Source organism: Kribbella monticola (assembly GCF_003261635.1).
In the GTDB taxonomy this organism is placed as follows: domain Bacteria; phylum Actinomycetota; class Actinomycetes; order Propionibacteriales; family Kribbellaceae; genus Kribbella; species Kribbella monticola.
Genome location: NZ_QFXK01000039.1, coordinates 57,672 through 509,632, shown reverse-complemented (window position 1 = coordinate 509,632; position 451,961 = coordinate 57,672). Strand labels below are relative to the sequence as shown.

436 protein-coding genes, 8 tRNA genes, 2 pseudogenes and 1 riboswitch (2 of these 447 cut by a window edge) are annotated in these 451,961 nt (G+C 68.2%); of the genes and pseudogenes, 247 read left to right on the top strand and 199 right to left on the bottom strand.

Translation table 11 applies throughout. The features are described 5' to 3' along the window. The 6 genes in view from DIZ26_RS33850 to hutI are tightly spaced (at most 21 nt apart) and all read left to right on the top strand, a layout consistent with a single transcriptional unit that may run on beyond the window. A protein-coding gene (locus DIZ26_RS33850) for an ABC transporter permease (protein ID WP_112248613.1) crosses the window boundary here: on the top strand, window positions 1-131 show its end. 529 nt of this gene lie to the left of the window's left edge; the window shows 131 of its 660 coding nt (coding positions 530-660); its start codon lies off the left edge, out of view; it ends in the stop codon at window positions 129-131. After that, entirely contained in the window at window positions 128-841 is a 714-nt protein-coding gene (locus tag DIZ26_RS33845) for an ABC transporter permease (protein ID WP_112248612.1), read from the top strand. The genes DIZ26_RS33850 and DIZ26_RS33845 overlap by 4 nt, the downstream gene beginning before the upstream one ends. Window positions 842-862: 21 nt before the next feature. Beyond that, a complete protein-coding gene (locus tag DIZ26_RS33840) occupies window positions 863-1,798 on the top strand; it encodes an ABC transporter substrate-binding protein (protein ID WP_112248611.1) in 936 nt (311 codons plus the stop codon). A gap of 17 nt (window positions 1,799-1,815) precedes the next feature. After that, window positions 1,816-3,144, top strand: coding sequence for an allantoate amidohydrolase (locus DIZ26_RS33835; protein WP_232828817.1), 1,329 nt, complete (start codon window positions 1,816-1,818; stop codon window positions 3,142-3,144). Further along, window positions 3,141-4,457, top strand: coding sequence for a formimidoylglutamate deiminase (locus tag DIZ26_RS33830; protein WP_112248609.1), 1,317 nt, complete (start codon window positions 3,141-3,143; stop codon window positions 4,455-4,457). The genes DIZ26_RS33835 and DIZ26_RS33830 overlap by 4 nt, the downstream gene beginning before the upstream one ends. Then, complete coding sequence (hutI, locus tag DIZ26_RS33825) at window positions 4,454-5,650, top strand: imidazolonepropionase (RefSeq protein ID WP_112248608.1); 1,197 nt, start codon at window positions 4,454-4,456, stop codon at window positions 5,648-5,650. The genes DIZ26_RS33830 and hutI overlap by 4 nt, the downstream gene beginning before the upstream one ends. Before the next feature lie 56 nt (window positions 5,651-5,706). Here hutI and DIZ26_RS33820 read toward each other — a convergent pair whose 3' ends face one another. Next, window positions 5,707-6,582: a DUF559 domain-containing protein gene (locus tag DIZ26_RS33820; protein WP_112248607.1), complete on the bottom strand. Its 876-nt coding sequence runs from the start codon at window positions 6,580-6,582 to the stop codon at window positions 5,707-5,709. 167 nt (window positions 6,583-6,749) lie between these two features. Here DIZ26_RS33820 and DIZ26_RS33815 point away from each other — a divergent pair, with 167 nt between their 5' ends. Continuing rightward, window positions 6,750-7,766 (top strand): exo-alpha-sialidase, encoded by a 1,017-nt coding sequence (locus tag DIZ26_RS33815; protein WP_112248606.1) that lies wholly within the window; start codon window positions 6,750-6,752, stop codon window positions 7,764-7,766. Between the two features lie 44 nt (window positions 7,767-7,810). Then, window positions 7,811-8,377, top strand: coding sequence for a phosphoribosyltransferase family protein (locus DIZ26_RS33810; protein WP_112248605.1), 567 nt, complete (start codon window positions 7,811-7,813; stop codon window positions 8,375-8,377). A gap of 22 nt (window positions 8,378-8,399) precedes the next feature. On the opposite strand, the gene DIZ26_RS33805 is transcribed toward DIZ26_RS33810, so the two are convergent. Next, window positions 8,400-8,870 (bottom strand): GNAT family N-acetyltransferase, encoded by a 471-nt coding sequence (locus DIZ26_RS33805; protein WP_112248604.1) that lies wholly within the window; start codon window positions 8,868-8,870, stop codon window positions 8,400-8,402. Between the two features lie 254 nt (window positions 8,871-9,124). Between DIZ26_RS33805 and dnaK the strand changes: the two genes are divergently transcribed. From dnaK to DIZ26_RS33780, 5 genes are all read left to right on the top strand, one after another. Further along, entirely contained in the window at window positions 9,125-10,993 is a 1,869-nt protein-coding gene (gene dnaK / locus DIZ26_RS33800) for a molecular chaperone DnaK (RefSeq protein ID WP_112248603.1), read from the top strand. After that, a complete protein-coding gene (gene grpE / locus DIZ26_RS33795) occupies window positions 10,990-11,673 on the top strand; it encodes a nucleotide exchange factor GrpE (protein ID WP_112248602.1) in 684 nt (227 codons plus the stop codon). Before dnaK ends, grpE begins: the two co-directional genes overlap by 4 nt. Window positions 11,674-11,700: 27 nt before the next feature. Next, window positions 11,701-12,879 (top strand): molecular chaperone DnaJ, encoded by a 1,179-nt coding sequence (gene dnaJ, locus DIZ26_RS33790; RefSeq protein WP_112248601.1) that lies wholly within the window; start codon window positions 11,701-11,703, stop codon window positions 12,877-12,879. After that, window positions 12,879-13,334, top strand: coding sequence for a heat shock protein transcriptional repressor HspR (locus tag DIZ26_RS33785; protein WP_112248600.1), 456 nt, complete (start codon window positions 12,879-12,881; stop codon window positions 13,332-13,334). The genes dnaJ and DIZ26_RS33785 overlap by 1 nt, the downstream gene beginning before the upstream one ends. A 343-nt stretch (window positions 13,335-13,677) precedes the next feature. After that, window positions 13,678-14,214 (top strand): GNAT family N-acetyltransferase, encoded by a 537-nt coding sequence (locus DIZ26_RS33780; protein WP_112248756.1) that lies wholly within the window; start codon window positions 13,678-13,680, stop codon window positions 14,212-14,214. On the opposite strand, the gene DIZ26_RS33775 is transcribed toward DIZ26_RS33780, so the two are convergent. Next, on the bottom strand, window positions 14,160-15,338 hold the full coding sequence (locus DIZ26_RS33775; RefSeq protein WP_157979892.1) for a glycosyltransferase 87 family protein: 1,179 nt from the start codon (window positions 15,336-15,338) through the stop codon (window positions 14,160-14,162). The genes DIZ26_RS33780 and DIZ26_RS33775 overlap by 55 nt on opposite strands. After that, window positions 15,335-16,552: a glycosyltransferase 87 family protein gene (locus DIZ26_RS33770; protein WP_112248755.1), complete on the bottom strand. Its 1,218-nt coding sequence runs from the start codon at window positions 16,550-16,552 to the stop codon at window positions 15,335-15,337. The genes DIZ26_RS33775 and DIZ26_RS33770 overlap by 4 nt, the downstream gene beginning before the upstream one ends. 142 nt (window positions 16,553-16,694) lie before the next feature. Between DIZ26_RS33770 and DIZ26_RS33765 the strand changes: the two genes are divergently transcribed. Genes DIZ26_RS33765 through DIZ26_RS33755 form a run of 3 tightly spaced genes read left to right on the top strand, consistent with a single transcriptional unit; the run spans window position 16,695 to window position 21,228 of the window. Further along, window positions 16,695-18,611: a sensor histidine kinase gene (locus DIZ26_RS33765; RefSeq protein ID WP_198676406.1), complete on the top strand. Its 1,917-nt coding sequence runs from the start codon at window positions 16,695-16,697 to the stop codon at window positions 18,609-18,611. Then, window positions 18,608-20,533: a sensor histidine kinase gene (locus DIZ26_RS33760; RefSeq protein WP_112248597.1), complete on the top strand. Its 1,926-nt coding sequence runs from the start codon at window positions 18,608-18,610 to the stop codon at window positions 20,531-20,533. The genes DIZ26_RS33765 and DIZ26_RS33760 overlap by 4 nt, the downstream gene beginning before the upstream one ends. Next, a complete protein-coding gene (locus tag DIZ26_RS33755) occupies window positions 20,509-21,228 on the top strand; it encodes a response regulator transcription factor (RefSeq protein ID WP_332872751.1) in 720 nt (239 codons plus the stop codon). The genes DIZ26_RS33760 and DIZ26_RS33755 overlap by 25 nt, the downstream gene beginning before the upstream one ends. On the opposite strand, the gene DIZ26_RS33750 is transcribed toward DIZ26_RS33755, so the two are convergent. From DIZ26_RS33750 to DIZ26_RS33730, 5 genes are all read right to left on the bottom strand, one after another. Then, entirely contained in the window at window positions 21,208-22,401 is a 1,194-nt protein-coding gene (locus tag DIZ26_RS33750; RefSeq protein WP_112248596.1) for an amidase, read from the bottom strand. The two genes, DIZ26_RS33755 and DIZ26_RS33750, sit on opposite strands and share 21 nt — an antisense overlap. Beyond that, window positions 22,346-23,371: a tetrahydrofolate dehydrogenase/cyclohydrolase catalytic domain-containing protein gene (locus DIZ26_RS33745; RefSeq protein WP_112248595.1), complete on the bottom strand. Its 1,026-nt coding sequence runs from the start codon at window positions 23,369-23,371 to the stop codon at window positions 22,346-22,348. The genes DIZ26_RS33750 and DIZ26_RS33745 overlap by 56 nt, the downstream gene beginning before the upstream one ends. Continuing rightward, a complete protein-coding gene (locus DIZ26_RS33740) occupies window positions 23,371-23,817 on the bottom strand; it encodes a hypothetical protein (protein ID WP_157979890.1) in 447 nt (148 codons plus the stop codon). The genes DIZ26_RS33745 and DIZ26_RS33740 overlap by 1 nt, the downstream gene beginning before the upstream one ends. Window positions 23,818-23,888: 71 nt before the next feature. Continuing rightward, window positions 23,889-27,617, bottom strand: a complete 3,729-nt coding sequence (locus DIZ26_RS33735; RefSeq protein WP_232828784.1) for a S8 family peptidase — start codon at window positions 27,615-27,617, stop codon at window positions 23,889-23,891. A 118-nt stretch (window positions 27,618-27,735) separates the two neighbouring features. After that, a complete protein-coding gene (locus DIZ26_RS33730) occupies window positions 27,736-31,491 on the bottom strand; it encodes a S8 family peptidase (protein ID WP_232828783.1) in 3,756 nt (1,251 codons plus the stop codon). 193 nt (window positions 31,492-31,684) lie between these two features. Here DIZ26_RS33730 and clpB point away from each other — a divergent pair, with 193 nt between their 5' ends. From clpB to DIZ26_RS33710, 4 genes are all read left to right on the top strand, one after another. Further along, the gene (clpB, locus tag DIZ26_RS33725) at window positions 31,685-34,267 is read left to right on the top strand and encodes an ATP-dependent chaperone ClpB (RefSeq protein WP_112248592.1); all 2,583 of its coding nucleotides are present in this window, start codon (window positions 31,685-31,687) and stop codon (window positions 34,265-34,267) included. A gap of 124 nt (window positions 34,268-34,391) precedes the next feature. Beyond that, entirely contained in the window at window positions 34,392-34,916 is a 525-nt protein-coding gene (locus DIZ26_RS33720) for a hypothetical protein (protein ID WP_112248591.1), read from the top strand. Beyond that, a complete protein-coding gene (locus tag DIZ26_RS33715) occupies window positions 34,916-35,272 on the top strand; it encodes an ArsC/Spx/MgsR family protein (protein ID WP_112248590.1) in 357 nt (118 codons plus the stop codon). The genes DIZ26_RS33720 and DIZ26_RS33715 overlap by 1 nt, the downstream gene beginning before the upstream one ends. Before the next feature lie 90 nt (window positions 35,273-35,362). Next, a complete protein-coding gene (locus tag DIZ26_RS33710; RefSeq protein ID WP_112248589.1) occupies window positions 35,363-35,962 on the top strand; it encodes a hypothetical protein in 600 nt (199 codons plus the stop codon). A gap of 150 nt (window positions 35,963-36,112) precedes the next feature. Here the strand turns inward: DIZ26_RS33710 and DIZ26_RS33705 are convergent, their stop codons facing one another. Beyond that, entirely contained in the window at window positions 36,113-37,264 is a 1,152-nt protein-coding gene (locus tag DIZ26_RS33705) for a pyridoxal phosphate-dependent aminotransferase (protein ID WP_112248588.1), read from the bottom strand. A 21-nt stretch (window positions 37,265-37,285) separates the two neighbouring features. Then, the gene (locus DIZ26_RS33700; RefSeq protein ID WP_112248587.1) at window positions 37,286-37,729 is read right to left on the bottom strand and encodes a MarR family winged helix-turn-helix transcriptional regulator; all 444 of its coding nucleotides are present in this window, start codon (window positions 37,727-37,729) and stop codon (window positions 37,286-37,288) included. Window positions 37,730-38,037: 308 nt separating this feature from the next. Between DIZ26_RS33700 and DIZ26_RS33695 the strand changes: the two genes are divergently transcribed. Further along, complete coding sequence (locus DIZ26_RS33695) at window positions 38,038-39,588, top strand: MFS transporter (RefSeq protein ID WP_198676405.1); 1,551 nt, start codon at window positions 38,038-38,040, stop codon at window positions 39,586-39,588. A gap of 47 nt (window positions 39,589-39,635) precedes the next feature. Here DIZ26_RS33695 and DIZ26_RS33690 read toward each other — a convergent pair whose 3' ends face one another. Next, the gene (locus DIZ26_RS33690; protein ID WP_112248586.1) at window positions 39,636-41,651 is read right to left on the bottom strand and encodes a glycosyl hydrolase family 28-related protein; all 2,016 of its coding nucleotides are present in this window, start codon (window positions 41,649-41,651) and stop codon (window positions 39,636-39,638) included. Between the two features lie 127 nt (window positions 41,652-41,778). Then, on the bottom strand, window positions 41,779-42,468 hold the full coding sequence (locus DIZ26_RS33685; protein WP_112248585.1) for a FadR/GntR family transcriptional regulator: 690 nt from the start codon (window positions 42,466-42,468) through the stop codon (window positions 41,779-41,781). Between the two features lie 202 nt (window positions 42,469-42,670). Here DIZ26_RS33685 and DIZ26_RS33680 point away from each other — a divergent pair, with 202 nt between their 5' ends. From DIZ26_RS33680 to DIZ26_RS33665, 4 genes are read left to right on the top strand one after another with little or no spacing between them, the layout of a single operon-like run. Then, window positions 42,671-43,972 carry an ABC transporter substrate-binding protein gene (locus tag DIZ26_RS33680; protein WP_198676404.1) on the top strand — a complete coding sequence of 434 codons (1,302 nt, stop codon included), beginning with the start codon at window positions 42,671-42,673 and terminating at the stop codon, window positions 43,970-43,972. A 4-nt stretch (window positions 43,973-43,976) separates the two neighbouring features. Next, window positions 43,977-44,942: a carbohydrate ABC transporter permease gene (locus DIZ26_RS33675; RefSeq protein ID WP_112248584.1), complete on the top strand. Its 966-nt coding sequence runs from the start codon at window positions 43,977-43,979 to the stop codon at window positions 44,940-44,942. Further along, window positions 44,939-45,775: a carbohydrate ABC transporter permease gene (locus DIZ26_RS33670; protein ID WP_112248583.1), complete on the top strand. Its 837-nt coding sequence runs from the start codon at window positions 44,939-44,941 to the stop codon at window positions 45,773-45,775. The genes DIZ26_RS33675 and DIZ26_RS33670 overlap by 4 nt, the downstream gene beginning before the upstream one ends. A 36-nt stretch (window positions 45,776-45,811) precedes the next feature. Further along, window positions 45,812-46,564, top strand: a complete 753-nt coding sequence (locus tag DIZ26_RS33665; RefSeq protein WP_232828782.1) for a lipoate--protein ligase family protein — start codon at window positions 45,812-45,814, stop codon at window positions 46,562-46,564. Window positions 46,565-46,567: 3 nt separating this feature from the next. On the opposite strand, the gene DIZ26_RS33660 is transcribed toward DIZ26_RS33665, so the two are convergent. Then, window positions 46,568-46,720, bottom strand: a complete 153-nt coding sequence (locus DIZ26_RS33660) for a hypothetical protein (protein ID WP_198676403.1) — start codon at window positions 46,718-46,720, stop codon at window positions 46,568-46,570. 146 nt (window positions 46,721-46,866) lie between these two features. Between DIZ26_RS33660 and DIZ26_RS33655 the strand changes: the two genes are divergently transcribed. After that, the gene (locus tag DIZ26_RS33655) at window positions 46,867-47,634 is read left to right on the top strand and encodes an SDR family NAD(P)-dependent oxidoreductase (protein ID WP_112248582.1); all 768 of its coding nucleotides are present in this window, start codon (window positions 46,867-46,869) and stop codon (window positions 47,632-47,634) included. Between the two features lie 552 nt (window positions 47,635-48,186). After that, complete coding sequence (locus DIZ26_RS33650; protein WP_157979889.1) at window positions 48,187-48,519, top strand: hypothetical protein; 333 nt, start codon at window positions 48,187-48,189, stop codon at window positions 48,517-48,519. A 16-nt stretch (window positions 48,520-48,535) separates the two neighbouring features. On the opposite strand, the gene DIZ26_RS33645 is transcribed toward DIZ26_RS33650, so the two are convergent. Then, complete coding sequence (locus tag DIZ26_RS33645; protein WP_112248580.1) at window positions 48,536-49,402, bottom strand: SDR family oxidoreductase; 867 nt, start codon at window positions 49,400-49,402, stop codon at window positions 48,536-48,538. 116 nt (window positions 49,403-49,518) lie between these two features. Between DIZ26_RS33645 and DIZ26_RS33640 the strand changes: the two genes are divergently transcribed. Further along, complete coding sequence (locus DIZ26_RS33640) at window positions 49,519-49,890, top strand: winged helix-turn-helix transcriptional regulator (RefSeq protein WP_112248579.1); 372 nt, start codon at window positions 49,519-49,521, stop codon at window positions 49,888-49,890. A 1-nt stretch (window position 49,891) separates the two neighbouring features. Here the strand turns inward: DIZ26_RS33640 and DIZ26_RS33635 are convergent, their stop codons facing one another. Genes DIZ26_RS33635 through DIZ26_RS33620 form a run of 4 tightly spaced genes read right to left on the bottom strand, consistent with a single transcriptional unit; the run spans window position 49,892 to window position 53,091 of the window. Then, entirely contained in the window at window positions 49,892-50,965 is a 1,074-nt protein-coding gene (locus DIZ26_RS33635; protein WP_112248578.1) for a hypothetical protein, read from the bottom strand. Further along, entirely contained in the window at window positions 50,962-51,486 is a 525-nt protein-coding gene (locus tag DIZ26_RS33630; RefSeq protein WP_112248577.1) for a SigE family RNA polymerase sigma factor, read from the bottom strand. The genes DIZ26_RS33635 and DIZ26_RS33630 overlap by 4 nt, the downstream gene beginning before the upstream one ends. 12 nt (window positions 51,487-51,498) lie before the next feature. Beyond that, the gene (locus tag DIZ26_RS33625) at window positions 51,499-52,128 is read right to left on the bottom strand and encodes a glycosyltransferase (protein WP_112248576.1); all 630 of its coding nucleotides are present in this window, start codon (window positions 52,126-52,128) and stop codon (window positions 51,499-51,501) included. Between the two features lie 45 nt (window positions 52,129-52,173). Continuing rightward, window positions 52,174-53,091 (bottom strand): LysR family transcriptional regulator, encoded by a 918-nt coding sequence (locus DIZ26_RS33620; RefSeq protein ID WP_112248575.1) that lies wholly within the window; start codon window positions 53,089-53,091, stop codon window positions 52,174-52,176. A 259-nt stretch (window positions 53,092-53,350) separates the two neighbouring features. On the opposite strand from DIZ26_RS33620, the gene DIZ26_RS33615 reads away from it, so the two are divergent. Beyond that, a complete protein-coding gene (locus DIZ26_RS33615) occupies window positions 53,351-54,217 on the top strand; it encodes a LysR family transcriptional regulator (protein WP_198676402.1) in 867 nt (288 codons plus the stop codon). Window positions 54,218-54,225: 8 nt separating this feature from the next. Here DIZ26_RS33615 and DIZ26_RS33610 read toward each other — a convergent pair whose 3' ends face one another. The 4 genes from DIZ26_RS33610 to tdh form a co-directional block, all read right to left on the bottom strand. Continuing rightward, window positions 54,226-55,050: an aldo/keto reductase gene (locus DIZ26_RS33610; protein WP_112248573.1), complete on the bottom strand. Its 825-nt coding sequence runs from the start codon at window positions 55,048-55,050 to the stop codon at window positions 54,226-54,228. 62 nt (window positions 55,051-55,112) lie between these two features. Continuing rightward, window positions 55,113-56,198 carry a winged helix DNA-binding domain-containing protein gene (locus tag DIZ26_RS33605; protein ID WP_112248572.1) on the bottom strand — a complete coding sequence of 362 codons (1,086 nt, stop codon included), beginning with the start codon at window positions 56,196-56,198 and terminating at the stop codon, window positions 55,113-55,115. Window positions 56,199-56,229: 31 nt separating this feature from the next. After that, entirely contained in the window at window positions 56,230-57,408 is a 1,179-nt protein-coding gene (locus DIZ26_RS33600; RefSeq protein WP_112248571.1) for a glycine C-acetyltransferase, read from the bottom strand. Further along, window positions 57,408-58,457: an L-threonine 3-dehydrogenase gene (gene tdh, locus DIZ26_RS33595; protein WP_112248570.1), complete on the bottom strand. Its 1,050-nt coding sequence runs from the start codon at window positions 58,455-58,457 to the stop codon at window positions 57,408-57,410. The genes DIZ26_RS33600 and tdh overlap by 1 nt, the downstream gene beginning before the upstream one ends. A 134-nt stretch (window positions 58,458-58,591) precedes the next feature. Between tdh and DIZ26_RS33590 the strand changes: the two genes are divergently transcribed. The 8 genes from DIZ26_RS33590 to DIZ26_RS33555 all read left to right on the top strand — a co-directional run bounded on the left by DIZ26_RS33590 (window position 58,592) and on the right by DIZ26_RS33555 (window position 66,565). Beyond that, on the top strand, window positions 58,592-59,221 hold the full coding sequence (locus DIZ26_RS33590) for a class E sortase (protein WP_112248569.1): 630 nt from the start codon (window positions 58,592-58,594) through the stop codon (window positions 59,219-59,221). 18 nt (window positions 59,222-59,239) lie between these two features. Beyond that, window positions 59,240-59,785 carry an orotate phosphoribosyltransferase gene (gene pyrE, locus DIZ26_RS33585; protein ID WP_112248568.1) on the top strand — a complete coding sequence of 182 codons (546 nt, stop codon included), beginning with the start codon at window positions 59,240-59,242 and terminating at the stop codon, window positions 59,783-59,785. After that, a complete protein-coding gene (locus DIZ26_RS33580) occupies window positions 59,785-60,480 on the top strand; it encodes a hypothetical protein (RefSeq protein WP_112248567.1) in 696 nt (231 codons plus the stop codon). Before pyrE ends, DIZ26_RS33580 begins: the two co-directional genes overlap by 1 nt. Window positions 60,481-60,489: 9 nt before the next feature. Further along, window positions 60,490-61,164, top strand: coding sequence for a hypothetical protein (locus DIZ26_RS33575; protein WP_112248566.1), 675 nt, complete (start codon window positions 60,490-60,492; stop codon window positions 61,162-61,164). Next, window positions 61,164-61,832, top strand: coding sequence for a type III secretion system chaperone family protein (locus DIZ26_RS33570; protein WP_112248565.1), 669 nt, complete (start codon window positions 61,164-61,166; stop codon window positions 61,830-61,832). Before DIZ26_RS33575 ends, DIZ26_RS33570 begins: the two co-directional genes overlap by 1 nt. Window positions 61,833-61,890: 58 nt before the next feature. Beyond that, window positions 61,891-62,694 (top strand): LemA family protein, encoded by an 804-nt coding sequence (locus DIZ26_RS33565; protein ID WP_112248564.1) that lies wholly within the window; start codon window positions 61,891-61,893, stop codon window positions 62,692-62,694. 312 nt (window positions 62,695-63,006) lie between these two features. Beyond that, entirely contained in the window at window positions 63,007-66,030 is a 3,024-nt protein-coding gene (locus tag DIZ26_RS33560) for an AfsR/SARP family transcriptional regulator (RefSeq protein WP_232828781.1), read from the top strand. 130 nt (window positions 66,031-66,160) lie between these two features. Continuing rightward, window positions 66,161-66,565, top strand: coding sequence for a hypothetical protein (locus DIZ26_RS33555; RefSeq protein WP_112248563.1), 405 nt, complete (start codon window positions 66,161-66,163; stop codon window positions 66,563-66,565). Here the strand turns inward: DIZ26_RS33555 and DIZ26_RS33550 are convergent. After that, on the bottom strand, window positions 66,536-67,201 hold the full coding sequence (locus DIZ26_RS33550) for a DedA family protein (protein WP_232828780.1): 666 nt from the start codon (window positions 67,199-67,201) through the stop codon (window positions 66,536-66,538). The genes DIZ26_RS33555 and DIZ26_RS33550 overlap by 30 nt on opposite strands. Window positions 67,202-67,225: 24 nt before the next feature. Between DIZ26_RS33550 and DIZ26_RS33545 the strand changes: the two genes are divergently transcribed. Then, entirely contained in the window at window positions 67,226-67,894 is a 669-nt protein-coding gene (locus tag DIZ26_RS33545; RefSeq protein WP_112248562.1) for a TrmH family RNA methyltransferase, read from the top strand. Window positions 67,895-67,927: 33 nt separating this feature from the next. Here the strand turns inward: DIZ26_RS33545 and DIZ26_RS33540 are convergent, their stop codons facing one another. The 3 genes from DIZ26_RS33540 to DIZ26_RS33530 are packed head-to-tail and all read right to left on the bottom strand — an operon-like array spanning window position 67,928 to window position 70,298. Further along, complete coding sequence (locus DIZ26_RS33540; RefSeq protein WP_112248561.1) at window positions 67,928-68,989, bottom strand: beta propeller repeat protein; 1,062 nt, start codon at window positions 68,987-68,989, stop codon at window positions 67,928-67,930. Beyond that, window positions 68,989-69,777 carry a hypothetical protein gene (locus tag DIZ26_RS33535; protein WP_112248560.1) on the bottom strand — a complete coding sequence of 263 codons (789 nt, stop codon included), beginning with the start codon at window positions 69,775-69,777 and terminating at the stop codon, window positions 68,989-68,991. The genes DIZ26_RS33540 and DIZ26_RS33535 overlap by 1 nt, the downstream gene beginning before the upstream one ends. A 23-nt stretch (window positions 69,778-69,800) precedes the next feature. Next, complete coding sequence (locus DIZ26_RS33530; RefSeq protein ID WP_112248747.1) at window positions 69,801-70,298, bottom strand: SigE family RNA polymerase sigma factor; 498 nt, start codon at window positions 70,296-70,298, stop codon at window positions 69,801-69,803. 206 nt (window positions 70,299-70,504) lie between these two features. Between DIZ26_RS33530 and DIZ26_RS33525 the strand changes: the two genes are divergently transcribed. Then, window positions 70,505-70,777 (top strand): hypothetical protein, encoded by a 273-nt coding sequence (locus DIZ26_RS33525; protein WP_112248559.1) that lies wholly within the window; start codon window positions 70,505-70,507, stop codon window positions 70,775-70,777. Between the two features lie 116 nt (window positions 70,778-70,893). Then, window positions 70,894-72,159, top strand: a complete 1,266-nt coding sequence (locus DIZ26_RS33520; protein ID WP_112248558.1) for an alpha-amylase family glycosyl hydrolase — start codon at window positions 70,894-70,896, stop codon at window positions 72,157-72,159. On the opposite strand, the gene DIZ26_RS33515 is transcribed toward DIZ26_RS33520, so the two are convergent. From DIZ26_RS33515 to DIZ26_RS33490, 6 genes are read right to left on the bottom strand one after another with little or no spacing between them, the layout of a single operon-like run. After that, complete coding sequence (locus DIZ26_RS33515; protein WP_112248557.1) at window positions 72,115-73,887, bottom strand: FAD-dependent oxidoreductase; 1,773 nt, start codon at window positions 73,885-73,887, stop codon at window positions 72,115-72,117. The genes DIZ26_RS33520 and DIZ26_RS33515 overlap by 45 nt on opposite strands. Next, the gene (locus DIZ26_RS33510) at window positions 73,884-74,756 is read right to left on the bottom strand and encodes an intradiol ring-cleavage dioxygenase (protein ID WP_112248556.1); all 873 of its coding nucleotides are present in this window, start codon (window positions 74,754-74,756) and stop codon (window positions 73,884-73,886) included. Before DIZ26_RS33510 ends, DIZ26_RS33515 begins: the two co-directional genes overlap by 4 nt. 10 nt (window positions 74,757-74,766) lie before the next feature. Then, window positions 74,767-75,972, bottom strand: coding sequence for a thiolase family protein (locus DIZ26_RS33505; RefSeq protein ID WP_112248555.1), 1,206 nt, complete (start codon window positions 75,970-75,972; stop codon window positions 74,767-74,769). Beyond that, window positions 75,969-77,024: a maleylacetate reductase gene (locus tag DIZ26_RS33500; protein WP_112248554.1), complete on the bottom strand. Its 1,056-nt coding sequence runs from the start codon at window positions 77,022-77,024 to the stop codon at window positions 75,969-75,971. Before DIZ26_RS33500 ends, DIZ26_RS33505 begins: the two co-directional genes overlap by 4 nt. Next, window positions 77,017-78,024 (bottom strand): CoA-transferase subunit beta, encoded by a 1,008-nt coding sequence (locus DIZ26_RS39250; RefSeq protein WP_112248553.1) that lies wholly within the window; start codon window positions 78,022-78,024, stop codon window positions 77,017-77,019. Before DIZ26_RS39250 ends, DIZ26_RS33500 begins: the two co-directional genes overlap by 8 nt. Continuing rightward, on the bottom strand, window positions 78,017-78,838 hold the full coding sequence (locus tag DIZ26_RS33490; RefSeq protein WP_112248552.1) for a CoA transferase subunit A: 822 nt from the start codon (window positions 78,836-78,838) through the stop codon (window positions 78,017-78,019). The genes DIZ26_RS39250 and DIZ26_RS33490 overlap by 8 nt, the downstream gene beginning before the upstream one ends. 88 nt (window positions 78,839-78,926) lie before the next feature. On the opposite strand from DIZ26_RS33490, the gene DIZ26_RS33485 reads away from it, so the two are divergent. Further along, a complete protein-coding gene (locus DIZ26_RS33485) occupies window positions 78,927-79,709 on the top strand; it encodes an IclR family transcriptional regulator domain-containing protein (RefSeq protein ID WP_112248551.1) in 783 nt (260 codons plus the stop codon). A gap of 161 nt (window positions 79,710-79,870) precedes the next feature. Further along, complete coding sequence (locus DIZ26_RS33480; protein ID WP_112248550.1) at window positions 79,871-80,296, top strand: peptidase inhibitor family I36 protein; 426 nt, start codon at window positions 79,871-79,873, stop codon at window positions 80,294-80,296. A gap of 221 nt (window positions 80,297-80,517) precedes the next feature. Here DIZ26_RS33480 and DIZ26_RS33475 read toward each other — a convergent pair whose 3' ends face one another. Then, window positions 80,518-81,570: an SIS domain-containing protein gene (locus DIZ26_RS33475; protein ID WP_232828779.1), complete on the bottom strand. Its 1,053-nt coding sequence runs from the start codon at window positions 81,568-81,570 to the stop codon at window positions 80,518-80,520. A gap of 114 nt (window positions 81,571-81,684) precedes the next feature. Here DIZ26_RS33475 and DIZ26_RS33470 point away from each other — a divergent pair, with 114 nt between their 5' ends. The 5 genes from DIZ26_RS33470 to DIZ26_RS33450 all read left to right on the top strand — a co-directional run bounded on the left by DIZ26_RS33470 (window position 81,685) and on the right by DIZ26_RS33450 (window position 85,998). Then, window positions 81,685-82,404, top strand: a complete 720-nt coding sequence (locus tag DIZ26_RS33470; protein ID WP_112248548.1) for a GntR family transcriptional regulator — start codon at window positions 81,685-81,687, stop codon at window positions 82,402-82,404. A gap of 206 nt (window positions 82,405-82,610) precedes the next feature. Then, window positions 82,611-83,636 carry a class II fructose-bisphosphate aldolase gene (gene fbaA, locus DIZ26_RS33465; protein WP_112248547.1) on the top strand — a complete coding sequence of 342 codons (1,026 nt, stop codon included), beginning with the start codon at window positions 82,611-82,613 and terminating at the stop codon, window positions 83,634-83,636. 397 nt (window positions 83,637-84,033) lie between these two features. After that, a complete protein-coding gene (locus DIZ26_RS33460) occupies window positions 84,034-84,849 on the top strand; it encodes an LLM class flavin-dependent oxidoreductase (RefSeq protein ID WP_112248546.1) in 816 nt (271 codons plus the stop codon). A 10-nt stretch (window positions 84,850-84,859) separates the two neighbouring features. Continuing rightward, entirely contained in the window at window positions 84,860-85,054 is a 195-nt protein-coding gene (locus tag DIZ26_RS33455; RefSeq protein ID WP_112248545.1) for a hypothetical protein, read from the top strand. 314 nt (window positions 85,055-85,368) lie between these two features. After that, window positions 85,369-85,998: a YdcF family protein gene (locus DIZ26_RS33450; RefSeq protein ID WP_112248544.1), complete on the top strand. Its 630-nt coding sequence runs from the start codon at window positions 85,369-85,371 to the stop codon at window positions 85,996-85,998. Here the strand turns inward: DIZ26_RS33450 and DIZ26_RS38465 are convergent. After that, on the bottom strand, window positions 85,967-87,172 hold the full coding sequence (locus DIZ26_RS38465; protein ID WP_232828778.1) for a type IV toxin-antitoxin system AbiEi family antitoxin domain-containing protein: 1,206 nt from the start codon (window positions 87,170-87,172) through the stop codon (window positions 85,967-85,969). The genes DIZ26_RS33450 and DIZ26_RS38465 overlap by 32 nt on opposite strands. Before the next feature lie 101 nt (window positions 87,173-87,273). Next, window positions 87,274-87,723, bottom strand: coding sequence for an HNH endonuclease (locus tag DIZ26_RS33435; RefSeq protein ID WP_112248543.1), 450 nt, complete (start codon window positions 87,721-87,723; stop codon window positions 87,274-87,276). A 146-nt stretch (window positions 87,724-87,869) separates the two neighbouring features. On the opposite strand from DIZ26_RS33435, the gene DIZ26_RS33430 reads away from it, so the two are divergent. From DIZ26_RS33430 to DIZ26_RS33420, 3 genes are all read left to right on the top strand, one after another. Further along, entirely contained in the window at window positions 87,870-88,277 is a 408-nt protein-coding gene (locus tag DIZ26_RS33430; protein ID WP_112248542.1) for a DUF3151 domain-containing protein, read from the top strand. A 164-nt stretch (window positions 88,278-88,441) separates the two neighbouring features. Then, window positions 88,442-89,194: a 2-phosphosulfolactate phosphatase gene (locus tag DIZ26_RS33425; protein ID WP_112248541.1), complete on the top strand. Its 753-nt coding sequence runs from the start codon at window positions 88,442-88,444 to the stop codon at window positions 89,192-89,194. 166 nt (window positions 89,195-89,360) lie between these two features. Further along, window positions 89,361-90,578 (top strand): MFS transporter, encoded by a 1,218-nt coding sequence (locus DIZ26_RS33420; RefSeq protein ID WP_112248540.1) that lies wholly within the window; start codon window positions 89,361-89,363, stop codon window positions 90,576-90,578. On the opposite strand, the gene DIZ26_RS33415 is transcribed toward DIZ26_RS33420, so the two are convergent. Next, entirely contained in the window at window positions 90,565-91,386 is an 822-nt protein-coding gene (locus DIZ26_RS33415) for an AraC family transcriptional regulator (protein ID WP_112248539.1), read from the bottom strand. The two genes, DIZ26_RS33420 and DIZ26_RS33415, sit on opposite strands and share 14 nt — an antisense overlap. A gap of 71 nt (window positions 91,387-91,457) precedes the next feature. Here DIZ26_RS33415 and pdxY point away from each other — a divergent pair, with 71 nt between their 5' ends. The 3 genes from pdxY to DIZ26_RS33400 all read left to right on the top strand — a co-directional run bounded on the left by pdxY (window position 91,458) and on the right by DIZ26_RS33400 (window position 94,500). Further along, a complete protein-coding gene (pdxY, locus tag DIZ26_RS33410; protein ID WP_112248538.1) occupies window positions 91,458-92,309 on the top strand; it encodes a pyridoxal kinase PdxY in 852 nt (283 codons plus the stop codon). 70 nt (window positions 92,310-92,379) lie between these two features. Next, window positions 92,380-92,865, top strand: coding sequence for a VOC family protein (locus tag DIZ26_RS33405; protein WP_112248537.1), 486 nt, complete (start codon window positions 92,380-92,382; stop codon window positions 92,863-92,865). Window positions 92,866-93,207: 342 nt separating this feature from the next. Next, the gene (locus DIZ26_RS33400) at window positions 93,208-94,500 is read left to right on the top strand and encodes an adenylosuccinate synthase (protein ID WP_112248536.1); all 1,293 of its coding nucleotides are present in this window, start codon (window positions 93,208-93,210) and stop codon (window positions 94,498-94,500) included. Window positions 94,501-94,534: 34 nt separating this feature from the next. Here DIZ26_RS33400 and DIZ26_RS33395 read toward each other — a convergent pair whose 3' ends face one another. Then, entirely contained in the window at window positions 94,535-96,589 is a 2,055-nt protein-coding gene (locus tag DIZ26_RS33395; protein ID WP_112248535.1) for a serine/threonine-protein kinase, read from the bottom strand. A 130-nt stretch (window positions 96,590-96,719) separates the two neighbouring features. Between DIZ26_RS33395 and DIZ26_RS33390 the strand changes: the two genes are divergently transcribed. Further along, window positions 96,720-97,052 carry a DJ-1/PfpI family protein gene (locus DIZ26_RS33390; protein WP_332872754.1) on the top strand — a complete coding sequence of 111 codons (333 nt, stop codon included), beginning with the start codon at window positions 96,720-96,722 and terminating at the stop codon, window positions 97,050-97,052. Between the two features lie 151 nt (window positions 97,053-97,203). Next, on the top strand, window positions 97,204-97,776 hold the full coding sequence (locus DIZ26_RS33385) for a DUF4232 domain-containing protein (RefSeq protein ID WP_112248533.1): 573 nt from the start codon (window positions 97,204-97,206) through the stop codon (window positions 97,774-97,776). Here DIZ26_RS33385 and DIZ26_RS33380 read toward each other — a convergent pair. Next, window positions 97,773-98,474, bottom strand: a complete 702-nt coding sequence (locus tag DIZ26_RS33380; RefSeq protein WP_112248532.1) for an SDR family oxidoreductase — start codon at window positions 98,472-98,474, stop codon at window positions 97,773-97,775. The genes DIZ26_RS33385 and DIZ26_RS33380 overlap by 4 nt on opposite strands. 93 nt (window positions 98,475-98,567) lie before the next feature. Between DIZ26_RS33380 and DIZ26_RS33375 the strand changes: the two genes are divergently transcribed. Together DIZ26_RS33375 and DIZ26_RS33370 are read left to right on the top strand one after the other, a co-directional pair. Continuing rightward, window positions 98,568-99,164 (top strand): TetR/AcrR family transcriptional regulator, encoded by a 597-nt coding sequence (locus tag DIZ26_RS33375; protein ID WP_112248531.1) that lies wholly within the window; start codon window positions 98,568-98,570, stop codon window positions 99,162-99,164. Window positions 99,165-99,385: 221 nt separating this feature from the next. Continuing rightward, window positions 99,386-100,627 carry an alginate lyase family protein gene (locus DIZ26_RS33370; protein ID WP_112248530.1) on the top strand — a complete coding sequence of 414 codons (1,242 nt, stop codon included), beginning with the start codon at window positions 99,386-99,388 and terminating at the stop codon, window positions 100,625-100,627. A 54-nt stretch (window positions 100,628-100,681) separates the two neighbouring features. Here the strand turns inward: DIZ26_RS33370 and DIZ26_RS33365 are convergent, their stop codons facing one another. Beyond that, the gene (locus DIZ26_RS33365; RefSeq protein ID WP_112248529.1) at window positions 100,682-101,500 is read right to left on the bottom strand and encodes a siderophore-interacting protein; all 819 of its coding nucleotides are present in this window, start codon (window positions 101,498-101,500) and stop codon (window positions 100,682-100,684) included. Between the two features lie 115 nt (window positions 101,501-101,615). Between DIZ26_RS33365 and DIZ26_RS33360 the strand changes: the two genes are divergently transcribed. From DIZ26_RS33360 to DIZ26_RS33330, 7 genes are all read left to right on the top strand, one after another. Continuing rightward, the gene (locus DIZ26_RS33360; RefSeq protein ID WP_112248528.1) at window positions 101,616-102,686 is read left to right on the top strand and encodes a FecCD family ABC transporter permease; all 1,071 of its coding nucleotides are present in this window, start codon (window positions 101,616-101,618) and stop codon (window positions 102,684-102,686) included. Then, complete coding sequence (locus tag DIZ26_RS33355) at window positions 102,683-103,732, top strand: FecCD family ABC transporter permease (RefSeq protein WP_198676401.1); 1,050 nt, start codon at window positions 102,683-102,685, stop codon at window positions 103,730-103,732. Before DIZ26_RS33360 ends, DIZ26_RS33355 begins: the two co-directional genes overlap by 4 nt. 1 nt (window position 103,733) lies before the next feature. Further along, entirely contained in the window at window positions 103,734-104,630 is an 897-nt protein-coding gene (locus DIZ26_RS33350; RefSeq protein ID WP_112248527.1) for an ABC transporter ATP-binding protein, read from the top strand. A 112-nt stretch (window positions 104,631-104,742) separates the two neighbouring features. Next, a complete protein-coding gene (locus DIZ26_RS33345; RefSeq protein WP_232828777.1) occupies window positions 104,743-106,344 on the top strand; it encodes a discoidin domain-containing protein in 1,602 nt (533 codons plus the stop codon). A 1-nt stretch (window position 106,345) separates the two neighbouring features. Further along, window positions 106,346-107,590 (top strand): MFS transporter, encoded by a 1,245-nt coding sequence (locus tag DIZ26_RS33340; protein WP_112248525.1) that lies wholly within the window; start codon window positions 106,346-106,348, stop codon window positions 107,588-107,590. Next, window positions 107,587-108,570, top strand: a complete 984-nt coding sequence (locus tag DIZ26_RS33335; protein WP_112248524.1) for a TolB family protein — start codon at window positions 107,587-107,589, stop codon at window positions 108,568-108,570. Before DIZ26_RS33340 ends, DIZ26_RS33335 begins: the two co-directional genes overlap by 4 nt. Window positions 108,571-108,685: 115 nt before the next feature. After that, complete coding sequence (locus DIZ26_RS33330) at window positions 108,686-109,504, top strand: NAD(P)H-binding protein (protein ID WP_157979888.1); 819 nt, start codon at window positions 108,686-108,688, stop codon at window positions 109,502-109,504. A gap of 7 nt (window positions 109,505-109,511) precedes the next feature. Here the strand turns inward: DIZ26_RS33330 and DIZ26_RS33325 are convergent, their stop codons facing one another. The 3 genes from DIZ26_RS33325 to DIZ26_RS33315 all read right to left on the bottom strand — a co-directional run bounded on the left by DIZ26_RS33325 (window position 109,512) and on the right by DIZ26_RS33315 (window position 111,556). Further along, on the bottom strand, window positions 109,512-110,114 hold the full coding sequence (locus DIZ26_RS33325; RefSeq protein WP_112248522.1) for a hypothetical protein: 603 nt from the start codon (window positions 110,112-110,114) through the stop codon (window positions 109,512-109,514). Window positions 110,115-110,219: 105 nt separating this feature from the next. Then, window positions 110,220-110,591: an FKBP-type peptidyl-prolyl cis-trans isomerase gene (locus DIZ26_RS33320; protein WP_112248521.1), complete on the bottom strand. Its 372-nt coding sequence runs from the start codon at window positions 110,589-110,591 to the stop codon at window positions 110,220-110,222. Between the two features lie 101 nt (window positions 110,592-110,692). Beyond that, entirely contained in the window at window positions 110,693-111,556 is an 864-nt protein-coding gene (locus tag DIZ26_RS33315) for an alpha/beta fold hydrolase (protein ID WP_112248520.1), read from the bottom strand. 68 nt (window positions 111,557-111,624) lie between these two features. Here DIZ26_RS33315 and DIZ26_RS33310 point away from each other — a divergent pair, with 68 nt between their 5' ends. Further along, window positions 111,625-112,365, top strand: a complete 741-nt coding sequence (locus DIZ26_RS33310; protein ID WP_112248519.1) for a hypothetical protein — start codon at window positions 111,625-111,627, stop codon at window positions 112,363-112,365. A gap of 109 nt (window positions 112,366-112,474) precedes the next feature. Here DIZ26_RS33310 and DIZ26_RS33305 read toward each other — a convergent pair whose 3' ends face one another. From DIZ26_RS33305 to DIZ26_RS33295, 3 genes are read right to left on the bottom strand one after another with little or no spacing between them, the layout of a single operon-like run. After that, a complete protein-coding gene (locus DIZ26_RS33305; protein ID WP_112248745.1) occupies window positions 112,475-113,884 on the bottom strand; it encodes an ABC transporter substrate-binding protein in 1,410 nt (469 codons plus the stop codon). 20 nt (window positions 113,885-113,904) lie between these two features. Further along, the gene (locus DIZ26_RS33300) at window positions 113,905-114,753 is read right to left on the bottom strand and encodes a carbohydrate ABC transporter permease (RefSeq protein ID WP_112248518.1); all 849 of its coding nucleotides are present in this window, start codon (window positions 114,751-114,753) and stop codon (window positions 113,905-113,907) included. Further along, window positions 114,750-115,667: a carbohydrate ABC transporter permease gene (locus DIZ26_RS33295; RefSeq protein ID WP_232828776.1), complete on the bottom strand. Its 918-nt coding sequence runs from the start codon at window positions 115,665-115,667 to the stop codon at window positions 114,750-114,752. The genes DIZ26_RS33300 and DIZ26_RS33295 overlap by 4 nt, the downstream gene beginning before the upstream one ends. Before the next feature lie 109 nt (window positions 115,668-115,776). On the opposite strand from DIZ26_RS33295, the gene purD reads away from it, so the two are divergent. Next, window positions 115,777-117,060 (top strand): phosphoribosylamine--glycine ligase, encoded by a 1,284-nt coding sequence (gene purD / locus DIZ26_RS33290; protein WP_112248517.1) that lies wholly within the window; start codon window positions 115,777-115,779, stop codon window positions 117,058-117,060. Here purD and DIZ26_RS33285 read toward each other — a convergent pair. Continuing rightward, complete coding sequence (locus DIZ26_RS33285; RefSeq protein WP_112248516.1) at window positions 117,053-117,718, bottom strand: TetR/AcrR family transcriptional regulator; 666 nt, start codon at window positions 117,716-117,718, stop codon at window positions 117,053-117,055. The two genes, purD and DIZ26_RS33285, sit on opposite strands and share 8 nt — an antisense overlap. Window positions 117,719-117,797: 79 nt before the next feature. On the opposite strand from DIZ26_RS33285, the gene DIZ26_RS33280 reads away from it, so the two are divergent. The 11 genes from DIZ26_RS33280 to DIZ26_RS33230 all read left to right on the top strand — a co-directional run bounded on the left by DIZ26_RS33280 (window position 117,798) and on the right by DIZ26_RS33230 (window position 127,309). Continuing rightward, window positions 117,798-118,775 (top strand): NAD(P)-dependent alcohol dehydrogenase, encoded by a 978-nt coding sequence (locus DIZ26_RS33280; RefSeq protein WP_112248515.1) that lies wholly within the window; start codon window positions 117,798-117,800, stop codon window positions 118,773-118,775. After that, the gene (locus DIZ26_RS33275) at window positions 118,772-119,245 is read left to right on the top strand and encodes a DUF4386 domain-containing protein (RefSeq protein ID WP_198676400.1); all 474 of its coding nucleotides are present in this window, start codon (window positions 118,772-118,774) and stop codon (window positions 119,243-119,245) included. Before DIZ26_RS33280 ends, DIZ26_RS33275 begins: the two co-directional genes overlap by 4 nt. 72 nt (window positions 119,246-119,317) lie before the next feature. Beyond that, a complete protein-coding gene (locus DIZ26_RS33270) occupies window positions 119,318-119,830 on the top strand; it encodes a SigE family RNA polymerase sigma factor (RefSeq protein ID WP_112248514.1) in 513 nt (170 codons plus the stop codon). 11 nt (window positions 119,831-119,841) lie between these two features. Further along, window positions 119,842-120,729, top strand: a complete 888-nt coding sequence (locus tag DIZ26_RS33265) for a hypothetical protein (protein WP_157979887.1) — start codon at window positions 119,842-119,844, stop codon at window positions 120,727-120,729. A gap of 50 nt (window positions 120,730-120,779) precedes the next feature. Continuing rightward, window positions 120,780-122,216: an adenylosuccinate lyase gene (gene purB, locus DIZ26_RS33260; protein WP_112248512.1), complete on the top strand. Its 1,437-nt coding sequence runs from the start codon at window positions 120,780-120,782 to the stop codon at window positions 122,214-122,216. A 6-nt stretch (window positions 122,217-122,222) separates the two neighbouring features. Further along, entirely contained in the window at window positions 122,223-122,579 is a 357-nt protein-coding gene (locus tag DIZ26_RS33255) for a hypothetical protein (RefSeq protein WP_112248511.1), read from the top strand. Between the two features lies 1 nt (window position 122,580). Then, window positions 122,581-122,976 (top strand): hypothetical protein, encoded by a 396-nt coding sequence (locus DIZ26_RS33250; RefSeq protein ID WP_112248510.1) that lies wholly within the window; start codon window positions 122,581-122,583, stop codon window positions 122,974-122,976. Between the two features lie 63 nt (window positions 122,977-123,039). Next, window positions 123,040-124,260 carry a glycosyltransferase gene (locus DIZ26_RS33245; RefSeq protein ID WP_112248509.1) on the top strand — a complete coding sequence of 407 codons (1,221 nt, stop codon included), beginning with the start codon at window positions 123,040-123,042 and terminating at the stop codon, window positions 124,258-124,260. Then, window positions 124,260-126,278, top strand: coding sequence for a glycosyltransferase family 39 protein (locus DIZ26_RS33240; RefSeq protein WP_112248508.1), 2,019 nt, complete (start codon window positions 124,260-124,262; stop codon window positions 126,276-126,278). The genes DIZ26_RS33245 and DIZ26_RS33240 overlap by 1 nt, the downstream gene beginning before the upstream one ends. A 179-nt stretch (window positions 126,279-126,457) precedes the next feature. Continuing rightward, entirely contained in the window at window positions 126,458-126,817 is a 360-nt protein-coding gene (locus DIZ26_RS33235) for a hypothetical protein (protein WP_112248507.1), read from the top strand. 72 nt (window positions 126,818-126,889) lie between these two features. Further along, complete coding sequence (locus DIZ26_RS33230; protein ID WP_112248506.1) at window positions 126,890-127,309, top strand: hypothetical protein; 420 nt, start codon at window positions 126,890-126,892, stop codon at window positions 127,307-127,309. Here DIZ26_RS33230 and DIZ26_RS33225 read toward each other — a convergent pair. Next, window positions 127,293-127,877 (bottom strand): TetR/AcrR family transcriptional regulator, encoded by a 585-nt coding sequence (locus DIZ26_RS33225; RefSeq protein WP_112248505.1) that lies wholly within the window; start codon window positions 127,875-127,877, stop codon window positions 127,293-127,295. The two genes, DIZ26_RS33230 and DIZ26_RS33225, sit on opposite strands and share 17 nt — an antisense overlap. 46 nt (window positions 127,878-127,923) lie before the next feature. Here DIZ26_RS33225 and DIZ26_RS33220 point away from each other — a divergent pair, with 46 nt between their 5' ends. Both DIZ26_RS33220 and DIZ26_RS33215 read left to right on the top strand, forming a co-directional pair. Beyond that, a complete protein-coding gene (locus DIZ26_RS33220; protein WP_112248504.1) occupies window positions 127,924-129,024 on the top strand; it encodes an FAD-dependent monooxygenase in 1,101 nt (366 codons plus the stop codon). Further along, on the top strand, window positions 129,021-129,896 hold the full coding sequence (locus tag DIZ26_RS33215; protein WP_112248503.1) for a phosphoribosylaminoimidazolesuccinocarboxamide synthase: 876 nt from the start codon (window positions 129,021-129,023) through the stop codon (window positions 129,894-129,896). Before DIZ26_RS33220 ends, DIZ26_RS33215 begins: the two co-directional genes overlap by 4 nt. On the opposite strand, the gene DIZ26_RS33210 is transcribed toward DIZ26_RS33215, so the two are convergent. From DIZ26_RS33210 to DIZ26_RS33195, 4 genes are all read right to left on the bottom strand, one after another. Continuing rightward, entirely contained in the window at window positions 129,893-130,381 is a 489-nt protein-coding gene (locus DIZ26_RS33210; RefSeq protein ID WP_112248502.1) for a hypothetical protein, read from the bottom strand. The genes DIZ26_RS33215 and DIZ26_RS33210 overlap by 4 nt on opposite strands. 75 nt (window positions 130,382-130,456) lie before the next feature. Continuing rightward, the gene (locus DIZ26_RS33205; RefSeq protein ID WP_112248501.1) at window positions 130,457-131,794 is read right to left on the bottom strand and encodes an FtsX-like permease family protein; all 1,338 of its coding nucleotides are present in this window, start codon (window positions 131,792-131,794) and stop codon (window positions 130,457-130,459) included. Further along, window positions 131,791-132,471: an ABC transporter ATP-binding protein gene (locus DIZ26_RS33200; RefSeq protein WP_112248500.1), complete on the bottom strand. Its 681-nt coding sequence runs from the start codon at window positions 132,469-132,471 to the stop codon at window positions 131,791-131,793. The genes DIZ26_RS33205 and DIZ26_RS33200 overlap by 4 nt, the downstream gene beginning before the upstream one ends. Then, complete coding sequence (locus DIZ26_RS33195) at window positions 132,468-132,995, bottom strand: PadR family transcriptional regulator (RefSeq protein WP_112248499.1); 528 nt, start codon at window positions 132,993-132,995, stop codon at window positions 132,468-132,470. The genes DIZ26_RS33200 and DIZ26_RS33195 overlap by 4 nt, the downstream gene beginning before the upstream one ends. Before the next feature lie 115 nt (window positions 132,996-133,110). On the opposite strand from DIZ26_RS33195, the gene purS reads away from it, so the two are divergent. Genes purS through DIZ26_RS33165 form a run of 6 tightly spaced genes read left to right on the top strand, consistent with a single transcriptional unit; the run spans window position 133,111 to window position 139,422 of the window. Continuing rightward, on the top strand, window positions 133,111-133,362 hold the full coding sequence (gene purS / locus DIZ26_RS33190; RefSeq protein WP_112248498.1) for a phosphoribosylformylglycinamidine synthase subunit PurS: 252 nt from the start codon (window positions 133,111-133,113) through the stop codon (window positions 133,360-133,362). Then, window positions 133,359-134,030, top strand: a complete 672-nt coding sequence (gene purQ / locus DIZ26_RS33185; RefSeq protein WP_112248497.1) for a phosphoribosylformylglycinamidine synthase subunit PurQ — start codon at window positions 133,359-133,361, stop codon at window positions 134,028-134,030. Before purS ends, purQ begins: the two co-directional genes overlap by 4 nt. Then, window positions 134,030-136,129: a hypothetical protein gene (locus tag DIZ26_RS33180; RefSeq protein ID WP_232828774.1), complete on the top strand. Its 2,100-nt coding sequence runs from the start codon at window positions 134,030-134,032 to the stop codon at window positions 136,127-136,129. Before purQ ends, DIZ26_RS33180 begins: the two co-directional genes overlap by 1 nt. Then, the gene (gene purL / locus DIZ26_RS33175; RefSeq protein WP_112248496.1) at window positions 136,107-138,368 is read left to right on the top strand and encodes a phosphoribosylformylglycinamidine synthase subunit PurL; all 2,262 of its coding nucleotides are present in this window, start codon (window positions 136,107-136,109) and stop codon (window positions 138,366-138,368) included. Before DIZ26_RS33180 ends, purL begins: the two co-directional genes overlap by 23 nt. Window positions 138,369-138,372: 4 nt before the next feature. Next, entirely contained in the window at window positions 138,373-138,873 is a 501-nt protein-coding gene (locus DIZ26_RS33170) for a tyrosine-protein phosphatase (protein WP_157979886.1), read from the top strand. A gap of 51 nt (window positions 138,874-138,924) precedes the next feature. Next, entirely contained in the window at window positions 138,925-139,422 is a 498-nt protein-coding gene (locus DIZ26_RS33165; RefSeq protein WP_112248494.1) for a DUF1707 SHOCT-like domain-containing protein, read from the top strand. Between the two features lie 4 nt (window positions 139,423-139,426). Here DIZ26_RS33165 and DIZ26_RS33160 read toward each other — a convergent pair whose 3' ends face one another. Continuing rightward, window positions 139,427-140,275 carry a hypothetical protein gene (locus DIZ26_RS33160; RefSeq protein ID WP_112248493.1) on the bottom strand — a complete coding sequence of 283 codons (849 nt, stop codon included), beginning with the start codon at window positions 140,273-140,275 and terminating at the stop codon, window positions 139,427-139,429. Next, window positions 140,262-140,849: an RNA polymerase sigma factor gene (locus DIZ26_RS33155; RefSeq protein WP_112248492.1), complete on the bottom strand. Its 588-nt coding sequence runs from the start codon at window positions 140,847-140,849 to the stop codon at window positions 140,262-140,264. The genes DIZ26_RS33160 and DIZ26_RS33155 overlap by 14 nt, the downstream gene beginning before the upstream one ends. A gap of 107 nt (window positions 140,850-140,956) precedes the next feature. On the opposite strand from DIZ26_RS33155, the gene DIZ26_RS33150 reads away from it, so the two are divergent. Then, window positions 140,957-141,508, top strand: coding sequence for a GNAT family N-acetyltransferase (locus tag DIZ26_RS33150; RefSeq protein WP_232828773.1), 552 nt, complete (start codon window positions 140,957-140,959; stop codon window positions 141,506-141,508). Next, window positions 141,505-142,152 (top strand): cupin domain-containing protein, encoded by a 648-nt coding sequence (locus DIZ26_RS33145; protein WP_112248491.1) that lies wholly within the window; start codon window positions 141,505-141,507, stop codon window positions 142,150-142,152. Before DIZ26_RS33150 ends, DIZ26_RS33145 begins: the two co-directional genes overlap by 4 nt. A 93-nt stretch (window positions 142,153-142,245) precedes the next feature. Here the strand turns inward: DIZ26_RS33145 and ptsP are convergent, their stop codons facing one another. The 6 genes and pseudogenes from ptsP to DIZ26_RS33120 all read right to left on the bottom strand — a co-directional run bounded on the left by ptsP (window position 142,246) and on the right by DIZ26_RS33120 (window position 148,279). Further along, window positions 142,246-144,186: a phosphoenolpyruvate--protein phosphotransferase gene (ptsP, locus tag DIZ26_RS33140; protein ID WP_332872753.1), complete on the bottom strand. Its 1,941-nt coding sequence runs from the start codon at window positions 144,184-144,186 to the stop codon at window positions 142,246-142,248. Between the two features lie 18 nt (window positions 144,187-144,204). Continuing rightward, window positions 144,205-144,618, bottom strand: a pseudogene (dhaM, locus tag DIZ26_RS38720) (dihydroxyacetone kinase phosphoryl donor subunit DhaM); the annotation flags it as partial. A 103-nt stretch (window positions 144,619-144,721) separates the two neighbouring features. After that, complete coding sequence (gene dhaL / locus DIZ26_RS33135; RefSeq protein ID WP_112248489.1) at window positions 144,722-145,342, bottom strand: dihydroxyacetone kinase subunit DhaL; 621 nt, start codon at window positions 145,340-145,342, stop codon at window positions 144,722-144,724. A 2-nt stretch (window positions 145,343-145,344) separates the two neighbouring features. Then, on the bottom strand, window positions 145,345-146,349 hold the full coding sequence (dhaK, locus tag DIZ26_RS33130; protein ID WP_112248488.1) for a dihydroxyacetone kinase subunit DhaK: 1,005 nt from the start codon (window positions 146,347-146,349) through the stop codon (window positions 145,345-145,347). A gap of 88 nt (window positions 146,350-146,437) precedes the next feature. Next, window positions 146,438-147,679, bottom strand: a complete 1,242-nt coding sequence (locus DIZ26_RS33125; protein ID WP_112248487.1) for an MFS transporter — start codon at window positions 147,677-147,679, stop codon at window positions 146,438-146,440. 39 nt (window positions 147,680-147,718) lie between these two features. Further along, window positions 147,719-148,279, bottom strand: coding sequence for an RNA polymerase sigma factor (locus DIZ26_RS33120; RefSeq protein WP_112248486.1), 561 nt, complete (start codon window positions 148,277-148,279; stop codon window positions 147,719-147,721). A 62-nt stretch (window positions 148,280-148,341) separates the two neighbouring features. Between DIZ26_RS33120 and DIZ26_RS33115 the strand changes: the two genes are divergently transcribed. Beyond that, window positions 148,342-150,048, top strand: coding sequence for a protein kinase domain-containing protein (locus DIZ26_RS33115; RefSeq protein WP_112248485.1), 1,707 nt, complete (start codon window positions 148,342-148,344; stop codon window positions 150,046-150,048). Window positions 150,049-150,074: 26 nt separating this feature from the next. On the opposite strand, the gene DIZ26_RS33110 is transcribed toward DIZ26_RS33115, so the two are convergent. Continuing rightward, window positions 150,075-151,304 (bottom strand): MFS transporter, encoded by a 1,230-nt coding sequence (locus DIZ26_RS33110; protein WP_198676399.1) that lies wholly within the window; start codon window positions 151,302-151,304, stop codon window positions 150,075-150,077. A gap of 64 nt (window positions 151,305-151,368) precedes the next feature. Between DIZ26_RS33110 and DIZ26_RS33105 the strand changes: the two genes are divergently transcribed. Next, window positions 151,369-152,121, top strand: a complete 753-nt coding sequence (locus tag DIZ26_RS33105; RefSeq protein WP_112248483.1) for an ArsR/SmtB family transcription factor — start codon at window positions 151,369-151,371, stop codon at window positions 152,119-152,121. Here DIZ26_RS33105 and DIZ26_RS33100 read toward each other — a convergent pair. The 3 genes from DIZ26_RS33100 to DIZ26_RS33090 all read right to left on the bottom strand — a co-directional run bounded on the left by DIZ26_RS33100 (window position 152,118) and on the right by DIZ26_RS33090 (window position 154,261). Beyond that, window positions 152,118-152,855 (bottom strand): hypothetical protein, encoded by a 738-nt coding sequence (locus tag DIZ26_RS33100; RefSeq protein WP_157979885.1) that lies wholly within the window; start codon window positions 152,853-152,855, stop codon window positions 152,118-152,120. The two genes, DIZ26_RS33105 and DIZ26_RS33100, sit on opposite strands and share 4 nt — an antisense overlap. A gap of 99 nt (window positions 152,856-152,954) precedes the next feature. Beyond that, entirely contained in the window at window positions 152,955-153,653 is a 699-nt protein-coding gene (locus DIZ26_RS33095; RefSeq protein ID WP_112248481.1) for a hypothetical protein, read from the bottom strand. Then, window positions 153,650-154,261 carry a thiaminase II/PqqC family protein gene (locus DIZ26_RS33090; RefSeq protein WP_232828772.1) on the bottom strand — a complete coding sequence of 204 codons (612 nt, stop codon included), beginning with the start codon at window positions 154,259-154,261 and terminating at the stop codon, window positions 153,650-153,652. Before DIZ26_RS33090 ends, DIZ26_RS33095 begins: the two co-directional genes overlap by 4 nt. Before the next feature lie 214 nt (window positions 154,262-154,475). Here DIZ26_RS33090 and DIZ26_RS33085 point away from each other — a divergent pair, with 214 nt between their 5' ends. From DIZ26_RS33085 to DIZ26_RS33060, 6 genes are read left to right on the top strand one after another with little or no spacing between them, the layout of a single operon-like run. Beyond that, window positions 154,476-155,762 carry an ABC transporter substrate-binding protein gene (locus DIZ26_RS33085; RefSeq protein ID WP_232828771.1) on the top strand — a complete coding sequence of 429 codons (1,287 nt, stop codon included), beginning with the start codon at window positions 154,476-154,478 and terminating at the stop codon, window positions 155,760-155,762. Next, window positions 155,759-156,697, top strand: coding sequence for a carbohydrate ABC transporter permease (locus DIZ26_RS33080; protein ID WP_112248478.1), 939 nt, complete (start codon window positions 155,759-155,761; stop codon window positions 156,695-156,697). The genes DIZ26_RS33085 and DIZ26_RS33080 overlap by 4 nt, the downstream gene beginning before the upstream one ends. Beyond that, the gene (locus tag DIZ26_RS33075; protein WP_112248477.1) at window positions 156,694-157,521 is read left to right on the top strand and encodes a carbohydrate ABC transporter permease; all 828 of its coding nucleotides are present in this window, start codon (window positions 156,694-156,696) and stop codon (window positions 157,519-157,521) included. Before DIZ26_RS33080 ends, DIZ26_RS33075 begins: the two co-directional genes overlap by 4 nt. 3 nt (window positions 157,522-157,524) lie before the next feature. Then, window positions 157,525-161,346: a hypothetical protein gene (locus DIZ26_RS33070; RefSeq protein WP_112248476.1), complete on the top strand. Its 3,822-nt coding sequence runs from the start codon at window positions 157,525-157,527 to the stop codon at window positions 161,344-161,346. Between the two features lie 4 nt (window positions 161,347-161,350). Further along, window positions 161,351-162,964 carry an alkaline phosphatase D family protein gene (locus tag DIZ26_RS33065; protein WP_112248475.1) on the top strand — a complete coding sequence of 538 codons (1,614 nt, stop codon included), beginning with the start codon at window positions 161,351-161,353 and terminating at the stop codon, window positions 162,962-162,964. After that, window positions 162,964-163,830, top strand: coding sequence for a discoidin domain-containing protein (locus tag DIZ26_RS33060; protein WP_157979884.1), 867 nt, complete (start codon window positions 162,964-162,966; stop codon window positions 163,828-163,830). Before DIZ26_RS33065 ends, DIZ26_RS33060 begins: the two co-directional genes overlap by 1 nt. Here the strand turns inward: DIZ26_RS33060 and DIZ26_RS33055 are convergent. From DIZ26_RS33055 to DIZ26_RS33040, 4 genes are all read right to left on the bottom strand, one after another. Continuing rightward, a complete protein-coding gene (locus DIZ26_RS33055; RefSeq protein WP_112248473.1) occupies window positions 163,827-165,266 on the bottom strand; it encodes a glycoside hydrolase family 43 protein in 1,440 nt (479 codons plus the stop codon). The genes DIZ26_RS33060 and DIZ26_RS33055 overlap by 4 nt on opposite strands. A 68-nt stretch (window positions 165,267-165,334) precedes the next feature. Then, window positions 165,335-165,865, bottom strand: a complete 531-nt coding sequence (locus tag DIZ26_RS33050) for a hypothetical protein (RefSeq protein ID WP_157979883.1) — start codon at window positions 165,863-165,865, stop codon at window positions 165,335-165,337. 64 nt (window positions 165,866-165,929) lie between these two features. Next, window positions 165,930-166,634 (bottom strand): phosphatase PAP2 family protein, encoded by a 705-nt coding sequence (locus tag DIZ26_RS33045; RefSeq protein ID WP_112248471.1) that lies wholly within the window; start codon window positions 166,632-166,634, stop codon window positions 165,930-165,932. After that, on the bottom strand, window positions 166,571-167,281 hold the full coding sequence (locus DIZ26_RS33040; protein ID WP_112248470.1) for a phosphatase PAP2 family protein: 711 nt from the start codon (window positions 167,279-167,281) through the stop codon (window positions 166,571-166,573). Before DIZ26_RS33040 ends, DIZ26_RS33045 begins: the two co-directional genes overlap by 64 nt. Before the next feature lie 203 nt (window positions 167,282-167,484). Here DIZ26_RS33040 and DIZ26_RS33035 point away from each other — a divergent pair, with 203 nt between their 5' ends. The 15 genes from DIZ26_RS33035 (at window position 167,485) to DIZ26_RS32965 (ending at window position 182,292) form a co-directional block, all read left to right on the top strand. Then, window positions 167,485-167,718, top strand: coding sequence for a hypothetical protein (locus DIZ26_RS33035; protein ID WP_112248469.1), 234 nt, complete (start codon window positions 167,485-167,487; stop codon window positions 167,716-167,718). 86 nt (window positions 167,719-167,804) lie between these two features. Next, window positions 167,805-169,202 (top strand): FGGY-family carbohydrate kinase, encoded by a 1,398-nt coding sequence (locus DIZ26_RS33030; RefSeq protein ID WP_112248468.1) that lies wholly within the window; start codon window positions 167,805-167,807, stop codon window positions 169,200-169,202. Continuing rightward, the gene (locus tag DIZ26_RS33025; protein WP_112248467.1) at window positions 169,199-169,819 is read left to right on the top strand and encodes a histidine phosphatase family protein; all 621 of its coding nucleotides are present in this window, start codon (window positions 169,199-169,201) and stop codon (window positions 169,817-169,819) included. Before DIZ26_RS33030 ends, DIZ26_RS33025 begins: the two co-directional genes overlap by 4 nt. Further along, the gene (locus DIZ26_RS33020) at window positions 169,816-170,616 is read left to right on the top strand and encodes a DeoR/GlpR family DNA-binding transcription regulator (RefSeq protein WP_112248466.1); all 801 of its coding nucleotides are present in this window, start codon (window positions 169,816-169,818) and stop codon (window positions 170,614-170,616) included. The genes DIZ26_RS33025 and DIZ26_RS33020 overlap by 4 nt, the downstream gene beginning before the upstream one ends. A 9-nt stretch (window positions 170,617-170,625) precedes the next feature. Continuing rightward, window positions 170,626-172,068: an FGGY-family carbohydrate kinase gene (locus tag DIZ26_RS33015; RefSeq protein ID WP_112248465.1), complete on the top strand. Its 1,443-nt coding sequence runs from the start codon at window positions 170,626-170,628 to the stop codon at window positions 172,066-172,068. A 36-nt stretch (window positions 172,069-172,104) separates the two neighbouring features. Next, window positions 172,105-173,121: a 2-hydroxyacid dehydrogenase gene (locus DIZ26_RS33010; RefSeq protein ID WP_112248464.1), complete on the top strand. Its 1,017-nt coding sequence runs from the start codon at window positions 172,105-172,107 to the stop codon at window positions 173,119-173,121. A gap of 28 nt (window positions 173,122-173,149) precedes the next feature. Continuing rightward, entirely contained in the window at window positions 173,150-173,845 is a 696-nt protein-coding gene (locus DIZ26_RS33005) for an MgtC/SapB family protein (RefSeq protein ID WP_112248463.1), read from the top strand. A gap of 68 nt (window positions 173,846-173,913) precedes the next feature. Further along, a complete protein-coding gene (locus tag DIZ26_RS33000) occupies window positions 173,914-174,714 on the top strand; it encodes an inositol monophosphatase family protein (RefSeq protein ID WP_112248462.1) in 801 nt (266 codons plus the stop codon). Between the two features lie 10 nt (window positions 174,715-174,724). Next, complete coding sequence (locus DIZ26_RS32995) at window positions 174,725-175,678, top strand: carbohydrate ABC transporter permease (RefSeq protein WP_232828770.1); 954 nt, start codon at window positions 174,725-174,727, stop codon at window positions 175,676-175,678. Then, entirely contained in the window at window positions 175,675-176,499 is an 825-nt protein-coding gene (locus tag DIZ26_RS32990; protein WP_232828769.1) for a carbohydrate ABC transporter permease, read from the top strand. The genes DIZ26_RS32995 and DIZ26_RS32990 overlap by 4 nt, the downstream gene beginning before the upstream one ends. Next, window positions 176,496-177,812, top strand: coding sequence for an ABC transporter substrate-binding protein (locus tag DIZ26_RS32985; RefSeq protein ID WP_112248461.1), 1,317 nt, complete (start codon window positions 176,496-176,498; stop codon window positions 177,810-177,812). Before DIZ26_RS32990 ends, DIZ26_RS32985 begins: the two co-directional genes overlap by 4 nt. After that, window positions 177,809-178,492, top strand: a complete 684-nt coding sequence (locus tag DIZ26_RS32980; protein ID WP_112248460.1) for a glycerophosphodiester phosphodiesterase — start codon at window positions 177,809-177,811, stop codon at window positions 178,490-178,492. The genes DIZ26_RS32985 and DIZ26_RS32980 overlap by 4 nt, the downstream gene beginning before the upstream one ends. A 63-nt stretch (window positions 178,493-178,555) precedes the next feature. Continuing rightward, window positions 178,556-179,752 (top strand): Gfo/Idh/MocA family protein, encoded by a 1,197-nt coding sequence (locus DIZ26_RS32975; RefSeq protein ID WP_112248459.1) that lies wholly within the window; start codon window positions 178,556-178,558, stop codon window positions 179,750-179,752. 9 nt (window positions 179,753-179,761) lie between these two features. Next, window positions 179,762-180,553, top strand: coding sequence for an arginase family protein (locus DIZ26_RS32970; RefSeq protein ID WP_112248739.1), 792 nt, complete (start codon window positions 179,762-179,764; stop codon window positions 180,551-180,553). Between the two features lie 65 nt (window positions 180,554-180,618). Next, the gene (locus DIZ26_RS32965; RefSeq protein WP_112248458.1) at window positions 180,619-182,292 is read left to right on the top strand and encodes a phosphodiester glycosidase family protein; all 1,674 of its coding nucleotides are present in this window, start codon (window positions 180,619-180,621) and stop codon (window positions 182,290-182,292) included. Window positions 182,293-182,494: 202 nt separating this feature from the next. Here the strand turns inward: DIZ26_RS32965 and DIZ26_RS32960 are convergent, their stop codons facing one another. Further along, a complete protein-coding gene (locus DIZ26_RS32960; protein WP_112248457.1) occupies window positions 182,495-183,223 on the bottom strand; it encodes a GntR family transcriptional regulator in 729 nt (242 codons plus the stop codon). 86 nt (window positions 183,224-183,309) lie between these two features. Here DIZ26_RS32960 and DIZ26_RS32955 point away from each other — a divergent pair, with 86 nt between their 5' ends. Genes DIZ26_RS32955 through DIZ26_RS32925 form a run of 7 tightly spaced genes read left to right on the top strand, consistent with a single transcriptional unit; the run spans window position 183,310 to window position 194,006 of the window. Continuing rightward, window positions 183,310-186,126: a UxaA family hydrolase gene (locus DIZ26_RS32955; RefSeq protein ID WP_112248456.1), complete on the top strand. Its 2,817-nt coding sequence runs from the start codon at window positions 183,310-183,312 to the stop codon at window positions 186,124-186,126. A 31-nt stretch (window positions 186,127-186,157) separates the two neighbouring features. Then, window positions 186,158-187,048 carry a fumarylacetoacetate hydrolase family protein gene (locus tag DIZ26_RS32950; protein ID WP_112248455.1) on the top strand — a complete coding sequence of 297 codons (891 nt, stop codon included), beginning with the start codon at window positions 186,158-186,160 and terminating at the stop codon, window positions 187,046-187,048. Continuing rightward, window positions 187,045-188,499: an aldehyde dehydrogenase (NADP(+)) gene (locus tag DIZ26_RS32945; protein WP_112248454.1), complete on the top strand. Its 1,455-nt coding sequence runs from the start codon at window positions 187,045-187,047 to the stop codon at window positions 188,497-188,499. Before DIZ26_RS32950 ends, DIZ26_RS32945 begins: the two co-directional genes overlap by 4 nt. Beyond that, window positions 188,496-190,454, top strand: coding sequence for an IlvD/Edd family dehydratase (locus DIZ26_RS32940; RefSeq protein WP_232828768.1), 1,959 nt, complete (start codon window positions 188,496-188,498; stop codon window positions 190,452-190,454). The genes DIZ26_RS32945 and DIZ26_RS32940 overlap by 4 nt, the downstream gene beginning before the upstream one ends. Beyond that, window positions 190,454-191,770 carry a nickel pincer cofactor-dependent isomerase, group 22 gene (locus DIZ26_RS32935; protein ID WP_112248453.1) on the top strand — a complete coding sequence of 439 codons (1,317 nt, stop codon included), beginning with the start codon at window positions 190,454-190,456 and terminating at the stop codon, window positions 191,768-191,770. The genes DIZ26_RS32940 and DIZ26_RS32935 overlap by 1 nt, the downstream gene beginning before the upstream one ends. After that, a complete protein-coding gene (locus tag DIZ26_RS32930) occupies window positions 191,767-192,642 on the top strand; it encodes a U32 family peptidase (RefSeq protein ID WP_112248452.1) in 876 nt (291 codons plus the stop codon). The genes DIZ26_RS32935 and DIZ26_RS32930 overlap by 4 nt, the downstream gene beginning before the upstream one ends. Continuing rightward, entirely contained in the window at window positions 192,639-194,006 is a 1,368-nt protein-coding gene (locus DIZ26_RS32925) for an FAD-binding oxidoreductase (RefSeq protein WP_112248451.1), read from the top strand. Before DIZ26_RS32930 ends, DIZ26_RS32925 begins: the two co-directional genes overlap by 4 nt. A gap of 107 nt (window positions 194,007-194,113) precedes the next feature. Here DIZ26_RS32925 and DIZ26_RS32920 read toward each other — a convergent pair whose 3' ends face one another. The 5 genes from DIZ26_RS32920 to DIZ26_RS32905 form a co-directional block, all read right to left on the bottom strand. Beyond that, on the bottom strand, window positions 194,114-194,311 hold the full coding sequence (locus DIZ26_RS32920; RefSeq protein ID WP_112248450.1) for a hypothetical protein: 198 nt from the start codon (window positions 194,309-194,311) through the stop codon (window positions 194,114-194,116). Window positions 194,312-194,347: 36 nt separating this feature from the next. Continuing rightward, window positions 194,348-194,429 (bottom strand) — tRNA-Tyr (locus DIZ26_RS37640). A 16-nt stretch (window positions 194,430-194,445) separates the two neighbouring features. Beyond that, window positions 194,446-194,519, bottom strand: a tRNA-Glu gene (locus tag DIZ26_RS32915). Between the two features lie 5 nt (window positions 194,520-194,524). Further along, window positions 194,525-194,597 (bottom strand) — tRNA-Glu (locus tag DIZ26_RS32910). A gap of 12 nt (window positions 194,598-194,609) precedes the next feature. Further along, window positions 194,610-194,683, bottom strand: a tRNA-Asp gene (locus DIZ26_RS32905). A gap of 659 nt (window positions 194,684-195,342) precedes the next feature. On the opposite strand from DIZ26_RS32905, the gene DIZ26_RS32900 reads away from it, so the two are divergent. Continuing rightward, window positions 195,343-195,891, top strand: a complete 549-nt coding sequence (locus tag DIZ26_RS32900) for a PH domain-containing protein (protein WP_198676398.1) — start codon at window positions 195,343-195,345, stop codon at window positions 195,889-195,891. Between the two features lie 90 nt (window positions 195,892-195,981). On the opposite strand, the gene DIZ26_RS32895 is transcribed toward DIZ26_RS32900, so the two are convergent. From DIZ26_RS32895 to DIZ26_RS32870, 7 genes are all read right to left on the bottom strand, one after another. Continuing rightward, a tRNA-Ser gene (locus tag DIZ26_RS32895) sits at window positions 195,982-196,071 on the bottom strand. A gap of 116 nt (window positions 196,072-196,187) precedes the next feature. Next, window positions 196,188-197,381, bottom strand: a complete 1,194-nt coding sequence (locus tag DIZ26_RS32890; RefSeq protein ID WP_112248449.1) for an RtcB family protein — start codon at window positions 197,379-197,381, stop codon at window positions 196,188-196,190. Between the two features lie 153 nt (window positions 197,382-197,534). Then, window positions 197,535-197,981 carry an HNH endonuclease gene (locus tag DIZ26_RS32885; RefSeq protein ID WP_112248448.1) on the bottom strand — a complete coding sequence of 149 codons (447 nt, stop codon included), beginning with the start codon at window positions 197,979-197,981 and terminating at the stop codon, window positions 197,535-197,537. 103 nt (window positions 197,982-198,084) lie between these two features. Continuing rightward, window positions 198,085-198,158, bottom strand: a tRNA-Arg gene (locus DIZ26_RS32880). Between the two features lie 99 nt (window positions 198,159-198,257). Then, a tRNA-Pro gene (locus tag DIZ26_RS32875) sits at window positions 198,258-198,333 on the bottom strand. A 249-nt stretch (window positions 198,334-198,582) separates the two neighbouring features. Next, on the bottom strand, window positions 198,583-198,726 hold the full coding sequence (locus tag DIZ26_RS37635; protein WP_157979882.1) for a hypothetical protein: 144 nt from the start codon (window positions 198,724-198,726) through the stop codon (window positions 198,583-198,585). A 120-nt stretch (window positions 198,727-198,846) separates the two neighbouring features. Further along, complete coding sequence (locus DIZ26_RS32870) at window positions 198,847-200,100, bottom strand: NHL repeat-containing protein (protein WP_112248447.1); 1,254 nt, start codon at window positions 200,098-200,100, stop codon at window positions 198,847-198,849. Window positions 200,101-200,324: 224 nt separating this feature from the next. On the opposite strand from DIZ26_RS32870, the gene DIZ26_RS32865 reads away from it, so the two are divergent. Continuing rightward, a tRNA-Thr gene (locus DIZ26_RS32865) sits at window positions 200,325-200,400 on the top strand. Window positions 200,401-200,535: 135 nt separating this feature from the next. Then, window positions 200,536-201,519 carry a helix-turn-helix transcriptional regulator gene (locus tag DIZ26_RS32860; RefSeq protein WP_112248446.1) on the top strand — a complete coding sequence of 328 codons (984 nt, stop codon included), beginning with the start codon at window positions 200,536-200,538 and terminating at the stop codon, window positions 201,517-201,519. Window positions 201,520-201,614: 95 nt separating this feature from the next. On the opposite strand, the gene DIZ26_RS32855 is transcribed toward DIZ26_RS32860, so the two are convergent. Beyond that, on the bottom strand, window positions 201,615-203,822 hold the full coding sequence (locus DIZ26_RS32855; RefSeq protein WP_112248445.1) for a M4 family metallopeptidase: 2,208 nt from the start codon (window positions 203,820-203,822) through the stop codon (window positions 201,615-201,617). A 426-nt stretch (window positions 203,823-204,248) separates the two neighbouring features. On the opposite strand from DIZ26_RS32855, the gene DIZ26_RS32850 reads away from it, so the two are divergent. Continuing rightward, on the top strand, window positions 204,249-206,063 hold the full coding sequence (locus tag DIZ26_RS32850; protein ID WP_112248444.1) for a M4 family metallopeptidase: 1,815 nt from the start codon (window positions 204,249-204,251) through the stop codon (window positions 206,061-206,063). Between the two features lie 208 nt (window positions 206,064-206,271). Here DIZ26_RS32850 and DIZ26_RS32845 read toward each other — a convergent pair whose 3' ends face one another. Then, a complete protein-coding gene (locus DIZ26_RS32845) occupies window positions 206,272-207,711 on the bottom strand; it encodes an MFS transporter (protein WP_112248443.1) in 1,440 nt (479 codons plus the stop codon). 133 nt (window positions 207,712-207,844) lie between these two features. Here DIZ26_RS32845 and DIZ26_RS32840 point away from each other — a divergent pair, with 133 nt between their 5' ends. Beyond that, window positions 207,845-208,411 (top strand): TetR/AcrR family transcriptional regulator, encoded by a 567-nt coding sequence (locus tag DIZ26_RS32840; protein ID WP_112248442.1) that lies wholly within the window; start codon window positions 207,845-207,847, stop codon window positions 208,409-208,411. A gap of 2 nt (window positions 208,412-208,413) precedes the next feature. On the opposite strand, the gene DIZ26_RS32835 is transcribed toward DIZ26_RS32840, so the two are convergent. After that, complete coding sequence (locus DIZ26_RS32835; RefSeq protein ID WP_112248441.1) at window positions 208,414-209,181, bottom strand: MBL fold metallo-hydrolase; 768 nt, start codon at window positions 209,179-209,181, stop codon at window positions 208,414-208,416. Window positions 209,182-209,252: 71 nt separating this feature from the next. Here DIZ26_RS32835 and DIZ26_RS32830 point away from each other — a divergent pair, with 71 nt between their 5' ends. The 3 genes from DIZ26_RS32830 (at window position 209,253) to DIZ26_RS32820 (ending at window position 210,642) form a co-directional block, all read left to right on the top strand. Then, entirely contained in the window at window positions 209,253-209,816 is a 564-nt protein-coding gene (locus DIZ26_RS32830; RefSeq protein ID WP_112248440.1) for a GNAT family N-acetyltransferase, read from the top strand. Window positions 209,817-209,892: 76 nt separating this feature from the next. Next, the gene (locus DIZ26_RS32825; protein WP_112248439.1) at window positions 209,893-210,270 is read left to right on the top strand and encodes a RidA family protein; all 378 of its coding nucleotides are present in this window, start codon (window positions 209,893-209,895) and stop codon (window positions 210,268-210,270) included. A 96-nt stretch (window positions 210,271-210,366) separates the two neighbouring features. Then, window positions 210,367-210,642, top strand: coding sequence for a YggT family protein (locus DIZ26_RS32820; RefSeq protein ID WP_112248438.1), 276 nt, complete (start codon window positions 210,367-210,369; stop codon window positions 210,640-210,642). Here DIZ26_RS32820 and DIZ26_RS32815 read toward each other — a convergent pair. Then, the gene (locus DIZ26_RS32815) at window positions 210,632-211,084 is read right to left on the bottom strand and encodes a group II truncated hemoglobin (RefSeq protein WP_112248437.1); all 453 of its coding nucleotides are present in this window, start codon (window positions 211,082-211,084) and stop codon (window positions 210,632-210,634) included. The genes DIZ26_RS32820 and DIZ26_RS32815 overlap by 11 nt on opposite strands. A gap of 413 nt (window positions 211,085-211,497) precedes the next feature. Here DIZ26_RS32815 and DIZ26_RS32810 point away from each other — a divergent pair, with 413 nt between their 5' ends. The 3 genes from DIZ26_RS32810 to DIZ26_RS32800 all read left to right on the top strand — a co-directional run bounded on the left by DIZ26_RS32810 (window position 211,498) and on the right by DIZ26_RS32800 (window position 213,623). Next, window positions 211,498-211,911, top strand: a complete 414-nt coding sequence (locus DIZ26_RS32810; protein WP_112248436.1) for a VOC family protein — start codon at window positions 211,498-211,500, stop codon at window positions 211,909-211,911. Beyond that, complete coding sequence (locus DIZ26_RS32805; protein WP_112248435.1) at window positions 211,912-212,799, top strand: alpha/beta fold hydrolase; 888 nt, start codon at window positions 211,912-211,914, stop codon at window positions 212,797-212,799. It abuts the gene before it with no gap. Between the two features lie 221 nt (window positions 212,800-213,020). Then, window positions 213,021-213,623 (top strand): DUF402 domain-containing protein, encoded by a 603-nt coding sequence (locus tag DIZ26_RS32800; protein WP_198676397.1) that lies wholly within the window; start codon window positions 213,021-213,023, stop codon window positions 213,621-213,623. Here the strand turns inward: DIZ26_RS32800 and DIZ26_RS32795 are convergent. Both DIZ26_RS32795 and DIZ26_RS32790 read right to left on the bottom strand, forming a co-directional pair. Next, entirely contained in the window at window positions 213,549-213,929 is a 381-nt protein-coding gene (locus DIZ26_RS32795; RefSeq protein ID WP_112248736.1) for an MmcQ/YjbR family DNA-binding protein, read from the bottom strand. The genes DIZ26_RS32800 and DIZ26_RS32795 overlap by 75 nt on opposite strands. Then, window positions 213,922-214,893, bottom strand: coding sequence for a 2-hydroxyacid dehydrogenase (locus DIZ26_RS32790; RefSeq protein WP_112248433.1), 972 nt, complete (start codon window positions 214,891-214,893; stop codon window positions 213,922-213,924). The genes DIZ26_RS32795 and DIZ26_RS32790 overlap by 8 nt, the downstream gene beginning before the upstream one ends. Before the next feature lie 117 nt (window positions 214,894-215,010). On the opposite strand from DIZ26_RS32790, the gene DIZ26_RS32785 reads away from it, so the two are divergent. Continuing rightward, on the top strand, window positions 215,011-216,006 hold the full coding sequence (locus DIZ26_RS32785) for a magnesium and cobalt transport protein CorA (protein ID WP_112248432.1): 996 nt from the start codon (window positions 215,011-215,013) through the stop codon (window positions 216,004-216,006). 25 nt (window positions 216,007-216,031) lie between these two features. Here DIZ26_RS32785 and DIZ26_RS32780 read toward each other — a convergent pair whose 3' ends face one another. Next, window positions 216,032-216,526 (bottom strand): hypothetical protein, encoded by a 495-nt coding sequence (locus DIZ26_RS32780; RefSeq protein ID WP_112248431.1) that lies wholly within the window; start codon window positions 216,524-216,526, stop codon window positions 216,032-216,034. 86 nt (window positions 216,527-216,612) lie between these two features. Here DIZ26_RS32780 and uppS point away from each other — a divergent pair, with 86 nt between their 5' ends. Continuing rightward, window positions 216,613-217,389: a polyprenyl diphosphate synthase gene (gene uppS / locus DIZ26_RS32775; protein WP_112248430.1), complete on the top strand. Its 777-nt coding sequence runs from the start codon at window positions 216,613-216,615 to the stop codon at window positions 217,387-217,389. 9 nt (window positions 217,390-217,398) lie between these two features. Here the strand turns inward: uppS and DIZ26_RS32770 are convergent, their stop codons facing one another. Both DIZ26_RS32770 and DIZ26_RS32765 read right to left on the bottom strand, forming a co-directional pair. Continuing rightward, a complete protein-coding gene (locus DIZ26_RS32770) occupies window positions 217,399-217,890 on the bottom strand; it encodes a lipoprotein (protein ID WP_157979881.1) in 492 nt (163 codons plus the stop codon). Between the two features lie 9 nt (window positions 217,891-217,899). Continuing rightward, window positions 217,900-218,409 (bottom strand): Lrp/AsnC family transcriptional regulator, encoded by a 510-nt coding sequence (locus DIZ26_RS32765; RefSeq protein ID WP_198676396.1) that lies wholly within the window; start codon window positions 218,407-218,409, stop codon window positions 217,900-217,902. Window positions 218,410-218,526: 117 nt separating this feature from the next. On the opposite strand from DIZ26_RS32765, the gene pdhA reads away from it, so the two are divergent. From pdhA to DIZ26_RS32750, 3 genes are read left to right on the top strand one after another with little or no spacing between them, the layout of a single operon-like run. Further along, the gene (gene pdhA / locus DIZ26_RS32760; RefSeq protein WP_112248428.1) at window positions 218,527-219,615 is read left to right on the top strand and encodes a pyruvate dehydrogenase (acetyl-transferring) E1 component subunit alpha; all 1,089 of its coding nucleotides are present in this window, start codon (window positions 218,527-218,529) and stop codon (window positions 219,613-219,615) included. 2 nt (window positions 219,616-219,617) lie between these two features. Beyond that, window positions 219,618-220,613, top strand: a complete 996-nt coding sequence (locus DIZ26_RS32755) for an alpha-ketoacid dehydrogenase subunit beta (RefSeq protein ID WP_112248427.1) — start codon at window positions 219,618-219,620, stop codon at window positions 220,611-220,613. Continuing rightward, complete coding sequence (locus DIZ26_RS32750; protein WP_232828767.1) at window positions 220,610-222,160, top strand: dihydrolipoamide acetyltransferase family protein; 1,551 nt, start codon at window positions 220,610-220,612, stop codon at window positions 222,158-222,160. The genes DIZ26_RS32755 and DIZ26_RS32750 overlap by 4 nt, the downstream gene beginning before the upstream one ends. Window positions 222,161-222,169: 9 nt before the next feature. Here the strand turns inward: DIZ26_RS32750 and DIZ26_RS32745 are convergent, their stop codons facing one another. The 3 genes from DIZ26_RS32745 to DIZ26_RS32735 form a co-directional block, all read right to left on the bottom strand. Beyond that, window positions 222,170-222,877, bottom strand: a complete 708-nt coding sequence (locus tag DIZ26_RS32745) for a TetR/AcrR family transcriptional regulator (protein WP_112248425.1) — start codon at window positions 222,875-222,877, stop codon at window positions 222,170-222,172. Between the two features lie 92 nt (window positions 222,878-222,969). Then, entirely contained in the window at window positions 222,970-223,767 is a 798-nt protein-coding gene (locus DIZ26_RS32740) for a S1 family peptidase (RefSeq protein WP_112248424.1), read from the bottom strand. 157 nt (window positions 223,768-223,924) lie between these two features. Beyond that, window positions 223,925-225,106, bottom strand: coding sequence for an MFS transporter (locus tag DIZ26_RS32735; protein ID WP_112248423.1), 1,182 nt, complete (start codon window positions 225,104-225,106; stop codon window positions 223,925-223,927). Window positions 225,107-225,238: 132 nt separating this feature from the next. Here DIZ26_RS32735 and DIZ26_RS32730 point away from each other — a divergent pair, with 132 nt between their 5' ends. From DIZ26_RS32730 to DIZ26_RS32720, 3 genes are all read left to right on the top strand, one after another. Next, window positions 225,239-225,697 (top strand): MarR family winged helix-turn-helix transcriptional regulator, encoded by a 459-nt coding sequence (locus tag DIZ26_RS32730; protein ID WP_112248422.1) that lies wholly within the window; start codon window positions 225,239-225,241, stop codon window positions 225,695-225,697. An 87-nt stretch (window positions 225,698-225,784) separates the two neighbouring features. After that, entirely contained in the window at window positions 225,785-227,104 is a 1,320-nt protein-coding gene (locus DIZ26_RS32725; protein ID WP_112248421.1) for a DUF1800 domain-containing protein, read from the top strand. Between the two features lie 8 nt (window positions 227,105-227,112). Further along, window positions 227,113-228,363: a DUF1501 domain-containing protein gene (locus DIZ26_RS32720; protein WP_112248420.1), complete on the top strand. Its 1,251-nt coding sequence runs from the start codon at window positions 227,113-227,115 to the stop codon at window positions 228,361-228,363. Here the strand turns inward: DIZ26_RS32720 and DIZ26_RS32715 are convergent. Together DIZ26_RS32715 and DIZ26_RS32710 are read right to left on the bottom strand one after the other, a co-directional pair. Further along, window positions 228,353-229,651, bottom strand: coding sequence for a HAMP domain-containing sensor histidine kinase (locus DIZ26_RS32715; RefSeq protein ID WP_232828766.1), 1,299 nt, complete (start codon window positions 229,649-229,651; stop codon window positions 228,353-228,355). The two genes, DIZ26_RS32720 and DIZ26_RS32715, sit on opposite strands and share 11 nt — an antisense overlap. Before the next feature lie 152 nt (window positions 229,652-229,803). Continuing rightward, entirely contained in the window at window positions 229,804-230,487 is a 684-nt protein-coding gene (locus DIZ26_RS32710) for a response regulator transcription factor (protein WP_112248418.1), read from the bottom strand. A gap of 105 nt (window positions 230,488-230,592) precedes the next feature. Between DIZ26_RS32710 and DIZ26_RS32705 the strand changes: the two genes are divergently transcribed. After that, complete coding sequence (locus DIZ26_RS32705; protein WP_112248417.1) at window positions 230,593-230,772, top strand: DUF3099 domain-containing protein; 180 nt, start codon at window positions 230,593-230,595, stop codon at window positions 230,770-230,772. Between the two features lie 89 nt (window positions 230,773-230,861). On the opposite strand, the gene DIZ26_RS32700 is transcribed toward DIZ26_RS32705, so the two are convergent. Further along, window positions 230,862-231,779: a cation diffusion facilitator family transporter gene (locus tag DIZ26_RS32700; protein WP_112248416.1), complete on the bottom strand. Its 918-nt coding sequence runs from the start codon at window positions 231,777-231,779 to the stop codon at window positions 230,862-230,864. Window positions 231,780-231,849: 70 nt separating this feature from the next. Here DIZ26_RS32700 and DIZ26_RS32695 point away from each other — a divergent pair, with 70 nt between their 5' ends. The 5 genes from DIZ26_RS32695 (at window position 231,850) to DIZ26_RS32675 (ending at window position 237,428) form a co-directional block, all read left to right on the top strand. After that, complete coding sequence (locus DIZ26_RS32695) at window positions 231,850-232,443, top strand: helix-turn-helix domain-containing protein (RefSeq protein WP_112248415.1); 594 nt, start codon at window positions 231,850-231,852, stop codon at window positions 232,441-232,443. 83 nt (window positions 232,444-232,526) lie between these two features. Then, complete coding sequence (locus DIZ26_RS32690) at window positions 232,527-233,708, top strand: NAD(P)/FAD-dependent oxidoreductase (RefSeq protein WP_232828765.1); 1,182 nt, start codon at window positions 232,527-232,529, stop codon at window positions 233,706-233,708. Beyond that, a complete protein-coding gene (locus DIZ26_RS32685; RefSeq protein ID WP_112248414.1) occupies window positions 233,705-235,531 on the top strand; it encodes an FAD-dependent oxidoreductase in 1,827 nt (608 codons plus the stop codon). The genes DIZ26_RS32690 and DIZ26_RS32685 overlap by 4 nt, the downstream gene beginning before the upstream one ends. Continuing rightward, window positions 235,528-236,430: a dihydrodipicolinate synthase family protein gene (locus DIZ26_RS32680; RefSeq protein WP_112248413.1), complete on the top strand. Its 903-nt coding sequence runs from the start codon at window positions 235,528-235,530 to the stop codon at window positions 236,428-236,430. Before DIZ26_RS32685 ends, DIZ26_RS32680 begins: the two co-directional genes overlap by 4 nt. Then, window positions 236,427-237,428: a proline racemase family protein gene (locus DIZ26_RS32675; protein ID WP_112248412.1), complete on the top strand. Its 1,002-nt coding sequence runs from the start codon at window positions 236,427-236,429 to the stop codon at window positions 237,426-237,428. The genes DIZ26_RS32680 and DIZ26_RS32675 overlap by 4 nt, the downstream gene beginning before the upstream one ends. Here DIZ26_RS32675 and DIZ26_RS32670 read toward each other — a convergent pair. From DIZ26_RS32670 to DIZ26_RS32655, 4 genes are read right to left on the bottom strand one after another with little or no spacing between them, the layout of a single operon-like run. Beyond that, window positions 237,425-238,258 (bottom strand): 5-oxoprolinase subunit C family protein, encoded by an 834-nt coding sequence (locus DIZ26_RS32670; protein WP_112248411.1) that lies wholly within the window; start codon window positions 238,256-238,258, stop codon window positions 237,425-237,427. The genes DIZ26_RS32675 and DIZ26_RS32670 overlap by 4 nt on opposite strands. Then, a complete protein-coding gene (locus DIZ26_RS32665) occupies window positions 238,255-238,860 on the bottom strand; it encodes a 5-oxoprolinase subunit B family protein (protein WP_112248410.1) in 606 nt (201 codons plus the stop codon). Before DIZ26_RS32665 ends, DIZ26_RS32670 begins: the two co-directional genes overlap by 4 nt. Continuing rightward, window positions 238,860-239,612 (bottom strand): LamB/YcsF family protein, encoded by a 753-nt coding sequence (locus tag DIZ26_RS32660; protein WP_112248409.1) that lies wholly within the window; start codon window positions 239,610-239,612, stop codon window positions 238,860-238,862. Before DIZ26_RS32660 ends, DIZ26_RS32665 begins: the two co-directional genes overlap by 1 nt. A 10-nt stretch (window positions 239,613-239,622) precedes the next feature. Beyond that, window positions 239,623-240,867: an NRAMP family divalent metal transporter gene (locus DIZ26_RS32655; RefSeq protein ID WP_232828764.1), complete on the bottom strand. Its 1,245-nt coding sequence runs from the start codon at window positions 240,865-240,867 to the stop codon at window positions 239,623-239,625. A 169-nt stretch (window positions 240,868-241,036) separates the two neighbouring features. Between DIZ26_RS32655 and DIZ26_RS32650 the strand changes: the two genes are divergently transcribed. From DIZ26_RS32650 to DIZ26_RS32635, 4 genes are all read left to right on the top strand, one after another. Beyond that, window positions 241,037-241,765 (top strand): GntR family transcriptional regulator, encoded by a 729-nt coding sequence (locus tag DIZ26_RS32650; protein WP_198676395.1) that lies wholly within the window; start codon window positions 241,037-241,039, stop codon window positions 241,763-241,765. Between the two features lie 21 nt (window positions 241,766-241,786). After that, window positions 241,787-242,557: a putative hydro-lyase gene (locus tag DIZ26_RS32645; protein ID WP_198676394.1), complete on the top strand. Its 771-nt coding sequence runs from the start codon at window positions 241,787-241,789 to the stop codon at window positions 242,555-242,557. Window positions 242,558-242,576: 19 nt separating this feature from the next. After that, window positions 242,577-244,001: an aminopeptidase P family protein gene (locus DIZ26_RS32640; protein ID WP_112248408.1), complete on the top strand. Its 1,425-nt coding sequence runs from the start codon at window positions 242,577-242,579 to the stop codon at window positions 243,999-244,001. Window positions 244,002-244,211: 210 nt separating this feature from the next. Then, complete coding sequence (locus DIZ26_RS32635; RefSeq protein WP_112248407.1) at window positions 244,212-244,448, top strand: hypothetical protein; 237 nt, start codon at window positions 244,212-244,214, stop codon at window positions 244,446-244,448. A gap of 1 nt (window position 244,449) precedes the next feature. Here the strand turns inward: DIZ26_RS32635 and DIZ26_RS32630 are convergent, their stop codons facing one another. Then, a complete protein-coding gene (locus DIZ26_RS32630) occupies window positions 244,450-245,943 on the bottom strand; it encodes an alpha/beta hydrolase (RefSeq protein WP_232828763.1) in 1,494 nt (497 codons plus the stop codon). 118 nt (window positions 245,944-246,061) lie between these two features. Between DIZ26_RS32630 and DIZ26_RS32625 the strand changes: the two genes are divergently transcribed. Then, entirely contained in the window at window positions 246,062-246,391 is a 330-nt protein-coding gene (locus DIZ26_RS32625) for a DUF3817 domain-containing protein (RefSeq protein WP_112248405.1), read from the top strand. Window positions 246,392-246,469: 78 nt separating this feature from the next. Then, window positions 246,470-246,562: riboswitch (glycine riboswitch) on the top strand. Between the two features lie 79 nt (window positions 246,563-246,641). Next, window positions 246,642-248,015: an L-serine ammonia-lyase gene (locus DIZ26_RS32620; protein WP_112248404.1), complete on the top strand. Its 1,374-nt coding sequence runs from the start codon at window positions 246,642-246,644 to the stop codon at window positions 248,013-248,015. Here DIZ26_RS32620 and DIZ26_RS32615 read toward each other — a convergent pair. Both DIZ26_RS32615 and DIZ26_RS32610 read right to left on the bottom strand, forming a co-directional pair. Further along, window positions 248,002-248,676, bottom strand: a complete 675-nt coding sequence (locus tag DIZ26_RS32615) for an alpha/beta fold hydrolase (RefSeq protein ID WP_112248403.1) — start codon at window positions 248,674-248,676, stop codon at window positions 248,002-248,004. The two genes, DIZ26_RS32620 and DIZ26_RS32615, sit on opposite strands and share 14 nt — an antisense overlap. A gap of 137 nt (window positions 248,677-248,813) precedes the next feature. Then, complete coding sequence (locus DIZ26_RS32610) at window positions 248,814-249,509, bottom strand: SDR family oxidoreductase (RefSeq protein WP_112248402.1); 696 nt, start codon at window positions 249,507-249,509, stop codon at window positions 248,814-248,816. Between the two features lie 102 nt (window positions 249,510-249,611). Here DIZ26_RS32610 and DIZ26_RS32605 point away from each other — a divergent pair, with 102 nt between their 5' ends. Beyond that, a complete protein-coding gene (locus DIZ26_RS32605; protein ID WP_112248401.1) occupies window positions 249,612-250,463 on the top strand; it encodes a helix-turn-helix transcriptional regulator in 852 nt (283 codons plus the stop codon). Window positions 250,464-250,661: 198 nt separating this feature from the next. On the opposite strand, the gene DIZ26_RS32600 is transcribed toward DIZ26_RS32605, so the two are convergent. Then, on the bottom strand, window positions 250,662-251,618 hold the full coding sequence (locus tag DIZ26_RS32600) for a RodZ family helix-turn-helix domain-containing protein (RefSeq protein WP_112248400.1): 957 nt from the start codon (window positions 251,616-251,618) through the stop codon (window positions 250,662-250,664). Between the two features lie 137 nt (window positions 251,619-251,755). Beyond that, on the bottom strand, window positions 251,756-255,112 hold the full coding sequence (gene lysX / locus DIZ26_RS32595; RefSeq protein ID WP_112248730.1) for a bifunctional lysylphosphatidylglycerol synthetase/lysine--tRNA ligase LysX: 3,357 nt from the start codon (window positions 255,110-255,112) through the stop codon (window positions 251,756-251,758). A 59-nt stretch (window positions 255,113-255,171) separates the two neighbouring features. On the opposite strand from lysX, the gene DIZ26_RS32590 reads away from it, so the two are divergent. Both DIZ26_RS32590 and DIZ26_RS32585 read left to right on the top strand, forming a co-directional pair. Next, complete coding sequence (locus tag DIZ26_RS32590) at window positions 255,172-255,858, top strand: DUF998 domain-containing protein (protein ID WP_112248399.1); 687 nt, start codon at window positions 255,172-255,174, stop codon at window positions 255,856-255,858. Continuing rightward, window positions 255,855-256,601, top strand: coding sequence for an alpha/beta fold hydrolase (locus DIZ26_RS32585; RefSeq protein WP_112248398.1), 747 nt, complete (start codon window positions 255,855-255,857; stop codon window positions 256,599-256,601). Before DIZ26_RS32590 ends, DIZ26_RS32585 begins: the two co-directional genes overlap by 4 nt. 29 nt (window positions 256,602-256,630) lie before the next feature. Here DIZ26_RS32585 and DIZ26_RS32580 read toward each other — a convergent pair whose 3' ends face one another. The 4 genes from DIZ26_RS32580 to DIZ26_RS32565 form a co-directional block, all read right to left on the bottom strand. Next, on the bottom strand, window positions 256,631-257,881 hold the full coding sequence (locus DIZ26_RS32580; protein WP_112248397.1) for an ROK family transcriptional regulator: 1,251 nt from the start codon (window positions 257,879-257,881) through the stop codon (window positions 256,631-256,633). Between the two features lie 75 nt (window positions 257,882-257,956). Continuing rightward, the gene (locus DIZ26_RS32575; protein WP_112248396.1) at window positions 257,957-260,878 is read right to left on the bottom strand and encodes a helix-turn-helix transcriptional regulator; all 2,922 of its coding nucleotides are present in this window, start codon (window positions 260,876-260,878) and stop codon (window positions 257,957-257,959) included. 137 nt (window positions 260,879-261,015) lie between these two features. Next, window positions 261,016-261,228: a hypothetical protein gene (locus tag DIZ26_RS32570; RefSeq protein ID WP_112248395.1), complete on the bottom strand. Its 213-nt coding sequence runs from the start codon at window positions 261,226-261,228 to the stop codon at window positions 261,016-261,018. Then, window positions 261,225-264,158, bottom strand: coding sequence for a type 2 lanthipeptide synthetase LanM family protein (locus DIZ26_RS32565; RefSeq protein ID WP_112248394.1), 2,934 nt, complete (start codon window positions 264,156-264,158; stop codon window positions 261,225-261,227). The genes DIZ26_RS32570 and DIZ26_RS32565 overlap by 4 nt, the downstream gene beginning before the upstream one ends. Window positions 264,159-264,597: 439 nt before the next feature. Between DIZ26_RS32565 and DIZ26_RS32560 the strand changes: the two genes are divergently transcribed. Beyond that, window positions 264,598-265,680 (top strand): MsnO8 family LLM class oxidoreductase, encoded by a 1,083-nt coding sequence (locus DIZ26_RS32560; RefSeq protein WP_112248393.1) that lies wholly within the window; start codon window positions 264,598-264,600, stop codon window positions 265,678-265,680. Between the two features lie 67 nt (window positions 265,681-265,747). Beyond that, window positions 265,748-267,208 carry an NAD-dependent succinate-semialdehyde dehydrogenase gene (locus tag DIZ26_RS32555; protein ID WP_112248392.1) on the top strand — a complete coding sequence of 487 codons (1,461 nt, stop codon included), beginning with the start codon at window positions 265,748-265,750 and terminating at the stop codon, window positions 267,206-267,208. Between the two features lie 3 nt (window positions 267,209-267,211). Here DIZ26_RS32555 and DIZ26_RS32550 read toward each other — a convergent pair whose 3' ends face one another. After that, window positions 267,212-267,799 (bottom strand): TetR/AcrR family transcriptional regulator, encoded by a 588-nt coding sequence (locus tag DIZ26_RS32550; protein WP_112248391.1) that lies wholly within the window; start codon window positions 267,797-267,799, stop codon window positions 267,212-267,214. 66 nt (window positions 267,800-267,865) lie between these two features. On the opposite strand from DIZ26_RS32550, the gene DIZ26_RS32545 reads away from it, so the two are divergent. From DIZ26_RS32545 to DIZ26_RS32520, 6 genes are all read left to right on the top strand, one after another. Further along, window positions 267,866-268,420 (top strand): GNAT family N-acetyltransferase, encoded by a 555-nt coding sequence (locus tag DIZ26_RS32545; protein ID WP_112248390.1) that lies wholly within the window; start codon window positions 267,866-267,868, stop codon window positions 268,418-268,420. A gap of 267 nt (window positions 268,421-268,687) precedes the next feature. Beyond that, window positions 268,688-269,344, top strand: a complete 657-nt coding sequence (locus DIZ26_RS32540; protein ID WP_232828762.1) for a polysaccharide deacetylase family protein — start codon at window positions 268,688-268,690, stop codon at window positions 269,342-269,344. Window positions 269,345-269,393: 49 nt separating this feature from the next. Beyond that, window positions 269,394-270,755, top strand: coding sequence for an APC family permease (locus DIZ26_RS32535; protein ID WP_112248728.1), 1,362 nt, complete (start codon window positions 269,394-269,396; stop codon window positions 270,753-270,755). Then, window positions 270,752-271,171: a hypothetical protein gene (locus DIZ26_RS32530; protein WP_232828761.1), complete on the top strand. Its 420-nt coding sequence runs from the start codon at window positions 270,752-270,754 to the stop codon at window positions 271,169-271,171. Before DIZ26_RS32535 ends, DIZ26_RS32530 begins: the two co-directional genes overlap by 4 nt. Beyond that, a complete protein-coding gene (locus DIZ26_RS32525; protein ID WP_112248388.1) occupies window positions 271,171-272,391 on the top strand; it encodes a glutathionylspermidine synthase family protein in 1,221 nt (406 codons plus the stop codon). The genes DIZ26_RS32530 and DIZ26_RS32525 overlap by 1 nt, the downstream gene beginning before the upstream one ends. A gap of 38 nt (window positions 272,392-272,429) precedes the next feature. Further along, the gene (locus tag DIZ26_RS32520) at window positions 272,430-273,956 is read left to right on the top strand and encodes a GntT/GntP/DsdX family permease (protein WP_112248387.1); all 1,527 of its coding nucleotides are present in this window, start codon (window positions 272,430-272,432) and stop codon (window positions 273,954-273,956) included. Here DIZ26_RS32520 and DIZ26_RS32515 read toward each other — a convergent pair. From DIZ26_RS32515 to DIZ26_RS32490, 5 genes are all read right to left on the bottom strand, one after another. Continuing rightward, the gene (locus DIZ26_RS32515; protein ID WP_112248386.1) at window positions 273,953-274,378 is read right to left on the bottom strand and encodes a sigma-70 family RNA polymerase sigma factor; all 426 of its coding nucleotides are present in this window, start codon (window positions 274,376-274,378) and stop codon (window positions 273,953-273,955) included. The two genes, DIZ26_RS32520 and DIZ26_RS32515, sit on opposite strands and share 4 nt — an antisense overlap. A 268-nt stretch (window positions 274,379-274,646) precedes the next feature. Continuing rightward, window positions 274,647-277,121, bottom strand: coding sequence for a glycoside hydrolase family 2 protein (locus DIZ26_RS32505; RefSeq protein ID WP_232828760.1), 2,475 nt, complete (start codon window positions 277,119-277,121; stop codon window positions 274,647-274,649). Window positions 277,122-277,169: 48 nt separating this feature from the next. Next, window positions 277,170-277,772, bottom strand: coding sequence for an SGNH/GDSL hydrolase family protein (locus DIZ26_RS32500; RefSeq protein ID WP_112248384.1), 603 nt, complete (start codon window positions 277,770-277,772; stop codon window positions 277,170-277,172). Then, on the bottom strand, window positions 277,769-278,866 hold the full coding sequence (locus DIZ26_RS32495) for a Gfo/Idh/MocA family protein (RefSeq protein WP_112248383.1): 1,098 nt from the start codon (window positions 278,864-278,866) through the stop codon (window positions 277,769-277,771). Before DIZ26_RS32495 ends, DIZ26_RS32500 begins: the two co-directional genes overlap by 4 nt. Continuing rightward, window positions 278,863-279,609, bottom strand: a complete 747-nt coding sequence (locus tag DIZ26_RS32490; RefSeq protein WP_112248382.1) for a sugar phosphate isomerase/epimerase family protein — start codon at window positions 279,607-279,609, stop codon at window positions 278,863-278,865. The genes DIZ26_RS32495 and DIZ26_RS32490 overlap by 4 nt, the downstream gene beginning before the upstream one ends. A 330-nt stretch (window positions 279,610-279,939) precedes the next feature. On the opposite strand from DIZ26_RS32490, the gene DIZ26_RS32485 reads away from it, so the two are divergent. Further along, window positions 279,940-280,959 (top strand): LacI family DNA-binding transcriptional regulator, encoded by a 1,020-nt coding sequence (locus DIZ26_RS32485; protein WP_112248726.1) that lies wholly within the window; start codon window positions 279,940-279,942, stop codon window positions 280,957-280,959. A gap of 44 nt (window positions 280,960-281,003) precedes the next feature. Here the strand turns inward: DIZ26_RS32485 and DIZ26_RS32480 are convergent, their stop codons facing one another. From DIZ26_RS32480 to DIZ26_RS32470, 3 genes are all read right to left on the bottom strand, one after another. Then, window positions 281,004-283,106: a molybdopterin-dependent oxidoreductase gene (locus tag DIZ26_RS32480; protein WP_112248381.1), complete on the bottom strand. Its 2,103-nt coding sequence runs from the start codon at window positions 283,104-283,106 to the stop codon at window positions 281,004-281,006. Between the two features lie 50 nt (window positions 283,107-283,156). Then, window positions 283,157-283,675 carry an AAA family ATPase gene (locus DIZ26_RS32475; RefSeq protein WP_112248380.1) on the bottom strand — a complete coding sequence of 173 codons (519 nt, stop codon included), beginning with the start codon at window positions 283,673-283,675 and terminating at the stop codon, window positions 283,157-283,159. 99 nt (window positions 283,676-283,774) lie between these two features. Continuing rightward, on the bottom strand, window positions 283,775-284,374 hold the full coding sequence (locus DIZ26_RS32470; protein ID WP_112248379.1) for a TetR/AcrR family transcriptional regulator: 600 nt from the start codon (window positions 284,372-284,374) through the stop codon (window positions 283,775-283,777). Window positions 284,375-284,450: 76 nt separating this feature from the next. On the opposite strand from DIZ26_RS32470, the gene DIZ26_RS32465 reads away from it, so the two are divergent. The 3 genes from DIZ26_RS32465 to DIZ26_RS32455 all read left to right on the top strand — a co-directional run bounded on the left by DIZ26_RS32465 (window position 284,451) and on the right by DIZ26_RS32455 (window position 286,364). Then, window positions 284,451-284,975, top strand: a complete 525-nt coding sequence (locus DIZ26_RS32465) for a 2TM domain-containing protein (protein WP_112248378.1) — start codon at window positions 284,451-284,453, stop codon at window positions 284,973-284,975. A gap of 84 nt (window positions 284,976-285,059) precedes the next feature. Next, complete coding sequence (locus DIZ26_RS32460; RefSeq protein WP_112248725.1) at window positions 285,060-285,707, top strand: Pr6Pr family membrane protein; 648 nt, start codon at window positions 285,060-285,062, stop codon at window positions 285,705-285,707. A gap of 9 nt (window positions 285,708-285,716) precedes the next feature. After that, a complete protein-coding gene (locus DIZ26_RS32455; protein WP_112248377.1) occupies window positions 285,717-286,364 on the top strand; it encodes a class I SAM-dependent methyltransferase in 648 nt (215 codons plus the stop codon). Between the two features lie 58 nt (window positions 286,365-286,422). Here DIZ26_RS32455 and DIZ26_RS32450 read toward each other — a convergent pair whose 3' ends face one another. Together DIZ26_RS32450 and DIZ26_RS32445 are read right to left on the bottom strand one after the other, a co-directional pair. Further along, entirely contained in the window at window positions 286,423-287,001 is a 579-nt protein-coding gene (locus DIZ26_RS32450; RefSeq protein ID WP_232828759.1) for a transglycosylase family protein, read from the bottom strand. 494 nt (window positions 287,002-287,495) lie between these two features. After that, window positions 287,496-288,041: a DUF5946 family protein gene (locus tag DIZ26_RS32445; protein ID WP_112248375.1), complete on the bottom strand. Its 546-nt coding sequence runs from the start codon at window positions 288,039-288,041 to the stop codon at window positions 287,496-287,498. A gap of 61 nt (window positions 288,042-288,102) precedes the next feature. On the opposite strand from DIZ26_RS32445, the gene DIZ26_RS32440 reads away from it, so the two are divergent. Continuing rightward, entirely contained in the window at window positions 288,103-288,717 is a 615-nt protein-coding gene (locus DIZ26_RS32440; protein WP_232828758.1) for a response regulator transcription factor, read from the top strand. On the opposite strand, the gene DIZ26_RS32435 is transcribed toward DIZ26_RS32440, so the two are convergent. The 10 genes from DIZ26_RS32435 to DIZ26_RS32390 all read right to left on the bottom strand — a co-directional run bounded on the left by DIZ26_RS32435 (window position 288,696) and on the right by DIZ26_RS32390 (window position 301,414). Then, complete coding sequence (locus DIZ26_RS32435; protein ID WP_112248373.1) at window positions 288,696-290,396, bottom strand: ABC transporter ATP-binding protein; 1,701 nt, start codon at window positions 290,394-290,396, stop codon at window positions 288,696-288,698. The genes DIZ26_RS32440 and DIZ26_RS32435 overlap by 22 nt on opposite strands. Beyond that, window positions 290,393-292,048 (bottom strand): ABC transporter ATP-binding protein, encoded by a 1,656-nt coding sequence (locus DIZ26_RS32430; RefSeq protein WP_112248372.1) that lies wholly within the window; start codon window positions 292,046-292,048, stop codon window positions 290,393-290,395. Before DIZ26_RS32430 ends, DIZ26_RS32435 begins: the two co-directional genes overlap by 4 nt. Further along, window positions 292,045-294,243, bottom strand: a complete 2,199-nt coding sequence (locus DIZ26_RS32425; protein ID WP_112248371.1) for a prolyl oligopeptidase family serine peptidase — start codon at window positions 294,241-294,243, stop codon at window positions 292,045-292,047. The genes DIZ26_RS32430 and DIZ26_RS32425 overlap by 4 nt, the downstream gene beginning before the upstream one ends. 108 nt (window positions 294,244-294,351) lie before the next feature. Beyond that, the gene (locus tag DIZ26_RS32420) at window positions 294,352-294,492 is read right to left on the bottom strand and encodes a SapB/AmfS family lanthipeptide (RefSeq protein WP_112248370.1); all 141 of its coding nucleotides are present in this window, start codon (window positions 294,490-294,492) and stop codon (window positions 294,352-294,354) included. 4 nt (window positions 294,493-294,496) lie between these two features. After that, window positions 294,497-297,070, bottom strand: coding sequence for a class III lanthionine synthetase LanKC (gene lanKC, locus DIZ26_RS32415; RefSeq protein WP_112248369.1), 2,574 nt, complete (start codon window positions 297,068-297,070; stop codon window positions 294,497-294,499). A gap of 263 nt (window positions 297,071-297,333) precedes the next feature. Continuing rightward, window positions 297,334-298,293, bottom strand: a complete 960-nt coding sequence (locus tag DIZ26_RS32410) for a catalase family protein (protein ID WP_232828757.1) — start codon at window positions 298,291-298,293, stop codon at window positions 297,334-297,336. Between the two features lie 85 nt (window positions 298,294-298,378). Continuing rightward, complete coding sequence (locus DIZ26_RS32405) at window positions 298,379-299,440, bottom strand: ABC transporter ATP-binding protein (protein WP_112248368.1); 1,062 nt, start codon at window positions 299,438-299,440, stop codon at window positions 298,379-298,381. Next, window positions 299,437-300,246 (bottom strand): molybdate ABC transporter permease subunit, encoded by an 810-nt coding sequence (gene modB / locus DIZ26_RS32400; protein WP_112248367.1) that lies wholly within the window; start codon window positions 300,244-300,246, stop codon window positions 299,437-299,439. The genes DIZ26_RS32405 and modB overlap by 4 nt, the downstream gene beginning before the upstream one ends. Next, complete coding sequence (modA, locus tag DIZ26_RS32395) at window positions 300,243-301,007, bottom strand: molybdate ABC transporter substrate-binding protein (protein WP_112248366.1); 765 nt, start codon at window positions 301,005-301,007, stop codon at window positions 300,243-300,245. The genes modB and modA overlap by 4 nt, the downstream gene beginning before the upstream one ends. Continuing rightward, on the bottom strand, window positions 301,007-301,414 hold the full coding sequence (locus tag DIZ26_RS32390) for a helix-turn-helix transcriptional regulator (protein WP_232828756.1): 408 nt from the start codon (window positions 301,412-301,414) through the stop codon (window positions 301,007-301,009). The genes modA and DIZ26_RS32390 overlap by 1 nt, the downstream gene beginning before the upstream one ends. A gap of 53 nt (window positions 301,415-301,467) precedes the next feature. Between DIZ26_RS32390 and DIZ26_RS32385 the strand changes: the two genes are divergently transcribed. Then, entirely contained in the window at window positions 301,468-303,411 is a 1,944-nt protein-coding gene (locus DIZ26_RS32385; protein ID WP_112248364.1) for an acyl-CoA dehydrogenase family protein, read from the top strand. After that, window positions 303,404-304,021: a hypothetical protein gene (locus DIZ26_RS32380; protein ID WP_112248363.1), complete on the top strand. Its 618-nt coding sequence runs from the start codon at window positions 303,404-303,406 to the stop codon at window positions 304,019-304,021. Before DIZ26_RS32385 ends, DIZ26_RS32380 begins: the two co-directional genes overlap by 8 nt. Window positions 304,022-304,453: 432 nt before the next feature. Here the strand turns inward: DIZ26_RS32380 and DIZ26_RS32375 are convergent, their stop codons facing one another. Together DIZ26_RS32375 and DIZ26_RS32370 are read right to left on the bottom strand one after the other, a co-directional pair. Then, complete coding sequence (locus DIZ26_RS32375; protein ID WP_112248362.1) at window positions 304,454-305,092, bottom strand: response regulator; 639 nt, start codon at window positions 305,090-305,092, stop codon at window positions 304,454-304,456. Then, complete coding sequence (locus DIZ26_RS32370; RefSeq protein ID WP_198676393.1) at window positions 305,080-307,026, bottom strand: sensor histidine kinase; 1,947 nt, start codon at window positions 307,024-307,026, stop codon at window positions 305,080-305,082. The genes DIZ26_RS32375 and DIZ26_RS32370 overlap by 13 nt, the downstream gene beginning before the upstream one ends. A 137-nt stretch (window positions 307,027-307,163) precedes the next feature. Between DIZ26_RS32370 and DIZ26_RS32365 the strand changes: the two genes are divergently transcribed. Continuing rightward, window positions 307,164-307,478: a hypothetical protein gene (locus DIZ26_RS32365; protein WP_112248360.1), complete on the top strand. Its 315-nt coding sequence runs from the start codon at window positions 307,164-307,166 to the stop codon at window positions 307,476-307,478. 50 nt (window positions 307,479-307,528) lie between these two features. Here the strand turns inward: DIZ26_RS32365 and DIZ26_RS32360 are convergent, their stop codons facing one another. Then, a complete protein-coding gene (locus DIZ26_RS32360) occupies window positions 307,529-310,045 on the bottom strand; it encodes a bifunctional FO biosynthesis protein CofGH (protein ID WP_198676392.1) in 2,517 nt (838 codons plus the stop codon). A gap of 90 nt (window positions 310,046-310,135) precedes the next feature. Between DIZ26_RS32360 and DIZ26_RS32355 the strand changes: the two genes are divergently transcribed. From DIZ26_RS32355 to DIZ26_RS32340, 4 genes are all read left to right on the top strand, one after another. Beyond that, complete coding sequence (locus tag DIZ26_RS32355; protein ID WP_112248358.1) at window positions 310,136-310,699, top strand: TetR/AcrR family transcriptional regulator; 564 nt, start codon at window positions 310,136-310,138, stop codon at window positions 310,697-310,699. 70 nt (window positions 310,700-310,769) lie between these two features. Then, a complete protein-coding gene (locus DIZ26_RS32350; protein ID WP_232828755.1) occupies window positions 310,770-312,662 on the top strand; it encodes an FtsX-like permease family protein in 1,893 nt (630 codons plus the stop codon). A 148-nt stretch (window positions 312,663-312,810) separates the two neighbouring features. After that, window positions 312,811-313,143, top strand: a complete 333-nt coding sequence (locus DIZ26_RS32345) for an SH3 domain-containing protein (RefSeq protein ID WP_157979878.1) — start codon at window positions 312,811-312,813, stop codon at window positions 313,141-313,143. 22 nt (window positions 313,144-313,165) lie between these two features. Continuing rightward, a complete protein-coding gene (locus DIZ26_RS32340; RefSeq protein WP_112248356.1) occupies window positions 313,166-313,486 on the top strand; it encodes an SH3 domain-containing protein in 321 nt (106 codons plus the stop codon). Between the two features lie 54 nt (window positions 313,487-313,540). Here the strand turns inward: DIZ26_RS32340 and DIZ26_RS32335 are convergent, their stop codons facing one another. The 5 genes from DIZ26_RS32335 to DIZ26_RS32315 all read right to left on the bottom strand — a co-directional run bounded on the left by DIZ26_RS32335 (window position 313,541) and on the right by DIZ26_RS32315 (window position 318,889). Beyond that, entirely contained in the window at window positions 313,541-314,041 is a 501-nt protein-coding gene (locus DIZ26_RS32335; RefSeq protein WP_112248355.1) for a DUF2867 domain-containing protein, read from the bottom strand. Window positions 314,042-314,050: 9 nt separating this feature from the next. Further along, window positions 314,051-314,602, bottom strand: coding sequence for a TetR/AcrR family transcriptional regulator (locus DIZ26_RS32330; protein WP_112248354.1), 552 nt, complete (start codon window positions 314,600-314,602; stop codon window positions 314,051-314,053). Between the two features lie 71 nt (window positions 314,603-314,673). After that, a complete protein-coding gene (locus tag DIZ26_RS32325) occupies window positions 314,674-317,118 on the bottom strand; it encodes a GH116 family glycosyl-hydrolase (protein WP_112248353.1) in 2,445 nt (814 codons plus the stop codon). A 69-nt stretch (window positions 317,119-317,187) separates the two neighbouring features. Continuing rightward, window positions 317,188-318,399: an MFS transporter gene (locus DIZ26_RS32320; protein ID WP_232828754.1), complete on the bottom strand. Its 1,212-nt coding sequence runs from the start codon at window positions 318,397-318,399 to the stop codon at window positions 317,188-317,190. 46 nt (window positions 318,400-318,445) lie between these two features. Next, entirely contained in the window at window positions 318,446-318,889 is a 444-nt protein-coding gene (locus DIZ26_RS32315) for a MarR family winged helix-turn-helix transcriptional regulator (protein ID WP_198676391.1), read from the bottom strand. A gap of 112 nt (window positions 318,890-319,001) precedes the next feature. On the opposite strand from DIZ26_RS32315, the gene DIZ26_RS32310 reads away from it, so the two are divergent. Beyond that, entirely contained in the window at window positions 319,002-319,367 is a 366-nt protein-coding gene (locus DIZ26_RS32310; protein WP_157979877.1) for a hypothetical protein, read from the top strand. Here DIZ26_RS32310 and DIZ26_RS32305 read toward each other — a convergent pair. Beyond that, entirely contained in the window at window positions 319,348-320,613 is a 1,266-nt protein-coding gene (locus DIZ26_RS32305; protein ID WP_112248351.1) for a glycosyltransferase, read from the bottom strand. The two genes, DIZ26_RS32310 and DIZ26_RS32305, sit on opposite strands and share 20 nt — an antisense overlap. A gap of 43 nt (window positions 320,614-320,656) precedes the next feature. On the opposite strand from DIZ26_RS32305, the gene DIZ26_RS32300 reads away from it, so the two are divergent. Next, on the top strand, window positions 320,657-321,151 hold the full coding sequence (locus DIZ26_RS32300; RefSeq protein WP_112248350.1) for a MarR family winged helix-turn-helix transcriptional regulator: 495 nt from the start codon (window positions 320,657-320,659) through the stop codon (window positions 321,149-321,151). Further along, window positions 321,129-321,590 (top strand): methyltransferase family protein, encoded by a 462-nt coding sequence (locus DIZ26_RS32295; RefSeq protein ID WP_112248349.1) that lies wholly within the window; start codon window positions 321,129-321,131, stop codon window positions 321,588-321,590. Before DIZ26_RS32300 ends, DIZ26_RS32295 begins: the two co-directional genes overlap by 23 nt. On the opposite strand, the gene DIZ26_RS32290 is transcribed toward DIZ26_RS32295, so the two are convergent. Then, a complete protein-coding gene (locus DIZ26_RS32290; protein WP_408610289.1) occupies window positions 321,580-322,128 on the bottom strand; it encodes a GMC oxidoreductase in 549 nt (182 codons plus the stop codon). The genes DIZ26_RS32295 and DIZ26_RS32290 overlap by 11 nt on opposite strands. Before the next feature lie 101 nt (window positions 322,129-322,229). Here DIZ26_RS32290 and DIZ26_RS32285 point away from each other — a divergent pair, with 101 nt between their 5' ends. Beyond that, window positions 322,230-322,529 (top strand): thiamine-binding protein, encoded by a 300-nt coding sequence (locus tag DIZ26_RS32285; RefSeq protein WP_112248348.1) that lies wholly within the window; start codon window positions 322,230-322,232, stop codon window positions 322,527-322,529. Between the two features lie 24 nt (window positions 322,530-322,553). On the opposite strand, the gene DIZ26_RS32280 is transcribed toward DIZ26_RS32285, so the two are convergent. Continuing rightward, window positions 322,554-323,297 carry an SDR family oxidoreductase gene (locus tag DIZ26_RS32280; protein ID WP_112248347.1) on the bottom strand — a complete coding sequence of 248 codons (744 nt, stop codon included), beginning with the start codon at window positions 323,295-323,297 and terminating at the stop codon, window positions 322,554-322,556. A gap of 99 nt (window positions 323,298-323,396) precedes the next feature. On the opposite strand from DIZ26_RS32280, the gene DIZ26_RS32275 reads away from it, so the two are divergent. The 5 genes from DIZ26_RS32275 to DIZ26_RS32255 all read left to right on the top strand — a co-directional run bounded on the left by DIZ26_RS32275 (window position 323,397) and on the right by DIZ26_RS32255 (window position 329,523). Further along, the gene (locus DIZ26_RS32275) at window positions 323,397-324,248 is read left to right on the top strand and encodes a helix-turn-helix transcriptional regulator (protein WP_112248346.1); all 852 of its coding nucleotides are present in this window, start codon (window positions 323,397-323,399) and stop codon (window positions 324,246-324,248) included. Window positions 324,249-324,407: 159 nt separating this feature from the next. Further along, window positions 324,408-325,703, top strand: a complete 1,296-nt coding sequence (locus DIZ26_RS32270; protein ID WP_112248345.1) for an RICIN domain-containing protein — start codon at window positions 324,408-324,410, stop codon at window positions 325,701-325,703. Window positions 325,704-325,805: 102 nt separating this feature from the next. Then, complete coding sequence (locus DIZ26_RS32265; RefSeq protein WP_198676390.1) at window positions 325,806-326,900, top strand: WD40/YVTN/BNR-like repeat-containing protein; 1,095 nt, start codon at window positions 325,806-325,808, stop codon at window positions 326,898-326,900. A 132-nt stretch (window positions 326,901-327,032) separates the two neighbouring features. Next, window positions 327,033-327,830 (top strand): endonuclease/exonuclease/phosphatase family protein, encoded by a 798-nt coding sequence (locus DIZ26_RS32260; protein WP_112248343.1) that lies wholly within the window; start codon window positions 327,033-327,035, stop codon window positions 327,828-327,830. 349 nt (window positions 327,831-328,179) lie between these two features. Further along, a complete protein-coding gene (locus DIZ26_RS32255) occupies window positions 328,180-329,523 on the top strand; it encodes a C40 family peptidase (RefSeq protein ID WP_232828752.1) in 1,344 nt (447 codons plus the stop codon). A gap of 55 nt (window positions 329,524-329,578) precedes the next feature. On the opposite strand, the gene DIZ26_RS32250 is transcribed toward DIZ26_RS32255, so the two are convergent. The 3 genes from DIZ26_RS32250 to DIZ26_RS32240 all read right to left on the bottom strand — a co-directional run bounded on the left by DIZ26_RS32250 (window position 329,579) and on the right by DIZ26_RS32240 (window position 331,813). Further along, window positions 329,579-330,283 carry an SDR family oxidoreductase gene (locus DIZ26_RS32250; protein WP_112248341.1) on the bottom strand — a complete coding sequence of 235 codons (705 nt, stop codon included), beginning with the start codon at window positions 330,281-330,283 and terminating at the stop codon, window positions 329,579-329,581. A gap of 25 nt (window positions 330,284-330,308) precedes the next feature. After that, a complete protein-coding gene (locus tag DIZ26_RS32245) occupies window positions 330,309-331,205 on the bottom strand; it encodes a LysR family transcriptional regulator (protein WP_112248340.1) in 897 nt (298 codons plus the stop codon). A 119-nt stretch (window positions 331,206-331,324) separates the two neighbouring features. Beyond that, on the bottom strand, window positions 331,325-331,813 hold the full coding sequence (locus tag DIZ26_RS32240; RefSeq protein ID WP_112248339.1) for an inorganic diphosphatase: 489 nt from the start codon (window positions 331,811-331,813) through the stop codon (window positions 331,325-331,327). A gap of 50 nt (window positions 331,814-331,863) precedes the next feature. On the opposite strand from DIZ26_RS32240, the gene dacB reads away from it, so the two are divergent. The 15 genes from dacB (at window position 331,864) to DIZ26_RS32165 (ending at window position 344,304) form a co-directional block, all read left to right on the top strand. Beyond that, window positions 331,864-333,231: a D-alanyl-D-alanine carboxypeptidase/D-alanyl-D-alanine endopeptidase gene (gene dacB / locus DIZ26_RS32235; RefSeq protein ID WP_112248338.1), complete on the top strand. Its 1,368-nt coding sequence runs from the start codon at window positions 331,864-331,866 to the stop codon at window positions 333,229-333,231. Between the two features lie 73 nt (window positions 333,232-333,304). Further along, window positions 333,305-334,399 (top strand): zinc-dependent metalloprotease, encoded by a 1,095-nt coding sequence (locus DIZ26_RS32230; RefSeq protein WP_112248337.1) that lies wholly within the window; start codon window positions 333,305-333,307, stop codon window positions 334,397-334,399. Continuing rightward, window positions 334,371-335,396 carry a tRNA lysidine(34) synthetase TilS gene (tilS, locus tag DIZ26_RS32225; RefSeq protein ID WP_112248336.1) on the top strand — a complete coding sequence of 342 codons (1,026 nt, stop codon included), beginning with the start codon at window positions 334,371-334,373 and terminating at the stop codon, window positions 335,394-335,396. Before DIZ26_RS32230 ends, tilS begins: the two co-directional genes overlap by 29 nt. A gap of 4 nt (window positions 335,397-335,400) precedes the next feature. Continuing rightward, complete coding sequence (gene hpt, locus DIZ26_RS32220; protein ID WP_112248335.1) at window positions 335,401-335,952, top strand: hypoxanthine phosphoribosyltransferase; 552 nt, start codon at window positions 335,401-335,403, stop codon at window positions 335,950-335,952. 192 nt (window positions 335,953-336,144) lie between these two features. Next, a complete protein-coding gene (gene ftsH, locus DIZ26_RS32215; RefSeq protein WP_112248334.1) occupies window positions 336,145-338,181 on the top strand; it encodes an ATP-dependent zinc metalloprotease FtsH in 2,037 nt (678 codons plus the stop codon). Between the two features lie 70 nt (window positions 338,182-338,251). Beyond that, complete coding sequence (gene folE, locus DIZ26_RS32210; RefSeq protein WP_232828751.1) at window positions 338,252-338,824, top strand: GTP cyclohydrolase I FolE; 573 nt, start codon at window positions 338,252-338,254, stop codon at window positions 338,822-338,824. 128 nt (window positions 338,825-338,952) lie between these two features. Further along, window positions 338,953-340,107, top strand: a complete 1,155-nt coding sequence (locus tag DIZ26_RS32205; protein WP_112248332.1) for a S1 family peptidase — start codon at window positions 338,953-338,955, stop codon at window positions 340,105-340,107. Between the two features lie 153 nt (window positions 340,108-340,260). Next, complete coding sequence (folP, locus tag DIZ26_RS32200; RefSeq protein ID WP_112248331.1) at window positions 340,261-341,058, top strand: dihydropteroate synthase; 798 nt, start codon at window positions 340,261-340,263, stop codon at window positions 341,056-341,058. Next, the gene (locus tag DIZ26_RS32195) at window positions 341,055-341,513 is read left to right on the top strand and encodes a nuclear transport factor 2 family protein (RefSeq protein WP_112248330.1); all 459 of its coding nucleotides are present in this window, start codon (window positions 341,055-341,057) and stop codon (window positions 341,511-341,513) included. Before folP ends, DIZ26_RS32195 begins: the two co-directional genes overlap by 4 nt. Then, window positions 341,510-341,899, top strand: coding sequence for a dihydroneopterin aldolase (gene folB / locus DIZ26_RS32190; RefSeq protein WP_112248329.1), 390 nt, complete (start codon window positions 341,510-341,512; stop codon window positions 341,897-341,899). Before DIZ26_RS32195 ends, folB begins: the two co-directional genes overlap by 4 nt. Then, window positions 341,896-342,462: a 2-amino-4-hydroxy-6-hydroxymethyldihydropteridine diphosphokinase gene (folK, locus tag DIZ26_RS32185; protein ID WP_112248328.1), complete on the top strand. Its 567-nt coding sequence runs from the start codon at window positions 341,896-341,898 to the stop codon at window positions 342,460-342,462. Before folB ends, folK begins: the two co-directional genes overlap by 4 nt. Window positions 342,463-342,464: 2 nt before the next feature. Beyond that, window positions 342,465-342,983, top strand: coding sequence for a DUF3180 domain-containing protein (locus tag DIZ26_RS32180; RefSeq protein WP_232828750.1), 519 nt, complete (start codon window positions 342,465-342,467; stop codon window positions 342,981-342,983). 11 nt (window positions 342,984-342,994) lie between these two features. After that, window positions 342,995-343,435, top strand: a complete 441-nt coding sequence (locus tag DIZ26_RS32175; RefSeq protein WP_112248326.1) for a hypothetical protein — start codon at window positions 342,995-342,997, stop codon at window positions 343,433-343,435. 153 nt (window positions 343,436-343,588) lie between these two features. Further along, complete coding sequence (locus DIZ26_RS32170) at window positions 343,589-343,945, top strand: type II toxin-antitoxin system RelE/ParE family toxin (protein WP_112248325.1); 357 nt, start codon at window positions 343,589-343,591, stop codon at window positions 343,943-343,945. Window positions 343,946-343,986: 41 nt separating this feature from the next. Beyond that, window positions 343,987-344,304 (top strand): helix-turn-helix domain-containing protein, encoded by a 318-nt coding sequence (locus DIZ26_RS32165; RefSeq protein ID WP_112248324.1) that lies wholly within the window; start codon window positions 343,987-343,989, stop codon window positions 344,302-344,304. A 126-nt stretch (window positions 344,305-344,430) separates the two neighbouring features. On the opposite strand, the gene DIZ26_RS32160 is transcribed toward DIZ26_RS32165, so the two are convergent. Next, window positions 344,431-345,636: an NADH-quinone oxidoreductase subunit D gene (locus DIZ26_RS32160; protein ID WP_112248323.1), complete on the bottom strand. Its 1,206-nt coding sequence runs from the start codon at window positions 345,634-345,636 to the stop codon at window positions 344,431-344,433. A gap of 26 nt (window positions 345,637-345,662) precedes the next feature. Between DIZ26_RS32160 and DIZ26_RS32155 the strand changes: the two genes are divergently transcribed. Both DIZ26_RS32155 and DIZ26_RS32150 read left to right on the top strand, forming a co-directional pair. Next, complete coding sequence (locus tag DIZ26_RS32155) at window positions 345,663-346,151, top strand: PH domain-containing protein (protein WP_112248322.1); 489 nt, start codon at window positions 345,663-345,665, stop codon at window positions 346,149-346,151. Then, window positions 346,148-347,638, top strand: a complete 1,491-nt coding sequence (locus DIZ26_RS32150; protein WP_232828749.1) for a PH domain-containing protein — start codon at window positions 346,148-346,150, stop codon at window positions 347,636-347,638. Before DIZ26_RS32155 ends, DIZ26_RS32150 begins: the two co-directional genes overlap by 4 nt. A gap of 104 nt (window positions 347,639-347,742) precedes the next feature. On the opposite strand, the pseudogene DIZ26_RS38460 reads toward DIZ26_RS32150, so the two are convergent. Together DIZ26_RS38460 and DIZ26_RS32140 are read right to left on the bottom strand one after the other, a co-directional pair. Then, window positions 347,743-348,162: pseudogene (locus DIZ26_RS38460) on the bottom strand (SAM-dependent methyltransferase); the annotation flags it as partial. A gap of 224 nt (window positions 348,163-348,386) precedes the next feature. Then, complete coding sequence (locus DIZ26_RS32140; protein ID WP_232828748.1) at window positions 348,387-348,962, bottom strand: 2'-5' RNA ligase family protein; 576 nt, start codon at window positions 348,960-348,962, stop codon at window positions 348,387-348,389. Window positions 348,963-349,086: 124 nt separating this feature from the next. On the opposite strand from DIZ26_RS32140, the gene DIZ26_RS32135 reads away from it, so the two are divergent. From DIZ26_RS32135 to DIZ26_RS32105, 7 genes are all read left to right on the top strand, one after another. Further along, entirely contained in the window at window positions 349,087-349,923 is an 837-nt protein-coding gene (locus DIZ26_RS32135; protein ID WP_112248320.1) for a Rossmann-like and DUF2520 domain-containing protein, read from the top strand. After that, complete coding sequence (gene panC, locus DIZ26_RS32130) at window positions 349,920-350,747, top strand: pantoate--beta-alanine ligase (RefSeq protein WP_112248319.1); 828 nt, start codon at window positions 349,920-349,922, stop codon at window positions 350,745-350,747. The genes DIZ26_RS32135 and panC overlap by 4 nt, the downstream gene beginning before the upstream one ends. A 37-nt stretch (window positions 350,748-350,784) precedes the next feature. Then, complete coding sequence (locus DIZ26_RS32125) at window positions 350,785-352,440, top strand: L-aspartate oxidase (protein WP_112248318.1); 1,656 nt, start codon at window positions 350,785-350,787, stop codon at window positions 352,438-352,440. 4 nt (window positions 352,441-352,444) lie between these two features. Next, window positions 352,445-353,299, top strand: coding sequence for a carboxylating nicotinate-nucleotide diphosphorylase (gene nadC, locus DIZ26_RS32120; protein WP_112248317.1), 855 nt, complete (start codon window positions 352,445-352,447; stop codon window positions 353,297-353,299). Further along, entirely contained in the window at window positions 353,299-354,057 is a 759-nt protein-coding gene (locus tag DIZ26_RS32115; protein WP_112248316.1) for a type III pantothenate kinase, read from the top strand. Before nadC ends, DIZ26_RS32115 begins: the two co-directional genes overlap by 1 nt. Window positions 354,058-354,217: 160 nt before the next feature. Then, a complete protein-coding gene (locus tag DIZ26_RS32110; RefSeq protein ID WP_112248315.1) occupies window positions 354,218-354,664 on the top strand; it encodes a hypothetical protein in 447 nt (148 codons plus the stop codon). Next, the gene (locus DIZ26_RS32105; protein ID WP_112248314.1) at window positions 354,664-356,118 is read left to right on the top strand and encodes a multicopper oxidase family protein; all 1,455 of its coding nucleotides are present in this window, start codon (window positions 354,664-354,666) and stop codon (window positions 356,116-356,118) included. Before DIZ26_RS32110 ends, DIZ26_RS32105 begins: the two co-directional genes overlap by 1 nt. Before the next feature lies 1 nt (window position 356,119). On the opposite strand, the gene DIZ26_RS32100 is transcribed toward DIZ26_RS32105, so the two are convergent. Continuing rightward, the gene (locus tag DIZ26_RS32100) at window positions 356,120-356,677 is read right to left on the bottom strand and encodes a carboxymuconolactone decarboxylase family protein (RefSeq protein WP_112248313.1); all 558 of its coding nucleotides are present in this window, start codon (window positions 356,675-356,677) and stop codon (window positions 356,120-356,122) included. A gap of 145 nt (window positions 356,678-356,822) precedes the next feature. On the opposite strand from DIZ26_RS32100, the gene DIZ26_RS32095 reads away from it, so the two are divergent. Both DIZ26_RS32095 and DIZ26_RS32090 read left to right on the top strand, forming a co-directional pair. Then, complete coding sequence (locus DIZ26_RS32095; protein WP_112248312.1) at window positions 356,823-358,109, top strand: hypothetical protein; 1,287 nt, start codon at window positions 356,823-356,825, stop codon at window positions 358,107-358,109. A gap of 27 nt (window positions 358,110-358,136) precedes the next feature. Then, complete coding sequence (locus tag DIZ26_RS32090) at window positions 358,137-359,390, top strand: hypothetical protein (protein ID WP_157979876.1); 1,254 nt, start codon at window positions 358,137-358,139, stop codon at window positions 359,388-359,390. On the opposite strand, the gene DIZ26_RS32085 is transcribed toward DIZ26_RS32090, so the two are convergent. Continuing rightward, on the bottom strand, window positions 359,387-359,788 hold the full coding sequence (locus DIZ26_RS32085) for a TIGR03668 family PPOX class F420-dependent oxidoreductase (RefSeq protein WP_112248310.1): 402 nt from the start codon (window positions 359,786-359,788) through the stop codon (window positions 359,387-359,389). The genes DIZ26_RS32090 and DIZ26_RS32085 overlap by 4 nt on opposite strands. 83 nt (window positions 359,789-359,871) lie before the next feature. Here DIZ26_RS32085 and DIZ26_RS32080 point away from each other — a divergent pair, with 83 nt between their 5' ends. Then, complete coding sequence (locus DIZ26_RS32080) at window positions 359,872-361,155, top strand: fibronectin type III domain-containing protein (protein WP_112248309.1); 1,284 nt, start codon at window positions 359,872-359,874, stop codon at window positions 361,153-361,155. Here the strand turns inward: DIZ26_RS32080 and DIZ26_RS32075 are convergent. The 4 genes from DIZ26_RS32075 to DIZ26_RS32060 form a co-directional block, all read right to left on the bottom strand. Further along, on the bottom strand, window positions 361,141-361,845 hold the full coding sequence (locus DIZ26_RS32075) for a DedA family protein (protein ID WP_112248308.1): 705 nt from the start codon (window positions 361,843-361,845) through the stop codon (window positions 361,141-361,143). The genes DIZ26_RS32080 and DIZ26_RS32075 overlap by 15 nt on opposite strands. A gap of 46 nt (window positions 361,846-361,891) precedes the next feature. Further along, window positions 361,892-362,746 carry an SPFH domain-containing protein gene (locus DIZ26_RS32070; RefSeq protein WP_112248307.1) on the bottom strand — a complete coding sequence of 285 codons (855 nt, stop codon included), beginning with the start codon at window positions 362,744-362,746 and terminating at the stop codon, window positions 361,892-361,894. After that, a complete protein-coding gene (locus DIZ26_RS32065; RefSeq protein ID WP_112248306.1) occupies window positions 362,734-363,180 on the bottom strand; it encodes an NfeD family protein in 447 nt (148 codons plus the stop codon). The genes DIZ26_RS32070 and DIZ26_RS32065 overlap by 13 nt, the downstream gene beginning before the upstream one ends. Window positions 363,181-363,250: 70 nt before the next feature. Continuing rightward, window positions 363,251-363,835, bottom strand: coding sequence for an ArsR/SmtB family transcription factor (locus tag DIZ26_RS32060; RefSeq protein ID WP_157979875.1), 585 nt, complete (start codon window positions 363,833-363,835; stop codon window positions 363,251-363,253). A 58-nt stretch (window positions 363,836-363,893) separates the two neighbouring features. On the opposite strand from DIZ26_RS32060, the gene DIZ26_RS32055 reads away from it, so the two are divergent. The 4 genes from DIZ26_RS32055 to DIZ26_RS32040 all read left to right on the top strand — a co-directional run bounded on the left by DIZ26_RS32055 (window position 363,894) and on the right by DIZ26_RS32040 (window position 370,141). Then, entirely contained in the window at window positions 363,894-365,114 is a 1,221-nt protein-coding gene (locus DIZ26_RS32055; protein WP_112248304.1) for an MFS transporter, read from the top strand. A 9-nt stretch (window positions 365,115-365,123) separates the two neighbouring features. Further along, window positions 365,124-366,644: a lysine--tRNA ligase gene (gene lysS, locus DIZ26_RS32050; RefSeq protein ID WP_112248303.1), complete on the top strand. Its 1,521-nt coding sequence runs from the start codon at window positions 365,124-365,126 to the stop codon at window positions 366,642-366,644. A gap of 274 nt (window positions 366,645-366,918) precedes the next feature. Next, window positions 366,919-367,248, top strand: coding sequence for a histone-like nucleoid-structuring protein Lsr2 (locus DIZ26_RS32045; protein WP_112248302.1), 330 nt, complete (start codon window positions 366,919-366,921; stop codon window positions 367,246-367,248). A 358-nt stretch (window positions 367,249-367,606) separates the two neighbouring features. Beyond that, window positions 367,607-370,141, top strand: a complete 2,535-nt coding sequence (locus DIZ26_RS32040; protein ID WP_112248301.1) for an ATP-dependent Clp protease ATP-binding subunit — start codon at window positions 367,607-367,609, stop codon at window positions 370,139-370,141. A 145-nt stretch (window positions 370,142-370,286) separates the two neighbouring features. Here the strand turns inward: DIZ26_RS32040 and DIZ26_RS32035 are convergent, their stop codons facing one another. Further along, window positions 370,287-370,682, bottom strand: a complete 396-nt coding sequence (locus tag DIZ26_RS32035; RefSeq protein WP_157979874.1) for a hypothetical protein — start codon at window positions 370,680-370,682, stop codon at window positions 370,287-370,289. A gap of 70 nt (window positions 370,683-370,752) precedes the next feature. After that, on the bottom strand, window positions 370,753-373,590 hold the full coding sequence (locus DIZ26_RS32030; protein ID WP_112248299.1) for a hypothetical protein: 2,838 nt from the start codon (window positions 373,588-373,590) through the stop codon (window positions 370,753-370,755). A 241-nt stretch (window positions 373,591-373,831) separates the two neighbouring features. On the opposite strand from DIZ26_RS32030, the gene DIZ26_RS32025 reads away from it, so the two are divergent. After that, complete coding sequence (locus tag DIZ26_RS32025) at window positions 373,832-375,946, top strand: kinetoplast-associated-like protein (RefSeq protein WP_232828747.1); 2,115 nt, start codon at window positions 373,832-373,834, stop codon at window positions 375,944-375,946. 72 nt (window positions 375,947-376,018) lie between these two features. After that, window positions 376,019-376,972, top strand: coding sequence for a coiled-coil domain-containing protein (locus DIZ26_RS32020; protein WP_112248297.1), 954 nt, complete (start codon window positions 376,019-376,021; stop codon window positions 376,970-376,972). A 156-nt stretch (window positions 376,973-377,128) separates the two neighbouring features. On the opposite strand, the gene DIZ26_RS32015 is transcribed toward DIZ26_RS32020, so the two are convergent. Continuing rightward, window positions 377,129-378,022 carry an HhH-GPD family protein gene (locus DIZ26_RS32015; protein ID WP_112248719.1) on the bottom strand — a complete coding sequence of 298 codons (894 nt, stop codon included), beginning with the start codon at window positions 378,020-378,022 and terminating at the stop codon, window positions 377,129-377,131. A 32-nt stretch (window positions 378,023-378,054) separates the two neighbouring features. Between DIZ26_RS32015 and DIZ26_RS32010 the strand changes: the two genes are divergently transcribed. Continuing rightward, window positions 378,055-378,729, top strand: coding sequence for a hypothetical protein (locus tag DIZ26_RS32010; RefSeq protein WP_112248296.1), 675 nt, complete (start codon window positions 378,055-378,057; stop codon window positions 378,727-378,729). On the opposite strand, the gene DIZ26_RS32005 is transcribed toward DIZ26_RS32010, so the two are convergent. From DIZ26_RS32005 to DIZ26_RS31945, 13 genes are all read right to left on the bottom strand, one after another. Beyond that, the gene (locus DIZ26_RS32005) at window positions 378,726-380,237 is read right to left on the bottom strand and encodes a DHA2 family efflux MFS transporter permease subunit (protein WP_198676389.1); all 1,512 of its coding nucleotides are present in this window, start codon (window positions 380,235-380,237) and stop codon (window positions 378,726-378,728) included. The genes DIZ26_RS32010 and DIZ26_RS32005 overlap by 4 nt on opposite strands. After that, window positions 380,213-380,785, bottom strand: a complete 573-nt coding sequence (locus DIZ26_RS32000) for a PadR family transcriptional regulator (RefSeq protein ID WP_112248294.1) — start codon at window positions 380,783-380,785, stop codon at window positions 380,213-380,215. The genes DIZ26_RS32005 and DIZ26_RS32000 overlap by 25 nt, the downstream gene beginning before the upstream one ends. A gap of 149 nt (window positions 380,786-380,934) precedes the next feature. Next, a complete protein-coding gene (gene disA / locus DIZ26_RS31995; protein ID WP_232828746.1) occupies window positions 380,935-382,029 on the bottom strand; it encodes a DNA integrity scanning diadenylate cyclase DisA in 1,095 nt (364 codons plus the stop codon). Between the two features lie 246 nt (window positions 382,030-382,275). Then, the gene (locus DIZ26_RS31990) at window positions 382,276-382,764 is read right to left on the bottom strand and encodes a hypothetical protein (protein ID WP_112248293.1); all 489 of its coding nucleotides are present in this window, start codon (window positions 382,762-382,764) and stop codon (window positions 382,276-382,278) included. Between the two features lie 27 nt (window positions 382,765-382,791). After that, window positions 382,792-383,730: a beta-ketoacyl-ACP synthase III gene (locus DIZ26_RS31985; RefSeq protein WP_112248292.1), complete on the bottom strand. Its 939-nt coding sequence runs from the start codon at window positions 383,728-383,730 to the stop codon at window positions 382,792-382,794. Between the two features lie 291 nt (window positions 383,731-384,021). Next, window positions 384,022-385,434: a DNA repair protein RadA gene (gene radA, locus DIZ26_RS31980; protein WP_112248291.1), complete on the bottom strand. Its 1,413-nt coding sequence runs from the start codon at window positions 385,432-385,434 to the stop codon at window positions 384,022-384,024. A gap of 158 nt (window positions 385,435-385,592) precedes the next feature. After that, the gene (locus DIZ26_RS31975) at window positions 385,593-386,939 is read right to left on the bottom strand and encodes a hypothetical protein (protein WP_232828745.1); all 1,347 of its coding nucleotides are present in this window, start codon (window positions 386,937-386,939) and stop codon (window positions 385,593-385,595) included. Next, a complete protein-coding gene (locus tag DIZ26_RS31970) occupies window positions 386,936-388,711 on the bottom strand; it encodes an ABC transporter permease subunit (protein ID WP_112248290.1) in 1,776 nt (591 codons plus the stop codon). Before DIZ26_RS31970 ends, DIZ26_RS31975 begins: the two co-directional genes overlap by 4 nt. Beyond that, window positions 388,711-389,979 carry an ABC transporter substrate-binding protein gene (locus tag DIZ26_RS31965; protein ID WP_112248289.1) on the bottom strand — a complete coding sequence of 423 codons (1,269 nt, stop codon included), beginning with the start codon at window positions 389,977-389,979 and terminating at the stop codon, window positions 388,711-388,713. Before DIZ26_RS31965 ends, DIZ26_RS31970 begins: the two co-directional genes overlap by 1 nt. After that, window positions 389,966-390,520 carry a P-loop NTPase family protein gene (locus tag DIZ26_RS31960; protein ID WP_112248288.1) on the bottom strand — a complete coding sequence of 185 codons (555 nt, stop codon included), beginning with the start codon at window positions 390,518-390,520 and terminating at the stop codon, window positions 389,966-389,968. The genes DIZ26_RS31965 and DIZ26_RS31960 overlap by 14 nt, the downstream gene beginning before the upstream one ends. A gap of 107 nt (window positions 390,521-390,627) precedes the next feature. After that, window positions 390,628-391,323, bottom strand: a complete 696-nt coding sequence (locus DIZ26_RS31955; RefSeq protein WP_112248287.1) for a class I SAM-dependent methyltransferase — start codon at window positions 391,321-391,323, stop codon at window positions 390,628-390,630. Between the two features lie 11 nt (window positions 391,324-391,334). Further along, window positions 391,335-391,790, bottom strand: a complete 456-nt coding sequence (locus DIZ26_RS31950) for a GNAT family N-acetyltransferase (protein WP_112248286.1) — start codon at window positions 391,788-391,790, stop codon at window positions 391,335-391,337. A 38-nt stretch (window positions 391,791-391,828) separates the two neighbouring features. Continuing rightward, on the bottom strand, window positions 391,829-393,073 hold the full coding sequence (locus DIZ26_RS31945; protein WP_112248285.1) for an MFS transporter: 1,245 nt from the start codon (window positions 393,071-393,073) through the stop codon (window positions 391,829-391,831). Between the two features lie 172 nt (window positions 393,074-393,245). On the opposite strand from DIZ26_RS31945, the gene DIZ26_RS31940 reads away from it, so the two are divergent. Together DIZ26_RS31940 and DIZ26_RS31935 are read left to right on the top strand one after the other, a co-directional pair. Next, on the top strand, window positions 393,246-394,670 hold the full coding sequence (locus DIZ26_RS31940) for a beta-N-acetylhexosaminidase (protein ID WP_112248284.1): 1,425 nt from the start codon (window positions 393,246-393,248) through the stop codon (window positions 394,668-394,670). A gap of 244 nt (window positions 394,671-394,914) precedes the next feature. Continuing rightward, window positions 394,915-396,387, top strand: a complete 1,473-nt coding sequence (locus DIZ26_RS31935) for a WS/DGAT/MGAT family O-acyltransferase (protein WP_112248283.1) — start codon at window positions 394,915-394,917, stop codon at window positions 396,385-396,387. Here DIZ26_RS31935 and DIZ26_RS31930 read toward each other — a convergent pair. Further along, window positions 396,384-397,100: a Type 1 glutamine amidotransferase-like domain-containing protein gene (locus tag DIZ26_RS31930; protein WP_112248282.1), complete on the bottom strand. Its 717-nt coding sequence runs from the start codon at window positions 397,098-397,100 to the stop codon at window positions 396,384-396,386. The genes DIZ26_RS31935 and DIZ26_RS31930 overlap by 4 nt on opposite strands. Further along, window positions 397,097-397,729, bottom strand: coding sequence for a VOC family protein (locus DIZ26_RS31925; RefSeq protein WP_112248281.1), 633 nt, complete (start codon window positions 397,727-397,729; stop codon window positions 397,097-397,099). Before DIZ26_RS31925 ends, DIZ26_RS31930 begins: the two co-directional genes overlap by 4 nt. Window positions 397,730-397,826: 97 nt before the next feature. Here DIZ26_RS31925 and DIZ26_RS31920 point away from each other — a divergent pair, with 97 nt between their 5' ends. After that, the gene (locus tag DIZ26_RS31920) at window positions 397,827-398,774 is read left to right on the top strand and encodes an NAD-dependent epimerase/dehydratase family protein (RefSeq protein WP_112248280.1); all 948 of its coding nucleotides are present in this window, start codon (window positions 397,827-397,829) and stop codon (window positions 398,772-398,774) included. A 13-nt stretch (window positions 398,775-398,787) separates the two neighbouring features. On the opposite strand, the gene DIZ26_RS31915 is transcribed toward DIZ26_RS31920, so the two are convergent. After that, window positions 398,788-399,534 (bottom strand): hypothetical protein, encoded by a 747-nt coding sequence (locus DIZ26_RS31915; RefSeq protein ID WP_112248279.1) that lies wholly within the window; start codon window positions 399,532-399,534, stop codon window positions 398,788-398,790. Window positions 399,535-399,670: 136 nt separating this feature from the next. On the opposite strand from DIZ26_RS31915, the gene DIZ26_RS31910 reads away from it, so the two are divergent. From DIZ26_RS31910 to DIZ26_RS31890, 5 genes are read left to right on the top strand one after another with little or no spacing between them, the layout of a single operon-like run. Next, window positions 399,671-400,603, top strand: a complete 933-nt coding sequence (locus DIZ26_RS31910; RefSeq protein WP_112248278.1) for a Ppx/GppA phosphatase family protein — start codon at window positions 399,671-399,673, stop codon at window positions 400,601-400,603. 22 nt (window positions 400,604-400,625) lie between these two features. Beyond that, window positions 400,626-401,492 carry a sugar phosphate isomerase/epimerase family protein gene (locus DIZ26_RS31905; RefSeq protein ID WP_112248277.1) on the top strand — a complete coding sequence of 289 codons (867 nt, stop codon included), beginning with the start codon at window positions 400,626-400,628 and terminating at the stop codon, window positions 401,490-401,492. Continuing rightward, window positions 401,489-402,082: a TetR/AcrR family transcriptional regulator gene (locus DIZ26_RS31900; RefSeq protein ID WP_112248276.1), complete on the top strand. Its 594-nt coding sequence runs from the start codon at window positions 401,489-401,491 to the stop codon at window positions 402,080-402,082. Before DIZ26_RS31905 ends, DIZ26_RS31900 begins: the two co-directional genes overlap by 4 nt. A 49-nt stretch (window positions 402,083-402,131) precedes the next feature. Then, a complete protein-coding gene (locus DIZ26_RS31895) occupies window positions 402,132-402,854 on the top strand; it encodes an ABC transporter ATP-binding protein (RefSeq protein WP_112248275.1) in 723 nt (240 codons plus the stop codon). Beyond that, the gene (locus tag DIZ26_RS31890; RefSeq protein ID WP_112248274.1) at window positions 402,851-403,588 is read left to right on the top strand and encodes an ABC transporter permease; all 738 of its coding nucleotides are present in this window, start codon (window positions 402,851-402,853) and stop codon (window positions 403,586-403,588) included. The genes DIZ26_RS31895 and DIZ26_RS31890 overlap by 4 nt, the downstream gene beginning before the upstream one ends. Here DIZ26_RS31890 and DIZ26_RS31885 read toward each other — a convergent pair. After that, the gene (locus DIZ26_RS31885) at window positions 403,585-404,625 is read right to left on the bottom strand and encodes a DUF695 domain-containing protein (protein WP_112248273.1); all 1,041 of its coding nucleotides are present in this window, start codon (window positions 404,623-404,625) and stop codon (window positions 403,585-403,587) included. The genes DIZ26_RS31890 and DIZ26_RS31885 overlap by 4 nt on opposite strands. A 282-nt stretch (window positions 404,626-404,907) precedes the next feature. Between DIZ26_RS31885 and DIZ26_RS31880 the strand changes: the two genes are divergently transcribed. Both DIZ26_RS31880 and DIZ26_RS31875 read left to right on the top strand, forming a co-directional pair. Then, window positions 404,908-405,837, top strand: coding sequence for a proline dehydrogenase family protein (locus DIZ26_RS31880; protein ID WP_112248272.1), 930 nt, complete (start codon window positions 404,908-404,910; stop codon window positions 405,835-405,837). A gap of 220 nt (window positions 405,838-406,057) precedes the next feature. Further along, entirely contained in the window at window positions 406,058-406,696 is a 639-nt protein-coding gene (locus tag DIZ26_RS31875) for an excalibur calcium-binding domain-containing protein (RefSeq protein WP_232828744.1), read from the top strand. A 5-nt stretch (window positions 406,697-406,701) separates the two neighbouring features. On the opposite strand, the gene DIZ26_RS31870 is transcribed toward DIZ26_RS31875, so the two are convergent. From DIZ26_RS31870 to DIZ26_RS31845, 6 genes are all read right to left on the bottom strand, one after another. Further along, window positions 406,702-407,904 carry an RNA polymerase sigma factor gene (locus DIZ26_RS31870; RefSeq protein ID WP_112248270.1) on the bottom strand — a complete coding sequence of 401 codons (1,203 nt, stop codon included), beginning with the start codon at window positions 407,902-407,904 and terminating at the stop codon, window positions 406,702-406,704. Next, a complete protein-coding gene (locus DIZ26_RS31865) occupies window positions 407,901-408,245 on the bottom strand; it encodes a YciI family protein (RefSeq protein ID WP_112248717.1) in 345 nt (114 codons plus the stop codon). Before DIZ26_RS31865 ends, DIZ26_RS31870 begins: the two co-directional genes overlap by 4 nt. 157 nt (window positions 408,246-408,402) lie before the next feature. Then, the gene (locus DIZ26_RS31860) at window positions 408,403-409,395 is read right to left on the bottom strand and encodes an arsenic resistance protein (RefSeq protein ID WP_232828743.1); all 993 of its coding nucleotides are present in this window, start codon (window positions 409,393-409,395) and stop codon (window positions 408,403-408,405) included. Between the two features lie 2 nt (window positions 409,396-409,397). Then, on the bottom strand, window positions 409,398-409,757 hold the full coding sequence (locus DIZ26_RS31855; RefSeq protein ID WP_112248269.1) for a hypothetical protein: 360 nt from the start codon (window positions 409,755-409,757) through the stop codon (window positions 409,398-409,400). A 55-nt stretch (window positions 409,758-409,812) separates the two neighbouring features. Next, window positions 409,813-411,060 (bottom strand): MFS transporter, encoded by a 1,248-nt coding sequence (locus DIZ26_RS31850; protein ID WP_112248268.1) that lies wholly within the window; start codon window positions 411,058-411,060, stop codon window positions 409,813-409,815. Then, window positions 411,060-412,484 carry an FAD-dependent oxidoreductase gene (locus DIZ26_RS31845; protein WP_112248267.1) on the bottom strand — a complete coding sequence of 475 codons (1,425 nt, stop codon included), beginning with the start codon at window positions 412,482-412,484 and terminating at the stop codon, window positions 411,060-411,062. The genes DIZ26_RS31850 and DIZ26_RS31845 overlap by 1 nt, the downstream gene beginning before the upstream one ends. An 82-nt stretch (window positions 412,485-412,566) precedes the next feature. Here DIZ26_RS31845 and DIZ26_RS31840 point away from each other — a divergent pair, with 82 nt between their 5' ends. Both DIZ26_RS31840 and DIZ26_RS31835 read left to right on the top strand, forming a co-directional pair. Further along, complete coding sequence (locus tag DIZ26_RS31840) at window positions 412,567-412,929, top strand: ArsR/SmtB family transcription factor (protein ID WP_112248266.1); 363 nt, start codon at window positions 412,567-412,569, stop codon at window positions 412,927-412,929. Window positions 412,930-412,946: 17 nt separating this feature from the next. Continuing rightward, window positions 412,947-413,357, top strand: a complete 411-nt coding sequence (locus tag DIZ26_RS31835) for an arsenate reductase ArsC (protein WP_112248265.1) — start codon at window positions 412,947-412,949, stop codon at window positions 413,355-413,357. A gap of 67 nt (window positions 413,358-413,424) precedes the next feature. Here DIZ26_RS31835 and DIZ26_RS31830 read toward each other — a convergent pair whose 3' ends face one another. Next, a complete protein-coding gene (locus DIZ26_RS31830) occupies window positions 413,425-413,931 on the bottom strand; it encodes an AAA family ATPase (RefSeq protein ID WP_112248264.1) in 507 nt (168 codons plus the stop codon). 90 nt (window positions 413,932-414,021) lie between these two features. Here DIZ26_RS31830 and DIZ26_RS38660 point away from each other — a divergent pair, with 90 nt between their 5' ends. Further along, the gene (locus DIZ26_RS38660) at window positions 414,022-414,156 is read left to right on the top strand and encodes a hypothetical protein (RefSeq protein WP_269815413.1); all 135 of its coding nucleotides are present in this window, start codon (window positions 414,022-414,024) and stop codon (window positions 414,154-414,156) included. 135 nt (window positions 414,157-414,291) lie between these two features. Here the strand turns inward: DIZ26_RS38660 and DIZ26_RS31825 are convergent, their stop codons facing one another. After that, entirely contained in the window at window positions 414,292-415,029 is a 738-nt protein-coding gene (locus DIZ26_RS31825) for an IclR family transcriptional regulator (protein ID WP_112248263.1), read from the bottom strand. A 158-nt stretch (window positions 415,030-415,187) separates the two neighbouring features. On the opposite strand from DIZ26_RS31825, the gene DIZ26_RS31820 reads away from it, so the two are divergent. Then, a complete protein-coding gene (locus DIZ26_RS31820) occupies window positions 415,188-415,874 on the top strand; it encodes an SDR family NAD(P)-dependent oxidoreductase (protein WP_112248262.1) in 687 nt (228 codons plus the stop codon). A gap of 462 nt (window positions 415,875-416,336) precedes the next feature. Here the strand turns inward: DIZ26_RS31820 and DIZ26_RS31810 are convergent, their stop codons facing one another. The 4 genes from DIZ26_RS31810 to DIZ26_RS31795 all read right to left on the bottom strand — a co-directional run bounded on the left by DIZ26_RS31810 (window position 416,337) and on the right by DIZ26_RS31795 (window position 420,698). Further along, window positions 416,337-417,491, bottom strand: coding sequence for an alpha/beta hydrolase (locus tag DIZ26_RS31810; RefSeq protein ID WP_112248261.1), 1,155 nt, complete (start codon window positions 417,489-417,491; stop codon window positions 416,337-416,339). Between the two features lie 141 nt (window positions 417,492-417,632). Further along, on the bottom strand, window positions 417,633-418,490 hold the full coding sequence (locus tag DIZ26_RS31805; protein WP_112248715.1) for a helix-turn-helix transcriptional regulator: 858 nt from the start codon (window positions 418,488-418,490) through the stop codon (window positions 417,633-417,635). 91 nt (window positions 418,491-418,581) lie between these two features. Continuing rightward, entirely contained in the window at window positions 418,582-419,604 is a 1,023-nt protein-coding gene (locus tag DIZ26_RS31800; RefSeq protein ID WP_198676388.1) for a zinc-dependent alcohol dehydrogenase family protein, read from the bottom strand. Window positions 419,605-419,783: 179 nt separating this feature from the next. Continuing rightward, window positions 419,784-420,698, bottom strand: coding sequence for an SDR family NAD(P)-dependent oxidoreductase (locus DIZ26_RS31795; RefSeq protein ID WP_112248260.1), 915 nt, complete (start codon window positions 420,696-420,698; stop codon window positions 419,784-419,786). Between the two features lie 100 nt (window positions 420,699-420,798). On the opposite strand from DIZ26_RS31795, the gene DIZ26_RS31790 reads away from it, so the two are divergent. The 3 genes from DIZ26_RS31790 (at window position 420,799) to DIZ26_RS31775 (ending at window position 425,407) form a co-directional block, all read left to right on the top strand. Next, window positions 420,799-421,398, top strand: coding sequence for an acyl-CoA-like ligand-binding transcription factor (locus tag DIZ26_RS31790; RefSeq protein ID WP_198676387.1), 600 nt, complete (start codon window positions 420,799-420,801; stop codon window positions 421,396-421,398). A gap of 319 nt (window positions 421,399-421,717) precedes the next feature. Continuing rightward, complete coding sequence (locus DIZ26_RS31780; protein WP_332872750.1) at window positions 421,718-422,779, top strand: ATP-dependent DNA ligase; 1,062 nt, start codon at window positions 421,718-421,720, stop codon at window positions 422,777-422,779. A gap of 99 nt (window positions 422,780-422,878) precedes the next feature. Next, window positions 422,879-425,407 (top strand): tetratricopeptide repeat protein, encoded by a 2,529-nt coding sequence (locus DIZ26_RS31775; protein WP_157979873.1) that lies wholly within the window; start codon window positions 422,879-422,881, stop codon window positions 425,405-425,407. Here the strand turns inward: DIZ26_RS31775 and DIZ26_RS31770 are convergent. Together DIZ26_RS31770 and DIZ26_RS37630 are read right to left on the bottom strand one after the other, a co-directional pair. After that, a complete protein-coding gene (locus DIZ26_RS31770; protein WP_112248257.1) occupies window positions 425,392-425,832 on the bottom strand; it encodes a hypothetical protein in 441 nt (146 codons plus the stop codon). The two genes, DIZ26_RS31775 and DIZ26_RS31770, sit on opposite strands and share 16 nt — an antisense overlap. A gap of 94 nt (window positions 425,833-425,926) precedes the next feature. Next, window positions 425,927-426,088 (bottom strand): hypothetical protein, encoded by a 162-nt coding sequence (locus DIZ26_RS37630; RefSeq protein ID WP_157979872.1) that lies wholly within the window; start codon window positions 426,086-426,088, stop codon window positions 425,927-425,929. Between DIZ26_RS37630 and DIZ26_RS31765 the strand changes: the two genes are divergently transcribed. Then, window positions 426,078-428,606, top strand: coding sequence for a tetratricopeptide repeat protein (locus DIZ26_RS31765; RefSeq protein ID WP_157979871.1), 2,529 nt, complete (start codon window positions 426,078-426,080; stop codon window positions 428,604-428,606). The two genes, DIZ26_RS37630 and DIZ26_RS31765, sit on opposite strands and share 11 nt — an antisense overlap. 6 nt (window positions 428,607-428,612) lie before the next feature. On the opposite strand, the gene DIZ26_RS31760 is transcribed toward DIZ26_RS31765, so the two are convergent. After that, window positions 428,613-429,137, bottom strand: coding sequence for a hypothetical protein (locus tag DIZ26_RS31760; RefSeq protein WP_112248255.1), 525 nt, complete (start codon window positions 429,135-429,137; stop codon window positions 428,613-428,615). Between the two features lie 123 nt (window positions 429,138-429,260). Between DIZ26_RS31760 and proC the strand changes: the two genes are divergently transcribed. After that, the gene (gene proC / locus DIZ26_RS31755) at window positions 429,261-430,064 is read left to right on the top strand and encodes a pyrroline-5-carboxylate reductase (RefSeq protein WP_112248254.1); all 804 of its coding nucleotides are present in this window, start codon (window positions 429,261-429,263) and stop codon (window positions 430,062-430,064) included. A 61-nt stretch (window positions 430,065-430,125) separates the two neighbouring features. After that, a complete protein-coding gene (locus DIZ26_RS31750; protein ID WP_232828741.1) occupies window positions 430,126-430,689 on the top strand; it encodes a hypothetical protein in 564 nt (187 codons plus the stop codon). A 4-nt stretch (window positions 430,690-430,693) separates the two neighbouring features. Here the strand turns inward: DIZ26_RS31750 and infA are convergent, their stop codons facing one another. After that, window positions 430,694-430,918, bottom strand: a complete 225-nt coding sequence (gene infA / locus DIZ26_RS31745) for a translation initiation factor IF-1 (RefSeq protein ID WP_112248253.1) — start codon at window positions 430,916-430,918, stop codon at window positions 430,694-430,696. A 170-nt stretch (window positions 430,919-431,088) separates the two neighbouring features. Between infA and DIZ26_RS31740 the strand changes: the two genes are divergently transcribed. Further along, on the top strand, window positions 431,089-431,991 hold the full coding sequence (locus tag DIZ26_RS31740) for a TIGR03560 family F420-dependent LLM class oxidoreductase (protein WP_112248252.1): 903 nt from the start codon (window positions 431,089-431,091) through the stop codon (window positions 431,989-431,991). Here DIZ26_RS31740 and DIZ26_RS31735 read toward each other — a convergent pair. The 3 genes from DIZ26_RS31735 to DIZ26_RS31725 all read right to left on the bottom strand — a co-directional run bounded on the left by DIZ26_RS31735 (window position 431,962) and on the right by DIZ26_RS31725 (window position 435,027). Further along, a complete protein-coding gene (locus DIZ26_RS31735) occupies window positions 431,962-432,735 on the bottom strand; it encodes an endonuclease/exonuclease/phosphatase family protein (protein WP_112248251.1) in 774 nt (257 codons plus the stop codon). The two genes, DIZ26_RS31740 and DIZ26_RS31735, sit on opposite strands and share 30 nt — an antisense overlap. Further along, window positions 432,732-433,700 (bottom strand): tryptophan--tRNA ligase, encoded by a 969-nt coding sequence (trpS, locus tag DIZ26_RS31730; protein WP_112248250.1) that lies wholly within the window; start codon window positions 433,698-433,700, stop codon window positions 432,732-432,734. The genes DIZ26_RS31735 and trpS overlap by 4 nt, the downstream gene beginning before the upstream one ends. A gap of 190 nt (window positions 433,701-433,890) precedes the next feature. Then, complete coding sequence (locus DIZ26_RS31725) at window positions 433,891-435,027, bottom strand: GDSL-type esterase/lipase family protein (RefSeq protein ID WP_112248249.1); 1,137 nt, start codon at window positions 435,025-435,027, stop codon at window positions 433,891-433,893. Between the two features lie 188 nt (window positions 435,028-435,215). Here DIZ26_RS31725 and DIZ26_RS31720 point away from each other — a divergent pair, with 188 nt between their 5' ends. Together DIZ26_RS31720 and DIZ26_RS31715 are read left to right on the top strand one after the other, a co-directional pair. Then, window positions 435,216-436,391 (top strand): acetoin utilization protein AcuC, encoded by a 1,176-nt coding sequence (locus DIZ26_RS31720; protein WP_112248248.1) that lies wholly within the window; start codon window positions 435,216-435,218, stop codon window positions 436,389-436,391. Window positions 436,392-436,535: 144 nt separating this feature from the next. Continuing rightward, window positions 436,536-436,751: a helix-turn-helix domain-containing protein gene (locus DIZ26_RS31715; protein ID WP_112248247.1), complete on the top strand. Its 216-nt coding sequence runs from the start codon at window positions 436,536-436,538 to the stop codon at window positions 436,749-436,751. A gap of 63 nt (window positions 436,752-436,814) precedes the next feature. Here DIZ26_RS31715 and DIZ26_RS31710 read toward each other — a convergent pair whose 3' ends face one another. Further along, the gene (locus tag DIZ26_RS31710) at window positions 436,815-437,330 is read right to left on the bottom strand and encodes a MarR family winged helix-turn-helix transcriptional regulator (RefSeq protein ID WP_112248246.1); all 516 of its coding nucleotides are present in this window, start codon (window positions 437,328-437,330) and stop codon (window positions 436,815-436,817) included. 65 nt (window positions 437,331-437,395) lie between these two features. Between DIZ26_RS31710 and DIZ26_RS31705 the strand changes: the two genes are divergently transcribed. Next, window positions 437,396-438,643, top strand: coding sequence for an amidohydrolase family protein (locus tag DIZ26_RS31705; RefSeq protein WP_232828740.1), 1,248 nt, complete (start codon window positions 437,396-437,398; stop codon window positions 438,641-438,643). Window position 438,644: 1 nt separating this feature from the next. On the opposite strand, the gene DIZ26_RS31700 is transcribed toward DIZ26_RS31705, so the two are convergent. Both DIZ26_RS31700 and DIZ26_RS31695 read right to left on the bottom strand, forming a co-directional pair. Beyond that, window positions 438,645-439,121: an NUDIX domain-containing protein gene (locus tag DIZ26_RS31700; protein ID WP_198676386.1), complete on the bottom strand. Its 477-nt coding sequence runs from the start codon at window positions 439,119-439,121 to the stop codon at window positions 438,645-438,647. Window positions 439,122-439,179: 58 nt separating this feature from the next. Beyond that, window positions 439,180-439,821, bottom strand: a complete 642-nt coding sequence (locus DIZ26_RS31695; RefSeq protein WP_112248245.1) for an NADPH-dependent F420 reductase — start codon at window positions 439,819-439,821, stop codon at window positions 439,180-439,182. A gap of 64 nt (window positions 439,822-439,885) precedes the next feature. Here DIZ26_RS31695 and DIZ26_RS31690 point away from each other — a divergent pair, with 64 nt between their 5' ends. From DIZ26_RS31690 to DIZ26_RS31680, 3 genes are all read left to right on the top strand, one after another. After that, window positions 439,886-440,236 carry a winged helix-turn-helix transcriptional regulator gene (locus DIZ26_RS31690; protein ID WP_232828739.1) on the top strand — a complete coding sequence of 117 codons (351 nt, stop codon included), beginning with the start codon at window positions 439,886-439,888 and terminating at the stop codon, window positions 440,234-440,236. 171 nt (window positions 440,237-440,407) lie between these two features. Further along, complete coding sequence (locus DIZ26_RS31685) at window positions 440,408-441,163, top strand: AIM24 family protein (RefSeq protein ID WP_112248244.1); 756 nt, start codon at window positions 440,408-440,410, stop codon at window positions 441,161-441,163. Between the two features lie 108 nt (window positions 441,164-441,271). After that, window positions 441,272-442,261, top strand: a complete 990-nt coding sequence (locus DIZ26_RS31680) for a helix-turn-helix transcriptional regulator (RefSeq protein WP_112248243.1) — start codon at window positions 441,272-441,274, stop codon at window positions 442,259-442,261. On the opposite strand, the gene DIZ26_RS31675 is transcribed toward DIZ26_RS31680, so the two are convergent. Further along, entirely contained in the window at window positions 442,233-443,090 is an 858-nt protein-coding gene (locus tag DIZ26_RS31675) for an alpha/beta hydrolase (protein WP_112248242.1), read from the bottom strand. The genes DIZ26_RS31680 and DIZ26_RS31675 overlap by 29 nt on opposite strands. A gap of 62 nt (window positions 443,091-443,152) precedes the next feature. On the opposite strand from DIZ26_RS31675, the gene DIZ26_RS31670 reads away from it, so the two are divergent. Next, entirely contained in the window at window positions 443,153-445,120 is a 1,968-nt protein-coding gene (locus DIZ26_RS31670) for a BTAD domain-containing putative transcriptional regulator (protein ID WP_112248709.1), read from the top strand. A gap of 14 nt (window positions 445,121-445,134) precedes the next feature. Further along, window positions 445,135-445,644, top strand: coding sequence for a GNAT family N-acetyltransferase (locus tag DIZ26_RS31665; protein WP_112248708.1), 510 nt, complete (start codon window positions 445,135-445,137; stop codon window positions 445,642-445,644). A 47-nt stretch (window positions 445,645-445,691) separates the two neighbouring features. Here the strand turns inward: DIZ26_RS31665 and DIZ26_RS31660 are convergent, their stop codons facing one another. Then, window positions 445,692-446,171, bottom strand: coding sequence for a GNAT family N-acetyltransferase (locus tag DIZ26_RS31660; protein WP_269815414.1), 480 nt, complete (start codon window positions 446,169-446,171; stop codon window positions 445,692-445,694). Window positions 446,172-446,349: 178 nt separating this feature from the next. Here DIZ26_RS31660 and DIZ26_RS31655 point away from each other — a divergent pair, with 178 nt between their 5' ends. From DIZ26_RS31655 to DIZ26_RS31645, 3 genes are all read left to right on the top strand, one after another. Further along, window positions 446,350-446,451, top strand: coding sequence for a 30S ribosomal protein bS22 (locus DIZ26_RS31655; RefSeq protein ID WP_008356322.1), 102 nt, complete (start codon window positions 446,350-446,352; stop codon window positions 446,449-446,451). A gap of 65 nt (window positions 446,452-446,516) precedes the next feature. After that, window positions 446,517-447,524, top strand: coding sequence for an NAD-dependent epimerase/dehydratase family protein (locus DIZ26_RS31650; RefSeq protein WP_232828738.1), 1,008 nt, complete (start codon window positions 446,517-446,519; stop codon window positions 447,522-447,524). Continuing rightward, on the top strand, window positions 447,517-448,914 hold the full coding sequence (locus DIZ26_RS31645) for a lysophospholipid acyltransferase family protein (RefSeq protein ID WP_232828737.1): 1,398 nt from the start codon (window positions 447,517-447,519) through the stop codon (window positions 448,912-448,914). Before DIZ26_RS31650 ends, DIZ26_RS31645 begins: the two co-directional genes overlap by 8 nt. 308 nt (window positions 448,915-449,222) lie before the next feature. Here DIZ26_RS31645 and DIZ26_RS31640 read toward each other — a convergent pair whose 3' ends face one another. Continuing rightward, complete coding sequence (locus tag DIZ26_RS31640) at window positions 449,223-450,284, bottom strand: DUF5667 domain-containing protein (RefSeq protein ID WP_232828736.1); 1,062 nt, start codon at window positions 450,282-450,284, stop codon at window positions 449,223-449,225. Between the two features lie 208 nt (window positions 450,285-450,492). Next, window positions 450,493-451,035 (bottom strand): sigma-70 family RNA polymerase sigma factor, encoded by a 543-nt coding sequence (locus DIZ26_RS31635; protein ID WP_041289570.1) that lies wholly within the window; start codon window positions 451,033-451,035, stop codon window positions 450,493-450,495. A gap of 335 nt (window positions 451,036-451,370) precedes the next feature. Here DIZ26_RS31635 and DIZ26_RS31630 point away from each other — a divergent pair, with 335 nt between their 5' ends. After that, window positions 451,371-451,961, top strand: partial view of a class I adenylate-forming enzyme family protein gene (locus DIZ26_RS31630; protein ID WP_112248705.1) — the 5' end (the start) only. Its footprint extends 855 nt past the window's final position; the window shows 591 of its 1,446 coding nt (coding positions 1-591); its start codon is at window positions 451,371-451,373; its stop codon lies beyond the right edge, outside the window.

Here is a 451,961-nt window from a genome sequence, read left to right as displayed (position 1 = left end):
CCCCGATCGTGGTCGGCGTGGTGCTGTCGCTCGCGCTGGCCCTGATCGCCGACATCCTGCTGGTCGGCCTGCAACGGCTGCTGACGCCGTGGGCCCGCGCGGTCGCCCCGGTCAAGGAGGTGCTCCGATGATCCAGGGATTCCTCGACTACATCACCGACCCGGCGAACTGGTCCGGTGCCGAAGGCATCGCCAACCGGATCGTGCAGCACCTCGGGTACACGTTCCTCTCGCTGCTGATCGCCGCGGTGATCGCGTTCCCGATCGGCCTGCTGATCGGTCACACCCGGCGCGGCGCGTTCCTGGCCATCAACACGGTGAACGCGTGGCGGGCGCTGCCGACGCTGGGCCTGCTGACGCTGATCGTGCTGCTGATCGGGATCGGCAAGGTGCCGGTGATCATCGCGCTGGTGGTGCTCGGCATCCCGCCGATCCTGGCCTCGACGTACGCCGGGGTGTCCGGCGTGGACCCGGCCACCATCGACGCGGCCCGCGGGATGGGGATGACCGGGCGCGAGATCCTCACCAAGGTGGAGATCCCGATCGCGTTGCCGCTGATCATCTCCGGACTGCGCAGCGCCACCCTGCAGATCGTCTCCACCGCCACCGTCGCGGCGTACGTCGCGCTCGGCGGCCTCGGGCGGTATGTGATCGACGGGCTCAGCCTGCGGGACTTCCCGCAGATGCTGACCGGCGCCGTGCTGGTCGCCGTACTGGCCATCGTGCTCGATCTCATCTTCGCCGCGATCGGCCGGTACGCCGTGTCCGCCGGCCTCACCGGCCGACGCCGGCGAAACACTGACACCAAGACTTCAACTGCTCCGGCACCGGCCGGGGTGTAGTAACGGACCCTGGAGGATCCCGTGTTCAGAAGAACCTTCATCGGCGCCATCGCCGCGACCGCCGCGCTCGCCCTGGCGGCCTGCGGCGGCGGCAACGACGATCCGCTCGGCAGTGGCAGCAAGGACGCCGGCGGTGGCTCGGCACCCGACAAGGTCGACTCGCTGACGGTCGGCTCGGCGAACTTCGCCGAGAGCCAGCTGCTCGCGGAGATCTACGCCCAGGCACTCGAGGCCAAGGGCATCAAGGTGAACCGCAAGCTCAACATCGGCGCCCGCGAGCTCTACATGGCGGCGATCCAGGACAAGTCGGTCGACCTGCTCCCGGAGTACACCGGCGCCACCTTGGTCTACTTCAAGAAGGACGCCCCGGAGAACGAGGCCGAGGCCGTGTACAAGGCGCTCCCGGGCGTGCTGCCGAAGGGCCTGGAGGTGCTGGACAAGTCGCCGGCCGCCGACGAGGACGCGATCGTCGTCACCCCGGAGACCGCGGCGAAGTACTCGCTGAAGTCGATCGGTGACCTGAAGGCGGTCAGCAAGAACATGGTCGCCGGGGGTGGTCCCGAGTTCAAGACGCGGACCGCGGGCCTGGCCGGGATGAAGGACAAGTACGGCGTCGAGTTCAAGGAGTTCAAGACGCTGGACGCCGGTGGGCCGCTGAGCCTGAAGGCGCTGAAGGACAACACCATCCAGGTGACCCAGTTCTTCACCACCCAGTCGGCGATCCTGGACAACAAGCTGGTCGTGCTGGAGGACCCCGAGCACATCCACCTGCCGAACAACGTCGTACCGCTGATCCGTACCGACCACAAGAGCCCTGATGTGGCGTCCACGCTGAATGCGGTGCAGGCGAAGCTGACGACGGACGGACTGACCGCGCTGGTCAAGCGGATCGAGGTCGGCAAGGAAAGCGCCGACGTGGTGGCCAAGGACTGGCTGTCGAAGAACCCGCTGTCTTGACCGACTCCTTCGAGGCGATGTGGGCGGAGCTGGCCGCCATCGGCAAGGACCCCTCCACCGGGGGGTACCACCGAGGCGGCTGGACCCCCACCGAGCGAGCGTGCACCGAGTGGTTCACCACCCAGTGCACCGCCCGCGACCTCACCCTGGAATCCGACGGCCTAGGCAACCTCGTCGCCTGGTGGGAGCCGTCCGCCGACCTCGGTCGGAGCCCTGAGTCCGGCTCTCATTCCGCCGACCTTGGTCGGAGCCCTGAGTCCGGCTCGCCTTCCGCCGATCTCGGTGGAGGAGCTGGGCTGCACTCGCCTTCCGCCTTCCCTTCCTCTGACCGAGGCGCGCGCGAAGCGCGTGCGAGGTCAGGTGTTGTGACTGGAAGTCACTTGGATTCGGTGATTGACGGCGGCGCATTTGATGGGCCGTTGGGTGTGGTGTCGGCGCTGGCGGCGGTGGATCGGTTGCGGGCGGAGGGGTTTGTGCCTTCGGTGCCGATCGGGGTGGGTGCGTTCGTGGAGGAGGAGGGGTCGCGATTCGGGATGCCTTGTCTGGGATCTCGGGTCGCAACGGGAGTGCTGCCGGCCTCGAAAGCGCTTGGTTTCAAGGACAGAAGCGGTGTGCCGTTGGCGGAGGCGCTGTCCGAGCTGGGGATCGACCCGGCTGGAGTTGGTCCGTCGCCGTTGCTGGAGCGGATGGGAACGTTCGTCGAGTTGCACGTGGAACAAGGGCGAGCGCTGACCGCGCCCGTGGGAGTGGCGAGCTCCATCTGGCCGCACGGACGGTTCCGGTTCACCTTCACCGGCGAGGCGAACCACGCCGGTACGACGTTGATGGAAGACCGGCACGACCCGATGCTCACCTATGCGATGACCGCCCTGGCGGCCAACAAGCAGGCCCGCCTCGCCGGCGCGCGAGCAACCTTCGGCCGCCTCTCGGTCGAGCCGAACGGCACGAACGCCGTACCGTCGCAGGTGACCGCCTGGCTTGATGCGCGGGCGGCGACCGACGAGGTGCTCCAATCGTTGCTGTCGGCAATTACCAGGCAAGCGGTGGAACGCGCCGAGCGGGACGGTACCAGCGTCGAGGTGACGCCTGAGTCGGTCTCGCCGATCGTGGAGTTCCCGTCCGGTCTGCGTGACCGGCTGGCCGCAGTACTGGATGATGCGCCGGTGTTGCCGACCGGGGCCGGTCACGACGCGGGGGTGTTCTCGGACGCGGGGATCCCGACCGCGATGCTGTTCGTACGGAATCCCACCGGTGTCTCGCATTCGCCGGCCGAGCACGCGGAGATGGACGATTGCCTGGCCGGGGTGGACGCGCTGGCCGCAGTACTGAAGGATCTCGCAAAGTGACGGCGTATTGGTGTGAGCAAGCGCTGTTGCCGACCGGGCTGGCCTCTGGTGTGCTGGTGACGGTGGTGGACGGACGCTTCGCCTCTGTCGAGGCAGACGCGTTGCCCGGTGACGCGGCGCGGTTGAGCGGGATCGTCCTGCCTGGCTTGGCGAACTGCCACAGCCACGCGTTCCACCGCGCGCTGCGTGGTCGCACGCAGACCGAGCGCGGGACGTTCTGGACGTGGCGCGATCAGATGTACGGCGTGGCGTCGTTGCTCACCCCGGACAGCTACTACCAGCTAGCACGGGCCGTGTACGGCGAGATGGTGCTCAGCGGGATTACCGCGGTGGGGGAGTTCCACTACCTTCACCACGCGCCTGGCGGCAAGCGGTACGACGATCCGAACGCGATGGGGCAGGCGCTGATCGCGGCCGCGCGGGATGCCGGGCTGCGGATCACCTTGCTCGATACCTGTTATGTAGCAGGCGGAATCGACCAGCCGCTGAGCGACGCTCAGGTGCGGTTCAGTGACGGCGATGCGTCGGCCTGGGCTTCCCGGGTGCTGTCGCTGAGCTCGGACTTCGGAGACGACGTGGTGATCGGCGCGGCCGCGCATTCGGTCCGCGGGGTGCCGGTCGACCAGCTCGGCGCGGTGGCCTCGGCGCTGCCGGCTGCGCCGCTGCACATCCACTTGTCGGAGCAGGTCGCGGAGAACGCGGCCTGCCTGGCGGCGTACGGGCGTACTCCGGCGCAGGTGCTCGACGAGACCGGGTTCCTCGATGCGCGGACGAGCGCGGTGCACGCGACGCATCTGACGCCGGTCGACGTCGGGTTGCTCGGCAGTTCCGCGACGTACTCGTGTTTCTGCCCAACGACCGAACGCGATCTGGCCGACGGGATCGGGCCCTCGGTCGCGCTGCGCGACGCGGGATCGCGGCTGACATTGGGCTCGGACAGTCATGCGGTGATCGACTTGTTCGAGGAGATGCGCGCGGTGGAGCTGGACGAACGGCTCGCCTCGCAAGAGCGCGGGCACTGGTCGGCTGCCGAGTTGCTGGCCGCTGCGACCGTGGACGGGCATCGGTCGCTCGGGTTCGACGACGCGGGGGCGATCGAGGTCGGCGCGCGGGCGGATCTGGTCGCCGTACGGACCTCGACTGTGCGGACGGCCGGGACCGGATCGTCCTTGGAGACCTTGGTGTTCGCCGCTTCGGCGCTCGATGTCTCCGAGGTGGTCGTCTCGGGGAGACAGGTTGTTGCTGATGGCAATCATGTGAAGCTGGACGTGGCGGCCGAGCTGGCCGCGTCGATCTCGGCGGTGACTTCGTGACGTCGGTGTTGCTGACCGGGATCGGGTCGCTGGTCACCAACGACCCCTCGCGCGGCGCGGTCTCCGGCGGCGCGCGCCCGGACGGAGTCGCCGCGCTCGGTGAGGTGACGGACGCGGCGATCGTGATCGAAGGCGGCAAGTTCGCCTGGGTCGGGCGGCGAGTGGATGCCCCGGCGGCGGACAGTTCGTTGGATCTGGGTGGGCGCGCGGTGATCCCGGGCTTCGTGGATTCCCATTCGCACTTGGTCTTCGCGGGCGACCGGGCGGAGGAGTTCGCCGCCCGGATGACCGGTACGCCGTACAGCGCAGGCGGCATCCGTACGACGGTGGCCGCGACACGAGCCGCGACTGACGAGCAGCTCACCGCGAACGTCGCCCGGCTGGTGACCGAGATGCGCCGGCAGGGTACGACGACGGTGGAGATCAAGTCGGGATACGGGCTGACGGTCGCGGACGAGGCGCGTGGCCTGGCGATCGCGGCGGAGTTCACCGACGAGACGACCTACCTCGGGGCGCATGTGGTGCCGCCGGAGTACGCGGACGACCCGGCGGGCTACGTGTCGCTGGTGACCGGGCCGATGCTCGAGTCGGCGGCTGCTCATGCGAAGTGGGTGGACGTCTTCGTCGAGAAGGGTGCGTTCGACGCGGATCAGGCCCGGGCGATCCTGACCGCCGGTGCGAAGAAGGGGCTCGGGCTGCGGGTCCACGCGAACCAGCTCGGCCTCGGCCCCGGCGTACAGCTTGCCTGTGAGCTCGGCGCGGCCGCAGCCGACCATTGCACGCACCTGTCCGACGCCGACGTGGACGCGCTCGCTTCGACCGGGGTGGTCGCAGGATTGCTGCCGGCTGTCGAGTTCTCCACGCGTTCGCCGTACCCGGACGCCCGGCGCCTTCTCGCTGCCGGCGTCACCATCGCCCTCGCGAGCGACTGCAACCCCGGCTCCTGCTACTCGTCGTCGATACCGCTCTGCATCGCCCTCGCCGTCCGCGAGATGCACATGACCCCCGCCGAAGCCCTCTGGTCCGCCACCGCCGGCGGCGCCGCCTCCCTCCAACGCCCCGACCTCGGCCAGATCACCGCCGGCACCCCCGCCAACCTTGCAGTCCTCGACGCCCCTACCTACCTCCACCTCGCCTACCGCCCCGGCGTCCCCCTGATAGCCCAAACCTTCCTCAACGGCCGGCCGGTCTGAACCGCCAACACTGATCAACCCGCAGACCGGAGCAGTCGCCACGCTCACTGACATGGTCAGGCGACTTGGAGGAACTGGTTGGTCAGTGTTGGCAGTCCCATCGCCTTGGTCACCGCCTCCACCACCCACTCTGGGTCGTACATGATGTCCTCCCAGCTGAACCGCAACAGCCTCCAGCCACGAACGCTCAGGGCGACGTGTCGGCGGCAGTCTTTGACCAGCGCCTGTCGAGTGCCATGGTGTTCGAATCCGTCTGCCTCCAGCGCGATACGCAGACCTGGATGGCCGAGATCGAGGCGACCGGAAAAGCTCGCATCCCGAACCACCCACTGAGGGACGAATCCGTCGATACCAGCTTCGATCAGAATGGCTCGCAGCGCCGACTCCAGCACCGATTCGGATCGTCCGTCCGCCAGCAACACCAACTCCTTCAGGCGGCGTCGGTGAGGCCCGCGACGCTTGCCGGCCGCTGCCAGCAGATCGTCGTGGTCCACCAGCCGCTGGTGCAGAGCCGAATCCGCGACAGCGAGTCCCTCCGCGAGTGGCAGGCTCCGCAGGCAGTCGAGGACGGTCTGGATCGGCGTCGTCACCTCACCGTCGACGGCCACCTCGGCCCAATGCATTACACAGGGCCGGCCTGTTCGCCGGCGCACCTTCTTCGGTGCCAAAGTGACGTGCGGCAAACTCGGTCGGGTGACTACATCCATCCCCCAGTACTCCGCGGCGCTGAGATAGGACACGACCCCGCCGTGGCTGCGAGCGGCGGTCAGCGCAGAGGGCGCCTTCGGGAGTGCGTAAACCCCCTTCGCTACTCGCTGGATCGAGCCTTCTGCCAGGGCCTTCCTGATCTCGTGGGCAGAGACGAGGGCGCGAAGGTCGCCGAAGGTTGCACTTCCGCCACGTCGGCCGAGCACATCGACAACGTCTCCCATCCTCACATCGTGGCCCAATCACAGCCGGTCCGACCGGGGTTGTCCACAGGTGCGGACCGCCAACACTGACCAACTCTCCTCGAGCCGCCCGCAGCGGCCAGCCTGAGCGTGCAGTCAGGAGCGCGGAAGACGTTGATCAGTGTTGGCAGTCCGGTTAACTGGGCGGCATGTCGCGTATCACCGTCGCTCGGAGCATTCAGGGGCAGTTGCCGTACTTTCCGTCTGCGGTGCGGACGGGGGACGGGCGCGTGGTGGTGGTGTGGCGGGAAGGGCGTGGGCATGTGCGGAGTGTGGGGCGGATCGTGCTTGCCGAGAGTGTGGACGGGGTGGAGTGGTCGGAGCCGCGGGTGGTGGTGGACGGGGTGTACGACGACCGGGATCCGATGCTCGTGGAGCTTGCGGGCGGGGATTTGTTGCTGAGCTGGTTCCAGATCGACTGGTCGGTGCCGCCGTACGTGTGCCCGGGGGTGCTGGTCGCGCGGTCGACGGATGGCGGGGCGACCTGGGGAGAACCGGTGGCCGTCGGGTCGCGGATGGTGCAGGAGACCGAGGAGGTCTGGCACGGGTTCCGGGCGGGGCACATCGTGGCGCACGGGCAGCTTCTCGAGTTGCCGGGCGGGGACCTGCTCGCACCTGTGTACGGGGTGTTCCCGGGCGACGCGCGCCACTCGGCGAGCGTGGTGCGGTCGACGGATGGCGGGCGCACCTGGCCGGCGGCGAGTGAGGTGGTGCTGGGGCGGCGCCCGGATCGCGAGTACCTCGAACCCGTGCTGACCCTCCTGCCCGGCGGCCAGGTGGTGGCTCTGCTCCGGACCGACGAGGAGGCCGAGCTGACCAGATCGGACGACAACGGGCTGACCTGGTCCGAGCCCGAGCCGTGCGGGTTGCACGCGTCCTCAGCAGACACGCTGACCCTGTCCGACGGCGCCGTACTGGTTGCGTACGGCGATGTCTCCAAGCGCTTCAACCCCGGCCGGCCGACGGTCGCGACGATCGTCAAGGACCCGCTCGGCCGGTGGGACCAGGACCCGGTGCACCTGGTGATCGACGCCGGCCGGGACACCCAGGACCAGTCGAACCCGGCCGTCGTCGAACTCCCCGGCGATCGCCTGCTGATCATCAGCTACGACATCTTCACCCGCGAGATCGTCGGCGAACTCCTGCCGCGCGCCGCTCTCGACTGAGAAAACCTGATGCGCCACGGGTACGTGCTCGGCACCCTTGAAGCATGTCCAGGACCGCGGTCGCGAGAGTCGACGGAGATTTCCGCCGGCGGCTGGTGGCTGCCTTCAACTGGACCTGGGACCGCGGCGCGTACTCCGGCTACGCCAACCTCACCGGCTGGTGGCGCGACGCCGACCTGATCCGCGAACTCGGCCCCGCCCTCGGCGGCCTGTACGACGTACGTCCCACCGTCGTCGTCGGGCCGGTCTCTCGCGGCGCGCTGGTCGGGGCCTTGACCGCGGCCGCGCTGGGAGTCGGGTTCGTGGAGGTCCGCAAGAACGCGGGACAGTCGACCGACAGCGATCGCTGGGTACTGCGAACGACCGGGCCGGATTACCAGGACCGGCATGTGGTGTTCGGATTCCGCCGCAACCTGATCAAGGCCGGCGACCGGGTGCTGATGGTCGACGACTGGGCCGCCACCGGCGAGACGGCTCGCGTGGTTCGAGCGTTGATCGAGGACTGCGGCGCTCAGTGGATCGGTGCCGCTTGCATCGTCGACGCGCTCGACAACGCCCGCTTCCGGCACGAACTACCGCTACGCGCCCTGCTCGACGTACGGAATCTCTAGGCGGTCAACTGCCGCAAGAGCGCTAGTCGGTGAGTTCCTTGGAGAGCATGGCGCTGGTGGTGTGGTTGGGGCGGCGGAGTTTGCCGACCTCGACGAAGCCGCGGGCCGCGTGGAAGGCGAGTGAGGCCTCGTCGGGTGGGTCGGACTGGACCCGGGCGACCAGCCGGTCGAAGGGCTTGGCCGCGCGTTCGACGGCCCGGTAGACGCTGGTGGCGATGCCCTGGCGGCGATGCTTCTCGGCGACCACGATCCGGTCCAGGTGCAGAAAGCGGTCGGCGTACGTCGCGTTGAACCACTGGAAGTCGAGGCTGTCGTGGGCGGAGCCGGGGGCGAAGGTGAGCACGAAGGCGGCGACCTCGTCCTCGATCTCCACCACGGCGGCATGGGCGGCGATCAGCCGGAGCCAGTCCAGCCGGTCGGGGCCTAGCGGGTCCGTCTGCTCGACCGCGGCTGCGTTCAGCGCGAGCACGGCCGGCTCGTCGGCAGAGGTCATGGGGCGGAGTTTCACCCTCACACCCTCCCACGCGGGGTGCCTTCCGCGGCAGGGGTGTGGTGAGGGCTTGACCAGGCTCTTCCCCGATCCGGCCCCGAAAATCCGGTCCCGGGGTTGGGAATGACCCCGGGGTGCGGCAATGTTGAGCCAGGTGAACTCAAGTCTGCTGATCCGGCCGCCGGTCCGATTTGAATCCGGACCCCCGGCGAGGCAACATTGAGTCTGCATCACTCAACTTCGTGGAGGTAACGCACATGGCCCGCGCGGTCGGTATCGATCTCGGTACGACGAACTCTGTCATCGCCGTACTGGAAGGTGGCGAGCCCACCGTCATCCCCAACGCCGAGGGAGCCCGTACGACGCCCTCGGTCGTGGCCTTCGCCAAGAACGGCGAGGTCCTGGTCGGCGAGGTGGCCAAGCGCCAGGCCACCACGAACGTCGACCGCACGATCCGTTCCGTCAAGCGCCACATGGGCGAGGACTGGAACGTCAGCATCGACGGCAAGAAGTTCACCCCGCAGCAGATCAGCGCGTTCGTGCTGCAGAAGCTGAAGCGGGACGCCGAGGCGTACCTCGGGGAGCAGGTCACCGACGCGGTCATCACCGTGCCGGCCTACTTCTCCGACGCGCAGCGCCAGGCGACCAAGGAAGCCGGCGAGATCGCCGGTCTGAACGTGCACCGGATCGTCAACGAGCCGACCGCGGCCGCGCTGGCCTACGGCCTGGACAAGGGCACCGAGCAGACCATCCTGGTCTTCGACCTCGGTGGCGGCACCTTCGACGTGTCGCTGCTGGAGATCGGTGACGGCGTCTTCGAGGTGAAGGCCACCAGCGGTGACAACCACCTCGGTGGCGACGACTGGGACCAGCGGATCGTGCAGTGGCTGGTGACCCAGTTCAAGAACAAGAACGGCACCGACCTGTCCGGCGACAAGATGGCCATGCAGCGTCTGCAGGAGGCCGCCGAGAAGGCCAAGATCGAGCTGTCCAGCGCCGCTGAGACCTCGATCCACCTGCCGTACCTGAGCCTGACCGACTCCGGTCCGCTGCACCTGGAGGAGAAGCTCTCCCGGGCCGAGTTCCAGAAGCTCACCAACGACCTGCTCGAGCGCGCCCGCGCCCCGTTCAAGGCCGTCATCAAGGACGCCGGTATCGACGTGAGCAAGATCGACCACGTCATCCTCGTCGGTGGCTCCACCCGGATGCCAGCGGTCGCCGAGCTCGTCAAGGAGCTGACCGGCGGCAAGGACCCGAACAAGGGTGTGAACCCGGACGAGGTCGTCGCGGTCGGCGCCTCCCTGCAGGCCGGTGTGCTGAAGGGTGAGGTCAAGGACGTCCTGCTGCTCGACGTGACCCCGCTGAGCCTGGGCATCGAGACCAAGGGCGGTGTGTTCACCAAGATCATCGAGCGCAACACCACGATCCCGACCAAGGGTTCGGAGATCTTCACCACGGCCGAGGACAACCAGCCGTCGGTGATGATCCAGGTCTACCAGGGCGAGCGCGAGATGGCCCGCGACAACAAGTCGCTCGGCAACTTCGAGCTGACCGGCCTGCCGCCGGCGCCGCGGAACGTGCCACAGATCGAGGTCACCTTCGACATCGACGCGAACGGCATCGTGCACGTGAACGCCAAGGACCTGGCCACCGGCAAGGAGCAGCGGATGACCGTCACCGGTGGCTCCGCGCTGCCGAAGGACGACATCGACAAGATGGTCCGCGACGCCGAGCAGTACGCCGAGGAGGACCGCAAGCGCCGCGAGGCCGTCGAGTCCCGCAACCAGGCCGAGGGCCTGGTCTACCAGACCGAGAAGTTCCTGACCGAGAACGAGGACAAGATCCCCGACGACGTCAAGACCGAGGTCAAGGACGGCGTCAGCGAGCTCAAGAAGGCGCTCGAGGGTGACGACGCCGACGCGATCAAGGCCGCGTCGGAGAAGCTCGCCCAGTCCAGCCAGAAGATGGGTGCCGCGATGTACGCGAACGCCCAGGCCGCCGGCACCTCCGACGAGAGCGCCTCGGCCGACGGTGAGAGCACCGGCAACGCCGACGACGACGTGGTCGACGCGGAGATCGTGGACGAGGACCGCCCGCAGGACTCCAAGCCTGAGGACACCAAGTGACCGATCGCCCCACTTCTGGCAGCGAGTTCGGTGACGGCGAGCCCGTCGTCCGCGACAAGCGCCGGATCGACCCCGACACCGGGAACCTGCGAGAGCCTGCCGAGGCTCCCGCGGGTGCCCCGCCGGCCGCACCCGGTACGCCGGGCGCGCAGCCGCCGCGGGATCCCTCGGACCTGATCGGGCCGTCGGCGCAGGAAGCTCTGCTGACCGAGGCCCTGGCGGAACGGACCGCCGACCTGCAGCGGTTGCAGGCGGAGTACGTGAACTACAAGCGCCGGGTGGACCGCGACCGGGAGGCGAACCGCGAGGTCGTCATCGGTTCGGTGCTGACCGAGTTGCTGCAGACCCTGGACGACATCGGGCGGGCCCGCGAGGCGGGTGAGCTCGAGGGTGCGTTCAAGGCGGTGGCCGAATCGGTCGAGCGGGTCACCGAGAAGCTCGGCCTGGTGAAGTTCGGCGAGGTGGGCGACCGCTTCGACCCGCGGATCCACGAGGCGCTGCTGCACAACTACTCCGACGAGGTGGACGGCCCGACCGCGACGCTGGTGATGCAGCCGGGGTACCGCCTCGGCGACCGGATCCTGCGGGCGGCCCGGGTGGCCGTCTCGGAGCCGACCGAGCAACTGCCGGAGACCAAGCCCGACGACGAGTCCGGCGACAGTGAAAAGCCCGCTGAGTAAGCCGATCGGTGAGGAGGTGAGGCGTCGATGAGTACGAAAGACTGGTTGGAGAAGGACTTCTACAAGGTTCTCGGCGTCTCCAAGACCGCGGAGCCGGACGAGATCAAGAAGGCCTATCGCAAGCTGGCGCGCAAGTACCACCCGGACTCCAACGCCGGGGACGCGTCGGCGGAGGCCAAGTTCAAGGAGGTCTCGGAGGCGTACGACGTCGTCGGGGACGCCAAGAAGCGCAAGGAGTACGACGAGGCGCGCCGGCTGTTCGGGAGCGGCGGCTTCCGGATGCCGGGCAGCGGCGGCACGGCCGGCGGGCAGGGTGGTTTCGGCTTCGATGTCGGCGACCTGTTCAACCGGTCGGGCTCGACCGGTGGCGGCGGCCTCGGCGACATCCTGGGCGGCATGTTCGGCGGCGGGGCCGGCCGGACCACGACCACCACGTCGACGGCCCGGCCGCGGCGCGGCGCCGACATCGAGACCGAGGCGACGATCGAGTTCGCCGAGGCCGTCAACGGTGTCACCGTCGCGCTCCGGATGACCAGCGACGAACCCTGCAAGACGTGCCGCGGCACCGGCGCGAAGTACGGGACTGTGCCGAAGGTCTGCCTGAAGTGCGAAGGCACGGGAATGCAGACCTCGGTCCAGGGCGGTGTCTTCGCGATGACCGAGCCGTGCACCGAGTGCAAGGGGCGCGGCCTGGTCGTGGACCAGCCTTGTGAGACCTGCCACGGTTCCGGCCGCGGCCAGTCGAGCAAGACCATGCAGGTCCGGATTCCCGCGGGTGTGCAGGACAACCAGCGGATCCGGCTGAAGGGCAAGGGCGCGGCCGGCGAGCGGGGTGGCCCCGCGGGCGACCTCTACGTCAGCGTGCACGTGAAGCCGCACCGGATCTTCGGCCGGCAGGGCGAGCACCTGACGCTGACCGTGCCGGTGAGCTTCACCGAGGCCGCGCTGGGTGCCGAGATCAAGGTGCCGACCCTGGACGGGCTTCCCGTCACCGTGCGGATCCCCGCCGGTACTGCGAACGGCAGCAAGCTGCGCGTTCGGGGCAAGGGATCGGTGCGGCGGGACGGCACCAAGGGCGACCTGCTGCTCACCATCGAGGTGCAGGTCCCGCACGAGTTGACCGACGAGCAGCGGACCAAGCTGCAGGAGTTCAACACGGCCTCGGCCCAGCCCGACCTGCGCGCCGGGTTGTTCGGGAGTTCCTGATGGGCATCCCGTTCAACCAGGTGCCGACCTGGGACGACCGCACCCCGATCTACGTGATCTCGGTGGCGGCCCAGCTGGCCGGTATGCACCCGCAGACGTTGCGCCAGTACGACCGGCTGGGGCTTGTCACGCCCAGCCGGGCGTCCGGCCGCGGCCGGCGCTACTCGGCGTACGACGTGGCGAAGCTGCGTTACGTCCAGCACCTGTCCCAGGAGGAGGGTGTCAACCTCGCGGGAATCCGGCACATCCTCGAGCTACAGTCGGAGGTGGAGGGCCTGCGCAGGCGGGTCAACCAGCTGCTGGCCGAAGTTCAGCGCGGTGTCGGGGCGTCGCGCCAGCACACCAACAGCAGGGTCTTCTCGGCCGGTCCCGCCGGTGACGTGATCGCGATGGGCCGCCAGCAGACCAGCACCCGATGGATCCGTACCCAGCCGCTCGAACTAGGGCGGCCCTGACTGCCGGAAACTCCTTCTTCTGAAGGGGTCTCCGATTCCCCGGACGCGCCACATCCCCCCAGGTGCGTCCGGGCCGGGGCGCCCTCCCCAAGGCGCCGCCGAAAGACCGGAGCGAGTCCACCCCCCCAGGACGACCTCCGGCAGACCGGAGGTCGTCGCCCCCCGCGACACCTCCGGAGGACCGAAGGCGGTCCACCCCCCCAGGATGCCTTCGGTTGAGCCCTCGGACCCCACCCCCGGGTCCGAGGGCTTCCTCATGTCCGTGCGTGGAGTTCACCTGCTGATCACTCGGTGGTATGCGACGAACCTGTCGTTCCGTCGACCGGCGGCCTACGCTGGCGAGGTGACGCTCACCTTGCAGACGGACCGGTTGCTGATCCGGGAGTGGGAAGAAGGCGACGCCGAGGCCGCGCTGGAGATCTACGGCTCGGCCGATGTGGCGCAGTGGTTGTCGCCGGCGATCGACCAGGTCACCGACGCGGCCACGATGCGCGCCATCCTGCAGGCCTGGATCGAGGCCCAGCCGAACTTCGTCGTACCGGCCGGGCGCTGGGCCGTGGTCCGCAAGGAGGACGGCGAGGTGATCGGCGGCCTGCTGATCCGCCTGCTGCCGCCGTACGAGGAGGACCTGGAGATCGGCTGGCAGTTCCGGCCGTCGGTGTGGGGCAACGGCTACGCCAGCGAGGCGAGCAAGGCGCTGATGGGCTGGGCGTTCTCCAGCGGCGACGTCGACGAGTTGTTCGCCGTCGCCCGGCCGAACAACAAGCGGGCGATCGGCACCGCAGGCCGCCTCGGGATGGAGTGGGTCGGCGAGACCGACAAGTACTACGACCTCAACCTGCAGGTGTACCGGATGCGCGCAGCCGACTTCAAACCCTGAACCACCAAGAAGGCGGCCCCGAGTAGGACGTAGCCCGAGCCCACGAGGTGCTCGGGCAGAGACCACTTGCGCCCTTCCGGATTCAGGTACTGGTGCGGCCCGATGACGAAGTCGGCGAGGATCACAATCGTTGCCGCGAGCATCCACTTGCTCTGCCGCGCGTACTTGATCAGCAGCAGCGAGGCCGGCGCGATCCACACCCAGTGGTGCGACCAACTGACCGGCGAGGCGAGCAGTCCCCACACAGCGATCACCAGCAGCGCCCGCACGTCGTCGCCGACGGCCCGTGCTCGATAGGCAGCAAGACCGGCCAGTACGCCGCTCGCGAGCACCAACCCCAGCCACACAAGGGTTCTGGGTGTCCCGTCGCCCATCACCCGATGCAGCACGGCCTGGAAGCACTGGTTGTACGCGTACGTCGCGCCGCCGATGCGATCCGGGTCGAACAACACACCGAACCAGTACTTCGTGGAGTCGGCCGGCGCGAGCGCGAACCCGACCAGGGCCAACCCGACGAAGGTCATGCCTGCGACGGCTGCCTCGCGGTACTGCCGGCGTACGAGGAAGTAGACGATGAACACGGCAGGGGTCAGCTTGATCGCGGCGGCCAGGCCGACCAGGACGCCCCGGGGCCAGCGGGTGCGGGGGAGCAGACAGTCGAGCGCGACCAGGCCCATCAGGATGAGATTGATCTGACCGAAGCCGATCGTCGACCGGACCGGTTCGAACGCGAACGCAAAGACCGCACCGAGCAGACCGATCGCGAGGGCCCGCCGGTTCCAGCCGAGCAGGCGGTGGAGCACGGCGAGCATGGTTGCGGTCAACGCCGCCGTACTCGCAACACACATCGCGAGATCAGCCAGTGGCATGGGCAGCAGGTGCAGGGGGACGAACAGCACCGCCGCGAGCGGTGGGTAGGTGAAGGGAAGCGCGATCCAGGGGACGAGCTGCCCGAAGCCTTCGGAGTACAGGCTGACGTGGTGCAGTACGGCGAATCCACCGGTCCGGTAGACGTTCAGGTCGACGTTGCCCGACCACCAGAAGTAGAGCAACGGCGTGAGGCCCACCGCCAGCAGGAGGAGCTGGAGATGTCTGCGCTCCAGCCAGTCGACGACCGCGCTCACCGGACGGCCTCGACCGGATCGGACTGAACGACCGGCGGCCTCGTGACTACCGCGCGCAGACTCGTGACTAGCAAGGCGATCCCGGCGATCAGGTACGAGTTGCCCATCAAAGCCTGCGGAAAGTTGTGATGGAACTCCTTGTCGTCCGCCCAGGGAGCCCACCAGGGCAGGCCGAGGGCGAACACGAGTGTCCAGGCCGCTGCAAAGATCTTCATCGCGGTGCCGCGGGCGACCCAGGACCACACGACGGCGGTGGCGGGCAACGCCCAGACCCAGTGATTGGACCAGGAGATCGGCGAGACGAGCAGTCCGGTGAAGCCGGTCACCACGAGCGCGTCGAGCGAGCGTCCGGCGGAGTACAGGCGGCGGGCGATGGCGAGGCCCGCGGCGCCGACGATAGTGGCCGAGAGCAACCAAAGCGGACCGGTGGCTGCCGAGTTCTCAGTGAGCCGGGCGATCGTGCCCCGCAATGACTGGTTGCTGATGTAGTGGGCCGGGCCCGGACGGCTGGGGTCGAAGATGTAACGGGTCCAGAAGTCCACTGTCGGACCGGGCATGACGAGCCAGCCCAGCACCAGGGTGCCCGCGGTCGCCGCCGTGGCGACGGCCGCCTCGCGGAAGCGCCGGGTCACCAGCAGGAAGACGATGAAGATCCCCGGAGTCAGTTTGATGCCGGTGGCAACACCGACCAGGAGGCCGCGGAACCGGCGTGGGGTGTGACCGAGCAGGTCGACCATCAACAGAGCCAGCAGAACAAGGTTGATCTGCCCCATCCCGAACGTGGACGACACGGGCTCGAGGAGCAGTCCGGCCGCGGAGCAGAACAGCCCGGCTCCGATCAGCCGGTCCCGGGACCACCGCGGCCGTAGCGCACGGGCCGTGACCGCGCCGACGGCAAGCAGCGACAGGCCCGACAGCAACGTCATCAGCAACCTGGCGAAGTGCTCGCCGATCGCCAGCGGCGCCATGATCACGGCCGCGAACGGCGGATAGGTGAAGCCCAGTCCCATGCCGGGGTACTTCTGGTTCACGGTGTAGATGTCGTCACCGTCGACGAAACCTCTGGCGCCGGCGAAGTACACGCGCAGGTCGGACATCGAGGACGACGGCGGCCAGAGCGCCACGCAGGTAACGATGACGTCCGCTCCGGCGAGGGCGAACCAGGGCAGCAGGTTCCGGCTCTTCACCGGTGGGAGAACTGGACTTGTGGTCATGTTTCCGACCCTCGCCGCCGGACCCCGGTCACCACATCGCCGTCAGGTGCCCACTGTGGTCACTGGATCGGATGACGCGCCACGAACGGCTGTCACTCCAAAGAGTGACGGCCTGAGCCGCACTGGGCCGCAGAATGAAGGGGTGAGCGGAGAGATCGCGCCGTACGGCGGAGCAGGCGAGCGCATGATCCGCGTCCGCGCCCTCGTTGCGGGCGGCAACTTCGACATCGTGCTCGCGGTGATCGGATTGGCGATCACCCAGGCGCAGTTGGTCAGGCAGCCCGGCGGCTGGCTGGACGCCGCACTGCCTGTCCAGGTGTTCCTTGCCACCGCCCCAGCACTCCTCGCGATCCGGCGAGTGGATCCGGTGCTCGCATCGGCGGGGCTGGTCACCGGCGCTTACCTCTCGGTTCTGGTGAACAGAGGGGACTTCGACTACGTCCTGCTGATCGGCGGAGCGCTCGCCCTGTGGTCGCTGGCCTCGCGTTGCCGTGTGCGCACGGCCCTGCTGGCCGGGGCGGTGATCACGGCTGTCCCTGTGGTCGCCAGAGTCCGCTGGGGAGTGTTCGAGTCCGCGCTCTTTCCCTCGATCTACCGCCAGGTGGGAAACGACCCGCTGTGGGACGCGGCCGCGAGTGGGGGACCCTCCCTCGAGGACTACAACCGCGCGATGGCGTCGAGATGGCCGTGGTGGCTGTCAGTCGCGCTCTTCACGGTCTGTCTGCTCGCCCTGCTCTACCGACGCCTGCGCCGGACCGAGGTCGTCGAGCGCACCGTTTGGGAACGCATCGAGGACCTCCGTACCTTTCTGCTGACCACGGCCGCGCTCGATGCGGTGCTGGCGATGGTGACCACCTCGCTGATCCTGGCGGACCTGGGCCGGGACGTTGCCAGGGGCAACTGGTGGAGTGCGCCTGGCTGGATGCCGTACGCCATCGCCTTTTCCGCGCTCACGCTGGTCCAACGGCGCAAGTGGCCGGCCGTTCCGGTCGTGGTGCTCGCCATCGGCGCCTTGCTGTCCTACTGGCAGACCAGCACGAGCTGGAGCGTCCTCGTCGCGCTGTCGATCGCGCTCTTCACGATGGCGTCCGTGCGGCGAGTGAGGTACTCGATGCCGGTGGCCGCCGTCGTGCTGACTGCGCTGCCGGTGATCGCGGCGTTCGTTCGCTACCCGCAGATGGTGCTGATCTTTCCCGCGCTGAAGCATCAGCCGCAGACGTTCGGTGACCTGCACGATCCACCGGACAACAGGATCCACAACCTCGTCTACGAAGGGATTGTGGACCGGCAGTGGCCGATCACGTTGTCGCTGATCCTCGTTCTGCCGCTCTGTGCCGGTGTTCTGGCGCGGCTCTACCGGCGGAACCGGTCTGCCGCGGCGCGGGAAGCCGAGCTGGAGCAGCGGGCGGTGGAGCAGGACGCGGCCCAGGTGGTGCTGACCGAGCGGTCACACATCGCCCGGGATCTGCACGACGTCGTGGCGCACGCGGTGAATCTGATGGTCATCCAGGCGGAGACCGGACCTGATCTGCTGAAGCGAGGAGACGACGACGCGCTGGCGGGCTTCCAGCGGATCGGGGACGCCGGGCGCCGCGCGCTGGGCGAACTGGACCGGATGCTGTCGGCGCTGCGCGATGCCGAGGGTCTGCCCGACCCGGCGTTGACCCCTCAGCCCGGTCTCTCTGACCTCGGTCAGCTCGCGAAGGATCTGTCGGACCAGGGGCTGCCCGTCGAGTTGGAGCTGCGGGGTGGGACCGAAGGCGTTCCGGCGGGGATCCAGCTCACGGCGTACCGGCTGGTTCAGGAGGCGCTCACCAATGTCGCGAAGCACGCGAAGGCGGACGGTGCGAGGATCCTGGTCGAGCCCAGCGAGAGCGGTGTCGCGCTCAGGGTGGTCGACGACGGTCAGGGGTTCGATCCGGACAGCCGCCCGGAGGGCAGGCACGGCCTGACCGGTATGCAGGAGCGGGTCCGCATCCATGGCGGCACCTTGACCATCACCTCCAGCCCTGGCGCCGGTACGACGATCAGCGCCTGGCTGCCGGCCGGTGAGCGATGACCGCCGCCGAACAGACCACGACGACCAGCAGTACGCCGTCGACCGCGGGCCGCCGGGCGGTCGTCGTGGACCTTGCCCTGGCTGCCACCGGACTGGTGATCTCATTGGCCCGCGCCTGGCATCCAGCCCCCGGCTGGTCGTACGGCGATCTGCCGCTGGTGATCATGGTCGCGCTGGCGCCGGCACTGATCGCGCTGCGCCGGCTAGCCCCGATTCCGGTGGCTGTCGCCCTGATGGGCGCGGCTTTGGGCGCGTTGGTCCTGGGTACCTTCGACCCGGTTCTGATCGCCGGTTGCGCACTGGCCCTGTGGTCTGTCGCGGCACTGCGTCTGTGGCTGTCGGCGGCAGCTGCCGCCGCAGTGGTTGGCGTCCTCCCACTCCTCACGACTCGGGTCTGGGACAGGCTCGTACGGGATTCGTTCAGCCGTGTTTCGCAGCCGGGTCTGGTGCAGTACCAGGGCCAGGATCTGCCGGGCGTAAGCCACGGGATCGTTCCGGACGACTTCGAACGATTCCGCTCCCAGCACTGGCCTTGGTGGCTGTCAGCGGCTCTTGCCGCAGTCTGGCTGACAGCGGTCCTCGTACGCCGGAATCGGGGCGAGGCGCCGGCGATCGGAAGGCACGGGGCGCCAGGAGGCCGGCTGGAGAGCCTGCGACAGTTCGCAGCCCGGCGGGAGAACGTGCTGTGGCTCGACGCACTGCTGGCCGTCGTCATGACCGTCCTGCAATTGCTGGACATCCGCCGTGGTCAGGCGATGGGCAATTGGTGGGTGGCACCGGACTGGCTCATCTACACGATCGCGGCGATGCCGCTGAGCCTGGTGTTGCGGCGATATCTGCCGATGATCCCGTGCGTGGTGCTGGCGGCGGCCTGCATTCCGGCGTACTGGGCGAACGACGGCATCCCCTTCTTGCTGCTCGCGCTGGCTGTTGCGCTCTTCTCGTTGGCCTCGTACCGCAGGCCGCTGCTGGCGGTGCCGGTATCCGTCGTACTGCTTGCTGCCATGCCGGTGCTGAGTCGGCAGGCGATCGAGCACTACAAGATCCAGCTGTGGTTCTTGCCCGTCCTGACCCAGAACGTCGATCTCGACATCAGCTACGGGCACCCGTTGGACTACGGCTACGAATACCTCCGGGTGAGCCAGCGGGTCTGGCCGGTCTCGCTTTCCCTGGTGCTGGCGCTGGCGACCGTGCTCGGCCTGCTGGCGAGGGTCAATCGGCGTACGCGGGAGGGCGCGGCTCGCGAAGCCGAGCTGGAGCGGCGCGCGCTGGAGCAGGACGCGGCGCAGGTGGTGCTGACCGAGCGGTCGCACATCGCACGGGACCTGCACGACGTCGTGGCGCATGCGGTGAACCTCATGGTGATCCAGGCCGAGACCGGGCCCGATCTGCTGGGGCGGGGCGATGAGGAGGTGCTCGCCGGGTTCCAGCGGATCGGTGATGCCGGGAGGCGTGCTCTGGGGGAGTTGGACCGCATGCTCTCGGCCCTGCGGGACGCGGAGGGTTTGCCGGATCCAGCGCTCACCCCACAGCCAGGTCTGGCCGAGCTGCCGCAGTTAGTGAAGGACGTCTCGCATGAGCTCACGGTCGACCTCTCTCTGCACGGGGACACGGACAGCCTGCCTGCGGGGCACCAGCTCACGGCGTACCGGCTGGTGCAGGAGGCGCTGACCAATGTGGTGCGGCACGCCGGGGCCGAGCCGGTCACGGTGACCCTGGAGGTGCGGGGCGACGAGGCGGGCGTCGCGGTGCGGGTGGTCGATGACGGGCAAGGGTTCGATCCGGAGCGTCGCCCGGACGGCCGGCACGGACTGACCGGTATGCAGGAGCGGGTCCGTATCCACGACGGCACGTTGAGCATCAGCTCCAGCCCGGGATCCGGTACTACGGTCAGCGCGTGGCTGCCGGTGGGTGCGCGATGACCGTGGATGGCGGTGACGGTGAAGGAGACCGAGTGATCAAGGTGATGGTGGTCGACGACCAGGATCTGGTCCGGGACGGGATCTCGATGATCCTGGACGGGCAGCCGGACATCGAGGTGGTCGCACAGGCCGTCGACGGCGCCGACGCGCTGCACCAGGCGTCCGCCGTCCTGGATCTCGGCGTGGTCCTGATGGACGTCAGGATGCCGGTGATGGACGGTATCGAGGCCACCCGGCGGCTGGTCGGCCGGCCGAACGCGCCGCGGGTGCTGATCCTGACCACCTTCGACCTGGACGAGTACGTGTACGACGCGCTGCGGGCCGGGGCGAGCGGCTTCCTGCTGAAACGGTCCTCGCGGGACGAACTGATCAACGCGGTCCGGGTGATCGCCGACGGCGACGCCTTGCTGGCGCCACCGGTGACCCGGCGGCTGATCGACCGCTTCGCCGACAACCAGCTCGATCCCGCGATGGTGGCCCGCCTCGACGTCCTCACCGCCCGCGAACGCGAGGTCCTCGTACTGGTTGCCAAAGGCAACTCCAATGCCGAGATCGCCGCGGCCCTGCATCTCACCGAGCACACCGTCAAGACCCACGTCAGCCGCATGCTCACCAAAACCGGTCTCCGCGACCGGGTTCAGGCGGTCATCCTCGCCTACAACACCGGCCTCGTCTCAGCCGGCCAACCCAGCTAACAGGTCAAGATCGTGGCGGTGCCGTGCGATCAGCTGAAGGCCAACGGGGAGGCCGTCGGCGGTGAATCCGGCGGGCAGGCTGACGGCCGGGTGACCGCTGAGATTGAAGGCCCAGGTCAGGGCGACGCTGATCAGCTCGCCGGGTCCGTCGTGGCCATGCGGCGGGTTCGGGGTGGTCGGAGTCGCGATCAGGTCGGTCGTCCGGAAGATCGCTCGCAGCCGCCGGTCGTTGTCGGCGCGGATACCGGTCGGGTCCTCGCCGGTTCGGCCGAGACGCTGCCCGTTGTCCTCGCCGCCGCGGGCTCGTAACGACGTCCAGGCCGGTTCGGGATCGCGAAGCCGAACCACTGTCTCGACCTCATCGAGCCGGCCGTCCGCCACCAGCCGGTCCAGCGCCGCCCGGGCAACCGCCGCGATCCCAGGCACGGTTTGTGCGAACCCGAGGTCCGCCGACCACGTCACCCGCAGCGGCCCCGTCGGACCGCTCAGCGCCCCGGCTACGACCTGGAGATAGGTCAGCAGGTCGAGGGAAGTCCTCGCCAACGCACCGCCGACGGCCAGTCCGGTGCCGTCGCCGGTCGGGACCAGGCCGTTCGTCGGCTTCAACCCGATGACGGCGCACCATGCCGCCGGGATCCGGATCGAACCGGCTCCGTCGCTTCCGGTCGCCAGCGGCACCATCGACGTCGCCACTGCAACGGCCGACCCGGCTGACGATCCGCCTGGAACCAGCTCTGGATCGAACGGGTTCAGCGTCGGCCCGCGATCGGTCAGTCCCCACGTCTGCCACGGCGTACCAGGACCAGGCGTCGACGTCAGCCCGATCGGAACAGCACCGGCGGCCGCCAACTGCGCGACCTGCCTGGAGCCGGCGTTCTTCACCGCAATCGGTACGCCGAGAAGCGGGCGTCCGTCGGCATCAGCGGCGTCGATCGCCCGCGCCGTGGTCCGCGCTCGATCGGCCCACACCTCACGGAACGCACGAACCTCTCGATCGACCTGAGCTATCCGCCGCAGAGCCGCCTCGACGACCTCGAGCGCGGACAGCTCACCCGCGGCCACCGCAGTACCGATGGCAACCGCCGACAGCCGCTCGTACTCCTCGTCGGTCACCGCCTCACCGCGACTGCTCACCACCGTTGCGAGAGATGCCCGGCTCTTGCCTGCCGGCATTCGAGCGACCGTCGGCGGGCTGGTTGACCTGTTGGGCAACAGCACCGGCAGCCGGCGCCAGATTGCTGCGCGCTGCCATCTCACCGCGGGACAGATAGGCGACCTGGGGGACGGACCACGGATCGCGGCCGGGATCGACCTCCTGCCGCACGATCCGGTCCATCAGCACGGCCATCTCCACCGGACCGATGCCCCCGGGGACAGGGGTGATGTACTGCGGGATCTGCTGCGCGGAGGGAGCGATGTCGCCGGCGATCGAGCCGTCCGGCTGCGGCATGAACCCGGAGTCGACCACCAACCGGTGATGCGGCCGGATGTGCTCGTCGGTGAGCACGTGCGGGTTGCCGGTGGCTGAGACCACGATGTCGGCATTCCGGGTCCGGCGCAGGTCGTCGCCCGCGTCGAGGCTCTCCACTCGCAGACCGTCCTGCTGCAGCAACCGGACCACTCCACTGCCGACGAACCCCTGGCCGCCGACCACTGCGATCTTCGGATCGTCCTGCGCGAACGGCCGGACCACGCGGGTGATGCCGTCCGCCGTCGCGCAGGCCTGCTGCAGCGATCGATCACCGAGCAGACCGTCGATGTCCTTCTCGGGCGCGAGCCGCTGCACCAGCGGAGCCAGATGTGGGGGCGGTGGGTACTGCACGATGACGGCCGACGTCCGCGGGTCCGCGCTGTGCCGGTCGATCAGGGCCGCGAAGTCGGCCGCGCTGGTCCTTCCGGACAGCACCTGATGGTCGACCTGGTAACCCAGCTGCGAGAACGCCTTCTCCTTCTGTACCGCCGAGACCCGGGACGCCTCCATCCGGCGCTGCCACAGCCCCGGGTCGGTCTGTTCCGCGGCGAACCTGATCACTGCGACCTGCTTGTTCAGTGGCGCGATCTGGTCCCGGTACGGCGCGAGCTCGGCGCGGATCGAGCTCAGCAGCTTCCCTCCTGAGAGCTGCTGGGTGGGGCGGACGCTCATCAGGACGGAAGGTCCAGCGTCGCGAGCACCGCCCGTACGGGTTCGAGGCCCAATGAGCGGCTCAGGGTTTCCGTTTCGGTGGCGGACAGGAGGTGTTGGTCGGTCAGGTCGCTGTGCAGGCGGCTGCCGTCGGACCGGAGCTGTACCTCGGTGAGGGTCTCGGGTGCGCCGGCTGCGTCGTACGACGAGAAGTCGCCGTGGTGGGCGAGCCAGCGGACCGACGTCGGGTCCACCCCGAAGAGTGCGGCAGCCACCGTAGCGGCACCGGCGAAGTCGCTGACCAGACCGACGGCGTCCGGGTTCCCGGCCACCTCCGAAAGCACGATCACCGGTTGCTCGGATCCCGGCGGAACCACGAGGCGGCCGAGACAGTACGCCAACCCACCCGAACTGTGCTGCCAACGAACTACCGCCGGCTCTGCTGGTCGTCCATTCTCGCTGCTCACCCGGGAATCCTATTCGACGCCGGGGGCTCTCAGAGGTGGAGCCGCGACTGGCGGCTCCACCTCCGAGCGGGCTATTTCAGGCCGTAGGCCTTTGTTATCTGCTGGTCCAACTTGTTGCCGTCGGCATCGGCTGCGGTCAGCCGCAGCGACGGTGCGTGGCCGGACTGGGTGGCCGGATGCGTCACCGTGGTGGTGTAGTGGCCGTCGGCTGTTTTGGTCAGTGCGAGCTTGGTCCAGTGGGTGTTGTCGTAGGACAGCTCCAAGGCGGCCGTGGTGAACCTCGCGGTTGAGGTCGATCCTGCCTGGTGCCGTAGACCCAGTGTGAGCGTGATCGGCCGGCCGGTCGGCACCCGGTTGAGGTCATCGGTCTGCGGTACGTCGAGATCGGCGACCACCAACGGCATCACCTCGTCCTCGCCGCCGCGCGCCTTGAACGTCCAGCTGGAGTGGATCTGCGTGGAGTATTGCCAGAAGTCGGCTTCCCGCTGAGCATCCAGCGTGAACTTGTACTCCGCCGCGTCGGCCGGTACGTCGGCCCACAGCCCGGCCTCCTCGGACGTCGCCACCTCCACGCCGTTGCGCTCGAGCGAGGAGCTGTACTCCCCGTTGATGCCGAACACGTCGCTGAACTCGTCGGGTCCGTGCCGGAACGGGCTGATCGAGATACTCAGGCCCTCGTAGGCGCGGCCGACCCCGGCCGCCTCGGTCCGCTTCGCCGGCAGACCGCTGTTCTCGACCGGTGCGACCCACCGCATGCTGGTCCGCTCCCCGGCACGATAGGTGTGCGGCGGTGCGTTGACGGCCGCGCTCTCACCGCCGTTGTCGAGGATGACCAGACTCGACCACGGGAGCCGGTTCCCCAGTACGTACGACGTGCGGTGGAACGGAGCGCCGATGACCGGCACCAGCCAACCGCTGAAGTCGGTGCCGCCCGGCGTCCGGGCCGTCCGGGCTTCCGAGGTAGGCGTTCCGGCGGTGTGTGCGCCGAAGACCTCGTCCACCCGCGCGAACTGGTCCTGCCTGGCGTTGACACCGACCGTGGCCGGGATCTGGTTCGGCCACGCCTTGGCCAGGTCGTAGACCACCGGCGTCGAGGCGACTCCGGTGAGCCGCACGGTGACCGGCCCGGTCTTCAGTTGGTCGAGCAGTTTCTGCGCGGCGACCCGAGTCGTCCGCGCGGCCGGGATGGTCGCATCCGGTGCGTCGCCGTACACCCAGTACGGCCCGACGCCACCTTGACCGGCACGGTCGGGGTTGTAGATCAGGGCCGCGGCGGCGCCGGCGCGCTCCGCCGCCTTGACCAGTTCGCCGACGGGGCGAGGATCGCTGTCGACGTAGCGAATCAGTGCCAACTTGCCTCGGGCACCATCCAGTTCGCCCGGGTTCGCAGCGCCCGCATCGGCCAGGCCGAGGGTCTTCGTTCCCGTGAGCCGCGGTCCGAAATAGAAGTCGAGCACGGTGAACGCGTCGCCGCCGATCACCTTCGCCCGGAACGGCGGGATCTCCAGCCGGGCCGAGGCCGCGAACTCGCTGGTCCCGGTGACCGGCTTCGCGGTCGGCGTGGCGCCGAGGATCCGGGCCGCGCCGGTCACCTCGACTCCGGTCGCGCCGGTGATCATCCCGTCGGTGTTCTTCCGGGAGTAGACGATGGCGCGCTGGCGTGCGGTCAGCTCGGGGTGGCCCTGCACGCTGGTCGGCACAGGATTGGCCCGCCGGGCGTCGAGCGTCACCGTGGTGTCCTTGGTGAGCGTCGTCTCCGGACCGGTGACGACATCGATCTTCTCCAGCTCCGCGTCGGTCGCGGCCGTGAAGAAGGTGGACATCGCCTGGTACTTGCCGGGTGGGATCCGGAGCGTCGCCGTACCGTTCACCATCCGTACGCCGAACGGACCCAGGTCGAGCGGCGGTCCGTCCAGACGGCTGACCGCCAGGCTCGCGGTGGCCGGGCTGCCGTCGCGGTTGATGCCCTTGACCGTCAGGTTGTACAGCTCCGGTTCGGCGTACCAGCCGAAGGTCGTCACGATGGGGTCCGCTCCGGCCGCGGTGGCGGTGACGCGTCCCGAGAAGAATCCGGTTCCGCCGGCAGCACGGTCGGCAGTCACGGTCACCTTGGCCTCCCCACCAGCCGGTACTACGAGTTGGCTGCTGCTGAGCTCGGGAGTCGCAGCGACCGGATCCACGGAAGCTGCGAGGTCCAACGTCACCGCAGTACTGCCTGGGTTGCGGTAGGTGAGTTCGCGGCTGACCTTGTCCGAGGCGGGGTAGGGCCAGCGCAGTACGCCGAGCTCGAGCTCGCCGGTGTCGACGGTGACGCTGTCGTCGGTGGCCTGGTCGGCGTCGACGCGGCCGGCGCCTTGCTCGTCGACCTTGCTGCCGGGCTGCGGGTCGGCCGTCGAGATCAGGCGCGCCTTGAGCTGGGCGGCCTTCCAGTCCGGGTGGGCCTGCGCGACCAGTGCGGCCGTTCCGGCGACGTGCGGTGTTGCCATCGACGTACCGGACAGGGTGGTGTAGTTGTCGTCGACCGGGTCGCCGAGGCTGGTGCCGGCGGCGCGGGCGGCGACGATGCCGGTACCGGGAGCAGAGATCTCCGGTTTCAGCGCACCGTCGCCCTTACGCGGACCACGGCAGGACGTGTCGTTCAGCGATCCGTCGCGCTGAAGGTTGCCCACGGCAAGGGCATCGTCGGCCGCGGCGGGACTGGAGACGGTCTGCGGTTCCGGGAAGAAACAGTTGCCTGCGGCAATGACAAAGAGAGCGCCGCTCTGCCGGCTGATCCGGTTGACGGCCTGCGAGAGATCGTCGGTGCCGTCGCTCGGGTCGCCGCCGAGGCTCATGTTGATCACGGAGGCACCCTGGGCGGCGGCCCATTCCATCCCGGCGATGATGCCCGAGAAGTCACCCAGGCCGTAGTCGTCGAGAACCTTGCCGTTCAGCAGGGTCGCGTCGGGGGCGACACCCTTGTACTTGCCACCCGAGGCCGCGCCGTTGCCGGCGGTGATGCTGGCGACATGTGTGCCGTGACCGTAGTGGTCGACGGTGTCCGGCGCATCGGAGAAGTTCTCCGTCGCGCCGATCCGGCCGGCCAGGTCCGGGTGGGTGGGGTCGATGCCGGTGTCGAGGATGGCGACCTTGACGCCCTTGCCGGTCAGGCCGCGCTGCCAGGCGGCCGGCGCGCCGATCTGGGGGACCGACTGGTCGAGACTGGCCTTGACCTGCCGATCGAGCGAGACACGCTGGACGGTCCCGGCGACCCGGCTGGTCGCGCCCGGCGTGAGCGAGCGCCAGAAGTCGGTCGCGGCGGTCTTGGTGACCTTGGCGGCCTTGGCACCGATGCTGGACAGCAATCGGGTCGACGCCGCGCCGGGGATCGCGGTCTGCTTGGCTCGTACGCCGGCCGCGTCACCGGCGTACCGGATGATCACCGGCATGGTCTTGGAGTGCTCGTCGTCGCGGTGCTCGGCGATCAGCATTGTCACGTCGAACAGCGTGCGGTCGAGCCGGCCGGAGGCGACGTCGGCGACCGCTGCCGACGGTACGACGTACGTGTGGCCGCTCTGGTAGGTGATGGTCGCCGCGTCCGATCGGCTGCCCTTGGCCGGCTCGAAGACGACCTGTGCGGGCTGACCGGGCCGGGGCGTGACCCGGACCCGGTCGCCGGTGATCAGCGTGACGCGGGTTCCGCCGGGAGTCGGGTCGGCGGGAGACGGTGGCCGGGGCGGCGCCCCGAGGGCGGGGATGGTGACAGCGCTCAGCACCAGGCCGAGACTCACCACCGGTGGGATCCAGCGTTTGGACGGCAAGAGGTCCTCCAGGCAGGCGGAAACAGCACTTGCCCTGAAGGACGGTGGGATCACCTCGGAAGGTTCGCTTTTCGAATCCCTTCGAAATGGTTGCCGGCGAACCGGCAACCATCCGACGTCACTTCAGTCCGTACGCCTTGGTCACCTCCTGCTGCAGCTTGCCGCCGGAGGAGTCCGTGGCGGTGAGCCGGAGCGAGGGCGAGGTGCCTGCCTTCGCCGCCGGGTGGTTCACCGTTGCGCGGTACCGGCCGGGCGCTGTCTTTTCGAGCGGTACCGGGGTCCAGGTCGTCCCGTCGTAGGAGATCTCGAGGCTCGCGCTGGTGAACGCCGACCCCTTCGGCCCCGTCTGGTGCCGGAGGCCGAGGGTGACGGAGACCGGTACGCCGGTCTGGACCCGGTTGAGGTCGTCGGCCTTCGGTACGTCGAGGTCGGCCAGGACGAGCGGCATCACCTCGGTCGCCGAACCGCTCGACCTGAACGACCACACCGACTGCACCCGGGTCGAGTACTTCCAGTCCTCGAACTCGCGCCGCGTGTCCAGGCTGACCTTGTAGTCGGCGGCCTCGGCCGGGGCGTCGATCGCGGTGGCCGCGCCTTCTCGAGTATCGGCGACCTGAACGCCGTTCCGGTCCACGGTCAGCCGGCTCTGGTCGAACTGGGCGAACGAGCCGCCCGAGACCTCAGGCCCGTGACCGAAGGGACTGAGAGCGACCTGCAGTTCTCCCTCCTCCTGGTGGACTCCCAGCCAGTCGTGCGGCGTCGCAGGCAGTCCGCTGTTCGCGACCGGCATCGTCCAGCCGACCGACGACCTGGCGCCCGGCTGGTACCTGCGCGGGCTCGTCATCGCCTCGAAATAGGCGGACCCGTCGCCATGCCCCTGAATGATGTGTCCTGACCACCGAACCTCGTTCGCCAGCAGGTACGACGTCCGCCGGGCAGGCGCCTTGAACAGGGGCAGCGCGGAGCCCACGCTGGTGATCCCCGCAGGGGAGTAACCCCACCGGTACTCCTGGATGTTGTTGTCCGGGACATGGGAACCGAACGTCTCGTCCACCCGGGCCAGCCGGCTCGGATCGACCGCGACCCGGAGATCGGCGGGGATCCGGTTCTTCCACGGGACCATCAGGTCGTAGACGACCGGCGAGGCCGCCACACCGGTCAGCCGCACCTGCACCGGGCCGGTCTTCAACCGGGCGAGCAAATCCTGCGCGGCAACTCTCGTCGTCCGCAGCACGGGAATCCTGGTGTCGTCCTGCCAGCCGCTGATCCGGTAGTCGTCCGGCGCCACCCCGGCGAGATCCTGGTCGTAGAACAGCACCGCCGCGGCGCCGGCCTGCTGGGCCGCGAGCACCAGATCACCGCTGAGCGGCGTACCGGTCCACGCGATCATCGCGAGCTTGCCGGCCGCCCCGGCGAGCTCGTCCGGAGTACCCGTGCCCGCGTCGTACAGGGGCAAGGTCTTCGTCCCGGTCAGCCGCGGAGCGAACGACATCTGGTACGCCGGGAAGCCGGTGCCGTCGACCCGTGCCTGGTACGGCGGAACCTCCAGCCTGGCGACCGAGCTGAACTCGGAGCTGCCGCTGGTGGTCGCCGGTGTCGGCGTGGCGAACATGTCGTTGGTCTCCGACGCGTACACCGACAGGGACTCGATCACCTCGCCGGCCGCGTTCTTGCGGAGGTTGATCAGCTCGTGGCTCCTGGGCGACAGCCCGGCGCGTCCGCGGACACTGAAGGAGACCGGCTTGGCGAGCCGGGCGTCGAGCGTGACGGTGGTGTCAGTGGTGACGCTGGTCTCGGGACTGACCAGCAGGATCACCTGCCGCTGCCGCGCATCGGTGGCAGGGTCGACGTAGGCGCCGCTGACCGCGTACTTCCCCGGTGGTACCCGGACCGTGACGGTTCCGTTCCTCAGCCGCGGGCTGCTCTCCGATCCCAGCGGCGGACCGTCGAGTCGGGTCAGGATCAGATCGGCGTCGGCGGGCCCACCACTGCGCAGCACGCCCTTGATGGTGAGGTTGTGCAGTTCCGGCTCGGCGACCCAGCCGATGAGCGTGACGAGCGGATCGGCACCCGCCGCGGTCGCGGTGATCCGGCCGGAGAACGCGCCGGTACCGCCTCCGGCTCGGTCAGCGGTGACGGTGACCTTCGCGCTGCCATGCGCCGGTACGACGAGTTGCGAGGTACTCAGCTTCGGTGTCGCCTTCGCCGGCTCCAGCGATGCGGCGAGTTGCAGCGTCACCGGCGTACCAGTCGGGTTGCTGTAGCTGAGTTCGCGGCTGACCGGATCGGTGGCCGGGTACGGCCAGGCGAGTCTGCCGAGGTCGAGTTTGGCGGTGTCGACCGTGACGCTGTCGTCGGTCGACTGGTCGGCGTCGACGCGGCCTGCGCCCTGTTCGAACACGCCGCTACCGTCCTGCGGGTCGGCGGTGGAGATCAGCCTGTTCTTGAGCTGGTCCGCCTTCCAGTCGGGGTGGGCCTGGGCGATCAGGGCCGCCGTACCGGCGACGTGCGGGCTCGCCATCGACGTACCGGACAGCGTTGTGTAGAAGTCGCCGACCGGGGTGCCGATGGTGGTGCCCTCCGAGCGCGCGGCGACGATGTCGGTGCCGGGGGCGGAGATCTCCGGTTTGAGCGCACCGTCGCCTGCGCGCGGGCCACGGCAGGAGGTGTCGTTGACCGACCCGTCGCGCTGCAGGTTGGCGACCGCGAGCGCGGCATCGGCCGAAGCCGGCGCCGACACCTGGCCGGGGCCGGAGTCCCAACAGTTGCCGGCGGCAATGACCATCAGCATGCCGGTGTCGTGGCTGATCCGGTTGACCGCCAGCGAGAGTTCGTCGGTCCCGTCGCTCGGGTCGCCGCCGAGGCTGAGGTTGGCGATCGTCGCACCTTGGGCCGCGGCCCACTCCATCCCGGCGATGATGCCCGAGGTACTGCCGTTGCCGTAGTCGTCGAGTACCTTGCCGATCAGCAACGTGGCGTCAGGTGCGACGCCTTTGTACTTGCCGCCGGAGGCCGCGCCGGTACCGGCTGCGATGCTGGCGACGTGGGTGCCGTGCCCGTAGCGGTCAGCGGTGTCGGTGGAGTCGGAGAAGTTCGCCGTCGCCGCGATCCGGCCGGCGAAGTCGGCATGCGTCTGGGCCTCGCCGGGCGCTTTGCCGGTGTCCAGGCCGGTGTCGAGAACTGCGATCTTGACGCCCTTGCCGGTCAGGCCGCGCTGCCACGCCGCCGGGCCGCCGATCTGCGGCACGCTCTGGTCCAGGGACGCCTTGTACTGCCGGTCGAGGGTGACGCGCTGGATCGTGGCTGCCACCCGGTCGGAGGGGCCGGGCGTGAGCGATGCCCAGAAGTCCGCGATGGCGTTCTTCGGTACCGAGGTGGCCCGGGCGCCGATGCTGGTCAGTACGCGCGCCTTCGCGCCTCCTGGTACGACGCCCTGCCGGGCCCGGCCGAGGGCGGTCGCCGGGCTCCCGGCGTACCGGATGATGACCGGGACGGTTGCGCTGCCGGCGTCGTCGCGATGCTCCGCGATCAAGGTGGTGACGTCGAACAGGGTGCGATCGAGGCGGCCGGAGAGCACATCCGCCTCGGCCGCTGACGGAACCACCACTGTGTGGCCGGCGACGAACGAAGTGACCGCGGCGGTCGATCCGCTGCCACGGCCCGGCTCGAAGACGATCTGGTCGGGCCGGCCCGGCACCGAGGTGACGCTGACATGGTCACCGGTGATCAGGGTGAGCCGGACCAGCTTCGAGGCGGCGCCGGCTTGGGCAGCTGGGGTCGGTCGGGACGGAGGGCTGGCGCCGGCCGGGACGGCGGCGAGGTTCAGGACCACGGCCAGCCCAACGGCGGCGGCGGTCCAGCGGATGGGTCGCAAAGCAGTCTCCTGAGGACGGAAATGGGTTCACAGCGGAGACGGAAGGAGCGGGCCGATTCGTTCGCATCGGGCGGAAATCGCTCGCTGACCCTGAGATCTCCCCCAGGTTCGGCAAAGTTGAGTGGAATGGACTCAACCTTGGATACGTTGTATCTGGTGATCGCTGTTTTTTGAGTGGAAAGGCTGGAACCAGATGGACGTTCAGCGGTTGACGACGCTGGCCCGGGAAACCCTGTCGGTCGCGATCCGTCAGACCTCCGCGGCGGGCAATCCGACCGTGGAACCGATTCACCTGCTGTCGGCGTTGCTCGCGCAGCCCGAGGGGACCACGATCGGTCTGCTCGAGGCCGCCGGAGCCGACCTCGACGCGGTACGCCGCCGTACGGCGGAGCAGCTGACCCGGCTGCCCAAGGCCAGCGGTGGCAGTGTGCAGGCGCCCAGCCTGTCCCAGAAGACGAGCGACGTGCTGAACCAGGCGGAGCAGCGGGCGCTGGGGCTCGGGGACGAGTTCGTCTCCACCGAGCACCTGCTGATCTCGCTGGCGACCGTCGAGGGTGTCGCGAAGAGTGTTTTGGATGTAACTCCGGATGCATTGCTGCAGGCGTTCGACGCCGCGCGCGGGAACCGGCGGATCACTTCGCCCGAGGCGGAGGGGACGACCAAGACGCTGGAGAAGTACGGCGTCGACCTGACCGAGCGCGCTCGCGAGGGCAAGCTCGACCCGGTGATCGGCCGTGATTCCGAGATCCGGCGCGTGGTGCAGGTGCTGTCCCGGCGTACGAAGAACAACCCCGTGCTGATCGGTGAGCCCGGCGTCGGTAAGACCGCCGTCGTCGAGGGCCTCGCGCAGCGGATCGTGGCCGGTGACGTGCCGGAGTCCCTGCGCGGGCGCCGGCTGATCAGCCTCGACCTCGGCGCGATGGTCGCGGGCGCGAAGTACCGGGGTGAGTTCGAGGAGCGGCTGAAGGCCGTGCTGACCGAGATCAAGGAGTCCGGCGGCCAGGTCATCACCTTCATCGACGAGCTGCACACCGTCGTGGGCGCCGGCGCGTCCGGCGAGGGCGCGATGGACGCGGGCAACATGCTGAAGCCGATGCTGGCCCGCGGCGAGCTCCGGATGATCGGTGCCACCACGCTCGACGAGTACCGGACCCGCATCGAGAAGGACCCGGCGCTGGAGCGACGCTTCCAGCAGGTGTTCGTCGGCGAGCCGTCGGTCGAGGACTCGATCGCGATCCTGCGCGGTCTCAAGGAGCGCTACGAGGCGCACCACAAGGTCGCCATCTCCGACTCCGCGCTGGTCGCCGCGGCCACGCTGTCCAACCGGTACATCTCCGGCCGGCAGCTGCCCGACAAGGCGATCGACCTGGTCGACGAGGCGGCCTCACGGCTGCGGATGGAGATCGACTCGTCTCCGGTCGAGATCGACTCGCTTCGCCGTACGGTCGACCGGCTGAAGATGGAGGAGCTCGCGCTGTCCCGCGAGGAGGACGCCTCGTCGCAGGAGCGGCTGGCCCGGCTGCGGGCCGACCTCGCCGACCGCGAGGAGGAGCTGCGCGCGCTCGAAGCCCGCTGGGAGAAGGAGAAGTCCGGCCTGAACCGGATCGGTGAGATCAAGGAGCGGATCGACGAGCTCCGCGGCCAGGCCGAGCGGGCCCAGCGCGAGGGCGACTTCGAGACCGCGTCGAGGATTCTGTACGGCGACATCCCCGAGCTGACCAAGGAACTCGAGGAGGCCTCGGAGGAGCCGGCGGCGGCCGAGACGGCCGACGCGATGGTGAACGAGGAGGTCGGGCCCACCGAGATCGCCGAGGTGATCGCGATGTGGACCGGGATCCCGACCGGCCGGCTGCTCGAGGGCGAGACCGGCAAGCTGCTCCGGATGGAGGACGAGCTCGGTCGCCGGCTGATCGGCCAGCGCGAAGCGGTGAAGGCCGTCAGCGACGCCGTACGCCGGGCGCGCGCGGGCATCTCGGATCCGGACCGGCCGACCGGGTCGTTCCTGTTCCTCGGCCCGACCGGTGTCGGCAAGACCGAACTGGCGAAGGCGCTGGCCGACTTCCTGTTCGACGACGAGCGGGCGATGGTCCGGATCGACATGTCGGAGTACGGCGAGAAGCACAGCGTCTCGCGGCTCGTCGGTGCTCCTCCGGGGTACGTCGGCTACGAGGAAGGCGGTCAGCTGACCGAAGCCGTCCGGCGCCGCCCGTACTCCGTGATCCTGCTGGACGAGGTGGAGAAGGCGCATCCCGAGGTCTTCGACATCCTGCTGCAGGTGCTCGACGACGGCCGGCTGACCGACGGCCAGGGGCGTACGGTCGACTTCCGCAACGTCATCCTGGTGCTCACCAGCAACCTCGGTTCGGCGTACCTGGCGGACATGTCGATCGACGACACGCTCAAGCGCGACCAGGTGATGAACGTGGTCCGGCAGTCGTTCAAGCCGGAGTTCATCAACCGGCTGGACGAGATCGTGCTGTTCGACGCGCTCGGCAGCGAGGAGCTGACCAAGATCGTCGGGCTGCAGATCGTCGGCCTGCAGAAGCGCTTGACCGACCGGCGGATCACGCTCGACGTCGGTGACGACGCGATGGAGTGGCTGGCGCTGACGGGGTACGACCCGGTCTACGGCGCTCGTCCGCTGCGCCGGCTGGTGCAGTCCGCGATCGGCGACGAACTCGCCCGCGGCCTGCTCTCCGGAGCCATCCGCGACGGCGATACCGTGCACGTCCGGCTGAACGAGGCCAAGGACGCGCTCGAGGTCACCTCGGCCTGACGCATCGACGGCCGGGATCCTGCTTGCCGGGGTCCCGGCCGTTCTGCGCGGCTGTGGTTGGGGCGATCTGGGAGGATCGGGGCAAGCGGCGCGGCCGGCGCGCCGGCGGAAGGATCTCCAGGCAATGAGCGACCAGTACGGCGAGCAGCAGCCGCCGCGCGACCCGGATCGACCCGGCCCGTACCAGGGGGTCTTCGGTGGTCAGTCGCCGTTGCCGGGATCGCCGGCGCAGCCCGGCTTGCAGCGGCCCAATCCGTACTCGCAGGTGCACGCGGGGCCGCCGAAGCAGGTGATCATCGCGTCGGTGATCTCACTCGCGCTAGGGGTGCTCACGATCCTGCTCGGCCTGTTCGCGTTGACCTCGGCCGGGCGGCCGATCACGCAGACGCTGACCGGCGACGAAAACGCGCAGAACGTGGTGCTGGTCGCGGCCGTGATCTGCAGCGCCGCTTACATCCTGCCGGCGATCTTCATCCGCAAACAGCGCCCGTGGGCCCGGACGATGCTGATCGTCGTCGCCGTCTTCGGCATCGCCGGCAGCATCACCGCACTCCCCGGCGGCCTGCTCGGCCTCGGACTCCACCTCGCCCTGCTCGTCCTGATGCTGCAGACCCCCACCAAACTCTGGTTCCTGGAGGCACGACGCTGATGGAGATCTGGATCAACCCCGCCTGCTCGAAATGCCGAACCGCCACCGCGGCCCTCGACGAAGCAGGCATCTCCTACACCGTCCGCCGCTACCTGGACGACCCTCCCACCCCCGAGGAACTGTCGGACGTCATCACCCGCCTCAACCTCGACCCCTGGCACCTAGCCCGCCTGAACGAACCAGCCGCCGCCCTGGTAGCCGACCTCCCCCGCGACGAGGCCCACCGCGCCGACTGGATCAGGCTGATGTCCGCCAACCCCACCCTCATCCAACGCCCCATCATCACCACCGACGACAACACCACCGTAGTAGCCCGAGACCCCGAAACCCTGGCCACGGTTCTCAAGACCCCTTGAAAACAAGGCCTCTTAATCTGCCCCAACCTGCCCCGGAAAGCCCTGGGAATGTCGCCCGCCAGACGGTGAGTCCTGCTGCATCATCCCTTGATGCCCAGCACGCCCCCACCTCTTTTCACCCTCTCCGCCTGGATCGACGAGTCGCTCATCATCGACAGTCGCGATGTCCCGGACACGTACATGATGGCGGCGGTGGTCGCCGATCAAGACGACTGCGAAGACTTGCGAGCCACCATGCTCGACCTCGTCGTACGTCCAGGAGTGCGACTTCACTGGGTCGCCGAATCAGCCAAGCGCCGTGATCTGATCGCCCACCAGATCAGCACGCTGGACATCGCTGCCATCGTGGCAATCGGTGCTCCGATGGACAGATCTAGGCAAGAGCGGGCGCGACGGTGCTGTCTGGAGTGTCTCCTGTATGAGCTCGACAAATTCGGGGTATCCCGGGTCTGGTTGGAGTCGCGGGCGGCAGCGCAGGACCGGCGCGACCTGAGGCTGGTCGACAGCGCGCGGTACAAGGGCCTGATCTCGCGAGAGCTGTCGGTCGACTTCGCTCAGCCAGTCCAGGAGCCGATGGTCTGGTTGCCGGATGCGGTGGCCGGTGCCGTGGCGGCGGCACGGCGGGGAGAGCCGAGATGGCTGCTGATGCTGTCCGAGTCGGTCGACGTCCGCGAGGTGAGAGTGCGCTAGGAAGCGCGAAAGCTGGGCCCCTTCATTCCGGAGGGAATCCCAGCTTCACTTCTCCACAAGGTGCCCTAGGGAGCTGATGTAAGTCTTGCACAGGGGCGGAGGGTGTGTCATGCCGTTCGGGAATCTGCCCCGGGATGCCCGTGGATGCCCTCAGAGTTTGGTGAGGCGGGACAGGGCTTCTTCTAGTACGTGGGTTTGTTTGCAGAAGGCCCAGCGGACCAAGGGGCGGCCGGCGTCCACGTTGTCGTAGAAGACCTGGTGGGGGATGGCTACTACGCCGGTTTTCTCGGGGAGCATGCGGCAGAAGTCGACGCCGTCGGTATAGCCGAGGGGGCGGACGTCGGTGGTGACGAAGTAGGTGCCCTGCGGGCGGTGGACGCCGAAGCCGAGGGATGCCAGGCCGTCGCAGAGCAGGTCGCGTTTGGCTTGCATGGTGGACCGCAACACATCGAAGTACTCGTTGCCCAAGGCAAGCGCTCCGGCGACGGCGGGCTGGAACGGGGCGCCCGAGACGTAGGTGAGGAACTGTTTGGCCGTGTTCACCGCGGTGACGACGGCCGGGCTGCCGGTGACCCAGCCGATCTTCCAGCCGGTGACCGAGAACGTCTTGCCCGCGCTGCCGATCGAGACGGTGCGCTCGGCCATTCCGTCGTACGCCGTGAGCGGGTGGTGCTGGAGTCCGTCGAAGATGAGGTGTTCGTAGACCTCGTCGGTGATGACGACCAGGTCGTGTTCGACTGCCAGAGCGGCGATCCCGCGGAGTTCGGTGTCGTTGAGGACGGTACCGGTGGGGTTGTGCGGCGAATTGATCAGCAGCACCTTCGTCTTCGGCGACACGGCGGCGCGCAGCTCGTCGAGGTCGAGCCGGAAGTCAGGAGCCCGCAAGGTGACCGGCACCCGATGACCGCCGGCCATGGCGATGCAGGCGGCGTACGAGTCGTAGTACGGCTCAAGAGCGATCACCTCGTCGCCCGGCTCGACGTACGCGAGCAGTGAGGCGGCGATCGCCTCGGTGGCGCCGGTGGTGACGAGCACCTCGGTGTCGGGGTCGTACGTCAGCCCGTAGAAGCGCTGCTGGTGGTCGACGATCGCCTGGCGCAAGGCAGGAATCCCGCGGCCGGGCGGATACTGGTTCGCGCCGGCCCGGATCGCGGCGATCGCGGCCTCCAGCAGTGAGTCGGGTCCGTCGGTATCGGGGAACCCCTGACCGAGGTTCACCGAGTTCGTCCGGACCGCGAGCGCCGACATCTCGGCGAAGATCGTCGTCCCGAGTCCCTGCAACCGCTGAGCGTGATCGCGCATACCTGCGACCCTAACTGCTTCTCACGGTTCGTCGATGGGAACTTCGGTGTTGACCATGCGGTGGAGCCAGGCGCGGGCCGCTTCGCGGTCGGCGGGGCTGAAGTCTGCTTCGAGTTCCTCTTCGACGGCCCGTACGGCGGGGGTCGCGGCCGCGAGCCGGGTCTTGCCAGCGGCGGTGAGGTGGACGAGCTGGGAGCGGCGGTCGTTCGGGTTGGCCTGGCGTTCGATCAGGCCGGCACGTTCCATCCCGGTGATCAGCTCGTTGGCGGACTGCCGGGCGGTGCCGACCTTGCGGCCGATCTCGGCGATGGTGCAGCCCGGCTGGTGGCTCAGGATCAGCAGCGTTCCGTACTGCGGGACGGACAGCTCGTGCTCCGCGAGCGCGGCCGCGACGGCCGACCGCATGCTCAGCCAGGCGTGCCGCACCAAGAAGGTGACGCAACTGTCTTCGTCGACGTAGCTCATGCCGCCATTCTGCCCGGGATCCGGAACGACCAGAAAAGACCAGGAACACCCTCGCTTCGCTCGGGGTGGTGTGAGTGAAACACCCTCGCTTCGCTCGGGGTGGTGGGAGGAACACCCGCGCTTCGCTCGGGGTGGTGGGAGGAACACCCGCGCTTCGCTCGGGGTGGTGGGAGGAACACCTTCGCTTCGCTCGGGGTGGTGGGAGGAGCACCTTCGCTTTGCTCGGGGTGGTGAGGGATGATTGACAGGTTCCTGACGATCGTGGCACGCTCGTCGCGTCAGGAACCTGTCAATCATAGGGAGTCGACGTGGACCTTGTCGATCACCGGCGGCAGCGCCGGATCCTTTCCATCCTCGTCGTGTCGGCGATCCTGATCTGGATCGACTCGACCGTGCTCGGCATCGCGCTGGAACGCCTGGCCGACCCGGTGCACGGACTCGGCGCCACCCCGAACCAGCTGCAATGGGCGCTCGGGATCTACTCGCTCTTCTTCGCCACCGCCCTGTTCGCCGCCGGCGCGCTCGGCGATCGCTACGGCCATCGGACCGTGCTGATGATCGGTATGGCGGTCTTCGGCGCCTCCTCGGCCTGGGCCGCCTGGTCGACCGGGCCGGTCTCGCTGATCCTCGCCCGCGCACTGATGGGGATCGGCGGCGCGATGATCATGCCGACGTCGATGGCGATCATCGGCGCCACCTTCCCGCCCGAGCGCCGCGCCGGTGCGATCGCGGCCTGGTCGTCCTCGGCCGGCGTCGGGGTCGCAACGGGTCCGGTACTCGGCGGCCTGCTGATCGACCATTTCTGGTGGGGTTCGGTCTTCCTCATCAACCTGCCGCTGGTCGCCGCCGGCCTGGTCGGCGCCGCGCTCGTCGTACCCAACCCGCGTAGCCCACAGCGGCGGCGGCTGGATCCGCTCGGCCTCGGCCTGTCCACCCTCGGCTTGCTCGGGGTCGCGTACGGCCTGATCGAAGGCGGTCAACGCGGCGGCTGGAGTCGCTGGCAGGTCTGGGGCAGCATCGCGGCCGGCGTCGTACTGATCTCCGCGTTCCTCTTCTCGGAGTGGAAGGAGAAGCAGCCGAGCTTCGATCCGCGGCTGTTCCGCAACCGGCGGTTCGCGGCCGGCAACTTCGCGCTCGCGGCCTTGTTCCTCACGATCACCGGGCAGAGTCTCTATGTCACTTTCTATTTGCAAGGCGCCCGCGGCATGACCGCACTGCATGCCGGTCTGCTTTCGTTGCCCGGGGCACTCGGTGTCGTCATCGGCGCCCCGCTCGGAGCCCGGTTGGCCCGCCGCTTCAGTATCGCGGCGGTCTCCGGTACTGCGCTGGCCGTGTTCGCGTTCTGCCACGCGATGAACCTGACCTACGTGATCGACACCCCGCTGATCTGGTTCTGCCTGGTCGGATTCGTCGCCGGTACTGCGATCGGCGCCGCCGTCGCGCCGACCTCAGCGGCGATCATCGCGGCCCTTCCGGTCGACCGGATCGGCGCCGGATCGGCCGTGAACAACGCGATCCGCCAGGTCGCGAGCGTTCTCGGCGTCGCCGTACTCGGCACGATCCTCTCGAACGTCTACCAGCATTCGATCGCGCCATCGCTGGCCGATCTTCCTGCCGGAGTACGTGAAAACGCCGCAGGCTCGGCCGAAGCGACCCGGCGTACGGCGGTTGCGCTCGGCCGGCCCGAGTTGGTCCACGCGGCCAACGACGCCTTCATCCACTCGATGCACGTCGCCGCCGCGACAGCCGCCATCTGTGCGTTCGTCGGCGCGATCGTGATCATCGTCGCCTTCCGAGCGCGACGCAGTACGGCGGTCGGCGAGCCCACCACGCTGGAGCCTGCCGCTGTCGAAGGCTGATCAAGCAGTGCGGTGGATGGGGGGCGAATCCACCGCACTGCAAGGGGTTACGGCCAAGGGCTGGGCGCTGGCGGCGGCACCACCGGCGGCCGGTCCTCACAGTGGCCGGGTGCACCGGCATCGGCCGTCCAACCCCCGTCGTTGCTGTCCCCGATCAGCCGTACGTCGAACTCCGGCGTACCCGTGAAGTGGAAAGTGCCGCAGTTGTTGACGAACGGCGCACCCACGTTGCGTGCGTCCACGTTCTCGAAGCTGGCGAAGCCGCCGACCCGGGCGTTGACCACGTTGGTCCCGGTGCCGTCCACCTTGATGTTGCGAAAGGCAACGTTCGTCAGCGAATAGGTGTCCTTGACCGGCCAGTCGACCACGAACATGATCGCGTTGTACGTCGAGTCGAGGAACGAACTGTCGGTGACCTCGATCTTGCCGGACATGTCCGACTGCAAGGCGTACAGCCAGATCGAGCCGAGGCCGAGGTCCCAGTTGAGATCGCGTGGGCCGCCGCGGACGGTGGTGTTCCGGGCGAACGACAACGTTCCTTCGAACGGTGTCGCGTTGAACCGCGAGCCCGCGTGCAGGGTGCTGCCCTCGCGGATCGGGTCGGCGACCAGGTTGTCGGTGACCGCGTTGTCCTTGCCGCCGTAGATCGCGATGTCGTTCGCCAGGACGGGCGTCTGCACGGTGTTGTGGTCGTAGACGTTGTCGTGGTTGGCCAGTCCGTCGGGGTTGGCCTCGGACCACATCGCGAGCCCGTCGTCGCCGCTGTTGCGGACGAAGTTGTTGGTCGCCCGGACGTGCGAGACACCCAGGTGGAGATTCATCCCGTCGGCGACCGCGTCGGTGATGATGTTGTTGCGGATCAGCAGCCCGTCCATCGGGCCGTCCAGCCAGATGCCGACCTTGGTGTGGTGCAGATAGAGGTTCTCGATCGTCGAACCGCCGCCGATCGAACCGCCGATCCCGTTCACCTGGTCGGTGTCGATCCGCTCGCGGACGTCGCTTTCGATCGCGAAGTCCTTGAGGTGCACGTTGGTGCTGCCGCCATCAGTTGCGTACTTGCCGTAGAAGCCGGGTGCGCTGTGCACCGACTTGTCCGGCGCGGGCTCGGCGAGTGGAAGCACCTTGCCCTTGATGATCGTCCACCAGTTCCCGGCGCCTTGCACGGTGACCTTGTCGACCACGATGTGTCGGTTCACCTGGTACGTACCGGGAGGGATGTAGACGGTCCAGCCGAGCTTCTTCGCGAGCGCGATGGTGCGGTCGATCGCCGGCGCCGCGTCGTACCGGCCGGTCGGGTCGGCGCCGAAAAGCCTTACGGACAAGGACTTCCGGGGCTGCTTGATCGGTGCCGCGACCTGCTCGAAGTCGGCGACGTCGAGCACGGTCCAGGCGGCGGGGGAGTTGGCGGGGAGTTGGAAGCGGACCTTGTCACCGGCCTGGTACGTCTTGCCGAGGAGCAGGCGCTGCTCGTCGTAGAAGTGGTTCGGCCGGAAGGGCTTCGCGACCGGGTCCGGTTCAGGCTTCCACCAGCCGGGGATCGGGTCGACATTCGGGTCGTTGGAGAACGGATACATGCCGTAGAGCCACGCGTACTCGGACGTCAGCGTCATCGTCTGCTTGTGCTTGCCGTTGACGGTCACGTCCAAGGGCGCGCGCAGACCACCACCGGACGCTGTGTCGGGAATGCTGTAGCGCAGGGTCAACGCGTTGGCAGCTTGCGACAAGGTGAACTCGACGTACTGTCCGGGCGTGGTCAGCCGTACTGCGGTACGCCCGGAAGCCTCGGCCGGCAAGGTGTAGGCCTCACGGCCGGGACCGAGTTTCTCGCCGGTGGTGGCAGCGTTCTCCGCCTCTTGCTCGACGAACGGGACAGTTGCCCCGCGGCCTTTCACCAGGACGGGATCGAGCCCCGCTCTGGTGATCTTCGGGGGTGTGGTCGCGACGGGTGCGGCGGTCGGGTAAGCCGCGGCCGTCAAGGCGGCGGTGGAGAGTAGGGCGCCGACTGCCAGGCTGCTCACTGCGAGCCGGCGTCGGGACAAGGGCTGGTGGGACACGGGCGACATCCCCCTCAACTGAACGGCCGTACCTGCTCATCGAGGTACGGCAGGCGTCACCGCTTGGGCCCGGACGATACGCATCCGGATGATTCCCTGCAAGATCTCGACAATCGGAAGTAATTTCCCGCGTCTGTCAGATCTGCGGTACTGGCCGGAGGGCTCGGAGCCAGAGTTCCGTCTGGGCGATGTGGGCGGAGGCGGCGGTGGCCGCGGCGGCGGGATCGCGGCCGGCGATGGCGGCGAGGATGGCGCGATGGCCGCGGTCGCTGGTCTGCTTGATCGCGTCGAAATCGGCGCCCGGTTCGAAGATCCGGTAGTGCCCGCCGCGGCCGCGGATCACTCCGGTCAGCGCGGTCACGGTCGGGTTGCCGCCCGCAGTACAGATTGCGCCGTGGAACTCTGCGTCGAGAGTCTGGATCTCCGCGGCGTCCGTGGTGGCCTCGAGGCGGTCGAGGATGTCGCCGAGGTGTTTCTCGAGGTCGGCGTCCTGCCGGGCTGCGGCCGCGGCGGTCGCGTGCGCTTCGAGGACCCGGCGTACTTCGAGGAGTTCGAGCACTCCTTCGAGTGGGATCAGCTCGACCGACAAGGAGAAGCGGCTGATGATCTCGGCCGGGTCGAGGGCGGAGACGTAGGTGCCCGAACCGTGCCGCGACTCGATCACGCCGAGCGCGGCCAGTGAGCGGGCCGCTTCCCGGAGCGAACTGCGGGATACGCCGAGGCGGTCGCACAGTTCCGGCTCCGGCGGGAACTTCTGGCCCGGACCGAGGGTCCCGGAAGCGATCATCTGCCGCAGTCCGGCCAGCGCCTTGTCCGTGGCTGCCATCGGCACCTCCCCTTCGGTCGCCCAGAGTATGCCCCGAGGATAAGTCCTCAGAGTACTTACGGCCAGGGTGTCTGTAAGTGCTTGTCGAGCAAGCGTAATTCTGGCAAGGTTCAAGGATCGGTTGACCAAGTCATCAGATGTCAGAGCAAAGTTTGGGCAGAACTCTGGCACACCTGGCCCACATCCCCTGAGGAGAAGCGCCATGCGCTACCGACAGATGTTCGCATCGATCGCCGCGGCCGCCGTGGTCGCGGCCGTGGCGGCCTGCGGCCCCGGCCCGGCCGAGAAGGCGAACGGTGAGGTCAAGCTGCAGATGGTCGAGAGCCTGACCAACCCGACCAGGACCGCGCTGTTGAAGAAGCTGATCGGCGACTTCGAGGCGAAGAACAGCGGCATCAAGGTGCAGCTCATCTCCCCGCCGACCAACCAGGCGGACCAGAAGATCCAGCAGATGCTCCAGTCCGGCAAGGGCGTCGACGTCCTGGAGGTCCGCGACACCACCGTCGGCCCGTTCTCCACCAACAAGTGGATCTACGACATGGCCCCCGAACTGAAGGGCTGGGACGGGCTGAGCGCGCTGACCGAGAACGCGCTCAAGGTGACCCAGCAAGGCGGCAAGTCCTACATGGTGCCGTACGGCTTCTACGGACTGTCGCTGTTCTACCGCAAGGACCTCGTCCAGCAGGCCGGATTCAGCGGCCCGCCGAAGAGCTGGTCCGAGCTGGTCGAGCAGGCGAAGAAGATCAACGACCCGGCGAAGAACCGGTACGGGTACTCGTTCCGTGGTGGACTCGGCGCGGGCGGCAACGCGGTCGCGATCATCTCGGGGTACGTGATCGACGAGCTCAACCACGACAACGCGTTCAAGCTGACCAACGGCAAGACCATCTTCTCCTCGCCGAAGGCCGTCGACGCGCTCAACCTGTACCTCGATCTGTTCAAGAACGCCTCGCCGAAGTCCTCGGTCAGCTGGGGCTATCCGGAAATGGTGCAGGGCTTCACCTCCGGCACCACCGGCTTCCTGCTCCAGGACCCCGAGGTGATCGCGACGGTCAAGGAATCCAAGACGATCAAGGAAGACCAGTGGGGTACCGCGCCGCTTCCGGTCGGTCCCACCGGCAAGGCCGCGCAGCCGCTGGCCAACGCGGGTTGGGGGGTTGCCCAGGGCAGCGAGCACAAGGCGGAGGCGGTGAAGCTGGTCAAGTTCCTCACCTCCGGCGACGCGGCGATGACGTTCTCGAAGGAGAACAGCCTGGTCCCGATCCTGAAGAGCGCCGCGGACGACCCGTACTTCAAGGACGGCCCCTGGGCGTCGTACGTCGCGATGAACTCGTCCCCGGACACCTACATCGTGGTGACACAGCCGCGCGGGGTGCCGTGGTCGACCGAATGGGGCAACAAGTCCGACGCCGACGTACAGAAGCTGATCACCGGCAAGGCGCAGCCGGCCGACATCCTGAAGGGCTGGGACGACTACTGGACCCAGAAGTGGGCCGGGAAGTGAGCTGATGGCCGTCCTCCAAACAGAGCGGCCGGTACGCCGGCCGCCCGCAAGGACAAGTCACCGACGTCAGTTCACCGGCCGTACTGCGCTGGTCCTGCTCGCCTTCATGCTGCCCGCGATCGTGTTCGTGGCGTTGTTCACCTACTACCCGTTGCTGAACGGCATCCAGATGGCGTTCCGGAACTACAACCTGAACGACCTGTCGGACACCTCCTGGGTCGGGCTGAAGAACTTCCGCACCCTGCTGCACGACGACATGTTCCGCGGCACGGTGAAGAACTCGGTCGTCTGGGTGGTCGGTTCGCTGGTGCCGCAGTTCCTGATCGGCTTCACGATGGCGCTCTGGTTGCGGCGCAAGTTCAGGTTCCGCGGCACCTACCAGGCACTGGTGTTCTTTCCCTGGGCGGTCTCCGGCTTCCTGATCGGCATCCTGTTCCGCTGGATGTTCAACGGTGAATTCGGCGTGGTCAACGACCTGCTGATGAAGGCGCACCTGATCGACACCCCGGTGCCGTGGCTGGCCGACGCGAAGTACGCGATGGTCGCCGTGATCGTCGCGAACGTCTGGTACGGCGTGACGTTCTTCGCGATCATGATCCTCGCCGCGCTCCAATCGGTGCCGGACGAGCTGTACGAGGCGGCCGCGATCGACGGCGCGGGCAAGGTGCGCACCCTGTTCGGCATCACCATCCCGTCGATCCGGACCACGCTCGCCCTGACCGTGCTGCTCCGGGTGATCTGGATCTTCAACTCGCCCGAGCTGATCTTCGGGATGACCGGTGGTGGCCCGGCGAACGCGACCCACACGGTCACGTCGTACATGATCCAGGTCACCCAGGAGGGCGACTACGGCCGCGCCTCGGCGATGGGCGTGATGGTGGTGTTCGTGCTGATCCTGTTCGCGATCTTCTACCTGCTCGCGATCCGGCCGAGAACACCCCGTACTACGGCACGAAAGGTGGCCGGATGATCCGCTCCGAAACCCTGGCCGGCCGGATCGCGAGGTTCGGCGGCCTCGGGATCTGCCTGCTGTTCACCGTGTTCCCGCTCTACTGGATCCTGGTCACGTCGTTCAAGGCGCCGGGCACGATCTTCGCCTACCCGCTGAAGTACTGGCCGGGTGACTTCTCGCTGGAGAACTACCGCGGGCTCTTCAGCCAGTCGAACTTCGCGGTGTTCCTGGTCAACAGCCTGATCGTCTCGACGGTGGCGGCGGCGTTGTCGACGGTGATCTCGTTGCTCTCTGCGTACGTGCTGGCCCGGTTCGAGTTCGTCTCCAAGGGCGCGGTGATGGGCGCGTTCCTGGTCACCCAGATGATCCCTGGTTTCATCGCCCTGGGATCGCTCTACATCCTGATGACGAAGCTGTACCTGGTCGACAGCAGATGGGGTCTGGTGCTCGTCTACGTCGCGGTCTCGATCCCGCTCTGCACGGTGATGTTGCGCGGGTTCTTCGAGAACGTCCCGGCCTCGCTGGAGGAGGCCGCGATGGTGGACGGCTGCTCGCGGCTGTCGGCGTTGTTCCGGGTGCTCGTCCCGGTGATGACGCCGGGCCTGGCCGCGTCGTACATCTTCAACTTCGTGAACTGCTGGAACGAACTGTTCCTGTCGGTCACCTTGCTGAACAGCGACAACAACAAGACGATCCCAGCCGCCCTGAACGGCTTCATCAGCAGCTACAACATCGACTGGGGCTCGATGTCGGCGGCCGCCGTCCTGTCCATCGTCCCCACCATGGTCCTGTTCGCCTTCGCCAGCCGCTACATCGTCGAAGGCCTCACCGCCGGCGCCGTCAAGGAGTGACAGACTGAGGCGGGCGTCGACGGGAGGACCACAGCTGTGACCGGGGTACGGCTCTACGCGGGCGGGTCGGTCGGTGGTGACGAGGCGATGGAGCTGGCCGTCGCGCATGCGCTGGTCCGGCGGGCCTCGAGCGGTGAAGTGACCGAGGCGTTGCGCATCTATCGGCCGGCCTCGCCCGTGGTCGTCTTCGGTCGACGGGACACGCGGCTCCCCGGGTTCCAAGCCGCGGTACAGGCTGCTCGCTCAGCAGGCTTCGAGCCGCTGGTGCGAGCGGTCGGTGGGAGGCCGGTCGCCTATACGACCGAGGCGTTGGTGGTCGACCACGTCAAGCACGAGTCGCTGGCGCCGGAGGGGATGGAGACCCGGTTCAGGGAGTACGGCTCGCTGTACGCCGAGGTGCTGCGCGAGCTGGGCATCGACGCACGAGTCGGCGCAGTACCGGGGGAATACTGCCCTGGCGCCCACAGCGTCAACGCTCGCGGCGTTGTGAAGCTCGTCGGCACAGGCCAACGAGTCGTCAGCCACGGCTGGCTCTTCAGCGCCCTGCTCGTCGTAGGGGACGACGAACTCCTTCGACCACTGCTGACCGACATCTACCGCCACCTCGACCTCCCCTTCGACGCAGCCTCGGTCGGCTCCTTGTCATCAGAACTCCCCGGCCTCGACGTCTCCACCGTCGAGCACCGCATCCTCACCGCCTACAACGCAGGCGCCCCCACACCTCTCGACGCCGCGACTCTCCAGTTGGCTACAGATTTGGCCGCCGACCACAGACCACCCGCCGTTTAAGCCTCACGCCGAGGGCAGCGAACGCAGATAGGCAGCGAGATCCCAGACCCGTCGCCGCCGTGGACCGACGGCCTCGTACTGCGCCGGGCCGGGCCCGGGCTCTCCGCCGACCCAGACCGTCGCCATCCCCAGCTGCTCCGGCACGTCGAGGTTCACCGCGAGATCGTCGAAGAACGCAGAAGCCTCCGCGCCACTGGAGGGACGCAACCCTTCAACTGGCCGCCACCCTCACCCCCGACCACGCAGCTGAGAGCGCCAAGTAGTGACAGACTGGCTGGGTCATCGACGGGAGGAATGGAGCTGTGGCGACAGCGCTCATCACTGGGCCTACTGCGGGGATCGGGCGGGCCTTTGCGGACAAGTTGGCGAGCGAAGGGTATGACCTGGTGCTGGTCGCGCGGGACGAGGCGCGGCTGAAGGAGGTCGCCACGGAGCTCACCCAGTTGCACGGTGTGGCCTGTGAGGTGCTGGCGGCGGATCTGACTGAGCCCGATCAACTCGCCCGCGTCGAGCAGCGATTCGGCACCGGGCCGATCGAAGTACTGGTGAACAACGCCGGCTTCGGGCAGAAGAAACCGTTCTGGGCGAACCCGATCGAGGTCGAGGAGAAACAGCTCGATCTCCTGGTCCGCGTGGTCATGCGGCTCACCCATGCCGCCGTACTGCCGATGATCGAACGCGGCTCGGGTGCCGTGATCAACGTGTCGTCCGTCGCGGGCTTCCTGCAGCGCGGCAGCTACAGCGCCCACAAGTCGTGGGTCACCAACTTCACCGCAGGCTTGGCGATCGAGCTGCACTCCAAGGGCGTCGCCGTGATGGCTCTCTGCCCCGGCTTCGTCCACACCGAGTTCCACGAACGAATGGGAATGGACAAAACCATCATCCCGTCCTTCATGTGGCTGGACGCAACCGACCTCGTCGACGAAGCCTGGTCCGACCTGATGCGCGGCAAGGCCATCTCCATCCCCAGCCGCCGCTACAAACTCATCACCACCGCCGCCCGCTACACCCCCCGAACCCTCATAGCCCGCCTCTCCACCGTAGGCCTCGACGGCCGCCGCCGAGCCTGATCCGGCCGGTCGCGGCCGAAATCCCAACTCAACTTCGTCCTTCTCGCTAGCGTCCCAGGGGCAAGGGAAGCTTCGCGGGAAGGTTGGTCGGGGATGGGCGTACGGGGATCGAAGCGGGTCGCGGTGGTTGCCGCTGTGGTAGTGGTGGGGTTGTCGGTGGGGGCTTGTGGCAACGATCAGAAGCCGGCAGCGGGGGGTGGTACGCCTAGTGAGACTCCTAGTGCGCCAATGACTTCGGTGCCTAGCGGGACTGTTGGTACGCCGAGTGGGACGCCATCGACGCCTGGTACTGCGACGCCGAGTGATGGGCCGAGTCAGACTCCTGGTGGGCCTACTCCTAGTTCCTCGCCGGGCAAGCAGGTGAGGTTGGTGGCCTCGATGCTGCTGACGGGCGTGGAGGTGGCCAAGGCGGATCCGGGGCGGCGGTGGGCGGAGACTGTGGGGAGTGCCAGTACGCCGGTTTGTGGGCGGGGGTCCACTCGGGGGGATGGGGTTGCAGGGAGTTTGGATCGCAACTATGCCAATGGGTTGGATGCGTCGGGTGGGCAGTGGTTGAGTCGTTACAAGACGCCGGGCGCGGCGAAGGCGGCGTACGGGTCGATTGTGAAGACGATCAAGTCGTGCAAGGCGGCGCGGCCGGCGCCGACGCATGCGCGGAAGCTGACCGAGAACCGGACGCTGGCGGTGGGGGACGCGACGTCGATCCTGCGCTGGTACGACTATCCGCTGCCGTCCGATCCGGGGAGCGAGGACGGTGGTTTTCCGTACGCCGTGACGCTCAAGGGCAGCGTCGTGAGCGTGATCGCCTTCCGCGAGATGGGCAAGGGCGTCAAGCCGGCCAACTTCGAGAAGTTCGCCCGCCTCGCCGCTGCCCATCTCCCATAACCGTCGGTACGCCGGGTCAGCTGGCCGCGAGTTCGGCGGCGATTGTGTCGGCCAGGGGGGTGGTCGGGCGGCCGATCAGGCGGGAGAGGTCGCCTGGGGTGGCGGACAGGGCGCCGCGACTGATGGCGTCGTCCACGTCGGCGAGGATCTCGGCGAAGGCTTCGGGGATGCCGTAGCCGATCAGGCGGGCGAGGTTCTCGTCGTGGCTGATCGTCTGGTGCACGACCGGCTTGCCGGTCTGCCGGGTGACCTCGGCCGCGAAGTCGCCGAAGGTCCAGGCCGTGTCGCCGCCGAGCTCGTAGGCCTTGTTCAGATGACCATCGGTGCTCACGGCAACGGCCGCCGCGGCCGCGTAGTCGGCCCGCGTCGCCGTCGCGAGCGTGCTCTCCGTCGCGACGCCGTTGACGACCGCGCCGTGCTCGACGACACCGGCGAGGCCGCCGGTCAGCATCTCGGTGTACCAGTTGTTGCGCAGGAAGGTGTAGGGCAGACCGGAGTCGAGGATCAGCTGCTCGGTCGCGCGGTGGTCCGCCGCCAGCAGGAAGTCGGCCTTGGGCCCGCCGAAGATGCCCGTGTACGCGAGTTGCGCGACCCCCGCCGCCTTGGCCGCGTCGATCACGGCCTGGTGCTGCGGGATCCGCCGGCCGGCCTCGCTCGCCGAGATCAGCAGCACCCGGTCCGCGGCGTCGAACGCACCCGCGAACGTCTCCGGCCGGTCGTAGTCGGCCTCGAGCACCTGAATGCCCTGCTCGGCCAGGTCCGCTGCCTTTTCCTTGCTCCGGGCAACGGCCGTGATTCCGTCGGCGGGCACACCGGCGGCCAGCAGGTCGGCGATGACGAGGCGGCCGAGATGTCCGGTCGCGCCGGTGATGACGATGCTCATCAAAAAACTCCTGAGAGATAGGTTGTGGCACTAACTCTAGGGTGGGTACTAACTTCACATAAGTACCCACTTTGAAGTAAGGTACTAGTCCTCAGGTGAGCTAGAGGAGACCGACGATGACCGAGCTGCTGATCCCCGACGTGAATCGCGTCAATTGCCCGTCGCGCGTGATCCTCGAGCACGTCACCAGCCGCTGGGGTGTCCTGGTCCTCGCGGCCCTGGGCGAGCGCTCGTACCGGTTCAGCGAGCTCCGCCGGCACGTCGGTGGCGTGAGCGAGAAGATGCTCGCTCAGACCCTCCAGGCGCTGGAGCGGGACGGCTTCGTACTCCGCGACGCCAAGCCGGTCATCCCGCCTCGCGTCGACTACTCTCTGACGCCGCTGGGCCAGGAAGCCGCCGAGCAGGTCTCCAGCCTCGCCCGCTGGGTCGAGCACAGGGTCCCCGAGGTACAAGCCGCCCGCGCCGCGTACGACGAGGCCAAGGTCTGACTCATCGCACCGGGTCGCCGTTCGGGCCGGCCAGCTTGATCGAGGCCGCGATGGCGGTGAAGTTCGTCAGGTACGACGAGAGCGGCGACTGCTCGGCGATGGCGAGGTACCCCTTCGTCAGGCTGAACCGGGTATAATTGTCGTCGGGATGGACCTCGGCCGGCCGCCCGTTCACGGTCGTCGTCGGTGCGAAGGCCGGTGGCGGCGTGGTGATGCCGACGGTGAGCTGTGGCTGTCGTTCGGCCGGCGGCAGCGGCCCAGAGCCCACCGATTCGATGACGGACCCACTCTCGGTCCCGGCCCCGACGTCGAGGCCGAGCAGGTACTCCGTCGGCGTCGTCGGATCGGGCGTACCGCTCCCGATGGGGGTCGAGACGCTGGTCACCTCCAGTTCGGAGCCGATCGCCGCGCGACTGACGGTGAACGGAACCGTCACCGGCCGCCCGGCGCCGCGGTGCACGCTCTCGGCGATCTGCCGCGCCCGATCCACCTGAGCGGCCGAGTAGCCGGTCACCGTGACAATTCCCCAACTGTTCTCGGCGTACTGCCAGGCGATCCTGACGCTGGCCTTGGCCTGATCGAGAAGGTAGGCCGGCCGATCCTCGATGTTCGCGATCGGGCTCTTCTCGGCCCAGCTTTTGTCGCTCGTCTCGGGTTCGATCCCTTGCGCCAGCATGGTCACACCGGCCCACGCCTCTTTGCCCAGTCCGGTCGTCGCGGGCCGCAGGGCGATCTCCTGCCAGTACCTACCAGTCTTGTAGCGGTACGGCGTGAAGCCTCCCGCCGACCCGGCCTCGAAGACCTGGGACCAGACACCGAAGAACTGCACGGATCCGGGCGACGGCGCGACGGCGACTCCGTCGTCCGAGTTGCCGATGCCGTTCAGGAGCAGGGGAGCAGTGGACACGGCGGCGATCAGCGCGATGACTGCTGCACCGCCCGCGATGCGGTGCCGGCGTACGGTCCGGCGGCCGTCCTGGATCGCGCGGTCGACGCTGATGCCGCCGGTGTCCGGAGTCGTGTCTTCACGGAGTGCCTGCAGCAGGCCGGTGTAGTCCTCGTCCTCGGTCTTCATTGTGCTACTCCCTTCCCTGCTTGAGGTCTGAGGTCCACGCGGTCGCCGAGCGACTGCCGCAGTACGGCGAGGCCGCGGGCGGTCTGGCTCTTCACGGTGTTCTCCGAACACCCGAGGGTGGCGGCGGCTTCGCGCACGGAGAGGTCGTAGAGAAAGCGCAGTACCAGTACTGCGCGCAGCTTCGGGGGCAGCCGCTGAAGGGCATCCGCGATCACCAGACGCGTCTCGACCTCGCGTGGCTGATCCGCGGGCAACTCGGTGAGCTCGTCGGTGAGGCGCACCCGCGACCAGCGCAGCCGCTGGTCGTTGAGGAACGTGCGGACGACGATGGTCCGTACGTAGGCGTCGAGGTTGTCGGCCCCCCGGGCGCGACGCCAGTGCACGTAGAGCTTGGTGATCGCGTTCTGTACGACGTCGTCGGCCCGGTGCGCGTCCTTGCAGAGCGACCCGGCGAGGCGGCGCAGGTCAGGCAGTCGCGCGGTCACGTACTCGACGTACTGCCGCTCGTCCTGCGCCCGCACGACCCGCCCCTCTCAGTTCGAGCCGAGAGGATCGGACCAGCGCACCGGGACCTCGACGACCTGCAGCCCGAGCCGGCGAAACAGGTGGAGTACTTCGGCGTCCGAACCGCTGTCCAGTCTGGCGCGCTGGAAGACCACCCGGGCCCGCGGACCGTCGTACAGGTTGAACCCGGTGGTGGCGTCCTGCATGCCGGGTGCGGCGACAAGCTGGATCAGGCCGGTGCCGATCCAGCCGCAGAACTGGCGCAGTGGATGCTTCCGCACCGGTGAAGGCGGCCGACGCGACCCGATCGCCACACTCGCGCCCTCTTCGAGCGCGTCGTGCAACCTGGGCAACTCCTCGATCGGCGTCGCGTTCCCCGGGTCGCACATCAACACGCGCGCGCCTCGAGAAGCCAGTACGCCGATCCGCGCCGCGTGCCCCTTGCCGCGCCTGCCCGGCCGCCGGATCAGCCGCACCCGGTCGTCCCCGAGTACCGCCACCGCGCGGGCGACCTGATCCGACGAGCCTTCGTCGACGACGAGGACCTCCCAGCCCTTCTCCTGCTGCTGCAGGTGCGCCACCAGGCAGCGCAATGTCGCCGGCAACCGCGCGTCGTCCCCGTCACGCGCGGGGATGACGACGCTCAACTGAACGCTCACAACCCACTGACCACCACACCCGGCAGATGCGTTGTGTGACGTGGGTCACCTAGTCGTGGTCAGCGGGAGTGCGGCGGCCGTCTCGGACAGCGCGCTGATCGTTGCCTTGATCAACGGATGGGCGGCCCGGCCCGTGCGGGTGGCGGCGTAGACGCGGCGAGTAGGCGTGGGCGGCGCGAGCGGACGTAGTACGGCAGTGCCGGGGTGAGGGAGCGCCAGCTGGGGGACCAGTGAGACGCCCGCGCCCGCGGCTGCCAGGGCGGCCACGGCACTGAAGTCGTCGGAGTGGTGGGCGATGCGGGGAGCGAAACCCGCTTGTTCGCAGGCGAGCAGGACGACGTCGCGGATCGGATTGCCGATCGAGGTCATGACCCAGTCGTCGTCGGCCAGCTTCGCGAGATCGACCGCGGCGTCGGCGGCGGCGGGGTGGCCGGCCGGAAGCAGGGCCACGAAAGGCTCGGCGTACAAGGGGATCCGGGTCAGCCGGTGGTCGTCGGAGCGGAGCGATCCCCGGTGCTCGACGGCGACGGCCAACTCCACCTCGCCGTCGAGCAACTGGGTGATGCCCTGATGGCCTTCGGCATCGCGTACTACGAGGCGCAGGCCGGGCGTGGTCGTCCGGAGGCGGGCCAGCGACGGGGCGACCAGGAGGTTGATCGCGGTCGCGAAGGCGGCGATCCGGAGCTCGCCGGTGGCGCCTTCGGCGTACAGGCGCATCGCGTCCTCGGCACGTTCGACGTCGGTGAGGATGGTGTCGGCGTGACTGAGCAGCAGGCGGCCGGCCGAGGTGATCGCGACCCGGCGGCCGCGGCGTTCGAGCAGCTCCTGGCCGACCTCGGATTCCAGGGCGGCGAGTTGCTGGGAGACGGCCGACGGGGTCAGGTGCAGCACCTCGGCGGCCGCCGTCACGGTGCCGTGATCAGCAAGTGCGCGGAGCACCCGCAGCCTTCGGACTTCGATCACGATGCTCAGCTTGGCATACGGCCGCCGTCGACCGGCGGTGCAGCCGGCGGCTGAACCAGTGCGGGCGGGGCGGGTCGTAGGGGACGACCGGGGCGTCGGCGAAGCCCGACCTGGACTCCTTGGCGACCTTGGCGATAACGGTGATCGGGAAGACGTACATCTGCGGTTCCTTTCGTCGGTTTCGACGCTACGGAGCCGCTGTTGATACGTCCAATGAGAGTTTTCCGCAGAGTTGATGCGTGTGGTGCATGATGTGGCGATGGAGCTTCGCCAGCTGAACTCGTTCGTGGTGGTCGCCGAGGAACTGAACGTGGGGCGTGCCGCGGTCCGGCTGCATCTCACCCAGCCGTCGCTGAGCCGGCAGATCGCGGCACTCGAACACGACCTCGGGGTCGAGTTGTTCGCCCGGGTGAAGCGACGGTTCGTACTGACAGCCGCCGGGGAGGCCTTTCTCGTCGACGCGAAGGAGTTGCTGCGGCGGGCGGACGAAGCGGTTCGTACCGCGCAGCGGACCCACCGCGGGGAGTTGGGGACGCTCCGGTTGCGATTCGTTCAGTCCGCGACCTTCGAGGCGTTGCCGCGGTTGCTCGGGACGTTCCGCGCGGCGTATCCCGAGGTCGTGCTCGACCTGGAGACGATGACGACGCTGCGTCAGACGGACGCCTTGCGCGACGGGCGGATCGATGTCGGTCTGCTCCGGTTGCCGGCGGCCGAGCCGGGGCTTTCGTCGCGGGTGGTCTCGCACGATCCGTTGGTGGTGGCGTTGCCCGCGGGACATCGGCTCGCGAAGCGCAAGCGGATCGGCCTGGCCGAGTTGGCCGAGGAGACCTTCGTGCTCTACACCCGGGCGACCGGGCCGTCGGTCCACGACGCGATCGTCGGCTACTGCCGGGCAGCCGGTTTCGTACCGCGGATCGTGCAGGAGGGCGCTGACGTACAGACGATCGTGGCGCTTGTCGCCGCCGGGCTCGGGGTGTCGCTGCTGATCGCCCCGACCCCGCCGATCGACCCGGAAGCCGTCGTCTACCGCAAGTTGTCCGACAACCTCCCGCCCTGGCAACTCTCCGTAGCCTGGTCGCCGGACAACTCCTCACCCGTCCTGGAGCGATTCCTCCAACTGGTCTGAAGCGCTGATCAGCCGAAGGTGTCGGGGTCGCCGCCGGTGCGGTGGCCGGTTTCGAGGTCGGCGATGGCGGCCATGTCCTCGTTGTCCAGCGTGAAGTCGAAGACGTCGATGTTCTCGGCGACCCGGCTCGGAGTCTTCGACTTCGGGATCACCACGTTGCCGAGCTGCAGGTGCCAGCGGATGACCACTTGCGCCGGCGTCTTGCCGTGCTTCTCGCCGAGCTTCGCCAGCGTCGCGTCGCCGAGCAGCTCACCGGACGCCAGCGGGCTCCACGCCTGGGTGACGATGTCGTTCTCCGCGTTGAACGCCCGCAGTTCGTCCTGCGGCAGGGCCGGGTGCAGCTCGATCTGGTTCACCATCGGGCGTACGTCGGTCTCGTCGAAGAGCCGTTGCAGGGCAGGGATGTGGAAGTTGGAGACGCCGATCGAGCGCACCCGCTTGTCGGCGTACAGCTGCTCGAACGCTTTCCAGGTCTCGACGTACTTGTCCTTCTTCAACGCCTGCCAGTGGATCAGGTACAGGTCGACGTGGTCGAGGCCGAGCCGCGCGAGGCTCTCGTCGAACGCCTTGAGGGTGGAGTCGAACCCCTGCTCGCTGTTCCACACCTTGGTGGTGATGAACAGCTCCTCGCGGGGCAGGCCGGCGGCGGCGATCGCGCGGCCGACCCCCTTCTCGTTGCCGTAGATCGCGGCGGTGTCGACATGCCGGTAGCCGGCCTCGAAGGCCGACTCGACGACACCGGTGACGACGTCGTCCTCGATCTGCCAGACCCCCAGGCCCAGCTGCGGGATCTCGACGCCGTTGTCCAGAGTGATGGTGGGGACTGTGCTCATCCGTCTATTCCACTGGTAGCAACGGTCGTAGCCCAGTCATCCGACGTGTGACAACAACCTCATCAACTGCCCGTAACCAACTCGTAGGTCTTCGCATCCGGCTCCAGGAACCGCAGCAACGCGCTCCCTTCCCGCTCCAGCTCGCTCGCTGCCTTCTTCGTCGTCCGGCCGAACGGGGTGAGCGTGAGAGTGGCCACACCGCGCTTCCTCTCGGTCGTCCACAGGCCGGCGACGTGGCCGTCGACCGTGTACGTCGACTTGATCCGTAGGTTCTTGGTGAAGACAGCCGGGCGGTGCTCGTCGGCGATGATCCGCTCGCGCTTCGCATGGGCGAGCAGAAGATTGTCGAACTCCGGCAGGAACCGGACGGGCGCCGGCGTGTCCGGATCGGGGCGCGGCGCATCCGGTACGTCGTACAGGGTCTTGCCGTTGTCGTCCTTGAACTGCTCGAGCTCCAGCCCGTCGAACACCGGCTTCGCCTTCGGCAGGCCGGACCAGGTCTGGAAGTCGGCTGGAGTCGCGGGGCCGAACGCGGCGAGGTACCGCAGTACGAGCTCGTCCGGTACTGCGGTGGGGTGGAGCTTGTGCTTCAGCCACTCCTCGGCGGGGGTGAACCGGGCGTTCGCCGGCCAGCCCCAGCGGGTGTCGGTCGGGTACATCACCAGCGGCACCATCATCCGCGTGCAGAACCCGAGCGCGCGGTCATTGACCTCGGGGAACTGCTTCTGGAGCGCGTCGCGCACCTCGGTGAACGTCAACGGCTCCTTCGCCAGCAGCTTCTTCGCCGCCGCTACCACCTTGCCGACATCCAGCCCTTCGGCCCGCTCCCCGAGCATCTTCAACCCACCCTCGAGAATCGGCCCCATCGTGCTCCGGAACCGCAGGTAGTCCGCCGCGGCCACCAGATGCAACGTCCCCCGAAACAAGGTGGCCCGCACCACCTCCCGCTTCTCCACCGCCGCGGTCAGCTGCTCGTCGGTGAACCCCTCCACCCGCCCCCACAACCCCACAAACGGATGCTTGGCCTCCTGCCCCTGCATTCCCACCAACCGCTCAACCGCCCCCACAACCCCAACGTCGGCCCGCTCCAGCAACAGTTGCCGAGCGAGAGTCGCACGATTGACGGCACGAGCCGAGAGGGTCGTCATACGGACATCATGACGACCCAGGCCGACAGTTTCAGCTGAGGGCGGCGCGGGCTTGGATGAAGGCTGTTATGGCCTGTTCTACGTCTTCGGTGGAGTGGGCGGCGGAGAGTTGGGTTCGGATTCGGGCCTTGCCGTGCGGGACCACCGGGTAGGAGAAGCCGATGACGTAGACGCCGAGGTCGAGGAGTTTGTCGGCTAGGCGGGCGGCTTGGGCGGCGTCGCCGATCATCACCGGGGAGATGGGGTGGTCGCCGGGGAGGATGTCGAAGCCGGCTTCGGTCATCTTCGTGCGGAAGAGTTTGGTGTTGGCGGCGAGTTTGTCGCGTAGGTCGCTGGTGGAGCCGATCAGTTCGAGCGCCTTCAGCGAAGCTGCCGTGACCGAGGGCGCCAGCGAGTTGGAGAACAGGTACGGCCGGGACCGCTGGCGGAGGAGCTCGACGATCTCGCGGCGGGCGGCGACGTATCCACCCGATGCGCCGCCGAGCGCTTTGCCGAGGGTGCCGGTGAGGATGTCCACCCGGTCCTTCACGCCGAACAGCGACGGCGTACCGGCTCCGTCCGGGCCGACGAAGCCGACCGCGTGCGAGTCGTCCACCATCACCAGCGCGTCGTACCGGTCGGCCAGGTCGCAGATCTCGTCCAGCGGCGCAACGTAGCCGTCCATCGAGAACACGCCGTCGGTGGCGATCAGCCGGTACCGCGCGTCCGCGGCGTCCTTCAACTGTGCTTCCAGGTCGGCCATGTCGCGGTTCTTGTACCGGTAGCGGCGAGCCTTCGACAACCGGATGCCGTCGATGATGCTGGCGTGGTTCAGCTCGTCGGAGATCACCGCGTCCTCAGCGCCGAGCAGCGTCTCGAAGAGACCGCCGTTCGCGTCGAAGCAGGAGCTGTAAAGGATGGTGTCCTCGGCGCCGAGGAAGTTGCTCAAGGCATCTTCCAGGTCTTTGTGGATCTGCTGGGTGCCGCAGATGAAACGCACCGAAGCCATCCCGAAACCCCAACGATCCAAGGCTTCCCGGGCCGCCGCGATGACGTCGGGGTGATCCGCCAGGCCGAGGTAGTTGTTGGCGCAGAAGTTCAGCACGTTGCCCGAGGCAACAGAGATGCCGGCGTTCTGCGGTGACGTGATCACCCGCTCGGACTTGTACAGCCCCGCGTCGCGGATCTCGCCGATGGTGCCTGCCAGGTCTTCCCGCATCTTGCCGAACATCAGACATTCCCCTCGAAGCTAGCCTTGGTCCAGTCCAGGATCACCTTGCCGCACTGCCCTTGTCGCGCCACGTCGAAGGCTGCCTCGAAGTCGGCGTACCCGAACCGGTGCGTGATCACCGGGGCGAGATCCAGCCCGCGCTCCAGCATCACCGACATCGAGTACCACGTCTCGAACATCTCGCGACCGTAGATGCCCTTGATCGTCAGCATGTTCAGTACGACGGTGCTCCAGTCGATCGCGATCTCGTCGGCCGGCAGCCCGAGCATCGCGATCTTGCCGCCGTGGTTCATGTTCGCGAGCATGTCGCGCAGCGCGGCCGGCTGCCCCGACATCTCCATCCCGACGTCGAAGCCCTCGCGCATACCCAGCGAGCGCTGCGCGTCGGCGATGCTCTGCTCGCCGACGTTGACCGCGTGCGTGACGCCGATCTTGCGGGCCAGCTCCAGCCGGTAGTCGGAAAGGTCCGTGATCACCACGTTTCGCGCCCCTGCGTGCAGAGCGACCGCGGCGGCCATGATCCCGATCGGCCCCGCACCGGTGATCAGCACGTCCTCCCCAACGACGGGGAACGACAGCGCGGTGTGCACCGCGTTGCCAAAAGGATCGAAGATCGCGGCGACATCCAGGTCGAGTGGGTCCCGGTGCACCCAGACGTTGAGAGCCGGCAGGCTCACGTACTCCGCGAACGCGCCCGGCACGTGGACGCCGAGCCCGCGCGTCTTGATGCACAGGTGCCGGCGGCCGGCGCGGCAGTTGCGGCACCGCCCGCAGATCAGGTGCCCCTCGCCGCTGACGATGTCACCGACGGCGACATCCCGTACGCCGGCGCCGATCTCCACCACCTCGCCGCAGAACTCGTGCCCGGTCACCATCGGCACCGGCACGTTCTTCTGCGCCCACGGGTCCCAGCTCTGGATGTGCAGATCGGTCCCGCACAGCCCTGTCCGGAGGACCTTGATCAGCACCTCGTCCGCCTCGATCTTCGGCTCGGGGACGTCCTGCAACCACAGTCCCGGCCTGCTCTCGGCCTTGACCAGCGCTTTCACCGCGTACCTCCTCAGGAGATTGCCTTCCACATCGTTATCCCGGGCAACCACCGGCGTCCATCGACACGTCGTACACAGGCTTTGCAGTTCCCCTGCACGAAAGGACGCAGGGGGTCGCAGGGATACTGGGCGCCATGGCACGGGGCGTAGTACGAGGGCTGGGCACGGCTCTGCTCGTCACCGGGGTCGGGCTGCTCGGTTGGGCCGGCTGGCAGTACTTCGGAACGGCCGTCACCTCGAACCACACGATGGACCAGGGCAAGCGGGACCTGCGCGACCGCTGGGCGGCCGAAGTCCCTGACAAGGCACCGAGACCAGCCGGTACGGCGGAAGTGCTGCTCCGGATCCCCAAGTTCGGCGCGGACTGGGAGAAGCCGGTCGTCGAAGGCGTCGGCAAGGACGACCTGGCGAAGGGAATCGGCCACTACCCGGACACCCAACTGCCGGGGGAGCCGGGCAACTTCGCGGTCGCGGGGCACCGGGTCACCCACGGGTCGCCGTTCGGGAAGCTGCTCGACCTGGTCAAGGGGGACGAGGTGATCGTCGAGACGGCCGACGCCGTCTACACCTACGAGCTGGACGCCTCGCCGCGCGACCTGACCGTCAAGCCGGCCGACACCTGGGTCCTCGACCCGGTGCCCGGCGAGCCCACCGAAGTACCGACCGCCTCGATCCTCACCCTCACCACCTGCCAGGACCTCTTCCACTCCCCGGACCGATCGGTCGCTTTCGCCCACCTCACCAAGGTGACTCCGAAGAGCTGACCCGTATGCTCGACGCTCATGAGCGTTGATCGGGATGGGTTGCTGGAGCAGGTCAAGTCCAAGGCGATCGTGCACGGGCGGGTGACGCTGGCCTCGGGCAAGGAAGCGGATTACTACGTCGATCTGCGCAGGATCACGCTGGATGCCGAGGCGGCTCCGCTGATCGGGCCGGCGATGCTGGAGCTCACCGCGGATCTGGAGTACGACGCGGTCGGCGGGCTCACCCTGGGTGCCGACCCGGTGGCGATGTCGATGCTGCACGCGGCGGCTCAGCAGGGACGCAAGCTCGACGCGTTCGTCGTACGGAAGGCCGAGAAGACGCACGGGTTGCAGCGGCGGATCGAGGGACCGGACGTCAAGGGGCGCCGGGTGCTCGCTGTCGAGGACACTTCGACCACCGGCGGGTCGGTGCTGACCGCGGTCGAGGCGTTGCGCGAGGCGGGTGCCGAGGTGGTCGCTGTCGCCGTGATCGTCGACCGGTCGACCGGGGCGCGGGAGAAGGTCGAATCGGAGGGCCTGGAGTACCGCACGGTGTTCGGGCTCGAGGAGCTGGGCCTCGACTGATGGAGCTCGCCCTCGTCGTCGTCGCCGGCCTGGCGATCGGCGGGCTGGTCGCGTACGTCAATTACGTGAACGCGAAGAAGCGCCGCGAGGCCTTCGCCGCTTTCGCCGCGCAGCAAGGCTTCTCGTACCTGCCGGAGAACAATGCACTGGCGAGCCGATGGGGCGGCACGCCGTTCCAGACCGGTGATCACTGGCGCGTGCGGAATGTGCTGAGCGGGCAGTTCCAGGGTCACCAGATGGTTGCCTTCGACTACAGCTACCAGACCCACACGACGAACGGGAAAGGCCAGCGCCGCACCACGACGCACAAGTTCGGCGTCGTGGTGATGCAGTTGCCGGCGCCGCTGCCGAACCTCGAGGTCGGGCACGAAGGCATCTTCGGCGGCGCGGTCGCGAAGGCGCTCGGCTTCGGCGACATCCGGTTCGAGAGCGAGCAGTTCAACCGGACCTTCCGGGTGACCGCGGCCGACCAGCGCTTCGGGCACGCGGTGATCCACCCGCAGATGATGGAACTCCTGCTGGCCCGCGGCGAGATCGCCTGGCGGATCGAGGGCAACTCGCTGGTCGGCTGGGACGCCGGCCCACACACTCCCACCGAGGTGATGAACCGCCTCCAGCTCCTCCAATCGGTGCTCGCCAACATTCCGCCGTACGTCTGGCGCGACTACGCAGGAGTCGACCCGAGCAGGCAATAGCCTTCAGCGATGGAAGGTACGACGCTTGTATCGCTGCTGCTGATCGCCGTCGCGGTCGCATTTCTCGTACGGCGCTGGCTGTCGACCCAGGCACGCATGAGTCTGGTCAGCGAGCTTGCGGCGGCCCGCGGATGGTCGTTCAACCCCGACGAGCCGGGCTTGGTCGGCAAATGGCCGGGGGAGCCGTTCGGGCGCGGCGACGAGCGGTCGGCGACGAACGTACTGCGTGGATCGTGGGACGGGCGCAAGTTCATCGCCTTCGACTACAGCTATCAGCCGTTCCGGGTGCGATCGGACAAACCGCCGCGCCGGTTCGGGGTCATCGCGATGCAACTCCCGGCGGCGTTGCCGTGGCTGGAGGTCGAGCACGAGAAGCTGCTCGTCAACCCGGTCGAGGCACGCCAGGACATCCGGTTCGAGAGCGAGATCTTCAACCGGACGTTCCGGATCACCTCGCCGGACGAGAAGTACGCCCGCGCGGTCATCCACCCCCGCCTGATGGAGCTCCTCCTCGACCGCGGCGAGTTCGGCTGGCGAATCATGGACGAACACCTCCTCGGCTGGTACGCCGGCACCCACACCCCCACCGAACTGGAACGCCGCCTCACCCTCCTCACCCAGATCGCCAACCACATCCCACCCTTCATCTGGCGCGACTACACCAACACCGACCCCCGCACGTGATGCTCGCCTTCTCCGGAGTTCTCGCAGTGCTGGCGGGGCTGGGGATCGTGGTGGTCCGCGCGTTCCGCTCACGCGATTCCGTGGACCGGGCGCTGGCCGAGTACGCGCTCGAGATCGGCTTCTTCTACGCGGCTTCCAACAGGGAATTGGTACGCCGTTGGCGCGGCTCGCCTTTCGGGCGAGGCGATATCCGGGTCGCGCGCAACGTCCTCACCGGCTACCGGCACGGCCGCCGCGTAATTGCTTTCGACTACATGTACATCGACATCGGTAGACCCGCACAGCAGTTCGTCGTGCTGGTCATCCGGCTGCAGGCCGAGTTGCCCCAAATCGAGATGACCTACCGCTGGCCGGGTTCCGGCGTGCTGGACTCGTTCCGGTCGCACCGGATCGAGCCGGAGAGCGAGGAGTTCAACCGCGAGTTCGCCGTTGCCGCGGCAGACCGGCGCTACGGGCACGCGATGATGCATCCGCGGATGATGGCCTTCCTCCTCTCCGGTGAGGGCTTGCCGTGGCGGATCGAAGGCGCTGATCTGGTGTGCTGGACCGAGGGGCGGCTGCTGCCGGCGATGGTTCTTGAGCGGGCGGAGTACCTGGCTGGGATTGCCGAGCTGATTCCGTCGTTCGTGTGGGCGGACTACGGGCGTGCTGCGCGTCGCGCTGACTGATGCGGACCCGGGGCGGGGTTAGAGTCGCGGGAGGATCTTCGAGACTCGGGAGCAGGGAATGACGCTTGTCATCGTGGTGGTTGTCGCGATCGTTGTGATCGTGGCGATCGCGCTGATCGTTTCGTACAACCGGTTCGTCAAGCAGCGGAACCTGATCCAGGAGTCCTGGCGGCAGATCGACGTCGAACTGCACCGCCGCTACGACCTGATCCCGAACCTGGTCGAGACCGTCCGGGCGTTCGCCGCGCACGAGCGGCACGTGTTCGAGGAGGTCGCCCGGCTGCGGACGCAGGCGGTCAGCGCGGAAGGCGCGTCGCCGGAGCAGCGGGCCGCCGCCGAGGGGCAGCTGTCGGGCGCGCTGCGGCAGATGATGATCTCGGTCGAGGCCTACCCGCAGATCCAGTCGAACCAGAACTTCCTCAACCTGCAGCGCGAGCTGACCGACACCGAGGACCGGATCGCGGCCGGCCGCCGGTTCTACAACGCGAACGTGGGCGACTACAACACCCGGGTCGAGTCGTTCCCGTCGAACCTGATCGCGGGCGGGTTCAAGTTCGAGAAGGCCGGCTACTTCGAGGTCAAGGACGAGTCGGTCCGCTCGGTCCCGCAGGTCTCGTTCGGCACCATCGGCTCGGTCGCCGGTGAGCAGGCGCCGCCGCAGATGCAGCAGGGCAGTCAGTCGTCGGGCCAGATCCAGCCGCAGATGCCCGGTAACGAGCAGGGCGGATATCCCCAACAGGGTCAGCCCCAGTTCCCGCCGCAGGGCCAGTCGCCGTACGCCGGTCAGCCGCCGGTGGGTGGGCCGCCCGCGGGTGCCCCCGGACCGCAGGACGGCCAACCGCCGTTCACCGGTGGGCAGTAACACCCCCGCACTGCCACCGGTGTTCCGGATTCCCTGAGCTTCGGCCGGGACCGTGTCGCAAGGCGCGGTTCCGGCCGTTTCGCCGTCCCCCGAACCGCTCTCGCGAACTCCCCCCGGCCCCGCCCCGCGGCCGAAGCTCAGTGAACCCAGGTCAATTCCAGGCCCGGGTGCGACGATGGTCACTCGCCACTCCCGGGCCTGCCCTCCCCCCGGTACCGAGGACAACAGTGCCGGGCCCGGATACATCCGCCGTACATCGCGACGTACATCGCAGCGCCGGGCGCTTCCCGGCAGGTGGGCCGGGATGTGACGATGGGGCCGTTCACCGTCGGAGAGGGCAGCCAAGTGGAGAATCTGAAGTACCAGATTCTCGGCCCGTTGCGCCTCAGCAAGGTCAAAGGCGAACCGCTCAAGGCCAGCAAACCACGCCAGTTGCTCGCCACCTTGCTGCTGCACCCGAACCGGTTCGTCTCCACCGACCTGATCGCCGACGCCCTCTGGGAGGGCAGTCCGCCCCGCTCGGCGACGGCGAACATCCGCACCTACGTCCGTGCGCTGCGCGGTGTCCTGCAGGATGCCGGGTTGCCGGCGCCGATCGACACGTCCGCCGCCGGGTACAGCATCGAGGTCGGTGTCGACGAGCTGGACTCCAGCCGGTTCGAGTCCCTGCTGGCTGAAGGCGGTCACCTGCGCGACGTCGGTGAGAGCCGCCAGGCCATGGAGGTGCTGTCGCACGCCTACACGCTGTGGCGAGGACATCCGCTGGAGGACCTGACGATGTCGGCGGCCTGGGAAGGCTCCATCTCCCGGCTGGAAGCGCAGTACCGGGGGCTCGTCGACGGACTACTCGACCTGCGGCTCGAGTACGGCGACGCGACCGGCGCGGCTGTGCTGCTCAGCGGGCGTCTCACCGAGGACCCGTACGACGAACAGCTCTGGCGGCGGCTCGTCGACGCGCTGGTGGCAGCCGGCCGAACCGGTGAAGCGCGGGCGGCGTACCGCAAAGCCGTCCAGACCCTCGCGGATGAGCTGAACATCGAACCGGGCCCCGAACTCCTGGCCGCCGGCGCCCGCGCCGAGAACGGCCGGTCGGCGAACTGGCCCGACCCAGGCATCCCAGCAGCCCGTACGACGAATCGCCGGCCGCCGGGCGAGGACGTAGTACCGGGTCCGATGGCAGCGCCGGTGCTCTCGGATCCGCAGCGGCCGCCGAGTCAGTTGCCGCTCGACCTGCCCGACTTCAGCGGCCGGAAGCAGAAGCTCGAGCAGTTGCGGGATCTGGTCTGTGGACGCGATCCGGTGCGTCCGCCGGTCGCGGTGATCTCGGGAGCGCCCGGGACAGGCAAGACCTCGCTGGCCGTCCGGCTCGGGCACCTGGTCCGGGACAGCTTCCCGGACGGTCAGATCTACCTGGACATGCGCGGCGCCACCCAGCCGCGCGACGCCGGTGGTGCGCTGACGGACCTGCTGCTCAGCCTGAACATGCCGGACTACGCCGTACCTACGGACCCGGATCGCAGGTCGGCGATGCTGCGGTCCGAGCTGGCCAGCCGCCGGGTGCTGATCATCCTCGACGACGTGGCTTCGGCCGGCCAGGTCGCGCCGTTGATGCCTGGAACCGGTGCCTCGGCGGTGGTCGTCACCAGCCGTAACCGCTTGATCGACCTCGCCGGTGCGGACAGCATGCCGTTGGACACCTTCAACGACAGCGAGGCGTCCGAGTTGCTGGAGCGCGTCGCCGGCAGCGGTCGTGTCGATACCAAGTCGCCCGCGGCCGAAGAGATCCTGTCGGCCTGCGGCAACCTGCCGCTGGCGATCCGGATCGTCGCCTCACGCTTGGCGCAGCGGCCCGACCTGAGCCCGACCGAGCTGGCCCGGCGATTGCGGGACGAGACCCAGCGGCTGGACGAGCTGAGCATCGGGGAGCTCGCCGTACGGACCAGTGCGGATCTGAGCTACGGCTCGCTCAGCGCCGAGGAGGCTCGGCTCTACCGGCTGATCGGACGGTTCGCGGTCGGCGTCTTCTCCGCTCGCGTACTCGAACCGGTCGCTTCACCTGCCTCGGTACGCCGAAGCCTGGATCGCCTGATCGAGGTGAACCTGGTCCAGATCAGCTCGGTCGACGACAGCGGCAAAGCGCGGTACAGGGTGCACGATCTGCTCCGGCTGCATGCGATCGGCGTCGGCGACGAGGAGCAGAAGGCGCAGGCGGTCAAGGACCTCACGACGGTCCTGGATGCCCTGCTGCACAAGGTCCGCCGGGCCGGCGCCGCGTTACCGGTCGTGTACTTCGGAGTGCTCGACCAGCCCGGTCCCGCGCCGTCACCAGGGCCTGCGCCGTTCACGGACGCGGACGCGATCGCCTGGTTCGACAGCGATCGGAGCACGTTCGTCCCGGCGATCAGGGCCGCGGCGCAGAACGGGCTGCACGAGTACGCCTGGCGGATCGCGGCCGGCTGGGGGCCGTACCTCGACATGCGGGCCGGCTTCGACGACTGGAACGAGTCGCACCAGGCCGGCCTGGCCAGCGCGATCGCGTGCGGGAACCGGCACGGTGAGGCGATCATGCACCGCAACCTCGGCCAGCTCGCGCTCTACCGCGACGACTGGGAGCCCGCCTGGTACCACCTGAACGAGGCGGCGACGATCTTCGCCGAGGTCGGCGACCGGCTCGGGACGGGCGTCAGCGCGGTCGGGCTGGGGACGTGGCTGCGGGAACGCGGCCGGCCGGACGAAGCGCTCGCGCAGTACGAGCGGGCCTTCGATGCCTTTGTCGAGGTGCAGAACGCCAACGGCGAGGCGGTCGCCCGGACGGCGGCCGCGTCGATCTGGCGGGCGCGCGGCGATCTGGTGATGGCCGGGCGGTACCTGGCCGAGGCCTACCTGACCGGCGTACGCCGAGGCGACGTGCACCGGGTCGCCAAGGTACGCCGAGGGATCGCGGGACTCCGGGTACAGCAGGGCAACCCGGCGCAGGCGGTCCGCCAGTTGCAGGCGTCGCTGGCGATCTTCAACGGACTCGGTGACGACCACTGCGCGGCGTACACACGGGCCGAACTGGGGCACGCGCTCATCCTGGTCGGCGAAGGTGCAGCAGCGCGGCGAATGCTGCTGGACGCGATCGAGATCGGTACCAGGCTCGGCGATCGCAGTGTCGAGGGCGCCGCGGCGCTGCACCTCGGCCGGCTGCACGCGAGCACCGGCAACGAAGACTTCGCCCGCCGCTACCTCAGCCGCGCGGTCCGTGCCTGGCAACAGGTCGGCAACGACACCAAACTCACCGAATCCCGCCAGGCCCTCGCCGCCCTGGCACCCACCACCCAGGCCACCGGCTGACGTCACCGCATCTCTTCACGAGATACCGCATCTCTTCACGAGGTGATGGTTGGAATGTATCGGCGGTGTATGTGGGCGGGTGAGAATTCTGCATGCCTCGGCAACGGCCGGCGGATGGGGGAGCACGGCCATGGGGGAGATCGCGGTGGAGCGCCGGACTGTCGAGTGGGTCTCGAACCCGCGGGACACGGAGTCCGCGCTGAGTTGGCAGCTGGAGCGGGTGGGGTCCGCGGCCTGGCAGGACTGGTCGCTGAAGTTCCAGCGCATGGCGTTCGGATACGCGCAGGACAGCGGCTGGCACGATCCGGCCGACGCCCTGCGCTGGCTCGACCATCACGCCCTGTTGCACGAAGGGGCGGTGCCACGGGGGGCACTGGTCTGGTACCAGGCGGCGGACCGGATCCGGGTGGCGTGTTCACTCGGGTCCGGCCAGGTGGTCGGCCCGCTACCGGGCGGTCAGGTCGGCGTAGCGGAGCTGAGCGAGCTCAGCACCGACTACGTCTGGTCAGACGCCCACTTCCCGTTCGCCCACTGAGTTCCGCCCGCGGCGCCTGGCCAGCAGGTACTCGATCAGCATCGGCACCAGCGAGATCAGCACCAGCAGGACCAGGGCCGGCTCGAGGTGGTCGTGGATGAACTTCACCTTGCCCAGGGCGTGCCCGAGCAACGTGATGCCGGTGGCCCACAGGACCGCGCCGATGCCGGTCCAGAGGAAGAACTTGCGCGGGTCCATCCGGCCGGCACCGGCCACGATCGTGATGAACGTGCGCACGATCGGCACGAACCGGGCCAGCACCAGCGCCCGCGGACCGTACCGCTCGAAGAAGTCGTGCGTCTGCTCGATGTACTTCGGTTTCAGGAACTTCGCGTCCGGGTTCCGGAACAACGACGTCCCGAGCGCCCGGCCGATGTAGTAGCCGGACACGTTGCCGAGGAACGCGGAGACGGTCAGGATCACGCAGGCCAGCCACAGCGGCACGTCGATGGCGCCCCGGGCGATGAACAGCCCGACCGCGAACAGCAGCGAGTCACCGGGCAGGATCGGGAACAGCAACCCGCATTCGATGAAGACGACCGCGGCCGTGCCCCAGAGTGACCAGTCACCCAGCCAGTTCAGCAGGTATTCCGGGTCCATCCAGTTCGGCATCAGCATCGCGATCTGTAAGAGCACGGCCACAGGGTAGCGTCCCGACCCATGCAGGAAGCCAATCGCGAGAACGCAACCGACCTGATCGGAACCGATCTGGTCGCCGCGCCGGAGGTCGGAGTGGGCCCTTGGCAGGGCGACCTGCCGGACGACCCGCGGCTCGATCCCGAACTGCTCGCGACGGGCGATCGGCGCAACGTGGTGGACAAATACCGCTACTGGCGGCTGGAGGCGATCGTCGAGGATCTCGACGCGCATCGGCACCCGTTCCACGTCGCGATCGAGAACTGGCAGCACGATCTGAACATCGGCTCGGTTGTCCGTACTGCGAACGCCTTCCTCGCCGAGGAGGTGCATATCGTCGGGAACCGGAAGTGGAACCGCCGCGGCGCGATGGTGACGGACCGCTATCAACATGTCCGGCACCATCCCGAACTGGCCGGCCTCGCGGCGTACGCCGAAGAGCGCAAGCTGCCGGTGATCGGGATCGACAACCTGCCCGGCTCGGTCCCGCTGGAGACGTACGACCTGCCGCCGTCGTGCGTCCTGCTGTTCGGCCAGGAAGGCCCCGGGCTGACCGAGGCGGCGCACGCGATCTGCACCGATGTGCTGTCGATCGCCCAGTTCGGTTCCACCCGCTCGATCAACGCCAGCGCGGCGGCGGCCATCGCGATGCACGCCTGGATCCGCCGCCACACCTTCGGTCAAAAGCCCTAGCCCGGGTCCCTAGAGCCGCAGGCACATCCAACGTCATCCACTACCCAACCTGCTGAAGCCGACGTAGGCGGCAGTGTTGTCGGCTGCCTTGCCGGCAATCCAGAGCCGCCCGCCGGTGACGGTCGAGCTGAAGAGGAGGCCTGCTCCGGCTGGGTCTGGCTGCCGGACGAATCCCGTCCCGGTCATCCGCAACAAGTACGGTCCGCGCGGGCTCTCACCGACAGCCACTGGTTGGCCCTTCACCAGGTTGACCGACCAGAGCTCGCCCGAATCAGCAGGTGTCGACACCTCGGACCACACTTTGCCGTTGAAGTGGTAGACGAGCGGACGCCTCCGTAGTACGGGATCTTCTCGATGGCCGACGGCCCAGATGTCGGACGGGCTGACCGCTGCGAGACCGCGCAGATGTACCGCGGGGGACGGACCACCGGGCAGCGCGGCGTCCTTCCAGTGTTGCCCGTCGTAGTGCTTGATCCCGTTCTCGGCAGCGATCCAGACGTTGGTGCGGCTGAGCGGGGCGATGTCGTAGATGAACAGCGATGCGGCGCTGATCGCGTCGTTGACGCCGATCCACCGTTTCCCGTCGTACCGGTAGACGATGCCTTCGCTGGAGCCCTCTGTCGGCCCTGGCCCGCTTCCGGCCGCCCACACCTGACCACCCTGGATGGCGACGGTGTAAAACTCGCTGCCGTCTTCCCTGGCGGGGGTGGGGCCGGCGACCTGCTTCCACGCCTTCCCGTTCCAGTGCTGGACGAGTAGATCTGACCACAGCGCTCCTGGGGCCCACTGGGCGCCAACCGCCCAGGCATCGTCGGCTGTCCTGACGGCGACATCGCCCAGTCGACCGTGGCCGGCCGGCTGAGGCGTTGTCTGCCATTTCCCGTTCACCCAGCGCGCTGCGACTGGCTGGAAGTCGTCCCTGGTGTCGATCGCGCCCACGGTCCAGAGGGCTCCGCCGCCGGTCGAGATGCTGTAGGGAAGTAGCGCGTCCACTCCGGTCGGTGTTTCGTGCCAGTCGTCAGCTGCCGCGAGCGCAGGGCCGGTGGTGAGGATCAACGCGGTGGCGGACAGGCCTGCGGTCAGGGCGAGCTTCATCAGTTGGCTCCAGGGGAGTTGATGGACTGCGGTACGGACGGTTCGGTGACCAGGCGTGGCCGGAACAGGTGTTCGCTCTTGGCAACGAAGGACTGGTCCAGGCGCGGGTGCCAGCGCGTGCTGGTCGCGATCGCCTGCAACTGAGCAAGCGTGATGGCCGGTTGGGCCGGAGCGTTGTTGTAGGCGATCAGGTCGAGGCTGAACCCGTCCTCGCGGCTCAGATTGGCCTGCAGTTGCTGGATGTCCTTCTTGCCTTGACCACCGCCCACGCTCGCGGTGAGCAGACGAAGCTTCGATCCGTCCGGAAGGCGAACCACCTTGCAGCCGGCTTCGTACGCGGCACACGAGTAGGGGACCGGGTTCTTGACGATCTCAAGCCGCAGTACGGCGGTGCCGTAGTCGGCCGTCGCGTAGATCCCTCGGACCTTGTTCATGCCGTCGAAGCCCCCGCGCCGGTTGATGGCGAGGTCGGAGTTGGGCAACAACTCGAGCAGTACGGCGAGCGCCGCCTGCGGGGTGATCGGCACCTGCTTCTCGGGGCGGGTCGCGGTGACCGTTGCGGCCGGCGGGATCTTGCCGCCGGCGGGATTGTTCAGCGTCCCGGCGTAGGCGAAGGCTCCGCCCAGCGCGGCGACACAGGCCGCACCCGCGACGATCCGGGTCACCCGCCGCCGGCGTACGAGCTTGGTGCCGTAGGCAACGCTTCCGGTGAGAAGTTGATCGAGATCGACAACGGCGTCATCGGTCTCGGCGTGCAGCCGCTCGCTGAGTTCGGTCTCGAAACCCATCAGGGGTCCTTCCGGTTCCGGGCTCATCGCCCACTCAATTCGCTGATTTCGGTACCGAGCCGCTGCCGCAACTTGCCGAGGGCTCGCTGACTCCTGGTTCGGACCGTGCCGGAGCTGACGCCGAGGATCGTGGCGGTGTCCTCGACGCTGTGGTCCTCCCAGTACCGCAGTACGACGATCGCCCGGTCGCGGCCCGGCAGCTCGGCCAGCGCGCTGAACAGGGTCAGTCGCAAGGCGGTGTCCTCGCCGTGCCGGCCGCTGTCCGGTACTTCGGCGGTCGGTCGCTCCAGCCTCGTCCTGCGCTGGGAAGCGACGTAGGTGCGAACCATCACCGTGCGGCTGTAGGCGACCGGGTTGTCGGCCCGGCTGACCTTGGACCAGGAGGCGTAGAGCTTGCCGAGCGTGGTCTGGGTCAGGTCCTCGGCCGCATGGCGGTCACCGGCCAGCAGGTACGCCATCCGGAACAGCTGAGTACCGCGCGCGGCGGCGAATTCGCTGAACTCCTCGAGATCGGCACTCACGATCACCCTTCCGTCGCCGAACTGCTGTCGAAGGGGTAAGAGTCCGCGGTGCGCGGTCTTGTTGCAGCCGGTGCCGGAAAAGTTGCCGGCTCAGGGGCCGTAACCCCGAGGGGTTGAGCTCCGTTGGAGCAGCTAGGTACGAAGGATTGGGGAGTTCTTCGAGCTGTGAGGCAGTTGAGGCAACTTTTCCCAAATGGGGGCAATCCATGAGTTCGAATCTGCATGTCCGCCGTGCGTCGGAATTCGACGAGATCCCGCAGGTCGCCTACGCGCGCCCAGCATCCATCGAGCAGCTCCAGGAGATCTGGGGCGCACTCGTCCACGAGGTCGCCACCGTCCAGGCCATCTCCACCGCCGCCGCCACGGCCCGCACCGACGAGTCCCGCCTCGCCTACCTGAAACTCCTGGAAGCCGAAACCGCCGAAATGGTGGCCCTGGTAGAAGAGGCCCACCCCGCCTTCCTCAACGCCGCTAGCTGACACACACCTGCGCGCGCCCCGTGGTTCAGGGGTCCTCCGCGGGGGCGGGGGAGCAGCGACGCAGGGGCGGCGTGGGCGGATGACTACTGTGGTGTTCTCGTTCGGGAGGAGCTGGGATGCCGCTGTGGGCTGATCATGCGATCTGGTGGCAGGTGTATCCGTTGGGGTTCGTAGGGGCGGAGAAGACTGCGCCTCCCGGCCGGCGGATCGTGCATCGCCTGCCGCGTGTGGAGAACTGGCTCGACTACGCGATCGAGCTCGGTTGCTCCGGCCTGCTGCTCGGTCCGATCTTCGAGTCGGAGACGCACGGGTACGACACGGTCGACCACTTCCAGATCGATCCCCGGCTGGGTGATTACGCCGACTTCGACCGGCTCGTCGCGGCGGCCAAGGCGCGAGGCCTCCGGGTCGTTCTGGACGGCGTGTTCAACCACGTCGCGAGATCGTTCGCGGCGAAGCCGGAGTGGTTCCGCCGCCACCCCGATGGCGCACAGGTCTACTTCGAGGGCCATGAGCACCTGCTGGTCCTCAACCACGACCTGCCTGAGGTCCGCGAGTACGTCGCCGACGTGATGTGCCACTGGCTCGAGCGCGGTATCGACGGCTGGCGTCTCGACGCGGCGTACGCCGTAGCGCCGGAGTTCTGGGCGGGCGTGCTGGCGCAGGTGCGTGAGCGCTACCCCGAGGCTTGGTTCGTCGGTGAGCTGATCCACGGCGACTACGCAGGCTATGCCGCGACGAGCACGCTCGACTCGGTTACGCAGTACGAGCTGTGGAAGGCGATCTGGAGTTCGCTGAACGACGGCAACTTCTTCGAGCTCGCCTACGCGCTGGAGCGGCACCAGGCGGTGGTCGACCCGATGGTGCCGCAGACGTTCGTCGGCAACCACGACGTCACCCGGATCGCCACGAAACTCGACGACGAGCGGCATCTCGGGCACGCGCTCGCGATCCTGTTCGGTGTCGCCGGCATCCCGAGCATCTACTACGGCGACGAGCAGGCGATGACCGGACTCAAGGAGGACCGGGTCGGTGGCGACGACGCCATCCGGCCGGAGTTCCCGGAGAAGCCGGATCAGCTCGCCGACGCCGACTGGACGACGTACCGGCTGCACCAGCGACTGATCGGCGTACGGCGTCGCAACGCGTGGCTGACACGGTCGCGGACGAAGGTGGTTCACCTGACGAACAAGGCGCTCGCGCTGCGATCTGGTGACGCACGCGGCCAGCTACTGCTCCTCCTGAACGTCGGCGACGAGGCCTACCACTTCCCGGTCGAAGTGGCAGGCCTCGTGATCGCTGCCCAACCAGATCATTCGCCGCTACCGGAGGAGCCGTTACTGGTCGCTCCGCACAGCTGGCGCATCCTGACGTCGCCCTAGCAGTCGTTCGAAGGCCTCTGTCAGGGCAGTGGTCGGATCCGCGTCGACAGCGCTTGCCCGGTAGGCGATATGAGCATCAGGCCGTACTACGAGGCACCCGGTGTCCGTGATCTCGCGAAGCCGGGCCCAGTCGCCGTACAGGTCCTCCAGGTCGCGGCCGGGACCGATCACGAAGGGCTCGATCCCCACGCCCAGCCGTTCGGAGACGAGTTCCGCGGCTTTGACCCAGGCGTCACCGCCGATCCCGCTGAGCAAGGTGAAACGGCCCTTGCCGACGACGTCGAGCGTGCTCACGGTCTCGGTCCCGCGGGTCAGCCAGCAGTGCGGGATGCGTGCGCCGGGCCAGGTCGTCGGGTGGTAATAGAGCTCGGGATCCCTGTCGTACAAGGGTTCCGGCGTACCGTCCGGAACCACTGCCGCCGATCGATAGCGCTGCCCGAGCTCGACGCCGTGCGCGTTGAACTCGTAGTCCTTGAGCTTGATCGCCTCCCGGAGTTCCTCGCGCTGGGCGGCACCCTCGGCCGTGTCGTCCTTGCGCGAATCGATCGTCCGCCCGGCCGGCGCGTCGGGCGTCATCCCGAGCGCCCGGAAGATCTGACCGAATTGGGTGCGGCTCTTGTTCGCCCGATCGACGATCTGCTTGGCGATCGGCGCCCGCTCTGCGTCGTACGTGTCGAGCAGTTGAGGCGCGGCCTGACCTTTGAGGACCAGCGCCAGCTTCCAGGCGAGGTTGTAGGCGTCCTGGATCGAGGTGTTCGAGCCGAGCCCGTTGCTCGGTGGGTGCCGGTGGATCGCGTCGCCCATGCAGAACACGCGGCCGGCCGACGTCTGCTCGGCGTACATGTGGTTGACGCTCCAGACCGACGTGCCCTTGAGCTTGACGTCGATGCTGTCGTCGCCGACCAGGTTGTGCACGATCTCCGTCGCCATCGCCTCATCGACCACAGGCGCGGGCTGGTTGATGTCGTAGCCCCAGACGACCAGCCACTCGTTCCACGGCCGGACCATCCGGACCAGGCCGGCGCCGATCCCGCCGATCTGGGCGCCCGGCTGGAGCACCCAGTAGAGCACGCTCGGCCGATGCGCGACGTACTTCGACAGGTCCGCCTCGAAGACGATGTTCACCGACCCTTCGAGGTCCATCGCGCCCGCCATCGGCAATCCGATGTCTTGGGCAACTTTGCTCCGCCCGCCGTCAGCGCCGATCAGGTACTTCGCCCGGATCTCGTACTCCGAACCGCTCAGCCGGTCCCGGACTCTCGCGGTGACGCCGTCCGCGTCCTGCGTCAGCGACAAGTACTCCGTGTCGAAGCGGATCCGGGCGCCGCGAGCCGCCGCCGTACTGACCAGGATCGGCTCGAAAAGCGTCTGCGGGAGATCGCACGGCAACGTCGGCGACGCCTCGGTGTAGTCGGCGAGGCGTTGCGGATGCGTTCCCCAGGTACGGATCCGGCCGATCTCCTCACCGGCGAGGCTGGTGCAGAAGGCGGTCTGGCCCATCAGTTCGTGCGAGGTCCCCTTGCCGGTGATCTCGTCCTCGATGCCCATGTCGCGCATCAGTTCGACCGTGCGCTGGTTGGTGATGTGGGCGCGCGGGGTGTTCGCCGTCCAGCGGTAGCGAGTCAGTACGACGTTGTCGACGCCGTAGCTGGACAGGAAGAGCGAGGCGGCCCCACCCGCCGGGCCACTGCCGATGATCAGGACATCGGTCTCGAATCCCTCGGTCATAGCGCGTGCGTCTCCTCGGTGGTCGCGAGCACCAGGTCGTACTGGACTGTGCTGTAAGGCTGCTGGAGCTCGCGGCCGTCCGGAGCGGTCCCGGCCGGATGCTCGGTGAACTCGGCGATCAGCGAGTCCTTCACGCCGAACACGGCGTCGTCGTGTAGATGCTCGTCTCCGGCCGCGAAGACATGCGTGATCAGCCGGGAGAAGCCGGGCGCGGTGACCATGAAGTGGATGTGCGCCGGCCGCATCGGCCCACGGCCACCGGCCCGGAGCAACTCGCCGACCGGCCCGTCGTCGGGAATCGGATAGGCCACCGGGCGGACGGCCCAGAACGAGTAGTTGCCGTCGGCATCCGTTGTCAGGTGACCACGGTTCTGCGGCCCGTCGGTGTCCTTCTGTACGTCGTAGAAGCCGTCTTCGTCGGCCTGCCAGGTCTCCACCAGCGCACCCGCGATCGGCTGCCCCTTGGTGTCCAGGACTCGCCCGCTCACCAGACACGGTTGTCCGGGAGCCCCGTTGGACAAGTCGCCGCCGAGCTCGATCTCCGGCGAACCTTCGACGAAGAACGGCCCGAAGACGGTCGACTCGGTGACGCCCGGAGGAGTGCGGTTGGCGAGTCCGACGGTCAGCATCGACAGGCCCAGCACATCGGACAACAGGACGAACTCCTGCCGGGTGCCGGTCGACTTGTGTCCGGTTCGGGTGAGAAAGTCGATGCCCTTGAACCATTCCTCCTCGGTCAGGTCGACTTCCCGGGCGAACGCGTGCAGGTGCCGGACCAGCGCGCCCATCACGGCCTTCGTGCGGTCGTCAGGGCTGCCCTCGAAGCTCGCCACCACCGTGTCGGTCAGGTCTTTGCCTTCCAGGTCCATCCGGTTGCTCCTATGCCTCGATGACCATCGCGAGGCCTTGGCCGACACCGATGCACAGCGTCGCCAGGCCGTAGCCGCCACCACGCCGGCGCAACTCGTGCGCGAGCGTGGTCAGAATCCTGGTACCGGAGCTGCCGAGGGGATGCCCCAGCGCGATTGCTCCGCCGTTCACGTTCACCTTGCCGCGGTCCAGCTCGGGCCATTCCCCCAAGCAGGCAAGGCTTTGCGCCGCGTACGCCTCGTTCAGCTCGACGAGCGTCAGGTCGTTCCAGCCGATCCCGGCCTTCGCCAGTGCCTTGCGCGACGCCTCGACCGGACCGATCCCGAAGTACTGCGGTTCGACCGCGTGCACCGCCCGGCTGACGATGCGCGCCAGCGGTGCGATTCCGAGCCCTTGTGCGGTTGTCTCATCGGCAATCAGTACTGCGGAAGCGCCGTCGTTCAGTGTCGACGAGTTTCCGGCCGTCACCGTGCCGCCCTCTTTGAACGCCGGCCGGAGCTTCGCCATCACCTCAGGGGTGCCGCCGTCGCGGATGGATTCGTCTCGCTGCAACGGGGCACTCTTGGGAGGAAGGATGGGTGCCAGGTGCTCCCACGGAACGACCTCGTCGTCGAATCGGCCTGCTGCCCACGCCTTTCCAGCCTTCTCATGACTCTCCAGTGCGAAGAGATCCTGCGCTTCGCGTTCGACGTGGTAGCGCTCAGCCAGGAGTTCCGTCGCCTCGCCGAGGGAGATCGTCCACTCCCTCGGCATCCGCGGGTTGACCAGCCGCCAGCCGAGCGAGGTCGACTCCGCGGTCATGCTGCCGTGGGGGAAGGCTTTGTCAGGCTTGGGAAGGACCCAGGGTGCGCGGCTCATCGACTCCACGCCGCCGGCGATCACCAGGTTCGCGTCGCCGGTCTCGATCGCGCGGGCCGCCTGGATCGCGGCTTCGAGACCGGATCCGCAGAGCCGGTTGACCGTCGTACCGGGAGTGCTCGTCGGGAAGCCGGCCAGCAGGGCTGCCATCCGAGCGACATCGCGATTCTCTTCACCGGCGCCGTTCGCGTTGCCGAGGAAGATGTCCTCGACCATCTCTGGATCGAGCCCGGGGTTGCGGCGAAGGAGCTCCTGCAGCGTCACGGCCGCCAGATCGTCCGGCCGCCCACCGGACAACGCGCCGCCGAGCTTGCCGACGGGTGTCCGTACCGCGTCCAGCAAGTAAGCGGATCTCATCGGGAGACTCCTTCAGGTTTGCTGCCGTTCCAAGCGCGGAGGAGTATGTCGGCGACAACTTTCTTCTCCTCCTCGGGATGGGCCGCTGCAAACTTGTCAGCTGCCTCGCTGGCCTGGGCTTCGGTCAATCCAAGCTCTTTCAGGCTGATCGGCACGTGCGCCTCGGTGAACAGGTCGAAGAGTCCGGTTGCCAGGTCGTCGGTCTGCAGAGCTGCTTCGAGTCTTTGCTTTGCCCGTCCGGTCGCCTTGTATCGCGAGACCTGCGGAAGGACAGCGGCATGCGTCTCCGCATGCGGCAGGTTGTAGGCGCCGCCGAGCAAGTGGCAGAGCTTGTGGTGGATCCCGGTGCCCGCACTCGCCAACGCCGAGCCGGCCAGCGAAGCGCCGTACAGAAGGTTGCTGCGGGCATCTAAGTCGGTGGGGTTGGTGAGGACGGTTTGCAGACCGTCGCGTAGTGCCCGGACTCCTTCTACTGCGATGACTTCGGTGATCGGGTCGGCCTTGGCAGTCCAGGTCGCTTCGACGCAGTGGGCCAACGCGTTGGCAACGCTGGCGGCGGTGATGTCCAGGGGGAGTTGCCTGCTCAGCAACGGATCGTAGACAACAGTCTTCGGCAGTACTGCGAGGTCGGTGCCCGTCGTCTTGTCGCCGTCGGCCGTCTGGCCCCAGACCGGTGTCATTTCGGAACCCGCGTACGTGGTCGGGATCGCGATGATCGGGAGGTGTGAGGTGAGCGCGATCGCCTTCGCCAGGCCGATCGCCGAACCACCGCCGATCGCGACGATACCGGTTGCATCGACCTCTCTGGCCTTGGCGCGAGCCGCCTCGGCTCGTTCCATCGGGACGTGCTGCTTCACTCCGTCGATGCGGCCGGCGAACCGGTCCTGCAAGGCGAGCTCGAGCAAATCCGCCTCGTTGCGCACCGAGTTGGTGGCGATCAGCAGCACTTTGGTGATCTCGAGCAGGTCCACTTCGTTCGGGACGCTGTCCAACGTGCCGGGGCCGAGCACGATCCGGCTCGGCAGTCCGACGTGTACGAAAGGCTCAGGCATCAGCGGTCTCCCGGTTACGGAGGCTGCGCAAAGCGGCCAACTCGGTCGCGGTCGGTGGCGGGACTTCTTCGATGCTCTCGGCAACCTTCAGGTCCCAGCCGGTCGCCTTGCGAGCATCCTCGACAGTGACACCTTGATGCAGCCGCGTCATCGTCAACTCATTGGTCCCGGGATCCGGCTCCAGTACGCCGAAGTCGGTGATCACCAACGTCGGCCCAGCACCCATCGCCCCAGCACCGGTCGGCCCAGCACCCATCGACCCGGCGCCGGTCCGGCCAGCGCCCATCGCCCCAGCGGCGGTCGGGCCAGCGCCCATCGGCCCAGCACCGGTCGACCCGACGGCGGTCCGGCCAGCGCTCATCGGCCCAGCACCGGTCGGCCCAGCGCCCGTCGCCCCAACACCGGTCGGCCCAGCACCCATCGGCCCAGCACCGGTCGGCTCGGCGTCGGTTGGCTCGGTGGTTCGGTCGGGGGCGCTGCGGGTGCGGCGCTCGCGGCCGGTGGGGCCGTAGCCGACGGACGTGATGAAGTCGAGCTGCTCGACGAACGTGCGGGGCGACTGCTTCACGATCACGATCACCCGGCCGGCCGCGGCCGCGATCTCCGGCGCGCCACCCGCACCGGGCAGCCTCGTCGTCGGATCGGCATGGCTGCCGATGACCGTGGTGTTGATGTTGCCGAACCGGTCGATCTGCGCGGCCCCGAGGAACCCGACGTCGATCCGCCCGGCACCGACCCAGAAGTTGAACATCTCCGGTACCGACACCACCGCGATCGCCGTCGCCGCCAGATCGTCGTCCCCGATCGACAACGGCAACCGCCTCGGCTTCGCGTCGATCGCGCCGGACTCGTACACCAGCCGGCAGTTCGGCGCGTGCGTCCGCCGAGCGAGATTCGCCGCCAGGTTGGGCGGCCCGACCCCGACCAAACAGACGTCGCCGTTCTTGAGCTCACGTGCCGCGGCGACATTCATCATGTCGGCGCTGTCCCAGTCAGACATGCGAGTTCTCCTTCTGCGGTGGAAGCCCGTTGGCGGCAGCCCATTCCAGAAAGGCTTCGCGATCGCGGGAGATCTTGTCCCACTCCAGATAGAAATCGTTGTCGCGAACCGAGTAACCGGCCGCATACGAAGGCCAAGCGCCATTCGATACCACGCAAACAGCAGCCAGCACCCAGTTCGGCAGAATCACCGCGCCCGTGTGCTCCGGGAACTCGTCGACCACTTCTTCGACCGTGACGATCGCCCGCTTGGCCGCCAACACGGCTTCTCGCTGCACCCCGGTGATTCCCCACAGCATCACGTTGCCGTCGCGGTCCGCGAGCTGCGCGTGGATCACCGTGACGTCCGGGTTCACAGCCCGTACGGCGGCCAGCTCCTCTCCGGTGAACGGACAGGTGACCCGCGAGATGATGTCGCGCTGCTCCTCGAGATCCGTGCCGCGGTAGCCACGCAGTACGGCGAACGGTAGGCGGGCGGCTCCGGCGGAGTACGCGTTGGCGAGCCCGGCATGGCTGTGCTCGTGTATTGCGAGTCGGTGCGGCCAGTGGTTCTCCACTGCGTCGCGAAGCCGGTGTAGCGAGCCGACGCCCGGGTTGCCGCCGTACGAGAACACCAGCTGGTCAGCGACGCCCAGGCCGATCAGCTGGTCATACACGAGGTCCGGCGTCATCCGCACGAGCGTCAGCTGCCTGCGCCCCTGCCGCGCGATCTCGTGGGCAGCAGCGAAGGGGATCAGATGCGTGAAGCCCTCGAGCGCGACGGTGTCGCCGTCGTGCACATGCTCGGCAATGGCATCAGCCAGCGGAACTGTCATAGCTGGACGCGGCTCCCTGTTCTCGGTTACCGTCTGAGTAGATTTCGCTCAGCGAAAAGTTTTTCTTTCAACGAAAAGAGCGTAGCTGATGGCCGGTGAGGCGTCTACGGGGACTTTTCTGCAGGGGCTGGAGCGCGGGCTGGCGGTGATCCGGGCGTTCTCCGCGGATGCGCCGTCGCTGACGCTGAGCGAGGTGGCCCGCGATGTGGGCATCACCCCGGCCACAGCCCGACGGATCTTGCTGACTCTTGAGGAGCTCGGCTATGTGCGCAGTGACGGGCGGCGGTTCTCGCTGACGCCGCGAGTGCTGGCGCTGGGCTGGGCGTACCTGTCCTCGCTGGACCTCGGCGACATCGCCGGCCCGTTCATGGAGGAGCTGAGCGCCAAGACGCGGGAGTCGTGCTCGATAGCGACGCTGGACCTGCCCGACATCGTCTACGTCGCCCGGGTGCCCACCAGCCGGATCATGACGGTCGCGCTCGGCGTGGGGGCGCGCCTCCCGGCGTACGCGACTTCGATGGGGCGCGTGCTGCTCGCGGGACTGCCGGAGGAGGAACTGTCGGCATACCTGGAGTCACTGGACGCCGAGGCACATACAGAGCACACGGTGACGTCGACAGACGCGCTACGTGAAGTGGTGACTCGCGCTGGTGCGGACGGGTACGCGCTGGTCGATCAGGAGCTGGAGCTAGGGCTGCGGTCGATCGCAGTACCGATCAAGGACTCCCGCGGCCGACCGGTGGCTGCCCTGAACGTCTCGGCCCACGCGTCCCGAACATCAAAGGCAGCCCTGCGCTCCGACGTACTGGAGCCTCTACGAGACTGCGCGGAAAGCATCAGTACTGCGTTGCGCCGCCGCGGCCGAATCTGACCGCGGCGACGCGCTGCTGGTCGCCAGCGGTCAGCCGAGGCCGGTCGACGTGATCCAGCCGTCACGGCACGGCGGCGGGACATACCTGCGACTGAATGGCAAAAGCTGCAAGTATCCCTGTATCCATCGACTCTCGGTAATCGACTGCCTACGTTGCCTGCATGGCGAGCAAACGATTGTTCACCACGATGACCCTGTCCGCCCTCGTGATCGCCGGCCTCGCCTCGACCACCGCCAGCGCCGCCGAAGCACCCGACTCGGGCGCGCCGCGCAGCGTCGCGCCCTCGGCACCTCCAGTCGTCGGACTGCGGACGACCGGTCCGTCGGCCTCACCAGCAGCAGCTGAGGACTGCCCGGCAGGCTGGTTCTGCGCTTTCGCCGAGATCAACTACCGCAAGGGCTGGCTCGGAGGCACTACCCGCGGTGTCTGCTACACGCCCTTCAACCCGGGCCGCAAATCGATCGTCAACCACACGAACTTCTACGTCACGGTCTACAACGGCGAAGGATGCACAGGTGGCTGGCGGCAGTTTGCGCCGGGCGAACGCTCCCCGGGGGAAAGCATCCGCAGCGTGCGTACCGTCTGACTTTCCTGGGGTGACGGAGGTCCCGGGGGTCTTCTGCGATCATCTTTCGCCCTGATCAGCTACCTGACTGCCAGCCTGTCCGGCATCCTCGATGCCCAGCAGGCCTAGGACACCCAGAAAGCAAAGCGCCCGCCACCTCGAACTTCAGGTGGCGGGCGCCTGTACTGCGGGCGCCGCTCGCGTCTGGTGAGCGCGGGCTTTGCGGCGTTGCCGACGAGGGGTCAGTCGGTTTGGGTGACCTTGCGGAGGCCTCGGGGGGCGTCGGGGTCGAGGCCGAGTTTGCGGGCCAGGGCCTCGATCGCGCGCTGGGCCGGGATGACGAGGGCGAGGGGGGACAGGGTCTCCGGGAGGTCCGGGCCGGCCAGGTTGACGTCGCAGCGGGAGGCGAAGGTCGCGTCGCCGCCGATGCCGAGGATCTTGCTGCCCTTCTCTCGCACGATCGCGGCCAGCTCGGTCATCCCCGGCAGGGCGGGGCCGTCGGCGGCCGCGACGAGGATGGTGACCAGGTCCGCGTCGACGACGGCGATCGGGCCGTGCTTGAGGTCCGCGTACGAGAGTCCGCGGACCGGCTGCAGGCAGGTCTCCTCGAGCTTGAGGGCCACCTCGAGCGTCGTACCGAAGGTGAGGCCGCGTCCGCTGGACAGTACGTCGTGCGCACCGGCGAGCAGGTCGGCGGCGGCTTCGACGGAGCCCTCGAGCATCTTCGCGGCCGCGTCGGGGACCCGGGCGATGTCCGCGTCGAGCGTGCCGGGCTTCTGCGCCAGCGCGTCGACCGCGACGGTGATCGCGGCCAGTTGCGTGGTGTAGGTCTTGGTCGCCGGGACCGCGAGTTCCTTGCCGGCCTGGGTGATGAGCGCGACATCGGCGGTCGAAGCCAGCGGGCTGTCGCCGTCGTTGGTGATGCCGACGATCGCGGCGCCGTTGCGCTTGGCCCACTCGGCGGTGTCGACGATCTCCTGAGTGGCGCCGGACTGGCTGACCGCTACGACCAAGGAGTTCGACAGGTCGAGGTTGGCGCCGTACAGGGTGGCGACCGACGGCGCGGCCAGCGACGCTTGCCGGCCGGCGTGGATCTCGGTCAGGTACCGCCCGTAGACGCCCGCGTTGTCGGACGACCCGCGGGCCACGAAGATCACGTGCCGACGCCCCGCGGCCAGCCGCGTGACGTCGTGCCGCAACGGCAGCAGGGCCTCGAAGGTCGCGGCCAGCGCGGCGGGCTGTTCGGCGATCTCGCGGGCCATCTGGGTTGCCGGGGCGGGGACGGGCGTTGACACCACAACGATCACTGGTCCTATCTGGTCTTAACAGGTATGATGCGCACGATAGCAGTGAGCGGCGTACCGGGGCACCCCCTGCGTGGCCGCCCAGGTCTGGAGGATCGAGATTCGATGGTGGCTACCAAGCGGGCCCAGGTCCGATCGGTGCTCGAGCGGCTGATCGACGTCGAGCTGCACCCGGGTGACCCGATCCCTTCCGAGCGTGCCCTGGTGGACAAACTGAACGTCTCCCGGGTCACCGTCCGGCAGGCGATCAGCGACCTGGTCGAGTCCGGCGCGCTGGAGCGGGTGCACGGCAAGGGCACCTTCGTCACCGGTCCTCAGGTCGACTCGCAGCTGCACCTCACCTCGTTCTCCCGGGAGATGCGGGCCCGCGGGCTCGAGCCGGGCACCGTGGTGCTGTCGGCCACCGAGATCGAGGCCTCCGACGAGACGGCCAAGGGGCTGCGCGTCCCGAAGGGCACCAAGGTGATCCGGGTCGAGCGGCTGCGCACCGCGGACGCCTCGCCGATGGCCTACGAGATCGGCTACTACCCGTCCGCGCTCTTCCCCGGCCTGCTCGGCCGAGAGCTCGGCACCCTGTACGACGTCTTCGCCAGCGAGTACGACGTCGTCGTCACGTCGGGTGAGCAGACCGTCCGGGCGGACAACGCCGACGGTCATGTCGCCCGGGTCCTCGGCGTGGCCAGGCGGGCACCCCTGCTGGTCCTCGAGCGCACCACCTTCGCCGGCCGCAAGGTCGTCGAACTGTCCTGGTCGGCCTACCGGGCCGACCGTTATCGGCTGCACATGGCCCTGACGCCGCGTGGCCCGCGGACCGGATCGGCCTGAGTCCCGGTGCCGGTGACGCAACACGGCCGACCCGGCGCCGCAACGAACTGGATCAGTCCTCTTCATGAACTGGTCTCTTAGCCTGCTGTTCGCTCCCCGGCTACCTGGCCGGCCCGGCAAGGAGGCCGCCGCGTACGACGACGTGCGCGACGGTGATACTGGAGCTCGACCCACACGTTCTTTTGCTGTGAGGAGTACCGCGAGACATGCCTATTGCCACCCCTGAGGTCTACGCCGAGATGCTGGACAAGGCCAAGCAGAACAGCTTCGCCTACCCGGCCATCAACGTCAGCTCGTCGCAGACGCTGACCGCCGCGATCCGCGGTTTCGCCGAGGCGGGCTCGGACGGCATCGTCCAGGTCTCCACCGGCGGCGCGGAGTACCTGTCCGGCTCGACCGTGAAGAACATGGTCACCGGTTCGGTCGCGCTGGCGGCGTACGCGCACGAGGTCGCGAAGAACTACAACGTGAACATCGCGCTGCACACCGACCACTGTCCCAAGGACAAGCTGGACGGCTTCGTCCGGCCGCTGCTGGAGATCTCCGCCGAGCGGGTCGCCCGCGGCGAGAACCCGCTGTTCCAGTCGCACATGTGGGACGGTTCCGCGGTGCCGCTGGCCGAGAACCTCGAGATCGCCAAGGAGCTGCTGGCCAAGGCCGCGGCGGCCAAGATCGTGCTCGAGATCGAGGTGGGCGTCGTCGGTGGTGAGGAGGACGGCGTCGCGAACGAGATCAACGAGAAGCTGTACACCACCGTCGAGGACGGCCTGGCCACGGTCGAGGCGCTCGGCACCGGTGAGCACGGTCGCTACCTGACCGCGCTGACCTTCGGCAACGTGCACGGCGTCTACAAGCCGGGCTCGGTCAAGCTGCGGCCGGAGATCCTCAAGGAGATCCAGGACCAGGTCGGCGCCAAGGTCGGCAAGGAGCGTCCGTTCGACCTCGTCTTCCACGGCGGCTCCGGCTCGACCCTGGAAGAGATCCGGGCCGCGGTCGATCACGGCGTGATCAAGATGAACGTCGACACCGACACGCAGTACGCGTTCTCGCGTCCGGTCGCCGGGCACATGTTCACCAACTACGACGGCGTGCTGAAGATCGACGGCGAGGTCGGCAACAAGAAGGCGTACGACCCGCGTGCCTGGGGCAAGGCCGCCGAGGAGGGCATGGCCAAGCGCGTCGCCGAAGCCTGCGAGAACCTCCGCTCCACCGGCACCTCCCTGCTCGCCTGACCCACGCCGCAACTCCGGAAGCCGCCGAACACTTGGCTCTTCCATCAGAACCTCCGTCGTCACATCGATGGTGATGATCCCGCCGCTGTAGGTGGGAGACACCGCCGGCTCAGATGACCCGCTTGACCGAAGAGCCCGTCACCCCAGGTGGCGGGCTCTTTCCGTGCAACTGCCCGCCAGGGTGCGTCCGGAGGTTGAGGGTGTCTGCGAGGGGCGTGGTGGGTCTGTTGAGTGGCTATGAGCCGAGTGAGGGCTGGCTGTGGGCCGAGTGAGGGCTAGGTGTGGGCTGAGTGTGGGCTCGGTGTGGGCGGTGTGGGCGGTGTGGGCGGGGTGTGGGCTCGGTGTGGGCCGGGTGGGAGCGGCTGCGGACAAGGGGCTGCTCTCCTATCGTCGGGGGATGGCGCCTTTGAAGTCTGCTGTCTGGATTCCGTTGTTCGACGAATTGGCTGATGCGCGCGTGGTCGCCGAGTTGGCGGCGAGTGCTGAAGAAGCGGGCTGGGACGGACTGTTCGTGTGGGATCACGTGCGCTGGGAACGGCCGGTCCGTGCGCTCGCCGATCCGTGGATCGCGCTCACCGCCGCCGCGATGAGGACCGAGACGTTGCGGATTGGGCCGATGGTGACGCCACTGGCCCGGCGGCGACCGGCGATCGTCGCTCGGCAGACGGCGACTCTCGACGTACTGAGTGGAGGGCGGTTGACGCTCGGCGTCGGCATCGGCAGCGATCGGTTCGGTGCGGAGTTCAGCCGTTTCGGCGACGAGGTCGACGATCGCAAACGCGCCGAACTGACCGACGAGTCTCTCACCATCCTGCAAGCGGCGTGGTCGGGAGAGCCTGTCCGTCATCGCACCGACAACTACGTCGTCGACGACGTCGAGTTCCTGCCCAAGCCGGCGCAGGACGCCGGGGTGCCGATCTGGATCGCCGGCTTCCCCGGGAAAGTTCGGCCCCGACGCCGGGCGGCGCGGTACGACGGGTTCTTCCCGGTCAACCTCGTGCATCCGGATCAACTCGCAGAAGCGGTGGAAGGCGTCCAAGAGTTTCGTGCCGACCGCACCGCGCCGTACGACGTGGTGGTCGCGCTGCCGCCGGGGTCGGATCCTCGGCCCTTCGCTGCCGAGGGCGCGACCTGGTGTCTGACCGAGTTCGACCAGAACAACCTCCGGCGCGCGGAGGTCGCCGCAGTAGTTGCCGACGGCCCCTTCTCATGAGTTCGTCCCGGTGCGTCGTCGACCGCAACCCGCCGGCATCGTCGATCCGCGAACCGTCGGCGTCGCCGATCCGCGACCCGTCGGCATTGGCGATCCGCGACCCGTCGGCGTCGTCGATCCGCGATCCGCCGGCGTCGTCGATCCGCGACTCGTCGGCATCGTCGATCCGCGACCTGTCGAACGGTTCGGCGAGCCCGCTGGTTGAGTTCGGCCGGCGTTGGCGGTCAGCCGTGGCTCGCGCAGAGGTGACACCTGCGGGTGTTGAGGTGGCACCTGCGGATGAGGTGGCACCTGCGGGTGTTGAGTTGGCTCCTGCGGGTGTTGAGGTGGCACCTGCGGATGAGGTGGCACTTGCGGGTGTTGAGGTGGCACCTGCGGGTGTTGAGGTGGCACCTGCGGATGAGGTGACATCTGCGGGTGTTGAGGTGGCACCTGCGGGGGCTGAGGTGGCACCTGCGGGGGTGCTGGGGTGGCACCTGCGGGGCTGAGGTGGCACCTGCGGGTGTCTAGGGTTGCCGGATGGGTCTTCGGCGAGTGGCCTCCTGGGGTGTGGGTGGGGCGATCGTGCTCTTGTTGTGGGGCGAGTACGAGCATTGGCGCGCCTCTCGTCGCCGGTTGGCTCCTGCTGCAGTCGGTGGCCAGGGCACTGAAGCTGTTGTGGTGTTGGGGTTTCGGAATCCCGGGGCGCGGATCAACGCGGTGAATCGGTGGCGGGTGCGGGTCGGCCTTCGATCCCGGCGGGCCGAGGGAGCGAGTCGGCTGGTGTTGTGCGGAGGGCCGATCGGCGGCGCCGTTTCCGAGGCTGAGCTGATGGCTCGCTATGCAAGGGAAATTCGCGGCTACCAGGGCGAACTGGCTTTGGACACGACCAGCCGGAGCACCTGGGAGAACATTCAGAACGCCGTCCCGTTGATCGAGGACGCGGCCCGGATCAAGATCGTCTCCCACTCCCTCCATGCCGAGAAGGCGCGCGCCTACCTGCACCGGTTGCGTCCCGACCTCGGAGCCCGGCTGGTCCGCGGCGACGACTATCGCTTCGGCGAATGGATGCTCGCCAAACCGTTCCTCGCCGCCCTCGGCAAACGCAACCTCCGCCGCATCCGGTCGCAAAGCGGGCTCAGCTGGGGAGATCCTCCTGCGTCGGAGTGATGAGTCGGCCGGGCCAGTGTCGGTGGACGCCCGACTTCCGGCGGCGGGTGGGGTCGAAGAGACGGATGCCGGTACGGCGGGTGGCTCGGGTGAAGCTGCTGTGGATGCGGTCCACCACCTCGGTGGGGTTGTCGAGGTCGGCCCAGGAGATCCAGCAGTACTCGAGTGGCTCGGGGTAGGACTCGTAGTCGCTCGGGTCGTGGGCTGAGATCGCATGGTCGGGCAGCTCCTCGGTGTCGTCGTCGGAAACGTAACTGGGAAAGGGAAAGCGGGCCTCGAACTCGATCACCGTCCGCTCGTCGGGAAACCAGAGAGCAGAGGTCTCCCAACCGCCCCCGACCTGTAGGCCGCCGACATCCGAGCCGCCCACCTCCGAGCCGCCGTAGTGCGGTCCGTCGTAGTGCGAGCCGCCGTAGTGCGAGCCGCCGTGGTGGGAGCCGCCGTGGTGCGGGCCGCCGTAGTGCGAGCCGTCGGTGAGTGAGGCATCGGGAACCGAGCCGTCGGCAGGTGGGAAATCGACCGGTGGTGGGCAGGACAGCGGCGTCGGCAGTCCCGCTTCGGACAGGATGAGGCGCAGCCGGGACTCGGCCACCGAAGCAGACCCCATGCCGGCGAGCTCGATCACGCGATGGGCTCGGTGAAAGCCCCGCACCAGTTGGCTTGTCGCGCGCCGCAGACCGGCCGGCGTCACCAACCCGGCGTACAGGGCGGCTTCGGCCAAGGCGACGGCAGGTGCGCGGTCGGCGGCGGCGGCGACCTCGGCGACGGCTCGGGCGGGTGATGCCATCCGCAACTTGTTCCAGGTCAGCACCTGTGGGCCGACCGGGTCGCGGACGTGCCGGTGCACGCCGCCCGCATGACGGCCGGGCCGGCCGTCGCGCGCGGTCACGTGCACCTGGCCGAGGTCGAGCCCCCAGGTCGGAAGGCCGTGCAGGGCTGCGGCCGACTGGTGGCTCGCGGTCAGCCCGGCCTCGCCGTACCGGAGGAGGCGGTAGATCCGCCGGAGGTGGACCATTCGCTCGTCCACCACAGTGAGCACCTGGTGCGGCGCGTAGGTGCCCGGCCGGATCCGGCGCCAGCTACCGGTCTCCAGCAGGGAGTCGATGTCCGGGTCGGGGTAGCCACACGCGCGCGCATCGGCACGGGTGAACACCCCGCCGCGGATGAGAGTCATCACGCTGAGTTGTGGGTTCACACTGGAGAAGATGCAGCGATCGGCCCCGGATCCTGGCCGCTACTTCAAAGCTGTGGACAAGAGGGCATGAAAAAAGCCCGTCATGTCTGTATGACGAGCTCGGCGCGGGTCGGTACCCAAGGTTGCCAGAGGAGCGGCATGTTGGCCTCGGACGGGGTCCGGTTGCCTTTGCGCTCGTTGCACGACGCATGGGCGGCCACCGCATTCAGCCATTCCGTCCGGCCGCCCCTGGATCTGGGTTGGACATGATCCATGGTGTCGGCGTTGTCCAGGCCGCAATAGGCACAGCGGAACCTGTCCCGCCGCAGTACGCCGTGCTTGCTGTACTTCATCCGGCCGGCCGCATAGCGCCAGTGGGTGACCACGTACCGGACGAGGCGGAGTACGCGAGGCACTGGAAAGGGGCCGATGGTCCGTTCGCCGTGCGCCTCTTCGACCACCGCGACCTCGCGGACCAGCATCCGGATGGCGTGCTGGATCGACACGGTGTGCAGCGGCTCGTAAGACGCGTTCAGGACGATGACACTCATCCGATGCCTCCTCTCCGGCCGTAGCTGGGAACCACGGCGGTCTCGACGCAGGGTCTCAAGCATCCGTGGCCGTCCGGTGAACGGTCAACGGATTTCGCCAGACGGTCACATGCCGCAACGGCTGCGTGATCGGCGAAGATGTGCCTATGGAATTGAACAATCTGCTGTCAGGTCCACCCGAGACACTACTCCCCGTAGACCCGGCCGCGGCGGAACTCGCCGCCGGGGCCGCTGCGGTGGACATCGCCGCCAAGTTCCCGACCTCTTCGCTGGCCTGGTCGGTGCTGGCCGAGGCGGCGTTCGAGGACGGCCGCACCATCGAGGCGTATGCCTATGCACGCACCGGCTACCACCGTGGCCTCGACCTGCTCCGGCGCAACGGCTGGAAGGGTCACGGGCCGGTTCCGTGGGAGCACGAGCCGAACCGCGGCTTCCTGCGCTGCCTCGCCGTTCTGGGCAAGGCGGCCGCCGTCATCGACGAGAAGGACGAGGCCGAGCGCTGCGCCACCTTCCTGCGCGACTCGTCCCCGACCGCCGCGGACGTCCTCAGCTGAAGCGCCGGCCGAAGCCGGCAAGCTGATCTGCCCGGCCGGAGCCGGCAAGCTGAAGCGCCGGCCGAAGCCGGCAAGCTGATCTGCCCGGCCGGAGCCGGCAAAGCCGCGACCGGCCGACCTGAAAGAAGTTGTCGGAGCCGGCGCCGGCGGACGATGATCCGTCGGTGACCAGCCCGTACTCGCAACACGGATATCGCGTCGGCTTCGACTGGGGTCCGGTCGGCGCGGCCGCGGTCAGTGGTGACCTGGTCGCCGTGGTGGACGTTCTGTCGTTCACCACGGCGGTGACGGTGGCCGTGGACAACGGCATCGAAGTCCTGCCCTATCGCTGGCGGGACGAGACGGCCGTGGCCTTCGCGGAGCAGCACAACGCAGCGCTGGCCGTCGGTAGAGGAGAAGCTGGTGCCGACGGCATCAGCCTCTCGCCGGTCACGATCCGGCGAGCGCAGAACATCAAGCGTCTCGTACTGCCGTCGCCCAACGGCTCGACGATCTCGCAGCAGCTCCTCGACTGCGGCTCCACTGTCCTGGCCGTTTCACTGCGCAACGCGGCTGCGGCTGCGACCTATGTGGCTACCCAGCTGGCGGCGGAGCCTTCCCAGACCGCAGTAGCCATCGCTGCCGGCGAGAGGTGGCAAGACGGTTCACTGCGGCCAGCTGTGGAAGACCTGTGGGGTGCGGGCGCATTCCTGGCCTCATTGGCCGACAGCGGCATCGGTCCGTTGTCACCAGAAGCGCGAGCTGCCGCGGCGGCGTACAGAGATGCTGCCGACGAGCTGCCTGAGCTACTCCGAAACAGTGCCGGTGGACGTGAGCTCACGGCGTACGGATTCGCGGAGGATGTCGAGATCGCGGGTGAGCTCGGCGCCAGTCTGTCCGTGCCGGTACTGCGCGATGGCGTGTTCCGAGTAGACTGAGCTCGTCACCAGAACCCTAGAGGTACTGCCCGGTGATAGAGCCGGTAGGCGGCGTGCGTCCCCGCTTCCTACCGAAAATGGACGGTTGTAGGCGGCATCGACGGACCGGCAGAGCAGGACGCCCACGGTCAGATCACCGCCCCGCCGGGCAGCGGAAGGTCCTACCGTGCCGGTTGTCTCCGGACGGATCCGCACGCCCGAAAGGCAGCAGAGCGGCTACGGCGCAGCCCTGCAGACGCCCGGAGCGTGGAAGTTCTATCTAGCCGCTGCGCCTGCGCGCATCGGCATCGCCATGACCGGCCTCGGCATCGTCTGGCTCGTCCACGGTTCGACCGGCTCGTACGCCGTCGCCGGTGCCGTGACGGGCGGCTTTGCCGTGGCCGAAGCACTCGGTGGGCCGCAGGTGGCCCGCTTGATCGACCGGTACGGCCAGAGCCGGATGCTGCCGGTCACCTTGTTGCTGCACGCTTCTGCGATCGCGCTGTTGATCGCCCTGACACTGTCTGCTGCACCGCTGTGGATGCTGGTGCTGGCCGGAGTACTGGCAGGCGGGTCGTTGCCGCAGATCGGTGCGCAGACTGCAGCCCGGTGGTCGCATGCGCTCCGAGGTGATCCCGTCATCTCATCGGCGTTCGCTCTGGAGTCACTGGGCACCGGTATGGCCTTCCTGGTCGGGCCGGCTCTGATCGGAACCGTCAGCGCCCTGGTATCGCCAGTGGCCGGCTCGGTGCTGGCGACAAGCTTGGTGCTGGCCGGTGGCTTCGCGCTCGCCGCACAACGCAGTACTGCCCCGCCCTTGGCTGCAGCAAGTTCCCAAGCAAGCTCAGAACGCCTGCTACGCAAGGGTTTTCTCGCGATGGTCGGTACGAACGTCGGCGTCGGTCTGTTCTTCGGCAGCATGCAAGTCTCCGTCACGGCCTTCGCTGTCGACAGAGGGGCCGCATCCCTGGCGGGGCCGCTCTACAGCATCACCAGTCTGATCAGCCTGATCGCCGGTATCGCCTACGGTGCAAGGCGATGGCGACTCGCGGCTCCGACCCAGCTGGTCCTCGCCATGACTGTCCTGGCCGTCACGTGCGTGCCTTTGCTTGCTGTGAACAGTCCACTCGCTCTCGCCTTGGCGCTGGCTCTTCCCGGGCTCGCACTCGCTCCTATCCAGGTGCTCTCCGCAGTGCTGACGGAAGCAGAGGTAGAGCCCGCAGTACTCACGCAGGCTTTCACGTGGCTCAACTCCGGTAGCGCTGCAGGCATCGCTCTCGGCGCGGCCATCGCCGGCCGAGCCGTAGATACCCACGGCCCGCACCTTGGCTTCACCCAAGCCCTGGCAGCAACCCTCTTCGCAACTGCGATGGCCGCGGTGGTCCGGAGAACTACCGGTAGGTGATCTGGCGTTCGGCCTGGGCTCGGGCGGCGTAGTCCGCGGGGGTCAGGCCGATCTGCTCCTTGAACTCGTGCGAGAAGTGGGCCTGGTCGAAGTAGCCGAGTGCGACGGCGAGGTCGGCCAGTTCCGCGGACTCACCGCGGGCGAGGAGGTCGGCGCCGTCGTGCAGGCGGTAGCGGCGGAGCACCCACTTCGGGCCGACGCCGACGTAGCGGCGGAAGAGGCGCTGGAGCTTGCGAATCGGCAGGTCGAACCGCTCGGTCACCTGGTCGACCCGGGTCAGCGTACGGTCCTCACTCATCGCCGCGATGACGGCCCGGACCAACTCGTACTGCGGGTCTTCCACCACCAGGTGATCGGACAGGAACGCCTCGACCACCGCACGCCGGCGTACGTCGGAATCCTCGGCGAAGACCAGGTCGGCCAGCCGGTCGGCGTCGTCGAAGACCTCGCGCAGCGGCAACACCTGGTCGCGGAACGAGCCGACGTCGAGACCGGTCACCGCGCCGAACCCACCGGCCCAGAACTTCACCCCGAAGCACCGGCCGCGGCCGACCAGTTCACGCTCGAACTTGGTGGTACAGACACCGTTCACGAACGCGCCACCGGGCTCCTCGAAGGTGACGTTCACGCTCGGGAACGGCAGCACCTCCGCGACGTACGGCTCGGCCAGGTCCCACTCGACGATCCAGTACCACTCGACGAACCGGTCGATCCCCGGCCCGGCGGCGAGCCTGGACAGGTTTCGGTGCCGGGCCTGCTCCCGTGGGTGCAGGATGCCCTTCTCGCTGTACGTCGGCTCACTCGGCACAGGCCAAACCTACGACAGCGCACCGACAACCTCCGGCCTGTCGGTGGAACGCGCAGTGCGATGATCGGGCGGTGAAGATTCTCTCGATCCAGTCCGCGGTGGCCTTCGGGCACGTGGGCAATTCGGCGGCCGTCTTTCCGCTCCAGCGCATCGGTGTCGAGGTGCTGCCCGTCTACACGGTGAACTTCTCCAACCACACCGGCTACGGAGCGTGGCGTGGACCGATGATCAGCCCGGACGACGTACGCGAGGTGCTGCTGGGCATCGAGGAGCGCGGAGTCCTTCCGCAGATCGACGTGATTCTCTCCGGTTACCAAGGTGGCGAGGGGATCGCCGACGTCATCCTCGAGGCGGTCAAGCGGGTGAAGGCCGCGAATCCTGCGGCGGTGTACTCCTGCGATCCGGTGATGGGCAACGCGAAGTCCGGGTGTTTCGTCGCTCCGGCCATCCCGGTGCTGCTGCGCGACCGGGTCGTGCCGGCGGCCGACATCATCACGCCCAACCAGTTCGAGCTGGGTTTTCTGACCGGGACCGAGCCGGACACCCTCGAGTCCACGCTGGCCTCGGTGGAACTCGTGCGCGCGACCGGGCCGCGTACGGTGCTCGTCACGAGCGTCGAGCGCCCTGACCGCGAGGACGGCACGATCGAGATGCTCGCCGTCGACGACAGCGGCGCATGGCTCGTGCAGACGCCGTACATCCCGATGAAGGCGAACGGCTCGGGCGACGTGACGGCCGCGCTCTTCACGGCGCACTACCGGCGTACGGGCGATCTCGCGGACGCCCTCGCCCGGACGACTTCGAGCGTGTTCGACCTGCTCACGCGTACGCACGAGTCCGGTGAGCGCGAGTTGCAGCTGGTCGAGTCTCAGGACGCGTACGCCGAACCGCGGATGCAGTTCAGCCCGCAGCGCGTCGCCTGACCAGCCCAGGTCCTCGCGGCTGTCGCGTTCTTACAAGACCCACCGGGCGCTCGTCGCGAAGACTGAGGGCATGACGACGAACAAGGTGAACCCCATCCCGGCCGGCTACCACTCGCTCACCCCGTACCTCGCGGTCGACGACGGCCCGAAGGCGATCGAGTTCTACCAGCAGGTGTTCGGAGCCGAGGTGATCAGCCGGCAGGACATGCCCGACGGCCGGGTCGGCCAGGCCGAACTGAAGATCGGCAACTCGATGCTGCAGCTGAGTGACCAGATGCCGCAGATCGGGCTGCGGGCGCCGAACGGCGAGTGGGTGCACTCGTCGCTGGTGCACTACACCGAGGACGTGGACGCCACCTTCGCCCGGGCGATCGAGGCCGGGGCGCGGCAGGTGGAGGCGGTCCAGACGTTCATGACCGGCGACCGGTACGGCACGGTGATCGACCCGTTCGGGCACCGCTGGGCGATCCTGACGAAGGTCGAGGACGTCTCACCGGAAGAAGCCGACCGCCGGGTGAAGGAGTGGCTGGCGTCGAACCCGGAAGGCCTCGACTGAGCAGGCCCAGCCAGCGGACCCGAAGTCTGTGACGTAGGCACGAAGATTGTCGCGTAGACACGAGAAAGCGGCCCGCCGGAACCGTCCCCTGCGGCAGTTTCGGCGGGCCGCTGACTAAGAGTGTGCACGTGATCACGGAAAACCGCAACCCGTCGTAGTGAATTAAACGCACGATGTCACGTGTTGCCCGTCACGCACGGCCACAGCGTGGTAATGCGCAGGTCCGGTAGACTCCTGTCGCAAGAGCCTGGAAGCCTCACCGAGTGAACTCTCGGTGAACGCGTCCGGGCTTCACCGTTTTCTTATGCGGCCAAGACTGACACGGCCAAGAGGAGGGCTGAGATGCCCGCAATCGTGCTCGTCGGCGCCCAGTGGGGCGATGAGGGCAAAGGCAAGGCGACCGACCTGCTCGGCAACACCGGGGCCGAGATCGACTACGTGGTGAAGTTCAACGGCGGTAACAACGCCGGCCACACGGTGGTGATCGGCACCGAGAAGTACGCGCTGCATCTGCTGCCGAGCGGGATCCTGACCCCCGGGGTGACCCCGGTGATCGGCAACGGGGTGGTGGTCGATCTCAGCGTGCTGTTCGAGGAGCTGGACGCGCTGAACGCCCGTGGGGTCGACACGAGCCGGCTGGTGGTCAGTGCGAACGCGCACCTGATCCCGCCGTACAACCGGACACTGGACAAGGTGGCCGAGCGGTTCCTGGGGAGCCGCAAGATCGGCACCACCGGGCGCGGCATCGGCCCGACGTACGCGGACAAGATGAACCGGATCGGCATCCGCGTCCAGGACCTGTACGACGAGAAGATCCTGGAGCAGAAGGTCACCGGCGCGCTGGAGCAGAAGAACCAGCTGCTGGTGAAGGTCTACAACCGGCGCGCGGTCGAGATCGCCGAGGTGATGGACGAACTGCTCGGGTACGCCGAGCGCCTGCGTCCGATGGTCGCCGACACCAGCCTGCTGCTCGGCAAGGCGCTGGACGCGGGCAAGACGGTGTTGATGGAGGCCGGTCAGGCGACCCTGCTGGACGTCGATCACGGCACCTACCCGTTCGTCACCTCGTCGAACGCGATCTCGGCGGGCGCCTGCACCGGATCGGGCATCCCGCCGACCCGGATCGACCGTGTGATGGCGGTCGTCAAGGCGTACACCACCCGCGTCGGCGAAGGTCCGTTCCCGACCGAGTTGCTCGACGAGGACGGTGAGTGGCTGCGCCAGCAGGGCTTCGAATTCGGTACGACGACCGGCCGGCCGCGTCGCTGCGGTTGGTACGACGCGGTGATCGCCCGGTACGCCGCCCGCGTCAACGGGGTCACCGACTTCGTGCTCACCAAGCTGGACACGTTGACCGGACGGGAGAAGATCCCGGTCTGCGTTGCGTACGACGTCAACGGCGTCCGGCACGACGAGATGCCGATGACGCAGACCGACTTCCACCACGCGACGCCGGTCTACGAGGAGTTCGACGGCTGGTCGGAGGACATCACCGGCTGCCGGACGTTCGAGGATCTGCCGAAGAACGCGCAGACCTACGTCAAGGCGGTCGAGGCGATCAGTGGCGCCCCGATCTCCGCGGTCGGTGTCGGCCCCGAGCGCTCCCAGATCGTCATCCTCGACAACCGGATCTGAACCCTGAGCCCACCCCCGGAGATAGGGGGTGGGTTCAGCGGTTGTTGCCGATGATGGGGAGATCGCGGATCAGGGGATAGCCGCGCACGTCGGTGAGCTCGGATGCCGAGGGCACGTGGATCGCAGTACGGGCCCAGCGGGAGCCGGAGCCGTTGGATGCGCCCGTGAATGCCGCGACGGCAGCGACGAGCAGCAGTACTGCGACCAGCAGGCTCAGCCAGGCTGGGCGAACGGCCGAGCGCAAGGTGATCTTGGCGCCTCGGCGTAGCGAACTACCGCCAGGACCCCACCAGGCAGCGAGAAGTCCCGCCACGCCACCAGTGCCGAAGCCGACTGCGGACAGCGGCTCCCACCCGGTGCCGTGCGAGTTGGCGGCACCGGCGGTCACGATGCCGCCGACCATGAAGCCGACGATGACCGGCAGGATCAAGCAGAACAGCGTGATCAGTGAGGCTGCCATCAGGTGTACCGGGCTGGCTGCGATCGCGATGACGCCGTCCGACTTGCCACGTCCGCCACGAACCTGGCGGCGGCGCATAAGCGCAGTACTTCCGCGGTCGACCGTCCTGGCGAACACCAGCAGCAGCGTCGTGACCAGGAGCCCCAAGCCGGGGTAGAGAGCCATCAGACCGGACAGCGCGAGCAGTAGAGCCACTAGCAGCACAGTCCGCGCCAGCTGCTGGTTGGCAGGTGCCGCGACGTCCCCGGCAGGCTGTTTCGGCACCACGCTCTGACCCGGCGGCTGGCGCCCGCGGTAGGGCTCCGGCTGGTACTGCGGCTCTGGCTGAGGTTGGTAGAACTGCGGCTGCGGCTGCGGCTGCGGCTGCGGCTGGTACGACTGCTGTGCGTACGACGGTTGCTGGTACGTCGGCTGGTACGGCGCAACCCCCTGCCCCGGATAGCCGCCGTAGGCCGGCCCCTGAGCGCCCAGCGGTAGCGCGGGTGGAGCCGCTGCGACCGGCGCCGGACTGTAGGTCGCAGGGTGGATCGGCGCCGGACTAGCCGCCTTCGCCTTCTGCTGAGCAGCCACATCCCGCAGCTTGTCCCGCAGTGGCGTGAAGGCGGAGAGCGGTGGAATGACCGAAGGCACCAGGCTCGCGACCTCGGCCGGATCGTGACCGGCAACCGCGGTCGCCGCGACGGCGTCCTCCGGCATCACGCGGGTCATCACCGCAGTCGGCGGATTGACCTCGGCCGTCTCCTTCGCGGCCGACTCGACCGTCGGGTCGGGGATGAGAGCGTCCCTGCCCTCGGCGTACCGGTTGAGGCCGGTCATGATCTCGAGCTGGGTCGGGCGGTCCCGGCGATCAGGTGATAAGGCCGCAGCCAGCAGAGGCTTCAGGCGCGGGTCCAGGCCCTCCAGGTCGGCCTTGCCGGTGTGGACGCGGTGCAGCACGACCTCGAAAGGTCCCTTACCGAACGGACGTCGTCCGGTGGCCGCGTAGGCGACAGTGGCGGCCCAGCCCCACCAGTCGGCGGACTCCGAGACCATCTCGCCTTCGATGAGCTCCGGCGCGAGGTAGCCCGGCGTACCGATCACGAGCCCGGTCTGCGTGAGGCGGAGGTCGTCGGCGGCCTGGGCGATGCCGAAGTCGATCATCACCGGCTTGCCGTTGAACATCATCACGTTGCCGGGCTTGAGGTCCCGGTGGATCACACCAGCCTGGTGGATCGCCTGCAGCGACTCGGCGAGGCAGCCGGCCAGCGGAAGCCAGCGCTGTGGCGTCAGTGGGCCGCGCTCGTCCACTTGCTCGTCGAGTGGCCGGCCGGGGATGAAGCGGGTGACGAGGTACGGGCGGTCGCCGCGTAGGTCGTGGTCGAGGATGCCTGCGACACCAGGGTGGTTGACCTTCTGCAGTGTGGTGGCCTCGCGCTCCAGCCGGGCGCGCGCGGTCGGATCGTGGGCCACGTGCGGCCGCAGTACCTTCAGCGCCACCTCTTTGTGCACAGGCCCTTCGGCGAGGTACACGACCCCCATGCCGCCCTGGCCGAGTCGGCGCAGCAGCTTGTACGGCCCGATCTGCTCGTCCATCACGGTGGCAGCATCCACGTCTACCGGCGCGGTAGGACGTCCCCCTGTCACTGACATGGAATCTACGGTACGTCGACGTAAGCCCACCAAGACCTTTCGTCACCGAGAGCATTCGGCCGATCTCGAAGCAGGCTGGCCGGAATCTGACGATCGGCGTCTCGCGAACTGCTGGTGAGCGCCTCAGCGGATCGCGGAACTGGTACCGCGGCTGTCCTGGATCGCCTCGGTCTGCACCGGAGCGATGCTGCTGGCGGAAGCCGGGCTGGTGAAAGGTCGCCCGGCGACCACGAACCGGAACGCCTGGGCCGAGCTGGAGACGTTCGGCGCCGAGCTGAAGAAGAACCGGGTCGTCGACGACGGCACGCTGGTGACCGCCGGCGGGATCACGGCCGGGATCGACCTGGCGCTGCATCTCGTCGAGCGGGAAATCTCCGGCGAGGTGGCGGACAGCATCGCGGCGTCGATGGAGTACGCGCGGGACCGGGATCTGTACTCGTCGGCAGGGGAGCGGGGTCGGTAGAGGTCGGGAGTGCCGCCGGCCGCCCCGCCAACGGCACTCCCTGGGAGGAGTTTATGCAAAGTCCCTACGGAAAGTCGATCACGGGGTGTCGCCGAAACAACCCTGTGTAGGCGACCGGGGCGGTCGACCTCTGGCCGCATAGGTTCAACGGGTGATCAGGCTGGGGTGGCTCGTGGCTGTGCTGTTGCTCGTGGGCGGATGTGGAACCGAGGTGGCGACCGACGCGGCACCACGCCGTACGCCGGACGGTGACGCCGCCGTCGCCACGCCGACCCCTGGGCCGACCCCCAAGCCGACGCTCCCGCCGACGAAGTGCCCGCCTTCGGGTGGGGCGATCACGGTCGGGCCGGTGGATCCCGCGCTCGGCCACCGGGCCGTGACCGTGAAGCTGACCAACTGCGGCTCGAAGACGCTCGTCGTCGACGGCTATCCCGAGGTCGCCGTCCTCAACGCCCGCCGGGGCAAGTTCGAGCTCATCGTCGCGCGCGGATCGTCTTATATGGCGACGGATCCTGGGCCGACCACGATCCGGCTGGCGCGCGGCAAGTCGGTCCTGGCGTCAGTTGCCTGGAGCAACACCGTGACCTACGGCGACAACCAGAGCGGCGCGTACTTCGCGATCTCCTGGCGCAAGGGGGTGTCGCCGGTGATCTGGCCGGAGTACGTCGACATCGGTACCACCGGAAAGATCACGCTGACCGCCTGGAATCCCAAGCCTGCTTAGTTCTTCAGCTGGGGATAGAGGGTGGTGAGATCGGCGGAGAGGCCGGCCTTGACGTTACGGCTGAGCTCGTCGGCCACGACCTCGTGGGTGCCGGTCTCGATCGCATCCAGGGCCTGCTTGGCGATGTCCTCCGGCCGGGACTTCGGGTCGGAGATGTGCGCGGCCATGTCGGTGTCCACGTAACCGACGTGCAGGCCGGTGACGCCGATGCCGCGGTCGAGCAGTTCGAGGCGCAGGGCGTTGGTCTGGGACCAGAGGGCGGCCTTGCTGGCCGGGTAGGCGCCGCCGATGCTGATCCAGGACAGCACGGAGTGCATGTTCAGGATGTGGCCGCCGCCGTTGCGTTCGATCACGGGGACGAAGGCCCGGGTCACGTTCAGCGGCCCGAAGAAGTTGGCCTCGAACACCTCCCGGATCTCTTCGACCGGTGCGTCGAGCAGGCTGCGGCCGCCGGTGATCCCGGCATTGTTGATCAGCACGGTGACGTCGGGTGCCGCCGCCGCGAGGGCTTCGATGGAGGCGGGATCGGTCACCTCCAATGGCACGTTCACGAGCCGGTCATCGGTGCTCGGCTGGGGGTTGCGGGCGGTGGCGTAGACCTTCTTGACGCCGCGGGTGAGCAGGTCGTCGACGATCGCCTTGCCGATACCGCGGCTGCCGCCGGTGACGAGGACGACGGCGCCTTCGAGGGTGGTCATTGCTAGCTCCTGATGAGAGGTGGGAAACCGTTCTGTTTCCAGAGCGTAAACCGATCGGTTTCCAAACGCAAGCCGACCCGGTACGCTCGATTCATGACCACCCAGGCGACACCCCGCGAGCGACTGCTGGACGCGGCGGGCGAACTCTTCTACCGCGACGGCGTGAACATCGGCGTCGATGCGCTCTGCAAGGCGGCCGGGGTCTCGAAGAAGTCGATGTACCAGTTGTTCCGGTCCAAGGACGAGCTGATCGCGGAGAGCCTCGCCAGCGTCGGGCCGTCGCACCAGCAGGCGCTGGAGCCGGGGGTCGAGGACGGGGCGACGCCGCGGGAGCGGATCCTGGTCGTGTTCGAGAAGCAGGATCGGCTTGCGGCCGGCCGCGAGTTCTTCGGTTGCCCGTTCGTGAGTACGGCGGTCGAGCTGAAGAACCCGGAGCACCCGGGCAGCGTGGTGGCGCGGCACTTCAAGCAGCGGCTGACCGACTTCTTCCGGTCCGAGTTGATCGCGGCCGGCGTCGAGAACCCGGACCTGCTGGCTGTCCAGCTGACGATGGTCTTCGACGGCGCGAGCGCGCGGGCCGTAGTACGGGCGCAGCCGCTCGGTGGGATCGGAGTTGCTACCGCGTCGGCCCTGCTCGACGCCGCGGGTGTGAAGGAAGAGGCGCTGGCCGGCGAGGCTCACCGGCGCTGATCCGGTAATGCGGTAGCCGGCGGAAAATGCACGAGCATTCGGTGGGACAAAGATGCGTTTTGTTCCATTTTCGGTGGGACGAAGTATGACTTTGTTCCAGAGGAATTCTGGGTCGCTGGGATATTGACGGCTCGGGGTTGCATCGGCACACTTCCGAAAAGACTCTGCGGTATGCGGGGGGAATCGCGGAGTCCACCGCCCCGAGAACAGGACATCCGCCCATGCGAAAGAAAGCATTGATTCCCCTGGTGGCCGCTGCCTGCGCAGCCGTCATCGCCGGCGCTCTCAGCAATCCGGCGATCGCCGCCGAGCAACCCGCTGCCGCGGCTCAGCGACCCGCTGCCGCGGCTCAGCGGCCTGCTGCCGTGAATGCGCCGGCCGCGTTCGCCCATCCCGGCGTCGGCGTCAGCCGCGCGCAACTGGACTTCGTCCGCACCAAGGTGCAGGCCGGCGCCCAACCGTGGACGAACGCCTACAACCAGGCCAAGAGCAGCAACTACGCGTCCCTGAGCCGTACGCCGACCCCACGCGCGGTGGTCGAATGCGGTCCGTACTCGAACCCGAACTACGGCTGCACCAACGAACGCGAGGACGCGATCGCGGCGTACACCGATGCGCTCATCTGGTACTACACCCGCGACGATCGCTATGCACAGAAGGCGATCCAGCTGATGGACGCCTGGTCGAACACGATCACCGACCACACCAACAGCAACGCGCCGCTGCAGACGGCCTGGACCGGGTCGTCGTGGCCGAAGGCGGCCGAGATCATCAAACACATCTACGGCAACTGGCCGAACGCGGGACGCTTCGCGACCATGCTGCGCAACGTCTACCTGCCCGAGATCATCAACGGCTCGAACTCCAACGGCAACTGGGAGTTGAGCATGATCGAGGCGATCCAGGGCATCGGTGTCTTCCTCGACGACCCGACCGTGTACGACAAGGCGATCTCGCTCTTCCGGGTCCGCGTGCCCGCCTACGTCTACCTGTCTTCGGACGGCGCGCTGCCGAAGACCAAGCCGAGCCAGAACCTCGACACCCGCGACAAGATCATCGCGTACTGGCAGGGCCAGAGCACCTTCGTCGACGGCCTGACCCAGGAGACCTGCCGCGACTTCACCCACACCGGTTACGGGATCTCCTCGATCTCCCACGTCCTGGAGACCTCCCGGATCCAGGGCATCGACCTGTACCCCGAGTTCGGTGAACGCCTTCGTCAGGCACTCGGCTTCCAGTCCCGCTGGGAGCGCAACCTCGAGCCGGTGCCGTCCTGGCTGTGCGGCGGCAGCGTCAACCGCGGGCTCGGCCCGATCACCGAGGTCGGCTTCAACGCCCTGCACACCCGACTTGGTATCGCGATGACCAACACCCAGGCTCTGACCGAGTCCAAGCGCCCGGCGGGTTCGAACAACCTGTTCGTGGCTTGGGAAACCCTCACCCACGCGGAGAACCCGAGCTGATCGATCCGCATCCGGAGAGCCCTGCCCGGCTCTCCGGATGCGGCTGTCTGCGGTTCAGATCTGCGGTTCGCCACGCTTCCAGTAGCCCTGGAAGGAGACCGCCGGCTTGGGCAGGCCGACGGTGTTGACGAGATGGCGGCGGACCTGCTTGATCATCCCGGACTCTCCGGCGACCCAGGCGTAGTCGGCGTCGTACGGGAGGTCTGCGGCTTTGAGGGCCTCAGGCAACGATCCGGTACCGCGCGTGATCCAGGCGACGTCCACCTCGCCCGGACTCGGCAGCGGGCGGATGTCGCGGGCATCGGGAACCTCGATGAAGACGGTCGCGCGTACGCCGGCCGGCAGGTTCTCGAGGATTGCCGCCACCGCCGGCAATGCGGTTTCGTCGGCCACCAGGATACGGCTGGTACTGGTCGCGGGCGGAACATAGTCGACGCCCGAGTTCAGCAATCCTTTGATGCTGGTGGTGTCGACCGAGAACGGCACGATCAGCCCGACCTGATCGCCCGGCCGGGTTTCACTCACCCAGGCCGAAGCCGGGCCGTTCACGCCGTGCAAAACGAATTCGATATCCAATTCGGCCAGCTCGGGACGCATTGCGCGAACGGTGTAGGTGCGCATGACGAAACGTTCCTCGGCCGGCATCGAGCACCAGTCGGCGTACCACTCGGGGCCGGTCGGCAGGCGGAGTACGCCGCCGTCGGGTGGGGAGAGCAGGACTTTGATCCGCTGATCGGGACCGGCGGTCACCACGTCGGCGAGCCTGGGTGCCACGAACGTGACCCGGCGCAGGTGCGGGCTGAGGTCCTCGATCGACGCCACCGTGGCGAGGACCGAGTCGAACGCGATCGGGCGCTCGAGCAACGTCGTCATACCGGTTCTCCGATGTAAGTACTGACAAAGCAGGGGTGCTCGGATGCGACCCGATGGCGTGCGGGCTATCCTGAGGCAACAAGGTTAGCCTTACCTAAGAGGATATCTAAATCCAATGCCCTCGCCGTCCACTGCCGCCGCCACCCGGCCGGAGACAGCCGCCGTGCCTCGGCGTCGCTCGCGGACCCGTCGCGGCACCTTGATCCTCGGGTTGGCCGGCTGCGTGGCGTTGCTGCTGGTCGTGGCGTGGCTCAGCGTTGCCGTGGGCTCGAAACAGATCGCGGTGTCGACCGTGTTCGATGCCTTGCGCCACTACGACGCCGGCAATACCGATCAGGTGATCGTTCACTCGCTGCGGGTGCCACGGACTCTGGTCGGCCTGCTCGTTGGTGCGGCGCTCGGCCTGTCGGGAGTCCTGATGCAAGGGGTGACGCGGAATCCACTGGCCGATCCGGGCATTCTCGGGGTCAACGGCGGGGCTGCACTTTTCGTTGTCGCGGGCATCTATTGGTTCGGGCTGACGAGCCTGACGGCGTACGTGTGGCTGGCCTTCGCGGGAGCGGCGGCCGCGTCGGTTGCGGTGTACGCGCTCGGCTCACTCGGCCGTGAAGGTGCGACGCCGGTGAAACTCGCCCTGGCCGGAGCTGCGTTGACGGCCATGCTCGGCTCGCTCACCACCGCGCTGCTGATCGGTGACGTCAACACGTTCGACCAGTTCCGGTTCTGGGCGGTCGGATCGCTGGCGGGCCGTGGCTCGGACATCGTCGGTCAGGTGGCGCCCTTCATTCTGGTCGGCATCGTGCTCGCGCTGTTCTCGGGCCGGGTGCTCAACGCACTGTCGCTTGGTGACGACGTCGCGCGATCGCTGGGCCAGCGGGTCGGACTGGCGCGGATCTTCACGGCGCTCGTCGTCGTGCTGCTCTGCGGAGCAGCCACCGCCGCCGCGGGACCGATCGGTTTTGTCGGACTCACCATCCCGCACGTCGCGCGCCTGGTGACTGGTCCCGATTACCGCTGGATCCTGCCGTATTCGATGCTGTTGGCACCGATCCTGCTCCTCGGATCCGACATCATCGGCCGGCTCGTCGCCCAGCCCGGCGAACTCCAGGTCGGCATTGTCACCGCCGTAGTCGGCGCTCCCTTCTTCATCGCGCTTGTACGCCGACGCAAGCTGGCGGCCCTGTGACGGCCGGCGTGGAGCTGTCGCCCGCCCAGGTGATCTCGCGGGCGAGGTCGGCCCGGCGGGCGCGGTCGGTGGTCGTGATCGCCGTCCTGGCCGCCGTGGTGTTCGTGATCTTCTGCGTGTCGCTCTCCCTCGGCGATTTCAAGATCCCGGTCGTCGACGTGGTGAAGACGCTGTTCGGCGGCGGTGACCGGGCCACCGAGTTCATCGTCAACAAACTGCGGTTGCCGCGCGCGCTGACCGGCGTACTGGTCGGCCTTGCGCTCGGAATGTCCGGTGCGATCTTCCAGAGCATCGCGCGCAATCCGCTGGCCAGCCCGGACATCATCGGTGTCACGTACGGCGCCAGTGCGTTCGCGGTGCTCGCCATCGTCACGCTCGGCCTGACCGGCGCGGCAGTGGCCGCCCTCGCGATCGCGGGGGCCTTGCTGACCGCGATCATCATGTACCTGCTGGCCTGGCGGCGTGGTGTTTCCAGCTACCGCTTGATCCTGGTCGGGATCGGGATCGGTGCGATGGCGACCAGCTTCACGTCGTACCTGCTGACCAAGGCGCGCGTCGAGATCGCCCAGCAGGCGCTGATCTGGTTGACCGGGAGCCTGAACGGCCGGGACTGGTCGCAGGTCCGTTCGATGGCGATCACCCTGGCGGTGCTTTCGCCGGTGCTGGTGTTGCTCGTACGCCGGCTGCGCATCCTGCAGCTCGGCGACGAAACGGCGTACGGGCTGGGGTTGCAGGTTGAGCTGTCGCGGCTCGGGCTGATCGTGGTGGGTGTGCTGCTGGCCGCGATGGCGACGGCTGCGGCGGGGCCGATCGGGTTCGTCGCGTTCGTCGCGCCGCCGATCGCGCGCTGGCTGACGCGTTCGCCCGGGCCGGCTCTGGTCGCATCGGCGCTGATCGGCGCGTTCGTGGTGTCGCTGTCCGACCTGATCGCGCAGCACGGGCTGGGCCACACGCAGTTGCCGGTCGGTGTGGTCACCGGTGTCGTCGGCGCGCCGTACCTGATGTTCCTGCTCGCCCGGACCAACCGGGTAGGCAGTGGTGGCTGAGATGGAGACCCTGATGGACCACAGCCTGTCCGCCGAGAACCTTGCCGTCGGCTACGACCAGCGCGAGATCATCCACGACCTGTCGGTGCGCATTCCGGCGGGCAAGATCAGTGTGATCGTCGGCGCCAACGCGTGTGGCAAGTCCACGTTGCTGAAGACGCTGGCCCGATTGCTCAAGCCCAGCAGGGGATCCGTGCTGCTCGACGGCAAGAGCATCCAGCAGATCCCGACCCGTGAGGTCGCCATGAGGCTCGGCTTGTTGCCGCAGGCGCCGACCGCACCCGAAGGCATCACGGTGGCCGATCTGGTCGGCCGGGGACGCTATCCGAGGCAGGGCTGGATCCGGCAGTGGACGCCGGCCGACGACGAGGCGATCGCCGACGCGATGATGTCGACCGACGTGCTGGAGATCGCCGACCGTCCGATCGACGAGCTCTCCGGCGGTCAGCGGCAGCGGGTCTGGATCGCGATGGCGCTCGCGCAGGAGACCGGCATCCTGCTCCTCGACGAACCGACCACCTTCCTCGACCTGACCCACCAGATCGACGTCCTGGAACTGCTGGTCGATCTGAACAAACGCGACCAGCGAACCATCGTCCTGGTCCTGCACGACCTGAACCAGGCCTGCCGCTTCGGCGACCACCTGATCGCGATGAAGAACGGCACCATCGTCGCCGAGGGCAACCCCGCCGACGTCATCACCGAACCCCTCGTCCAAGACGTCTTCGGCCTCGCGGTCAAGGTCATCCCCGACCCAGTCGCCGGCGCCCCCATGGTCGTCCCCCTCGGCCGCCACACCAACCGCGCCGACGCACGTCCGCACCCCAGTACTCCGGCCGCCAAGGCCCTCGCAGCCTCCGCAGCAGCCACCGGAATCTGCACCCCCACCCAGCACTAGCCTCCGCTTCGTGCCTCTCCTACTACCCGGTGAGGCATTGACGGGTGGATAATTGTTAGTTAACTTTCCTGACAGTTAGAGAAACACTCCCGATCGCCCCGCTGGAGTTCTCATGTCGCGAAGTCGTGTGATGGTCAAAGTGTTGCCCCCGTTCCTGATTGCCGCGCTGGTGGCTGGGGTCGGGTTGAGTGCGAGTGCCCAGACAGCCGCCGATTCGCTGCTGTCCCAGCGTAAACCGGTGCTGACGTCGAGTGTGGAGACCAGCTCGTACGGCGGAAGTCTCGCCGTCGACGGGAGTCTCACCACCCGGTGGGCAAGCACGGAAGGCGTGGATCCGCAGTGGATCCGGGTCGATCTCGGCCAGGCTGCCACGGTTCACCGGGTCAAGCTGACCTGGGAAGTGGCGTACGGCAAGGACTACCGAGTAGAGGTGTCCGACGACGGAACCACCTTCACCACCATCAAGGATGTTGTCGGCGGCAACGGTGCTACCGACGACCTGACCGGGCTGACTGGTCACGGGCGCTACGTCCGCGTGGTCGGCACCAAGCGCGGTACCAGCTACGGCTACTCCCTGTGGGAAATGGAGGTCTACGGCAGCACAGACTCCACCGGCGACACCCAAGCGCCCACCGTCCCGACCGGACTGGCCGCCACTGGCGTCACGGCAACCACCGCAACGCTGAACTGGACCGCCTCGACAGACAACGTCGGCGTGAGCTCGTACGACGTACTGCGCAACGGTGCGGTGATCGCCAACGTGGCCCAGCCGCCGTACAACGACACCGGCTTGAGCGCGAGTACGGCGTACAGCTACACCGTGCGGGCTCGTGACCTGGCCGGCAACGTCTCGGCGGACAGCGCCGCCCTCAGCGTGCAGACACCGGCAGGTGGCGGCGGCCAGTTCGTCATCGCGGCGGCGGGCGACATCGCCGAGCAGTGCACCGCTTCGAGCTCGAGTTGCGCGCACCCCAAGACCGCGGCTCTGGTCCAGGCGATGAACCCGGCCAACGTCATCACGATGGGCGACAACCAGTACGACGACGCGCATCTGTCGGACTTCCAGAACTACTACGACAAGACCTGGGGCAAGTTCAAGGCGATCACCAAGCCGATCCCGGGGAACCACGAGACGTACGACGACACGCCGTACGACGGCTACCACAAGTACTTCGGGTCGATCGCGACGCCGCAGGGCAAGAACTACTACAGCTGGGATCGCGGCAACTGGCACTTCATCGCGCTCGACTCGAACGACTTCGTCACCCACGACAACCTGGCCGAGCCGGCGCAGATCACCTGGCTGAAGCAAGACCTGGCCAACAACACCAAGGGCTGCATCGCGGCCTACTACCACCACCCGCGGTTCAGCTCGGGTGACCACGGCGACAACCCCGACAGCGCCCTGCTCTGGCAGACACTGGTCGGCGCCAAGGTCGACCTGGTTCTGAACGGTCACGACCACCACTACGAGCGGTTCTACCCGCAGAACGTCGACGGCCAGAAGGACCCGAACGGTCCGGTCCAGATCATCGGCGGAACCGGCGGCGCTTCGTTCTACCCGGTGCACGCGGCGCACCCTGCCACCGCCAAGTTGATCCACGACAAGAACGGCGTGCTGAAGCTCTCGATGACCGACAACACGTTCACCGAGCAGCTGATCGGGGTCGACAACACGGTGCTGGACAGCAGCCCGACCTACACCTGCCACTGAGATGTACCTCGCTACCAGCCGGGCCGCCGACAGCGGCGGCCCGGCCACCGGTACCACCGCCCTCCGCTGGCGCCGAGTATCCGGCAACGTCGTCGCGCTCGGTCTGGTCAGCCTGGTCACCGACATCTCCTCGGAGATGGTGACGGCCGTCCTTCCGCTCTACCTGGTTCTCGGTCTCGGCCTCAACCCGTTGCAGTTCGGTCTCCTGGACGGCCTGTACGCCGGTGCGACCGCCGTACTGCGGATCGTCGGGGGATACGCCGCGGATCGCTGGCACCGTCTCAAGGCGGTGGCCGGGATCGGCTACGGACTCTCGGCGATCTGCAAGCTCGGGCTGATCCTGGCGGGCTCGTCGGTGGCCGGGATCGGTGCGGTACTTGCTGTCGATCGTGCGGGGAAGGGCATCCGGACCGCCCCTCGGGATGCCCTGATCTCGCTGAGCAGCAAGCCGGAGGCGCTCGGCCGTTCGTTCGGCGTACACCGTGCGCTGGACACGGCCGGTGCGTTCCTCGGTCCGCTCGTCGCGATGGGTGTGCTGTGGGTCAGCCTCGGCGACTTCGGATCCGTCTTCGTGACCAGTTTCTGTATCGCCGGCTTCGGCGTGCTGCTGCTGGTCGTGGCAGTCCGCGACCGGGTCCGGAAACATCGTGCCGCGGGTATTCCGTTGCGGGCGATGTTCGCCTTGCTGGGACGGAAAGGTTTCCGCCGGATGTGCGGCTGGGCCGCGCTGCTCGGCCTGGTCACGATCACGGATTCCTTTGTGTACTTGGCTCTGCAGCGACGGTGGGAGATCAGCAGCACGATGTTTCCGTTGTTGCCGCTCGGTACTACGGGAGTCTTCCTGCTGCTCGCCGTTCCGCTCGGCCGGCTGGCCGATCGGGTCGGTCGGTGGAAGGTGTTCGTCGGCGGCCACCTCGCCTTGGTGGTCTGCCTGGTCCTGGTCTGCGGACCGGTCGGCGGTCCGTGGCCGGCCGTCGGCGCATTGGCCTTGCACGGAACGTTCTACGCCGCGACGGACGGCGTGCTGCCCGCGGCCGCCGGCCCGTTGCTGCCGGAAGGCCTTCGAGCCAGTGGTCTGGCATTGCTGCAGACCGGCCAGGCGCTCGCGCGGATGGCGTCGGCCGTGCTCTTCGGCCTCGCCTGGACATTGTGGGACCTCGGTCCGTCCCTGCTCGTGACGGCAGGACTGCTGCTGACGATCACGGTCGCAGCCGCCGTCGTCAAACCCTGGGAGGCAAAGGGATGAAGAAGCTACTGATCGGCCTCGTCGGGTTCGCCTTGTTCGCGGGGGCGGCGATCGCGTACGTCGTGTCCGCGCGCGGCGACGAGCCGGCGGTCAACGCGGTCGCGGTGGTCACCGGACAGCCGCTGCCGTTGGACGGGCACACCCTGTTCTTCCGGAATGTTGCCCAGGGCCCGGATTTCGGCAAGTTGGCGGCCGTGCCGAGAACTGCTCCGACCGAGGCGCGAAAGGTCGGAGATCTCCACTGCGACCGCTTCGCGGCAGCTCGCAGTACGGGGATCTGCCTTCGAGTTCGGCAGGGGTCGTTGCCGCCGGTGACCGACCTGCTCGTGCTCGGCTCCGATCTGTCGGTCCGGCATCAGGAGACCTTGCCCGGTACGCCGAGCCGGGCGCGGGTTTCCCCGGACGGGCAATTCGTCTACTGGACGCTGTTCGTCACCGGTGACTCGTATTCGGCCACCGGGTTCTCCACCCGCAGCGGTCTGTACGAGGTACGGACGGGCCGGTTGGTGAAGACCATCGAGGAGCTCCCGGTGTTCGTCGACGGTAAGCGGTACTTCGCTTCGGACGTCAACTACTGGGGAATCACTTTCGATGCCGATGGCAACCGCTTCTATGCGACCCTGGGCAGCAAGGGCAAGACGTATCTGGTCGAGGCCGACTACCGGCAGTACCGCGGCGACGCGATCCTCGAGAACGTGGAGTGCCCTTCGCTGTCACCGGACGGAAAGCGAATCGCCTACAAACAAAAGGTTTCCGACGGTGTGTGGCGGCTCGCGGTCGTGGACCTGGCGACGAAGCGGGTGACCCGGCTGGCCGAGACCCGCAGCGTCGACGACCAGCCCTTGTGGCGGGACGACGCCACGATCCTTTACGGACTCCGCCGGGACGGCGACGCCTCGGACGTCTGGTCGGTGCCCGCCAACGGGGGCGGTACGCCGGTCTTGCTCATCCCCGACGCGAGCAGTCCGGCGTACGGGTGATCAGGTAGTCTGGGCGGCAGAGGGAGTGCGGCGTCGGAACGCTCCTTCCGCCTTTCCCGGCTCCCGAGGCGCATGGATGGATCAGCTGTGCTGGTCCCTGTGCCTTGGAGGAATTGTGACGACACTTGTCATCGGTGCCCGGGGAAGCATCGGGCGTTCGGTTCTCGATCAATTGCTGGCCGAAGGTGAGCCGGTCCGCGCCTCGGTACGGCGTGGTGGCCACGAGTTGCCCGAAGCTGTTGAGGTCGTGGCCGCCGATCTCGGTGACCAGGACAGCCTGGATCAGGCTCTCGACGGAGTACGCCGGGTGTTCCTGTATACCCCGGCGCCGGAGCAGGTCGAGGCCGTGATTCGCGCGCTGGAGAAGGCGGAGCTCGAGCGGGTCGTGCAGCTGTCGTCGGGAAGCGTGCTGCTGGAGTCCGCGGCCGGGAACGCCATCGCCGAGGAGCATCGGCTGGCCGAAGCCGCCTTCGCTCGCTCGGCCCTGCCGTGGGTGCCGATCCGGCCGTTGGTGCTGGCAACCAACGACCTGTACTGGGATACTCGCGGGCCCGTCCGGCTCGTCCGGCCGGAGGCTTGCACCGCGCCCGTCCACGAGCACGACATCGCAGCGGTCGCCGTCGCCGCTCTGACCGGCGCGGTCGATCTCGAAGCAGCCAGCGGGATGCTCACCGGTGCTGAGCTGCTCAGCCAGCGGGAACGGGTCGCTGTCATCGCCGACGTACTCGGCCGCCCGATCGAGATCGAGGAGCTGACCGAGGACGAGGCGAGAACGGTCTTCCCCGACAGCGCTCAGGCCGACGCGATTCTTGACTTCCTCCGAGAAGCCGCCGCGGGTGGATCGCCCGCGACAGGCGTAGTACGGGAACTCCTTGGCCGGGAGCCGCTGTCGTACCGGCAATGGGTGATGGACCATCGCGAGGACTTGTCGTGAGTCGCGGTCAGACTTTCCTTGTCTGGTGGACGATCAGTCCGGCGAGCAGGGCACCGAGCGTGCCGAGGGTGAGGTCGCCGAGCGTGTCGGTGTAGGCGGTCTGGAGTTCGGGCGAGTGCCGGACGAAGGCGACGTACTCGCCCAGCTCCCAGATCACGGCCGCGGTGGCACCGAAGCCGAGCGCGACGAACACGGTCAACGCGCGGGTCAGTGATCGCGGCGCGAAGGCAGTCAGTACGCCGGCCGTGAGGAGCGCCCACAAGACGAAGTGCATGGCGTCGTCCCACCAGCTGATGGTGTCGAACAGGTTCAGCCGGTTGCCGATCAGGTCCACCAGCCAGGGCAGCGTCATCAACAGGTCGGCGGACCACGGGAACGCCTTGTGGAGTTTGCTCTTCGCCCGACCGTAAGCCAGCCACCACAGCGGCAGGACGAGAGCACCGATCGGGTAGACGATCAGCCGGGCGGTCGAGGCCTTGCCCTTGATGCCGCTCAGATCCGGCCAGATGAGGGCCGAGAGCAACAAAGCGAAGAGGGCGACCTTGGCCGTCAGGGCGGCGTACCGGAGTACCGCGGGCCGGGTGGTGGCAGGGGCAGCCATCGTCGTCATACCTCCAGTGAACCTGCCCGGGTCCGCCTGTGGATGAGTAGATCTACTGAAAAGCCCCCGGCTGCGTCATTGTGACGCAGCCGGGGGCTTCTTGGTTGGAGGTCGTCAGCCGACGCTGACCAGGTCGACCACGAAGATCAGGGTCTCGCCGGGCTTGATCGCGTTGCCGGCGCCACGGTCGCCGTACGCCAGGTGCGGCGGGATGACCAGCTTGCGCCGGCCGCCGACCTTCATGCCCTGGACGCCGGTGTCCCAGCCCTGGATGACCCGGCCGACGCCGAGCTGGAAGTCCAGCGGAGCGCCGCGGTTGTACGAGGCGTCGAACTCCTCGCCGGTGGAGTGGGCGACGCCCACGTAGTGCACGCTCACCTGGGACCCGGCCTTGGCCTCCGCGCCGTCGCCCTCGGTGATGTCGGTGATCTCCAGATCCGCCGGCGGCGGGCCGTCCGGAAAGTCGATCTCAGGCTTGTCAGTCATACCTCAAGCTAACCAGATCCCCTGGGCGCCGCATTCCACAGCCCTGTACTCCGGTGCGCCCGCGGCCTGACACGGGCGCACCGGGGTGTTACAGGTCGCAGTCAGTTCGCCAGGGCCTCACGCAGGGTGGCGGCGAACTCGGTCGGCTTGCCCGGCTGGCCGTACTCGTCGCCGAGGAAGCCGCCGTGATTGCTCGGGAACGTCACCGGGGTGAGGCCGAGCCGCGCGGCGATCGCCTCACCGCCGCGGCGCGCGAACTGCCCCTCCGACTCCTCACCGACCCCGACGACGATCTTGTCCTTCACCTGCGCGAGCGCGTCGAGGTCCGGCTGGTACGACGTACAGCCGCGCACGTTCTGGCCGAGCAGAGCGTCGTCGCGAGATCCGTCGTCGGTCGTCGGCAGGCCGAACATCGCCGGATCGGGCGCTGGTTGCTCGGTGTAGTCGTCCGAGATCTCCCCGGCGTAGCTGACGAACGCGATGAACTTGGCCATCCCCGCGCCCATCCCGTCGCGCTGGTAGGTCTGGTACATGTCCTCGACGACCTTGAGAGCCGCCTCGGAGTCCGGTACGAGGGTGGCCAGCGGCGGCTCGTGGGCCACCAACCGGCGTACGAGCTCCGGCCGCTGCGCCATCAGGGCGAGGGCGTTCACCGCGCCGCCGCTGCTCGCGAAGAGGTCGACCGGGCCGGCGTCGAGCGTCTCGATCAGCGCGGCCAGGTCGGCGGCGTGGTCATTGGGGGACAGTTCGCCGCTGCCGTCGGTCCGCGTACTGCGCTCGACCCCGCGCGGGTCGTAGGTCACCACGGTTCGGTCGGTGAAATTCGACGCCAGGGTAAGGAATCCGCTCGCGGCCATCGGGGAGCCGATCATCAGCAGCACCGGACGGTTCTGGAGGTCGCCGCGGACGTCGTACGTCAGAACGGCGCCTGGTACGTCGATGGTGGCGGTGACGGGATCCGGCATGGAAGCTCCTCGAGTCGTGATTGCTTGGACCCTATTGATGCACCCCGAGGGGGTTAGCGTCGACACCCATGCGGAAGAAACTTGCCTTGCTGACCACGGCCGCCGCGCTGCTGGCCGCTGCCGGCGCGGTCACCATGTCGCGCGCGTCGGACGCCAGTACGACGACCGTTGCCGCCGAGAACTATGGGCAGTACTCGCTGATGTTCGAGCGCTCGGCCGGGCAATATTGGGCCGGTGGATCAGCCGCGGGCCAGTGGGCGTGGACACCACTGTCAGCCACCGAGTCGGACATCTCCTGGGGCGACCCGAAGACCTGGCCGCCGAAATCGGCCGAGCACTTCATCCACTCCGGCGACTGGGTTCTCCTCGACGGCTACAACGACGGCGCCGGCCGCCCGCTGACCCAGCTCCAGCGCGTCACCTCGGAGAAGATCGGCAACGCCACCTGCGGCGCGATGACCCCCATCCCGTCCGCAGGCGGCAAACAGCACTACGTGAAGTGGACGATCCCGACGACCGGCTACTGCCTCGACGCCGTCGGCACCATCAAACCCCCGAACGGCTCCACCACCGTCAACTTCCGCCACCTCCAGAAGTGGTCCCCACCGCATCCCTGCGCCAACACCTACTTCTCGAACCAGACCTGCATCACCCAATTCGAACAATGGTGGGACGACAACAACCACCCCTACGGCTTGCAACTGTCCCGGACCTTGGAAATAGCCCGAGGCAAAGGCCCAGCCTTCACCAACCACACCACAGTCCCGGTGAGCTGGAACGCCGACGGCAGGTACTACTGGCATTACTGAATGTCGACCGATCCCGCTCGCCGATGGGCGGGGTGGGGCGGAGTCAGTCGGTGGAACGTGGCGCGTGGGGCAGGTGCGGCCGAGAGACTCGGCCGCACCTGCCGTAGTACTACTTCTTGACTGTTTTGTTGTACTGGTCGATCTGGGGCTTGATGGACGCGGCTGCGTCGGTCATCGCCTTTTGGGGGTCGGTGCCGAGGACCGCCTTTTCGAGGCCGTCTTCGGCGGCCTTGCGGGCTTGGGGCATGACGCCGAGGATGCAGCCGGAGGAGGCGTTCGACGGCTTGGTGTTGTGGAGTTGGGTGATCGCGGTGGTGAACTGCGGGTACTGCGCCACCCAGGCCTTGTCGGCCGGCAGGTCGAGGGCCTTGGAGTTGATCGGGAAGTAGCCGGTGCCGGTGTGCCAGGCGGCCTGCTGCTCCGGCGACGAGGCGAACTTCACGAACTCCCACGACGCACGCTTCTCCGCGTCGGAGTGACCCGGTCCGTCGACCCACAGCGAGGCGCCACCGATGATCGGACCGCCGGTGTCGGCTGCGCTCAGCTTCGGGAACGGCGCCGTCAGCACGGTGAACTTGCCCTTGGCCGCGTTGATGTAGCCGCGCAGCGAGCCGGTCGACTCCAGGTGCATCGCCGAGGTGCCGGACTTGAAGACCGCCTGTGCGTCGTCGGTCTTCTTGCCGGTGTTCGGCATGTAGCCGTCCTTGACCATCTGCTGGTACCAGGTCGCGATCTTGACGCCCTGCTCGCCGTCGAAGTTCACCTTGGTGGCAAGGTCCTTGCGGCCGTTCTCGTTGTCACAGTACGTCGTACCGGACTGGGCGATCAGCTGCTCCAGGAACCACCCGTAGATCGCGGCGTTGAAGCCGTACTGGACGGTCTTGCCGCCCTGCTTGATGGTCAGCTTCTTCGCCGCCGCCATGATCTCGTCGAGGTTCGTCGGCGGCTTGTTGGGGTCGAGGCCGGCCTTCACGAAGGCTTCCTTGTTGATGTACAGCAACGGCATCGACGTGTTGAACGGCATCGAGTTGAGTTTGCCGTCGATCGAGTAGTAGTTGGCGATGTTCGGCTCGATCGAGTCCAGCGTGTAGCCGTCCTTGTCGGCGAAGCTCTGCACCGGCACGGTCTGCTTGGAGTCGATCATGAACCGCGAGCCGATGTCGTAGATCTGTACGACGGAAGGCGTGTTGCCCTGCTGCACCGACGTCTTGTACTTCGTGATCGTGTCGTCGTAGTCGCCCTGGTAGACGGCGGTGACCTCGATCTTGCCGGCGTTGGCCGTGTTGAACGCCTTCACCAGTTTGTCGACGGCCTCGCCGTTGGCGCCCTTCATACCGTGCCAGAACGTCACCTTGGTGACGCCGGTGGCCTTGTCCAGCGCGTCGGCGCCGGGCGCGTCCTGGCCGCCGGTCGCCTTGTCGCCGGAGTTGTCACTACCGCCGCAGCCGGCGGCGACGAGTGCCACCACTGCCAGCAGCGCCGCCACGGTCGCCGTACGCCGTTGTCGGACAGATCGCATCGCTGTGCCTTTCTTCTGCATTACCGGATCGCGCCCGCGGTCAGGCCGCGGACGATGAAACGCTGACCGAAGATGACGATGGCCAGGGTCGGGAGAATGGACAAGGTGACGCCGGCCAGGATCAGGCCCGGGTCGGCCGCCTCGACGTCGTTGAGCTGGCTGATGCCGATCTGCAGCGTCCGCCGGCTGGCGTTGTCGCCGATCAGCAGCGGCCAGAAGAACTGGTTCCACGCTGCCAGGAAGACGTACAGGCCGACAGCCATCAGGGCCGGTTTGTTCAGCGGCAGCAGGATCTGCCGGATGAACCGCCAGTGCCCGCAGCCGTCGATGGTGGCCGCGTCGCGCAACTCGGTCGGGAACTGCAGGAACGACTGCCGCAGCAGGAACACCCCGAAGGCGTTGGCCAGGAACGGGAGGACGAGCGCGACCATCGTTCCGGCGTACGACGCGGTGAGTCGTTCCCCGCCGACCGACCAGCCGGTGATGGTCAGGTAGTTCGGCAGCACGATCGATTCCCACGGCACCATCAGCGTGCCGAGGAACAAGCCGAACAACACGGTCCGGCCCCACATCTTCATGAAGACGAACGCGTACGCCGCCAGCACGCTGGTGATCAGCTGGCTGAGCGTGATCACCGAGGTCTGCAGTACCGAGTTCAGGTACTGCCGGCCGATCGCGGTGGTGGAGGTGGCGCCCTTGTAGTTGCCGGTGAAGAGGCCGTGCGGGAACAGGTCGGGTGGGTACGACGAGATCTGCCCCGGCGACATGATCGAGCCCGCGATCACGTAGTACACGGGGAAGATCACGGCGATCGCGGCGACGATCAGTACGGCGTACGTGATCACCCGGCCGACGGTCAGATTCCTCACTTGTAGTGCACCCGCCTCTCGAGGACGCCGAACTGGATCGCCGTACAGGCCAGCAGGATCACCAGCAGCACGATCGCCTGGGCGGAAGCGGCGCCGAAATCGCTCGCGTTGTTCGCGAAGGCGGTGTGGTAGATCGAGTAGACGAGCGTCTTCGTGGACTGTTCCGGGCCGCCCTCGGGGGTGAGGATCTTGATCTGGCCGAAGCCCTGCAGCGACTGGATCGTCGAGATCACGATCAGGAAGAACAGTTGCGGGCCGAGCATCGGCACGGTGATGAACCGGGCCGCGCGCCAGCCACCGGCGCCGTCCAGCGTGGCCGCCTCGTTGATCTCGGCCGGGATCGCGCCGATGCCTGCGGACAGCACCAGCACGTTGTAGCCGATGCTCATCCAGACCGTGGTGATCGCGACACTGATCAGCGCCCAGGACGGGTCGGTCAGCCAGCCGACCCGGTCGACGCCGAACCGGCCGAGCATCCCGTTGGCCAGGCCGATCGCCGGGTTGTAGATGGTCGCGAAGATGACCGACGCGCTGGCGACCGAGAACGCGAACGGCAGCGCGAAGGCGGTCCGGAACACCCGGATGCCCTTGATGTGCTGCTCGAGCAGCAACACGATCGCGAGGCCACCGAGTACGCCGGGGATCACGGTCAGCAACACGAATGCCAGCGTCACCCACAGGATGTGCCGGAACTCCGCCGAGCCGAGCATGTCGCGGTAGTGCTGCAGCCCGACGAACGCGTCCGGACGACCGAACAGGTCGGAGCCGTGCAGCGACAGCGACACGGACTTCCCCAGCGGCCAGATGATGAACAGTGCGAAGACGATCAGGCAGGGGACCAGCATCAGCCAGGACGCCAGTGAAGCAGGGGTTGGCCGGCGGCTGGCGCGCGCCGGCACTGAGCTAGTAGTCAATCGAGTACCTCCAGTAAGGCGCAGTCTTACACCGCCCGGGGCCGGACGAACCGAGTACGCGCCCAGCGAAGTCTCTGCACCGGGGGCGAGTGCACTAGGCTCGTGGCCCGTGAAGGTTCTTGTCATCGGCTCAGGCGGCCGTGAACACGCACTGGTCTGGGCGTTGAGCCAGGATCCCGAGGTCGAGCAGGTCGTCGCGGCCCCGGGTAACCCTGGCATCGCCGCGTTGCAACCGGCGTACGACGGGCAAACGGTCGTTTGCCGTCCGGTGGACATCTCGGACCATGACGCGGTGGTCGCCCTCGCGACCGAGCTCGGCACCGACCTGGCCGTCGTCGGACCCGAGGCGCCGCTGGTCGCCGGCTTGGCCGATCCGCTCCGCGCGGCCGGGATCGCGGTCTTCGGCCCGTCCAAGGACGCCGCCCAGCTGGAGGGATCGAAGGCGTTCGCCAAGGACGTGATGGCCGCGGCGAGCGTGCCGACCGGCCGGGCCTACGTCTGTACGACGCCGGAGCAGGCCGCCGAAGCGATCGATGCTTTCGGTCCGCCTTATGTGGTCAAGGACGATGCGCTTGCCGCTGGCAAGGGAGTGGTCGTTACCTCCGATCGCCAGGAGGCCCTCGCCCATGCGGGCGAATGCGGCCAGGTACTGATCGAGGAGTTCCTGGACGGCCCCGAGGTTTCCCTGTTCGCGATCACCGACGGTACGACGGTGCTGCCGATGCAGCCGGCGCAGGACTTCAAACGGCTGGGAGACAACGACGAAGGCCCCAACACCGGTGGTATGGGCGCCTACACTCCGTTGCCCTGGGCACCGGAAAAGCTGGTCGAGGAGATCACCGAGAAGGTGCTCCAGCCGACCGTCGACGAGATGCGCCGCCGCGGTACGCCGTTCAGCGGCCTCCTGTACGCCGGCCTCGCGCTCACCTCGCGCGGGATCCGCGTGATCGAGTTCAACTGCCGCTTCGGCGACCCGGAGACGCAGGCGCTGCTCCCACTGCTCAAGACTCCGCTCGGCGGTCTGCTGTACGCCGCGGCGACGGGCAAGCTGGCCGACGTCGAGCCGCTCGCCTGGAAGTCGGGCGCGTCGGTCGCGGTGGTGGTGGCGGCCAAGAAGTACCCGGCCAAGCCACGCAGCGGTGACGTGATCAGCGGGATCGAGCAGGCCGAGGCCGGTGGGGTCCGCGTCTTCCACGCCGGTACGGCGATCGAGGACGGCGAGGTCGTCACGGCCGGCGGCCGGGTGCTGGCGGTCAGCGCGACGGGGAAGGACCTCGACGAGGCGCGCCAGCGCGCGTACGCCGGAGTCGGCCAGATCCGGATCAAGGGCTCCCAGCACCGCACCGACATCGCCCTCAAGGCGGCCCGCGGCGACATCCACCTGGTCAGCTAGGCAGGGACCTCGCCAGTCCGTCGAGGATCAGCGTGAGGCCGAACTCGAACTCGTCGCCGAAGTCGTAGCCGGGCTGCAGGACGTGCTCGGTCGTCAGTTCGACCAGGTGCGGGTACTGGCCGGTGGTGAACAGTTGCATCATCGGCGCGGCGACCTCCGCGACGGTGTCCGGCCCTTCGAACGGCAGCGCCGCCTCCTGGAGCGCGAAGCCGTACACGTAACTGTCGATCAACGCGTAGGCGTGCGCGGTCATCGCGACCGAGAAGCCGGCCGCGCGCAGCGTGCCGATGTTCGCATCGTGGTGCTTGAGAGTCGCGGGACCGGGACTGGTCCTCGACTCCATCAAGCCGATCGCCCACGGGTGCCGGCGGAGTACCTTGCGGGCCGAGTGCGCCCGGCGCCGGATCTCGATCGTCCAGTCGCCGCCTGGTGACGGCAGGTCGATCTCGGCGAAGACGAGGTCGACGATGTTGTCCAGGATCTCTGCCTTGCCGGCGACGTGGTGGTACACCGACATCGGCTTGACGCCCAGCTCCTCGGCCAGCGACCGGATCGTCAGCGCCCCGATCCCGCCCGCGTCGGCGATGGCGATCGCGCTTCGCAGTACGCGGTCACGGCTGAGCGGGGTGCGGTCGGGGGCCTTCGCTGGTCTGGGCATCGGTCGAACCGTAGCACTTTCGTACTAAGTACGGTACGTTCACCTTACTTAGTAAGGCTGAGACCCGAGGGGGAGAACGATGGAAGCAGTGGTGCAGGACCGGTACGGACCGGCCGACGTCCTACGGATCGAGGAGATCGCCCGTCCACAGGTCGCGCCGGGGCAGGTGCTGCTGCGGGTCCGGGCCGCCGGCCTCGACAAGAGCGTCTGGCACCTGATGGTCGGCAGGCCGTACCTGCTCCGGCTGGTCTTCGGGCTGCGCGGACCCAAGCTCCGGGTGCGGGGCAGTGAGGTCGCGGGGACGGTCGTCGAGGTCGGTTCCGGGGTGACCAGGTTCTCGGTCGGTGACGAGGTGTTCGGGGTCGGCATCGGCACCTTCGCCGAGTACGCCGTGGCGCGCGAGGACAAGCTCGCGCTCAAGCCGACCGGACTCAGCTTCGAGCAGGCGTCGGTGGTCGCGATCTCCGCCTTGACCGCTTTACAGGCGCTTCGCGACGCGGGCAAGATCCAAGCGGGTCAGAAGGTGCTGATCAACGGCGCTTCCGGCGGCGTCGGCACGTACGCCGTACAGCTGGCCAAGGCGTTCGGCGCTGACGTCACGGGAGTCTGCAGTGCAGCGAAGGCCGACCTCGTCCGCAAGCTCGGAGCAGACGAGATCATCGACTACACGTCGGAAGACTTCGCCGACGGCGTGCATCGCTACGACCTGATCATCGACCTCGCCGGCAACCCTTCACCGACGCGCCTCCGCCGAGCGCTGACACCACGCGGTACGGCGGTCATCGCCGGCGGCGAGGAAGGCGGTGACCTCACCGGCGGCATGGACCGCCAACTCCGCGCGATGCTCCTGTCCCTCTTCGTCCGCCAACGCCTGACCCCCTTCCTCTGCAAGGAAAACGCCGCCGACCTCGAAGTCCTGAAGACCTTCTTCGAAGCGGGAGTCCTCGTCCCGGCCATAGACAGCACTTGCTCGCTGTCCGAAGTACCGGATGCACTCCGCCGCCTGGAAGCAGGCACGATCCGCGGCAAGCTCGCGGTCGTCCCGGCCGGCTCATGACCGCCGTACTGCCTGCGCCGCGGACCCGGCCGACGATGCCCGCTCCCGGACTGGTCGCGGGCGTTGGCCTACTGTTGCTGGCCGTTCTCGCGGCCCTGGCCAACTTCGGGGTTGTCGAACGCCTGGTCACCGAGGACGACGCAGCCAGGACAGCACTGGACATCTCGGCGTCGGAAGGCTTGTTCCGGTGGGGAATCGCCGCGCTGATGCTGGTGGTCCCGCTGGATGTGGTCGTCCTCTTCGGGGCGCACCTGCTGCTGATCGGCTACCTGGCTTACCGATCTGGGCGGGTCCCACGGTGGATCGGCATTCTGGTTGTGATCGCCGGCCTCGGCTACCTCGTCGACAGCTTCGGCGCTTTCCTCCGCGTCGGCTACTCCCTCCAGATCAGCGGAGTCACCTTCGTTGGCGAGGCCCTCCTGATGTTCTGGCTCCTCGCCAAAGGCCGGAGATCCTTGCTTCCTCGGTGACTCTCGCCGGCTGAGCAACCTCCCGCGCAAGGGTTTTCGTATTGAGGGGGACAGCGGACAGTGGGAGGCGCGATGGGTGACCGGGACCGGGAGTATGTGGAGTTCGTCGAGGCGGCGAGTTCGTCGTTGCGGCGGACGGCGTACCTGGTCTGTGGGGACTGGCATCGGGCGGACGACGTGGTCCAGGACGCGCTCTACAAGCTGTACCTGGCCTGGTCGAAGGTGGATCGCAGCGGGAACCCGCTGGCGTATGCCCGCCGCGTCGTCGTGAACACGGCCCTGGACAGCGGTCGGCGCCCCTGGCGCCGGGAGGTTCCGACCGACACGGCGCCGGACCTCACGTCGTACGGCGGGGATCCAGCCGGCACGCAGGCGGACCAGGACGAGCTCCGTACTGCGCTCGCCGTCCTCTCACCGCGACAACGGGCTTGCGTGGTGCTCCGGTACTACGAGGACCTGTCGGTCGACCAGACCGCCGAAATCCTCGGCTGCACCACCGGCACCGTCAAAAGCCAGTCCTCCCGCGCCCTCCAAACCCTCCGACAGGCGATGACCCGGGCGCGGCAGATCGGCCACGCATCATGAAGGAGTACGAGATGAAAGACCTCCAGGAACTCGGCGCCGAACTCCACCGCCTGGCGGACAATGACCCGCTGGACCCGATCGACTCGGCAGCCCTGCTCGAACGCGGCCGGCGCGGGCGAAAGCGTCGCAGGGTCGCCTCGATCGGCGGGGTGGTCGCCGGGGTTGCGGTGATCGCGGCGGCCGCGGCCTACCTGCCCGATCTCGGCACGACCTCGGGCCGTCCGGGCGTAGCCGGCACCAGCCCTTCGCCCACCTTCGAACGGACCAAGATCGTGAAGGTGCAGAAGAATTACCAGCGCAATGTCGACGCGTCGGGTCGCACGGTGGACAACCCGAAGTTCGACGAGGCCGCGCTCTTGGAGGCTTGCGCGGCCAAGCTGAACGACCCGTCCCGCCGTGGCCCCGCGAAGGCAAGCCGACCGGCGGCCGTGGATCTCACCGGCTGGCGAGTGATGGCGCGCTCCGTTCAGCCGAAAATCGGTACGGCGCTCGTGGCGGTCTCTCCGTCGAACAAGCAGGTGGCGTACTGCGACCTGTACGTATCGACGGTGCCCTCGGGCCTGGGGGCGAGTTCCTACACCCGAGTCGGGACCGTGACCGCCGCGCCCAAGAAGATGGATCCGAACCTGATGGGCCAAGGGTCGGCCTGCGCGGCAGGCACACCGTGCAAGGGCATGCTGTTTCTCGACGGCAGCCGTTTGCCGGTGCGCGCCGTGCGGCTCGAGATCGACGCCAAGAACGGCCACAAGATCTCTGTGCCCGTCAACGACGGCTACTTCGCCCTGATCTGGGCTGCCGGACCCAATGCCTTGTTCCCCGCCGCCTACCGGGCGTACGACGCCGCCGGGAAGGCCCTGCCCCAGGACCCGCCCGCCCTGGATCCGACCAGGATTCCGTGACCGGAGACCCGTCGTGGCGGGGCTTGCAGGGCGCGGGGGAGAATAGACGGGTGCCTGCCTCCAGTAAGCCCCGGATTCCTAATGTTCTTGCGGCTCGTTATGCCAGTTTGTCGATGGCTGAGTTGTGGTCGCCGGAGCACAAGATCGTGCTCGAGCGGCGGTTGTGGCTGGCGGTGCTGAGCGCTCAGAAGGACTTCGGGGTGGCGGTGCCGGACGGGGTGATCGAGGACTACGAGCGGGTGCTGGACCAGGTCGACCTGGAGTCGATCGCGGCCCGGGAGCGGGTCACACGGCACGACGTGAAGGCGCGGATCGAGGAATTCAACGCGCTCGCCGGTCACGAGCACGTGCACAAGGGCCTGACCAGCCGGGATCTGACCGAGAACGTCGAGCAGTTGCAGATCCGCGCCGGGCTGGAGCTCGTGCGCGACCGGGCTGTGGCGACGGCCGTACAGCTGGGGCAGAAGGCCGCCGAGCACGCGGCGCTGGTGATGACCGGGCGGTCCCACAACGTGGCGGCGCAGGCGACGACGCTGGGTAAGCGGTTCGCGTCGGCGGCCGACGAGTTGCTGGTCGCGATCGCGCGCCTGGAGGAGCTGATCGAGCGCTATCCGTTGCGCGGGATCAAGGGCCCGGTCGGTACGTCGCAGGACATGCTCGACCTGTTCGGCGGCCAGGAGAAGCAGCTCGCCGGGCTCGAGGGCGAGGTCGCTCAGCACCTCGGTTTCCGGCGCGTGCTGACGAGTGTCGGCCAGGTCTACCCGCGATCCCTGGACTACGAGGTCGTCACCGCTCTCGTCCAGCTGGCGGCGGGGCCGTCCAGCCTGGCGACGACGATCCGGCTGATGGCCGGCCACGAGCTCGTCACCGAAGGCTTCAAGGAGGGCCAGGTCGGCTCGTCGGCGATGCCGCACAAGATGAACACCCGGTCCTGCGAGCGGGTCAACGGTCTCGCGGTGATCCTGCGCGGGTACGCGTCGATGGCCGGCGAGCTGGCCGGCAACCAGTGGAACGAGGGCGACGTCTTCTGCTCTGTCGTACGCCGGGTCGCGTTGCCGGACGCGTTCTTCGCCCTCGACGGCTTGTTCGAAACCTTCCTGACCGTGCTGGACGAGTTCGGCGTCTACCCGGCCGTGGTCGCCCGTGAGCTGGAGCGCTACCTGCCGTTCCTCACCACCACGAAGGTACTGATGGCGGCGGTGAAGAACGGCGTCGGCCGGGAGACCGCGCACGAGGTGATCAAGGAGCACGCCGTCGCGATGGCACTGGACTTGCGCAAGGGCTCGTCGGAGAACGACCTGTTCCGCCGGCTCGGCGAGGACGGCCGGCTCGGGCTGACCGAGGACCAGATCGTCGGCATCGTCGGCGAACCGCTGTCGTTCACCGGTGCGGCCGTTGCCCAGGTCAACGCCGTGGTCGCCAAGGTCGACGCGCTCGCCAAGCGGTACCCCGAGGCTGCGGTCTACAAGCCTGGTGACATCCTCTAGCTCGACATGTACGAACCGCTCACCTGGGCGCTGGTCGCCCTCTCGCTCGCCGCGACGGTTTTCGCGGTGCTGCTGGCCGCCCTGGACCGCCGGGTCAACTGGCCGATCCTCGGTGTCCTCGGCGTGATCGAGGTCGCGCTGATCGCCCAGGTGGTGGTCGGAATCGTCCAGCTGGCAGGGACAAGCAGGGACGTGTCCGGGCCGTTCTTCGTCGGCTACCTGATCGGCTCGCTGATCATCCTGCCGATCGGCGCGCTGTGGGCGCTGGCGGAGAGCAGCCGCTGGGGCGCGGGCGCGCTGGCCATCGCGTGCCTGGTGATTCCCATCCTCGAACTTCGCCTGCACGACATCTGGGTCGCGTGAGATGACAGACGCATCGGAGACCAGGCACGGCCCTGGCCGGATCCTGATCGCGGTCTACGCGATCTTCGCGCTGGCGGCGACCGCGCGCGCCGGCGTACAGATCGCAACCCAGTACTCCGAGGCTCCGCTCGCCTACACGTTGTCGGCTGTTGCCGCGGTCATCTATTGCGCCGCCACCTTCGCGCTGGCGAAGGCGACCGTCGTGTCGCGCAAGGTGGCGACCGTGGCGATCATCGTCGAACTCGTCGGTGTCGTGGGCATCGGCGCCTTCAGCTATGCCGCTCCCGAGGACTTCCCGGATCAGACGGTCTGGTCCCACTTCGGCCAGGGCTACGGCTTCGTGCCGCTCGTGCTCCCGGTTCTCGGCCTGCTGTGGCTGCGCCGCACTAAAAGCTGACTCCCAGCGAACTGCCAGCTCTGCACAGGCAGTGACTCAGGTTCACCGGACAGCATCGGTGACATGCAGATTTCAGGTCATCCTCGGGTCGAGATCGTCGTACCCGTCAAAAACGAGGAGTACGACCTCGGCCCGAATATTCGCCGGCTACGGGAGTATCTGGATACCGCGTTCCCGTTCGCGGCCGAGGTCTGCATCGCCGACAACGGCAGTACGGACGCCACTTACGAGATCGGCTGCCTGCTGGCCACCGAGCTGCCCGGGGTCCGGGTGGTCCGGATCGAGCAGCCGGGCCGCGGTCGCGCGCTGAAGCAGGTCTGGTCGGCGAGCGAGGCGGACGTGCTCGCGTACATGGACGTAGATTTGTCGACAAATCTGAACGCCTTGCTGCCCCTGGTCGCGCCGCTGGTCGCCGGTCACAGTGACGTCGCGATCGGCAGCCGGCTGGCCCGCGGTTCGCGGGTGGTCCGGCGGCCCAAGCGAGAGGTGATCTCGCGCGGCTACAACCTGTTGCTGAGGGCAACCTTGGCGACCGGCTTCTCCGATGCGCAGTGCGGATTCAAGGCGATCCGCCGCGACGTGGCCGTCGAGCTGCTGCCGCTGGTGGAGGACACGAGCTGGTTCTTCGACACCGAACTGCTCGTGCTGGCCGAACGAGCCGGGCTGCGGATCCACGAGGTCCCGGTGGACTGGGTCGACGACCTCGACTCCAGGGTCAAGATCGCCAAGACCGTCGCCGAGGACCTGCGTGGCATCGCCCGGCTGAGCCGGAGCACTGTCGATCTCGAGCCGGTACGCCGTACGTTCGGCCGTCCCGCGATCGCCGATCCGAAGACCGCGCTCGCAGTACGCGTACTGCGGTTCTGCGCGATCGGCGTACTGAGCACTCTCGCCTACGCGCTGCTGTACCTGGTGATGCGGCACGCGATGCCCGCCCAGGTGGCGAATCTCCTTGCCCTGCTGGTGACCGCGATCGGCAACACCGCACTCAACCGCCGCGTCACGTTCGGAGTACGGGGTGGCCAGAACCGCGTGCGGCATCAGCTGCGCGGCCTGGTCACGTTCGCCATCGGCTGGAGCCTGACTGCTTCATCCCTGTGGTTGTTGCACACGGCAACCGCAGTACCGGCGCGGGGGCTGGAGATCGTCGTCCTGACGGCCGCGAACCTGGCCGCGACGCTGGTCCGCTACAGCCTGTTCGCCGGCTGGGTCTTCGACGACGACGCACCCACGCTGCCCACTTTCGAGACGCCCGCACTGATCGACAACACCCGGAGCAACTGATGAGCACCCTGACTGAACCGAGAACCGTCGCCGGGCCGTCACGCGCCCGGCCACTGACCACCACACTCGCCGTCACCAAGGACAAGGCCTTGCTCGGCGGACTGTTGTTGCTAACAGCAATCGCCTATCTGTGGGGTCTGTCCAGGAACGGCTACGCCAACGAGTACTACGCGGCCGCTGTGCAGGCCGGATCGACCAGCTGGAAGGCCTGGTTCTTCGGGTCGTTCGACTCGTCGAGCTTCATCACCGTCGACAAGACACCGGCCTCGTTGTGGGTGATGGGACTGTCCGGCCGGATCTTCGGGTTCGGCGTCTGGAGCATGCTGATCCCGCAGGCCTTGATGGGCGTCGCCAGCGTCGGCGTCCTCTATGTCTCCGTACGCCGCTGGTTCTCGGCCAACGCCGCCTTGCTCGCCGGAGCGGTTCTCGCGTTGACGCCGGTCGCGGTCCTGATGTTCCGCTTCAACAACCCGGACGCGCTGCTGATTCTGCTGCTGGTCGCCGGCGCCTGGGCGGCGACGCGCGCGATCGACTCGGTCGAGTACGCCGGACGCTGGATGGCGCTGGCCGGGATGTTCGTCGGGTTCGGGTTCCTCACCAAGATGCTGCAGGCGTTCCTGGTCCTGCCGGCCTTCGGGCTGGCTTACCTGATCGCGGGCAAACCCGCGCTCGGCAAGCGTTTCGTGCACAGTGCGGTCGCGCTCGGCGCGATGATCGTCAGCGCAGGCTGGTGGGTCGCGATCGTCGAGTTGCTGCCCGCTTCGGCGCGGCCGTATGTCGGTGGTTCCTCGACCAACAGCATTCTCGAACTGACGCTGGGCTACAACGGGCTCGGGCGGTTGACGGGCGACGAGACCGGTTCGGTCGGCGGTGGCGTCGGCAATCCTGGCTGGGGCGGCGCGACCGGACTGCGGCGCTTGTTCGGCGGCGAGTTCGGCAGCCAGATCTCCTGGTTGTTGCCGACGGCACTCTTGTCTCTGGTCGTACTGGTGGTCGCTGCGGGACGGGCTGGGCGCACGGACAAGACACGTGCATTTGCTGTGTTGTGGGGCGGCTGGCTGGTCGTCACCGGGCTGGTCTTCAGCTACATGCAGGGCATCATCCATCCGTACTACATGATCGCGCTCGCTCCTGCGATCGCTGCCCTGATCGGTGCGGCCGCGATGGTTCTCTGGCGGCGCCGAAACGAATGGCTGGCTCGGGCAACTCTTGCCGGAGGCACCTTGCTGACAGCTGGCTGGAGCTTCTCGTTGCTGAACGCAACACCTTCCTGGCAGCCGTGGTTGCGCTGGACTGTTCTCATGGCAGGAGTGGCCGGCGCCGGTCTCGTGATGCTCCTGCCTGAGCTGCAGTTGCGTCGTACTGCGGTCCGGCGGGCCGGGCTGTTCGCCGGAGCCCTGCTGGCTCTGACGGCACTGGCCGGACCTGCGGCGTACTCGGCGCAAACCATCAGCACGGCGCATGCCGGAGCCATTCCGACGGCCGGCCCGGCCGGGGCAGCCGGTCCCGGTGGCATGCGTGGCCGGATGACACCGCCCGCCGGTGCCACGACAGGACAAGGTGGCCCGGGTACGACGAACGGCCAGGGTGGCACGGGTACGAACGGGCAAGGTGTGCCGGCCATGCCGCAAGGTGGCGGCGGGATCGGCGGGTTCCTTGGCGGGAGTGGGACCAGTGGGGTGTCGAGTGAGCTCGTCTCGCTGCTGCAGCAGGGGGCCAAGGGCTACACCTGGGCGGCGGCCGCGGCGACCGCCATGAGTGCCGCGCCACTGCAGCTCGCGTCCGACGTGCCGGTGATGGCGATCGGCGGGTTCAACGGCACGGACCCGGCGCCTTCGCTGGCGCAGTTCGAGGAATTGGTTGCTCAGGGCAAGATCCACTACTTCGTCGGCAGTGCCGGCGGCGGTTTCGGCGGCAACCGGGGCGGCACGTCGAGCGACATCGCCACCTGGGTCGCCGCGAACTTCCAGGCGCAGACCATCGGCAACACCACCGTCTACGACCTCACCGGCAAATGACCAGGCCAACCCAACCGGAGTACGAAATGACACAGAACCCTCAATACACCCCTGACCTGCCGCAGTGGATCGCCGGAAGTCAGACGCCACCCGCTGATGCTCAGCCTCCGGCAGCAGAGCCGCCCGCTGATGCTCAGCCTCGGGCAGCAGAGCCGACCGCGCAGCGGCAAGTAGCGCCTGTGAACACGGGCAAGGGAAGGTGGAAGTCGTCGGACGGCAAGCCGACTGGGCTCGCTCTGGCGAGTGCCGGCTCGCTGCTCGCGGTACTGGCATTCCTTGGCGGCACTGCCGTCGGGCATGCGTGGGGTGGCGCGAGCGGTGCGGATCAGACGCAGTTCGGTGGACCGGGTGGCGGCCGCTTCCGGCAGTTCCCCGGGCAGACGCAAGGTGGCACCGGGCAAGGAACCCTGCCCGGGCAGCAGGTGCCCGGCCAGCAACAGATGCCCGGCCAGAATCAGTCCGGCGGCCAGAACCAGTTCGGTGGTCAAAACCAGTCCGGTGGTCAAAACCAGTCCGGTGGTCAGACCCGGACGAGCTGAACGACGCTGTCCAGTGGATGGAACGAGACACAAAGGGTTCCATCCACTGGAGAGTGGGGTAAGGATCGGGGCGTGGAATGGTCGAACGTCACTTGGTTCCTAACCGCCCTGGGGGCCGTCGTCGTCCTGCTGACGCGTATCCGGCTCGGCGGCGACTCCGGCGATGGCCATCGGGTCAGCGGTGTGGCCGGCTTCTCCTCCGCGCTGGTGCGGATCCACACCACGGTCGGCGTGCTGACGCTGATCGCGTGGATCGTTGCCCTGGTCACCGGTACCCACTTGATCGCACTCGGCGCGCTGGCCGGATGGTGGCTGCTGGCAATCGTCGGATTGTTGCTGCTGGCCCGTTGGCTGCCCAGCGGCAGCAAGCACGCGAAGGGCGCGACGGGCGACGCCTGGGGTTCCGGTGCCGGGCTGTCCGTTCTCGGTCACGTCGGCATGGTGGTCGGCGTCGCCTACTTCACCTTCGTCACCGTCACCGAGCGTCTGTAGCCAACCCGGTCAGCAAGGCCGACAGCGTACGCCGTACCGCGTGCTCGTAGGCCGCGGTCGACATCGTGCTCCCGGCGCCGGCCAGGCGGTCGTAGAGCAACCCGTCCATCATCGCCGCCACCGGCCACGCGACCTCCGCCGCATCCGGAATTCCGAGTGCCGTCAGCATGTGTGCGAGCCCGTCCCGCAACTGGCGGCCGCCCTGGACGATCGCCTCCTGGAGGTCCGGTTGCCGCCGTGCTTCCAGCGAGAGTTCGTACCGCGCGGCGAGATCGTCGGCCCGTGCCTTTGCGATGCCGATGACCATCTCGGCCAGCAACTCCTGCAGTGGGGTGTCCCCCGGCGGCGGGGAGGTGGCGGTCAGGTCGCGGGCGAGCATGCGGTTCACGCAGGCGGTCAGCAGCGCGTTGCGAGTGCGCAGGTAGTACGAGGTGGAGCCGGGCGGCAGGCCTGTTTCGGCGTCCACTGCCCGGTGGGTGAGTCCGCGGAGGCCGCGCGTCGCGACCAGGTGGATGGCCGCATCGGCGATCGCAGCTTGCCGGTCCTCACCCAAGGGAGTCTTCGTCACGGCGGAAGTCTACCCACGGTGACTCTACAGGTGTAGAGTCTCGATCATGAGGACAGCGATCGTGGTGGGAGCGGGGATCGGTGGGGTCACGGCGGCCGTCGCGCTGGAGCAGTGCGGCTGGCAGGTCACGGTGCTCGAGCGGGCGGCCGCGTTGGGCGAGGTCGGCGCGGGGATCTCCGTCTGGCCGGGCGCTGTCGCGGTGCTGGAGGAGCTCGGGGTGACCGGAGTGCAGAAGGTCGCGGTGCTCGGCGACCCGGCGGGGATGCGCCGCCCGAACGGGAAGTGGGTGGTCGAAGCGACCGACCTGGGGTTGGAGCTGCCGGTGATGATCCACCGCGCGCGCCTCCACGAGTTGATCACCGACCGGCTCGGCCCGGCGGTCACGATCCGCACCGGAACCACCGTCACGGCGGTGAACCAGGACGAGACCGGGGCGACCGTGACTACGCAGTACGGAAAGCTCGAGGCCGAGCTGGTGGTGGGGGCGGACGGGATCCGGAGCATCCTGCGAGACAGCCGGCCGCGGTACGCCGGGTATACGGCGTACCGGGGGATCGCTGCGGTCGATACGGCCGACGGCGGCGGGGAGACGTGGGGGCGGGGACGGCGGTTCGGGTTCGCGAAGCTGATCGACGGGCGGATCTACTGGTACGCGACGCTGAACCGGCCCGCCGGACAGCCCGCTGGACCGGGCGGTCCACGGGGCGATGTCATCGAGGCGTTCGGCGACTGGCACGACCCGATTCCGGCCCTCCTCGCGGGCACCCAGGAGGTCCTGCAGAACGACCTGTACGACCTGCCGACGCCACTGGCCCCCTTCGTCGACGGCCGCGTCGTCCTGCTCGGTGACGCGGCCCACGCGATGACCCCGAACCTCGGCCGCGGCGCCTGCTCGGCTATCGAGGACGCCGGCGCCCTCGCCCGGCACCTGCGCGAAGCCCCGGATCTGGACGCCGCAGTGAGCCGGTACGACGCCGAGCGGCGACCCGTCACGACCAAGCTGGTCAAGCGCTCGCGGGCGGTCGGCCGCCTCGGTCAGGTGGACAACGGGGTGCTCTGCACGGCACGGGACGGGCTGCTCGGGCTGGCCGGTCTGGCGGCCTCCTTGCGGGGGAAGCGAGCCCGGGTGGAACAATCGCGCACGTGACCACACTCCCGCAGGCCGTCGAGATTCCCGGTGCGAAGCATCTCCATTCCGGCAAGGTCCGGGACCTGTACGAGCTGGAGTCCGGCGACCTGCTGATGGTCGCGAGCGACCGGATGAGCGCGTTCGACTGGATCTTGTCCACGCCGATCCCGGACAAGGGCAAGGTGCTCACCGCGATGAGCCTGTGGTGGTTCGAGCAGCTCGGCGTGCCGAACCACATCATCTCGACCGACGTACCGGCCGAGGTCGCCGGCCGTGCGGTGGTCTGCGAGAAGCTCGAGATGTTCCCGGTCGAGTGTGTCGCCCGCGGCTACCTGAGCGGTTCGGGCCTGCTCGACTACAACGCGACCGGCGAGGTCTGTGGCATCCCGCTGGGCGCCGGCCTGGTCGAGGGCTCGCGACTCGACGAACCGATCTTCACCCCGGCCACCAAGGCCGACCTCGGCGAGCACGACGAGAACGTCTCGTACGACGCCGTGGTGGCCACCGTCGGCGCGGAGACGGCCGACACCTTGCGGAAGCTGACCCTCGATCTCTACCGCGAGGCGCACGACCGCGCCGAGCAGTGCGGGATCATCCTGGCCGACACCAAGTTCGAGTTCGGCGCCCGCGCGGACGGCACGATCGTGCTCGCCGACGAGGTGCTGACGCCGGACTCCAGCCGGTTCTGGCCGGCGGACCAGTGGCAGCCGGGCCGCCAGCAGCCGTCGTACGACAAGCAGATCGTGCGCGACTGGCTGCAGTTCGAGTCGGGCTGGGACCGGCACTCGGGGGAGGCCCCGCCGCCGCTGTCCGACGAGGTGATCGAGCGCACCCGTTCGGCGTACATCGACGCCTACGAGCGGCTCACCGGCCGTACGTTCACCAGCTAGAACAGGCCGACGCCCAGCGCGAGGGTGACGAAGCGGGCCAGCCTGCCGACCAGGGTCGAGAGGCCGAAGGTGAGCACACCCATCCGGCTGGCCCCGCCGATCAGCGCCACGCCGTACAGGGGCGGGATGCCGACCGATGCGCTGAGCAACGTGACCGGGATGCCCCATCGGCGGTCGCTCATGGCGTCGAGCAGTCGTTTGCTGACGTCGCGGTTCCACTGGACGAACCGGCCGCGCCGGGTGTCGAGGTTGACCGGCTTCGGCTCCTTGGCCACCTTCTTGGCGTACCCGGGCCGGTAGCGGACCGCGAGGAACATCGCCACCTTGCCCAGCGTCTGGCCGACCGAGACACCGATCGCGGCGACCACCGGGTCCAGCGCGCCGGAGCCGCCGCCGACCACGACGTACGCCTCCGCGTTCATCACGGGGATGACGGCGGACCCGATCCCGAAGCCCACCGCCAGCGCCAGTTGCCAGACCCACATGCCTAGAGGTTATGCGGAGATAGCTTCCCGATCAGGGAGGCCAGCACTACCCCAGGGTGAACTCAGCACCACCGCTCAGGTCGACCGCAGGTTCTCCGGGGCCACCGCGTCATGCAGATGTCCGCGCAGCAGGAAGGCGGCAGCGTCCGCGATCAGCCAGGCCAGCGCACCGCCCACAAAGGTCACGCCAACGGTCACCAGCAGTCCGATGGTTTGATCGGGCGGGCGAATCTCGCGCGCCGAGAGATCCGCGAACAGCAGGCCGCCGATCAGGAGGCCGGAGGCAGCGGCCCAGGTGATGCTCGCCGCCAGCTGGTAGCGCACGGAGGTGCGCAGCTGCGCCTCTCCGACACCGAGGACGTTCAGAGCGGCCAACTGGCGACGCTGGTCCAACAGGTCGTCGGCCGTCCCGGCGAGCAGAGAGACGCCCGCGATCAGTGCCGTGAACACAGCGGCGCCCGCCGCGAACACCAGCCCGGGTACGTGGAAACCAACGTCGTACAAGTTCTTGGACCGGAGCAGGTCGACCGCCATGGCGGCCACGAAGCCGACTGCCGCGCCGCACAGAACCAGCAGAGCAAGGGTTCGTCCGTGCGGACGCGCTGTGCGCAGCAGACGTCCTCCGGCCAGCACCTTCAGTGGGTCGCTCGATCGCTCCAGCAGGTTGCCCTGCCAGGCGATCAGCAATGTGGGGCTCGCGAGGCAAACCAGGACCAGACCCAGTCCCAGTGGGACCAGGGCTGCGCTGTACTGCTCCCTGATGAGGTGACTCACCAGCACGAGTCCGATCCCGACGGCGCCGACAACGGCCGCCCGGGTGACGCGAGGGGCCTTTGCCGGCCTCTCTCGTGGTTCCGAGATCACACCGCGCCCGAGCAGAGCACCGACTGCAGCCGCAGCGGCAGTCAGTACGACGACCACGATCGGCCAGGTCGCCAGGTCCACCGAGTTGGCGGGTGGCAGCATCCGGGCCGTCCGGGGCAGGGCCTGGATCGCCAGCGTCAGCAGGAGATACAGCGGACCGGCGAGGAGACCGCCGATGAGACCGGCGAGCCCGGCGTCGACCGCGCCGAGACCACGGACCTGGTTCGGCGTCGCGCCGGCCAGGCGGAACGCGGCCAGCCGGCGATCGCGCGCCGCAGTACCGAGCTTCAACGCCTGGAACGCGAGCAAGCAGGAGGCCAGGGATAGCAGGACGGCAGCAAAGACGACGCCGCTGCGGATGCCGGACTCTTGGATGTAGTCGCTGTACTTGGCCGAGACGTAGTAGTCACCGAGGCCGAGGCGCTTGATGCGCCACGCCGCCAGCAGGAACGCGCCGGCGATGGCGATGGTGGCCGCCAGCAAGCGGAAGCGGGTGCGATCGGTGGCGGAGCGTGGGCGGGCCAGTGCGAAGAGGGTGGCGAGGTTCAAGAGAGTGCCACTTCGTGCTGTACGACGCCGTCGCGCAGGCGGACTTCGCGGTCGGCGTACGCGGCGATCATGTTGTCGTGGGTGACCAGCACCAAGGCGGCTCCACCGGTCCGGACCGAGGCGAGCAGCAGCTCCATCATCTGCTCGCCCGCGAGGCTGTCCAGGCTGCCGGTGGGCTCGTCGGCGAACACGATCGCCGGTCCGGTCACCAGCGCCCTCGCCACGGCCGCCCGCTGGTTCTGCCCGCCTGACAACTCGCCTGGCACCGCACTGGCGTCATCTCCGACGCCGACCCGGTCCAGCCACTCGGTCGCAGCTCGCCGGGCCCTCTGCCGGTCGTGACCCTCCAACAGCAAAGGCAGCGCGACGTTGTCGATCAGAGTGAGGTCAGGCACCAACTGCCCGAACTGCAGGACCACGCCCGCTTGCGTGCGTCGTAGCCGCGTGCGGTTCGCTTCGGAAAGGTCCGCCAGGTTCTGCCCGACCAGTTGGACAGTGCCCGCTTGTGGACGGAGGATGCCGGCGGCGCAGTGCAGCAGAGTCGACTTGCCGCAGCCGCTCGGTCCGGTGATCGCCACGACCTCACCAGGCTCGACCTTGAGCGAGACACCGCGCAAGGCCACGTCGCGGCGGTAGGCATACTCCACCCGGAGCAGCTCCAGGGCGAGGTCGGTCATCGACGGGTCTCCTTCAGCTCGGTGATTCGGTCCATCGCGCCGTCGAGCCAGCGCAGGTCGGCGTCCAGGTGGACGGCGACGAAATCTCGCACCAGCCGGGCCGGGGTGTCGTCGTCGGCGTCGGCCGACGCGGCCCGCAGTTCCCGGATCCGGCGCAGGTGGCTGGATCGCTGCCGGGCCAGGAACGCGGTCGCGTCCTCACCGGTGTGGATGGTCGCGACCACCTTGCGGACCATCTCGTCGACCGCGCCCAGGGCGGGCTGGATCGGCTCGGACAGCCAGTCGGCCAGATGCGCGCGGCCCTTGTCGGTCAGCCCGTAGACGGTGCGTTCGGGGCCACCCTCCGAGCCACGTTCGACCACCTCCACGAGTCCGTCGCGCTCGAGCCGGGACAGCGTCGTGTACACCTGGCCGAACGCGAGCGGCCGGCTGTCCGGGAACCAGGCGTCGTGCCCGCGCTTCACGTCGTACCCGTGGGCGGGACCCCGGTGCAGCAGTCCCAGAACGAGCTCAGCAGTTGCCATGACGGCGACTATACACACGATGTATGTACTCAGTGAATAGTCGCCGATGCGGGAGTCCGAGGCGGCGGTCGGTAGGATTCAGCCCGTCAGCGCCGCATCGAAACCAGGAGTGTCAGTGGCCCGCGTTGTCGTGGACGTCATGCTCAAGCCCGAGATTCTCGACCCGCAGGGCAAGGCGGTGCACGGTGCGTTCGGCCGGCTCGGCTTCGACGGCGTGGCCGATGTCCGTCAGGGCAAGCGGTTCGAGATCACCCTGGACGGTGAGGCGACCGAGGAGAAGGTCGCCGAGATCCGCAAGGCAGCGGACACGCTGCTGGCCAACCCGGTGATCGAGGACTACACCCTGCACGTCGAGGACGACCGGTGAAGATCGGAGTCGTCACCTTCCCGGGCTCGCTCGACGACGTCGACGCCCGCCGGGCGGCCGCGGTCGCCGGTGCCGAGGCGGTCGCGCTCTGGCACGGCGACGCCGACCTGCACGGGGTCGACGCGGTGGTCCTGCCCGGCGGCTTCTCGTACGGCGACTATCTGCGCGCCGGCGCGATCTCGCGGTTCGCCCCGGTGATGGAGACCATCATCAAGAAGGCGGGCGAGGGACTGCCGGTGCTCGGGATCTGCAACGGCTTCCAGGTGCTCTGCGAGTCGCACCTGCTGCCCGGCGCGCTGATCAAGAACCACCACCGCAAGTTCATCTGCAAGGACCAGCCGCTGCGGATCGAGAACAACCGCACCGCCTGGACCAGCGACTACGACGCGAACCACGAGATCACCATCGTGCTGAAGAACCAGGACGGCTCCTTCGTCGCCGACGAGGCCACCCTGGACCGGCTCGAGGGCGAGGGCCTGGTGGTCGCGCGCTACCTCGACGAGAACCCGAACGGGTCGTACCGCGACATCGCCGGGATCAGCAACGAGCGCGGCAACGTGGTCGGCCTGATGCCGCACCCGGAGCACTGCGTCGAGACCCTGACCGGTCCGAGCACGGACGGCCTCGGCTTCTTCACCTCGGTTCTCAAGGCCGTCGTCTCCTCCTGATGAACCATCGCTTGCGTCCGAAGAACCGCAGGGCCTGCCCCACGTTCCTTCGGACGCTAGCGCTCGGTCTCGCCCTCTTCGCGGCAGCTTCAGCCGGTACTGCGTACGCCGCGCCGCCGACGGCTGAGCGGGCGCTGCCGGCGAAGGTGATCGTGATCGGCGCCGCCGGGCTGACCTGGTACGACGTCAAGGCGTCCGCCGACCTGACCGCGCTCGTCGATCAGTCGAACGTCGGCTCGATCACCGTGAAGACGGCCGGCCCGCACACCTGTCCGGTCGACGGCTGGCTGACGATCAGCGCCGGCACCCGGGCCTGGGGGAGTGTTCCCGACGACGATTGCGGCGAACTGCCGACGGTTGCAGGCGGCAAGATCTCCGACTGGCAGACGTATGTGGACCGCCAGGCGGAGCACCACACCGGCGCTCCGCTGGGCCGGCTGGCCGAGAGTCGCCAGGGAGTCTGCGGTTTCGGGCCAGGCGCCGCGATCGCGGTCGCGCGGGCCGACGGGACGGTGGGCGATTGGCGGCCCGGCGTCGACCTGACCAAGCTGGGCAGCTGTGGCGACGCGATCATCGATGCCGGAGCGATGCCGCTGCGCGAGGGACGCGAGGAAGCGCGCAAGCGCGTCGCCGAGTTGGTGAAGCAGGCCGAGGCTGCCGCGCCGGACGCGTGGGTGCTGCTCGTCGGCATCGGCCAGGAGATCGCCATCGCGCACCAGGAGCCGCTGGTCGCCCTGCAGCTGCCACCGGCCGACGGGGCGCGCTGGCTGACCAGCGACTCCACTCGCAGGCCCGGTCTGATCCAGCTCACCGACGTGACCGCGACGATCCTCCGCGGCCAGGCGAAGGAACTGGACCCCGCCGGAGAGGAGCAGCCTGGTCCCCTCGACGGCAACGAGATCACGGCCGCCGGTGACAAGCACACCGACGCGGCCGCGGTGATCGAGGACCGGCTGGATACGAACGAGCGGTTCGAGCATCCACGGCCGGTGTTGATCGCGGTCGTGATGACGTTGCTGGTGGCGCAGTTGGCGGCACTCGGCTGGTTCCTGATCACCAGGAGCCGGCGGGCACGTAGTACGAGTGAGTTCACCATGCTGGCGCAGGGCGGGTTCTTCATCGCGGTGTTCTTGTCCACGGCAACTGTCTGGTGGCGGTGGCCGTCGCCCGGTTTCTCCTTGTACTGCGTGGTGTTGGGCATCAGCGCGTTGTTCGCCGGAGTCGCGAAGGTGTTCTTGAAGCAGTACGCCGGACTGGGGATCCTGTTGGCCGCGTACGTGATCTTGCTGGTCGACGGGGTGCTGGGGACTCCGCTGCAGTTCGGCAGTATGTTCGCGGACGGGCCTGTGATCGGCGGGCGCTTCTACGGCTTCGGGAACTCCACCTTCGCGACGCTGGCTGTCGCTGCGCTCGTGACTGCGGGCTGGGTGGCGCAGAAGCTGCTGGAGCGAAGCAGGGTGCAGGCTGCGCTCGCAGTACTGCTCATCGGCGGCCTGGCGATCATCGTGGACGGCAAGCCGGGCTGGGGAACCGACTTCGGCGGCATCATCGCGTTGACACCCGCAGTACTGCTGCTGGCCTGGCTCACGTGGCGCGGCAGCATCTCACTGAAGGCTCTGATCGGTATCGGCGTCGCAGGAGTGCTCGCGGTGTCAGCGGTCGCCTTCCTCGACTACCTGCGACCCGAGGACCAGCGCAGCCACTTCGGCACCTTCGTAGCGCGACTGCTCGACGGTGACGTGGGCGATGTGCTGATCCGCAAGCTGCAGATGTCGCTGGCGTTCTTCCACACTCCTGCGGGCTGGTTCATGCTCGCCGGCGTCGTGCTGGCGATGATCGCGACCGTCCGGCCGGACAAGGTCCCGTTCGAGACCTACCGCCGGTACTACGTCAGCCGGCCGATGATCCGGCCGACCCTGCTCGCCCTGTCGACCTGCGGCCTGGTCGGCATGTTGCTCAACGACGCCGGGGTTGCACTGCCCGCGATCATGGCCGGTTTCACCCTTCCCCTGCTCGTAGCTCACCTGATGGCAGCTACCGTTTCACCCGAGTCCCACCTAGTTCAGGAGTCATCAAGTGTCGACCGACACCGTCAGTAACGCGACCAGTACGCCGGACGTGGAGCAGCCGTGGGCGGAGCTCGGGCTGAAGCCGGACGAGTACCAGCGGATCCGCGACATCCTGGACCGGCGGCCGACCAGCTGCGAGCTGGCGATGTACTCGGTGATGTGGAGCGAGCACTGCTCGTACAAGTCGTCCAAGGTGCACCTCAAGAAGTTCGGCGACATCCCGCAGGAGACCCCGGCCGGCAAGATGCTGGCCGGGATCGGCGAGAACGCCGGCGTGATCGACATCGGTGAGGGCTACGCCGTCACGTTCAAGGTCGAGTCGCACAACCACCCGTCGTACGTCGAGCCGTACCAGGGCGCGGCGACCGGGGTCGGCGGCATCGTCCGCGACATCCTCGCGATGGGTGCCCGCCCGGTCGCGGTGATGGACCCGCTGCGGTTCGGGCCGCTGGACGCGCCGGACACCAAGCGCGTCCTGCCGGGGATCGTGTCCGGTGTCGGCGGCTACGGCAACAGCCTCGGCCTGCCGAACATCGGCGGCGAGGTCGTCTTCGACGCGACGTACCTGGGCAACCCGCTGGTCAACGCGCTCTGCGTCGGCGTGATGCGGCACGAGGACCTGCACCTGGCGAACGCGACCGGCATCGGCAACCAGATCATCCTGTACGGCGCGAAGACCGGCGGCGACGGCATCGGCGGTGTCTCGGTGCTGGCGAGTGAGACCTTCGCCGAAGGTGGGCCGACGAAGCGCCCCGCCGTCCAGGTCGGCGACCCGTTCATGGAGAAGCTGCTGATCGAGTGCACGCTCGAGCTGTTCGCGGCCCGGATCGTCGAGGGCATCCAGGACCTCGGTGGCGCAGGCCTGTCCTGTGCGACGTCGGAGCTGGCCAGCGCGGGTGACGGCGGCATGTTCGTCTCGCTCGACAAGGTGCCGCTGCGGGACGCCTCGCTTGCTCCGGAAGAGATTCTGATGAGCGAGTCGCAGGAGCGGATGATGGCGGTCGTCACGCCGGAGAACGTCGAGCAGTTCCTGAAGATCTGCGAGAAGTGGGACGTCCAGGCGGACGTGATCGGTGAGGTCACCGACACCGGCCGGCTGCAGATCGACTGGCACGGCGAGCGAGTGGTCGACGTACCGCCGCGGACCGTCGCGCACGAGGGTCCGGTCTACGAGCGCCCGTACGCGCGGCCGGACTGGATGGACGCCCTGCAGGCCGACGGCGCCGAGAAGTTGCCGCGGGCAACCACCGGTGCGGAGCTCCGGGACACCCTGCTGAAGCTGATCGCCTCGCCGAACCTGTGCGACAAGTCCTGGGTCACCGACCAGTACGACCGGTACGTGCTCGGCAACTCGGTGCTCTCGCAGCCCGAGGACAGCGGGATGATCCGGGTCGACGAGACCAGCGGCCTCGGTGTCGCGGTCTCCACCGACTGCAACGGCCGCTTCGCCAAGCTCGACCCGTACACGGGTGCCAAGCTCGCGTTGGCAGAGTCCTACCGCAATGTCGCCACCACGGGTGCCCGCCCAGCAGCGGTGACCGACTGCCTCAACTTCGGTTCGCCGGAGGACCCGGGCGTGATGTGGCAGTTCTCCGAGGCCATCCGCGGCCTGGTCGACGGCTGCATCGAGCTGGGCATCCCAGTCACCGGTGGCAACGTGTCGTTCTACAACCAGACCGGCGAGACCCCGATCCTGCCGACGCCGGTCGTCGGTGTGCTCGGAGTCATCGACGACGTGACCCGCCGTACGCCGATCGGCTTCACCGCCGACATGGAGGGCCACCAGCTCTACCTGCTCGGGGAGACCGAGGAAGAGCTGTCCGGGTCGGAGTGGGCGCATGTCATCCACGGCCACCTGGGCGGTCGCCCGCCGGCGGTGGACCTGGCCGCCGAGGCACAGCTCGCGGACATCCTGATCAACGCGTCCCGCGACGGCCTGATCGACGCGGCCCACGACGTCAGCGACGGCGGTGTCGCCCAGGTGCTGGTCGAGTCCGCCCTCCGCGGTGGCGTCGGCGCGCGGGTGTGGGCGCCGGACGGCCTCGACCCGTTCCTCTTCCTGTTCGCCGAGTCGGCCGGCCGCGCGGTCGTCGCCGTACCGCGCACCGAGGAGGTGCGGTTCACCGACATGTGCACCGCGCGCCGCTTCCCGCACACCAAGATCGGCGTCGTCACCGGCGAGTCCCTCGACGTCCAGGACCAGTTCGAGGTCTCGCTGTCCGAACTCCGTGAGACCTGGACTGCCACCCTCCCGGCCGCCCTCGGCTGATCGAGTGGATTGGGAAGGTGCACGTCAGCTCGGCGGCCAGGTCTACCGATCTGGGCCGCCGAGTGACGCAGTACGGGAGCAGTTGATCGCTGCCGGAGTCACCGGGGTCGAGGCGCCCGACGAGGGATCCGATGGACCGGCGTACTACGGGGAGGCGCTGCGGCGCTCGCCCGGTCCGGTCACGTCGGTCTTCGCGCGGATCGCGGATGCTGAGCCCGGCGAGGTACTGGTCTTCGGGGACCGCACCTCGATGATCGCCGCGATGCTGCAGACCCTCGCGGGTACGCCGGTCGCGGACATCCTGGACGATTACGAACTCGACCTCCGCGCGGCCAACGAGACCGCACCGGAGCCGCTGAACGAAGGCGCCCTCGACCTGTACTGCGCGGACGCGTGTCTGGCGATGGTGGCGTTCCTCGGCTCCACCGATGTCGCCGGCTACCTCACCGCGAGCGGCCTCACCTTCGAGCAGCTGGACCGTCTCCGCGAGCGGCTGACCGGCTGAGCGTCGACCAGGCGTCTGGCACACTCGAAGGGAGGCGAGTGGGGAGAGTGGATGGCCGAGAAGGCGAAGCCGAATCTGGTGAATCTGACCGGGATGGCGGCTGCGGCCGGGCGGGAGGCCCGGGAGGCGGCGGCGCGCCGGAAGGTGCAGGCGGTCCGGCTGACCGATCAGGAGCGCCGGATCTGCTCGGACGATCTGGCCGAGCAGTTCGCGGTCGGCCGGCTCGACGTCCGCGAACTGGACCAGCGGCTCGACCTGCTGCACATGGCCGTCACCCATGGCGACCTGGTGGCTGTCTTCGAAGGACTGCCGGTCCCGCAGCTGTACCTGCGCGAGCCACGCAAACCCGGCCGCTGGCGCTGGGCCGCCTTCATCGCCACGGTCTGGCTTGCGCTCCCGTTCATGCTGGCCGGACTGGTCTTCCTGCTCTTCGGCCGTGAGGTGGCGGCCGCGATCTTCGGCATCCCGTCCACCGTCTGGGTCCTCGCCACCTGGCGCTGGGCCCGCAACGGCACCCGGGCCCGCAGCGCCCCCGACCGCCGCCGCTGACCCGCTACTTCTCCGGCTCCGGGCCGATCCAGAGCATCACCTTGCCCGGCGAATGCGGCTGGATGCTGTGGACGTACCAGTCGGCCGGCACCGGGTCGACCTCCTTGGCAGTGTTGACGCCGTTGACCAGCTCGGTCTTCGAATTGAAGTACGACTCGACGGACAGGCCGTGCGTGGCGAGCAGCTTTTGTACGTCGGCCACTCGCTGGTTGCGGTACGACACACCCGCCAGCTCCTCGCCAGGAGCGTTGGCCTCGGCCGGTGAGGCCCGGTAGATCTCACCGGGCTTCGCAGCCCGGCCGAACTCGATCTCGGCATGGCCCTTGAACGACTTGCTCACCTCGACGCCGTACTGGCAGCCCGGATCGCTCGCGTTCAGGGTCGCCGGGCAGTTCTCGCCAGGCTTGAGCAGGTGCAGCTCGCTGCCGTCACTGCCGGTGTTGTAGAGGAACGTCGCATAGTTGCCGACGTTGGACGGGGAGACGCCGACCATCCGCACCTTGATGTCGAGCCCGAGCTTCTTGAACTGCTGGTTGTACGCCTTGGGGTCGGCGTCCTGATCGACGACCCGGACGGTCAGCGACGTACCGCGGTCGGCGACGGACAGCGCCTGCGGGAGATCCTGGCCGAGACGGTTCGCCACCGTCGCGGCGACCACTCCGCCGATGAGCAGCAGGCCGGCGGCCGCGAGCAGGAGACGGGGGCGAGCCGGCGTACGGCGTACTGGGGCCGGCGCGTCCTGCATCGTTGCGGTGATGCCGTCCGACAGCTCGGTCCACGCGGACTCGGTGATCTGCGTGCTGGGGGAAGGGCCGAGGCCGCGGGTCACGGCGTCGAGGTCATGCGTCTTCATGCGAAGCCTCTTCTCTGAGGACGGTCCGGGGCCGAGCAGCGGTCAGCGACCTGGCGAACCGCTTCCTCGCCCGATGCAGCCTGATCCGTACGGCGTTGCGCGTGATGCCGAGCGCAGTCGCGATCTGCGCGGTGTCGAGTTCTTCCCAGGCGACCAGCGACAGCAGCTCCTGGTCCTGCTCGGACAGCGCGCGGAAGGCGATGGCCGCTGGACTGTTGTCCGCCATCGGTTGCGGCTCGAGCTGCTCGGTCAGTTCGCTGCGGAGCCGGTCCGCCAGGGCGTGCCGGCGGCCTTCGCCTCGGCGATGGTTGGCCAGCGCTCGCCGCGCCACGCCGTACAGCCATGGTCTGGTCTGGTCGCCGGGCGGTACGTCGTCGAGCCGCCGCCAGGCGACCAGGAAGGTGTCAGCGAGCAGGTCGGCGGCGTCGTGCCGGTTCGCCGTCCGGCGGAGCAGGTAGCCGAGCACCGCCTCGCGGTTGGCCGCGAAGAACTGCTCGAACCTCGCCCTGGGTTCGTGCCGCACGCCCGCCTCACTAACCGGCCCCGGCCGGGCCCTGGTCGAAATCTCGGTCATACCCTCCACATGTCCGCCACCCGCGCCGCTCATTTCACCCCACCCGAGGTCCCTGCCGCTCAGGGCCTGCTCGTGGGCGTGGATCGGGGCTGAAATAGCCTGGCCGGGTGATCGCCGCACAACGTCTTGCCGAGCCGGCCGACGCACCCGCCGTCGCAGAACTGATGCGCGCCTCGGTGGCCGAGCTGTTCGGTGCGTACTACGACGCCCGCCAGGTCGCCAGCGCCATCGCCCACGTCGCGGTCCTCGATCTCGCGCTGATCGAGGACGGCACGTACTACGTGCACGAGGCCGACGGCGAGATCGTCGCGTGCGGTGGCTGGAGCCGGCGCAACAAACTCTTCAACGGCTCCACCGCGGGTGCCGACGAGCGGCTGCTCGACCCGGCGACCGAGCCGGCCCGGATCCGGGCGATGTTCGTCCGCTCCGACTGGACCCGGCGTGGACTCGGCCGGGCGATCCTCACCTCGTGCGTGGACGCCGCCCGCGCCGAGGGTTTCACCCGGCTCGCGTTGATGGCCACGCTTCCCGGCGTACCGCTGTACAAGTCTTTCGGTTTCACCGAGGTCGAGGCCGCCGAGCTGACCATGCCGGACGGCGTTGTCCTCGGTGGTGTCGCGATGGAACGTTCAGTCGATCAGATCGGAGACGCACGATGACCGCAGGCACCACCGTCCAGGCACCCGACGGCACCGAGGTCGTGCTGGGGGAGATCGGCACCCGGGCCCTGCTGGAGAACTCCCGTGTCCGTGTCTGGGAGGTCTCGCTCGGGCCCGGCGAGGCACAGGCGTGGCACCTGCACCACAACCCGTACGTCGTACTCTGCCTCGCCACGTCGCCCTGCCACATGGACTGGCTCGACGGCAGTCCCGCCCGGCAGCTCAGTGAGACCATCGGCGGCTCGGTCTATCGCCCGGTGTCCCCGGTTCACATGCTCACGAACGACGGCGACTCGCCGTACCTCAACCGGCTCGTCGAACTGCTCGACCTCGGCGAAGAGGCCAGTGGTACGCCGTACGACGTCGCGCCCGGCGTCGCCCAGGAGAGCGGCTTCACCGAAGCCGGCGAGATTTCGGCGAAGACCGTCGTCGACGAGGCGGACGTCCGGGTCCAGCACGTCACCCCCGGCGCCGGCGAAAGCCTCACCTGGCGCACCGGCGCCTACCCGGCTCTCGTGGTGGACCTCGATCTGGATTCGCCCACTGTCACGTACCTCAACCCGGGCGAATCCCACACGCTGCCGACCAAGACGAGCCAGGCCCCGGGCTTCAACCTCGTGGAACTCCGCTACTACTCCACCTAAGCCCGCCTCCCCCCTGCCCCCTCCCTCCCCCCGCCGACCTGGACTGGGGAGCGCCGCATACCCGGGGCGGTGGGTAGGGCTCCCCAGATCCGCCTATTCGGCGAGGAGTTCGCGGACTGCGGTGGCGCTGGGGAGGGTGAGCGCCTGCGCTGCGGTCTTCGCGGCCTCGGTGAGGTCGGTCCGGCGCAGGCGGGACTTGATCACCGGGACCTGTGGGCCGACGGCGCTGAGCTCCCGGATTCCCAACCCTGCAAGGAGAACCGCAGCATCCGGATCGCTCGCCAGGTCGCCACAGACCGCCACCTCGACGCCGGTGGGCACCTCTCGCACGACCCGGTCGATGAGTTGGAGCACAGCCGGGTCGAGCCCGTCGGCCAGCGGAGCGACGGCGCTGTTGCCGCGATCGGCGGCGGTTGTGTACTGCGTGAGGTCGTTGGTGCCGATGCTGACGAAATCCAGGCCCTCGGCCAGCGACGAGATGCGCAGCGCGGCGGCCGGGACCTCGACCATGATGCCGACCTTCACGCCCCAGCCGGACGAGCCGATGTCGGCCAGTTCGGCCAGCGCCCAGGCGACTTCCTCGGCGGTCGTCACCATCGGGAACATCAGTTGGACCGGCGTTTCGAGCGCCACCTGACAGATCGCCTTGAGCTGGTCGCGCAGGAGTTCGGGACGCCGCCGGAACACCCGGATCCCGCGCTCGCCCAGGAACGGATTCGCTTCCTTGCCCTGGGCAAGGAACGGTAACGGCTTGTCGCCGCCGATGTCCCAGGTGCGGATCGTGATCGGCTTCCCGCCGAACGCGGCCGCGATCGCCCGGAACGCCTCGACCTGCTCCTCGACGGTCGGCGCCACTCGGCGATCCCCGAACAGCACCTCCGTCCGCACCAGACCGGATCCGTCGGCACCACGTGCGTCCGTCGCGTCCTGCACCGACCCCACATTGGCGAACACCTGGATCGTCTGTCCGTCCACGGTCACCGCGGGCTGTTCCGCCTCAGCCAGGGCGGCCTCTCGCTCAGCGGTCCGCTCGCGGATCGCAGTACGGAAAACATTTGCGTCCGGTTCGACCACGAACGACCCGGCGCGCGCGTCGAAGCCGACCAGGGTGCCGGACGGTACGTCGACCTCGCCGATCCCAGTGATCAAAGGGATTCCGCGGGACCGGGCCACGATCACGCCGTGCCCGGTCGTCCCGGCCGCCCGGACAGCGATCCCGGTGATTCGCTCGGCATCGATGGCAGCCGCGGTAGCAGCATCCAGCTCCCGTACTACGAGCACACCCGCGTCGGCCGTGACCGGCTCGGCTGCGCCGACCAGCGCCCGTAGTACGCGATCGAGGACGCTCCGGACATCCTGCGCGCGCTCGCGCTGATACGGGTCGTCGAGCCCTTCGAAGGTCGACGCCAGTGCGTCGAGGGCAGACTTCCAGGCCTGCGGCGCGTTCTCGCCTCTGCCGATGTTCTCTGCCACGGAATCGAGCACGACTGAGTCGTCCAGCAACGCCAACTGGGCATCGAAGATTGCGGCTTCGGCGGCGCCGACGTTCTCCGCCGTACGCTCTCTCAGCGTCTGCAGTTGCTCTTCCGCTGCTCGGCGCGCGTCCTGTGCGCGCTCCTGCTCGTTTCCACCTGCTCGATATCCACGGAGGTCGACGTCCCGATCGGCCACGATGGCCGGCCCGATCGCCACGTCCAGGCCCGACCCGCTCTTGCTGTTGCTAGTGCCGACCGATGGTTGTGCAGCCGGTGCATCGTCGAAGTCGCGCTCAGCCAAGGCGCTGATCGCAGTCAGCGCTTCCTGCGCCTCCGGACCGCTTGCCCCGACCCGCAGCCGATGGCCTTGTTGCGCGTTGAGTGTCGCGACCATGCTCAGACTGCCCGCGTCGACCGGCCCGCGCCCGGTCGTCAGGTTCGTCAAGCTGACCCTGGCATCGAACCGTCGAGCCAGCCCCACCACCTTCGCCGCCGGCCGGGCGTGCAGCCCATGTTCGTTGCCGACGGCAATATCAATGAAGTTGTCAGAAGCAACCACTTGCTGTGTGGCCGCAGGGCCGTCCCCGAGATGATCCTGCTTCCCGGCCAGCCCTCGCGAAGCTTCTTCCAGTACGGTGTCCAGCGGTGCTCCCGTCGAAGCCGTCACCACCGCCGCGACCAGTCCCTCGACCAGCGGAGCGCTCGACAGCTTGACCCGCTCAGCGACTTCCGGATCCACGAATTCCAAGGCCATTTCGGCACTCAGCACCGCGCTGCCCAGATCCAGTAACACCAGTACGCCGTCCGTGCTGTCCGCCGCGCCGATCGCCTCGGCAACGGCGGCCGCGTCCGTCCCGAAGGTGGTCTCGTCCAGTCCAGCCGCGATCTCGATCACCGGACGGTCGCCCTCGGCAACCATCTCGGACGCCAGTCCGACTGCGGCCTCGGCCAACGCGCGACTGTGCGAGACCACCACGATCCCGATCACCAGTCGCCCCCTGAACGCCGCAGCGCTCGTGGGGCAGGACCCTCGGCCCTCCGGATGATCAGGCCCTCGGCGAGGCGCGGGCCGGGACGGCGGATGTCAGCGAGCATCATGCCAGCGTGCGAGCGGCCGACTCCAGCAACAGGGTGGTGCTGGTCGCGCCGGGATCCTGGTGGCCCACGCTGCGCTCACCGAGATAACTCGCGCGGCCCTTCCGGGCGACCAGCGGAGTCGTCGCGTCCCGGCCCTTCGCCGCCGCCTCGGCTGCCGCCGCGAGTGCCCCAGCGAGATCCGAGCCGCCCGCGACGGCCGCGTCGTACGCCTCCAGGGCCGGCGCCCAGGCGTCGTACATGGTCTTGTCGCCGAGTTCGGCCTTGCCGCGGGCAAGGATCCCGCCGACGCCGGCCTTCAGCGCCTCGCCGATCGAGGCCGGCGTGATCTCCGCACCGGCCAGCGCGGTCCCGAAGCGGAGGAAGAACGTTCCGTACAACGGCCCGCTCGCGCCGCCGACCTTGCTGACCAGCGTCATCCCGGCCTTCTTCAGCAACTCGTCCACGGCGGAGAAGCTCGTCTCGTCGAGCACGGCAACGATCGCCGCGAACCCACGATCCATGTTGCTGCCATGATCCGCATCCCCGATCGCGGAATCGAGCTCAGTCAGATACCCCGCATTCTCGTGCAACACCCGAGCCGAATCTCGCAACCAGTTCGCGAAGTCCTCCACACCCATGCTCACGCGCCCCAGCGTAGGCCGGGGGTGTTCACTGGGGCGTCCCAGAGGCGTATCAGTTCGTCGTCCACCTTGAGGAGGGTGACCGAGCAGCCGGCCATTTCCAGGGAGGTGATGTAGTTGCCGACCAGTGAGCGGGCGACCGTGATGCCGGCGCGATCCAGCAGTTGGTGCACCTCGTTGTACATCAGGTAGAGCTCGATCAACGGCGTACCGCCCATCCCGTTCACGAACGCGATGACCGAATCGCCTTTGCTGTAAGGCAGATCGCCGAGGACGGGGTCGACCAGCATCGCCGCGACCTCCTTGGCCGATGCCAGCGGCAACCGTTGCCGGCCGGGCTCGCCGTGGATGCCGATGCCGACCTCCATCTCGTTCTCGGCCAGCTCGAACGTGGGCTTGCCCGCGGCCGGCACCGTGCACGAGGTGAGCGCCATACCCATGCTGCGGCCGTTGTCGTTCACGCGCCTGGCGAGGTCGGCGACCTCCTGCAACGGGCGGCCCTCCTCGGCGGCCGCGCCGACGATCTTCTCCAGCAGCACGGTCACGCCGACACCGCGCCGACCGGCCGTGTAGAGGCTGTCCTGGACGGCGACGTCGTCGTTGGTGACCACGGACAGTACTTCGGTGCCCGCGTCGGCGGCGGCCAGTTCGGCGGCCATCTCGAAGTTCATCACGTCGCCGGTGTAGTTCTTCACGATGTGCAGTACGCCGGCGCCCGCGTCCACCGCCTTCGTCGCGGCCATCATCTGGTCCGGTACCGGCGAGGTGAACACCTCACCCGCACACGCGGCATCGAGCATCCCGAGCCCGACGAACCCGCCGTGCATCGGCTCGTGCCCCGACCCGCCACCCGAGATCAGCCCGACCTTCCCGGCTCTCGGCGCTTCCTTGCGGTAGACGATCCGGTTCTGGTGATCCACCCGCAGGCGATCAGGGTGCGCGGCCTCCATCCCCAGCAGCGCTTCACTCACAACATCGGCAGGGTCGTTGATGAGCTTCTTCATGGACCCATCTGAGCACACCGAACGCCGCAAGGGGAGCCCCCGAACTCCGTACGCCGTCCGCGACGGCTCGTCGTACGGCGGGACCGGTTCAGCCGGCCTGGGACGCGGCTGCCTCGGACAGTAGCGGGATCGCACGGATCGGACCGCTGAGCGTGAGCATGACGGCCGACAGCGTCATGATCCCGCTGAACACGAGCAGCGCGGCGCGGGCACCGGCATGGGCCAGCAGGATCCCGCCGAGTGCGGGGGCGAGGGGGGTCGTGGCATTGGCCAGGAAACCGATCGCACTCTGGGCCCGTCCCTGCATGCCATCGGGCGTGATCATCACCTGATAGCCGAACAGCCCCGAGTTGAAGGCGGGGACCAGAAAGATCGCGCCGGCCAGCAGAACGATCAGGATCACCGGGCGAGTGAGGAATGCGGTCGTGGCGAACGCCAGCGTGATGATCCAGGCCGCCACGATCCCGAGCCTCCCGGTCCGGAACCGGCGAAGCAGCCTCGGTGCCGCGATCGCACCCAGGACGCCGCCGATGCCGATGCCGGTCTCCAGCAAGCCGATTGTCGAGGCGTGCACACCTCTGCGTTGCAGATTGAGGATCAGCACCAACAGCGCCCCACCGGCGGCGAAGTTGATCAGCGTCGCGGACGCCGCCATCGCCCGGATGGCCGGTTGACGGACGACCCACTTGAGCCCGGTCCGGATCGCCCGCAGCATCGGCTCGTGCTTGTCCCCGTCGGGCCGGGGTGCCGGCAGCCGGCGCCGGATCGTCATCAGCATGACGGTCATGAACAGGTAGGACACGGCGTCGAAGGCGATCGGCAGCACCCGGCTGACCGAGTAGAGCGCTCCACCCAGCGGTGCGCCGAGCAGCCCGGCGACGTGCTGCCGGCCCTCGTTGGCGGCCATCGCAGTACCGAGGTCTTCCGGTTCGACGATCTTGCGGAGTGCGGCGTTCTGGGCCGGCATGAAGAAGGAGTTGGCGGCACCACTACCGAAAGCGACGACGAGGAGATGCGCGATCGTCAGCCGGTCGAGCCAGCCCGCGACCGCGACCGAGCCGTAGAGCACGGTGCCGACGAGACCACAGCTGACGAGTACCTTCCGGCGGTTGAGCCGGTCGACCAGAGCTCCCGCCGGCAGCGAGACCAGCGTGCCGCCGAGCGCAGCCGCAGTACCGACCAGTCCCGCCTGAACCGGCGACCCGGTGATCGCCATGCCCAGCAGGGTGAACACGAACGAACTCATCGCCGTACCGAGCGAGCTGATGCTCTGCCCACTCATCAACCGGAGATAGTCCCCGTTGTGCAGTAGACGTCTCGGCCCGGCCATGCCGTGAGAGTACGGTCACACCAGGTCAGGGCGGAGCGGTCAGTCCTTCGGGCGCAGAAGGGGGCGGACTACCTCGCGGGCGTCGTGGATGCGGGACTTGATGGTGCCGAGCGGGGCTCCGACTTCGGCGGCGATCTCTTCGTACGAGAGGCCGTAGACGTCGCGCAGTACGAGCGGAGTGACCATCTGCGGGCGGTCGCGCTCGAGGGTTTCCAGGGCTTCGAGCAGGTCGAGGCGAGTGCCGGCGATGACGCTGGTCGTCCGCGGGTCCGGCTTCTCCATCTGCTCGGGGTTGTGGGCCGCCTGGGCGGTGCGCTTGAGCTTGCGGTACGTCGAGCGGGCCGAGTTCGCCGCGACGGAGTGCACCCAGGTCGAGAAGCTGCTGCGGCCGGAGTACGTGTGGATCTTGGTGGCGATGTTGAGCAGCGCCTCCTGAGCGGCGTCCTCGGCGTCGGCGGAGTACGGCAGCACACTGCGGCAGATCCGCAGCACGCGGGGATGGACCTGCCGCAACAGGTCGTCCATCGCGTTCTTGTCACCGCCGGCGGCACGCTCGGCCAGGACGGCCAGCTCGTCGGTCGGGCTGCTGCTTTCGCTCATCTGCGCCTTCGTTGTCAGCGGTCCCCCGGGCGTGGGACTCCGAGTACTCCATAATGCCTTGTATGGGGGTCCCATCCAGACTAGGCCGGTACGTCGTGCGCCGACGCCTGGGCTCAGGCGGTTTCGCCACCGTGTGGCTCGCGTACGACGAGCAACTCGACGCCGAGGTCGCGGTCAAGGTGCTGGCCGACAACTGGGCGCACGACGATTCGGTCCGCCGCCGGTTCCTCGAGGAGGGCCGGTTCCTGCGCCGGGTGGAGTCCGAGCACGTCGTCCAGGTCCACGATGTGGGCGAACTGGAGGACGGCCGGCCGTTCCTGGTGCTCACGTACGCCGACCGCGGCACGCTCGCCGACCGGTTGAAGAAGGAGCCGCTCGCCCTGGACGCGGCCGTCGGCGTCATCGTCCAGGTGGGTCGCGGGCTGCAGGCGCTGCACCGGCGCGGGTTGCTGCATCGCGATGTGAAGCCCGCCAACGTGCTCTTCCGCAGTACCGACGAGGGGGACCGGGCGGTCCTGTCCGACCTCGGCCTGGGCAAATCGCTGGACGAGGTGTCGAGAATCACGATGCCCGGCGGTACGCCGTCGTACGTCGCGCCCGAGCAGGCGATGGGAGACCGACTCGACCAGCGGGCCGATCAGTATTCGCTCGGCGCGGTCGCGTATGCCGCGTTGACCGGCCGCTCGCCACATCAGGTCGACGGTCTGGGCGCGGCCGGGCGGGTGCAGGCGCCGCCGCCGCCGAGCTCGCTGGGGTTCGCCGTACCGGACCGGGTGGACGCTGCGATCGTGCGCGCGCTCGATCCGGACCGGGAGAAGCGCTGGCCGGACGTCGCCACCTTCACCCGCGAACTCGTCGGAGCCCTCGACGAGACCACCCAGCACTTCGTCACCCAGGTCAAGCCCGCGACGGCTGCAGCCGCCGTCGCCGAGGTGAAGACCGGGCTGGCAACGGCTGACGCCGAGACCGCGACGATCGACCCAGCCGGCGAGACCACCGCCCTGAGCGACTCGAACGCACCAACGGTGATCAAACCCACCGACGACACCGCGCCAGCCGGCGTCGAAGCACCAATCGACACCGACGACGAAAGCGATGGCAACGACTCCGGTAAGAGCACCTTGTCCTTGTCCGGTGCCGGTGCGGATGCCGCGGCGCATGTTGCTCTTCTCGGCAGCCAAGGCGTCGAGCCAGCCAGTGCGACCGCCGCACCGAAGAAGCGGCGGCGTGGCCGATGGGTCGTTGCCGCCTTGCTCGCGCTGATCCTCGGCGGTGGCGCAGGTTTCTTCGCCGAGCGGTACTACGAACCGCGTCGCGTCGTCCCCGTCAGCCAAGGGAGTTTCACCGCCAAGGTGCCCAAGGAACTGGCCGGCTTCGTGGTCCAGGGCAACTGGCGTCCGCCCGGCAGCCCGACCGATCGCCCGGCCTTCCGGGTCAGCCGGGACGACAACTGGACCGCGCCCGGAACCTCCACCCGCGGCCTGTTCGTCGGAGTGATGCCGCAGGCAACCGATGCGGACAAGAAGCTGGCCGGCGGAGCGCAGTACGGCTGCAACAGCGACAACGAGCTCACCAAGAGCAGTATCAACGGCTACGACGCCGTGGACAGGATCTCGACCGGCTGCCCGGGCGGCAATATGCTGCTCCAGCGAGTCGCGACCTTCGGCGGTTACTCCCTGCTCGTTCAGGTGCAGGTGTCAGCCGCCGATCAGGCCCGCGCACTCGAGATTGCCAATTCGATCTCCTACGCCGGTGATGGGAACTCGTGAGGATTGACGTCGAACGGCTCCGGCCGTCACCCGCTCTGCTCCAGTCCGGACGTCGCCGGTTCTACCGGCTGCGTTCTGTCGTGTTCCGGACCATCTGGCCGCGCTGACGAGATCGTCAGCCAGGTGAGTAGCGCCGCGGCCAACCACAGCCCGGCACCGATCCACGCGAGTTGATGCAGCCCGCGCACGAAGCCCGGGCGGGTTGCCGGGCTGCCCACAACCGCGCCGTACAAGGCGATTCCGAGCGCCCCGACAGCCTGCCGTGCGGTGTTGTTCACCCCACTCGCGAAGCCGGCGCGATCGGCCGGCAGCGAGGCGATCGCCGCGCTGACGACCGCGGCGGTGAGGCACCCCATCCCCAGGCCGAGGCCGAGCTCGACCGGTACGACGGCGGCGTACGCGCTGGTGGGCCGCACCAGTAGCAGGCAAGCAGATCCTGCTGCCCCGAGGAGTAGCCCGGCCGTCATCGGCAGCCGCGGCCCGAGACGCGCGGTGATACGCCCGCTGACCGGCCCTAGTACCGCGAGCGGCACGAACAAGGGCAGCAACTCCAGCCCGGCCCGCAGAGCGCCGTGGCCGAGTCGCTCCTGCAGGTAGAGCGTCATCACGAGGATCGTCCCGAGCCCGACGAGGTTCATCAGGCCGGCGATCACGTTGCTGCCGACAAAGGCCCGGTTCAGGGCCAGCCGCGACCGAGCCGACGGAGCACTCGGCGACCGAGCCGGAACAAGCCGTACGGCGAGGGGAATGGCGGCTCCGATGAGTGGCAGGTTGATCAGGAACACAGCGCGCCAGCCGAACGTACTGACCAGCAAGCCGCCAAGGATCGGACCCGATGGCAGAGCGAGGGCACCGGCACCGGCCCAGATCCCGACAGCCCGGGCACGAGCGGCGCCGTCGGAGTACAGGTCGGTGATGACGGCGAGAGTGCCGGGCAGCAAGAGGGCAGCGCCTATGCCCTGAAGTGCTCGTGCAGCTACCAGTAGCTCGATGCTGGGTGCGACACCGCAGCCCAGCGATGCCAGACCGAAGACGCTGAGTCCGGTCAGCACCACCTTGCGATGGCCGATCCGGTCACCAGCGGCGCCGCAGACGAGGAGGAGGGCGGCGAGAGTGATCATGTAGCCGCTGACCACCCACTGCTGGCCGGCGAGGCTGGCGTGGAGTCCGATCCGGAGCGCGGGCAACGCCACATTGACGACGGTGACGTCCAGTTGCACCAGGAAGATTCCGACACAAAGCACTGCGAGCAACATGTTTCCAGTCTGTACCGCTAACACTTCGGGGCGCATCGAAGCGTGTCGGTGGAACCATGGAGGTATGGAACGAGCCGGAGACGCGGATGTGGCGGCAGCCGCAACACTGCTCGCTGAGCCGGCCAGAGCCAAGGTACTGGTGGCTTTGGCCGACGGGAGAGCGCTGCCTGCCTCACTGTTGGCAACGGAGGCAGGCGTGTCAGCGCAGACGATCAGCGCACACCTCCGCAAGCTGCTGGACGGAGGACTGCTCACAGTGGAGACCTCTGGCCGGCACAGGTACTACCGCCTCGCCGGTCCCGAGGTTGCAGCCGCAGTGGAAGCCGTAGCCCGCATCGCCCGCCCAGAGCCGATCAAGTCGCTGAAGCAGAGCACCAGAGCCGCAGCGCTCCGCGAAGCCCGCACCTGCTACGACCACGTCGCCGGGAGACTAGGAGTCGCCCTCCTGGAAGGCCTCGTACGCCGGGAGGCGCTCCTCCGAACTGATGGCTGCTCCGGCGCGGCGCGGCGACCGGACGACCCCCTGGCTCAGCAATTGCCGGACGGCCCGTACGAGCTCGGCCCGGCTGCGCCCGAGATCTTTGGTGAACTCGGCGTCGACCTGTCGACAGGCAGCCCGTCGCGCCGTTTGTTGCGGTTCTGTGTCGATTGGAGCGAACAGAAACACCACCTGGCCGGCCGCCTCGGAGCATCCCTCGCGAACGCCCTCTTCGACCGCGAGTGGATCACCCGCCGCCCTCGTCACCGCGCCATCGACCTCACCCCAGCCGGCCGGGCCGCGCTCACCGACCTGAAGTTGTTGGCCGAGGGCAACTAAAGCGGCGAGTCCTTCCGGGTAACGCTGTCGGTCGCGTGATCAAGCACGTCGAGCAAAGCGTCCGCGTCCTGCCGCAGCCCGGTCGAGCTCATCTCCACGGCGACTTTGCCACTCGCGTCCAGGGCGGCCCAGCGGACGAAGACGTACCGGAGCGTTGTCGCTCCGGCGGGTAGGTAGCTGTACGACAGCGTGGCGGTCCGGCCCGACGGGTCGACCTTCTGGCTGTGGATCGTGAGCAGCTGGTCGGCCGGGACCTGGGTCTTGAGCACCTCGATCCGGAGCTCCATCGAGGCGGCCGGCGGTCGGGTCAGGCTGAAGCCGGACTCGATCCGGACCCAGCGCTTGGCGGTGGGATCGGTGAACCGGGCCTCACGCTTGGGATCGGGTTGGGTCATCCACCAGTTCCGCGGCACCTTCACCGTGACCCTCGAACGCACCACGCCTTCGGTGTCGAACTCACGCGTCTGGTAGCTCAGGTCGTCGGCTCGCAGCGGCGCCGAGTTGTCCGGTGTCGGGGTCCTTTGTGGCTTCAGCGTCTCCGTCGGCGTGCTCGTCGGCGCAGGTGTCGGCGTCGATTCCGGCGGCGTCACAGCACCCAGCGGTACTGCGCGCCCGTTGGGCTCGGAGGCTGCACTCGTCAGCAGCCCGATGCCGTAACCGCCTGCTCCCCCGAGCACGGTCACCGCGAGCAGGCCAGAACCGAGCAGAGCGCGCCCGATCCCACGTCCGGCCACGATCACCCCTCCTCCCGGTCCACCCAACTACGCTCCTTTGACACGCTAGCCCGCCCGCAGGTTCGCTTCGCTCTCCGACCTGTCACCCAACCGTGATCCTCAGCCGGTCTGGTGGACCGAGCGGGAGGTTTCCAGGAGCAGGGCGCGAAGGGCTGCCGCGTCCTGGGGCAGGCCGGTGATGCTCATCTCCACGGTCGCGTTGTCGTCGCCGTCGGTTGCTATCCAGCGGACGATCACGTAGCGGAGGGTCTTCTTCGGGATGTAGGTGTAGGTCAGCGTGGAGACCGTCCGGGTCTCTCCGTTGGCCTCGAGCTGTTCGTCGGTCTGGGAGAGGATCCGCAGATCGTTCTCGTAGGGCTGACTCGACTTCAGGTTGGCCACCAGTTGGGTCATCGAGTCGGTGGTCGACGTCGCCGGTGGTGGAAGTGCGGACTCGACCCGGACCGCTCGTTCCTTGAGCGGGTCGAGGAACTTGACCTCACGTGGCATCTTCGGATCCCGGGTCAGCTGCCATCCGCGCGGGATCCTGATCGCCATGCCCACCGGCGAGCCGGAGTCGTCGTGGATGGTGAAGTTCTGGGTGTGGAAGTCCAGCTCGTCGGTGGTCAGCGACGGTACCGCGGACGGCTCGGGTGTCTTCCGCGGGAGTGGGGGATCGGTGGGCCGGGCGCTCAGCGGTGCTGCCGGGGCGGCTTCGCGGACGGTGGCCGGGCCTGTGAGTTCGCCGCCGTAGTAGCCCGCGGCGGCGCCGGCAACGGCGAGCAGGACGATGCCGCTCGCCAGGACCGATGTCCTCACCCGGCCACCAGATCCCAGAAAGCCAGTTCGAAGCGGACCACCCGGTCGAAGGCGAGGCTGAGGTCCGCGCTCAGTTGCTCACGATCCACCAGTGCGCCGAGCTGTTCGACGTACGCCGCGAACTCCGGCGACGACCAGTTCGCGATGAACCCGGCGTACTGCGTGTCCGGGCCGGTCGTGTCGCGGACAGAGGCCCAGGCGTCGTAGTACGCCTTCTCGACGGCCCAGAGGACGGTGATGCCGAGCGGCCAGCCGGCGGGCGCCGAGGCAGCCAGATAGGAGGTGTAGCCGAGGTTGAGCAGGGACGGTTCGACGTCGAGGTCCAGCCCGCGGTCGGCCGCGGTCGCTTCGAACAGTTCCAGTTCGGGGACGAGTGCGGCCGATCCGCCGGCCAGCACTTCCCGGGCCTGGTCGTCCGGCGCGATGGCGGTTAGGTCGGCGAGGAACGCACGGAACGACCGGACGAAGTAGTAGTCCTCGACCAGCCAGCGATCGAAGGCCGTGCGAGGCAGCGTGCCCGCCGAGGTCTGCGCCACGAACGGGTGATCCAGGATGAGTTTCCAGGCCGTCTCCTGGCCACTCAACAGGGCACGGGTCGTCTCAGGCACAGCGCCCATTCTGACATCCGTCGCAGTCAGGCTGCCCTGCGCTGCGCCACCGCTGGGCTGAATCCTTTCAATTGATGGCGGCGGACCTCTTGACACCTCCTCCAAGGCGTCCGTAGCGTGCCCGGCGTGAGGAAATTAACACCTCATTCCGAGTAGTTCACGTCAATCAGCGATATTTTCTGGAGCGTTTCACGCTCCGAGCTCAGGAGGAACCGTGGCATCCGTAATCGAGCGTCCCGTCAGCCGCCGGCGTCTCCTGCAGCTGATGGGCGGGGCCGCAGCGGTCGGCACTCTGGCTGCCTGTGGCGGCAAGTCGTCCGGTGGTGGTGGCGGCCAGCTGAAGATCATCGGCGCGGGCAGCCAGGAGGCCGGGCTCCGCAAGGCGCTGGAGGAGTACAAGGCGAAGAACGCCGACTTCGACTACAACCTGTCCTTCTCGCCCGCCGACCAGTTGCAGACCGCGCTGCGCGCGCAGCTGGCGGCCGGTAATGCGCCGGACCTGCACGCGGTCTACCCGGGCAACGGCAGCGCGATGTCGATGGTCCAGCTCAGCAAGGCGAATCTGCTGGCGGATCTGAGCGACCAGGCCTGGACGCAGAAGATCCCGTCCGGGTTCAAGGGTGCCTTCCAGCAGGACGGCAAGACCCGTATCTTCTCGCCCGGCACCAGCGTGCTCGGGGTCATCTACAACAAGAAGGCCTTCGCCACCGCCGGAGTTCAGCCGCCGACGACCTGGAGTGAACTGCTGACGGTGTGCGAAACCCTGAAGAAGAAGGGCATCGTGCCGCTCGCCCTCGGTGCCCAGACGCCGTGGGTGACGCAGCTGATCAACTACGCCCTCGTGCCGGGCACGGTCTACGCCAAGCAGCCCGATTTCGACGACAAGATGGCCGCGGGGTCCGCGACGTTCGCCGGTTCCGGGTGGGCCGACGCGATGAACAAGTACCTCGAACTGCAGAAGCGCGGTTTCTTCAACGACAACCCGAACGGTACGACGTACGAGCAGGCCACCTCGATGGTCGGCACCGGCAAGGCGGCGATGGTGGTCCAGGTCTCGGCCGTCCTGCAGGCCTATCGCGAAGCCGCGCCGTCGCCGGACGACATCGGCATGTTCCCGCTGCCGGCCACCGACAACGTCGCGGACAACTGGATCCCGGGCGGCATCGTGGTCGGTATCGCGGTCAGCGCCAAGAGCAAGAAGGCCGACCAGGGCCGCAAGTTCATCGAGTTCTGCGGCCGGCCGGACGTCGTCAACGCCTGGGCCGAGGCGGTCGCCTGTGTCCCCCTGTACTCCGACGGCGAGGCCAAGGTCGACCCCGTGCTGAAGCCTTTCCTCCCGTTCCTCGCCGACAACAAGGCGGTCCCCTTCATGGACCAGCGCTGGCCGAACGCCGAGGTCCAGCCCACCCACTTCGCCGTAGTACAGGAACTACTCGGCGGCAAGACCACCGTCGACGGAGCCCTGAAAAAGATGGACGAGGCCTACCGGAAGCGCGCATGACGGCGGTCATGTCGCCGCCCGTCACGCCGGTCCCGCCGCCGGTACGACGGGTAGGCCGGCGCGGTGGCATCGCGCCGCCGTGGTTGTTTGCCGCTCCTGCGCTGCTGGTCTATGCGTTGGTGATGTTGTACCCGAGCATTGTCGGGGCCGGGTCGGCCTTTACCGATTGGTCGGGGGTGGGGGAGCAGCGGTCCTTTGTCGGGCTGGCGAATTTCAAGCAGTTGCTGCACGACGACCAGGCGCTCGGGGCGTTGCGGAACACGTTGTTCCTGACGGTCGCGATCGTCGTGGTGCAGAACGGGCTCGGCTTGCTGCTGGCGCTCGGCGTCCACACCACCATCAAGAGCCGGATGGTGCTGCGGGTGATCTTCTTCGCGCCGGTCGTGGTGAGCCCGGTAATGGTGTCGTTCCTCTGGAAGTACGTCTACAACCCCGCGCCGGACGCCGGCCTGAACGCCGCGCTGAACGCGGTCGGCCTCGGATCGCTGCGGCAGGACTGGCTGGGCAATCCGTCGCTGGCGATCTGGTCGGTCGCCTTCACCGTGATCTGGCAATGTGCGGGCTATTCGATGGTGATCTTCCTGGCCGGCCTCGAAGGCGTGCCGCAGGAACTGCACGAGTCGGCGATGGTGGACGGGGCCGGCACGGTCGCGCGGTTCCGGCACATCACCTGGCCGTTGCTGGCACCCGCTGTGACGATCAACGTGATGCTGTCCACGGTCGGCGGGCTCACGCTGTTCACCCAGATCATCGCGATGACGAACGGCGGACCGGGTTACGCCACCGACACCTTGTCGACGGTGCTCTACAAGCAGGCCTTCGTGTTCGGCAAGTTCGGCTACAGCACGGCCGTCGCGCTGGTGCTGGCGATCTTCGTCGCGGCCGTGTCGTTCATCCAGATCGGCTACCTGCGCTCCAGGGAGACGGCCGCATGAGAACCGGATACCGGCCGCGCACCTTCGTGCTGGAAGTCGTGATGGTGGCCGCCGCGGTCGCCTTCCTCTTTCCCGTCTACGCGCTCGTCACGCTGGCATTCAAGGATCCCGGCCAGATCGCGAACGCACCGCTGTCGCCACCGAACCCGCCATCGGTGAAAAGCTTCGGTACTGCGTGGCAGTCGGCCTCGCTCGGCTCGGCGCTGCTCAACAGCACGCTGATCACCGTGTCGAGCGTGATCGCCCTGATCGTGCTCGGCTCGCTGGCGGCGTACTTCCTGGCCCGCCGGGCGTCGCGGCTGAGCTACAGCCTCTACATCCTGTTCCTGGTCGGCATCATCCTGCCGTTCCAGCTCGGCATGATCCCGCTCTACCAACTCGTCAACGACCTCGGCCTGCTCGGGACCTACCAAGGCATGATCCTCTTCTACACCGGGATCCAGTTGCCGTTCACCGTGTTCCTCTACACCGGATTCATCCGGTCGCTGCCGGCCGACTACACGAACGCGGCGTTGATCGACGGCGCCTCACACCTGCAGGCGTTCGGGTACGTGATCTTCCCGCTGTTGCGGCCGATCACCGGCACCGTGCTGATCCTCAACGCGGTCCACATCTGGAACGACTTCTTCACCCCGTTGCTCTACCTCGGCGGCTCCGGCCGGGAGACCGTGCCGGTGCGGGTCTTTGCCTTCGTCAACGAATACACCTCGGACTACGGACTGGTCGCGGCCGGCCTGGTACTCGCCGCGCTCCCGATCCTCGTGGTCTTCCTGATCCTGCAGCGCTACGTCATCCGCGGCTTCTCCAGTGGCCTGAAGGGATAACCAGTGCCCCTCCCCGACCGCCTGGCAGCGGCTCTCACCGATCCGCCCAGGTCCTTCTCACCCGTACCCATCTGGTGGTGGAGCGGCGAGCCGCTGGACCCGGCCAGGTTGCGCTGGCAACTCGAGCGCTTCGTCGAGGGCGGTGTCTACCAACTGGTCGTGCTCAATCTGGCTCCGGCCGGATCCGACCACGGTTGCGATGCCGACGATCCACCGTTCCTGTCCGAAGCCTGGTGGGACATCTTCCTCGGCGTCTGCGCCGATGCCGAGGAGCTCGGTGTTTCGCTCTGGTTCTACGACCAACTCGGCTTCTCCGGCGCCGACCTGCAGGCGAAGCTGGTGGCGGGCCGTGCGGCGTACGCCGGGCGTCGATTGCAGCGGGCAACGATCGAGGGGACCGGGCGACTCGTTGCCCACTGCCCAGCAGGTGGGCGGCCGATCGCGGCGGTGCTCGAGCCGCTGGATGGGGGCGCAGGGCAACCAGTAACGACGCCGGGCGACGGCGCTGAGTGCGAGGCGCCGACGGAATCCCGGCTTTCCTTGTTCTACGAGACGGATCACGGCTTCGACTACCTGAGCCCCGAAGCCTGTACTGCGTTGCTCGACCAGGTGCACGGAGAATTCGCGCGTCGGCTCGGCGCCAAGCTCGGCAAGGTGGTGGTGGGTTCCTTCCAGGATGAGCTTCCCTCGATGCCCACCTGGTCGGCCGACTTCGCCGAGCAATTCGCCGGCAGATACAGCTACGACCTGCGAGAGAACCTCGGCGCCTTGTGGGGCGGCGCGTCACCGGATGCGGCCCGGGTGCGGCGCGACTATCACGCACTCCGGGCTGCGTTGGCCGAGGAGGCGTTCTTCAAGCCCCTGTACGAGTGGCACGAGCGCTATGGACTGATGATCGGCTGCGACCAGCAAGACCCTGCCCGGGCCGGCCGTCCTGTCGAGGGCGTTCAGTTGTACGCCGACTACGCGCGCACCCATCGCTGGTTCAGCGCACCCGGTTCGGATCATCACGGTGACGCGCGGATCCATTCGTCGCTCGCCCATCTCTACGACCGGCCACGGACCTGGATCGAGGCCTTTCACTCCACCGGCTGGGGCGGCACGCTGGAGGAGACGTTCGACTGGTTGCTGCCGTGGCTGCGAACGGGCGCCACCCTCTACAACCCGCACGCGGTCTACTACACGACTCGCGCCGGCTGGTGGGAATGGGCTCCGCCGTCGACCGACTGGCGACAGCCGTACTGGCGGCACCACAAGCACTTCGCCGACACGGTCGCCCGCCTGTGCGCCGTCCTGTCGATGGGCCGCCACGTCTGCGACGTCGCCGTACTGTTCCCCAACGCGACAGCGCAAGCGGACCTGACCATGGACGGGCCGGGAGCTGAGGCGATCAGAGCGCAAGAGATCTATCGCGAATTGATCGGCGATGCGACCTGGTTCGCGCCGGTGCTCGGAGTGCTCGATCAGGCTCGTATCGATGCTGACGTGATCGACGACGACTCGCTGGCTGCTGCCGAGGTGGGTGAAGGGCCGCGGCTGTTCGTTGCCGACGAGCAGTACGCCGCTGTGGTGTTGCCTGCAGCAACGGTCTTGGAAGGTCCGGTCGCTGAGCGGCTCGACGAGTTCGTCGCGGCCGGTGGGCTGCTGGTGGCGGTGGGTGCGTTGCCCGCCCGAAGTGTGGCCGGTGGTGACAAAGCCGTCGCTCTGCTGAGAGAGCGGTTCGCCCGAGGTGAGGCGCACTTGGTGGCAACGGCCGCGGAGGTTCCCGGCGTACTGGCTCGGCTGTCGCGTCGGGTGGAGGCCGAGGTGCCCACGCTGGCTCGCGAGGTGGATGGAGCGCTGGTCGTCTTCGTCACCGCCACCGAGTGGAGCGCGACCCGGGTCGGCGACGGACGGCCGGTCGAGCGGGGGATCAGCCACGACTGGGCCACTGTCGGCTACGACTTCGACCCCGGCCGGTATCTGCGGGAAGTGACCGTGCGGGTTCGCAACGCGCCAGGTGCGCCGATGCTGGCCTCTCCGTTCGGCGACGAGCCGAGGCCGCTTGCCTTCACCGTCGATGGAGACGTGACCGAGGTGGTCGTCCCGTTCGACCGAGGACCGGCGGTACTTCTGGTGTTTGCTGAGGGCAACCAAATCGCATCCCGCCGCACGTCAGCGGCCGCGCAAGAGCAAGTACTCGACGACGACTGGGAAGCCGCGCTGCTGCCGACGCTGGACAACACCTGGGGTGACTTCGCCTGGCCGCCGACCGCGCCGACTCCGGCGATCGAGTCGTCTACCGAAGTCGTGGTGGAGAGATGGGCGCTGCAGCATCGCGTCGACGGCTCCACCGAGTGGACCGACGCGCACGCAACCTTCGGCCCGCACGGCCTGGTCGACGGCGTGCCGGTCGAGTATTCGGAGCGCCTCGGCATCCGTAACGACCCGATCCACAAGGACTCTCTCGGCCCGAAAGGACACGTGCCGGAGGAGTTCCTCGACTTCGGCGTGGTCGCCGCCGGGCAGACCGTCACCTTCCAAGCCAGCTTCGAACTCGACGAGCCGCTCGACAGCACAGTCGTGATCGGCGCTCCCGCCGCCAAGCAACTGATGATCGACGGCACACGTTTGTCGATCGACGACGCGGGCGGCCAGTTCGCCTCGGGCGCCGTGACTCTTTCGGCCGGCCGGCACGAGCTGGCACTCCAGCTCACGGCATCCGAGGAACTGTGGCTTCGCGCCAACCTGGCCTTCGTCCGTGACCCAGCGGCCTACCGCCGCCCCGAGTGGATCGCCCCCGCAGAGCAGCCACCACCCGGTACTGCGATCCGCCTGACGTCCACCGTCGTACCAACCGGCGAAACCGAACTCACATTGACCGCAAGCGGCTCGGCGCGCCTGTTGATCAACGGCACCGAGGTCGGTCGCCAAGGCGGCTTCCTTCCGTACGAGCGCCCCACCCCGCGCGTACGCCGGTACGACGTGGCTGCGGCGCTGCGACCCGGTGAGAACGAGGTGTCGATCGAGCTCGACCGCTCCGCACCGATCCTCGTCGACGGACTCGTCGTCTCCGATCACGACTGGTACTGCGAAATCGCCGGCCAACGGACGAAGGTGATTCGCAAGCGCCAACGGCATCGCGCACTGGCCGACCTGTATCTCCATCGCCGTCCGCATCCGTTGCCCGCGGCATCCTGGCTGGACGGCACGGACGAAGTGGCCGAGCCGATCACCTTCGCGGTACCGCGGACTCAACCACAGCGGACGGAGTACCTGCGGTTCGATCTCCCGCCGGGCACAGTTCGCCTCGAGTTCGATCTAGCGGTCCACGCTGTCGTCACTGTGGACGGAACCGAGGTAGCTGCCGGATCCGGGCGCTTGGTGGCGGAGCTGCCGGCCGGCGCGCGCGGCGGCGAGCTGAAGCTCCAGACCAAGCCCGGTCGCGAGGTGGGTGCAGCGCTCAACGGACCGATCCGCATGACCGTGGGTCCGGGGCGGATCGGCTTGGGCGATTGGGAGGACCTGGGTCTCGCGGAGTACAGCGGGGGCGTCCGCTATCGCCGCCGGATCACCACGGACGGCCCGTTCCAGCTCGACCTCGGCAAGGTTCGCGGTACGGCCGAGGTCTTGCTCGACGGCCGCAGCGCGGGAGTCCGGTTCTGTGCGCCGTACGTCTTCGAGCTTGCTGCTCCCGCCGGCGAGCACACGCTCGACGTCGAGGTCTTCGGCACCGTCGCGCCGTACCTCGACGCGGTCAGCCCGACCCACTTCGTGTTCGCAGGACAGCGGACGTCAGGCCTGTTCGGGCCGGTCCGAGTGAGGCACTTCCGAGAGGAGCCCTGATCAAGTGACCGAAGATCTCAGACCCGCGGTGAGACTGGCGCGACGCCGGTTCCTCACCCTCACCGGCGCCGCCACCGCAGTGGCGTTCGGGACCAACCTGCCCGGAACCGCGGTCGGCAGTGGTGCGACCGGCGGACTCACCGGCAACCCCTTCACGCTCGGCGTCGCCTCCGGTGACCCGCTACCCGACGCGGTGGTGATCTGGACCCGCCTCGCCCCCAAGCCCTTCGAGCCACTCGGCGGCGCACCGTACAAAGAGGTCGGCGTCGACTGGCAGGTTGCGAAGGACGAACACTTCCGCCAAGTCGTGCGAGCAGGCCGGGCCACTGCTCGACCGGAGTACGCGCACAGCGTGCACGTCGACGTACAAGGCCTGCAGCCCGGCCGGCACTACTGGTATCGCTTCCGCGTCGACGGCTACCTCAGCCAGACCGGCCGCACCCGTACTGCGCCCGCGCCCGGCCAGCGAGGTGGTCAGCTGACCCTTGGCGTCAGCTCCTGCCAGGCCTGGACCGACGGCTACTACACAGCCCAAGGGCATCTGGCGTCCGAAGATGTCGACGCCGTCGTTTTTCTCGGCGACTACATCTACGAGTTCGGCATCTCGGCAGCTGGTGGGTTGCGAAACCTGGCCGATCCGGTGCCGGACCAGTTTCGGACCGAGGCGGACACGCTCGACCGGTACCGCCTGCAGTACGCGCTCTACAAGGCGGACCCGAACCTGCAGGCGGCCCACCTCAACACTCCTTGGATCACCACCTGGGACGATCACGAAGTACAGGACAACTACGCCGGGCTCGTCTCCAAGAGCAACGCCCCCGTAGAGGACTTCCTGGTACGCCGGGCGAACGCGTACCGCGCGTACTGGGAACACCTGCCGTTGCGCGGCCCTGCTCCACAAGGGCCGAACTACTTGCTCTACCGCCGGTTCAGCTTCGGGCGGCTGGCCGAGTTGAGCGTGCTGGACACCCGGCAGTACAGGTCGGACCAGGCGTCTGGTGACGGTTGGAAGGCCGACTCCGAGGCCCGGCGCGATCCGGCCCGAGTACTGGCCGGACAGCAGCAGACGCAGTGGTTCCTGGCCGGACTGAACCGCTCGCGTGCGACGTGGAACGTGCTCGCCAACCAGGTGATCATGAGCCGGATGGATCTCGACCCGACCCCGGCGGATCTCTACAACATGGACGCCTGGGACGGCTACGAGGCCGAGCAGAAGGTGATGCTCGACGGACTGGCCGCGAACCGGCACCGCAATCCGGTGGTGCTGACCGGTGACGTGCACGCGGGCTACGCGATGGAGATGAAGCGCGACTTCGCCGATCCGTCCTCGCAGACGTACGGCGTGGAGCTCGTACCGACCTCCTTCAGCAGTGGCGGCAACGGCGTCGACGTGTCGGCGAACGGCGAGAAGTTCCTGGCCGCCAATCCGCATCTCAAGCTGGTCAACGAGAAACGCGGGTACTCCGTCCTCCGCTTCGACGAGAAGGAACTGCGGGTCGACTTACGCGCGGTTCCGTACATCGACCGGCCGGGGGCGCCGATCTCCACCATCCACTCGTTCGTGGTCGAGGCCGGCAACCCGGGCCTGAACACCGTTGCCGGGGAGGCGGTCCGATGATGAGGCTTCGTTCAGGCTGGCGTCCGGCTGCCGTACTGGGCGCCGTCGTCCTGGGGATGGTTGCCGCAGGCATCACCGGTCCGGCTGCGGCCGATCGTTCCGTCCAGCGTGGATTGAGCATCGGGACCGATGTCGCGCAGGTCGCGGTGACACCGGTTCCCTGCGCGAAACAAGGCTTCGAGCTGCGCTTCGGCAACACGGGCACCACCGCCGTGTACGCCGATGCGTTCCTCGACGCGGCCGCTCCGCTCACGCTGTCGCGCAAACTCGTCTCCAGCTATCTGCCGCCGGGCTACACTCTCAAGGTGCCGATCGCGGTCAACGCTCCACGAGGGACCGCGAAAGGCTCCTACTCGATCGAGATCAGAGCAGGAGATCAGAAACTCACGCTGCCCGTGCAGGTAGGGGAGGCGCCGACCGACACCACCGGCAACCTCGCGCGCTATGTGCCGGTGAGTGCGTCCACCGAACACCTGCCGGTGTATCCGGCCTGTGGTGCGGTCGACGGCGATCGTGACTCCGAGCACTGGGCCAAGACCACCGGCTGGAACGACGCGACCAAGGGCAGCTTCCCGGACTGGTTGCAGGTGACCTTCGATCAACCGCAGAGCGTCGGCCGGGTCGACCTCTACACACTGAACTCCAAGCAGTATCCGGCCGCCGGATACGGCCTGAAGGACTGGGACGTGCAGGCCAGGGTCGGTGACGCCTGGCAGACCGTCGCCGAGGTGAGAGGCAACGTGGCGGGTCTGAAGAGTTCCACCTTCACCCCGGTGACGGCCACCGCAGTACGGGTCCTCACGTTGGCGAGCAACGAAGGTCCGACGTACTCACGAATCGTTGAACTGGAGGTCTACGACAACTAGTAGACCTCGATCCGGTCGAGGCTGATGACGGTACTGGACGACGCGGGGTTCTTGTCGCCGGTCACGCGGACCTTCAGGGTGTGCGGGCCGGCCGGCAAGGCCGGGCTGACGTAGACCAGTTGCTCGCCGACGCGGATCGAGCTGTAGTAGTCGACCCGCTGTTCGGGACCGCCGTCGATCGAGAGGCCGGCAATTCCGTTGCCTGTGTCAACGACACTGAGCAGCGCGACCTTGGCGCCGGTGAACCTGATCGTGGCCGACGCGTTCGTCTCGCCGGACCAGTGGTCGTTGCCCCAGAAGCACTGGTTCCCGCAGCCGGATCCGGAGTTCCAGGTGCCGGCGTACTCGACCTGGTTGCTCCCGGTGCCGGCGTCGGTGTCGTTGATCCAGTAGTTGGTCGAGCCCGGGTCTCCGGACGGCAGCGTCTGGGTGGCGCCGGCCGCCAGCGGGCTGCCGAGGTTCGGCGTACCGTCGGCGTTCCAGCTGATCTTCTGCGCCCGGGCGGTGCGGAACGAGTACGTGTAGGTGCTGGTGTTCTTGCCGTGGTACGCGATCCAGTCCTCGGTGCCGTCGGGGGACTTGAAGAAGGAGTGGTGGCCCGGTCCCCAGACGCCGGTCGAGTCGTTGCGGGCGAAGATCGGGCCGGCGTGCTGGACCCAGTTCGCCGCCACCATCGGGTCGGCGCCGTTCGCGATGCTCTTCATCCACAACTGGTAGTCGGGCTTCCCGGTGTCACAGGTCGAGTAGGTCAGGAACGTCCGGCCGTTGTGATACAGCGGAGTAGGACCTTCCCGTACTTCGGGGCAGCCACCGTCCGCCGGGATGGCGACCCGGTTGCCGGTCGCCGTCCAGGCGTTGCTCATCCGGACGATGTAGAGCTGCGCCGGTCCACCCTGGCCGCGACCCGGGCCGGTCCAGACGAAGTACTGCTGGTTGTTGTGCGTGATCGGCTCGCCGTCGATCGCGTACTCGCCGAAGTCGGCGATCTTCGCCTTGAAGTGGTACGGGCCGAGCGGGTCGTTGCCGGACGACTCGAGTACGTACATCCGGTGGTTCGCGTCCACGCCGTCGGAGGCGGTGTAGTAGATGTACCAATGGCTGCCGACGTGCCGGAACGCGGGCGCCCACATCTGCGTGTTGCGGCTGGTGTCCGTGTCGCGCCACACGACCTGCTCGGGCGCCACCAGCAGGGTGGCCAGACTGGCGGACGACCAGATGCCGATGTGGTCACCGGTGGTCGTGGCTACGTAGTACTTGCCGTTGTAGAAGAACAGCGACGGGTCGGCACCGGCGTTGACCGGATTGCGGAAGCTGTGGGCCAAGAGCGCGTTCTCCTGCTTGTCGGGCAACTCGGCGGCCGGCGCCGGACCGGTGTGAACACCGGTCAGCAGTGCAGCGAGGACCGCGATGACCAGGGCGGGGCGGAGGAACCTCATGCCCCGTTCCTACAACGATGGAAGCGGGTCGTAAACCGTTCACACCAGCATCGAATAGTCGGCCCGCGCTACCGCCAGAGCGGATTGGCCGCGAGGAACTTCTCGTTCAGGGCAACCATCGTGGCGGTCAACGCGGCGATCCGCGGCCGGACCACCTCGTCCGCCAGCAGCCCGGTGGCACCGCATTGCTCGAACTCCCGGGAGCTGTCGACGACCAGGGCGAACAGTCCGGTGTTGCTGCGCAGAGTCAACCGCTGCAAGGCGATCCGGTGCGCGGCAACTCCGTTCAGCCGCAACTGCAGCCGCTCTCCCGTCACCAGCGCCGCCCACGCATCGGTCAACGGGACCGACAGCTCTTCGAGCCAGGGCCCGACCGCTGCGGCGAGGAGTTCGCGGTACTCGCTCAGCCAAGGCGAACACGGGCCGCGACCGCCCTCGACGGTGAAGAAAGCGGCGGTCGTCCCGTTCGCCGCGATCGCCCGGACGACCGCCACATTCGCCCGCACGGTGGCGAACTTCGGCGTACCGCTGAACAGGTCGAGAACTCCGCCCGGCCTGTGAAACGTGTTCGGCACAAGAGTGCCCAGATCAGAATCCATGGTCCCCCCACGACGCCGATCGCTCAGTTCAAGGTCCGCCCGCGGGAGGCCGGTGTCAAGGGGGTCACCCAGAGCGGCCGAGCGACTTCGTACCGGCGCCGCGGATCTCCCTTCGCCGACTCGAGGTGTGCCGGTACCAGCCGTACGCGAGCAGCGCGCAGATGGCGCCGTTGAGCACGCCGGCGCTGACGTCGGTGACGTGATGCATCCCGCGATAGAGCCGCGCGAATCCCACCATCATCGGCATCGCCAGACAGAGGATCACGGTGGTCCAGCGCAGCCAGGCGCGCTCGATGCCCAACGCGAGCAGGGCGAACGCGAGGTACAGGCCGGTCGACGCCCCTTCGTGCCCGCTGGGATAGCTGGCCGTCGGCGGTGACTTGTCCAGATGCGGGACCTGTGGGCGGTCGCGGTCCACGACCTTGGCGGCGATCAGGAAGATCAGTCCCTGCATGGCGATGGCTATCGGTGCGACGAAGGCCAGCCGCAGGTCCTTGGTCCGCCACAGCAGCAGGGACGAGACGACGATGCAGACCGCGACCACGCCCGCGGTGTTGCCGATCTGGGACCACACCGCGGTGATCGTGTTCCAGGTACCGTCCCGGTGCGCGGCAAGGTCTTTGTTGACCCCCTCCTCGGCGTGGGAGACGCCGTCGAGGGGTCCTTTGAGCGCGAGCCCGAAGCCGACCAGGATGCCGCCGAGCGCTACGCCGGGTGCGACGGTCCGGGTGAGGAGGTCGCTGCCGTCTTGCCGATGAATCCGATCCATGAAGCGAACATAATGCCCAAACCGAGTACGTGCCCGCCGAGGATGTCGGACGGGAAATGCGCACCGATGAAAAGCCGGTCCAGACCGACGATGACAGACACCACGATCGCCAGCGCGACGGCGATGCGGCGCTGGGTGGCCGACAGCACAGGCCAGAGCAGGAACACCAGTACGCCGGCGGCCAACGTGATGTTCAGGGCGTGCCCGGACGGGAACGAGTAGCCGTGGGCATGCGGGAAGGACTCGTCGTCGACGACCGGCCGGGCGCGCTGGGCCAGCGGCTTGGCGAGGCCTCCGAGTCCCCAGCCGATCATCATCGTGACGAAGGCCCACAGCGCGCGCGCCCGGAGGTCCTTCGACCGCCAGGCCCAGGCGACGACGACGGTCGCCACGACGTACACGATGATCGGCTGGCTGACGAGCTGGATCACCTTCAGGGCAGGTACCAGTCCGTGCCGCACGCTGAATCCGGTCGCGGTCCGGCTGGCCGACTCGTCGGCCCTGACCAGCGGATCGAACTGCTGCCGGACGGCGAAACCGAGCAGCGCCACGGGCAGCGCGAAGAGCACCATCGCCAGGACGCCCCGGAGCAAGCGCAAACTCCGTGTCCGGACGATCGTGGTCGCACCTGCGCGCCGCGTCGCCATCCCCGCTCCTGTACCCACTGGCGCGAACGGGACGCAGATACCTGTCGGTGACTAGGTGATCACTGTCCGGTGAGCTGGTCAACGCGCCGGACGGGCCCATATTCTTTACCAAGATTTAGGCGTGACGTTTCGCGAGTGCCGGTCGTTGACCTGTCAGACAGTTCCTGATCATCGGGGTCCTGGGGGACCCGGGAGGGCCACCCGTGCATCGATTCAACCCACCACCCAGCTGGCCCGAGCCGCCGACCGCCACCTGGCGTCCGCCGCTCGGCTGGGAGCCCGACCCGGAGTGGCCCGACGCACCCGCGGGCTGGGGCTTCTGGATCAACCGGCACGGCCGCAAGGCCAGTGGCCCGATCGGTGCGTACGGCGCCGTCGACGCCGGCCGCCTCGAGCTCGCCACCGCCGATCGCGCCGTGCTGCTGATGCATTCCTGATCGTCCTGCACCACCCTGTTATCGCGCTTTGATGTTATGTTACCAACCGACATAACATCGCTGCGGCGACAACGGGAGGCGCGAGCGTGGGGGAACCGTCCTGGATCGGCGTCGACCTCGGCACCCAGAGCGTGCGCGCGGTCCGCGTCGCCGCGTCCGGGGCCGTGCTCGGCCGGGCGACGCGAGGGCTGAGCAGTTCGCGCCCCGCCGACGATCGCCACGAGCAGGATCCGGCCGACTGGTTCGCCGCCGTCGACGCCACCCTGGCCGAGGTCGCCGACCCCTCGGTCGAGGGCATCGCGATCTGCTCCACCTCCGGCACCGTCCTGCTGACCGACACGGCCGGGCAGCCGATCACGACGGCCTTGATGTACGACGACGCCCGCGCCGCCGCGGAGCTCCCACGCATCGTCGCCGCGGACCCGGCTCGCTGGTCCACCGCGATGCAACCCACCTGGGCCCTCCCCAAGATCCTCTGGCTGACCGACGGTCGGCGTACGGAATGGCGGATCGCGCACAGTGCGGATGCCGTGGCTGCCCAGCTCACCGGGCATCCCGTCGCGACCGATACCAGTCATGCGCTCAAGACCGGCTACGACCTCGTCGCCGGGACCTGGCCGTACGACGCCTTCGACCGCCTCGGCCTGGCGCGCGAATGCTTCCCCGACGTCGTCCTGCCCGGCACCGAACTCGGTCGCGTCTCGGCCGCAAAGGCCCAGGTCACCGGGGTCCCCGAAGGCACTCCCGTGTACGCGGGCATGACCGATGGCTGCGCGGCCCAACTCGCCGCGGGCGCCCTCGCGCCGGGCGCGTGGAACTCCGTCCTCGGCACCACGCTCGTCCTCAAAGGCGTCAGCAAGGACCTGCTCGACGACCCGACCGGCGCGGTCTACTCGCACCGGCACCCCGACGGCGGCTGGCTCCCCGGTGGCGCCTCGAACACCGGCGCCGGCGCGCTCACCGCGTTGCTGCCGGGCGCCGACCTCGATGCCTTCGACCGGCAGGCTCGCGACCTCGGCCCGATCGACGCCGCGATCTATCCGATCACCAAGCGCGGTGAGCGATTCCCCTTCGTCGCACCGGACGCCACCAGCTTCGAGCTCGGCGACTTCCCGGACGACCTGCACCGGTACGCCGGGGTCCTGCAGGGCGTCGCCTTCATCGAGCGGCTCGCCTTCGAGCACCTGGTGAAGCTCGGGGCAGAGCCGGTCGGCTCCGTCTCCCTCACCGGCGGCGCTGTGCGCAGCGGCTACTGGAACCAACTCCGCGCCGACGTCCTCGGCGTACCGGTGGAACTCCCGGCCACTCCGGATCCGGCATACGGGATGGCGATCCTTGCTGCCTCGCGCGAGACCTCGGTGACCGAGACCGCTGCCCGGATGGTCAAGGTGGCGACAGTGCTGGAGCCGCGGCCACGAGGGCGGCTCGAGAACCTGTACGGCGAATTCGTCGCCGAGCTGGATCGCCGGGGGTACCTGGGATGACGCGGACCATCGTCGTACTGGCTCGGCACGGGCGGACCGAGTGGCATCACGGCAACCGGTACACCGGCGCCACGGATCTGCCGATCGACGAGGTCGGCCGGCAGCAGGCGGATCAACTCAAGGACTGGGCGGCGGAGTTCGCACCGGACGCGCTCTGGTCGTCACCGATGCTGCGAGCCCGGCAGACCATCACCCCGACCGCCGAACTCCTCGACCTCGAACCAGTCGTCGACGCACGTCTCCGCGAACTGGACTTCGGTACTGCGGAAGGCCGGATGCTCAGCGAACTGCCTGTCGACGTGGCGAAAGCGTTCGAGCTGGATCCGGTCGGCCGGCACTTTCCCGGCGGGGAGGATCCGGTCGCGGCGGCCGACCGGGTGTACGAGGTGTTCCAGGAGATCGGCACGGCGCACGCCGGCCAGAAGGTGCTCGTGGTCGCGCACAACACGCTGATCCGGCTGCTCACCTGCCGGGTGCTGGGGCTGGAGTTGCGGGACTACCGCAGACTGCTGCCAGCGCTCGGGCCTGCCGCGCTGGTGCGATTCCGCTGGCAACCGGACACAGTGGGCCTGGAGGCGTACAACGTTCCGGCAGTGCGAATGGAGAAGCTGGCATGAGTTCTGATCCCGATGGTGACTCCCCGGAGCTGAGCCGTCCGGCCCGGCGCCAGGCCGAGATCGCGGCGTACGTCGTCAAGCACGGCTCCGTCTCGGCCAACGATCTGGTCGAGGCGTTCGGGGTCAGTGTGATGACCGTGCACCGTGACCTGGACGAGCTGGAACGCCAAGGGGTGGTCCGCAAGTACCGCGGCGGCGTGACGGCGCAGCCGACCAGCGTGTTCGAGAGCAACGTGGCCTACCGGCTGAACACCGCGCAGGCGGAGAAGTCGGCACTGGCCCGGCATGCCCGCGCGATGATCGAGCCGGGGATGTCGGTGATGCTGGACGACTCGACCAGCGCACTCGCGCTGATCGATCTGTTCGAGGACATCACCCCGCTGACCGTGGCGACCAACTTCCTGCCGGCGATCAGCAAACTGAGCCAGCTCCGCGACATCACCCTGCTCGCGCTCGGCGGGATCTATTCGCCGTCGCACGACTCGTTCGGCGGCCTGCCGTGCGCGCAGGCGGTCGAGGCGCTGCACCCGGACTTCTTGTTCTGCAGCGTTTCGGCGGTTTCGCCGACGCACGCCTTCCACCAGGAGCAGGAGATCGTCCTGGTGAAGCAGGCGATGCTGCGGTCCGCACGGACAAAGGTGCTGCTGGTGGACCACGGCAAGCTGCAGCGCACCGCCCTGCACAAACTCGCCCCGCTGACCGATTTCGATCTCGTGGTGGTCGACGAGAAGACCCCGGCCGACCTGGTCGAAGGTCTGCGCGATCACGGCGCCACGGTCGAAGTCGCAGCACTGTAGGAGGCTCGGATGGACGTCGGTGTGGATGTCGGGACGACGGTCACCAAGGCGGTCGTGTTCGACGACGAGGGCCGGCAGGTTGCCGAGGCGTCCCGGCCGACCAGGCTGGTCCGGCCGGGACCGGGACGGTTCGAGCACGACACCGACGAGATCGTTGCCTCAGTCAACGAGGTGTTGCGGGAGCTCGCCTCGTCCGGGGCGGCGCGGCCCGGGGTGCTGGCCATCACTGCTCAGGGTGACGGACTTTGGCTGGTGGATGCGGACGGGCGCCCGGTGCGGCCGGCGATCTCCTGGCTGGACGCGCGGAGCAGTCCGATCCTGGAGCGGTGGACGTCTGAGGGTATTGCCGAGGATGTCTTCCGGCGCTCCGGCAACAGGATGTTCCCAGGTGCTTCCGGCCCGCTGCTGGCCGCAGTACTGGCTGAGGAGCCTGACGTTCTCGGTCGTGCGCAGACGGCGGCGTACTGCAAGGACGTGGTGATGCAGCGGCTCACCGGCGTGCGGGCGACTGATGTCTCCGATGCGTCTGCGCCCTTCCTGGATCCTCGGACCGGGCACTACGACGCCGATGCCTTGGCTGCGTGTGGGTTGGGTGATTGGCAGCATTTGCTGGCTCCCGTGGAGGTCGGGCCGGTGGGGGAGCTACGCGACGCCCGTACTGGTTTGGCCTTGGGGACAAGGGTTTCTTCCGGTCCGTACGATCTTCCTGCGGCTGCTACCGGCGCCGGTGTCACCGAAGTCGGCGACGCGTTGCTGACTGTCGGTACGACGCTCGCCTGTCAGGTGGTCACACAGGAGTTGCCGGTCGATGGCGAGCCCGCCGGGTTGTTCCTGGGGACGTGGACGCCCGGGACCTGGTTGCGGGCGATGCCGGCCATGGTCGGTACGGCGGCGCTCGACCGCGTGCTCGCACTTGTCGGGCTCGGAACCGATCAGTTGGCGGCGCTGCTCGCGGAGAGCCCGGCTGGTGCTCGTGGTGTGACCGTGCTGCCGTATCTGTCCGAGGCGGGCGAGCGCGCGCCGTTCGTGGACACCCGTGCGCGTGGTTCATTCGACGGGATCGACCTTTCCACCACGCAGGCGGATCTGGTCCGGGCGACCTGCGAGGGGATCGCCTACGCCGCTCGGCATTGTCTGGAGGCGGCCGGGTGGTCGGGTCGCGTGACCGTCTGCGGAGGCGGCGCCCGCAGTACCGAATGGACTCAGATCCTTGCGGACGTGCTCAACAGCCCGCTGCACACGACTGAGGCGTCGCAGGTCGCGGCGCGTGGAGCCGTGATCGGCGCCCGGCGCGCTGTGGACCCGGACAGCACGGGATCCGAGTGGATCGCGGAGACCCGGCAACTCGATCCGGACCCGGCCCGTGCCGCCTTCTACGACGAGGGATACGCCCACTACCTGCGGCGGATCGAGCTCGCCCGCCCGCGGTGGGCCGACCCGGCGCCTCGCTGAGACCTCAAGCCCTGCACAGATGAGACCAGGAGTCCGATGAGAACCGTCGCCACGCTGCTTGCCGGAGACCACTTCGTCCGCAACGAACTGCTCGCAGCCGAACTCGGCAAGCTGCCCGAGGTCTCCTTCGACTTCCGCGAAGTCACCTTGCCCTGGCCGCTCACGCCGTACGGGCGGGTGGCCGAGGTGGACGAAGCCAGCGACGCCGAGGAGGAGTTGATCGCGGCGCTACCGGGGATCGAGGTGGCCGTCACGCAGATGGGCCCGTTTACCGAGCGCGTGCTCGACGCGGCGCCGGACCTGCGGTTTCTGGTCTGCTGCCGTGGTGGTCCCGTGAACGTGAACGTGCCTGCGGCAACGAAGCGCGGGATCATCGTGTCGTCCACCCCCGGTCGCAACGCCGGTGCCGCGGCCGAGCACGCGGTCACCTTGATGTTGGGTGCCCTACGCAACCTTCCCCGGCTGCAGCGCACCCTGGAAGACGGGCAGTGGCGCAGCGATCTCTATGCGTACGACGAGTGCGGCGGCGAGCTGGACGGCGCGACCGTCGGGCTGATCGGCTTCGGCGCTATCGGTCGCCGGGTCGCGCGAGTGATGCTTGCCTTCGGTGCGCGGGTGCTGGTGAACGACCCGTTCGTCACCACCGCGACTGACGGGATCGAGTTGGCCGGCCTGGACGAGTTGCTTCGGCGCTCCGACGTGGTCAGCCTGCACGCGCGGCTGACAGACGAGACTCGAGGCATGATCGGAGCCGAGCAGTTGGCGCTGATGCCGAGAGGCGGCGTACTGGTCAACACGGCTCGTGGTGGGCTGCTCGACTACGACGCGACCGTCGATGCGTTGGAGTCGGGGCACTTGAGTGCCGCGGCCTTCGACGTGTTCCCGGCGGAGCCGCTGCCGGCCGGCTCGCGGTTGCTGACGGCCCCCAACGTGGTGATGACTCCTCATCTGGCCGGTGCCACCCGGCAGACCGCGCACCGGGCCGGATCGATCGCGGCCGAAGCGGTGGCCGCCTACCTCGCGGGCCGGGATCCGGTCGGCAAGGTGGCTTGATGAATCGCCCCTGGGCACTGGTGAGGTCATGAAGCTGGCGACCTCGGACACCTGGGTCGAGCTGCTCCTGCTGCTGATCGCGTTCGTGCTGTCGATGCTGATCGGCGTCGAGCGGCAGATCCGGCAGAAGAGCGCCGGTGTCCGCACCCACACGCTGGTCGGCACCGGCGCCGCGGTCTTCACACTGGTCTCCGGCTTCGGTTTCGCGAACGTGCTCGGCTCCGAGGTGAACCTCGATCCGTCCCGGATCGCGGCCCAGGTCGTGTCCGGCGTGGGCTTCCTCGGTGCGGGCGTGATCTTCATGCGCCGCGACGTCGTGCGTGGGCTGACCACCGCGGCGACGATCTGGATGACCGCGGCGATCGGGATGGCCTGTGGCGCGGGGATGCCGATCCTCGCGGTAGCGGCCACCGTTCTGCATCTTGTTGCCGTCGGCCCGTTCACTCGGTTGACACGGCACCTGCCGTCGCCGGACCGCCGCAAGATCGTCACGGTCCGGTACCTCGACGGCGCCGGCGTACTGCGGGAGATCCTGCACACCGCCAGTGCGATGGGCTTCGAGGTGTCGGTGCTCGGCACCGAGGTGCAGCGGGAAGCCGGCAGGCGGCAGGTGCGGGCCGGGATGCGGTTCACCGGCCGGGCGCCGCTGCAGACGCTGGTCCTGGCCCTGGACGAACTCGAGGGCGTCACCGGCGTGCGGCTGCGCGACGATGATGACGACTGATGTGATTTCGATGAGAAGATAACAAGGATTAGCTATACGAAACCACGATTCAGTGATAATTTCACGGCGTGCGCCTTGTTGACGTCAATGAGTTCCTAGCTCTCGCCAGCACTCTCGCGACCGCGGCGGGGGCGGAGTTGCTGGCCAGGGAGGCGACCGTCAGCATCGACGGACCTGCCGTGGAGATCAAGAGTTCGGCCAGCGACCCGGTCACCGCTGCCGATCGCGCGTCCGAGCAGCTGATCACCGACGGCCTGGCGATGGCCCGGCCGGACGACGGCCTGCTCGGTGAGGAGGGTGCCGCGAAGCCATCGGTCTCCGGCATCACCTGGGTGATCGACCCGCTCGACGGGACGGTGAACTACCTCTACGGCCGGCCCGAGTGGGCGGTCAGTATCGCGGCCGAGGACGACGCCGGCGCGCTGGTCGGGGTCGTGCACCAACCGAGGACCGGCCTCACCTGGCAGGCCGTTCGCGACGGCGGCGCCACGCGGAACGGCGTACGGCTGGCGGTTCGGGAGTCGCGCGGGACAGCGGCTGCTCTGGTGAGCACTGGGTTCTCATACCTGGCGGAGCGGCGCGCCGAGCAGGCGGAGTATCTGCGGCGAGTGCTCCCCGCCGTACGGGATCTGCGGCGTGGTGGATCGGCCGCGCTGGACCTGTGCGCGGTCGCCGACGGCTCTGTCGATGCGTACTACGAGCACGTGATCCAGCGATGGGATGTCGCCGCCGGTGGGTTGATCGCCCGGGAGGCCGGCGCGCAGACCGTCGGTGGTCCGGGGACCCCGCTGCCGGACGGCGTACTGGCGGCTTCGCCCGGGCTCGCCGACGCGTTGCTCGACCTGCTCGAACCGTGGCCCAGCCTGTGAGGAGGTTGTCGTGACCGCTCTCGACCTACCGGTCCGGACGCATCCGGACGAACGGCGACAAGTTGCCAGCGGCAACCAGGAGCAGCGTCGGCGCCGCCGCCGCGAGTACCGGCTGTTCGCTTTGCTGGTGGCACCGAACCTGCTGGTGATCGCCGTGTTCGCGTACTGGCCGATCCTCTACAACGCGTTTCTCAGCCTGACCGACTGGAACATGATCGCGGCCCGCCCGACCTTCGTCGGGTTGACCAACTACGCCAACATCCTCACCGATCCCGCCTTCCACAAGACGTTGTGGATCACGCTCGTCTTCACCGGGCTGATCGTGGCCGGCAGCCTGGTGATCGGGCTGGCGCTGGCGTTGCTGTTCAACCAGCCGCTCAAGGGGCGCGGTGTCGTGCGGACGATCTCGTTCGCGCCGCACATCCTTTCCGGCGCCGCCGTTGCGACCATCTGGCTGTTCATCTTCGATCCCGGCTACGGACTGCTGCGCGCGCTGATCGAGCCGTTCGGCGCGGAACCGCCGGACTGGATGAACAACTCCGACTGGGCACTGCCCGGCCTGGTGATCGTGTACCTGTGGAAGAACGTCGGCTTCACGGCCCTGATCTACCTGGCCGGCCTGCAGGGGTTGCCGAAGGAACTCGACGAGGCGGCCGCGATCGACGGTGCGGGAACCTGGACCAGGTTCCGGCGGATCAAGTTGCCGCTGCTCGCGCCGATCACGTTCTTCCTGCTGATCACCACGGTGATCGGCACGTTCCAGGCCTTCGACGTGATCGCGGTGATGACCGGTGGTGGCCCTGGTGATGCCACCACCACGTTGAGCTGGTCGATCTACAACGAAGGCTTCCAGGCGTTCAACGCCGGCCGCGCGGCGACCCTGTCGATCATCATGTTCGTCATCCTGCTGATCGTCACCGCCGTCCAGGCCCGGGTGATGGAGAGGCGGGTGCACTACAAATGAGCCGCTTGGGCACGAGGCCGCTGCAGTACGTCGTACTGGTCGGCGTCGCCGCGATCTTCCTGGCTCCGCTGTACTGGTTGATCAGTACGGCGCTGAAGCAGCCGGCCGACATCTACCAGTGGCCACCGGCCTGGTGGCCGCACGACCTGACCTGGGAGAACTTCTCGCTGGCCTGGAAGGCGGCTCCGTTCGACCGATTCTTCCTGAACTCCACGATCATCACAGTCGTCGGTACCGCGGCGAAGGTGGCCAACGCCGTACTGACCGCGTACGCCTTTGCCTACTTGAGGTTCCCGTTCAAGAAGGTGCTGTTTACTTTGGTGCTCGGGGCAATGATGGTGCCGGGACACGTCACGTTGCTGCCGAACTACCTGACCGTCGCGTCGCTCGGCTGGATCAACACGTACGCCGGGTTGATCGTGCCCGGGATCGGGTCGGCGTTCGCCACCTTCCTGATGCGCCAGCACTTCCTGACCTTGCCGTCGGAGGTGACGGATGCGGCCGCCGTCGACGGAGCGGGTCATCTGCGGACGCTGTGGCGAGTGGTGCTGCCGATGTCGCAGCCGATGCTGATCACGGTTGTCGTGATCACGGCGGTGGAGGAGTGGAACAACTTCGTCTGGCCGTTGATCGTCACCAACACCGCCGACATGCGGACGTTGCCGGTCGGTCTGCTGATCCTCAAAGACGAGGAGGGGTTGGCCAACTGGGGCACGATCATGGCCGGCACGTTGCTGGTTCTCGCGCCGATGCTACTGATCTTCTTGGTGGCGCAGCGCTACATCGTCGGGGGCATCACTCAGGGAGCGTTGAAAGGATGAGGCGTCGCGCGTTCTTGGGGTTGGCCGCCGCTGGGTCCCTGGCCGGGTGTGGGTACCGGTCGGTCGATGCGGAGTACGAGCAGCCGGCGGGCGCAGTACCGAAGCAGTACGCCGGGCGGACCAGGGTCGTCTTCTGGTCGTCGTACGGCGGGGCGAACGGGAAGGCAGTCGACAAGCTCGTTGCCAAGTTCAACGAGTCGCAGCAGGACGTGTATGTCGAGGCGCAGTTCCAGGGCAGTTATGACGACGTCGCTCAGAAGGTGGCTGCCTCGTTGATCGCGCGGCAGGCGCCCGACATCGCAGTACTGTCGGATGTCACCTGGGAGCGGTTCTACTTGAACGACGCGCTGGAGCCGTTGAACGGGTACTTCACCGACGGTTTCGGGCCGGCTGTCTATCAGCAGAAGCTGTTCGGTGAGTATGTGGTGAAGGGGCAGAGTTGGTGTGTGCCGTTCGCGCGGTCGACGCCGATTCTGTACTTCAACCGGGATGCTTTCGCCAAAGCCGGGCTGCCGGATCGGGCGCCACGGACCTGGAGCGAGTTGCGGTCCTGGGGGCCGTCGCTGGCTCGCGTTCAGTCCGGTGGGCGGTCGTTGCGGAGTCTTGCGTTGGCGAAGGTCGACGGCGACTGGCAGTTCCAGGGGAATGTGTGGCAGTTCGGCGGGGCGTACTCGAACGGGCTCGACGTGACGATCGATCAGGACGGTGCGGTCGCGGCCGGGGAGTGGCAGCGGCGGATGGTGCACGACGACGGCTTCGCCTACATGGCGAACAGCGCGATGACGGACTTCGCGAACGGGCTGGTCGCGATGGTGCAGGACTCGACCGGTGGACTGAAAAGCGCGATGAGCAAGGCGAAGTTCAAGGTCGGCGCCGGGTTCGTGCCGTCGGAGGTGGCGGCCGGGATCGCCACTGGTGGCGGTGGAATCGGGATGCTGCGGAACGCTTCTGCTGAACGCAAGCAGGCGGCGGCCGCGTTCCTCGCCTTCCTCGCGCGGCCGGAGAACTCGGCCTGGTGGACGACCCAGACCGGGTATCTGCCGGTGGTCGACAAGGCGCGCGAGGATCCGGCGCTGAAGAAGCTGATCGCGGACGAACCCAACTACGGGGTCGCGATCGCGCAACTGACGAACGCCCGCAAGCAGGACGCGATCCGGCTCTTCGGGCGGAACTCCAATGTGGCCATCTACACGGGGTTGCAGCAGATCTACGCCGACAACGCGTCGCCGCGCAAGGTGTTCGGCGCGGTCGCGCGGCGGCTCGAGGCGATCGGCGACGAGGTCCGGCGCCAGTACGAGGAGAAGGTGCTTTGATCATCACCGGCCATCGCGGCGCGCTCGGAACCGAACCGGAGAACACGCTGCGATCCTTCCGTCGCGCGGCCGCCGACGGCTGCGACGAGGTCGAGCTCGACCTGCGGGTCAGCGCGGACGGCGAACTGGTGGTGATCCACGACGCCACCGTCAACCGCACGACCGACGGCACCGGCGCGGTCGAGGAGCTCACCCTTGCTCAGCTGCGTGCACTGGATGCGGGCCTCGGCGAGGTGATTCCCACTTGGGCCGAGACGGTCGCCGCGGTACCGATCCGTTTCCAGGCGGAGATCAAGGCGGCTGCCGCGGTTCCTCTCCTGGTCGAGTCGCTCGAAGCCGACCCGGACCTGGCCGCCCGCACCCTGATCACCTCGTCGCAGTCGGAGGTCCTACTCGCCGTACGCCGTCTGCGCCCCACCGCCGACACGGGCCTCATCCTCGGCCGCACTCCACCCATCCCCGACGTCATCACCCTCTGCCAGGACGCCCAGGCCACCACCGCCCTCTGCGGCATCAAGGGCCTCACCCCCGAAGGCGTAGCCACCCTGCACGCCCACGGCCTGACCGTCACCGCCTGGCCCGTCCCCGACCCCGACACGCTCACTCGCGCCATCGCCTTGGGCGTGGACGGAATAACCACAGACCATCCCGACCGTCTGTTGGCTCCCACCCACACCTAGCCCTCCGTCTTGATGTGCAAAACTGTTCTTACATAGACGACAAATGTGTGATTGCCTTGCGGTATGAGTCTCAGCATCGGTGTGGTCGGCGCCGGCCAGTTCGCCCCTTCGTTCCTGCGGTTGTGGACCGCTCACCCGGACGTCTCGTCGGTCAGGCTGACCGACGTGCTGCCGGATCGGACCGCCGAGATGGCAGCCCAGCAAGGCATCGCGGTCACCTACCAGTCGTTCGAGGAGATGCTCGAGTCGGACGTCGACGCGGTCGCGATCTTCACCCAGCGCTGGTTCCACGGCGAGATGGCGATCCGCGCGCTGGAAGCCGGCAAGCACGTGTACTCGACCGTGCCGATGGCGATCGAGGCCGACCAGATCGCCCGCATCATCGAGCTGGTCAAGGAGACCGGCCTGACCTACATGATGGGCGAGACGAGCTACTACTACCCGTCCTCGGTGTACTGCCGCGACAAGCTCGCCAAGGGCGAGTTCGGCCGGGTCTTCTACTGCGAGGGCGACTACGTCCACGACATGGATCTCGGCTTCTACGCCGCCTACCAGTACTCCGGCGGCGAGGACTGGAAGAAGACCGCGTCGTTCCCGCCCATGCTGTACCCGACGCATGCCGTCGGCAACGTTCTGTCCGTCACCGGGCAGCACGCCACGCACGTGTCCTGTATCGGTGTGAAGGACGACCGCGGCGACGGCGTGTTCGACAAGGAGATCAGCCAGTTCGACAACGACTTCAGCAACGCGACCGCGCTGTTCAAACTCGCCGACGGCGGCATCATGCGGACCAACGAGATGCGCCGCGTCGGCTACCCGTCGCACCTGCGTGAGTCCCGGTTGCGCGTCTTCGGCACCGAGGGCAGCTTCGAGCAGCTCGCCACGACCACCGTGTGGCAGACCAAGGAGGGCGTCGAGGACATCAGCGCGCTGATGGAGACGAAGCCCAGCAGCTCGCTGGACGACGCCGACCTCGCGAATGTCGACCCGGCCCTGCGCGACGCCTTCCGCTCGGGCCTGTCGCCCGTGCACGACCGCAGCCGCCTGCCTGCGGAGTACGAAGGAATGCACAACGGCCACGAGGGTTCGCACCACTTCCTCGCCGACGACTTCGTCCGCGCGATCGCCGACAAGACCCTGCCGCCGGTCAACGCCTGGGTCGCGGCCCGCTACACGCTCCCCGGGATCGTCGCCCACCAGTCCGCCCTGCAAGGCGGCGTACAGCTGGAGATCCCCGACCACGGCGACGCCCCCTCCTAACCTGTGCGCATGACTTCGACAGGGCTTACGACGTACATCGGTCCGGCTGGTGACCACAACGACCGGGCCATGGCGGCGGCCCGGGTCGTCGGCGAGGCGATGGCGAGACGACTAGGCGTCGAGCCGACAGTGATCGGTACGCCGGTGCCCAGTGATCCACAGTCGTGGGAGCTCGAGCTCGAGCGAGCCCGTGGACCACTGGGCGAGCTGGCTGCCCGGATCGACGCGGTGATGACCGACGGGCTGGTACCGGTGTCGGCCATCACCCGGTGCGCAGTGGCCCTTGCGACTCAACCGGTCGTCGCCCGGCATCGACCGGATGCGGTCGTCGTCTGGCTCGATGCGCACGGCGACATCAACGTTCCTGCTGACACCACCACCGGGTTCCTCGGCGGGATGGCGCTGTCGGGGCCGCTCGGCTGGTGGGATTCAGGTCTTGGTGCCGGTGTCGGGCACGCGGTGCTGGTGGGTGCCCGTGATCTCGACCCGGCCGAGGCGGAGCACATCCGCTCGGGGCGGATCGAGCTGATCGAGGCCGGGCCTGATCTCGGCGATCGGCTGGCCGCCGTTCTTGCCGGCCGGCCGGTCTACTTCCACCTCGACTGCGACGTCCTCGAGCCCGGCCTGGTCCAGACCGACTACCAGGTGCCTGCCGGCCTGTCCCTGGAAGATCTCCACGCCTGTGCCGAAGCCGCCGCGCAGCACGAGATCGTCGGAGTCGAGGTCGGCGAGTTCGAGGGGGAGGGGCGGGTGACGGCCGATGAGCTGCTCGCCGCGCTGGATCCTCTCTTCAGTTCCTGATCAGGTCGTTGCCAGTTCACTGCGAGGGCCTTGCGGGTGGTTGGCGGCTGACATAGGAAGGACGTATGACTTCCCGCCCAGCTGTCCGCTCCCGCCGCCGACTGGCGGCCGGCGTCGCGTTGTCCACGTCGCTCGCCATCGGCTCAGCCCTTGCCGGTACTGCGTCTGCTCAGCCGCCCGCCGGATCACCGGCCGGCGTGGTGGCGTCGGTCGGTCAAGCGAGGCTGCCGCTCGGTCCTGCCGGCTTGCCCGAGACCAGGGACAGCCGGGTGTTGCAGCCCGGTGTCACGCTGACGACGATCGTGCGCGGTCAGGCGGACCCGAAGTCCGTCTGGACCGTCGAGGTGGCGATCCCGTCCAGTTCCCCTGATCCGGACGCCCCGGCCACTGCGATCTCCGATCAGGCGACGGCAGAGGCGGCCGCCGCGCGACTGCGAGCCGCCGGGCTGGAGCCGCGGGTGGAGGACGTTCCGACGCCTCGACTTGCCGACGCGGGTGGCAACCTCTTGGGGTACCGGGTGCGGCTCGGCTCGTTCGCGACGAAGGCCGAGGCCGAGGTGCTGCGGGCGAAGGTCGTCGCCGCCGGGCTCGGCGGGTCCAGCATCTTCACCGGCTGGGACGGCGAGCCGGACGATGTCAGCGGATCCACCGGTCCCTGGCACGTCCAGGTGCTCACCATCGACCCGAAGAAGTTCCGCGGCGGCCTCGACGCGTCGTACGGGATCGACATCGAGGCGCGCGAGACCACCAGCACACTGGCCGCTCTCACCGGCGCGACCGCCGCGACCAACGCCGGCTTCTTCGTCCTGGACCCGAAGGCGGGTGCGCCCGGTGACCCGGCCGGCGTCGGTGTGTACGACGGGCGCCTGGTCAGCGAGCCGACCGCAGGACGTCCCGCACTGGTGATCCACGACAACGCCCGCGGTACTGCGGTCGAGCGCTTCCGCTGGCACGGCGACGTCCGGGGGATCGGGCGGCCACTTCCGCTCGACGGGCTGGACCGGGTGCCGGGGCTGATCCGCAACTGCGGTGGCACGACCGACGACCTGCCGACCTCGAAACCCTTGCACGACGTGACCTGCACGGACCCGGACGAGCTGATCGCCTTCGATTCGGCGTACGCGGCCTCGACGCCGAGCGGACCGGGCGCAGAGGTTGTGGTTGATCGGCATGGCGTGGTGACAGCAATCCGTACGACGACGCGTGGGGGCGCGATCCCCGAAGGCGGCCGGACGGTTCAGGCGACCGGTAACCAGGTACCGCTGCTCTTGGGTGCTGCAAAGGTCGGCAAGCGCTTGGTGATCCGTGCCGCGCTGACCGATGCTCGCGGGCACGACGTACGCCTCTCGCCGCACACGACCATCGTCAACGGCGGTCCCGAACTGGTCCGCGACGGTCAACTGCACGCGACTCCGGCCGCCGACGGCATGGCGCCCGCCGACAACCCGAGCTTCTACTACGGCTGGGTCCACAAGCGGAACCCGCGCACCTTCGCCGGCGTGGACGCCTTCGGCCGTACCGTCATCATCACCGCCGACGGCCGCTCGGAGACCAGCCTCGGCCTCGGCATCGCCGAAACAGCCGCCGTCGCCAAGTCCTTCGGCCTCCGCAACGCCATCAACCTCGACGGCGGCGGCTCCACCACCATGGTTGCCAACGGCAACGTCCTCAACTCCCCCTCCGACGCCACGGGCGAACGCCCGGTAGGAGACGCCCTCGTCATCACCCCAACCCGCTGACACGGTGACGACGACTACCCGCGGAAAGCTTCAGGTAGTCGTCTTCACCGGCCTTCGGCTGACTGGCTGCTAGGCGCCCTCAAACAGCGCCGCTCACCGTCCCGCACCTAACGGGGCGACGCCATTCAGTCCATCACCGACAACCGCGAGAAGGTCCATCGCTACCTGACCGGCACGCCGATGGCAGCTTCGACTTGATGGGCTATTCGTAGATTTTTCGGAGTCGGTGGGTCATGGAGTTTTCCAGGTGGTGGTGCATGGCGGCTTCGGCGGCGGTGGGGGTGCCGGTGGTGATGGCTTCGACGATCTGGCGGTGTTCGACGAGGACTTCGGGGCCGGTGTCGCGGTCGTAGTGGAGGCGGAAGATGTGCAGGTGGCAGTGGGTTCGCTCGAAGGCGAGGCGGACCTGGTCGCTGCCGGAGAGACTCGCGATCAGTGTGTGGAAGCGGTTGTCGTGCGCGGTGAGCGACTTGTACCCCGCGTAGTCGACCGCCGTCGGCTCGACCGCGGTCGAGAGTTCGGCGCGGAGCCGGGCCCGGCCTGCGTCGTCGATGCGCTCGGCGGCCCGGCGCGCGGCCCACGGCTCGAGCAGTTGCCGGAACCGGTACAGGTCGTCGAACTCCTCCAGCGTGAGCAACGGTGTCGCGCGATACCCCTTCAGCGGTTCCTTGTCGGCGAGTCCCTCGGACTCCAGCCGAGCGAGCGCCTCACGCACCGGAGTCGACGAGACCTGGAAGTCGCGAGCCAGCCCGTCGATCGAGATGCGGGCACCGGGGCGGATGGTGTGGTCCATCAGCATCGTCTTGATCGCCTCGTACACGTCGTCGGCGAGCATCTGGCGCCGGAGCAGCCGGCGATCCTGCGGCTCCACGGCACCGGATCCTGGCAGAGGCGCTGCGCCGGGATCCACGTGCTGGTCGGTCTCCGTCATCGCATTCTCCAGGATCGCTCCACGGACTGGTCGCGCCCTTGACCCGGCCCGCTCTGTTCGGCAGGGTGGCACTGTAATCATGCATCATGCACGATTTGGCACCGGACAGCTACCGGGAGGCGCCCGCGATGGTGAGATTCGACGAGATCGGTGTGCTGCCCGAGCCGGGCGACAACGTCGCGATCTGCTCTCGCCGGCTGGAGCAAGGTGCCGTCATTGACTTCGCCGGTACGGCGGTGACGCTGCCGCACACGGTCCTCGAAGGTCACCGGATCGTCGCCCGCCCGATCGCGGCCGGCGAGGCCCTGCTGTCCTGGCACACCCCGTTCGCCCGCGCCCGCCGCGACCTGTCGATCGGCGACTACGTCTGTACGCCGACCAGCCTGGCCGCCGTGTCGGCTCGAGGTGTCGAGGGGTTGCCGAGTGAGCCGTCGGCCGACAACGAACCACTGGATCCGTACGAGCTGGACGAGAACGCCCTCAACCTCGGCCAGCAGGTCACTTCGGTCGAGCAGCCGGGCACGTTCCTCGGCTATCCCCGTGCACAAGGTCCGGCCGGCACCCGCAACCACGTAGTACTGCTCGCCACCAGCTCCCGCAGCAGCGGCTTCGTCACCGAACTCGCCAAGCGGTTCGCCGGAGCGAAGGGGGCTGACGGCGCCGCGGCGTTCGACGGCGCCGCAGGGTTCGACGGGGCGGAGGGGTTCGACGGCGTCGTGCCGGTGGCGCATACCGAAGGCGGCGAGGAAGGTACGCCGAACAATCTGCACCTCCTGCTGGCGACCCTCGCCGGGTTTGCGCTGAACCCGAATGTCGGTGCCGTCCTCATCGTCGATACCGAGGACGACCTCGTCTCCGGGCAGGCGATTCGCGACTTCATGGTTGAGCAGGGCTATCCGCCGATCCGGGTGCCCCACGCGTACTTCACCCGGCAAGGAGGTTTCGAGCACGACCTCGCAGAAGCGGCCGAGCTCGTGCGGCCATGGTTGCCGATCGTGGCGGCCCAGCAACGCGAAGAGGTCCCGCTCGCGGATCTCTGGATCGGCTTGCAGTGCGGCGGATCGGACGCTTTCTCCGGTGTGAGCGCGAACCCGCTGTCCGGCGCCGTCGCGCGCGAGGTGATCCGGCACGGCGGCGTCGCAGTACTGGCTGAGACCGACGAACTGATCGGTGCGGAAGGCTATGTACTCAAGAACGTGCGGGATCTTCCGACCGCTCGCCGGTTCCTGAAAACCGTGCAGTCGTTCAAGGAACGCGTCGGTTGGCACGGTCACACCGCCGAGGGGAATCCGTCCGGCGGCAACGTGTACCGCGGGCTGTACAACATCGTGCTCAAGTCCGTCGGCGCCGCCCGCAAGCTCGATCGCGACGTGCGGCTCGACCACGTCATCGACTACGCCGAACCGATGCCCGGCCATGGGTTCGTCTTCATGGACAGTCCGGGCAACGACCTGGAGTCCGTCGCCGGGCAGGTCGCCAGTGGTTGCAACCTGATCTTCTTCACCACCGGAAACGGCTCGATCACCAACTTTCCGTTCGTGCCGACGATCAAGTTCGTCACCACCTCGACGCGGTACGAGTTGCTGCACGCCGAGATGGACGTGGACGCCGGCCGCTACCTGACCGGTACGCCGATGGACGAGCTGACCGCGGAGACGTTCGACCTGACCGTGCGGGTGGCGTCGGGTGAGCCGAGTGCGGGGGAGCGGGCCGGCCACAGCCAGGTGTCGATCTGGCGCAACTGGCGGCAGAGCGGCCCCCGCGAAGGTATCTCGATCACCACGGACGGCCGTACGTCGCGCAAGCTCGCCGACCTCCCGGCCGAAGACCGCGACGCCCCCCTCCCGGCAAAACCGCTGACGTTTTCCGCCCCGCAGGCAACAGAAACCATGCGCGTGACGCTGTTGGAGGCGGACGGAAAGCGTGTGCCCGAGCAGGTCGGGTTGATTCTGCCGACCAGTCTCTGCTCGGGGCAGATAGCGCTCAGACTTGCGGAAACGGCGGAAACCGAACGCTGGGCCGGGGATGCGGTCACCAGGATGGTTGCGTTGCCGCACACCGAGGGGTGTGGTTCGAGCGGTGGTGCCTCCGAGGAGACCTTCGCGCGGACGATGCTCGGCTACCTCCTCCACCCGAACGTCCGGATGGCACTGCTCCTCGAACACGGCTGCGAGAAGACCCACAACGACTACTTCCGTTCCCGGCTGGTCGAGGCCGGTGCTGATCCGTCCCGGTTCGGCTGGGCAAGTATCCAGGCGGACGGCGGCCTCGACGCGGTGACGACGAGGGTCAAAGACTGGTTCGGCAGCTTCCATCTCCCGGCGCCCGAAGAGGTCGAAGGCAGCATCGGCGAGCTCACCGTCGGCCTCGAAGCTCGCGGCGACCTCAGCCCGGAGACCGCCGAGGCGATGGCTTTGATCGGCCGCGAGATCGTCGGTGCCGGCGGCTCGGTCGTGCTCTCCTCGCGAGGCGCGCTGATCACCGACGACAACTTCCGATCCGCCGCCTTCGGCTCGCCGGCCCCGGTCCAACCGACGATCGCGCACGGCCAGCGATTCACCACGCCGGGCTGGCACGTGATGCGCATGCCGGGCACCGACTGGATGGAGACGGCGACCGGCTTCGGCGCCGGCGGAGTACAGCAGATCCTGGCGCATGTTGCCGGCGGCACCTTGTCGGCGCAGCGGTTCGTGCCCGTCGTCGAGATCAGCAGTGATCCGCCGACGGTCGCGAAGTACGGCGAGGATCTGGATGCCGTCGCCCTCGGGGACGCCGCTGAACAAGCCCGAGCCGGCCTGGACGTGATCGCCGCGGTGGCGAGCCGCCGGCAAATTCCCAAAGCGGTTGCTTCAGGCAACGTCGGCTTCCAGATCACCCGTGGCCTGCTCGGTACCTCGATGTAACCGTGTCCCGAATCGTGAGAGGCAGAACCTGATGCATCTGGTCCGTTTCCAGCTCCCAGGCCAACCGCCCCAGGCCGGGGTCCGAACCGGTGACACGGTCGCACCGGTTCGCGGTGTCACGGGGATGGCGGAGCTCCTCCGGCTGGGAGTCGAGGAGCTCCGCGCCGCCGTGGCGAAGCTCGGCGACGAGGTCCCGCTGGCCGGCGTACGGCTGCTGCCGCCGCTCGACGGGTACGGCGAGGTGTGGTGTGCGGGCGTCACGTACGAGCGATCTCGCGGTGCCCGGATGGAAGAGAGCACCGAGCAGTCCGTGTACGACCGGGTGTACTCCGCACCGCGGCCGGAGTTGTTCCCCAAGGCACCCGCGTGGCGGGTCGTCACGGACGGCGACCCGATCGGAATCCGGGCGGACTCGGGTCACGACGTACCGGAGCCCGAACTCGCGATCGTCGCCAACAGTCGCGGTGAGATCGTCGGGTTCACCGTCTGCAACGACGTCAGCTCGCGGTCGATCGAAGGTGAGAACCCGCTGTACATCCCGCAGGCGAAGGTGTTCGCCGGCGGCTGTGCGCTGGCGGCCGGGATCCGGCCGGTCTGGGAGGTCGCCGACCCGAAGGACCTCACCATCGACCTGGTGATCCGACGCGGCGACGCCGAGGTGTTCACCGGGACGACGTCCACCAAGAACCTGGTCCGCGAGTTGCAGGACCTGATCGACGTGCTGTTCGTACCGAACGAGTTCCCCGACGGCGTGATCCTCGCGACCGGCACCGGAATCGTGCCTGAACTCGACTTCGCGCTCCAGCAGGGCGACGTGGTGGAGATCGCGATCAGCGAGATCGGCACGTTGACGAATACGGTGGCAGTCGGCCGGGAACCTTTCGCCTTCCTGGCAGCCGAGACTTTGGAGGAGACCCGATGACCCCGGACACCACCCCTGCCGAACTCGAGCAGGCCCTGACCGACGCCGCCGACGCCGCGAGGCCGCTGGCCGCCTCGGAACCGGCCGCGCGGGCCGGGTGGATCCGAGCCGTCGCCGACGCGCTGGACGCCGCCGCCGACGAGCTGGTCCCGATCGCGATGCGCGAGTCGTCGCTGCCCGAGCCGAGGTTGCGCGGCGAAGTCGCCCGCAGCAGTGGTCAGCTCCGGATGTTCGCCGACGTTCTGGAAGAGGGCTCGCTGCTCGAGGTCGTCATCGACACCGCGGACCCGCAGGCAAAGCCGGTACCCCGGCCGGACCTGCGCCGCGTTCTCGTTCCGCTCGGCCCGGTGCTGGTGTTTGCCGCGAGCAACTTCCCCTTCGCCTTCAGTGTCTGCGGAGGCGACACGGCCTCGGCGCTGGCGGCCGGATGCCCGGTGATCGTCAAGGCCCACCCCGGCCACCCTGACCTGTCCGTCCGGACTGCCGAGGTCATGATCGAAGCGCTCCGTGCCGCAGGTGCTCCGGACGGCACCCTCGGCCTGATCCAGGGGTACGACGTGGGTGTCACCGCGCTCAAGGATCCCCGGATCACGGCCGCCGGTTTCACCGGATCCGTCCCGGCCGGCAAGGCGTTGCACGAGATCGCGGTGACCAGGCCAGAGCCGATCCCCTTCTACGGCGAACTCGGCAGCCTCAACCCCGTCTTCGTCACCCAGGCGGCTGTAGATGCCCGAGGCAACGAGATTGCCGGCGGGTACGTCGGATCCTTCACGCTCGGTGTCGGCCAGTTCTGCACCAAGCCCGGCCTGCTCTTCCTGCCGGCCGGCCACGGCCTCGACGACCAGTTGATCGAGGCAACGAGTTCGGTCGCCGAGGCGAAGATGCTGAACGACCGGATCGCGGAGGGCTTCTCGTCCGGTCTCGACCGGCTGCGCAAGGTCGAGGGCGTGCGGGTGCTGAGCGACGGCGGCGCGACGTTGCTCGGGACAACGGTGACCGAACTGCTGGCCCGGCGTGACGAGATCCTCGAAGAGTGCTTCGGCCCGGTGTCGATCGTGGTCGAGTACTCGTCGGTGGACGAACTCCGTGCGGCCGTGGAGGCGTTCGAGGGCAACCTGACCGCAACCCTGCACGCGGAAGAGGCTGCCGATGCCGAGCTGGCCCGCGAGCTACTTCCGTTGCTCACGGCAAGGGCCGGTCGGGTGCTCTGGAACGGGTGGCCGACCGGGGTTGCCGTCAGTTGGGCGCAACACCATGGTGGTCCGTTCCCGTCGACGGTCGGCTCGATCCACACCAGCGTCGGCGTGACGGCGGCGCGCCGTTTCCAGCGTCCCGTGGCCTACCAGGACACGCCCGACCTGGTGCTTCCCGCAGTACTGCGTGACGCGAACCCGGCCGGGATCAGCCGCCGGGTGAACGGAACCGTGACGACAGGAGAGGTGTCTCGATGAGCGACCGACCCACTGATGGCGAGGGCGGCCTGCCGCCGGTCGCCGACAACGACCAGCCGCTCGCCGACAACGATGCGCCGCTCGCGCACCGCGACCAGTCGGTCGCCGGTGCCGGCTCGGACGGCGCGCATTCCGAATTGCCTGCTGACCCCGAAGGTGAGCCGACGCCGGAGAAGACGGGGCGGCCGACGACGGAGTCGCCGAGCAGGGCGATCCCGGTTGATCGGTCCGCGGCGCACACCGGGCGGCGCAGTTTCGACCACTGGTTCGGCGAGAAGGACCGCAACGGGTTCATCCATCGCTCGTGGATGCGGGCGCAGGGGTTCTCGGACGAGGTGTTCGACGGGCGCCCGGTGATCGGCATCTGCAACACCTGGTCCGAACTGACGCCCTGTAACGCCCACCTGCGCCGCTTGGCCGAGTCGGTGAAGCGCGGCGTCTGGCAGGCCGGCGGTTTCCCGCTCGAGTTCCCGGTGATGTCGCTCGGCGAGACGATGCTCCGGCCGACCGCGATGCTGTTCCGCAACCTGCTCAGCATGGACGTCGAGGAATCCCTGCGGGGCAACCCGATCGACGGTGCCGTCCTGCTCACCGGCTGCGACAAGACCACGCCGGGGTCCATCATGGGCGCCGCGAGCGTCGACCTGCCGACCCTGGTGGTGACCGGCGGCCCGATGCTCAACGGCAAGTTCCGCGGCTGCGACATCGGCTCCGGTACGGCGGTGTGGCGGTTCACCCAGGACGTCAACGCGGGCCGGATGACGCAGGAGGACTACGCCGCCGCCGAGTCCGGCATGTCGCGCAGCAACGGGCACTGTATGACGATGGGCACGGCGTCCACGATGGCTTGTATGGCCGAGGCGCTCGGTCTCCAACTGACCGGCTCAGCAGCGATCCCAGCGGTCGACTCTCGCCGGTACGCGATCGCCCAGCAGGCGGGTCAGCGGATCGTGCAGATGGTCGAGGAGGACCTCAAGCCCAGCGACATCCTCACCCGCGACGCCTTCGCCAACGCGGTCCGCGCGAACGCGGCGATCGGTGGTTCGACCAACGCAGTCATCCACCTGCTCGCGATCGCCGGCCGGGTCGGCGTGAAGCTCACGCTCGACGACATGGACGAGTGGGCTCGCGGCGTACCGTGGCTGGTCGACCTGCAGCCGTCGGGCAAGTACCTGATGGAGGACTTCTACTACGCCGGTGGACTGCCCGCCGTACTGCGGGAGATTCTGCCGCTGCTGAAGGCCGATGCGATCACCGTGACCGGCCGGACGATCGGCGAGAACGTCGCCAACGCCGAGCGGACCGTCGACACCGACGTGATCAGGGCCGTAGGGAATCCGCTCGGCAGCGGCGCGGGAACCGCCGTATTGAAAGGGAATCTCGCTCCCGACGGTGCTGTCGTCAAGCAGTCCGCAGCGTCCGAGCGGTTGTTGCAGCATCGCGGTAAGGCGTTGGTGTTCAGCAGCATCGAGGAGTACGACCTGGCCGTCGACGACATGGATCTCGATGTCGACGAGGACACCGTGCTGGTCCTGCAGAACGCGGGACCGCGCGGCTATCCGGGGATGCCCGAGGTGGGCAATATGACGATCCCGCGCAAACTCGCCGAGCAGGGTGTCGACGACATGGTGCGGATCTCCGACGCGAGGATGAGCGGTACGGCGTACGGGACCGTGGTGCTGCATGTCGCTCCGGAGGCGGCCGTCGGTGGACCGCTCGCGCTGGTTCGCACCGGTGACTGGATCGAGCTGGACGTGCCGGGGCGGACCTTGCATCTCGACGTGTCCGAGGAGGAGCTGGCCAAGCGGCGTGCCGACTGGCAGCCTGCGACAGCGCCGTCGGATCGAGGCTGGGCGAAGCTCTACGTCAACCACGTCACGCAGGCCAACGAGGGTTGCGACCTCGACTTCCTGGTCGGTCGCAGTGGCTCGGCCGTGGCCCGGCAGAGTCACTGATGTCCACCTCCTGGGGTCCGTTCGAGGCGATCCGGGGACTCCGCCCTGACGGCGTGATCCCGCAGGTCACGCCGATCAGGCGACTGCTCCCGGACGTCCCGACCGAGCAGGACCCGTACGCCGCTGCGCAGGCGGCCTTGGCGCCGTTGGCTCCGGCGGTGCGACCCGGTGCGCGGATCGCTGTCACCGCTGGGAGTCGGGGCATCCATGACCTGGTCGTCGTGGTTCGGGCAGCGGTCGACTGGCTCCGGGATGCCGGCGCTGAGCCGTTCGTCGTACCGGCGATGGGTTCGCACGGTGGGGCGACGGCCGAGGGGCAGCGGGAGATGCTGGCGGGTCTCGGCGTCACGCCCGAGTCGGTGGGATGCCCGATCGAGGCGACCATGGAGACCGTTGTCGTCGGCACCTTGGACGACGGGACGCCGATCCATCACGACGCGCTGGCGGCGAAGGCGGACGGCGTTCTGCTGGTCAACCGGGTGAAGCCGCATACCGACTTCCACGGTCCGGTGGAGAGTGGGCTGGCGAAGATCCTCGCGATCGGGCTGGGTAATCACGCCGGTGCGGCCGCTCTGCACGCCGGCGGGATTCCCTCTCTGGGTGGTGCGATCGAGGCCGCGGCTCGGATGGTGATTGCCCAGGGCAAGGTCTTGGGTGGGCTGGCGATTCTGGAGAACACACTGGAGCGGACGGCCGCGGTGGAGCTGGTGGTTGCCGAGGGCATCGGTGGCGCTGCGGAGACTGCTTTGTTGCAGCGGGCCGGGGCTTTGATGGGCCGGTTGCCGTTCGACGAGCTGGATGTGCTCGTGGTGGACGAGATGGGCAAGGACAAGTCGGGCACCGGGATGGATACGAACGTGCTCGGGCGGTGCTGGGTGCACGGGATCCCCGAGTTCGAGTCGCCGTCGATCGCGGCGGTCAGTGTGCACTCGTTGTCGGAGGCATCGCACGGGAACGCGTCCGGGCTCGGCCTGGCGGATGTGATTCCCGCGCGGCTGCTGGAGCAGATCGATCTGCGGACGAGTTATGTGAACGCGTTGACGTCCGGCGCCGGTGGCGCGCGCCGGTCGCGGTTGCCGATGGTGCTGGAGGACGATGCGGCCGCGGTGGTGGCAGCCGTCACGATGAGCGGACGGCGGGACTGGTCTTCGGTGCGGTTGGCCCGGATCCGCGACACCTTGTCGCCGAACGAGTTGATGGTCACGCCGGCGCTGCTGACCGAGGTGGCGGAGCGGTTCGACCTGGAGATCGCCGGCACCGCCCGGAATCTGACCGATCCGTCCGGCTGCCTCACCGGCTGGCAGGAGCTGGGATGAACCTGCGCGAGGCCCGTGCCCTGCTGGCGGATCGGGGACTGATCACGCCGGCGCCCGAGTTCTCCTCGACGGGGCGCTTCGGCGACGGTACGCAGTACAAGGTGGAGATACCGAGCTGTGAAGGTCCGGGGGTGATGCGGACCGTGCTGGACGAGGCGGGCGCACGTGGCGTCACCGTGCACCGGGTCTCGCAGGGCAGCGGCGTGATGATGCTGACCGACAGCGAGATCGACGAGATGCTCACGCTCGGTGCCGACCACGACGTGGAGGTCTGCCTGTTCCTGGGTCCGCGCGGCGCCTGGGACATCGGCGGCCAGGCCAAGGTCTCGGCCGCCGTCGGCGGTGTTGCTCGCGGCAACGACATGGTTGCCGCGTCGCTGTGTGATGCGTATCGGGCCGTCGAGCTCGGGGTGCGGAGTCTGCTCGTCGGCGACCTCGGCGTACTGGAACTGCTCGGTCTGCTGAAGAAGGAAGGCGAGCTACCGGCCGACCTCGTGCTGAAGACGTCGGTGCTGATGCCGTTGCCAAACGCATCGACCGCCGCGCTGTACGAGCGGCTCGGAGCGACCAGTCTCAACGTCTCGACCGATCTGCCGATCAGCGTGCTGGCGGAGATCCGGGCGATGACGACCGTGCCGATCGACATGTATATCGAGGTTCCTGATGATCAAGGCGGGCACGTGCGGTTCTACGACGTACCGGACGTGGTGCGGGTGGCGGCGCCGGTCTATCTGAAGATGGGGCTGCGGAACGCGCCGAACATCTATCCGGCCGGCGCACACCTGGCCGCGACCGCCGAGGCGCTCGGGCGGGAGCGCGTCCGCCGGGCCGAGTTGGTCCTTCGATTGCTCGCGGAACAGGAGGAGGAATGAGCCTGATCGCGAGGCTGACCTCCTCTCTCGGAGAGAAGGCGGTCGTCACCGACCCCGACGTACTGGACAGCCATCGCAACGATCATGCCTCGTTCTGTACTGCGGGTGTGCCGCTCGTGCTCGTCCGGCCTTCGTCCACCGCCGAGGTGCAGGAGGTGCTGCGGGCGTGCACGGAGTACGGCGTACCGGTGGTGACGCAGGGCGCCCGGACCGGGTTGTCGGGGGCGGCGAATGCGCTGGACGGGTGTGTGTTGCTGTCGACCTCGCGGCTCGATCGGATCCTGGAGATCTCGGTCGAGGATCAGGTCGCCGTGGTTCAGCCCGGAGTGGTGAACTCTGTGTTGTCTGCCGCCGTGCTCGAGAAGGGGCTGTTCTATCCGCCGGATCCGTCGTCGTGGGAGATGTCCACGATCGGCGGAAACATCGCCACGAACGCGGGTGGGTTGTGCTGCGTGAAGTACGGCGTGACGGGCGACTTCGTGCGGGCGCTCGAGGTGGTTCTCGCCTCTGGCGAGGTGATCCGCACCGGGCGGCGATCGGTGAAAGGTGTGGCTGGGTACGACGTGACCCGGCTGATCGTCGGCTCCGAGGGGACCCTGGGCGTGGTCACCGAGGCGACTCTGGCGTTGCGTCCCGCCCCCGAGGCTGCGTTGACGGCGGCTGCCACGTTCTTGTCGATCGAGGACGGGATAGCTGCGGCGGCCGCGGTGATGGCGTCTGGTTTGCGACCTTCGTTGCTGGAGTTCCTGGACGGGCTGACGGCTCGGGCGATCCAGGACTATCGGGACATGGGCTTGCCTGCTGACGTCGGGTCACTGCTGATCGCGCAGTCCGACCGTGGTCCGCGAGCGGCTGCCGATGTTGCCGAGATCGCCCGTATTTGCACGGCTTTCGGGGCTGTCGAGGTCGCCGAGGCCTCCGATGCGGAGGAGTCGCGTCTGTTGCTGGAGGCACGTCGGCTGGTGAACCCCGCACTGGAGTTGCGTGGCGTGACGCTGGTGGACGACATCGCCGTACCGCGCAGCAAGCTGGTCGCGCTGCTCAACGGCGTCGGGGAGATCGGCGCGAAGTACGGCGTACAGATTTATTGCCCTGGGCATGTAGGTGACGGAAACATGCATCCCACCGTCGTCTTCGATCGCGACGATCCCGCGGCCGAGGCTCGCGCTCTGGAGGCTTTCGGTGCGGTGATGCAGCTCGGGTTGTCGTTGGGCGGCACGATCACCGGCGAACACGGCATCGGCAAACTCAAGTCCCAGTGGCTGGCCCAGGAACTCGGCCCGGTCGGCCTGCGCCTGCAACGCCAACTCAAGTCGGTCTTCGACCCCGCCGGCCTCCTCAACCCGGACAAGCTGTTCCTCTGAGTCTCCCTGCCTGGAGTCGAACCAGGAACCCGGCCTTCGGAGGGCCAGGCGTGCATCCGTCACCAGGGAGCTTCCACCCCGGGCGCTTTGCGGCACCGGGGTGTTGGTCACTCCTCGACCGTGATCACGCGGACCCAGTCGGAGCAGTCGGACTCGCACCACACGTGATCGCCCACGTGCGCGATCCGATCGCGCTGCACATGCCCACAGGCGAGCTGCACCCGCCGCAAGGCATGCCCTTGCTGAACCGGAGCACCGGTCCTACCGCCAGGAATCTTCCTGCGCTTGTTTCTGAGATCGGCCACGGCCGGTCCTCCTCTCTTACTACTTGATGGTTGGAGTGCAGGAGACAGGATTCGAACCTGCTCAGCCGAGACGACGGGGTTACAACCCATCCCACCTCTCCCACGGTGGCGCTCCTGCTCATAGGTAGTACTTGCAGCGCAGACGGGACTCGAACCCGTAAACTCCGCGGTGAAAGCGCGGCGACTCTTCCCGTTCGTCCACTGCGCCCTGCGTACCCCGTACCGGATTCGAACCGGCGATCTCCCGGCTGAGTACCGGACGTCCTACCCACTAGACCAACGGGGCCTACTCGTTCCGCGCCTCGTACCGGATTCGAACCGGCGATCCCCCGGCTGACAACCGGGTGCCCTGAGCCACTAGGCCAACGAGGCTTGCTGTTACTCCGCGGTGAAGGCGAGACTCGAACTCGCGGACCGGTCGATGGCCGGTTGATGGGTCTAGGAAGCGGACCCGCTGTCAGCGCTCCATCTCATAGGTAAGCGAACACCGGGTAGAGCTGAGCTCGATTCCGGCTAGGACCGCTGTGGTGTCCTTGACAGCAACTGATCTGTGTAGCGATGTGGACTTCAACAATAGGCTGCTGGACTCAGCCTGGCACTGCGGCGGCAGCCGCGACATTCGTTAGAAGGCCGCTGATGATCGACGCAGTGGCGGAGCCAATGGCGTAGAACTTCTGCTTAACGGTCATGGCGACCTCCTTTCGCTCGGTACCTTCACATTGCATAGAGCGCCGAAGGAGTGCGTTCGAAACAAGGCAAAAAATGACTGCAAGAACAAGTAGCGCCACTGCCAGCACCCGGGTTACCGGGCTCAATCCAGCTAAGCGAGTGTGGCAGCTGCTCCATGGAGCGTCAACATAGTTGCAGCCGACGAGTCAGCCTCCGGAGCTGAGGAGAGGCGATGCCCCAACGCGTCGTTCGCCAAGACTTGCGTAGCGGTAGGGAAGATCGTGCCGCGATGATTCTCCGATTGAGGCTCGGACGGAGCCGAGCGGTAGCTGTCCGACGGATCTAGGTTTACGCTCCGTAGCATGGGTGACGAACTGCGTGCGGACATTCAAGCTGCCATGGCAAAGATGAGTTCGAAGGTTGGCAGCAGGCGAGAAATCAAGAAGCTGCCCGAGCACCTCTGGGAGGGGGAACGGGTCGCCATGATCACCAGTGGCACGTACGGCGCTGGCACTGGCATCGTCGTTCTGACAGACCGGCGGCTGTTCTTCCTCAAGGACGGTCTGATGTCGAAGACCTCTGAGGATTTTCCGCTGGTAAAGATCAGTTCGGTGCAGTGGTCGTCGGGGATGCTCCTGGGCAAGATCATTGTCTTTGCTGCCGGCAACAAAGCGGAAATAACCAACGTACAGAAGGCTGATGGCAAGGCCATCACAGATGCCCTTCGTGCCAAGCTTACCGAGAGTCCGCAGTCCGGTCTCGAATCTCAGCAGGTATCTTCGCCGGTGACTGAGGATTTCAAGCCGGACATCTACGAGCAACTTGCGAAGCTTGGAGAGCTACGCAACGCTGGCGTGCTCACTGATCAAGAGTTCGAGACCAAGAAGGCAGAGCTTCTCAACAGAATCTGACGTCATGTACGCAGCCCATGAGCCCTCGGGTGCATGCGGATGACCGCAAGGGTTCGACCCACTTTGTCGTCGGCCTTGAATCGTCTAACGCGGTGAGGGCGAGATTCGAACTCGCGGACCGGTCGATGGCCGGTCGACGGTTTAGCAAACCGCTGCCTTTGCCATCAGGCGGACCTCACCAACGGCCCGGCCGCCGTCCCTCCGGCGACCGGGCTATTCGATGCCACCGGTGTCTCCGGCGGTTGGGTCTGCGGACCGTCGCGTCCCCTGAGCGCGGCGGTCCGTAGTACGGGGTGTCAGCCCTTGACGCAGACGACCTGCTTGAGGTGGGCAACGACCTCGACCAGGTCGGACTGAGCCGCGATGACCGACTCGATGTCCTTGTACGCCGCGGGCAGTTCGTCGAGCACACCGGCGTCCTTGCGGGACTCCACGCCGGCGGTCTGGGCGATCAGGTCGTCGACCGTGTAGCGGCGCTTCGCCTCGTTGCGGCTCATCCGCCGGCCTGCCCCGTGCGAGGCCGAGTAGAACGACTGCTCCGAGCCGAGCCCACGGACGACGTACGAGCCGGTGCCCATCGAGCCCGGGATCAGCCCGAGATCGCCCTTGCCGGCCCGGATCGCGCCCTTGCGGGTGACGAGCAGGTCGAGGTCGTCGATGGTCTCCTCCGCCACGTAGTTGTGGTGGCACGAGATCGGCTGCTCGAACGTGATCTCCTGCTCGAACGACTCGCGCACCGCCTGCATCACCAGGGCGAGCATGACCGCGCGGTTCCGCGATGCGTACTCCTGCGCCCAGGTGAGGTCGCGCCGGTACGCGTCCATCTCCGGCGTACCGGACAAGAACACCGCGAGGTCGCGGTCCGGCAGATCGGCGTTGTGCGGAAGGGCCTTCGCGATCCGCATGTGCCGCTCGGCCAGTTCCTTGCCGATGTTGCGCGAACCCGAGTGCAGCATCAGCCAGACCCGGTCGTCGTCGTCCAGGCAGACCTCGATGAAGTGGTTGCCACCACCCAGCGAACCCATCTGCTGCTGCGCCTTCTTCTCCCGGTCCTGGACGCCGTCGTGCAGGCTCGAGAACGCTCCCCAGAACCGGTCCCAGCCGCGATCCAGCCCGAGCTTGCGGACACTCACCGCGTTCTCGTGCGCCCGGAAGCCGACCGGCACGGCGGCCTCGATCCGCGACCGGATCCCGCTGAGGTCGTCCGGCAGATCCGACGCGGTCAGCGACGTGAGCACACCCTCCATCCCACAGCCGATGTCGACCCCGACAGCGGCCGGCGAGACAGCCTGGTACATCGCGATCACCGAACCCACCGTCGCGCCCTTGCCGAGATGCACGTCCGGCATCACCCGGACGCCGTGCACCCACGGCAGCGCTGCAATGTTCCGCAACTGCTGAAGGGCCTGCGCGCCCACCTCGTGCTCCTGAGCCCACATCAGAGTGGAGCTCTTGGCCCCGCTCAACTCGACGGGGTACTGAACGTTCATCTCCCCACTCCTTTGGCTGGTTTGCGGCCTGGCGTGCCGCGGTACAGAGCTGCCAGGGCAGGGCTCGAACCTGCGAGGCCTCGGGTCAGAACCGAGGATGGGACGCCGTCGCCCACCTGGCATCGCTCTGACGCGACACCTGGGGGCGCCGGGTCAGAGTGCTAACTCGGCACGCGTCGGAATCCACGGCTGCCACAACAGCGGCATACCGGCTTCCTCTGGCGTGCGTGAGCCCTTCTTCTCGTTGCATGAGGCATGGGCCGCTACTGCGTTCAGCCACTCGCCGCGCCCGCCACGGGACCGTGGTACGACGTGATCCATCGTGGTGGCGCCAGTACGGCCGCAGTAGGCGCAGCGGTACTTGTCACGCTTCAGTACGCCGACTCGGGTGTACTGCAGTCGCCCAGTGGCGTAGCGCCACTTCGTCACCACGTAGCGCACCAGCCGTAGTACGCGGGGGAGGGGGAACGGGCCGATGCTGGCGCCGTCGTGCGCCTCTTCGACGACCGCCACTTCCCGGACGAGCATCCGGATGGCATGCGGGATCGACACCACGTGCAGCGGCTCGTACGAGGCGTTGAGCACTATGACACCGCTCATGCTGGTTCCTCCTCTCATCCAGTGTGCCCGACGCTTCACAGCCGGGACGGCTCTCCCGGTGCGGCTCGGTGTCCCGTACTACGCCGCGCAGGGGCGGCCACAGCACGCCCGGCAGGACTCGAACCTGCAACCTCCTGCTTCGTAGGCAGGTGCTCTCTCCGATTGAGCCACGGGCGTTCGTTGCGTTGCGCCCTGCGCCGGATGGGTTGCGGATTTCCGGCGCAGGGCACGTTTGGGGCGCCCGCTCGGCCGGTAGCTGAGCTTGCTGCGGGCGCCTGGTCGAGCTGGGGAGATTCGAACTCCCGATCCCCTCATCCCAAATGAGGTGGCCTGGCCGCTGGCCCACAGCTCGCTCTCCCCGGGTGCCCTTGGAGGCCCCGGGGAATTGCAATGGCATATCCAGTTGTCAATTCTGCAATTCGCCGCTCGTAAGCGTCGACAAAAGCATCGGTGGAGGGAATCGAACCCTCGCGGCGCGGGTTTGGAATCCGGCCGGCAGCCATTGCGCACCGACGACGGTGTGGCATAGTTCGGGGCAAAAAGAAAGAGCCGCCTCGGGTCGGTATCCCGACTCGGGCGGCTCCTGTGATCTGCGATCAGATCAGACAGGTGGGCCGCCGGAGGTCGGGCTGAACTCGGCATCGCGCAAGGAGGTCGAGGCGTGACTGGGCAGGGATCGCAGGCACGTCGGCGCGACGGCGTACTGCTCCCGCCACTCCCGCCCTACGTTCCGCTTCCCGAACACGACCTTCTCCTATCAGCTCTGGTTGACCTTGCGGGCATAAGTTTCACCCGACGACACACTCGGAGTCAATGCATTTCTCGGCGGAATTGTTCCCGCGCGCCGCCCGGCAAATTCACGCCGTCACGGAAGTGGCAGGAAGGCGAGTCGCTCGTGCACTTCGCCGCCGATATGGGTGGTGTCCGAGCCGACCCACAGACCGGTCGAGGTGAGCAGCAGGTCGTACCCACCGATGCCGCGGTCCTTGGTCGGGTTCCACGAGTAGGCGAGGCCGCTGTGTGGGTTGAGTGCTGCGATGCCGGGCCGCGATACCGCGCCGGGACCGGCGGTGTTGTTGCCACCCGGGTTGTTCATCCAGCGCTGGTGCCCCTGCACGTAGACGGCTGCGCGGGTGACCTGCACCGAAAGCAGGGTGTCGCCGCCGGTGTAGTTCACCCAGACCGGGTACGTCGTACGGGCGTCGTTCGTGTTCCACCGGGTCGCGGCGTCGCAGATCAGGTCTCTGTTGTTGGGGGACGTGCCGCCGGTCGTGACGATGACGAAGAACGTGCCGTCGTACGAGAAGTCGACATCACGGGTGTACGTCGGCGTCTCGCTCCAGCAGGGCTTGTCGAACAGCGTCGAGTACCAGGTGCTCGTCCAGGCCCCATACGTGCCGAGGGTGATCAAGGCGGCTTGCCGCCGGAGCTGGCCGCCGACCGAGGTGAAGGTGCCGACGATCGCCAGCCGGGTGCCGGCCGGGTTCACCGCGAAGCGGAACACCTTGGTCTGGCCGGCGTTCGTGCCACCGGGTGCTCCGGTGATGGCGAGCTTGATGTAGCCGGTGTCGGCGCCGGTGGCGGGATTGACTGCCATCAGCTTCTTGCCGAAGGCGCCGCCGAGGATGAGGCGGCCCTTCACCAGCGCCATGTCCGTGACCGAACCGGTCAGCTGCGCGTTGAAGGCGGTGTCGACGGCGCCGGTGTACGGGTCCATCTTGACCACGCCGGTGCGGGCGACACCGTTGACGTTGTTGAAGTACCCGCCGACCCACAGCGACCTGCCGTCGGTGGCCATCGCCCAGACCGCGGCGTTGAAGGTGGCGTGGAACCCCGTCAGACCGCCGGTGACCGGGTTGAAACCGAACAGCCGGCTCCGGGCGATGGTGCCGGAGTTGTTGTACGGCTTCACCGAGCTGAACTCGCCGCCGGCGAACATGATGCCGCCCAGCTGCAGCATCTTGTAGACCGCACCCTCCTGAACCCGCGGCGTCAGATCCGACGGGTTCGGCGACACCACGTAGTCCTGCGAAATCGGCGAAGCGACCGCAGCCCCACCCTGCAGACCCGCCACCAACGCGGCAACGACCACTCCGACAACCACCACAAGCTTCTTCATTGTCCCCGCCCCTCAGCACGGCCCTGATCCCCCCGGCTGTCTACGGACTCTGGCACACCCAACCCGCCAACAGAACCCCCAAGCACCGCCCCCGCCCCATTGCGCACCCGCCCCTCACACGCAACTACAGCGCGTCACCACCCCCGCCCCTGATCGCCCCCGCCCTATCCGATTCGGAATCCCCCCGCCCTCCCGCTACACTCTTGCATCGGCCCCCGGGCCACGCCGCCTTAGCTCAGTCGGCAGAGCGTCTCACTCGTAATGAGAAGGTCGTCGGTTCGATTCCGACAGGCGGCTCCACAAGAACCCCCAGGTCAGAGGTCAGTTTCCTCGACTGGGGGTTTTGTCGTTCCCGCCTCGAGTCATGACCGCAAGGTGAGCTCTATGGGGTTCGGGGTGCTCGCGCTGTGGGTGGGGAAGTGGTAAGACGGCGGGATGAAATTGCCCTCAGCGCCTGTTCTGTCGGGTGTCGCGGAGCCGCTGTACCGTGCGGCCGTCGAGGGCGGGAGGGCGAGCCTGGAGGTCCTGGCCGAGCGTGCCGGTTTGGACTGCACCGCTGCTGCGGACGAGGTGGAGGTGCTGGCTGCCATCGGACTGCTCGAAGTGAGTGACGAGGGGATAGAGGCGGTCGCTCCGCGGATTCCGTTGGAGCAGGTGGCGGCTGAGCATGCGAAGGCTGCTGACGCCACTCGTCAGCTCGCGTCGGTTTTTGCTCACATCTGGAGCGAAGCCGGCGACCGCTCGAGTTTTGTGGAGGTCATCACCGACGAGGCGCGGTGCGCGGCAGCCGAGGCCAAGCTGATGGATGACACAGCCCAGACCGTCGACGGTTTGTGCATCGGCCCTGTCTCGCCGCGGAAGGTCCGGACCGGGATGGAGATCCCGCGACCCGGCGTGGCGGTCGGATTCTTCGAGGCCATGGAACGTGGCGTACGCGCACGCGGGCTCTACGGCGTCTCGGTACTGGAGGACTTCGAAGGGCTTGCCGCAGTTCATCAGTGCATTGCAGTCGGCGAACAGGCGCGCGTCTTCGCCCAGGTGCCGCTCAACCTCATGCTGTTCGACGACAAGCGTGCGCTGATGTCGGTTCCGGGCCAGAAAGGGGCACGGCGGTCACTCGTCATCGTCCACGAGTCCGGTCTGCTCGACTCCTTGGCCGGCCTCTTCGAGGTCTTCTGGCAGATGGGCGTGCCGCTGTCACCGGAGTCCCAGGTGGTCGACGCGTTGGGTGGTCCGGGTTCGGACGAGCAGCAGCTGCTGTCCTACCTGGCAGCCGGTCTCACCGATGAGGCGATCGCCCGCGACCTGGGCGTGAGCGCTCGCACGGTCGGCCGGCGGATCGCTCGTCTCGAAGAGGTGCTCGGCGCTCACAGCCGATTCCAGTTGGCGATTCAGGCGAGCCGGCGGGGCTGGATCTGAGTCGGCACAGCAGCACCTCCCCGAGCCCGAAGCGCTCGAGGAGGTGCCCACTGCTCAGACGCGTCGCGCCCGAACTCGTTCTGCCAGTTCTGCGATCACTCCGACACGGAAGCCGTGAACGCACCCGATCCGGAGTCGGCCTTCACCACGAGGCGGTAGGTGCCTGCCGTGTTGTTGTAGGTGAACGACTCGTCCGGGTTCGGGCTGATGCCTTGGGCAACTGTCACCCAGGACAATCCGGACTGCTTCTGCAGGTAGACATCGAAGTCGCTGCCGGTCGGCCCGTCCAGGCAGACCTTGAGCTGGCCCGCGTCGCTGTCGCTGAAAGCGGCAAACGTCTTGCTGCCGCCCGCGGTGAGAGTGCCGCTGTAGTTGAGCGCGCCGTTGCAGGCGCCACCGCCGCCACCGCCGGAGACGACCCACGAGAAGGAGACGTTGGCCGTCTTGCCCGCGGCGTCAGTGACCGTCGCCGTCACCGTCGAGGTGGCCGCGGTGGTCGGGGTACCGGACACCAGACCCGTCGAGGCGTTGACCGTGAGACCTGCGGGGAGACCGGTCGCCGACCATGAGTACGGCGTGGTGCCGCCCGTCGCTGCGAGCTGCAGCGTGTCAGCGGTCCCTACCGTGCTCGTCTGCGCGCCGGGGTTGGTGACCGTCGGGGAGCCGGGGTCCGGGTTGCTCGTGCCGCACGTCTCGGTCGTCGCAGCGACGGCGATGGCGGTGAACGCCTTCTCGACCGCCTGGCACTCTGCCGAGCCCTGGCCGTAGAGATCCTTGGCGGACTTGATCGCGCCGGTCCGGGCGTTGGAGTACTTGCTCGACGACGTCAGGTAGGTCGACAGCGTGCGGTACCAGATCTTCTCGGCCTTCGCGTGACCGATGCCGGTCACGGCCGCGGCACCGGAACAGGTGGGCGAGTTGTAGCTGACCCCGTTGACGGTCTTGGCGCCCGAGCCCTCGGAGAGCAGGTAGTACCAGTGGTTGAGCGGGCCGGAGGAGTAGTGCGGATCCAGCGAGCCGAGCGTCGAGGACCAGCAGTCCTTCGACGCGCCGTCCTTGCTCGGCTTGTCCATGTAGCGCAGCGGCGAGCCGTTGCCGTGGATGTTGATCTCTTCACCGATGAAGTAGTCCGGTACGTCGTTGGGGTTGTTCACGTAGAACTCGATCGCCGTACCGAAGATGTCGGAGGTCGCCTCGTTGAGTCCGCCGGCCTCACCGCTGTACACGAGTCCTGCGGTGTTCTCGGTGACGCCATGGCTCATCTCGTGCCCGGCGACGTCCAGCTCGGTGAGCGGAGCAGCGTTGTTCGCGCCGTCGCCGTACGACATCTGCGTGCCGTCCCAGAACGCGTTCACCATCGCGTTGGCGAAGTGCACGCGGGAAGGGGCCCCGCGGCCGTCGTTCCAGATTCCGTTCCGGCCGAGCTGGGTCTTGTAGTAGTCGAACGTCTTCTGCGCGCCGTAGAGCGCGTCGACGGCGGCGGACGCGCGGTCGGACTGCGCTCCGGTTCCCCACTTGTCGTCAGCGTCGGTGAAGATGTCACCGGCCGGGCCCTCACCCGTGTTCGGGTCGCCCTGGTTGTGCACGTCGGTGGCAGTGTGGCCGAGCGCGTCCCGCATCTCGAAACCGCCGCCTGACTTGGCGCTGGTGTTGATGGTGACGTTGCCGACGAAGATGCCGTCGCCGGTACCGGTCTTGATCTCGTCGTCGGTCAGGAGTACGGCGCCCGTGCCGGCGTCGACGTAGGTGTGCAGCCGAGTCGGAACCTGGTTGGCACGGATGCCGGTGGTCAGAACGTCGTACGCCAGCTTCGGGCCCTTATCGGTGACGAGGACGACCAACTCGTTGCGGGCGGTCGTCTCGTCCTTGGTCGCCTGCGCCGCGGCGAGACCCTTGGCCTGTGCCGCCGCCTTGGAGATCTTCGGAGTCCGCGACGCGGGGGTGATGTTCTTGCGGCCGAGGTTGTAGGTGACGCCGCTGACAGCGCCCTTCGCGTCCTTGTGGGTGACCAGATCGCCACCGATGACGCGCAGCCCGTCGAGCGTGCGCTGGTACCGCACGTGCGTGCCGCCGTCCGCATCCTCGATGACCGCTTTGACAGTCAGCTTCTCGCCCGATGCCAGGCCGAGCGCGGTGGCACTCGCCGGCGCGTGCGCCTGCTCGTCGGCCGCCAAGGAGTGCGGGTCGTGGGCGACGGCGCCGGGAGACGTCTGGTCGGCGTGGGCGGCGAAGAAAGGCGTCATCACCAGCCCAGCGGCGAGAAGACCGCCGGTGGCGATCAGACTGGTTCTGGGTCGTTTCACAACTACTCCTTGGGGGGCGGGGTCGACGATCGGCCGACCTGTGTACGCCGGTTGCGTCCGGGTCGTGTCGGCCGCGTCGGCGTTCGGGTGGTCCGAGTTTGAGCACGGCCCATGACCAGCGGAAGAGCTGCCGCTGGCGGAGATCGGCAGCGCCGATTTACGACATCCCCCGGGGACCGCAACGGCATCGTTGCCGAGAGCACCAAGGCGGCAGTCGGTGGATCGCGGCCGGCGTGGGCGGAAGTTATACCCCAATGGGATGTCTCTGGGGCGGGAGATGGTGCAAATCTTTTCTCACGCAGATCCGTGGTTGTTCATCCAGTCGCCACTTCGAACTGAACCGCGCGGTTTGTGTCGATTTCGGTAGCGAACACCTTCGCCGGCAGTTCGTGCCACCGCCCCCGCCCGACCCAGTGAGGAACCGACATGCGCAGACCCCACCAGCGTCGCCTGTCCATGGCCATCGCGGCTGCTGCCGTAGCAGCCCTGGCGGCGACCACCGCAGGCAACGCCCTCGCCACCCAGGCCTCCTCGGCCGCCGCGCGGCCCCTCGAGAACTCCGCGCCGTCCAAGCAGACGGTGGCCGCCTCCAAGGCCGTCATCGCCGCGGCGACGAACGCGGCCCTCGCGCACGCTGCGGCCACTGGGCTGGGCAAGTACGACAAGCTCACGCCCGTCGATGCGCTGATCGACCCTGATGGCAAGCAGCATGTCCGTTTCACCCGTACCCACAAGGGACTTCCCGTACTGCGCGGCGACCTCATCGTCCACCTCGATGCCAAGTCCGGCTGGATCGGCGTGACCCGCGCGTACAAGAAGGCTCTCAAAGCCGACACGGTCAGCCCCAAGCTGACAACCGGCCAGGCGAAGAAGAAGGCCGCCGCCGCGGCAAAGGGCACGGCAGCCGACGTACAGCTCGTTCTCAGCGCGGGTGAGTCGGGCTCCACGCTCGCCTACCAGGTACGGGTCGTGGACAGCAGCAGCAAGGAATCGCCGGTCCGCGAAGTCCTCATCAATGCCCTGAGCGGCGCGCTGATCAGCAACGCCGCCGTCAACGACTCCTTCATCACCCCGCAGGTGCAGGACAAGCTGCGCAAGCTCGGCGCCCCGGCCACCCCGACGTCGGGCATCGCCACCGCTGACCGCTCCTCGTCGCCCCTCGCCGCTGCCGCGACGGCGGTCACCTACCCGGCGGCCGCGGTCGGCTCCGGTACGTCGCTGTTCGCGGGCGTCGTTCCGCTCAACACCGTTCAGACCGCCGCGACCTCGTATCTCCTGAAGGACTCGACCCGCGGCAACACCCAAACCCGTACCGCACGCAACACCGACACCAACGACTTCTCCGCGGGCAGCAGCTTCACCTCCACCACCAACAAGTGGGGCCTCAGCGATCTCACCAAGCCCGCTGTCGACGCGCAGTACGGCATCACGAAGACCTTCGACTTCTACAAGAACACCTTTGGCCGCAACGGCATCAAGAACGACGGCGCCGGCGCACACGCGCTCGTCCACTACAGCCAGAACCTCGGCAACGCGTACTGGGACCCGGACTGCGACTGCATGCTGTACGGCGACGGTGACGGCGCAACCTTCACCAAGCCGCTGGTCGTGCTCGACGTGACCGGTCACGAGCTCAGCCACGGCGTGGTCGCCGCGACCGCCGCCCTCGAGCCCACCCGTATCGACTGGCAGGGCAGCCAGTTCGGCGAGCCGGGCGCCCTCAACGAGTCGCTCGCGGACATCTTCGGCTCGAGCACCGAGTTCGCCACCAACAACCCGAACATTCCGCCGAACTACCTGGTCGGCGAGCAACTCGGCCTGGCACAGAAGTTCCTGCGCCGGCTGGACCATCCCTCGCTCGACAAGCTCGAGGGCACCGTCGACTACTGGTCGAAGGCGGCGTACGACACCGAGGTGCACGCCGGCTCCGGCATCTCCTCACACGCTTACTACTTGCTCGCGGAAGGCAGCGGCGCGAAGACGATCGGTGGCGTGAACTACTACTCGCCGACGTACGACGGATCCGTGGTCGCCGGCGTCGGCCGCACCAAGGCCACCGCGATCTTCTACCGGGCCCTGACGCGGTACATGGTCTCCACGACCGACTTCCACGACGCCCGCGTCGCCACCCTCCAGGCCGCCGCCGATCTGTACGGCGCCACCAGCACGGAGTACCAGACAGTCAACAAAGCCTGGGCAGCCGTAAACGTCACCACCGCCAACACCCCAGCCGCCCGCTGAACCACAACCGCCGTTGGGCGCTCCCGAACCACGGGAGCGCCCTCGGCGCGCCACACCGGGGCCGAGCAGTTCACCGACGAAGGCGCTCCAGCAGCTGGCTGAACGAAGTACTGAGACCATTCACCGGTTGCTTTTGTGAGGGGGCGGGGGGAGGGGAGGCCGCGTGGGTCTCCGGTGCCGCGGCATCATTCCATGGTGGGGATCGTGGTCAGCGGCTGTTCGTGGAGAGTTCGGTCGCTGGGGTGACCGTTGAGCAGTCCACGGGCTCAGATCTCGCTAGCCAGAGGGCGGTGAAGACGGCCGTAGTCAAAGTGACGGCGCCGGCAGCGATGAAGGCGGTATTGAGGCCGGTCGCGAAGGAGGCGCCGTTCGATTGGCGGGTGCGGACGATGGCTCCGAGTATTGCGACGCCTAGTACAGCGCCGATCTGGCGGGTGGTGCTGCTGATGCCGGAGGCGAGGCCGCCTTCTTGTGGGCTGACAGCTTGGATGGCGGCGCCTGTCAGGGGGGACATGGTCAGGGCGAAGCCGATTCCGACGATGGCCAGCCGCCACCAGACGTTCGCGTAGCCCGTGTCGGCGTGCACCATGCCCAGCGCGAGCAGCCCCGCTCCGGCCAGGGCGAGGCCGATGCTGACCACGATCCGGAAGCCGTACCGGGCGGCGAGCCGGCCCGCGAACGGACTGACGATCACCATGGCGACGGAGGTGGGCAGGGTCTGCAGGCCGGCCCGGAGAATCGAGCTGCCTTGGACGTACACGAAGTACTGAGAGAAGAAGAACGACGAGCCCATCAGCGCGAACCCCACCACGACCATCGCCGTGTTGGACACAGTGAACAGCCGCTGCCGGAACAGCCGGAGCGGCAGCATCGGTGATGAGCGACGCGCTTCGACGGTGACGAAGCCGGCGAAGAGGATCGCCGCGGCGGCGAAGCTGGCCAGGATGATCGGCGAGGTCCAGCCGCGAGCGCCACCCTCGATCAGGCCGTAGGTCAGTGCTCCCACAGCCAGGATGGACAGTGCCGTGCCCGGGATGTCGATCGCAGGGGCGCTCGGATTGCGGGACTCTTCCAGGTGCCGCAGGCCGACCAGCAGCAGGATCACCCCGATGGGCAGGTTGACCAGGAAGATGGCGGGCCAGCCGAAGGCATCCGTCAACACGCCGCCGGCCACTGGTCCGGCGACCAGACCGATGCCGCTGAACCCGGCCCAGAGGCCGATCGCCTTGATGCGTTCCTGAGGTACGGGATAGGCGGCGGCGAGCAGGGCCAGCGAGGCAGGGCTCAGTGCCGAGGCCCCGATGCCCTGCAGGACCCGGCCGCCGATCAGCCATCCGGCCGAGGGCGCGAGGCTGCACAGCACCGATGCCGCGGTAAACACCACCGCACCCGCCAGATACACCCGCTTGCGACCGAACCGGTCGGCGAAAACACCGCCGGACAGCAGCAGCATGGCGACCAGCAGCACGTACGCGTCGACGATCCACTGCAGACCTGTCAACTGGATCTGCAACCGGCGCTGCATGTCGGGCAGCGCTGCTCCAACGATCGTGTTGTCGAGCAGCACCATGAACTGGCCCAGGCAGGTGACCGTGAGCAGCACGGCCCGGTTCGGTCGATTGCCTACTGCCGCAGGCGATTCGGCCATGGGGATTCCTCTCGTCGGATACGCACACTTGCCCGGTCAGCCGGGAGTGCTCTAAAGCAGTTGGGAACTGCGTTAGGAGACTGTACGGAGGCGCGAGCGTAAACGCAAGCGACGACTGCGTTAAGGTGAGGGCATGGAGCAGCAACAGCGAGCCCGGCGACCCGGTGGGCGCGGTGCCCGCGTGCGCGCGGCGGTGCATCAGGCCGTCACCGACCTGATCAGTGAGCGCGGCTACGGGAAGTTCACCGTCGGCGAAGTCGCAGCTCGCGCGGGGGTGGCCGATAGCAGCATTTACCGTCGGTGGGGCAGCTTGGAAACGCTGCTTACCGACGTGGCGTTAGCTCGCCTCAACGCGCGGTCGCCCATGCCCGACACCGGCAGTTTGGCCGGTGACCTGCGCGTCTACGCGGCCAACGTGGCGCGCGAGATCACCGGCCCGGACGGCCTGGCGCTGGTACGGCTGGCCGTCGCTTTGTCGAGCAACGGTCAGCAGGGGATGCAGGCACTGGACGAGCTCCTCGCCGAACGCGGCCGGCAGCTCCAGTCCATGCTCGACCGCGCCAACGAACGTGGTGAGCAAGCACCCGACGCCCTCGGCGTACTGGACCACGTGATGGCCCCGATGTACATCCGCGTCCTGTTCGGCATGGGACCCCTCACCCCGGAGTACGTCGACGGTCTGGTCGATCGATTGCTCTGACCTCAGCCTCCGGTGCCATCGCCGATGCCGGCCTGCTTCAGGTTGGCCTGGTGGGGCGTGGCGAGCCACTCCTGGCTCAGGCGCGGGTCGGCCGGTTCCGTCCCTTGGCGTAGAGCGTCGATGTAGGCGCGGTCGGCGGCGAGGCGGGCTGCTACCTCGGGACCTTCGGCGACGGCACCATGGCCGGGGACCACGACGTTGACGTGCCGGGCGGCCTCGGCGAAACGGTCGAGCGACTTCGCGTACGCGTCGAGCTGATCGGGGCGGCGGGGGTCGAGGAGTGGGATCAGGATGTCGGAGAGCATGTCGCCGGCGATCAGGACGCCCCGGTCGGCAAGGAGGATCGCGGCGTGGCCGATGGCGTGCGCCTCGTGTTCGATGATCTCGCCCGGTATCGGTCCGCCGTCCGCGGGCAGCGGGGTGAGAAGCGCGACCAGCTCGAGCGGGATGCCTTTCGCAGTCTCCGCCGCCATCGCCTGCGCTCGCTCCCGGGCTTCGGTGGCGGTCTGGACGCAGCCGGAGGTGGCGTACCGCGGTACGTCGCCGAACCGCGAATGCCACAGCAGGTGATCCCAATGCGGATGAGTGCAGAACCCTGCAATCAGCGGAAGACCGAGCCGGTCCACGTCGTCGGCGAGCTCGTTCAACTCGACGCCGTTGATGCCGGGATCGACCAGGATCAACCCGCCTTCAGCCCGTACGACGGTGGCGTTGCTCCAGACGCACTCGCTCTGCCGAACCCAAACCCCGTCGGCCACCTCAGTCAGCATCCACTCACCTTGTCAGCTGGCTCCACACACCGCGAGCTGCGACGCCCGGTGAAGAAGGCAGGATTGGGAGCATGTCTTTGTCTACCCCGACGTTGCAAACCGCTCGGCTGAGATTGCGGGCCGTGACCAGCGTGGATGCGGACGCGCTCTTCGCACTGCACAGCAACGCCTACGTCCTGCGCTATTGGGACTCGCCACCCTGGAGCGATCGTGCTCGCGCCGCGCACTTCATCGCGGCGTCCGAGCAAATGGCTACTGAAGGTAGCGGAGTACGGCTGGCCATGGACCGGCTCTCCGATGGCACGTTCGTCGGTTGGTGCAGTCTGACTCGCTGGAACCCGGAGTATCGCAGCGCATCGCTTGGCTACTGCCTCGGCGAAGCGGCGTGGGGCAACGGCTATGCGACGGAGGGCGCGCGCGCCTTGCTGCACTGGGCTTTCGGCACGTTGGACCTGAATCGAGTCCAGGCCGAGGCCGATACGCGCAACGCCGCATCCGCCCGCGTCCTGGAGAAACTCGGCTTCCTGCGCGAAGGCACGCTACGAGAAGACTGCATCGTGAACGGCGAAGTCTCGGACTCCTGGGTCTACGGCCTGCTCCGCCGCGACTGGCAACCGTCGTACGAACCTGCATGATTTCGCGGCTGGCTATCTGGGGTCGGGGGCGGTTGACTGGCGGGAGGTTGGGTTGGTGAGGTGAGGGGAGAGCGGGATGGTGCGGGTGGTTGTCGAGACTGATGAGGCGCCGAAGTCGGCGGCGTACAGTCAGGCGGTGAAGGCTGCGGGGCTGGTGTTCGTGTCGGGGCAGGCGGGGTACGACCCTGCGACCGGGTTGCTGGCGGGGGACACGATTCAGGAGCAGACGCGGCAGTGTCTGCGCAATGTCGCCGCGATCTTGGAGGCGGCGGGGAGTTCGCTGGACAAGGTGGTCAGCGCGACCTTCATCCTGCGTGACCCGGCGGACTTCGCGGGGATGAACGAGGAGTGGATGGCGTGGTTCCCGACCGTTCAGCCTGCCCGCCAAGGCGCTTCGCTGCCGGTGGACGTGGAAGGACTGCGGGTCTCGATCGCAGCCATCGCCGAGGCCTAGGTGCCGACCTGAAAGTCGGCTGAGAACCCAGCTGGAGGGACATTTCCGGACGCGCCGGCTCGTTGCAATCGGTAAGACGGTCACTGCGGAGGAACCATGAGTCTTATCGGAACGCTGGTCGGGTACGCGTTGTCGTTGTTCATCCTGCTGCTGCTTGCACGCATGGTGCTCGACTGGGGACGAGTGCTGGCTCAAGGGCCGCACTGGGTCGGCCGCGCGCGGGCGGTCGTCTACGCGGGGACGGAGCCGGTGCTCGCACCCGTACGGCGAAGGCTTCGGCCGGTGAGCGCCGGCGGTCTCTCGTTCGACATCGCCTTCACCGTGGTGTTCATCGCCGTACTGGTGCTGCGCTCGATCGCCTTCAGTTTGTAGGGGATTCGAGTCCGTCCCACGACCAGCGCGGAATGCTGAGGCCGTTGGGGACGTCGTCCGCAGAGCCGGTGTACTGCGTCATGCTCGTCGTCGTGGCCCACGCGAAGTAGTCGTGCAACACCTGTCGCAGTGGGTCCGTCAGACCGACGTCGTCGAGAGCCTGGTCGAAGCAGACGATCGCGCGCCGGTCCATCTCGTCGTGCGGGCCGTTGCCGCTGTGCGTCCGTACGACGGACGACTCGTCGCCGTACGACTCGGAGTATGTGGTCGGTCCGCCCAGAGCTTCACCCCAGTACGCCGCGAGCCGGTGACTGTGCTGGGGATGGAAGCCGTGGCTGAACGCGTGACTCACCACCTCGTCGGCCATCACCCGCGCATGCCAAGCCTCGGCCAGCCGAACCATGCCCGCCTGCCCACCCGCCGCCTCATACACCGTCACCATCGCCCCAGCATGCCGCCCCCACCCCACCAACGCGAGACCCGCCCCAAGAAACCCCCGAATGCGCCCGGCCACGCCGATAGCTCGCTGTGACTCCAGACGTCACCGACAGAAGTTGTTAGTGCTTGAGGGTGTGGCCTTCTGAGGTTAGGCGGGCGCGGAGGTCTTTGACCTCGGAGGGGGGTCGGGGTGGGCGCCAGTCCGAGGCCTCGGTGCCGTGTACCGAGGACTCCTCCGACTTACGGCGCTTTCGCCGTCGCCACCACATGGGTTGAGCATGGCGTATGTGTGCTTCCTGGCGCCACGGGTGGTGGAGAAATGACAAAGATGATGGCCGGATCTGAACCTCGCGGACTGTCCGTGGGCGGGTCTAGTGTGCGGAGCAAGGGGAAAACACTCGGGCTAGGAGCGATCTGATGGCGTCACGACTGAATCCGTACATCAGCTACAACGGCACTGCGCGGGAGGCGTTCGAGTTCTACCGCAGCGTGTTCGGTGGGGAGCTGGCGATGAACACCTTCGGCGAGTTCGGCGCGGCCGATGGGCCGGATGCCGACAAGATCATGCACGCCTCACTGGAGGCGCCGAACGGCTTCACGTTGATGGGCTCGGACACGCCCGAGGGGATGGAGTTCAAGCCCGGTACGACGATGTCGGTCAGCCTCAGCGGTGACGACGGCGACGACCTCCGCGGGTACTACGAGAAGCTCTCGGAAGGCGGCACCGTGACGATGCCGCTGGAGAAACAGATGTGGGGCGACGAGTTCGGCATGGTCATCGACCGGTTCGGCGTCTCCTGGATGGTGAACATCGCAGCGCCGCAGGCCTGATTGACCAGCGAGCTTCTGCGCCTGCCCGACGGCCGGCAGGCGCAGTACTGGAGTGCGGGCGAAGGCCCGGTCGTGTTCTTCCTGCACGGCTGCCCGGACACCCGGCACGCGGCGTATCCCGGCGCCGAGGCTGCGCGTGACCTCGGCGTACGGCTGATCGCGGTGAACAGGCCGGGGTACGGGCAGTCCGACGCGTGCGAGTCGGACCACCTGAGCGTGGCGGATGATGTCGCGAGCGTGGCGGATCTGCTCGGCGTCGAGCGATACGCAGTACTGGGCATGTCGCTGGGTGGTCCGTATGCGCTCGCGTGTGCGGCTCGCCGGCCGGATCGGGTTCGCGCGGTCGCGGTGGTCGCGAGTACGGCGAACGTGCCGGAGCTCGATCCGCCGTACCACCGTGACGACCTGACGCCGGACAAGCAGGCCTTCATCCGGAAGCTCGCGCGGTGCTCCATCAGCGAAGCGATCGAGCTGATGCGGCCGGAGTTCGAGTCGTACGTAGCGCAGCTGGATCCGCGTGGATCGACAACCGAAGCGCTCGCCCGGAAATGGATCGACGGGCTGCACCCACTCGACGTGGAGGTGCTCGCGCGGCAGGACCCGGCTGAGTTGGCCGCAGCGGCCCGCGAAGCGTTGGCGAACACGGCCGGCTACCTCCGCGATGCCGCAATCTCCTTCAGAAGTTGGGCTTTCCGACCCGAGACGATTACCTGTCCAACGACGATCTGGCACGGCACCGAGGACCCGAACGCGTCGATCCGCAACGCGCACTGGCTCGCCGCACAGATCCCCGGCGCGACCCTCGAGTTGCGGCCGACGGCTCATCTCAGCACCCTCCACACCCTCTGGCCTGAGCTTCTCGCGACGCTTCGCGGCGTAGACAAATGAGTACGCCGGGTCACGGACCGGCAGCTACTGTCGGAGGAGAGACGAGCCGGCGGAATGAGGAAAGCGTGAACGACGTCCTGTACGGCGCGGTGCGGCACAACAACTGGCCGATCTGGGACCGCTGAGACGCCGTGCAGCAGGTCGCGGTTGTCGAGGTGTGGCGAGGGCGGTTGTGGAGCGCTGTGCCGCAGGTGGTGGTGGAGAGAAGCGCCAACCGATGGGTGACGTATGCACCGGCGGGCACGCTCGGGGTCTACGCGAGTAGTCGCGGAGTCGCCGGACGCGAAGGGCTTTCGCGCGCGGAGCGGAAGCTGGCAGCGATGGAAACCCTTGTTTACAACGCCGTCGAAGCACCGGCGGATCTCGCGACCTTGACGTTTCGCACCCGTGGCGCCTGGTCGAGTATCAACCTCGGCTGGTCCGGGCCCGACTTCGCCGGGTGGTACGTGAACTTCGAGCTGCCGTACGACGAAACGCAGTACGGTCTCCGGACCATGGATCTCGTGCTGGATCTCCTGGTCGACCCCGCCGGCAACCCGCAACTCAAGGACCAGGACGACTACGCCCAAGCGGTTGCCCGCGGCATCCTCGACGTGCCGGTTGATCTGGAAGAAGAAGCGGCTCGCGTACTCCGTGAGCTCGGGCGGCGCCGAGGTCCGTTCGATCCGTCCTGGATCGACTGGCGTCCCGATCCGAGTTGGTCGACGCCGGTGCTGCCACCGGAACTCCGACTCGGTGGTGCCGCTTGGTCAGTCGGCGTCGAGCTGGGTGATCAAAGCGCGGGGGGCTTGGCAGCGCCAGGCGTCGGTGAGGAGCTCGGTTAGCTCTGTCGCGTCGACTGCCGCGAGGCGGACGAGGACGGCTGGGTAGCCGTTGTAATGCGGCTCGGTGAAGAACTTGGCCGGGTCGGCGGCCAGGAGTTCCTCCTTCGCCGCCGCACCGGCGACCCGGATCGCCAGCACCCCAGGGTTCGGGACCCGGGGTTTCTTCGGCTCGACGCGCTCGTTCCAGACCCAGGCGAAGGCCTTGTCCTTGCCCTTGTTCGGCACCGAGAACGCGAAGGTGTCGGCAGATTCCGTCACCTCGGGCAGCCCGAGCGCGATCCGCCGTACGTCGTCTTGATCAGCCATCACCACGTCGTACCAGATCCGCCGATTCCGGTACAGGGGTCACCGGTACGCCGTGGTCGAACCAGCTGACCAGATTCGCCACGACAAGCCCGCCCATCGCGTCGCGCGTCGGGACGCTGGCGGAGCCGACGTGCGGAAGCAGTACGGCGTTGTCCACCTCGAGCAGACCCGGGTGGACCTCGGGTTCGTGCTCGAAGACATCCAGCCCGGCGCCGAGAATCGTCTTGTTGCGCAGGGCATCCACCAGCGCCGCCTCGTCGACGACCGATCCGCGGGCAACGTTGATCAGGATGCCGTCCGGGCCGAGCGCCGCCAGCACTTCCGCGTTCACCAGGTGCTTGGTCTCGTCGCCACCGGGTACCACGATGGTCAGGATGTCGACCGCGGTCGCGAGTTCGAGCAGCGTCGGATAGTAGCGGTAGGCAACGTCTTTGCGATGACGATTGTGATAGGCAACGGAAATACCGAAGGCCTCAGCGCGATGAGCGATCGCCTCGCCGATCCGGCCCAGCCCGACGACCCCCATCGTGCGCCCACGCAGGGTTGTCGGCGTCAGGGGATAGGACCGCTCCTGCCAATGCCCGGCTCGCAGGAATCGCTCAGCCTGCGGAAGCTGGCGGACCGTCATCAGCAGCAGCCCGAGCGCGGTGTCGGCGACCTCGTCATCGAGTACGCCGGGCGTGTTGGTGACCACGACGCCACGGTCCGCCGCCGCGTTCGCGTCGATCTTGTCGTAGCCGACGCCGAAATTCGCGATGAGTTGCAGTGCAGGCAGGCGATCGAGAAAGGCGCCGTCGATCGGCGTACCGGCGTTGGCAACGGCAACGATGTCCTTCGCCCGCTCGGCCAGCACGGCATCCGGGTCGTCGGTCTCCCAGAGCCGGATGACCTCGAAACGACCGTCCAGCCCGGCCGGCACGGAGCGGTTCATCGGACCAGGCATCAACACGGTGGGCAGCGCCATCGGATCTCCTTCGCGGTTCATCACAGCTTCACCCGATCAACCCTATTTCACCGCTCGCGGGGGTATCGCGAGACGTAGTACCGGCGGACCATCGGTGGGGAACGAGAGGAGTCGGCCATGATCATCGACTGCGCGTACTACCGGGACGGGCGTCGCCAGCATGTCGGGGCGATGTCGATCGAGGACGCCGCCCAACGGTGCCGGGAAGGCGGGTTCGTCTGGCTCGGCCTGTTCGACCCGACCGCGGCCGAGCTCACCCAGGCCAGCGAGTGCTTCGGCCTGCACGAACTCGCCGTCGAGGATGCGCAGACGTTCCACCTGCGGCCGAAGGTCGAACCGTACGAAGGCGACATCCGCCTCGTCATCCTGCGCACTGCCCGGTACGACGACGAGCGCGAGGAAGTCGACTTCGGCGAGGTGAGCGTGTTCGTCGGGCCGGCCTTCGTGATCACCGTCCGGCAAGGGGTCGCGAGCGAACTGCACGGGGCGCGGACCCGGCTCGAGCAGCGGCCGGAGCTGCTGGAGAACGGTACGAACTCGGTGCTCTGGGCAATTCTCGACCAAGTGGTCGACACCTATGGTCCGGTCGTCGCGGAGTTGGAGCGCGACATCGAGCAGGTCGAGCGGACCGTGTTCGCGGGATCGGTGGCGCCGACCGAGCGGATCTACTTCCTCCGCCGCGAGGTGACCGACTTCTACCGCGCGGTCCACCCGCTCCTCGCAGTACTGGCCAATCTCGAACGCGGTGCCCGCAACACCGGCTTGCTGCCGTACTTCCGCGACGTCCACGACCACCTCGTACTGGTGAACGAGGAAGTCGCCGCACAACGCGATCTGCTCGCGACCGTGCTGGAGGCCAACATGGCGGTGATCTCGGTCGAGCAGACCAAGGTGAGCGTGCAACAGAACGCCACCATCGAACAACTCACGATCCTCGCCACCGTCTTCCTCCCCCTCACCTTCGTCACCGGCTTCTTCGGCCAGAACTTCGGCTGGCTGGTCGACCACATCAACCAGCGCTGGGACTTCTTCGCCTTAGGCCTAGGCGGCCTCCTCCTCCCCTGCATCGCCCTCTTCCTCTGGATCCGCCGCCAACGAGCCGCCCGCACGTAGTACGGCGTCTGCCTCCGGCGATTCGCTAACCCCAGGATTGTTCGCAGGTCTCTTTTCGGAAGTCTTGGAGAGAGCCGGTTTTGAGGTTTCCGGTGGCGAAGTCCGGGTAGCGGAGCTCGCCGGATTTCAGTTCCGCGAGGGAGTTCTGGCTGAAGTCGAGGTGCATGGCGGAGTAGCTGTTGTCCGTGGACCAGCCGTAGATCGTGTACTCCGTCGCAGGGTCGCGCGGTAGGAGTTGCCGAGCGGCGCGCCAGTCGCCAGTCGGTGCCGCGAGGTTGAACTGGGAGAACCCCTCGACCGCGGGGCTGACGACCCAGCGGCCGAAGATCTGGTCCTCGGACGAGTCGTCGTCCGACCGGTACAAGGTTGCGCCGTCGATGTGTCCTTCGCACATCTGGATGTAGATCACCGGCCGGCCGTGCCCGTCGACGCTCACACCGATCGCACCGCCGGCGGGGACGCCGCAGCCAGCCAGGCTCAGCAGCAGCCCGGCCGAACCCAGCAAGCCCCACAGCCGCATCCGCCTAGCCTAAGCGCTCGACTAGCCGGCCTGAAGTCGTGGTTGGGGAGGTGCGGTGGGTAGCGGCGGTTGAGTAGGTTGCTGGGATGTCTTTCAAGGATCTTGTTTATGCCCTGTACGCGCGGCGGGTTCGGCGGAAGCTGAAGGGGCGGGCGTTGCCGGAGCACATCGGGATCGTGATGGACGGGAATCGGCGGTGGGCGCGGGGAAAGGGGCACGCGAATCCGAGCGTCGGCCACCGGTACGGCGCGTTGCACGTCGAGAAGGTGCTCGGTTGGTGTGAGACCGCCGGCGTACAGCATGTGACGGTGTTCCTCTGCTCCACCGAGAACCTGGTCAAGCGTGGCGACGCCGAGGTCGCGTACCTGATGGAGGTCACGGAGGAGATCGTCGCGAGCCGGCTGTCGCAGCCCGGCGGTCGCTGGCAGGTCCACCTCGCGGGGCTGCTCGACCTGTTGCCGGACAGTACGGCGTACGCGCTCAAGAACGCGGTCGAGGCGACGAAGGATTGCGCCACCGGCAACCACATCACGTTGGCGATCGGGTACGGCGGTCGTCAGGAAGTCGTCGAGGCAGTCCGTTCGCTGCTGGAGTCCGAGGCGGAAGCGGGCAACGATCTCGACACCTTGGCCGAGACGCTCAGCGCCGACGACATCACCAAGCACCTCTACACAGTCGGCCAGCCGGACCCCGACCTGATCATCCGCACCAGCGGCGAACAGCGCATGTCGAACTTCCTGCTCTGGCAGAGCGCGTACTCCGAGCTGTACTTCTGCGAGGCGTACTGGCCGGCCTTCCGCGAGGTCGACTTCCTCCGCGCCCTCCGCTCGTACGCCGACCGGCATCGCCGCCGCGGCGCGTAGTACCGGCTCTCAGCCGCAGTCCTTCGGGGTGTACTCGTCCATCGTCACGATCTCGCTGGTGTCGGTGTAGCCGACCTTCCACCGCAGGACCTGGCCCGGCTGGAGGTCTTTCAATTCCGTCACGGTGAATCTGACGTCCTTGGCATTCGACCAGCCGTTCTCCTTCTTGCCCCGCAGTTCGTAGTGCCGGGTCACGTCGAGTTCCGGGACCGGTGACTGCGGCTTCCACTTCCCCGCACCTTCGACCAGCGGGAACTGCACGATGCCCTTCGGCGACTTCGGGTTGGACCACTCCACCAGCACCTTTTCGGGATCGGTCTGGAGCCTGCCGAGCATGACGAGCTTCAGCTTGTCGATGTCGCCCTTGCAGTCCTGCAGTACGACGATCGTGCGACCCGCGTCGTCCACGCTCAGCCCGATCGCCCCGGACTGCCCCGGCCCGCAACCGGTCAGCGACGCGCAGGTGATCGCCAGCAGAAGCAGCACCCGAGACCGTCGCATCCGGCCATGCTAGAGCGAGCTGAGGTCTTCGAAGATCAGGGCGGTGCGGGTGGCGAGGACTTCGGGGATGGCCTGGAGCTTCTCCAGGACGACGCGGCGCAGCCCCTCGTTGTCGGCCGCGCGGACCAGGAGGATGGCGTCGAAGTCGCCGCCTACTAGCGCCATGTGCTTGACCTCGGGGATGGCCTGGAGCTGGGTCCGCAGGGTGCGCCAGGAGCTCTGCCGGAGACTGAGAGTCACGTACGCCGAGGTCGCCAACCCGAGTTTGAGCGGGTCCACCGTTGCCGTGAACCCGGTGATCACGCCCGTCTGGGTGAGCCGCTCGACCCGGGCGTAGGCGTTCGCCCGGGAGATGTGCACCTGGTCGGCGAGGGCGCGGATCGACATCCGGCCGTCCCGCCCGAGCGCCTCGACGAGTTGCCGATCGACCTCGTCCAGCGCCGGGGCGACGAAGTAGTGCTCGGCGGGAGCGGCCAACTGTCCAGCTTCGGCCGACGTGGACGACACCTGGTCGGACAAAATGCTCCTCAAAACTGGGAGAACTGATCGAATGTCTCGCGATTCTCCCAGCTATGGATCCGATTGGCCAGAAGTACGACGATGAGCCATCCGTCCGTCTCCTGCGCAGGAGGGTCTATGACTACCGTCGAGGAGCGCCTGCTCCCCTCCGCCGAGCCGATCCAGTTGATCGACGAACACGGCGTACCGCACGACCACCCGCAGTACAGGCTGCCCGCTGAGCAGACCCTGGTCGACGGTTACGCACAGTTGGTCAAGGGGCGCCGGATCAACGACCAGGCGGGCGCGCTCGTCCGGCAGGGCCGGCTCGCGGTCTACCCGTCGTCGCACGGGCAGGAGGCATGCCAGGTCGCCGCCACGATGGTGCTGCGCGACCAGGACTGGCTGTTCCCGACGTACCGCGACACCGTGTCGATCATCAGCCGCGGGGTCGACCCGATCGAGACGCTGACGCTGTTGCGCGGCGACTGGCACTCCGGGTACGACCCGTACCAGCGCAATGTCGCCCCGCAAGCGACTCCGTTGGCGACACAGCTGATCCACGCCGTCGGAGTCGCGCACGCGGCGAGGCTCAAGGGCGAGGACACCGTCGTGATGGCGTTGTGCGGTGACGGGGCCACGAGCGAAGGCGATTTCCACGAGGCGCTGAACTTCGCCGCGGTGTTCAAGGCGCCGGTGGTGTTCTTCATCCAGAACAACGAGTACGCGATTTCCGTGCCGCTCGCCCGGCAGACGGTGGCGCCTTCCCTTGCGCACAAGGGGATTGGGTACGGCGTACCGGGGGAACGGGCCGATGGCAACGACTTGGCCGGCCTGCTCGCAGTACTGGGACAGGCTGTCGACAAGGCGCGGGCCGGTGAGGGACCGCAGCTGATCGAGGCGCACACGTATCGCGTCCAGGCGCACACGAACGCTGACGATGCCACCCGCTACCGCAACGATGCCGAGGTCGCTCCTTGGCTCGAGCGGGATCCGCTGAAGCGGTTGGAGGCCTACTTGGTCGAGCGCGGTCTGCTCGACGAAGCCTCGAAGAACAAGGTCGTTGCTGCCGCTGACCAAGCTGCGGAGACCTTGCGGATCGGGCTGATGGAAGAGGTTCAGCCGGATCCGGCGGAGCTCTTCGACTACCTGTACGCCGAGAAGACGCCGCAACTGAGGGAGCAGGCCGCCTTCCTGCAGGACGAACTCGCCCGGGAAGAAGCATGACGATGACTGCCACCACGCTGCTGAAACTCACGATGGCGCAGGCGCTCAACCAGGCCCTGCGCGATGCGATGAAGGCCGACGAGACCGTGCTGATGTTCGGCGAGGACGTCGGTGCGCTCGGCGGGGTCTTCCGGATCACCGACGGGCTGACCGCTGAGTTCGGCGAGGATCGTTGCTTCGACACCCCGTTGGCGGAGTCCGGCATCGTCGGGATGGCGGTCGGGCTGGCGATGAACGGGATGCGGCCGGTCGTCGAGATGCAGTTCGACGCGTTCGGGTATCCGGCCTTCGAGCAGGTTGTCTCACACGTGGCGAAGATGCGGAACCGCACCCGCGGCCGCGTCACGCTGCCGATGGTGATCCGGATGCCGTACGCCGGTGGCATCGGCGGCGTCGAGCACCACTGCGACTCGTCCGAGAGCTACTACGCGCACACTCCCGGGTTGACCGTGGTCGCGCCGGCCACTGTCGCCGACGCGTACACCCTGCTGCGCAAGGCGATCGAGCACCCCGACCCGGTGATCTTCATGGAGCCGAAGAAGCTCTACTGGGCGAAGGAAGAGGTCGATCTTTCGGTTTCGCAGCCGGGCATCGGGAAAGCCGTCGTACGCCGGGAAGGCCGCGACGCGACCCTGATCGCGTACGGGCCGACCGTGCCGATCGCGCTCGAAGCAGCCGAGGTCGCGGCGGCGGACGGACGGCAACTCCAAGTCGTCGATCTGCGGTCGATCGTGCCGTTCGACGACGAGACGGTGTGCACGGCGGTTCGTAGTACGGGACGCGCTGTCGTGGTTGCCGAGGCGAGTGGGTTTGCGAGTGTGTCGTCGGAGATCGTGGCGCGGGTGACGGAGCGGTGCTTCCACTCGTTGGCCGCGCCGATCCGGCGGGTGACCGGGTTCGACATTCCGTACCCGCCGCCGAAGTTGGAGCGGCACCAGTTGCCTGGGGTGGATCGGATCCTCGACGCGGTGGACGACCTGCAGTGGGAGGACTCGTGACCACGCAGACTTTTCTGCTGCCTGATCTCGGTGAAGGGCTGACCGAGGCCGAGGTCGTGCGCTGGCTGGTCGCGGTGGGCGACGTGGTCGCGGTCGACGCGCCGGTCGCCGAGGTCGAGACGGCCAAGTCGATCGTGGAGGTGCCGTCGCCGTACGCCGGTGTCGTCGCCGAACTCCACGCCGACGCCGGCACCACCGTCGACGTCGGCAAACCGCTGATCACCATCGGCGTGGTCGCACCAGCCGCCGAGGCGTACCGCGAAGAGGAAAAGGCCGGCTCGGGCAACGTCCTGATCGGTTATGGGACGCCAGAAGGCGGCACCTCCAGCAGACGCCGCAAGCGCCGCGGTACACAGACCGCCATCGCACCCGAGCACACGCTGAATGGCGTTGCCCTCAGCGAGCAAGGCACGCACTCGCCCGCCTCCAGCCCCACCACCCCTTCCAGCGCCTCCGGCGCCGCCGCCTCCAGCGCCTCCGGCGCCGCTACCTCCAGCGCCTCTGGAGGCGCCGCCACCTCTGGCGCCTCTGGCGCCGCTACCTCCAGCCCCACCGGCTCGACCGCCTTCGGCGGATCCACCGGCTCGACCGCCTTCGGCGGACCCACCGGGGTGACCGCCTCCGGCGGAGTCAACGGCTTGAGCGACGGCGACGGACCCGCGGTGGCGCGGGTGCCGTTGGTGATTTCTCCGTTGGTACGGCGGTTGGCGCGCGATGCGGGCGTGGATCTGCGGACGGTGAAAGGGTCAGGAGCGGGTGGACTGATTGTTCGCAAAGATGTAGATGCGGCAATTGCTGTCGCTGGTGAGGCGCCTGTTCCAGCACCTGCACCTCGCGAGGACAGGACTGGGTTGGGGGAGTTGCGGCGTACGCCTATGAGTGGGTTCCGGAAGGCGGTTGCGGCGACGTTGAGTCGGAGTCGGGCGGAGATTCCGGAGGCGACGACCTGGGTGGATGTGGATGCGACGGCGCTCGTGGAGCTGCGGGAGTCGTTGCGGACGGCAACTGATCCCGGACCGGGGCTGCTGGCGTTGATGGCGCGGTTCGTGGTGGCAGGTTTGCAGAAGTATCCGGAGCTGAACGGGTTCGTCGACACCGAGCGGGAGGAACTTGTTCAGTACGACGGGATCAACCTCGGGCTGGCGGCTCAGACCGACCGCGGCCTCGTCGTACCGGCTGTTGCCAACGCGCAGGCGCTGACGGCTCGTGGGCTCGATGCGGAGATCCGGCGGTTGACGGCGTCTGCGCGGGACGGGCGGTTGTCGACGCGGGAGTTGTCGTGCGGGACGTTCACGCTGAACAACTACGGCAGCTTCGGGGTCGACGGCAGCGCGGCGATCATCAACCACCCGCAGGTCGCGATCCTCGGCGTCGGCCGGATCATCGACCGCCCGTGGGTGGTGGACGGCGAACTGGCGATCCGCAAGCTCACCCAGTTGTCGCTCGTCTTCGACCACCGGGTCTGCGACGGCGGTGTCGCGGCCGGCTTCCTCCGCTTCGTCGCCGACGCTTTCGAGTCACCCACCTCCGCCTTCGCCGACCTCTGACCGCAGCGGTCAGCGGAGTTGGCGCGGGCGGAGGCCGATGAGGATGGCGCGGAGGCCCGCTTCGAAGCGGGCCTGTGGACCGGCGAGGTCTTCACGGTTGAGGTAAGCGGCCAGGGTGGCGGCGCCAACACCTAGTTGATCGCCCGCGGCATCGGCCCACTGTTGCTCGGTCATCCCGCTGCGCTGGACGATCGCGGTCCACGCTGCGTCGGTCACCGCGGCACCGACCACGTAGTGAAAGACGGCTGACACGGCGGCGTCGAGATGGACGCCCTTGAACCCGGCCGAGTTCAGGATCGTGAGCACGCGCTCTGCGTACGCCTGGTAGTTGGGCCCGAGTCCCGCGTGGCTCGCGAGCAACTGCGGCGCCCACGCGTGCTGCCCGAGTACGTCGTACGCCGCTCGCGCGAGGACCGTGAGTCGATCGCGCCAGTCGCCCTCTTCGGCCGGCACCAGTGCTTCACCGATGACCGTGTCGACGGCCAGTTCGAGCAGGTCGTTCTTGTTCGCCACTCGCCAGTAGAGCGCCGACGTCGCCGCCGTACCGAGTTCGGCGGCGAGTCGACGCATCGAAAGCTTCTCCAGGCCGTCCCGGTCGAGGATCTCGATCGTCGCCTGGACGATGTCCTCGCGACTCAGAGGTGCGCGCGTCTGCTCCGGCTCGGCGCGCAGCCAGACCGATCCCAGCGCTGTTCTCTCGTCTGCTTCCCGTGCCATCAGGCGGACAATACACTGTTTCAGAATCTGGAACGTCGTATTAGAACACCGATGGCCGATCCCCGTGGGACCGGCCATCGGTGCGCTCTGGGTCAGCTGTTGATCTGCGCCTGGAGAGCGGAGGCGTACGACGCGACCTCGGCGTACACACCGGGGTTGCCGGCGTCCGCGCAGCCGATCCCCCAGGAGACGACGCCGAAGAGCCGGCCGTTCAGGACCAGCGGGCCGCCGGAGTCGCCCTGGCAGGAGTCCTTGCCGCCGGACTTGTACCCGGCGCAGATCTCGCCGTTGGCGACGTAACCGTCGCTCGCGTACACGTCACCGCAGTACGCGTCGCCGAGCACCGGCACGAGGACCTTCTGGAACCGGTCTTCCGGTCCGGTGCCCTCCGTGTCGCCCCAGCCGTAGACGGTCGACTGCGCGCCCACGGCGTCCGCGGCCCGGCTGGTCTCCAGCGGCAGCGTGGCGACGCCGGTGAACGGCGTGGTCAGGGTCAGTACTGCGACGTCGTGACCGCCGACCTGCCCGTACTGCGGGTCCTTCCAGATCTTCGAGATCTTGGAGGTCCGGCCGCCGGTCGACTTCAGGTCGTCCCGGCCTTGGATGGCGGTGTAGGTGCTCCGCGGCTGCCCGACACAGTGCGCCGCGGTGACGAGCTTGTTCGCCGCGACCAGCGTGGCGCCGCAGTACTGACCACTGGGCACCGGGGAGTTGCTGTTGTTGAGCGCGATCGCCCAGGGCGCCTGTGCGGTGCTGGCCAGCGAGCCACCGACGATGTCGGTGGTCGGCGGTGCGGTTCTCGCCTCGGCCGTACCGACGGCGCCGGCCGATGCCAGGGCGACCGCGGTGACGGCAAGCGCTGTACGGGCGAACTTGAGCTTTCCTGTCATGCCTCACGCTCCAGGTGTCGTCTCTGGCTGCAAGGGCGGAGCAGCCGTGTGCGGAGAAGAGTCACCCGAACACGGTAGGTAGCGCAAGCGATTGTTTGAGGCACATCGGTGACGGCGCAGCGCTGTGTCACTCCGACGCAGCGCTGCGCGGCGGGAATCAGGCCGTGGTCAGTACTGCGTCAGGCTGGGCCGCGGGGCGGCGTCGGTCGAGCAGACCCGAGACGAAGGCGACGGCGAGACCGGAGGCGGCCAAAGCAGCGCCCACCCAGTTCGGCGCGGTGTAGCCGAGGCCGTGCTCGATGGTGAGTCCGCCGAGGTACGCGCCGCCCGCGTTGCCGAGGTTGAAGGCGGCGATGTTCGCGGCCGAGGCGAGTGCCGGCGCGCCTTTCGCCTTGTCCATGACTCGCTTCTGCAGCGGTGCCACCGTGGCGAACCCGGCCGCGCCGAACAGTGCGATGGTGATTGCCGACGGCAACTGTGCGTGTGCGGTGAAGACGAAGACGACCAGTACTGCGGCCAGCAGCGCGAGGATGACGTAGAGACTCGGCATCAGCGACCGGTCGGCCGCTTTGCCGCCGAGCAGGTTCCCGACCACCAGTCCGCCGCCGAACAGCACCAGCAGCCAGGTCACGGCACCCGTGGAGAACCCGGCGACCTCGGTCATCATCGGCGCGATGTAGGTGAAGGAGGCGAACACCCCGGCGAAACCGAACGCGGTCATCGCCAGCGCGAGCCACACCTGGAGGTTCCGGAAGACGGCCAGTTCGCTCCGCAGGCCCGGCCCTTCGCTCACCGACTGGTTCGGAACCAGCGCGACGATGCCGAGCAGCCCGATCACCCCAAGCGCGGTGACGGCCCAGAAGGTGGAACGCCAGCCGAAATGCTGACCGAGCGCGGTGCCACCCGGTACGCCGAGCACGTTCGCCACGGTCAGCCCGGTGAACATCAACGCGATCGCGCTGGCCTGCTTCGCCTTCGGGACCAGCGAGGCGGCGACCACCGAGCCGACGCCGAAGAACGCGCCGTGCGACAGCGCCGCGACGATCCGGCCGGTCATGAGTACGCCGTACGAGGGAGCAAGTGCGGAGATCAGGTTGCCCACGACGAACAGGCCCATCAGGGCGATCAGCACGGTCTTGCGGGAGATCTTCGAACCGATCGCGGTGAGCAGCGGGGCGCCGACGACGACACCGAGGGCATAGCCGGAGATCAGCAGTCCGGCCGAGGGGATGCTGACGCCGAAGTCGGTGGCGACCTCCGGCAGCAGGCCCATGATGACGAATTCGGTGGTGCCGATCCCGAAGGCACCGATGGCCAGCGCTAGCAAAGCGGCGGGCATGGTTTCTGCTCTCCTCGAATGTAGTCTTGTGACTGTTACCGGCGTCCGCGATAGTTGCACACGCGGACTATTGCATGAGCGCCATACTGCCTCATGCAACGGTAGAGTTCAAGCGCGGGCCGAGGAGGAGCTGTGGGACTACCGGATGACGCCGCGGAGGCGCGCGCCCAGGGATGGCGGACGCTGGCGGCGCTGCATGCCCGGATCGAGGACGAACTGGAGCGCGCCCTGCAGAAGCAGCACGGGCTGTCCGTGAGTGAGTACAGCGTGCTCGACGTGCTGGCCCGCCAGGACGACTACCACTTGCGGATGAACCAGTTGTCGAACGCGGTGGTGCTCAGCCAGTCCGCAACGACCCGCCTGGTCAACCGCCTCGAGGACCGCAAACTGCTCGAGCGCTACCTCTGCCCGACCGACCGCCGCGGCATCTACACCGAAGTCACCCCGGCCGGCCGTGACCTTCTTGAGCAGGCCCAGCCCACGCACGACGCAGTACTGACCGCCGCCCTGGCCAAGGCCGCTGAGCTGCCTGAACTCTCCCCGCTCGTCACCGCCCTGTCCGAACTCGCCCTCCCCGCCAACGTCGGCTGACGACGCTTCGGCGACTGGCTGTGGGTTGGCTGAAGATCGAGGCCGGAAGGTGGTCCCAGGGGTGCGGGGCTGGCCAAGATCGGGGACATGGGTGAGATCAGTGAGCGCGCCGCAGTACGGCGGTTGCACGATCGGCTGGGCTTCGGGCTCGGGCCGGGCGATGCGGACGCCGGGTACGACGTCGCCGTACGGCGATTGCTCGCCTCAGCGACGGAAGGTGCGCCGCCACCGGCGTTGACGGCTCCGGCGCCGGTGGACAAGCCGGCCAAGGGGGAGAAGCGGGACAAGGAAGCCAGGAAGGCGGCCAACAAGAGCCGGCTCGCCCAAGAGGCGAAGGTGACGGCGTGGTGGCTCGACCGGATGGTTGCGAGTGGCGGAGCCGTCGGTGGGCCGGCGGGAGCCGCGACCGAGCGGTTGACCTGGTTCTGGCACGGGCACTTCGCGACCAGTGAGCAGAAGGTGCGGAGTCCGCAGCTGATGCTCGCGCAGAACCAGACGCTCCGGAAGTTCGCGCGAGGCAGCTTCACCGAGCTCGCCCAGGCGATGGTGATCGACGCGGCGATGATTCGCTGGCTGGACGGCAACGACAACCGTGAGGGATCGCCGAACGAGAACCTGGCTCGCGAGTTCCTCGAACTGTTCACGCTCGGCATCGGTCATTACGCCGAGACCGACGTCTTCGAAGGCGCTCGCGCACTGACCGGCTGGACGATTCGGCGTACGTCGACGCAGGCGCGGTTTGTCCCTGCCAGACATGACTCTGCTCCGAAGACGATGCTGGGGAAGACCGGCAACTTCGACGCGAAGGGTTTCGTGGACCTCGCGCTCGCGAAGCCGGAGTCGGCGCCGTTCGTGATCGGGCGGTTGTGGTTCCGGCTGGTCTCGGCGACACCGCCGCCAGCTGCGACGATGGACCGGCTCGTGGCGGCGTACGGGGTACGCCGCGATGTCGGCGCTGTGCTCAAGGCGATCACAGCGGAAGCCGCTTTCAGGGACAGTGCTTCGGCGTTGGTGAAGCAGCCTGTCGAGTGGGCGGTCGGGCTGATGCGAGCCCTCGGAGTACGGCCGGCGAAGCTCGACGACAAGACCCGGATGAAGGTGCTCGCGGGTTTGCGGGGGATGGGGCAACTGCCGCTGCGACCGCCGAGCGTCGGCGGTTGGCCGTCGGGCGGAAGCTGGCTGACCACGTCGGCCGGAGTGACGCGATTGCAGCTTGCGCTCTTGCTGGCAAGGAATGCCGAGCTCGGGCAGCTGCAGAAGTCCAGCGCGCGCGTCGACGGAGTACGGGCCTTGCTCGGTGTCGATCAGTGGTCGACGCGGACCCGGGATGCCCTGGCCGGTGTGACCGAACCCGCGCAACTGGTCGCCGTCGCGGCCTGCGCACCCGAGTACGTAGTGAGCGGTTGAGGAGAATCATGGACAACCTGACCCGACGCCGGTTCCTGACGATGAGCGGAGTGACGGCCGCGGGTGCGCTCGCGGTCGGCGCGACGCAGGTGAGCTGGTCCGACCTGATGACCGCCGCGGTCCGGGATCCCTTGAACAGCGAGGATTCCGTGCTCGTCGTGGTGACTCTGTACGGCGGCAACGATGGGCTGAACACGGTGATCCCGGCCGGCGATCCGGCGTACCAGCAGGCCCGGCCGGACCTGGCGTATCAGCCGAACGACGTCCTGGAGCTTGGTGACGGACTCGGGCTCAACCCCGGATTGAAGGGATTGAAGGGGTTGTGGGACGACAAGTCGCTGGCGATCGTGCGCGGGGTCGGCTATCCCGACCCGGACCGCAGTCACTTCCGGTCGATGGCGATCTGGCAGACCGCCTCGCCGAAGACCTCGGTACCGACCGGCTGGCTGGGGCGATGGCTCGATGCCACCGGCTCGGATCCGTTGCGGGCGGTATCGGTGGAGCCGACGCTGCCGCCGTTGTTAGCAGGGGCCACGACGGCGGCGGCGTCTCTACCGGTCCGCGGACTCAAGCTGCCGGACGGAAAGCTCGGTACTGCGTTCGCGGCGTTGGGCAAACCGCTGACCGGTGAGGAGCATTGGCAGGCGCAGGCGGCGAAGTCGCTGCAGGACCTGCAGGAAGCCGTCCGAGTGTTGGGCGGTGCCGTGCACGACCAGCCGGACACCCAGGACGACGAGGACGACGAGAAGACCAAGGGCGCCTCGGCCGGTGGCGGTTCGCAGTTGGGGGCGCAGTTGGACCTTGTTGCGGGGTTGATCGAGGCCGGAGTGCCGACACGGGCGTACTCCGTGTCCCTCGGTGGCTTCGACACGCATGCCGGCGAAAGGGGCACTCAGCAACGATTGCTGGGCGAGCTGGACGGCGCGTTGACGCCGTTCGTCCAGCGGATGCGGAAGAGCGATCGGGGCCGGCAGGTCGTCGTACTGGTGTACTCCGAGTTCGGGCGACGGGTGCATGCGAACGGGAGCGACGGGACCGATCACGGCACGGCCGGGCCGCTGTTCGTGATCGGCGACAAGGTGAAGGGCGGCTTCTACGGGGAGCAGCCGAGCCTGACCGACCTGTCCAACGGCGACCTGAAAGCGACGACGGATTTCCGCGACGTCTACGGGACGGTACTGCGGGATGTGCTCGGCTGCGACGCGGGCAAGGTGCTCGACGGGTACGACGGGCAGGTCGACGGGCTGCTCAAGGTGTGAGTGCGGTGGTTGCCGCTGGCAACATCAGGCGAAAGCATGCGCCTGGCAGGCCGTCGGGGCGATCGGTGCAGACGAGCTCACCACCGTGTGCGCGGGCGAAGCCGCGGGCGATGGGGAGGCCGAGGCCGGAGCCTTGGCTGCGCTCGCCGTGGACGAGGCGTTGGAAGATCCGCTCTCTGTCTTGCGGCGGCACGCCGGGTCCGTTGTCCTGGACAACGATCTCGACGGCTCGGTGCTCAGCCGCGGGGGTGAGGAGGATGTCCACCTCGCCGCGGCCGGCGGTCGCGTTGCGGGCGTTGTCCAGGAGGTTGGCGAGGATCTGGGTCAGCCGGTCAGGGTCCGCGAAAACCGAGAGGTCCGGGCCGGCGAGGTGCACCGTGAGGCTCGGAGCGACCAGTCGGAGGCGGTCGAGCTGGGCCGTGGCGAGGGCGCGCAGATGGATCGGGCGGGGACGGAGTTCAAGGCCGGCGTCGATCCTGGCCAGTTCGAGGAGGTCCGCGACGAGCGTGCCTGCCCGGCGGGATTCGCGGACCAGGAGGAGTTCGAGTTCCTCCCGGCGGTGGGTTGGGGTGCCGGGGTTCAATTGGAGCAGGGTTTCCGCTGCGGTCTGGAGGCCGGCTATCGGCGTACGGAGTTCGTGGGCGGCATCGGCGACGAATTGGCGCATGCGTTGTTCGGAACTGCGTGCGGTCCGTTCGGCGCCTTCGAGGGAGTCGAGCATCTCGTCGAAAGCGGCGGCTGTGCGGCCTAGCTCGGTGTCGGTGCGTGTCGGTTGCAATCGCCCGCCGCGTCGACCAGCCGCGATCGATCGGGCGAGGGAGGTCATCGCGTCCAATGGCGCGAGGGCGAATCGCATGCCGAGGATGAGGCCCAGCGCGGTGATGAGCAGGGCTGCGCCGCCGGAGATGAGCAGGACCCGGCGCAAGGTGCGGCTGGCGCCGTCGAGCAGCGAGGTGTCGGCGGTGAGGATGAGTGTCGCGCCCCGGGTGCGTTGACCGGCTTGCAAGGTTGCGCGGACCTCGCGGATCTGGCCCGTGGGCTCGACCGGCGGGGCGCCGAACTGCTGACCACCGCGGAGGGTGAGGGTCACTCGGATGCCGTCGGCGTCGATGCGGCGGACAAGGTTGGCCGGGGGCACGTTCTGGCGGGCCAACTGCTGGGCCAGTTGGGCTCTGCCGTTCAGCAGGGTGTTGAGGTTGCGTTCGGCTTGAGCGTCGAAGATCGCCTTCACCGCCAGGCCAGTGATTGGTAGCACGACGAGCAGCACGACCAGGGCGGTTACTGTCACTCGCCGTCGCAAGGACTCGGTCCGCAGGCGTGAGGAGGACGGAGCCGCGGTTGACGTCAAGGCGGGTGATTGGGGTGGTGCGCCGAGCTGGTGTGTGGTGGCGGCGGGGCTGGGTCGGGTGGGGGTTGACGGGTCCTGGTCGGGTGGGTGGTTCATGTGTCCTCGCCAGAAGCTGGGGCTCGGAGGATGTAGCCGGAGCCTCGGACGGTGTGGAGGATGCGGGGGCCGGTGGTCTCGAGTTTGCGGCGGAGGGCGCTGATGTGGACCTCCACCAGGTTTGCGGCGTAGTCGTCGTACCCCCAGACCGCGGCCAGGAGTTGCGCCTTGCCGACCACCTTGTCCCGGCGACCGGCGAGGAAGGTGAGGAGCTTCAGTTCGGTTGCGGTCAGATCGATCGGCCGTCCGCCGCGAGTGACCGAGTTCGCCTCGACGTCGATCAGGAGGTCGTCGACTTCCAGGACCTTGCGCAGCCGGCCCATGCGGCGGAGTACGGCTTCGACGCGGGCGATGAGTTCGGCCAGGACGAACGGCTTCACCACGTAGTCGTCGGCGCCGGTCCGCAACCCGTGCAGCCTGTCCTCCACGGCATCCCGGGCAGTCAGCAAGACGATTCCCGCGCTCGACAAACGCCGTACGACCTCCAGCAGTTGGAAACCGTCGCGGCCGGGCAGCATCACGTCGAGCAGCACGAGATCCGGGCGGAAGGAGGTGAGGTCGCGCTCCAGTGACTCGCCGTCCGGGCGGGTGAGAACCTGGCAGCCTGCTTGCTCCAGGGCGATGCCGACCGCGGTCCGGATCGCCTCCGCGTCCTCGACCACCAGGACCCTCGCCGCCATCCGCCCATCGTCGCATCCGATGGCGGCGCGAGCCGATCCCGTCCCGCCAAACCTTCAGCGGAACTTCAGCGTGGGTATGGTCGAAGGAGCGGAAGGAGACCGCGGATGAAACCGGCGACCAGACGGAAGGCGTACTTCTGGCTGATGGGGACCTGTCTGACCCTGATCGGCCTCGGCTGGTTCGTCGTGCGCCTGTTCTCGGTCCCGGTCGCTATCGGCATGAGTTGCGTCGCCGCCGTGATCCCGCCGATCGCCGTGATCGTCGCGAACCGGCCCGACGACTGAGGCTCCCGGCAACGTCCGGCGCGCCACGCCTCGGCTGCTCCGGCCGAGCGCGCACGACATCGGCACCTGGCCGGCCTGCTCGGAGAGCCTCAGGACGGGCTGGGCGTCGGGTCGAGGAAGAGATGGCGGACGGCCGGGAACTCCCGGCGTACCTGGGTGTCGATCTGCTCGGCCAGTTTCTCGACCGCGGCACCGGTGGTTGCGGAGTTGTCGAGGTCTACCCGGACGACGACCAGAACCTGGTCCGCGGCGAGCCGGAGGCTGAGCAGTTCGACCACCGAGTCGATCCCCGGGGTGCCGGCGATCTCGGCCCGGATCTGGTCCTCCACCGCGGCCGGCAGGGCCTGGCCGATCAGCATCGCCTTGTTGTCCCGGCCGAGCACGAAGGCGACGCCGACCAGCAAGATGCCGATGGCAACGGAGGCGGCGCCGTCGAAGAACTCCTTGCCGGTCACCGCGGTGAGCGTGATGCCGACGGCGGCGAGCAGCAGGCCGATCAACGCCGCGGAGTCCTCGAAGGCGACGGTCTTCACCGCCGGTTCGGCGCTCTCGCGAAGGTGTTCGAGGGCGGAGTCGCCCTGCTCGGCAGCCTCGCGGCGGAGTTGGCGGACGGCCTTCAGCCAGGAGATCGCCTCGAAGACGAAGGAGACGGCGAGTACGCCGTACGCGACCAGCAGAGCGGCGACCGGTTCGGGCCGCAGGATCGCGCGGATCCCTTCGGCGATCGAGAACCCGGCGCCGAGGACGAAGATGCCGACGGCGGCCAGCAGCGACCAGAAATAGCGTTCGAGGCCGTAGCCGAACGGGTGCTTGCCGTCGGCCGGTTTGCGGCTGCGCTTGAGCGCGGTCATCAAGAACACCTGGTTGAGCGTGTCCGCGACCGAATGCGCCGCCTCTGCCAGCAGGGCCGTCGACCCCGAGAGCAGTCCGGCGATGCACTTGGCGACCGCGATCGCCAGATTGGCCGCGCCGGCCAGCAGCACGGTTCCCTCGGATTCTTCAGCCATCAACCGGGTTGGTGCCCCCGCGGTGTCGCGGCCAAACGGGCCGGCGACCGCGATATGGGATGCTCCCCGGGTGGGAAGTCAGGGTGCGGGCCGGGTGCTGGGCGTCAATCTGCGCGCCCGGCGCGACGAGCAGGGGATCTCGCTGTCCGAACTGGCCCGGCGGTCGGGGATCGCCAAGGGCACGCTGTCGCAACTGGAGTCCGGCGCGGGTAACCCGACGATCGAGACGGTGTTCAGTCTGTCGAACGCTCTCGGAGTCCCGGTCTCCTCGCTGCTGAACGAGCCGCCCGCTTCGGACCTGGTCGTCGTCCGCTCGGCCGAGCTGGATGTGCTCAGCGGCGACGCCGTCGACCTCAGGATGCTGCGGCGGCTCGAACATCCCGGCAGCCTGTTCGAGATCTACGACCAGCGGATCAGGCCGGGAGTCGTCCAGCACTCGGCCGGCCATCCCGGGACCGAGCATCACGTCGTGCTCGCCGGACAGCTCAGGCTCACCACGCGCGGCCGGGTGCACGAGATCGGGCCGGGGGACTACCTGGCCTTCCGGGCGGACGGGCCGCACGAGTACGAGGCGCTCGGCGGACCGGTGACCTCGGTGCTGCTGCTCGAGTACCCGTCGGACCTGACCACCCCGGCCCTCACCGTCATCCACCCGCCGAGCTGATCGGCCGCCGGTTCCCATTGACCTGAGGCGGGCAGCGCGCCTACGCTCGAAGCGTTCATTCTATTGAACGCCAACGAGAGGTGATGATGTCCCAGCCGAGCGGTGCCGACGTGGTCGTCGTCGGCGCGGGGATGATCGGTGCCGCCTGCGCCGAGGCCCTCTCGGCAGCGGGCGTGCGCGTGATCGTCGTCGATCGCGGCGCCCCCGCATCCGGTACTACGGCGGCCGGTGAGGGCAACATCCTCGTCTCCGACAAGGAGCCCGGTCCCGAGCTCGCCCTCGCGATCGCCTCACGCCGCGAGTGGCCCGTGGTACTGGCTCGTCTGCCGGAGCAAACGGCAGACGTCGAATGGGAGGACAAGGGCGGCCTCGTCGTGGCGACGACCGATCCTGGTCCGCTCGCGGCCTTCGCCCAGAAGCAGCAGGAGGCGGGCGTCGACGCCCAGGTGATCACGCCGGCCGACGCGTTCGAGCTCGAACCGTTGCTCACCAGGGCGATCACGGCGGCCGTGTGCTACCCCGAGGACGCTCAACTCCAGCCCGTTCTGGCGGCGACAGCACTGCTGGCCGCAGTACGGGCTCGTGGTGGGGAAGTGCGGGCAGGAGTCACCGCGCAGTCCGTACTGCGTGACGTGGGCGGCCGGGTGATCGCGGTGGAGACCGATGCGGGCGCGATCCCTTGTGGCGCAGTACTCAACGCTTGTGGTCCCTGGGCCGGGTCGTTCGGTGCAGCGGCCGGCGGGGCCATCGAGATTCATCCGCGGCGCGGCATGATCCTGGTGACGTCGCCGTTGCCGGAGTGCGTCAAGCACAAGGTGTACGACGCGGACTACGTCGGCGCCGTCGGGAGTGGGGACGCCGACTTGCAGACGTCGACGGTGGTCGAGTCGACGCGTGCGGGGACGGTGCTGATCGGATCGAGCCGCGAGCGGATCGGCTTCGACGACTCGGTGCGGGTCAAGGTGCTGCGTGAGTTGGCGCGGAAGGCGGTCGGGCTGTTCCCGTTCCTCGGCGAAGTGGCGGTGATGCGGGCGTACGGCGGGTTTCGCCCTTATGCACCGGATCATCTGCCGGTCATCGGTGCCGACCCGCGGATCCAGGGGCTGTGGCACGCGACCGGGCACGAGGGCGCCGGGATCGGGCTCGCCGCGTCGACCGGGCGGCTGATCACCGAACTCTTCCTCGGACTCGAGCCGCACGTCGATCCGGCTCCCTTCCGGGTGGACCGGCCGGCTGTGATCAAGGCGATGGAGCCGACGCCATGAGCCCGTATCTCCGGTCCCCCGAAGGCGATCCGGCTCAGCCGCGACCGCAGCAGCCGATCTCGGTGGTGGTCGACGGCGCGCCGGTCGAAGCGCTGCCCGGCCAGACGGTGGCTGCCGTGCTGATGACGGCCGGTCGCGAATCCTGGCGAACAACCCGTACGGCGGGTCGCCCGCGCGGCGTGTTCTGCGGCATCGGCGCCTGCTTCGACTGCCTGGTGGTCGTCAACGGCACCCCCGACGTCCGAGCCTGCCAACGCACAATCGCCCCCGGCGACACCATCACCAGCCAAACCGGCGCAGTGCTGCCGGCGCACGGCCGGACGGCGCTGCCGGAGGCGGGAGGCGCGGTAGTGCCGCAGGTAGGCGGCGGGGTGCTGCCGGGATCGGACGATGAGATGCCGGCCGAGGTAGGCGGGGTGCTGCCGGGGTCGGGGCTTGGGGGCCGGGTCGATGTCGTCGTGGTTGGGGGAGGGCCGGCTGGGGTTGCGGCGGCGTTGGCTGCGGGGGACGGCGGGGCTCAGGTTCTGTTGGTGGATGCGGCGCGGCAGTTGGGCGGGCAGTTTCATCGGCAACTGCCCGTGGAGTTTCGTCCTGCGAAGCCTGGGCGGTTGCAACATGGCTGGGCGTCGTTCGAGAAGCTGGTCGATCGGATCGCCGGGCACCCGCGCATCGACGTACTGGCGGAAACGTCTGTCTGGGCGATCGAATCGCGGGCGGACGGCCACCGGTTGTGGGTGCAGACCGGGCCGGCGGACGCGGTCGGCCGGAAGCCGCGGGCGGTTGACGCCAAGGCGGTCGTGCTGGCGACCGGTGCCTACGACCGCGTGCTGCCGTTCCCCGGATGGGATCTGCCGGGCGTCTACAGCGCGGGCGCCGCGCAGGCTTTGGCCAAAGGGCAGCGGATTGCCGTCGGTCGGAAGGTGGTCCTGGCCGGGACCGGCCCGTTCCTCTTTCCGGTCGCCGAGTCGCTGATCGGCGTAGGCGCCGAGGTCGTCGCAGTACTGGAAGCCAACAGATTGACGCGGTCGGCTCGTGGCTGGCTCACCGATCCGATGGTTCTCCCCGGCAGAACGCGGGAGGCCGCCGCGTACGCCGGCATGTTCGTCCGGCGTCGCATCCCTTTCCTGCAAGGAAGAACTGTGATCGCAGCCCATGGCAACGATCGAGTGGAAGGCGTGACGACGGCCAAGCTCGACGATCAATGGAATCCGATTCCAGGTACCGAACGCGATCTGGAAGTGGACGCCGTCTGCCTCGGGTTCGGCTTCACCGCTCAGCTCGAGCTCGCTGTCTCCGCCGGCTGCCGACTCGGTCAGGGGCCCGATGGCGGACCAGCCGTCGAGGTGGACGAATACCAGCGGACCTCGCGAGCAGGAGTCTTCGCCGCCGGCGAGCTGACCGGTGTCGGTGGCGCCGATCTCGCCGCCGCCGAAGGCCGTCTCGCCGGCGCCGCGGCTGCCGCACACCTCAACGGCACAACCCCGGCCACGGACCCTCAAGTTGCCAAGGGCAAGCGATTCGCGAACGCGCTCGCCAAGGCCTATCCGATCCAACCGGGTTGGCAGAGCTGGAGTGGCGGCTCGACCGTCGTCTGCCGCTGTGAAGGAGTGACCCGCGGCCAGATCGCCGACGCGGTGGCCGACCGCGACGTCACCGGCCGGCGCAGCCTCAAACTCACCAGCCGGGTGGGACTCGGCCTCTGCCAAGGGCGGGTCTGCTCGCGGACGGCCGCCGAGCTGACCGGCATCCCGGCCGACCATCGCCGGCCGATCGCCGTACCGGTACGACTGCAAGACCTAGCCGCTATCCAGGAGGACCTGTGACCGAGAAGCTGGACGGCGTGATCGTCGCCACCGCCCTGCCGTACGCCGAGGACGCCGCGGCGCCCGCCGGCCTGCGCCCCGATCTCGACCGGTACGCCGAACACTGCCGCTGGCTGATCGAGAACGGCTGCCGCGGCGTCGGCCCGAACGGGTCATTGGGGGAGTACTCGTCCCTCACCGACGACGAGCGCCGCGCGGTGGCGAGAACGGCGATCGATGCTGTCGGCAACGATGGTGTCGTGGTGGTGGGCGTCCACGGGGTAGGCGCCCACCAGGCCCGCTCGTGGGCCGAGAAGGCGGCCGAGGACGGGGCGGACGGCGTACTCTGCCTGCCGCCGACCATGTATAGGGCGAACCGCTCCGAGGTGATCCACCATTTCACCGAGGTCGCGAAGGCCGGGCTGCCGGTGATGGTCTACAACAACCCGCTGGACACCAAGGTCGACCTGACGCCGGACCTGCTCGCCGAGATCGCGCAGATCGAGAACGTCGTCGCGGTCAAGGAGTTCTCCGGCGATGTCCGGCGGATCCTGGAGATCAAGGAGCTGGCGCCGGACCTGACCATCGTGGCCGGTGCCGACGACCTCACGCTCGAGGCGTTGCTGATGGGCGCGACCGGCTGGTTCGCCGGCTTCCCGAACGTGTTCCCGAAGGAGTCGGCGCGGTTGTTCGACCTCGCCGTACAGGGCAAACTGCAAGAGGCGAAGGAACTGTACGAGCCACTGGTCGCGGCGTTCCGGTGGGATTCGCGGGTGGAGTTCGTGCAGGCGATCAAGTACGGCATGGACTACGTCGGCCGGTACGGCGGCCCCTGCCGCCCGCCACGCGGTCCGCTGGTGCCGGAGCACGTCGCCCAACTGGAGCAGGACATGAAGAAGGCAGTGGAGTCACTGAGATGAGGTCGATCCGGACCATCAGTGCGATCGACTCGCACACCGAGGGGATGCCGACGCGCGTTGTCACCGGCGGCGTCGGCGTCGTCCCCGGGGCGACGATGGCCGAGCGCCGCGAGTACTTCATGAAGCACCTCGATCACCTGCGGTTGTTCCTGATGAACGAACCCCGCGGGCACGCCGCGATGAGCGGCGCGATCCTGCAGCCGCCGTCGCGCCCGGACGCCGACTGGGGTGTGATCTACATCGAGGTGTCCGGCTGCCTGCCGATGTGCGGGCACGGCACGATCGGTGTCGCCACCGTGCTGGTCGAGTCCGGCATGGTCGAGGTGACCGAGCCGACCACGGTGGTCCGGCTCGACACCCCAGCAGGTCTCGTTGTCGTAGAGGTTGCCGTCAGCAACGGTCGCGCCGAGCATGTCACGCTGCGGAACGTTCCGTCGTACAGTCATGTGCTGGATGCGAAGGTCGACGTACCGGGGCTGGGGACGATCACCTACGACCTGGCGTACGGTGGGAACTTCTACGCGATCCTGCCATTGGAGCAACTGGGGATCGCCTTCGACCGGGTGGAGAAGGACCGGATCCTGCAGGCCGGGCTTAACATCATGGACGCGATCAACGCCACCGATCGGCCGGTCCATCCACTCGACCCGGGGATCAACGGTTGCAAGCACGTGCAGTTCACCGCACCCGGCCTCGACGGAGCCCATTCACGGAATGCCATGGCGATCCACCCTGGCTGGTTCGACCGCTCGCCCTGCGGCACGGGTACGTCGGCGCGGATGGCGCAACTGCACGCGCGGGGCGAGCTCCCCCTGAACACCGACTTCGTCAACGAGTCCTTCATCGGCACCCGGTTCACCGGCCGGCTGGTCGAGGAGACGATGGTCGCCGACCGGCCGGCCGTCGTACCGACGATCACCGGGCGGGCCTGGATCACGGGCACCGCCAACTACCTGCTGGACCCCGACGACCCGTTCCCGACCGGTTTCGTTCTCTAGCAGGTGAAACGAGCAGACTGGCCGGGTCGGAGCTGGGCGCAGGACGGCAGTGAACGCGTGCTGACGTAGGCGATCACGGGGTAGCCGCCGGTAACGGGGTGGTCGGCGAGGAAGACGACGGGAAGACCGGACGGCGGGATCTGGATGGCGCCCAGGGCCATGCCTTCGCTGGCGAGTTCGCCGTCGCGGGCGCGCTCCAACGGGTCGCCTTCCAGTCGTACGCCGACGCGGTTGCTGTTGCTGCTGACGTCGTAGAGTTGGGTGGTGAACGACGTCCAAGCGGCGTCGGTGAACCAGTCGCGGCGAGGGCCTGGAGTCACGTGGATGAGCACTTCGCCGGCCGGCGGATCGGGAACGGGTGCTAGATCGACGCCAGGCATGGGATCGTGAGCATCTCCGACTGCGAGGGTGTCGCCAGGTTGCAGTGGCGCCGGGCCGAGGCCGGACAGCAGATCGGTGGAGCGCGAGCCAAGGACCGGTGCCACATCGAGACCACCCCGTACTGCGAGGTAGGTGCGCAGACCGCTTCGGGGCGGGCCGAGTCGGAGCACCTGGTCGGCTCGTAGAGTCGCAGGTGCATTGAGCGGTACGCCGAGGCAGGGTGCTCCGGTGAGTGCGACGACTACGTCAGCCTCGGCTCGTAGTACCAGGCCGCCGAAGGTCACCTCGATGGCGGCGGCTCCCGGCCGGTTGCCGACGAGCCGGTTCGCCAACTCGTAGGAGAGTTGGTCGCAGGCACCCGATCGAGGTACGCCGAGCGCGGCCTGTCCGGGACGACCGCGGTCCTGGATCGTTGCCAACGGCCCCGTTTCGAGCACTGTGAGGGTCATCCGCGACCCGCGTCGATGAATCGGACCCGTCGGCCGGGGTGGAGGAGCGCCGCGGGATCACGGTCCTGGTCGAAGATCTTCACCTCGGTCCGGCCGATCAACTGCCACCCGCCCGGCGACTCGCGCGGATAAACCCCGCTGAACTCCCCGGCCAACGCAACCGCCCCGGTCGGCACCTTCGTCCGCGGCGACTTCCTGCGCGGGATGTCCCAGTCGCCTGCCCCCGTCAAATAACCGAACCCCGGCGCGAACCCACAAAACGCCACCGTCCACTCGTCACCCGTATGCCGGCGGATAACCTCGGCGGTCTCGCAACGAAGCAGATCGGCGACGTCCTGGAGGTCTTCCCCGTCGTAGACGACCGGTATTTCGATCAGATCGCCCGTACTGCGACTGCCGCCCAAGGGCTCGATCGCGCTCAGACTGCGAGCTAATCCGTCCAGGTCGCCGGTTGTCGTGACGAGCACCGTCCGGGCGGCGGGCACGATGTCGACTACGCCTTCTGGTGGGGCCTCGACAAGAGCGGCGTAGTAGCCGAGGACCTCGTCGAGGGTGGCTAGTTCGACCAGGAGGGCGTTGTCGCCTGCGGGGAGTAGGCGCATCAGGCGGTGAACGGGGTCAGTGTGACGCCCGCTCCCTCCAGCGTCGCGCGGACCTGCTGGGCGATTTCGACCGCGCCCGGGGTGTCGCCGTGCACGCAGATCGAAGCAGGGTTGAGCTTCAGCGCACCGCCTTCGCTGTCCTGGATCGCCCCACCGACCGCCATCGCCGCGCACCGGGCCGCGATCTCCTCGGCGTCGTGCAGGACCGAGCCGGGTTCGCGCCGCGACACCAGCGTTCCGGCCGGTGTGTAGGCCCGATCCGCGAAGGCTTCGTGGACGACGGTCAGCCCGGCTTCGCCCGCGAGCCGGAGCCACGCGGAGCCGGGCAGACCGAGCACCGGCAGCGACCGGTCGTAGTCGACGATGGCGCCGACCACGGCCGCTGCCTGTTCCTCGTCCGAACCGATCGTGTTGTAGAGCGCGCCGTGCGGCTTCACGTACCGGACCCGGTCGCCCGCGATCCGCGCGAAGGCGTCCAGCGCGCCGACCTGGTAGACGACCTGGTCACGCAGTACGGCGGGTTCGATGTCGATGAACCGCCGGCCGAAACCGGGCTTGTCGTCGTACCCGACGTGAGCTCCGATCGCGACCCCGCGCTCGACGGCCTGGCCGGTCACCCGCCGCATGATCGACGGGTCGCCGGCGTGGAAGCCGCAGGCGATGTTGGCGCTGGTGACGACGTCGAGCAGGGCCGCGTCGTCGCCCATCGTCCAGGAGCCGAAGCCCTCACCCAGATCGGCGTTGAGATCCATCGTCAGCTCCTCAGGAGAACAGTTCGAACACCGGCTTGACCGAGCGGACGGCCAGGTAGATGGTCAGCAGCCACGCCGCACCGCCGATCGCCAGCAGCCAGCGCGGGTAGTGGTAGCCACGGAGCAGATCTGGACGCTGCCATGCCACCCAGAGAAGCACACCGATCCCGACCGGCAGCAGCAGCCCGTTGAAGGCCCCGGCGAACACCAGCAACTGGGTCGGGGCAGTTCCGATCGACAGGAAGATCACCGTGCTCACCGCGATGAACGCGACCACCAGGATGGTCCTCGTACGGTCGGTCGTCTTGGTCCGCGAGGTGATGAAACTGACCGTCGTGTACGACGCGCCGATCACGCTGGTGATCGCGGCCGCCCACAGCACCACCCCGAAGGCGCGCAGCCCGAACTCGCCGGCCGCGTGCTGGAACGCCGAGGCCGCCGGGTTCTTCGGGTCGAGCGTCGCGCCGCCCGCGACCACGCCGAGGATCGCCAGGAACAGCACGATCCGCATCAGGCCGGTGATCAGGATGCCCGTGATCGAGCCACGGCTGATGTCGCGGACGTGCTGCGGCCCGGACAGGCCCGAGTCCAGCAGGCGATGCGCACCGGCGTACACGATGTAGCCGCCGATCGTGCCGCCGATCAGCGTGGTGATCGACAGGAACTGGACCTGGTCGGGCAGCACCACGTTCTTCAGCGCCGTACCGACCGGTGGGCCGGAGGTGATCGCCATGTACGTCGTCAGCGCGATCATCAGGACGCCGAGCACGAGCACCACCCGGTCCATCGCCAGCCCGGCCCGCTTCGACAAGAAGATGCCGATGGCAATCACCGCGGACAGTGCGCCGCCCCACTTGGGATCGAGGCCGAGCATCGCGTCGGTACCGAGACCGGTACCGGAGACGTTGCCGATGTTGAACACGAGCCCGCCGGCGAACAGCAGCGCGGCCATCACCGAACCGAGGCCGGGCACGACCAGGTTGCCGAGCTCCTGGGCCCGTCGGCCGGAGACCCCGATCACCCGCCAGACGTTCAGCTGCAGCGCGATGTCGACCAGGATCGACGCCGCGATGGCGAACGCGAACGCCGCGCCGAGCGAGACCGTGAACGTGGTGGTCTGGGTGATGAAACCGGGACCGATGGCCGAGGTCGCCATCAGGAACATCGCGCCGACCAGGGTCGACCGGGTGCTCGTCTTCATCGTGGTGTCCGGCGTCTTCTTGCCGGCCGCGGGCGGTAGCTGCTTGTTCGGCATGGCGGGCTCCTGGGTCTCAGAAAGCTGTCGGGCGGTGCTCCTGTACTGCGGTCAGTAGGTGATCGATCGCCTTCGGTGAAATTGAGAGTAGAGATTGTTCAACAATCCTGCAAGACTCTTGTTCCACCAAAGTTTCCTCTTGAGCCCAGGAGTGAGCGATGATGCGAAGGTGTCCACCCCGCAGCGCACCGACGACGAAGACCGGCAGGCTTGGCTCCGCGGCGTCGCTGCCGACATGGCCCGGCTGGACCGCAGCAGTTCCGCCGAGCGAGCCGCCGACGTACTACGGCGCAGCATCACCGAGGGAGCGCTCCGGCCGGGCGCTCAGCTCTCCGAGATCGAGCTCACCGAGGTTCTCCAAGTCAGCAGGAACACCCTGCGCGAGGCCTTCCGGCTGCTTACCCACGAAGGGCTGTTGGTCTACAAGCTGCACCGCGGCGTCTTCGTGCCGGAGCTGGACGAGCGCGACGTGGTCGACCTCTTCCGGCTCCGCAGAGTGCTCGAAGTCGACGTCGTGCGCGGATTGTCCGAGCGCGACCCCGAGCTGCCGGCGAGCAGGCTCGAGCCTCTGCACGCCGATGTCGAGAGCGCCAGAGCCGCCGCGCTGGCGGGCACCTGGCCCGCGGTCGGTACTGCGAACATGGGTTTCCACCGCCACCTCATCGGCCTCGCCGACAGCCCTCGCCTGGACGCCATCACCAGCCGGCTGCTCGCCGAGCTGCGTCTGCTCTTCCATGTCATGGCGACGCCGCGGGAACTCCACGAGCCGTACATCGCCCGCAACCAGGCCATCTTGGAGCTGCTCGAAGCCCGGGAGTACGAGGATGCGGCCGACGACCTGCACCGCTACCTGGTCGACTCCGAGAAGGGCCTGCTCGCCGCGTTCAAGGCGCGCTAGTACTCCGTGGGCAGGTGCGCCGTGCTGACCCCGGCCGACGCGCGTACGGCGTACCGGGGTGGTCTGGTCGCGCCGACGACCGGGCATGCGCCGGGATTCACCCAGGCGAATCTGGTCGTGCTGCCCCGCGAATGGGCCTACGACATGTTGCTCTTCGGGCAACGGAATCCGACGCCGGTGCCACTGCTGGACGTCACCGACACCGGCTCCTTCCGTACTGCGCTGGCGCCCGGGGCCGACCTCCGAACCGACCTGCCGCGCTACCGGGTGTGGCAGGACGGCGAGCTGGTCGACGAACCGGGTGACGTCGTGGACCTGTGGCGCGACGACCTGGTGAGCTTCCTGATCGGCTGCAGTTTCAGCTTCGAGCAGGCCCTGCTGGACGCGGGCGTTCCGGTTCGGAACCTGGAGCAGGGGCGCAATGTGGCGATGTACCGGACCTCGACCGAGTGCCGTCCCGCCGGCCGGTTGCGCGGCCCGCTGGTGGTGTCGATGCGGCCGATCCCGGCCGCGTTGGTGGCGACCGCCGTACAGGTGACAGCGCGGATGCCGCGGGTGCACGGAGCACCTGTCCACATCGGTTCACCGGCCGATCTCGGCATCGCCGATCTGGCCCGGCCGGACTTCGGTGAACCGGTTTATGCCGAGCCCGGTGATGTGCCGGTCTTTTGGGGTTGCGGAGTGACACCCCAAGCTGCGTTGATGGATTCACGGCCCCCGTTCGCGATCACCCATGCCCCCGGGCACATGTTCGTGACCGACGTGCCGGACAGCGCCTATCGACAGCTCTAGCTTCCAGGGGGAGCAAAGCATGACTGATGACCGGACCGAGGAACAGCGCAAGTCGTACCGCCCGATCGACGCGAAGGGGTTCCGGGAGTCGATCAGCCGGAACTGGGGACCGGTGGATCGGTCGGTGGTGCTGCCCGACGGCCTGGCGGAGGCGGCTGCGGAGCACCGGCGGCAACTCACCGCAGCGCTGCCCGGCCGACGGATCGCGATCGCCGCGGGGCACTCGCCGGTCCGGTCGAACGACACCGACTACCGGTTCCGCGCGGACAGCGATTTCGTCTGGCTGACCGGTTGCCAGGCCGAGGGTGCCGTGCTGGTGATCTCCGCCGACGGCGACTCGACGCTGTACCTGCGCGAGACGGCCGGCCCCGACGAGGTCGACTTCTTCGCGAACGCGCGCGACGGGGAGCTGTGGATCGGCCCGGTGCCGGGACTGAAGGACTGGTCCGACGCGCTCGGGATCGCCTGCCGCCCGCTCGAGGAGCTCTCCTCGGCCGTGCGCGGCGCCGTACCGTTCATGCTCGCGACGTACGGCGTGGACCCGGTGCTCGACGGGCTCGTGCGCACCTCGCCGTACGACGGGAACTCGCTGCGGCAGACGCTGGCCGAGTTGCGCCGGATCAAGGACGACTGGGAGCTCGATCAACTCCGCGAGGCCGTCGCCGCGAGTGTGCAGGCGTTCGCCGATGTCGCCCGGGAGCTGCCCGAGGCGGTGCGCGGTGGTGGTGAGCGATGGCTGGAGGGGACGTTCGACCGGCGCGCCCGGAGTGCGGGTAACGGCGTCGGCTACGCGTCGATCGTTGCTGCAGGCAACCACGCGCCGGTGCTGCACTGGGTGCGGAACGACGGGGCCGTTCGCGAAGGCGACGTGATCCTGCTCGACGCGGGGGTGGAGACACGGACGCTGTACACCGCCGACGTCACCCGGACCTTCCCGGTCACCGGCGAGTACACGGCCGCCCAGCGCCAGGTGTACGACCTGGTGCACCAGGCACAGCTCGCCGCACTCGACGCGGTTCGCCCAGGCGCGCCGTACCGGGCGTTCCAGTACGAGGCGATGCGCGTGCTCGTCGAGGGATTGCGGGACTGGGGCCTGATCGACGTCTCGCTCGACGAGGCGCTCGGGCCCGACGGCCAGCAGCACCGGCGGTATGTCGTGTGCGGGCTCGGGCACTACATCGGCCTCGACGTGCACGACTGCGACGCGGCCCGGCCGGAGACCTACTTCGCCGCGGACCTGGAGGTCGGAATGGCACTGGCGGTCGAGCCCGGTCTCTACTTCCACCCGAACGACGAGACGGTCCCCCCGGAGTTGCGCGGTATCGGCATCCGGATCGAGGACAACGTGGTCGTGCACGCCGACCGGACCGAAATCCTCACCGCCGACCTGCCGATCACCGCCGACGGCCTGGAGCAGTGGGTCAAGGCCAATCTGCCCGGCTGAGCACTACCGGGTGTTACGAAAAGATCACTGAGAAAAAGTTGGTCACGTGCTGTAACACTCGGCAGGCCGGGACCGATGTAGCGAGCGGGGGAGGGTCAAACTCGGCCCGGCGCGTGGCAGTGGGGGGCCGCGACCACGCGCCGGCCGGGCTGACCCCGACTGGGACCCGGGGGGGACCCAGGGCTTTTCTTGGTACGGGGGGATTTTTCGATGAACCTGCGAGTGCGGGTGGTGCGCTGCGCGTGCACCGGGGGGCATCACTGGTATGCCGACATCGACGACGCCGACGACTCGCAACCCGACGATCCGTTCTGGTTCGTCGACGGCTGCCCGACCCAGTCGCGTGCGCTGGAGACCGCCTGCGCCCAGTTGCAGTTGCTGTCGGGCGAGGCGATCTCCGGTCGCCAGCTCACCAGGGTCCAGGAAGCTCACCTGGTCCACGTCTGAGTCAGCCGGTGGGCTGCACCGCCGGGCAACTGGTTCCGCGGGGAGGGACCTGCAATGACACCAGGTACTTGTCGATGGTGGCCTGCACGCACGGGCTCTTGTTGTAGCTACCGTGCCCCCAGCCCTGGTACGTCAGCAGTACGCCGTTGCGGCCCAGTTGGTGCGCCACGTCCGTCGCCCAGTTGTAGCCAGTGGCAGGGTCATGGATGGCGTTGGACAGCAGGATCGGGGTCGTCAGGTGTCGTACGGCCAGGCTCCGCTGGGGATTCGGCGCCGGGGGAAGACCGAGACAAGACGTGACGGCGATCAGCTGACCCGGGTACTTGAAGTCCGGCGTGTTCCGGGCCAGCCGCTTCAGATAGCCGGCGAACTCGCGGTAGTCGCGCACCGGCAGGCTGAAGTCGCGGCAGAACGGCGCGATCGTGTTCGCCTGCAGACCGGACGGGACCGGTGGCTGAGCGGTCGGCGGCTCGCTTTCGTCGAGCTGTTTCAGTACCTCGCCGAGCTTGGCCCACTGCGGTGTGTAGAGCAGTCGGAAGACGGCGAAGGATAGGAAGAACGGAGTCGTCGCGTACTGCGGGCGCTGCGGATCCGGTAGCTCGCCACGGCCGGCCCTGGCGAGCAGATCAGCCCACAAGGCGTGGACATCACGGCCGTGCAGGGCGCAGGTGGTTGCCGAGTCGCACCACTTCACGAATTCGTCGAAGGAGTTCTGCGCCGCCGTGGATTGCGCGTCGAGGAACTGACGGGTCGTCGCGGCGCCGTGGTCGAACACGCTCTCCAGGACGATGGCCCGGACATTCCTCGGGTACCGCTCGGCGTACTGCTCGCCGAGGAGCGTCCCGTACGAGCTGCCGTGGAAGGTCAGCTGCGATTCCCCGAGAGCGATTCGGATCGCGTTGAGGTCCTGGACGGTCTGCAGGGTGTCGATGTGGTCGTACAGCGGCCCGGTGTTCGCCTTGCAGTCCTCGGCCAGCTTGCGGTTGTAGGCGATCGTCCGGTCGAACTCGGCCTGGCTGCCGATGATCGGCGACGGCTGCTGGGCGAGCAGAGCGGCCGAGCACTTCACCGGGTTGCTCCGGGCGATTCCCCGCGGGTCGAAGCTGACGATGTCGAAGCGGTTCTGCAGCTCGGCACTGAAGCGGCTCATCCCGGTTCTGATCCGGTCGACACCGGAGTCGCCCGGGCCGCCCGGTCCGAAGATCAGCGAGCCGACGCGCGTTTCCTTCGCAGTACGGCGTGCTACTGCCAGGGCGAAGGTGGGTCCTGCTGGGTGGTTCCAGTCGATCGGTACTTGGAGGGTGGCGCACTGCGAGCCCTTGATCAGCTCCTTGTCCTCCTCGGTATCACCCGGCTCGGGCTGACAGTCCTTCCACTGCAGGGCTTTGGCGACGGTTGGTGGTGGCTCGGCGATGGCTGGTACGACGGCGGCGCCGGTCGAGGCGATGCCGAGGAGCGCAGCCCATGCGATGGTCCGGCTGGGTTTGAGCAGCACTTCGGATCCTTTGGTCGGGGATGGTTCGATCCTCGGCAAACGTCTTCCGCGGCGCATCGGGGTTGTCCCCGGACCGATCCCCCGCGTGGGTTGGGGACTTGTTAGGGTCACTGGTCTGATGACTGAGACGACGCTCGACGCTCCCGTCCGGCCGAAGCACGCGACCTGGTTCCGCGCGGTGGCGATCGCCGAGGCGGTGTCCTGGACCGGACTGCTGATCGGCATGCTGTTCAAGTACGTGCTGTCCGACAACGAGCTCGGCGTACAGATCTTCGGCCCGATCCACGGCACGATCTTCATCGCCTACGTGATCACGGTCGCCGTTGTCCGCAAGCCCCTTGCTTGGACCTGGCCGACCACCCTGCTCGCGCTGGCCGCCAGTATCCCGCCGCTGTTCACCTGGTTCTTCGAACTCTGGGCCGAGCGGACCGGCCGCCTGACCCGCTGAACTCCTTCGCCGGATTGACGGCTGCGGTCGGCTCGCCGTACGGTCACGGCGTCCGACTACAACCGCACAGCAGCCGCATGAACCCGTGCGGGAGAGACCCGGGCTCGACCCGGGCGCCGTAGGAGCAACTCTCCCCAAGAATCTCTCAGGCACCTTCACCGCACGGGCGAGGCACCTCTGGAAGACGTCAGGTCTGACAGAGCGGGGAGGCAAACCAAACGGTCAACGACGACCGGAAGGAATCCTCCAGATGGCGATCAGCGTCTTCGATCTGTTCAGCGTCGGGATCGGCCCGTCGAGTTCCCACACGGTGGGACCGATGCGAGCCGCCCGTACCTTCGCCCTCGGCCTCGCCGCCGACGGCCTACTCACCCGTACCACGGCCGTCGAGTCGCAGTTGTTCGGCTCGCTCGGCGCGACCGGGCACGGGCACGGCAGCAACAAGGCGGTCCTGCTCGGACTGGAAGGTGAAGACCCCGAGACGGTCGACACCCGGTCCGTCGACGACCGGGTGCAGGCAATCCTTGCCGCTCGCCGCATCCTTCTGGCGGGCGAGCACGAGATCGCCTTCGATCCCGACACCCAGTTGGTGATGCACCGGCGCAAGGCGCTGCCCTACCACCCGAACGGGATGACGTTCGTCGCCCGGGCCGCCGACGGCGCCGTACTGCGGGAGCGCACCTACTACTCGGTCGGCGGTGGTTTCGTGGTCGACGAGAACGCCGCCGCGGGCGACCGGATCGTGCTCGACCGGACCCCGCTGAAGTACCCGTTCCTGACCGGCGCCGAACTGCTGGACCGTTGCCGCGAGTCGCAGCTGCCGATCAGCGAGGTGATGCTCGCGAACGAGCTGGCCTGGCGGACCGAGCCCGAGATCCGGGCCGGCCTGTTGCACATCTGGCAGGTGATGCAGGACTGCGTGCAGGAGGGCTGCGAAACCGAGGGCGTGCTGCCGGGTGGGTTGAAGGTGCCGCGCCGGGCGCATTCGCTGCACCAGAAGCTGAGTCGCGATCCGTGGTCGACCGATCCGCTCAAGGTGATGGACTGGGTCAACCTGTTCGCGCTGGCGGTGAACGAGCAGAACGCGTCGGGCGGCCGGATCGTGACCGCGCCGACGAACGGTGCCGCCGGCATCATTCCCGCCGTACTGCACTACTACCGGCGATTCGTGCCTGGGGCAACGGATGACGGGGTGGTCCGGTTCCTGCTGACCGCTGCCGCGATCGGCGTTCTCTACAAGGAGAATGCGTCCATCTCGGGTGCCGAGGTGGGCTGTCAGGGCGAGGTCGGGTCGGCCTGCTCGATGGCGGCGGCCGGGCTGTGCGAAGTACTGGGTGGCAGTCCGGAGCAGGTGGAGAACGCGGCCGAGATCGCGATGGAACACAATCTCGGCCTGACGTGTGATCCGGTCGGCGGTCTGGTGCAGATCCCTTGTATCGAACGGAATGCGATGGCCTCGGTGAAGGCGATCAACGCGGCCCGGATGGCGATGCACGGCGACGGCGTGCACGTCGTCACCCTGGACAAGGTGATCAAGACGATGCGCGAGACCGGCGCGGACATGAAGATCAAGTACAAGGAGACTTCCCGTGGCGGCCTCGCCGTCAACGTCATCGAATGCTGAGCGCCGCCGGATCCTCGACATGGGCGTTGTGACCAAGGCCCGGCAGTGTGATCACCTTGTCGTGCAGGGCGGTGAGCTGGGCGTCGGTGTTCATCGGATCCAGCTCACCCCGAGCCAGTACTACGGAAGCCTGGCTGGCCCGTAGTAGTTCGGGCATGTCGGGCGCGCCGACACCGAAGGCCTTCGGATCCAGGGCGAGTCGCCAGCGGTCGCCTTCGTGCTGCAGGCCGTGGTCGACGGAGTCGTCCGACGGATCGACCAGGCCCTGTAGTCCGGAGACTTTGAGGTAGCGGGCGGCTGCCTCGTCGCGAGTGTCGAACCAGGTGATCGGGCGCTGCGCCAAGGCGGCGGCCTTGGCGAGTTCGTCGGCCGACCAGACCACCTTGACGCCCAGAGCGATCACGGTGGCAACCTGTACGCCGTACCGGCCGCTCGCGAGTTCGAGCGCGATGACACCGCCCAGCGAGTGGCCGATGACGGTGAGGTCGTTGCTGCCTTGGAGCTCCTCGGCGACGGCGGCTGCCATAGAGGAGAACGTGTACTCCGGCAGGCGCGCCGCCGTGCCGTGACCGGGGAGATCGGGTGCTCGCCGATCGTCGACCGGCCAGCCGTCCCACACGCGGTGGGTCGCGCCGAGGCCGTGCAGCAGCAGGACTGTCATCGCAGCAGCCTCGCACAGCGATCGCCGGCCCGCTTGCCTCGGGCGAGCCGCTGGCACAGCGCGGGGTGGCCCTGCGGCCGCTGGCGCGGGGCGGTGTCGCTGCGGCCGCTAGCTCGGCGCGGTTGCGTCGGGCCGCGCTACCAGGGCATGGTGCCGGTGAGGCTGAGGTATTGGGCGGTTGGGCCGGTCTGGTCGATGCGGGCGAGGCGGACGATGATCTCGGCGCCCTCTTCGATCGTCTGGTAGCCGTTGTGGCCGTTGAAATCGGTGGCGGTGTAGCCGGGGTCGACGACGTTGATCCGCAGCCCGGGGTACTGGCGGGCGTACTGGATGGTGAGCATGTTCAACGCGGCCTTGGACGACGAGTAGGCGAAGGTCGGCACCCAGACCGGGGCGGCGTCCTTGTTGCCTTCGGGGTCGGCGGCCACCGTCAGCGAGCCGAGACCGCTGCTCACGTTGACGACGACCGGGTTGTCGCTCTTCTCGAGCAGGGGCAGGAATGCTTGGAGCATCCGGACCACGCCGAAGACGTTGGTGTCGAAGACCTGCTGGAACTTCGCCGCGTCATCGTCCCTGCTGCCTGGGATGCCGGCGTTGTTGACGAGGACGTCGAGGTGACCGACCTCGTCCTGGATAGTCTGCGCCGCCGCGCGGACCGAGTCGTCGTCGGTGACGTCGAGCTGGACGAAGCGGCCGCCCAGCCGGTCGGCCGCTTCTTTGCCACGGCCGAGGTCGCGGGCGCCGACGTACACGGTGTGCCCGGCGGCGATGAGTTGACGGGCGGTTTCGAAGCCGAGGCTCTTGTTGGCCCCGGTGATCAAGGTTGTTGTCATGCTTCGACTCTGCTCGGGCCGGCGGAGATCAGGTAGCGCACGGGTTTGCCTAGGGAACCGCAGTACCAGGCTGTTGTGTGCAGGCTCGCGGATACTGGACGGGTGGGAGAACTCGGGAAGACCTTGCATGCCTGGCGCGACCGCGTGGGCCCTGCCGAAGCCGGTCTGACGACAGGCGGCGTACGGCGTGCGCCGGGGTTGCGGCGCGAGGAGCTCGCTCAGCTGGCGGGGCTATCGGTCGACTACGTGATCCGGCTGGAGCAAGGCCGGTCGTCCACGCCGTCTGTCCAGGTGCTCACCGCGCTGGCCCGGGCGCTCCGGCTTTCCGATGCCGAGCGCAACCATCTCTTCGCACTGGCGGGTCAGGTCGAACCGTCGGCGGCCTACATCTCGACGTACATCCCGCCTGGGGTGCAGCGGCTGGTCGACCAACTCGAGGGCGCACCGCTCAGTGTCTGCGACGCGGCCTGGAACCTGGTCAGCTGGAACTCCTTGTGGGCCGCGCTGCTGGGCGACCCGTCCGGCCTGCGAGGTCGCGATCGCAACGTCATCTGGCGGCACTTCGCTCCGTCGGCGGCGAACCTGCCGGGTGGCTTCAACCGCGTCGTCCAGACCCCCGAACAGGCCGAGCACTTCCGCGCGGCGATGGTCACCGACCTCCGCGCGGCCACCGTGCGCTACCCCAAGGACGCGGACCTGCGCGCGCTGATCAAAGACCTCCGCGAGGCCAGTGACCTCTTCGCCACCCTCTGGGACGCCCGCCCGATGGCCTTCCACGGCTCCGAACGCAAAACCGTCAACCACCCCGACGTCGGCCCCCTCACCCTCGACTGCGACGTCCTCACCGCCCCCGGCAGCGACCTCCGCCTCGTCGTCTACACAGCCACCCCCACCTCGGACTCCGCCGAAAAACTCCGCCTCCTCTCAGTCCTAGGCCTCCAAACCCTCACCTGAGCAAACAGCCGGTTCGCGGCGGGTGGTCTCGTGCGTCCGCGCCACTGCCTCACCCAGTTCTGTCAGCCCTCGGCACACCGGTTGAGGTCCTGCGTGCCACCGCCTTCAGCGCACTCTTCCCACCCGCCCCAACCCCGCACCCACCAGGCGCGACGCAGGCGCGCCGCCCATGGGTGGGTGGGAGCTGGGTGGGGAGGGTCAGAAGGCGTCGACGTTGCTGGTGGAGGCGTTGCCCAGGAGGCTGGGTTTGAGGCCGATCTTCCAGCCTTCGTTCTTGCCGAAGCCCTGGTCGAACTTGGAGAAGCTGCAGTCGGAGCTGAACTGGCGGCGCTTGGCGTTCCAGTCTTTTCCGGTCTTGTAGTAGATGTGGTACTTCCCGCCGATCCGGCTGATCGTCGCCGTCTTCTTCGCCTGCACGAACATCATCACGTGCGGCTTGCTGGGCGGCTGACCGTCGGTGACGACCGAGATCGCGACGTCCTTGTCGGTACCGTTCTCGACCTGGAGCCGGCCGGCGCCGCGGGCGCCGGAGCGGACGATGATGTCACCGTTCGACGGGCGCTGGTCGGCGGGCTCCGGGCCCAGGTCGGGCAGCGTGCTGCCGAAGCGGATGCCGGCCTTCTTCAGCAGCGCAACGGCACTGGCCAGATCGGCGGTCAGCTTCCGCTGCAGGCTCTGCGACGTGTAGACGACACCACCGCACTTGGCGTTGGAGACCGCGTCGTCGTTCTCCGTCCCGGACAGGTTGTCGCTGGCCGCCTGCAGACGCGCCTGCAAAGCCTTGTGCGCCGCGGCTGCGGCAGCCGGCGGCTTGACGTCCTCGAGCGCAGACTTCTCCGTCTCCAGCAACTGCGACAGGCCGGTCATCGCAGTGGCCAGATTGTCGCCGTTGTTGGCCGTGCCGAGAGCCTTGATCGCCGGAGCGAGCCGGGCATCCAGCTCGGTCAGACTTGTCTGGTACTGCGCCGCTGTCAGCGGGCCGGCCGGTGTCGTGACGACCGGCGTGGGCGTCTCCACCGGGTCGCTGCTCGTCGTGACCGGCGCCGAGGTCGACTGCGTCGTCGTCGTGCCGGCGTTGTCCTTCGACGAGGTGCCGCACCCGGTCGCCAGACCGACCACGGCAAGCCCGATCGTGACGCACAAAAGCTTCTTCACACTGCCCCCCAGATCTCGTCGTCCCCTTGAGAACAAAGCTTAGGTGGGCCCACCGACAACGGCGACCCGACTGTCCACAAGGGTGCAGACGCGACGAGCAGGACCCTGGTTCCAGCCGATCAGAGCCGCGGCACCGATCAGAGTCGCGGGGCCGGCCGGACGAAGGGGAAGGCCAAGGTGGCGCGGATGTTCTGACCGGTGAGCATCATCATCACCCGGTCGACGCCGATACCGAGCCCACCGGTCGGCGGCATCGCGTACTCGAGTGCGCTGAGGAAGTCCTCGTCCAGCGACATCGCCTCCGGATCGCCGGCGGCGGCCTTCAGCGACTGCTCGGTGAGCCGGCGTCGTTGCTCGACCGGATCGACCAGCTCGGAGTACGCCGTACCGATCTCCGCGCCGAAGGCGACCAGGTCCCAGCGCTCGGCCAGCCGCGGGTCGGACCGGTGGGTCCGGGTCAGCGGCGACGTCTCCAGCGGGAAGTCGGTGTAGAACGTCGGCATCGTCGTGGCCGGCTCGACCAGTTCGTCGTACAGCTCCAGGACCAGTTCGCCCGGTGACAGGTCGAACGCGACGTGGACGCCCTTCTCGGCGCACAGTTCGCGCAACCGCTCGCACGACGTACCGGAGTCCACCTGTACGCCGGTCGCCCGACTGACCGCCTCGTGCACGGAGATCACCGGCCATTCGCCGGAGATGTCGAGTTCGCCGTCGGGCCGCTTGACCACCGGTTTGCCGAAGACCGCGGTGGCCGTCTCGATCAGCAGTTCACGGGTGAGCTCGCGCATCGTGTGGTAATCGGCGTACGGCTGGTAGGCCTCGACGGAGGTGAACTCCGGGTTGTGCGTCGCGTCCGCACCCTCGTTGCGGAAGTTCCGGTTCAGCTCGAAGATCTTGCCCATCCCGCCGACGCTCAGCCGCTTGAGAAACAGCTCGGGCGCGATCCGCAGGAACAGCTCGGTGTCGTAGGCGTTGATGTGCGTGATGAACGGCCGCGCGTTCGCGCCACCGTGCACGGCCTGCAGCATCGGTGTCTCGACCTCGATGAAGCCGCGCGTCTCGAATCCGTTGCGCAGGGCCCGTACCGCCGTACTGCGGTGTCGCATCATCCGCAGTGAGTCCGGGTTCATCACCAGGTCGAGGTGGCGCTGGCGGACCCGTGCCTCGGCGTCGGTGAAGCCCTTGCGCTTGTCCGGCAACGGGTGCAGGCACTTGGCCGCCATCACCCAGCCGGCGGCCGCGATCGACAGCTCACCCCGGCGGCTCGTCACGACCTCACCGGTGATGCTGACGTGGTCGCCGATGTCGACGAGCCGGCGCCACAGGCGCAACGCCTCGGCACCGCACGCCTCTGCTGTCAGCATCACCTGCAGTTCGGCCAGACCGTCCTGCAGCTGGGCGAAAGCGAGTCCACCGTGGTTGCGCATCCGGGTCACCCGGCCGGTGACCGAAGCCTGCTGGCCGGTGTGGTGATCGGGCGGCAGGTTGTCGTGCAGCTCGCGGATGCGTTCCAGTGTTTCCGTTCGAGGAACCGAGACGGGATACGGATCGATGCCGGCGGCAACGAGTTCGGCGAGCTTGGTCCGGCGGATCTGCTCCTGCTCGGTCAGTCGCCGGTCCGGCAGGACCGGACGCAGGAGTTCCTGCTCCTGCTCGCGCACGGCCGCGTTGAACCGGCCGCCGTCGGCCGCCCTGATCGCGTGCCGTTCGGCGGTCTCGACCGTGTCGACGCGGGTCCACGGCCGAGGCGCGGGCAGGAAGCCCTCGGCTGTCCCGGCCGCCAGCAGCACCTGCGCGAGCGAGGCGCCGCGGGAGTAGCAGATCAGCCGGGGCGACCAGCGGGGCAGGTATTTCTCGTTCGACTGGTACAGGCTCTCCAGCTGCCAGAACCTCGAAGCAGCGGTCAGCAGCGCGTTGGTGAGCCGCAGTACGGGACCGGCGCCGACTCGCTCGGCGTCGCTGAAGATCTCCCGGAACATGGCGAAGTTCAGCGAGATGTGATGGACGCCGAGGTCGCTGCAGGCGTCCACGAGCGAGGCGACCATGAACTCCATCAGCCCGTTCACCGACTCGGGGTCGCGGCGCATCAGGTCGAGCGAAACGCCCCGCACACCCCACGGTACGAAGGACAACAGCCCTCGTACGGCGCCTTCGGAGTCGCGCGCGATCACCATCACGCAGCGCGCATCGGCCGGGTCACCCAGCCGCCCGAGAGCCATCGAGAACCCGCGCTCGGTCTGTGCCCCGCGCCACTTCTCGGCCAACCGCACGTACTCCTGCAGGGCCTCCGGGGACAGGTCGCCGTGACGGCGCACCTCGGCGTGGTACCCGGCTCGCTGGGCGCGCGTGACCGCCTGCCGGACCGGTCGCATCGTCCGGCCTTCGAGGCTGAAGTCGGCGACGTCGATGATTGCCTCGTCACCCATTGCCAGCGCGCGCAGGCCCGCGTCGACATAGGCGTGCGCGGCCTCCTCGCTCGCGGACAGGACGGCAGGGGACCAGCCGTAGACGCGGGCCTCGGCGAGCCAGCGTTGGATCGCGGCGGGCCAGGCCACCGGATCGCCCAGTGGGTCACCGCTGGCGAGGCTGACTCCGTTGACCACCCGATAGGCGATCGCAGCGTTGTTGTCGGGGGAGAAGATGACGGCTTTGTCGCGCCGGGTGGCGAAGTAGCCGAGTGAGTCGCGTTCGCCGTACTGGAGCAGGAGCCGGCGGACCTGGAGTTCCTCCGCCTGGCTGAGGTAGCGGACCCGGCGTACCGACCGCAGGAAGATCGCGAAGGCGATCACCAGGGACAGCGCGGACAGGAAACCGACCGTCAGGCCGACCCAGTTGTGACCCGAGTGGTCGCCGCCCATCGTCGTCCGGCTCTGCCCGAGGGCGGCGAAGATGGCCCAGCCGACCTTCTGTTTCTGCCCGTGCAGCGTGTGCGGGAACACCTGGGTGAGCGTGATGCTGACCGCGGTCGAGATCAGCAGGCCGGTGATCAGTACGCCGACGGCGATCCGCCGCGTTCCGGGTGCCAGCCGGGCCGGGAAGGCGCCGCGGATCCGCCAGAGCAGCCAGATCATGCCCAGCGTGACGATCAGGCTGGCGACACTCCACTCGAGGTCACCGATGCCGAGCTTCTCGAAGTCCGGTGTCTTCAGGTCCGGGTCGTCCGGGTTGGCGATCAGCACGCTGAGGAAGCCCACCGCGGCGATCCGGCCGAGCAGCCACAGGCCCTCGAAGACGAACAGCACCCACAGCAGCGCCGCCCGCTTGCCCCGCCGCAGCGCGCTGCCGACGACCGCCAGATAGACGGCCGACAGGAAGGTGTGACCCGCCGGGATGCCGAAGAACTCGATGACATCCTCGACGTCCGCGACGAAGTCCGGCGCGAACAGATGCACGGGGACCGCGATGAACGAGCAGACCGCAGCGAACAAGACGGCGCGACCGACCCACACCGCGGCCCGTTGCTGCCACTTGGGGATCACCTGTTCCGATGACACCTGACTGATCATCCCACCTACCAGGCCACACCTTTGCGCGGTGTGCGACTCTGGCCGACATGTTGGCCGTCCCCGACCGGTTCCAGTACCGGCTGATGCGCGATGTGATGGTCGCGGCCGCGGTGCTGTACTGCAGCTTGTTGCTGGAAGTGGCGGCCGGATTCCCGCTGAATCTGCACTATTCGTTTCTCAGCGAACTCGGCGCCAAGGACCAGCCGACGAGCCCGTACGCCCGCGCGATGGACCTCGGCTCCGGCGTGTTGCTGGCACTCGCCGCCGTCCTCGGCCGGCCGGCCGCAAAGATGCATCGCGACGTGGCCGGCCTCTTGGCCGGCGCGGCCGTGTTCGGTATCGGCACGATGTCCGATGCGCTCCTCCCGATGGACTGCGCGCCTTCACTGAGCCAGGCCTGCCGCGAAGCCGAGGCGAATGGTCAGGTCGGATTCGCCCTGTTCCTGCACGAGGCCACCTCCACGCTGGCCGACCTCGGCAGCATCGCCATGAGCATCTTCGCCGTTCTGATACTGCGTCGCCTGGGCTGGCGTGGCGTGCTCGCGAAGGTGGTCGCGGTACTGGCGGCAGGCGTAGCGATCACCCAGGTCTGGCTCGGGATCGAGGTCGGCCTCGAGGTGCTGACCGGCAACGATCTGCACCCGCCCGGCCTCCTGCAGCGGGTCTCCGTCCTGCTGGTTTGCTTATTCATGGCGACACTGTTGCCAGGTCTGAGGCAAGCTTTCACCCGATGAGCGCATCCTGGATCGTGCTGCCCGGCCTGGCCGAGACTCCCGAGGAGTTCGACCGGGTCCTCGAACTGTTGCCCGGGCGCGACGTCCGGGTCGTCGACCCGTGGCAGACCCCGGTCGCCGCTCCGCTGGACGAGTTGCGAGCGGCAACGACCGCCGGTACGCCGGTATGCCTGGCCGGCCACTCGATCGGCGGCCTCGCCGTACTGCGGTGGGCGCTCGTGCACCCCGGCGAGGTCGAGCGCCTGGTCCTGATCGACACCAGCCTGACCTCGGAGACCGGCTGGAGCTGGCTCTATCCAGGCACCCGGGCCGACCGGGCGATCCGGTCGTTCCTCACCTTCGTCGGCCGCACCGGTCTGACCCGGCTGATCGGGCCTACCCTGCGGCGGCTGCTGGTCTGGGTCGGGAGTGCGACCAACCGCGATTTGTTGTCGAAGGCAACCGCCAGGGCGCGGTACGGGGCGGCGGACTCCTGGTTGCTGTTCTGGGACGATCTGGCCAACAGCTGGACGCTGGCCGCCGAGGTGGCCGAGCTGCTGAAGGATCCGCCGCCGGACCTTCCGCCGACCGTCTTCCTGGTCGCCACCGGTGGCAGCTCCCGCTTCACCGCGAAGAGCTGGCTGGCCGGTCAGCGCGAACTCGCCGCCAAGCTCAACACCACCGCCATCGAAGTGCTCAGCGACTCAGCCCACCTGGTCCACCTGGACCGCCCCGACGCGATCGCGAAGGCGCTCAGCGACTAGTTCGCCAGGGACCAAGGAAAAGACGGAGGTCAGGCGGGCGTGGTCAGAGCAGGAGTAGGAAGCTTGCGCTGCCAGACCTCGTCCAGTGCCATCCGCATCGCCCCGGTGACCACGGCGTCCTCAGCAAGTGCCGACAACTCCAGCTTCGGGTGGTTCAGCGTCAGCAACCGGAGCTGGTCGGAGATCGCGTCGAGCAGCACGGCACCCGCTCGCGCCACGCCGCCACCGATCACCACGGCAGTCGGGTCGAGAACCAGTACTGCGGGCGCCAGCGCCCTCGCGAAGTCCCGCGCGACCTGCTGCACAACAGCCTGCGCGACCGGGTCCCGCTCCGCAGCAGCGGCGAACACGTCGGCCGTGTCCAGCTGATCACGGCCTAGCTCTGCCAGCCGCGAGTCGGGATTGGCCAGCGCTGCCTGCCGCCCGAGCTCGGCGATCGCCTCGGAGCCGACCGCGCGTTCCAGCGGACCGCGGCTGTCCTCGGGGTTGATCACGTCGTCCGGTGCGGTAGCGATGAAGCCGATCTCACCCGCAGCGCCCGTACCGCGGTGCAACCGGCCGTCGATCACGATGCCGGCGCCGAGACGCTCACCCCACTGGACCGCAAGCAGGGTCCCGGTGCCGCCACGGGCCGCGGCGATGGCCAGCGCGGCGAGGTTGGCGTCGTTGTCCAGCATGACCGGGCAGTCGAGCAGGCTGCGAACGTGCTTGGTCAGGTCGACCGCGGACCAGCCGGGCACGCTCGGCACCAGCTGGACGCGACCGGTGTGCTCGTCCACGATGCCCGGGCTCGCGGCCACCGCGGCCGCGATGTCCTCGGCCGGTACCTCGGCCTCGGCGAGTGCTTCGGTGATCACCTCGCTGATGACCCCGAGCAGCTCCTGAGCGCTCCAGCCCGGACCGGACCGGCGTACCAGGGAAAGCTTGCGGCCGGCCAGGTCGGAGACGCCTACGGTGACCCGGTGCGGACCGACGTCCAGCCCGAGCACCGGCGCGGCTCGGCCACGCAGCGACACCCGGATGGCCGGACGGCCGAGTGAGCGGTCCGCCGAATCCGGGCCGTGTTGCTGCAGCCAGCCGTTTTCCAGCAGTTCGTCGACCGCCTGGGCGACGGTCGGTCTGGCCAGACCCGTCCGTTCCACCAGTTCGGCGACCCGCAGCGGGGCCGGTGCGGAGCGGCGGACCGCGTCCAGCACGGCCGCGACGTTGATCCGGCGCAGCATCGTCGTACCGCCGCCGCCGACCGTTCCCTTGCCCATGTCCGACCCCTTGCCTGCCACTCGCCCATCCTATATACAAAGCGAGCGTTCATAAATGAGCACACTCCGGGCGCGAGTGGTTCGTTCCGGAAGGGCTCAGTCTTGCAGGACAGTACGGGCAAAACTGCTCAGCGCCTCGCGGTCGGGCTGCTGCGTCTTGGTCATCAGGCTGGCGACATGCTTCTCGACCGTCCGTGGCGAGATGTGCAGCCTCGACGCGATCGACTTGTTGCCGATCCGGTCGACCAGCAACCGGCAGACCTCGTACTCGCGGGTGGTGACTCCGAGCTGGCGCAGATTCGCCGGCACCTGGTCGGTGCCCGTACGCCGTTGCGAGACCGTCGCACCCAGTTGCCGCAACAGGCTCCGGCAGGCACTGGCCACCGGCTGCACGTTGGCGGTGTGGAAGTAGTCCTCGGCTTGCCGCAACCACGCGACCGGTTCGCCCCAGCCGTCGGCATGCGCCGGCTCGGCCACCATGCGCAGCCCGAGATGACGGGCCATCGGATAGAGCGACGACGTCTCCAGAGCCTCGGCCGCCATCGCGTTGGCCTCCTCGGGCCGTCCGTCGCGGCCCAGCAGCACTGCGTGTCCCCATTGGACGAACTGCCGGTTCCAGCGCATCTTGCTGCCGGCCGTCGCCGAGACCGCCTCGAAATGCGGCCAGCCGTTGCGCCCGGCGAGGACGCCCAGCAGCAACCCGAGTCCGTTCTTGCCGGCCATGTGGAACGTGGTGGGGTTCTGCGCGTCGTACGCGAGTGCCTGGGCCATGTCCGACTCGGCCAGCTCGCGGTTCTCCTCGAGCAGCGCGCAGAACGTCCGGGCCAGCCCGTACGACAGCGGCAGCTCGTGCGAGGCCCGTTCACCCCAGGTCGCCAGCTCGGCGAGGGTGGCCTCCATCTCGGCGCGCTTGCCCTGGTGACCGGCCAGCACAGCCTTCGTGACCAGCACGTACGGCGCGCCGCGGGTGAGCTTGAGTCGCTGGGTGACGGCCAGGCAGGCCTCGATCATCTCGGCGGCCTTCTCGTACTCCGAGCGCAGGATCGCCTGTTGGCCGAGGGCCCCGTCGACCTCGTACGCGCTGGGGATCGCGCCGATCCGCAGCGCCTGCTGCCGGGCATGCTCCAGTTCAGTGACGTCGCCGTCGGCCAGGCACATCGTGCCGGCCTGGAAGATGTGCGAGAGGTTCTGCTGGACGGCCAGGTTGTGCTCGGCGGCTACCTGCCGAGCTCGGCGGAAGTAGCCGATCGACTGGTCGAGGTCGTGCTCCCGCGACAGGATGCCGAGCAGTTGCCAGGCGTCGACGGCGACCTCCGGAAGGTCGGCCCGCTCCGCCGCCTCAGCGGCCCGGGTGGCCAGGTCGGCGGCCGACTTCAGCCGGCCCGGGCTCGTCTTGGCCAGTTCGAGGGCCGCGGCCATCGCGTCCAGAGGCGCCAGGTCGGCGTCGGCCGCGTCCGGTCCGAGCAAGGACCGCGCGACGGCCACATGGGTTGACGCGGACGACCAGCGGCCGGCGATGTGTTCGACGCCGGCGAGCCGGACATGCAAAGCCGCCACCTTGCGACTGTCCAGCCCGCGGTTGGCCAGTTGCTCGATCGCCTCTGCCGTGGCGGCCGGGTGCCCGAACTGCCCGGTCTCGCCGACCGCGAGCAGCAATGCCCCGAGTACGTCGGCGCGGTGAACCACATCGGAATCCTCGGCGAGCAGGGTGTTGGCGCGGTCCAGCAGGTTCACCGCGGATGCCATCGAGCCCTCGGCGAACGACCGCCGGCCGGTGACGGCGAACAACCGGCCGGCCCGGGCGACGTCACCGCCCGCCTCGGCGAGTTCGGCCACCATCGGGGCCCACTCGCCCGGCAGGCCGGGATGCAGCTCTTCGATCGCGTCCGCGCAGCGGCTGGCCAGAGCTGCTCGCTCGGTCGGGTTCAGGCCGGCCAGCAGGGCCTCGGCGGTCAGCGGATGCCGGAACGCGTACCAGTCCGGGACCGGCTCGTCCGGTCCGACCAGTTGGGCGGCCAGCCCGGCTCGCAGGGTCGCCAGGAGCTGCCGCTCGTCGACGCCGCTGGCATGCCGGACCACGCTGAGCGGAAAGCGGTGGCCGATCACCGCGGCCAGGACCAGGATCTCCCGCGACTGCGGTCCGAGCTGATCGGTCCGGTTGCCGATGCTGCGGACGACCGCCGCCGGAACCGACATCCGGAAGTCGTCGACCACCTGCACGGTGCCGTCTGTTGCCGAGAGCAACTGTCCGGACCGGCTGGCTTCCTGCAGTAGTTCCTCAACGATGAAAGGGATTCCGGCACTGTCGGCCCAGAGTCGCTCGACCAGCCGGTCGGGTACGCCGGTCGGTGCGACCTCGAGGCAATCGGCCGCGAGTTCGCGGACGTTCTGCCGGTCGAGCGGGTGCAGTTCGACGAGCGCCGCAGTACCGCGCTGAGCCGCGAGCTGAGCGAGCTCGGCCGCCGGCGTGCGGTCCGGTCGGAGGGTTGCTACGACGGCGATCGGCTGGTCCTGGAGGTTGTCGAGCAGGTACTCGATCACGGCCAGCGTCTCCGGGTCGGAGCCGTGCAGGTCCTCGAGCACGAGCAGGCAGCCCCGGTCCCGGCCGACCAGCTGGAGCAACCGCAGGATCGCCTCACCGAGGACGACAGCGGAGATCCCGCTCTCCGGTACGTCGCCGTCGTCCCAGTCGGGAACGAGGCGGCCGAGCACCCGGCGATACAGGCCGAGCCGCTCGGGGTCCGGCATCTCGCCGCGCCGGATCAGCGACAGCAAGGCCTCGGTGAACGGGCGGAAGGCGACCATCGTGCCGATCGCGCCGACCCGGCCGCGGAGCGTCGCCATGCCGTGGTCGAGGGCCAGCGTGGTGCCGACGGCGGCCAGCCGGCTCTTGCCGATGCCGGGCTCGCCGAGCAGGAAGACCGCACCCCCACGTCCGTCGCGAGCCTCGGCGAGCAGGTGGTCGAGCTGATCGATCTCCCCGTCTCTGCCGACCACTCTGGGCGCATGGGTCTGCATGGTTCCAAACTCTAGCTACGCTCCGGTTGGATCGCAGTGGGTTCGGCCGGTCGCCTTCGACCGGCCCGGCTGGCTCAAGCGCTTGTTCCAGCCGGGCCGGCGTCAGGCATCCCTGTGTTTTCCGGGTGGGGCAGGGATCAGTGCGGTGCGCTGATCGAGGTGAAGGTGCCGCAGTTCTCGGTGACCTCGACGACGCCGACGGCCAGTGCGCTGGCGGTGCCGACCAGCGCGAGGGCCCGCGCGCCGATCCGGCCGCGCTTCGGGAAGGTGATCGGGCCGATCGGGTCCGGCTCCTCGTCGACCGGCTGGGCGGCGACCTGGTCTTCGGGCTGGTTGTGCTGGGCGGTCATGCTGTTTCCCCTGTCGAATGGTGTTCTGTCCGGACCGGACGCTGTGATGGGCGCCGGAGACCGGTGGTGGGTTCTAGCAGCAGTACGGACGGAACCTGTCCGCCGAAACCGAGCCGGAGCAAGCCGTAGCCGATCCCGGCCAGCCCTGTCAGCAGGCCTGGCGAGGAGACGGCGCGCGGCGTACCGCAGTGCGGTCCGTACTGCTGTATTGCTGCGAGTACCAGCCCGGCCCGGCGGCGCCGGACCGCCTCTGTGGCCGGGTGCTCGCGATCGGTGAGCCACAACAGTGGCTCGACCGCGCCGAGCTCGCCATGACACAGACTCATGTCGGCGAGCACCGGACGTTCTTCGGCGGACCTCAGATAGGTGTCGAGGTCCGATCTCATACCAGTCACACCAGCGGACAGCCGGGCGAGGGTGGTGCCGGCTCCGCCCGCGCACCAGCCGGCATCGGCGGCCTGGTCGCGCTGATCAAGGTGGATGGAGGACAGGTCGATGGCAGCCCGCGCCGCGTCGGCGTACCGGCTGTCCTGTACTGCGTATTGGCCGAGCGCCCAGGCGATTCCCTCGTACCCGCGGGCGAACCCGTGGTCGGGTGCCTGCGCCCGGCGGTCCACTGCGGCGAGGAGTTCGTCGGCGTACCTGGCCGCGAGTCGTGCGGCTGCTGGTTGGCCGTGGATCGCCAGCATTGCGGCCAGCCCGCCTGCCGCGCCTTCGACGTAACCGGGGAACTGATCCGGTTCGGGGGTGAGTTGCTCGCTGAGTTCGAGTGACGAGCCGAGCCACTTGGTGACGTCGGAGTCCTTCAGCAGCGAGCTGAGCCGGTCGAGGCCGAAGCTGATCCCGCCGAGGCCGTGCAGGCCGGGCCCGACGATCTGTGCGGCCTCCGGCGCGGCCGCCAGCGAGTCCAGCAGCAACGGGATCGGGCGGATCGCGTCCCTGGCCAGGTCGGTGTACTTCTCCGCGCCGGTGAGCGCGCCGATCTGGGCCAGGAAGAGCGCCGTACCGGTGAAGCCGTTCGACAGGCCCGCGCCCATCGGCATCACGGCCCAGTGGTGGTCGTCGAGCAGTTCGAGGCTCAGCCAGTTCGCCTCGCCGTTGCTGCCGAGGACCTGGGCCATGATCTCGTCGGCGATGTCGGTGGCGGCCGCGAGCAGTCGCTCGGGATCGGCTTCCGCCGCACCGACGGCCGGCCTGCTCGCCGTACTGGTGTGTACGACCGGTTCCGGCCGGGTGGCCAGGCAGGCGGAGATGAGCCATTGCTGGCGGTGCTGGTCGACCTCGCTCATTGCCGCGATCTTGGCCTCGACCACGTCAAGTCCCTTGTGGGCAAGAAGGTCCGGCACCCGGCTGCCGTCCGCGGCCCAGACATCTGTGCTGTCCGGTCGGGCGGTGAAGAGCGGGACGTCGCCTGCCCACAGGTCGGCCAGCTCGTACGGCACCAGCCGGTGCAACGAGGGATCCGCATCCCAGAGGAGATCGAGCAGCTGGCTGCGGCCGTCGGCATCGCGGAGCGCGTCCGGGTGGGTCGCCTCGTCCAGCAAGGTCACGTAGGTCTGGGTAGGGCGGGCGACGTACCGGATCTCGTCGGCCGCGCACCCGGCCAGCATCCCGTCCGGGCCGAGCAGTTCGTGACGGTGCCAGGCAATCGCCTCATACGCGGCCCGGAACCCGGTCAGAAGAGCGATCTCGTAGTCCCGCGGCTCCATGTCGACGCCGTGCAACCGGGGCCGGTTGCGGCCACCAGAGGTGGTGGCAGGACGCCGTACGAGGTGCATGGTGTCCAGTCCGGCGTCGGCCCAGTCGACCTTGCTGATCGGCGACACCTCACCGACGTCGCCGCCGAGTCCCGAGATGTCCGCGACGCCGTGTTCGCCGGTGAACAGCAGGGGGAGCAGAGCCGTGCGGTAGACAGAGCTGCGCAGTGCCGAGTGAGCAGGATCCTGGCCCAGTACGCCGTTGCCCTGCTGGCTCGGGTGGAAGAGCGTCTCCACGTCGACGAACACCGGCTGGTCGCCCGCGGCGATCAGGTTCTCGTAGTGCATGTCGGTGCCGTCCAGCACGTACAGCAGGGTCAGCAAGGCGCCCTGGCGGTGGTAGAAGCGTCGTACTTCGGCGAGGTCGCTGCAGGGCTCGTGCTCGATGAACCCGAGCCAGCCGTACCCCGGGCGGCACAGCACCGGAACGGTTCGCAGCCCAAGGCCGGTCTTGCCGTTGAGCCAGCCGACCAGCTGGTTGAAGTGCTCGTGCAGTTCCAACGGCCGCGGTTTGTAGATCACCTTCCGGCCGTCTGCGAAGGTCAGGGTCGCCGTCGACCGTCCCCCGCGGTGCGGATCGCCACCAGGCAGCACGCTGCTCAGAGCGCCGGGGTCCACGCCCGCCAGCAACTCGGTGACCACCAGCTCGCGGTCCTCGGCGAGGCGGGCCAGCAGTTCGAGGTGACCCTCGACAGCCTGTCGGCACGCCTCGCCCAGGACCCGGGCCAGCACCGGGTATGCGGCCAGGAATTCCGCCAGCTCGCTCCCTCCCGCGAGCCGGTGGGTGAAGTTCAGGAATCGCTCGGCCGGTGTCTGCCCGGCCAGCTCGTTGCGGCTCCGGGCCCGCGCCAGCTCCAGCACCAGGGTGCGAGCGGCCGACCGGACCAGCCGGTCTCCGAGTTGTTGCAGGAACTGCTCGGCGACGACCCCGGTCTGTCCGGCCGAGGCCAGGTCCTGCCGGGCCGATTCGAGCAACGGTGCCAGGCAGCCGAGCAACGCCTGCCGCCAGTCGTCCCCGACCGGCCTGCGCTCGAAGGACAAGGTCGTACTGCGTTCCACGTACGCCGCCCAGGCAGGCATCTGCCGGCCTGGTTCGTGCGGGCCCACCCCAGCGGTCCACCAGGGCTTCGCCTGGTCGGCGCCGAGCGTCGGCGTGGTCGCGGAGTTGAGCACGGGCTCAGGGTGCCATCGGCTGCTGGGTGCTGCCATGGGTACCGAGCCCCCATATTCGTCGGCCGGCGGCGAGGCCGAGTGGGTAGTGCTGCCGCACCGCGGGATGGCGACTGGGGGTTGACCACCCCGCGGCAGCAGCGCCTGGCCGATCGAACCTCTGGTGGAAGGTCAGGCCGGACCAGGAACTCCGGTACTACGGGCAACCGTCGGACGGCCCCCGCTGCTCTGCGTTCTCGACGTTGGCCTCCTTCGGTTGCGTTTCTAGGGATGGATGTGACCGAACGCCGTGAACGATGCCTGAGTGCCCACGGGCCGGGCAAGACCTTCGGACCCCCAAATTCGGGCCTGCTGGGCGCACCGTTCACCTACGTGCGGGCGAGGCGGAACATGGGGGCTGATCACCCATGTGCGCCGGCTGATCAGCTGCGACGGTGGCTAGGTGTTCAGCCCTGTCACACCCGGTCTCCCGGTCTCTGCGCACTCGGTCCTCGACGTGGTGCCGCAGATGGCCGGGCAGTCTGCCGCGGCCGCGCTGCGGGAGACGGTCGAGGTCGCCCAGGCGGCGGACGATCTCGGCTACCGGCGCTTCTGGCTGGCGGAGCAGCACGGTGTGCGCGGTATCGGCAGCGCGGCTCCGGCCGTGCTCGCCGCGGTACTGGCGGCACGTACCGATCGCATCCGGCTGGGCTCAGGCGCGGTGATGCTGGCGAACCACCAGCCGCTCGTGATCGCCGAGGAGTTCGCGGCACTCGCAGCGGCGTACCCCGGCCGGATCGACCTGGGAGTCGGCAAGGCTCCGGTGGCGGCCGCGCCGACCACAGCTGCCGCGCTCGGCCGGACCGACGTGGGCTGGGACGCGTTCCCGCAGCGACTGGACGAGCTCTGCGGCTTCCTGCGCGACGGTCTTCCCGGCCGTGCTCCGGTGGGAGATGTCCGGCTTGCGCTCGCCGGGTTGCCGCCACCGGTGTTCGTACTGGCCGGCACGCCCCACGAGGCCCAGGTGGCCGCAGTACGAGGGCTGCCTGTCTTCCTTGCTCACCACACGACCTCACAGACCACGCTCGCCGCGGCAGCGGCGTACCGGGAGTTCTTCGAGGCGACTGGACCCACGGGCAAGCCGTATCTCGCAGTCACGGTCGGGATCGTCGCGGCCGACACGGACGAGGAGGCGGTGATCCGGCTCGCGGAGTACGTCCGGGTGAAGCTCCGGCTCAACGCGGCGTCGTCGAGGGCTACTCCGGCGGAGCTGCTGGAGATACTGAGGTCTCCGTTGACCACTCGCGAGCGACACCGGGCAGAGCGGCTGCTGGACGATCCCGGCCACATCATCGGGTCCCGTGCCACGGTTGCCTCGGAGCTGGCTTCGCTGGCCGCCAGTACCGGGGCGGACGAGATCATGCTGGTTCCGCTCGCCTACGACGGGCTGGTCCGATCCGCCATTCTGCGGACCACTGCAGCTGGGCTGTCCCGCACAGTGCGGACCGTCCCGCGCTCCACACCTCACTTCGTCGCCACTGCCTGATTCCTGCTTTGCGGCGGCCTACTGTGGGTACGGCCGACTAGTAGGCAGCCGTGGAGAGGCAGAGCAGATGTCGCGAGAGCAGGAAGTCATCGAAGCGTGTCCCACCGACCTGTTCATCGGGGGCAAGTGGCAGGCCGCCGAGAGCGGTAGGACCCTGGCGGTCGAGGACCCGGCCACCGGAGAGACGCTCTGCTCGGTGGCCGACGCCAGTCCGGCGGACGGCCTGGCCGCATTGGACGCGGCTGTCGCCGCCCAGGCCGAGTGGGCCGCGACCCCGCCTCGCGACCGCGGCGAGATCCTGCGGCGCTCGTTCGAGCTGATGACGGCCCGCGCCGACGAGTTGGCGCTGCTGATGACGCTGGAGATGGGCAAGCCGGTCGCCGAGTCGAAGGGCGAGATCGCGTACGCCGCGGAGTTCTTCCGCTGGTTCTCCGAGGAGGCCGTCCGGATCGACGGCGGTTACCAGATCGCCCCGAACGGCAAGGGCCGCTTCGTCGTACTCCGGCAGCCGGTCGGCCCGTGTCTGCTGATCACCCCGTGGAACTTCCCGGCGGCGATGGGCGCCCGCAAGATCGGCCCGGCGGTCGCGGCCGGCTGCACGATGGTGATCAAGCCGGCCGCGCAGACGCCGCTGTCGATGCTGAAGCTGGCCGAGCTGATGACCGAGGCCGGGTTGCCGGCCGGCGTACTGAACGTGGTCACCACCAGCGACTCCGGCGGGGTGATGGAGCCGCTGATCAAGGACGGCCGCGCCCGCAAGCTGTCCTTCACCGGGTCGACGCCGGTCGGCAAGAAGCTGATCGAGCAGTCCGCCGACCAGGTACTGCGCACCAGCATGGAGCTCGGCGGGAACGCACCGCTGATCGTGTTCGAGGACGCGGATCTGGACAAGGCGGTCGAGGGCACGATGCTGGCGAAGATGCGCAACGGCGGTGAAGCCTGTACGGCGGCCAACCGGATCTATGTGCACTCGTCGGTGATCGACGCGTTCGGCGCGAAGCTGACCGAGCGGATGAAGGCGTTGAAGGTCGGCCGCGGGACCGGTGACGGCGTCGACGTCGGCCCGCTGATCGACGCGAAGCAGCGCGACAAGGTGGCCGAACTGGTGGACGACGCGGTGTCCCAGGGCGCCGACGTACTGCTCGGCGGGTCGGTTGCCGAGGGCAACGGGTACTTCTACCCGCCGACGGTGCTGGCCGGCGTACCGGCGAGTGCCCGGCTGCAGAAGGAGGAGATCTTCGGGCCGGTCGCACCGCTGACCGCCTTCGACGACGAGGACGAGGCGATCCGGATGGCCAACGACACCGAGTTCGGCCTGGTGTCGTACCTGTTCACCAAGGATCTCAGCCGGGCGCTGCGGGTGTCGGAAGCGTTGGAGAGCGGCATGGTCGGCCTCAACCAGGGCATCGTCTCCAACCCGGCGGCCCCCTTCGGCGGCGTCAAGCAGTCCGGTCTGGGCCGAGAAGGCGGCACCGTCGGCATCGACGAATACCTCGACGTGAAATACATCGCCGTCGCCCTCGACTGAAGCTCAACCCTGAGGGCTCAGTGCCGCGAGATGGGCGTCGAGCAACGCTGTGAGCCGTTTGTGGGAGAACGCTCGTGGGTCGAAGAGCGCCTGTACTACGAGGCCGTGGGTGAACGCGGCGAGCCCTGCCACGAGGTCGTCCGGATCGCCTGGTGGTAGGTCGCCGTCGTCCTGCGCGTCGATGACGAGCGGCTTCAGCCGGGCCCGCCAGCGTTTGTAGCGAGCTTTCTCGAGTGCGTGGAGCTCGGCGTCTGCCAAGGCGGCGTCCCACGAGCTGACCCAGACCCGGTTGATGTCCGTGGCTTCGGGTGTCAGCGGGAGGGCCGCGGCCAGGGCGGACCGCAGCGCCTCCAGTCCCCGCCCTTCGTACTCCGGAACGAGTGCCCTGGTGTGCGTCTCGGCCAACTCCAACGCGTGCACGATCAGCGCCTGCTTGGAGGGGAAGTAGTGCGTCACCAGTCCGGTGGTCGCACCCAGTTCGGCCGCCACCGCGCGCAGGGTGAGCCCGCCGAAGCCGGCCTCGGCGAGTACCCGCCAGACCGCGGCCGACACGTCGCGCCGCCTGGCCTCGTGATCGGTTCTTGCCGGCATCGCCGTCACCTCCTTGCGGGCTATAGTACGTACCTAACGTTTGTTATGTACTCCGGGAGGCCACTCATGTTCACGCTCGAACTCACCGACGACGCCGACCTCCGCCCGCTCGAGCCGTGGCAGGCCGCTGAGTTCCTGGCGCACGTGGACAAGGCCCGGAAGAACATCGAGCCGTACATCTCGTGGGCCGACCTCGTCGTCGACGAGGACGGAGCCAGGTCCTTCCTGCAGCGGTACGCCGATCGCCAGGCGGCCGGCGAGGGCCGGATCTACGGCATCTGGCTGGCCGGCGAGCTCGTCGGCGGACTGCTGTTCCGGACCTTCGAGGTGGCCTGGGGCAGCTGCGAGATCGGGGTCTGGCTGTCGGCCGAGGCGGAAGGCCGTGGGTTGGTCACCCGGGCCACGCAGCAGCTGATCGACTGGGCGATCGGCGTCCGCGGGATGAACCGGGTGGAATGGCGCTGCGTACCGGGCAACGAGCGCAGCGGCGCCGTCGCCAAGCGGCTCGGGATGACTCTCGAGGGCACCCTGCGGCAGGCCTTCCCCTACCGCGGGGAGATCCATGACGTGCAGATCTGGGCTCTCGTGCGCGACGAGTGGGAGCGCCGGTCGTGGTCCTGAGCAGGGGCATACTGGGGGATCGTGATTGGCCATCGGGGGATCAGGATCGCGGCACTGGTCGCGACGGCGTGCGTAGTACTGACCGGTTGCGGGGGTTCACCGACCGCGACACCCACGCCGGACCGGACCTTTCCTGCCAGCACTAGGCCTACGCCGCTTAGCAGCCCTGTTCCTACGCCACCTGCTTCTAGTACGCCTAGTACGCCTAGTACGCCCAGTACGCCCAGCGTCAGGCCGGGGGAGTCGCACGGGGGTCTGCTGCCGGTCGTGCAGCACGGGCCGCGGAACAAGCGGCGGATCGCGCTCACCTTCGACGCCGATCTCACCGCGCTGATGCGCACCCGACTCCAGCGCGGCAAGGTCAAGTCGTACTACAACGAGGCCCTGATCAACGAGCTCCGCGCGATGAAGGTCCCCGCGACGCTGTTCCTGACGGGGATGTGGATGGAGCAGTACCCCGACCGCACCCGCGAACTGGCGGCGGACCCGCTGTTCGAGCTCGGCACGCACACCTACGACCACCGTGGGTTCACCAAGCACTGCTACACGCTCGGCACGGTCCCGGCCGCCGACATGCTCACCGACGTACGCCGTGCCGTCGAGATCCTGGACAAGCTGGATGCGCACGCGACCAGGTGGTTCCGCTTCCCGGGCGGTTGCTACGACGGCACCGCGCTGCACGAACTCGCCCCCGCCGGCGTCACCGCGGTCGGCCTGGACGTGCCCGGCGCCGACGGGTTCGCGAAGTCGCCGCGACCGATCATCAAGCAGGTCCTCTCGCACGTCCAGGACGGCTCGATCGTCGTGCTGCACATGCACGGCGGCGACAACGCACCCTTCACGGACGAGGCGATCCCCGAGATCGTCCGCACCCTCCGCGCCCGCGGCTACACCCTCGTCACCGTCACCCAGCTGATGTCCTGATCGGCGGGTTGGTCAGTGTTGGCGGTCGGGCATGGCAGTCTGGGGGACCATGACGACGATCCCCGACTCGCGCTCGCGGGGCCGGAGTCTGCGCAAGGGCGCGCTCGGCCTCCGGGCCTCCACCGCGATCGGGATGTCGTCGACCGCGCCGGCGTACTCGCTCGCTGTGTCCGTCGGGCTGCTCGCCTCGACGGTCGGAGCGGCCACTCCACAGGTCCTCGCCGTCAGCGCGATCCCGGTGATTCTGATGGCGCTCTGCTTCCGCGAACTGAACGCGGCCGAGCCGGACTGCGGTACGACGTTCCGCTGGACCGAGAAGGCGTTCGGCCGCGGGATCGGCCGGTTGGTCGGCTGGACCACTGTGATGGCCTGCGTCCTGGTGATGGGGAACCTGGCCCAGGTCGCCTCCGTCTACACGTACGTGTTGTTCGGGCTCGACGGTGCTGCTGACTCGCGACTGGCTCAGGCCGGCCTCGGTGCGGTGTTCATCATCGGCATGGCCGTCCTCGCGTACCGCGGCATCCGGATCGCCGCGTGGACCCAGCTACTGCTGCTCGGCATCGAACTGCTCGCGCTGCTGTGGTTCGCCGTCAACGCCTTCTGGGTGGCGGATTCGTTCAGCATTCCCCCCGCCTCGAGCACGAGCGAGGTCAGCTGGTCGACCGGCCTGCTGATCGCGGTGTTCCTCTACTGGGGCTGGGACTCGTCCTTCAGCGTCAACGAGGAGACGCGCGACCCACGCCGTACGCCGGCTGTCGCTGCCCTCGCCGCCAACGTGATCCTGGTCGTCCTGTACGTCGTCGTTGCCTGGTCGGCGATCGCGTACGCCGGAACCGATGCGCTCGCGGACGTCTCCGACGGCGACTTCTTCTCGGTCCTGGCCGGTGACCTGCTCGGCACGGCCGGCGGCAAGCTGCTGCTCATCGCGGTTCTGGCCTCGGCACTCGCCTCGACGCAGACCACGATCCTGCCGACCGCGCGGACGATGCTGTCGATGGCCCGCCGGGACGCGTTCCCCGGGCAGTTCGCCCGGATCTCGGGACGCTTCCAGACACCGAGCGTCGCCACCTGGGTGTTCGCCGGAGTGAGCCTGCTGATCTATGTGGTGCTGGTGCTCACCTCGGACGCGGTACTGGCCGACTCGGTCGGTGCGGTGTCCATCCTCGTCTCCCTCTACTACCTGGCGACCGCGCTCGCAGTACCGGTCTATTTCAGTGGTGAGATCCGCGGCCGGGTGCTGCAGCGTGTGGTCGTTCCGCTGCTGGCGACGGCCGGGTTCGTCACCGTTCTGGTGCTCGCGGTCGCCAACGCGGCCACGGGTTCGCTGGTTGTGGTGGGTGTGACGATGGTGGTGGGCGCGATCATCATGTATTCGATGAAGCCGCCCGCCGAGGGGGAGGTGCGGTCGTGACGGAACCACGGCGACGGATGCGAAGTGCCGGGATCACGCTCGGCCTGACCGCCCTGGTCGCGGCTTCGCTGACCGGTTGCTCCAGCGACGACCAGCCCGACTACGCCGCGATCTGCGTCGATCCGCAGACGCAGGAGCGAACGGACGACGCCAACTGCAAGGACAACCGCGAGTACCACGGGTCGGGCGCGGGCTTCTTCTGGTTCTACATGGCCACTCGTGGTGGCGGCCTGGTGCCGCCGATCGGCGGTCGCTTCAACACCGCGCAGGGCACCTACACGACCCCGACCACGCGGCCGGGCGGTGGCGGGTCGCCGACGATCAAGCGTGGCGGGCTGGACACCAAGGGCGGCGACATCGGCAAGATCACCCGCGGTGGCTTCGGCAAGGCGGGCAAGGGAGGCTCTGGCGGCTGATGTGGCGGCACTCGATCCGGCCACGCCCCGGCTGGAAGGACAAGGTCGTCGAGCAGGGCCTGGTGTTCCCGATGACGGACATGCCCGACGGCAGCGAACGCCCCTACTGGAACGAGAGCGCCTGGTACGAGGTGACGATGGACGAGGTGCTGCACCTCGAGCGTGTCACCGAGGAGCTGTACGAGATGTGCAAGCACGCCGCCTCGGTGATGGTGACCAGGTTCAGTGATGCTCAGCTCGGCCTGGCGTCCGGGACGCTGTCGCTGGTGGAGCAGTCGCTGAGGCGCCAGGACCTGTCGGTGTACGCGCGGTTCGACCTGGCCTGGTCCGGGGTCGAACCGAAGATGCTGGAGATCAACGGCGACACCCCGACCGGGCTGCTGGAGTCCGCGGTGATCCAGTGGAACTGGCTCGAGGACGTGTTCCCCGACGCCGACCAGTGGAACTCGGTGCACGATCGCCTGGTCAAGTGGTGGAGCGAACGGCGTACCGAGGGAGCCTTCCCGGGCAACGAGGCGCACTTCTTCAACTCGGCGGCGGAGACGACCGGCGAGGAGGCGATGACGGTCGCCTATCTGCGCGACACCGCGGCGATGGCGGGGCTGGCGACGTACGGGCACGAGATCGAGGATCTGGGCTGGGAGTCGACGCAGCGCGCCTTCGTGGACTGGGGCGGGCGGAAGATCCGGACCGCGTTCAAGCTGTACCCGTGGGAGGACATGCTCGACGACGAGTTCGGCAAATACATCCTGGCCGGGGTCGAACGCGAGCCCGTGCAGTGGATAGAGCCGATCTGGAAGACGATGCTCTCGACCAAGGCGATCCTCCCGGTGCTGTGGGAGCTGTACCCCGACCACCCGAACCTGTTGCCCGCGTACTTCGGGTCACCGGGCGACCTGCTCGAATGGGTCGCCAAGCCGCTGCACGGCCGCGAGGGCAGCAACATCCGGATCCACACCATCACCGACCCGGAGGACCACATCCAGTCGGGCCCGTACGACACGGACACGATGGTCTACCAGGAGTGGCACCCGCTGCCGTCGTACGAGGGGAACCGAGCCGTGATCGGCAGTTGGGTCGTCGACGGGGTCGCCGCCGGGATGATGGTGCGCGAATCGGACGGGCCGGTCACCGACTACTACGCCCGCTTCGTCCCGCACGCGATCGGCACCGAGGCGCGCCCGGACGAGGAAACGATCCGATCCTGGTTGAACGAGTAGCTTGAGGGGCACCCCAGAAGTAGGAAAGGCGGTGTCCCATGAAGCTTGTTCAGCTGGCCATGGCCGGGGATGTGAATGCGCCCTGGAACGGGCATGACACCAGGGTCCTGATCGTCGCGGTGATCGGGATCGCGCTGATCGTCGCGTTGATCGTGGCGCTCAAGTTGCACGCGTTCCTCGCGCTGACGATCGGCGCGCTGTTCGTCGGGCTGGCCTCGGGGATCGCGGCCGGCGGGGTGACCAAGTCGTACGAGAACGGGGTCGGCGGTGTCCTCGGGTACGTCGGGGTGCTGATCGCGCTCGGGGCGATGCTCGGCAAGCTGCTCGCGGACTCCGGCGGCGCCGACAAGGTGGTGGACACGCTGCTGCGCGGCCGGCCCGCCACGCTGCCCTGGAAGATGGCGCTGATCGCCGGGATCATCGGCATCCCGATGTTCTTCGAGATCGGGCTGGTGCTGCTGATCCCGATCGTGATGCTGGCCGTACGCCGGTCCGGTGGCAAGGCGATGCTGCTGGGGATTCCGGCGCTTGCGGGTCTGTCGGTGCTGCACGGGTTCGTGCCGCCGCACCCGGGGCCGCTGGCGGCGATCGGCATCCTGCACGGGAATGTGGGCATCACGCTGGCGCTCGGTCTGCTGGTCGCGATTCCGTCGGTTGCCGTGGCTGGGCCCGTCTTCGCGCGCTTTGCTGCGCAGTGGGTGCCGATCGGCGCGTCCGGCGCGGCTCTTGCGGTGACCAGCGGGACTCGCAGCGGTGGCGTTGGCGTCGGGGGTAGTGGTTCGGCGGGAGTGTCTCGCGTCCAGGACGGGCCGGTCCGGGGTCCCGGAGCGGCTGACGGTCTGGAGGAGGTTTCGGGCGCCGAGGAGGCCGGTACTGCGCAGGATCCGACGGCGACTCGGAGCCCGAGTTTTGCTTGGACGCTCATCACCGTGCTGTCACCGGTGGTGCTGATGCTGCTCAAGGCCGCCGCTGACGTCTGGATGAGCAAGGACGCGGCGCTCTACCCGTTCCTGGCGTTCATCGGCGACCCGGTCGTGGCGCTGCTGATCGCCGTCCTGCTCGCGATGTACACCTTCGGTACGGCGGTCGGTTTCACGGTCTCGGTGCTGAGCAAGAAGATCGGCGAGAGCCTCTTCCCGATCGTCGGCGTGCTGCTCATCGTCGGCGCCGGCGGCGGCTTCAAGCAGGTCCTCGTCGACGGCGGAACCGGTACGGCAATCGCCAAGATCGCCGTCGCCGCAAGCCTGTCCGCGTTGGTGCTCGGCTGGATCGTCGCGGTCCTGATTCGCCTGGCCACCGGCTCGGCCACCGTCGCCACCGTCACGGCCGCCGGCATCGTGGCGCCGTTGGCGGCCGGCCTGAACGACACCAACGTCGCCCTGGTCGTCCTGGCCATCGGCGCCGGCTCCCTCTTCTTCTCCCACGTCAACGACGCCGGCTTCTGGCTGGTCAAGGAGTACTTCGGCCTCACCGTAGGCGAAACCATCAAAACCTGGTCCGTAATGGAAACCATCATCTCCATCATGGGCCTGGCCCTGACCCTCCTCCTGTCCCTGATCTTCTAGGCGACTTGGCGGGGCATCTTCACCCGGGGAACGGCCTTCCTCGTCTTCGGGTGATCGTTGGCGAGCTGCGACACCCGGCCTGGCGACACCTCGAGAATCGTCGCGGTGTCGCGGACCGAAAGGCCATCTCCGCGGAGTTTCCGCACCACTTGGCGCATGTCGTCGGCAGCCCGGTCGACCGCGGCCTGGGCGTCCAGCATCCGCTGACGTACCGCGGTCGCTTCGGCCTCGATGCCACCAAGATCGGGCCGGACGTCGACGGTGTAGTCCTCAGGCTCCCCGCCGAGCTCGGTGGCGAGATAGTCACGCGCCATCCGGTCGGCATCCGCAAGCGGCTGGCACTGGGTCACCCCGACCCCGGCGACATGCAACTCCCAGCCCTGCGCCCACCGCCGAGCCGTCACCTCGTAGGTCTTCGTCACTTCAACCACCCTTCCGGCAAGCACGGCAGTCGCTGAACAGTTTGACGGACCAACCCTGGTGAGATGGTGGTCGTCTGGGTGAGCACGACCCGGTGACTCTCACCGCACCCACAGGTCCAGACCTCGTGATCACCTTTACCCTGTCGCACCACACAGCCGTTCTTCCGCAGCGCTGCCGCCAGTACGCGATACTTCGCCGCCTTCACCATGCAGCGTAATTTACCCCGGCTAAAATCTCAATGTATAGCCGGGGTAAAACGCACCGTTGTCAGTGTCCGACCAAGTCGTTCGCGGAGCGTAGGAGCGGGCTGGCGACGGTGTCCGGGGTGGTGGTTGTGTTGGTTACGTGGAAGGTGTGGGTGGTGCCGGGGGTGAGGGTGATCAGGCAGGAGTCGACTCGGGATGCGGGGTCGAGGCGGTCTGGGAAGAGGGCTAGGTCTTTGGTTAGGGCCGTGGCGGTGACCGTTACGTCGTAGCCGTCGGGGGTGGTGGTTACCTCGGTGGTGTACGGGGCGGCGCGGAGTTGAAGAGCCGTGTCCTCGACGAAGTACCAGTACGTCGTGCTGCCGTCGGCGGCGCGGACTTCGACGTACTCCGAGGTGGGGTCGCCGGGGGTGGCGATCGACGCCGGGAGTGCGTTGAGGGTGTTGGAGCGGGCCGGGACCTCGAGGGCGAAGGTTTCGCTGGCGTGGATCGTGTCGTCGAGGGTGCTTCGGCGGGTGACGGCGACCTCGGTGCTCCAGGCAACGTCCGTGTCGTTGTGGGCGGCAACTACCAGGCCGGCTTCGCGTGGCTGAACGGTGAGCAGGCGATCGGCGTACGCGCGGCGCAGGGCGAACCACAGTGGTTTGCGGATGCCGTGGCCGTCGACGGCGGCCCAGGAGACGACCGGCCAGTTGTCGTTCAGCTGCCAGACGATCGCGCCGGTGTTCAACGGGAACAGGCTGCGGAAGTGTTCGATGCCGAAGGCAATGGCCCGCGCCTGGTTCAGCTGCGTGGTCCAGTGCCAGTCGTCGATCCCGTCCCACTTGGGCAGGTGGTCGCCGAGGCCGCGCTCGAGTTTGAGGTTGCCCTCGAACGCCTTCTGATGCACCAGCATCTGTTCGCCGTACGGGTCGAGCGGTTCGTCGTGCACCACGGAGGTGAGCGTCGACCAGGCAGGCGGTCCCTGGAAACCGAACTCGGAGACGAACCGCGGCTTGTACTTGCGGTACGTCGAGTAGTCCACCTGGTTCCAGACATCCCAGATGTGCATCGTGCCGTTGCGCTCATCGTTCGGGTGGATGTAGCGGTCGTACGAGAACGGGCTACCAGGCGAGTACGGCGTCCGCGGGTCGAGCTCGGCCACGATTCCCGGCAGCAGGTCGAAGTAGTACTTCTCGCCCCAGGGCCGGCCGGCCAGCGGGGCGCGCCAGCCCCACTCGACGTACCCCCAGATGTTCTCGTTGTTGCCGTTCCACAGGGCGAGGCTCGCGTGCCGGCTCAACCGGGTGACCGCTTGACGCGCCTCGGCCTCGACCTCACTCCACAGCGGCTCGTCCTCGGAGTACGCCGCGCAGGCGAAGAGGAAGTCCTGCCACACCAGGACGCCGAGTTCGTCGCAGACGTCGTAGAAGTCCTCGCTCTCGTAGATCCCACCGCCCCAGACGCGCAGCAGGTTCATGTTCGCGTCGACTGCGTCCTGAATGCTCTTCTCGTACGTCGAACGGTTCAGCCGGGTGACGAAGGCGTCGTCCGGAATCCAGTTCGCCCCGCGCACGTACACCGGCTTGCCGTTCACCGACAGGACAAAAGGCCCACCGTGCTCGTCCGGCGCCACGTCCATCGTGACCGTACGGAACCCGACCCGCCCGCCCCACTCGTCCGAAGCCGCCCCGGCCCCGAGTGACACCTGTACGTCGTACAGCGGCTGCTCGCCGTACCCGCGCGGCCACCACCGCTCCACCGCGTCGATCGTCGAGGTGACGCCGACCTCGGCGGTCCCCGCGGGCACCGTCATCTCGGTGATCGTGCCGCCCACCTCGACGGTGACGGTCGCGTCGTCGCCGGCCCCGTCCGCCCACGCCAGCGCGACCTTGGTGTCCAGTACGCCGTGGTCGCGGTCCAGCCCGGCGAGCGGCCGGACCGAGTCGATCCGTACTCCGCTCCACGACTCGATCCGCAGCGGTCGCCAGATCCCGGCGGCCGCCACGTCGATCCCCCAGTCCCAGCCGAAGTTGCTCGCCATCTTGCGGATCGCGTTGTAGGGATGGAGATTCGTGTGCGGCCACATCCCGGACTCGTCCCGCAGCCGGTTGGCCGTCACGACCGGCGACGCGAACTCGATGACGAGTTCGTTGCGCTCGGCAACGAGCAGGCCGGTGACCGGGAACCGGTAGGACCTGTGCTGGTTGCAGGTCCGGCCGAGTTCGGTGCCGTTCAGGGTGATCCGGGCGGCGGTGTCGAGGCCGTCGGCAACGAGTTCCTGGACCGCGTGCTCGTCGGCCTCCCAGTCGAACACGGTCCGGTAGCTCCAGCCGGTCTTCCCGATCCAGGCGAGTTCGGCTTCGTTGTCGCCGTCGAACGGGTCCGGGATCACGCCGGCCGCGAGCAGGTCGGTATGCACCTCGCCCGGCACGGTCGCCGGTACCGGCGCCGCGAGCGGCGCGCTGTGCCGGTCCGGTACCGGACCGTCGACCGCCCGCACGGTCCAGGCGGCACCGCCGTCGGTGGTCAACGGAACGGTGCGCAGCGTAGAAGTCACAGGTCGAATCGCTTTCGGAAAGAAGGAGGAGCTGAACCGGTTCAGGGTTCAGTTGACGGTACGGCGCCAGACGTCGGCCAGCAGCCGGTGGCCGGCGGCCGTCGGGTGGACACCGTCGTAGGCGAGCGTGGTCGCGCCGACGGTCAGGGCCTGCCGGTTGAACTCGACGTCGGCCGGGACCAGCAGCGCGTCGTACTCCGCCGCGAGCCGCCTGACCACCTCGATCTTGGGATCCAGGTCTTCGCGCCAACCGCGCTGCTCGGGTTTCACCGCCACCATGAACGGCTCGACCAGGACCAGCTTGGCGGTCAGCGGTTCCAGCAACTCGCGGTACGACGCCTCGAACTCCTCGGTCGAGGTCGGATCGCCCTTGTCGTAGCGGCGCCAGGTGTCGTTGATGCCGACCAGCACCGACACCAGGTCGGCCTGGTGGGCGAGGACATCGTCCTGCCACCGCGCGACCAGGTCGACCGCGCGGTTGCCGCTGATGCCGACATTGACGATCCGCGGCCGGCTCGCCTCGAGGTCGTCGTACAGGTTGCGGACGTAGCCGTTGCCCAAGCCCGCCGGGTCGTCCCGGCGGCCGCAGTCCGTGACGGAGTCCCCGGCGAACACAACGGTTCGCCGGGGGTCCAGGAAGCCGTCGCTCATAGGGTGGCGGCGTGCACGTCCCAGTCGTCCGGCAGGACGGCAGGGACCTCGACGGTGCTGGTCACATCGACGAACGCGCCGGTCTCGATCGACTCGGTGATGGAGGCCATCACGTCGACGACGTGGAACGCCAGCGCCCCGGTGGCCCGGTGCGGCCGGTCTTCCCGGATCGCCCGGGCCATTTCCAGCACGCCGGAGCCACGCTCGGCGCTCGCCTCGGTGGTGACCAGGGTCTCCCAGTCGTCCGCGTCCCGGCGGCGGATCTTGATCTCGCCGTCGAACCGGTTCGGGTCGGGCACGGCCAGGGTCGCGTCGGAGCCGGTGATCTCCACGAACCCGGCACGCTGCAGCGGCGAGTCGAAGCTGAAGATGCTCTGCGACGACTGTCCCGACTCGAACCGGGCGATGGCGCTGACATGCGTCGGCACCGTCACGTCGAACTCGGTGCCCTGCAGCGGGCCCGATCCGATCGTGCGCTTCTCCCGCGACTTCGAGCCCAGCCCGGCCACGGCCGCGACCGGGCCGAACAGCTGGACCAGGGTGGTCAGGTAGTACGGGCCGATGTCCCACAGCGGGCCGGCGCCTTCCTGGAACAGGAAGGCCGGGTTCGGGTGCCAGGATTCCGGACCGGGCGACTGCATCAGGGTGAGCGCGGTCAGCGGCCGGCCGATGTCGCCGCGCTCGATGATCCGCCGCGACTCCTGCAGGCCCGGACCCAGAATGGTGTCCGGTGCGCAACCGAGCCGGAGTCCCGCGTCCTGAGCGGTCGCGAGCAGCTTGAGTCCGCTCTCCTGGTCGAGCGAGAACGGCTTCTCGCTCCACACATGCTTGCCTGCGGCAACTGCTGCCAGCGCCACCTCGACGTGGGCGATCGGGATGGTCAGGTTGACCACGATCTCCACGTCCGGGTGACCGAGGACCGCCTCGGGACCACCGTGGGTCTCGATCCCGAACTCCTCGGCCTTCGCCTTGGCCGCTTCCGGCCGCAGGTCGCCGATCGCCAGCACCTTGAGGTCGGGAAAACTCTGCATGCTCTTCAGATAGGCGTCGGAGATGACTCCGGCGCCGATCACACCTACACCGACAGCACTCATGCAACGTCCTCCCCGGTCAGGTAGCTGAAGCTGCCCGCCACCGCGTCGAAGATCTCGCCCTCGAAGTCGTCGAGCTCGACCACGCGCAGCGTGCCCGGCGACGCCTTGAGGATGTCGGTCACCGCGATGCTGCCGGCGCCGACCGCCACCTGGGCCTTGTTGTTCAGGGTGCCGTCGCCGTCCTTGACGTGCAGCGCCTTGACTCGGTCACCCAGGCGTCCGAGCAGAGCCGGTACGTCGGCGCCGCCGACCGCGGCCCAGTAGGTGTCGACCTCGAGGATGACCTCGTCGGACAGGTTCTCGGCCAGGATCTCCAGGCCGTGCACGCCGTCGATCACCGACTCCAGCTCGAAGTGGTGGTTGTGGTACCCGACGGTGATGCCGTGCTCGGCGGCCTCGGCGGCCGCCTTGTTCAGACCCTCGGCCGTCGCCTTGATGTCGTCGGCCGACTGCCAGCGCGCCGGGTCGACGAACGGGTCGATCACCGTGCTGATGCCGAGCCGCTTGGCGGCCTCGAAGATCGGGCCCGAGTCCTCCTTCAGCAGTCCCGCATGGGTCGTGGGTGCCGACAGTCCGTACTTGGGCAGCGCCTCGGCCAGCTTGTCGGCCATCCCGACCACGCCGAAGGGCTCGACCTGCCGGTACCCGATCTCCGCGATCCGGGCCAGCGTGGCGTCGAAGTCCTCCTCCAGCTTGTAGCGGACCGTGTAGAGCTGGAGGGACAGGTTGTCCACTGCGACCATGTTTTCTCTCCTCGTCGCCGAAGCACCGACCGCTGCCCTTGGCGGCCTCCGACCATTTTGCCGAACCGGTTAAGTAACGCGTTGAGCCTATCCCAGCATCCCCCCGCCCGACCACCCTCAATCCCACCGGCCGAACTCCGTCCGCCGATGACAGCAAGCGCTTGCCCGCCTTCGCTTACTCTGTGTGGCAGCGCAGGAATTTTGGTGGGCGATGTTGCGGAGAGTGATGGCAAGCGCTTACCTAGAGACGATCAGTAGGCGGCGGCCGCACAATGGGTGCCTGCCGAACCGCCCGTCACGGTTCGGACCGCCCGTTCGAAGGAGGCCATCGTGCCCCGAATCACGATCAAGGAGATCGCCCGACGGGCCGGCGTCTCCAAAGGCGCGGTCTCGTACGCGCTGAACAACCAGCCGGGGGTCTCCGAGGCCACCCGGGCTCGCGTGCTGAAGGTCGCCGCCGAACTGGAGTGGGTCCCGAACCGGGCCGCCCGCCAGCTCTCGGCCGCGCGCTCGGAGACCTTCGGCCTGGTCCTGGCCCGGACGGCCAAGACCCTCAGTGAGGAACCGTTCTACATGGGCTTCGTCGGGGGTGTGGAGTCCGTGCTGAGTGAGAAGTCGTACGCGCTCGCCCTGCAGGTCGTCCCGGACCTGGCCGCCGAGATGGCGACGTACCGGAAGTGGGCCGCGGAACGCCGGGTGGACGGCGTGATCGTGGTGGATCTCCGCGTCGACGATCCACGGATCCCGTTGCTGCGCAAGCTGGACCTACCTGCCGTACTGGTCGGGCATCCGGCGCTGGCCGACGGGCTGACGTGTGTCTGGACCGACGGCACCGCCGCGATGAACGCTGCGGTCGAGCACGTCGCCCGGCTCGGGCACCAGTCGATCGCGCGGGTCGCCGGACCGCCCGAGCACGGGCATGTGTGGATCCGGGACCAGGCGTTCGCGGCGATCACCCGTGAGCTCGGCCTCGATGCGCAAGTGGTCCACACGGACTTCTCCGGTGAGGAAGGGGCCGCCGCGACCCGCCAGCTGATGGCGACCCCCGATCGGCCGACCGCGCTCATCTACGACAACGACCTGATGGCCGTGGCCGGCCTGTCGGCGATCACCGGGCTCGGGATGAGCTCGCCCCGCGACGTCACGCTGATCGCCTGGGACGACTCGGCGTTGTGCCGGCTGACGCATCCCACACTGACGGCGATGAGCCACAACATCGTTGCCTACGGCGCCGAAGTCACACACCGTCTCTTCGGTCTCCTGGACGGGGCACCACACCAGGCGCACCTCTACTCCACCCCTGTCCTCACCGTCCGCCAAAGCTCCGGCCCACCCCCACGCCCCAGCTGATTCCCGTACTACGGCCCGCCGCGCCGGCGGGCCGTAGTACCGAACTAATCGGCCGCCGTCACGGTGACCGGTACACCGTTGAGTGCGGCGGTGCCGGCCGTGTTGTCGGTCAGGGTTGCGTCGGTGAGGTCGTTGGCGCTTACTCCGGAGACCTGGTTCGCGGTGGTCAGGTGGGTGCCGGGGCGGCCGTGGCCGAAGCCGTGCGGAAGGCTCACCACGCCGGGCATCATGTCGTTGCTAGCGGCAACTTCTACCGCGACCGACCCGGCGGCCGAGCTGACCTGGACCAGTTGGCCGTCCTTCAGGTCGCGCTTGCTCAGATCGTCCGGGTTCATCAGCAACTGGTGCCGCGGTTTGCCCTTCACCAACCGGGCCGAGTTGTGCATCCACGAGTTGTTGCTGCGCAGATGCCGGCGCCCGATCAACACCAGGTCGTCCGCCTCGCCCTCGACGAGCAACACCGCCCGCGCCTGGTCCAGCCCTTCGAGGATCAGCCCCGGTGCAAGGTCGATCCGCTTGTTCTTCGTGTAGAGCGCTTGAGGTAGCGCCGGTTGCAACGGCCCGAGGTCGATTCCGCCGACCGACTTCGTCAGCTTCCGCACCGACAACCGGTAAGGCCCGATCCGGAGCCCCAGATCGACCACGCGGCGCGGGCTCAGCCGCAGACGAAGGGACGCCAGCAGCTTCCGCCGGCTTCTCGGCGTACGGCGTAGCAACGCCAGGCCGAGGTCGCGGAAGATCTCCCAGTCGTGTCGCGCATCGTCCGGCCGCTGCAGCACGGCGTCGTTCCACCGAGCAGTGTTCCGTACTGCGAGTTGGTGGAACGCCAGGTCGTAGTGGTCCCGCTCGAGCGGTGGCGTCGGCGGCAGGATCACGTCGGCGTGCCGGGTCGTCTCGTTGATGTACGGATCGACGGAGACCATGAACGACAAGGTGTCCAGCGCCTCGTCGAGGGCGCGCCCGTTCGGAGTCGAGAGCACGGGGTTGCCCGCGATCGTCACCATGGCGTGGATCTGGCCGTCGCCCGGCGTCACGATCTCCTCGGCCATCGCGGCGGCAGGCAACTCGCCGCCGAACTCGGGCCGGCCCGCGACCCGGCTCTTCCAAGCGCCGATGTGACCGCGGCCGATCCCGCGCAGCGTGTCGACGGCGGGCCGCGGGATCATCGTGCCACCCGGCCGGTCGAGGTTCCCGGTGATGATGTTGAGCACCTGCACTGCCCACTGACAGACCGCGCCGAACTGCTGCGCCGAGACCCCGAGCCGCCCGTAGCAAGCGGCCTTGTCGGCGGCCGCGAACTCGCGAGCGATCCGCCGGATGGTGTCCGCGTCGATCCCGGTGACCCGAGCGGCCGCCTCCGGCGTCCAGTCCTGGACGGCCTCGGCGACCGTGTCCAGCCCATCGACGTACGACGCCGGCTTCGCGTTGCCGTCCGCGATCACCTGATGGATGAGCGCGAGCAGGAAGGCCGCATCCGTGCCGGGCCGCACGAAGTGGTGTTCGTCGGCGACCGCCGCCGTCTCGGTCCGCCGCGGGTCGATCACGACGACCCGGCCGCCACGGCCGCGAAGGTCCTTGAGTCGCCGGCCGAAGCCCGGCGCGGTCATCATGCTGCCGTTCGACGCGAGCGGATTCGCGCCGAGCATCAGCAGGTACGACGTACGGTCGATGTCGGCGACCGGAACCATCAGCTGATGCCCGTAGAGCAGATGCGAGGCGAGCATGTGCGGCAGTTGGTCGACCGATGTCGCGCTGAACCGCTGACGGGTGCGCAGGAGCCGTACGACGGTCGGCATGTGTGTCATCGCGCCGAGGCTGTGCACGTTCGGATTCCCCAGGTACACCCCGACGGCGTTCCGTCCGTGCGCCTGCTGAATCTCACCGAGCTTGGTCGCGACGAGTTCGTACGCCTCGTCCCACCCGAGCTCGGCCCAGCCGTCCGGCGTACGGCGTACCGGCTTGGTCAGACGGTCCGGGTCTTCCTGGAGGTCCTTGAGCGCGACCGCCTTCGGGCAGATGTGCCCGCGCGACAGCGGATCGGCCTCGTCGCCGCGGATGTCGGTGACCCGGCCGTCCTCGACCGTCACGAGTACGCCGCAGATCGCTTCACACAAGTTGCACGAGGTCCTGCGCACAGAGGTCGCCATCCGCCCAAACTACCCCGCGGTAACGTCGCTCGACAGTGGCTGGTGGTAGGTCAGTCGAAGCGTGCTTCGTCGAGCCGGCCGAGGATGGCGTCGACGGTTTCGTGCGGGGACAGGTCGGAGTTGTCCAGCCAGAGTCCGCGCCGCGGCGAGAAGGCGTGCAGCTCGTAGTCGAGTTCGTCGACCGAATGGTCGTGCGCGCCGCCCAGCCGGTTGGAGATCACCTCGGGCCGCGGAGTCAGTACGACGAGGTAGCGCGGCCGGGTCTCGATGGCGTCCAGGAACTCGCGCAGCAGCTCGCCGATCACCACGTCCTGCAGTACGACGGTGAACCCGGCCTGCGCGTAGCCGTCGGCCGCCTGGCAGGCGAGCCGGTACCTGAGCTTCAGCTGCTTCTGGGCCTCGGCGCCGTCCTCGGCGTCGCGGGCCGCCTGGCCGCTGACGATCATCCGGCGGAAGACGTCACCGCGGAGATGGACGCCGTAGGAGAACCGTTCGGCGAGCAGTTGGGAGACCGTGGACTTGCCGGCCGCCATGATTCCGCTGACGACGATCACCCCCTCGGTTTCCATGAGGGGATCGTGCCACGCAGGACAACCTTTTGGTCAGGCCTTGTCCATTCTTGTCTGCAGTCGGACACCGTCCGTACGTGCCGCAATCGCTTGCTTTTCTCAGGCCTGCAAGGTGTTCAAGTGGTCGGCCAGGATCTTGCGGACCCGGGCCGGCGTGGTCCGGCTGCGCTGCATCGACGTATGCAAGGACAAGCCGTCGACCAGCGCGTGCAGTCGTTCGGTCTCGAGGCGGAGGTCGAGACCACTCCTCAGGGCGCCGGCAGCAGCGAGACTGTCGAGCAACGAGCGGCACAGTTCGCGCAGTTCCTCCTGGATCGGGTCGAGGTGCTTGCGCAGGCCGTCGGCGCCGGAGTCGGTCTGGGCCTGGGCGACGAACGACAGCCAGATGTCGAACTCGGCCTGCCGTTCGCTGTCCAGTGGGATGACCTCTTCCAGGTACCGCAGCGCGATCGCGGTTGCGCTGCCGACCGGTTCGATCGCGCTGATCCGGTCCCGCACGCGGCGCGAGACCAGATTCATCGCGAAGCTCAGCAGGCCTTCCTGGTCGGGGAAGTAGTAGCGAACGGCGCCGGCGGACCAGCCGGCCTCGGCGGCGACAGTCCGCACAGAGGCGGCCCGGATGCCGTCGCGGCGAACCACGCGCCACAGAGCCTGGGCGATCTCCTCGCGGCGGGCGTCATGGTCGACGATCTTCGGCATGCACCCTTTTTAGCACAGTCGTGTTATTGTCGAGGTAGAAACACGGTCGTACTAAATAAAGGGAGGGTCGGGCATCGTGCTGCTTGCTGTGATCGCCGGCTGTGAGATCGGGTTCTGGGTGCTGCTGGTCGCCGGGATGGTGACGCGCTATCTGCTGAAGTTGCCCAGGGCCGGGCTGGTTCTGCTGGCCGGCGTGCCGTTGGTCGACGTGGTGATGCTGGTCGCAGGGGTGATCGACCTGCGTCGCGGCGGGGAGCCGTCGTTCGCACATTCGCTGGCCGCGATCTTCATCGGCGTGAGCGTCGCCTTCGGGCATCAGACCATCAAGTGGGCGGACAAGTGGGCCGCGCACTGGCTGGCCGGCGCCCCGCGTCCGGCCAAGCCGCCGAAGGGTGGACCGGAGCGCGCGCGGCGGGAGCGGCAGGGCTGGTTCCGGCACCTGCTGGCGTATGCGATCGGCTGCGGGTTGATGCTCGCCCTCGGTCTGCTGTCCGGCAACGGGTACGACGCGCTGCTCGGACCGGCCTGGACGTGGACGATCGTGCTGGTCATCGACGCCTTCGTCTCCTTCAGCTACTCCACCCAAAAGCAGAACGCCTGAGCAAATGGTCGCCAGTAGGGCGGCGCTGAAGTGCGGATCGCCGAGATCCCGGCTGGGGGCGGCGACGCGTCGTACATTGCGGAGATGACGAAGTCCGGTGCGGGGCGGATCTGGTTCGCGATCACGGCGCTGGTGGTGGCCGTCGGGATAGTGGTGCAGTTGTTCGTCACGGCGGGCAGCACCGAGGGGTACTTCCCGGACAATCCCGATCGCGTGTTCAACGTCTTCGCGTATTTCACGATCCAGTCGAACCTGCTGCTCGGCGGCACCTGCCTGCTGCTCGCGCTCGATCCCGAGCGGTGGCAGACGGTGCTGTTCAGGACCTTGCGCCTCAACGGCGTGCTCTGCATCGCGGTGACCGGGATCGTCTATCACCTGGTGCTGGCCGGCACCGACGAGCCGTCCGGTGCGGGCGCGTTGGTGAACCTTCTCGTCCACACGGTCACGCCGCTGCTCGGCGTCCTGGGGTGGCTGCTGTTCGGGCCGCGTCGGCAGATCGATCGGCGCGTGGTCGGCTGGTCCCTGGTGTTCCCGTTGCTGTGGCTGGCCTTCACCTTGATTCGCGGCGAAGGCACGGGGTTCTACCCGTACCCGTTCGTCAACGTGACCGAGCACGGGTACGGGACGGTATTGCTGAACTGTCTGTTGGTCGCGCTACTGTTCCTGGCGCTGGCGTTCGGGGCGGCTCTGCTCGACCGCCGGATGGGATCGAAGACCACTGTCGACAGATAGGTAGCCGCTGTGCTGGTGACATCTCGCTCGTACGCGGAGTACGAGGCGATGTTCGACCTGACCGAACTGCCCGTTTCCGTGCTCGACTGTTGCGCCGGCGGCGCGAGCTTCACGGCCGAGGCGGCCGCCCGCGGCGTCGACGCGGTCGCCGTCGACCCGGCGTACGAGCTGCCCGCGCCGGAACTCGTGGACACCGTACGGCGAAGTCTGCCGGCCACGTCCGGGATCATCGACGAGCATGCGGACAGCTTCGTCTGGACCTGGTACGGGACGCCCGCGCGCAAGGACGAGCTGCGGATCGAGGCCGCGGACCGGTTTCTGCAGGACGTCTCGATCGCGCCGGAGCGGTACGTGCCGGGAAGCCTGCCGGAGCTGCCGTTCTCCGACGGGCGCTTCGAGCTGGTGCTCTGCTCGCACCTGCTGTTCACGTGGGCCGACAAGTACGACCGGGACTGGCATCTGGCCGCGCTGCGCGAGCTCGTCCGGGTGAGCCGGTCGGAGGTGCGCGTGTTTCCGCTCGTCCAGCAAGGCGCCGGCGAGCCGGTGCACTACCTGCCGGAGTTGCTCGATGAACTCGAGGACGTGACCGCGGAGATCCGTCCGGTGCCGTACGAGTTCCAGGTGAACGCCGACAAGATGCTCGTGCTGTCTCGCTAGCGGGCGACGGGGTGCGTACTGAGGGGCCCGCACCCCGCCGCCTGCGAGGCAATCGTTGCTAGCGGAGGTAGCGACCGCAGACCGGCCACGGGGAGGCGCCGCGCTGCGCGTAGAGCTTCTTCGCCCGCATCAGCTGCTCGGCCGCCGAGGCGTTGATCGGGTTGCCCGAACCGCCGACGCTGCGCCAGGTCTGCTTGTCGAACTGGAACAGGCCGTAGTACCCGGCCGGGCTGACCGCGCGCGGGTTGCCGCTCGACTCGCAGTTGGCCACCTTGGCCCAGGCGCCGCTCAGGGACGCCTTGCCGCTCGCGCGGGTGGACGGGGCCTTCGACTCCGACCGGCTGGCCCGGGCCTTGCGCTCGGGCTTGTGCACCGTCCGCGTCTTCTTCACCGTCCGGCGCTCCGTGACGGCGGCCTTCTTCACACCGTCGAGCTGGAGGGTCTGCCCGATCAGGATCAGGTCGGGGTCTTTCAGGTGGTTCAGCCTGGCCAGCTGGTGCCAGTCGGCGCCATGGGCCTGGGCGATCTCGGAGAGCGTGTCGCCGGGCTTGACCGTGTAGTCGGTCGCGAAGGCAGCGCCCGCGCCGGCGGCGGTGATACCGGCCCCGAGGCCGGCGATCGAGAGGGTCCGAACCACCCGGCGGGAACTTCGGCGGGGTCGGGCATGTCGAGCTTTGGACATCAGCGTTCTGCTCCTTGTGAGCTGGGCATGGTGAATTCCTCCTGCCCGGCCGATTCAGCCGCGTGCGCACTTCCCCTGAGAACCTCGTGCACCGCCCGTGCGAGGGCCGGTGGAGAGGTGAAGGTGGACGTCACCTGGGTGCGTGGGACTCGGATCGCCGGCCGCACTCCGTTCGGGCGGCCGCACCGGGCTCCGCAGTCTGGTGAGGTACCACTCCCTTTCCGGGGTGCAGGGGAACGGCATCCGGACAGGTCACGAGACAGCGTCCGAATGGTCACGCCCCGGTAACGACGTGACCCGAGACATCGTGCGCGACCTGCGGGGAGAACGCAAGACCTGTAGCGGAATCCGGACAAACTTCTTCCGGCTCCGGCGCGCGAAATCCCAACAACAGAACGGTTTCCGGCGTGCGGTTCCCTCCGTGGCGCGGCTCAAACGTAGCGGCCCGATCAGCGATGGAAATAGCGCGCCGGGACGAGCTGGATGGTCAGGTCGCGTACCAGCTGCTGGTCCTGGCCGGGCCAGGCCTCCCAGACCTGCCGGGCCCACTCGATCAGCCGTTGCTCGACCGCCCGGACCCCATCGGGGGCGGCTTGGAGGACCGCGTGGGCGGTGAGCGTGCCCACCCGGGTGGGTGGTGTCAGGACCGGCCACTCGGAGTACGAGTTGGCCATGATGCCGTGGGCAGTGCGGACGTCGAGGTTGCCGGAGCCGCGTTCGAAGTACATGTAGAGGCCGTTGAGCGCGAAGATCGTGGTGATCGGGCGGGTCTGCGGGCCGACGTGCTGGGCGCCGTACGCGTCGATCCGGAGTTGGTGCAGGTGGCCGAGGGCGGCCTGGTGGTCGACTTCGAAGCCCAGCAGTTGCCCGGCGACCTCGGCGCATTCGGGCGAGGCGTTGTACCCCGACGAGGCGCCGGGCCAGTCGCTGAGCGGCAGGACCGCCTGGCAGCCGGGGCAGCGGCGGGATTCGTGCGTGTCATCTGCGGTGTTCACTCGTTGATCGAAGCACGGGCCTGGACACCCTCGGGGAGGGTCCGTGGTTGAGGCGATCTAGATGATGGGGGAAGCGGTGATCCGAGTAGCCCTCGGGCACCGCGGCACTTTGGTGCGAGGCGCACTGGCCGCGGTGTTGGCAAGAGAGTCCGATCTCGAGGTCGTGGCCGAGCTGGACAGCGCGGACGACGTCCTGCCCTCGGTGACGCGCCGGCCGCACGTGGTGCTGCTGGATCCCCAGCTGCCCGGCAAGATCGGGATCGAGAGCCTGTGCCTCAAACTGACCGGCCGGGGCGTGCTGGTACTGATCGATCACGAGGCGATCGCCGCGACCAGCCTGGCGCTGGTCAAGCAGGCCCCGCGGATCGGCTTGATCGCGACCGATGCGACCACGGATCAGCTTGTCCAGGCGATCCGGGACGTCGCGAAGGGGTTGCCGGTCGTCGATGTCCGGCTCGCCGTCGCCGCGCTGAAAGCGGGCGACAACCCGCTGACCGATCGGGAGTGCGAAGTACTGCGCCAGGTCACCACCGGCGCGACCGCGCAGGAGATCGCCCGGACGCTCAGCCTGAGCACCGGGACGGTGCGCAACTACCTGTCCCGGATTCTCACCAAGACCGGTGCCCGTAGCCGGATCGAGGCGATCCGGAAGGCTCAGGACGCGGGCTGGATCTGATCACGCTGTACCTGGTTTCCGGGTTGCCAGTGGCCGAGTAGCTCGCGGTACAGCGGCGAGGTCCGCAGCAGGGTCTGGTGGGTGCCGAGGGCGGCCTTGTTGCCGTCGAGGACGAGGATCCGTCGCGCTCGAAGGGCCGAGCTGATCCGGTGCGCGATCACGATCAACGTGCCACCGCGCGCCGCGAACGCTTCCTCTGCTCGCCGCTCGGTGTCTGGATCGAGGAAGCAGGTCGCTTCGTCGAGCACGACCAGCGGCGCGGGCGACAGGTAGGCCCGCGTCAGCGCGATCAGTTGCCGTTCACCAGGCGACAGGTCGGCGGGTCGTAGCCGTGCCTCCAGCCCGCCCAGCCGATCGACCAGGGCGCCTGCGCCGACTGCATCGATCGCCTGTCCGACTTCAGCGGCTGAGGCGTCCGGCAGCAAGTAGACCAGGTTCTCCAGCACCGTACCCGTGAAGATGTAGGCCTCTTGGGGAATCAGCACCCGGGTCATCGCCAGCCGGTCGGTGGACAGTTCGCTGGGCGGCACGCCGCCGAGCAGGAGCCGGCCGCTGGTCGGCGTGAGCATTCCGCAGACGAGCGCGGCCAGGGTCGACTTCCCGATCCCACTGGGGCCGACGACGGCCAGATGTTCGCCCTCGGTCACGGTCAGGTCGAGATCCGCCAGCACCGGTTCGGCTTTCGGGCCGTACGCGAAGGTCAGTCCGCGCAGCCGGAGCTGGTGCCCCTTCGAATCCGTCATCGGTCGTGGCGCGAGCTGGTACGCCGTACTGTCCAGGATCCGCCCGAGAGTGATGACATAGCGCAGTCCGCTGTCTCCCAGCGCTCCCATCACCGTGTTCAAGGCCGGTTGCAGGCTGATCAGCACGTAGGTGAGGCCACCGAGCAGCGTGCCGGTGCTGACGCCCTGACCGACGAGCCAGGGCCCTGTCGCCAGGAGGATCAGCAAGGGCGCCCAGCCGCCGAGCGCGAAGCACAACGTCCGCAGAGCGGCCACCCGGGCCAGCGATCGCTCCGCGGCAGCCTGCTCGTCGATCGGCCGGCCGACGATCCGTTCGGCGAACTCCTCCGAGCCGGTCGCCGTGATGTCGCGAACTCCGCTGAACACCATCCCCGCAGCCGTAGCCAACTCCTCGTCGGCCTTCAACGAGGCGCGGACCCGGCCCGCGGCGACACCGAGCACTGCCAGCGAAGCCGCGAACCCCAGCAGGAACGGCGGTACGACGAAGACCGCGACCATCGGTGCCAAGGACAACAACCCGGCCAGTACGCCGAACAGCGTGACGCCGAAGTTCCGGATCACCAGCACCAGGCCGGCGAAGGTGTCGCGGACGATCTCCACCTGGCGGTTCAGCCGGGCCACGGCCGCTTCGTCGCCGGTATGCAGCGCCCCGGCCACCACTCGGCGTACGAGGTCGTCACGGAGGGGCTCGACCAGTTCGCCGAGGCGGGCGTAGACCTGGTGGGCGCCGGCGGCTCCGAGGCAGGCGGTGGCGACGAGTCCGGCCAGCCAGGCGATGCCTTGCCAAGCGTGCCCGGCCAGGAAGCTGTCCGTCGCGTGGGCGACGGCGACGCCGTAGATTGCCGTCGGCAGGATCTCGGGGACGGACCATGCGGCCAGCTTCAGGGCCGGGGGTTTACGGAGGGCGGCGAAGCCGTAGCGCAGTTCCCGATTCATCCGAACACCTCGCGGTAGCAGGCGTCCTGCCACAGTTCGGCGTGCGTGCCGGTCGCGCGCACCATTCCACCGTCCAGCCAGATCACCAGGTCGGCGCGGGCGGCGGTTGCGGTTCGGTGCGTGACGATCAGCCTGGTACGGCGGTGCCGGTCCTCGGTCAGCGTCTTGCTGATCTGCATCTCGGTGGCCGTGTCGAGACTGGAGGTCGCGTCGTCCAGCACCAGCAACCGGCTGGCCGGCCAGGCTCGGGCCAAGCCGAGTCGCTGCTTTTCCCCGCCGGACATAGGTGCCTTGAGCAACGGTGTGCGATAGCCGTCGGGCAGTCGGCTGACGAAGTCGTGGGCATGGGTCGCGCGGGCGGCGGCCAAGGTCCGGACCGTGCTGATCGCGTGGTGGGAGATCGCGTCGCCCACGGTGGTCCCGACCAGCTGGGGACGCTCGAAGGCGCAGCCGATCGCGGCGCGCAGCGTCTGCCGGTTCACTGCTTGCAGCGGTACGCCGTCCAGCAGGACCTGGCCCTCGGACGGATCGCGCAGCCGGGCGGCCAGGGCGGCGAGCACCGACTTGCCGGCGCCGCTCGGCCCGACCACGGCGACCGTGGCTCCGCCCGGCAGGTCGAGATTCACGTGCGCCAGCAGCACCTTCTCGCCGACGATCACCGACACGCCGTCGAAGGTGAGCCTGCCGGGGCCGCCGGGGAGTGAAAGGGTGCCGTGGGCAACGGTCTCGACGGCGAACACTTCGCCTGCGCGGCGGCTGCCGGCTCGCGCTCGGGCCAGCTCGCCGAGCACGCCGGTCAGACCGCCGAGGCCGGCACCGAGTACGGCGTACTGGCCGGCGGCGAACAGCTCGCCGGCGGTGATTCGGCCGGCCACCAACTGGAGGCCGCCGACGGCGAGAACCGCTACCAGGACAAGGGGGCCGACGATCGCTGCCTGGGCGCCGGAGCGGGCGAGGACGCGCCAGGTGAGTAGGCCGTGCTTGTGCAGTTCGGGAAGCAGGGCGAGGATGCGGCGTTCTTCGCGGGCGTTCGTGCCCGCGGCCGTGATGGTGCGCAGGCCGGTGAGCGCCTCGGTCAGCAGGCCGGCGATCCGGCCTTGGGTCTCTTGGTAGGCGAGGCTGATCTCCGCGGTGCGTCGGGCGAAGACCCAGAGCACACCGATCACCAGCAGGATGCCGCCGAAGAACGCGGCTGCTAGCCAGGGGTCGATCAGTGCGAGCAGGAGCAGGCTTCCCGCCGGGGGCACGATCGCGGCGATGGCGTTGACGATCGCCGGACCGGCCTGGGCCGCGTCGACGGCGTTGCTGCTGACCCGGGTGACGAGGTCGCCGGTGTCGAACTCGCGGGTTCCGTCGGGTCCGCTGCGGACGACGTTGCTGACCAGGCGGTGCCGCAACCACGCCGTTGTGCTGACGACACAGGCAGTACCGGTGAACACTTCGACGAGCGCACAGACGATCCCGATCGTGATCAGCCCAGCAGTGAGCGCGAACCACTTCCCGTACCCGTGGTGGGTGACGATGGCGTCGACCGACCGTCCGAGCGCCGTCGGCAACGCAAGTGCCACCCCACTCCCGAGCAGCGCGGTAACCCCCAGCACCGGCAACCACCCACGCCCTCGCCGAACCACCGCCCGAAAGTCCTCACTCATAACCCAGCCTCACCAGAAGAACCACGCTCGGCCAGGTTGGTGCGGGTGGAGAGGAAGGCGAGGATGTCGGCGGCCAGGGCAGTGCTTTTGCTGGCTGAGCGGGGGCCGTGGCCGGAGTCGTGGTCCAGGCGGTAGAGGATGGGGTGGTCGCTGGTGGTCGCGTGTTGGAGTGCTGCGCACATCTTGCGGGCGTGCAGTGGGTCGACGCGGGTGTCACCGTCGAAGACCGTGAACAGCACGGCCGGATACTTCACGCCCGGCACGACTTGGTGGTACGGCGAATAGCTCAGCAGGTGCTCGAAGGCGACCGGATCAGATGCCGAGCCGAACTCCGACACCCAGCTCGCCCCGAGTCCGGACAGTTCGTAGCGGACCATGTCGAGCAACGGTGCCGAGCAGACGGCCGCCGCGAAGAGTTCCGGTCGCTGCGTCAGCGCGGCACCCACCAGCAGCCCGCCGTTGGACTCACCGCAGAGCGCGAGCCGATCGGCCGACGTCCACCCCTCGGCGATCAGGAACTCGGCCGCAGCGATGTAGTCGTCGAACACCTTCTGCTTGCCGCCCAGCGTCCCGGCCCGATGCCAGTCGTCACCGCCCTCGCCGCCCCCGCGGAGGTTCGCGGTCACGAAGACACCACCGGCCTCGACCCAGGCGAGCGCGAACGCGGAGTACGTCGGAGTCAGCGACTGCCCGAAACCGCCGTACCCGTAGAGGATTGCCGGCCGCGGACCGGTTCCGCCAGGCTTCGCTATCACCAGCATGCGCAGGGCGGTCCCGTCGGCCGAGCGGTACTCCAGTTCCTGCGTCTCGGCGTCCAGCTCGCCGAGTGCACCCGGTGGGTCGGACCAGCGATTCGTCCGAGCCGTGCTGGCGTCGTACTTGAAGATCGCCGCCGGAGTGACGCTGTCCGTGTAGCTGAACCAGGCCTCGTAGCCACCTTCGGGACGGCTGGTCAGTGAACCGACCGAGCCCGCGCCGGGTAGCTCGACCTCGCCGAGCCGTCGGCCGGTCACCAGGTCGTGGACGGCGATCTCGCCGAGCGCTCGTCTGGTCCGGCCGACGAGAACGACCTTGTCGAGAACGGCGAGACTGCTCAGCGGCGCCTCGGGATCGGCGGGGACGAAGTCGTGCCAGACCAGCGGCTCCTCGGGGTCGCCGATGCAGATGCGGCCGGTCGGCGCGTCGCGAGTCGTGACGACGTACAGGCGGCCGTCGGGTCCGACGGACAGCAGGGTGATCGCGTCGACGCCTTCCTGGATCACGACCGGCGGCTCGTCGTTGCTCAGGTCGGCGAGCCAGAGGTCGTTGCCGGAACCGCGGACCGCGGAGATCGCCAGCCAGCGTCCGTCGGCGCTGAGCTCCAGCCCGTACGACGCTTCGCCGGGAAGCACCTGGAGATCGTCGGTCGAGCCGAGCCGGTGTCTCAGGACGTGCCGGAATCGCACGTAGTAGAAGGACTTTCCGTCGGGCAGCCAGGCGACGGGGGAGTAGCGGCAGCCGTCGATCGGACCGTCCACGAGGGTGCCTGTGGCAACGTCGAGTACGTACAGGCTTGCTTGCTCGGTGCCTCCGCTGGAGACCTGATAAGCCACGAGGGAGCCGTCCGGAGAGGGCTGCCAGCTGTCGAGAGTCGTGGACCCGGTGGGATCGAGCTGTTGCGGATCCAGCAGCGGGACGTCGTCGACGAAGAGGACGGGATGTTCCTGGGCCGGTTGCTGCCGGAGTACGAAACAGCGGGTGCCGCGCCAGAGCGGGGCGGATGTCGAGCCGACGGCGGAGAGGCTCTTGATGCGGGTCCGGAACCGGAAGCGGTTCGACAGGCCCGGGGCGTGCTGAAGCCAGAGCTCGTCCTGGATCTCCTGCCACTGCAGGGTTTCCGGACTCTGCGCATCCTCCAGCCACCGATAAGGATCCGCCACAGCATGCCCGTGCAACTCCTCGACCAACGGCAACCGCCGAGCGTCCGGGCGGGCCGCCACAGGAGGACGCGTCCGCGCGTCGGCGGCCGAGTGTGGTGCGCCGCTGGACAGCGCGCCGAGGCGGTCGGCGGGATGCGACCGCGCGTTGGGAGACGACTGCGGGTTGGTGCTGGGGTGCGACTGCGGGGCGGGGTGGCCGGTGGGGTGTGCCTGCGCCGTGGGGGACGGCTGGGGGCTGGTGGTGAGGCGCGGGGCAGGGTGGGGTCGGGGGTGCATGCGTCCTCCTTCCGGCGGGGAGTGGGTTTGGCCCTGGGCGGGATTGGTTCCGCCCAGGGCCTTCGAAACCCTTGCACCGGCCACTCAGAACCGGTGCGCCGGCACCGATCAGTGGCAGAGCAGAAGGCTCAGGTTGCTCGGGGTGTGCGAAGCGCAGCCCAGAACGGTCAGCGTCGAGCCGCCACCGTTGTGACCGCCGCAACCGCCGTAACCGGGGGTCTCCAGACCCTGAAGGTCGAGAAGTGCCATGTGTTTACACCTCCTTCGATGTGCCTAGTAGGGATGGGGACTCGGACCACTGGGGAGATCCGAGGAACGGGAGGGACACCGGCTGCTCGTGCAGCGCGGTTCCCAGGGCCAGCAGGACGCCGGCCGATCCGGTCGCCAGGTCCATCGAGAGACGGAGCAACTGGTTGCCGGGGTAGGTGAGGCCACCGGCGAACGGCATCGCATGCCAGCCGAGGCCGTTCACGAGATCGTCGAGGGTGTCCTGGGGCTCGGCCAGCGCGGCCGCGGTCAGCAGCAGGCCGGCGCGGCCCATGAACAACCCGGGCTGGACGTAGTACGAGCAGTGGGTGACTCGGCGCAGGCCGGCCAGTGTCGCGGCCAGTTCCTCGTCCGGGCGGTGCCGCAGGTAGCGGTCCAGTACGAGTGCGATGCCGGCCGATCCTTCTTCCAGGTACGGCAGCGTCCGCCAGCCCTGGTTGACCTGGAGCATGCCGTCCGGTGTCATCAGGCAGCGGCGGAGGTCCTGCCGCAGCGCGACCTCGGCCAGGTCGAGCAGTCCCGTGTCGCCGAACCACTCGAAGGCCTGCAGGAACAGCAGCGCCGGACCGGACGAGCCGAACATCAGACCGGCCCGCGGATGCGGGCCGCCACTGAGTTCCGGCACGTCGTCGATGTCACCCAGCCGGTCCGCGACCAGGTCGAGGACCCGGATCGCCTTGGCCTGCAGGGCGGGCTCCGCTGCGAAGTGCAGCAGGTTCAGACCGATACCGGTCAGGCCCGAGTGCAGCCCGAGTTCGCGAGCCTCGGAGTCGTCGGCAAGCGTCCGGTCGATCGTGTCGAGGGCGTCCTGCCGATAGCCGAGCTCGTCGAGCACGTGCGCGACGCCGTGCAGTCCGTCGTACAGGCCTGGGCCACTCTCGGAGGCCAGGGCCTGCTTGCGCAGCCACTCGTCGTACTGCGGGAAGCGGCCGGCACCCGTCTTGGCCAGGGCGTAGAGGACTCCGGCTGCTCCGGTGGCGAGGTTGATGCCGCCGCCCGGCTGGAACTGCGCGATGTCGCCCGGGAACAACCGGTCGTCGCGCTCCGGGGTCGCACTGGCAACGATTGCCTTCGTCAGCGCCGAACGGACCTCGGCCCACTGCGCCCTGCCGGGCAGCGCCAGGCCGGTCATCTCGGGATCGCTCCTGACGCCGGGACCGACAATCGTCCGTACCGCGGTGTCGATGGTTGCCTTAGGCACCGGGAACGTGTCGGTGATCATCTCGGCGAGCTGGAAAGCCTTGCCAGGATGGAGATTTAGCAGCATCGTCGCCTGGGGTGCGTAGAGGCCGAGCGTGATACAGGCGAGCGCGTAGAGGTCGACGTCGACGCCTTGCCGATCGGCCGGAGCGGCGTAGCCGGGATGCGCGAGCGCCGAACGCGCCTGCTCCTCGGCGAGCGTGGCGACCTCGAAGTCGATCAGGACCAGCCGGTCGTCGAGACCGAGGAGCACGTTGTCCGGGTGCAGGTCGCAGAAGACCACGCCTCGCTCGTGCAACTGCCGGACGGCGGCTTCGACGCGGGCGACCATGGCAGCGGCCCAGTCGGCGTACTCCGCGCGCTCCGCCTCGGTTGCGTCCGGGTGGGTCAGCGGATAGCGGCGGACCAGCTCGCGCTGCAGGGAGTTCGAGTCGACGTGCTCCTGGACCAGGAAGTGATGTTCGCCGAGCTGGAAGGAGTCGTGCAGCTGTGGCACCACGTCGAGTCCGTCGAGCCGCTGCAGGATGTCTCGCTCGTGACCGATCCGGGCCACGGCATCCCGGCCGCCCATGTCGAGGCCGGCCAGCGGGCGGCCCTCCTTGAGCACCACCCGCGCGCCGGTGTCGTTGTGGTGACCGAGGTAGACGCCACCTCCGTTGGAGAACTGGATGACGCTCTCGATCGTGTACGCCAGCTCGTTCGTGGTGACCGCGTTCCGGGCCTCGAGATGGGACTCGAGGAAGGACGGCAGCGTCGCCCACGGCGGCATCGAGAAGGTCGGGCCGCGGTGGTCAGGCACCAGGCGGCCCTCGTCGTCGGCGAGGGCGAGCACCCGCTCGCCGGAGTCGTTCAGGCAGTAGCGGCTGACGAACGCGCCGTACCGGACGAAGAGCGGACCTTCGGCGTAGCGGAGATCGCTCAGGATGTACGGACCTCGTACGCCGTGCAGGAGGTCGTCGAGCTCCTTGAGCACCAGCTCGAGCTGGGCCTCGTCGGTCGGGTAAATCGTCACCAGCTTGCCGCTCGAACCACGCGGCGCGGACTTGGAGTTGACCATCACCAGGACGGGCTCGTTGCGGAGGAACTTGAACGCGATGCCGCGGGGGACGCAGTAGTCCCAGACCGTGGCCAGCGCTCGCTCGGCATCGGCGAGACCTGCGGAGACGTGGATCTTCCAGCCCTGGTCCGGCAGCTGCAGCCCGGTCGGCGCGTAGTGCATCCACAGGTCGCCGGGGGCGTGCTGCCAGCCGGCCGGGACCGGGCGCGAGCAGAGCGCGAAGTCCGGATGCTCGGCACCACGCTTGGTCGGGGTGTCGTAGAACCGCCGGTCGGCCAGGCAGTACAGCTCGTAACTTTCCATGACGATTCGTCCCCCTCTCTCGTGGTTGCCCCGGCACATCTTGGGCAACCCGCAAGGGGTCGGCGTAGTGCATGACGTCACGACTAGACCGTGAAGAACTCACTCGCTACGAGTGAGTAAGTAACCACTCTTTGTTACATCGCGATCACTCTGAGGCGTGAAACCGGCGTTACATGATGCCAATTCGTGGCAGTGAGATCACAGGCCGTAACTTCGAGTCAGTAACGTCGTGTCACCTGTCAGACACTTTCTGTATACAGCGATCACTCGGCCGCTCGGGCCTGCTGGCTGGCGTAGTACGCGACCTTCCGGGCCCGCATCACCTCGCCGAGCGGGCGGTGCTCGACCAGCGCGTTCCAGGGGTCGAACCGAGCCGCCTCGACCTGGGTCGCGAGCGCCTCGTCCGGCTTCTGCCGCGGCACAGTCAGCCGGGCCACCGTCAGATAAGGCGCGGCCGTCCAGTCGACCGACGCGTCTTCGATCGGTGTGACCAACTCGTCGATGAAGAACTGCACCTGCAGGTCGTAGGACAGGGGATCAGCGGCCAACCGGTCGTAGATGTCGGCGGCCCAGTCGTTGCTCGCCGACGGGTTGACCTGGTCGGACGCGGCGGCCAGCCGGACCCGGACGGCGTACGGGCCGAAGGCGATCGGCGCGGCGCTGAAGAAGTCCTGGGTCGCGAATCCGCTGAACGGCGACTTGAGGGCCGCCGAGACGGTCTTGAGTTGCGGGATCATGCCCGGGTTCTTGAGCAGCCGGAGCACGAGATTGCCCGGCGTGCTGCCGCCGGTGGTGACGACCTTGGTGAAGTCCTCGCTGGTCGCGGAGCTGAACCGCTCGTGGTTGATCAGCGCGAAGTCCTGCGAGACAGCCTCGCCGCCGAGCGCGGCCCGGCCGGAGACACCGAGCACCTTGATCGAGAAGCCGCGAATGTCGGGCACGCTGTCGGCCGCGCGGTTGAACCCGCCGTTGGACAGCCGGATCCACGCGTCGTACCGGTCAGGGGTCCTGAACAGACCCTGGCGCGCGTACTCCGGCAGGTCGGCCGCGATGTCCAGGGTGGCCCGGAGTGCCGCGAGCTGCTTGCGGTGCAAGGCCCGCCCGGTCCCGTACTTCGCCGACTTCCGGCCCTGCATCGCGGCGAACTCGGCCGCCTGCGCCTCGTGTCGCTCCTGCTCGTCCGCCCCGATCACTTCACGCCACTCGGTACTCGGCTCAGCCACAGCATCTCCCAACACAAGGATCCAGCGGGTCCCGCCCAGTATCCGCCGTCCCATTCGTTGCACCAGGCAACCGGCCGGTGCGTGGTCAACTCGGGTAGGTCTGGATCTCGGTGGCTTTGAGGGTCGCGTGCAGGTGTTGGCCCGGTGTGAGGCGGAGTTCGGCGACGGCTGCGGGGGTGATGTCGGCGAGGAGGGTGCCCGGGCCGGCTGGTGAGGCGTCGAGACGGACGCGGACGGTGTGCGCGTGCTGTTCGAGTCCGGTGACCACCGCCGGCCACGTGTTGCGGGGGCTGCCGGCCGGCTGCTCGGCGTAAAGGCTGATGGCTGACGGCGGGAACGCCACGTGGACGCCGCCGGAGGTGGGTGCGGCGATCGTCAGGGAGCCGCCGCCGCTGAGCGCGACGGTGGTGCCCTGGGCGGTGCCGCGGTAGAGGTTCAGGCCGACCAGTTGGGCGACGTACTCCGTCCGCGGCCGGCGGGCGATCTCGGTGGGAGCGCCTTCCTGGACGACCCGGCCGTGTTCGACGATGACGAGCCGGTCGGCCAGCACCATCGCGTCGAGCGGGTCGTGGGTGACGAGCAGAGTGCGGCCCTGGTACCGACGGAGGTGCTCGCCGAGCTCAGCGCGCACGTGCAACGTCGTACTTGCGTCCAAGGCGGCCAGGGGCTCGTCCAGGAGGAGCAGTTCGGGCGTGGTGGCGAGCGCGCGGACCAGCGCGACCCGCTGCGCCTGGCCGCCCGACAGTGAGCGTGGGCGCGTCTTCAGGTGATCGCCGAGGCCGACGGTCTCGAGCCAGCGGGTCGCTGCGGCGCGGGCCGAGTGCTTGTCCGTACCGCGAGCCCTGAGGCCGAAGGCGACGTTCTCCAAGGCACTCAGATGGTCGAACAGCAGGTAGTCCTGGAACACCACACCGATCGGGCGGTGGTCGGCCGGGCGGAACACTCGCGGCGGCTCGTCCCAGACCTCGTCCCCGAGCCGGATCCGGCCGTCGGTGAGCGGTAGCAACCCGGCGATGGCACGGAGTGCGGTGGTCTTGCCTGCGCCGTTCGGGCCGAGCAGCGCGACCACCTCGCCCGGATCGACGCTGAGTTCGAGGTCGAGCCTGAAGGCAGCCCGGCTGACCTGCAGGTCGGCGTACAGGGTCATCTCAGACCGCTGATCCAGCGTTCGCGCAGACACGCGAGTACGACGACGGAGACGGCCAGCAGTACGACGCTGAGCACCACTGCGACGTCGGGGTCGGTCTCCAGGGCGAGATAGACGGCCAGCGGCATCGTCGTCGTACGGCCGGGAAGGTTGCCCGCGAAGGTGATCGTGGCGCCGAATTCGCCGAGTGCCCGAGCCCAGCACAGTACTGCGCCTGCCACGACGCCCGGCGCGATCGAGGGCAGCGTGACTCGACGGAACGTGAGCCAGCGTCCTGCGCCGAGCGTGGCGGCCGCTTCCTCGTACCGCGGGTCTGCCGCGCGCAGGGCGCCTTCCACCGAGATCACCAGGAACGGCATCGCCACGAAGGCCTCCGCGACGATCACGCCGGCCGTGGTGAACGGCAGAGAGAACCCGAACCAGAGGTCGAGGCGCTCGCCGATCAGGCCGCGTCGCCCGAGGACCAGCAACAAGGCGACACCGCCCACGACCGGCGGCAGGACCAGTGGGACGGTCACCAGTGCACGGATGAGTCCGCGGCCAGGTAGCTCAGCCCTGGCGAGCAGCCAGGCCAGCGGAACACCTAGGAAGAGACAGAGCGCAGTGGCGGCGCTGGCACAGAGCAGGGAGAGCTTGAGGGCCTGCCCGACGTCGGCACTGAACAGACGTGAGGGCAGCGTCGACCAGGGCGCTTGTGCGAGCAAGCCGAGCAGAGGGACGAGCAGGAAGGCGAGACCGAGCAGCGCAGGCAGCAGGAGGATCAAGGGCACGCGGCCGCCGATCCTCCTGCTGCCGCGAGGACTCATGGCGCGTCGAAGCCGGCTGCGGTGAGGACGGCTTTGCCCTGGGCGGACAACACGTAGTCGACGAACGCTTTGGCACCGTCCGGGTTCTTCGCCTTGGTCAACGTGGCGATCGGGTAGTCGTTGATCGCCTTGTCGGCCTCCGGGAACTCGATCCCCTCGACCTTGCTCTTCGCGGCGAGCACGTCGGTCTTGTAGACCAGCGCCGCATCGACCTCGCCGAGGCTGACCTTGGTGAGGGCTGCCTTGACGTCCTGCTCCAGGCTGTCCGGTTGAGCGACGATCCCGGTGGCGTCGAAGACCTTCTTGGCCGCCGCACCGCAGGGCACCTGAACCGCGCAGACGGCGATCTTCTTGTCCTTGTCGGCGAAGTCCTTCAGGCCGGTGACCTTGCCCGGATTGCCCTTCGGGACGGCGATCTCCAGCTTGTTCTTCACGAACGTGGTCGCGGTGCCCTTGCCGGTCACCTGGTCCATGTTCTTCGGCGCGGCCGAGGCGAACACATCGGCCGGAGCGCCCGAGTTGATCTGTTGCGCGAGCGCCGAACTCCCCGCGAAGTTGAAGACGACCTTGACGCCCGGGTGGGCGGCCTCGAAGTCCTTGCCGAGCTGGGTGAAGGCGCCGGTGAGCGAAGCGGCCGCGAAAACCGTGACCGTTCCGGCGGGCCCCGCGGTCGACGAAGCCGGTACTTCGTTGCTGCCGCAGGCGGCGACGGCGAGCGCGGCAACTGCGGTCAGGGCGACGGCGACGGTACGGCGGAACATCAGGACTCCGGGATCTCGACGACGACGTGGGTGGACTTGATCGAGGCGACGGCGATCACACCCGGCTCCAGCTCCAGCTCGTCCGCGGCCTCGCGGCTCATCAGCGAGACGACGCGGAACGGGCCGGCCTGCAACTCCACCTGTGCCATCACCCCGTCCTTGACCACCCGCGTGACGATGCCGCGCAGGCGGTTCCGCGCCGAGGCGGCCGTCGTCGTACCGGGGTCCGGGGACTCGGCCAGCTTCTGGGCGAACGCCGCCAGCTCGCGGCCGTCGATCGCCATCCGTCCGGCGTCCTGGACGGCCGGCAACCGGCCCTGCTCGATCCAGCGCCGGACGGTGTCATCGCTGACCCCGAGCAGCGCGGCCGCCTCACTGATCCGCAAATTCGGCACAAATGTGATCATAGCGCCGTATCTGCGGATGGCTCGCGGCCGTTGTCCCGGCATAGGTTTGGATCATGAGCGCGACGGGGCTGCGGGACTATCTGGACGGGCCGTACAAAGCGGCGCGGGATGTCGTCCGGGAAGGGCTGGCCGAGCATGCCGACCTGCTGGACGCGGGGCTGCGGCTGACCCGCGACGAGTACCGCGACGAGGTGCTCGCGATGCTGCAGCAGATCACCGCGGACGGGCATCCCGGCCGCGGCTTCCCGAAGGAGTACGGCGGTCAGGGCGACCTCGGCGGGTTCATCGCCGGCTTCGAGACGCTGGCCTTCGGTGACCTGTCGCTGATGGTGAAGGCGGGCGTCCAGTTCGGCCTGTTCGCCGGCGCGATCCTGCACCTCGGCACCACGCGGCATCACGAGGAATACCTGGCCGACGCGATCAACGGCCAGCTGCTCGGCTGCTTCGCGATGACCGAGACCGGGCACGGCTCGAACGTCCAGGCGCTCGGCACCACCGCGACGTACGACCCGGCCACCGAGGAGTTCGTCGTCCACACGCCGCACGAGGGTGCGCGCAAGGACTACATCGGCAACGCGGCCAGGCACGGCCGGATGGCTGCGGTCTTCGCCCAGCTCGTCGTCGGCGGCGAGAGCCATGGCGTTCATTGTCTGCTGGTCCCGATCCGGTCCCTCGACGGCGACCCGCTGCCCGGCGTGACCCTGAGCGACTGCGGACCGAAGCTCGGCCTGAACGGCGTGGACAACGGCCGGATCGTCTTCGACCACGTCCGCGTACCCCGTACCGCGTTGCTCGACCGGTATGCCCAGGTAGATGCCCAGGGCACCTATACGAGCGAGATCGAGAACCCGGACCGCCGCTTCTTCACGATGCTCGGCACGCTCGTCCAGGGCCGCGTCTCGGTCGGCGGCGCCGCGATCAACGCAAGCAAGGTGGCGTTGACGATCGCTGTCCGGTACGCCGGCCGGCGGCGGCAGTTCGGCGCGCCCGGCAGTGCCGACGAGGCGCTGCTGCTCGACTACCGGATGCACCAGCGCCGCTTGCTGCCGTTGCTGGCCCGGACCTACGCGCTGCACTTCGCCCAGGCCGAGCTGGTCGAGGAGTTCGTCCGTCTGTTCGGCGAGGCACGGGACGGGGCCGCCGAGAACGACGAGCACGACCGGCGGGCGCTCGAGGCACAGGCGGCCGGGACGAAGGCGCTCGGCACCTGGCACGCGACGGAGACGATCCAGATGTGCCGGGAGGCCTGCGGCGGCGCCGGGTACCTCGCGGAGAACCGGCTGGCCGCACTGAAGGCGGACACGGATGTGTTCACCACCTTCGAGGGCGACAACACCGTCCTGTTGCAGCTGGTCGCGAAGGGTCTGCTGACCAACTACCGGGAGTCCTTCGGCAAGCTCGACCCGCTCGGGACCGCCCGGTTCATCGCGGCGCAGGCGGTCGAGATCGCGGTGGAGAAGACCGCGCTGCGAAGCCTGGCCGAGCGGCTCCGCGACGTGGTGCCGAACCGGAACGACGCGGCCGACCCCGACGCCGGCCTCCGCGACGACGCGTACCACTGCGGCATGCTGCGGTTCCGGGAAGAGCACATGCTCGCCGGAGTAGCCCGCCGGCTGAAGGCGGGGATCGACTCCGGGATGGAGCCGTTCGAGGTGTTCAACCGGTGCCAGGACCACGTGATCGCGGCCGGGCGAGCACACGTCGACCGGGTCGTCCTGGAGGCGTTCCTGGCCGGAGTACAGCGTGCTCCGGCCGGCGAGGTGCGGGAGCGCCTGAAGGAGTTGTACGACTTGCACGCGCTGGCGACGATCGAGGCCGAGCGCGCCTGGTACATGGAGCACGGCCGGTTGTCGGGGCCGCGGTCGAAGGCGATCACGGCGCTGGTGAACGAGCTTTGTGCCCAGGTCAGGCCGTACGCCGGCGACCTGGTGGACGCGTTCGGAGTACCGGGCGCGGCGGTGGATGTGCCGATGGTTGTACCGTCACAGCATGAGTGAGCCGATTGAGCCCGCGTCGGCCGCCGAGGCCGCCCGCGAACTGGCGAGGGTGTTGATGGAACAAGCCGACGCCCTGGACCTGCACGACCTGCGGGCCACCACGGCGATCGAGAACGTCCGGGTCCAGGCCCGGGTGCTCGCCGACGCCGTGCACGAGCGGGGCTGGGGCGACATCTTCCTCGGCATCGACTCCTACGACCCCGACGAGCTGGACGACCTGCCGCTCGGCCCGGACGACTTCGACGACCCGGCCGACTACCGGGAGATGGTCGAAGGCGCGGACCTGGACGAACTGGACGAACCGCTGGTCCCCGAGAACGGGATCCGGCTCAGCTACCAGGCCCGGTACGACTTCGTGGTGACCGATCCGGAGGCGTTCATCGCCTACGTCCGCAGCCGCGCCGACGAGGCCCAGAACGACGAGGTCATCGACGACATCGAGGACGCCCGGTCGGCGTTCGAACTGCTCGGTTACCTGGACGGCCTCGGCTCCAAGGACTACGACGGTGTCGGGCTCAGTCCGGCCGGTGGCGAGGAGTCGCACAAGGTCGTCGAGTTCTCGCTGTGGGACATGGACCCGACCCGGCGGGACGACACCTACCCGTACTGATCGCCTTGCCAGGTTGTGGTTGTGAGCTCAACCGTTGCCTTGGAGAACGACCTCATTGTTGTTGCGGCAGGCAACTTCACCACGAATAGTGAGCAGCTGTACACGAAGCGTCGCCTTACTCAAGATCAATGCAAATGTTTGAACCCGCGAGTAGCGACGGCTTCGGCGGCCATGGCACCGTTCAGTTGTCGGCGACGGACGGGTCGCTGACACAGGCTCTAGGAAGTGCCGCGGCCCTCCCGTCCGGAACCGGACTGTACCTCCCCTGCCGGTTGCGGAATGAGACGGCGGCACCTTCCTCCTTCGGGGCCGACCGCCCTCTCGGGGCAAAGCAAGACGCCGGCCGTGTCGCCGGGGTGCCGGTCGCCAGTGAGGTGGCGACCGACACCCGACACGGCCGGCGTTTCTTTCTGTGCTTGCCGGGCTGAGAACTCAGGCCGTCAGGTGGGCCAGGACGGCGAGTACGCGGCGGTGGCTGTCCGGGGTGTCGTCGATCCGCAGCTTGTTGAAGATGCTTCGCATGTGCGTCTCGACGGTGCGTTCGGCGAGCACGAGCCGGTCCGCGATCGCGCTGTTCGACAGTCCTTCCGCGACCAGCGCGAGTACTTCGCGTTCGCGGATCGACAAGGCGGTCAGCGGATCGTTCACCCGGGTCGGCGTGACGAGCGCCGCCACGATCGCCGGGTCCAGCGCGGAGCCCCCGGCCGCGATCCGGCGCATGGCGTCGAGGAAGTCGGCAACCCGTAGTACCCGGTCCTTCAGCAGGTAACCGAATCCGCCGGTCGCGACGAGTTCCACCACATGGTTGGTCTCCACGTGCTGGGACAGCATCAGGATCGGCCGGGCCGGGTTCTCGGCACGCAGGGCCTTGGCCGCCCGGGCACCGTCGTCGGTCATCGTCGGCGGCATCCGTACGTCGATGATGGTCAGGTCTGGCTCGACCTCGGCGACGGCCTGGATGAGCCCGTCGGCGTCCGCGACCGCGCGGACGACCTCGTGCCCGTTCTCGACCAGCAGGTGGCTCAGACCCTCACGAAACAAGGCGGAATCCTCGCCGATCACGACGCGCACGGGATCTCCGCCCTGATCGAGGTGCCCGCGCCGGGCGGGCTGTCCAGCGTCAACGAGCCCCCGACCGACGCGACCCGGTCCCGTAGCGAGGTGAGCCCGAAGCCTTCCTGGGCGCCGCCGATCCCGTCATCGCGGACCAGGACTCGCAGCCGTTGCCCGAGCTGCTCGACCTCGATCGAGATCCGGGTCGCACGCGCATGCTTCAGCGTGTTCGCGATCGCCTCACCTACCGTGAAGTACACCGCCGTCGCCACCCCCTCGCCGACCTGGAGCTCCGGCACGACCAGGTCGACCGGCACCGAGCTGTCCTGGACCAGCCGCCGCAGCGCCACCGCGAGCCCGTCGTCCAGCCGGCTCGGCCTCACCCCGTGCGCGATCCGCCGCAGCTCTGCCACGGTCTGCTCGAGCGATTCCACCAGCTCGTCGATTTCTTTGTACTGCGTGGCGCCGAGTCGATGCTGCAGCAATCTCAATCGCATGCCGACGGCAATCAATTGCTGTTGGGCGCCGTCGTGCAGGTCCCGCTCCAGTCGTTGCCGTTCGACCGTCACCGCCGCCATCAATCGCGACCGGCTGGCCCGTACTTCGGTGAGTGCGTCCTGCAGTTCCAGTCGCAGCCGGCTCACCTCGATCGGCAAGCGCGCCTCGACCGCCGCCTCCCGGGCGCGCCTGATCCGGCGGGCCGATGTCGCGCCGAGGACCAGCGCGCCGACGGCCGAATCGCTGGTGGACAAGGGAATCGCACCCGCCGGAAGATCGAGCACCTGGCCCGGGCGCTGCAGGATGACCCGAAGCTCGGGGTCGCCGAGAGCTTTCCGCAGTACGTCCTGGATCTGCTCCGGCTCGGCCTGGCCGTCGCGCACCCGCCGGACGAAGTCCTTGATCTGGGCGATGGCTGTCGTTCGGTCCGGATCGACCAGGCGGCCGACACCGCGGTGCAGCCAATGGAAGAGCGGGAGCAGGAGCAAGGCCGTGACGAAGGCGGCGCTGGTCACGCCGGCCCGCTGCTGTCGCGGGAAAAGGGTGTCGACGGCAACGACCACGCCGGCGAAGATCGCGGCCGAGACGATCGTGGTGATCAGCCAGCTGACCGTCGTACCGAAGAAGCGGTCGATGTCCAGCAGGTCGTGGCGCAGGATCGCGACGGCGATCGCGGCCGGGACCAGGAACAGCATCGCGACCAGGAAGCCCAGGTAGGCAACCTCACCCGGTAGCCCGGCGGCGATCGCCAGCCAACTCGTTGCCAACAGCACCGGTACGCTGATCGCCGCGCACATCAGCCAACGCAACCGGATCCTGTCCAGCTCGCGGCCTCGGCGGTATCGGACCACCAGGCTGACGCCGACTGCCAGCAGGATCGCGATCAACCCGGCCATGGCCACCACGATCAGCCCGGCCCGTAGCGGCGCGGGCAGCACGAACGGCGGCTTGCCGGTCACTCGCTCGGGCTCGGGACTGGCCGAGAAGTTGTCGATGTCGGTGGCGATGACGAAGTTCACCAGCGCGAGCCAGACCGGTACGGCGATCGCGATCGTGCGCCACCTGCGACCGGGGAGCAGACCGTCCGGGAACACCAGGACCAGGATCGCGAAACCGAGGAACAGCCAGGTCCAGACCCCCGCCGCCGCGACTTCGACGGTGCGGGCGCCAGGCCACGCGTAGGCGGTGTGGTAGCTCGATCCCCAGTCCTCGACGGCGAAGACGACCGACGGCAACGCGCCGGTCCAGGCCAGCGCGGGACCGATCGGGCTCGCCGGGGCCCGAACCGCGACCAGCCAGCCGAGCAGGATCGACGGCAGCAGGATCGCTGCCGCCACCGGAAGTTCGCCGCTGGACCCGATCGAGGCGGGCCCGTAGGCCAGTGCCGCGCGAACGACAAGGCCCGCGACGTACGCGACTGACGCGGCGGTCACCCACCCCAGTGGCCTGGTCACAGTCACATCATCACCCCGGCCGGCGCGACTGCGCATCAGTGCCAGCACTTGGTGGGGGTGCCGCGCTGGCACGGATGCCGGCCGGGTGGTGCGGGCGGGAGCGTAGGCGGTGTCAGTACTTCGAGGAGGGGATTCCCATGGTTGCCATCATCACCGTCCTGTTCGCGTTTCCGCTCGGTTACTTCCTGCGGAACCGCACGTCGGCCTACCTCGTCTACGTGGCGATCTACGCCTACTCGTTCACCTTCCAGACGCTCTATCTACTCCGGTCGTGGGTCGGCGACAGCGCCCAGGCCTTCCCGCGCGACCCCGACGCACCTCCCGTCGGCTACCTGGCCGTCACCGCGGGTATCTACGCCGTCGGCTTCGTCCTGATCACCGTCGCCCACCGGCTCGCCACCAAGCGGCGCAGCCGCTCCACCGCCCCGGTCGACCTCGACGCGACCCGCTGATTCCCCGGCCGGCTGCCACCACCGAGGGGGAGGCGGCAGCCGGTCATCGGTCAGGCGAGTTCGAGTTCGGTGACCGGGCGGGCCGGGACGTCGCCGTACGTCGTGGTGCGTTGGCGGGCGGGGCGGTTGGCTGCGGTGGCCATCGCGGTGAGTTCTTCGATGGACTTGCGGGAGCCGTGTTTCGAGCCGGCCATCCGGCTGATGGTCTCCTCCATCAGGGTGCCGCCGATGTCGTTCACGCCACCGTTGAGGACGGCGACGCAGCCGTCGACGCCGAGCTTGACCCAGGAGCACTGGATGTTGTCGATCCGGCCGTGCAGCATGATCCGCGCCATCGCGTGCACCGCGCGGTTCTCGTCGTACGTCGGGCCCGGGCGGGCCACGCCGGCCAGGTAGATCGGCGAGTTGGTGTGGATGAACGGCAGCAGCACGAACTCGGTGAACCCGCCGGTCTCGTCCTGGACCGCAGCGATCGTGCGCAGGTGCTGCACCCAGTGGTGCGGCGAGTCCACGTGCCCGTACATCATCGTGGACGACGACGGCAGTCCCACCTTGTGCGCGGTCGAGATCACCTCGATCCAGCTTGCCGTGGGCAACTTTCCCTTGGTCAGGATCCAGCGCACGTCGTCGTCGAGGATCTCGGCGGCCGTCCCGGGGATGCTGTCCAGCCCGGCCTCCTTCACCGAGATCAGGAACTCCTCGATCGACAGCCCGGTGCGTACCGAGCCGTTGACGATCTCCATCGGCGAGTACGCGTGGACGTGCATCTGCGGCACCCTGGACTTCACGGCCCGCACGAGATCCGCGTACGCCGTACCGGGCAGGTCGGGGTGGATACCGCCCTGCATGCAGACCTCGGTCGCGCCGATCACCCACGCCTCTTCGGCGCGCTGGGCGACCTCGTCCATCGACAGCGAGTAGGCGTCGGCATCCGTTCGCCGCTGGGCGAACGCGCAGAACCGGCAGCCGGTGTAGCAGACGTTGGTGAAGTTGATGTTCCGGTTGACGACGTAGGTCACGTCGTCGCCGACGACCTCCTTGCGCAGGTCGTCAGCGATGTGGGCGAGTTCGTCCAGCGCCGGGCCGGTGACGGTCATCAAGGTCAGCGCCTGCGCGTCGGACAGGCCGGCCGGGTCATCGGCCGCGGCAGAGAGGGCCGCCTTCACGTCCGCGTCGATCCGCTCGGGGCTCGATTCACCCGCGCGGCGAGCGGCGACGTCTTCACGCAGTACGTCCCAGTCCCCGTACGCCGCGTCGAAGTCCGAGCGAGTCTCCGTACGACGTCCTTCGGTGTCGATCGCGGTGTGCAGATCGGTACGCCCGACGCTGTCCCAGCCGCCGTCGGGTTCCTGCCAGGGCAGGCCCTTCGGGTATGCGTCTTCATTCGCCAGCCCGGTCTCAGGATCGACCAGCGCCTCGACGTGTGAGATCAGCCGCGGGTCGAGCCAGGGCTCACGCAGGTACTCCGGGTGCGCGGTCAGCCTTTCCCGCAAGGTGAATCCGGCGGACGCGGTCACCTTGGTCAGGTCGTCGAGCTGTGGCCACGGACGCTCCGGGTTCACGTGGTCGGGCGTCAGCGGCGACACTCCGCCGAAGTCGTCCACGCCCGCGTCGAGGAGCAGCTTGCATTCGGCCAGATCGACGAGGTTCGGCGGTGCCTGGACGCGCATCCGCGGGCCGAGCACGATCCGGGTGACCGCGATCGCGGCCAACCACTCGTCCAGCGGGATGTCCGCGTCGTTGCGCATCGCGGTGTCCGGCTTCACCCGGAACCCTTGGATGATGACTTCCTGGATCCCGCCGTACTGCCGGGCGATCTTGCGCAGCGCGAAGATCGAGTCGGCCCGCTCCTCGAGGTTCTCGCCGATACCGACCAGCAGGCCGGTGGTGAACGGAACGTTCGAGCGGCCCGCGTCTTCCAGGACACGCAAGCGGATCGCCGGGTCCTTGTCCGGCGAACCGAAGTGCGGCTGACCCTTCTCCTCGAACAGCCGGCGCGAGGTGGTCTCCAGCATCATCCCCATGCTCGGCGCGACCGGCTTCAATCGCTGCAGGTCCTGCCACGACATCACGCCAGGGTTGAGGTGCGGCAGCAGGCCGGTCTCTTCGAGCACGCGGATCGCCATCGCGCGGACGTAGTCGAGGGTGCTGTCGTAGCCGGCTTCCTCGAGCCACGTCTTCGCCGCGTCCCAGCGGTCCTCGGGTGCATCGCCGAGCGTGAACAGCGCTTCCTTGCACCCGAGTGCCGCGCCCTGCCGGGCGATCTCCAGCACCTCGTCCGGGCTCAGGTACGGCGAGTGCACGCGGCCCGGCGTGGTCGCGAAGGTGCAGTAGTGGCACCGGTCGCGACACAACCTGGTCAGCGGGATGAACACCTTCTTCGAGTACGTGACGACTCCAGCGCGGCCCGCATCGGCGAGGCCTTGGTCCCGGACTCGTGCGGCCGTCGCCATCAGGGCGGTCAGGTCATCGCCGCCGGCTGCCAGCAACACCTCGACCTCGGCCGGATCCAGCGTCTTTCCGTCGTCGGCGCGCTTGAGTGCGCGGCGCATCGCAGTAGTCGTCACGGCGACGAGCCTATGTCGCGTTTCCGGCCGGTTCTGCCGATTTCGGAGCCGAAAAACAATTAGTACGTCTGTCTTGATAGTTTGTTGTTTGTGCAGGTCAGAGGCACTACCAGACGCCCGGACGGACGACGCGAGCGGGGCCGCGCCCGGCGCACGGAGCTGCTGATCGCGACCCTGGCGGTGATCGAGCGAGCCGGTGTTGCCGGGGTCAGCCATCGCGTCGTCGCGGCCGAAGCGGGAGTTTCACTGTCCTCGACGACCTACCATTTCGCGAGCCTCGACGAACTGCTGGTGGCCGCGCTGACCTGGGCTGCGGAGGACCTGGCCGCCGAGTTGCAGGAGCGGGTCAGCGAGCTCGGCGCCCGCCCGGCCGACGAGCTGGCGCGGCTCATCGAGCATTGCCTGGTGTATCGACGGGGACGCACGCTCGCGGAGTACGAGCTCTATCTCCTGGCCGCTCGGCGACCTGCGTTGCGCGAGGCGGCTGCTGCCTGGCTCGAGCCGTTGACGCAGATCGCCCGGAGCTTCACCAGCGACCCGCACAAAGCGAGTCTGCTGGTCGCCGCGCTCGACGGAATTCTCTTGCAGGCTTTGATCGGCGCGCGGGAGTTCGACCGGGCCGACTTCCACGCTTTGCTCGCAGTACTGAGGTAGCGCGGGCGATACCCACGATCGGGCGCGCGGGCCAGCGAGCGGGCGACGGTTGGCTGGTTGGGTTGGCGGCATGCTGAGGTTGTCGCTGGGCGCGGTGCGGGATCGCTGGCAGTTGTTCGCGGGCGCCGTGGTGGCGGTGGCTCTCGGCGTCGGCCTGGTCCAGTCGGGGTTGCAGGTGCTGGCGGCGACGGATCGGCCGGAGCTGCCGCCCGGGTTGTCGAAGTTCGACCAGGCGCGGATCCGGGAGGGGTACGTCGGGGCCGCGACGCTGCTGGGGATGTCGGTCATGCTGGCCGTGTTCCTGACAGTGTTCGTCGTGAGCACCACCTTCGGGTTCACGGTGGCGCAGCGACGACGCGAGCTCGCGTTGCTGCGTCTCGTCGGAGCTCAGCGGGGGAGTCTCCGCTGGATGTTGCTCGGCGAAGCGCTGATCCTCGGTGTGTTGGGGACCGCAGTAGGTGTCCCGGCGGGGCTGCTCGGCACCTGGGCTCAGTCGAAGCTGCTGATCCAGCTCGGCATGCTGCCGCCATGGTTCCGTGCACCCTGGGCCACCGGGTCGATGGAGGCCGCTGCGATCGTCGGGATCGGTACGGCGTTGGCGGGCGTTCTCGCGGCGGCCTGGCGGGCCTCGCGGATCGCACCGCTCGAGGCGCTCACCGAACTGCCGGAAGGGATGCCGGTGATGACGGGATGGCGGTGGTTCTGGGGACTTTCGGCCGCCGGTTGCACCGTAATACTGGTGATCACAGCCCAGGCTGCCCGAGATTTCGTTGCTGGGTTGATGATCGGGCTGGTGGTGATGATCAGCGGCTCGGTCGCGTTGAGTCAGCTGAGCCCGATCGCCGTCCCACTCGCAGGACGCCTGCCGGCGTTGCTGCTTCGCGGCAGTCTGGTGGCGGAACTGGCCCGCGCGAACGTCCTGTACGCTGTACGCCGAAGTGCTGCTACTGCTGCTCCGTTGATCGTGCTGGTCGGGCTCCTGGTCGGGTTGTGGGGCACCTTCGGGTCGCTCGCCAAGGCGGTCGGGGAGGAGCAGCGGCAATTGATCACCGCGGACCTCGTCGTCGGTTTGGACGTACCGGCCTCGCCCGAGATCGCGGTCGCGTCGCCGCAGACCGTCGTACCGGTGACCGTGATTCGTCAAGCAGGCAAGCGGAAACAGACCGTGTACTCCGAAGCGGTCGGCATCGACTGGTCGGCGTACCAGCGCACTCATCGCCTCCGGCCGCGTAAGGGTTCGCTCGACCGGCTGGTCGGCCGGACGATCGCGATCGGTCCCGGGATGAGTGCCGAGGGGTACAAGCTGGGCTCGACCGTGACGGCTGTGATCGGCACCCGGCGCCTGCCACTGAAGGTGGTCGCGATCATGCCGGAGACCCTCGACGTCGGTGACAACTTCTTCGTACCGCGTGCACTGATTGGTGAAGGGCGCACCGAGACATTGGTGAAGGTTGCTCCGGGCAATGATGTTCGAGCCGTCGCGCACCGGCTCGAAGCCGGCGGCGAGGTCCGGACGGTCGCCGAGTGGGCCGAAGCGCGCGGCGAGGCTCAACAACGCGGAAACACCGGTATCTTCGCCGTCCTGATGGGCCTGGCCGGTGTCTACGCCGCCGTTGCGGTCGTCAACGCCGTCGTGATGGCCGCTGCGGACCGTCGGCGTGAGTTCGCGCTGACCCGGATGGCCGGCCTCACCCGCGCCCAGGTCGTCGCCGTCGCGCTGATCGAATCCCTGACCGTGGTCGTGATCGGCGTCCTCCTCGGCTGCTTGGTCGCAGCCGCGGCCCTTGCAGGAGTCGCCACCGGTACCGCGAACACCTACGGCGTCGTCGTCCTCGCAATCCCCTGGCGACTACTCGGCCTGATCCTCGGCAGCGCCCTCCTGGTAGTCGGCGGCACCGCCGCCGCAACAGCCTGGACCGTCACCCGCCACCAACCGGTCTCGCTGCTGGGTGGGCGGGAGTGAGTGGCCCGCTCTTCGCAGTGCGTTGAAATGTTTGACACCACCCGGCCTGAATGGCAGCAGAAAATGCTTCGAGGCTTTGCGAAAAGTGCACCCACGCCGGGGCCCGAGTCGTCTTTCGAAGTGAGAGATATCCGACTCGGAAGGACTCATGATGATTTTCCGTGCAACATCGGGCCGTCGTGTGGCTCGTACCGTGGTGCCCGCCCTGGCCGCCGGAGTCTTCGCGCTCACGGCGACCGTCACCTCGGCAACCACCGCCTCGGCGAGCACCAGTTCCGCCGACGACATCGGGGTGAACTGCTTCATCACCGACAACAACGTCAACTACCGGTCCGGCCCCGGGACTCAGTACCCCTCGTACGGCCAGGTGAACAGGGGACAGGGCTTCTGGGTCTACGGAAACAGCGGCCGGTGGCTCCACGGCAACCTCTGGGGTGGCCGCGCCGATGTCTGGATCTACGGCGACTACTGCTCCAGCTGACCTGCAAGCGAAAGGGAGTGAGATGAAGACCAAGCTGTTGAGAATTCTCCCAGTGGCGGCGCTCGGTCTGGCTGCCGCGACGATGACCGGCGGCGTCGCGCAAGCCGCCGTACCGACTGCTGACACGGTGGTGGCGTCGCCGGACACCGTGCAGTCGTGTCACATCAATCAGAACAACGTCAATTACCGCTCGGGGCCTGGGACGCAGTACCCGTCGTACGGGCAGGTGCACGCCGGTCAGCCGTTCGACGGCAGAATGTCGACCTCGGGCGGCTGGATCCTCGGGAACCTGCCGGGAATCCGTAACAACGTCTGGATCCTGGGCGACTACGTGACCTGCTGAAGCTGCTGAGCTGAGGCGGGCCTGGTGGAGTCAGCTCACCAGGCCCGTCCTGCGTCAGCGGTAGGTCTTCAGGGCTGAGTGGATCATGCTGTGCAGGACGAGGTGGTGGAACGGCTGGATCGCGGCGTAGTAGAAGCGGCCGACCGGGCGGAGGAAGTGGACAAGGGTGACGACCTTGAACTCGCGGGTGGGAGAGGCGTTGTCGGTGATGAAGGCGAGGTAGCCGATCAGGTGGTTGTCGGTGACCTTGAGAAGCAAGTAGTGGTCTTCCTCGCCCCGCACGACTTCGAAGAACGCCGCCGGAGCTCCGGGTGTGAAGCTGATCGTCTCCGGCTGGACCCGCGGCCGCGGCGGGAGGCCGGCCGTGTCCAGCTTGAGTGCCTTGGCCAGGACGAACCGGGCAGCGAACAAGGCCTTGATCCACCACGGCGAAGGACCGAGCGCTCCGGCGACGAACTCGCGCAGGCTCACGGTGCCGGTCGCGGTCTTCACGTCGACCACGTCGGCGGTCGGTAGGAGATCGGCCAGTTCGGGCAGGTCAGTGCGGACGGTCATGTGTGCCTCCTAGAGCAGCGACTTACCGGTGGCCAGTCGCAAGGTGTCGGCGTACAGCGCGCGCAGCCGGTCGGAAGGGAGCGGCGGCAGCACCTGCTCGGCGCCGATGAGGATCAGATACAGCAATTCGGCGAGCCGGTCCGGAGCGATCAGGCTGCTCTGCAGCCCACGGCAAAGCTTCTGCAGGTACTGCGTGCGCGTCCGATCCACGCGCTCCTGTGCCTGCCGCGCCTCACAGTCCTGTAAGGCCCAGGCCCGGACCGCGATCTCCAGCCTCGAGTCCTCCGGCCCGGCCAGGACGAGCTCCATCAGCCGGACCAGTTTCACCTCCGCAGTGGCGTCCGGATCCTCTTCCACGGTGTCGATCAGCCGGGTGGTGAACAGTGCCTCGAAGTGCTCGAGCAGCGCCGTCCGGAACCCGCCCACGCCGCGGAAATGGTGGTAGTACGAGCCTTTGCTCAGGCCTAGCTCGGTGGTCAGCCGGTCGATGGTCACGGCCGGCGCCCCCTCGTCGGCCAGCAGCCGCAGGCCCGCGTTCAGCCAGTCCGCCTTCGTCGCCATGCCATGAACATACCATACCGTTTGGTATGGTCCGGTGCTGTGCGCTCGTGGTGCGGGAGCATTGGGTGGAGCTAGAGCGAGATGGTGGCGCCGGCGGCGTACGTGGTCGGAGGGAACGTGAGGGGTGAGCGGGTCGGCAGGTGGAGCTCGGTCAGGTAGAGCGTGCCTTCGCGGACCCGGAGTTCGGTGTCGGTGAGAGTGCCGAAGGCGTTGCCCGTGGACCAGAAGTGGTTGTTCGACGGGTAGCGCGGAGCGAAGCGCATCACGCCCGAGCGGCCGTCGTAGTCGAAGCCGGTGAGGGCCACGACCGCGCCCCAACTCGCCATCGCGCGGGCGTAGTGGTGGCCACACTCCGCCTCGTCGAACGGGTTGCGCCGCTCTCCGTCGTACCGGGCTCTGATGTCCGAGATCACCTTGAGTCCCTCGTCCACCAGGCCTTCGGAGATCAGGCCGACGGCGAGAATGTGCTCGAAGCCGGTCATCACCTCGGCGAAGTACGGGAACGGTCGTTCAGGCCGGTTGCCGCGGGGATGGCTGCACATCAGAACGGCCGACTCGTCACCGAGGACGTAGCTGCGCATGTTGTTGAAGTGGTCGTAGAACCCGGTCCGGCCGTTGTGGGCCAGGATGCTGCGCAAGGTGGTTGCTACCAGCAACGGATCGTGGAGGTGGCCGAGCTGGGCGATGTGGGCCAAGGCCTGACCAACCAGCTGATCGATCAGGCAGCCGTCGCCCAACTGGAGTTCGGGTTTCGTCGGGTCGGCCGCGCCCATCCGTTCGCGGAGGCCGGGCGCGACGTCGTCGGCCGAGGCGGGTGGGCGGATCTCGTGCCGGTAGTACGAGCCGTTGAAGAGGTTCTTGTCCATCCAGGCGCTGCCGTACTCGAAGAGCCGGCGGCATTCGGTTGCGAGGTCGTCCTCGCCGAAGTGCCGGGCCAGCTCCTCGGAGGCGCGCAACGCGGCGAGGTACCAGGACTGCATCTGCGGATTCGGCCCGTAGTACTCGACGTCCATCGTGTTGTGCTGGCAGCCTTCCATCACGCCGTCGCGGTCCGCATCCCAGCCGCCGGGAATCCAGCAGAACTCCAGCGCCCGTTTCGCCGCGGGCCACAACTCCGCGAGCATCGCGTCGTCGCCGCTGAGTCGCCAGTCGCGGTAGAGCTTCACCAGGCAGCCGAGTTGCCCGTCGGCGGCGGCGACCCGCCACTCCTGGGCGGCGTCGGCGAGTGGCAGTCCGACGCGGAAGCTCATCAACCCCTGCTCGTCGGTGGCGTGGCCGAACTCCACCTCACGCAGCGATCTGGCGATCTCGCCGAACAAGTACGGCGTGGCCTGCTCGTAGTTCCAGACGTGGGTGCAACTGCCGAAGCAACTGCCGACCTGGTCCGAACATCCTTCCCAGCCGAAGAAGCGGCCGTCCGGGGTGCGGAAGACGGTCTGCGAGCGGAGCGTGCTCAGGTTGAACAGGGCCGCCTCTTTCACAGCCCCGGGAAGGTCGCTGCCTTCGAAGTCCCGAACGAAGGCGACGGTACGCCGTTCGAGCTCCGGCAACTCGGGAGCGAACCTGGCGACGGCGTCCCACGCGTCGGCGTACAGGGTGGTGTAGTGGTTGCCGACGATCTCTGGCTTCTCCCAGGCGCGGCGGTTCGGGAAATGCCAGCCGAGCAGGAAGCTGAATGCCTCGGTCGCGCCGGCTGCGAGGGTCCGGGTGTCGGCGACCGAGGCGATCGGTGTCGGCGACGTGCTCTCCCGCTGGTCGAGTCGGCCGTCCGCGCTGAAGTCGTCCCAGAAGTCGAGCAGGCTGTCGCCCCAGGTCCGATCGGTCCAGCCTGTACGGCGGCTGACGTCCTGGCCGTCCATGATCGCGAGCGCGAGCGAGCCCCAGGTCTCGGCCGTCGGGTCGACGCCGTTGCTGCGTAACAGAACGCCGCTCAATCCCTCGTCGTCGACGATGGTGTTGTAGTTGCCGGAAGCAACATCATTGGTGCCGTCGCGGCCGATGAAGTTCTGCAGGCAGCCTGCTACCGAGACGGTCAGCGGGCGGTCGGTCCGGTTGGCGAGCTGGAAGCGCAGTACCGCGATCGGCCACGAACTGGCCGCCACATCGGTCGGCACGAGCGGGTTGAATCCCTGCACCTGAACGCCGACCGGTACGTCGGGATCGTGCAGAATCACCTGACCGAAGGGATAGCTGGTAGCGAAGGCGGCGCTCCGGAAGCGGGGGAGGCCGTGATTCTGCGCGGCGCTGCCGTGCGCACCTTCGTACTCGCTGAGATCGAGAGGGCCCTCGGCCGCGCGGGTGATCACGGTGCCGTCCTCATTGCAGGTCCGTACTGCGAAGAACGCGGTGTCCGGCCGGAAGCCCTTGGCCGGCCGGTTCCCCACTTCCCAGTCGCGCAGGTTGCCCCGGCCGCCGAGGCTGACCGTCCCGGTGCCGATTCCGCCCAGTGGCAAGGCGATCCGGCGCAATTGGTTCCCTGTGTACGACCGCGACCCGGGCCAGTCAGCTCTCGTCATACCGATTGACCCTACCGGCTGTTCGACCACCGGGAAATCGATCTCCCTGCGATCGGGTAGACCACTTTCTCAGGCGTCGGCGGTGGTGAGGGCCTCGGCTTCCGCCTCGGAGTGGGCGGTCGGCGTACGGAGGTGGGACAGCGGCTTCCAGCCGGAGGCGAGTACGCCGACCGCGAGCAGTACGGCGAAAGCGCCCACGTAGAACGGCAACTGAATGTTGACCTCTTCGCCGAGCTTGCCGGCCAGCCACGGAGCGACGGCGCCACCGGAGAAGCGGACGAAGCTGTACGCCGCGGAGGCGGTGCCGCGCTCCACCGGCGCTGCCGCCATCACGGCCTCGGTGATGAGGGTGTTGTTCACGCCGAGGAACAAGCCCGCCACGATCACTCCGACGGCGAGAACTGGACGGTGGTGCGCGTAGACGCCCATCACGGCAAGGTCGGCGCCGAAGAGCAGCAGCGACGCCAGTACTACGGGGATCGTGCCGAACCGCCGCTGCAGCCGGGGAGCCGCGAAGACCGAGGTCAGCGCGAGGCCGATGCCCCAGCCGAAGAAGATCAGCCCGATCTGCCGAGCGGACATCGCCAGCGGGAAGGGGGTGAAGGCGAGCAAAGTGAAGAAGCCGAAGTTGTACAGCAGGGCAGTGACCGCGACGGTGGCCAGCGAACGGTGCTTGAGCGCCTTCAGCGGCTCGATGATCGACGTACGCCGCGGTGCCGGTGGCGAGGCGGGCAGCAAGAACGCGGTCGCGGCGAGGGCGATCGTCATCAGCACGGCGACGCCGAAGAACGGGCCACGCCAGGAGATCGTCCCGAGCTCACCACCGACCAGCGGACCGGCCGCGATGCCGACGCCGAGCGCCGCCTCGTACAGGATGATCGCCTGCGCGACCGAGCCGCTGGCGGAGTTGACGATCGTCGCCAGTGCGGTCGCGATGAAGAGCGCGTTGCCGAGGCCCCAGCCGGCCCGGAAGGCGACGATCATGCCGATCGAGTTGGACAGACCTGCCAGGGCGCTGAACACGACGATGATGGCGAGGCCGATCAGCAACGTGCGCTTGGCGCCGATCCGGCTGGAGACCGCGCCGGTGATCAGCATCGCGACGCCGATGACGGCCATGTAGCTGGTGAACAGCAGCGACACCTGCGACGGGCTGGCGTGCAGCTGCTCCGCGATCGGCTTGAGGATCGGGTCGACCAGGCCGATGCCCATGAACGCGATCACACAGGCGAACGCGACGGCCCAAACCGACTTGGGTTGCTTGAGAAACGAGTTACTCACCGGGGCGTGTCCTCCAAAGGATTAGAGCGCGTCGAGGGAGGGAGGCTCACGGCCGTTCCCCCTCGACGCGCTGGGTGAGGATCGAGCGCATGACGGTGACCGCGGCCTGCAGGGTGGCGACGTCGCTGGCGGGAAGTTGGCTGAGGCGGGCGGCGATGGCCGCACCGGCCTCGTGCCGCGCTTGGTCGAGTTCTGCGCGACCGGCGTCGGTGAGGCTGATCAGGCTGGCCCGGGAGTCGGCCGGATCGGGCTCGCGCCGGACCCAGCCGTTCTCCTCCTGGCGCTGGACCAGGTTCGACATGGTCGGCTGCGAACAGCGATCGGCCTTGGCCAGATCGCTGATCCGCGTCGGCCCGAGCTCGTCCAGCCGCCCCATCAACCGCATCGCGGCATGCGGCAGCGAGCTCACATCCCGACTGGCCAACCGCGTCAACCGCGCCGCAGCCACCAGCACCTCGACACCAAGCTCCGAAAGATCAGTCGCGATCACGTAAAACAACAATACATAGGAAAGCTATGCTTCTCCATCCCTCACACCGTGAACCGGGTCACCTGCCCGAAGGCGCCGCGAGTGGTCGGGTCGGCGGGCTAGCATCCGCCGCATGGGTGTTCTTGGAACTGTCACGGCCGTGGCCGACGTCTCGTTTGCGCGGGTGGCGCCGTTTCTGACGGCCGAGCGGGCTGCGGTCGTGCTTGGGGTCGATCGGGCGAATCCGGCGGGGGTCGTGGTCGAGGCGGATCCTGGGAACTGTTCGGTGGGGATGCACGGGCAGTACTGGTATCGCGGTGACTACAGCTTTGCTGAGCATCCTGATGGGACCTTGATCACCTACCGGATCACCAATATCTCCGGGCAGCCGGACGCGCTCATCAGGCTCTGGCAGCGGAAGGTGCTGCGTCGTCAGCAGCGGGACGTGGAAGCCTTCGCGGCCGTTCTCCCGGAGCGGATCAACTCGAGCGCTGAGTGAGCTGAGCGAGCTGCTCGGCTGCCTGGGTCGGGCCGTCGACGGCGGCGTACAGCTTCTGGAGGCGCTCCGCGGCGCGCTGGTGAGCTGGGTTGTCGAGCATCGCGGTGGCTATCGGGGCTAGATGGTCGAGGTGTGAGGGAGCGACGTGCCGAGCGGCGTCGAGGCGTTCGAGGAGGGCGATGTTGAGGTCCTGCTCGATGTGGAGCGGGATGCCGAGGAGTGGGGTGCCGGAGGCCGTCGCGGTCTGGGTGCTGCCTTGGCCGCCGGTGGTGATCGCGAGATCGACCTGCGGCATCACCAGGTGGCTGGGGAGAACGCCCTCGACCATGATGCGATCGGTGGCGAGATCGGTCAGGTCGTGGACGGTGCCGGCGACCAGGATGCGTACGTCGAGGCGGCCGAGCGCTTCGACCGCGGCCCGGACCAACTTCGGCGGCGTCGACGTCATGGCGACGTAGATGACCGGCCCCGGACGGCCGAGGAACTTCTGGACCCGCCCTGGCAGAGGGAGATCCAGGTGAGCGAAGAGGGGGCCGACGGCGGCGAGCCGTGAACTCGGGCGGTAGCCGCGACCGGGTCGCCATGACGCCAGCTCGGCGGCCGAGATCCCAAGTATTTCAGGGATCTCGGGTACCAAAGAGAGATCGCCCAGCAGCAAAGCGGCGAGGCTCGGCACCTGCTCGACGCCGAGCGATGCGGCGACACGATTGAAGCCGCCGCAGTACGCCGTGGTGCGGTTCATCGTGCGGTTGACGAGGAACCGGCTGAGCCAGTCCGGTGCGCGGCTCAGCCGTGGGTCGACCGGCGAACTCGGTGCCGGTAGCAACCTTCGCTCGAAGACCGGCGGGACGAAGCTGCCGGCGTGCTCGGTGACGAGTTGTACGCCGGCCAGCCGGGACGACAGCAGCGAGGTCAGGGTAAAGCCGGTGACGGCGACGGTGATGCCGTGCTTACGGAAGTACTCCGCTTCCGCTTGGGCGTAACCGCGGATCTCGGCGTCGTCGTACATGCTCTGTCGCGGGTCGCCCTGTCCGATCGCCGAGGCGACGAAAGCGGCCGATCGCGCGGCAGACAGGCCAGGCCCGAGTACGTCGTACGCGACGCCGGCCCGGGTGAGGAGGCGCTCGTGGGGACCGCCGTGGGTGGCGACGCGGACCGGAACGCCGAGCTCGGTGAGGGCGCGATGGAGCTCCAGCATCCGGGACGTCTCGGACAGGTAGGCGCAGTGCGGCAGCAGGCAGATCATCGATGGTTGCCTCCCCTTGGACTTGATAGGTAATATATTGCCCATGTCGCGCACCCACAAGACCGAAGAGTTGCTGGGCATCGGTCCAGCGTCGTCGCTGGACCCGTCGGTCCGGGCGTTCCGGACGGTGCTCGCCCTCGCTCAGAGGCTTCGCAACGCGATGGACGAGCGGCTGCGGGCCGATGGGTTGACGACTCAGCAGGCGGCGCTGATCACCGTGGTCGCGGCGGCCGGCAAACCCTCGCTGGCCGAAGCGGCCGCCGCACTTGGCAGCACCCATCAGAACGTCGCCCAGATCGTCGCCGCCCTGGTCCGCAAGGACCTGCTGCAGGTCGAGCCGGATCCGACCGACAAGCGCCGAAAGTTGCTCTCGACAACAAATCACAACGCGAGCTACTGGAAGCAGCGTGACTCCGCGGACTTCGCCGCCGTGGCCGAGTGGTTCGGCGATCTCAGTCCCTCCGAGCTCGAAACCCTGTGCTCCTTGGCGGAGCGCGTGATCGAGAAGGTCTCCGATGCGCAGAGCAATCCTCGGTAGTACGGCGTTCTTCTTCGCGGCGCCCGGTGTGGTGGCCGGTCTGATGCCCTGGTTGATCAGTCGCTGGCCGGCGCCGCGGTTCTGGCCGGGCGCCGTCCTCTTGCTGGCGGGCGCCGTGATCGTCCTGCGGGGATTTGTCCGGTTCGTCCGCGAAGGCCGTGGTACTCCGGCGCCGATCGCACCGACCGAGCAGTTGGTCGTCGGCGGTGACTACCGCTTCGTCCGAAATCCCATGTATGTCGGTGTCATCGCCGCAATCCTCGGCCAGGCGCTCCTCTTTCTGGACCTTCGCCTGCTCGCCTACGCGCTCTTGGTCTGGGCCGTGATGGCTGCGTTCGTCCATTGGTACGAGGAGCCCGTGCTGCGCGACCGGTACGGCCGGCAGTACGAGGAGTACCGCCGGTCCGTGCCGGCGTGGCTGCCGAAGCTCAGACCTTGAGATCGGTGGGGATGATGTGCGCGATGTTGCGTTCGGCAAGGGCCGTGATGGTGACGAAGGGATTGACACCGATGGAGCCGGGCAGCAGGGAACCGTCGGTGACATAGAGATTCCGGTAGCCGCGGACCCGGCCGTAGTCGTCGGTGGCCTTGCCGAGAAGGCAGCCGCCGAGCGGGTGGTAGCAGAAGTCGGCGGCGAACTCCCGGCCGCCGGAGAAGAGATCCCGCCGGTACGTCGTACCGGTCGCCTGGTTGATCTTGTCGAACAGGGCGCGTGCAGCTGTGATCGACGGGTCGCTCTGGTCCGCGCCCCAGTGGAGCACGGCCCGGTCGGTACGACGGTCGTAGGTGAGGTGGCCGCGCTCGTGGCTGGCTGTGATCGCGAGGTACAGACTGGCCCAGGTTTCCAGACCGATCGGGAGCGGTGCGATCTCCGCGAAGGCGGCGTTGACCGGGTCGTTCCAGTTGTCGATCGCGGTCACGGCGGCGCGTACCCGGTGCGCACCGTAGTCGATTGACTCCGTAAAGTAGCAGCCCAAGTGATCAGCGTCACGGCCAGCAACGCGGGCCGATCGCGCCCGGCGTGGTCCACCGTCAACCAGTCAGGCGCGGAGCGTGGGGCGGGTGGCAAGCTGGCCGCATGATCGTTGCATTCAGCATCAGCCCGGCTGCCGGGGACGAGACCGGTGGCGTGAGCGAGGCGGTCGCCGAGGCGATCCGCGTCGTCCGCGCCTCCGGCCTGCCCAACGAGACCAACGCGATGTTCACCAACCTCGAGGGGGAGTGGGACGAGGTGATGGCGGTGGTGAAGCAGGCCGTCGAGGTCGTCGCCGCGGTCTCGCCCCGAGTCAGCCTGGTGTTGAAGGCCGACATCCGTCCCGGTTTCACCGGTCAGCTCACTGCCAAGGTCGAGCGCATCGAGCAGGCCCTCGCCGACTGACACCCCGTACTGCGAGGTGCCTCGTCAGTGGCTGTTGAGAGCTGCGAAGGTTTCGGCGTAACGGCCTTCGGGCTCTGCGTTGCGCAGGAACTTCACCCGTTCGATGACGACCTCGGTCACGTCGGGCTGGTTCTGCAGGATGTCGATGGTGTCGGTCAGGTAGGTGTCGAGCGGGAGCGCCCGTTCGTCGTTCTCCTGGCCCATCAGCGCGGTCTGGACGGCGGGCGGAATCAGCTCGATCACCTGGACCGAGGTGTCCGCCAGCTGCACTCGCAGGCTCTGCGTGTAGCTGTGGATGGCGGCCTTCGTCGCGTTGTACGTCGGCGTGATCACCAGCGGCACGAACGCGAGACCCGACGACACCGTGAGGATTGCCGCGTCCGGCTTGTTCACCAGATGCGGCAGGAAGGCGCTGATCACCCGGATCGTGCCGAGCAGGTTCGTCGTGATCGTCGCTTCGCTGATGCTGAGGTGGTTCGCGTCGCGCAGGTTCTCCGGCTGCATGATGCCCGCCATCGTGATCACGACGTTGACATCGGGATGGGTGGCGAGCACCTGCTCGACGGTGTCGGCGATCGAGTCCGGATCGGCGACGTCCAGTGCGATGGTCTCCAGGCCAGGATGCTCGTCGGCCAGCTGGTCCAGCAGTTCCTTGCGGCGACCGCTGATGATCACCTTGTTGCCGAGGTCCAGGAAGCGCTGGGCCAGTCCGAGGCCGAGGCCCGAGGTGCCGCCGGCCAGGAAGATCGTGTTGCCTGTGGTTTTCATGTCTCCACTCTCCGGCCGTTCGCGGCGGCCAACCAGGCTCGGTTCAGCCACTGCTCGGCAAGCAGTGGTTAACGCTCGGCACTGCTGAACAATGAAGGTATGGAGTATCTGGAACTGGCCGACTTCCTGCGCAAGCGGCGGGAAGCGCTGCAACCCGAGGACATCGGCCTGCCCCGCGGGCGCCGCCGGCGCACTCCGGGACTGCGGCGCGAAGAAGTGGCGTCCCTCGCGGCGATGTCGACCGACTACTACAGCCGGCTCGAGGGCGGTCGAGGTCCGCAACCGTCGACCGAGATGCTCGCGGCAATCGCCCGCGCGCTGCGCCTGACACTGGACGAGCGCGATCACCTCTATGTCCTGGCCGGACACGGCATTCCTCCGCGCAGTACTGGTGGCGACCATGTGAATCCCGGCCTGCTGCGCATCCTGGACCGGCTGGTCGACACCCCCGCCCAGGTACTGAATCGGCTCGGCGAAACGTTGCTGCAGACCCCGATGGACGTCGCCTTCGAGGGCGAGCTGACGAGCTTCGAAGGACTCGAGCGCAGCAACATCTACCGCTGGTTCCTGCGCGAAGGCGAACGAGACCTGTACGCCGACGACGCCATCCGCGCCAATCACAGCAGGGTCCTGGTGTCGGGGTTGCGGTCCGTCTACGCCACCGACGGCGAGAAGTCCCGAGCAGGCACGCTCGTGCGCGCTCTGCTCGACGGGAGCGGGGAGTTCCGCCGGCTCTGGGACGCCCACGAGGTCGGGATCCGGCACGTCGGGGTCAAGCGGTTCCGGCACCCGGGCGTCGGGGAGCTGGAGTTGCACTGCCAGCTGCTGGACGACCTCGAACAGCAGCAGACGCTGCTGGTATTCACCGCTGCGCCGGGGAGTGTGAGCGCCGAACGGCTCGAACTGCTGTCGGTGATCGGGAGCCAGCGACTGGTCCCCACAGAAAACTGAAAGTCTTTTCGGAAAAGGCTTGCTGAAGTCTTTACGCAGGTTAGGCCATCAGTTAATTTAAGCCCTGAATCCACCCTGCGTAATGCCTGAGTCACCGAGGGGATCCGCCCTGCCCGCTCGGAAACTTCTGCCTGCCGCCATCCCGGAAGGACCGCCCCCATGCTTTCCGACCCCAAGAGGTTCCTCGCCAAGCTGTTGAGTCTGCTCGTCGTCTGCCTGTGCCTGACGTCGGCGAGCGCCTATGCCCGCGAGGCGCGAACGCAACAGGTCGCCGCGACCTTCAACGTGCTCGCCTTCTACAGCGGCACGTACGACGCTGCGCACATCGACTTCGAAAAGGAGGCGAATCAGCGGTTCCCGCAGTTCGGCGCCGACAACGGCTTCAACTACACGGCGACCAACAACTGGGACCAGCTGAACAACCTGAGCGCTTCGCAGTACCAGGTGGTGATGTTCCTGGACGACTCGCCGCACAGCGATGCGCAGCGGACCGGGTTCCAGAACTACATGAACAACGGTGGTGCCTTCTTCGGCTTCCACGTCTCGGCGTACAACGACGCGAGTGGCGGCTGGCCGTGGTTCAACAACACGCTGCTGGGCACCGGCCAGTTCCAGTCGAACACCTGGGGCCCTTCGGCAGTCACGCTGAAGACCGAGAACCGTTCGCACCCGTCGCTGGTGAACACGGGCGCGACGTTCCGCTCATCGGTCAGCGAGTGGTACAGCTGGCAGAACGACCTGCGGCAGAACCCGAACATCCAGGTGCTGGCCTCCATCGACCCGTCGAGCTTCCCGGTCGGCAATCAGCAGGGCAACATCTGGACCTCCGGCTACTACCCGATCATCTGGACCAACAAGAACTACAAGGTGATCTACGCCAACTTCGGCCACAACGCGATGAACTACCAGACCAACACCCGGCTCTCCTCGACCTTCGACAGCCCGGCGCAGAACCAGTTCATGATGGACGCGCTCAAGTGGCTCGGCGGTGGCGGTACGACGGTGCCGCCGGTCGACCAGCCGTCGCCGACCGCGTGGTACTCGGTGGCGAACAAGGCGAACGGCAAGTGCGTCGACGCGCGCGCAGCCGGTACGGCGAACGGCACTGTGATCCAGCAGTACTCGTGCAACTCGACGGCCGCGCAGCAGTTCCAGTTCCAGCCGACCTCGGGTGGGTTCGTCCGCATCAACAACCGCAACGACGCCACCAAGGTGATCGACGTGACCGGAGTGTCGACGGCCGACAACGCCGGGCTGCAACTGTGGACCTACAGCAACGGCAGCAACCAGCAGTGGCAGGCGGTCTCCGAAGGAAGTGGCTACTTCCACTTCACCAGTCGCCTCAGCAACAAGTGCCTCGCAGTACCAGGTGCTTCGACCGCTGACTCGACCCAGCTCGTCCAGCTTCCCTGCAACGGCAGCACGGCCCAGACCTTCCGGCTCACAGCTGCCTGACCGAGCTACGGCCGGTGATCCCCGGGGCGATCGGGGTTCACCGGCCGTAGTTGTTTGTTGAATGGGTGTCGGATGTCGGGGGCGTGGGTTAGTTTGCCGGGCATGAGAACCCTGCGCTTGGCCGCCCTGGCGGCGGGAGTCCTGTTGGCGATGTCCCAGATGGTGCCCGCGCAAGCGGTCGGTACGTCGAGTGGCGGGCGGCACGGACCGTCGTACGAGTGGGAGCTGACGCCGACGGGGAGCGAGTCGCAGTTCCGTGGGCTCGCGGCGGTGAGTGCGGACGTTGCGTGGGTCGCGGGCAGCGCCGGCCAGGTGCTCAGGACGACGAACGGCGGGAAGAGCTGGGAGAACGTCAGCCCGCCGGGTCTCGAGGCGCTGCAGTTCCGCGACATCGAGGCGTTCGGCCCCGACCGTGCTGTGGCCATGACGATCGGCAACGGCGAGGACTCGCGGATCTACCGGACGACCAACGGTGGCAAGACGTGGACCGAGACGTTCCGTAACACCGAGCCGGCCGCGTTCTACGACTGCCTCGACTTCCACGGTTCGCACGGGCTGGCGCTGAGTGACCCGGTGGACGGCAAGTTCCGGATCGCTTCGACCTCGGACGGCGGTAAGTCGTGGAAGGTGTTGCCGAACGCTGGGATGCCGGCGGCGCTGCCGGGTGAGTTCGCGTTCGCGGCGAGTGGTACCTGCCTGGTCGCCGGGCCGGGGCGGACCGCCTGGTTCGCGACCGGTGGTGGGGATCGGCCGCGGGTGTTCCGCACGAACGACAACGGGTTGCACTGGACGGCGACCGACTCGCCGATGGCCAGTGGCGAGGCGGCCGGCATCTTCAGTCTGGCGTTCCGCGGGCCGCTCTTCGGGGTGGCCGTCGGCGGCGACTTCCTGAAGCCGACCGAGGCGGTCAAGGCCGCGTCGATCACGTACGACGGTGGTCGCACCTGGAAGCTGGTGCCCGCGGACAAGGCGCCGAAGGGGTACCGCAGTGGCTCGGCCTTCGTGCCGTGGTCACCGACCACGGTGGTCGCGGTCGGGCCGTCGGGGAGCGATGTCAGCGTCGACGGTGGGCGGAGCTGGACGCAGTTCTACGACGGCAGCTTCGACAGCGTCGAGTGCGCCGGGCACGGGTTCCACGCGGGCTGCTGGGCCTCGGGCGCGAAGGGCGCAGTAGGCAAGCTGGTACTGAAGCGCTGAGCTTGCCCGGCGCGCGTGGGCTGGTCTTGCGCGGTGCGCATGCGCTGAGCTGATCAGGTGCGCTGAGGTTGTTCGGTTGGACGACACCCGTACTTGGTGCGGGTGTCGTCTGGGTGCGGACAGGATGAGGGCATGCGGAAACGTTTCCTAGGTGCCCTCGTCTGTCTGTTCCTGCTCACGCCCGCGGTGGCGAATGCCGCGCCGGTTCGTCAACTGCAGGTGCTGACCTACAACATTCATCATGGCGCCGGCATCGACGGCGTCGTCGACCTCGAGCGGATCGCGCAGGTGATCGAGCAGTCCGGCGCGGACGTGATCGGGCTGCAGGAGGTCGACAAGCACTGGAGCGAGCGCAGCAACTGGGTCGACCAGGCTGCCTGGCTCGCCGGGCGGCTGAAGATGCACTTCGCGTACGCGGCCAACCTCGACCTGCCGCCGTTGAATCCGGGCGAGCCTCGGCGTCAGTACGGTACGGCGATGTTGTCGCGGTACCCGATCAGGAACTTCACCAACACCCTGCTGCCGCTCTACCCGACCGGGGAGCAGCGCGGTCTGGCGGTCGCCACGATCAAGGTTCGCGGGAAGACCCTGCGGTTCGCCAACACCCACCTGACCTCGAACAACAACGCCGAACGGCTGGAGCAGGCGCACAAGGTGGTCGAGTTGCTGAGCGGATCGAAGCAGTCGACGGTCCTGGTCGGCGACCTCAACGCCAAGCCCGAGGCGCCGGAGATCAAGACCTTGACCGCGGTCTGGCGTGACACCTGGACCGAGGTCGGCGTGGGCCCCGGGTACACGATCGAGTCCGACAACCCCACGGCCCGGATCGACTTCCTCCTCCACACGGCGGACCTCCGCCCGACTTCGGCCGAGGTTCCGGTCACCCTCGCTTCCGACCACCTTCCGGTGACAGCGAGCTACACCTTCTGACCGGGTCGGCCAACTGATCGGCGTCATCTGGCTTCGGCCGGGTGGCGCCGATCTGCTGTCTCAGGTGGTTGCCGAAGGCCCGAAAACGGAGCGGCTGAGTCCGGGCGCGTGAATTACAAACTTGTAGTTTGTCAAGCCGACACGCAGGTGAAACAAAGTTATTGGTGTGAAAGGTGTTCCCAATGGGGCTGTAGGCAACTAGTGTCACCTATGTGGTCCAGAAGGACCAAAAGTTCACGAGTTCGGGGAAGGACTCGTGACTGGCGGAAGGAAGTACCCGATGCGGACGCCCACGGGGGCTGAGTCCGATCGTCGGGACTCGAGCACAGGGAAGACCGGCAGAGTTCTGATGTCCGGTGTGCTCGCGGTCTCGCTGATCGGAACCATGGCCCTGATCTCGGTCCCGGCGCAGGCTGACCCCAAGCCGCCGGTCATTCCTTCACAGTCCACCGTCGACGCGGCCAAGAAGGCCGCCGCCGCCAAGGCCGCCCAGGTCGCCGCGATCGAGCAGCAGCTGGCTGCCGCGAACGACCGGCTCGAGCAGCTCGGGATCGCCTCCGGCAAGGCCGACGAGAACTACAACGGCGCGATGTACCGGTTGCAGCAGGCGAAGACGGATGCCGCCGCGGCTGCCGCGAGGGCGGCGAAGGCGGAGCAGACGCTGGCCGGTCAGCGCCGCGAGATCGGACGGTACGCGGCCGCGTCGTACCAGGGGGGTGGCGACCTCGCGAAGCTCGGTCCGCTGTTCACCGCCGACGGTCCGCAGCAGCTGCTCGACTCGGCCGGCGCGGCGCACTCCATTTCCACCGCGATGCAGGGCTCGTTCCTCCGCTTCACCGCGACCCAGGTGGTCACCAACGCGTTCAAGCTGCAGGCCGACCAGGCGGTCACCAAGGTGAAGGCCGCGACCGACGCGGCCGCGAAGGCGAAGGCTGAAGCCGAGGCCGCCGAGGCGAACCAGGCCGCGGCCGTCGCCGCCATCGGTGCCGAGCGGAAGAGTCAGATCAGCCAGCTGGCGACCTTGCGCAACACGTCGTACCAGGTGGCGGAGCAGCGGCAGCGCGGGCTGGAGGAGCTCGCCCGTCAGCGCGCGGCCGCGCTGGCCGCCAAGAAGGCCGAAGAGCTGCGGAAGCGGATCGCCGCCCGGGAAGCTGCCGAGCGGGCCCGTGAGGCGGCCGAGGAGAAGGCTCGCGAGGAGCGGGAGAAGCGCGAGAACCACGGCAAGAAGACGAAGCCGCCGAAGCACCGGCCGGGCCACGGCGGCGGCGACAGCGGTGGCGGGAACGACGGTGGCGGGAACGACGGCGGCGGGAGTTCGGCCGGCCGGGGTTCCGCCGCGAGGGCGATCGCCTTCGCGCTGTCCCAGCTGGGCGACATGTACCTGTGGGGCGCGACCGGTCCCAACCGGTGGGACTGCTCCGGGCTGACGATGGGTGCCTGGGAGAAGGCCGGGGTGCAGTTGCCGCACTACAGCGTCGCGCAGTACGAGCAGATCAAGCACATCAGCGCGGACGAGTTGCGGCCCGGCGACCTGATCTTCTGGGCCGAGGACCACAACGACCCGAGCACGATCTTCCATGTCGCGATGTACCTCGGCGGTGGCCGGATGGTGCACGCGCCGCGGACCGGCAAACCGGTCAAGCTCGAGAACGTCTACTACTGGGAGACCCCGGACTTCTTCGGACGACCCTGACACAGGCCCGGCCTCCTTGCGTGCGGGCCGGGCCCGGTCCAGACCACCACCACGACTAGACGAGCCGGTGTCCGCCGTCGGCGTGCAGAACGGTGCCAGTGATGAATCCATTGCGCAGCAGGGCGATGATCGCCTCGGCGATGTCGTTGGTCCGCCCGATCCGGCCCACCGGCAGGCGGGCGGCCATCGCCGCCAGGGTCTCGTCCTTGGCGTCCCCGGCGACGCTCTGCCAGATCGGGGTGTCGACCCAGCCGGGCGACACGACGTTGACCCGGATCGGAGCCAGCTCGACCGCCAGTGCGGCGGCCATCGAGCCGAGCCCGCCGTTCAGGGCGGCGACCATCGAACCGCGCGGCCCCGGCCGGTACGCCGCGATGCCGGACGTGAAGACGATGGACCCGCCTGGCGCGATCACCGGCGCGCCGTGCTTGGCGAGCAGCAGCGGGCCGATCAGCTTGGACTCGATGGCCGACCGGGCGGCCGCCACGTCGTACTCCCTGATCGGCTGGTAGCTGCCGGAGATGTCGGCGGCGGTCGTCACGAGGTGGTCGACCGGCCCGGTGGTCTTGAAGAGGCGTTCGACGCCTTGTTCGTCGCCGATGTCGGTGACGACCTTGCGTACGGGCAGATCGACGGCTTCGAGCCGGTCGGCCGAGCGGCCGGCGATGATGACTTCGGTGCCTTGAGCAACTAGTTCGGTGGCCAGCGCCAGGCCCATGCCGGAGCTGCCGCCGACGATGACGACGCGTTCTTTTCTCATGGCTCCGAGCCAATCAGCGGCTGGTTCAGAGATCCACGACGCGCTTCCTAACCGGCGTGAGGCCGGGGCTAACGAGCATCGCGTGCAGGACCGGATTGCGGCTGTCGGTGCGCCACGCGGCGGCGTACCGGGCATGGAGTGGGCTGCCCTCGATGGGTCGCCAGATCACGTCGTTGTCGGCGGCCCGGCGAGAGCCGAGGGTGATCGCGTCGCGACGCACGAGCAGAGCCGAGCGGAGTTGTGAATGGCTCATCGTGGTTGGGCTGATGCGGAGTTCGGAGCTGCCGCCGAGGCGCTGGATGGCGTCGTCGTAGAACTCGGGTGCGGCCTCGCGGTTGATCCAGATCAGCTCGTGGGCGCGCAGTTGGGCGAGGGTGATCTCGGCGCTGGCGGAGAGAGGGTTTGTTGCCGCCAGCAACACTCCTAGCTCCTCTTCCGCCAGGGGTTTCGCGGTTGTTGCGATGGGCAACGTTGCTGGGGTCCTGATCAGGGTGAGGTCGACATCGCCGGCTGCGAGCATGGCGAGTTGCTCGGCGGTGGTGCCGGCGATGGGGGTGACTTTGCAGCCGGGACTTCGTTGTGAGGCCAGGTTTTCGAGGGCGGCGGGCAACCAGCCGGGGACGCCGTTGAGGAGCCCGAGGCGAAGTTGTGGGTCGCCGAGACCTGCTGCGCGGCGGGTCTCGGTGAGTGCGCGGTCGGCTGCGGCGATGGTGGTGGTGGCATGGTCGAGGAAGACCTTGCCGACGGCGGTGAGCTCGACACCGCGGCTGTGGCGGATGAGCAGGGGAGTGCCGATCTCACGTTCGACTTGCTTGATCTGCTGACTGAGCGTCGGCGTGGAGATGTGCAGATGCGCGGCAGCCCGCCCGAAATGAAGCTGCTGCGCGACGGCAACGTAGTACCGCAGCTGCCGGAGCTCCATAGCGGTCAATGCTAGGTGGTTGGGCGAGGCGATGGTGGAGCGCGCTCGCAGGTACCCGGCCGAGGTCGCCTCGAGCGGTGACGGAGGAACCGCGATGGGGGGTTCCTCCGTGGTACCGGCTAGTGAGGTTCGGTTTTCAGGCGCTCGAAGGAGGCGCGGATCTCGGCTTCGGCGTCGGCTCGGCCTACCCAGGTGGCGCCTTCGACGGACTTGCCGGGCTCGAGGTCCTTGTAGACCTCGAAGAAGTGCTGGATCTCGAGCCGGTCGAACTCGGGCACGTGGTGGATGTCGCGCAGGTGCTCCTGGCGCGGATCACCGGCGGGGACACAGAGGACCTTGTCGTCCGGGCCCTTCTCGTCGGTCATCCGGAACATGCCGATCGCCCGGGCCTTGATCAGGCAGCCGGGAAAGGTCGGTTCGGTGAGCAGCACCAAGGCGTCCAGCGGGTCGCCGTCCTGGCCCAGGGTGTCCTCGATGAACCCGTAGTCGGACGGGTACTGAGTGGCCGTGAACAGGGTGCGGTCGAGCCGTAGCCGGTTCGTCTTGTGGTCCAGCTCGTACTTGTTGCGGGTGCCCTTGGGGATCTCGATGAAGACGTCGAACTCCATACGGCAGATACTGTCACGGTTCGGACCGACCAAATGACAGGAGCAGCCCGGTGGCCCGTCGTCCCCGTGCGGTCTTCGTCACGCTTGCCGTGATGCTGACGCTGCCGATCGCGCTCAGCGGAGCGGCAGGAGCGCAGGCAGTGCCCGGTCGGTCGCAGAGCGGCAGCAGAACTACGGCCGCCCCACCGGTACTGCCACCTGCCAAGACAGCGGGCGTCGCCCCCACGGCCACCGGCGTACAGAGGGCACTTGCTGCTGCGCTGGCTGACCCGTCGCTGGGCAAGCATCACGGTGTCTATGTGTACGACGCCTCCCGCGCGAAGGCACTCACCTCGATCGGCGCGACCAAGCCCTTCGTACCGGCGTCGACGATGAAGCTGCTGACCACCTTGTCGGCGCTGGCGACGCTCGGGGCGGATCACCGGTTCACAACGAAGACTGTCAGCGCCGCGAGCAGCTCGGTGATCCTGGTCGGCGGCGGCGACCCACTACTGGCCGTGCGGCCCGGGGCGTCGGACGACTTCCCGCGACGCGCCTCGCTCCAGGAGCTGGCCGCCAGTACTGCGCGGTCGCTGCGCTCCCGGGGCGTCGCGAGCGTGACTCTTGGGTACGACGCCGGCCTGTTCACCGGGCCGGCCGCGAACGCCAAGTGGGAACCGAACTACCTCACCGAGGGGATCGCAGCTCGTACGTCGGCCCTGTGGGTCAATGAGGGCCGGCTCTCACCCGGTATGGCCAAGAGGGCTCCTTCACCGGCGCTCGCAGCAGCAACGGTCTTCGCCGGACTGCTCCGGACCGCTGGGATCAAGGTGGCCGCCAGTATCAAGCCGACGACGGCACCGGCGACCGCTGACTCGCTCGCAGAGGTCCGGTCGGCTTCGCTCGGCGACATCGTGGAGTACATCAATCTCCACAGCGACAACGACGGTGCCGAGGTCCTCCTGCGTCAGGTCGGCATCGCGACGCAGAACGGTGGCTCGTACACCGCTGGTGTCAAGGGCGTCCGAGCGACGCTGACCGGGCTGGGGATCGACGTGTCCAAGGCGACGATCTACGACGGCAGCGGACTGTCGCGGACGAACCAGGTGCCACTCGAGGCGCTGGCAGGCGCAGTACGGGTTGCAGTGGCCAAGCCTGAGCTACGGCATCTCGTGAGCGGGCTGCCGATCGCTGGGTTCACTGGGAGCCTCGAAGACCGGTTCGCTGGTCCGGGCTCGGCGGCGGGCACCGGACTCGTGCGCGCCAAGACAGGGACGCTCACTGGGGTGCACTCGTTGGCAGGGCTGGTCCGCGACCGCACTGGGACGTTGCTGGTGTTCGCCGTCGCCACGGACAGCGCGCCGCCCGACAAGGCGCTCGACGCCCGGGCTGCTCTCGACCGGATCTCCGCCACCCTGGCGAACTGCGGCTGCGCCTGAGCAGCGCCGCGACACGGGGTGAGCTTCCGGCTCCCGACAGGCGCGTGTTGGACCGTGCCACTAGGGTCGAAACATGAGTACGGCGGAAGGCGATACCTCGACCGACATGGTCGATTGGCAGTTGGCGACCGTGGTGGCTCGGAAGCTGCTCCGGCCTGGTCCGGCGGTCAGTCGGGCCGAAGCGGACCAAGTAGTGGGCGAGCTGCGGCAGTTCGCCGCGGACTCCGAGCAGCACGTGCGCGACTTCACCGGCCTGCAGGCCACGTCGGCTACGGCGCCGGTGGTGATCGTGGACCGGCCCGGCTGGGTGCAGGCCAACGCTGACGGTTTCCGGACCGTACTGCGACCGCTGACCGACAAGCTGCGCGAGAAGCAGGAGCGCAGCGGCAGTCTGTCGTCCGCCGTCGGCCCCCGGGTGACCGCGATCGAGGCCGGCGCGCTGCTGGCGTTCCTCTCGTCCCGGGTGCTCGGGCAGTTCGACCCGTTCTACCCGGCCGAGCCCGACCCGTCACGGCCTGACCTGACCGGGCGGCTGTTGCTGGTCGCGCCGAACGTGATGCACGTGGAGTCCGAGCTGGGCGTCGTACCGCGGGACTTCCGGCTGTGGGTGTGCCTGCACGAGGAGACCCACCGGGTTCAGTTCACCGCCGTGCCGTGGCTGCGGGATCACCTGCGGTCCGAGATCGCGCTGTTCCTGGACCAGGCCGAGCTGGACGCATCGGCGTACGCGGCGATGTTCCGCGAAGCCGTGCAGCGGCTCGGGCGCTCGGTGAAGGGCGAGGCCGAGCTGAGTCTCGTCGACCTCATGCAGTCGCCGGAGCAGCGCGCCGTACTGGACCGCCTGACCGCTGTCATGTCGCTGCTGGAGGGCCACGCCGACTTCGTGATGGACGGGGTCGGGCCGAGTGTGATCCCGACCGTGGACACCATCCGGGCCAAGTTCACCTCCCGCCGGACGGGCGGCAACCCGCTCGACCAGCTGCTGAAGCGGCTGCTCGGCCTGGACGCCAAGCTGCGCCAGTACCAGGACGGCGCGGCCTTCGTACGGCGTGTGGTGGACCAGGTCGGCATGGACGGCTTCAACCGGGTCTGGACCGGACCGAACACCCTGCCGACCAAGAACGAGATCGCCAACCCGGATGCCTGGGTCAGCAGAGTCAACGGGTGAGTACCGCGGCAAGCTGCATCCGTCCGTAGCCCGGGTCCGGGAGGCGGTCCGTATTGCGCTCGCCGATCTCCCGCGCGACACCGCCGTGCTGGTCGCCTGCTCGGGTGGTGCGGACTCGCTCGCACTGGCGGCAGCGACTGCTTTCGAAGCGCCGAAGCTGGGGTTGAGCGCAGGAGCGGTCATCGTGGACCACGGGCTGCAGGCGGAGTCGGGAGACATCGCTGCGACAGCGGCTGAGCAGTGCAAGTCGCTAGGACTCGATCCCGTACATGTACGAGCTGTAGAGGTCGGTGACGCGGGCGGACCCGAGGGAGCCGCCCGGACAGCACGGTACGACGCTCTGCGGGACGTGGCCGAGGAGGTGGGAGCTGACGTCGTACTGCTCGCTCACACTCGGAACGACCAGGCAGAGACGGTCCTGCTCGGCCTCGCTCGTGGCTCCGGTGCCCGGTCGCTGGCGGGGATGGCGCCGGTGGCAGGGATCCTGCGCAGGCCGTTCCTGGAGCTGTCCCGGTCGACTACGGCGGCTGCTTGCGTGGCATCAGGGCTCAGGCCGTGGCACGACCCGCACAACGACGACCCGAAGTACAAGAGAGTGCGAGTACGGCACGAGGTGCTCCCGGTGCTGGAGGAGGCGCTGGGGCCAGGTGTGACCGAGGCACTGGCCCGTACGGCGGGGTTGCTACGGGCCGACGCGGACGCGCTCGACGTGCTGGCCGCGGAGCTCGCGGAGACCGCAGTACGGCGTACTGACGGTGAGGTGCGGTGTGATGTTGGCCTCCTCGAAGGTGAGCCCGCAGCGCTCCGGACCAGGGCGCTGCGGCAGGCGGCGCTGGAAGCCGGTTGCCGCGCCAACGACCTCACCGCGGGCCACGTCGCGGCCGTCGACGCACTGGTGACGGAGTGGCGCGGACAGCGCTGGATCGACCTGCCGCAAGGGATCCGGGCGGTCCGGCGGGCCGGATTCATCGTCTTGGCGCCGGGTGTGACACCCTGATCGCGTGGACGCGTCGGACATCGAGAAAGACCTGGCCCAGATTCATTTCACCGAGGAGCAGATCCAGGCGAAGCTGAAGGAACTGGCCGGCCGGATCGAGCAGGACTACGAGGGCAAGGACCTGCTGATCATCGGCGTCCTGCGCGGCGCGGTGATGGTGATGGCCGACCTGGCCCGGTCGTTCAGCCGGCACATCGAGATGGACTGGATGGCGATCTCCTCTTACGGCTCGGGAACGAAGTCTTCCGGGGTGGTCCGGATCCAGAAGGACCTGGACACCGACATCACCAACCGGCACGTGCTGATCGTCGAGGACATCATCGACACCGGGCTGACGCTGACCTGGCTGGTCAGCAACCTGCAGTCCCGCAAGCCCGCCTCACTGGAGATCTGTACGGCGTTCCGCAAGCCGGACGCCGCGAAGATGGCGGTGCCGGTGAAGTATGTCGGCCTCGAGCTGCCGGACGAGTTCGTCGTCGGCTACGGGCTGGACTACGCCGAGAAGTACCGCAACCTGCGCTGCGTCGCCACGCTCGCCCCGCACGTCTACTCCTGAGCTCCGGCGCTGCGCCCGCCGCCGGGCACTATCAGGACTTGGTGACAGGCTGTAGACAGGGTCGTACCGTCGTTCGGTGACCCTCGTGGTGGGCACGCTTGCCCGACACGAGACACTTGGACTGGTATTGCCGTCACAAGCCCGTTATCCCGGGCCTGCTGAGCTAGGAGGGACGGGGCACCTGCCCTGATCATGGACGTCAAGCGCATCTTCCGCGGACCCCTGTTCTGGATCGTCCTCGCCTTCTTGGGCGTGCTGGTGATCGGACAGCTCCTGACCGGCTCGACCGGGTACAAGACCGAGCCCACCGGCCAGGTGGTGCAGCTGATCAAGCAGGCCACCGACGCCCCGGCCGGCGAGAAGTCGATCAAGTCGGCGACGCTGATCGACCCGGATCAGGAGATCCGGATCGAGAAGACCGACGGCACCAAGGTGCGGGCGCACTGGGTCGACGGTCAGGCCAACACCCTGGGCACCGACCTGCAGAACCTGTTCCAGAACAACAAGATCGAGAAGTACGACGTCGAGAACCCCAAGCCGAGCTTCATCGGCCAGGTGTTCTCGACGCTGATCCCGTTCCTGCTGATCGCCGTCGTGTTCATCTTCTTGATGAACTCGATGCAGGGCGGCGGCTCGCGAGTGATGAGCTTCGCGAAGTCGAAGGCCAAGCTGATCACCAAGGACACCCCGAAGACGACGTTCGCGGACGTCGCCGGGTGTGACGAGGCGATCGAGGAACTCGGCGAGATCAAGGAGTTCCTGCAGGAGCCGGGCAAGTTCCAGGCCGTCGGCGCCAAGATTCCGAAGGGCGTGCTGCTCTACGGCCAGCCCGGTACCGGTAAGACGCTGCTCGCCCGGGCCGTCGCCGGCGAGGCGGGCGTGCCGTTCTACTCGATCTCCGGTTCTGACTTCGTCGAGATGTTCGTCGGCGTCGGTGCCTCCCGGGTCCGCGACCTGTTCGAGACGGCCAAGACCAACGCGCCGGCGATCGTGTTCATCGACGAGATCGACGCCGTCGGCCGGCACCGTGGCGCGGGCCTCGGCGGTGGCCACGACGAGCGCGAGCAGACGCTGAACCAGTTGCTGGTCGAGATGGACGGCTTCGACGTCCGCGGCGGGGTCATCCTGATCGCGGCCACCAACCGTCCGGACGTGCTCGACCCGGCGCTGCTGCGGCCGGGCCGGTTCGACCGCCAGATCGCCGTCGACGCGCCGGACCTGCCGGGTCGCGAGAAGATCCTGAAGGTGCACGCCCGCGGCAAGCCGATGGCCGAGAACGCCGACCTGCGCGCGGTCGCCCGCCGTACGCCGGGCTTCACCGGTGCCGACCTGGCCAACGTGCTCAACGAGGCCGCGCTGCTCACGGCCCGGTTGAACAAGCAGCAGATCGACAAGAACGCCCTCGACGAGGCGATCGACCGCGTGATCGCCGGACCGCAGCGCCGGACCCGGCTGATGTCGGACAAGGAGAAGGTGCTGACGGCGTACCACGAGGGCGGGCACGCCCTGGTCGCCGCGGCGCTGCCGCACTCCGACCCGGTGCACAAGGTGACGATCCTGCCGCGCGGCCGCGCGCTCGGGTACACGATGGTGCTGCCGGACGAGGACAAGTACTCGACCACCCGGTCGGAGATGCTCGACAAGCTGGCCTACATGCTCGGTGGCCGCGCTGCCGAGGAGATGGTCTTCCACGACCCGACCACCGGCGCCAGCAACGACATCGAGAAGGCGACCGCGCTCGCCCGCGCGATGGTCACGCAGTACGGCATGACCGAGCGGCTGGGCGCGATCAAGTTCGGCCAGGACTCCGGCGAGCCCTTCCTGGGCAGGGATCTGGGCAGCCAGCGCAACTACTCCGAGGAGATCGCCGCGGCGGTCGACGAAGAGGTCGGCAAGCTGATCCTGAACGCGCACCAGGAGGCCTTCGATATCCTGGCCGAGAACCGCGCCGTGCTGGACCACCTGGTCGAGGAGCTGCTGGAGAAGGAGACGCTGGACAAGGGCGAGATCGCCCGGATCTTCGCGCCGATCCAGAAGCGCGAGCTGCGCCCGGCGTGGACCGGTTCGTCGACCCGGGTGCCGTCCGAGCAGCCGCCGGTGATGCCGCTGCCGTCGCGCGGTGAGCAGAACGGTTCGCTGTCCGACGTGATCCCCGGTGGATCGGTCGGCCCCGACGAAGCGGCCCACGGCCCGAACTACGGCGGCGGGCCGACCCCACCGGCCGAGTGACCTGACTCCACCTACTGGACGATGCCCCGGGATCGATGGTTGATCCCGGGGCATCGCCTATGTTGAGGTGGTGACTTCGCCGAAATTCGATCATGCCCGCGCCGAGCGGGCGATCCGCGAACTCCTGATCGCCATCGGCGAGGACCCCGACCGCGAGGGCTTGCAGGAGACGCCGGCCCGGGTGGCCCGTTCGTACGCCGAGATCGCGGCCGGCCTCGGTCAGCAGGCCGAGGACGTGTTGACCACCACCTTCGACCTCGGCCACGACGAGTTGATCCTGGTCAAGGACATCGAGGTGTGGTCGATCTGCGAGCATCACCTGGTGCCGTTCACCGGGGTGGCTCACGTCGGCTACATCCCCGGGGCGGACGGCCGGATCACCGGGCTGTCCAAGCTGGCCCGGCTCGTCGACGTCTACGCGAAACGCCCGCAGGTGCAGGAGCGGCTGACCACCCAGGTCGCGGAGTCTCTGGTGGACATCCTCAAGCCGCGCGGGGTGATCGTGGTGATCGAGTGCGAACACCTCTGTATGACGATGCGCGGCGTCCGCAAGCCGGGCGCGAAGACGATCACCTCGGCCGTCCGGGGCCAGCTCCGCGACCCGGTGACCCGGGCCGAGGCGATGAGCCTGATCGTCGGCTGACCATAGCCCGGGCACGGCCTCCTCGTTGAACATTCAGAGCTGTTGCCCATGGACAATCCGTGTCCGAGCGCCTACGGTCCGTAGTGGCGCTTTGACTCGGGTGCAGGGCGCCGGCGTGAGGAGGACGTATGTCAGGGCGTTTTCGGGTCGGCGCCGCACTCACCGGGATCGTCGCTCTGACGGCGGCCGGGTTGATCGCGGCGAACGGCGCGCAAGCGGACCCCCAGGTCGCCAGGACCGGCACGGCGCGGGGACAGAATCCAGCAGGTGTGAAGCAGCTCGTCCAGGACCAGCAGCTGCTCCAGGCGGAGACCGTCGAGTCGAAACTCGGCTCCCGGGTCGTCGGCAGCTACTTCGACGACTCCGGTGAGCTGGTGGTCGCGGTCTCGGACACAGCCACCGCCGCCGCGGTCCGCGCGGCCGGAGCGATCCCCAAACTTGTCCGCTACACCGCCGACCAGCTGCGCGGGGTGCAGGGCGAGCTCGACCACGTGGCGACCGGCTCCAGCGCGGGCCAGGTCAAGTCCTGGTACGTCGACCCGGTCACCGGGACGGTCGTCGTCACCGTGCCCGCCGGGGCCCGTGACCTCGTCACCCAGCGGTTCCTGCGCGCGGCCGAGGAGAACGGCGCCATGGTGACCGTCCGGCGGTCCCAGGGCAGGCCGACCCTCACCGAGGGCGAGTTCGGGCTGCTGGGCGGCCTCCAGGTGGACAAGAACACCGGTTACACCTGTTCACTCGGCTTCAACGCGACGACCGGCGACGGTCAGCACATCTTCCTCACCGCGGGGCACTGCACGAGCGGCAGGCCCTCGTGGTCCCGCAACGGCTACGTCCTCGGCAACACCAGGACCTCGAGCTTCCCGGGCAACGACTTCGGCACGGTCAGCGTGATCGACGGCTGGGACCCACAGGGCCGCGTCGAGCGCTGGGGCAGCGAGGACGTCGTAGTACGGGGTACTGCCAGCCCGACCATCGGCTCGGTGGTGTGCAAGTCCGGTAAGAGCACCAAGTGGACCTGTGGGCGGATCGTCGCCCGCGACGTCACCGTCAACTACGGGAACAACAGGGTCGTCAAGGGCCTGTTCCAGCACACCGCGTGCGTCGAGGCCGGCGACTCCGGCGGTGCCAACATGTCCGGCGACTACGCGCAGGGAATCACCAGCGGGGCCGCGCTGATCAGCGGCCAGTGCCTGGCGAAATACGGTCAGCAGAACGAGTCGTACAGCCAACCGATCGGTGAGGCGCTGTCCGCTAGCGGCGCCTCATTGGTACTGGGTTAGCGACCCTCGGCGACAGCTGGGAGTTGATGGGGGCCTGGTACCTAGGTGGGGCAGTCCGGGTTCGGCCACTACGGTGGTCGGGTGCGAACTGCCCCACCGGGTCATCTCTCGGGCCATGTCGAAGGACTGCCCACACCGGACCGCTGTCTGGTGATGGGTGTCGTCAACGTGACCCCGGACTCCTTCTCCGACGGCGGTGAGTGGTTCGAGCCGGGTGCCGCGATCAAGCACGGCCGCGAACTGCTCGCCGAAGGCGCCGACCTGCTCGACGTCGGTGGCGAGTCCACCCGGCCGGGCGCCGTACGGCCCGAGCCTGCCGAGGAGATCCGCCGTGTACTGCCGGTGATCGAGACGCTGGCAGCCGAAGGCGCGCTGATCTCGATCGACACGATGCGCGCCGACGTGGCCGCGCTGGCGCTGGATGCCGGCGCCGTGATGGTGAACGACGTCTCCGGCGGCCAGGCCGATCCCGACATGCTCGCACTGGTGGCCGAGCGACGTACGCCGTACGTGTGCATGCACTGGCGCGGGCACTCCGTGGACATGCAGGACCGGGCGTCGTACGGCGATGTGGTGGCCGAGGTGATTGCCGAGCTCGGGGAGCGGGTAGAAGCGATCCGCGCGGCCGGGATCGACCTGGGCCGGGTGGCGCTGGACCCGGGCCTGGGTTTTGCGAAGAACGCGGACCACAACTGGGAGGTGCTGCGCCGGCTGCGGGAGTTCGGCGTACTGGGCCTGCCGCTGCTGATCGGTGCGTCCCGCAAGGCGTTCCTCGGTAGGCTGCTCGCCGACGAGGAGACGGGTGAGCCGAGACCGGCCGTCCGGCGAGACGACGCCAGCGCGGCCGTCTCCGCCCTCGCCGCCGCGGCGGGCGCGTGGTGTGTCAGGGCGCACGCGGTGGCGCCGAGCGCGGATGCGGTCCGGGTGGCCCGCAGATGGGGAGGGGTATGACGCAGGAGCAACCGGCGGCGGGTCGCGGTACCACGGTGGAGAACGTGGTGCTGAACGCCAACACGGCGTTCTACAACGCGTTCGAGGCCGGCGACCTCGATCTGATGGCGGCCGTCTGGCTGCCCGAGCCGGATCCGGTCTGCATCCACCCCGGCAACGCGGCGATCTACGGCTACAGCGAGATGATGCGGGCCTGGGCGATGATCTTCGCCAACACGCCGTACATCCAGTTCTTCCTGACCGACGTGCAGGTAAGAGTCGATGAAGACGTGGCTTACGTCACGTGTACGGAGAATGTCCTGTCGTCGGGCGAAGGAGCCCCGGAAGAGGGTTTCGCGGGGGGAAAGGCGCTCGCGACGAACGTCTTCCGCAAGACGGGTACCGGCTGGCGGTTGTGGATCCACCACGCCTCCCCGGTACTGTCGTCTGGGGGTCGACTTGAGGAGGCGGAATGAGCGGTCCCGTGCTGCCTCCTGACGTGATCGAGATCCGCGGCATCCGTGGCTTCGGCCGGCACGGGGTGTTCGACCACGAGCGGGCCGACGGGCAGGAGTTCGTCGTCGATGTCCGGCTCGAGTTGGACACCCGGCCCGCGGCGGCATCGGACGACTTGGCCGACACGGTCAACTACGGAGTCGTCGCCGAACAGGTGCATGCGGCGATCGAGAACGACCCGGTCGACCTGATTGAGACACTGGCCCAACGGATCGCGGATCTGTGCCTCGCCGACCGGCGGGTGACAGCAGCCGCGGTGACCATCCACAAACCCTCGGCGCCGATCAAGGTGCCGTTCGACGACGTTGTCCTGACCGTGCAGCGCAGAGCCGGAGATTCCTCGTGACTGAGACCCCTAGTCCCCACGTCATCGACGCGGACACCCTCAGCGGTGGCCTGAAGCCGATCCGCCAGGTGATCCTGTCGCTCGGCAGCAACCTCGGTGACCGTGAGGCGAACCTGCAGGGCGCCGTCGACGCGCTGCGGGACACCCCGGACGTCGTGGTCGTCGACGTCTCGCCGGTCTACGAGACCGAGCCGATCGGCGGCCCGGACGAGTCCGGCCCGTACCTGAACATCGTCCTGCTCGCCGACACCACGCTGGCCGTCGAGACCCTGCTGGACCGCGCGCACGCCGTCGAGCAGGCGTTCGGCCGGGAGCGCAGCGTGAAGGGCGCGCCGCGGACGCTGGACGTGGACCTGATCACGTACGGCAAGAAGGAGATCTCCACCGACGAGCTGACCGTGCCGCACCCGCGGGCCCACGAGCGCGCGTTCGTACTGGCGCCGTGGCTGGACATCGAGTCCGACGCGGTCCTGCCCGGGGTAGGCCCGGTGGCCGACCTGCTCGCCAAGGTGGGGACCGACGGGGTCAAGCGCCTCGACGACCTCACCATCGAGCTGCAGTAGTGGTGTCCGGCGGACCCGGCCCGGATCGAGCACCCGGAGCCGGCAAGGAGCCGCCGCCCGAGGGTTCGGTCCGGCCGACGTCTCGCCGGCTGCTGGTCGCCATCGCCGTCCTCGGGGCGGCGATCGGCGTCACCATGGTCAAGGCGATCGAGTCCCGCGGCGGCGTCGTACCGACCGTGTCATGGCTCACACTGGTCGCCTGGACGTTCCTCGCGTCGTTACTCTTCGCGGCCGCGCGCAACACCCACCAGCGGATCCAGGTACGCCGCGAACGGATGGAGCCGTCGCGCGCCGTCTTCCTCCTGCTGATCGGAAAAGCGAGCGCGTTCGTCGGCGCGTTGTGCACCGGCGTTTACGCAGGGTTCGCGTTATCCTTCCTGGACGCGGTGAGTTCCTCGGGTCCCCGGACCCGGGTGATCACAGCCGGTATCGCGGCGGTGATCTCAGTGCTGGTCGTCACGGCCGGATTGCTACTCGAACGGGCGTGTCGTATCCCCGATGACCCCGAAGACACCCCCTAACATGTCCGTCCATGGGGTCAAGGGGTAGCCGCCGTCGTACCAGGACCACCGTTCTCACGATCGCCAACGCGCTGCTGGTGGTCGTCTGCGTGGGCGTCGCCATCGCCTTGTTCTCCCAGAACGAATGGATCCTGCGAGCAGCCGCGGTCGGTGCCGTCCTGGTCGCCATCGGCGCCTCGGTCCTGATCCGCCACCAGCTCCTGGTCGAGCGCCTGGCCCACTCCGACGACCGCGCCCAGGTCGCCCAGGAGTACTCCCGCATCACCAGCGCCCGCGTCGTCGAGAACGCCGAATTCGTCGACCTGATGCAACGCCGCCTCGACCGCATCGACGAACGCCTCGACAAGATCGACGAAGAGGTAGCCACCGTCGTAGCCGCCGGCGACAAACACTCCCACGCCGACGCCCCCACCGTCGTAGACCTCAAGCTCCGAGGCCTCGCCGCCTCCTGAGTACGACGTACGCCCGCCGACGGCTGGCTGTGGATAACTCCCGACGTCATTAGGCGAACTTCTTCATCCTTGGTTGGGTGCAATCCTCACCCCGGTTCCTCAGTCACTGCGGCCAAATACAACTTCTAGGTTCTACAAGCTGGACCTTGTAGGATGAATCTCGACGAATACACGGTCTTCGTACTCGATGCCTGCCGGGACTGGATGAACTCGCTGCGGGATCGAGACTTCGAAGGACTCGCAGCCCGTATCGATCTCTTGGCGGAGGTGGGGCCCGCGCTGGCACGGCCGACGGTCGACGTGATCAAGACATCCCGGCACGTCAACATGAAAGAGCTCCGCTACGGCAAGTTCAGAGTCCTCTTCGCCTTCGATCCGCGGACCCAGGCAGTGCTGCTGCTGGGTGGGAGCAAGAAGAACCGCTGGACCGAGTGGTACGAGGAGAACGTTCCTGTCGCGGACGATCTCTTCGACGAGTGGCTCGAAAACCAGCAGCGAGATCCGGACTGAACCACAGCTGAGAGGTTGGTGTTTGTGGAGGTGGCGGCAAGATGACACACCGGAACTGGAAAGAGGTGCGGGCCGAGCGCATCGCGACCCCGGAGGCGGAGGCGAGGGTTTCCGCGCTGAAGGAGGAAGTTCGGGCCGAGCAACGCGCGTACCGTCTCGCCGAGGTGCGGAAACAGCACGGGATGACGCAACTGCAGCTCGCGGAGAGCCTGCACATCACGCAGGCCGCGGTGTCGTCCATCGAACGCGGAGAGCTGAGCCGGTCCGAACTCAGCACCATCCGCAAGTACGTCGAGGCTCTCGGCGGAAAGGTCGAGATCGTCGCGAACTTCGGCGACGAGCGCCTGGTTCTTGGGTGAAGGGTGCCGGGCGGACAGTCGCGAGCTGCAGCTGGGCGGTTGCTCGGACCAAGGCAGCGTAGGGCGACGGAGGAGTCTGGAGCTGGGGGGTGGGGAGCAGGCGACGTAGGAGTCTGCGGGGTGGGGTTACTTGTCGATGTCGCCTACTACGAAGAACATGCTGCCTAGGATGGCGATCATGTCGGCGACGATGGTGTTGGGGAGCATTTCGGGGAGGACTGAGATGTTGTTGAAGCTGGCGGAGCGGAGTTTGAGGCGCCAGGGGGTTTTGTCGCCTCGGGAGACCAGGTAGTAACCGTTGATGCCGAGGGGGTTCTCGGTCCAGCAGTAGGTCTGGCCTTCGGGGACCTTGAGGATCTTGGGGAGGCGGGTGCTGACCGGGCCGGCCGGCATCGTGCGGAGGCGGTCGAGGCAGGCGTCGACGAGGTCGAGGGAGACCTTCACCTGGTCGAGGAGGACGGCGAAGCGGGCGAAGCAGTCGCCTTCGGTGCGGGTGACGACACGCAGTACGCCGTCCTGGGCCAGTTCGTCGTACGCCAAGTAGGGCTCGTCGCGGCGGAGGTCCGCGTCGACCCCGGAGGCTCGGGCGATCGGGCCGGACACGCCGTACGCGGCGATCAGTTCGGGGGAGAGGCGGCCGACGCCGACGGTGCGGGCGCGGAAGATCTCGTTGCCGAGGATCAGGTTCTCGATGTCGGGGAGACGGCGCCGTACTGCGGCCGACGCGGCTCCGGTGCGTTCGAGCCAGCCGAGCGGGATGTCCTCCTTGAGCCCGCCGACCCGGTTGAACATGTAGTGCATCCGGCCGCCGGACAGTTCCTCCATCACCGCCTGGATCGTCTCGCGCTCGCGGAAGGCGTAGAAGACGGGCGTGATCGCGCCGAGTTCGAGCGGGTAGGAGCCGAGGAACATCAGGTGGTTGAGGATCCGGTTGAGTTCGGCGAGCAGCGTGCGCAGCCAGACGGCCCGGACCGGTACCTCGAGGCCCATCATCCGTTCGACGGCGAGGACGACGCCGAGCTCGTTGGAGAACGCGGACAGCCAGTCGTGCCGGTTCGCCAGGACGAGGATCTGCCGGTAGTCGCGGACCTCGAAGAGCTTCTCGGCGCCGCGGTGCATGTAGCCGACGATCGGCTCGCAGTGCAGGATCCGCTCGCCGTCGAGGGTGAGCCGCAGTCGCAGTACGCCGTGGGTGGCGGGGTGCTGCGGGCCGATGTTGAGCACCATGTCGGTGGTCGGCAGCTCCGACGCCGTACCGGTGCCCCCGCGCTCGTAAACCGGGTCCAGCCCAGCTGCGCCCGCCCCCAGACCCACCACTCGTTCCACGCTCATGACCCCTATCGTGACAGGCTTGGGTTGTGAACGACCTCTTCGCACCTTCGGATGTCAGCTGGACGCCGGTCTCCAAGAACCTCGCGGCGCTTCGCCGGCTCAATGTCGGGATCGTGCTCGGGCTGCTGGCGATCGCCGGGCTGGTGGTCCTCGGGCTCACCGTGGGCTGGCTGTACGGCGTACTCGCGGTGGTCCTGGCCGCTCTGGTGTTCGGGTGGGCCTGGGTGCTGATCGGCCGCAACCAGCGCTCCTGGAAGTACGCCGAGCGCGAGGACGAGTTGCTGGTCAGCCACGGGGTGATGTTCCGCGAGCTGGTGGTGGTGCCGTACGGGCGGATGCAGTTCGTCGACGTCGCCGCGGGGCCGTTGGAGCGCGCGTTCGGGATGGCCACGGTCGAGTTGCACACCGCGACGCCGGCCACGGACGCGAAGATCCCCGGGCTGCATCCCGACGAGGCAGCGAGACTGCGGGACCGGTTGTCCGCGCTCGGCCAGGCGCAGGCGTGGGGCCTGTGACCGAGCCGACCGCCCCGCCGCAGGCATCCCAGCCGCAGCCGCCGCACGCACCGCAGCCGTCAGACGCGCTGCACGCCCAGACGCCGCAGGCTTCGCAGGCTGTGATCGAGAAGACCGGGGACCGGCTGCACCCGCTGACGCCGTTCGTGAAGGGCTGGGGGTACTTCGTCGTCGCGGCCGTCGCGATGGCGAACAACGAGAGCCTCCGCAGCAACCTGAAGATCGCCGGCATCGGCCTGCTCGCCGTCTTGGTCGGCGGGATCCTGCTCGGCGCGCTGTCGTGGTGGTTCACCAAGTGGCAGCTGACCGACGACGCGATCCGGGTGGACAGCGGGTTCCTGTTCCGGCGGACCAGGATCATCCGGTTCGACCGGATCCAGACGATCGACGTCGCGCAGCCGTTCGTGGCCCGGTTGTTCGGGATGGCCGAGCTGCGGATGGACGTCGCCGGCGGCGGCAAGAACGACGGCAAGCTCAGCTACTTCTCCGAGGCCGACGCCACCAAGCTCCGCGGTACTTTGTTGCTCCGGGCAAAGGGTGAGCTCGCCGCGGCGCAGCAGGAGCTCCATCACGAAGAGGCGCCGCCGCTGCTGGTGGTGCCGACCGGTCGGTTGCTCGGGGCAACTTTGCTGTCCTCGACCGTACTCGCCAGCGCCGCCGCGCTGATCTGGCTGATCGTGACGACGATGGTGTTCGAGTTCCATGTCGGCCTGTTCGCCGGTCTGCCGCTGTTGCTCGGTGTCGTGCAGCCGATCTGGAAGCAGGTCGTCGGCAACCACGGGTTCACCTTGTCGGAGACGCATGACGGCCTGCGGACCAAGCGCGGCCTGTTCGACGTACAGCGGCAGACGGTCCCGCCGGGGCGCGTGCAAGGTCTTCTGATCACCGAGCCGCTGATCTGGCGACTGATCGGCTGGTCGCGGGTCGACCTAGACATCGCCGGCGTAGCGGGCTCCAAGGCGGACGGCGAGGAAGAGCACGAGGGCGCTCAGCTGCTGCCTGTCGGTCAGCGGACCCAGGTAGCGGCAGTGCTCAAGCGGGTCCTGCCGGGCACGGACCTGGCAGCGATCGAGATGCACAGAGCGCCGGAGCGAGTGAAGTGGCTGCGGCCGATCGGCTGGCGCTACCTCTCGTACGGCGTCGACGGTCAGGTGCTGGTGACCACTCGGGGCTGGGTGAGCCGCCGTACGTCGATCGTCCTGCATCACAAGACTCAGTCCGTCCGTCTGCAGCAGGGACCCCTACAGCGCCGCCTAGGGCTCGCAAACGTCCACGTGGACACCCCGCAGGGCCCGACCGACGCAGTGGCTCTTCACCGCGAGGTGGGCGAGGCTGCTCAGCTGGTGGAAGCTCAGGCCGACAGGGCACGCGAAGCGCGTCGTACGACGTCGTCGCCCGCGCCGGTCCACACCCAGCCGAATCCACCGAGCCCTGACGGGTCCAGTAGCTCTGCGGCCTCACCGGCGGACGACAGCTCGGCCAGGTAGCGCAGCGGCTTGCTCCGGGCCAGCTCCTGGCTCGGGCGGCCGGCACTGACCCCTAGCGCAAGCAGAGCATCGCGCTGAGTGGTGACGGTGCCACCAGCCACTGCAGCTAATGAATCCAAGGCGACGTGGGCAGTGAGGTCGCAGGAGCCGTCAGCGACAGGCGAGCACTCGCGACCATCGCGGAAACCGGTCAGTGTCCCGTACGGCGGACGCCCACCGCGAGCGTGACCGTAGTCGATCGCGATGGCCAGCCCGTGATCGAGGCGACCGACGACGTCCGACCATGCCTCGTCGCGCGCGAGTCCGATCTCGGCCCGATCGCCCGGCTCGGCCAGCGACCACCAGGTCGACAGCCACGCCAGGTCGTTGCCCTCGACAACTTCGCCGAGGCTCAGGTCGGCCAGGAGGTACCGAGGCGTGCCCTGCTCATCCAGCTCGGCCAACTCGCAGGGCACGTTGTCGAGCCACTCGTTGGCGATCACCAGCCCGGTCAGCGTCGACGGCAGTTCGTCGTCCAGCTCCACGTCCAGTACTTCGAGGTCGTACTCGCGCAGCACCTTGCCGAGCTCACCCGATCCGGCCCCGATGTCGACGACCTGCGCCGCGCCGACAGCCGAGGCCAACCGAGCCAGCGCCTGACCGAACAAGGCCGACGCGTGCACCGAAGTACGGAAGTGCTGTGCGGGTCGTTCGCGCCGGTAGAACCCGTCCGGCCCGTACAGCGCTGCTTCCCACGCCTCGCGGAACCTCACTCGAGCCCGATGCCGCCGAGCGGGACCGAGCCGGTGAGCTGCCAGATGCCGTCGTCGCCCTCGCGCCAGATGGTCAGGTCGTCGAGGCGGATCGTCGGAAGTTCCTCGGTGGCCAGCGCGGCCTCGGCCTCGGCGAGCACCTGGTCACCACCCTGGGCGGACGACGAGATGGTCAGGTGCGGATGCGGATCCGGGTGCTCACCGCCGTACGGCGGGCACTCGGGGAAGGCGTCGATCACCGTCTGCAGCAGGGCGCGGATCTGGTCGAACGGCTCCGGTCGCAGCCATGTCGTACCGTTCTCGAACTGCCCTGCGGTGGAGAAGCTGAGGTCGAACGGCTGGATCGGGGCCAAGACCTCCTCGAGCCTCCGGACCTTGTCGGGCTGGGGCTCGGCGAGCCACGGCACCAGCACAGTGACGTGCGGTGGGATCAGTTCGCTCAGCGCCATCGTCGGTCGCGCCGGCGAATAGGACACCGAACGCCAGCGATCGGTGAATTCGGCGAGTTCAGGGACGGCGATCAGGATCGCGGTCAGCCCGGTCCGCGCGGCCCAGGGGTTTCGTTCGCTCACCGCCACATGCTCCCACCAGTTGTGACGAAGGACGTAGTGCCACCGCCGACGACAGCGCCGTAGGGTGGAGCCGACCGCACGAACCGTCTGGTACCCGCGAGGGACTGGAACGTAGAGAGTGGACATGGAACGCATCGGCATCATCGGCTTCGGCCGGGCCGGTGGGGCCTTGGGAGCAGCCTTGGCGTCCGCCGGATATCCCGTCACCGGAGTCAGCGCTCGCTCGCGCGCGTCACGAGAACGCGCCGCGCGACTCCTTCCGCACGTCCCCGTCCTGGAGCCCGCTGAGGTGGTGGCCGGCGCCGACGTGGTGCTGCTCGCCGTACCGGATGATGTGATCGGTGCGGTAGCAACCAGCCTCCCGTTCACCGAGGACCAGTACGCCGTGCATCTGTCCGGCGCTCACGGCACCGCCGTACTACGGGGGATCGCAGCGACTCCGGTCGCGTTGCACCCCCCGATGACGTTCACCGACGCGCCCGTGAGTCTCGCCGGCGTCGTGTTCACCGCGACTGCACCGGAGCGAGCGCTGGTCGAGCGCCTGGTGAAGGACCTCGGCGCCGAGGTGCAGTGGATCGCAGAGGAGCAGCGTGCGCTCTACCACGCGGGCCTGGTCCACGGTGCGAACCACCTGGTCACACTGGTCAGCCAGGCCCTCGACGTACTGCGTGAAGCCGGTGTGGTGGACCCGGCGGCCACACTTCGGCCACTGCTGACCGCAACTCTCGACAACACGCTGCGGTCCGGTCATGATGCGCTCACCGGGCCGATCGTGCGGGGCGACGTGGAGACCGTTCAGGCGCATCTGGCCGTACTGCGTGGTCGCCCGGCGAGCACCTACGCCGAACTGGCGCGGGCGACGGTGGAATCGGCGGCCGGCGACGGCCGGCTGGACGCGGAGACGGCCGCGGAGTTCGTTCAGGTGCTGGAGCGGGATCGGACAGGGGAGGCACCGCGATGAGACTCACCCAGACGAAGGCGGAGTTGCGGGCGGCCGCGGCGATCCGGCCGCGAGCCGTGGTGATGACGATGGGCGCCCTGCACGAGGGGCATGCCGCGTTGCTCGCCGAGGCCCGGGAGCGGGTCGGGCCGGACGGCAGCGTGGTGCTGACGATCTTCGTGAATCCCTTGCAGTTCGGGCCGACCGAGGACTTCGACCGGTACCCGCGGACGTTGGCCAGCGATCTCGCGATCGCCAAGAACGAGGGTGTCGACCTGGTCTTCAACCCCTCCCGCGACGAGCTGTACCCGAACGAGCCGTCGATCACCGTGCACCCCGGACCGCTGGCGGACGAGTTGGAGGGGATGGTCCGGCCGGGCCACTTCGCCGGCGTACTGACCGTGGTGGCGAAGATGCTGCACCTGACCGCGCCGGACCTGGCGTTGTTCGGCGAGAAGGACTACCAGCAGCTGACGCTGATCCGCGAGATGGTGTGCGACCTGGACATGGACGTCGACATCGTTCCGGTGCAAACGGTTCGCGAAGCGGACGGACTGGCGATGTCCTCACGGAATCGCTACCTGTCGGAGACCGAGCGTGACGAAGCGCTGGTCCTGTATCGAGCCCTCACGGCCGGCGCGAAAGCAGGGATGAACGGGCCTGACGCGGTGATGTCCGCCGCCCACGCGGAGCTGGAGGCGGTTCCGTCGGTGAAGATCGATTATCTCGCTCTGCGAGCACCCGACCTCGGTCCGGTGATCGGCCCCGGTGAAGCCCGGATGCTGATCGCGGCCCGGGTCGGTAGCACTCGTCTCATCGACAACATTTCCATCACACTGCGATGAGGTGCCTTTTAAAGAGGGCGATTGATACCGTCGCGGGATGACTGCTCCCGCTGTGCCGCAACGGCTGGCTGCGCCCGAACCGGGTTGGACCGACACCGTCGACGTGGTGGTGATCGGCTCGGGGATCGCAGGGCTGACCGCCGCGCTCGAGGCTCGCGAACTCGGCACCGTGCTGGTGGTGACGAAGGACGTCGTCGCCTCCGGCTCGACCCAGTGGGCGCAAGGCGGGATCGCGGCGGCGCTCGGGCCGGGTGACTCGCCGGAGCAGCACCTGCAGGACACCTTGGTGGCAGGGGCCGGCCTGAGCGATCCGGTCGCAGTACGGACTCTTGTCACCGAAGGGCCTGACGCCGTACGGGATCTGATCGAGTTGGGGGCACGCTTCGACAGCGACGCCGCCGGTGATCTGTCGCTGACTCGCGAAGGTGGTCACCACCGCAATCGGATCGCGCATGCAGGTGGCGACGCTACCGGCGCCGAGATCGAGCGGGCTCTGGTTGCCGCGGTCAAGCGCGCGCCGGGCATCCGGCTGATGGAGCATGCATTGGTGCTCGACCTGTTGACCGCCGAGGACGGCGCGATCGCGGGCGTCACAGTGCACGTGATGGGCGAGGGGCAACTCGATGGTGTCGGGGCGATCCGCAGCCGCGCGGTGATCCTGGCTTCGGGCGGACTCGGCCAGTTGTACGCCGCCACGACGAACCCGAGTGTCTCGACCGGCGACGGGATGGCGTTGGCCTTGCGGGCCGGCGCGAAGGTGCGCGATCTGGAGTTCGTGCAGTTCCATCCGACCGTGCTGTGGTTGGGCAAGAGCGCGAAAGGCCAACAGCCGTTGGTGTCCGAGGCCGTCCGCGGTGAGGGCGCGTTCCTGGTCGACCACGAGGGCAAGCGATTCATGCAGGGCCAGCACGAGCTCGCGGACCTCGCGCCGCGCGACATCGTGGCCAAGGCGATCATGCGCCAGATGCTTGCCTCGGGCAAAGATCATGTGTTCCTCGACGCCCGGCACTTCGGCGACGAGAAGTGGCGCGTACGGTTCCCGACCATCCTCGCGTCCTGCCGGTCGCACGGTATCGACCCGGTACGCGAGCTGATCCCGGTCGCGCCCGCTTGTCACTACTCGTCCGGCGGAGTTTGGACCGACCTGCAGGGCCAGACCTCAGTGCCTGGGCTGTACGCCTGTGGCGAGGTCGCCTGCACCGGCGTCCACGGCGCGAACCGGCTCGCGTCGAACTCGTTGCTCGAAGGACTGGTCTTCGCCCGGCGGATCACGAACTCGCTGGCGACCGAGCTGCCCGAGCTCCGCGAGCCGGCGATCGACCGGCGCGTGCCCGGCCTGGTGGACGCGGACGTCGTACCGGAACTGCAGCGGGTGATGACGGTCGGTGCCGGAGTGATCCGGAGCGCGAGCGGGCTGGCCGAGGCCGGTGCCACGCTGGCGAAGCTGATCGAGCAGCCGGCAGGCGAGCCCGGTACGCCGGGTTGGGAGGCGACCAACCTCGTCACGGTCGCGTCCGCCCTGATCGCCGCGGCCACCACGCGCGAGGAGAGTCGCGGCTCGCACTGGCGTGAGGACCACCCGGATCGCGACGACGAGAACTGGTCGGGCAATCTGGACCTGACACTGGCCGCCGAGGGCGACTCGAGCCGGCCTGGCGCGACGTTCGTGCCACTGCAACAGGAGGGGAAGTAGTCGTATGGATGACACGCTCGACAGGCAATGGGTCGAGGACCTCGTCCGGGCCACCATCGAGGAGGATCTGGCCGGCGGCGTCGACGTCACCACCACGTCGACCGTCGAGGCCGATCAGGTCTCGGTCGCGGAACTCGTGGCGCGCGAGGCCGGCGTCGTGGCCGGGCTGGAGGTCGCCGAGCTGGTGATCCGGCTGGTCGCGGGCAAGGAAGAGGTCGAGATCGAGCATTCCGTCGTGGACGGGGCCGCCGTCAAGGCCGGTGACGTCCTGATGACGGTGCGCGGCAAGACCCGGCAACTGCTGACCGCCGAGCGGACCACGCTCAACCTGCTCTGCCACCTGTCCGGTGTCGCCACGCTGACCCGGCGCTGGGTCGACGCGGTCGAGGGTACCGGTGCGGTCATCCGCGACACCCGCAAGACGATGCCGTTGCTGCGGAGCCTGGAGAAGTACGCCGTACGCTGCGGTGGCGGCAAGAACCACCGGATGGCGCTGTCGGACGCGGCGCTGATCAAGGACAACCACGTGATCGCCGCCGGCGGGGTCGCGGAGGCGTTCCGGCTGGTCCGCAAGGCCTATCCGGAGATCTCCATCGAGGTCGAGGTCGACACGATCGAGGACGCGCTGATCGCGGTCGAGGCGGGCGCCGAGCTGATCCTGCTCGACAACATGGCCGTGCCGCAGCTGCGGGAGGCCGTGCAGAAGGTCGACGGGCGGGCCCGGCTCGAGGCGTCCGGTGGGCTGACCCTGGACGACGCACGCGCGGTCGCCGAGACCGGGGTGGACTACCTCGCGGTCGGAGCCCTCACCCACTCGGCGCCGGTTCTCGACATCGCGATGGACCTGCAGGCTTCCTGATGCTGCTCGCCGTGGCCGTGGAGAACACCAGGACGCTCGTCGGCCTGGTGTTCGAAGGAACGGTCAAGCGGCATTGGTGGGTCGGCACCGACTCACGCCGTACGGCGGACGAGTGGGCCGTTCTCCTCGGTGGTCTCCTGGCCGGCGAGTCGGCGGTGACCGGGGTGGCCGTGTGCTCGGCGGTCCCGAGCGTGCTGCACGAGTTGCGCGACCTGGTCTCCCGGTACTACCCCGACGTACCGAGTGTTGTCGTCGAACCCGGCGTGAAGACCGGGCTTCCCGTGCTCGTCGACAACCCGCGAGAGGTCGGCACGGACCGGATCGCCAACGCTTTGGCGGCGGTTCATTTGTACGGCGCGCCCTGTGTGATCGTCGATTTCGGTACTGCGACGACGGTTGACGTCGTGAGTGCGGCCGGGGCGTTCATCGGGGGTGCGATCGCTCCGGGGATCGAGACCTCCGTCGACGCTCTTGGCGCCGCGGCCGCCCAGCTGCGCCGGGTGGAACTGACCCGGCCGCGCTCGGTCGTTGCCAAGAACACCGTGGAAGCCCTGCAATCAGGTGCGATCTTCGGCTTCGCATCCCTGGTGGACGGTCTGGTCACGCGGATCCTGACCGATCAGGACCTGTCGTCTGCCACGGTCGTTGCCACCGGCGCCCTTTCGTCGCTGATCGTCCCGGAGTCGCAGACCATCACCCGCCACGAGCCTTTTCTGCCCCTGCTCGGGCTGCACCACGCGCATACCCGCAACCACTGATCATTCCGGTCACGTTGCGTCAGCAACCGGATGCGTAGCCACGTCTTGTGCGCCGGGTGGCGCGGGTTCACGATGAGGTGAGCGACCCCCGGACCGAGAGGCTCGGGACTGCGATGGGATCGCGGTCGCAGGGGGCGGGTCGTGGGTCCGGGGGAGGATCATGAAAGCGACATATCGGGTACTGGCCATGCTGATCGCGGCCGGGGTGGTCCTGCAGGCGATGTTCATCGCCTTCGCATGGTTCACGGCTATCAAGGACATGGACGACGGGCTGGTGATCGACAAGAACTACGACGGCAACATCGGGCACACCCTGCACGGGCAGGTCGGGATGATGGTGATCCCGATCCTGGCGCTGCTGTTGCTGATCGTGTCGTTCTTCGCCCATCTCGCGGGCGGCGTGAAGTGGGCGGCGATCGTGTTCGGGCTGGTGGTGCTGCAGATCGTGCTCGCCTTCCTTTCCTTCGCCGCGCCCGCGGTCGGGGCGCTGCACGGGCTGAACGCGTTCGCGGTGCTCGGGACCGCCGCCTACGCGGGCCGGCGGGCCGCCGTACAGATGAAGGTGCCTGAGGCAACGATGGTGCCGGGGGCGGGGGTCACGCCTTAGTGCAGCGACGCAAGCTGATCGCGATCGCCGCCACGGTGGTCGTGCTCGCCCCGATCGCGTGGTTCTGGCAGCGGAGCCTGGTCCCGGACAACCTGTCGCCGATGGCGATGGGGTACGCCGACTACGGCGGCGGGCCGCAGATGGCTGCCGAACATGCCGAGCACGGGCGAGAGCTGACCACGCTGACCGGTCCGGCCGAGCGACGACCCGATGTCGTCGTTCGGCTGGTCGCGCGGAAGGAGCGGTTCGAGATCGCCGGCCGGGGTTCGGTGGAGGGGTACACCCTCAACCACAGCTCGCCCGGGCCCGAGGTCCGTGCCAGGCAAGGCGATCTGGTCGAGGTCACGCTGGTCAACGAATCCGTGAAAGACGGGATGACGCTGCACTGGCACGGGGTCGACGTGCCGGCGGCGGAGGACGGGGTCGCGGGCGTCACGCAGGACGCGGTGATGCCGGGCAAGAGTTTCGTGTACCGATTCGTCGTACGGGACGCGGGGACGTACTGGTACCACTCGCATCAGCAATCGCATGAGCAGGTACGGGACGGGTTGTGGGGACCGCTCGTGGTGACGTCGGCGAAGTCGGGTCGAGATTTGCTGGCGGCGGTGCACACGTACGACAAGATCCGGACGGTCAACGGCGGGTACGGCGAACGTCGTACGGAGGTGGCTCCTGGGACCGCGGTGCGAGTGCGGTTGATCAACACCGACAACGGGCCGATGACGTCGTGGGTCGACGGGGCGCCGTACCAGGTGGTCGCGGTGGACGGCACGGAGGTGAACCAGCCGTCATTGGTGACGGGGAAGTCGGTGCTCGCGACCGCGGGGGGACGCGTCGATCTCTTGCTGACCGTGCCATCCGACGGTACTGCGGTACGCATCGGACTCGGTGGAGGTCCGACGACCCTCGTCGTCGGGCCACGCGGTGGGGTCGCGCCCTCTTCTCCTTCTGCGCCTGCCGATCGGGTCGACCTGCTGTCGTACGGGAAACCGGCGCCGATCGGGTTCGATCCTGAGCACGCGGATCGGCGGTTCGAATACCGGATCGGGCGCCGACTCGGGCTCTACAACGGCAAGCCCGGGTTGTGGTGGACGATCAACGGACATCAGTACCCCGACGTACCGATGTTCGTGGTCGCGCAGGGCGACGTCGTGCGGATGACGGTGCGCAACACCAGCGGCCAGGTGCATCCGATGCACCTGCACGGTCACCACGTCGTCGTACTGTCCCGCAACGGAGTCGCCGCCACCGGCAGCCCGTGGCGAGTGGACTCCCTCAACGTCGAAGACGGCGAAAGCTACGAAATCGCCTTCCTGGCCGACAATCCAGGCATCTGGATGGACCACTGCCACAACCTCCCCCACGCCGCCCAGGGCCTGGTAACCCACCTCATGTACGAAGGCATCACCACCCCCTACCGAATCAACGGCCACACCAAGAACAACCCGGAGTAGGTCAGATCTCCCGGCCGACGGTGAGGGCGGTGACGAGGGTGGGGGGTAGGAGGTCGTGGTACGCCGGGTCGGGGGTGGTGCCGGTGGCGTCGAGGGTTTTGGAGAAGAAGCAGCGGGCGGCGGCTGCGAGGGCTACGTCGAGGGCGTCTTCGTCGGTGAGGCCTGCGGCTTTGAGTTCGTCCACGTCGGCCTGGGTGATCTGGTCGGCCTGGAGGGCGACCTTGCGGGCGAAAGTCATCACGGCGCGGTCGACCGGGTCGGTCGGAGGATCGGTGACGAGGGCTGCTACTTCCTCAGCGGTGAAGAAGTTCTCGGCCAGCACCTGGCCGTGCGCAAGGCTGCAGTAGCTGGATTTCAGCGCGGTCGCGGCGGCCAGAGTCGCCAGCTCGTAGCGGCGCAGGTCCATGGATGCCTTGATCGCGCCGTTGAGCTGCTTCCAGGCGTCGAAGACCGCCGGCCGGGCCGCGAAAGTCCGGACGAAGTTCGGGATGTGCCCGGCAGCGGCCCGGTTCGCCTCGAGAAAACCGTCGTCCGCCCCGGCTGTGCTGATGAATGCCATAACGCCCCCCTTTTCACTGGGTTTCCACAGTGCGCCGCATTGCAGCAAGCTGCAACTTTGTTGTCCTCAGCCCCGAAGTCCTGCAGAATGCCGAAGCCGAGGCCGGTGGGGGAACACGGGCCCGCAGTCATCCTGGGGGATCCCTTTGAAGCGCATCGCCGCCGTTCTGCCTGCCGCCCTGCTTGCGGCCGGCCTCACCGCGCCCGCCGCTGCGGCAGCCGACGACCCCGCGCCGACCAACGTGACGATCGCGTGGAAGGACAGCACGCTCAAGGACGTCCACGTCACCTGGGACGAAGCGACGCCCCAGCCGAACGTGCTGTACTACCGGGCGGCCGGGAGCAGCAAGCGCTACCTGCTCAAGTACCTCGCGGCTGATGCGCCGAACGAAGCCGACATCGCGGCTGTGCTCCTCCCCAGGCAACTCGCGGATGCCGGCACCGACATGAGGCTCGCCACCAAGGAGATCGGCGTTGCCGTCGGCACCCGGGAAGCCGAAACCAGCCCGATGGCTGTTTCTCCCGCCTTCGACACCTTGGGCCCGACCCCGGCAAAGCTGGAGTCGTTCACGATGTCGGGCACCAACGGAATGCAGGTGAAATGGTCCGGCGGAGCCCTCGTCGCCGCTGACGAGACCCCCGGCGACCCGCTGGACCAGCCGGGCGCGGTCCGTTTCCAGCCGCGCTACTACGCGCCCGACAGCAGCCGCACGGTGGATCTCGGCCAGCCGACCGAGGCCAAGCAGCTGAGTTTCACCGCACCCGCCGAACGCATCACCTTCTACGTCTCGGCGACCAACGAATGGTCGACGGCAGCCGCCGGCGCGCAGGTCGCCGTCCGTCCGGGCGAGGTCAAAGCCACCATTCCGACCTGGATGATCGCCCACTACGGCGCCACCATCAAGGGGACCGCGACACCGACGCCGTACCTTCGGCCGGCGATTCTCCAGGCCCGGAACAGCTCGACCAGCGCCTGGTACGTCGTGGGCAGCACCGAGACCACTGGCGACATCGAGTTCCAGTTGGAGCCGTTCTTCGGCACCCGCCAGTACCGGTTGGCTGTCCCGAACTACGCGACCGCGGACACCGCGTACTTCGGCGGTTACAGCGCCCCCGGCACGCTGATGGTGCAGCAGTTCGGCTACGCATCGCCGCTGGAGTACGACGGTCATGTCGTCCTCGGCCAGTCGACGATCATCTACCTCAACCTCTATCCGCCCGTGAACGGCACGGCCGCATTCCAGCGATGGAACGGCAAGACCTGGGTCGGCGCCGGCAGCCTCCCGTTCAAGAACGGTCACGCCGAGGGCCGTCTCAGAGGCACCACCCTCGGCCGGGTCGCCTATCGCTACTACATCCCCGCCAACACCTACAACGGCCTACCCGTCGCCGCCGCCTACACCAAGCAATTCGTCATCACCACCATCCGTTGATCCAGAAGGCCCGAGCAGGAATCCCTTATGAAGAAGACCTCTCTTGTTGTTTTGATGGCCGGCTTGTTGTCTGCCGGTGTGCTTGTCCCCGCGCAGGCGGCAGAGCCGACCGACCCGGCGCCGACGAATGTGCAGATCAGCTGGAAGGACGAGACTTTCCAATTCGTCCACGTCACCTGGGACGAGGACGTGCCGAGGCCGAATCTGGTCTGGGCACGAAAGCCGGGGGCGGCGGCCGCGGCGCCGCTGAGGATGTTGGCCGCGGACGCGCCGAACGAGGTCGATCTGCCGATGACGTCGGTACGGATCGCAGGGTCTCTGCTCGAGATCAGAGTGGCGGCCGGAACAGCGGCAGGAGCGACCGGTCCGGCAGGGCTCTCGCCCGCTTTCGACACCATCGATGCCGGGCGGCCAGTGATCGAGTCGATCCAGCCGTCCGGGACGAGCACCGTGCACGTGACCTGGAAGAAGGGGACGCCGGAGCTCCAGGACACGACACCAGGCGACCCCCTGGATCGCGATCTGCCGACCAGCTTCCAACCGAGCTACCGGCTCCCCGACGGGACAGGGGGCGGCCCGATCGGACCACGCACAGCGAACACCTCGATCACCTTCACCGGACCAAGGCCGCCGTACTACGTCCGGGTCGCGGCGCGCAACGAGTGGGGCGACTACACCAGCTTCTCTGCCGCAGCTGATCCGCTGGCCTACACCACCTCGATCCCGTCCTGGGTGGTTGCGGACAGGTATACGGAGATCCGCGGCACGTTCACCGGGCCCTACGCAGTCAGGGTCACTCTGCAGGCGCGGAATTCAGCGACCAGTCCCTGGTACGCCGTCGAGACTGATGTCTTCGGCGACAATGTCTACAGCTTCAGGGTGGCCAGCCGCGGCACCCGGCAGTACCGCATCGCCTTCGCCAACTCGGTCAAGGAGCCCGACCGGACCGCGTACTTCGGTGGATACAGCGCGCCGAAGACCACGACGACCCAGCAACTGGCCTCGGCCTCCTCGCCGTGGGTCTTCCGCAGTAGCCAACCGGTCGCGTCCCGGCTGGACGTCGCCCCTGCGGTCACCGGTGCAGCGGCTCTGCAGCGGTGGAACGGGAAGACGTGGGTCTTCGTCACCAACGTGGCGATCAAAGCCGGCGTCGGATTCGGCAAGCTGAGCGCGGCGACGGTCGGCACCGTCGCGTACCGGTACTACGTTCCCGCGCACACCTTCAACGGCCTCTCGGTCGCCGCGGCATACAGCCCGAACTTCACCCTGAGGGTGTCCTAGCTGTAGGACCAGCCGGTCCAGTTGTCGATGGTGACTTTGACGAAGGGGCCGGCTGGGGGTGATTCGGCGTACTGCGGGTATTTGGCAGCCAGGGCGTCCAGCGGGCCCGTGTCGTTGATGGTTGCGTGGCCGTTGGCTCGGACCCACCAGAGGTGGGTCCAGTCGGGGGTGTAGTGGTCGCAGAGGACCGCGACCTGCGGGTTGAAGGTGATATTCGCCAGGCGGCGGAGCGAGCGGGTGGTCTTCGGCTTGTGGTCGACGGCGAAGGTCAGGGCGTCCTCGGTCAGCACGAAGGTGATCGGGACGATGTGGGGGCGCAGGTCTTCGCCGGTGGTGGCGAGGAAGGCGCGGTCCGCCGCGGCCAGGCGGCTTCGGCAGGCGGAGGGCCCGAGTATCACGATTCGACCCTACTGGCTGACAGTGGATTGTCAGCACTATGTATGGTCTACGCGGTCCAGCTGTAAAGGTTAGGTGAGACGTGATGCGCAAGGTGCCCGCTGTCGCGTTCGCACTTCTCCTCGGCGCGTCGACGCTGACCGCCTGCTCGTCCGACCCGGTGCCGACCGGCGTGACGATCGGCTGGGCGGACAACACCCATCAGGCGGTCCAGGTCAGCTGGAAGGACTCCGACGCGCCCAACCGGATCACCATCCAGGGCGTGGTGAGCACCAGCCCGTCGTACGTGAAATACCTCGCGGCGAGCGAGCCGAACACCTGGGCGATCCCGGCCTCGGCCTTCCCGCCGGACGGCAACTACAAGGTCGCGGTCGAGATCGGTACGTCGATCGGCGGGGTGACCAGCAAGGCGGCGCTGTCGCCGATGTTCGACACCGACGGCCCGCTGCGTCCGACCGACGCGGTGGCGACGCCGACCGGCAACGACGTGGTGGTCACCTGGAAGGTACCTCCGCCGGAGCCCGACTTCTCCCCGGGCGACCCGCTCGACGTGCCGCGCGGCAGCCAGCTGTACGTCCCGGTCGTCGGTACGGCGGGGCAGCCGTTCCGCGTGGTCGGTCCAGGGACGACCACGACCCGGCAGGTGGTGAAGAACCTGCGGCCGCCGTACTACTTCCAGCTCCGGGCGACCAACGAATGGACCTCGCTGACCGGTGGCGAGATCCTGGGCCGGACGAGTTCCACCTCGCTCGCCGTACCCACGCTGTGGACATTCGGCCTGTCGATGCCGATCCGCGGCCGGACGGTCCAGCAGGAGATCAGCTGCGCCGAAAGCCTGTGCGCTGCGCGGCGGACCAGTTCGGCCGGGCTGCCGGTGGTGCTGCTGGGCCAGAGCAAGGCGGGCGGCCCCTGGGTCCAGGTCGGCCGCAGCGTGACGCAACTGGGCGGGTACTTCGACGTGCGGGTGAACGCGAGCGGAACGAGGAACTTCCGCGCCTACGTGCCGTTGACCAGCCGGGTCGGGAACCTGTCGACGGCGTCCAGCAGCAAGCCCGCTCTGTCGCGGAGCAAGATCCAGATCGCCAGCGCGTTGTACTCCGGCGGCAACGTGCGCAACCGCAACGACGTCGTCACCGCCGTCCTCGCCGTCCGCCCGAACATGAACCAGCAGGCCATCTTCCAGTTCTGGAACGGCAAGGCCTGGGTCAGCATCAAGCAGACCCCGATCAAGAACGGCCGGGCCGCTCTGGCGTTCCGGGCCACCCGGCCGGGCATGTTCGCCTACCGGTTCCTGGTGCCGAACACGCAGTACCTCGGGATGGCGGTCTACGGAACCGCCACCGGCAGCCTGGTACTACGCGTCCGCTGAGGTCTCCGCGTCGTCCGGCTGCACCTGGGCCGGAACCGGCACGGCCTCGACGAGCATCGGCCCGCTGGGCGCCTCGACCCGGCGCCGCCGGAGCTTGAGGACGACGTACGCCGCGACGGCGACGACCGCGATCGCGACCAGGGCCCAGACCGACACCTGGCCGAAGATCTTGTCCGCGTTGTCGCCGACCTTGTACGCCACCACGCCGATCGTGGTCGACCAGGCGATGCCACCGGCCGCGTTGGCCGCGAGGAACCGCGGGTACGGCATCCGGAGCATGCCGGCCATCGGGCCCGCGAAGATGCGCAGCAGCGCCACGAACCGGCCGAAGAACACGGTCCAGACGCCGTACTTGTGGAAGTACTTCTCCGCCTTGGCGATCCGGTCCTCGGAGAAGTGGTGGAACCGCCGGCCGAGCCGCTCGAACAGGCTGCGACCGGCCTTGCGCCCGATGAAGTAGCCGATCGAGTCGCCGATGATCGCACCGGCCGCGGCGGCGCCGATCACGAAGTAGATGTTCAGGTTGCCCTGGGACGCCAGCAGCGCCGCCGCGACCAGGGTGGTCTCACCCGGGAGCGGCACCCCCATGCTCTCGACGCCGATGACGAGTCCGACCACCAGATACGCGACGATCGCGATCCCGCCGGTCGGGATCGCGATGGCCAGTGCGTGCAGAGTAGTTGCCCCCATGCCGCCATCCTTTCATCCGGAGGCAACCAGTTACTTCACACTTTCGTTAATCCCGGGGGATTTCAGGGTTCGTTCCGTTGAAGGCCTTCGTCACGTTCTGTAGTGCCGAGGTGACCTCGGACGGAATCACCCAGAAGGTGTTGCCCGGTCCCTTCGCCAGTTCGGGCAGCATCTGCAGGTACTGGTAGGCGAGCAGTTTGGGGTCGGGATCGTTGCGGTGGATCGCCTCGAAGACCGTGTCGATCGCCTTCGCCTGCCCCTCGGCGCGCAGGATCGCCGCCTGCCGGTCACCTTCCGCGGTCAGGATCCGCGCCTGCCGCTGCCCCTCGGCGGTGAGGATGGTGGCCCGCTTCTCCCGGTCCGCCCGCATCTGCTTCTCCATCGACTCCTTGATCGACACCGGCGGATCGATCGCCTTCAGCTCGACCCGGTTGACCCGGATGCCCCACTTGCCGGACGCCTCGTCCAGCACGCCGCGCAGCGTCGAGTTGATGTGCTCGCGCGAGGTCAGCGTCTTCTCCAGGTCCATGCTGCCGATCACGTTCCGCAGCGTGGTCACGGTGAGCTGCTCGATCGCCTGGATGTAGTTGAAGATCTCGTACGCCGCGGCGCGCGGGTCCGTGACCTGGAAGTACAGCACCGTGTCGATGTCCACCACCAGGTTGTCCTCGGTGATCACCGAGCGCGGCTCGAACGAAACCACCTGCTCGCGCAGGTCGATCAGCGCCCGGGGCCGGTCGATGAACGGGATGACGACGTTCAGGCCCGGCTCGAGGGTGCGCAGGTAGCGGCCCAGGCGCTCCACGTTGCTGGCTCTGGCCTGCGGCACGATCCGCACCGTTCGCAGTACGAGCACGACAGCCAGCAGAGCGACGACCAGTCCGACGATCAGTTCGGCCATGGATCCTCCCGGGGATGGACAAGGGCGGTCGCGCCCTCGATTGCGAAGACGTCGACGGTGGTCCCGGCCGGGATCAGCAGATCGGGGTCGTAGGACCGGGCGGACCACTCCTCGCCGCCGATCCGGACCCGCCCCGGCTCACGGCCGACGGCACTCAGGACGACGGCCTCCCGGCCGATCAGCGCGGCCACTCCGGTCCGCAACTGGGGATGCGAGCTGAGGTGCCGGCGCGCGACCGGCCGCACCAGCGTGATCATCGCGCCGGCCGCGAGGGCGAACGCCAGCAACTGCAGGCCGGTGCCCAGTCCGATCGCGGCCACCCCGGCGGCGGCCAGGGCCGCGACGGCGAGCAGCAGCAGGTCGAGGGTGGCCGTCATCAACTCGGTGATGCCGAGGACGGCGGCAATCGTCAACCACAGAAGCCAGGACTGCATGCGATCACCTACGCGGCGGAGTACCTCTTACTTCGACGGTACGCCCGCGCGGGCGATTGTGTCCTAACAGTCAGGTTTCTTCCGGCGGCTTCCCGACCGGTACGACGGCCAGCAGGGTGCTCACCTGGCGCGTACCGGCCGGATGGTTGGTGGCGGTGCGAGCCCGGCGGTAGCGCTCGATCACCTCGGTCAGTTCCTTGCCGAGCTTCTCGGCCTCGGCCTTGGTGAGCCACAAGCGGGTGCGGGACATCATGCTCAGCTCGTCCCACGGGTCGTCGCCGGACATCTGTTCGAACTGCTCGATCAGCCGGTTCACGTTCGTCCGCATCATCGCCTGGCTGGCCAGCCGGCCCGAACCGGTGGACTGCGACGAGATCACCAGGCTCTGCGCGGGGGCCCGCCAGGGCCGCTCGCGGCCGTCGGCGGAGGTGTCGGCGCGCTCGATGATGCCCCAGCGCGACAGGGCCCGCAGGTGGTAGCTGGTCGCCGACGGGGTCAGCCCGGCGAGCTCGGCGCACTCGGTCGCGGTCAGCACCTTGCCGCCGTACAGCTCGTCGATGATCCGCTGCCGGGCCGGGTGGGCCAGGGCGCGGATCGCCCGCGGGTCGGTCAGTACCACGCGCTTCTTCACCGCGCGCTTGTTCTTCGGGGCCACGGCGACAGCGTAGCGGGTTGCTTGACGGATCAGAATATGAAGCATTAACTTCATAACTATGAAGCAAGTACTTCACGTTTCGATCTGGTCGTACCGCGACATCCGGCTGGTGCTGCCCGCCCGGGCGGTCTCGTACGCCGGCGACTCGATCGCTCTGGTCGCCCTGATGCTGCGGATCTCCGACCACGGCGGAGCCGCCGCGATCACCGCGCTGCTGCTGGCCTTCGCCGTACCGACGGTCGCGATGATCCCCTTCGCGGGCCGGATCGTGGACAGCTGTGACTCCCGCACGGTGCTGGTGTGGGCATCGATCCTGCAGGCGGCAGCCGGAGTCGGCCTCGCCTTCTGCAACGGCCTGGTGGCGACGTTGGCGCTCGTCTGCGTACTCCAACTCGGCCAGGCGGTGGCGGGACCGGCGTGGGGAGCCTTGATTCCGCGGATCGTGGGCGAGGAACGGGTCGGCCGCTCGACCGGCGCGAGCCAGGCGCTGATCGGCGTCGCGACGCTGGCCGGCTCGGGGCTGGGCGGCGTACTGGTGGGCTGGTCCGCCAGAGGTGCGCTGCTGGTGAATGCCTCGACCTTCGCCGGACTCGCACTGATAGCCGGGCTGGTGAGGACCCGTCGCCGTCCGGAGCCGGGCGTGGTGCGCGAGCGTGGCTCGATGACCGCCGGACTGCGGAGCATCTTCGCGGACGACCTGCTCAGGATCCTCGTGCCCTCGCTGTGGGTCTTCATCCTCGTCGGCGAGGCGGTCAACATCGTCGAGGTGTTCCTGATCACCGACGACCTCGGCCTCGGCCCGACCGGGTACGGCGTGGTGCTGGCCGCTCAGGGGGCCGGAGCGATCGCCGGTGCCTGGCTCACCGGTCGATTGAAGGACGACCTGGACCGCTCGCGAGCCGTCCTGCTGGGGATGGCCGGCATCGGCGTCTCCTGCGTCGTGATGGGACTGGCCAGAAACGTCGTAGTGCTGCTGATCGGGGCGGTCGCCATCGGCCTTGCCAGCGGAATGCTCAACGCCGCCGTCAGCACACTCCTGGTGACCAGGACCGCGGAAGAGCGCCGCGGCCGCGTCATCGCCGCCCTCAGCGGTACCGCTCGCGCTTGCAGTCTGCTGGCACTCCTCCTCGGCGGCGCCGCGGGAGCTGTGCTGGGAACACGGCCGACCTTCGTGACGGCTGGTGGGTTGGCAGCGGTCGCCGCCGTCGCGGCCGGCGTACTGGTGCTGCGGAGCAGGCTGTGGACAAAGGATTCGGCTGCGGAGGCGCTCAGTCACTAGCCTTTGGGCATGACTGACGCACGCGAGACCCCGGTGAACCCCAACAGCGGGCAGGACGACCTGCCCGAGCAGATGCGGGTCCGCCGGGAGAAGCGTGACCGGCTGCTGGCCGAGGGGGTGCAGCCCTACCCGATCTCGGTCGAGCGAACGCACCTGCTCAAGGAGCTCCGCGAGCGGTACGACGCCCAGGAGCTGGAGCCCGACACCAGGACCGGCGAGCAGGTGGCGGTGGCCGGCCGGGTGATCTTCCTGCGCAACACCGGCAAGCTCTGCTTCGTCCGGCTGCGCGAGGGCGACGGCACGGAGCTACAGGTGATGCTGTCGCTGGCCGACCTCGGCGAGGAGGAGCTGGCCCGGTTCAAGGCGCTGGTCGACATCGGCGACCTGCTGGCCGTCCAGGGCGAGGTCATCACCAGCCGCCGCGGCGAGCTGTCCGTGCAGGCGACGGCCTGGCAGATGGCGGCCAAGACGCTCCGGCCGCTGCCGAACGAGCACACCCCGCTGAGCGAGGAGTCACGCGTCCGGCTGCGCTACGTCGACCTGATCGTCCGCCCGGAGGCCCGCGACATGGTCCGGACCAAGGCGACGGTGCTGAAGTCGCTGCGGTCCACCTTCGACGCGCAGGGCTTCGTCGAGGTGGAGACGCCGGTCCTGCAGCTGACCAACGGCGGGGCGGCGGCCCGGCCGTTCCGGACCCACCTGAACGCCTTCGACCAGGACATGCTGCTGCGGATCGCGCTCGAGCTCGATCTCAAGCGGGCCATGATCGGCGGCGTCGACCGGGTCTACGAGATCGGCCGGACGTTCCGCAACGAAGGCCTGGACTCCACCCATGCCGCGGAATTCTCGATGATCGAGGCATATCAGGCCTACGGCGACTACAACACCATGAAGACATTGCTGCGCGATCTGATCCTGAATGCCGGTGAAGCGCTCGGTCGCACGGTGGTGACCGCACGTGACGGTTCGGAGATCGACCTGACCGCGCCATGGCGCGAGGCGACAGTATTCGAGCTGATCTCGGACGCGGTCGGTGAAGCGGTCGACGTGAGCACCGACGCGGCCGTGCTGAAGAAGCTGGCCGAGCAGCACCAGGTCGAGTTGCAACCGGGCTGGAATGCCGGCGAGATCGCGCTGGAACTGTACGAGAAGCTGGTCGAGCACACCTTGATCCAGCCGACCTTCGTGACCGACTATCCGGCCGCGGTCCGGCCGTTGGCCAAGCCGCATCGCCGGATCGAGGGCCTTGTCGAGGCATTCGACCTGATCATCAACGGGGTCGAACTGGCGCCGGCGTACTCGGAATTGAACGACCCGGTGATCCAGCGGGAACGCCTGGTGGCACAGTCGTTGCTGGCCGCGGCCGGCGATCCCGAGGCGATGGACCTGGACGAGGATTTCCTCCGCGCGATGGAGTTCGGCATGCCGCCGGCCGGTGGACTCGGAATGGGTCTGGACCGGTTGGTGATGTTGTTCACCGGTGCCGGTATCCGGGAGACGATTCTGTTCCCGCTGCTCCGGCCGGAGTGAGAAGTTTCGGCCCCGGGGATCTGTTGCATAGCACAACCATCGGCCAAATCCATTCCCCGGGTCCGATTTCTTCGTACGTCGTCGGCGAAGCCGCGTGAATACCCATCGTCACGACGGATGCGCTGCGTCGATCGGTTTGGAGGGTTTAGTCACATCTTTACCCTCCATTCCGCCTGTTGAATGACAGCGAACCGGTTTGTGCGGTACAAATCAGGGTGCAACTAATCGGCAGGGGGATTGTGCCCGTTGACGGGCGCGGAAAGGACTGTCAGCGATGGCGCAAAGGGTTCAGGTGGTTCTCGAGGACGATCTCGACGGCGGTAAGGCCGACGAGACCGTGACATTCGGTCTGGACGGTTCGACGTACGAGATCGACCTGTCCAAGAAGAACGCCGCCAAGTTGCGCGACGCCCTCGCCGGATACGTCGGCGCCGGTCGCCGGGTGGCCGGCCGCCGGGGCAGCGCCGGGCGCACGCGGGGACGGGGCCGGTCCGCGACCGACTCCGCCGATATCCGCGCCTGGGCCAAGGAAAATGGCTACGAGGTGAGCGAGCGCGGCCGGATCTCGGCCGAAGTACGGGCGGCGTACAACGACGCGAAGTAATTCCACTCCACTCACGTCCCCGTACCACGGACTGCCGGTCCCGGTGCCAGCGATTGGCATCGGGACCGTCCGCATTCCGGCCGTTTCACAGTGTGGACACAGTTCGGGACTCGTGCCGGAATCGGTGCCTGACCGGACAACGAAGGTGACGAATTCGCTGGTGGCGAACACCGGGCGCGCCGGGAACACCGGAGCGGCCGCGGAGGTTGTTCCCTTGTGATCCCCACTCCACGGCCGTACCGGAGGTGGTGGCGTGTTCGCTGAGAGCGAGCCTGTCGGTGCCGGGGACTAGCATGCATGTACGGGGGTCGGGCAACACGGCACGTCCGACTCCTCTGAGGCAAGGAGCGCTTTGGCGATGTTTGAACGATTTACGGACCGCGCCCGTCGGGTAGTCGTCCTGGCTCAAGAAGAGGCCAGGATGCTCAGCCACAACTACATCGGGACCGAGCACATCCTGCTCGGCCTGATCCACGAGGGTGAGGGTGTCGCCGCCAAGGCTCTCGAGAGCCTGGGTATCTCGCTGGAGGCTGTCCGCTCTCAGGTCGAGGAAATCATCGGCCAGGGACAGCAGGCTCCGAGTGGGCACATCCCGTTCACCCCACGCGCCAAGAAGGTTCTGGAGCTCTCCCTGCGTGAGGCCCTGCAACTGGGCCACAACTACATCGGCACCGAGCACATCCTGCTCGGCCTCATCCGCGAGGGTGAGGGCGTCGCCGCGCAGGTCCTGGTCAAGCTCGGTGCGGACCTGAACAAGGTCCGGCAGCAGGTCATCCAGCTGCTGAGCGGGTACCAGGGCAAGGAGACGCAGTCGGCTGGTGCACCTGCGGAGGGTGCCCCCAGCAGCTCCTTGGTGCTCGACCAGTTCGGCCGGAACTACACCCAGTCGGCCCGCGAATCGAAACTCGACCCGGTGATCGGGCGCGAGATGGAGATCGAGCGGGTCATGCAGGTGCTGTCCCGGCGGACCAAGAACAACCCCGTCCTGATCGGTGAGCCCGGTGTCGGCAAGACCGCGATCGTGGAGGGTCTGGCCCAGCAGATCGTCCGCGGCGACGTGCCGGAGACCCTCAAGGACAAGCAGATCTACTCCCTCGACCTGGGTGCCCTGGTGGCCGGTTCGCGCTACCGCGGTGACTTCGAGGAGCGGCTCAAGAAGGTGCTCAAGGAGATCCGCACCCGCGGCGACATCGTGCTGTTCATCGACGAGATCCACACCCTCGTCGGGGCCGGTGCGGCCGAGGGAGCGATCGACGCGGCGAGCATCCTGAAGCCGATGCTGGCTCGCGGTGAGCTGCAGACCATCGGCGCCACCACCCTCGACGAGTACCGCAAGTACGTCGAGAAGGACGCCGCCCTGGAGCGCCGGTTCCAGCCGATCCAGGTCGCCGAGCCCTCGATCGCGCACACGATCGAGATCCTCAAGGGCCTGCGCGACCGCTACGAGGCGCACCACCGGGTGACCATCACCGATGCCGCCCTGGTCAACGCCGCGCAGCTGGCCGACCGCTACATCTCCGACCGGTTCCTGCCCGACAAGGCGATCGACCTGATCGACGAGGCCGGTGCCCGGTTGCGGATCCGCCGGATGACGGCTCCGCCGGACCTGCGGGAGTTCGACGAGAAGATCGCGAACGTCCGCCGGGAGAAGGAGTCGGCGATCGACGCCCAGGACTTCGAGCGGGCGGCTTCTCTGCGCGACGACGAGAAGAAGCTGATCAACGCGAAGGCCGAGCGGGAGAAGCAGTGGAAGGCCGGCGACATGGACGTCGTCGCCGAGGTCGACGAGGAGCTGATCGCCGAGGTGCTGAGCACCGCGACCGGGATCCCCGTCTTCAAGCTGACCGAGGAGGAGTCCTCGCGGCTGCTGGACATGGAGAAGGAGCTGGCCAAGCGCTACATCGGCCAGGAGGACGCGGTGAAGGCGCTGTCGCGCTCGATCCGGCGTACTCGCGCCGGTCTGAAGGACCCGCGCCGGCCGAGCGGCTCGTTCATCTTCGCCGGTCCGTCCGGTGTCGGTAAGACCGAGCTGTCCAAGGCGCTGACCGAGTTCCTGTTCGGCGACGAGAGCGCGCTGATCAGCCTCGACATGTCGGAGTACTCGGAGAAGCACACGGCCTCGCGGCTGTTCGGCTCGCCTCCTGGGTACGTCGGCTACGAAGAGGGCGGCCAGCTGACCGAGAAGGTCCGCCGCAAGCCGTTCAGCGTGGTGCTGTTCGACGAGGTGGAGAAGGCCCACCCGGACATCTTCAACTCGTTGCTGCAGATCCTGGACGAAGGTCGCCTGACCGACGCCCAGGGCCGCGTGGTCGACTTCAAGAACACGGTCATCATCATGACCACGAACCTCGGCACCAGGGACATCGCCAAGGCGGTCAGCCTCGGCTTCTCCCAGGCCAGCGACGTCGGCGGTTCGTACGAGAAGATGAAGGCGAAGGTCACCGAGGAGCTCAAGCAGCACTTCCGGCCCGAGTTCCTGAACCGCGTCGACGAGATCGTGGTCTTCCACCAGCACGGCAAGGAAGAGATCGTCAAGATCGTCGACCTGATGGTCGGGCAGGTGGAGGAGCGGCTCAAGGACAAGGACATGGGCATCGAGCTCACCCCGGCGGCGAAGGCTTTGGTCGCCGAGCGTGGCTTCGACCCGGTCCTGGGTGCTCGCCCGCTGCGTCGCGCGCTGCAGCGTGACGTGGAGGACGTGCTGGCCGAGAAGATCCTGTTCGGGGAACTGCGCCCGGGCCAGATCGTGCTCGTCGACGTGGCCCCTGAGGGCACCGTGAACGAGGACGGCCTGCGGGAGTACTTCACCTTCACCGGCACCCAGAAGGCTCCCAACCCGGACCTGGAGCTGACCGAAATCGCCGGCGGCCCCTCCGGCCTCCAGGACAGCTGACAGCAAGACCTGGCAAGCAAGAGCCCCGCGGACCTCAGGTCCGCGGGGCTCTTCGCTGTCCACGCTGGGGGGCGGCGTCGGCGGGTGTGGCCGGGGTTGGCGGGTGTGACGGGGGCGGGGGCAGCTGGGTGCGGGGGGATTGGGGTCAGTGGGTTTGGCGGAGGTGGGTGATGGTGGTTTGGAGGGACTCCGTGGTGGGGGTGGTGGGATGCGGGCGGTCGGCGATCAGTTGGGCCGAGACGCTGAGAATCCAGGTGAGGCCGGTGGCGATGGCGACGGCTGGGCCTGGACCGGGCCAGACGTCGCTGAGGGCGTCCAGGGTGGTCGCCTGCCAACTGCCGGCGACGAAGATGAGGGCGATGACTCCGGTGATTGCCGTGGCGGCCTGAGCGGCCGGTCCTGGGCGCAGGGACAGCGCTATGGCCGAGGCGATCAAACCGGCCAGCCAGGCCAGGAGGAGCGACGGCTGGACCTCGAAACCGAGTTGCCAGACCGATTCGCCCAGCCGTCGGCTGTACGTCCACGGCAGAAGCAACGTCACCCCTGACGCCAACGACGTCAAAAGCGTGACTGTGGCGAACCAGCGGTGCTGCCTGCTCGCGAGAGTCTGCTCAACAAGGTCGAGCCGCCGATTGAGTTCCTCGTCCGGCGGCAAAGGGTGAGCCGGCGCAGCACTCATCGCGGCGGCTCCAGTTCGACGACGTCGTTGCCGAGTCGAAGTACAGGGCGGTGTCGATCACGGTGACGTCGTCGGCTGCCTGTGGGACTCCCTGGGCCGGCCCGGCGACGACGGTGACTCTGCCTGGTCCATCCACACGGACCAGTTCGCTGCCGTCGTACCCCCAGAGCTTTCCGTCCGGTCCGGTGAACCAGTCGCCGTCGGTGGTCCACTGGTCCGGTCTGCCGGCGGACGCCACGGGCCAGCCGGTCGCCTCGCCGCCGAACAACTTGGTGGATCTGCCGGATCTGTTGACCAGCAGCAGTTGCTCGTCGATCACCATGGCGACGTCCCCCGATGCGAGCTGGACCAACCCCTTCTGCCGAAGCGAACCACTGACCTTGACCCGGCTCACCTCCCGCCCGGGACCGTAGAAGTCGTAGAGACCGCCACCGATCGCCCTGACCAGCCGATCGCCCGCAGCCGCAGCGAATTCGCCTTGCGGGTCAGGAACGTCCGGACCCCGCAGAACGGTCGCCCTACCGCCAGCAAGATGCACTGCCGCCTCGTCCCCCGACGCGCGCGACACTGTCCACCAGAGACCGCCCCGCCCATCAGGAGCCCACACACGCGCGGAGCTGGGCACCGCTAGCCGCAGCAGCCGTCCACGGGAGTCCAACGCCAGTTCCGTGTTCGTCCCCGACGTCGCCTTGCCCACCACGCCCTCTGCTGTCACAGGCGGATCGGCAACCGGCACAGGAGGCAGCAACCTCACGCTGTACGGCGTACTGCCGCTCGCCGCCTTCCTGCGATCACAGCGCGGCTCGGGTTCAGGCAACACCGGGTACGACGAAGCGGAGGCGGCCGCGTCGGGGATCTCCAGGACCTGATCGCCACCACCCGGCGAAACGCCCAGCAGCATTGACCCGTCCGGCCTGGCCTCCATGCTGTCCACCTGCGTCACAGGGCCGGGCAGTTGCCGCAGCAACCCGTCGGGCGTCAGTACTGCGGTAGGTGAGCTGCCGCCGAGCCACAGATTCCCCCGCACGTCGACAGCAAACGAATCGACCGTGAGTGAGGAACTGGCCGCGTCGGAACTCAGCCGGCAACCGGCCGGAGCAATCCCGGTCACCTCCTGCGGCTGCCCGCCTCGCCGGAGCAGAGCCAGCCCCGTCTCGCTGTTACGCCACGCTGTGGTGCCGTCCGGTCCGCTGGAGACGCTGTTTCCGGCTGCGCCCGGTCCAGGGGCGACCAGGAACTGCGTGAGGTCCATTCCGGCCCGCAACTGGTTCGCGGGGATCTGCCAGGTGGAGGTGGCGCCCCAGACGACGATCGAGCGATCCGCGTTCCGATGCGTCAACGCCGGACCGACGCCAGTTGCGTAGATGTCGACGCCAGGCGTCACGTAGAGGGTGCCGTCCGGGTTGGTGTGGCTGAGGCTGACATCCGCCGCCACCAGGTTCAGCGGAACGGCCAGCAAGGCCCAGCGCTTCTGAGCAGCTCCGCCGGCCAGCATGAGCAGCTTGTCGTCGGCGACACCGAGCAGAGCCGGCGGTGTGACCCCATGGCTGAGTGCGACCCTCGGCAAGGCGAAGCCGTCGCGGTACTCGAACACGGTCGACCCCTCGGAGCCGGTTCGGCCAAGCAACCACTCACCCGGCGTACCGTCCAGCCTGGCCGCGATCGAGTCCAGTGGGTCGGAGGTACCGATCGCGACCCGCATCCCCAGCCGGTCGACGAGTTGGCCACCGTGCAGGTCCAGTAGCGGGTGCGGAACCCCTGCGACCACCTGCGGTTCGTACTGCGGTGCTGCCGCGGCTGGTGCCACCAGGCCGGCTGCAGTAGCGACCAACCCGGCAACGAGGACGGCCGCAACGCGCAGGGCCCGCCCGCGGGACTGACGGCGTACGGAGAGAGCGGTGGTGGTCAGCGCGAAGGCTAGAAGGAGTACGCCGATTGCAAGGGCCAGCCAGGCTCCCAGGCCGGGGCGGTAGCCGACGCCGTCGGAGAGCCTCGCTGGGAGGCGCAGGAGAGCTGCGAGGACTCCGGTGACGGCCAGGCAGCCGGTGGCGACCGCTGCCGTTCGTAGTACGGGAAGAAAGGCCCCGGGACGTACGAGGGCGAGTATGGCGGCTGCGAGAGTGGCTGTTGCGCAAGCGGCGAGAGCTAGAGCCCAGGTGGATGCGTACGGCAGGTCCCAGAGTTGGGCACGGGCGAGGCCCGCCTCGGCGCCTGCCGGGCCGATCGACACCGGGTCGATCAGCTCGCGCCAGGGGAGCACGGTGGAGAGCAGCAGGAGTGCGGCGAGCGTTCCGGCGACGGTCGGAGCGATCGGCGTACAGGCTGGGACGTCGGTTTGTGTGGTGAGCCGGACGAAGATTTCTCGCAATTCGGACTGGTTGAGCGGTCCGGCGGAAGAATCTTCGGCGACGTCCTGGAGTAGCGGCCGGGGTGCCTGCGTACGGATCGCCCACCAGGCCGCGACCGCTGCTGCGAGGGTGCCGCAGGTGACGATGCCGATCACAGCCGGTGAGGTGGAGCAGCCCGTCCGCCCTTGGCCGGTCAGGCCGATCCAGGCCGTCGCGGTGATGACAGCGAGTCCGGTCGCGCCCCATCCCCGGACCTGCTGCCGATAGCGGAAGTGGTCCGCAGCAAGGCGATCCGCGAGCACCAGGGCGAGCATGGCGATCGGCAGCACGAGGGCAGCGCCGCGACCGTCGACCGGCTGGGTGGTTGCCCGCCAGAGATAACAGTCTGTGCCCGTCGGACCCGGAACCAGGACGGACAACACGGCCCCGACAGCGAGACACGCGAGCGTCGCACTCTGCCACGGCGTACGTCGTAAGGTCCTTCGATGCCGGAGCTCTTCGGTCCGTAACAGAGCCGCCGCTGCCGTCGATTCAGTGGGAAGATCGCGCAGCGGCATGAAAAGAAGTTACCCGTCGCCGGATGTGGCTCGTTGTAAGAGCATGACTGCGTCTAGTGGACCCGGACTGTTGGAGAGGGGGTCGGAGATGGAATCATCTCGTCGCATGGACGCCCCGCGTCTGCCGTTGACCCAGGAACCGGTCCCCGACGCCGGTTCCTTTGGCGTGCGGCAAGCGGGTGGCGTGCTGGAGCGGGCGCAGCGGATCGCCGACACCCTGCGCGAGCAGGCGGAGTACGAGAACGACACCGCGCTGGCCCAGGCGGAGCGGATCCGGGTCGAGTCGGAGCGGGTGCGCGAAGAGGCCGAGCAGGCCGCGCAGAAGCTGCGAGCCGATGCGGCCGCGGCCGCCGAGCGGTTGCTGAAGGACGCCGAGCGCGCCGCCGAGCAGCTCCGCGACGAATCCCAGCAAGAAGCCGAGCAGCTACGTACGACGTCGGAGCAGCGAGCCGAGCAACTCCGCATCGAATCGGAGCAACAAGCCGAGCAACTCCGGGTCGAATCCGAGCGGCGAGCCGAGCAGCTTCGCAGCGAGTCCGAGCAGGCCGCGCAGCAGCTTCGGAGTGAGTCCGAGGCCCGGGCGGATCAGGTGCGGGCAGATGCCGCGGAACGCGCCGAGCGCCTCCGGGCCGAATCCGAAAGCACCGCCGAGAAGCTCCGGACCGAGTCCGAGGCAGCCGCCGCGAAGCTGAAGGCCGACTCCGAGGCCGAGGCCGAGCGGGTGCGGACCGACTCCGAGGCCGAAGCCGAGCGGGTCCGGGCTGCGGCGGAAGCCGAAGCGGAGCGGGTCACGCGGGAAGCGAACGCGGCCGCCGAGACGTTGCGGGCCGAAGCCCAAGCAGCCGCGGACGAATTGCGAGCCGACTCCCAGACCGCCGCCGCGCGCCGGATCGCCGAGGCCGAGGCAGAGGCGGGCCGGCTGAAGGAAGATGCCGACGAGCTGCTCGAAGAAGCGCGCCTTGCCCGGGAGGCCGCGCAGCAGACCGTCGAGCGGGCCAGCCGGGAAGCACAGCAACTGGTTGCCGATGCCGGCGAGCAGGCGCGGCTGGTGTCCCAGGCCGCCGTCCAGACCGAGGCCGACCTGATCGCCCGCGCCGAGGCCGAGGCGAACGAACTGCGCACCAAGGTCGAGCGTGAGGCCGAGGCCGCTCGCGAGCGGTCCCGGGCCGAGATCGCCGAGGCCCACGCCGAGATCGAGCGCCTCCGCGGCGAGAACCGCTCCGAGCTGGAACGCCGGACCGCCGAGCTGGAGGAGACCGAGCGGGCCAAGCTCGCGGCCATCACGCTCGAGATCGACAAACTCCGCACCGCCGCTCTCGAAGACATCGCCGAGCAGAAGGCCGAGGCCGAAGCCGCCAACGAGCGCCTGATGGCCGATGCCCGCGCGCAGGCGAAGCTCGTCGTGGACAGCATCGAGGCAGACCGGCGTACGGCGTCCGGCGAGGCGCAGCGGATCGTCGAGGACGCGAACCGGGCCGCCGAAGCCGCGCTGGCCGAGGCCGAGAAGCAAACCGCGTGGAGCAAGAAGACTGTCGACGAACTCGTCGCCGCGGCCGAGCAGGAAGCCCAGACCATCCGCGAGCAGGCCGCCGCCGAGGTCGCCCAGCTGGCCAAGGAGAAGCGTGCCCACCTGCGCCGGGTGATCAGCCGCTCGACGAGCCGGCTGCGCGACACCCAGGCCACGGTCGCCAAGGAGCTCGAGGACGCCCAGCGCGCGGCCGCCAAGCAGAACGCCGAGCTGACCGCCCGGGCCGAGGCCCTGCTGGCGGACGCGACCCAGCAGGCCGAGCGGCTGACCTCGCAGGCGCAAGCCAAGGCGGACCGGCTCAAGGCGGCCGCCGCCGTGGAGGCCCAGGAGATCGTCGAGCGGGCCACCCGCCGCGAGGCCGAGGCCGAAGCCAGCACCCAGGTACTGCGCGAGCGCGCGGCGACCGATCTCGCCGCGGCCCAGCGGCAGTCCCACGAACTCATCCGCAAGTCCCGCGCCGAGGCCCAGCAGCTCGAGGCGCAGGCCCGCGAGCACGCCGACGAGCTGCGCGCGCAGGCCCGTAAACTTCTCGCCGACGCCGAGGCGAGGGTCGCGGCGCTGAACCAGCGCCGTGACGAGATCACCAAGGAGCTCACCCAGCTTTCGGGTGTGATCGAGGCACTCGCTGTACCGGGGTTCCGCCCAGGTGGTGGAATGTCCGTCAACGAGGGTTCCACGGGGGAATCAGGATGAGGACGTGACAGTCAGATCCTTGTCAGTGACAATGTGTGATCCACCCACCCACCGAAGTGAGCATCAGAAGACATGAGCAGTGAAGCCCCAACCCCGTTCCGCACCGTTCTGCGTGGCTACGAGCCTGCCCAGGTGGACCAGCACGTTCGTGAGCTGACCACCTCGCTGACCGCGCTGCAGCAGCAGTCCGAGCAGCTGCAGCGGCACGTGCAGGAGCTGCAGAGCCGGACGGACGCCGCCGAATCGGCCGTCATCTCCGCCCAGGAGGAGAGCAAGGACCGCGCCCCGACGTTCACCGAGTTCGGTGAGCGGGTCGCCAAGATCCTGTCGCTCGCCGACGACGAGGCCCGCGACCTGGTCACCCGGGCCCGGACCGACGCCGAGGCGATCGTCGCCGACGCCGAGGCGCACGCCAAGAAGGTCCGCAAGGAGGCCGAGCAGTACTCCCTGGACTGGAAGAGCGAGGTCGACGCCGAGGCTGCCCGCATCCTCGAGGAGGCCCGGACCCAGGCCGACGACATGCGCGACGAGGCCGAGCGCGACGCGACTGCCCGTCGCAGCGAGGCCCAGGCGCTGTACGAGCAGGAGCGCGCCAAGTCCGCCCAGGCCGCGGCCGCCTTCGAGACCACCCTGGCCGAGCGCCGCGGCAAGGTCGAGCAGGAGTTCGCCGCCCGGACGGCACTGGCCGAGCAGCAGCTGGCGGCGGTCACCGACCGTGCGGCCCAGGTGCAGCGCGAGGCCGACCGGTCCCGCTCCGAGGCGGAGCGCCTGGCCCAGCAGCAGCTGGCCGACGCCAACCGTCAGGCCCAGGAGATCGTCGCCGCCGCGAAGGACAAGTCCGAGCGGATCCGCGCCGAGTCCGAGCGTGAGCTCGCGGCCGCGACGCAGCGTCGCGACAGCATCAACGCGCAGCTGACCAACGTCCGGCAGATGCTGGCCACGTTGTCCGGCAGCCCGGCGATGCCGCTGGACCTGCTCACCGACGACGCCGACGAGGCGACGGCGAACAGCAGCAAGAAGAACTGAGCACCACCCGCTGAGGCCGGCCGGGGTCCCGAACCCCAGGCCGGCTTCCAGCACGTCTCCAACCGGGAAGGCGATCGCTCTCCGTGCCATCGCAGCTGTAGCGCGAAGTGCGGATTCGAGAGCCGGAGTGCACCGTGCCGGCGGACGGCGGCGCGGCTACGCCGGTAGGCGGTAGCGCTGGCGAGGTAGTGGGTCCACCAGGCCGTCTGCGACCAGGCCGTCGAGGGCACGTTCACGCTGGGCTTGTTCGGGCCAGCAAGCGTCTAGGTCAGCCTTCGGCACCGGGCCGGTGGCGGCACGAAGTACGGCGAGCAGGCGGCCGCGGACCTGACGGTCGGTGCCTTCGTAGGTCTGCCCTTTGCGTGGCGGCCCGTCGTACGGCGGACTGCCGGCAAGCACCCACGCGCAGCGGCTGCGGATAGGACACTCGGTACAGCGCGGCGACCGGGCTGTGCACACCAGTGCACCCAGTTCCATCGTGGCGACCGCCCAGCGCGCGGCAGTGGGCTCGTCATCCGGCAGCGCTGCCACAGCAAGCCTCTGATCTGCCGCAGTAGGCGAGATGCTCGGCTGCGCACTTCCCGTCAGAGCTCGAGCGAACACACGACGTACGTTCGTGTCCACCACCGCGTGCCGCTGCCCATACGCGAACGAAGCGATCGCGGCGGCTGTATACGTCCCCACCCCAGGCAGCGCGAGCAGCGCAGCATGGTCATCGGGTACTACGCCGCCGTGCTGCTCCACAATCGCCCTGGCAGCCGCGTGTAGCCGGAGAGCGCGTCTTGGGTACCCCAGCCGGTCCCAGGCGCGCACAGCCTCTCCTGGCGGCTCTGCAGCCAGATCCGCCGGCTTCGGCCACCGCTCCATCCACACCCGGTACGCCGGGAGCACGCGGGCGACCGGTGTCTGTTGCAGCATGAACTCGCTGACCATCACGGCCCACGCGCCCGCGTCCGGCTCTCGCCAGGGCAGCGAGCGGGCGTTACCGGCGTACCAGTGCAGGACGGGCTCGTGCAGGGCTGATGCGTGGGGGAGCGGCGAGTCTGACATGTCGAGCACAATCCTGACATTAAGGTGCGAGCATGAGCAGCCTGCTCCGACCGGTCGGGCACCTGCCCGCCAGCGTCTACTGGTTCCGGCGGGGGCTGCTCCTCGTCGTCACCGTGGTCCTGCTGGTGCTGCTCGTCCGCCTGTTCGGCGGCGGTGGCGAGGATCCGAAGAACTCCGCGGCCACCGATCCCGGTCAGACGCCCAGCTCCGGGGCGTCGGCCGATCCCAGTACGACGCCGAGCTCGACGCCGTCCGGCCGGCCTACCGCAGGCCGGGCGACCAAGCCGACCGCCAAGTCGTCGACACCGGTCACACCGAAGGACGTGCAGTGCACCGGCGCGGATGTCCGGGTCGACCTGATCCCGGCCGCCCGCAATGTGGCCTCGGGTGCAGCGCTCAACTTCGCGGTTCAGCTGACCGCGCTCCGCGACGACTGCAAGGCGCCGCTCGACCCGACCGTGCTCTCCCTGACGATTGCCTCTGGCAACGATCAGATCTGGACCTCGACCCAGTGTGAGCAGGCGATCCCGCGCTCGACGCTACTTGTTGCCAAAGGCAAGGTTACCGGCGCGACCATCTTGTGGAACGGCCGCCGGTCCGCGCCGGGCTGTCTTCCGGGCCAGTTGCAGGCCAAGCCCGGAACCTACGTGGCCAAGGCCGTCTACGACGGACAGGCCTCGGCCACGCAGGCCTTCCAGATCGTCTAGCCGGCTTCGGCGGCGACCGGTGCGTCGGCCGGGCGCTCCAGGTGCTTCGGCTTGGCGAACATCAGTACTGCGATCAACCCGATCACCAGAACGGCCGCCGGCAACAGCATCGACTGCGCCATCGCGTCACTGAACCCCTGGTGCAAGGGGGCAGGCAGTTTGCCGACGCCACCAGCCTCGCTCGGTGCGCCGCCACCCGCCGCCGAAGGCAGGTTCGCGGCCAGCCGCGACTCCATCAGTACGGCGATGCCCGCGCTGCCGAGTACCGCGCCGATCTGCCGGGTCGTGTTGTAGACACCCGCGCCCGCGCCGGCCTGATGCATCGGCAGGTTCCGGGTCGCCGTCGTACCGATCGGTGCCCACATGAAGCCGTTGGCCACGCCGAGCAGCGACAGCGGCAGCAGGAGTTTCCAGATCGGCACCGAAGGCTCGATCACCTGGCTCAGCCAGAACAGCGAAGCCGAGCAGCAGAGCAGGCCGAAACCGGCGATGAAGCGCGGCGGCGTACGGTCGGTCAGGCGGCCGACGAACGGCGCCAGGGCGCCGGAGATGACGGCCATCGGAACGAAAAGCAGCGCCGCCCGGGTCGGGCTGAGACCACGGACCTCCTGCGCGTACAGCATCAGCGGGAAGGCCATCGCGGTGATCGCGAAGCCGACCGTGGTGATCGCGACGTTCGCCAGCGAGAAGTTCAGGTCCTTGAACAAAGCCAGTGGCAGCAACGGTTCGCCCTTGTTGCGGCTCTGCCAGACCAGGAAGATGCCGATCACCACGAGGCCGGCGATGATCAGCGACCAGACCGACAGTGGTCCCTTGATCTGGCCCCAGTCGTACTTCTGCCCCTCCTGGATCCCGAACACCAGGCAGAACAGGCCGATCGTGCTCAGCGCCACCCCGATCAGGTCGAACTTGTGCTCGTGCGTCGGCAGGTCCGGCACCAGCCGCAGCGCCAGCACGAATCCGATCACGCCGATCGGCGCGTTGATGAAGAAGATCCACTGCCAGCCGAGACCGTCGACCAGGACGCCGCCCAGGATCGGGCCGACCAGGACTGCCACGCCGGCCGTCGCACCCCACAGGCTCATCGCGCGGCCGCGCTGGTCCGGCGGGAAGATCCTGGTGATCACCGCCATCGTCTGCGGCGTCATCATCGACGCGCCCAGGCCCTGGAAGACCCGCGCGATGATCAGCATCTCGATCGTGCCGGTCAGGCCGCACCAGACCGAGGCGAGGGTGAAGACGATCAAGCCGGTCAGGTAGAGCTTCTTCGGGCCGATCTTGTCCCCGAGCCGCCCGGTGATCAGCAGCGGTACGGCGTACGCGAGCAGGTAGGCGCTCGTCACCCAGACCACGGTGCCGACATCGGATTTCAGGTCGGTCAGGATCGCCGGCGTCGCCACCGAGACGATGGTGGAGTCGATCAGGATCATGAAGAAGCCGAGTACCAGGGCCCAGAGCGCGGGCCACGGCCTGATCTCGGGCTTCACTTGTTCTTGCGATGCGGCCATGCCAAGTCCTTGCTCTCGATCCGGTTGATCAGGGTCTGCAGCCAGTCGCGTTCGCTGGCCTGCTGGGTGCGGACATAGTCGCCGGCCATCCAGAACGCTTCCGGTACGTCGCGCGCCTGCGCTGCGCCGAGCATCTCGTCCAACTCGGCCACGGCGGCGTCCAGGTGCGCGACGCGCTCCCGGAACCGGGCCAGCGCGTCCTCGACGTCCAGGTTGTGCGCCTCGCTCAGTACGACGGGGAACAGCGGGTACTCGTATTCGTACTTCTCGATGCCGGTCCGCACCCGCTCGGTCAGCGCCTTCTGGCCGGCCGCGGTGATCGCGTACGTCGTGCGCTCGGGGCGGTTGCCGGCACGCTCGGTGCCGGTGGCACGGACCAGTTCGTGCCCGGCCAGCCGCTCGACCGTGTGGTACAGCGACCCCGGCCGGAGCTTCACCATCCGGTCGTTCTTCCTGGCCAGCAGCAGTTGGTACATCTCGTAGGCGTGCATCGGCTGCTCGTCCAGTAATGCCAGCACGGCGATCGCCAGGGGCGTCAGCTCTCGCATGCTCTTCCGTCGGGTTGCTCCACGTTGAATGTTCCACCTGGAGTATTACTCTGCCGACGGCAATGAAGCAACCCTGAAGTTGTGCGCAGGAAAGACGCGGCGCCGGCGGGAAGGTCCGCCGGCGCCGCGTTTCGTAGTACGGGAGGTGGTTAGACGTACCGCTCGAGGATGCTCGACTCGGCGAGGCGGGACAGGCCCTCGCGGACCGTGCGGGCGCGGTTCTCGCCGACGCCGTCGACTGTCTGCAGGTCGTCGATGCTGGCGGCCAGCAGCTTCTGCAGGTGACCGAAGTGCTCGATCAGCCGGTCGATGACCGCACCCGGCAGGCGCGGCACCTTGGCGAGCAGCCGGTAGCCACGGGGCGTGACGGCTGCGTCCAGTTGCTCGGCGCCGCCGAGTTGCAGGGCGCGCGCGACCTGACCGATGTCCAGCAGGTCGGTCGGGCTGACCGCGTCCAGCTCCAGCAGCACGTCGTCGGCCGTCTTCGCCTTCCGCCCGGTCGCGGGCGGCAGGTAGTCGCGCACGACCAGCTCGCGTTCGCCGGCGACACCGGCGACCAACTCGTTCAGCTGCAGGGTGAGCAGGCGGCCGTCGGTACCGAGCTCGACGACGTACCCGTCGATCTCGGTCGCGATCCGGCGGACCATCTCGAGCCGCTGCGCGACCGCGGCGACATCGCGAACCGTGACCAGGTCCTCGATCTCGAGTGCGGACAGCGTGCCGGAGACCTCGTCGAGGCGGAGCTTGTAGCGCTCGAGGGTCGCTAGCGCCTGGTTCGCCCGGGACAGGATCGCGCCGGAGTCCTCGAGCACGTAGCGCTGGTCGTCGACGTACAAGGCGATGATGTGCATCGACTGGGACACGGAGATGACCGGGAAGCCGGTCTGCCGGGCGACCCGGTCGGCGGTCCGGTGCCGGGTGCCGGTCTCCTCGGTGTGGATCGACGGGTCCGGCATCAGGTGCACGGCCGCGCGCAGCATCCGGCTCATGTCGCGATCGAGGATGATCGCGCCGTCCATCTTGCTCAGCTCACGCAGGCCGGTGGCGGTGAACTCCACGTCGATCTCGAACCCGCCGGTGGAGATGGAGTCGACCGTCTTGTCCTGGCCGAGCACCAGCAGGGCACCGGTCCGGCCCCGCAGGATCCGTTCCAGGCCTTCACGCAGTTCGGTACCGGGTGCCACGGCGGCGAGGGTCGCGCGCATCCGGGCGTCGGTGCTGTTCTTGTCGGAATTCGGGGCCACGATCACTGAGTCTATGCGGCTCGGGGGGGTGCTGTGGACGCGTAAGCCCGACGAGTGCACGGCGACCGGGTCGCGCTTGCAGAAGCCCGTGCAAACGATCGTGCACCAGCCTCGTGCAACCCCTTTTCCACCGCAGCTTCGCGGACTGCAGGCCTACGATGTGCGTGGTCGGCCCGCTCACGGCGCAAGTGCTACGGCTTCCTCACGACTTGTACTACGGGCGCGTCGCCGGCCTTTTCCGCCGACTCACGAGCGACTGACCCGCCACGCATGCCCGGTGATCGCCGTCAACGCGATCCACAAAGCGAGCGCGATGAACGGAGCCGGCAGCCAGTGATCGCGGTAGACGACCTGGTCGGCAACGCGGTCCTGGGGTGCGACGGCGAGCAGGAGCACGGTGGCGGCCAGCCCGGCGAGCGAGGCGATCATCGACGTACCGCGTTGGGCTGGGCGGCCGATCGCGCCGACGAGCGCGCCGAGGTAGAGCACCAAGGCAATCGAGGACAGCGCGTGCTTGTCGTGGTCGAACAGTTCGAGCCCCGTCCACTGCACGTCCTGTGAGTCGATCGAGCCGACCGGCCACGAACCGGTGACCGTCCGCTCGAGCCAGTCGGCGCCGAGCAGCACGAGCAGCCCGACGGCAGTCGCATACGCCGCGCACCGGTGCATCGCCAGCGCCAACGTGCCGCCGGGCGAGTGGAACGAATGCCGCGTCTCCAGCTCGAACTGACTCATGACCGGAGATGCTGGCAGCCGGGTGGGTCAGGGGCAGCGGATGATTTGGCCGGCGTATGTGAGGCCGCCGCCGAAGCCGAAGAGCAGGACAGGCGCACCGACTGGGATCTCCCGGCGCTCGACCAGTTTCGACAGAGCGATCGGGATGCTCGCCGCTGAGGTGTTGCCGGACTCGATCACGTCGCGAGCGATCACTGCGTTCACTGCGCCGAGCCGCTTCGCGAGCGGATCGATGATGCGCAGGTTCGCCTGGTGCAGTACGACACCGCCCAGTTCCTCCGGCGTCACGCCGCCCTTCTCGCAGACCTGCTTCGCGATCACCGGGAGTTGTGTGGTGGTCCAGCGGAAGACGCTCTGCCCTTCCTGCGCGAACGTTCCGTCGCGGCCCTCGATCCGCACCGCGTCCGACATCTCCGGCACCGAACCCCACACGACCGGCCCGATCTCGGGCTCGTCGGAGGCGACCACGACGGCCGCCCCGGCGCCGTCGCCGATCAGGACGCAGGTCGTCCGGTCGGTCCAGTCGGTCCAGTCACTCAGCTTCTCGACTCCGATCACCAGCGCCTTGGAGGCGGCCCCCGCGCGGATGGCGTGGTCGGCGGTCGCGAGCGCGTGGCTGAACCCGGAGCAGGCCGTGTTCACGTCGATCGCGGCGGGAGTGCCGAGGCCGAGACGCGCTGCGACCCGGGCGGCGATGTTCGGCGACCGGTCGATCGCCGTACAGGTCGCGACGACCACGTAGTCGATGTCGGCGACGTCGATCCCGGCGTTCGCGACGGCCTTCTCGGCGGCGCGCCACGCCATCTCGTCGACCTGCTCGTCGGGTGCGGCGATCCGGCGTTCCTTGATCCCGACCCGGCTCTGGATCCACTCGTCGTTCGTGTCGACCATCGTGGCGAGTTCGGCGTTCGTGAGCACCCGCTCGGGCTGGTAGTGGCCGAGGGCGACGACTTTGGATCCGGTCATACGAGTGCTCCTCCGGTGGACGGGGCAGGGGGCCTGCGGTTCGGCGCGTAGGTATTGTCCGCCATGATCGTAGACAGTGTCTACCGGCCGCGCTCACTTCGCAGTACAGGGGCCGTTCCTAGAGTACTTTCAGCGGTCCGGCGGTTTGACCCCGTCTCACCGCAGGGCAGAGCTGTGGTTCGGACCACAGCCCCCGAGCGGGCCGGCGGTCAACCGAGGCAGGCGTCAGCCCAGGCCGGCGGTCAACCGAGGCAGGCGTCAGCCCAGGCCGGCGGTCATCCGAAGCAGGCGTCAGCCCAGGCCGGCGGCGAGGAGGGCGGCGCGGATGTCGCCGGCCGCGAAGGTGCGCAGACCGTACTTCGCCTGCATGTCCATCGGTTTGGAGTCCTTCGACCGGTTCGGTACGTCGGCGGGGATGATCGCCTTGGTGAAGCCGAGCCGGGCCGCCTCGGCCAGTCGTTTCTCCAGACCGCCGACCCGGCGGACCTCACCGGCCAGGCCGACCTCGCCGATCGCGATCAGGCCGGGGTGGATCGGCCGGTCCATCACCGACGACGCGACCGAGATCGCCACCGCGAGGTCCGCGACCGGTTCGGTGATCTTCACCCCGCCGACGGTCGCGACGTACACCTCCTGATCGCTCAGTTTCAGGCCGGCCCGGTTGCCGAGCACGGCCAGCACCATCGCGACGCGGGACGACTCGAGCCCGGACGTCGTACGCCGTGGTTGTGGTGCCGCCGACGGACCGACAAGAGCCTGTACTTCGGCGAGCAGCGGGCGCCGGCCTTCCATCATCACCGTGACGCAGGTGCCCGCGACCGGCTCGGCGTGCTCCGAGACGAACAGGCCGGTCGGGTCGCTGACCTCGACGATGCCGGTGTCGACCATGTCGAAACAGCCCACCTCGTCGGACGGGCCGAACCGGTTCTTGGTCGCGCGGACCATCCGGAAGCCCGAGTGCCGGTCGCCGTCGAACGCGAGTACGACGTCGACCAGGTGCTCCAGCATCCGCGGTCCGGCGATCGCGCCGTCCTTGGTGACGTGGCCGACCAGCACGACCGCGATGTTGCGCTCCTTGGCGAGCCGGACCAGGGCGCCCGTGACCTCGCGGACCTGGGTGACGCCGCCCGGCGCGCCGTCGACCTCGGGATGGGCCATCGTCTGCACGGAGTCGATCACCAGGAAGACCGGTTCCACCGCGTCGACCTGACCGACGACGGCACCCAGGTCGGTCTCGGCGGCCAGGAAGAGTTCGTCGACGAGAGCGTCGGTGCGCCCGGCGCGCAGCCGGACCTGGGCGGCAGACTCCTCGCCGGAAACGTAGAGCGTGCGGTGCCCTTGCCGCGCCGACTGGGCCGCGACTTCGAGCAACAGCGTGGACTTGCCGACACCTGGCTCACCGGCGAGCAGGATCACCGCGCCCGGGACGACCCCACCGCCGAGGACGCGGTCCAGCTCACCGATGCCGGTCGGACGCGACTCGGCCTCGACTGCCGAGACCTGGGCGATCGGCATCGCGGGCGACGAGACCGGACCGGCCGTGATCCGGGCGGCCTTGGGCGCGCCGACCTCGGCGACCGTGCCCCAGGCCTGGCATTCGCCGCAGCGTCCGATCCAGCGAGGCGTCGTCCAGCCGCACTCGCTGCACGCGAAGGGCGACTTGCCCGCCGTCTTCGACCTGGTCTGCGCCGCTGCCTTCACCATGCCCGCCAACCTAGGCGATCCCACCGACAAACCACGGAAGGCCATCCACAACCCTTCCATCCCGACCAGCAGACAAGCTCTCAGTCGAAGCCCTCCAGCGGGTCGCCTCCGGCGGAACCGCCGGCCTTCGCCTCGCCAGGTCCGGGGCGGAGCCCCACCTATCGCCGCAAGCGGGTGAGGAGACGGCGGAGCCAGTTGGTGGCTCGGTGCGGGGTTTCGTCGATGACCAGCGGTACGTCGCCGTCGTGAGCGGCGGACAGGTATTTCAGGAGGAGCGGATGGTCCTCCGAGGCACCGCCTCGGAGTAGTGCGCTCTGCTCAAGGAGCTCTCGTGCTCTGTCCAGTTCGCCCATGAGCACGGCGGCCGATCCGAGGTGCTGCAGGCATCGGGCGCGACCTTCGCGCTCGTCGATCTCGGCGTACAGGTGTTCTGCGTGTTCCCACCACTGCCGCGCCTCGTGTGGGCTCCGCTGCATCCACGCGGCCACGCCGGTCAGCTCGAGTGCGTGCGCCTGGCCGCTGACATCTCCACCCGCGCTTGCTCGTGCGGCTGCGGGTCGTAGCTGATCGAGCGCACCTGCTGGGTCCTGTTGATGCAGGTGGACTATCGCGAGGTTGATCAGGATCGCGACGTCGCCGGCCAAGTCGGGACCGGGTCTGCTGAGCCGTGCATCGTCCAGCCGGTCCCTCGCGTTCAGCACCGCCTCGTCCCGGTCGTTCCCGGCCGGAGCGGTCTCGGCTCGGGCAAGGTGAAGCAACGCGCGCTCTACCTGTCGACGGGTCGTCAGCGCCGCCGCAGTACGGCTGTGTCCTCGTCTGGCGGGTGCGACGTTGTCGGAGATCCCCAGCCGCGTACTCGCCGCTTCGAGATCACCCATCAACCTGTACGCCGTGGCCGCGCGCGCCGCGGCGACTTCGGCCAGATCGCGGCGACCGCAACCGTCGGCGAAGGCGGCGAGGTGCTCGCTCATCGCCAGCAGCTCACCGGCTGCGCGCTTGCGGACGTACCAGGCGTCCAGTGCGTCACAGATCCTGGCGACGTCGTCAGCCACGTCCTCATGCGGCTTCTCAGCGAACAGCAGCTCCCGCAGTCGGGGCTCGTTCTGCTCGAACCACTCCGCAGCTGCCATCCCTCCCGCGTCTGAGCCCAAGGAGACCAGCCACTGCTCGGCTTCCTCCGCAGCAGCGTGCAGTTCAGTCACCTGGTGCGGTGCCGCTACCCGCCAGGCCCTGTACCTCCGCAGGCCGACTGGTGCGTTGTAGATCGCCCAGATCAGTGCGAAGCCGATCGTCAGGCTGATGCCGACGACGCTGATCCAGCCGCCACTGTCCAGGCTCTGCGACAACTTGTCGCCGGCAAGCCCGGACAGCAGGGCCGAGGCCAGTGCGCTGATGCCGAAGAAGTCACCACGACGCCTAGCCTGCTTGGCCCGCTTCTCCTCGGCCGAAGCTGTCTGTTCCGCCGAAGCCGACTCGACCGGCGCTGCTGGATCAGGTGACCTCATGGCTTGCTCCCGACCGTCAGCCCACGCACGACCGTCTGCCAGAAGGACAGCAACAACACGACCGGCACCACCGACGCGACGACAGCAGCCGCTGCGACCGTCCCCGCCGACGTGGAGAACTGACGCGCCTCACCCCACAACACCAGCGACAACGGCGTAGTACCGGCTCCGCTGATCAGGAAGCCGACGATGAAGTCGTTCCACACCAGGGCGAACTCGAGCACAGCAACGGCGACCAGTGCAGGCCGATACGCACGCTGCACGGTCGCCAGTACTGCGCTCTGTCGCGCGGGCCCCTGCAGCGCTTCGGCAACCAGCGCAGGTGGAGCCGATGCGAAGGCGGATCGCAGCAGCAGTACGGCGAACGGCAGCCCAGCAGCCGCGTGGACCAGAGCCAGCGAGACCCGCGACCCAGCCAGACCGGCCGTGGCCAGCGCATCGCGCAGCGGAGCGGCGTACATCTGGACCGGCGTGACAGCCAGCACCACGAACGCCGACATGACCACTCGGCCCAGCCAGGTCGGCAATCCACCCCAGGCGACGAGGTATGCGGTCGGTACGGCGATGACGAGCAGTACCGCGGTCGCTATCGCAGAGATCAACACAGTGGAGAGCAGGGCGCGCAGTAGCCCGGCATTGGCCGCAGCACTGAAGGACGAGAATCCGAGTCCTTCCGACGACCACCAGCCACGCAGGCCCGCCTGTCGCGGTGAGTGCAGCGCAGTAGCGACCAGAACCACTGCAGGCAGAATCCAGAAGAGGCTGACCAGGAACCCGACGACCCAGCCAGTTCGCCGCACCCGACGACTCGGCTTGGGGCGGCGTAGCGACGGGTCGGGCGGTACGACGGACACCGGCATCGCCCAGCGTCGACGGCGCAACCCCCGTACGCCGATCACCGCGACAGCAGCGACGATGGCGAAGAGGACCACGCCGAGTGCCGCAGTACGGCCGGTGTCGTCACCTGCGCTGGTCGCTCGCCACCAGTTGAGGCCGAGGACATCGGCGTCCCGCTGCATCGGGCCGGGAACGACGATCAGCACCAGGTCGAATACCCGGACGGCTGCGATCACCAGCGTCAACGTCACCACACCGGTGATCGGGCGGAGCATCGGCAGTTCGAGAGCGCGGAGCCGCCGCCAGCCGGTCACGCCTTCGGCGGCGATGGTCCGGCTCACGTCGTCGGGGATGGCGTCGAGACCCGCGCGGAACAGCGACACGACGTACCCGAGCCAGGTCCAGCCGAACGCGGACACGAGCACCAGCCAGAACAACCCCTGGCCGAGCCAGACCGGGCTGGAGCCGAACAACTTGGTGAAGACCGCGGTCACCGTGCCGTGTTCGGGGGCCGGGTCGAAGATCAGCCGGAAGGTCGCGCCCGACACCAGCACCGACACGGCGAACGGAATCACCAACGCTGGTTGGAGAAACGACGTGACGCCAGGCAGGCGGTAGCTGAGCAGGGCCAGGAAGAAGCCGACCGCTACGAGTGTGAGCGCCACGCCGACCCAGGCGAGACTGTTGCCTACGGCATGTAATGCGGCACGGTCGCCCATCACCGCGAAGTTGCCGAGGCCGAAGGACCCGTCGGCCGTGCGGAAGGCGGCCACCACGGTCACCGCGATCGGGATCAGCAGGACGCTGCTCAACAGGAGAGCTGGAAGCCCCAGTAGATAAGGGCCTGCCGGGCGCCGCGGCTTCCCGGGGACAGGGCGGCCGCTGATCTCCCGGCCGACGACCTCGAGCGACAGGCCGTTGGTCTGCAGAGCCATCAGTGCTCCACCTTCTTCAGTTCGGCCAGTGCGGCGGCCACGGCGTCGGGGACCAGATCGCTGCCACGGTTGCCGATCCGGACGAGGAAGTCGGTCAGCACCCGCCACAATCCGTTGATGTCGCCCAGGCGGCCCAGCCGGTCCGACAGGTCGAACTGCAACGACGTACCGGGTGTCACGAGTTGCTCAGCCAGCCGGGTGAGCTCGGGGGAGTAGCCGGTCGTCCTGCCGTCGGCGAGGAAGCCTCCGGTCGCGATCCACGGATCGACGGCGGCCGGCGCGGCCAACCGGCGTACGAGATCCTTCGCGTCGTCGCCGGCCGGCCGGGGCAGAACCATCACGTCTCCACCGACGACCACCGGGGGCGCCGTGCCGGGGCCTGTCGACGGGAAGGTGAACAGGCCGATGTCGGCCGGGTCTGCGGCGAAGGAGTGCACCACCGGCTCGGCGAAGTCGGAGGCGAGCACCATCGCCGCGCGGCGATAGCCGAACACCTCGACGATCGCGTCGGGGAACTGCTGGGTGAGCGAACGCTCCACGCCACCTGCGAGTGTGCCGGGCGCCGACCACATCGTCCCGAGCAGTCGGAGCGCGGCGGCGAAGGCCGGCTGCTCAGAAGGTCGCGGGTGGGTCGCCGTCGACAGCGCGCGGTACGTCGGCGGGGACGAGCCGAGCAAGACGTTCTCGAGGAAGTCGGTGAGCACCCAGCCGTCGCCGGCGGCCAGCGCGAGCGGCCTGATGCCGGCGCTCGTCAGCGAGCGGTTCAGCTTGAGCCAGTCCGACCAGAGCTTGGGCGGCTCGACACCGACCTGCTCGAACACCGACGGCCGGTACCAGACGGCCGACTTGTGCGCGGTCTTGAACGGCACCCCGTACGTCGTACCGTCGTGCACCAGAAGCTCGTCCCAGAGCCGGGCGCGGCCACGATCGGCCAGGTCATCCGGCATCGATTCCAGGTCGCGCAGGTGCTGCGCGACAAGGCCCGGTTGGGGAAGCATGACGATGTCCGGGCGGCGGGTGGAGCGCGGCCCGAAGGCGGTGGAGATGTCGTCGCCGAGCGGGACGACCTCGACCGGGTAGCGCAGTGTGCCCAGGCCGTCCAGCACGCTGTGGAAGGCGCGGAGCTCGGCGCTGCTCCAGCTGACGGCTATCCGCACGCTGCGCTTCAGCCCCAGGACGTCCTGTGCGCCGGAGCAGCCGGCGAGCGCGAGCGTCGCGGCTGCCCCTGCTCCTGCTTGGAGGAAGGCTCGGCGGCTAGTCGGTGACAAGGCGGAATCCCGTGGTTCGTGCGGGGTCGGTGGTGATCAGTAGCAACGCGGCGGACCAGAGCTCGGGGTTGTGGTCGAAGCGCAGGAGCGATCCCCAGGTGGGCAGGCCCGGCGCGTCTTCGAGGACGATCACCGCGGGGTGCGCCCGCAAGGCGCGGGCTACTGCGGCCAGGCGGCGACGGCCGGGAGTGATCTCGTGCGGATAGCGGTCCAGCACGTCTTCGAGGCCGCAGCGCGTGGCGGTCACCCGGCTCTCTTCAGCAACCGCCTTCTTGGTCACCCGATGCGTGACCGTATGACCGTGCACGACGTTTCCGAGCACGGTGAGATGCGGAAGCAGACCGCCCTCCGCCGCGACCAGCCGGACTGCGCCGCCTGCTTTCACCAGGACGTCGTCAGTCGCTTCGTCGATACCGGCGATGAGGTCCGCACAGTGCCGAGCCGTGGCTGCGTCGTCGACCACCAGGGCGCGCTGCTCGCCTACGTCGATGCGGAGCTGCCGCGGTACCCCGGGCAACCCTTCGAGCAGCAGTCCGTCCATCCCGGCCTGGCGCCTCCCAGTTCAGTACGAATGCTCACCCTAGGACGCCAACCGGTCCACCGCAGCCGCACGCGCGCCGTCGTCTCCCCACCCAACGCTTCCAACAGTCAGTACGTCTTGCTCCACACGTTGATGGCGTAGTCGACTTCAAGGCCGGAGTGCGAGGCGATGATTGTTTCCGCGTCGGCCGGTTTGAATTCGATGCGGATGACTGCTTCCAGGTCCTCGCGGCGGGTGAAGCGCCAGCCCATGTCGAGGGGGGTTCGGTGCCAGCCCCGGGCGGTCCAGAAGCGTTCGACCTCGGCCGGCTTGATCATCGGGTAGTACTGGCTGAACCAGCGGCCGAAGGTGGAACGGCTGCCGTCGTTGTCGATCACGAAGGCGGTTCCGCCGCGGCGCATCACCCGGTCGAGCTCGGCCAGGCCTGGCTCGCAGCCGGGGCCGAAGAAGTACGCCCAGCGCGCATGCATCACGTCCACCGACGCGTCCGGGATCGGCAACCGCTGCGCCGTGCCCTGCCGTACTTCGACGTTCGCCAAGTCCCTCGTACGGCGTCGCGCCGCGTCCGCCAGTGTGCCGTGCGGCTCGATCCCGACCACCTTCGCCGCGGTCGCCGCGAACCTCGGCAGGTGGAAGCCCGTCCCGCACCCCAGGTCGAGGACGTTCGCCCCGGCCCAGTCGCGTACGGCCAGCATCGCCTTCTCGATCACGCCGTCCGGATCGACCGCCCGGTTCTCGATCTCGTACACGTCGGCGTGATGCCAGATGTTGGGACTCGGGATCCCGCCCTCGGAGATACTCACGAGAACAGACCCTAACCAAGGCGCAGGGTGTACTCCTCGGGGTCGTGGTCGGCGCCGCGCTCGATCTCGCTGAGCATCCGGAAGCCACACTTCTGCAGCACCCGCAGCGAGCCGACGTTGGTCCGCAGCACATCGGCGTACAGCGGCCGCTCGGGCACGAGGTCGAGGAACGCAGTCAGCGCAGCCGTCGCGATCCCGCGACCCCAGTACTCCTTACCGAGCCAGTACCCGAGCCGGCGTTGGCCGCCGTCCTCCCAGCTGACGATGTCACCGGCGAGTTCGCCGCCGACAACGATCGCGCGGGCGCGACCGTCTGGCCTCGACGCGTTCTTGGCTCGGTTGGCGTAGAAAGCCTCCTCGTCGCGAGGTGGCAGGCCGACCATCGCCACAGAGTCCGGGTCCGAGTAGAAGGTGAACAGGGTCGGCAGGTCTTCCGGCGTGATGGCCCGCAGGCTGACTTCTTCCATACCAGGCACGGTAACGCCAAGGTCCGACAAAAACCGTGCTAGGCAAGGGCCTCCGTGGCCGTTGACCGGGTGACCAGAGCGAGCAGTGCGACGGGGAGCAGCAGGCAGGCGCAGAGTACGGCGAGCCAGTGGAAGCCGAGATGCGCCAGGACCGGGCCGGCCGCAGTACCGGCGAGTGAAGCCAGGGCGCCCATCGTGAGGTCGGACAGGCCCTGTGCCGAGGTGCGGATGTCGGCCGGGACGGATCGTGACAGCAGGGTAGATCCCGAGACCAGACATGCCGACCAGCCGAGGCCGAGGAGAACCAGCGCGAGCGCGGTGAGTCCGTGCGCCTCGTCCGGGGCCAGAGCCGCGACCGTCATCGCGGCGGCGAGGATGCCGAGGCCCAGACCGACGGTAGGAACGCGACCTATCCGGTCCGTCAGCCAGCCCATCACGGGCGACAGGGCGTACATGCCGGCCACGTGCGCGCTGATCACGAAGCCGACGATCGTCAGTGAGGCGCCGTGGTGGCGCAGATGAACCGATGTCATCGACATCAGGCCGACCATCACCGAGTGCGCGGTCGCGATGGCCAGCAGCCCGAGGCGGGCGTGAGGAATCGCCATCACGCGCCGGAAGGTGGCCGTCAGCGGCTGGCGTTCCAGGTGCACTCGCGGCGTCACCTGCTGCAGGCGCCGCAGGCCGAACCAGACAGTTGCCAGCCCGAGGCCGAAGGCGACAACGGAGAAGAGATATGGACCGGCCAACGGAAGGACACCGAGTGAAGAGCCGACCGAGCCGCCGAGACCGGTGAGATTCGGGCCGACCACCACGCCGATCGTGGTCGCCCAGACGACGACCGACAGGGATCGCGCGACGTGGCGGGGGTCGGCGGCATCGGTCGCGGCGTACCGGCTCTGCAGGTTCGAGGCGGAGCCGCTGCCGAAGAGACAGCCGGCGAGCAGCAACAGCGCCATCGAGCCGATCTGGGCGGCGACGATGGACAGCAGCGCGCCCGCCGTCGCGATCAGGTAGCCGGCCGTCAACGAGACCCGGCGACCTTGGGCCCGGGCCAGACGAGCAAGCGGTACGGCGAGGATCGCGGCGCCCAGCGTCGTCGAGGTGGCGACCAGGCCGGCCATCGACGTCGAGCCGGAGATGTTCTCGGCCAGCAACCCCGCGACGGCGAACCCGCTCGCCACCGCCACCCCGCCCAGCACGTTGCTCACCACCAGCACCCGCAACGTCCCCTGCTGCAGATCAGCCGCTGTGGTCCGGAGCTCGTCAGGTGTGTGGGTCACCTGCTCACCTTCTCATCGGATTGCTGCGGCGGCAGCAGGTTTATGTGTTCGGCAATGCTCTTGGCGGCGGGTTGTGCGCAGTTCAGAGCGTGGACCTGACCTGTGCCGGGAGTGGTCCGCACTTGTACTGTCGGGTCGAATGGCAGCGCTGTCATCGACCTTTGGAGACCGGATGTCCGTACCGATCGCGATCGTCCCCGCTCCCCGCGAGCTCGTCGTCGAAGAGGGCCGGTGGGTCACCGCCGACCCGGCCGCCGACGCGGTCCGGACCGTGGTGGAGAACCTTGCCGACACCGAATACCGGATCGACGTGACCCCGGACGGCGCGCGGCTGTCGGGCGGTTCCGACGAGGCGCTGCGGTACGCCGAGTCGACGTACCGGCAGTTGCTCGACTCGGCCGAGCCGGTGGACGGCGGCCTCGCCGTACCGGCTGTCCGGATCGCCGACGCGCCCCGGTTCGGCTGGCGCGGGATGATGCTCGACGTCGCGCGGCACTTCATGCCGAAGGAGTTCGTGCTCCGCGTCATCGACGCCATCGCGCTGCACCGGATGAACGTGCTGCACCTGCACCTCACCGACGACCAGGGCTGGCGGGTCCAGATCGACGCCTATCCGAAGCTCACCGAGGTCGGCGCGTGGCGGCCGGAGACCATGGTCGGCAAGATGTCGCACGGCCAGACCGAGTTCACCTACGACGGGACTCCGCACGGCGGTTTCTACACCAAGGACGAGCTGCGCGAGATCGTCGCGTACGCCGCCGAGCGGGACATCACCGTCGTACCCGAGATCGACCTGCCGGGGCACATGCAGGCGGCGATCGCGGCGTACCCGGAACTCGGCAATCACCCGGACCGCCAACTCGGGGTACGGCAGTACTGGGGAATCAGCGACGACGTACTGAACGTCAACGACGAGACCGTGGAGTTCGTCCGGACGGTGCTACGCGAGGTGCTCGACATCTTCCCCGGCCCCTACATCCACCTCGGTGGCGACGAGTGCCCGGACGTGCAGTGGCGTGAGTCCGAGGCCGCGCAGGCGAAGCAGGCCGAGCTCGGCCTGACCGACGCGAGCCAGTTGCAGGGCTGGTTCACCGCCCAGGTCGCGCAGGTGCTGACCGAGGACGGCCGCCGGCTGGTCGGCTGGGACGAGATGGTCGAGACCGACTGCCCGAAGGACGCCGTGATCATGGCCTGGCGCGGACCCGACCGGGGCGAGGTGGCGGCGAAGGCCGGCCACGACGTGGTGATGGCGCCGAACCAGTCGGTGTACTTCGACTACTACCAGGGCGATCCGGCGACCGAGCCGCTGGCGATCGGACACTTCACGCCGCTGGAGAAGGTGTACGACTTCGAGGTGATCCCGCCCGGCCTGACCGCCGGGGAGGAGGCCCGGATCGTCGGTACGCAGTGCCAGATCTGGACGGAGTACATGGAAGACCCGGACCGGGTCGGCTACATGCTCTTCCCTCGCCTGAGCGCCTTCTCCGAACGTGCCTGGGGTTCGGAGAAGACCTCGTACGACGAGTTCCTCACCCGTCTGCGCCCGCACCTGACCCGCCTCGACGCCCTCGGCCTCACCTACCGCCCCCTCGACTGACTCCGACCACTCCGCGTTCGGCCGGCGATCGCGGCGAACCCACACGTCGAGGGGTCAACGTCCGAGCGTGTGGGTTGTCTGCGTGCATACCGCCCGCCAACCCCCACTTCCAGGGGAGAACCCCGGATGGTGGGCGGCGGTCCCTGACCTTGCAGATACTGAGCGGGTAACTAAAGTCGGCTCAGGCTGTTAGCACGGGTAGACGGCCTGAGACGTCGAGAACCAGGCCAGCTCGGGAGGTCGGATGACCGCAGTGGGGCCGCTGGACGCGATGTTCTTGCTGGGGGAGACGCGCGAGCAGCCGATGCATGTCGGTGGTCTGATGCTGTTCGAGCTGCCGGAGGGCGCGCGGGACCAGGTCTTCCCGGACGGGACCAGGGACCTCGTCTCGCGGATCTACTCCGAGATCACCGAGCACCAGACGGTCAACCCGCTCTTCACCAGGCGCGTGCGGAACAGGGCCCTCGACCTCGGGTACTGGTCCTGGGAACAGGACCGCGAGATCGACTTGCAGTACCACGTCCGGCTGTCGGGGCTGGCCCGCCCGGGGCGGTACCGGGAGCTCTTCGAACTCACCAGCCGGTTGCACGGCGCCCTGCTCGACCGGCGCCGGCCGCTGTGGGAGATGCACGTCATCGAAGGCGTGCAGGGACGCCGGTTCGCGCTCTACACCAAGATCCACCATTCCCTGCTCGACGGCGTCACCGCGCTGCGGCTGATGCAGGCGATGCTGACCGCCGATCCGGCCCAGACCGACATGCCGGCGCCCTATGCGCTGCCTGACACCTTTCCTTCGACGGCACCGGCCACCGAGCGATCCGGCGGCTTGCCGACTCCGGCCGAGTTGGTCGCCGCAGCCGGCCGGATCCCTGGCGAGGCAGGCCGGCTGATCGGCGGCGCGGGGCGCGCGGTGGGTGGTGTAGGGCGGTTGCTGGGCGACCTCGCCGGGTTGTCGCCGGTCGGGTTGCGGAGCGCTCTGCATGCGCTGCAGCACGAGCATTCGTCGGTCGCCTTCAAGGCGCCGCAGACCGTTTTCAACCAGCCGATCACGGGTTCGCGGCGGTTCGCCGCGCAGTCGTGGCCGATGGAACGGCTGGAGAAGGTCCGCGCGATCACCGGCGCGACGCTCAACGACGTCATGCTGGCGATGTGTTCAGGGGCCCTGCGCAACTATCTGCTGGAGCTGAACTCCCTTCCGGACAAGGGGATGACGGCGATGGTCCCGGTATCGCTGCGAGCCGCGGAGAATGCTCCGGGCGGAGGCAACTCGCTGGCGACGCTGATCGCCGACCTGGCCACCGACGAGCGCGACCCGGAACGCCGGATCCGCCGGATCATCGACTCCACGACGTACGGCAAGAGCGTGCTGTCCCAGCTGAGTCCCCTGCAGAACCTGATGATCGGTGCGCTCGGGCTCGGCTCGGCCGGACCGGCAGCGGTGATCCCGGGGCTCGCCGGTCGCACGCCACCGCCGTACAACCTGGTCATCTCCAACATCCCCGGCCCGGCCGAGAGCCCGCTGTACTGGAACCGCTCGCGCCTGCTCGGGATGTACCCGGCGTCGATCGTCCTCAACGGGCAGGCACTCAACATCAGCGTCACCAGCTACGACCACCAACTCCACTTCGGCCTCACCGGCTGCCGCCGAACCGTCCCGCACCTCCAGCGACTGCTGGCGCATCTGGAGGCCGCCTTGCAAGAACTCGAAACGCTCTAGAGCAGCCGCGGCACGATCGCGGTCTCCCGGAAGCCGCCGACGCCGTCGGGCTCGACCTGCCATGCGTGCTTGTCCGGCAGTACGGCGACCGCTTCCTTCAGCTCGCCGTCGATGTAGTGCAAGCCGACGCCGTCCTCGGTCGCGTAACCGCCAGGAAGGGCGCCAGAGGCAACCAACTGCCGGTACGTCGTACGGCGCGGCTGGTCGGCGAGATCGTCATGGACGCCGTTGCTCCACGGCAGCCAGCCGAGGCAGTTGCCATAGGCATCGAGTCCGTCGCCGAACGAATCGGTCGGGCCGCCAACGTGCCAGCACAGGCTGCCGGCGCTCTGGCCGGCCATCACCACACCGTTGCGCCAGCACTCTTCGAGAATCTCCGGCAGCCCGTGCGCGCGCCAGACGGCCATCAGGTTGACCACGCTGCCGCCGCCGACCCAGAGCACCTCCTGGTTCAGCAGGAAGGAGCGGACGTCGGGCACGTTCGGCTTCGTGAACAGCGTGAGCACGCTGGCCTCGACCGCCGGGTCGTTGCCGTAGGCCCCTTTGAACCAGTCGACCGCGCCGGGGTGATCCCCTTCGGCGGTCGGGATGAAACAGAACCGGGTGGGCCGGTCGGCCACGCCGGCCAGCGCCACGGCGTACGAGATGAGATCGAGCGTGCGGGCCCGCTCGCCGACCAGGACGCCGGAGATCGCGAAGATCTGCGAGGTCACAGCCGAACGATGCCGTTGGGGGTCTGGAAGACGGCCGCGTTGAGACCGGGCTGACCGTTCGGGCCGACCCAGGCGACGTCGAGGTCGTCGAGCAGGTGGTCGGCGGGGTGGCCGATCCACTCGGTCACCCGGGCCGGGTCACCGGCGATCTCGAGCGCGGTCAGCTTGACGCCCTTGCCGCCGACGGACGGGTGCTGGGCCAGGTCGTCCCAGTGGATGAAGAACGGCAGCTGCGGGTCGGCGATCAGACCCTTGACGCCGATCTGGCGCCAGGTGATGTTGACGCCGTCGGGGCGGTGCCGGTTGCCGGGGACGGCCTCGCGGCCGAGTCGCTTCTCCATCCGCTCCATGTCGCGGACCGCGACCACCCAGCCGAGCCAGCCACCGCCGACCTCCTTGCGGGCGCGGACGGCCTGGCCGAACGGGGCCTTGTCCGACGCCGGGTGGTCGAGCACGTCGACGACCTCGATGTAGCGGTCGTTCTCGAGCGGGAGGATGTGGTTCACCGTGCCGAAACGCGGGTGCACGCCGCCGTCGACGAACTCGGCGCCGAGCAGCGCGGACAGCCGCTCAACCGTCGCCTGATACCCGTCGGGACCGGCCGCATATGAAAGATGATCCAAGCGCATGCAAGTCATTCTGGTCCCAGCCACCGACAGTCCGCGCCATCGGGGTGTCGAACCAAGGGCAACCTAACCACCTTCGGAGTGTGCTTAGGGTGGGCTCATGCGCATCGTGGTGATTGGTGGGACTGGGCATATCGGGACGTATTTGGTTCCTGAGTTGGTTCGGCTTGGGCATGAGGTGGTGGTGCTGAGTCGGGGGGAGCGGGCGCCGTATCGGGACAGTGGCGCGTGGCAACAGGTGGAGTTGCAGCAGGCGGATCGGGAGGCCGAGGATGCCGCCGGGACCTTCGGGCAGCGGGTGCGGGATCTGCATGCGGACGCGGTGATCGACCTGATCTGCTTCACCGAGGACAGCGCGAGGCAACTGGCGGAAGCGGTCCAGGGCGAGGTCGGTCACCTGTTGCACTGCGGCACGATCTGGGTGCACGGCCCGAGCGCGACGGTGCCGACGCGGGAGGATGCCCCGCGCAAACCCTTCGGCGACTACGGCATCGCGAAGGCGGCGATCGAGCGCTATCTGCTGGCCAAGGCCCACCGCGACGGCCTCCCGGTCACGATCGTCCACCCCGGACACATCTCAGGACCGGGCTGGACACCGATCAACCCGGCCGGTCACCTCGACCTCGGCGTCTTCAAGAAGCTTGCCGAGGGCGCCGAACTGGCCCTGCCGAACCTGGGCCTGGAGACCGTCCAGCACGTCCACGCCGCCGACGTCGCAGGCGTGTTCCTCGCCGCGCTGGCGAACCGGTCGGTCGCGATCGGCGAGAGCTTCCACGCGGTCGCCGACGGCGCGATGACGCTCCGCGGGTACGCCGAGGGAGTGGCGAGCTATTTCGGTCAGGAGGCGAACCTCACCTTCCTTCCGTGGGACGAGTGGAAGGAGACAGTTTCCGAAGGCGACGCCGCCGCCACCTGGGACCACATCGCGCACAGCCCGCACTGCTCGATGGAGAAGGCCGCCCGGCTGCTCGGCTTCCGTCCGCGCTACTCGGCGCTGGAGACGACCCTGGACGCGCTCGGCTGGCTGGTTGCCAACGACAAGCTCTGACCCAACGAAAGCTCTAGGCCTGCGGTGACGCGGGGTGCTGCAGCAGCGGCTTGGCCGCCTCCAGCCGCTGACGGCAGAGCTCCGCGAGTACGTCGTACGCCTTGAGCCCCATCAGCGTCTGCAGCTCGACCTTGCTCGACTCGAAGACGGCCTCGACGCCGACGTGCGCCTCGGTGTTCCCAGTGCAGTACCAGTCCAGGTCATGCCCGCCTGGTCCCCACCCGCGCCGGTCGTACTCGCCGATGCCGACCTCCGTGTACGACGTACCGTCGGGCCGCTCCACCTCGCGGAACGTCCGCCGGATCGGCAACTGCCAGCACACGTCCGGCTTCGTCTCGACGAAGTGCACGCCCTTCTTCAGGGCGAGCCCGTGCAGCGCGCAACCGCCACCGCCGGGGAAGTCCGGCCGGTTCAGGAAGATGCAGGCGCCTTCCCAGACCCGGGTCTTACGGTCGCCGTCCTCGTCGGTCTCGATCCAGCCGTTCGTCTTGCCTTCCTTGCGGAACTGCCAGTCGTCCTTGCCCAGTTGCTTGACGTACCCCTTCACGCGCAACTCGTCGTCCTCGTCGGAGAAGTGCGCGCCGAGCGTGCAGCAGCCGTCGTTCGGGCGGCCTTTGTAGATGCCGCGGCAACCACCGCCGAAGATGCAGGTCCAGTTGGACGTCAGCCAGGTCAGGTCGCAACGGAACACCTGGTCGGGATCATCGGGATCGACGAACTCGACAAAGGCACGGGGAAAATCGAGAGAGACCTCAGGCACCGGGAAAGCGTACGTCTTCCGCAGTGATACCCGCTCATCCCGTGCGGTACCGAGGACGCCCGGGCCGGGTCGATTCTGAGTACGGACCGCCGTACGCCGCGCAGGTGCACCTCAGGAGTCCAGTAGCGTGGAGGGTATGCGGCTCGGCGTACTCGACGTGGGATCCAACACCGTCCACCTCCTGGTGGTGGATGCGCACCGTGGTGCCGCGCCGCTGCCGGCGTACTCGCACAAGACCGAGCTGCGGCTCGCCGAGCACCTGGACAAGGACGGCAAGATCGCCCAGTCCGGCGCCGACGAGCTCGTCTCGTTCATCTCCGAGGCCGCCGAGCTCGCCGAGGACAAGGGCTGCGAGTCCGTGCTGGCCTTCGCCACCTCCGCGCTCCGGGAAGCCCCTAATGGCGAAAAGGTGCTGGACCGGGTCCGGGTGAAGACCAAGGTCGATCTGCAGGTGCTGACCGGCCAGGACGAGGCGCGGCTGACCTTCCTCGCCGTACGCCGGTGGTTCGGCTGGTCGTCGGGCCGGCTGGCCGTGTTCGACATCGGCGGTGGTTCGCTGGAGATCGCGGCCGGATCTGACGAGGAGCCGACGGTCGCCGTGTCGGTGCCGCTGGGCGCCGGCCGGCTGACTCGCGAGTCGCTCACCGCAGATCCGCCGGACAAGGACGAAGTACGGGCTCTGCGCAAGCGGATCCGGGTGGAGATGGCGGCGGTGGCAGGCGACGTACTGCGGGCCGGCCGGCCGCAGCGCTCGGTCGCCACCAGCAAGACGTTCCGGTCGCTGGCCAGGATCTGCGGGGCGGCTCCGTCCGACGACGGGCCGTACGTACCGCGCTCGCTGGACCGCGACGACCTGACCGAGTGGATGCCCAAGCTGACCGGTATGACCGCGGCCGAGCGGGCCGCGCTGCCCGGGGTCTCCGCGGGCCGGTCCACTCAGCTGATCGCCGGTGCGCTGGTCGCGGACGCGGTGATGGACCTGTTCGACCTGACCTCGCTCGAGGTCTGTCCGTGGGCTCTGCGGGAAGGCGTCATCCTGTCCCGTCTGGACCAGTTGCAACCCCGATGACAATCCCCGAAAGCCTACTGCGATGAGCTCCCGCAAGACCGCCGCGAAGATCGGCCTGTCCACCGCCTCCGTCTATCCGGAGTCGACCGCCAGTTGCTTCGAGCTGGCTGCTCGGCTCGGGTACGACGGGGTGGAATTGATGGTCGGGATCGACCCGCTCAGTACCCAGATCGACGCGGTGCAGCGGCTGGTCGACTACCACCAGCTCCCGGTGATCGCGATCCACGCGCCTTGTCTGCTGATCACCCAGCGGGTGTGGGGGACCGACCCGTGGGAGAAGCTGGAGCGCAGCGCCGAGGCGGCCAAGGATCTCGGCGCCGACGTCGTCGTCGTCCACCCGCCGTTCCGCTGGCAGCGCGACTACGCCCGCGGCTTCGTCGAGGGGATCGCCCGGCTGGAGGCGGAGACCGGCGTCATTTTCGCGGTCGAGAACATGTACCCGTGGCGCGCGCCCGGCAAGGGCCTGCAGGCGTACGCGCCGAGTTGGGACCCGACCGAGCAGACCTACGCGCACACCACCCTCGACCTGTCGCACTCGTCGACCGCCGAGCAGGACTGCGTCGAGCTGGCCGCGACGATGGGCCGGACGCTCAAGCACATCCACCTCACCGACGGCACCGGCTCCGCCAAGGACGAGCACCTGGTGCCCGGCCGCGGTACCCAGCGAGCGGCCGACCTGCTGAACGGCCTGGCCAACAACGACTTCCGCGGCCACATCATCATCGAGATCAACACCCGCCGCTGCTCCAGCCGGTCCGAGCGCGAGATCGACCTGATCGAGTCGCTCGAGTTCACCCGCAAGCACTTCGTCCGGACCGCCGACGCCGTCTCCCGCCGGTCGGCCTTCGCCGTGACCAGCGACGGAGAGGTGTCGGAGCTGACCCCGTGACGGGTTCACCGACCCGTACGCCGGGGCGCCGGCCGGGCGGTCCGGACACCCGCGGCGACATCCTCCGGGCGGCCCGCGAATCCTTTGCAGGTAAGGGATTCACCGGTACGTCGCTGCGCGCGGTCGCCCGCGAGGCCGGTGTCGACGCGGCGCTCGTGCACCACTACTTCGACAGCAAGGACGAACTGTTCATCGAGTCGATGGCACTGCCCGTCGATCCGCGCCAGGTGGCGGCCGTGATCCTCGGCGGCCCGCGCGAGGAACTCGGTCGCCGGATCATCACCACTTTCCTCGGGGTCTGGGAGTCCGCCGACGGCCAGCAGCGGATGAAGGCGGTCCTGCGCAGCGTCGTCACCAGCGACGAGGTCGCCCGGATGATGCGCGAAGGCATCACGAAGATGATCATGGTCCCCGTTTCGACCGCCCTCGACGTCCCGGACGCCTCGCTGCGCGTCTCGCTGGTGGCCGCCCAACTGCTCGGTCTCGCACTGACCCGCTACCTCGTCGATCTCGACCCGGTCGCCACCACTCCGGTCGCGGACCTGATCGACCGGATCGCCCCGGTCATCCAGCACTACCTCACCGCCTGAGGGTCTTTCGCCTCTTGCCGATGGCGGTCGTGGAAGCTAAATTCATCACATGATGAAAAACGCGGTGACGTGTCGCGACGTGGTCGTGGTGCGGGGCGACCGGGAAGTCCTGCACGGCGTGGGTTTCGGCCTGGCCACCGGGTCGGTGACGGGGTTGCTCGGGCCGTCGGGATGCGGCAAGACCACGTTGATCCGGGCGATCGTGGGCCTGCAGGCCAAGGTCACCGGCACTGTCGAGGTGCTCGGACTGCCCGCCGGTTCGCCGAAACTGCGCGACCGGATCGGCTACGTGACCCAGGAGCCCAGCGTGTACGGCGATCTGACGGTCAGGGAGAACCTCCGCTTCTTCGCCGCCGTCCTCGGCATCTCCTCCGGCGACGTCGACCGCGTGATCGACGCCGTCGACCTCCGCAGTCACGCCGACGATCGGGTCGACCGGCTGTCCGGCGGCCAACGCTCTCGTGCCTCGCTCGCCGCGGCGCTGCTGGGCAATCCCGAACTGCTCGTCCTCGACGAACCGACCGTCGGCTTGGACCCGGTGCTCCGGCGCGATCTGTGGGAGCTGTTCCATCGGCTGGCCGACAACGGCGCGACTCTGCTGGTGTCGAGTCACGTGATGGACGAGGCGGTCCGCTGCGACCGGCTGCTGCTCATGCGCGAGGGCGAGCTGCTCGCCGATGACACTCCCGACGGGTTGCTGGCATCGGTCGGTACCAGCGACATCGAGCAGGCCTTCCTCACCCTGATCGACCGGAAGGCAGGTGCGCGATGACGCCGCGAGTGACGCTGGCGATGGCGGCCCGGGTGCTGGCTCAGTTGCGCCGCGACCACCGGACCGTGGCGATGCTGATCGTGATGCCGGCTCTGCTGGTGAGCCTGATGTGGTGGATGTTCCACGAGTCCCCGGGCACGTTCGACCGGATCGGCGGGCCGCTGCTGGCGGTGTTCCCGTCGATCATCATGTTCATCGTCACCTCGGTGGCCACCTTGCGCGAACGGACCAGCGGCACCTTGTCGCGGTTGTTCACGCTGCCGATGGCCAAGCTGGACTTCCTGCTCGGCTACGCGCTGGCGTTCGCGCTGATCGCCGTCGTCCAGGCGGCCGTGGTGGTGTCGATCTCGCTGTACGCGCTCGACCTCGACATCCGCGGCTCTGCCTGGCAGCTCGGAGTGGTCGCGGTTCTCGACGGAGTCCTCGGTACTGCGCTCGGTCTGCTCGCGAGTGCCTTCGCCGCCACCGAGTTCCAGGCCGTCCAGATGATGCCGGCCGTGATGATCCCGCAGCTCCTGCTCTGCGGGTTGCTGCTGCCCCGCGACCGGCTCCCCGGCGTACTGCATGGGGTCAGTGACGTGCTGCCCCTCTCGTACGCCGTCGACGCGGTGTCCGGGGTTGCCCGAGGCAACGGCTTCGGAGACGGCGCGGGATCCGATGCGCTCGTGGTCGCCGCGTTCATCGTCGGCGCGCTCGTCCTCGGTGCCGCGACGCTGAAACGCCGTACGGCCTAGGTCAGGTGGCGGACGCCTTCCCAGCCGGCGTCGGCGGTGACCTTGAGGGTGACCGGGCCGTCGGGCCAGCCGGTGATCGCGGCTTCCAACTGGGCGGCGGCCGGCGTCGTACCGTCGACGTAGTAGTGCAAGGTCCGCGAGCCGGCCGCGGTCTCGTGCGCCAGCAGCCGGCCCGAATCACCGAGCCGGTTGGTCAAATGGTCCTCGAAGTCGCGCAGATGGCTCAGCGTCTCGTCCTTGGGCAGCCCGTCCTCGCGGGCGTCCTGGTACGGCACCTCGACGGCGACATGGGTGTCCAGGTGCGGCATCTGGATCGAGCGGAGCGGGACCATCGCGGTCGCGACCAGGCGATCGCCGGCCGCCGTCTCACCTTCCATCAACCGCCAGCTCGGCCCGCCGTCCTCGGCGACATGAGCCGCGGCGAACGAAGCCACCGCCGGCAGCAGTTCGGCGATCGGTACTGCGTTCGCGGGCGGCACGACCGCCGGGCTGATCGCGCCGATCCAGGTCTCGACCAGTTCCTCGCCGAGGACCAGGTCGAGCAACAGAAAGGTCACCCGCTTCCGCAGCTCGTCGGGCAGTGCCGGGAACGCCGGGTGGTGCACCTCGACATGCAGGGCGGCCTCGCGACTGTCGGGCTCGATCGTGACGAGCGCCGACTCGATCGAGACCAGCGGCATCCCGTCGAACTTGATCCCCGCGTCCGGTGACGGCCGGCGCAGGTCGGCGTACTCCCAGAGGTGGTCCGAGGGCGGTGCCGCGCGCAACCAGCGACGGGCGATCGCGCGGGTGCCGGGGTCGCCGGCGGCGGTGACGATCAGGACGTGTTCGGCGTGCAGGCCGTGGCCCAGCTCCCAGTCGAGGTTCTCGTGGATCCGGCGTACCTGGTCGGACAGTACGGCGCCGGCGGCGGTCAGATCCCGCAGCGCGATCGACTCGGCGATCTGGGCGGCGCCGGTGGCTTCCCACCAGCTCCAGAACCCACCGATCGGGTCGGCCGGCGCAGCCGTCGTGCGGCGACGCTTGAAGATCCGCATGCCGCATCCTCTCCTGACCGGGGATCACGCCGCCCGTCCGGACGGCCCTGCCAACCCAACCTACGGGGCCGACGGGAACCAGCCCAGTCCGCATCGCCCGGGCCCGCTGGACGTGGGTGGCCCGGGTTCGCTGGACGGGGGCGGCGTGGACCAGTCGGCGTACTGGTGTGGTCCTGGCCACACGATTAGGGTGCGTACGGGCCAGGCGCGTAGCCTGCTGACACCCCTGGAACATCGCGGCATACGGGGCCGGATGAGTCGGGAAACGAGGAGGAACGCGAAGTGCTTCGGCGAATCCTGCTGGGCGTGTCCCGCAGCCCCCAGATCAAGAAGGCCGTCTCGGCGATGCCGGTGTCCAGCGGCATCGTGGCCCGGTTCGTGGCCGGGGAGACCGCTCCGGAGGCCGTGCTGGCCACCGAGAAGCTGGTCAGCAGCGGCCTCAATGTCACCCTCGACCACCTGGGTGAGGACGTCACGGACGCCGCCGCCGCCACCGCGACGGCCGAGGCGTACCTGACGTTGCTGAAGCAGCTGTCCGCCGCCGGGCTGACGTCTCATGCCGAGGTCTCGGTCAAGCTGTCGGCCGTCGGTCAGGCGCTGCCCGGCGACGGCGAGAAGATCGCGCTGGAGAACGCCCGCTCGATCTGCCACGCGGCCCGCAACGCCGGTACGACGGTGACCCTCGACATGGAGGACCACACCACCACGGACTCCACCCTGAGCATCCTGCGCGAACTGCGGCAGGACTTCCCCGAGACCGGCGCCGTGCTGCAGGCGTACTTGCGGCGTACCGAGGGCGACTGCCGCGACCTGGCTTATGAGGGCTCGCGGGTCCGGCTGTGCAAGGGCGCCTACAAGGAGCCCGAGTCGGTCGCGTACCAGGACAAGCGGTCCGTCGACAAGGCGTACGTCCGCGCGATGAAGATCCTGATGAACGGCGCCGGCTACCCGATGATCGCCTCACACGACCCGCGCCTGATCGCGATCGCCGGCTCCCTGGCCGACCGCGCCAACCGCCGCCCCGGCTCCTTCGAGTACCAGATGCTGTTCGGCATCCGCCCCGAAGAACAACTCCGCCTTGCCGGCGAGGGCCACACCGTCCGCATCTACATCCCCTACGGCGAAGACTGGTACGGCTACCTCGTACGCCGCCTCGCCGAGCGACCCGCCAACCTCCAGTTCTTCGCCCGCTCCCTCATCAGCAAGAAGTAGCCGCCGAGGTCCGCCCACGCGACCTCCTGTGTCTCTCCACCAGCTGACCCGCATTCCTGCGGACTACGCGCATTTGCTTGTCTACAAGCATCTATTGGCAATTCGACCTCAATCGTCATTCGACCTTTGAAGTATTCGAATTACCTATTGCCGGAACCGCCACCGAATGCGTGGGTTCGCTTAGGCTGCGGGCGTTGAGCACCTCGGGGGAGGAGGCTGAGTGAGGCATTTCAACGCGCCGCCCGAATGGCCGGAACCACCGACCGCCCGCTGGCGCCCACCCAAACGGTGGCAACCCGACGAATCCTGGCCGGCGGCACCGATGGACTGGCCGTTCTGGGTCGACAGCGACGGGCGCCGGGTCCGCGGACCTCGCGGTCGCTACGGAGGACCGAGCTACCTGCCCATTTTCGCGTCGACCGGTCTCGTACTCCTGGTCGGCGCCCTCGTGAGTTTCATTCTCTTCGGCTCACTCGACGGCAACACGGCGCCCACCCGGGTCGCGGATTCACCGTCGATTCTGGACACCGCACTCCCACCACTCCCCACGGTGCCACTCCCCACCCCGGAGGAGATCACCAGCGACCCGATGCCGCCCGAAACACCGAAGCCCACTCCCAAACCACTCTTCGCCACCATCTCACCGGCACCAACGACCAAGACCCCATCGACCGCGCCGACTCCACCACCCCCAACCACGCGAACCCCGACCCCAACCCCGGCGGGCGCTCCCGTCTTCTACAAGAACTGCCCCGCCGTACGCCGAGCAGGTCTGCTCGTCCTCCTTCGCGGCATGCCCGGCTACTCCCTTCGCCTGGACCCCGACGGCGACGGCATCGCCTGCGAGCGCCGCGGCTGATGAACTCAATGCGTGGCGAGCCGTTCCCTCAGTACTTCGGCCTGCGCCGGGTTCGCGGTGAGTTCGAGGGCGCGCCGGTCGGCCTCGGTCGCGGTCTTGTAGTCGCCGACGGCTCTGAGCATTTCGGCGCGCGTCGCGTGGTACAGCGGGTAGCTGCTGAGCTCACCGTCGAGTCCGTCAAGCTCCGCGAGAGCGACGTCGGCGCCTTTGACATAGCGGACTGCGACGCTGCGATGCAGGCGGGTGATCGAACTGGGTTGCAGGTGAAGCAGCATGTCGTACAGGACGAGGATCTGCTGCCAGTCGGTGTCTTTCCAGCTGGCGGCTTCGCAGTGGCAGGCGGCGATGGCGGCCTGCAGCTGGTACGGACCGGGTGAGCGGTGGCGCCGGGCGGTGCGGGTGAGAAGCGCTGTCGCGGCGGCTATTGCCTCGTGGTCCCAGGTACCGCGGTCTTGGTCCTGCAGCAGGACGAGCTGCCCCTCAGGCGTGAATCTCGCGGCGGCGCGGCTGCGGTGGAGGCGGATCAGGACGAGGAGTCCGGTGATCTCGGGTTCGTTCGGTTGGAGCCCGGCGAGGAGACTGGTGAGCCATTCGGCGTCGTCCACGAGGTCACGGGAGTGGACCCGGTCGCTGCTGCTGGACAGGTAGCCCTCGTTGAACAGCAGGTAGATGACGGTCAGTACTTCGCCGAGCCGTTCGGGCAGCTCGTCGGCGCGGGGAATCCGGTACGGGATGCCGGCCTGGGCGATCTTGCGTTTCGCGCGGGTGATCCGCTGCGCCAGGGTGGTTTCCGGTACGAGGAACGCGGCGGCGATCTGGGCGGTGGTGAGACCGCAGACGACGCGGAGCGTGAGCGCGATCTGCGCTTCGCGAGCCAGCGCGGGATGGCAGCAGGTGAAGATGAGCCGGAGCCGGTCGTCGGGCGCGGGCTGGATCGGCCACTGCAACTGGGCGAGTTTGGAGCGGTAGTTCTCCTGCCGCCGGAGTACGTCCAGGCCGCGGCGACGGGCGACGGTGAACAGCCATCCGTCGGGCCGGTCGGGGATCCCTTCGACCGGCCAGCGCCGCAGGGCGGTCTCGACGGCGTCCTGGACCAGGTCTTCGGCGGCCGAGAAGTCGCCGAGCAGCGAGACGAGTGACGCGGCGAGCTGACCGGCGTGGTCGCGAACCACGCGGGCCAGTTCGTCGGCGGCCGGACTGGTGGTCATGGCCCCACAGGGCGGATTTCGACGATCGGGCAGGCGGGCCAGGTCTTGACCATGCGCAGTGCCTCGTCGAGGTCGGCGACCTCGATCTCGGTGAACCCGGAGATGACTTCCTTGCCCTCCATGAACGGCCCGTCGGTGGTCACTGGTTCCGGCCCGTCGAGCCGCACGGTCGTGGCGGTCGCCGCGCCTTGCAGTTTGCTGGTCGTACTGCGGATCTTCGCGGCGTGATCGATGAACCACTGGTTCACCCGGTCGTAGACCTGTTCCAGCTCGGCCGGGCTCATCGCCTCGACCTCCTTGGCGTACTCCTCGGTGTCGACGAACATCAGCACGTACTTCACGCGCATCACCTCCTTGATCTCAGTGTGGCCTCTCCGGCTGCCTCCCGCTTCGGACCGGCAACTCACAAGAAAGACGATCGGCACGCCCCCGAATACGACGCCAACCGACGAATCACCCTCCCGGTGGGACTGCGCACGAGCCGCTGAAGTGAGATGGTCACGGGGTAACTGTGGTTCTGGTGGTTGGGACCAGGCGCGGTACGAGGTGGACGTAGGCAACCATGCCGAGAACCTCCACGAGGGTCTGAGTGACCACGACCGCGGCTGCGATGGCGAGCGGGTCGGGGAGCGCGAGGGCGAGAGGCAGTACGACGAGAGAGTTGCGGGTGGCCCCGGTGAACACGATCGCGCGCGTGGCCGATGCGGCGAGACCGAAGAGGCGGGCGACGCCTAGCCCGGCAAAGGGCATGAGGACGAGAAAAGCAACGTAGTACGGGATTACGGCGACGACGTCACCGAGGCTGTCGCTGACTTTGGGCACCTGGGAAGCGACGACGGTGAAGAGGGTTGCCGCCATCAGCGGCACCGTCGTCGTACTCGTTGCCGCGGACACCTTTTGTCCAGACGGCTTGCGGGCAGCCCAGGCCTGCATACTCCAAGCCAGCGTGAGGGGAACGGCGATCAGGAAGGCGAATGCCTCGACGAACGGCTTGATCTGCACGATGTCGGCCAGTTCCGATCCCATGAACAGATAGAGGAAGACGGGCAACAGCAGCAGTTGCGCGAGCAGCAGCAGCGGTGTGGCGGCGAGCAGCCGATGACTGGCGCCTCCGGCCAACCGGGAGAAGACGATCACGTAGTCAACGCAGGGCGTGAGCAGCACTAGCAGTACGCCGATGCGCACGGCCTGATCGTCGGGCAGGAAGAAGAACATCGCCGCGACCACCAACGGCACCACGACGAAGTTGACGACCAAGGTCGCGGCAAGGAACCTCCCTGCGCGCAACGAGCGCAGCAGTTCGGCGGCCGGGACCTGCAGAAATGTCACGAACAGCAGCGTGCCGAGAACCGGGCTGATGGCCTGCTCGATTCCCGGAGTTGCCGACGGCGCTACCCAGCCCAGCAAACCTCCTGCCGCGATAGCCGCGAGATACAAGGCGAGCTGGTGATGTTCCATTCGGTCGACCAGACCGGCTGGTTCTTCCGGCACGATCAAATTGGTGTCTGCAGGTTGGCGGCTCGCGTTGCCAGGGCATCGAGTACGGCGAGGTGGGCGTCAGGCACGGTGAGGTGCAGCGGGAGCTCGCCGTCGTCGACGGCCAGGTAGTCGAAGGTGAAGAAGGAGCAGCAGCTCGTCTCGCGGGCGGTCAGGTCTCGCGCGGTTGCCTCGGCGGCTGGGTCCAGGCGCAGCTCCAGCCGGTTCGGCGCTACCCGCTTCACACCGTGAAGGCTGGTCGCGAACAGTTCGTCGAACTCGGCGACGCGCAGCGGCTGCTCGGCGGTCGGCAGCGTGCAGGCCTGCGGAACCCAATCCGGGTCGCCCTCGCCCAGGGTCAAGGATTCTGTCGTCATGCTTCGACGGTAAACCCGTGCCGGAGTACAGGATGCAAGTCTCCCGCGACCTTGGTCAGCACGCCGTACGCCGAGTGGTCGCGTCGGGCGGGAGGTGTTGGGTGAGAGCGAGAGCTGCTCCGGCGATGAGGCAGGCTGCGCCGGCGACGAGGATGAGCGGCCGGTACCCGATGCCGGTCGCGAGGGCAGCGGCGGCCAGCGGCGCGGTCGCGCGACTGATGGTGGTCGAGGTTCCGAGAATGCCGGCGATGGTGGCGTAGCCCTGGTCACCGTAGCGGTCGAGCAGGATGGCCGGTGTGGCGATCGACGCTACGCCGAAGCCGAGCCCGAACAGTCCCAGGCTGGTCGCCGCTCCAGCGATGCTCTGCCCGATGAAGGGCAGCAGAGCGATCGCAATCCCTTGCAGGGCGATGATTGTGGCGGCGATAAGGGTGATCGGCAACCATCGCTTCGCGAGGGTGGTGATGACGCGGCCGGTGACCGACAAGAGGCCGAGCAGCCCGGTGAGGCTTGCCGCGGTCGTCGGTGTGTGACCGAGCTGGGTGAGGTAGGTGACCAGGTGCACGGCCAGGACCGCGAGGGCTGCGCTGTGCAGAACGAACGCGACGGCGATGAGCCAGAAGCCGGCGTCGCGGATCACCCGGGCCGGTGACCGCCGCAGGTGGTGACTGCTTGCCGGTGCGGTCGGCTGCGTGCGCCGGAGTACGAAAGCGTGCACGGGCACGGTGATCACAGCGACGATGCCGGCCAAGGCGATCAGCGCGTGGCGCCATCCGGTCGCCTGGATGAGTTGACCGGTGAGCGGGATGAAGATCGAGCTGGCGAACCCGGCGACGAGAGTGATGCTCAGCAAGGCGTTCGCGCGCTTCGGTGGTGCGGTGACGGCGACGATGATCGCGAAGGCGGGCTGATAGAGCACCATTGCCGAGGCAGCGCCGATTGCCACGAACACGGCGTACAGCTGGGCAGTGTTCTGCACCTGAGACCAGGCCAGTACGGCGACGGCCGCCAGGATGGATCCGGTGGTCATGACGCCGTGCCCGCCGTGCGCATCGAGCCAGCGGCCGACAGGTATCGCCATCGCAGCGCTGACGAGTACGGCGGTGGTCAGTGCACCGGTGGCGACGGTGGTGGAGATATGCAGGTCGCGGCTCATCGGCGCGAGCAGGGCGCTGAAGGCGTAGTACAGAACGCCGTAGCCGATGGTGGTGGTGATGGCGAGCGCAGCTACTACCTCGCGGCGCTGAGTGCCGCGGCGATCGCCTGACGCCAGAGTGGTGGCGGTCGCCGCGGCCGGGGTCATCAGCTGCAGCAGCCCGATTGGGTGGCGGGCTTGTCGTCGATGACGGTCAGTAGACCGCCGCTGATGCCGGTGGCCAGGCCACGGCCGGCGGGTGCGGCGATCTCGACGGCTTGTGGTGCGGGACCGCAGCAGCCGCCGGCGGTCTCGTCGCTGCTGTCGCCGTAAGCGAGGTTCGAGGAGCAGACGCCTGTCTCCGGCAGGTCCAGCTGCACGTCCCGGGCCGCTGCCCAGTCACCGGCCAGTGCTGCGACGACGGACCGGGCCTGCTCGTAGCCGGTGGCCAGTAGGAAGGTCGGTGCCCGGCCGTACGACTTCGCGCCGACCGCGTAGTAGCCGGGTTCGGGGTGAGCCAGTTCGTCGACCCCGTGCGGCGGGACAGTGCCGCAGGAGTGCTGGTTCGGGTCGATCAGCGGAGCGAGCGCTCGGGTGGAGCCCATGATCGAGTCCAGGTCGAGGCGCAGCTCGCCGACCATGTCGTGGTCGGGGCGAAAACCGGTCGAGTTGACCACCGTGTCGGCGACCACTCGACGCTCACCGGCCGCGAGTTCGACGCGGCCGTCGGCGGTGCGGGAGACAGCCTCGATACGGAAGCTGCTGACGAGCTCGACCTGGCCGGACTGGACGAGCTTCTTCAGCCGGCTGCCCAGCGCGCCACGGGCCGGCAGCTCGTCGGCCTCGCCGCCCCCATAGGTGCGAGCCTGGTCGGTACCACGCACCACCCACACGATCTCCGTACCGGGAACCTCTTCGGCGAGCGCGCCGAGATCCAGCAGCGTGGTGGCGGCGGAGTGGCCGGCGCCGACGACCGCAGTACGGCGTCCGGCGTACCGGTCGCGGTCGCGGCCGAGCACGTCGGGGAGTGCAGGCGCGATGCTCTCGGCGACGTCGGCTTCACCGCGGGCCGGGATGCCGGAGCCGCCCAGCACGTTCGGGCGTCGCCAGGTCCCGGCGGCGTCGATCAGCGCGGAGGCGAGGATCTCGGTGCCGTCGGCGAGCCTGATCAGGAACGGTGCCTGCTCGCGGCCCGCCGTACGGACGCGGTCGTATCCGAGCCGGGTCACTGCCACGACCTGAGCGTTGTAGCGGATCCGGTCGTTGAGCTGCGGGGTCTTGGTGAGTGGTTCGAGATAGGAGTCGATCAGGTCGCCGCCGGTCGGCAGCTTGCCGAGATCCGGCTCGACCCAGCCGGTCTGCTGGAGCAGACGGCGGGCAGCGGAGTCGAGGTCGTAGCGCCACGGGCTGAACAGCTTCACGTGCCGCCATTCCTCGATCGCGGCGGCGACGCCCGGCCCTGATTCCAGGACGAGGAAGTCCATCCCCCGCTCGGCCAGGTGCGCGGCCGCGGCCAGTCCCACCGGGCCGGCTCCGATTACCACGACGGGTCCTGCCGGCGCCGCCGGCGTGGCGGTGTTCTGCTCGTTCACGGTCGATCTCCACTATGTAGAAGTTCATCTAATCAGCGGCCTTCAGCTTGCATCGTGATTAGACAGGAGTCAAGATAGGCGCATGTCGAAACAGGAGATCTCGGTCCAGCCAAGCGGCGGCTGCTGCGCGCCGATCTCCATCTCGGCGCTGGACGAGACGCAGGCAGCCGAGGGCGCCGCGGTGTTCAAGGCGCTGTCGGACCCGATCCGGCTGCGGTTGATGTCGATCATCGCCTCGGCCGGCGGCGAGATCTGCGTCTGCGACCTCACCGGGCAGTTCGACGTGTCCGGCCCGACGATCTCCCACCATCTCCGCGTCCTGCGCCAGGCCGGCCTCGTCGACTGCGAACGCCGCGGCACCTGGGTCTACTACTGGTCCCTGCCTGAGCGCATGCAATGGGTCTCGGCGCTGCTCTCCATCCCCGAACCAGCCCTCATCTCCTGATCTCCTCGAGGAGCGACATGTCCGGGACCACGCCTGAGGTGCTGTTCGTCTGCGTCCACAACGCCGGTCGATCTCAGATGGCCGCTGCGCTCCTTGATCACCACGCGGCCGGACGGGTCGTCGTACGATCCGCCGGTTCGAAGCCCGCCGACCAGTTGAACCCGGCCGTCGTCGAGGCGATGGCTGAAATCGGTTTGGACATCTCGAGAGAGTTCCCCAAGCCGCTGACCGATGGCGCGGTGCAGGCGGCCGACGTCGTCATCACCATGGGCTGCGGTGACGAATGCCCGTATTACCCCGGAAAGACCTACCTGGACTGGCAACTGGACGACCCGGCCGGGCGCGGTATCGAGGCGGTCCGGCCGATCCGCGACGAGATCGAAACCAGGGTCCGCGCACTGCTCGCCGAACTCCTCCCGACCGCCTGATCGCGACCCGTTCGAGGGTGAGACACGCGGTACAGGATCAGTCTGTCGTCGGTGCTCTGGATCGTGGCTACCGACCAAGCGTGAAGTCCTGCAGGTCGTCGGCGGACTGCACTCGTACCGCGTTCTCATCGTCCTGTGGCGGCTCGAAGTCGGCCAGGTGCTGATCGAGTACTGCGTCCGCGACATCGCGTCGGCGCGGGTCCGCCTGATTGTCAGCCCGGCGTCGGCGGATCGTCGCCTGATCCACGTCGATGTAGATGAGGCTGAATCCGGCGTTCGCTGACGCCGCCAGTGAACGCCAGCCGTCCCGCAGGAACCGCGGCGAACTCGTGTCGTCGACGATGACAGACGTCCCTGAGTTCAGGAGCGCACGGACCTCCTCGGATGCCAGCTCATGGGTCCGGATCCATTCCTCGGCCGGGATGCCGTCGCCACCCCACAAGCCGCGGTGCTCATTGATCTCGTCAAGACTCACGATCCGCGCAGCGAGCCGCGGCGCCAGGAACCGCGCCACCGTACTCTTCCCGGAGAACGCAGTCCCACACAACAGAACCAGCCCGACGCCCGATGCCATACCCCGCATCCAACCGAACCGCCGACGCCGCGGCAACGGAGTATCGGCTCGGGGTGGCGGGAAGTGCTTGCCTAGGGCAACCCTGGGGGTATGGGCAAGCTTGGGCCCGGTTTGATCGGGCCGGTTGGGCTGGAGCTGGCTCGGGTGGAGGAGAAGCTGCCCGGGCGGCACGGGCTGCCCGGCGGTTCGAGGTACGAGTTGAAGTGGGACGGGTTTCTTCACTGAACATGTCAAGCGATTCAGGAGGCGTGGCTGCCTCAGGTATCGATCGCCGGTCCCAGCTTGGAGGACGCCGATGCTGGGTCGGTTCGATGCCTCGGTGCGGACTGGCGTCATCTCGCTAGCGCCGCGGTGGCGACTTCATAGCCACTGTTGGTTGGCCGGTCGTGCCTTGTCCAGCTCTTCTCGGATTTTCCTGCCGATGGTGACGAGTCGCGCTTTCGGGAGGCGGATCGTGGGCCCGGCAACTGCGATCGCGGCCCGTGGGGTGACCGCGATGGCGACGCAGGAGATGCCAGCTTGCTGGCTGTCCAGGTCGAGGGCGAAGCCATGGTGCCCCGCGTCAGCGATCTCGTGTGCGTGCTGTTGCCACCGTTGCGGATCGTCGAAGCGGACGGCTCGCGCAAGATCGGGATCGGCGGCGAGTAGGGCGTGGCCGAGAGCTTCCCCGAGTAGCGGCTTGCGCTCCCCAGGGCGCACTGCCAAGCGGAGAGGCTTGTCAGACTGCACCGCATCCACGCACAGGTACTCGGTGCCTGTGACGAGCGCGAGAAAACTCGACTCGCCTGATGCTTCGCTCACGGCCGTGAGTACCGGACGTAGGCGGGCCCGCAGAGCGAGCTCAGCCTCAGCATCCAGGCGCAGTAGCCGGTTGAGCTTGCTGGTCAGCCGGTAGGCGGCACCCTTCTTGTCCTGTGTGATGTAGCCCAGCTCCTCGAGTGAGGCGAGCAGATTGTGGGCGGTGCTGCGGTTGAGGCCGGCGCCGTCGGCCAGCTCGCTCAGCCTGGCACCTTCGGAGTGCGTGGCGACGCGTTCCAGCAGGTCGAAGGCGCGCTGCACCGACTGGATCACGCGGCCGGACGAGTTGTCGGATTCCATAATGCTGAACTCTAGCCGATTTCCGGCCAGATTATTTGTCCATGTGGATGCGTCTGTTCAGACTGGTGGTTAAGGGGCGCGTCCGATACGGACGCCAGTGCAGGGGCCCTGACCGGCCCCGCGTTCAGCCCGAATCTCAGAAGGAAGTGACACCAGATATGGCACGCATCATCCTCATCACCGGCGCGAACCGTGGTCTCGGCCGCGAGTTGGCCGCTCAGCTGGCCGCCGACGGCGACACCGTGCTGGTCACTGCCCGCGACGCGGAAGCCGCGGCCAAGGCAGCGGCTGAGATCGGCGGCGATGCCCACCCGATCCAGCTGGACACCTCGGACCAGGAGAGCATCGAGGCGGCAGCACAGCAGATCGCGGACGAGTACGGCCGCCTCGATGTGCTGGTCAACAACGTCGGAGGCATCTTCGACTACGGTCAGCAGCCCTCGAGTGTTGAACTGGCCAAGGCGCAGGACGCGCTGGAAATCAATCTCTTCAGCGCTTGGCGCACGACACAGGCGCTGCTGCCGATGGTGCGCAAGGCTCCGGCTGGGCGGATCGTCAACGTGTCCAGCGAAGCGGCCTCACTGGAGCGCATGGGCGCGCACACCTCCGCCTACAGCGTCTCCAAGGCGGCGCTCAACGCGCTGACCCGATCACTGGCCGCCGAGCTCGCCGCCGACGCGATTACCGTCCACTCCGCGAGCCCGGGCTGGACCGCTACCGATCTCGGCGGCGAAGGTGGGCGCCCGGTTGCAGAGGGCGCGGCCAGCATCAAGCACGTCGTGAACCTGCCCGCCGAGGCGGGCACCGGTCACTACTACCAAGACGAGCAGCCCCTCCCCTGGTAGAGACGATCCGGCGAAATCCCCTAGTCCGAGCTTCGGTCCCGCGGATGTCGAGACGCTGCCAACCGACTGATCAGCTCAACGTCACACCAGCGCCGTGCAACTGCCGGCGAGCATCGGCCTAGCGCCGTCGCCGATGCCTCAGCGATTCCTCCAGCGCGGCGACCTCCCCAAGCCAGGCTTGAGTCTTGGCCTCGCCCAGGCGGGCCTCGGCGTGGCTGGTCATCTCCTCGATCCGTGGCAGCTGCGCGGGATCGACCCGCAGGAACCGGCACCTCGTGCACGCGGGTTCATGGACGCACGGTGTGCCGTAGGGGCGGTGACACTCTCCGAGCGTCAGCTTGCGCAGCAGGAAATGGTCCTCGAACTCGATCCACTCCTCGGTCGTGGCCCGCGGAACCGGGCATTGAGCCCCCCAGTGTGCGGGGAGCGTTGACGCATGCTCCCCGCACGCACGCGGTGGTGTCAGGCGGTGAGGTGCTGGCGGAAGTAGTTCGTCAGTTTGGTGAAGGGGATCAGGTTGACGCGGTCGTAGAGGTCGACGTGGCCGGCGCCGGGCACCCAGAACAGTTCCTTCGGTTCGGCGGCGCGCTCGTAGGCGTCCTGGCTGAATTCCTTGGAGTGGGCCTGATCGCCTGAGATGAACAGCAACGGCCGTGGGGAGATCGTCTCGATGTCGTCGAACGGGTAGAAGTTCATGAACTTGACCTCGCCGGTGAGCGGGCGGCGTACCGTGAGGCGCGGCGACGCGCCTGGAGGAGTGAATTCGCCTCTCGGCGTGCGGTAGAAGTCGTAGAACTCGCGGTCGATGTCGCCAGACTCCTCGGTGATCTCAAGGGGTGCCCCGGCGGAGTACACGGTCTCGCCGCCGGTGAACTCGACGTAGCGCTGCTGGGCGGCTGACTCGAGGATCTCCTTGCGCTGCTCGAGTGATTGCGAGTGCTCGAGGCCGTTGCGGTTGACTGCGCCCATGTCGTACATGCTGACGGTGGCGATCGCCTTGATCCGCGGGTCGAGCTTGGCCGCGCTGACGACGAAGCCGCCGCTGCCGCAGATGCCGATCGCGCCGATGCGGTTCCGGTCGACGAGGTCCCTGGTTCCCAGGAAGTCGACGGCGGCGCTGTAGTCCTCGGTGAAGACGTCGGGCAAGATCGCCTGCCGCGGCCGGCCTTCACTTCCGCCCCAGAACGACAAGTCCAGGGACAGCGTCACGAATCCTTGCTCTGCCATCTTGGTGGCGTACAGGTTGGCGCTTTGTTCCTTCACGGCACCCATTGGGTGACCGACGACGATCGCCGGGTGCGTCGTGCGACGGTCGAGTCCCTTGGGGGTGAAGAGGTTGCCGACGACGGCCATCTGGTACTGGTTCTTGAACCTGACCTTGCGGACGGTGACTTTGTCGCTGGTGTAGAAGTTGTCGGCTCCGTCCGCCGCGTTGCCGCTGGGGGCTCCGGCCTGCTGGACGTTCGGTGCCGGGGCGGCCTGAGCGCTCGAGGTGCCGCCGAGGGATATCGCGCCGGCCGCGGCTGCGCCGGCTCCGGCTGCTTTCAGCAGGCTGCGCCGGTGCAGCCGCGCGTTGGTCGAGTTGTCGCGTCCTTCAGCCTCGTGGTTCTCGTTCATCGATGTCTCCTTGTTTGGCTGTGCAGGTAGGGGGTTGGTCTGTACCGGGACAGGTCTGTGCGACCACGGGCGGAGCGACCGTGGGCAGGGCGATGCGCTATGAGTGGTTCGACGGGCTGTTCGCTGCCCGCGGCGTGTTGTTCAGCGTTGCCGGTTGTGGGTTGCGGCCCAGGCGGAGAGCAAGGCGAACTTGTCGGCGGTCTCCGAGCCTTCTTCGGCGGTGTAGGTGATGATCGACAGCCCCGGCTCGCCAGGTACGGCGAAGACGTCGTACGTGACCGTCACTTCGCCGACCTCTGGGTGGCGGTAGGCCTTGGTTCCGGTGCGGTGCTCGTGGACGTCCTGGTCGGCCCAGTCCTTGCGGAACTGGGGACTGCGCATGGACAGCTCACCGACCAGGGTGGTGAGTTCACCGTTGAGCGGGTCGCGACCGGCCTCGTAGCGCAGCATCGCGGCGGTCAGACTGCAGGCCAGTGGCCAGTCCACGTAATACTCGCGGGCGCGAGAGTCAAGGAAGATGAACCGGGCCAGATTCGGTCGCTCGGCCTCGAAGTGCTGCGAGAGCAGCGCGCGTCCCATGAGATTGGCGGCGATCAGGTCTTGCTGGCAGTTGGAGACAACGGCCGGGACAGCGAGATTGTCCAGGACGCGCTTCACCGAGGTACGCACATCTGGGTTGCTTCGCCCGCGGAGATCTTCCTGGACGGCTGAGCTGGGCGTGATGCCGCGGGCCAGGTCGAACAGGTGGGCGCGCTCGACGTCGTTGAGGAGCAGCGCTCGCGCGATGGCGTTGAGGACGCTGTCGGAGGCGCCGCGGATGTTGCCGCGCTCGAGACGGGTGTAGTAGTCGAGGCTGACCCCGGCGAGCTCAGCGACTTCCGCGCGTCGCAGGCCGGCGACGCGGCGTTCGCCGCCGAAGTCGTCGATGCCGGCCTGCGCGGGTGTCACGTTCGCGCGGCGGGAGACGAGGAAGTCCCGGATGTCGTCCTTGCTGGTCACGTTCTCCACCGTAGGTCGGTAGCTGATGAGGGTGGGAGGTTGCGGCAGGACCTCCCACGCCGGCCGGTCGATGTCCGACGGGCTTGGGCTGTCAGAGCGTCAGGAGAACCTTGGTGGCGCGGCGCTCGTCCATCGCACGGTAACCCGCTGCAGCTTGCTCGAGCGGCAGGGTGAGGTCAAAGATCTTGCCTGGGTCGATCTTGCGGTCCCAGATGAGCTGAATGAGATCGGGCAGGTAGCGGCGCACGGGAGCGGGGCCGCCCAGGGTGTGGATACCGGCGAAGAACAGTTCGATACCGGGGATCTTGACGTCGTAGTTCACGCCGACGTAGCCGAGGTGGCCGCCGCCGCGGGTCGCGCCGACGGCCTGCATGAACGACTCCTGGGTGCCGACCGCCTCCACGACGGAGTGGGCGCCGAGTCCGCCGGTGAGTTCCTTGATCTTCGCGACGCCGTCCTCGCCGCGCTCCTCGACGATATCGGTGGCCCCGTAGTGGCGGGCGAGCTTTTGCCGCTCGGGGTGCCGCGACATGGCGATGATGCGTTCGGCGCCGAGTTCGCGGGCTGCAAGGACGGCCATCAGGCCGACGGCGCCGTCGCCGACCACCGCCACTGTCTTGCCGGGACCAACCTGGGCCGCGTCAGCGGCGAACCAGCCTGTTCCCAGTACGTCGGATGCCGCGAGCAGCGCGGGGACGAGGTCCTCATCCGGCTGACCCGGGGTGACAACGAGTGTGCCGTCCGCGTGTGGGATGCGGGCTCTTTCTGCTTGGGTGCCGATGGTCTGGGAGACGAACTCGGCGTGCACGCACTTGGACTGGAAGCCGGCCTGGCAGATCTCGCAGGTGTTGTCCGAGATCACGAACGATCCGACGACGAAGTCGCCGACCTTGACGTTCTTCACGTCGTCGCCGGTCTCCTCGACGATGCCGATGTACTCGTGTCCCATCGGGTTGTGGTCGACCGGCTCGACGCCACGGTAGGGCCACAGGTCGGACCCGCAGATGCAGGTCGCGGTGATCCGGATGATCGCGTCGGTGGGCTCGATGATCTTCGGGTCCTCGCGGTCCTCGACCCGGACATCGCCAGGGGCGTACATCACGACTCCACGCATCGGTGGCTCTCCTTGCTTGTTGCGGCTTGTTGCGCCGCGCCGGACGAACGGCACGACTTCGGTGCTTTCCACCGGAACTCATCCAACGCCGGTCTGCCTCGGGTGCGGGAGGCCCGGACAGAACCCCCCAGGCATCGGACAGGGCGGCCAGCTGCTGAGCTTGTTCCGGGACTGCCCCATCAGACGGGGAACGTGACGCCGGTGAGCTCCTCCGACACGGACCACAGGCGACGCTGCGTTGCCAGGTCGTAGGAGGCCGGGCTGGAAGTGACCACACGGGGGAATCCGCGGGTCTCGCGCATACGGTGGGGGCCGTAGTACTGGCCGCCGAGCACGCTTGGATCGGTCGCGGCACGCAGGGTGGGTAGCGCGCCTTGCGCGGCGCTCTGGGCGAGCAGCGGCATGACGGCGGTCGCGGCGGCCCGCGCGATGGCGGGCATGTTCTGGGACAGCTCGGTGGAGGCGCTGCCCGGGTGCGCTGCGACGGCGACCGTGCTGTCGTGCGCGGCGAGGCGGCGCTGCAGCTCGTAGGTGAACATCAGGTTGGCCAGTTTGGCCTGGCCGTAGGCGGCGACCCGGTCGTAGGTGCGGTCCCACTGAAGGTCGTCGAAGTGGATGTCCGCCCGGATGCGGTGACCGAAGCTGCTGACAGTCACAACGCGGGAGCCGGGCACGGGGAGCAGGTGGTCGAGCAGCAGCCCGGTGAGCGCGAAGTGGCCGAGGTGGTTGACGCCGAACTGCAGGTCGAAGCCGTCGGCGGTCTTCTGCTGGGGCGTGTACATCACGCCGGCGTTGTTGATCAGCAGGTCGATCCGCGGGTGCGCGGACCCGAGGTCGGTGGCCGCTGCGCGCACGGATGCCAGGGAGTTCAGGTCCAGGTGCTGGACCGTGACGTCGGCGCCGGGCGCCTGGTCGGCGATCCTCGCCGCGGCCTGCTTGCCCTTGTCGATGTCGCGGACGGCGAGCACCACGGCCGCGCCGCGGCCCGCGAGGGCGCGGGCGGTCTCGAACCCGAGTCCGCTGTTGGCTCCGGTGATCACGGCGACCCGGCCGTCCTGGCGGGGGATGTCGGTCATGGTCCATGGGGTGGTCATGGGGTACCTCCGATTTCGTGGTCGGCTTGACGATGACGCCACTATACGCCATATGTGGCACTGAGTGCCAAGTATGCTCCTCAAGCGTTAGAGTGAGCACATGAGAGAGTCCACCCCGCTTCCCGTCCGTGAACGAGCTCGGCGGGCCATGCGCGCCGAGCTGGCGATGCTGGCCCAAGACCTGTTCGCGGCCAAGGGCTACGAACAGACGACGATCGACGACCTGGTCGCGGCTGCCGGTATCTCCAGGCGCACCTTCTTCCGCTACTTCACCTCTAAGGAGGACCTCGTACTGGGCAAGTACGACGCGTGGTCGCAGACGCTGGTGGAGGCACTCGCCGCACGCCCCGCCGACGAGCCGGTCTGGGAGTCGCTGCGGCGGGCGTTCGACGTCGTCGTCGAGTACTTCGAAGACGCGACGCTGGCGGAACGGTCTCTCGCGATGGAGAAGGTCATCCACGACAACCCCGCCCTGAGCGCCGGCGAGATCGAGCGGATCTCACGTGTCCAGAGCGAGCTCGCCGAGCTAGTAGCGGCGCGGACCGGCCGTCCAGCGGCCACCGACCCACGCCCGACGGTCGTCGCCGGCGCGGCCCTGGCCTGCGTGGTCGCCGCGAAGGACGTATGGATCAGCACCGACCGCAGCAGGCCGTTCGGGACGCTGCTCGACGAGGCCATGGGCGCGCTGAAGCCTGTCTGAGCGCGACCTCACGCGACCAGGCCGCCGCGATCGACAAACTGCTGAAGCCCGCCGCCCAACGCCACCTGCGGCCGGACGAGATCGACACCCACTGGGGTAAGGCAGAAGACCCGCTGATCAAGGTGCAGCCGCGACTGGTCGTCGAGGTCGTCGCTGACGCTGCGGCGAGTCAGCTCGTCGCCTCATCCGTTGGGGATTCGGGGCCTGCTGCAACCACTCAACAAACGCCCGGACATCGAGCCTCTCTGCCGCTCCCACGGGGTGTACTGGCGATGCAGGAACCTGAACCATCGCAGTAGGTCAAACCCGTAGCTGCGCAATGTCGCAGGGCTGCAGTCCGTCGCCGCCAACTCTCGTAGGTACCCCGACGCGCCCTCGTGCTCGGACTCGGGAAAGAGCACCCGCCACCGCAGGCCCGACTCGAACTCCACAACACGACCCGGCTCTGCGACTGGCACGCCACACTCTCTCCCGACACCTGCTCGAGCACCAACCGATGCTCAGAAGAGTTCAGTCAACTAGCCGGACCGGAGTCGTGTGCCGGGGTGGTGAGGTGCGGTTGTGGTCGCGTAACGGCAAGGACTTCACCGACAAGTTCCCCGACGTACGGGCGGCGCTGGAGGCGCAGCTGACCGGTGACTGTGTTCTCGATGGCGAGCTGGTGGTGTGGACTGGTGATCGGCTCGACTTCGATGCGTTGCAGCAGCGCATGGTCAACACCGCGGCCACGGTCGCGCGTACTCAGCCGGCAGCCTTCGTTGCCTTCGACCTGCTGGCTGTGGGTGATGTCGACATCAGGCCGATGCGATGGACCGTACGCCGGCAGCGGTTGGAGTCGTTGGCCGCTCGGTGGATCCCTCCGCTGCAGGTGTCCCCGGTCACCGCCGACGTCGACGAGGCCCGCGAATGGCTGGAGGCGTTCAAGGCGAGCGGAGTCGAGGGACTGGTGGTCAAGGGCGCCTCGACCAGGTACCAGCCCGGTCGCCGCGACTGGGTGAAGGTCAAGCACCGCGAGACCGTGGACGTGATCGTGGGTGCCGTCACCGGTAGCTTGCGGGCACCCGAGGTCCTGGTCGTCGGCCGGTACCGCGGGAAAGTTCTGGAGGTCGTCGGCCGCACTGTGAAGTTGAGGGACGAGCAGGCCGCCGCGATCGGCAAACTGCTGAAGCCGGCCGGCCCGCGCCATCCGTGGCCCGAGGAGATCGCCACGCACTGGGGAAAAGGCAGCAAGACGCCGCTCGTCAAGGTGCAGCCGCGGCTGGTCGTCGAGGTCGCCGCCGACGCGGCCTTGCAGGCGGGGCACTACCGCCATCCACTCCGCCTGGTACGCCACCGCACCGACCTCACCCCAGGCGACGTCGAGCCGCTCCCGGAGACCTGAGCGCCGGCTCTTCCTGGACACCGGCTTGCTTGGGGGCGGCTGACCTGAGATCGTTCGGCGGTTGCTGATCAGTCAGAAGTCGGGACGTCCGGGGGGACTTTGAGTACTGATGCGCGGCCGCCTGGCCCGGAGCCGGCGGCGAATCTGGACGAGTTGGCCGCCAGGTTGCGGGAGCTCCGGGTGTGGTCGGGGGTTTCGTACCGCGAGTTGCACCGCCGGATCGTCAGGTCCCGGGCCGCTCGCCGGATTGCCGAGGTGCCCGTCTACGACACCGTCTATCGCTGCCTGCAGCCAGGTCGCAGCCGGCTGGATGTCGAACTGGTCGTCGATGTGGTCCGCGCGCTGGCCGACGACCAGGTCGCGGCGCGATGGCGGCAGGCCCATCAGGCGATCACCGGTACTGCGGCCGACGCCGCGGTGGTCAATGTGTCCGAGCGGCTGCCCGACGACCGGATCCATCTCACCGGCCGCGCCGGAGAACTGCGCCGGCTCTGCGAGTTGGCCAGCTCACCCGAGCCGGTCGTCGTGGTGATCGACGGCATGGCCGGCGTCGGCAAGACCAGCCTCGCCATCGAGGCAGCTCATCGACTGACGGCTGTTCACAAGCAACCGGTGGTGTTCGCGGTCGATCTCAGGGGCAACGATCCCGCGCGCCCTCCAGCGGACCCGGGCGCCGTACTGGATGCGTGTCTCAAATCCCTCGGGCAACGAGGAGGCAAGGGGCTCGACCTCCCTGCGCGTACTGCGCGGTTCCGCGAACTCCTCCTTGGCAAGCGCGCCGTGCTCCTGCTGGACTCCGCCGCTTCGGCCGACCAGGTGCTGCCTCTCCTGCCCGGCACTCCCGGCAGTTTCGTCCTCGTCACGAGCAGGATCAGACTCAACCTCCCGGCGGCAGCGACCATCTCGCTCGAGCCGCTGACCGCGACCGAGTCCGTTCAGCTGCTGAGGCGACAGCTGGGCCCGGGCCAGGAGTCACGGGCGATCCAGAAGATCGCCGACCATGCCGGTCACCTGCCGCTGGCGCTCGCCTTGGTCGCGGGCCGAATCACATCCACTCCCGAATGGACGCTGTCGGATCACCTGGACCGGCTCGCCGACCGCCATCGCAGTCTCCGGCTGGACGATCAGGTCGAGGCTGCGTTCGCCCAGTCCTACAACAGCCTCGGCACTGACCAGCGCCGCTTGCTCCGGCGGCTGGCGCTGCATCCGGGTGACGACTGGGACGCCGCCGCTGCGGCCGCGCTGACCGGCGCCTCACCTGCTGAGGCTTCAGGAGAGCTACGGGAACTCGCCGATCGCAGTCTGATCCAGACGCGCTCGCCGGGCAGGTACGGCCTGCACGCGCTCGTCCGGACCTTCGCGGCGCATCGAGCCCGCGACGACGAGCCCGCCCGGCTGCGACGCGACGCTTCGACAGCGTTGCTCGACCACTACCGGCAGAGCGCCGCAGCTGCGATGGCGATCTACGCGCCGCACGAGTCGGCTTGGCGCCCACTGGTACCGGAGTCCACTGCCGCCTTCGCGGATCGCGAAGCCGCCAGGCGCTGGCTGGAGAGTGAACGCGTGAACCTGATCGCCTGCGGCATCTACGCAGCCGAACACGGTTGGCCAGACCACGTCGCTGACCTCTCTGGCATCCTCTACCGCTACCTGGACGACACAGGCCAGTACGCCGACGGCGAGAACCTGCACCACGCCGCAGTACAAGTCGCAACCGGTACTGCGCGCGGCCGGGCACTCAGCAGCCTCGGCGTCGCCTACTGGCGACTCGGCTCGTTCGGCAAGGCCAGGAACGTCTACCAGGAAGCCCTGGGGATCGCAGCGACAGCCGGTGACCGGCCGGAGGAGCTCCGCGCCCTGATCAATCTCGGCCTGGTGAACGAGCGTTCCGGCGACTACCGCGAAGCACTGGCCGGGTATTGGGCGAGTATCAAGATCTCCGACGAGATCGGCTCGAGGCTGGCGACTGCGCAAGCGCTGCAGAACGTAGTACATCTGGATGAACGCCTGGGCCGCTACGAGGACGCCCTGGAGCACAGCGAGCAGTGTCTGGCGATCCTGGCTGAGGTCGGCGACCGAGCCACCGAGGGGCGGCTCCGCAACAGCCGCGCGCAGGCTCACCTCGGATTGAAAGACGCCGAGGCAGCTCTGGCAGAGGCCGCACAGGCCGCAGCGATCGCCCGCGAGGTGAACAACCGGGTCGGTGAGGCCTACGCGCTGATCACGACCGGCCGAGCTCTGCGAGAGACGGCCGACCTCGACAGAGCCCATCAGATCCACGAGCGAGCGGTGTCGATCGCACGCGAGGTGGGCAATCAGGACTGCGAAGCGCAGGCCCTCAACGCTCTCGGGACGACGCTGCTGGAGCTGAGTCGCGCCGACGACGCAGTACTGCTGCACAAGGCTGCACTGGCGATCGCTGAAGAGTTGGGCGATCCATACGAGCGGGCGAAGAGCCATGACGGCCTGGCCGCGGCTCTCTCGGCGTCCGGTGAGACGGAGGCGGCCGGTGGCGAGCTGCACCAAGCGCTCAACCTGTACCGCGAACTCCGTACCCCCGAGGCAAAGAGCGACCGGTGTGGGCGGCCTGAAGCCGCCCACACCGGAGCGCATCAGTACTGGTTGTAGACGTAGTTCGGGGCAGCGCAGGAGTAGGTGGAGCCGAGGTCGACACAAGCCCGGACGCCGGCCCACAGGATCCGCTTGCTGCTCGAGAAGGGCAGGCTCGAGGCGAACCACGGGTCCGAGGTGCAGCCGCTGTTGAAGTGCTCCGGGCCGTAGTAGGTGGTTCCGTCGGTGTACCGGACGACTGCCTGGCCCATCGCCCGGAAGTTGTCGCCCGGGCAGACGTCGTTGACGGTGAAGTTCTGGTAGGTGATCGAGGTCCTGCTGTTGAACACGACGTGTGCCTTGGCGCTGGCGCCCGCGTCGGTGTAGCCGGGGGTGACGGCCTTGCTGTACACATCGCCGTTGGCCGAAGCCGGCATCGCCCCGACGATCGAAGCCGCTCCGACGGCCGCAACACCGATGAGCGCGCGAATCTTGATTCCCATCTCGTTCCTCCTCTGTCGGCGCGGCGGGTGGGCCGCACAGAGCCACAGAGTCGTGGGCTGGACGTCCGGTGTCGCGGTTCCCGGTCAAGGTCGGTCAGCCGCCGGGAACTGCAACCTGGGGATCCGCGTCGTAGTGCGCGCCGCGGCGGCCGTGCTGGTTCGCGTTGCCGCCGGTGTGGTTGTCGACCAGACTCGATTGCGGCGTGAACGACGGTGAGCCGATCAGGTCAGCGGGGTGGAGAGCAGTGGGGCACACGGGGAGAACGGCACCGCCGGAACCAGGTGGCGCGCAGACTGTCGACGAGCTGGCCGCCCGGCTCCGGGCGCTGCACAGCTGGGCGGGAGTGTCGTACCGCGAGATCCATCGCCGTATGGTCGCTTCGCGCCGCCGTCGCGGGATCACCGAGATCCCGGTCTACAACACCGTCTACCGCTGCCTGCAGCCCGGACGAAGCCGGCTGGACGTCGAACTGGTCGTCGACATCGCCGCCGCGCTGCTCGAGGACGAGTCGCTGGTAGCGGCCTGGCGGCAGGCCCACCAGGTGGTCGCGGGTCGCGCAGCGGACGCGGCGATCGTCAGTGTCACCGACAGCATCCCGGCCGACCAGGACAGCTTCACCGGCCGGTCGGCCGAGGTCGCCGAGCTCCTGGCCGCCTGCGAAGCCGGTACGACGCAGTTCGTGCTCGGCGGGATGGCCGGTGTCGGCAAGACCCAGCTGGCAAGGTACTTCGCGAACCGGCTGGTCGAAGCGGGTCACGGCAACGAGCTGCAGCTCTCGGTCGACCTCCGCGGGTTCGACGCCGACAGGCCGCCCGCCGACCCGGCCGCTGTGCTCGACGGGTTCCTGCGTCGGCTCGGCGTACCGGGCAGTCAGGTGCACGCTCTTGATCTGGCCGGGCGAGCCCGACGGTTCCAGCAGCTGATGGCGGACCGCAAGGCGATCGTCTTGCTGGACAACGCGGCGTCGGAAGATCAGGTGCTGCCCTTGCTGCCGCAGAGCCCGAGCTGTGTGGCAGTGGTGACGAGCCGCTACCAGCTGAGCGGTCTGCCGGAGGTGCGCTGCCTACGGCTGGATGTGTTCAGCCCTGCGGAGTCGCTCGATCTGCTGCGCGGTGTCGCCGGTGACGAGGCGATCGCGGCCGATCAGGCGACGGCGGCAAGGATCGCCAACCTCGTGGGTCACCTGCCCCTGGCCCTGGCCGTGGTGGCCGGCCGGATCACTGACTCACCCGGCTGGTCCTTGGCCGATCATCTGGAACGCCTCACCGAGCATCGCGAACGCCTCCGGTTGGAGGACAGCGTGGAGCCCGCGTTGGCCTTGTCATACGAGGCTTTGCCGCCAGAGCACAGGCGGTTGCTCCGACTGCTCGCTCTCCACCCGGGCCACGACTTCGACGCGTACGCCGCCGCGGCTGTTTCCGGACACCGTCGCGAGCAGGTGACTCGCGAGCTGGCGGACCTGGTGCGGGCCAGCCTGCTCCAGCCGGCCGCGCCCGGACGCTTCGTTCTGCACGACCTCGTCCGGGTGTTCGCGAGTGACCGTTCCCGCGACGAGGACCGCGCCGCCGTACGGCGTGACGCGCTGACCAGGTTGTTCGACCACTACCGGTGGACAGCAGCCCAGGCCGCCGCCGGATACGCGCCGTACGAAGGCAGCGTGCGAACCCTGGTCGAGGATCCGGGCACCGAGTGCCCGCCCGTCGGGAACCGCGAGCTGGCCAAGGTCTGGCTCGATGCGGAGCGGTCGAACCTGATCGCTGTGGTCCGGGCCGCCGCCGAGCTCGGCAGTCCAAGACCGGTGACCGACATCTCGACGGTCATCCACTACTACCTGGACACCTCGGGCTACTACCGCGAGGCCGAGGTGCTGCACGAGTGCGCGGTCTCCGTCGCGACGGACGACGCCAGCCGCAGCCGCGCCCACAACAACCTCGGCTGCGTCTACTGGCGTCTCGGCCGGTACGCCGACGGCCGGGACTGCTACCAGCGAGCACTCGACCTGACCCGCAAGATCGGCAACCGGATCGGTACCGGCAAGGCGCTGGGAAATGTTGCCCTCGGCCACTTCCGGCTCGGTCGCTATCCCGCGTCGATCGACTGTTTCGAACAGGCGCTGGCGATCTTCGAGGAAGAGAAGGCCGAACGGATCTCCAGTGCCAGCACGACGCGTGGCGGCCTCGGCTGGAGCCTGCTCCGGGTGGGGCGGACGGCCGAGGCGCTGGAGCGGTTCGACGAGAGCCTGCGGATCGCACGACTGCTGGGCGACAACACCTTCGAAGAGGCCTATGCGCTGGCCAATGTGGGTAACGCGCACGTTCGCCTGGGGAGTCAGCAGTTGGCGACGGAGTACGGCGAGGCCGCTCTGGTGTTGTCACGCAAGCTGGGATTCCGGACCGGCGAGGCCGATGGGCTGAATCTGCTCGGCCGCGTGCACCACGCCGGGGGTGATCCGGACGCGGCCGTCCGGTTGCAGCAGGAGGCCGTCGAACTGACGGTGGAGATCGGCAGCCGCGCGATGACCGTTGAACTACGCAACGATCTCGGTGCCTCCCTGATGGCAGCGGATCGGCTGGACGAGGCGCTGGAAGAGCATCGGCTCGCCCTGGTCGTCGCGCAGACACTCGAAGACCGGTACGAGATCGCCCGCGCTTGCCGCGGTCTGGCCGAAGTACTCGAGCGGCAGGGCAGTGACGGGACGGCGTACCGGATGCAGGCGCTGGAACTGTTCGCGGATCTCGGCACCCCGGAGGCCGCCGAGATCCACGCGGGCTGAGTCAGGTCAGCACAGGGTGCCGGTCGAGGCGTGGTAGTACGGGCTGAAGACGGTCCAGTTGCGGGTCACGCCGTCCTTCAGTTCGTAGAAGCGGAACCGCACGCAGCTGTCCTCGCGGTGGTCGTAGTTGCAATAGCCCCACCCTTGCGCTGCGGGCAGCGCTCCGCAGTACCGGTTCTTGCCGTAGTCAGTCTGCACGTGGACGACGGCCTGCCAGCCGTTGGCGTCCAGGTCGCGGATCCACTGGACGTCGCCGTTGTATTCGTAGCAGGAGATCGCGTACGACGACTGGACGTACGGCCGGCAGGCCGCCGGCGGCGAGGCCAGGGTCGTCATGGTCGAGGTCGCCTTCGCCGTCGAACCTGGTGTGATCGGAGTTGCCGCGACCGGCGCCTTCGGGGTGCCGTCGCCGCTGAGGGAGGCGGATCCGGTCGGGGCGGCCGAGGCCAGGCTGGCCGCGCCGGCCACGAGCAGGAGGGCGCCGGCGAAGGCGCCGAGCGCTCGGCGGGCGGAACGGAACGTCTTGGGCATGGGATGGTCCTTCCATAAGGGGCGGTGACAGGACTCGACCACCCTGCTTCGCGGCGCCCTACGCCGTCCCGCATCTCGACCAATCTCGATCAGCGCGGGCGGGCGCGCCGCTACGCTGTCGCCATGACTAGTCAGGTGGCCATTCTCGGAGCCGGTGTGATGGGGGAGACCCTGCTGTCCGGGTTGCTGCGGGCGGGCCGGCGACCGGAAGAGCTGCTGATCACCGAGCGCCGGGAGGAGCGCGCCACCGAGCTGCGCGAGCGGTACGGCGTGGACGTGGTGACCAACGTGGAGGCCGCCGCGAAGGCGGACACGCTCGTCCTGGTGGTCAAGCCGCAGGACATGCCCGACCTGCTCGCCGAGATCGCCCCGGCGGTCCAGCCGACCCAGACGGTGGTCTCGCTGGCTGCTGGTATCACCACTGGTTTCATCGAGTCCCGGCTGCCCGAGGGCGTCGCGGTCGTCCGGGTGATGCCGAACACGCCGGCCCTGGTCGACGAGGGGATGGCCGCGATCTCGCGTGGCGCGCACTGCGACGAGAGCCACCTCGTCCTGGCCGAGGGTCTGCTGGCCGCGACCGGCCGGGTGATCCGGGTACCGGAGAAGCAGCAGGACGCGGTCACCGCGATCTCGGGGTCGGGTCCGGCGTACATCTTCTTCGTGGTCGAGTCGATGATCGAGGCCGGCGTGCACATGGGCCTGCCGCGGACCACCGCGACGGAGCTCGTCGTGCAGACCCTGGTCGGCTCGGCGAAGCTGCTGCGCGAGACAGGCGAACACCCGACCGTACTGCGTGAGCGCGTCACCTCGCCGGGCGGCACCACAGCCGCCGCAGTACGGGAACTCGAGGACCACAAGGTCCGGGCCGCGTTCCTGTCGGCCATCGAGGCGGCCCGGAATCGGTCGCGCGCGCTGGCCGCCGAGTAATACCTGCGGCCGGACAGGTTATTCTGAGCGGCGCACTCCTGCACCTTTCAAGGGACAAGTCATGTCGGGTCAGCCAGCTCAACAGGGTAAGGACCAGGAACTCGCCGAGCAGATCCCTGCGTTGCCCTGGCGGGTGCCGCTGGATCCGGCGCCCTGGTGGGCCTGGGCGCTCTTCGTCGCGCCCTTCATCGCCATGCCGGTGCTGAATTCCTGGCTCTGGATGGGCGCGCGCGATTTTCTCGCGGTCACGCTGTTCACGATCATCGGCGCCTCGGTGGTCCGGGTCGCCGGCGGTGTCGTGCTCTACCGGGTCGACCTCACCGAGACCGCGGTGAAGGCCCGTACCAGCCTGCTCGTCCGCAGCCTGGCCTGGCAGGACATCGACCAGATCGAGGTCGTCGAGGACGCCGTCGTGCTGACCAGCGGCAAGGACGAGAACGAGATCAACGGCATCGCCAAGGGCCGGCCCGGCTACGTCGCCGCCGTGATGGAAGCGGTCCGCAGCCAGGCCGGCACCTCACCGGTACGCCGGGCGCGCCCGCACCCGGGTCTCGGCGCACTCCTGGTGCTGATCTACCTGATCCTGTCGGTCGGCGCCTTCCTCGTCCGCTGGCACCTGCTCTGACAGGTCACGAGCGGTAGCGGTAGAGGATCCGCCCACGGGTCAGGTCGTACGGGCTGAGTTCGACCAGCACCCGGTCCTCCGGGATGATCTTGATGTAGTTCTTCCGGATCTTCCCGCTGATGTGCGCGAGCACCTGGTGCCCGTTCGGAAGCTCCACCTTGAAGGTGGCGTCGCGGAGGGCCTCGACGACGATGCCCTCGAATTCGATCGCGCCTGCTTTTCTTGCCATCGGTCTCTGCCTTTCGGGAGTGCCTGAGACGGCGCTCCTGGCGAGACCTTTGTCAGTCGCCCGACCGTGAAGCTGGGGGAGGGAGCACCCTTGATCCTGCGTTCATGGGTCTCACCTCCAGGCGTGATGGCACGGTCGGAAAGACTTTATCAACTGCCTAAGGTTGGCGCATGGACTTTTCCCTGTGGCCGAGTGCGGGCCGGACCTGGCAGGAAGTGGTGGACGGCGCGGAGTACGCCGAACGCACCGGCTGGTACGGCGTGTGGGTGGCCGACCATTTCATGGTGAACGGTGACGACCTGTCGCTGCCGATGAACGAGTGTCTCGCGCTGCTCGGCGGCCTCGCGGTACGGACCGAACGGGTGCGGATCGGATCGATGGTGCTCGGCAACACCTACCGGCATCCCGCGGTGGTCGCGAACGCGGCGGCCACCCTGGACCAGATGAGCGGCGGCCGGTTCGTGCTCGGCGTCGGCGCCGGCTGGCAGGTGAACGAGCACGAGGTCTACGGCATCGAACTGCCACCGGTGAAGGAATTGCTGGCTCGCTTCGAGGAGGCCTGTCAGGTCTTCACCGGTCTGCTGACCCAGGACCGGACCGACTTCGACGGCAAGTACTACCAGTTGAGCAACGCGCCGCTGGAGCCGAAGCCGGCGAAACTTCCGTTGCTGATCGGCGCCTCCGGCGAGAAGGTTGCCCTCGGCATCGTTGCGAAGTACGCGGACGAGTGGAACCACTGGGGACTGCCGGAGGTCGCCGAGCACAAGGGCATCGTGTTCCGCGAGCACTGCGAGAAACTTGGCCGGGACCCTTCGACGGTACGCCGTTCGACCCAGGCGATGATCGAGATCGTCGTGCCGGGCGACACCGAGGCCGAGGAACGCCGCGACCGGCTGATGGCCGGCGGCCGGCCGACGATCATGGGGTCGGCCGAGTACGTCCTCGACACGGTCGCCCGCTACCCGGCGGCCGGGATCGACGAGTTCCTGGTCCCGGACGGCCTGCTGGGACAGGGATCCCGCCGCTTCGACGCCCTCGAACGGCTACGCGAAGAGGTCTTCACCAAGCTCTAGGGTCGCCACGACCGGCCAGTGGTCGCTGGGCAGGCGGCCACCTGGCCGGTAGTGCGAAACACTTGCCTCGACGACCCGCCACGAGGTGTCGGTCAGGATGTGGTCGATCCGGGCCTGGTCCGTGGCGCCCGTGAAGTCACCGTGCTCGGTTCCTCCCTCGGTTGCCGGTACGGCGTCCAGCAATCCCGCGTCGGTCAACGCCTTCAGCGGCGGCGAATCCGGCGTCGCATTGAGATCACCCATCAGGATCCAGTGCAGCGAAGGCTCGGCCGCGATCCACTGCGCGAGCAGGCGCGACGACTCGACCCGGGCGATCTCCCCGGCGTGGTCGTAGTGGGTGTTCGCGACGCCGACCCGGGTCCCGTCCGCATGCCGCAGGCGAACCAGCGTGGCGATCCGGGTCAGGTGCGCGTCCCAGCCGACCGACCCCGGCGTCGACGGGTCGGCCGACAACCACCGCGTCTCGTGCGACTCCACCTCCCAGTCGCCCGGCCGGACCATGACGACGGAGTGCTCACCAGCACGCACTCCGTCGTCCCGGCCGGTCCCAAGGAGCTGCCAGCCGTCGAACTGCTCGCGCAAATAGTCCAGCTGGTCCGGCAGCACCTCCTGGAGTCCGACCACCTCGGCATCCAGAGCCCGGATCGCGGCGACGGTGGCCTCCCGGCGTACCGGCCAGGCGTTGTCACCGTCGGGCGCGGAGGAGTTCCGGATGTTGAACGTCGCCACTGTCAGTCGGATCACCCAACTGATCCTGCCAAACCCATCGCGCGGACGGCAGCCTGGAGTCGCGGCGCACTCGCCTCGATCGCCCGGTCCCTCCCCTCGGCGAGCATCGCGTCAACGGCTCCGGGATCGGACGCGAGCCGCGCGTACTCCTTCTGCAGCGGCTCGATCACCGCCAGCACGGCGTCGGCCGTGTCCGCCTTCAGCGCGCCGTACGTCGGGTACGCCTTCGCCAGTTCGACCGGGTCGCCGTCGGTGCAGGCAGCCAGAATCTCCAACAGGTTGGTGATTCCGGGCTTGGCCGCCTCGTCGTGCCGGACCTCGCTGTCGGAATCGGTGACCGCGCGCATCACCTGGCGGCGGATCACGTCCGGCGGGTCGAGCAGCCGGATCGTCCCGACCGCGTTGTCCTCGTCGGACTTGCTCATCTTCGCGGTCGGATTCTGCAGGTCCTTGATCCGCATCGCCAGCGCGGCCTTCTGCAACTGCGGTACGACGAAGGTCTCGCCGTACTCGCGGTTGAATCGGATCGCCACGTCCCGGGCCAGCTCGACGTGCTGGTCCTGGTCACCGCCGACCGGCACCCGGTCCGTGCCGTAGAGGAGGATGTCGGCCGCCATCAGGCAGGGATAGGTGAACAGGGAGGCCCGGGTCATCGGTCTGCCCCGGCCCTTCTCCTTGTACTGGATCATCCGGGACAACTCCCCGACGTACGAGGTGCATTCGAGCAGGTACGCGAGTTGGGCGTGCGCGGGGACGTCGGACTGCACGAACACCGTACCCGGTGGCAGGCCCGCGGCGAGCATCAAGGTCGCCATCTCGCGGGTCAGCGCGACGAGCCGTTTGGGGTCGTGTTTGGTGGTCATCGCGTGCAGGTTCGCGACGAAGTAGTAGCCGTCCGGGTCGGTAAACCGGCGCAGCGCGCCGAGGTGGTTGCCGAGCGTGAGCCGGCCGGACGGGGTGATACCGGAGAGCGAGGTCATGATGCCTTCTTTCGGGGATGGGCCTCGCTCGAGGGCATCAAAAAAGGCCGCCTCGGCGAGGCGGCCTTTTGGATGCGTGTGAACGCTGCGGGTCCGCCGTCAGGCGGCCCACCACTGCTGCAGGGTCGAGCGCTGCGTGTTCACGGTCCTAAGGATAGCCCCAGGACCGTGAGGCCGCGCAACCCCTTGCTCAGTTGACCGGGACCGGGCCGACGTCGATCGCGTCCAGCTCGGTGTAGCAGTCGCCCTTGCTGAACTTGATCGTGTTCTGCCCGGCGGTCAGCGCCACGTCGACCGCGCCGACCCCGAGCAGATCCCAGCTGTAGGACGGGTAGACCACGGTTGCCGCCGGGCCGCCGTTGGCCGAGACCTTGTGGCTGCAGTTCGTCCCGGTCCCGTTCGCGCCGCGGGCCCGGATGCGATAGTTGCCGGCAGCCCCTACTTGGAACTTGAAGGTGACCGAGCTGTCCGCATAGTCGATGTAGCCGATCTTCCCGCCGCCCGAGGCCGAGGTGATCTGGACCCGGGTCGCGTGCACGACGGTCGCGTTCGCGGTCTGCTCAGCCTCGAGCCGGGTCAGCGGCGCGCCGGTGAGCGCGGCGTACCAGCGGGCCGCGGCCTTCGAGGCGGCGCCGTAGTTCGGGTGCCACATGTCGACGAAGTCGTAGGGCTGGAAGAGGCCTGAGTTCGCGTCGAGATAGCTGACCGCTTTGCCCGCGGCGGCCTTCGCCGCGACGATGCCGGGGATGGTCGCGTTGAAGGCGGCCACCCGGCTGTAATGGTTGTCGTCCTTGAGCTGCGGGATGTTGGACACGAAGACCTTCGCGTTCGGCAGCGTCGTGTTGATGGTGTCGATCAACGTGGACAGCTTGCCCGGAGCGGCGCCGGCCGACGCGTCGTCGTACATGTCGTTGGTGCCGATCTGCAGCGTGACGACGTCCGGCTGGTAGGTGTTCAGCCAGCCGGCGACGCTGCCCTGGATCTGGCCGATCGTCCAGCCGCCGTGGCCCTCGTGGTTCTTGTCGCCGAGCGCCGCCGATCCGCTGGTCACCGAGCCGACGAAGTCGACCGGACGGCCGTCGGCCTGCAGCAGTTGCCACAGATCCGTGCGATAGCCGCCGCCGGCCGCGTCGCCGCCCGCGGTGTTGGAGTCGCCGAGCGGCATCAGCTTCGTCGGCGTGGCGCGGTTGATCGGTACGGCGGGATCGTCGGCCGCCTGGAGCTGGGTGGCCCGCTCGCTGTGGGCGCCGGTCAGGCCCGGACTGAGGTTGAGTGCCAAGGCGGCACCGGCGATCACGACGGGCAGAGCACGGACGAGGACGCGCATGGCGGCTGTCTCCTTCAGGACGGAACGTGGCCAGTCGATCGTCGACGGTCACCCCAGGCCCAGCAATCCATTCCAGCTCACTCGAACACCCGTCCCGTCTCACTCGGACACCTGCCGAGTCTCGCTTGGACACCCGCGTGGCTTGTGAGCGCGGGACCGAGACGGCTGGGTGGCCTAAGGTCGGGGGCATGAGTGGCGAGGCGATGCTGGTCTTCGACGAGGGCCTGACGGCGTACGACTTCGGGCACGGGCACCCGATGAGCCCGATCAGAGTCGACCTGACCGTCCGGCTCGCCCGGGCGCTCGGCGTACTGGACCAGTTGAAGGTCGTGCCCGCGCCGATCGCGGACGACGCGCTGCTGCAGACCGTGCACACGGCCGAGTACATCGCCGCGGTGAAGCGGGCCGGCCAGCATCCCGACGTACCGGATCTCGAACATGGTCTCGGGACCGATGACACTTATTGCTTTCCGCGGATGCACGAGGCGTCGGCCCATGTCGTCGGTGCCTCGGTCGAGGCCGCGCGGGCCGTCTGGGAGGGCGACGTCCTGCACGCCGCGAACATCTCCGGCGGGCTGCACCACGCGATGCCGGCGATGGCGAGCGGGTTCTGCGTCTACAACGACCCCGCTATCGCGATCCAGTGGCTGCTCGACCACGGCGCGGAGCGAGTCGCGTACGTCGACGTCGACGTGCACCACGGCGACGGAGTACAGACCGTCTTCTACAACGATCCTCGGGTGCTCACGGTGAGCTTGCACGAGTCGCCCACCACGCTGTTCCCCGGCACCGGTACTGCGGGGGAGACCGGCGGGCCGGGTGCGGAAGGCAGCTCCGTCAACGTGCCGCTGCCGCCGGGGACGGGAGATGCCGGGTGGCTTCGTGCCTTCCACGCGGTGGTGCCTGATGTGGTGAAGGCTTTTCGGCCGTCAGTGCTGGTCACACAGCACGGGTGCGACTCGCATGTGGAGGACCCGCTGGCGCATCTCACCCTGACGATCGACGGGCAGCGGGCGGCGTACCAGGCACTGCACGATCTCGCTCACGAAGTTTGTGGTGGCAAATGGGTTGCGACCGGCGGTGGTGGCTACGCGATCATCGACGTCGTGCCGCGCGCCTGGACCCATCTGCTGGCGATCGTCGCCGGCCAACCCATCGACCCGTCGACGGCGGTGCCCGAAGGCTGGCGCGAAGACATCCAGATCCGCTTCGGCCGAGTCGCCCCGTCACGCATGACCGACGGCCGAGACGCGGCGTACACAGACTGGTCAACCGGCTACAACCCCGACACCTGGCTCGACCGCTCCATCAAAGCCACCCGAGACGTCTCCTTCCCACTACTCGGCCTCGACCCCACCTACTAAAGCCCCGTCGTGGGTCCCCCTTTTGAGTCACAGGAGTTCCCCTCTTTCCCATTCGCACCAACAGCCACTACGCTCGGTTCATGCACGGGCGGAAGTGCCGGAGGGGAAGCCGGCGCACGACCCGTGCTGGAAGTGCGGTGCGCAATGGCATCAAAGAAGTCCGGCGGTGAGTCGCCGCTCGCCGAGGTGAAGTTCCTGACCGTGGCGGAGGTCGCCACGGCCATGCGCGTGTCCAAGATGACGGTGTACCGCTTGGTGCACTCCGGAGAGCTGCCCGCGGTGCGGGTGGGTCGGTCGTTCCGGGTGTCTGAGGACGCCGTGCACGACTACCTCAAGGGCGCCTTCTTCCAGGCCGGATAACTACGAGAAGCGCAAGCGGCCGACTCCCTTCGGGGACCGGCCGCTTCGCCACGCCTACGCCCGTCAGCTCCTGGTGCCGGCCCGCGCCGCCGGGCGATCCGTGACGAAGAGCGCCCGCAGTGCCTCCGCGGCGGCCTGCACGGTCTCCGGCGGGAGATCGGACCACATCTCGTCGTGCGCCGCCGCGCCGGCCTGCACCGCGCGCTCGGCCGTCTCGATGCCCTGCTCGGTGAGCCTGATCTGCGTACCGCGGCCGTCCTCGGGGTCCGGCTCGCGCACGACCAGGCCCCGGCCGGCCAGTTGGTTCGTCACGTTGCTGGTGCCGCCGGAGGACAGCAGCAGGTTGCGGCTCAGATCGGACGGCTTCATCCGGTACGGCGTACCGGCGCGGCGGAGGGAGACCAGTACGTCGAACTCCGCGGTGGTCAGCCCGAGGTCTCGCAGCACCCGCCGGGTCACCTCGCTCAGGTCGTCGGCGAGCAGCATCACGCGCTTGGTCAGCTCCGTCGTGGGATAGAGCACCGACGGCAATTCCCGCTGCCAGGCCGCGATCAGTTGGTCCACCCGGTCGACGGTCATGGTTGACAGTCTAGGTCGCTTTGATGATAGCTTTCCATAAAGCTTTCTACTGAGGGGACTCCACCATGACCCAGCGTCTGCTGCTCCGTGCCGGGCTCGTCATCGACACCGAACCGAGGCCGGTCGTGCACCGCGACACCGACGTCCTGATCGAGGACGGCCGGATCGCCGCCGTCGGCCGCGACCTCGGCGTCGCGGATGCCGAGGTGATCGATGCCTCCGACCGGATCGTGCTGCCCGGATTCGTCGACACGCACCGGCATCTGTGGGAGGTGGCGCTGCGAGGAACTGCCGTCGACGTGGACCTGATGGGCTACCTCCAGCGGATCCTGGGCGAGTACGGCGCGCGCTACCGCGCCGAGGATGTTGCTGCAGGCAACCTTGTCGGTGCGCTCGAATGCCTGGACGCCGGAATCACCACCGTGCAGGACTATTCGCACGTTCAGCAGGGCATCGATCACGCGGATGCGGCGCTCGATGCGCTGATGAGCAGCGGCATCCGGGCTGTCTACGGATACGGGCAGTCGCCACTCAGCGGCGCCGCTGTCGACCCGGCCGGAATGCGGCACGTGGTCGACCGCGCATCCGGCCGGATCACTGCGGCACTGGCCGCCATCGGACCGGCGTACTCGCCGCTCGAGGTTGTTCGTGCGGACTGGGAGTTGGCGGCGTCGCTAGATCTGCCGATCGTGGTGCATGTCGGGAGTGGGCCGGTTGCGTACGAACCGCTGGCGCTGCTGCGCGACGATGGGCTGTTGCGGCCCGATGTCCTCTATGTGCACGGCAATACGCTGGCCGATTCCGAGCTGAAACTCATCGCCGAGTCCGGGGCCAGTATGTCGATCACGCCGGCGGTCGAAGCGCGGATGGGGATCGGCGATCCGATGGCAACGCGGTTGCGGGCGGCCGGCGTGACGACCGGGCTCGGGATCGATGTGGTCACCAGCGCACCGGGTGACATGTTCAGTGCGATGCACTCGATCCTTGCCCTCGGCCACAAATCCTTCGCTGCCGCCGAGGTCCTCCAACTCGCCACCCTGGAAGGAGCTCGCGCACTCGGCCTCGAAGATCAGATCGGTTCGCTGCGGCCCGGCAAGCAGGCCGACATCGTCATGCTGCGCGCTTCCGACATCAACCTGATCGGTGGCTCGCAGGATCCGATCGGGACTGTCGTCACCGCCGCGCACCCGGGCAACATCGACACCGTGCTGGTCGGCGGTCAACCGGTGAAGCGCGACGGACGGCTGCTTGCTCCCGGGCTCCCAGCCGCGCTGGAGGCAGTACGTCGTACGGTCGAATTCCTGGCCGCTTGACTCAACGGGCTGTGCGAGGACAGGCCAGGGCGATCCGGAGCCAGCGGGAGACCGGTCCGTCGGTGGGAAGGGCGTCCGGATCGGTGGAGACCCAGCGGGCTTCGGTGAGTTCCGGGGACAGCTCGAAGTGGTCCGAGGTCGGCCTGGCCAGCACGATCGTGAGGTTGTCGACCTTGCCCTCGCGGGTGGTCGTCAGGGTCTGGAGTACGACCGGCTGTTCGGTGATCGACAGCGACAGTTCCTCGGCGACCTCACGGATCGCCGCGCCTTCAGCCGTCTCGCGCTTCGGGTTGTACCCGCCACCGGGTAACGCCCACCATTCCTGGTCCGCGTAGGAATGCCGTACGACGAGGCAGCGCCCCGGGTCGTCGGGGTGGATCAGCAGCGCCTTCACCCCGAACGTCGTCGGCTTCCGCAGCCTCCACCACAGCCGGATCCCTCGATGACCCAGTCGCATCACAACGGACCGGAACGGCACAAGGCTCTCCTGCGACGAAGACAACGGGGCCCCAGGATCGTATGCCTCCCCGGGGTCCTCAGCCGGTCGGCGGGGTGCTGCCGAAAGCGGCTGCCTTCGGCGGGAACAGGGTGCGTACGTCGCCACCGGTGACCCAGATGCCGACGGCGAGTGCGGCCGTTGCTTCCAGAAGGCTTGCTCTGGCAAGGGTTCCGGCGGGGACGGGAACGTAGCCGAGGTCGCGCACCAACGTTCCGACCAGGTCCGCGGCGGCCGGATCATCAGCGCAGATCGGTACGCCGAGTGCGGCACCTTCGAACGACTGCGGAGCGTCCCGCCAAACAGCGTCGGCCGCAAGATTGAAGGCTTTCACCACCCGGACGTGGGGAACCGCCTGACTGATCGACTCGGCCATCGCAGCAACTGCGAGGGTGAAGTCGCGATGGTCGAAGGCGTTGGTGCAGTCGATCAGCGTCGTCCCGGGCGCCAACTCCAGCTCGGTCAGCACCTCCACCGCCACCTCGGCCGGCAAGGCCAGCAGGACGACCTCGCCGTACTTCGAAGCCTCTTCCAGCGATCCGCTGTCGGCGCCGATCCGCGCAGCCACCGCCGCGGCTCGGCCGGGATCGCGGCCGCCGACCATCACCTCGTGACCCGCCCGGACCCAGTGCTGCCCGAGAGCCTCCGCCATTGCGCCGTTGCCAACTGTCCCGATCCGCATGGCTCGAAGGTAGTGGCCCCGAAACGCACCGTCCGGTGTGCAATACCCGAGGCAGAATGGCTGGGTGGAGCCCAGATTCTTCGCCGATTGCCAGGCGCGCGTCGCGACCGACCTGCTCAGTGGGCGCTGGCCGATGGTCGTGCTGTACTCGCTCGCGACCGTCGGGCCGTCGCGGCCGGGCGTCCTGGCCGAGCAGATCGGTGGGATCAGCCAGAAAGTGCTCACCGACACCTTGCGCCGGCTGCAGGCGAACGGGTTGGTCGAGCGGCATCGGTACGCCGAGGCGCCGCCGCGGGTCGAGTATTCACTGACCGAGGCCGGCCAGGGCCTGATCGGGCCGCTGGAGGCGCTGGGGGAGTGGGCTCAGAAGTACGGCGATGACGTGCTGGCTGCCCAGGAGGCCGCCGGCTACTGATTCGCGGTCCAAGGGGGTGACCTTCGAGAGCCGGGTACGGCAGCGCCGAGGCTCTTCCGTAGCGGCGCTCGTGCTGGGAGAGTCGGTCGGGGAGCGCGGGTACGGCACCGGGGGCGGGGATGGTGCGTCTATGCCAACGCTCAGGCATATCCACGTGGGAGGGGAAGCACCATGCGAAGTGAATTGTTCGCCGCGACCAATCAGGAGCAGGAGTCCGCTCAGGCCGGACTGCGGTTGCAGAACTCGAAGTTGCTGAAGATCGAACTGCGCGGCGAGGTGTTCGCACGCCAGGGGGCGATGGTCGCGTACCAGGGCAACGTGCAGTTCGAGGCCCAGGGCTCCGGCGGGATCGGCAAGTTCCTGAAGCAGAAGCTCACCGGTGAGGGCATTCCGCTGATGAAGCTGCGCGGGCAGGGCGACGTGTTCCTGGCCGATCGGGCCGCCGACATCTACCTGATCGATCTGGACGGCCCGCACGACGGCCTGAGCATCAACGGCGCGAACGTGCTGGCCTTCGAGCCCACGCTCAGCTGGGACATCAAGATGGTCCAGGGTGCCGGCATGTTGTCGAACTCCGGCCTGTTCAACTGCAACTTCACCGGCCAGGGCCGGATCGCGATCACCTGCAAGGGAACGCCGGTCGTCCTGAATGTGGACCAGCCGACGTACGCCGACCCGCAGGCGGCCGTCTGCTGGTCGACTGGCCTGCAGACCGGGTACCAGCGCGCCGACTCGATCGGTCTGGGCACGCTGCTCGGCCGGAGCACCGGCGAGGCGTTCACGATGAGCTTCGCGGGCCACGGCTTCGTCGTCGTCCAGCCGTCCGAGGAGCCGCCGGGTGGTTTCGTCGGCGGCACCGGCGGCGGTCACCAGTCGGGTCAGGACGGCGTCGCCGGAGTACTGGGTGGTCTCCTCGGCGGCCGCTGACCCGAGGGCGCGGCACCTTCTCAGCGACCACCAGCGCGGCGTACGCAGTACGCCGCGCTAGTGTCTTTCACCGACGATCCACTTCCGGAACAGCGGGGGGAGTTGGCGGTGAACGGCGACCTGAGCCCGACCTCGCGGGCGCTGCTGCTGCTCGAGCTGATCCAGAACAGCCCGGGCATCAGCGCGTCCCGGCTGGCCGAGCGGCTCGGCGTGTCCGAGCGGGCGATCGGCCGGTACGTCGGGATCGTGCGCGAGGCCGGCGTACCGATCGAGTCGACGCGTGGCCCGTACGGCGGTTATCGCGTCGGCCGGGGCGCCCGGGTCCCGCCGCTGATGTTCACCACGACCGAGGCGCTCGCGCTGGTGATGGCGGCGCTCGACGGCCACCACAACGCGGCGGATACGGCCGATCCGGTCGGCAGCGCGCTCGGCAAGATCATGCGCGTGCTGCCCGAATCGGTCGCCAGCCCGGTCGACGCCGTCCGGCGGATCACCGCCGGCCGCGGCCAGGATCCGCCGACCCCCGAACCGGAGACCACGGCAACCCTGGTCCAGGCCTGTACGTCGAACCGTTCGCTTCGGCTGGTCTATCGCGTGAATTCCGGCGCGGAACATCCGATGGAGGTCGATCCCTGGGCGGTCGTCGTCCGGCATGGCCGCTGGTATCTGCTCTGCTGGTCGCACGCCAAGAAGGCCCGTCGCGGCCTGCGGATCGACCGGATCCGCTCGGTCGAGCTCCTCGACGGAACCTTCACTCCACCCGCTGACCTCAATCCGAAGCAGGCGCTCGAGGAGCAGCTGTCGGAAGGGTGGAAGTACCGGGTCGAGGTCGTCATCGATGCCGCCTTCGACGACGTGGCGCCGTGCGTACCGCGCGCGCTCGGCCGGCTCGAAGCGATCACGCCGACCACGACCAGGCTGACCGGCAGCACCGAGAACCCGGCCTGGTACGTCAGTCAGCTGACCGAGATTCGCGTGCCCTTCCGGTTCGTCGAATCTCCCGAGGTGCAGGCCGCCGCCGAGGCGCTGGGTCGTCGATTGCTGGCGTCCGTCCAATCGGTTGCCCAGGTCAACGATCCAGCAGGGAACGAAGGGTAGCGGCGATCTCGGCCGGAGCCTCTTCGGCCATGAAGTGACCGTGGTCTACCGTCAGGTGCTCCAGTTTCGGCGCCCAGGCTCGCCACAGGGCCGCCGCGTCGAAGCCGAGCTGAGCGCCCCAGTCCTGCTGCAGCACGGTCACCGGCATCTGCAATTGGTTGCCTGCAGCAAGGTCTTCCTGATCGTGCTGGATGTCGATCCCAGCCGTGGCGCGATAGTCGGCCACGATCGACGGGATCGCATTGCGGCTGGCTCGCAGGTACTCGGCCCGTACGTCGGCCGGGAACGGACTCTTGCCCCACAGGTCGAGGAAGTAGCCGAAGAAGGCATCCGGGTTACCCGCGATCAGATCCTCGGGCAGGCCGGCCGGTAACGCCATCAAATAAAGGTGAAACGCCACTGCCGCGTTGACTCCGTGCAGTGAGTCCCACATGTCGAGCGTCGGTAGTACGTCCAGGCAGGCGAGGTGGGTGATCGTGTCGGGATGATCGAGGCCGGCGCGGAAGGCCACCAAAGCGCCGCGGTCGTGGCCGGCCAGCGCGAACCGCTCGTGTCCCAGGGCCTTGGCGACCGCGACGATGTCGGCCGCCATGAGCCGCTTCGAGTAGCTGCCGTCAGCGGGCTTGTCGCTGTCGCCGTACCCGCGCAGGTCCGGGCAGATGACCGTATGGTCCGCGGCCAGGTCGCGAGCCACGTCGCGCCACATCAGGTGGGTCTGCGGGAAGCCATGGAGCAGCACGATCGGCGTACCGGTGCCTCCGACTGCCACTTCGAGGGCGACGCCTTCCGCACCCTCCAGACGCTGGTAGTCGAACCCACTGATCTTCATGACGCCTGCTTTCTGTGAAGGAATCGGTACTGCAAACCCTCGCTGGTGCCGATGAGCATCTGATGAGCACGCGTTACGGTGGCGGCATCCGTGTGATCCGGGAAGGCTGGACTGTGCAGTTCGGAGTACTGGGGCCTGTGGTGGCCTGGGATGAGCGTGGTGAGCTGGTCGCGCTCAAGGGCCCGCGACATCGCGCAGTACTCGCCCGGTTGATCATTGCCCGCGGCCGCGTCGTACCGGTTGAGTTGCTGGTTGACGACCTCTGGGCTGATCCACCTGCGGGAGCAGTCAGTGCTGTGCGCACCTTCGTGGCTGCACTACGCCGAGCAGTGGAGCCCGACAGAGCACCTCGTACGCCGCCTCGCGTACTGGTGACTGTCGGTCCGGGCTATGCGTTCCGAGCCGAGCCGGCTGCAGTGGATGCCTGGCGGTTTGAGCACGTGGTGTCAACGACGAAGGCTCAGCCAGAGCAAGCGTTGAAGCTGCTGGACGAAGCTCTGGGGTGGTGGCGTGGGCCGGCGTATGCGGAGTTCGCCGATGCTCACTGGGCAACGGCAGAGCGAGCCCGATTGGCAGAGCTGCGACTACAGGCGGTCGAGCAGCAGACGGAGGCCCGACTGGCGCTAGGCCTTGCAGGGCAGGCCATTGCAGACCTGGACGCTCACGTGACCGAACACCCTTGGCGTGAGGAGGGTTGGCGGCTGCTGGCCTTGGCGCTGTACCAAGCAGACCGGCAAGGCGATGCCCTGGCCGTACTACGGCGTGCCCGCGGTCTCCTCGTCGAGCAACTCGCCGTCGATCCCGGCCCCGCACTGCGTCGCTTGGAGACGGACATCCTCAACCAGGCTGAGCATCTGCGGCCGCCTGGCGCCCGTAGTACTGGTGTTGGCAAGGTGTGGGAGGAGGCCGCGGCGGCGTACGACGAAGCGGTGGGAGTGGGTGCCCGGGCGCGGCTCGAGTCGACCGTGGGACTGCTGCGGAACCTGGCAGTCACCGGGGGAGGCGGGCTGGAGGCTGCGCGGCGGCACCGGTTGGCGGCGATCCTCGCTGCCGAGGAACTGGGCGATGTGGAGCTGACGGCGAGGGTGATCGGCGCGTACGACGTACCGGCGATCTGGACGCGGTCGGACGACGAGGAGCACGCGCGGCAGGTGGTTGCGGCAGCGGAGCGGACGTTGGCCGCGCTGCCTGTCGATCGCGATGCCGCTCGGGCTCGGTTGTTCGCCACGATCGCGCTGGAATCCCGTGGTAGCAGGGATTCGCGGGCTCGCGAGGCGGCTGCCGAAGCTGAGCGGATCGCCCGGCGGTTGGACGATCCGGCTTTGCTGGGCTTCGCGTTGAACGGTGTGTTCATGCAGAGCTTCGAGCGCGCTGGTCTGGCGGCTCGCAGAGACGAGATCGGGGCCGAGCTGATCGGCCTCGGCGCTGACCATGACCTGGTCGGCTATGAAGTGCTCGGCCATCTCATCCGGATCCAGGCGCTCAGTGCGCTCGGCGATTTCACTCGTGCCGACCAGCATGCAGCGGCAGTGGATCTCCTGGCTGCTCGGCGGGAGTTGCCGCTGGTGGGCGTGTTCACCCAGTGGTACCGCGTACTACGGCTCGCGGCGGAAGGTCGTACGTCGACGGGCGCGCTCGAAGCCGCCTACCGGGAGGCGGCGAAGTCATTGGATGGCGCAGGCATGCCCGGCGTGCAGGACGGGCTTCTGCCGCTTGCCCTGTTGGCAGTGCGCGGGGAGCCGGGGCGGGACGAGGACTGGGGACCGTACGAGCCGTGGGTCCGCCCGCTCGTACTGCTGGCCGAAGACCGTCGCTCCGAGGCAGCGGAGGCGTTGAGTGCGATCCCAGATCCGCCGAAGGATCTGATGTACGAAGCGATGTGGTGCCTCGTACTGCGTGCCGCTGTTGCCCTTGGCGATCAGGAGATGGCGGAGCGGGCCAGGGGTGAGCTGGCCCCGGCAGCGGGAGAGCTGGCGGGTGCCGGCTCAGGGCTGCTCTCTTTCGGGCCGGTAACTGAGTTGCTGGAGTGATGGAGACTGAGCAGATGACGTACAGATCTGGGCTTCGGTTGGTGGGGGACGGGCTGGTACTGCGGGAGTGGGAGCGGGGTGACCTGGCTGCCATGGTGAAGCTGTTCGACAACCCTGAGGTGGCGTACTGGACGCCGCTGGTGACGCCGTTCGATCTGGACGCGGCGAAGGCGTACCTGGACCGGGCACTCACCGACAACGGCACCATCCAGCTCGCGATCACCGTCGACGGCGGGGAGCCGATGGGTGAGGTGTTGCTGATGACGGAGCGGGCGACGCTCGGCTACTCGGTCGGTCCTGCGTTCCGCGGCCAGCGACTCGCAGTACGGGCTTTGAAGCTGCTCACGGCGTACGCGCACGAAGAAGCAGGGCTGCCACGGGTCCTGCTCGAGATCGAGGCCGAGAACGACGCCAGCTCGGGAGTCGCCCGATCCGCCGGCTACCGGCTCACCGACCTGCCGCCGAACAACGTCACCGACAAGGGCCGCCCGGTCTCCTTGCTGACTTGGGAGCATCACGCCTAGAGCTACCTGGGAGCATCTCGCCTAGAGCTCACCTGGGAGCATCGCGCCTAGAGGTCGAGGGACCAGTCGTTGCAGGTCATCCAGTGACCCTTCGGGTACTCGAACTGACGCGGGCCGAGCAACGTGAAACCTGCTTTGCGGCATAACGCGTTCGACGCGGCGTTGTCGACACCCGGATAGGCATGCAAGCTCGGATGCGTCCCTTCGGCCGCCGCGGCCTTCGCCACTTCGGCGATCGCCGCGGTCGCGATCCCTCGGCCCTGGTACGCCGGCAGGATCGCCCACCCGGTCTCCCAGAACGTCTCGCCGCCCTCGGTGTGCTCCCAGTACCCGATCGACCCGGCCTTCTCCCCGTCGTCGACCACAATCACCGACATCCGCCCCGGCATACTCACATCCAGATACCGCCGCTGCCGGTCCTTAAGCTTCTCCGCACTCTCCGGCCCCCCGAGAAACGCCGTCATCTCCTCGGTATTACAAGCCTCCAACAACCAGAAATCGTCCTCACTCCACCTCGTAAGCCGCACCACGATCGGTTCCTCCTGGTCGGGATGACAGACTGCAGGTCCAATTGCGTCGGATTCGCAGCTTAGGCAGCCCCGCCGACAGTCCCAGGTTGACCCCGCTCCCAGACCTCACTTAGGTCGGAGTGGCGACTTGCGGGTAGGCTTTGCCGACGCTCTCTTTAAGTTTGGAAGGTCCACTGTGGGTTCTGTTATCAAGAAGCGCCGTAAGCGGATGGCGAAGAAGAAGCACCGCAAGCTGTTGAAGAAGACGCGGGTGCAGCGCCGCAAGCTCGGCAAGTAGCAGGTCCCGCCGCTCTGGTTGACCAGAGCGGCGTTGATGGTGTTGCTGTCTGGCTGGGGGTTCTCGTGGCACAGGTAGTGATGGTTACCGGCGTCTCCCGGGACGCCGGTGCTCGTTGTGCCCGCCGCTTGGCCGCGGATCCGGCGATCGGAACCGTGATCGGCATCGACGTGGTTCCGCCGCGCGCGGAGCTCGGTCGGGTCCGGTTCGTTCGCGCGGACATCCGCAACCCCGTGATCGCCAAGGTGATAGCCGGTGAGGACGTCGACACGGTCGTCCACACGGGCGTCGTGGCGACCCCTGGCAGCGCCGGTGGCCGGTCGTCGATGAAGGAGATCAACGTCATCGGCACCATGCAGTTGCTCGCCGCGTGCCAGAAGGCGCCCGGCGTCCGCAAGCTCGTGGTCAAGTCGTCGACCACCGTGTACGGCGCGGGTCCGCGCGATCCCGCCATGTTCACCGAGGAGATGGCGCCCCGGGCGATCCATCAGACCGGGCTGAGCAAGGACGCGGTCGAGGTCGAGGGATATGTGCGCGGGTTCGCCCGGCGCCGCCCCGATGTGTCGGTCACCACACTGCGGATGGCCAACTGGATCGGCCCCCAGACCGACTCACCCATCACCCGGTACTTCGCAATGCCCGTCGTCCCGACCGTCTTCGGGTACGACGCCCGCCTGCAGTTCCTGCACGAGAGCGACGGCGTCGAAGCGATTCACCACGCCACCACCCACGACCTTCCCGGCACCTTCAACCTGGCCGGGGACGGCGTACTCGTCCTCTCCCAGGCGATCCGGCGACTCGGCCGGCCCGTACTCCGGTTGCCCTCGTTCACCGCGGCCGGCACCGCCGCCGTCGTACGCCGGGCCCGGCTCGCCGACTTCTCGCCCGACCAGATCACCTTTCTGACCTACGGCCGCGCCGTCGACACCACCCGGATGCGGGCCGAGTTCGGCTTCGAACCGCAGTACACGACCGCGGCCGCCTTCGACGACTTCCGCAAGTCGCTGCCACCTGGCGCGGTCACCTCGGCCTCACGGCTGCTGACCGCAGGACTCGGAGCACTCCGTGGCTGACGCCGACGTCATCCCCATCGGCTCCGGCGGCCGCCCCGGGCGTGGCAGCGGACGCCGTACGACGCCTTCGTCCGCGGCGCGCGCCCTCGCGGGGGCCGGCGCCCGACCAGCAAAGGACACCAAGCGCGCCGACGGGCGAGGCCCGAACGAGCGACGCGCGGACCAGCAGCTGGCCGAGGAGCGGCGTGACGGCGGGCGGCGGGGAAACGCGCAGCGGGGCGAAGCGCGACGCGCGGATGTGCCGCAGGCTGACGAGCGGCGCGTCGACGAGCAGCAGGCGGCCGACGAGCGGCGGGGCAGCGAGCGACGCACGGACGTGCGGCAGGCTGACGAGCGGCGCGTCGACGAGCAGCAGGCGGCCGACGAGCGGCGGGGCAGCGAGCGACGCACGGACGTGCGGCAGGCTGACGAGCGGCGGGGCGGCCGGCGGCGGGGTGAGCGGCGGGGTGGGGATGAGCCGGATCTGGTGATCGAGGAGCCGGTTGAGGAGCAGGCGGTGGCCGCGGCTGCTGGGCAGTTTGCTGGGTTTGAGCGGTTGGTTCGGGATGCGCTGGGGGCGGATGGGGAGCGCAAGGTCGCGGAGTATTTGGCGTTCCTGCGCCGTCGGTTGACCGGTGACTACGAGGTCGACGAGTTCGGTTATGACGAGGATCTGACCGATCAGGTGCTGCTGCCGTTCCTGCGGCCGCTCGCGGAGAAGTGGTTCCGGGTCGAGGTGCGCGGGATCGAGAACATCCCGGACACCGGCAGCGCGCTGATCGTGGCGAACCACTCCGGCACGATGCCGCTGGACGGCCTGATCACCCAGCTGGTCGTGGCGGATCATGCGAAGCGCCCGCTGCGGACACTGGCCGCCGACCTGGTGTTCAAGACGCCGTTCGTCGGCGAGCTGTCCCGCAAGGGTGGCGCGACGCTGGCCAACAACGACGACGCCGAGCGCCTGCTGCGGCAGGGGAATCTGGTCGGCGTCTGGCCGGAAGGATTCAAGGGACTCGGCAAACCGTTCAGCGAGCGGTACAAGCTGCAGCGGTTCGGCCGGGGCGGATTCGTCAGCGCCGCGATGCGTACCGGCGTACCGATCGTGCCGTGCTCGATCGTCGGCGCGGAGGAGATCTATCCGCTGGTCGGGAACATGGCGTCGCTCGCCCGGCTGGTCGGCGTGCCGTACATCCCGGTCACGCCGTTCTTCCCACTCCTCGGTCCGCTCGGCCTGATCCCGTTGCCGTCGAAGTGGCTGGTCGAGTTCGGCGAGCCGATCCGCACCGACGAGTTCCCCGATGGCGCCGCCGACGACCCGATGCTGGTCTTCAACGTCACCGACCAGGTCCGCGAGACAATCCAGCAGACCCTCTACTCGCTCCTCATGCAACGCCGCAGCGTCTTCTTCTAGACCGCGCCCCTCCTCACCCCCGGCGCAAGCCCTCACCTCGCGCGCCGCCGCCCTCACCACCCATGCCGCCCTCACCCCTCGTGCCGCCCTCACCACTCGCGCGGCCCGCCACCCCCGCGCCGCCCCCAGCGCCCTTCACGGCGAACCCACGTTTTGAGGGGAGAACCCCGCAAGGGGTGGGTTGGCGCGGTGTATCCATGCAGATAACCCCCAACTGGGACGGTCATCCCCTCGAACAAACCAAAGAGCCCCGGGTCGAAGGTGGTCGACCGGGGCTCTTCGGGTGCTCCGACTGCTTCTGCGGGGGGTTACTTCCAGGGTGGCAGCAACGAGTTGACGACGCCCGGGAGGTTGATGGTCGGCAACGGCAGGCTCAGGCTGGGAAAGGGCCAGGGCCAGCTCGGTGTCGACGCGGTCGGCAGGCTGGGGAGGGTCGGTCCGCTCGGAGTCGTCGTCGGTTTGGTCGACGGCTTCGGCGGGGTCTTCAGATCCGTCGGCGGCTTCACCGGGGTCTCGACGATGACCGTGTTCGGCACCTGGGTCGGTGACGTCGACGGCTTCGTGGAGGTCTTGGAGCTCGGAGCCACGGTGGGATCTTCGGTCTGCCCGCCCGGCGTGTTCACCGTCGGCTGGCCGTTCTTGGCCGGCTTGGGCTTGTCGCACTTGGGGCACGCCACGGTGGTGTGCTGGGCCAACTGCTCGATCGTGGCCAACGCCTCGACCGCCGACTTCAGCGACTCCGGCGGCAGCTTCGGGGCGAGCTCACCGATGGCCTGGCGGGCGCCGGTGATGAAGGTCGTGATCGCCGTGATCGAGGTGGTGTCGCCGTCCTGCTGGTACGAAGCGACCAGTCTCGACACACCCTTGCGAGCCTGCTGCGAGAACAGGTCCAGCGTGTTGTCGATGGTGGCGGCATCGCCGTGGTTGTTCACCAGTCCCCGGACCTCGGAGAGCCGGGTCATCGCGTGCTCGAGATCGCGCCGGCCCCGGGAGTCGTCCCCGACGCTGACGTTGGTGGAGACGTTCTCGATGCTGCGCTTCATCCCGTACAGCGTGTCGCCGGGCATCGCCTGCTGAGCGGCGGCGGCAGAACCGATGCCACCTCCGAGCAGCACGAGCGCGGCGGTACTGGCCACTAGCCGGATACGCCGGCCGTGACGATGGCGGATATCTGTCACGGACGCGTCGTCGTCCTCGCGGGGCAGCGGGTCTCCCGCGCTTTCCGGAGTGCTGCGCACCACGGTCGGAGTCGTTGCGGCTCGGGCCGCGGCCTGCTCGAGGAGGCGGTGCCTCAGCTCGGCAGTGAACTCCGGTCGCGGTGCCACTGCGCCGGCGGTCCTCAGCCGTCCGACCAGCTCCACAGCGTCCATCAGCTCGGGGTCATCGCTCAGTCGCGAAGAGTGACGGGGCCCGTGATCGACGGCGTGCGCGAATGACTCCGCGCGCGCTCGAGCCCTGTGTAGGTCACTCATGATTGCTCGTTCTCCTCAATGGCCAGTCGGGGTCACCGACAGGTCCTCACCAGGCAAACGAGGAAACTCCCTGACGGGTTACGAAGGACATTCGTTGTCATTCGTCTCACCTCAAGTCCTTGGGGATAACCTTCGCCAAGTGCCGGACGGCCCTCAGTTGCAGTTGCTTGACGGCGCCCTCTGACTTCTCCAGCGCCTTGGCCGTTTCCGCGATCGACAGACCGGCGAAGAACCGCATCGTCAGGCAGTCGCGCTGCTCGTCGGGCAAGGCCGCGACCGCGTCCCGGAGGACCTCGGCGGTGGCGGCGGCCAGTACGTCGACCTCCGGCCCCTCGGTCTGCCGGTCGTGGGTCTCGATCTCGTCCGTCACCACTTCGAGCCGCACACGGCCCGACTTGTAGTGGTCGGTGATCAGGTTCCGGGCGATCGTGACCAGCCAGGCCCCGAAGTCCCGGCCCTGCCAGCGGAACGAGTCCAGCGCGCGGAGCGCCCGGACGAACGTCTCACTGGTCAGGTCCTCCGCGAGTGCCGAGGACGACACCCGCGCGTAGATGTAGCGATACACGGTCAGCGAGTACTCGTCGTACAGCTCGCCGAACGCACCGACGTCCCCTGCCTGGGCGCGATCGACGAGCTCTGCGCGTCTCATCCCGTCCGGGCTTGGCTCCGGCGTCGTCAAGTTCTCTCCCCGTTCAACTGACACGTCTACGACTGGTCCATCCGCGAATGGCCACAGCGGCTGAGACAGCACCGAGCGTTACGTCTGAAGCACCGGCTGTCAACAGTGGGCGGCGTGCCGGTTTCGCGCCGGCGGGTGAATCGCCCCGACCGAGTTCGCCCCCGAGTGCACCTGTATAGCTGCCGGCGGCGGAGTGTGCAATCGTTCCCAGCCCACCTCCGGCGAGCGCGGGCCGCGGACGCGGCCTACGCCGGGTAGCTCGAGTCATGAAGAGCACCCTAGTGGGCTCGTGACAGACTCGCATGGTGAACTTCAACTTTGCGGACATTCTTCGTGACACAGCGCGACGTCACGGCGAACGTCCGGCCCTGGTCGACGGCGACCGGAGGCTGACCTGGAACGACCTCGAGCAGGCGGTCGACAGCGCGGCCCGCGGGTTCGCCGCGGCCGGCCTCGTACCGGGGTACCGGGTGGTCCTGCTGATGGCGAACAGCATCGAGTTCGTCACGTCCTACCTGGGGATTCTCCGCGCCGGGCTGGTCGCCGTACCGCTGAACACGGGCCTGACGAAGAGCGAGATCAGTACCGTGATCGCGCATTCCGGAGCCCGGCTGGCGATCGCCGACGGCGACCTCGCGGACAAGATCGAGGGCCTCCGGACGGTCGGTCCCGGTGAGCTCGCCGGTCACGCTCCGCTTACGCCGCAGACCGACCCGGAAACACTCGCCGTCCTGCTCTACACGTCCGGGACCAGTGGTGATCCGCGCGCCGCGATGCTCACTCACCGGGCCCTCGCGGCCAACGTGAAGAATCTGGCCGACCTCGGCGCGGACCGGATGGGTCCCGACGACGTGGTGCTCGGCGTGTTGCCGATGTTCCACGCCTTCGGCCTGAAC

Bases quoted from the DNA above. Each gene is read 5' to 3' on its own strand.
- DIZ26_RS33845 (WP_112248612.1), top strand. From the start codon at position 128: ATGATCCAGGGATTCCTCGACTACATCACCGACCCGGCGAACTGGTCC.
- DIZ26_RS33835 (WP_232828817.1), top strand. From the start codon at position 1,816: ATGTGGGCGGAGCTGGCCGCCATCGGCAAGGACCCCTCCACCGGGGGG.
- DIZ26_RS33820 (WP_112248607.1), bottom strand. From the start codon at position 6,582: ATGGGAGACGTTGTCGATGTGCTCGGCCGACGTGGCGGAAGTGCAACC.
- DIZ26_RS33815 (WP_112248606.1), top strand. From the start codon at position 6,750: ATGTCGCGTATCACCGTCGCTCGGAGCATTCAGGGGCAGTTGCCGTAC.
- DIZ26_RS33810 (WP_112248605.1), top strand. From the start codon at position 7,811: ATGTCCAGGACCGCGGTCGCGAGAGTCGACGGAGATTTCCGCCGGCGG.
- DIZ26_RS33805 (WP_112248604.1), bottom strand. From the start codon at position 8,870: ATGACCTCTGCCGACGAGCCGGCCGTGCTCGCGCTGAACGCAGCCGCG.
- dnaK (WP_112248603.1), top strand. From the start codon at position 9,125: ATGGCCCGCGCGGTCGGTATCGATCTCGGTACGACGAACTCTGTCATC.
- dnaJ (WP_112248601.1), top strand. From the start codon at position 11,701: ATGAGTACGAAAGACTGGTTGGAGAAGGACTTCTACAAGGTTCTCGGC.
- DIZ26_RS33785 (WP_112248600.1), top strand. From the start codon at position 12,879: ATGGGCATCCCGTTCAACCAGGTGCCGACCTGGGACGACCGCACCCCG.
- DIZ26_RS33770 (WP_112248755.1), bottom strand. From the start codon at position 16,552: ATGACCACAAGTCCAGTTCTCCCACCGGTGAAGAGCCGGAACCTGCTG.
- DIZ26_RS33760 (WP_112248597.1), top strand. From the start codon at position 18,608: ATGACCGCCGCCGAACAGACCACGACGACCAGCAGTACGCCGTCGACC.
- DIZ26_RS33750 (WP_112248596.1), bottom strand. From the start codon at position 22,401: ATGCCGGCAGGCAAGAGCCGGGCATCTCTCGCAACGGTGGTGAGCAGT.
- DIZ26_RS33745 (WP_112248595.1), bottom strand. From the start codon at position 23,371: ATGAGCGTCCGCCCCACCCAGCAGCTCTCAGGAGGGAAGCTGCTGAGC.
- clpB (WP_112248592.1), top strand. From the start codon at position 31,685: ATGGACGTTCAGCGGTTGACGACGCTGGCCCGGGAAACCCTGTCGGTC.
- DIZ26_RS33720 (WP_112248591.1), top strand. From the start codon at position 34,392: ATGAGCGACCAGTACGGCGAGCAGCAGCCGCCGCGCGACCCGGATCGA.
- DIZ26_RS33715 (WP_112248590.1), top strand. From the start codon at position 34,916: ATGGAGATCTGGATCAACCCCGCCTGCTCGAAATGCCGAACCGCCACC.
- DIZ26_RS33710 (WP_112248589.1), top strand. From the start codon at position 35,363: ATGCCCAGCACGCCCCCACCTCTTTTCACCCTCTCCGCCTGGATCGAC.
- DIZ26_RS33705 (WP_112248588.1), bottom strand. From the start codon at position 37,264: ATGCGCGATCACGCTCAGCGGTTGCAGGGACTCGGGACGACGATCTTC.
- DIZ26_RS33700 (WP_112248587.1), bottom strand. From the start codon at position 37,729: ATGAGCTACGTCGACGAAGACAGTTGCGTCACCTTCTTGGTGCGGCAC.
- DIZ26_RS33690 (WP_112248586.1), bottom strand. From the start codon at position 41,651: ATGTCGCCCGTGTCCCACCAGCCCTTGTCCCGACGCCGGCTCGCAGTG.
- DIZ26_RS33685 (WP_112248585.1), bottom strand. From the start codon at position 42,468: ATGGCAGCCACGGACAAGGCGCTGGCCGGACTGCGGCAGATGATCGCT.
- DIZ26_RS33680 (WP_198676404.1), top strand. From the start codon at position 42,671: ATGCGCTACCGACAGATGTTCGCATCGATCGCCGCGGCCGCCGTGGTC.
- DIZ26_RS33675 (WP_112248584.1), top strand. From the start codon at position 43,977: ATGGCCGTCCTCCAAACAGAGCGGCCGGTACGCCGGCCGCCCGCAAGG.
- DIZ26_RS33670 (WP_112248583.1), top strand. From the start codon at position 44,939: ATGATCCGCTCCGAAACCCTGGCCGGCCGGATCGCGAGGTTCGGCGGC.
- DIZ26_RS33645 (WP_112248580.1), bottom strand. From the start codon at position 49,402: ATGAGCATCGTCATCACCGGCGCGACCGGACATCTCGGCCGCCTCGTC.
- DIZ26_RS33640 (WP_112248579.1), top strand. From the start codon at position 49,519: ATGACCGAGCTGCTGATCCCCGACGTGAATCGCGTCAATTGCCCGTCG.
- DIZ26_RS33635 (WP_112248578.1), bottom strand. From the start codon at position 50,965: ATGAAGACCGAGGACGAGGACTACACCGGCCTGCTGCAGGCACTCCGT.
- DIZ26_RS33615 (WP_198676402.1), top strand. From the start codon at position 53,351: ATGGAGCTTCGCCAGCTGAACTCGTTCGTGGTGGTCGCCGAGGAACTG.
- DIZ26_RS33610 (WP_112248573.1), bottom strand. From the start codon at position 55,050: ATGAGCACAGTCCCCACCATCACTCTGGACAACGGCGTCGAGATCCCG.
- DIZ26_RS33605 (WP_112248572.1), bottom strand. From the start codon at position 56,198: ATGACGACCCTCTCGGCTCGTGCCGTCAATCGTGCGACTCTCGCTCGG.
- DIZ26_RS33600 (WP_112248571.1), bottom strand. From the start codon at position 57,408: ATGTTCGGCAAGATGCGGGAAGACCTGGCAGGCACCATCGGCGAGATC.
- DIZ26_RS33590 (WP_112248569.1), top strand. From the start codon at position 58,592: ATGGCACGGGGCGTAGTACGAGGGCTGGGCACGGCTCTGCTCGTCACC.
- pyrE (WP_112248568.1), top strand. From the start codon at position 59,240: ATGAGCGTTGATCGGGATGGGTTGCTGGAGCAGGTCAAGTCCAAGGCG.
- DIZ26_RS33580 (WP_112248567.1), top strand. From the start codon at position 59,785: ATGGAGCTCGCCCTCGTCGTCGTCGCCGGCCTGGCGATCGGCGGGCTG.
- DIZ26_RS33575 (WP_112248566.1), top strand. From the start codon at position 60,490: ATGGAAGGTACGACGCTTGTATCGCTGCTGCTGATCGCCGTCGCGGTC.
- DIZ26_RS33570 (WP_112248565.1), top strand. From the start codon at position 61,164: ATGCTCGCCTTCTCCGGAGTTCTCGCAGTGCTGGCGGGGCTGGGGATC.
- DIZ26_RS33565 (WP_112248564.1), top strand. From the start codon at position 61,891: ATGACGCTTGTCATCGTGGTGGTTGTCGCGATCGTTGTGATCGTGGCG.
- DIZ26_RS33560 (WP_232828781.1), top strand. From the start codon at position 63,007: ATGGGGCCGTTCACCGTCGGAGAGGGCAGCCAAGTGGAGAATCTGAAG.
- DIZ26_RS33555 (WP_112248563.1), top strand. From the start codon at position 66,161: ATGGGGGAGATCGCGGTGGAGCGCCGGACTGTCGAGTGGGTCTCGAAC.
- DIZ26_RS33545 (WP_112248562.1), top strand. From the start codon at position 67,226: ATGCAGGAAGCCAATCGCGAGAACGCAACCGACCTGATCGGAACCGAT.
- DIZ26_RS33540 (WP_112248561.1), bottom strand. From the start codon at position 68,989: ATGAAGCTCGCCCTGACCGCAGGCCTGTCCGCCACCGCGTTGATCCTC.
- DIZ26_RS33535 (WP_112248560.1), bottom strand. From the start codon at position 69,777: ATGGGTTTCGAGACCGAACTCAGCGAGCGGCTGCACGCCGAGACCGAT.
- DIZ26_RS33525 (WP_112248559.1), top strand. From the start codon at position 70,505: ATGAGTTCGAATCTGCATGTCCGCCGTGCGTCGGAATTCGACGAGATC.
- DIZ26_RS33520 (WP_112248558.1), top strand. From the start codon at position 70,894: ATGCCGCTGTGGGCTGATCATGCGATCTGGTGGCAGGTGTATCCGTTG.
- DIZ26_RS33515 (WP_112248557.1), bottom strand. From the start codon at position 73,887: ATGACCGAGGGATTCGAGACCGATGTCCTGATCATCGGCAGTGGCCCG.
- DIZ26_RS33510 (WP_112248556.1), bottom strand. From the start codon at position 74,756: ATGGACCTGGAAGGCAAAGACCTGACCGACACGGTGGTGGCGAGCTTC.
- DIZ26_RS33505 (WP_112248555.1), bottom strand. From the start codon at position 75,972: ATGAGATCCGCTTACTTGCTGGACGCGGTACGGACACCCGTCGGCAAG.
- DIZ26_RS33500 (WP_112248554.1), bottom strand. From the start codon at position 77,024: ATGCCTGAGCCTTTCGTACACGTCGGACTGCCGAGCCGGATCGTGCTC.
- DIZ26_RS39250 (WP_112248553.1), bottom strand. From the start codon at position 78,024: ATGTCTGACTGGGACAGCGCCGACATGATGAATGTCGCCGCGGCACGT.
- DIZ26_RS33490 (WP_112248552.1), bottom strand. From the start codon at position 78,838: ATGACAGTTCCGCTGGCTGATGCCATTGCCGAGCATGTGCACGACGGC.
- DIZ26_RS33485 (WP_112248551.1), top strand. From the start codon at position 78,927: ATGGCCGGTGAGGCGTCTACGGGGACTTTTCTGCAGGGGCTGGAGCGC.
- DIZ26_RS33480 (WP_112248550.1), top strand. From the start codon at position 79,871: ATGGCGAGCAAACGATTGTTCACCACGATGACCCTGTCCGCCCTCGTG.
- DIZ26_RS33470 (WP_112248548.1), top strand. From the start codon at position 81,685: ATGGTGGCTACCAAGCGGGCCCAGGTCCGATCGGTGCTCGAGCGGCTG.
- fbaA (WP_112248547.1), top strand. From the start codon at position 82,611: ATGCCTATTGCCACCCCTGAGGTCTACGCCGAGATGCTGGACAAGGCC.
- DIZ26_RS33460 (WP_112248546.1), top strand. From the start codon at position 84,034: ATGGCGCCTTTGAAGTCTGCTGTCTGGATTCCGTTGTTCGACGAATTG.
- DIZ26_RS33450 (WP_112248544.1), top strand. From the start codon at position 85,369: ATGGGTCTTCGGCGAGTGGCCTCCTGGGGTGTGGGTGGGGCGATCGTG.
- DIZ26_RS38465 (WP_232828778.1), bottom strand. From the start codon at position 87,172: ATGACTCTCATCCGCGGCGGGGTGTTCACCCGTGCCGATGCGCGCGCG.
- DIZ26_RS33435 (WP_112248543.1), bottom strand. From the start codon at position 87,723: ATGAGTGTCATCGTCCTGAACGCGTCTTACGAGCCGCTGCACACCGTG.
- DIZ26_RS33430 (WP_112248542.1), top strand. From the start codon at position 87,870: ATGGAATTGAACAATCTGCTGTCAGGTCCACCCGAGACACTACTCCCC.
- DIZ26_RS33405 (WP_112248537.1), top strand. From the start codon at position 92,380: ATGACGACGAACAAGGTGAACCCCATCCCGGCCGGCTACCACTCGCTC.
- DIZ26_RS33400 (WP_112248536.1), top strand. From the start codon at position 93,208: ATGCCCGCAATCGTGCTCGTCGGCGCCCAGTGGGGCGATGAGGGCAAA.
- DIZ26_RS33395 (WP_112248535.1), bottom strand. From the start codon at position 96,589: ATGTCAGTGACAGGGGGACGTCCTACCGCGCCGGTAGACGTGGATGCT.
- DIZ26_RS33380 (WP_112248532.1), bottom strand. From the start codon at position 98,474: ATGACCACCCTCGAAGGCGCCGTCGTCCTCGTCACCGGCGGCAGCCGC.
- DIZ26_RS33375 (WP_112248531.1), top strand. From the start codon at position 98,568: ATGACCACCCAGGCGACACCCCGCGAGCGACTGCTGGACGCGGCGGGC.
- DIZ26_RS33370 (WP_112248530.1), top strand. From the start codon at position 99,386: ATGCGAAAGAAAGCATTGATTCCCCTGGTGGCCGCTGCCTGCGCAGCC.
- DIZ26_RS33365 (WP_112248529.1), bottom strand. From the start codon at position 101,500: ATGACGACGTTGCTCGAGCGCCCGATCGCGTTCGACTCGGTCCTCGCC.
- DIZ26_RS33360 (WP_112248528.1), top strand. From the start codon at position 101,616: ATGCCCTCGCCGTCCACTGCCGCCGCCACCCGGCCGGAGACAGCCGCC.
- DIZ26_RS33350 (WP_112248527.1), top strand. From the start codon at position 103,734: ATGGAGACCCTGATGGACCACAGCCTGTCCGCCGAGAACCTTGCCGTC.
- DIZ26_RS33345 (WP_232828777.1), top strand. From the start codon at position 104,743: ATGTCGCGAAGTCGTGTGATGGTCAAAGTGTTGCCCCCGTTCCTGATT.
- DIZ26_RS33340 (WP_112248525.1), top strand. From the start codon at position 106,346: ATGTACCTCGCTACCAGCCGGGCCGCCGACAGCGGCGGCCCGGCCACC.
- DIZ26_RS33335 (WP_112248524.1), top strand. From the start codon at position 107,587: ATGAAGAAGCTACTGATCGGCCTCGTCGGGTTCGCCTTGTTCGCGGGG.
- DIZ26_RS33325 (WP_112248522.1), bottom strand. From the start codon at position 110,114: ATGACGACGATGGCTGCCCCTGCCACCACCCGGCCCGCGGTACTCCGG.
- DIZ26_RS33320 (WP_112248521.1), bottom strand. From the start codon at position 110,591: ATGACTGACAAGCCTGAGATCGACTTTCCGGACGGCCCGCCGCCGGCG.
- DIZ26_RS33315 (WP_112248520.1), bottom strand. From the start codon at position 111,556: ATGCCGGATCCCGTCACCGCCACCATCGACGTACCAGGCGCCGTTCTG.
- DIZ26_RS33310 (WP_112248519.1), top strand. From the start codon at position 111,625: ATGCGGAAGAAACTTGCCTTGCTGACCACGGCCGCCGCGCTGCTGGCC.
- DIZ26_RS33305 (WP_112248745.1), bottom strand. From the start codon at position 113,884: ATGCGATCTGTCCGACAACGGCGTACGGCGACCGTGGCGGCGCTGCTG.
- DIZ26_RS33285 (WP_112248516.1), bottom strand. From the start codon at position 117,718: ATGCCCAGACCAGCGAAGGCCCCCGACCGCACCCCGCTCAGCCGTGAC.
- DIZ26_RS33280 (WP_112248515.1), top strand. From the start codon at position 117,798: ATGGAAGCAGTGGTGCAGGACCGGTACGGACCGGCCGACGTCCTACGG.
- DIZ26_RS33275 (WP_198676400.1), top strand. From the start codon at position 118,772: ATGACCGCCGTACTGCCTGCGCCGCGGACCCGGCCGACGATGCCCGCT.
- DIZ26_RS33270 (WP_112248514.1), top strand. From the start codon at position 119,318: ATGGGTGACCGGGACCGGGAGTATGTGGAGTTCGTCGAGGCGGCGAGT.
- DIZ26_RS33265 (WP_157979887.1), top strand. From the start codon at position 119,842: ATGAAAGACCTCCAGGAACTCGGCGCCGAACTCCACCGCCTGGCGGAC.
- DIZ26_RS33255 (WP_112248511.1), top strand. From the start codon at position 122,223: ATGTACGAACCGCTCACCTGGGCGCTGGTCGCCCTCTCGCTCGCCGCG.
- DIZ26_RS33250 (WP_112248510.1), top strand. From the start codon at position 122,581: ATGACAGACGCATCGGAGACCAGGCACGGCCCTGGCCGGATCCTGATC.
- DIZ26_RS33245 (WP_112248509.1), top strand. From the start codon at position 123,040: ATGCAGATTTCAGGTCATCCTCGGGTCGAGATCGTCGTACCCGTCAAA.
- DIZ26_RS33240 (WP_112248508.1), top strand. From the start codon at position 124,260: ATGAGCACCCTGACTGAACCGAGAACCGTCGCCGGGCCGTCACGCGCC.
- DIZ26_RS33220 (WP_112248504.1), top strand. From the start codon at position 127,924: ATGAGGACAGCGATCGTGGTGGGAGCGGGGATCGGTGGGGTCACGGCG.
- DIZ26_RS33210 (WP_112248502.1), bottom strand. From the start codon at position 130,381: ATGTGGGTCTGGCAACTGGCGCTGGCGGTGGGCTTCGGGATCGGGTCC.
- DIZ26_RS33200 (WP_112248500.1), bottom strand. From the start codon at position 132,471: ATGACCGACCTCGCCCTGGAGCTGCTCCGGGTGGAGTATGCCTACCGC.
- DIZ26_RS33195 (WP_112248499.1), bottom strand. From the start codon at position 132,995: ATGGCAACTGCTGAGCTCGTTCTGGGACTGCTGCACCGGGGTCCCGCC.
- DIZ26_RS33180 (WP_232828774.1), top strand. From the start codon at position 134,030: ATGAACCATCGCTTGCGTCCGAAGAACCGCAGGGCCTGCCCCACGTTC.
- DIZ26_RS33165 (WP_112248494.1), top strand. From the start codon at position 138,925: ATGGCCGAGAAGGCGAAGCCGAATCTGGTGAATCTGACCGGGATGGCG.
- DIZ26_RS33160 (WP_112248493.1), bottom strand. From the start codon at position 140,275: ATGAAGACGCATGACCTCGACGCCGTGACCCGCGGCCTCGGCCCTTCC.
- DIZ26_RS33155 (WP_112248492.1), bottom strand. From the start codon at position 140,849: ATGACCGAGATTTCGACCAGGGCCCGGCCGGGGCCGGTTAGTGAGGCG.
- DIZ26_RS33145 (WP_112248491.1), top strand. From the start codon at position 141,505: ATGACCGCAGGCACCACCGTCCAGGCACCCGACGGCACCGAGGTCGTG.
- dhaL (WP_112248489.1), bottom strand. From the start codon at position 145,342: ATGGGTGTGGAGGACTTCGCGAACTGGTTGCGAGATTCGGCTCGGGTG.
- dhaK (WP_112248488.1), bottom strand. From the start codon at position 146,349: ATGAAGAAGCTCATCAACGACCCTGCCGATGTTGTGAGTGAAGCGCTG.
- DIZ26_RS33125 (WP_112248487.1), bottom strand. From the start codon at position 147,679: ATGGCCGGGCCGAGACGTCTACTGCACAACGGGGACTATCTCCGGTTG.
- DIZ26_RS33120 (WP_112248486.1), bottom strand. From the start codon at position 148,279: ATGAGCGAAAGCAGCAGCCCGACCGACGAGCTGGCCGTCCTGGCCGAG.
- DIZ26_RS33115 (WP_112248485.1), top strand. From the start codon at position 148,342: ATGGGGGTCCCATCCAGACTAGGCCGGTACGTCGTGCGCCGACGCCTG.
- DIZ26_RS33110 (WP_198676399.1), bottom strand. From the start codon at position 151,304: ATGTTGCTCGCAGTGCTTTGTGTCGGAATCTTCCTGGTGCAACTGGAC.
- DIZ26_RS33105 (WP_112248483.1), top strand. From the start codon at position 151,369: ATGGAACGAGCCGGAGACGCGGATGTGGCGGCAGCCGCAACACTGCTC.
- DIZ26_RS33080 (WP_112248478.1), top strand. From the start codon at position 155,759: ATGACGGCGGTCATGTCGCCGCCCGTCACGCCGGTCCCGCCGCCGGTA.
- DIZ26_RS33075 (WP_112248477.1), top strand. From the start codon at position 156,694: ATGAGAACCGGATACCGGCCGCGCACCTTCGTGCTGGAAGTCGTGATG.
- DIZ26_RS33060 (WP_157979884.1), top strand. From the start codon at position 162,964: ATGAGGCTTCGTTCAGGCTGGCGTCCGGCTGCCGTACTGGGCGCCGTC.
- DIZ26_RS33055 (WP_112248473.1), bottom strand. From the start codon at position 165,266: ATGAGGTTCCTCCGCCCCGCCCTGGTCATCGCGGTCCTCGCTGCACTG.
- DIZ26_RS33050 (WP_157979883.1), bottom strand. From the start codon at position 165,865: ATGGATTCTGATCTGGGCACTCTTGTGCCGAACACGTTTCACAGGCCG.
- DIZ26_RS33045 (WP_112248471.1), bottom strand. From the start codon at position 166,634: ATGGATCGGATTCATCGGCAAGACGGCAGCGACCTCCTCACCCGGACC.
- DIZ26_RS33040 (WP_112248470.1), bottom strand. From the start codon at position 167,281: ATGGCGACGCGGCGCGCAGGTGCGACCACGATCGTCCGGACACGGAGT.
- DIZ26_RS33025 (WP_112248467.1), top strand. From the start codon at position 169,199: ATGACGCGGACCATCGTCGTACTGGCTCGGCACGGGCGGACCGAGTGG.
- DIZ26_RS33020 (WP_112248466.1), top strand. From the start codon at position 169,816: ATGAGTTCTGATCCCGATGGTGACTCCCCGGAGCTGAGCCGTCCGGCC.
- DIZ26_RS33015 (WP_112248465.1), top strand. From the start codon at position 170,626: ATGGACGTCGGTGTGGATGTCGGGACGACGGTCACCAAGGCGGTCGTG.
- DIZ26_RS33010 (WP_112248464.1), top strand. From the start codon at position 172,105: ATGAGAACCGTCGCCACGCTGCTTGCCGGAGACCACTTCGTCCGCAAC.
- DIZ26_RS33005 (WP_112248463.1), top strand. From the start codon at position 173,150: ATGAAGCTGGCGACCTCGGACACCTGGGTCGAGCTGCTCCTGCTGCTG.
- DIZ26_RS32990 (WP_232828769.1), top strand. From the start codon at position 175,675: ATGAGCCGCTTGGGCACGAGGCCGCTGCAGTACGTCGTACTGGTCGGC.
- DIZ26_RS32985 (WP_112248461.1), top strand. From the start codon at position 176,496: ATGAGGCGTCGCGCGTTCTTGGGGTTGGCCGCCGCTGGGTCCCTGGCC.
- DIZ26_RS32975 (WP_112248459.1), top strand. From the start codon at position 178,556: ATGAGTCTCAGCATCGGTGTGGTCGGCGCCGGCCAGTTCGCCCCTTCG.
- DIZ26_RS32970 (WP_112248739.1), top strand. From the start codon at position 179,762: ATGACTTCGACAGGGCTTACGACGTACATCGGTCCGGCTGGTGACCAC.
- DIZ26_RS32965 (WP_112248458.1), top strand. From the start codon at position 180,619: ATGACTTCCCGCCCAGCTGTCCGCTCCCGCCGCCGACTGGCGGCCGGC.
- DIZ26_RS32960 (WP_112248457.1), bottom strand. From the start codon at position 183,223: ATGACGGAGACCGACCAGCACGTGGATCCCGGCGCAGCGCCTCTGCCA.
- DIZ26_RS32955 (WP_112248456.1), top strand. From the start codon at position 183,310: ATGCACGATTTGGCACCGGACAGCTACCGGGAGGCGCCCGCGATGGTG.
- DIZ26_RS32950 (WP_112248455.1), top strand. From the start codon at position 186,158: ATGCATCTGGTCCGTTTCCAGCTCCCAGGCCAACCGCCCCAGGCCGGG.
- DIZ26_RS32945 (WP_112248454.1), top strand. From the start codon at position 187,045: ATGACCCCGGACACCACCCCTGCCGAACTCGAGCAGGCCCTGACCGAC.
- DIZ26_RS32940 (WP_232828768.1), top strand. From the start codon at position 188,496: ATGAGCGACCGACCCACTGATGGCGAGGGCGGCCTGCCGCCGGTCGCC.
- DIZ26_RS32935 (WP_112248453.1), top strand. From the start codon at position 190,454: ATGTCCACCTCCTGGGGTCCGTTCGAGGCGATCCGGGGACTCCGCCCT.
- DIZ26_RS32930 (WP_112248452.1), top strand. From the start codon at position 191,767: ATGAACCTGCGCGAGGCCCGTGCCCTGCTGGCGGATCGGGGACTGATC.
- DIZ26_RS32925 (WP_112248451.1), top strand. From the start codon at position 192,639: ATGAGCCTGATCGCGAGGCTGACCTCCTCTCTCGGAGAGAAGGCGGTC.
- DIZ26_RS32900 (WP_198676398.1), top strand. From the start codon at position 195,343: ATGGGTGACGAACTGCGTGCGGACATTCAAGCTGCCATGGCAAAGATG.
- DIZ26_RS32890 (WP_112248449.1), bottom strand. From the start codon at position 197,381: ATGAACGTTCAGTACCCCGTCGAGTTGAGCGGGGCCAAGAGCTCCACT.
- DIZ26_RS32885 (WP_112248448.1), bottom strand. From the start codon at position 197,981: ATGAGCGGTGTCATAGTGCTCAACGCCTCGTACGAGCCGCTGCACGTG.
- DIZ26_RS32870 (WP_112248447.1), bottom strand. From the start codon at position 200,100: ATGAAGAAGCTTGTGGTGGTTGTCGGAGTGGTCGTTGCCGCGTTGGTG.
- DIZ26_RS32860 (WP_112248446.1), top strand. From the start codon at position 200,536: ATGAAATTGCCCTCAGCGCCTGTTCTGTCGGGTGTCGCGGAGCCGCTG.
- DIZ26_RS32850 (WP_112248444.1), top strand. From the start codon at position 204,249: ATGCGCAGACCCCACCAGCGTCGCCTGTCCATGGCCATCGCGGCTGCT.
- DIZ26_RS32845 (WP_112248443.1), bottom strand. From the start codon at position 207,711: ATGGCCGAATCGCCTGCGGCAGTAGGCAATCGACCGAACCGGGCCGTG.
- DIZ26_RS32840 (WP_112248442.1), top strand. From the start codon at position 207,845: ATGGAGCAGCAACAGCGAGCCCGGCGACCCGGTGGGCGCGGTGCCCGC.
- DIZ26_RS32835 (WP_112248441.1), bottom strand. From the start codon at position 209,181: ATGCTGACTGAGGTGGCCGACGGGGTTTGGGTTCGGCAGAGCGAGTGC.
- DIZ26_RS32830 (WP_112248440.1), top strand. From the start codon at position 209,253: ATGTCTTTGTCTACCCCGACGTTGCAAACCGCTCGGCTGAGATTGCGG.
- DIZ26_RS32825 (WP_112248439.1), top strand. From the start codon at position 209,893: ATGGTGCGGGTGGTTGTCGAGACTGATGAGGCGCCGAAGTCGGCGGCG.
- DIZ26_RS32820 (WP_112248438.1), top strand. From the start codon at position 210,367: ATGAGTCTTATCGGAACGCTGGTCGGGTACGCGTTGTCGTTGTTCATC.
- DIZ26_RS32815 (WP_112248437.1), bottom strand. From the start codon at position 211,084: ATGGTGACGGTGTATGAGGCGGCGGGTGGGCAGGCGGGCATGGTTCGG.
- DIZ26_RS32810 (WP_112248436.1), top strand. From the start codon at position 211,498: ATGGCGTCACGACTGAATCCGTACATCAGCTACAACGGCACTGCGCGG.
- DIZ26_RS32795 (WP_112248736.1), bottom strand. From the start codon at position 213,929: ATGGCTGATCAAGACGACGTACGGCGGATCGCGCTCGGGCTGCCCGAG.
- DIZ26_RS32790 (WP_112248433.1), bottom strand. From the start codon at position 214,893: ATGGCGCTGCCCACCGTGTTGATGCCTGGTCCGATGAACCGCTCCGTG.
- DIZ26_RS32785 (WP_112248432.1), top strand. From the start codon at position 215,011: ATGATCATCGACTGCGCGTACTACCGGGACGGGCGTCGCCAGCATGTC.
- DIZ26_RS32780 (WP_112248431.1), bottom strand. From the start codon at position 216,526: ATGCGGCTGTGGGGCTTGCTGGGTTCGGCCGGGCTGCTGCTGAGCCTG.
- uppS (WP_112248430.1), top strand. From the start codon at position 216,613: ATGTCTTTCAAGGATCTTGTTTATGCCCTGTACGCGCGGCGGGTTCGG.
- DIZ26_RS32770 (WP_157979881.1), bottom strand. From the start codon at position 217,890: ATGCGACGGTCTCGGGTGCTGCTTCTGCTGGCGATCACCTGCGCGTCG.
- pdhA (WP_112248428.1), top strand. From the start codon at position 218,527: ATGACTACCGTCGAGGAGCGCCTGCTCCCCTCCGCCGAGCCGATCCAG.
- DIZ26_RS32755 (WP_112248427.1), top strand. From the start codon at position 219,618: ATGACTGCCACCACGCTGCTGAAACTCACGATGGCGCAGGCGCTCAAC.
- DIZ26_RS32745 (WP_112248425.1), bottom strand. From the start codon at position 222,877: ATGGCACGGGAAGCAGACGAGAGAACAGCGCTGGGATCGGTCTGGCTG.
- DIZ26_RS32740 (WP_112248424.1), bottom strand. From the start codon at position 223,767: ATGACAGGAAAGCTCAAGTTCGCCCGTACAGCGCTTGCCGTCACCGCG.
- DIZ26_RS32735 (WP_112248423.1), bottom strand. From the start codon at position 225,106: ATGCCCGCCGCTTTGCTAGCGCTGGCCATCGGTGCCTTCGGGATCGGC.
- DIZ26_RS32725 (WP_112248421.1), top strand. From the start codon at position 225,785: ATGGGTGAGATCAGTGAGCGCGCCGCAGTACGGCGGTTGCACGATCGG.
- DIZ26_RS32720 (WP_112248420.1), top strand. From the start codon at position 227,113: ATGGACAACCTGACCCGACGCCGGTTCCTGACGATGAGCGGAGTGACG.
- DIZ26_RS32710 (WP_112248418.1), bottom strand. From the start codon at position 230,487: ATGGCGGCGAGGGTCCTGGTGGTCGAGGACGCGGAGGCGATCCGGACC.
- DIZ26_RS32705 (WP_112248417.1), top strand. From the start codon at position 230,593: ATGAAACCGGCGACCAGACGGAAGGCGTACTTCTGGCTGATGGGGACC.
- DIZ26_RS32700 (WP_112248416.1), bottom strand. From the start codon at position 231,779: ATGGCTGAAGAATCCGAGGGAACCGTGCTGCTGGCCGGCGCGGCCAAT.
- DIZ26_RS32690 (WP_232828765.1), top strand. From the start codon at position 232,527: ATGATGTCCCAGCCGAGCGGTGCCGACGTGGTCGTCGTCGGCGCGGGG.
- DIZ26_RS32685 (WP_112248414.1), top strand. From the start codon at position 233,705: ATGAGCCCGTATCTCCGGTCCCCCGAAGGCGATCCGGCTCAGCCGCGA.
- DIZ26_RS32675 (WP_112248412.1), top strand. From the start codon at position 236,427: ATGAGGTCGATCCGGACCATCAGTGCGATCGACTCGCACACCGAGGGG.
- DIZ26_RS32670 (WP_112248411.1), bottom strand. From the start codon at position 238,258: ATGACCCTCACAGTGCTCGAAACGGGGCCGTTGGCAACGATCCAGGAC.
- DIZ26_RS32665 (WP_112248410.1), bottom strand. From the start codon at position 238,860: ATGCGCCTACTCCCCGCAGGCGACAACGCCCTCCTGGTCGAACTAGCC.
- DIZ26_RS32660 (WP_112248409.1), bottom strand. From the start codon at position 239,612: ATGGATCTCAACGCCGATCTGGGTGAGGGCTTCGGCTCCTGGACGATG.
- DIZ26_RS32655 (WP_232828764.1), bottom strand. From the start codon at position 240,867: ATGCCGAACAAGCAGCTACCGCCCGCGGCCGGCAAGAAGACGCCGGAC.
- DIZ26_RS32640 (WP_112248408.1), top strand. From the start codon at position 242,577: ATGACTGATGACCGGACCGAGGAACAGCGCAAGTCGTACCGCCCGATC.
- DIZ26_RS32635 (WP_112248407.1), top strand. From the start codon at position 244,212: ATGAACCTGCGAGTGCGGGTGGTGCGCTGCGCGTGCACCGGGGGGCAT.
- DIZ26_RS32625 (WP_112248405.1), top strand. From the start codon at position 246,062: ATGACTGAGACGACGCTCGACGCTCCCGTCCGGCCGAAGCACGCGACC.
- DIZ26_RS32620 (WP_112248404.1), top strand. From the start codon at position 246,642: ATGGCGATCAGCGTCTTCGATCTGTTCAGCGTCGGGATCGGCCCGTCG.
- DIZ26_RS32615 (WP_112248403.1), bottom strand. From the start codon at position 248,676: ATGACAGTCCTGCTGCTGCACGGCCTCGGCGCGACCCACCGCGTGTGG.
- DIZ26_RS32610 (WP_112248402.1), bottom strand. From the start codon at position 249,509: ATGACAACAACCTTGATCACCGGGGCCAACAAGAGCCTCGGCTTCGAA.
- DIZ26_RS32590 (WP_112248399.1), top strand. From the start codon at position 255,172: ATGTTGGCCGTCCCCGACCGGTTCCAGTACCGGCTGATGCGCGATGTG.
- DIZ26_RS32585 (WP_112248398.1), top strand. From the start codon at position 255,855: ATGAGCGCATCCTGGATCGTGCTGCCCGGCCTGGCCGAGACTCCCGAG.
- DIZ26_RS32575 (WP_112248396.1), bottom strand. From the start codon at position 260,878: ATGCAGACCCATGCGCCCAGAGTGGTCGGCAGAGACGGGGAGATCGAT.
- DIZ26_RS32570 (WP_112248395.1), bottom strand. From the start codon at position 261,228: ATGACCGCCCAGCACAACCAGCCCGAAGACCAGGTCGCCGCCCAGCCG.
- DIZ26_RS32555 (WP_112248392.1), top strand. From the start codon at position 265,748: ATGTCGCGAGAGCAGGAAGTCATCGAAGCGTGTCCCACCGACCTGTTC.
- DIZ26_RS32550 (WP_112248391.1), bottom strand. From the start codon at position 267,799: ATGCCGGCAAGAACCGATCACGAGGCCAGGCGGCGCGACGTGTCGGCC.
- DIZ26_RS32545 (WP_112248390.1), top strand. From the start codon at position 267,866: ATGTTCACGCTCGAACTCACCGACGACGCCGACCTCCGCCCGCTCGAG.
- DIZ26_RS32535 (WP_112248728.1), top strand. From the start codon at position 269,394: ATGACGACGATCCCCGACTCGCGCTCGCGGGGCCGGAGTCTGCGCAAG.
- DIZ26_RS32525 (WP_112248388.1), top strand. From the start codon at position 271,171: ATGTGGCGGCACTCGATCCGGCCACGCCCCGGCTGGAAGGACAAGGTC.
- DIZ26_RS32520 (WP_112248387.1), top strand. From the start codon at position 272,430: ATGAAGCTTGTTCAGCTGGCCATGGCCGGGGATGTGAATGCGCCCTGG.
- DIZ26_RS32500 (WP_112248384.1), bottom strand. From the start codon at position 277,772: ATGAGCGACGGCTTCCTGGACCCCCGGCGAACCGTTGTGTTCGCCGGG.
- DIZ26_RS32495 (WP_112248383.1), bottom strand. From the start codon at position 278,866: ATGAGTGCTGTCGGTGTAGGTGTGATCGGCGCCGGAGTCATCTCCGAC.
- DIZ26_RS32490 (WP_112248382.1), bottom strand. From the start codon at position 279,609: ATGGTCGCAGTGGACAACCTGTCCCTCCAGCTCTACACGGTCCGCTAC.
- DIZ26_RS32480 (WP_112248381.1), bottom strand. From the start codon at position 283,106: ATGGCGACCTCTGTGCGCAGGACCTCGTGCAACTTGTGTGAAGCGATC.
- DIZ26_RS32475 (WP_112248380.1), bottom strand. From the start codon at position 283,675: ATGGAAACCGAGGGGGTGATCGTCGTCAGCGGAATCATGGCGGCCGGC.
- DIZ26_RS32470 (WP_112248379.1), bottom strand. From the start codon at position 284,374: ATGCCGAAGATCGTCGACCATGACGCCCGCCGCGAGGAGATCGCCCAG.
- DIZ26_RS32460 (WP_112248725.1), top strand. From the start codon at position 285,060: ATGACGAAGTCCGGTGCGGGGCGGATCTGGTTCGCGATCACGGCGCTG.
- DIZ26_RS32440 (WP_232828758.1), top strand. From the start codon at position 288,103: ATGATGGGGGAAGCGGTGATCCGAGTAGCCCTCGGGCACCGCGGCACT.
- DIZ26_RS32435 (WP_112248373.1), bottom strand. From the start codon at position 290,396: ATGAATCGGGAACTGCGCTACGGCTTCGCCGCCCTCCGTAAACCCCCG.
- DIZ26_RS32430 (WP_112248372.1), bottom strand. From the start codon at position 292,048: ATGAGTGAGGACTTTCGGGCGGTGGTTCGGCGAGGGCGTGGGTGGTTG.
- DIZ26_RS32425 (WP_112248371.1), bottom strand. From the start codon at position 294,243: ATGCACCCCCGACCCCACCCTGCCCCGCGCCTCACCACCAGCCCCCAG.
- DIZ26_RS32420 (WP_112248370.1), bottom strand. From the start codon at position 294,492: ATGGCACTTCTCGACCTTCAGGGTCTGGAGACCCCCGGTTACGGCGGT.
- lanKC (WP_112248369.1), bottom strand. From the start codon at position 297,070: ATGGAAAGTTACGAGCTGTACTGCCTGGCCGACCGGCGGTTCTACGAC.
- DIZ26_RS32405 (WP_112248368.1), bottom strand. From the start codon at position 299,440: ATGACCCTGTACGCCGACCTGCAGGTCAGCCGGGCTGCCTTCAGGCTC.
- modB (WP_112248367.1), bottom strand. From the start codon at position 300,246: ATGAGTCCTCGCGGCAGCAGGAGGATCGGCGGCCGCGTGCCCTTGATC.
- modA (WP_112248366.1), bottom strand. From the start codon at position 301,007: ATGTTCCGCCGTACCGTCGCCGTCGCCCTGACCGCAGTTGCCGCGCTC.
- DIZ26_RS32390 (WP_232828756.1), bottom strand. From the start codon at position 301,414: ATGATCACATTTGTGCCGAATTTGCGGATCAGTGAGGCGGCCGCGCTG.
- DIZ26_RS32385 (WP_112248364.1), top strand. From the start codon at position 301,468: ATGAGCGCGACGGGGCTGCGGGACTATCTGGACGGGCCGTACAAAGCG.
- DIZ26_RS32380 (WP_112248363.1), top strand. From the start codon at position 303,404: ATGAGTGAGCCGATTGAGCCCGCGTCGGCCGCCGAGGCCGCCCGCGAA.
- DIZ26_RS32365 (WP_112248360.1), top strand. From the start codon at position 307,164: ATGGTTGCCATCATCACCGTCCTGTTCGCGTTTCCGCTCGGTTACTTC.
- DIZ26_RS32350 (WP_232828755.1), top strand. From the start codon at position 310,770: ATGCTGAGGTTGTCGCTGGGCGCGGTGCGGGATCGCTGGCAGTTGTTC.
- DIZ26_RS32345 (WP_157979878.1), top strand. From the start codon at position 312,811: ATGATGATTTTCCGTGCAACATCGGGCCGTCGTGTGGCTCGTACCGTG.
- DIZ26_RS32340 (WP_112248356.1), top strand. From the start codon at position 313,166: ATGAAGACCAAGCTGTTGAGAATTCTCCCAGTGGCGGCGCTCGGTCTG.
- DIZ26_RS32335 (WP_112248355.1), bottom strand. From the start codon at position 314,041: ATGACCGTCCGCACTGACCTGCCCGAACTGGCCGATCTCCTACCGACC.
- DIZ26_RS32330 (WP_112248354.1), bottom strand. From the start codon at position 314,602: ATGGCGACGAAGGCGGACTGGCTGAACGCGGGCCTGCGGCTGCTGGCC.
- DIZ26_RS32325 (WP_112248353.1), bottom strand. From the start codon at position 317,118: ATGACGAGAGCTGACTGGCCCGGGTCGCGGTCGTACACAGGGAACCAA.
- DIZ26_RS32310 (WP_157979877.1), top strand. From the start codon at position 319,002: ATGGGTGTTCTTGGAACTGTCACGGCCGTGGCCGACGTCTCGTTTGCG.
- DIZ26_RS32305 (WP_112248351.1), bottom strand. From the start codon at position 320,613: ATGATCTGCCTGCTGCCGCACTGCGCCTACCTGTCCGAGACGTCCCGG.
- DIZ26_RS32300 (WP_112248350.1), top strand. From the start codon at position 320,657: ATGTCGCGCACCCACAAGACCGAAGAGTTGCTGGGCATCGGTCCAGCG.
- DIZ26_RS32295 (WP_112248349.1), top strand. From the start codon at position 321,129: ATGCGCAGAGCAATCCTCGGTAGTACGGCGTTCTTCTTCGCGGCGCCC.
- DIZ26_RS32285 (WP_112248348.1), top strand. From the start codon at position 322,230: ATGATCGTTGCATTCAGCATCAGCCCGGCTGCCGGGGACGAGACCGGT.
- DIZ26_RS32280 (WP_112248347.1), bottom strand. From the start codon at position 323,297: ATGAAAACCACAGGCAACACGATCTTCCTGGCCGGCGGCACCTCGGGC.
- DIZ26_RS32275 (WP_112248346.1), top strand. From the start codon at position 323,397: ATGGAGTATCTGGAACTGGCCGACTTCCTGCGCAAGCGGCGGGAAGCG.
- DIZ26_RS32270 (WP_112248345.1), top strand. From the start codon at position 324,408: ATGCTTTCCGACCCCAAGAGGTTCCTCGCCAAGCTGTTGAGTCTGCTC.
- DIZ26_RS32265 (WP_198676390.1), top strand. From the start codon at position 325,806: ATGAGAACCCTGCGCTTGGCCGCCCTGGCGGCGGGAGTCCTGTTGGCG.
- DIZ26_RS32260 (WP_112248343.1), top strand. From the start codon at position 327,033: ATGCGGAAACGTTTCCTAGGTGCCCTCGTCTGTCTGTTCCTGCTCACG.
- DIZ26_RS32255 (WP_232828752.1), top strand. From the start codon at position 328,180: ATGTCCGGTGTGCTCGCGGTCTCGCTGATCGGAACCATGGCCCTGATC.
- DIZ26_RS32250 (WP_112248341.1), bottom strand. From the start codon at position 330,283: ATGAGAAAAGAACGCGTCGTCATCGTCGGCGGCAGCTCCGGCATGGGC.
- DIZ26_RS32245 (WP_112248340.1), bottom strand. From the start codon at position 331,205: ATGGAGCTCCGGCAGCTGCGGTACTACGTTGCCGTCGCGCAGCAGCTT.
- DIZ26_RS32240 (WP_112248339.1), bottom strand. From the start codon at position 331,813: ATGGAGTTCGACGTCTTCATCGAGATCCCCAAGGGCACCCGCAACAAG.
- DIZ26_RS32230 (WP_112248337.1), top strand. From the start codon at position 333,305: ATGAGTACGGCGGAAGGCGATACCTCGACCGACATGGTCGATTGGCAG.
- tilS (WP_112248336.1), top strand. From the start codon at position 334,371: ATGCCTGGGTCAGCAGAGTCAACGGGTGAGTACCGCGGCAAGCTGCAT.
- ftsH (WP_112248334.1), top strand. From the start codon at position 336,145: ATGGACGTCAAGCGCATCTTCCGCGGACCCCTGTTCTGGATCGTCCTC.
- DIZ26_RS32205 (WP_112248332.1), top strand. From the start codon at position 338,953: ATGTCAGGGCGTTTTCGGGTCGGCGCCGCACTCACCGGGATCGTCGCT.
- folP (WP_112248331.1), top strand. From the start codon at position 340,261: ATGGGTGTCGTCAACGTGACCCCGGACTCCTTCTCCGACGGCGGTGAG.
- DIZ26_RS32195 (WP_112248330.1), top strand. From the start codon at position 341,055: ATGACGCAGGAGCAACCGGCGGCGGGTCGCGGTACCACGGTGGAGAAC.
- folB (WP_112248329.1), top strand. From the start codon at position 341,510: ATGAGCGGTCCCGTGCTGCCTCCTGACGTGATCGAGATCCGCGGCATC.
- DIZ26_RS32175 (WP_112248326.1), top strand. From the start codon at position 342,995: ATGGGGTCAAGGGGTAGCCGCCGTCGTACCAGGACCACCGTTCTCACG.
- DIZ26_RS32170 (WP_112248325.1), top strand. From the start codon at position 343,589: ATGAATCTCGACGAATACACGGTCTTCGTACTCGATGCCTGCCGGGAC.
- DIZ26_RS32165 (WP_112248324.1), top strand. From the start codon at position 343,987: ATGACACACCGGAACTGGAAAGAGGTGCGGGCCGAGCGCATCGCGACC.
- DIZ26_RS32160 (WP_112248323.1), bottom strand. From the start codon at position 345,636: ATGAGCGTGGAACGAGTGGTGGGTCTGGGGGCGGGCGCAGCTGGGCTG.
- DIZ26_RS32135 (WP_112248320.1), top strand. From the start codon at position 349,087: ATGGAACGCATCGGCATCATCGGCTTCGGCCGGGCCGGTGGGGCCTTG.
- panC (WP_112248319.1), top strand. From the start codon at position 349,920: ATGAGACTCACCCAGACGAAGGCGGAGTTGCGGGCGGCCGCGGCGATC.
- DIZ26_RS32125 (WP_112248318.1), top strand. From the start codon at position 350,785: ATGACTGCTCCCGCTGTGCCGCAACGGCTGGCTGCGCCCGAACCGGGT.
- nadC (WP_112248317.1), top strand. From the start codon at position 352,445: ATGGATGACACGCTCGACAGGCAATGGGTCGAGGACCTCGTCCGGGCC.
- DIZ26_RS32115 (WP_112248316.1), top strand. From the start codon at position 353,299: ATGCTGCTCGCCGTGGCCGTGGAGAACACCAGGACGCTCGTCGGCCTG.
- DIZ26_RS32110 (WP_112248315.1), top strand. From the start codon at position 354,218: ATGAAAGCGACATATCGGGTACTGGCCATGCTGATCGCGGCCGGGGTG.
- DIZ26_RS32100 (WP_112248313.1), bottom strand. From the start codon at position 356,677: ATGGCATTCATCAGCACAGCCGGGGCGGACGACGGTTTTCTCGAGGCG.
- DIZ26_RS32090 (WP_157979876.1), top strand. From the start codon at position 358,137: ATGAAGAAGACCTCTCTTGTTGTTTTGATGGCCGGCTTGTTGTCTGCC.
- DIZ26_RS32080 (WP_112248309.1), top strand. From the start codon at position 359,872: ATGCGCAAGGTGCCCGCTGTCGCGTTCGCACTTCTCCTCGGCGCGTCG.
- DIZ26_RS32075 (WP_112248308.1), bottom strand. From the start codon at position 361,845: ATGGGGGCAACTACTCTGCACGCACTGGCCATCGCGATCCCGACCGGC.
- DIZ26_RS32070 (WP_112248307.1), bottom strand. From the start codon at position 362,746: ATGGCCGAACTGATCGTCGGACTGGTCGTCGCTCTGCTGGCTGTCGTG.
- DIZ26_RS32065 (WP_112248306.1), bottom strand. From the start codon at position 363,180: ATGCAGTCCTGGCTTCTGTGGTTGACGATTGCCGCCGTCCTCGGCATC.
- DIZ26_RS32055 (WP_112248304.1), top strand. From the start codon at position 363,894: ATGAAGCAAGTACTTCACGTTTCGATCTGGTCGTACCGCGACATCCGG.
- lysS (WP_112248303.1), top strand. From the start codon at position 365,124: ATGACTGACGCACGCGAGACCCCGGTGAACCCCAACAGCGGGCAGGAC.
- DIZ26_RS32045 (WP_112248302.1), top strand. From the start codon at position 366,919: ATGGCGCAAAGGGTTCAGGTGGTTCTCGAGGACGATCTCGACGGCGGT.
- DIZ26_RS32040 (WP_112248301.1), top strand. From the start codon at position 367,607: ATGTTTGAACGATTTACGGACCGCGCCCGTCGGGTAGTCGTCCTGGCT.
- DIZ26_RS32025 (WP_232828747.1), top strand. From the start codon at position 373,832: ATGGACGCCCCGCGTCTGCCGTTGACCCAGGAACCGGTCCCCGACGCC.
- DIZ26_RS32020 (WP_112248297.1), top strand. From the start codon at position 376,019: ATGAGCAGTGAAGCCCCAACCCCGTTCCGCACCGTTCTGCGTGGCTAC.
- DIZ26_RS32015 (WP_112248719.1), bottom strand. From the start codon at position 378,022: ATGTCAGACTCGCCGCTCCCCCACGCATCAGCCCTGCACGAGCCCGTC.
- DIZ26_RS32010 (WP_112248296.1), top strand. From the start codon at position 378,055: ATGAGCAGCCTGCTCCGACCGGTCGGGCACCTGCCCGCCAGCGTCTAC.
- DIZ26_RS32005 (WP_198676389.1), bottom strand. From the start codon at position 380,237: ATGGCCGCATCGCAAGAACAAGTGAAGCCCGAGATCAGGCCGTGGCCC.
- DIZ26_RS32000 (WP_112248294.1), bottom strand. From the start codon at position 380,785: ATGCGAGAGCTGACGCCCCTGGCGATCGCCGTGCTGGCATTACTGGAC.
- DIZ26_RS31990 (WP_112248293.1), bottom strand. From the start codon at position 382,764: ATGAGTCAGTTCGAGCTGGAGACGCGGCATTCGTTCCACTCGCCCGGC.
- DIZ26_RS31985 (WP_112248292.1), bottom strand. From the start codon at position 383,730: ATGACCGGATCCAAAGTCGTCGCCCTCGGCCACTACCAGCCCGAGCGG.
- radA (WP_112248291.1), bottom strand. From the start codon at position 385,434: ATGGTGAAGGCAGCGGCGCAGACCAGGTCGAAGACGGCGGGCAAGTCG.
- DIZ26_RS31975 (WP_232828745.1), bottom strand. From the start codon at position 386,939: ATGAGGTCACCTGATCCAGCAGCGCCGGTCGAGTCGGCTTCGGCGGAA.
- DIZ26_RS31970 (WP_112248290.1), bottom strand. From the start codon at position 388,711: ATGGCTCTGCAGACCAACGGCCTGTCGCTCGAGGTCGTCGGCCGGGAG.
- DIZ26_RS31960 (WP_112248288.1), bottom strand. From the start codon at position 390,520: ATGGACGGACTGCTGCTCGAAGGGTTGCCCGGGGTACCGCGGCAGCTC.
- DIZ26_RS31950 (WP_112248286.1), bottom strand. From the start codon at position 391,790: ATGGAAGAAGTCAGCCTGCGGGCCATCACGCCGGAAGACCTGCCGACC.
- DIZ26_RS31940 (WP_112248284.1), top strand. From the start codon at position 393,246: ATGTCCGTACCGATCGCGATCGTCCCCGCTCCCCGCGAGCTCGTCGTC.
- DIZ26_RS31935 (WP_112248283.1), top strand. From the start codon at position 394,915: ATGACCGCAGTGGGGCCGCTGGACGCGATGTTCTTGCTGGGGGAGACG.
- DIZ26_RS31925 (WP_112248281.1), bottom strand. From the start codon at position 397,729: ATGCGCTTGGATCATCTTTCATATGCGGCCGGTCCCGACGGGTATCAG.
- DIZ26_RS31920 (WP_112248280.1), top strand. From the start codon at position 397,827: ATGCGCATCGTGGTGATTGGTGGGACTGGGCATATCGGGACGTATTTG.
- DIZ26_RS31910 (WP_112248278.1), top strand. From the start codon at position 399,671: ATGCGGCTCGGCGTACTCGACGTGGGATCCAACACCGTCCACCTCCTG.
- DIZ26_RS31905 (WP_112248277.1), top strand. From the start codon at position 400,626: ATGAGCTCCCGCAAGACCGCCGCGAAGATCGGCCTGTCCACCGCCTCC.
- DIZ26_RS31895 (WP_112248275.1), top strand. From the start codon at position 402,132: ATGATGAAAAACGCGGTGACGTGTCGCGACGTGGTCGTGGTGCGGGGC.
- DIZ26_RS31890 (WP_112248274.1), top strand. From the start codon at position 402,851: ATGACGCCGCGAGTGACGCTGGCGATGGCGGCCCGGGTGCTGGCTCAG.
- DIZ26_RS31885 (WP_112248273.1), bottom strand. From the start codon at position 404,625: ATGCGGATCTTCAAGCGTCGCCGCACGACGGCTGCGCCGGCCGACCCG.
- DIZ26_RS31870 (WP_112248270.1), bottom strand. From the start codon at position 407,904: ATGACCACCAGTCCGGCCGCCGACGAACTGGCCCGCGTGGTTCGCGAC.
- DIZ26_RS31855 (WP_112248269.1), bottom strand. From the start codon at position 409,757: ATGACGACAGAATCCTTGACCCTGGGCGAGGGCGACCCGGATTGGGTT.
- DIZ26_RS31850 (WP_112248268.1), bottom strand. From the start codon at position 411,060: ATGACCCCGGCCGCGGCGACCGCCACCACTCTGGCGTCAGGCGATCGC.
- DIZ26_RS31840 (WP_112248266.1), top strand. From the start codon at position 412,567: ATGTCGAAACAGGAGATCTCGGTCCAGCCAAGCGGCGGCTGCTGCGCG.
- DIZ26_RS31835 (WP_112248265.1), top strand. From the start codon at position 412,947: ATGTCCGGGACCACGCCTGAGGTGCTGTTCGTCTGCGTCCACAACGCC.
- DIZ26_RS31830 (WP_112248264.1), bottom strand. From the start codon at position 413,931: ATGGCATCGGGCGTCGGGCTGGTTCTGTTGTGTGGGACTGCGTTCTCC.
- DIZ26_RS38660 (WP_269815413.1), top strand. From the start codon at position 414,022: ATGGGCAAGCTTGGGCCCGGTTTGATCGGGCCGGTTGGGCTGGAGCTG.
- DIZ26_RS31825 (WP_112248263.1), bottom strand. From the start codon at position 415,029: ATGGAATCCGACAACTCGTCCGGCCGCGTGATCCAGTCGGTGCAGCGC.
- DIZ26_RS31820 (WP_112248262.1), top strand. From the start codon at position 415,188: ATGGCACGCATCATCCTCATCACCGGCGCGAACCGTGGTCTCGGCCGC.
- DIZ26_RS31810 (WP_112248261.1), bottom strand. From the start codon at position 417,491: ATGAACGAGAACCACGAGGCTGAAGGACGCGACAACTCGACCAACGCG.
- DIZ26_RS31800 (WP_198676388.1), bottom strand. From the start codon at position 419,604: ATGCGTGGAGTCGTGATGTACGCCCCTGGCGATGTCCGGGTCGAGGAC.
- DIZ26_RS31795 (WP_112248260.1), bottom strand. From the start codon at position 420,698: ATGACCACCCCATGGACCATGACCGACATCCCCCGCCAGGACGGCCGG.
- DIZ26_RS31790 (WP_198676387.1), top strand. From the start codon at position 420,799: ATGAGAGAGTCCACCCCGCTTCCCGTCCGTGAACGAGCTCGGCGGGCC.
- DIZ26_RS31780 (WP_332872750.1), top strand. From the start codon at position 421,718: ATGTCGCAGGGCTGCAGTCCGTCGCCGCCAACTCTCGTAGGTACCCCG.
- DIZ26_RS31770 (WP_112248257.1), bottom strand. From the start codon at position 425,832: ATGGGAATCAAGATTCGCGCGCTCATCGGTGTTGCGGCCGTCGGAGCG.
- DIZ26_RS31760 (WP_112248255.1), bottom strand. From the start codon at position 429,137: ATGCCCAAGACGTTCCGTTCCGCCCGCCGAGCGCTCGGCGCCTTCGCC.
- proC (WP_112248254.1), top strand. From the start codon at position 429,261: ATGACTAGTCAGGTGGCCATTCTCGGAGCCGGTGTGATGGGGGAGACC.
- DIZ26_RS31750 (WP_232828741.1), top strand. From the start codon at position 430,126: ATGTCGGGTCAGCCAGCTCAACAGGGTAAGGACCAGGAACTCGCCGAG.
- infA (WP_112248253.1), bottom strand. From the start codon at position 430,918: ATGGCAAGAAAAGCAGGCGCGATCGAATTCGAGGGCATCGTCGTCGAG.
- DIZ26_RS31740 (WP_112248252.1), top strand. From the start codon at position 431,089: ATGGACTTTTCCCTGTGGCCGAGTGCGGGCCGGACCTGGCAGGAAGTG.
- trpS (WP_112248250.1), bottom strand. From the start codon at position 433,700: ATGACCTCGCTCTCCGGTATCACCCCGTCCGGCCGGCTCACGCTCGGC.
- DIZ26_RS31725 (WP_112248249.1), bottom strand. From the start codon at position 435,027: ATGCGCGTCCTCGTCCGTGCTCTGCCCGTCGTGATCGCCGGTGCCGCC.
- DIZ26_RS31720 (WP_112248248.1), top strand. From the start codon at position 435,216: ATGAGTGGCGAGGCGATGCTGGTCTTCGACGAGGGCCTGACGGCGTAC.
- DIZ26_RS31715 (WP_112248247.1), top strand. From the start codon at position 436,536: ATGGCATCAAAGAAGTCCGGCGGTGAGTCGCCGCTCGCCGAGGTGAAG.
- DIZ26_RS31710 (WP_112248246.1), bottom strand. From the start codon at position 437,330: ATGACCGTCGACCGGGTGGACCAACTGATCGCGGCCTGGCAGCGGGAA.
- DIZ26_RS31705 (WP_232828740.1), top strand. From the start codon at position 437,396: ATGACCCAGCGTCTGCTGCTCCGTGCCGGGCTCGTCATCGACACCGAA.
- DIZ26_RS31695 (WP_112248245.1), bottom strand. From the start codon at position 439,821: ATGCGGATCGGGACAGTTGGCAACGGCGCAATGGCGGAGGCTCTCGGG.
- DIZ26_RS31685 (WP_112248244.1), top strand. From the start codon at position 440,408: ATGCGAAGTGAATTGTTCGCCGCGACCAATCAGGAGCAGGAGTCCGCT.
- DIZ26_RS31675 (WP_112248242.1), bottom strand. From the start codon at position 443,090: ATGAAGATCAGTGGGTTCGACTACCAGCGTCTGGAGGGTGCGGAAGGC.
- DIZ26_RS31670 (WP_112248709.1), top strand. From the start codon at position 443,153: ATGAGCACGCGTTACGGTGGCGGCATCCGTGTGATCCGGGAAGGCTGG.
- DIZ26_RS31665 (WP_112248708.1), top strand. From the start codon at position 445,135: ATGACGTACAGATCTGGGCTTCGGTTGGTGGGGGACGGGCTGGTACTG.
- DIZ26_RS31640 (WP_232828736.1), bottom strand. From the start codon at position 450,284: ATGGACGCTGTGGAGCTGGTCGGACGGCTGAGGACCGCCGGCGCAGTG.
- DIZ26_RS31635 (WP_041289570.1), bottom strand. From the start codon at position 451,035: ATGAGACGCGCAGAGCTCGTCGATCGCGCCCAGGCAGGGGACGTCGGT.